At 39.9% G+C, this 461,373-nt stretch carries 395 protein-coding genes, 8 tRNA genes, 2 other RNA genes, 6 pseudogenes and 3 riboswitches (2 of these 414 only partly in view); of the genes and pseudogenes, 201 read left to right on the forward strand and 210 right to left on the reverse strand.

What is annotated here, in order from left to right; translation table 11 throughout:
* The 4 genes from L5B71_RS00515 to L5B71_RS00530 form a co-directional block, all read left to right on the forward strand.
* Nucleotides 1-594, forward strand: partial view of a peroxiredoxin C gene (locus tag L5B71_RS00515; RefSeq protein ID WP_265756351.1) — the 3' portion only. The gene continues 9 nt to the left of window position 1, outside the view; the window shows 594 of its 603 coding nt (coding positions 10-603); the start codon falls outside the window, past its left edge; it ends in the stop codon at nucleotides 592-594.
* A gap of 381 nt (nucleotides 595-975) precedes the next feature.
* Nucleotides 976-1,980: an HTH-type transcriptional repressor PurR gene (gene purR, locus L5B71_RS00520; RefSeq protein ID WP_265756353.1), complete on the forward strand. Its 1,005-nt coding sequence runs from the start codon at nucleotides 976-978 to the stop codon at nucleotides 1,978-1,980.
* A gap of 230 nt (nucleotides 1,981-2,210) precedes the next feature.
* Nucleotides 2,211-4,850, forward strand: coding sequence for a phosphoenolpyruvate carboxylase (gene ppc / locus L5B71_RS00525; RefSeq protein ID WP_265756354.1), 2,640 nt, complete (start codon nucleotides 2,211-2,213; stop codon nucleotides 4,848-4,850).
* A gap of 148 nt (nucleotides 4,851-4,998) precedes the next feature.
* Nucleotides 4,999-5,214, forward strand: a complete 216-nt coding sequence (locus tag L5B71_RS00530; RefSeq protein WP_265756356.1) for a YgjV family protein — start codon at nucleotides 4,999-5,001, stop codon at nucleotides 5,212-5,214.
* A 94-nt stretch (nucleotides 5,215-5,308) separates the two neighbouring features.
* Here L5B71_RS00530 and argH read toward each other — a convergent pair whose 3' ends face one another.
* The 3 genes from argH to argC all read right to left on the reverse strand — a co-directional run bounded on the left by argH (nucleotide 5,309) and on the right by argC (nucleotide 8,560).
* The gene (argH, locus tag L5B71_RS00535) at nucleotides 5,309-6,682 is read right to left on the reverse strand and encodes an argininosuccinate lyase (RefSeq protein ID WP_265756357.1); all 1,374 of its coding nucleotides are present in this window, start codon (nucleotides 6,680-6,682) and stop codon (nucleotides 5,309-5,311) included.
* Nucleotides 6,683-6,766: 84 nt separating this feature from the next.
* Entirely contained in the window at nucleotides 6,767-7,540 is a 774-nt protein-coding gene (gene argB, locus L5B71_RS00540; protein ID WP_265756358.1) for an acetylglutamate kinase, read from the reverse strand.
* Between the two features lie 12 nt (nucleotides 7,541-7,552).
* Nucleotides 7,553-8,560 (reverse strand): N-acetyl-gamma-glutamyl-phosphate reductase, encoded by a 1,008-nt coding sequence (argC, locus tag L5B71_RS00545; RefSeq protein ID WP_265756359.1) that lies wholly within the window; start codon nucleotides 8,558-8,560, stop codon nucleotides 7,553-7,555.
* 100 nt (nucleotides 8,561-8,660) lie between these two features.
* On the opposite strand from argC, the gene argE reads away from it, so the two are divergent.
* The 6 genes from argE to rsmA all read left to right on the forward strand — a co-directional run bounded on the left by argE (nucleotide 8,661) and on the right by rsmA (nucleotide 14,195).
* Nucleotides 8,661-9,803 (forward strand): acetylornithine deacetylase, encoded by a 1,143-nt coding sequence (gene argE, locus L5B71_RS00550; RefSeq protein ID WP_265756361.1) that lies wholly within the window; start codon nucleotides 8,661-8,663, stop codon nucleotides 9,801-9,803.
* A 129-nt stretch (nucleotides 9,804-9,932) separates the two neighbouring features.
* Nucleotides 9,933-10,970, forward strand: coding sequence for a phosphoribosylformylglycinamidine cyclo-ligase (purM, locus tag L5B71_RS00555; protein ID WP_265756363.1), 1,038 nt, complete (start codon nucleotides 9,933-9,935; stop codon nucleotides 10,968-10,970).
* The gene (gene purN, locus L5B71_RS00560; protein ID WP_265756364.1) at nucleotides 10,970-11,608 is read left to right on the forward strand and encodes a phosphoribosylglycinamide formyltransferase; all 639 of its coding nucleotides are present in this window, start codon (nucleotides 10,970-10,972) and stop codon (nucleotides 11,606-11,608) included. Before purM ends, purN begins: the two co-directional genes overlap by 1 nt.
* Before the next feature lie 126 nt (nucleotides 11,609-11,734).
* On the forward strand, nucleotides 11,735-12,283 hold the full coding sequence (gene pyrR / locus L5B71_RS00565) for a bifunctional pyr operon transcriptional regulator/uracil phosphoribosyltransferase PyrR (RefSeq protein WP_265756366.1): 549 nt from the start codon (nucleotides 11,735-11,737) through the stop codon (nucleotides 12,281-12,283).
* A gap of 59 nt (nucleotides 12,284-12,342) precedes the next feature.
* A complete protein-coding gene (locus L5B71_RS00570; RefSeq protein WP_265756367.1) occupies nucleotides 12,343-13,287 on the forward strand; it encodes a peptidylprolyl isomerase in 945 nt (314 codons plus the stop codon).
* 71 nt (nucleotides 13,288-13,358) lie between these two features.
* On the forward strand, nucleotides 13,359-14,195 hold the full coding sequence (rsmA, locus tag L5B71_RS00575; protein ID WP_265756368.1) for a 16S rRNA (adenine(1518)-N(6)/adenine(1519)-N(6))-dimethyltransferase RsmA: 837 nt from the start codon (nucleotides 13,359-13,361) through the stop codon (nucleotides 14,193-14,195).
* Between the two features lie 48 nt (nucleotides 14,196-14,243).
* Here the strand turns inward: rsmA and L5B71_RS00580 are convergent, their stop codons facing one another.
* The 8 genes from L5B71_RS00580 to L5B71_RS00615 form a co-directional block, all read right to left on the reverse strand.
* Nucleotides 14,244-14,957 (reverse strand): pirin family protein, encoded by a 714-nt coding sequence (locus L5B71_RS00580; protein WP_265756369.1) that lies wholly within the window; start codon nucleotides 14,955-14,957, stop codon nucleotides 14,244-14,246.
* Between the two features lie 153 nt (nucleotides 14,958-15,110).
* Nucleotides 15,111-16,199 carry a lytic murein transglycosylase gene (locus L5B71_RS00585; protein WP_442780728.1) on the reverse strand — a complete coding sequence of 363 codons (1,089 nt, stop codon included), beginning with the start codon at nucleotides 16,197-16,199 and terminating at the stop codon, nucleotides 15,111-15,113.
* A gap of 22 nt (nucleotides 16,200-16,221) precedes the next feature.
* Nucleotides 16,222-17,025, reverse strand: coding sequence for a glycosyltransferase family 2 protein (locus tag L5B71_RS00590; RefSeq protein ID WP_265756370.1), 804 nt, complete (start codon nucleotides 17,023-17,025; stop codon nucleotides 16,222-16,224).
* Nucleotides 17,025-17,909, reverse strand: coding sequence for a glycosyltransferase family 2 protein (locus tag L5B71_RS00595; protein WP_265756371.1), 885 nt, complete (start codon nucleotides 17,907-17,909; stop codon nucleotides 17,025-17,027). Before L5B71_RS00595 ends, L5B71_RS00590 begins: the two co-directional genes overlap by 1 nt.
* Nucleotides 17,902-19,089: a hypothetical protein gene (locus tag L5B71_RS00600; RefSeq protein ID WP_265756372.1), complete on the reverse strand. Its 1,188-nt coding sequence runs from the start codon at nucleotides 19,087-19,089 to the stop codon at nucleotides 17,902-17,904. Before L5B71_RS00600 ends, L5B71_RS00595 begins: the two co-directional genes overlap by 8 nt.
* Nucleotides 19,089-19,862, reverse strand: coding sequence for a glycosyltransferase family 25 protein (locus tag L5B71_RS00605; protein WP_265756373.1), 774 nt, complete (start codon nucleotides 19,860-19,862; stop codon nucleotides 19,089-19,091). The genes L5B71_RS00600 and L5B71_RS00605 overlap by 1 nt, the downstream gene beginning before the upstream one ends.
* A gap of 15 nt (nucleotides 19,863-19,877) precedes the next feature.
* Complete coding sequence (locus L5B71_RS00610) at nucleotides 19,878-21,059, reverse strand: lipopolysaccharide biosynthesis protein (RefSeq protein WP_265756374.1); 1,182 nt, start codon at nucleotides 21,057-21,059, stop codon at nucleotides 19,878-19,880.
* A complete protein-coding gene (locus L5B71_RS00615; RefSeq protein ID WP_265756375.1) occupies nucleotides 21,049-22,041 on the reverse strand; it encodes a polysaccharide pyruvyl transferase family protein in 993 nt (330 codons plus the stop codon). The genes L5B71_RS00610 and L5B71_RS00615 overlap by 11 nt, the downstream gene beginning before the upstream one ends.
* Before the next feature lie 152 nt (nucleotides 22,042-22,193).
* Here L5B71_RS00615 and L5B71_RS00620 point away from each other — a divergent pair, with 152 nt between their 5' ends.
* Nucleotides 22,194-22,934: a YdcF family protein gene (locus L5B71_RS00620; RefSeq protein ID WP_265756377.1), complete on the forward strand. Its 741-nt coding sequence runs from the start codon at nucleotides 22,194-22,196 to the stop codon at nucleotides 22,932-22,934.
* Nucleotides 22,935-23,016: 82 nt separating this feature from the next.
* Here the strand turns inward: L5B71_RS00620 and L5B71_RS00625 are convergent, their stop codons facing one another.
* Nucleotides 23,017-24,393: a YdgA family protein gene (locus L5B71_RS00625; protein WP_265756378.1), complete on the reverse strand. Its 1,377-nt coding sequence runs from the start codon at nucleotides 24,391-24,393 to the stop codon at nucleotides 23,017-23,019.
* 148 nt (nucleotides 24,394-24,541) lie between these two features.
* Entirely contained in the window at nucleotides 24,542-25,423 is an 882-nt protein-coding gene (gene metF, locus L5B71_RS00630; protein ID WP_265756379.1) for a methylenetetrahydrofolate reductase, read from the reverse strand.
* A 186-nt stretch (nucleotides 25,424-25,609) separates the two neighbouring features.
* Here metF and L5B71_RS00635 point away from each other — a divergent pair, with 186 nt between their 5' ends.
* Both L5B71_RS00635 and trhP read left to right on the forward strand, forming a co-directional pair.
* Nucleotides 25,610-27,646 (forward strand): hypothetical protein, encoded by a 2,037-nt coding sequence (locus L5B71_RS00635; RefSeq protein ID WP_265756380.1) that lies wholly within the window; start codon nucleotides 25,610-25,612, stop codon nucleotides 27,644-27,646.
* 155 nt (nucleotides 27,647-27,801) lie between these two features.
* The gene (trhP, locus tag L5B71_RS00640; protein ID WP_265756381.1) at nucleotides 27,802-29,172 is read left to right on the forward strand and encodes a prephenate-dependent tRNA uridine(34) hydroxylase TrhP; all 1,371 of its coding nucleotides are present in this window, start codon (nucleotides 27,802-27,804) and stop codon (nucleotides 29,170-29,172) included.
* Between the two features lie 298 nt (nucleotides 29,173-29,470).
* Here trhP and rlmC read toward each other — a convergent pair whose 3' ends face one another.
* The 4 genes from rlmC to hinT are packed head-to-tail and all read right to left on the reverse strand — an operon-like array spanning nucleotide 29,471 to nucleotide 32,423.
* Nucleotides 29,471-30,643 (reverse strand): 23S rRNA (uracil(747)-C(5))-methyltransferase RlmC, encoded by a 1,173-nt coding sequence (rlmC, locus tag L5B71_RS00645; protein ID WP_265757757.1) that lies wholly within the window; start codon nucleotides 30,641-30,643, stop codon nucleotides 29,471-29,473.
* A 9-nt stretch (nucleotides 30,644-30,652) separates the two neighbouring features.
* On the reverse strand, nucleotides 30,653-31,696 hold the full coding sequence (nagZ, locus tag L5B71_RS00650) for a beta-N-acetylhexosaminidase (RefSeq protein WP_265756382.1): 1,044 nt from the start codon (nucleotides 31,694-31,696) through the stop codon (nucleotides 30,653-30,655).
* An 8-nt stretch (nucleotides 31,697-31,704) separates the two neighbouring features.
* Nucleotides 31,705-32,073 (reverse strand): YcfL family protein, encoded by a 369-nt coding sequence (locus L5B71_RS00655; RefSeq protein WP_265756383.1) that lies wholly within the window; start codon nucleotides 32,071-32,073, stop codon nucleotides 31,705-31,707.
* A complete protein-coding gene (gene hinT, locus L5B71_RS00660; RefSeq protein WP_265756384.1) occupies nucleotides 32,073-32,423 on the reverse strand; it encodes a purine nucleoside phosphoramidase in 351 nt (116 codons plus the stop codon). The genes L5B71_RS00655 and hinT overlap by 1 nt, the downstream gene beginning before the upstream one ends.
* A 266-nt stretch (nucleotides 32,424-32,689) precedes the next feature.
* Here hinT and focA point away from each other — a divergent pair, with 266 nt between their 5' ends.
* The 5 genes from focA (at nucleotide 32,690) to prfA (ending at nucleotide 38,934) form a co-directional block, all read left to right on the forward strand.
* On the forward strand, nucleotides 32,690-33,544 hold the full coding sequence (gene focA, locus L5B71_RS00665; protein WP_265756385.1) for a formate transporter FocA: 855 nt from the start codon (nucleotides 32,690-32,692) through the stop codon (nucleotides 33,542-33,544).
* Between the two features lie 74 nt (nucleotides 33,545-33,618).
* The gene (gene pflB / locus L5B71_RS00670; RefSeq protein WP_265756386.1) at nucleotides 33,619-35,931 is read left to right on the forward strand and encodes a formate C-acetyltransferase; all 2,313 of its coding nucleotides are present in this window, start codon (nucleotides 33,619-33,621) and stop codon (nucleotides 35,929-35,931) included.
* 153 nt (nucleotides 35,932-36,084) lie between these two features.
* Nucleotides 36,085-36,900, forward strand: coding sequence for a 5'-nucleotidase, lipoprotein e(P4) family (locus L5B71_RS00675; RefSeq protein ID WP_265756387.1), 816 nt, complete (start codon nucleotides 36,085-36,087; stop codon nucleotides 36,898-36,900).
* A gap of 134 nt (nucleotides 36,901-37,034) precedes the next feature.
* The gene (gene pflA, locus L5B71_RS00680; protein WP_265756388.1) at nucleotides 37,035-37,775 is read left to right on the forward strand and encodes a pyruvate formate lyase 1-activating protein; all 741 of its coding nucleotides are present in this window, start codon (nucleotides 37,035-37,037) and stop codon (nucleotides 37,773-37,775) included.
* 76 nt (nucleotides 37,776-37,851) lie between these two features.
* Nucleotides 37,852-38,934 carry a peptide chain release factor 1 gene (gene prfA, locus L5B71_RS00685; RefSeq protein ID WP_265756389.1) on the forward strand — a complete coding sequence of 361 codons (1,083 nt, stop codon included), beginning with the start codon at nucleotides 37,852-37,854 and terminating at the stop codon, nucleotides 38,932-38,934.
* A 63-nt stretch (nucleotides 38,935-38,997) separates the two neighbouring features.
* Here prfA and L5B71_RS00690 read toward each other — a convergent pair whose 3' ends face one another.
* The 4 genes from L5B71_RS00690 to thiM form a co-directional block, all read right to left on the reverse strand.
* Nucleotides 38,998-40,371, reverse strand: coding sequence for a Do family serine endopeptidase (locus tag L5B71_RS00690; RefSeq protein ID WP_265756390.1), 1,374 nt, complete (start codon nucleotides 40,369-40,371; stop codon nucleotides 38,998-39,000).
* Nucleotides 40,372-40,628: 257 nt separating this feature from the next.
* Nucleotides 40,629-41,294: a thiamine phosphate synthase gene (gene thiE, locus L5B71_RS00695; RefSeq protein ID WP_265756392.1), complete on the reverse strand. Its 666-nt coding sequence runs from the start codon at nucleotides 41,292-41,294 to the stop codon at nucleotides 40,629-40,631.
* Entirely contained in the window at nucleotides 41,287-42,105 is an 819-nt protein-coding gene (thiD, locus tag L5B71_RS00700) for a bifunctional hydroxymethylpyrimidine kinase/phosphomethylpyrimidine kinase (protein ID WP_265756393.1), read from the reverse strand. Before thiD ends, thiE begins: the two co-directional genes overlap by 8 nt.
* A 44-nt stretch (nucleotides 42,106-42,149) precedes the next feature.
* Complete coding sequence (thiM, locus tag L5B71_RS00705; protein WP_265756394.1) at nucleotides 42,150-42,956, reverse strand: hydroxyethylthiazole kinase; 807 nt, start codon at nucleotides 42,954-42,956, stop codon at nucleotides 42,150-42,152.
* Nucleotides 42,957-43,131: 175 nt separating this feature from the next.
* A riboswitch (TPP riboswitch) is annotated at nucleotides 43,132-43,226 on the reverse strand.
* Nucleotides 43,227-43,409: 183 nt separating this feature from the next.
* Between thiM and L5B71_RS00710 the strand changes: the two genes are divergently transcribed.
* The 6 genes from L5B71_RS00710 (at nucleotide 43,410) to uvrC (ending at nucleotide 51,670) form a co-directional block, all read left to right on the forward strand.
* Nucleotides 43,410-45,839 carry a DNA internalization-related competence protein ComEC/Rec2 gene (locus L5B71_RS00710; protein ID WP_265756395.1) on the forward strand — a complete coding sequence of 810 codons (2,430 nt, stop codon included), beginning with the start codon at nucleotides 43,410-43,412 and terminating at the stop codon, nucleotides 45,837-45,839.
* Between the two features lie 60 nt (nucleotides 45,840-45,899).
* Entirely contained in the window at nucleotides 45,900-47,648 is a 1,749-nt protein-coding gene (gene msbA, locus L5B71_RS00715; protein WP_265756396.1) for a lipid A ABC transporter ATP-binding protein/permease MsbA, read from the forward strand.
* Nucleotides 47,649-47,708: 60 nt separating this feature from the next.
* A complete protein-coding gene (lpxK, locus tag L5B71_RS00720) occupies nucleotides 47,709-48,719 on the forward strand; it encodes a tetraacyldisaccharide 4'-kinase (protein ID WP_265756397.1) in 1,011 nt (336 codons plus the stop codon).
* Between the two features lie 71 nt (nucleotides 48,720-48,790).
* The gene (locus tag L5B71_RS00725) at nucleotides 48,791-49,000 is read left to right on the forward strand and encodes a Trm112 family protein (RefSeq protein ID WP_265756398.1); all 210 of its coding nucleotides are present in this window, start codon (nucleotides 48,791-48,793) and stop codon (nucleotides 48,998-49,000) included.
* Entirely contained in the window at nucleotides 49,000-49,767 is a 768-nt protein-coding gene (gene kdsB / locus L5B71_RS00730; protein WP_265756399.1) for a 3-deoxy-manno-octulosonate cytidylyltransferase, read from the forward strand. The genes L5B71_RS00725 and kdsB overlap by 1 nt, the downstream gene beginning before the upstream one ends.
* 70 nt (nucleotides 49,768-49,837) lie before the next feature.
* Nucleotides 49,838-51,670, forward strand: a complete 1,833-nt coding sequence (uvrC, locus tag L5B71_RS00735; protein ID WP_265756400.1) for an excinuclease ABC subunit UvrC — start codon at nucleotides 49,838-49,840, stop codon at nucleotides 51,668-51,670.
* Between the two features lie 91 nt (nucleotides 51,671-51,761).
* Here the strand turns inward: uvrC and L5B71_RS00740 are convergent, their stop codons facing one another.
* Entirely contained in the window at nucleotides 51,762-52,169 is a 408-nt protein-coding gene (locus tag L5B71_RS00740; RefSeq protein WP_265756401.1) for a helix-turn-helix domain-containing protein, read from the reverse strand.
* A 208-nt stretch (nucleotides 52,170-52,377) separates the two neighbouring features.
* Here L5B71_RS00740 and L5B71_RS00745 point away from each other — a divergent pair, with 208 nt between their 5' ends.
* From L5B71_RS00745 to L5B71_RS00755, 3 genes are read left to right on the forward strand one after another with little or no spacing between them, the layout of a single operon-like run.
* Entirely contained in the window at nucleotides 52,378-52,920 is a 543-nt protein-coding gene (locus L5B71_RS00745) for a hypothetical protein (RefSeq protein ID WP_265756402.1), read from the forward strand.
* A 29-nt stretch (nucleotides 52,921-52,949) separates the two neighbouring features.
* Entirely contained in the window at nucleotides 52,950-53,735 is a 786-nt protein-coding gene (locus tag L5B71_RS00750; protein ID WP_265756403.1) for a hypothetical protein, read from the forward strand.
* 41 nt (nucleotides 53,736-53,776) lie between these two features.
* On the forward strand, nucleotides 53,777-54,763 hold the full coding sequence (locus L5B71_RS00755) for a DNA-processing protein DprA (protein ID WP_265757758.1): 987 nt from the start codon (nucleotides 53,777-53,779) through the stop codon (nucleotides 54,761-54,763).
* A gap of 52 nt (nucleotides 54,764-54,815) precedes the next feature.
* On the opposite strand, the gene L5B71_RS00760 is transcribed toward L5B71_RS00755, so the two are convergent.
* The 6 genes from L5B71_RS00760 to mltA all read right to left on the reverse strand — a co-directional run bounded on the left by L5B71_RS00760 (nucleotide 54,816) and on the right by mltA (nucleotide 60,788).
* Nucleotides 54,816-55,220 carry a type II toxin-antitoxin system VapC family toxin gene (locus L5B71_RS00760; RefSeq protein WP_265756404.1) on the reverse strand — a complete coding sequence of 135 codons (405 nt, stop codon included), beginning with the start codon at nucleotides 55,218-55,220 and terminating at the stop codon, nucleotides 54,816-54,818.
* Entirely contained in the window at nucleotides 55,217-55,456 is a 240-nt protein-coding gene (locus L5B71_RS00765; RefSeq protein WP_265755426.1) for an antitoxin, read from the reverse strand. Before L5B71_RS00765 ends, L5B71_RS00760 begins: the two co-directional genes overlap by 4 nt.
* Before the next feature lie 101 nt (nucleotides 55,457-55,557).
* Nucleotides 55,558-57,699, reverse strand: coding sequence for a bifunctional 23S rRNA (guanine(2069)-N(7))-methyltransferase RlmK/23S rRNA (guanine(2445)-N(2))-methyltransferase RlmL (rlmKL, locus tag L5B71_RS00770; protein ID WP_265756405.1), 2,142 nt, complete (start codon nucleotides 57,697-57,699; stop codon nucleotides 55,558-55,560).
* A gap of 131 nt (nucleotides 57,700-57,830) precedes the next feature.
* Nucleotides 57,831-58,802, reverse strand: a complete 972-nt coding sequence (gene znuA / locus L5B71_RS00775; RefSeq protein ID WP_265756406.1) for a zinc ABC transporter substrate-binding protein ZnuA — start codon at nucleotides 58,800-58,802, stop codon at nucleotides 57,831-57,833.
* A 103-nt stretch (nucleotides 58,803-58,905) separates the two neighbouring features.
* Nucleotides 58,906-59,679, reverse strand: a complete 774-nt coding sequence (gene tcdA / locus L5B71_RS00780; protein ID WP_265756407.1) for a tRNA cyclic N6-threonylcarbamoyladenosine(37) synthase TcdA — start codon at nucleotides 59,677-59,679, stop codon at nucleotides 58,906-58,908.
* Entirely contained in the window at nucleotides 59,679-60,788 is a 1,110-nt protein-coding gene (gene mltA / locus L5B71_RS00785) for a murein transglycosylase A (RefSeq protein ID WP_265756408.1), read from the reverse strand. Before mltA ends, tcdA begins: the two co-directional genes overlap by 1 nt.
* 242 nt (nucleotides 60,789-61,030) lie before the next feature.
* On the opposite strand from mltA, the gene L5B71_RS00790 reads away from it, so the two are divergent.
* Nucleotides 61,031-61,107 (forward strand) — tRNA-Met (locus L5B71_RS00790).
* A gap of 44 nt (nucleotides 61,108-61,151) precedes the next feature.
* On the opposite strand, the gene L5B71_RS00795 is transcribed toward L5B71_RS00790, so the two are convergent.
* The 6 genes from L5B71_RS00795 to L5B71_RS00820 form a co-directional block, all read right to left on the reverse strand.
* Nucleotides 61,152-61,283, reverse strand: a complete 132-nt coding sequence (locus L5B71_RS00795) for a hypothetical protein (protein WP_265756409.1) — start codon at nucleotides 61,281-61,283, stop codon at nucleotides 61,152-61,154.
* 263 nt (nucleotides 61,284-61,546) lie between these two features.
* Nucleotides 61,547-64,153, reverse strand: coding sequence for a bifunctional aconitate hydratase 2/2-methylisocitrate dehydratase (acnB, locus tag L5B71_RS00800; protein WP_265756410.1), 2,607 nt, complete (start codon nucleotides 64,151-64,153; stop codon nucleotides 61,547-61,549).
* Nucleotides 64,154-64,265: 112 nt separating this feature from the next.
* The gene (locus L5B71_RS00805) at nucleotides 64,266-64,562 is read right to left on the reverse strand and encodes a YciI family protein (RefSeq protein ID WP_265756411.1); all 297 of its coding nucleotides are present in this window, start codon (nucleotides 64,560-64,562) and stop codon (nucleotides 64,266-64,268) included.
* A gap of 15 nt (nucleotides 64,563-64,577) precedes the next feature.
* On the reverse strand, nucleotides 64,578-65,036 hold the full coding sequence (gene yciA / locus L5B71_RS00810; RefSeq protein ID WP_265756413.1) for an acyl-CoA thioester hydrolase YciA: 459 nt from the start codon (nucleotides 65,034-65,036) through the stop codon (nucleotides 64,578-64,580).
* A 9-nt stretch (nucleotides 65,037-65,045) separates the two neighbouring features.
* Nucleotides 65,046-65,591, reverse strand: a complete 546-nt coding sequence (locus L5B71_RS00815; RefSeq protein ID WP_265756414.1) for a septation protein A — start codon at nucleotides 65,589-65,591, stop codon at nucleotides 65,046-65,048.
* The gene (locus tag L5B71_RS00820; RefSeq protein ID WP_265756415.1) at nucleotides 65,591-66,349 is read right to left on the reverse strand and encodes a hypothetical protein; all 759 of its coding nucleotides are present in this window, start codon (nucleotides 66,347-66,349) and stop codon (nucleotides 65,591-65,593) included. The genes L5B71_RS00815 and L5B71_RS00820 overlap by 1 nt, the downstream gene beginning before the upstream one ends.
* A 381-nt stretch (nucleotides 66,350-66,730) precedes the next feature.
* Here L5B71_RS00820 and dld point away from each other — a divergent pair, with 381 nt between their 5' ends.
* Complete coding sequence (gene dld, locus L5B71_RS00825; protein WP_265756416.1) at nucleotides 66,731-68,422, forward strand: D-lactate dehydrogenase; 1,692 nt, start codon at nucleotides 66,731-66,733, stop codon at nucleotides 68,420-68,422.
* A 94-nt stretch (nucleotides 68,423-68,516) separates the two neighbouring features.
* Here the strand turns inward: dld and fumC are convergent, their stop codons facing one another.
* Nucleotides 68,517-69,911 carry a class II fumarate hydratase gene (gene fumC / locus L5B71_RS00830; protein WP_265756418.1) on the reverse strand — a complete coding sequence of 465 codons (1,395 nt, stop codon included), beginning with the start codon at nucleotides 69,909-69,911 and terminating at the stop codon, nucleotides 68,517-68,519.
* A 240-nt stretch (nucleotides 69,912-70,151) separates the two neighbouring features.
* Between fumC and L5B71_RS00835 the strand changes: the two genes are divergently transcribed.
* The 10 genes and pseudogenes from L5B71_RS00835 to L5B71_RS00880 form a co-directional block, all read left to right on the forward strand.
* A complete protein-coding gene (locus tag L5B71_RS00835) occupies nucleotides 70,152-70,595 on the forward strand; it encodes a DNA polymerase III subunit chi (protein WP_265756419.1) in 444 nt (147 codons plus the stop codon).
* A complete protein-coding gene (locus L5B71_RS00840) occupies nucleotides 70,595-71,029 on the forward strand; it encodes a GNAT family N-acetyltransferase (protein WP_265756420.1) in 435 nt (144 codons plus the stop codon). Before L5B71_RS00835 ends, L5B71_RS00840 begins: the two co-directional genes overlap by 1 nt.
* Nucleotides 71,030-71,043: 14 nt before the next feature.
* Nucleotides 71,044-71,226 (forward strand): hypothetical protein, encoded by a 183-nt coding sequence (locus tag L5B71_RS00845; protein WP_265757802.1) that lies wholly within the window; start codon nucleotides 71,044-71,046, stop codon nucleotides 71,224-71,226.
* A complete protein-coding gene (locus tag L5B71_RS00850) occupies nucleotides 71,210-71,812 on the forward strand; it encodes a zeta toxin family protein (protein WP_265756421.1) in 603 nt (200 codons plus the stop codon). Before L5B71_RS00845 ends, L5B71_RS00850 begins: the two co-directional genes overlap by 17 nt.
* A gap of 178 nt (nucleotides 71,813-71,990) precedes the next feature.
* The gene (locus L5B71_RS00855) at nucleotides 71,991-73,124 is read left to right on the forward strand and encodes a DUF4268 domain-containing protein (protein ID WP_265756422.1); all 1,134 of its coding nucleotides are present in this window, start codon (nucleotides 71,991-71,993) and stop codon (nucleotides 73,122-73,124) included.
* Nucleotides 73,125-73,141: 17 nt separating this feature from the next.
* The gene (locus L5B71_RS00860) at nucleotides 73,142-76,006 is read left to right on the forward strand and encodes a valine--tRNA ligase (protein WP_265756423.1); all 2,865 of its coding nucleotides are present in this window, start codon (nucleotides 73,142-73,144) and stop codon (nucleotides 76,004-76,006) included.
* 117 nt (nucleotides 76,007-76,123) lie between these two features.
* Nucleotides 76,124-76,672: a CDP-diacylglycerol--glycerol-3-phosphate 3-phosphatidyltransferase gene (gene pgsA, locus L5B71_RS00865; protein WP_265756425.1), complete on the forward strand. Its 549-nt coding sequence runs from the start codon at nucleotides 76,124-76,126 to the stop codon at nucleotides 76,670-76,672.
* A gap of 225 nt (nucleotides 76,673-76,897) precedes the next feature.
* Nucleotides 76,898-76,973 (forward strand) — tRNA-Gly (locus L5B71_RS00870).
* A gap of 2 nt (nucleotides 76,974-76,975) precedes the next feature.
* A tRNA-Leu gene (locus tag L5B71_RS00875) sits at nucleotides 76,976-77,062 on the forward strand.
* 416 nt (nucleotides 77,063-77,478) lie between these two features.
* Nucleotides 77,479-77,858, forward strand: a pseudogene (locus L5B71_RS00880) (IS1595 family transposase); the annotation flags it as partial.
* Between the two features lie 245 nt (nucleotides 77,859-78,103).
* On the opposite strand, the gene L5B71_RS00885 reads toward L5B71_RS00880, so the two are convergent.
* The gene (locus L5B71_RS00885) at nucleotides 78,104-78,619 is read right to left on the reverse strand and encodes an HPP family protein (protein WP_265756427.1); all 516 of its coding nucleotides are present in this window, start codon (nucleotides 78,617-78,619) and stop codon (nucleotides 78,104-78,106) included.
* 121 nt (nucleotides 78,620-78,740) lie between these two features.
* On the opposite strand from L5B71_RS00885, the gene L5B71_RS00890 reads away from it, so the two are divergent.
* Nucleotides 78,741-79,289 (forward strand): TetR/AcrR family transcriptional regulator, encoded by a 549-nt coding sequence (locus L5B71_RS00890; protein ID WP_265756428.1) that lies wholly within the window; start codon nucleotides 78,741-78,743, stop codon nucleotides 79,287-79,289.
* A gap of 377 nt (nucleotides 79,290-79,666) precedes the next feature.
* Here L5B71_RS00890 and L5B71_RS00895 read toward each other — a convergent pair.
* Together L5B71_RS00895 and L5B71_RS00900 are read right to left on the reverse strand one after the other, a co-directional pair.
* Nucleotides 79,667-79,930 (reverse strand): annotated as a pseudogene (locus tag L5B71_RS00895) (IS1595 family transposase); the annotation flags it as partial.
* Nucleotides 79,931-80,139: 209 nt separating this feature from the next.
* Nucleotides 80,140-82,056 (reverse strand): DNA topoisomerase III, encoded by a 1,917-nt coding sequence (locus L5B71_RS00900; protein ID WP_265756430.1) that lies wholly within the window; start codon nucleotides 82,054-82,056, stop codon nucleotides 80,140-80,142.
* 118 nt (nucleotides 82,057-82,174) lie between these two features.
* On the opposite strand from L5B71_RS00900, the gene L5B71_RS00905 reads away from it, so the two are divergent.
* Together L5B71_RS00905 and recR are read left to right on the forward strand one after the other, a co-directional pair.
* The gene (locus L5B71_RS00905; RefSeq protein WP_103853095.1) at nucleotides 82,175-82,504 is read left to right on the forward strand and encodes a YbaB/EbfC family nucleoid-associated protein; all 330 of its coding nucleotides are present in this window, start codon (nucleotides 82,175-82,177) and stop codon (nucleotides 82,502-82,504) included.
* 83 nt (nucleotides 82,505-82,587) lie between these two features.
* Nucleotides 82,588-83,193, forward strand: coding sequence for a recombination mediator RecR (gene recR, locus L5B71_RS00910; RefSeq protein WP_265756431.1), 606 nt, complete (start codon nucleotides 82,588-82,590; stop codon nucleotides 83,191-83,193).
* 57 nt (nucleotides 83,194-83,250) lie between these two features.
* Here recR and L5B71_RS00915 read toward each other — a convergent pair whose 3' ends face one another.
* From L5B71_RS00915 to L5B71_RS00925, 3 genes are all read right to left on the reverse strand, one after another.
* Nucleotides 83,251-83,688, reverse strand: a complete 438-nt coding sequence (locus L5B71_RS00915; RefSeq protein ID WP_265756432.1) for a YhcB family protein — start codon at nucleotides 83,686-83,688, stop codon at nucleotides 83,251-83,253.
* Between the two features lie 133 nt (nucleotides 83,689-83,821).
* Nucleotides 83,822-85,591, reverse strand: coding sequence for a 30S ribosomal protein S12 methylthiotransferase accessory factor YcaO (gene ycaO, locus L5B71_RS00920; RefSeq protein WP_265756433.1), 1,770 nt, complete (start codon nucleotides 85,589-85,591; stop codon nucleotides 83,822-83,824).
* A gap of 112 nt (nucleotides 85,592-85,703) precedes the next feature.
* Nucleotides 85,704-86,414, reverse strand: coding sequence for a class I SAM-dependent methyltransferase (locus L5B71_RS00925; protein WP_265756434.1), 711 nt, complete (start codon nucleotides 86,412-86,414; stop codon nucleotides 85,704-85,706).
* A 17-nt stretch (nucleotides 86,415-86,431) separates the two neighbouring features.
* Here L5B71_RS00925 and gloB point away from each other — a divergent pair, with 17 nt between their 5' ends.
* The 3 genes from gloB (at nucleotide 86,432) to L5B71_RS00940 (ending at nucleotide 88,925) form a co-directional block, all read left to right on the forward strand.
* The gene (gene gloB, locus L5B71_RS00930) at nucleotides 86,432-87,133 is read left to right on the forward strand and encodes a hydroxyacylglutathione hydrolase (RefSeq protein ID WP_265756435.1); all 702 of its coding nucleotides are present in this window, start codon (nucleotides 86,432-86,434) and stop codon (nucleotides 87,131-87,133) included.
* A gap of 58 nt (nucleotides 87,134-87,191) precedes the next feature.
* Nucleotides 87,192-88,343, forward strand: a complete 1,152-nt coding sequence (gene rnd / locus L5B71_RS00935) for a ribonuclease D (protein WP_265756437.1) — start codon at nucleotides 87,192-87,194, stop codon at nucleotides 88,341-88,343.
* A 108-nt stretch (nucleotides 88,344-88,451) separates the two neighbouring features.
* Entirely contained in the window at nucleotides 88,452-88,925 is a 474-nt protein-coding gene (locus tag L5B71_RS00940; RefSeq protein WP_265756438.1) for a hypothetical protein, read from the forward strand.
* An 87-nt stretch (nucleotides 88,926-89,012) separates the two neighbouring features.
* Here the strand turns inward: L5B71_RS00940 and L5B71_RS00945 are convergent, their stop codons facing one another.
* Nucleotides 89,013-90,305: a citrate synthase gene (locus tag L5B71_RS00945; RefSeq protein ID WP_265756439.1), complete on the reverse strand. Its 1,293-nt coding sequence runs from the start codon at nucleotides 90,303-90,305 to the stop codon at nucleotides 89,013-89,015.
* Nucleotides 90,306-90,658: 353 nt separating this feature from the next.
* On the opposite strand from L5B71_RS00945, the gene sucA reads away from it, so the two are divergent.
* The 4 genes from sucA (at nucleotide 90,659) to sucD (ending at nucleotide 96,912) form a co-directional block, all read left to right on the forward strand.
* On the forward strand, nucleotides 90,659-93,454 hold the full coding sequence (gene sucA / locus L5B71_RS00950) for a 2-oxoglutarate dehydrogenase E1 component (RefSeq protein WP_265756440.1): 2,796 nt from the start codon (nucleotides 90,659-90,661) through the stop codon (nucleotides 93,452-93,454).
* Between the two features lie 86 nt (nucleotides 93,455-93,540).
* Nucleotides 93,541-94,773, forward strand: coding sequence for a 2-oxoglutarate dehydrogenase complex dihydrolipoyllysine-residue succinyltransferase (gene odhB / locus L5B71_RS00955; RefSeq protein WP_265756441.1), 1,233 nt, complete (start codon nucleotides 93,541-93,543; stop codon nucleotides 94,771-94,773).
* Between the two features lie 101 nt (nucleotides 94,774-94,874).
* Nucleotides 94,875-96,041, forward strand: a complete 1,167-nt coding sequence (sucC, locus tag L5B71_RS00960) for an ADP-forming succinate--CoA ligase subunit beta (RefSeq protein WP_265756442.1) — start codon at nucleotides 94,875-94,877, stop codon at nucleotides 96,039-96,041.
* Between the two features lies 1 nt (nucleotide 96,042).
* A complete protein-coding gene (gene sucD / locus L5B71_RS00965; protein ID WP_265756443.1) occupies nucleotides 96,043-96,912 on the forward strand; it encodes a succinate--CoA ligase subunit alpha in 870 nt (289 codons plus the stop codon).
* 203 nt (nucleotides 96,913-97,115) lie between these two features.
* Here sucD and hxpB read toward each other — a convergent pair whose 3' ends face one another.
* Both hxpB and L5B71_RS00975 read right to left on the reverse strand, forming a co-directional pair.
* The gene (gene hxpB / locus L5B71_RS00970) at nucleotides 97,116-97,760 is read right to left on the reverse strand and encodes a hexitol phosphatase HxpB (RefSeq protein WP_265756444.1); all 645 of its coding nucleotides are present in this window, start codon (nucleotides 97,758-97,760) and stop codon (nucleotides 97,116-97,118) included.
* Nucleotides 97,757-98,626, reverse strand: a complete 870-nt coding sequence (locus L5B71_RS00975) for a fructosamine kinase family protein (RefSeq protein WP_265756445.1) — start codon at nucleotides 98,624-98,626, stop codon at nucleotides 97,757-97,759. The genes hxpB and L5B71_RS00975 overlap by 4 nt, the downstream gene beginning before the upstream one ends.
* Nucleotides 98,627-98,778: 152 nt before the next feature.
* Here L5B71_RS00975 and grxB point away from each other — a divergent pair, with 152 nt between their 5' ends.
* Both grxB and thrS read left to right on the forward strand, forming a co-directional pair.
* Nucleotides 98,779-99,429 (forward strand): glutaredoxin 2, encoded by a 651-nt coding sequence (grxB, locus tag L5B71_RS00980; RefSeq protein WP_265756446.1) that lies wholly within the window; start codon nucleotides 98,779-98,781, stop codon nucleotides 99,427-99,429.
* Nucleotides 99,430-99,703: 274 nt separating this feature from the next.
* Nucleotides 99,704-101,644, forward strand: coding sequence for a threonine--tRNA ligase (thrS, locus tag L5B71_RS00985; protein WP_265756447.1), 1,941 nt, complete (start codon nucleotides 99,704-99,706; stop codon nucleotides 101,642-101,644).
* Nucleotides 101,645-101,749: 105 nt separating this feature from the next.
* On the opposite strand, the gene L5B71_RS00990 is transcribed toward thrS, so the two are convergent.
* Together L5B71_RS00990 and L5B71_RS00995 are read right to left on the reverse strand one after the other, a co-directional pair.
* Nucleotides 101,750-103,984 (reverse strand): nitric-oxide reductase large subunit, encoded by a 2,235-nt coding sequence (locus L5B71_RS00990; protein WP_265756448.1) that lies wholly within the window; start codon nucleotides 103,982-103,984, stop codon nucleotides 101,750-101,752.
* Between the two features lie 474 nt (nucleotides 103,985-104,458).
* Nucleotides 104,459-104,971, reverse strand: a complete 513-nt coding sequence (locus L5B71_RS00995; RefSeq protein WP_265756450.1) for a PepSY-associated TM helix domain-containing protein — start codon at nucleotides 104,969-104,971, stop codon at nucleotides 104,459-104,461.
* A 146-nt stretch (nucleotides 104,972-105,117) separates the two neighbouring features.
* Between L5B71_RS00995 and L5B71_RS01000 the strand changes: the two genes are divergently transcribed.
* Together L5B71_RS01000 and L5B71_RS01005 are read left to right on the forward strand one after the other, a co-directional pair.
* On the forward strand, nucleotides 105,118-105,393 hold the full coding sequence (locus tag L5B71_RS01000) for a hypothetical protein (protein ID WP_265756451.1): 276 nt from the start codon (nucleotides 105,118-105,120) through the stop codon (nucleotides 105,391-105,393).
* 14 nt (nucleotides 105,394-105,407) lie between these two features.
* Nucleotides 105,408-105,614 (forward strand): annotated as a pseudogene (locus L5B71_RS01005) (TonB-dependent receptor domain-containing protein); the annotation flags it as partial.
* 41 nt (nucleotides 105,615-105,655) lie between these two features.
* Here the strand turns inward: L5B71_RS01005 and purU are convergent.
* Complete coding sequence (gene purU, locus L5B71_RS01010; protein WP_265756452.1) at nucleotides 105,656-106,492, reverse strand: formyltetrahydrofolate deformylase; 837 nt, start codon at nucleotides 106,490-106,492, stop codon at nucleotides 105,656-105,658.
* A 74-nt stretch (nucleotides 106,493-106,566) separates the two neighbouring features.
* Nucleotides 106,567-106,968: an H-NS family histone-like protein gene (locus tag L5B71_RS01015; protein WP_265756453.1), complete on the reverse strand. Its 402-nt coding sequence runs from the start codon at nucleotides 106,966-106,968 to the stop codon at nucleotides 106,567-106,569.
* A 288-nt stretch (nucleotides 106,969-107,256) separates the two neighbouring features.
* Nucleotides 107,257-107,432: riboswitch (Lysine riboswitch) on the forward strand.
* A 94-nt stretch (nucleotides 107,433-107,526) separates the two neighbouring features.
* Between L5B71_RS01015 and L5B71_RS01020 the strand changes: the two genes are divergently transcribed.
* The 3 genes from L5B71_RS01020 (at nucleotide 107,527) to ilvN (ending at nucleotide 111,528) form a co-directional block, all read left to right on the forward strand.
* On the forward strand, nucleotides 107,527-109,050 hold the full coding sequence (locus tag L5B71_RS01020; RefSeq protein WP_265756454.1) for a Na+/H+ antiporter NhaC family protein: 1,524 nt from the start codon (nucleotides 107,527-107,529) through the stop codon (nucleotides 109,048-109,050).
* A gap of 268 nt (nucleotides 109,051-109,318) precedes the next feature.
* Nucleotides 109,319-111,037, forward strand: coding sequence for an acetolactate synthase 3 large subunit (locus L5B71_RS01025; protein ID WP_265756455.1), 1,719 nt, complete (start codon nucleotides 109,319-109,321; stop codon nucleotides 111,035-111,037).
* Nucleotides 111,037-111,528 (forward strand): acetolactate synthase small subunit, encoded by a 492-nt coding sequence (gene ilvN / locus L5B71_RS01030; RefSeq protein ID WP_265756457.1) that lies wholly within the window; start codon nucleotides 111,037-111,039, stop codon nucleotides 111,526-111,528. The genes L5B71_RS01025 and ilvN overlap by 1 nt, the downstream gene beginning before the upstream one ends.
* Before the next feature lie 130 nt (nucleotides 111,529-111,658).
* On the opposite strand, the gene hldE is transcribed toward ilvN, so the two are convergent.
* A complete protein-coding gene (hldE, locus tag L5B71_RS01035) occupies nucleotides 111,659-113,089 on the reverse strand; it encodes a bifunctional D-glycero-beta-D-manno-heptose-7-phosphate kinase/D-glycero-beta-D-manno-heptose 1-phosphate adenylyltransferase HldE (protein WP_265756459.1) in 1,431 nt (476 codons plus the stop codon).
* A 129-nt stretch (nucleotides 113,090-113,218) separates the two neighbouring features.
* Here hldE and L5B71_RS01040 point away from each other — a divergent pair, with 129 nt between their 5' ends.
* A complete protein-coding gene (locus L5B71_RS01040) occupies nucleotides 113,219-114,154 on the forward strand; it encodes a Kdo(2)-lipid IV(A) acyltransferase (RefSeq protein ID WP_265756460.1) in 936 nt (311 codons plus the stop codon).
* Between the two features lie 151 nt (nucleotides 114,155-114,305).
* Here the strand turns inward: L5B71_RS01040 and L5B71_RS01045 are convergent, their stop codons facing one another.
* The 6 genes from L5B71_RS01045 to sstT all read right to left on the reverse strand — a co-directional run bounded on the left by L5B71_RS01045 (nucleotide 114,306) and on the right by sstT (nucleotide 119,738).
* On the reverse strand, nucleotides 114,306-114,875 hold the full coding sequence (locus L5B71_RS01045) for a TorD/DmsD family molecular chaperone (protein WP_265756461.1): 570 nt from the start codon (nucleotides 114,873-114,875) through the stop codon (nucleotides 114,306-114,308).
* A complete protein-coding gene (locus tag L5B71_RS01050; RefSeq protein ID WP_265756463.1) occupies nucleotides 114,875-115,507 on the reverse strand; it encodes an NAD(P)H-dependent oxidoreductase in 633 nt (210 codons plus the stop codon). The genes L5B71_RS01045 and L5B71_RS01050 overlap by 1 nt, the downstream gene beginning before the upstream one ends.
* 4 nt (nucleotides 115,508-115,511) lie before the next feature.
* Complete coding sequence (locus L5B71_RS01055) at nucleotides 115,512-115,961, reverse strand: NfeD family protein (protein ID WP_265756465.1); 450 nt, start codon at nucleotides 115,959-115,961, stop codon at nucleotides 115,512-115,514.
* A 56-nt stretch (nucleotides 115,962-116,017) separates the two neighbouring features.
* The gene (locus L5B71_RS01060; protein ID WP_265756466.1) at nucleotides 116,018-116,938 is read right to left on the reverse strand and encodes an SPFH domain-containing protein; all 921 of its coding nucleotides are present in this window, start codon (nucleotides 116,936-116,938) and stop codon (nucleotides 116,018-116,020) included.
* A 45-nt stretch (nucleotides 116,939-116,983) separates the two neighbouring features.
* Nucleotides 116,984-118,429, reverse strand: coding sequence for a molybdate ABC transporter ATP-binding protein ModF (gene modF / locus L5B71_RS01065; protein ID WP_265756467.1), 1,446 nt, complete (start codon nucleotides 118,427-118,429; stop codon nucleotides 116,984-116,986).
* 67 nt (nucleotides 118,430-118,496) lie between these two features.
* Nucleotides 118,497-119,738, reverse strand: a complete 1,242-nt coding sequence (sstT, locus tag L5B71_RS01070) for a serine/threonine transporter SstT (protein WP_265756469.1) — start codon at nucleotides 119,736-119,738, stop codon at nucleotides 118,497-118,499.
* Between the two features lie 360 nt (nucleotides 119,739-120,098).
* Between sstT and L5B71_RS01075 the strand changes: the two genes are divergently transcribed.
* Nucleotides 120,099-120,536, forward strand: a complete 438-nt coding sequence (locus L5B71_RS01075; protein ID WP_442780729.1) for a LexA family protein — start codon at nucleotides 120,099-120,101, stop codon at nucleotides 120,534-120,536.
* Nucleotides 120,537-121,122: 586 nt separating this feature from the next.
* Here the strand turns inward: L5B71_RS01075 and L5B71_RS01080 are convergent.
* A complete protein-coding gene (locus L5B71_RS01080; protein ID WP_326938243.1) occupies nucleotides 121,123-121,311 on the reverse strand; it encodes a hypothetical protein in 189 nt (62 codons plus the stop codon).
* Nucleotides 121,312-121,645: 334 nt separating this feature from the next.
* On the opposite strand from L5B71_RS01080, the gene L5B71_RS01085 reads away from it, so the two are divergent.
* On the forward strand, nucleotides 121,646-122,065 hold the full coding sequence (locus tag L5B71_RS01085) for a phage virion morphogenesis protein (RefSeq protein WP_265756470.1): 420 nt from the start codon (nucleotides 121,646-121,648) through the stop codon (nucleotides 122,063-122,065).
* Between the two features lies 1 nt (nucleotide 122,066).
* On the opposite strand, the gene L5B71_RS01090 is transcribed toward L5B71_RS01085, so the two are convergent.
* The gene (locus tag L5B71_RS01090; RefSeq protein WP_265756471.1) at nucleotides 122,067-122,342 is read right to left on the reverse strand and encodes a hypothetical protein; all 276 of its coding nucleotides are present in this window, start codon (nucleotides 122,340-122,342) and stop codon (nucleotides 122,067-122,069) included.
* A 67-nt stretch (nucleotides 122,343-122,409) separates the two neighbouring features.
* Between L5B71_RS01090 and L5B71_RS01095 the strand changes: the two genes are divergently transcribed.
* The 6 genes from L5B71_RS01095 to nadS all read left to right on the forward strand — a co-directional run bounded on the left by L5B71_RS01095 (nucleotide 122,410) and on the right by nadS (nucleotide 127,032).
* Nucleotides 122,410-122,535, forward strand: a complete 126-nt coding sequence (locus L5B71_RS01095; protein ID WP_265756473.1) for a hypothetical protein — start codon at nucleotides 122,410-122,412, stop codon at nucleotides 122,533-122,535.
* Between the two features lie 61 nt (nucleotides 122,536-122,596).
* A complete protein-coding gene (locus L5B71_RS01100) occupies nucleotides 122,597-122,902 on the forward strand; it encodes a transposase (protein WP_265756211.1) in 306 nt (101 codons plus the stop codon).
* On the forward strand, nucleotides 122,899-123,741 hold the full coding sequence (locus L5B71_RS01105) for an IS3 family transposase (protein ID WP_265756475.1): 843 nt from the start codon (nucleotides 122,899-122,901) through the stop codon (nucleotides 123,739-123,741). Before L5B71_RS01100 ends, L5B71_RS01105 begins: the two co-directional genes overlap by 4 nt.
* The gene (locus L5B71_RS01110) at nucleotides 123,741-126,314 is read left to right on the forward strand and encodes a tape measure protein (RefSeq protein WP_265756476.1); all 2,574 of its coding nucleotides are present in this window, start codon (nucleotides 123,741-123,743) and stop codon (nucleotides 126,312-126,314) included. The genes L5B71_RS01105 and L5B71_RS01110 overlap by 1 nt, the downstream gene beginning before the upstream one ends.
* Before the next feature lie 74 nt (nucleotides 126,315-126,388).
* Nucleotides 126,389-126,733, forward strand: coding sequence for a type II toxin-antitoxin system RelE/ParE family toxin (locus tag L5B71_RS01115; RefSeq protein ID WP_265756477.1), 345 nt, complete (start codon nucleotides 126,389-126,391; stop codon nucleotides 126,731-126,733).
* Nucleotides 126,734-126,735: 2 nt separating this feature from the next.
* Nucleotides 126,736-127,032, forward strand: coding sequence for a NadS family protein (gene nadS, locus L5B71_RS01120; RefSeq protein ID WP_265756478.1), 297 nt, complete (start codon nucleotides 126,736-126,738; stop codon nucleotides 127,030-127,032).
* A 445-nt stretch (nucleotides 127,033-127,477) separates the two neighbouring features.
* Here nadS and L5B71_RS01125 read toward each other — a convergent pair.
* Nucleotides 127,478-127,554 (reverse strand) — tRNA-Arg (locus tag L5B71_RS01125).
* A 29-nt stretch (nucleotides 127,555-127,583) separates the two neighbouring features.
* Nucleotides 127,584-127,660, reverse strand: a tRNA-Pro gene (locus L5B71_RS01130).
* 176 nt (nucleotides 127,661-127,836) lie between these two features.
* Here L5B71_RS01130 and folD point away from each other — a divergent pair.
* On the forward strand, nucleotides 127,837-128,697 hold the full coding sequence (folD, locus tag L5B71_RS01135) for a bifunctional methylenetetrahydrofolate dehydrogenase/methenyltetrahydrofolate cyclohydrolase FolD (RefSeq protein ID WP_265756479.1): 861 nt from the start codon (nucleotides 127,837-127,839) through the stop codon (nucleotides 128,695-128,697).
* A gap of 68 nt (nucleotides 128,698-128,765) precedes the next feature.
* Here folD and L5B71_RS01140 read toward each other — a convergent pair whose 3' ends face one another.
* From L5B71_RS01140 to leuA, 5 genes are all read right to left on the reverse strand, one after another.
* Complete coding sequence (locus tag L5B71_RS01140; protein ID WP_265756480.1) at nucleotides 128,766-130,007, reverse strand: O-antigen ligase family protein; 1,242 nt, start codon at nucleotides 130,005-130,007, stop codon at nucleotides 128,766-128,768.
* A 103-nt stretch (nucleotides 130,008-130,110) separates the two neighbouring features.
* Entirely contained in the window at nucleotides 130,111-130,713 is a 603-nt protein-coding gene (gene leuD / locus L5B71_RS01145; RefSeq protein ID WP_265756481.1) for a 3-isopropylmalate dehydratase small subunit, read from the reverse strand.
* A gap of 9 nt (nucleotides 130,714-130,722) precedes the next feature.
* The gene (leuC, locus tag L5B71_RS01150) at nucleotides 130,723-132,132 is read right to left on the reverse strand and encodes a 3-isopropylmalate dehydratase large subunit (RefSeq protein ID WP_265756482.1); all 1,410 of its coding nucleotides are present in this window, start codon (nucleotides 132,130-132,132) and stop codon (nucleotides 130,723-130,725) included.
* Between the two features lie 289 nt (nucleotides 132,133-132,421).
* Nucleotides 132,422-133,498, reverse strand: a complete 1,077-nt coding sequence (leuB, locus tag L5B71_RS01155) for a 3-isopropylmalate dehydrogenase (RefSeq protein WP_265756483.1) — start codon at nucleotides 133,496-133,498, stop codon at nucleotides 132,422-132,424.
* An 11-nt stretch (nucleotides 133,499-133,509) separates the two neighbouring features.
* Nucleotides 133,510-135,063, reverse strand: coding sequence for a 2-isopropylmalate synthase (leuA, locus tag L5B71_RS01160; RefSeq protein ID WP_265756485.1), 1,554 nt, complete (start codon nucleotides 135,061-135,063; stop codon nucleotides 133,510-133,512).
* Between the two features lie 531 nt (nucleotides 135,064-135,594).
* Between leuA and ccmA the strand changes: the two genes are divergently transcribed.
* The 11 genes from ccmA (at nucleotide 135,595) to L5B71_RS01215 (ending at nucleotide 143,521) form a co-directional block, all read left to right on the forward strand.
* On the forward strand, nucleotides 135,595-136,245 hold the full coding sequence (gene ccmA, locus L5B71_RS01165) for a cytochrome c biogenesis heme-transporting ATPase CcmA (protein ID WP_265756486.1): 651 nt from the start codon (nucleotides 135,595-135,597) through the stop codon (nucleotides 136,243-136,245).
* A 49-nt stretch (nucleotides 136,246-136,294) separates the two neighbouring features.
* Nucleotides 136,295-136,960: a heme exporter protein CcmB gene (ccmB, locus tag L5B71_RS01170; RefSeq protein WP_126371397.1), complete on the forward strand. Its 666-nt coding sequence runs from the start codon at nucleotides 136,295-136,297 to the stop codon at nucleotides 136,958-136,960.
* Between the two features lie 42 nt (nucleotides 136,961-137,002).
* The gene (locus L5B71_RS01175) at nucleotides 137,003-137,746 is read left to right on the forward strand and encodes a heme ABC transporter permease (protein WP_115249490.1); all 744 of its coding nucleotides are present in this window, start codon (nucleotides 137,003-137,005) and stop codon (nucleotides 137,744-137,746) included.
* 83 nt (nucleotides 137,747-137,829) lie between these two features.
* The gene (gene ccmD, locus L5B71_RS01180) at nucleotides 137,830-138,033 is read left to right on the forward strand and encodes a heme exporter protein CcmD (RefSeq protein WP_115249491.1); all 204 of its coding nucleotides are present in this window, start codon (nucleotides 137,830-137,832) and stop codon (nucleotides 138,031-138,033) included.
* Nucleotides 138,030-138,548 carry a cytochrome c maturation protein CcmE gene (gene ccmE, locus L5B71_RS01185; RefSeq protein WP_265756487.1) on the forward strand — a complete coding sequence of 173 codons (519 nt, stop codon included), beginning with the start codon at nucleotides 138,030-138,032 and terminating at the stop codon, nucleotides 138,546-138,548. Before ccmD ends, ccmE begins: the two co-directional genes overlap by 4 nt.
* On the forward strand, nucleotides 138,545-140,497 hold the full coding sequence (locus tag L5B71_RS01190; RefSeq protein WP_265756488.1) for a heme lyase CcmF/NrfE family subunit: 1,953 nt from the start codon (nucleotides 138,545-138,547) through the stop codon (nucleotides 140,495-140,497). The genes ccmE and L5B71_RS01190 overlap by 4 nt, the downstream gene beginning before the upstream one ends.
* A gap of 10 nt (nucleotides 140,498-140,507) precedes the next feature.
* Entirely contained in the window at nucleotides 140,508-141,053 is a 546-nt protein-coding gene (locus tag L5B71_RS01195) for a DsbE family thiol:disulfide interchange protein (RefSeq protein ID WP_265756489.1), read from the forward strand.
* Nucleotides 141,053-141,535, forward strand: coding sequence for a cytochrome c-type biogenesis protein (locus tag L5B71_RS01200; protein ID WP_265756490.1), 483 nt, complete (start codon nucleotides 141,053-141,055; stop codon nucleotides 141,533-141,535). Before L5B71_RS01195 ends, L5B71_RS01200 begins: the two co-directional genes overlap by 1 nt.
* A 3-nt stretch (nucleotides 141,536-141,538) precedes the next feature.
* A complete protein-coding gene (gene ccmI / locus L5B71_RS01205; RefSeq protein WP_265756492.1) occupies nucleotides 141,539-142,438 on the forward strand; it encodes a c-type cytochrome biogenesis protein CcmI in 900 nt (299 codons plus the stop codon).
* 116 nt (nucleotides 142,439-142,554) lie between these two features.
* Nucleotides 142,555-142,950 carry an SMU1112c/YaeR family gloxylase I-like metalloprotein gene (gene gloA2 / locus L5B71_RS01210; protein ID WP_265756493.1) on the forward strand — a complete coding sequence of 132 codons (396 nt, stop codon included), beginning with the start codon at nucleotides 142,555-142,557 and terminating at the stop codon, nucleotides 142,948-142,950.
* 16 nt (nucleotides 142,951-142,966) lie between these two features.
* Nucleotides 142,967-143,521, forward strand: a complete 555-nt coding sequence (locus L5B71_RS01215) for a hypothetical protein (protein ID WP_265756494.1) — start codon at nucleotides 142,967-142,969, stop codon at nucleotides 143,519-143,521.
* Between the two features lie 47 nt (nucleotides 143,522-143,568).
* On the opposite strand, the pseudogene L5B71_RS01220 reads toward L5B71_RS01215, so the two are convergent.
* From L5B71_RS01220 to lptF, 5 genes and pseudogenes are all read right to left on the reverse strand, one after another.
* Nucleotides 143,569-143,763 (reverse strand): annotated as a pseudogene (locus L5B71_RS01220) (IS1595 family transposase); the annotation flags it as partial.
* A 451-nt stretch (nucleotides 143,764-144,214) separates the two neighbouring features.
* Nucleotides 144,215-144,301 (reverse strand) — tRNA-Leu (locus L5B71_RS01225).
* 249 nt (nucleotides 144,302-144,550) lie between these two features.
* The gene (locus tag L5B71_RS01230) at nucleotides 144,551-145,465 is read right to left on the reverse strand and encodes a mechanosensitive ion channel family protein (RefSeq protein WP_265756495.1); all 915 of its coding nucleotides are present in this window, start codon (nucleotides 145,463-145,465) and stop codon (nucleotides 144,551-144,553) included.
* 75 nt (nucleotides 145,466-145,540) lie between these two features.
* Nucleotides 145,541-146,608, reverse strand: a complete 1,068-nt coding sequence (lptG, locus tag L5B71_RS01235) for an LPS export ABC transporter permease LptG (RefSeq protein ID WP_265756496.1) — start codon at nucleotides 146,606-146,608, stop codon at nucleotides 145,541-145,543.
* A 12-nt stretch (nucleotides 146,609-146,620) separates the two neighbouring features.
* Nucleotides 146,621-147,718 carry an LPS export ABC transporter permease LptF gene (lptF, locus tag L5B71_RS01240; RefSeq protein ID WP_265756497.1) on the reverse strand — a complete coding sequence of 366 codons (1,098 nt, stop codon included), beginning with the start codon at nucleotides 147,716-147,718 and terminating at the stop codon, nucleotides 146,621-146,623.
* 108 nt (nucleotides 147,719-147,826) lie between these two features.
* On the opposite strand from lptF, the gene L5B71_RS01245 reads away from it, so the two are divergent.
* A complete protein-coding gene (locus L5B71_RS01245) occupies nucleotides 147,827-149,311 on the forward strand; it encodes a leucyl aminopeptidase (RefSeq protein WP_265756498.1) in 1,485 nt (494 codons plus the stop codon).
* A 37-nt stretch (nucleotides 149,312-149,348) separates the two neighbouring features.
* Here L5B71_RS01245 and hemH read toward each other — a convergent pair whose 3' ends face one another.
* From hemH to ydiJ, 3 genes are read right to left on the reverse strand one after another with little or no spacing between them, the layout of a single operon-like run.
* Nucleotides 149,349-150,320: a ferrochelatase gene (hemH, locus tag L5B71_RS01250; protein ID WP_265756499.1), complete on the reverse strand. Its 972-nt coding sequence runs from the start codon at nucleotides 150,318-150,320 to the stop codon at nucleotides 149,349-149,351.
* On the reverse strand, nucleotides 150,317-150,736 hold the full coding sequence (locus L5B71_RS01255; RefSeq protein WP_265756500.1) for a hotdog fold thioesterase: 420 nt from the start codon (nucleotides 150,734-150,736) through the stop codon (nucleotides 150,317-150,319). The genes hemH and L5B71_RS01255 overlap by 4 nt, the downstream gene beginning before the upstream one ends.
* A 4-nt stretch (nucleotides 150,737-150,740) precedes the next feature.
* The gene (ydiJ, locus tag L5B71_RS01260) at nucleotides 150,741-153,836 is read right to left on the reverse strand and encodes a D-2-hydroxyglutarate dehydrogenase YdiJ (protein WP_265756501.1); all 3,096 of its coding nucleotides are present in this window, start codon (nucleotides 153,834-153,836) and stop codon (nucleotides 150,741-150,743) included.
* A 509-nt stretch (nucleotides 153,837-154,345) separates the two neighbouring features.
* Between ydiJ and ompA the strand changes: the two genes are divergently transcribed.
* The 5 genes from ompA (at nucleotide 154,346) to grxD (ending at nucleotide 157,707) form a co-directional block, all read left to right on the forward strand.
* A complete protein-coding gene (gene ompA, locus L5B71_RS01265) occupies nucleotides 154,346-155,383 on the forward strand; it encodes a porin OmpA (protein ID WP_265756502.1) in 1,038 nt (345 codons plus the stop codon).
* 96 nt (nucleotides 155,384-155,479) lie between these two features.
* A complete protein-coding gene (locus tag L5B71_RS01270; protein ID WP_265756503.1) occupies nucleotides 155,480-156,061 on the forward strand; it encodes a LemA family protein in 582 nt (193 codons plus the stop codon).
* Nucleotides 156,062-156,075: 14 nt separating this feature from the next.
* Complete coding sequence (locus L5B71_RS01275) at nucleotides 156,076-156,525, forward strand: TPM domain-containing protein (RefSeq protein ID WP_265756505.1); 450 nt, start codon at nucleotides 156,076-156,078, stop codon at nucleotides 156,523-156,525.
* The gene (locus L5B71_RS01280; RefSeq protein ID WP_265756506.1) at nucleotides 156,518-157,294 is read left to right on the forward strand and encodes a TPM domain-containing protein; all 777 of its coding nucleotides are present in this window, start codon (nucleotides 156,518-156,520) and stop codon (nucleotides 157,292-157,294) included. The genes L5B71_RS01275 and L5B71_RS01280 overlap by 8 nt, the downstream gene beginning before the upstream one ends.
* An 83-nt stretch (nucleotides 157,295-157,377) precedes the next feature.
* Nucleotides 157,378-157,707 (forward strand): Grx4 family monothiol glutaredoxin, encoded by a 330-nt coding sequence (grxD, locus tag L5B71_RS01285; protein ID WP_265756507.1) that lies wholly within the window; start codon nucleotides 157,378-157,380, stop codon nucleotides 157,705-157,707.
* A gap of 32 nt (nucleotides 157,708-157,739) precedes the next feature.
* Here grxD and smpB read toward each other — a convergent pair whose 3' ends face one another.
* Nucleotides 157,740-158,222 carry an SsrA-binding protein SmpB gene (smpB, locus tag L5B71_RS01290; protein ID WP_265756508.1) on the reverse strand — a complete coding sequence of 161 codons (483 nt, stop codon included), beginning with the start codon at nucleotides 158,220-158,222 and terminating at the stop codon, nucleotides 157,740-157,742.
* Between the two features lie 129 nt (nucleotides 158,223-158,351).
* Here smpB and ubiD point away from each other — a divergent pair, with 129 nt between their 5' ends.
* Both ubiD and L5B71_RS01300 read left to right on the forward strand, forming a co-directional pair.
* A complete protein-coding gene (gene ubiD, locus L5B71_RS01295; RefSeq protein WP_265756509.1) occupies nucleotides 158,352-159,830 on the forward strand; it encodes a 4-hydroxy-3-polyprenylbenzoate decarboxylase in 1,479 nt (492 codons plus the stop codon).
* Between the two features lie 51 nt (nucleotides 159,831-159,881).
* On the forward strand, nucleotides 159,882-161,021 hold the full coding sequence (locus tag L5B71_RS01300; RefSeq protein ID WP_265756510.1) for an NADH-dependent flavin oxidoreductase: 1,140 nt from the start codon (nucleotides 159,882-159,884) through the stop codon (nucleotides 161,019-161,021).
* A 59-nt stretch (nucleotides 161,022-161,080) separates the two neighbouring features.
* Here the strand turns inward: L5B71_RS01300 and L5B71_RS01305 are convergent, their stop codons facing one another.
* The 5 genes from L5B71_RS01305 to L5B71_RS01325 form a co-directional block, all read right to left on the reverse strand.
* Nucleotides 161,081-161,803: a TerC family protein gene (locus L5B71_RS01305; RefSeq protein ID WP_265756512.1), complete on the reverse strand. Its 723-nt coding sequence runs from the start codon at nucleotides 161,801-161,803 to the stop codon at nucleotides 161,081-161,083.
* Nucleotides 161,804-161,873: 70 nt separating this feature from the next.
* Nucleotides 161,874-162,542, reverse strand: a complete 669-nt coding sequence (mutH, locus tag L5B71_RS01310; protein ID WP_265756514.1) for a DNA mismatch repair endonuclease MutH — start codon at nucleotides 162,540-162,542, stop codon at nucleotides 161,874-161,876.
* A gap of 30 nt (nucleotides 162,543-162,572) precedes the next feature.
* Complete coding sequence (locus L5B71_RS01315) at nucleotides 162,573-163,112, reverse strand: methylated-DNA--[protein]-cysteine S-methyltransferase (RefSeq protein ID WP_265756515.1); 540 nt, start codon at nucleotides 163,110-163,112, stop codon at nucleotides 162,573-162,575.
* A gap of 88 nt (nucleotides 163,113-163,200) precedes the next feature.
* Nucleotides 163,201-164,580 (reverse strand): porin, encoded by a 1,380-nt coding sequence (locus L5B71_RS01320; protein ID WP_265756516.1) that lies wholly within the window; start codon nucleotides 164,578-164,580, stop codon nucleotides 163,201-163,203.
* Between the two features lie 221 nt (nucleotides 164,581-164,801).
* Entirely contained in the window at nucleotides 164,802-166,460 is a 1,659-nt protein-coding gene (locus L5B71_RS01325) for a putative transporter (RefSeq protein ID WP_265756517.1), read from the reverse strand.
* Nucleotides 166,461-166,669: 209 nt separating this feature from the next.
* Between L5B71_RS01325 and L5B71_RS01330 the strand changes: the two genes are divergently transcribed.
* A complete protein-coding gene (locus tag L5B71_RS01330) occupies nucleotides 166,670-168,466 on the forward strand; it encodes an ABC transporter ATP-binding protein/permease (RefSeq protein WP_265756518.1) in 1,797 nt (598 codons plus the stop codon).
* Nucleotides 168,467-168,527: 61 nt separating this feature from the next.
* Here L5B71_RS01330 and L5B71_RS01335 read toward each other — a convergent pair whose 3' ends face one another.
* From L5B71_RS01335 to mepM, 4 genes are all read right to left on the reverse strand, one after another.
* Entirely contained in the window at nucleotides 168,528-169,304 is a 777-nt protein-coding gene (locus L5B71_RS01335) for an energy transducer TonB family protein (protein ID WP_265756519.1), read from the reverse strand.
* Nucleotides 169,305-169,691, reverse strand: coding sequence for a TonB system transport protein ExbD (gene exbD, locus L5B71_RS01340; RefSeq protein WP_265756520.1), 387 nt, complete (start codon nucleotides 169,689-169,691; stop codon nucleotides 169,305-169,307).
* 1 nt (nucleotide 169,692) lies between these two features.
* Nucleotides 169,693-170,148: a TonB-system energizer ExbB gene (gene exbB / locus L5B71_RS01345; protein WP_265756521.1), complete on the reverse strand. Its 456-nt coding sequence runs from the start codon at nucleotides 170,146-170,148 to the stop codon at nucleotides 169,693-169,695.
* 282 nt (nucleotides 170,149-170,430) lie between these two features.
* Nucleotides 170,431-171,948, reverse strand: coding sequence for a murein DD-endopeptidase MepM (gene mepM / locus L5B71_RS01350; RefSeq protein ID WP_265756522.1), 1,518 nt, complete (start codon nucleotides 171,946-171,948; stop codon nucleotides 170,431-170,433).
* A 215-nt stretch (nucleotides 171,949-172,163) separates the two neighbouring features.
* Between mepM and znuC the strand changes: the two genes are divergently transcribed.
* Nucleotides 172,164-172,955 (forward strand): zinc ABC transporter ATP-binding protein ZnuC, encoded by a 792-nt coding sequence (gene znuC, locus L5B71_RS01355; protein WP_265756523.1) that lies wholly within the window; start codon nucleotides 172,164-172,166, stop codon nucleotides 172,953-172,955.
* Between the two features lie 16 nt (nucleotides 172,956-172,971).
* Nucleotides 172,972-173,757 (forward strand): zinc ABC transporter permease subunit ZnuB, encoded by a 786-nt coding sequence (znuB, locus tag L5B71_RS01360; RefSeq protein WP_265756525.1) that lies wholly within the window; start codon nucleotides 172,972-172,974, stop codon nucleotides 173,755-173,757.
* A 30-nt stretch (nucleotides 173,758-173,787) separates the two neighbouring features.
* Here the strand turns inward: znuB and L5B71_RS01365 are convergent, their stop codons facing one another.
* From L5B71_RS01365 to argR, 18 genes are all read right to left on the reverse strand, one after another.
* Nucleotides 173,788-174,102 (reverse strand): c-type cytochrome, encoded by a 315-nt coding sequence (locus L5B71_RS01365; RefSeq protein ID WP_265756526.1) that lies wholly within the window; start codon nucleotides 174,100-174,102, stop codon nucleotides 173,788-173,790.
* The gene (locus L5B71_RS01370) at nucleotides 174,102-174,602 is read right to left on the reverse strand and encodes a TlpA family protein disulfide reductase (RefSeq protein ID WP_265756527.1); all 501 of its coding nucleotides are present in this window, start codon (nucleotides 174,600-174,602) and stop codon (nucleotides 174,102-174,104) included. The genes L5B71_RS01365 and L5B71_RS01370 overlap by 1 nt, the downstream gene beginning before the upstream one ends.
* Before the next feature lie 9 nt (nucleotides 174,603-174,611).
* Nucleotides 174,612-175,280, reverse strand: a complete 669-nt coding sequence (locus L5B71_RS01375) for an ABC transporter ATP-binding protein (RefSeq protein WP_265756528.1) — start codon at nucleotides 175,278-175,280, stop codon at nucleotides 174,612-174,614.
* A 1-nt stretch (nucleotide 175,281) separates the two neighbouring features.
* Nucleotides 175,282-176,394, reverse strand: a complete 1,113-nt coding sequence (locus L5B71_RS01380) for an ABC transporter permease (RefSeq protein WP_265757761.1) — start codon at nucleotides 176,392-176,394, stop codon at nucleotides 175,282-175,284.
* 25 nt (nucleotides 176,395-176,419) lie between these two features.
* Nucleotides 176,420-177,742 carry an ABC transporter permease gene (locus tag L5B71_RS01385; protein ID WP_265756530.1) on the reverse strand — a complete coding sequence of 441 codons (1,323 nt, stop codon included), beginning with the start codon at nucleotides 177,740-177,742 and terminating at the stop codon, nucleotides 176,420-176,422.
* Entirely contained in the window at nucleotides 177,742-179,139 is a 1,398-nt protein-coding gene (locus tag L5B71_RS01390) for a Fe-S-containing protein (protein WP_265756531.1), read from the reverse strand. The genes L5B71_RS01385 and L5B71_RS01390 overlap by 1 nt, the downstream gene beginning before the upstream one ends.
* A gap of 139 nt (nucleotides 179,140-179,278) precedes the next feature.
* The gene (locus tag L5B71_RS01395) at nucleotides 179,279-179,800 is read right to left on the reverse strand and encodes an iron transporter (RefSeq protein WP_265756532.1); all 522 of its coding nucleotides are present in this window, start codon (nucleotides 179,798-179,800) and stop codon (nucleotides 179,279-179,281) included.
* A gap of 35 nt (nucleotides 179,801-179,835) precedes the next feature.
* Nucleotides 179,836-181,752 (reverse strand): FTR1 family iron permease, encoded by a 1,917-nt coding sequence (locus L5B71_RS01400; protein WP_265756534.1) that lies wholly within the window; start codon nucleotides 181,750-181,752, stop codon nucleotides 179,836-179,838.
* Between the two features lie 133 nt (nucleotides 181,753-181,885).
* A complete protein-coding gene (locus L5B71_RS01405) occupies nucleotides 181,886-183,253 on the reverse strand; it encodes a sodium-dependent transporter (RefSeq protein ID WP_265756535.1) in 1,368 nt (455 codons plus the stop codon).
* 8 nt (nucleotides 183,254-183,261) lie between these two features.
* Entirely contained in the window at nucleotides 183,262-183,897 is a 636-nt protein-coding gene (gene nth, locus L5B71_RS01410) for an endonuclease III (protein ID WP_265756536.1), read from the reverse strand.
* A 5-nt stretch (nucleotides 183,898-183,902) separates the two neighbouring features.
* Nucleotides 183,903-184,643, reverse strand: coding sequence for an electron transport complex subunit E (locus L5B71_RS01415; RefSeq protein WP_265756537.1), 741 nt, complete (start codon nucleotides 184,641-184,643; stop codon nucleotides 183,903-183,905).
* Nucleotides 184,643-185,269 carry an electron transport complex subunit RsxG gene (gene rsxG, locus L5B71_RS01420; protein ID WP_265756538.1) on the reverse strand — a complete coding sequence of 209 codons (627 nt, stop codon included), beginning with the start codon at nucleotides 185,267-185,269 and terminating at the stop codon, nucleotides 184,643-184,645. Before rsxG ends, L5B71_RS01415 begins: the two co-directional genes overlap by 1 nt.
* A 3-nt stretch (nucleotides 185,270-185,272) precedes the next feature.
* A complete protein-coding gene (rsxD, locus tag L5B71_RS01425) occupies nucleotides 185,273-186,346 on the reverse strand; it encodes an electron transport complex subunit RsxD (RefSeq protein WP_265756540.1) in 1,074 nt (357 codons plus the stop codon).
* Nucleotides 186,347-186,355: 9 nt separating this feature from the next.
* Entirely contained in the window at nucleotides 186,356-188,758 is a 2,403-nt protein-coding gene (gene rsxC / locus L5B71_RS01430) for an electron transport complex subunit RsxC (RefSeq protein WP_265756541.1), read from the reverse strand.
* A complete protein-coding gene (rsxB, locus tag L5B71_RS01435; protein ID WP_265756542.1) occupies nucleotides 188,758-189,354 on the reverse strand; it encodes an electron transport complex subunit RsxB in 597 nt (198 codons plus the stop codon). The genes rsxC and rsxB overlap by 1 nt, the downstream gene beginning before the upstream one ends.
* 1 nt (nucleotide 189,355) lies before the next feature.
* Complete coding sequence (gene rsxA / locus L5B71_RS01440) at nucleotides 189,356-189,937, reverse strand: electron transport complex subunit RsxA (protein ID WP_265756543.1); 582 nt, start codon at nucleotides 189,935-189,937, stop codon at nucleotides 189,356-189,358.
* Between the two features lie 242 nt (nucleotides 189,938-190,179).
* Complete coding sequence (locus L5B71_RS01445; RefSeq protein WP_265756544.1) at nucleotides 190,180-191,079, reverse strand: TIGR01777 family oxidoreductase; 900 nt, start codon at nucleotides 191,077-191,079, stop codon at nucleotides 190,180-190,182.
* A gap of 2 nt (nucleotides 191,080-191,081) precedes the next feature.
* Nucleotides 191,082-191,549, reverse strand: a complete 468-nt coding sequence (gene argR / locus L5B71_RS01450) for a transcriptional regulator ArgR (RefSeq protein WP_265756545.1) — start codon at nucleotides 191,547-191,549, stop codon at nucleotides 191,082-191,084.
* A 217-nt stretch (nucleotides 191,550-191,766) separates the two neighbouring features.
* On the opposite strand from argR, the gene mdh reads away from it, so the two are divergent.
* On the forward strand, nucleotides 191,767-192,699 hold the full coding sequence (gene mdh, locus L5B71_RS01455; RefSeq protein WP_265756546.1) for a malate dehydrogenase: 933 nt from the start codon (nucleotides 191,767-191,769) through the stop codon (nucleotides 192,697-192,699).
* A 92-nt stretch (nucleotides 192,700-192,791) separates the two neighbouring features.
* Here the strand turns inward: mdh and yhbY are convergent, their stop codons facing one another.
* A complete protein-coding gene (yhbY, locus tag L5B71_RS01460; protein ID WP_265756547.1) occupies nucleotides 192,792-193,088 on the reverse strand; it encodes a ribosome assembly RNA-binding protein YhbY in 297 nt (98 codons plus the stop codon).
* A 319-nt stretch (nucleotides 193,089-193,407) separates the two neighbouring features.
* On the opposite strand from yhbY, the gene rlmE reads away from it, so the two are divergent.
* From rlmE to cra, 11 genes are all read left to right on the forward strand, one after another.
* Nucleotides 193,408-194,037 carry a 23S rRNA (uridine(2552)-2'-O)-methyltransferase RlmE gene (rlmE, locus tag L5B71_RS01465; RefSeq protein WP_265756548.1) on the forward strand — a complete coding sequence of 210 codons (630 nt, stop codon included), beginning with the start codon at nucleotides 193,408-193,410 and terminating at the stop codon, nucleotides 194,035-194,037.
* Between the two features lie 92 nt (nucleotides 194,038-194,129).
* Complete coding sequence (gene ftsH / locus L5B71_RS01470; RefSeq protein ID WP_265756549.1) at nucleotides 194,130-196,037, forward strand: ATP-dependent zinc metalloprotease FtsH; 1,908 nt, start codon at nucleotides 194,130-194,132, stop codon at nucleotides 196,035-196,037.
* 148 nt (nucleotides 196,038-196,185) lie between these two features.
* Entirely contained in the window at nucleotides 196,186-197,082 is an 897-nt protein-coding gene (prmC, locus tag L5B71_RS01475) for a peptide chain release factor N(5)-glutamine methyltransferase (protein ID WP_265756551.1), read from the forward strand.
* Between the two features lie 13 nt (nucleotides 197,083-197,095).
* A complete protein-coding gene (locus L5B71_RS01480) occupies nucleotides 197,096-197,905 on the forward strand; it encodes a SirB1 family protein (protein WP_265756552.1) in 810 nt (269 codons plus the stop codon).
* Nucleotides 197,906-197,917: 12 nt separating this feature from the next.
* Nucleotides 197,918-198,772 carry a 3-deoxy-8-phosphooctulonate synthase gene (gene kdsA, locus L5B71_RS01485; protein ID WP_265756553.1) on the forward strand — a complete coding sequence of 285 codons (855 nt, stop codon included), beginning with the start codon at nucleotides 197,918-197,920 and terminating at the stop codon, nucleotides 198,770-198,772.
* 82 nt (nucleotides 198,773-198,854) lie between these two features.
* Nucleotides 198,855-199,796, forward strand: coding sequence for a 2-hydroxyacid dehydrogenase (locus tag L5B71_RS01490; RefSeq protein WP_265756554.1), 942 nt, complete (start codon nucleotides 198,855-198,857; stop codon nucleotides 199,794-199,796).
* A gap of 70 nt (nucleotides 199,797-199,866) precedes the next feature.
* A complete protein-coding gene (locus tag L5B71_RS01495; protein WP_265756555.1) occupies nucleotides 199,867-201,057 on the forward strand; it encodes a lipoprotein-releasing ABC transporter permease subunit in 1,191 nt (396 codons plus the stop codon).
* 73 nt (nucleotides 201,058-201,130) lie between these two features.
* Complete coding sequence (lolD, locus tag L5B71_RS01500) at nucleotides 201,131-201,820, forward strand: lipoprotein-releasing ABC transporter ATP-binding protein LolD (RefSeq protein ID WP_265756556.1); 690 nt, start codon at nucleotides 201,131-201,133, stop codon at nucleotides 201,818-201,820.
* A complete protein-coding gene (gene lolE, locus L5B71_RS01505) occupies nucleotides 201,821-203,074 on the forward strand; it encodes a lipoprotein-releasing ABC transporter permease subunit LolE (RefSeq protein WP_265756557.1) in 1,254 nt (417 codons plus the stop codon).
* A 134-nt stretch (nucleotides 203,075-203,208) separates the two neighbouring features.
* Nucleotides 203,209-204,294 carry a 3-deoxy-7-phosphoheptulonate synthase AroG gene (gene aroG, locus L5B71_RS01510; protein WP_268741535.1) on the forward strand — a complete coding sequence of 362 codons (1,086 nt, stop codon included), beginning with the start codon at nucleotides 203,209-203,211 and terminating at the stop codon, nucleotides 204,292-204,294.
* A 181-nt stretch (nucleotides 204,295-204,475) separates the two neighbouring features.
* Nucleotides 204,476-205,468, forward strand: coding sequence for a catabolite repressor/activator (cra, locus tag L5B71_RS01515; protein WP_265756559.1), 993 nt, complete (start codon nucleotides 204,476-204,478; stop codon nucleotides 205,466-205,468).
* Here cra and L5B71_RS01520 read toward each other — a convergent pair.
* Nucleotides 205,465-206,163: a SanA/YdcF family protein gene (locus L5B71_RS01520; protein WP_265756560.1), complete on the reverse strand. Its 699-nt coding sequence runs from the start codon at nucleotides 206,161-206,163 to the stop codon at nucleotides 205,465-205,467. The genes cra and L5B71_RS01520 overlap by 4 nt on opposite strands.
* Before the next feature lie 187 nt (nucleotides 206,164-206,350).
* Here L5B71_RS01520 and metX point away from each other — a divergent pair, with 187 nt between their 5' ends.
* A complete protein-coding gene (gene metX, locus L5B71_RS01525) occupies nucleotides 206,351-207,427 on the forward strand; it encodes a homoserine O-acetyltransferase MetX (RefSeq protein WP_265756562.1) in 1,077 nt (358 codons plus the stop codon).
* Nucleotides 207,428-207,486: 59 nt separating this feature from the next.
* Here metX and treC read toward each other — a convergent pair whose 3' ends face one another.
* From treC to L5B71_RS01545, 4 genes are all read right to left on the reverse strand, one after another.
* The gene (gene treC, locus L5B71_RS01530) at nucleotides 207,487-209,178 is read right to left on the reverse strand and encodes an alpha,alpha-phosphotrehalase (RefSeq protein ID WP_265756563.1); all 1,692 of its coding nucleotides are present in this window, start codon (nucleotides 209,176-209,178) and stop codon (nucleotides 207,487-207,489) included.
* Between the two features lie 9 nt (nucleotides 209,179-209,187).
* Nucleotides 209,188-210,606 (reverse strand): PTS trehalose transporter subunit IIBC, encoded by a 1,419-nt coding sequence (gene treB / locus L5B71_RS01535; RefSeq protein ID WP_265756564.1) that lies wholly within the window; start codon nucleotides 210,604-210,606, stop codon nucleotides 209,188-209,190.
* Between the two features lie 268 nt (nucleotides 210,607-210,874).
* Entirely contained in the window at nucleotides 210,875-211,429 is a 555-nt protein-coding gene (locus tag L5B71_RS01540) for a Crp/Fnr family transcriptional regulator (protein WP_265756565.1), read from the reverse strand.
* A 21-nt stretch (nucleotides 211,430-211,450) separates the two neighbouring features.
* Nucleotides 211,451-212,254 (reverse strand): sulfite exporter TauE/SafE family protein, encoded by an 804-nt coding sequence (locus L5B71_RS01545; RefSeq protein ID WP_265756567.1) that lies wholly within the window; start codon nucleotides 212,252-212,254, stop codon nucleotides 211,451-211,453.
* A 288-nt stretch (nucleotides 212,255-212,542) separates the two neighbouring features.
* Here L5B71_RS01545 and L5B71_RS01550 point away from each other — a divergent pair, with 288 nt between their 5' ends.
* Nucleotides 212,543-213,607: a porin gene (locus L5B71_RS01550; RefSeq protein ID WP_265756568.1), complete on the forward strand. Its 1,065-nt coding sequence runs from the start codon at nucleotides 212,543-212,545 to the stop codon at nucleotides 213,605-213,607.
* A 10-nt stretch (nucleotides 213,608-213,617) separates the two neighbouring features.
* Nucleotides 213,618-216,623 (forward strand): chondroitinase family polysaccharide lyase, encoded by a 3,006-nt coding sequence (locus L5B71_RS01555; RefSeq protein ID WP_265756569.1) that lies wholly within the window; start codon nucleotides 213,618-213,620, stop codon nucleotides 216,621-216,623.
* 246 nt (nucleotides 216,624-216,869) lie between these two features.
* Here L5B71_RS01555 and L5B71_RS01560 read toward each other — a convergent pair whose 3' ends face one another.
* Complete coding sequence (locus tag L5B71_RS01560) at nucleotides 216,870-217,643, reverse strand: TOBE domain-containing protein (protein WP_265756570.1); 774 nt, start codon at nucleotides 217,641-217,643, stop codon at nucleotides 216,870-216,872.
* 146 nt (nucleotides 217,644-217,789) lie between these two features.
* Here L5B71_RS01560 and modA point away from each other — a divergent pair, with 146 nt between their 5' ends.
* The 3 genes and pseudogenes from modA to modC form a co-directional block, all read left to right on the forward strand.
* The gene (modA, locus tag L5B71_RS01565; RefSeq protein ID WP_265756571.1) at nucleotides 217,790-218,554 is read left to right on the forward strand and encodes a molybdate ABC transporter substrate-binding protein; all 765 of its coding nucleotides are present in this window, start codon (nucleotides 217,790-217,792) and stop codon (nucleotides 218,552-218,554) included.
* Nucleotides 218,555-218,569: 15 nt separating this feature from the next.
* On the forward strand, nucleotides 218,570-219,292 hold the full coding sequence (gene modB / locus L5B71_RS01570) for a molybdate ABC transporter permease subunit (protein WP_442780736.1): 723 nt from the start codon (nucleotides 218,570-218,572) through the stop codon (nucleotides 219,290-219,292).
* Nucleotides 219,279-219,956: pseudogene (modC, locus tag L5B71_RS01575) on the forward strand (molybdenum ABC transporter ATP-binding protein); the annotation flags it as partial. The gene modB and the pseudogene modC, both read left to right, overlap by 14 nt.
* Nucleotides 219,957-220,035: 79 nt before the next feature.
* Here modC and tehB read toward each other — a convergent pair.
* Nucleotides 220,036-220,899 carry an SAM-dependent methyltransferase TehB gene (gene tehB / locus L5B71_RS01580; RefSeq protein ID WP_265756573.1) on the reverse strand — a complete coding sequence of 288 codons (864 nt, stop codon included), beginning with the start codon at nucleotides 220,897-220,899 and terminating at the stop codon, nucleotides 220,036-220,038.
* Between the two features lie 235 nt (nucleotides 220,900-221,134).
* Between tehB and nrdR the strand changes: the two genes are divergently transcribed.
* Genes nrdR through L5B71_RS01600 form a run of 4 tightly spaced genes read left to right on the forward strand, consistent with a single transcriptional unit; the run spans nucleotide 221,135 to nucleotide 225,766 of the window.
* Nucleotides 221,135-221,584 carry a transcriptional regulator NrdR gene (nrdR, locus tag L5B71_RS01585; protein ID WP_265756574.1) on the forward strand — a complete coding sequence of 150 codons (450 nt, stop codon included), beginning with the start codon at nucleotides 221,135-221,137 and terminating at the stop codon, nucleotides 221,582-221,584.
* A gap of 1 nt (nucleotide 221,585) precedes the next feature.
* On the forward strand, nucleotides 221,586-222,716 hold the full coding sequence (gene ribD, locus L5B71_RS01590) for a bifunctional diaminohydroxyphosphoribosylaminopyrimidine deaminase/5-amino-6-(5-phosphoribosylamino)uracil reductase RibD (protein ID WP_265756575.1): 1,131 nt from the start codon (nucleotides 221,586-221,588) through the stop codon (nucleotides 222,714-222,716).
* 48 nt (nucleotides 222,717-222,764) lie between these two features.
* Nucleotides 222,765-223,784 (forward strand): outer membrane-stress sensor serine endopeptidase DegS, encoded by a 1,020-nt coding sequence (gene degS, locus L5B71_RS01595; protein WP_265756577.1) that lies wholly within the window; start codon nucleotides 222,765-222,767, stop codon nucleotides 223,782-223,784.
* A gap of 41 nt (nucleotides 223,785-223,825) precedes the next feature.
* Nucleotides 223,826-225,766 (forward strand): ABC transporter ATP-binding protein, encoded by a 1,941-nt coding sequence (locus tag L5B71_RS01600; RefSeq protein ID WP_265756579.1) that lies wholly within the window; start codon nucleotides 223,826-223,828, stop codon nucleotides 225,764-225,766.
* A 94-nt stretch (nucleotides 225,767-225,860) separates the two neighbouring features.
* Here L5B71_RS01600 and ychF read toward each other — a convergent pair whose 3' ends face one another.
* The 3 genes from ychF to L5B71_RS01615 all read right to left on the reverse strand — a co-directional run bounded on the left by ychF (nucleotide 225,861) and on the right by L5B71_RS01615 (nucleotide 231,000).
* Nucleotides 225,861-226,952, reverse strand: coding sequence for a redox-regulated ATPase YchF (ychF, locus tag L5B71_RS01605; RefSeq protein WP_115249739.1), 1,092 nt, complete (start codon nucleotides 226,950-226,952; stop codon nucleotides 225,861-225,863).
* Nucleotides 226,953-226,971: 19 nt separating this feature from the next.
* Nucleotides 226,972-227,556: an aminoacyl-tRNA hydrolase gene (pth, locus tag L5B71_RS01610; RefSeq protein ID WP_265756580.1), complete on the reverse strand. Its 585-nt coding sequence runs from the start codon at nucleotides 227,554-227,556 to the stop codon at nucleotides 226,972-226,974.
* A 174-nt stretch (nucleotides 227,557-227,730) separates the two neighbouring features.
* The gene (locus L5B71_RS01615; RefSeq protein WP_265756582.1) at nucleotides 227,731-231,000 is read right to left on the reverse strand and encodes a YadA family autotransporter adhesin; all 3,270 of its coding nucleotides are present in this window, start codon (nucleotides 230,998-231,000) and stop codon (nucleotides 227,731-227,733) included.
* 295 nt (nucleotides 231,001-231,295) lie between these two features.
* On the opposite strand from L5B71_RS01615, the gene L5B71_RS01620 reads away from it, so the two are divergent.
* The 5 genes from L5B71_RS01620 (at nucleotide 231,296) to xseA (ending at nucleotide 235,866) form a co-directional block, all read left to right on the forward strand.
* On the forward strand, nucleotides 231,296-232,036 hold the full coding sequence (locus tag L5B71_RS01620; protein ID WP_265756584.1) for a cyclase family protein: 741 nt from the start codon (nucleotides 231,296-231,298) through the stop codon (nucleotides 232,034-232,036).
* 256 nt (nucleotides 232,037-232,292) lie between these two features.
* Complete coding sequence (locus L5B71_RS01625) at nucleotides 232,293-232,742, forward strand: type II toxin-antitoxin system RatA family toxin (protein ID WP_265756585.1); 450 nt, start codon at nucleotides 232,293-232,295, stop codon at nucleotides 232,740-232,742.
* Nucleotides 232,735-233,133, forward strand: a complete 399-nt coding sequence (locus tag L5B71_RS01630; RefSeq protein ID WP_265756586.1) for an RnfH family protein — start codon at nucleotides 232,735-232,737, stop codon at nucleotides 233,131-233,133. Before L5B71_RS01625 ends, L5B71_RS01630 begins: the two co-directional genes overlap by 8 nt.
* On the forward strand, nucleotides 233,126-234,322 hold the full coding sequence (locus L5B71_RS01635; protein WP_265756587.1) for a ribosomal protein uL16 3-hydroxylase: 1,197 nt from the start codon (nucleotides 233,126-233,128) through the stop codon (nucleotides 234,320-234,322). The genes L5B71_RS01630 and L5B71_RS01635 overlap by 8 nt, the downstream gene beginning before the upstream one ends.
* A gap of 2 nt (nucleotides 234,323-234,324) precedes the next feature.
* Entirely contained in the window at nucleotides 234,325-235,866 is a 1,542-nt protein-coding gene (xseA, locus tag L5B71_RS01640) for an exodeoxyribonuclease VII large subunit (RefSeq protein WP_265756589.1), read from the forward strand.
* An 86-nt stretch (nucleotides 235,867-235,952) separates the two neighbouring features.
* On the opposite strand, the gene arcA is transcribed toward xseA, so the two are convergent.
* The 3 genes from arcA to L5B71_RS01655 all read right to left on the reverse strand — a co-directional run bounded on the left by arcA (nucleotide 235,953) and on the right by L5B71_RS01655 (nucleotide 237,321).
* On the reverse strand, nucleotides 235,953-236,672 hold the full coding sequence (gene arcA, locus L5B71_RS01645; RefSeq protein WP_265756591.1) for a two-component system response regulator ArcA: 720 nt from the start codon (nucleotides 236,670-236,672) through the stop codon (nucleotides 235,953-235,955).
* Between the two features lie 229 nt (nucleotides 236,673-236,901).
* Nucleotides 236,902-237,045 (reverse strand): type B 50S ribosomal protein L36, encoded by a 144-nt coding sequence (gene ykgO / locus L5B71_RS01650; RefSeq protein ID WP_265756594.1) that lies wholly within the window; start codon nucleotides 237,043-237,045, stop codon nucleotides 236,902-236,904.
* Nucleotides 237,046-237,054: 9 nt separating this feature from the next.
* Complete coding sequence (locus L5B71_RS01655) at nucleotides 237,055-237,321, reverse strand: type B 50S ribosomal protein L31 (protein ID WP_265756596.1); 267 nt, start codon at nucleotides 237,319-237,321, stop codon at nucleotides 237,055-237,057.
* A 249-nt stretch (nucleotides 237,322-237,570) separates the two neighbouring features.
* On the opposite strand from L5B71_RS01655, the gene L5B71_RS01660 reads away from it, so the two are divergent.
* Nucleotides 237,571-239,298, forward strand: a complete 1,728-nt coding sequence (locus L5B71_RS01660; RefSeq protein ID WP_265756598.1) for a protein-disulfide reductase DsbD — start codon at nucleotides 237,571-237,573, stop codon at nucleotides 239,296-239,298.
* 40 nt (nucleotides 239,299-239,338) lie between these two features.
* Here the strand turns inward: L5B71_RS01660 and L5B71_RS01665 are convergent, their stop codons facing one another.
* Nucleotides 239,339-240,346 carry an ornithine carbamoyltransferase gene (locus L5B71_RS01665; RefSeq protein WP_265756599.1) on the reverse strand — a complete coding sequence of 336 codons (1,008 nt, stop codon included), beginning with the start codon at nucleotides 240,344-240,346 and terminating at the stop codon, nucleotides 239,339-239,341.
* Nucleotides 240,347-240,428: 82 nt separating this feature from the next.
* On the opposite strand from L5B71_RS01665, the gene L5B71_RS01670 reads away from it, so the two are divergent.
* The 9 genes from L5B71_RS01670 to L5B71_RS01710 all read left to right on the forward strand — a co-directional run bounded on the left by L5B71_RS01670 (nucleotide 240,429) and on the right by L5B71_RS01710 (nucleotide 250,335).
* Nucleotides 240,429-240,578, forward strand: a complete 150-nt coding sequence (locus L5B71_RS01670; RefSeq protein ID WP_265756600.1) for a YoaH family protein — start codon at nucleotides 240,429-240,431, stop codon at nucleotides 240,576-240,578.
* Nucleotides 240,579-240,778: 200 nt separating this feature from the next.
* Nucleotides 240,779-240,988, forward strand: coding sequence for a cold shock domain-containing protein CspD (gene cspD / locus L5B71_RS01675; protein ID WP_265756601.1), 210 nt, complete (start codon nucleotides 240,779-240,781; stop codon nucleotides 240,986-240,988).
* A gap of 249 nt (nucleotides 240,989-241,237) precedes the next feature.
* Nucleotides 241,238-243,181 carry an ATP-dependent DNA helicase gene (locus tag L5B71_RS01680; protein WP_265756603.1) on the forward strand — a complete coding sequence of 648 codons (1,944 nt, stop codon included), beginning with the start codon at nucleotides 241,238-241,240 and terminating at the stop codon, nucleotides 243,179-243,181.
* A complete protein-coding gene (gene tsaB, locus L5B71_RS01685) occupies nucleotides 243,181-243,894 on the forward strand; it encodes a tRNA (adenosine(37)-N6)-threonylcarbamoyltransferase complex dimerization subunit type 1 TsaB (RefSeq protein ID WP_265756604.1) in 714 nt (237 codons plus the stop codon). The genes L5B71_RS01680 and tsaB overlap by 1 nt, the downstream gene beginning before the upstream one ends.
* 74 nt (nucleotides 243,895-243,968) lie before the next feature.
* Nucleotides 243,969-245,645 carry a long-chain-fatty-acid--CoA ligase FadD gene (gene fadD, locus L5B71_RS01690; RefSeq protein WP_265756605.1) on the forward strand — a complete coding sequence of 559 codons (1,677 nt, stop codon included), beginning with the start codon at nucleotides 243,969-243,971 and terminating at the stop codon, nucleotides 245,643-245,645.
* Nucleotides 245,646-245,831: 186 nt separating this feature from the next.
* Complete coding sequence (gene hemA, locus L5B71_RS01695; protein ID WP_265756606.1) at nucleotides 245,832-247,136, forward strand: glutamyl-tRNA reductase; 1,305 nt, start codon at nucleotides 245,832-245,834, stop codon at nucleotides 247,134-247,136.
* Between the two features lie 121 nt (nucleotides 247,137-247,257).
* A complete protein-coding gene (locus L5B71_RS01700; RefSeq protein WP_265756607.1) occupies nucleotides 247,258-247,470 on the forward strand; it encodes a cation transporter in 213 nt (70 codons plus the stop codon).
* A gap of 113 nt (nucleotides 247,471-247,583) precedes the next feature.
* Complete coding sequence (locus L5B71_RS01705; RefSeq protein WP_265757763.1) at nucleotides 247,584-249,749, forward strand: copper-translocating P-type ATPase; 2,166 nt, start codon at nucleotides 247,584-247,586, stop codon at nucleotides 249,747-249,749.
* 130 nt (nucleotides 249,750-249,879) lie between these two features.
* Nucleotides 249,880-250,335 carry a DUF441 domain-containing protein gene (locus L5B71_RS01710; protein ID WP_265756608.1) on the forward strand — a complete coding sequence of 152 codons (456 nt, stop codon included), beginning with the start codon at nucleotides 249,880-249,882 and terminating at the stop codon, nucleotides 250,333-250,335.
* Nucleotides 250,336-250,451: 116 nt separating this feature from the next.
* Here the strand turns inward: L5B71_RS01710 and L5B71_RS01715 are convergent.
* From L5B71_RS01715 to orn, 3 genes are all read right to left on the reverse strand, one after another.
* Nucleotides 250,452-250,527, reverse strand: a tRNA-Gly gene (locus L5B71_RS01715).
* A gap of 15 nt (nucleotides 250,528-250,542) precedes the next feature.
* A tRNA-Gly gene (locus L5B71_RS01720) sits at nucleotides 250,543-250,618 on the reverse strand.
* A 129-nt stretch (nucleotides 250,619-250,747) separates the two neighbouring features.
* Entirely contained in the window at nucleotides 250,748-251,296 is a 549-nt protein-coding gene (orn, locus tag L5B71_RS01725) for an oligoribonuclease (protein ID WP_265756609.1), read from the reverse strand.
* Nucleotides 251,297-251,376: 80 nt separating this feature from the next.
* Between orn and rsgA the strand changes: the two genes are divergently transcribed.
* From rsgA to ffs, 14 genes are all read left to right on the forward strand, one after another.
* The gene (rsgA, locus tag L5B71_RS01730; RefSeq protein ID WP_265756610.1) at nucleotides 251,377-252,435 is read left to right on the forward strand and encodes a small ribosomal subunit biogenesis GTPase RsgA; all 1,059 of its coding nucleotides are present in this window, start codon (nucleotides 251,377-251,379) and stop codon (nucleotides 252,433-252,435) included.
* 222 nt (nucleotides 252,436-252,657) lie between these two features.
* A complete protein-coding gene (ptsH, locus tag L5B71_RS01735; protein WP_100295592.1) occupies nucleotides 252,658-252,915 on the forward strand; it encodes a phosphocarrier protein Hpr in 258 nt (85 codons plus the stop codon).
* A gap of 106 nt (nucleotides 252,916-253,021) precedes the next feature.
* A complete protein-coding gene (gene ptsI, locus L5B71_RS01740) occupies nucleotides 253,022-254,749 on the forward strand; it encodes a phosphoenolpyruvate-protein phosphotransferase PtsI (protein WP_265756611.1) in 1,728 nt (575 codons plus the stop codon).
* 62 nt (nucleotides 254,750-254,811) lie between these two features.
* A complete protein-coding gene (gene crr, locus L5B71_RS01745) occupies nucleotides 254,812-255,312 on the forward strand; it encodes a PTS glucose transporter subunit IIA (protein ID WP_265756612.1) in 501 nt (166 codons plus the stop codon).
* Nucleotides 255,313-255,803: 491 nt separating this feature from the next.
* On the forward strand, nucleotides 255,804-256,700 hold the full coding sequence (locus L5B71_RS01750; RefSeq protein ID WP_265756613.1) for an OmpA family protein: 897 nt from the start codon (nucleotides 255,804-255,806) through the stop codon (nucleotides 256,698-256,700).
* A 47-nt stretch (nucleotides 256,701-256,747) separates the two neighbouring features.
* Nucleotides 256,748-266,509 carry an Ig-like domain-containing protein gene (locus L5B71_RS01755; protein WP_265756614.1) on the forward strand — a complete coding sequence of 3,254 codons (9,762 nt, stop codon included), beginning with the start codon at nucleotides 256,748-256,750 and terminating at the stop codon, nucleotides 266,507-266,509.
* Nucleotides 266,510-266,894: 385 nt separating this feature from the next.
* Complete coding sequence (gene aceE / locus L5B71_RS01760) at nucleotides 266,895-269,558, forward strand: pyruvate dehydrogenase (acetyl-transferring), homodimeric type (RefSeq protein WP_265756615.1); 2,664 nt, start codon at nucleotides 266,895-266,897, stop codon at nucleotides 269,556-269,558.
* Nucleotides 269,559-269,609: 51 nt separating this feature from the next.
* A complete protein-coding gene (gene aceF / locus L5B71_RS01765; protein ID WP_265756616.1) occupies nucleotides 269,610-271,499 on the forward strand; it encodes a pyruvate dehydrogenase complex dihydrolipoyllysine-residue acetyltransferase in 1,890 nt (629 codons plus the stop codon).
* A gap of 86 nt (nucleotides 271,500-271,585) precedes the next feature.
* The gene (lpdA, locus tag L5B71_RS01770) at nucleotides 271,586-273,010 is read left to right on the forward strand and encodes a dihydrolipoyl dehydrogenase (protein ID WP_265756617.1); all 1,425 of its coding nucleotides are present in this window, start codon (nucleotides 271,586-271,588) and stop codon (nucleotides 273,008-273,010) included.
* 220 nt (nucleotides 273,011-273,230) lie between these two features.
* A complete protein-coding gene (gene infC, locus L5B71_RS01775) occupies nucleotides 273,231-273,773 on the forward strand; it encodes a translation initiation factor IF-3 (protein WP_265757764.1) in 543 nt (180 codons plus the stop codon).
* Between the two features lie 224 nt (nucleotides 273,774-273,997).
* On the forward strand, nucleotides 273,998-274,195 hold the full coding sequence (gene rpmI / locus L5B71_RS01780) for a 50S ribosomal protein L35 (protein WP_005596065.1): 198 nt from the start codon (nucleotides 273,998-274,000) through the stop codon (nucleotides 274,193-274,195).
* Nucleotides 274,196-274,260: 65 nt separating this feature from the next.
* A complete protein-coding gene (rplT, locus tag L5B71_RS01785) occupies nucleotides 274,261-274,614 on the forward strand; it encodes a 50S ribosomal protein L20 (protein WP_005596075.1) in 354 nt (117 codons plus the stop codon).
* Nucleotides 274,615-274,960: 346 nt separating this feature from the next.
* Entirely contained in the window at nucleotides 274,961-278,869 is a 3,909-nt protein-coding gene (gene hrpA, locus L5B71_RS01790; protein ID WP_265756659.1) for an ATP-dependent RNA helicase HrpA, read from the forward strand.
* Nucleotides 278,870-279,170: 301 nt separating this feature from the next.
* Nucleotides 279,171-279,269, forward strand: an RNA gene (gene ffs, locus L5B71_RS01795) — signal recognition particle sRNA small type.
* A 66-nt stretch (nucleotides 279,270-279,335) separates the two neighbouring features.
* On the opposite strand, the gene cydC is transcribed toward ffs, so the two are convergent.
* The 4 genes from cydC to L5B71_RS01815 all read right to left on the reverse strand — a co-directional run bounded on the left by cydC (nucleotide 279,336) and on the right by L5B71_RS01815 (nucleotide 284,784).
* Nucleotides 279,336-281,066 carry a heme ABC transporter ATP-binding protein/permease CydC gene (gene cydC / locus L5B71_RS01800; protein ID WP_265756661.1) on the reverse strand — a complete coding sequence of 577 codons (1,731 nt, stop codon included), beginning with the start codon at nucleotides 281,064-281,066 and terminating at the stop codon, nucleotides 279,336-279,338.
* The gene (cydD, locus tag L5B71_RS01805) at nucleotides 281,066-282,826 is read right to left on the reverse strand and encodes a heme ABC transporter permease/ATP-binding protein CydD (protein WP_265756662.1); all 1,761 of its coding nucleotides are present in this window, start codon (nucleotides 282,824-282,826) and stop codon (nucleotides 281,066-281,068) included. Before cydD ends, cydC begins: the two co-directional genes overlap by 1 nt.
* A gap of 86 nt (nucleotides 282,827-282,912) precedes the next feature.
* Nucleotides 282,913-283,866, reverse strand: a complete 954-nt coding sequence (gene trxB, locus L5B71_RS01810) for a thioredoxin-disulfide reductase (protein ID WP_265756663.1) — start codon at nucleotides 283,864-283,866, stop codon at nucleotides 282,913-282,915.
* A gap of 66 nt (nucleotides 283,867-283,932) precedes the next feature.
* Entirely contained in the window at nucleotides 283,933-284,784 is an 852-nt protein-coding gene (locus tag L5B71_RS01815; protein ID WP_265756664.1) for a co-chaperone YbbN, read from the reverse strand.
* Nucleotides 284,785-285,235: 451 nt separating this feature from the next.
* On the opposite strand from L5B71_RS01815, the gene L5B71_RS01820 reads away from it, so the two are divergent.
* Nucleotides 285,236-286,723 (forward strand): carbon starvation CstA family protein, encoded by a 1,488-nt coding sequence (locus L5B71_RS01820; protein WP_265756665.1) that lies wholly within the window; start codon nucleotides 285,236-285,238, stop codon nucleotides 286,721-286,723.
* A gap of 393 nt (nucleotides 286,724-287,116) precedes the next feature.
* Entirely contained in the window at nucleotides 287,117-287,404 is a 288-nt protein-coding gene (rplY, locus tag L5B71_RS01825; protein WP_265756666.1) for a 50S ribosomal protein L25, read from the forward strand.
* A 66-nt stretch (nucleotides 287,405-287,470) separates the two neighbouring features.
* Here rplY and L5B71_RS01830 read toward each other — a convergent pair whose 3' ends face one another.
* A complete protein-coding gene (locus L5B71_RS01830) occupies nucleotides 287,471-288,310 on the reverse strand; it encodes a patatin-like phospholipase family protein (protein ID WP_265756668.1) in 840 nt (279 codons plus the stop codon).
* 115 nt (nucleotides 288,311-288,425) lie between these two features.
* Between L5B71_RS01830 and truA the strand changes: the two genes are divergently transcribed.
* From truA to folC, 3 genes are all read left to right on the forward strand, one after another.
* Entirely contained in the window at nucleotides 288,426-289,217 is a 792-nt protein-coding gene (truA, locus tag L5B71_RS01835) for a tRNA pseudouridine(38-40) synthase TruA (protein ID WP_265756670.1), read from the forward strand.
* A 75-nt stretch (nucleotides 289,218-289,292) separates the two neighbouring features.
* On the forward strand, nucleotides 289,293-290,192 hold the full coding sequence (gene accD / locus L5B71_RS01840; protein WP_265756672.1) for an acetyl-CoA carboxylase, carboxyltransferase subunit beta: 900 nt from the start codon (nucleotides 289,293-289,295) through the stop codon (nucleotides 290,190-290,192).
* The gene (gene folC / locus L5B71_RS01845; RefSeq protein ID WP_265756674.1) at nucleotides 290,185-291,543 is read left to right on the forward strand and encodes a bifunctional tetrahydrofolate synthase/dihydrofolate synthase; all 1,359 of its coding nucleotides are present in this window, start codon (nucleotides 290,185-290,187) and stop codon (nucleotides 291,541-291,543) included. Before accD ends, folC begins: the two co-directional genes overlap by 8 nt.
* A gap of 90 nt (nucleotides 291,544-291,633) precedes the next feature.
* On the opposite strand, the gene uspE is transcribed toward folC, so the two are convergent.
* The gene (uspE, locus tag L5B71_RS01850; protein ID WP_265757765.1) at nucleotides 291,634-292,566 is read right to left on the reverse strand and encodes a universal stress protein UspE; all 933 of its coding nucleotides are present in this window, start codon (nucleotides 292,564-292,566) and stop codon (nucleotides 291,634-291,636) included.
* Between the two features lie 116 nt (nucleotides 292,567-292,682).
* On the reverse strand, nucleotides 292,683-293,450 hold the full coding sequence (locus tag L5B71_RS01855) for an FNR family transcription factor (protein WP_265756676.1): 768 nt from the start codon (nucleotides 293,448-293,450) through the stop codon (nucleotides 292,683-292,685).
* A 131-nt stretch (nucleotides 293,451-293,581) separates the two neighbouring features.
* Between L5B71_RS01855 and L5B71_RS01860 the strand changes: the two genes are divergently transcribed.
* Complete coding sequence (locus L5B71_RS01860; protein WP_265756678.1) at nucleotides 293,582-293,740, forward strand: hypothetical protein; 159 nt, start codon at nucleotides 293,582-293,584, stop codon at nucleotides 293,738-293,740.
* An 18-nt stretch (nucleotides 293,741-293,758) separates the two neighbouring features.
* On the opposite strand, the gene ftnA (L5B71_RS01865) is transcribed toward L5B71_RS01860, so the two are convergent.
* From ftnA (L5B71_RS01865) to L5B71_RS01875, 3 genes are all read right to left on the reverse strand, one after another.
* Nucleotides 293,759-294,259, reverse strand: a complete 501-nt coding sequence (ftnA, locus tag L5B71_RS01865; RefSeq protein WP_265756679.1) for a non-heme ferritin — start codon at nucleotides 294,257-294,259, stop codon at nucleotides 293,759-293,761.
* A 21-nt stretch (nucleotides 294,260-294,280) separates the two neighbouring features.
* On the reverse strand, nucleotides 294,281-294,769 hold the full coding sequence (ftnA, locus tag L5B71_RS01870) for a non-heme ferritin (RefSeq protein WP_265756680.1): 489 nt from the start codon (nucleotides 294,767-294,769) through the stop codon (nucleotides 294,281-294,283).
* A gap of 230 nt (nucleotides 294,770-294,999) precedes the next feature.
* Nucleotides 295,000-295,911 carry a lysine exporter LysO family protein gene (locus tag L5B71_RS01875; RefSeq protein WP_265756681.1) on the reverse strand — a complete coding sequence of 304 codons (912 nt, stop codon included), beginning with the start codon at nucleotides 295,909-295,911 and terminating at the stop codon, nucleotides 295,000-295,002.
* Nucleotides 295,912-295,999: 88 nt separating this feature from the next.
* Between L5B71_RS01875 and L5B71_RS01880 the strand changes: the two genes are divergently transcribed.
* Nucleotides 296,000-297,553: a DUF2813 domain-containing protein gene (locus L5B71_RS01880; RefSeq protein ID WP_265756683.1), complete on the forward strand. Its 1,554-nt coding sequence runs from the start codon at nucleotides 296,000-296,002 to the stop codon at nucleotides 297,551-297,553.
* Between the two features lie 99 nt (nucleotides 297,554-297,652).
* Here L5B71_RS01880 and moeB read toward each other — a convergent pair whose 3' ends face one another.
* The gene (moeB, locus tag L5B71_RS01885) at nucleotides 297,653-298,375 is read right to left on the reverse strand and encodes a molybdopterin-synthase adenylyltransferase MoeB (protein WP_265756684.1); all 723 of its coding nucleotides are present in this window, start codon (nucleotides 298,373-298,375) and stop codon (nucleotides 297,653-297,655) included.
* A gap of 18 nt (nucleotides 298,376-298,393) precedes the next feature.
* Nucleotides 298,394-299,608, reverse strand: a complete 1,215-nt coding sequence (gene moeA / locus L5B71_RS01890) for a molybdopterin molybdotransferase MoeA (RefSeq protein WP_265756686.1) — start codon at nucleotides 299,606-299,608, stop codon at nucleotides 298,394-298,396.
* A 154-nt stretch (nucleotides 299,609-299,762) separates the two neighbouring features.
* On the opposite strand from moeA, the gene folE reads away from it, so the two are divergent.
* Nucleotides 299,763-300,419, forward strand: a complete 657-nt coding sequence (folE, locus tag L5B71_RS01895) for a GTP cyclohydrolase I FolE (protein WP_265756687.1) — start codon at nucleotides 299,763-299,765, stop codon at nucleotides 300,417-300,419.
* A gap of 53 nt (nucleotides 300,420-300,472) precedes the next feature.
* On the opposite strand, the gene L5B71_RS01900 is transcribed toward folE, so the two are convergent.
* Nucleotides 300,473-301,408, reverse strand: coding sequence for a gluconeogenesis factor YvcK family protein (locus tag L5B71_RS01900; protein ID WP_265756688.1), 936 nt, complete (start codon nucleotides 301,406-301,408; stop codon nucleotides 300,473-300,475).
* A gap of 204 nt (nucleotides 301,409-301,612) precedes the next feature.
* A riboswitch (molybdenum cofactor riboswitch) is annotated at nucleotides 301,613-301,761 on the forward strand.
* Here L5B71_RS01900 and moaA point away from each other — a divergent pair.
* From moaA to moaE, 4 genes are all read left to right on the forward strand, one after another.
* Nucleotides 301,750-302,775, forward strand: a complete 1,026-nt coding sequence (gene moaA / locus L5B71_RS01905) for a GTP 3',8-cyclase MoaA (protein ID WP_265756689.1) — start codon at nucleotides 301,750-301,752, stop codon at nucleotides 302,773-302,775. It overlaps the preceding riboswitch by 12 nt.
* Before the next feature lie 13 nt (nucleotides 302,776-302,788).
* Entirely contained in the window at nucleotides 302,789-303,274 is a 486-nt protein-coding gene (moaC, locus tag L5B71_RS01910) for a cyclic pyranopterin monophosphate synthase MoaC (RefSeq protein ID WP_265756690.1), read from the forward strand.
* The gene (gene moaD, locus L5B71_RS01915) at nucleotides 303,271-303,516 is read left to right on the forward strand and encodes a molybdopterin synthase sulfur carrier subunit (protein ID WP_265756691.1); all 246 of its coding nucleotides are present in this window, start codon (nucleotides 303,271-303,273) and stop codon (nucleotides 303,514-303,516) included. Before moaC ends, moaD begins: the two co-directional genes overlap by 4 nt.
* A gap of 1 nt (nucleotide 303,517) precedes the next feature.
* Nucleotides 303,518-303,976 carry a molybdopterin synthase catalytic subunit MoaE gene (moaE, locus tag L5B71_RS01920; protein WP_265756693.1) on the forward strand — a complete coding sequence of 153 codons (459 nt, stop codon included), beginning with the start codon at nucleotides 303,518-303,520 and terminating at the stop codon, nucleotides 303,974-303,976.
* 115 nt (nucleotides 303,977-304,091) lie between these two features.
* Here the strand turns inward: moaE and L5B71_RS01925 are convergent, their stop codons facing one another.
* The 3 genes from L5B71_RS01925 to dacB all read right to left on the reverse strand — a co-directional run bounded on the left by L5B71_RS01925 (nucleotide 304,092) and on the right by dacB (nucleotide 306,859).
* Nucleotides 304,092-304,523, reverse strand: coding sequence for a glycerophosphodiester phosphodiesterase family protein (locus tag L5B71_RS01925; RefSeq protein ID WP_326938246.1), 432 nt, complete (start codon nucleotides 304,521-304,523; stop codon nucleotides 304,092-304,094).
* Between the two features lie 95 nt (nucleotides 304,524-304,618).
* Nucleotides 304,619-305,413 carry an MOSC domain-containing protein gene (locus tag L5B71_RS01930; protein WP_265756694.1) on the reverse strand — a complete coding sequence of 265 codons (795 nt, stop codon included), beginning with the start codon at nucleotides 305,411-305,413 and terminating at the stop codon, nucleotides 304,619-304,621.
* Nucleotides 305,414-305,416: 3 nt separating this feature from the next.
* Nucleotides 305,417-306,859, reverse strand: a complete 1,443-nt coding sequence (dacB, locus tag L5B71_RS01935; protein ID WP_265756695.1) for a serine-type D-Ala-D-Ala carboxypeptidase — start codon at nucleotides 306,857-306,859, stop codon at nucleotides 305,417-305,419.
* 188 nt (nucleotides 306,860-307,047) lie between these two features.
* Between dacB and greA the strand changes: the two genes are divergently transcribed.
* Nucleotides 307,048-307,524, forward strand: a complete 477-nt coding sequence (greA, locus tag L5B71_RS01940; protein ID WP_265756696.1) for a transcription elongation factor GreA — start codon at nucleotides 307,048-307,050, stop codon at nucleotides 307,522-307,524.
* A 35-nt stretch (nucleotides 307,525-307,559) separates the two neighbouring features.
* Here greA and L5B71_RS01945 read toward each other — a convergent pair whose 3' ends face one another.
* A complete protein-coding gene (locus tag L5B71_RS01945; RefSeq protein WP_265756697.1) occupies nucleotides 307,560-308,108 on the reverse strand; it encodes a KdsC family phosphatase in 549 nt (182 codons plus the stop codon).
* Nucleotides 308,109-308,112: 4 nt separating this feature from the next.
* Complete coding sequence (locus L5B71_RS01950; protein WP_265756698.1) at nucleotides 308,113-309,048, reverse strand: KpsF/GutQ family sugar isomerase; 936 nt, start codon at nucleotides 309,046-309,048, stop codon at nucleotides 308,113-308,115.
* 121 nt (nucleotides 309,049-309,169) lie between these two features.
* Here L5B71_RS01950 and rnpB point away from each other — a divergent pair.
* Nucleotides 309,170-309,560, forward strand: an RNA gene (rnpB, locus tag L5B71_RS01955) — RNase P RNA component class A.
* A 63-nt stretch (nucleotides 309,561-309,623) separates the two neighbouring features.
* Here the strand turns inward: rnpB and matP are convergent.
* From matP to L5B71_RS01970, 3 genes are all read right to left on the reverse strand, one after another.
* Complete coding sequence (gene matP, locus L5B71_RS01960) at nucleotides 309,624-310,073, reverse strand: macrodomain Ter protein MatP (protein ID WP_265756699.1); 450 nt, start codon at nucleotides 310,071-310,073, stop codon at nucleotides 309,624-309,626.
* 157 nt (nucleotides 310,074-310,230) lie between these two features.
* Nucleotides 310,231-310,527 carry a HigA family addiction module antitoxin gene (locus L5B71_RS01965; protein ID WP_103852818.1) on the reverse strand — a complete coding sequence of 99 codons (297 nt, stop codon included), beginning with the start codon at nucleotides 310,525-310,527 and terminating at the stop codon, nucleotides 310,231-310,233.
* Nucleotides 310,528-310,544: 17 nt separating this feature from the next.
* Nucleotides 310,545-310,823 carry a type II toxin-antitoxin system RelE/ParE family toxin gene (locus tag L5B71_RS01970; protein WP_265756700.1) on the reverse strand — a complete coding sequence of 93 codons (279 nt, stop codon included), beginning with the start codon at nucleotides 310,821-310,823 and terminating at the stop codon, nucleotides 310,545-310,547.
* A 135-nt stretch (nucleotides 310,824-310,958) separates the two neighbouring features.
* Here L5B71_RS01970 and L5B71_RS01975 point away from each other — a divergent pair, with 135 nt between their 5' ends.
* The 4 genes from L5B71_RS01975 (at nucleotide 310,959) to fabA (ending at nucleotide 318,232) form a co-directional block, all read left to right on the forward strand.
* Entirely contained in the window at nucleotides 310,959-312,722 is a 1,764-nt protein-coding gene (locus L5B71_RS01975; protein ID WP_265756702.1) for a Lon protease family protein, read from the forward strand.
* A gap of 128 nt (nucleotides 312,723-312,850) precedes the next feature.
* A complete protein-coding gene (locus L5B71_RS01980; protein WP_265756704.1) occupies nucleotides 312,851-313,942 on the forward strand; it encodes an ESPR-type extended signal peptide-containing protein in 1,092 nt (363 codons plus the stop codon).
* Nucleotides 313,912-317,307, forward strand: coding sequence for a YadA family autotransporter adhesin (locus L5B71_RS01985; RefSeq protein ID WP_265756705.1), 3,396 nt, complete (start codon nucleotides 313,912-313,914; stop codon nucleotides 317,305-317,307). The genes L5B71_RS01980 and L5B71_RS01985 overlap by 31 nt, the downstream gene beginning before the upstream one ends.
* Before the next feature lie 394 nt (nucleotides 317,308-317,701).
* The gene (fabA, locus tag L5B71_RS01990) at nucleotides 317,702-318,232 is read left to right on the forward strand and encodes a bifunctional 3-hydroxydecanoyl-ACP dehydratase/trans-2-decenoyl-ACP isomerase (RefSeq protein WP_265757767.1); all 531 of its coding nucleotides are present in this window, start codon (nucleotides 317,702-317,704) and stop codon (nucleotides 318,230-318,232) included.
* Between the two features lie 73 nt (nucleotides 318,233-318,305).
* Here fabA and ybaK read toward each other — a convergent pair whose 3' ends face one another.
* Entirely contained in the window at nucleotides 318,306-318,788 is a 483-nt protein-coding gene (gene ybaK, locus L5B71_RS01995; protein ID WP_265756706.1) for a Cys-tRNA(Pro) deacylase, read from the reverse strand.
* Between the two features lie 73 nt (nucleotides 318,789-318,861).
* Here ybaK and L5B71_RS02000 point away from each other — a divergent pair, with 73 nt between their 5' ends.
* The 4 genes from L5B71_RS02000 (at nucleotide 318,862) to L5B71_RS02015 (ending at nucleotide 322,311) form a co-directional block, all read left to right on the forward strand.
* A complete protein-coding gene (locus L5B71_RS02000; protein WP_265756707.1) occupies nucleotides 318,862-319,836 on the forward strand; it encodes an oxidoreductase in 975 nt (324 codons plus the stop codon).
* Nucleotides 319,837-319,991: 155 nt separating this feature from the next.
* On the forward strand, nucleotides 319,992-320,528 hold the full coding sequence (locus L5B71_RS02005) for an elongation factor P hydroxylase (RefSeq protein ID WP_265756708.1): 537 nt from the start codon (nucleotides 319,992-319,994) through the stop codon (nucleotides 320,526-320,528).
* Between the two features lie 98 nt (nucleotides 320,529-320,626).
* A complete protein-coding gene (locus L5B71_RS02010) occupies nucleotides 320,627-321,544 on the forward strand; it encodes an ABC transporter ATP-binding protein (RefSeq protein WP_265756709.1) in 918 nt (305 codons plus the stop codon).
* On the forward strand, nucleotides 321,544-322,311 hold the full coding sequence (locus tag L5B71_RS02015) for an ABC transporter permease (RefSeq protein WP_265756710.1): 768 nt from the start codon (nucleotides 321,544-321,546) through the stop codon (nucleotides 322,309-322,311). Before L5B71_RS02010 ends, L5B71_RS02015 begins: the two co-directional genes overlap by 1 nt.
* A gap of 158 nt (nucleotides 322,312-322,469) precedes the next feature.
* Here L5B71_RS02015 and ppnN read toward each other — a convergent pair whose 3' ends face one another.
* The 3 genes from ppnN to L5B71_RS02030 are packed head-to-tail and all read right to left on the reverse strand — an operon-like array spanning nucleotide 322,470 to nucleotide 325,490.
* Nucleotides 322,470-323,846: a nucleotide 5'-monophosphate nucleosidase PpnN gene (ppnN, locus tag L5B71_RS02020; RefSeq protein ID WP_265756711.1), complete on the reverse strand. Its 1,377-nt coding sequence runs from the start codon at nucleotides 323,844-323,846 to the stop codon at nucleotides 322,470-322,472.
* A 19-nt stretch (nucleotides 323,847-323,865) separates the two neighbouring features.
* Nucleotides 323,866-324,705 carry an NADPH-dependent 7-cyano-7-deazaguanine reductase QueF gene (gene queF, locus L5B71_RS02025; protein ID WP_265756712.1) on the reverse strand — a complete coding sequence of 280 codons (840 nt, stop codon included), beginning with the start codon at nucleotides 324,703-324,705 and terminating at the stop codon, nucleotides 323,866-323,868.
* Nucleotides 324,706-324,713: 8 nt separating this feature from the next.
* Nucleotides 324,714-325,490: a Zn-ribbon-containing protein gene (locus tag L5B71_RS02030; protein WP_265756713.1), complete on the reverse strand. Its 777-nt coding sequence runs from the start codon at nucleotides 325,488-325,490 to the stop codon at nucleotides 324,714-324,716.
* A gap of 140 nt (nucleotides 325,491-325,630) precedes the next feature.
* On the opposite strand from L5B71_RS02030, the gene L5B71_RS02035 reads away from it, so the two are divergent.
* From L5B71_RS02035 to L5B71_RS02060, 6 genes are all read left to right on the forward strand, one after another.
* Nucleotides 325,631-325,963, forward strand: a complete 333-nt coding sequence (locus L5B71_RS02035) for a YqcC family protein (RefSeq protein WP_265756715.1) — start codon at nucleotides 325,631-325,633, stop codon at nucleotides 325,961-325,963.
* Nucleotides 325,956-326,678, forward strand: coding sequence for a tRNA pseudouridine(65) synthase TruC (gene truC / locus L5B71_RS02040; protein ID WP_265757768.1), 723 nt, complete (start codon nucleotides 325,956-325,958; stop codon nucleotides 326,676-326,678). Before L5B71_RS02035 ends, truC begins: the two co-directional genes overlap by 8 nt.
* Before the next feature lie 256 nt (nucleotides 326,679-326,934).
* The gene (gene rplM / locus L5B71_RS02045) at nucleotides 326,935-327,363 is read left to right on the forward strand and encodes a 50S ribosomal protein L13 (protein ID WP_017806616.1); all 429 of its coding nucleotides are present in this window, start codon (nucleotides 326,935-326,937) and stop codon (nucleotides 327,361-327,363) included.
* A 16-nt stretch (nucleotides 327,364-327,379) separates the two neighbouring features.
* On the forward strand, nucleotides 327,380-327,772 hold the full coding sequence (rpsI, locus tag L5B71_RS02050) for a 30S ribosomal protein S9 (protein WP_017806615.1): 393 nt from the start codon (nucleotides 327,380-327,382) through the stop codon (nucleotides 327,770-327,772).
* Between the two features lie 220 nt (nucleotides 327,773-327,992).
* Nucleotides 327,993-328,631 (forward strand): stringent starvation protein SspA, encoded by a 639-nt coding sequence (gene sspA / locus L5B71_RS02055; RefSeq protein WP_265756716.1) that lies wholly within the window; start codon nucleotides 327,993-327,995, stop codon nucleotides 328,629-328,631.
* A 12-nt stretch (nucleotides 328,632-328,643) separates the two neighbouring features.
* Entirely contained in the window at nucleotides 328,644-329,105 is a 462-nt protein-coding gene (locus L5B71_RS02060) for a ClpXP protease specificity-enhancing factor (protein ID WP_265756717.1), read from the forward strand.
* 900 nt (nucleotides 329,106-330,005) lie between these two features.
* On the opposite strand, the gene sbcB is transcribed toward L5B71_RS02060, so the two are convergent.
* The 5 genes and pseudogenes from sbcB to mukF form a co-directional block, all read right to left on the reverse strand.
* A complete protein-coding gene (sbcB, locus tag L5B71_RS02065; RefSeq protein ID WP_265756718.1) occupies nucleotides 330,006-331,427 on the reverse strand; it encodes an exodeoxyribonuclease I in 1,422 nt (473 codons plus the stop codon).
* Between the two features lie 4 nt (nucleotides 331,428-331,431).
* Nucleotides 331,432-332,304, reverse strand: a complete 873-nt coding sequence (locus L5B71_RS02070) for an EamA/RhaT family transporter (protein WP_265756719.1) — start codon at nucleotides 332,302-332,304, stop codon at nucleotides 331,432-331,434.
* A 102-nt stretch (nucleotides 332,305-332,406) separates the two neighbouring features.
* Nucleotides 332,407-336,816 (reverse strand): annotated as a pseudogene (mukB, locus tag L5B71_RS02075) (chromosome partition protein MukB); the annotation flags it as partial.
* Between the two features lie 137 nt (nucleotides 336,817-336,953).
* Nucleotides 336,954-337,670, reverse strand: a complete 717-nt coding sequence (gene mukE / locus L5B71_RS02080) for a chromosome partition protein MukE (RefSeq protein ID WP_265756721.1) — start codon at nucleotides 337,668-337,670, stop codon at nucleotides 336,954-336,956.
* Between the two features lie 18 nt (nucleotides 337,671-337,688).
* Entirely contained in the window at nucleotides 337,689-339,014 is a 1,326-nt protein-coding gene (gene mukF, locus L5B71_RS02085) for a chromosome partition protein MukF (RefSeq protein WP_265756723.1), read from the reverse strand.
* 199 nt (nucleotides 339,015-339,213) lie between these two features.
* Between mukF and ttcA the strand changes: the two genes are divergently transcribed.
* Complete coding sequence (gene ttcA, locus L5B71_RS02090; RefSeq protein WP_265756724.1) at nucleotides 339,214-340,164, forward strand: tRNA 2-thiocytidine(32) synthetase TtcA; 951 nt, start codon at nucleotides 339,214-339,216, stop codon at nucleotides 340,162-340,164.
* 101 nt (nucleotides 340,165-340,265) lie between these two features.
* Here the strand turns inward: ttcA and L5B71_RS02095 are convergent, their stop codons facing one another.
* From L5B71_RS02095 to L5B71_RS02115, 5 genes are all read right to left on the reverse strand, one after another.
* Complete coding sequence (locus tag L5B71_RS02095) at nucleotides 340,266-340,772, reverse strand: C40 family peptidase (protein WP_265756725.1); 507 nt, start codon at nucleotides 340,770-340,772, stop codon at nucleotides 340,266-340,268.
* Between the two features lie 74 nt (nucleotides 340,773-340,846).
* Nucleotides 340,847-341,143 carry an integration host factor subunit alpha gene (locus tag L5B71_RS02100; protein WP_265756726.1) on the reverse strand — a complete coding sequence of 99 codons (297 nt, stop codon included), beginning with the start codon at nucleotides 341,141-341,143 and terminating at the stop codon, nucleotides 340,847-340,849.
* A gap of 4 nt (nucleotides 341,144-341,147) precedes the next feature.
* Nucleotides 341,148-343,535 carry a phenylalanine--tRNA ligase subunit beta gene (gene pheT, locus L5B71_RS02105; RefSeq protein WP_265756728.1) on the reverse strand — a complete coding sequence of 796 codons (2,388 nt, stop codon included), beginning with the start codon at nucleotides 343,533-343,535 and terminating at the stop codon, nucleotides 341,148-341,150.
* Nucleotides 343,536-343,568: 33 nt separating this feature from the next.
* Nucleotides 343,569-344,558, reverse strand: coding sequence for a phenylalanine--tRNA ligase subunit alpha (pheS, locus tag L5B71_RS02110; protein WP_265756729.1), 990 nt, complete (start codon nucleotides 344,556-344,558; stop codon nucleotides 343,569-343,571).
* Between the two features lie 86 nt (nucleotides 344,559-344,644).
* Nucleotides 344,645-345,319, reverse strand: a complete 675-nt coding sequence (locus L5B71_RS02115) for a TIGR01621 family pseudouridine synthase (RefSeq protein WP_265756730.1) — start codon at nucleotides 345,317-345,319, stop codon at nucleotides 344,645-344,647.
* Between the two features lie 55 nt (nucleotides 345,320-345,374).
* On the opposite strand from L5B71_RS02115, the gene cls reads away from it, so the two are divergent.
* Together cls and L5B71_RS02125 are read left to right on the forward strand one after the other, a co-directional pair.
* The gene (gene cls / locus L5B71_RS02120) at nucleotides 345,375-346,838 is read left to right on the forward strand and encodes a cardiolipin synthase (protein WP_265756732.1); all 1,464 of its coding nucleotides are present in this window, start codon (nucleotides 345,375-345,377) and stop codon (nucleotides 346,836-346,838) included.
* Nucleotides 346,839-346,883: 45 nt separating this feature from the next.
* Nucleotides 346,884-347,525: a histidine phosphatase family protein gene (locus L5B71_RS02125; protein WP_265756733.1), complete on the forward strand. Its 642-nt coding sequence runs from the start codon at nucleotides 346,884-346,886 to the stop codon at nucleotides 347,523-347,525.
* Nucleotides 347,526-347,660: 135 nt separating this feature from the next.
* On the opposite strand, the gene bioD is transcribed toward L5B71_RS02125, so the two are convergent.
* Nucleotides 347,661-348,383 carry a dethiobiotin synthase gene (gene bioD / locus L5B71_RS02130; RefSeq protein ID WP_265756734.1) on the reverse strand — a complete coding sequence of 241 codons (723 nt, stop codon included), beginning with the start codon at nucleotides 348,381-348,383 and terminating at the stop codon, nucleotides 347,661-347,663.
* Nucleotides 348,384-348,464: 81 nt separating this feature from the next.
* On the reverse strand, nucleotides 348,465-349,676 hold the full coding sequence (locus L5B71_RS02135; protein WP_265756735.1) for an ROK family protein: 1,212 nt from the start codon (nucleotides 349,674-349,676) through the stop codon (nucleotides 348,465-348,467).
* Between the two features lie 194 nt (nucleotides 349,677-349,870).
* On the opposite strand from L5B71_RS02135, the gene asnS reads away from it, so the two are divergent.
* On the forward strand, nucleotides 349,871-351,274 hold the full coding sequence (gene asnS, locus L5B71_RS02140) for an asparagine--tRNA ligase (protein WP_265756737.1): 1,404 nt from the start codon (nucleotides 349,871-349,873) through the stop codon (nucleotides 351,272-351,274).
* Between the two features lie 429 nt (nucleotides 351,275-351,703).
* On the opposite strand, the gene smrB is transcribed toward asnS, so the two are convergent.
* The gene (smrB, locus tag L5B71_RS02145) at nucleotides 351,704-352,207 is read right to left on the reverse strand and encodes an endonuclease SmrB (protein ID WP_265757770.1); all 504 of its coding nucleotides are present in this window, start codon (nucleotides 352,205-352,207) and stop codon (nucleotides 351,704-351,706) included.
* 92 nt (nucleotides 352,208-352,299) lie between these two features.
* Between smrB and prmB the strand changes: the two genes are divergently transcribed.
* Complete coding sequence (gene prmB, locus L5B71_RS02150) at nucleotides 352,300-353,280, forward strand: 50S ribosomal protein L3 N(5)-glutamine methyltransferase (RefSeq protein WP_265756738.1); 981 nt, start codon at nucleotides 352,300-352,302, stop codon at nucleotides 353,278-353,280.
* Between the two features lie 72 nt (nucleotides 353,281-353,352).
* Here prmB and L5B71_RS02155 read toward each other — a convergent pair whose 3' ends face one another.
* The 4 genes from L5B71_RS02155 to yfbV all read right to left on the reverse strand — a co-directional run bounded on the left by L5B71_RS02155 (nucleotide 353,353) and on the right by yfbV (nucleotide 356,586).
* Nucleotides 353,353-353,958 carry a UbiX family flavin prenyltransferase gene (locus L5B71_RS02155; RefSeq protein ID WP_265756740.1) on the reverse strand — a complete coding sequence of 202 codons (606 nt, stop codon included), beginning with the start codon at nucleotides 353,956-353,958 and terminating at the stop codon, nucleotides 353,353-353,355.
* Complete coding sequence (gene purF, locus L5B71_RS02160) at nucleotides 353,958-355,469, reverse strand: amidophosphoribosyltransferase (protein ID WP_265756741.1); 1,512 nt, start codon at nucleotides 355,467-355,469, stop codon at nucleotides 353,958-353,960. Before purF ends, L5B71_RS02155 begins: the two co-directional genes overlap by 1 nt.
* Nucleotides 355,470-355,481: 12 nt before the next feature.
* Complete coding sequence (locus L5B71_RS02165) at nucleotides 355,482-355,982, reverse strand: CvpA family protein (RefSeq protein WP_265756742.1); 501 nt, start codon at nucleotides 355,980-355,982, stop codon at nucleotides 355,482-355,484.
* Nucleotides 355,983-356,145: 163 nt separating this feature from the next.
* The gene (gene yfbV, locus L5B71_RS02170) at nucleotides 356,146-356,586 is read right to left on the reverse strand and encodes a terminus macrodomain insulation protein YfbV (protein WP_326938247.1); all 441 of its coding nucleotides are present in this window, start codon (nucleotides 356,584-356,586) and stop codon (nucleotides 356,146-356,148) included.
* Between the two features lie 267 nt (nucleotides 356,587-356,853).
* Here yfbV and L5B71_RS02175 point away from each other — a divergent pair, with 267 nt between their 5' ends.
* Nucleotides 356,854-358,056 carry an acetate kinase gene (locus tag L5B71_RS02175; protein ID WP_265756743.1) on the forward strand — a complete coding sequence of 401 codons (1,203 nt, stop codon included), beginning with the start codon at nucleotides 356,854-356,856 and terminating at the stop codon, nucleotides 358,054-358,056.
* 65 nt (nucleotides 358,057-358,121) lie between these two features.
* Complete coding sequence (gene pta / locus L5B71_RS02180) at nucleotides 358,122-360,260, forward strand: phosphate acetyltransferase (protein WP_265756744.1); 2,139 nt, start codon at nucleotides 358,122-358,124, stop codon at nucleotides 360,258-360,260.
* Nucleotides 360,261-360,349: 89 nt separating this feature from the next.
* Here pta and recD read toward each other — a convergent pair whose 3' ends face one another.
* The 12 genes from recD to malQ all read right to left on the reverse strand — a co-directional run bounded on the left by recD (nucleotide 360,350) and on the right by malQ (nucleotide 382,605).
* Nucleotides 360,350-362,401, reverse strand: coding sequence for an exodeoxyribonuclease V subunit alpha (gene recD, locus L5B71_RS02185; protein WP_265756745.1), 2,052 nt, complete (start codon nucleotides 362,399-362,401; stop codon nucleotides 360,350-360,352).
* A complete protein-coding gene (gene recB / locus L5B71_RS02190; protein WP_265757772.1) occupies nucleotides 362,401-366,039 on the reverse strand; it encodes an exodeoxyribonuclease V subunit beta in 3,639 nt (1,212 codons plus the stop codon). Before recB ends, recD begins: the two co-directional genes overlap by 1 nt.
* A gap of 6 nt (nucleotides 366,040-366,045) precedes the next feature.
* The gene (locus L5B71_RS02195) at nucleotides 366,046-366,402 is read right to left on the reverse strand and encodes a DsrE/DsrF/TusD sulfur relay family protein (protein WP_115249681.1); all 357 of its coding nucleotides are present in this window, start codon (nucleotides 366,400-366,402) and stop codon (nucleotides 366,046-366,048) included.
* Between the two features lie 70 nt (nucleotides 366,403-366,472).
* Nucleotides 366,473-367,783, reverse strand: a complete 1,311-nt coding sequence (locus L5B71_RS02200) for an NCS2 family permease (protein ID WP_265756746.1) — start codon at nucleotides 367,781-367,783, stop codon at nucleotides 366,473-366,475.
* 654 nt (nucleotides 367,784-368,437) lie between these two features.
* Nucleotides 368,438-369,304, reverse strand: a complete 867-nt coding sequence (gene htpX / locus L5B71_RS02205; protein WP_265756747.1) for a protease HtpX — start codon at nucleotides 369,302-369,304, stop codon at nucleotides 368,438-368,440.
* Nucleotides 369,305-369,403: 99 nt separating this feature from the next.
* The gene (gene dinB, locus L5B71_RS02210) at nucleotides 369,404-370,477 is read right to left on the reverse strand and encodes a DNA polymerase IV (protein WP_265756748.1); all 1,074 of its coding nucleotides are present in this window, start codon (nucleotides 370,475-370,477) and stop codon (nucleotides 369,404-369,406) included.
* A 146-nt stretch (nucleotides 370,478-370,623) separates the two neighbouring features.
* Complete coding sequence (locus L5B71_RS02215; RefSeq protein ID WP_265756749.1) at nucleotides 370,624-373,086, reverse strand: glycogen/starch/alpha-glucan phosphorylase; 2,463 nt, start codon at nucleotides 373,084-373,086, stop codon at nucleotides 370,624-370,626.
* Nucleotides 373,087-373,250: 164 nt separating this feature from the next.
* Complete coding sequence (glgA, locus tag L5B71_RS02220; RefSeq protein WP_265756750.1) at nucleotides 373,251-374,681, reverse strand: glycogen synthase GlgA; 1,431 nt, start codon at nucleotides 374,679-374,681, stop codon at nucleotides 373,251-373,253.
* A gap of 74 nt (nucleotides 374,682-374,755) precedes the next feature.
* Entirely contained in the window at nucleotides 374,756-376,063 is a 1,308-nt protein-coding gene (gene glgC, locus L5B71_RS02225; protein WP_265756751.1) for a glucose-1-phosphate adenylyltransferase, read from the reverse strand.
* 16 nt (nucleotides 376,064-376,079) lie between these two features.
* Nucleotides 376,080-378,101 (reverse strand): glycogen debranching protein GlgX, encoded by a 2,022-nt coding sequence (gene glgX / locus L5B71_RS02230; RefSeq protein WP_265756752.1) that lies wholly within the window; start codon nucleotides 378,099-378,101, stop codon nucleotides 376,080-376,082.
* Nucleotides 378,102-378,126: 25 nt separating this feature from the next.
* The gene (glgB, locus tag L5B71_RS02235) at nucleotides 378,127-380,490 is read right to left on the reverse strand and encodes a 1,4-alpha-glucan branching protein GlgB (protein ID WP_265756753.1); all 2,364 of its coding nucleotides are present in this window, start codon (nucleotides 380,488-380,490) and stop codon (nucleotides 378,127-378,129) included.
* Between the two features lie 9 nt (nucleotides 380,491-380,499).
* Nucleotides 380,500-382,605, reverse strand: coding sequence for a 4-alpha-glucanotransferase (malQ, locus tag L5B71_RS02240; protein WP_265756754.1), 2,106 nt, complete (start codon nucleotides 382,603-382,605; stop codon nucleotides 380,500-380,502).
* A gap of 199 nt (nucleotides 382,606-382,804) precedes the next feature.
* Here malQ and L5B71_RS02245 point away from each other — a divergent pair, with 199 nt between their 5' ends.
* On the forward strand, nucleotides 382,805-383,191 hold the full coding sequence (locus L5B71_RS02245) for a DUF805 domain-containing protein (RefSeq protein WP_265756755.1): 387 nt from the start codon (nucleotides 382,805-382,807) through the stop codon (nucleotides 383,189-383,191).
* A 51-nt stretch (nucleotides 383,192-383,242) separates the two neighbouring features.
* Here L5B71_RS02245 and L5B71_RS02250 read toward each other — a convergent pair whose 3' ends face one another.
* Nucleotides 383,243-383,683, reverse strand: coding sequence for a YcgN family cysteine cluster protein (locus tag L5B71_RS02250; RefSeq protein ID WP_442780730.1), 441 nt, complete (start codon nucleotides 383,681-383,683; stop codon nucleotides 383,243-383,245).
* Nucleotides 383,684-383,752: 69 nt separating this feature from the next.
* Nucleotides 383,753-385,411 (reverse strand): glutamine--tRNA ligase, encoded by a 1,659-nt coding sequence (gene glnS, locus L5B71_RS02255; RefSeq protein WP_265756757.1) that lies wholly within the window; start codon nucleotides 385,409-385,411, stop codon nucleotides 383,753-383,755.
* Between the two features lie 229 nt (nucleotides 385,412-385,640).
* On the opposite strand from glnS, the gene L5B71_RS02260 reads away from it, so the two are divergent.
* The 3 genes from L5B71_RS02260 (at nucleotide 385,641) to tdeA (ending at nucleotide 390,224) form a co-directional block, all read left to right on the forward strand.
* Nucleotides 385,641-386,807 carry an efflux RND transporter periplasmic adaptor subunit gene (locus L5B71_RS02260; protein ID WP_265756758.1) on the forward strand — a complete coding sequence of 389 codons (1,167 nt, stop codon included), beginning with the start codon at nucleotides 385,641-385,643 and terminating at the stop codon, nucleotides 386,805-386,807.
* Nucleotides 386,808-386,823: 16 nt separating this feature from the next.
* Nucleotides 386,824-388,758 (forward strand): MacB family efflux pump subunit, encoded by a 1,935-nt coding sequence (locus L5B71_RS02265; protein ID WP_265756759.1) that lies wholly within the window; start codon nucleotides 386,824-386,826, stop codon nucleotides 388,756-388,758.
* A gap of 95 nt (nucleotides 388,759-388,853) precedes the next feature.
* Nucleotides 388,854-390,224, forward strand: a complete 1,371-nt coding sequence (gene tdeA / locus L5B71_RS02270; protein ID WP_265756760.1) for a toxin/drug exporter TdeA — start codon at nucleotides 388,854-388,856, stop codon at nucleotides 390,222-390,224.
* A gap of 89 nt (nucleotides 390,225-390,313) precedes the next feature.
* Here tdeA and L5B71_RS02275 read toward each other — a convergent pair whose 3' ends face one another.
* The 5 genes from L5B71_RS02275 to rnm form a co-directional block, all read right to left on the reverse strand.
* Complete coding sequence (locus tag L5B71_RS02275; protein WP_265756761.1) at nucleotides 390,314-391,762, reverse strand: sulfatase-like hydrolase/transferase; 1,449 nt, start codon at nucleotides 391,760-391,762, stop codon at nucleotides 390,314-390,316.
* 3 nt (nucleotides 391,763-391,765) lie between these two features.
* A complete protein-coding gene (locus L5B71_RS02280) occupies nucleotides 391,766-393,451 on the reverse strand; it encodes a solute:sodium symporter family transporter (RefSeq protein WP_265756762.1) in 1,686 nt (561 codons plus the stop codon).
* A gap of 139 nt (nucleotides 393,452-393,590) precedes the next feature.
* Nucleotides 393,591-394,715 (reverse strand): bifunctional chorismate mutase/prephenate dehydrogenase, encoded by a 1,125-nt coding sequence (tyrA, locus tag L5B71_RS02285; protein WP_265756763.1) that lies wholly within the window; start codon nucleotides 394,713-394,715, stop codon nucleotides 393,591-393,593.
* 42 nt (nucleotides 394,716-394,757) lie between these two features.
* Complete coding sequence (locus tag L5B71_RS02290; RefSeq protein ID WP_265756764.1) at nucleotides 394,758-395,822, reverse strand: 3-deoxy-7-phosphoheptulonate synthase; 1,065 nt, start codon at nucleotides 395,820-395,822, stop codon at nucleotides 394,758-394,760.
* 103 nt (nucleotides 395,823-395,925) lie between these two features.
* Nucleotides 395,926-396,762, reverse strand: a complete 837-nt coding sequence (gene rnm, locus L5B71_RS02295) for an RNase RNM (RefSeq protein WP_265756766.1) — start codon at nucleotides 396,760-396,762, stop codon at nucleotides 395,926-395,928.
* A gap of 381 nt (nucleotides 396,763-397,143) precedes the next feature.
* Here rnm and L5B71_RS02300 point away from each other — a divergent pair, with 381 nt between their 5' ends.
* Both L5B71_RS02300 and L5B71_RS02305 read left to right on the forward strand, forming a co-directional pair.
* Nucleotides 397,144-397,449, forward strand: coding sequence for a transposase (locus tag L5B71_RS02300; protein WP_265756211.1), 306 nt, complete (start codon nucleotides 397,144-397,146; stop codon nucleotides 397,447-397,449).
* The gene (locus tag L5B71_RS02305; protein ID WP_265756475.1) at nucleotides 397,446-398,288 is read left to right on the forward strand and encodes an IS3 family transposase; all 843 of its coding nucleotides are present in this window, start codon (nucleotides 397,446-397,448) and stop codon (nucleotides 398,286-398,288) included. The genes L5B71_RS02300 and L5B71_RS02305 overlap by 4 nt, the downstream gene beginning before the upstream one ends.
* A gap of 173 nt (nucleotides 398,289-398,461) precedes the next feature.
* On the opposite strand, the gene L5B71_RS02310 is transcribed toward L5B71_RS02305, so the two are convergent.
* From L5B71_RS02310 to pepN, 5 genes are all read right to left on the reverse strand, one after another.
* Entirely contained in the window at nucleotides 398,462-399,337 is an 876-nt protein-coding gene (locus tag L5B71_RS02310; protein ID WP_265756767.1) for a toll/interleukin-1 receptor domain-containing protein, read from the reverse strand.
* An 18-nt stretch (nucleotides 399,338-399,355) separates the two neighbouring features.
* On the reverse strand, nucleotides 399,356-399,967 hold the full coding sequence (locus L5B71_RS02315) for a TIR domain-containing protein (protein ID WP_265756768.1): 612 nt from the start codon (nucleotides 399,965-399,967) through the stop codon (nucleotides 399,356-399,358).
* 3 nt (nucleotides 399,968-399,970) lie between these two features.
* Complete coding sequence (locus L5B71_RS02320; protein ID WP_265756769.1) at nucleotides 399,971-401,995, reverse strand: TIR domain-containing protein; 2,025 nt, start codon at nucleotides 401,993-401,995, stop codon at nucleotides 399,971-399,973.
* A 547-nt stretch (nucleotides 401,996-402,542) separates the two neighbouring features.
* A complete protein-coding gene (pyrD, locus tag L5B71_RS02325; protein ID WP_265757773.1) occupies nucleotides 402,543-403,559 on the reverse strand; it encodes a quinone-dependent dihydroorotate dehydrogenase in 1,017 nt (338 codons plus the stop codon).
* 75 nt (nucleotides 403,560-403,634) lie between these two features.
* Entirely contained in the window at nucleotides 403,635-406,250 is a 2,616-nt protein-coding gene (gene pepN, locus L5B71_RS02330; protein ID WP_265756771.1) for an aminopeptidase N, read from the reverse strand.
* Between the two features lie 274 nt (nucleotides 406,251-406,524).
* On the opposite strand from pepN, the gene purE reads away from it, so the two are divergent.
* Nucleotides 406,525-407,034 carry a 5-(carboxyamino)imidazole ribonucleotide mutase gene (gene purE, locus L5B71_RS02335; RefSeq protein ID WP_265756772.1) on the forward strand — a complete coding sequence of 170 codons (510 nt, stop codon included), beginning with the start codon at nucleotides 406,525-406,527 and terminating at the stop codon, nucleotides 407,032-407,034.
* Between the two features lie 91 nt (nucleotides 407,035-407,125).
* Here the strand turns inward: purE and L5B71_RS02340 are convergent, their stop codons facing one another.
* From L5B71_RS02340 to folP, 10 genes are all read right to left on the reverse strand, one after another.
* A complete protein-coding gene (locus L5B71_RS02340; RefSeq protein WP_265756773.1) occupies nucleotides 407,126-413,464 on the reverse strand; it encodes an Ig-like domain-containing protein in 6,339 nt (2,112 codons plus the stop codon).
* A gap of 360 nt (nucleotides 413,465-413,824) precedes the next feature.
* Nucleotides 413,825-414,673 (reverse strand): metal ABC transporter permease, encoded by an 849-nt coding sequence (locus L5B71_RS02345; RefSeq protein WP_265756775.1) that lies wholly within the window; start codon nucleotides 414,671-414,673, stop codon nucleotides 413,825-413,827.
* Entirely contained in the window at nucleotides 414,660-415,523 is an 864-nt protein-coding gene (locus L5B71_RS02350; protein ID WP_265756776.1) for a metal ABC transporter permease, read from the reverse strand. Before L5B71_RS02350 ends, L5B71_RS02345 begins: the two co-directional genes overlap by 14 nt.
* A complete protein-coding gene (locus L5B71_RS02355) occupies nucleotides 415,520-416,437 on the reverse strand; it encodes an ATP-binding cassette domain-containing protein (RefSeq protein WP_265756777.1) in 918 nt (305 codons plus the stop codon). Before L5B71_RS02355 ends, L5B71_RS02350 begins: the two co-directional genes overlap by 4 nt.
* The gene (locus tag L5B71_RS02360; RefSeq protein WP_265756780.1) at nucleotides 416,427-417,314 is read right to left on the reverse strand and encodes a metal ABC transporter substrate-binding protein; all 888 of its coding nucleotides are present in this window, start codon (nucleotides 417,312-417,314) and stop codon (nucleotides 416,427-416,429) included. The genes L5B71_RS02355 and L5B71_RS02360 overlap by 11 nt, the downstream gene beginning before the upstream one ends.
* 77 nt (nucleotides 417,315-417,391) lie before the next feature.
* Complete coding sequence (locus L5B71_RS02365) at nucleotides 417,392-417,721, reverse strand: TusE/DsrC/DsvC family sulfur relay protein (protein ID WP_265756781.1); 330 nt, start codon at nucleotides 417,719-417,721, stop codon at nucleotides 417,392-417,394.
* Nucleotides 417,722-417,801: 80 nt separating this feature from the next.
* Nucleotides 417,802-418,464, reverse strand: a complete 663-nt coding sequence (locus tag L5B71_RS02370) for a Bax inhibitor-1/YccA family protein (protein ID WP_265756783.1) — start codon at nucleotides 418,462-418,464, stop codon at nucleotides 417,802-417,804.
* Between the two features lie 69 nt (nucleotides 418,465-418,533).
* Nucleotides 418,534-419,004: a phosphohistidine phosphatase SixA gene (gene sixA, locus L5B71_RS02375; protein ID WP_265756784.1), complete on the reverse strand. Its 471-nt coding sequence runs from the start codon at nucleotides 419,002-419,004 to the stop codon at nucleotides 418,534-418,536.
* A gap of 73 nt (nucleotides 419,005-419,077) precedes the next feature.
* Nucleotides 419,078-420,412 carry a phosphoglucosamine mutase gene (glmM, locus tag L5B71_RS02380; protein ID WP_265756785.1) on the reverse strand — a complete coding sequence of 445 codons (1,335 nt, stop codon included), beginning with the start codon at nucleotides 420,410-420,412 and terminating at the stop codon, nucleotides 419,078-419,080.
* Between the two features lie 54 nt (nucleotides 420,413-420,466).
* Nucleotides 420,467-421,291 (reverse strand): dihydropteroate synthase, encoded by an 825-nt coding sequence (gene folP / locus L5B71_RS02385; protein WP_265756786.1) that lies wholly within the window; start codon nucleotides 421,289-421,291, stop codon nucleotides 420,467-420,469.
* Between the two features lie 115 nt (nucleotides 421,292-421,406).
* Here folP and L5B71_RS02390 point away from each other — a divergent pair, with 115 nt between their 5' ends.
* The 4 genes from L5B71_RS02390 (at nucleotide 421,407) to yccS (ending at nucleotide 425,979) form a co-directional block, all read left to right on the forward strand.
* Complete coding sequence (locus L5B71_RS02390; RefSeq protein ID WP_265756787.1) at nucleotides 421,407-422,273, forward strand: RsiV family protein; 867 nt, start codon at nucleotides 421,407-421,409, stop codon at nucleotides 422,271-422,273.
* 337 nt (nucleotides 422,274-422,610) lie between these two features.
* Nucleotides 422,611-423,270, forward strand: coding sequence for a curli polymerization inhibitor CsgI-related protein (locus L5B71_RS02395; protein WP_265756789.1), 660 nt, complete (start codon nucleotides 422,611-422,613; stop codon nucleotides 423,268-423,270).
* 60 nt (nucleotides 423,271-423,330) lie between these two features.
* Entirely contained in the window at nucleotides 423,331-423,789 is a 459-nt protein-coding gene (gene mgsA / locus L5B71_RS02400) for a methylglyoxal synthase (RefSeq protein ID WP_265756790.1), read from the forward strand.
* 30 nt (nucleotides 423,790-423,819) lie between these two features.
* Nucleotides 423,820-425,979 (forward strand): YccS family putative transporter, encoded by a 2,160-nt coding sequence (gene yccS, locus L5B71_RS02405; RefSeq protein WP_265756792.1) that lies wholly within the window; start codon nucleotides 423,820-423,822, stop codon nucleotides 425,977-425,979.
* A 237-nt stretch (nucleotides 425,980-426,216) separates the two neighbouring features.
* Here the strand turns inward: yccS and L5B71_RS02410 are convergent, their stop codons facing one another.
* Nucleotides 426,217-427,089 carry a pirin family protein gene (locus L5B71_RS02410; RefSeq protein WP_442780731.1) on the reverse strand — a complete coding sequence of 291 codons (873 nt, stop codon included), beginning with the start codon at nucleotides 427,087-427,089 and terminating at the stop codon, nucleotides 426,217-426,219.
* Nucleotides 427,090-427,154: 65 nt separating this feature from the next.
* Nucleotides 427,155-427,394, reverse strand: coding sequence for a DUF896 domain-containing protein (locus L5B71_RS02415; RefSeq protein ID WP_265756793.1), 240 nt, complete (start codon nucleotides 427,392-427,394; stop codon nucleotides 427,155-427,157).
* A gap of 98 nt (nucleotides 427,395-427,492) precedes the next feature.
* Between L5B71_RS02415 and L5B71_RS02420 the strand changes: the two genes are divergently transcribed.
* The 3 genes from L5B71_RS02420 (at nucleotide 427,493) to L5B71_RS02430 (ending at nucleotide 430,305) form a co-directional block, all read left to right on the forward strand.
* Nucleotides 427,493-428,365, forward strand: coding sequence for a LysR family transcriptional regulator (locus L5B71_RS02420; protein WP_265756794.1), 873 nt, complete (start codon nucleotides 427,493-427,495; stop codon nucleotides 428,363-428,365).
* 107 nt (nucleotides 428,366-428,472) lie between these two features.
* Nucleotides 428,473-429,423 carry a lactate/malate family dehydrogenase gene (locus tag L5B71_RS02425; RefSeq protein ID WP_265756795.1) on the forward strand — a complete coding sequence of 317 codons (951 nt, stop codon included), beginning with the start codon at nucleotides 428,473-428,475 and terminating at the stop codon, nucleotides 429,421-429,423.
* Between the two features lie 72 nt (nucleotides 429,424-429,495).
* On the forward strand, nucleotides 429,496-430,305 hold the full coding sequence (locus tag L5B71_RS02430; protein ID WP_265756797.1) for a D-hexose-6-phosphate mutarotase: 810 nt from the start codon (nucleotides 429,496-429,498) through the stop codon (nucleotides 430,303-430,305).
* A 69-nt stretch (nucleotides 430,306-430,374) separates the two neighbouring features.
* Here the strand turns inward: L5B71_RS02430 and L5B71_RS02435 are convergent, their stop codons facing one another.
* Both L5B71_RS02435 and L5B71_RS02440 read right to left on the reverse strand, forming a co-directional pair.
* Nucleotides 430,375-431,334: an AEC family transporter gene (locus tag L5B71_RS02435; protein ID WP_265756799.1), complete on the reverse strand. Its 960-nt coding sequence runs from the start codon at nucleotides 431,332-431,334 to the stop codon at nucleotides 430,375-430,377.
* Between the two features lie 130 nt (nucleotides 431,335-431,464).
* Nucleotides 431,465-432,079 (reverse strand): riboflavin synthase subunit alpha, encoded by a 615-nt coding sequence (locus L5B71_RS02440; protein WP_265756801.1) that lies wholly within the window; start codon nucleotides 432,077-432,079, stop codon nucleotides 431,465-431,467.
* 80 nt (nucleotides 432,080-432,159) lie between these two features.
* Between L5B71_RS02440 and L5B71_RS02445 the strand changes: the two genes are divergently transcribed.
* Nucleotides 432,160-433,554 carry an MATE family efflux transporter gene (locus L5B71_RS02445; protein WP_265756802.1) on the forward strand — a complete coding sequence of 465 codons (1,395 nt, stop codon included), beginning with the start codon at nucleotides 432,160-432,162 and terminating at the stop codon, nucleotides 433,552-433,554.
* Nucleotides 433,555-433,563: 9 nt separating this feature from the next.
* Nucleotides 433,564-434,610, forward strand: a complete 1,047-nt coding sequence (locus L5B71_RS02450; protein WP_265756803.1) for a Gfo/Idh/MocA family oxidoreductase — start codon at nucleotides 433,564-433,566, stop codon at nucleotides 434,608-434,610.
* A gap of 32 nt (nucleotides 434,611-434,642) precedes the next feature.
* On the opposite strand, the gene L5B71_RS02455 is transcribed toward L5B71_RS02450, so the two are convergent.
* Together L5B71_RS02455 and thiI are read right to left on the reverse strand one after the other, a co-directional pair.
* The gene (locus L5B71_RS02455) at nucleotides 434,643-435,854 is read right to left on the reverse strand and encodes a sodium/glutamate symporter (RefSeq protein ID WP_265756804.1); all 1,212 of its coding nucleotides are present in this window, start codon (nucleotides 435,852-435,854) and stop codon (nucleotides 434,643-434,645) included.
* A 169-nt stretch (nucleotides 435,855-436,023) separates the two neighbouring features.
* Nucleotides 436,024-437,472: a tRNA uracil 4-sulfurtransferase ThiI gene (gene thiI, locus L5B71_RS02460; RefSeq protein WP_265756805.1), complete on the reverse strand. Its 1,449-nt coding sequence runs from the start codon at nucleotides 437,470-437,472 to the stop codon at nucleotides 436,024-436,026.
* 232 nt (nucleotides 437,473-437,704) lie between these two features.
* Here thiI and xseB point away from each other — a divergent pair, with 232 nt between their 5' ends.
* The 6 genes from xseB (at nucleotide 437,705) to xthA (ending at nucleotide 442,633) form a co-directional block, all read left to right on the forward strand.
* A complete protein-coding gene (gene xseB, locus L5B71_RS02465; RefSeq protein WP_265756806.1) occupies nucleotides 437,705-437,953 on the forward strand; it encodes an exodeoxyribonuclease VII small subunit in 249 nt (82 codons plus the stop codon).
* A gap of 24 nt (nucleotides 437,954-437,977) precedes the next feature.
* Nucleotides 437,978-438,868, forward strand: coding sequence for a (2E,6E)-farnesyl diphosphate synthase (ispA, locus tag L5B71_RS02470; protein ID WP_265756807.1), 891 nt, complete (start codon nucleotides 437,978-437,980; stop codon nucleotides 438,866-438,868).
* Between the two features lie 75 nt (nucleotides 438,869-438,943).
* Nucleotides 438,944-440,800, forward strand: coding sequence for a 1-deoxy-D-xylulose-5-phosphate synthase (gene dxs, locus L5B71_RS02475; protein WP_265756808.1), 1,857 nt, complete (start codon nucleotides 438,944-438,946; stop codon nucleotides 440,798-440,800).
* Between the two features lie 33 nt (nucleotides 440,801-440,833).
* A complete protein-coding gene (locus L5B71_RS02480; protein WP_265756809.1) occupies nucleotides 440,834-441,442 on the forward strand; it encodes a DedA family protein in 609 nt (202 codons plus the stop codon).
* 8 nt (nucleotides 441,443-441,450) lie between these two features.
* Complete coding sequence (locus L5B71_RS02485; RefSeq protein WP_265756810.1) at nucleotides 441,451-441,732, forward strand: YcgL domain-containing protein; 282 nt, start codon at nucleotides 441,451-441,453, stop codon at nucleotides 441,730-441,732.
* Between the two features lie 97 nt (nucleotides 441,733-441,829).
* Complete coding sequence (gene xthA / locus L5B71_RS02490) at nucleotides 441,830-442,633, forward strand: exodeoxyribonuclease III (protein WP_265756811.1); 804 nt, start codon at nucleotides 441,830-441,832, stop codon at nucleotides 442,631-442,633.
* 63 nt (nucleotides 442,634-442,696) lie between these two features.
* Here the strand turns inward: xthA and L5B71_RS02495 are convergent, their stop codons facing one another.
* From L5B71_RS02495 to L5B71_RS02505, 3 genes are read right to left on the reverse strand one after another with little or no spacing between them, the layout of a single operon-like run.
* Complete coding sequence (locus L5B71_RS02495) at nucleotides 442,697-443,926, reverse strand: HlyD family efflux transporter periplasmic adaptor subunit (RefSeq protein ID WP_265756812.1); 1,230 nt, start codon at nucleotides 443,924-443,926, stop codon at nucleotides 442,697-442,699.
* Nucleotides 443,923-446,094: a type I secretion system permease/ATPase gene (locus L5B71_RS02500; protein WP_265756813.1), complete on the reverse strand. Its 2,172-nt coding sequence runs from the start codon at nucleotides 446,092-446,094 to the stop codon at nucleotides 443,923-443,925. Before L5B71_RS02500 ends, L5B71_RS02495 begins: the two co-directional genes overlap by 4 nt.
* A gap of 4 nt (nucleotides 446,095-446,098) precedes the next feature.
* The gene (locus L5B71_RS02505) at nucleotides 446,099-447,340 is read right to left on the reverse strand and encodes a TolC family protein (RefSeq protein ID WP_265756814.1); all 1,242 of its coding nucleotides are present in this window, start codon (nucleotides 447,338-447,340) and stop codon (nucleotides 446,099-446,101) included.
* A gap of 185 nt (nucleotides 447,341-447,525) precedes the next feature.
* On the opposite strand from L5B71_RS02505, the gene tesB reads away from it, so the two are divergent.
* Nucleotides 447,526-448,389, forward strand: a complete 864-nt coding sequence (gene tesB, locus L5B71_RS02510) for an acyl-CoA thioesterase II (RefSeq protein ID WP_265756815.1) — start codon at nucleotides 447,526-447,528, stop codon at nucleotides 448,387-448,389.
* Between the two features lie 8 nt (nucleotides 448,390-448,397).
* A complete protein-coding gene (locus L5B71_RS02515; RefSeq protein WP_265756816.1) occupies nucleotides 448,398-449,279 on the forward strand; it encodes a ferritin-like domain-containing protein in 882 nt (293 codons plus the stop codon).
* A gap of 65 nt (nucleotides 449,280-449,344) precedes the next feature.
* Here L5B71_RS02515 and topA read toward each other — a convergent pair whose 3' ends face one another.
* On the reverse strand, nucleotides 449,345-451,951 hold the full coding sequence (gene topA / locus L5B71_RS02520) for a type I DNA topoisomerase (RefSeq protein ID WP_265756817.1): 2,607 nt from the start codon (nucleotides 451,949-451,951) through the stop codon (nucleotides 449,345-449,347).
* Nucleotides 451,952-452,052: 101 nt separating this feature from the next.
* Between topA and L5B71_RS02525 the strand changes: the two genes are divergently transcribed.
* Complete coding sequence (locus L5B71_RS02525; RefSeq protein WP_265756818.1) at nucleotides 452,053-452,958, forward strand: LysR family transcriptional regulator; 906 nt, start codon at nucleotides 452,053-452,055, stop codon at nucleotides 452,956-452,958.
* 80 nt (nucleotides 452,959-453,038) lie between these two features.
* Here the strand turns inward: L5B71_RS02525 and sppA are convergent, their stop codons facing one another.
* The gene (gene sppA / locus L5B71_RS02530) at nucleotides 453,039-454,895 is read right to left on the reverse strand and encodes a signal peptide peptidase SppA (RefSeq protein ID WP_442780737.1); all 1,857 of its coding nucleotides are present in this window, start codon (nucleotides 454,893-454,895) and stop codon (nucleotides 453,039-453,041) included.
* 330 nt (nucleotides 454,896-455,225) lie between these two features.
* Between sppA and L5B71_RS02535 the strand changes: the two genes are divergently transcribed.
* Nucleotides 455,226-455,780 (forward strand): NAD(P)H nitroreductase, encoded by a 555-nt coding sequence (locus tag L5B71_RS02535; protein WP_265756820.1) that lies wholly within the window; start codon nucleotides 455,226-455,228, stop codon nucleotides 455,778-455,780.
* 76 nt (nucleotides 455,781-455,856) lie between these two features.
* Here L5B71_RS02535 and selD read toward each other — a convergent pair whose 3' ends face one another.
* The 5 genes from selD to L5B71_RS02560 form a co-directional block, all read right to left on the reverse strand.
* Entirely contained in the window at nucleotides 455,857-456,951 is a 1,095-nt protein-coding gene (gene selD, locus L5B71_RS02540) for a selenide, water dikinase SelD (protein ID WP_265756821.1), read from the reverse strand.
* Between the two features lie 264 nt (nucleotides 456,952-457,215).
* A complete protein-coding gene (nhaA, locus tag L5B71_RS02545) occupies nucleotides 457,216-458,403 on the reverse strand; it encodes a Na+/H+ antiporter NhaA (protein ID WP_265756822.1) in 1,188 nt (395 codons plus the stop codon).
* A 187-nt stretch (nucleotides 458,404-458,590) separates the two neighbouring features.
* Nucleotides 458,591-459,943: an anti-phage deoxyguanosine triphosphatase gene (locus L5B71_RS02550; protein ID WP_265756823.1), complete on the reverse strand. Its 1,353-nt coding sequence runs from the start codon at nucleotides 459,941-459,943 to the stop codon at nucleotides 458,591-458,593.
* Nucleotide 459,944: 1 nt separating this feature from the next.
* Nucleotides 459,945-460,631, reverse strand: coding sequence for a CidB/LrgB family autolysis modulator (locus tag L5B71_RS02555; RefSeq protein WP_265756824.1), 687 nt, complete (start codon nucleotides 460,629-460,631; stop codon nucleotides 459,945-459,947).
* A complete protein-coding gene (locus L5B71_RS02560) occupies nucleotides 460,628-461,041 on the reverse strand; it encodes a CidA/LrgA family protein (protein ID WP_265756825.1) in 414 nt (137 codons plus the stop codon). Before L5B71_RS02560 ends, L5B71_RS02555 begins: the two co-directional genes overlap by 4 nt.
* Before the next feature lie 124 nt (nucleotides 461,042-461,165).
* On the opposite strand from L5B71_RS02560, the gene L5B71_RS02565 reads away from it, so the two are divergent.
* A protein-coding gene (locus L5B71_RS02565; RefSeq protein WP_265756826.1) for a thermonuclease family protein crosses the window boundary here: on the forward strand, nucleotides 461,166-461,373 show its 5' end (the start). Its footprint extends 326 nt past the window's final position; 208 of the gene's 534 nt are visible here — the first part of the coding sequence; the start codon lies at nucleotides 461,166-461,168; the stop codon falls past the right edge of the window.

A 461,373-nucleotide genomic window follows, 5' to 3' on the forward strand; every position in this document is an offset into this window, starting at 1 on the left:
GTAACTCGTCAAGCACCAGATTTTACTGCATCAGCAGTATTAGGCAACGGTGAAATCGTTGATAACTTTAACTTAAAAGACCACATCAAAGGTAAACCAGCAGTTATTTTCTTCTGGCCTTTAGACTTCACTTTCGTATGTCCTTCAGAAATTATCGCATTTGACAAACGTTATCAAGAATTTAAAAAACGCGGTGTTGAAGTGATTGGTGTCTCTATTGACTCTCAATTCACTCACAATGCGTGGCGTAAAACTTCTGTTGATGAAGGTGGTATTGGCGAAGTTCAATTCGCAATGGTTGCTGACGTGAAACACGATATTGCGCAAGCATACGGTATCGAGCACCCAGAAGCTGGTGTTGCACTTCGTGCTTCATTCTTAATCGACAAAGATGGCGTAGTTCGTCACCAAGTTGTAAACGATCTTCCACTTGGTCGTAACATTGACGAAATGATCCGTATGGTTGATGCGTTACAATTCCACGAAGAGCACGGTGAAGTTTGCCCAGCTCAATGGGAAAAAGGTAAAGAAGGTATGACTGGCAGCCCAGAAGGTGTTGCAAAATACTTAAAACAAAACGCAGATAAACTTTAATTTTCTATTTAGTTTGATTTTTATTTAGGAACACAATAAACCCTATATTCTCAGGATTTATTTTCTAGTATCTAAATACCTAGTAAAAAAGCTAAGTCTGTTAAACTTAGCTTTTTTATCGTATGATTAAAAAATAGATGAGGCAAGTGTTAGAATCACACCTAAAGATAACACTACCATCATCATTGCATAGCCAAATGTACCCATAATTTACTCCTAAAAAGTTACCTAAACTAGCCACCATTATAATAGCAAAATTGCAAGAAAAGCAAAATTTCTCAAACAAACGAAAAAAGCAGTGATAAAGCATAAATTTTTTTTGCAATAAACCTTAACAATTCTATTCTGCCCTTTATAATAGCCGAAATTTTTGGAGGAACTATGGCAACGATTAAAGATGTGGCAAAAATGGCAGGCGTGTCCACTACAACGGTATCTCATGTAATAAATAAAACGCGTTTTGTGGCGCCGGAAACGGAAAAACAAGTGCGAGATGCCATTCATGCACTTAATTATTCACCGAGTGCCGTGGCTAGAAGCTTGAAAATAAATACTACAAAGTCTATTGGAATGATTGTTACCACCAGTGAAGCCCCTTATTTTGCGGAAATTATTCACGCGGTGGAAGAACATTGCTATCGCCAAGGCTATTCTTTATTTTTATGTAATACGCAAAATGAACCTGAAAAAATTAAAAATCATTTGGAAATGTTAGCCAAAAAACGCGTAGACGGTGTCTTGGTAATGTGTGCAGAATACACACAAGATTCCCTTGATTTATTGGCAAATTTTACAGATATTCCAATGGTGGTAATGGATTGGGGCCCGAATAATCAAAATACCGATATTATTCAAGATAACAGCTTTGAAGGCGGTTATATGGCAACCAAATATCTTATTGATAATGGACATAAAGCCATTGGTATTATCGCTGGAGAGCTAATTAAAACCACTGCCAAGACACGCTATGAAGGCTTTGTTAAAGCCATGAAAGAAGCCAACTTACCAATCAATCCTGATTGGGTGATGGAAGGTTTTTTTGAGCCTGAAGACGGTTACGAATGTATGAATAAAATCTTAAGGCAAGATGAATTGCCAACGGCCGTGTTTTGCTGTAATGATGTGATGGCATTAGGCGCAATTTCGGCAATTGGGGAAAAAGGCTTGAAAGTGCCTGATGATATTTCCATTATTGGCTATGATAATATTCACGCCTCACGTTTTTATTCACCACCGCTCACTACGATACATCAATCAAAATCGCGTTTAGGGGCACAAGCGGTAAATTTACTGTTTCAGCGTATCAGTGACAAATCTGGTCAGCATGAAATTATTGAAATGCACCCTGAATTGGTGATTCGTCGCTCAGTGAAAAAGCTTAGTTAAGTAAATCGCTATTTGTACTGAATGCCCGTGATCAATCCGGGCAATTTTTTAAACATCATTTTAACAAATCTATAACTTCATTAAATTTTCACTAAAAAAAGTGCAAAAATTTACAAAAAAACACCGCTCTTTTGATTTATATTATTTTTTATCTTTTAAATAATTGACCTTTCTCCCTATTTTTGATTATATCTAGATAATAAAATGAATTGATTTTTTATGAGGTTATTATGATTCAACAATACACAACACTGCGTAATAATATAAATATGCTTGGGCATTTTTTAGGCGAAACTATTAGTGATGCACAAGGTAGTGACATTCTTGATTTAATTGAGAATATTCGGGTTTTATCAAGAAATTCTCGTGCTGGTGATGAAAAAGCTCGCGAGCAACTACTCGAAATTCTTGCCACCATTTCAGATGAAAATATCATTCCTGTTGCACGTGCTTTTAGCCATTTTTTAAACCTCACCAATATTGCAGAGCAGTATCAAACTATCTCCCGCCAGCATATTGATCAAGCGTCTTCAGCACGTACTTTAGAGGCGTTATTTCAACGCTTAAAAGCACAAAATCTACCAACAGAAAAAGTGCTAGAAACGGTACAAAAATTGATTATTGAATTAGTGCTAACCGCACACCCAACAGAAGTAACACGTCGTTCACTTGGACATAAACATGTAGAGATTAACCGTTGTTTAAGTCGCTTAGAGCATGATGATCTTACTGAAGCTGAAACAACTAAACTTAAACGTCGTTTAATGCAGTTGATTGCATTAGCCTGGCATACCAATGAGATTCGTACTCAGCGTCCAACTCCAGTTGATGAGGCGAAGGCTGGTATGGCTGTAATTGAAAATAGTTTATGGAAAGCCGTGCCTGAGTTTTGTCGATTATTTAATCTTCATTTAGAGAAGAATTTTGCAGTACAGTTACCCGTCGATCTTGCTCCTGTTCGTTTCTCTTCTTGGATGGGGGGGGATCGTGATGGTAACCCATTTGTTACAGCACAAACTACTCGACAAGTGCTGTTGATGAATCGTTGGAAAGCAGCACAATTATTTTTGGAAGATATTAAATTATTAGCAGATGAGCTTTCTGTTATTCAATGCACAGCAGAATTTCGTGAGAAATATGGCGAGCACTTAGAACCTTATCGCTTTGTTGTGAAAGAGTTGCGCAGTAAGTTAAGCAAGACGGTAGCTTATTATGGTGATTTATTAGAAGGGCGAGTATTATCGATTGAAAAGCAAGAACTTTTGATAGATGATGAACAACTATGGGAACCGCTTTATGATTGTTACCAGTCATTACATCAATGTGGAATGCGGATTATTGCTAATGGTGCACTATTAGATTGCTTACGTCGTATCCGTTGCTTTGGTTTATCCCTTTCTCGCCTTGATATTCGCCAAGAAAGTACCCGTCATAGCGATGCCATTGCGGAAATCACGCGCTATATTGGTTTAGGTGATTATTCGCAATGGACGGAAGATGACAAACAAGCCTTCTTAATTCGTGAATTAAGCTCACGCCGCCCATTGTTACCGCGTAATTGGCAACCTTCAGCAGAAACACAAGAAGTGCTAGATACCTGTAAAGTGATTGCAGAACAGCCAGAGGGGGTGATTTCTTGCTACATTATTTCAATGGCGCGCACCGCTTCTGACGTACTTGCCGTGCATTTACTCTTGAAAGAAGCGGGGGTGCCTTACCACTTGCCTGTTGTACCCCTGTTTGAAACCCTTGATGACTTAGATGCGTCCGAAGACGTAATGCGTCAATTATTCAATATTGGCTGGTATCGTGGTGTGATTGACAACAAACAAATGGTGATGATCGGCTATTCTGACAGTGCGAAAGATGCTGGAATGATGGCGGCCTCTTGGGCGCAATATCGTGCACAAGAACAGCTAGTGAATTTGTGTGAACAACTTGGTATTGAACTCACCTTATTCCACGGTCGTGGTGGCACAATTGGACGTGGTGGTGCTCCAGCACACGCCGCGTTACTTTCCCAACCACCACGCTCATTGAAAAACGGCTTGCGTGTCACCGAACAAGGGGAAATGATCCGCTTTAAACTGGGCTTGTCAGCGGTGGCTGTGGGCAGTTTAGATCTTTACGCTAGTGCGATTTTAGAAGCCAATTTATTACCACCACCAGAGCCAAAAACCGCGTGGCGTGAAGTGATGGATGAGCTTTCTACCAAGTCTTGTGAAATTTACCGTGGCGTGGTGCGTGGCGATAAGGATTTCGTGCCTTATTTCCGTTCTGCAACGCCAGAACAAGAGCTGTCAAAATTGCCATTGGGTTCACGCCCTGCAAAACGTAATCCAAATGGTGGGGTGGAAAGTTTGCGTGCCATTCCTTGGATTTTCGCGTGGATGCAAAACCGTTTAATGCTTCCAGCTTGGCTTGGTGCAGGTGCTTCTGTGCGTTTAGCTATTGAGCAAGGTAAAGGTGATGTGATCGAAGAAATGTGTAAACAATGGCCGTTCTTCTCCACGCGTATCGGAATGTTGGAAATGGTATTCAGTAAAACGGATACTTGGCTTTCAGAACATTACGATCAGCACCTTGTGAAACCTGAATTGTGGTACTTAGGGCAATCATTACGCGAACAATTAAAAGCGGATATTCAAACAATTCTGTCTTTATCGCACGAAGATCAATTAATGTCTGATCTTCCTTGGATTGCCGAATCTATCGCACTGCGTAATATTTACACCGACCCACTTAACTTATTACAAGTGGAATTATTACGCCGCTTACGTGAAAACCCTGAAAATCCAAATCCAGATGTTGAGCAAGCCTTGATGATCACCATCACGGGTATTGCAGCAGGAATGCGTAATACAGGTTAGTTTTCCTTGTAACATTGTTAAAAGGGATAGAAAAGTGCGGTAAAAAAGGCCGCACTTTTTTTAAAATCATTTACTTAACCTTATGGATTGAGTAATATGTGCGCCCTTTTAATAACAAAAATAAGTGAAATGAAGAATGGATTTATTTATGGATACTGTTGGTTATTTTGGTACGGCTCTTGTTGTGCTTTCCTTTATGACCAATTCGCTTTTTAAGTTACGTTTACTCAATGCTATTGGGGCATTTTTTGTAACTATTTATGCAATTTATACTCACGCAATTCCAGTGGTTTTGTTGGACGGTTTTATTGTTATAATTAACGTGATCCAGTTATGGCGAAATAGAAAAAATACACAAAGCTAGGCTATGCAAAGCTAGACTATAGTTTGTTAAATTAACCCAAATAAAGAAAAGGGGCAGAAATTATGATCTGCCCCTTTCATTTTAAAAAATCAAATTATTTCAACCGCTCTTTTGCTTCAGCAATGGCTTCAGCAACACGCAATGGAGACACCCCGCCTTTGGCGCAGCGTTTGTCTAAGCAAGATTGCAACGATAGGATTTCATACACATCATCGCTAATTACATCGCTGAATTGGCGGAACTCTTCTAAGTGGAGATCTTCTAAGCCTTTGTGCACGCTGATAGCATATACCACCGTTTCGCCTACAATATGGTGAGAATCGCGGAATGGAACGCCTTTGGCTACTAAATAATCGGCTAGCTCGGTCGCATTTGAGTAACCTTTTAATGCCGCTTCACGAGTGCGCTCAACGTTCACTTTAATATCATCTAACACGAACGTTGCCATATCCAAGCAGTCTTGCCAAGTATCCAAAGCATCAAAAATGCCTTCTTTATCTTCTTGCATATCTTTGTTATAAGCGAGTGGCAAGCCTTTTACCGTCATCAACATTCCGGTTAGCGCACCCATTACACGGCCAGCTTTACCACGAATGAGTTCACAAGCATCAGGGTTTTTCTTCTGTGGCATTAAGGATGAACCAGAAGTAACGCGGTCAGAAAGCTCCACGAAATCGGCTTCACCGCTGTTGAAGATAATCATATCTTCTGCAAAACGTGAAAGGTGAGCCATACTTAACGAAGCGGTGGAAAGCAATTCGATAATGTGATCACGGTCGGAAACGCTGTCTAAGCTGTTACGGGTTGCCATTGCAAAGCCAAGATCTTGCGCTAATTGCTCACGATCGATAGCATAAGCCGTGCCAGCTAACGCTCCGCTCCCCAAAGGGCAAGTATTCATTCGATGATAAGCGTCTGTCAGACGAGAATAATCGCGTTCAAGCATTTCCACATAAGCCATACACCAGTGAGCAAAGGTGATTGGTTGTGCACGTTGCAAATGAGTATAACCCGGCATTACGGCGTGCTGATTATTTTCTGCGGTTTCTACTAATTTGCTCTGCAAAGCACGAATAGAATATTGCAACTCTGTTACTCGTTGTTTGCACCACATTTTGATGTCTAGTGCCACTTGGTCGTTACGGCTACGCCCTGTGTGCAATTTTTTACCTAGATTTCCCACTTTGTTGATGAGCTTACTTTCAACCCAGCTGTGAATGTCCTCAGCGTCATCTTGTAAAATTCCTTGCAAATTTGACCGCACTTCAATTAATAGTTCGTTTAAGGCACGCTCTAATTGTTGTTGTTCTTGTGGACTTAATACGCCAACGCTGACCAAGGCTTTTGACCAGCCGATTGAGCCTTCAATATCCTGTTCTGCAAGGCGATAGTCAAAGCGTAGTGAATCGTTAAAATCTTTAAAACGTTTATCTGCGGCTTGTGTGAAACGCCCACCCCAAAGTGCCATAGTTTATCCTTATCTTTCTGATTTTTATGATTAAAAAATGTAGAGGCGAACCCAAATGTTCGCCCATATCAAATTACTTTACGTTTAAGGTAAAATTCTGGTGCCGATTATCTCACCTGCAAAAAGTGCGGTCAATTTTTCTGGATATTTCCAGTTGGCAATATCCACGCCCGTATTAAGCATTTTTGCTGCATCTAAGGCGGCATTGACCTTCACGATCATACCGTCTGTAATTACACCTTGTTGAATAAGCTGTTGAATTTGTTTGCTATCAAGCTGTGGCAGGCGCTGTTTATTCGCATCTAAAACACCATCAACATCAGAAAGCATCACTAGCTCGCCACCAATTAATGTGGCAACCGCGGTAGCTGCTTGATCTGCATTCACGTTCATCAAATTCCCTTGATCGTCCACCGCAATGGAGCTAATAATCGGTAAAAAAGCTTCACTCAACAATGTATGCAAAAGTTTCGGATTATTTGGCGTAACATTGGCAACATGGCCAAGTTCTTCATCAAAGACTTGCGCAGTGGTGAGCTTGCCATCGGCCAAACAAAGCCCCACAGGGTTGAGATTAAACTTTGCCGCTTGCGCCACTAAAGTTTTATTGGCAATGCCTGCAAGCGCGCCTACGATAATATCAATTTGATCCGCAGGCGTTACTCTCAAACCATTTTTCTTTTGTACAGGTAATGCAAGACGTTGCATTAATTCATCTACCACGCAACCGCCACCGTGTACGATGAGCAAAGGGCGGTCGAAATTTTGCTGATAATTTGCTAATGCGGTAAACAGATTTTCCATTGCTTGTGGGGTATCTAACAGTACACCGCCTAATTTAATTACTAAAGGTTTCATTCTTTTCTTCCGCTAAATTAATCCTAAGGTTTCCACAAAACCATAACGAATATTGGCACATTGCACCGCTTGTGCTGCCGCGCCTTTAAGTAGATTATCTTCAGCACCAACAATGATAATGTGATCATTTTTCACCGCAAAACCGATGTCGCAATAAGGTGTGAACTCCACCGCTTTAATGCTTGGCAAGCCTTGTTCATAGACACGCACAAGAGGGCGATGCGCGTAATATTGCTGATAGGCTTCACGAATTTTCTGTTCGTCCACGCCGTCTTTCAATTTGGCGGTAATGGTGGCTAAAATACCCCGTTTAAAGTTGCCTAAGTGCGGAGTAAAAATCACTTCTGTGCCTAAATGGGTGGCAATTTCAGGTTGATGACGATGGGTAAATACGCCATAAGCATTCAGGCTGACTTCGCAAAAACTATTCGTGAGCGAGGCTTTACGTCCTGCACCGCTTACCCCACTTACTGCATTAATAATCGGTAACTGATTGAGAGCTAATAAATTATTTTCAATTAATGGCTTTAAGCTGAGCTGCGAAACCGTTGGATAGCAACCTGCCACCCCCACTAAATCCGTTTGTGCAATGGCACGGTCATTCCATTCTGCTAAACCATAAACCGCTTTTTCTAATAATTCAGGATAGCGATGTTCAAAACCATAATATTGTGGATAAAATTCTGCATTATTTACCCGAAATGCACCAGATAAATCAAATACTTTACATTGATTTTGTAAGAAAATTGGCGCAAGATCGTGGCTAACTTCGTGTGCTGTGGCTAAAAAGACCAGATCGTTCTGCTGGGCAAGTGCGGTTAAATTTTCATCTAAAGGTTGTAAGGGTAAATCAACAAGCTGCTTCAGTTGCGGATAAATGTCGGAAATAGATTTATGTGCATCTTGGCTTTGGGCAGAAACATATAATCCATTGAGCTGAAATGTGGGATGTAAAGTGAGGATACGAGCCAGTTCAGCCCCCGTATAGCCACTTGCCCCAATAATAATGGCTTTTTGCATAGAACACCTTATAGATAATAATACAATACACTGATTAGTTATGCTATTATTGTGCATAATTAATCATAAATCAACCTTTAATTTAAAATAGGATAACTTAATGAAAAAATTGCCGCCTTTCCTTGAAATGTATTCTCAGCTTATTGCATTGCCCACCATTAGTAGTGTAGAAGCAGAATTTGATCAATCGAATAAAGCCTTAATTGAGCTGCTTGCCATTTGGCTTGACGATTTAGGCTTTAAAACTAACATTATTCCCGTGGAAGGTAGTCGAAACAAATTCAATTTATTAGCCACTTATGGCGAGGGAGAGGGGGGATTATTGCTGGCTGGGCATACGGACACCGTACCTTTCGATGAAGGACGTTGGCATTTTGACCCTTTCAAACTCACCGAAAAAGACGGTAAATTTTACGGCTTAGGCACAGCGGATATGAAAGGGTTCTTTGCATTTGTGCTAGAAACTTTACGCCATATTGATCTCAGCAAATTAAGCAAACCGTTACGTATTCTTGCCACTGCAGATGAAGAAACCACACTTTTAGGCGCACGAACGTTCAGCCAGCACAGCCATATCCGCCCAGATTGTGCCATTATCGGTGAGCCAACTTCTTTAAAACCCGTGCGCGCGCATAAAGGGCATATCGGACAAGCCGTGCGAATTATGGGGAAAACAGGGCATTCAAGTGATCCTGACAAAGGTATCAACGCCATTGAATTAATGCACGAAGCGACAGGCTATTTAATGGAAATGCGTAATGAATTAAAAGAAAAATATCACCATTCTGCCTTTGCCATTCCTTATCCGACAATGAATTTTGGTGCAATTCACGGTGGTGATGCGGTAAACCGTATTTGTGCGTGCTGTGAACTGCATTTTGACATTCGTCCCTTACCACAAATGCGCCTAGAAGATCTCAATGAAATGTTGCAACAAAAACTGCGTCCAATGTTTGAAAAATGGGGCGATCTCATTTCACTGAAAGCCTTACACGACCCCACCCCAGGTTATGAATGTGAACACTCCGCCCAAGTTGTCCAAGTAGTGGAAAAATTGCTTGGCGAAAAATGCGAAGCGGTAAACTACTGTACTGAAGCCCCTTTTATTCAACAACTTTGTCCAACATTAGTGCTAGGCCCCGGTTCAATCGAACAAGCTCACCAACCTGATGAATATCTTGCTATCGAATTCATTAAACCCACTCAGTCTTTGTTGAATAAGCTGATACAACATTTTTGTTAGGAGTGAAATAGTTATTGATAAGTGCGGTAGAATTTTTGTATAGATTGGTGTAAAAGCATAGCAAACGATTGCGCTGGCGTGCTACAATGTGCCAGATTTTTAATAACTCAAGTCATATAGGAAAAAATCGTGAGCAAACAATCATTAAGTTACAAAGATGCGGGTGTGGATATTAATGCTGGCAATGCGTTAGTGGAAAAAATTAAAGCAGATGTAAAGCGCACTACGCGTCCTGAAGTTATTGGTGGATTGGGTGGCTTTGGTGCACTTTGTGCCTTACCAAGTAAATATAAAGAGCCTATTTTGGTATCAGGCACCGACGGTGTTGGTACAAAATTACGCCTTGCCATTGATTTGAATAAACACGATACCATCGGCATTGACTTGGTGGCGATGTGCGTTAATGATTTAGTGGTGCAAGGGGCTGAACCGCTATTTTTCCTAGATTATTATGCCACAGGCAAATTAGACGTAGATGTGGCGGCTAGCGTGATCAAAGGCATTGCCAACGGTTGTGAGCAATCAGGTTGCGCCTTAGTCGGTGGTGAAACCGCAGAAATGCCGGGAATGTATCATCAAGGTGATTATGATTTAGCGGGTTTCTGTGTGGGGGTGGTAGAGAAGTCAGAAATTATTGACGGCAGCCAAGTGAAAGTGGGCGATGCGTTGATCGCATTAGGCTCAAGTGGCGCGCATTCCAATGGTTATTCATTAATTCGCAAAGTGATCGAGCGTTCAGGCATCGATCCTGCTAGCGCAGAATTAGACGGCAAGCCTTTTGCTGATCAAGTGTTAGCGCCAACCAAAATTTATGTCAAATCTATTTTACAATTAATCAAACACGTGCCTGTTCACGCCATTTCTCACTTAACGGGTGGTGGCTTTTGGGAAAATATCCCGCGCGTGTTACCGCATAATGTGAAAGCGGTGATCGATGAATCAAGCTGGCAGTGGCCTGCTATTTTCAACTGGCTACAAGAACAGGGCAATATCGATCGTTATGAAATGTATCGCACCTTTAACTGCGGGGTGGGAATGATTATTGCCTTGCCACAGGATTACGTGCAAAGCGCTTTGGCGTTATTGCAACAGGCAGGCGAAAAGGCGTGGCAAATTGGTCGCATTGAACGTGCGAGCGAAGGCGAAGCGCAGGTTGTTATTCGTTAATGAAAAAGATCGTTGTACTAATTTCTGGGGAAGGGCAGACCTTACAAAGCATTATTGATGCCTGCAAGGTGGGAGATATTCCTGCGCAAATTTGTGCTGTTATCTCCAATAAAGCAAGCGCTTATGGATTACAGCGCGCAAAAATGGCGGAAATTCCAACCGCACTTTTTGAGCGCAAAGATTACGCCGATAATCTAGCGATGGATCGGGCTATCGGTGATTATATTGCCGAGCTTGGTGCAGATTTAATTGTGCTAGCTGGTTATATGAAGATCCTGACCGCTGAATTTACGCAACGCTTTGCGGGTAAAATTCTCAATATTCATCCTTCGTTGTTGCCGAAATATCCTGGCTTACATACTTATCAACGAGCCTTACAAGCAGGCGAAAAAGAGCACGGTACAACAGTGCATTTTGTCAATGAAGAAGTGGACGGTGGTGCAATTGTGTTGCAAGCTAAAGTCCCCATTTTTCCTGATGATGAAGTTAATGATATTGAGCAGCGGGTGAAATATCAAGAGCAGCAAATTTATCCTTTAGTTATAAATTGGTTTGTTAGTGAACGATTAATATTTAAAAATGGTAAGGTTTATTTAGATGATTTGGTCTTACCAGCAAAAGGCTATGCACCAGAATGATTTGTGTAAAAAATAGCCGCGCGTTAATACTTTTTTATAAAATATAAGTCCTTTTTACTAAAGGTGCGGTCATTTTGTATAAATTTTTGTTATAGTAAGGCAAATTTTTTACTTATCGGGATCGTAATGACAGAAAAAATTATTATTGATGAAGATCGATTTATGCGAACGATTTCTCGAATTGCGCATGAACTTATTGAAAAGCATCAAGATTTAGACCAATTAGTTATTGTGGGTATCAAGCGCCGTGGCGCAGAGATTGCCACTCTTATCAAGCGTAAGATTTTTGATCTGACTGGCAAAGCGTTACCCTCAATGGATTTGGATATTACCTTTTATCGGGATGATTTAGAATATATTGAACCGCAGAATCGTTCTCCTGTGTATAGTGGAACATCGAATTATCTTAATATACAGGATAAAATTGTTATTTTGATTGATGATGTATTGTTTACAGGGCGTACGATTCGTGCTGCGTTAGATGCGCTAATTGATTTTGGACGAGCAGCAAAAGTAGAGTTAGTAATTTTTGTCGATCGGGGGCACCGAGAGTTACCTATTCGGGCTGATTATGTTGGAAAAAATATTCCAACAAGTCGAAGTGAGAAAATTCAAGTTCGTACAATGAAATTTGATCAGTGTTATGAAGTGGTATTACAAGCAAAGAATAAGTGAACCTTTGCAGAAAATAATTATCTAATAAATCGTAGTTTAACTTAATAAATGGAATCACAATGAAATTATTGAATATTAAGACGTTATTTTTATCAATCTTTGCTTTATTTAGTTTTACTGAGGGGGTACAAGCTGTAGAGCGTGTTGTGGCAACGGTGAATGATGTACCAATCTTAGAGAGTCAAGTTAAACGTGCTTTGGGTAAAAAGCCAGATAATGCTAATAATCGACAAGTGGCATTAAATAGTATTATTGATGAATTTCTTGTACAACAGGCAATAAAAAAGTCAGGAGTACAAGTGAACTCAGCTAAAGTGGATCAGGTTATTGAAGGTATAGCAGCGCAAAATGGGTTAACCTTTGGACAACTTCTTGATGCACTTGATTATCAAGGTATTAGCTATTCACAATTCCGTCAGCAAATTACTAATCAATTATTAATGAGCGAAGTACGCAACAAGGTGATTGGTGAAAGTATTGGTGTGAACCAAGAAGAAGTGCAAGCACTTGGACAAAAACTGCTACAACAGGCACGTGCCCAAGGTGCAGAAAAGAAAGTAATGGGAACAGAATATAAAGTACGTCATATCTTATTGAAATTAAACCCATTATTGAATGATGCTCAAGCAAAAGCAGAATTAAACAAAGTGCGTGCTGATATTCAAAATGGCCGTATAACCTTTGCGGATGCGGCATTGCAATATTCTAAAGATTATTTATCTGGGGCGAATGGTGGAAACCTTGGCTTTGCTTTCCCAGAAGTTTATGTACCACCTTTTGCGAAAGTGGTGCAAACTACTAAGAAAGGCGTAATCTCTGCCCCCTTTAAAACTGAATTTGGCTGGCATATTTTAGAAGTAACTGATACTCGTCAGGGAGATCGTACACAGCAAGCTTATATGCAAAAAGCATATCAACAGATTATAAATCAACAAATTCAAACCTATTCTAAAGATTGGTTAATTGCATTACGAAAACAAGCGAATATTCAATACTTCAATTAATGGAAAAAATCCCAGCCATAAACTGGGATTTTGTTTTATAATAGCCCGTCTTTTTTAACTTGATAAAAAATATGAATTCAAAAAAACATTTAGGCCATACTGCACGTAAGCGGTTTGGGCAGAACTTTTTATTTGATCAAAATATTATTCAAAGTATTGTAGCTGCAATTTATCCGCAGCCTGAACAGTTTTTGGTAGAAATTGGGCCTGGCTTAGGTGCGTTGACTGAACCGGTAGGGGAGCGAGTTGAACATCTTACTGTAGTGGAGTTGGATAGAGATTTAGCAGAACGTTTACGTCATCACCCATTTTTACATCAAAAACTCACAGTGATAGAAGCTGATGCGATGCAATTTGATTTTGCCGCCCTTTACCGAGAGCAAAATTTGGCAGAAAAAAATCAAAAGTTACGTATTTTCGGTAATCTTCCCTATAACATTTCTACACCATTAATGTTTCATTTATTTCGCTATTGCGGACAAATTCAAGATATGCACTTTATGTTGCAAAAAGAAGTGGTGAAACGTCTATGTGCAGCACCAAATACGAAAGCTTACGGACGGCTAACTATTATGGCACAGTATTTTTGTCAAGTTATGCCAGTGTTAGAAGTGCCGCCAAGCGCATTCAAGCCAGCACCAAAAGTAGATTCGGCAGTGGTACGTTTAATTCCACACAGCACGCCTCCTCACCCAGTGAAGGATTTATATTGGCTTAACCGTGTGTGTACGCAAGCCTTTAATCAACGCCGTAAAACTTTGCGTAATGCGCTTTCTACGCTATTTTCTGCGGAAAATCTCACCGCACTTGGGATAGATTTAAATGCGCGGGCTGAAAACCTTTCTATTGCTGATTATGCTAAGTTAGCAAACTGGCTGACGGATAATGTAGAAAAAAATGACGAATAAAAAAATCCCTTACTAAAATTTTAGTAAGGGATTGTGTTTTGTCGCTATTTATACCGTCATTGGTACTTCCATTAACAAAATTTCTGTATGGCTGTCAGCAATAATATCGAAATTCTCTGTATCCCATACACCTAAACCATCGCGAGTTGATAATTTTTGTCCAGTAACAGTGGCATCACCTTTTAGTACAAAAGCATATACACCGTTACCCACTTTATGTAGGTGGTAAGTTTTTTCTGTTCCTTTATCAAATTTTGCTAATGAGAACCACGCATCTTGGTGAATCCATACGCCGTCATCATCCGCATTTGGTGAAAGGATCTGTTGGAAATCATTAGGTTTTGCACCATCAGCAATGCTAATTTGTTGATAACGTGGCGTTACATTCCGTTTATTCGGGAAGACCCAAATTTGTAGAAATTGGGTTGGAATATCCGCATTTGGATTCATTTCGCTATGGCTTACACCAGTTCCTGCAGACATCACTTGGATGTCACCTTGACGAATCACACTTCCATTTCCCATACTGTCTTTATGAGCTAAATCACCACTTAATGGGATTGAAATAATTTCCATATTATCGTGTGGATGTGTAGCAAAACCCATACCACCTTCTACATAATCATCATTGATCACACGCAATGCACCAAAATGGATACGTGCTGGATCATAATAATTGGCAAAGCTAAAAGTATGACGACTTTTTAACCAACCGTGATCTGCATTTCCACGGCTATCTGCTGAATGATATAATATTTTCATATTAACACGCCTAAATTTTAAATTTGTTAAAATCATTTATTTACGGCGATATTCTACCTTTTCTTTTCGGAAGAAAAAGGCGATAAAAATGAAAAGACTTTTTATCAATAGTAAAAAATAAGACGCCCCTATTGGTGCGTCTTGGTGGTGCTGTTATTGCACACTTGCCCTGATTCGATCGGCAAACATTCCAATACTTACCGCAAAATAATTGGATCGGTTCCAATCAAGCAAGGTGCGGAAATTATTTGACACTAAGAAAGCGCGACCATTTTCACCGTCTGGTTGCACAAGCCATAATTTTGCGTGAGAAAGTGCGGTGAAATTTTGTGTACTTTCTGAGTTAAATGATTTGAGTTCAACGCCCTGAGCTTGCCAATCCTGCAGTGAACGCGCTTTGTGCTTTTCAATGCCAGCGAAACTTGGGCTAATGTACTGATTTAAACGCACTTCCACGCCCCAAGGCAATTTATCGTTCCAGCCGACAGTATGCAAATAACGAGCGATAGAAGCGAAGACATCATAGTGGTTTTTCCAAATATCTTTCTCACCATCATCATTACCGTCTGCTGCATAGCTGAGATAAGAACTTGGCATAAATTGCGTTTGCCCCATTGCGCCAGCCCACGAACCTTTCATTTTATGGCGCTGAATATGATCACGTTCTAACATTTTCATTGCGGCAATAAATTCTTTACTAAATAACGGTTCACGGCGACCATCAAAGGCAAGGGTGGCTAATACAGAAAGCACATCATAATAACCTTGATAATAACCGAAGCTACTTTCCATTCCCCATAACGCCATTAAATATTCTTTTTGTACACCAAATTTTTTGCTCGCCTTTTCTAATTGCGGTAATTGTTCCCAATAACGTTGTTCTGCGACATTCACCTTATTTGTGGTCAGTACTCGATTAAGATAATTCGTTACCCCATTAGGATTGAATACTCTTGGTTCATTGGGGTTACGTTTTTTTATTTTTCCCGCTTGTTGTTTATCCAATGCCACTGCTTTAGGAATATATTGAATATTTTGTTGTGCATTTAGCACCGCACTTGAAACCCCTTGCCCAGCCGCTTTGGCTTTTAAAAATTGTACATAATCATCAAAATTATCTAATGTACGAGGTTTATTATATTGAGTATTGGCACTCACAGCTTTAATAGAATGGCTACTTGAACAAGCAGATAATAAAACCATCGAAAATAATGAAGTAAAAATTAATTTTTTGTTAAACATTGGCTTTCCTTAAAATAAAATATTATTTGCGTAAAAACTTATAGACGATTTTTAATAATGATACAGGTAATAAACGTGGTAAAACACGCAATAAAAACACGATAAATCCTGAAATCGTGGATTGTAATTTAACGTTGCGTTTGAGTTTAAATAAATTCCACTCACATTTTGCTTGCGCTAAGCCACGGCGGCGAGAAACCATTCCATTGCCTACGCGAGCATAAACTAAAATATCAGGCAAATTCGCCACATTTTGCGGATATTTCGCCACCAAGTTTATCCATAAATAATAATCTTCCTGAATATCTTGATAACCGCCAGCCGCTAATACGGCAGATTTTTGATAAGCCACAGTCATATGGTTGAAAGGGCAGCGCGTTTTTGTGAATTCGACAATTTCTTTCGGCTGGGTTGGCACATTGCGATAACTCACAATGTCTTGCATATTCTTGTCAAATTCGGCAATTTGTCCGCCAAAGATAATGGTTTCAGGATTTTGCTTAATGAAATTTACTTGTTTTTCAAAACGTTGCGGATCGCAAATATCATCGGTATCCATACGGAAAACCCATTCGTTGGCACAATGTAACAATCCTTCATTTAATGCTTTGCCCAATCCTTGATTTACTGGAAGCTTCACTAATTTTAGCGGTAAAAATTCAGCAAAATTTTGCACCGCACTTTCTAATTCGGGCGTAACGGCACCGTCAAACACTAAGACAATTTCATCTGCTGGCAAGGTTTGCACGCGCAAACTTTCTAAACATTCACGCAAGAATTGTGGATTTTCCTTAATATATAAGGACATTAAAACTGAGAACTTCATTAAATAAACCTTTTCAAATGAATAGCTAATTTGGGTGAAATAAAAATGATGATCGCAATAATCAGCGGTTTAATATTTTTGTTTAATTTAAACATTTTCCAATAATAAATTCCTGCTTTGCGCGATAAATTCATAATATACGGATAGGCGAGCATATAAAGTGAATTTAGGGCAAAGTTTTTATGTTGGATTGGCGTTTTCACATAATTCTTCTCAATAAAACCGATTGCTTGTTCTGTATTCGTTAAATTGGTTGAAACACTGGAACGTTGGGTATGAAAAGTACATTCTGTTAAAGCCTGATCAACATAGAGCGGTTTTAATTCAGGTGATGAAATTACTTTTAATACAAATTCATAATCTTCTAAAGATTTTAATTGCGTTGAAAGCCCACCTAAAGCGAAAAAGAAAGATTTCTTAATCCCAATCATCGGCATTCCACCAATTTTATTCGCCAGTAAAATATTATCTAATGTAAGATCTTTTTGCTGTATAAAAGGGTGAGTAAAATAGCTAAACTTTTCATTCACCATTACACATTTTGCAGGGTGGTAAATAAAATTCACTTCAGGATTTTGCGTAATTTGCTGCGCTAAAATCTCACATTTCGACTTTTCAAAACGATCATCATCATCTAAAAATAACAGCCAATCTTGCGTTGCATTTCTTGCTCCAATATTACGGCTTTCCGCCGCACCTTGGTTTTGCTCATTACGAATAACGGTTATACGAAAAGGATAATCTTTTTCTACCACTACTTTTTCTTTTGAGCAATCATCAACAATAATAACTTCAAAGTTATGCTCGCTTTGCTGCGTTAAGCTCTCTAATAAAGCAGGGATTTCGGCTTGCCGATTATAAGATGGCACAATAATACTAAACATTTTGTTTTCCTTCTTTTCTAAATAAGAAGAGATTTTTCCCTTGTTGGCCAAATAAAGATAATAACATTAGCAACACTAGCATTATGCCAGGGAACGCATAAGTATCTGCTTTAATATTTAATACAGAAAGTATAAATAATGTAGATAAGGTAAATAACCAACTTCCATTAAACCAATTTAATGCTACTTTACGCACAAAATAAGCAGTAAATAAAAAACAGACTGATAAATAACCAATGCCACCATAAAGTAATTGGCGTAAAAAACCGCTGTCTGTTAAGCCATAATATTTTCCATTTGGCATAATATATTGTCCATCGCCCCATAATATTTGTTTTAATTCAGGGATAAATAAATGACGTTTCATTAATGTGTCTGTTGATGAACTGCTTAATCCTTGATGATTGAGCAAATTAATCAATGGCTCTAATGCGTGAGCAACATAAGGATTTTTAGGGTAATAAATGGCCAAGCCTAAACAGAGCAATCCAAATAAGCCTAAAGCTGGTAGGTATTTCCATTTAAAATAAATGCCGATACTAACGATTGAAAGTAATAAAAACGTTCTGCCTGAAATTAATCCAATACATAAAATCAAGAATAAATACACCGCACTTAATTGATGATGAGCTTTGTTGTAAGCTAACAAGAAGTGTAATAAAAGAATGTAAAAAGCACTTAATTGGAAGAATGCCGATGACGTAATATTATATAAACGATATTCTTGTTCTGAGCCATAAAAACGTGGTAATGCAATATGGGTTGAAAGGGCAAGTTCTGTCATAAAACTAATACCCATTAGCGCCGTTATACCGATAACCCATTGAACAATAATACCTATTTTTAAATCTCGAATAAGCAGGGTTTTGCCACTGTTATTAAAATAAAAAATATTATAAATACCAATAGCAAAAATAAACAAGATTAAGGTTTTACTATATTGTAATAATACAGAATCATCTTGCGTGTGGTGTGCCAACATTGGAATCGCACTTAACGTAATTAAGGCGATAATTGCGATTAGGCTATCTAACGGGATAAAAATACCTTGTGGGCGTTGTTTTTTTAGTATCTGATAAGCTAAGTAAATGAGCGAAATGCCCCCAACAAAAAATGCCATTCGAAAAAAATGGAATAGCCAAGGGTCATAAAGATAAAATAAATTGACTAATGCAGACATTATTTTCTACCTTTCAGGTTGCGCTGTATGGCAAGTAATTTTTTCAATGGATATTTGATTAATTTTTGCCACAAATGATGTGTTATGCTGCCACGCACATTTTCTAAGTTGCTCATTAATTTTGGATTTTCAATAGCCAATAAAGGGCGAACCACTTGTGTATCTAAAGCAAATTTATTTTCAAATAAAATATAATCATCTGCCAGCCAATAAGGTTTTTCTTCAGCTAAAAAGACGTTTACCGCAGATTTTTTAATTAAATAGGCTACCGTGCCGGCAAAATAGTTACGATAAGGATAGGCGTAGCAAAATGGCGATCCTGCGATCTTATGGCGTAAAAATGAAAAGGTTGTTGGATAGTTAATTTCTAATTCGAAATGATTAAAATCATCAATTTTTGATTGTCCAATAAGAATAATATCAGCCTGAATATTTTCTTTGAGTAAACAATCTAAATGATGTTGAAAATCTTGATTAAACAACGCATCATCTTCACAAATTAAACAATATTCATCTTCTTGAATATTTTTATCATTGGCAATTAAGCGATATACGGCCAAATGGCTTAATGTACAGCCAATTTCACCTTTGGTCACTTTTCGCCCATAGCGTTGTGAAAACTTCTCTTGATCATAAAGTGCGGTGAGATTTTCTGGTGTTTCTTGCATCGTATTAATCGCACTAAATAGGGTGAAATCTTGTGTGTTCGGCTGAGCAAAAAAGAGTGCTCGGCGTTGATGATCTTTATCTAAAGAAATAAGAAATTTTTTCATTTTATCCAACTTAAATTAGTTATTCGTTTTTATCGGGAATTTATAATAGTAAATGAGTGAAATAAATAATCTCACTAAACTTGCCCCTATTAACGCATAAGCGACCCCATATAACCCTTGATCTTGGAATGCAAAAAATAATCCGACCAAAATAAGAATAGAAATAATCTGACGTGTAAATAATAATACTTGTTTACCTAAAATTAGCATATTTTGTGATAATAACCAAGAAAGCCCAGCTAATAATGAATTAATAATAAACAACAATAATACTGGGGCAACTTGAATATAAGCATTACCAAAAAATAAATGAATAACAGGTTCGGCTAAAAATGGCACAATTATCACCGCACTTATTCCCATTAAAAGAATAAGCCCTAGCACCCCACGAATACGATTTAGATTATTGAGTAAACCAGAATAATAATAATCTACCAGCATATTTATAATACGAGTGAGTAAGGCGTCAAAGGCAATGCAAACTGTATATAAGCCTAAAGTATAATTTCCCATTAAAGCGACAATTAAAAAACGGTCTAAATTTACTGTTGTTGCGCCAAAGGTTTGTAGCAGGTTTTGTTTTAGCCAATTTTTGAAGAAATAATTTGGCACTATCCTCTTTATTTCTGCTTTCTGTTTAAATTGTTTTTCTATTTTGCTAAGAGCATAAAGTGCGAATAAAGCTTGTATGCAAGTTAAAATGGTTAAGAGCTGAACCACTTTTGCTAAATGTTGTTCACCAAAAAGAAAATAATAGCCACCATATAAGCTTACAGCTAAAATCGGTTGTTGCAAAGAAAGTAAGCGATAAATAGATAAATTAGCGTCAATTTTACTTTTTTCTAAAGTAATCGTAAAAATAGCCGTTAAAACAACATTTAAAATAAATAAATAATGGAATGACGTAATATTAAACAATAAAAGCCCAAGGCTGGATACAAACACCGAAAATAATAAAAAGGCAGAAAAATAATAACGCCAATAATGATATTGGTTATTACGCATACAAAGGGCGAGAGAAAACCCAACGCCGCCTGTGGCAATGGTTACTACATAGGTTACGGAGGTAATGAAAAGCTGTAATGCACCCCGTTCTTCTACAGCAAGTAAACGAGCAAGCAAAAAGGAACTCACCATGGTGAGTCCCGTAGTTAATAAAGTGGTGATCAGCAGTTTTGCAAAGGATTTATTCTTCATAAACTTTCACAAAATCAAGGCCTTGCGTCCATTGGCGATAATAACCTAAATTTTTGCCATAGGAATTATCACAAACTTCATTTGGGATTTTTAATAGACAAGAAAAAATATGTCCGTGCAATCGGCTTGTTACCACTAAATCATAATTTTGGAAAATGCCTTTACAGCGCTCAATCACCGCCAAACTATGGTGATACCATAAATTATTTACCATATTCTTTAGCCAAGGCTGATGAAATTTATTCGCGAGTTTAGCTAATCCGCTACAAATACGTTCATAATATTTATCTTGTGTGGTGAGAATGTCTTCCCAATCTTTTACTTCAGCATTCGCTGGCAATGTAGCTTGAATATTTTTTTCCAAATGGCTTGCTTCAATATCCTTACGTAAAAAATATAAGGTTTTTTCTACCGATTTTTGCACCGCACTTTGTTTTTTTAATCTTTGATTTTTTAATAATACTGAACCATAAAGTTGATGCGCCATATCTGGCGATAGAAAAACCTTATCAGAAAACTGATCTTTCATTAATTGATAAGTCGCCTGATCGCGCGCAAATAAATAGCAGTCTTTATGGGCGGAAAAAATGGCTGCCGATTTTTCTTTCGCTTCGGGATTAGAAAAATAAGCAGTTTGTGGCATAACAATGATGCGATTATTCGGAAAAGCCTGCACCAAAGCTTCGCGCATTCCTTGAATGGCAGGGTAGAGATCACCGAAATTGCCGCCGCCGTGGCATATTAATGTGGTGTTTGGTTTAACATATTTTTTTACTTCATCAAGATCGAAACTTTGCAAGCAACGCCTTAATCGAATATTAATTTGATAATCCTGAAAAAACGCTTCTGTTCCCGCATAAATGAGTAAATCCCCCACGTTTAAATGGAGCGGATAATCAAAATACAGCACATCATTTTTATCCACGATCACATCAAGGATTTGTTTTAAATCTTGTTTAAGGGAAACTAAAATTTCGTTCATTGTTAATTATCTTTCCTATAAAGCTACTTATCAGCGTAAAGTAGTTATTCTAAAACAGAATGCCCCATAGTTCCAAAAGGATTGATCATCTTTACAAAAGATTACAACCCCTTTATGCTAAGCGCCAAGTTATGCAACCCGAGACATATTTTATGTATTTACTAACCAAACTTATTACAGCGATCATTCTTCCACCATTTAATGTCTTGATTTTATGGATTTTGTCTTTATTCTTTTTTAAGAAGTTGAGCTTTATTTTCGGTCTTTTGGGCATTGTAATTTTGTATGTGTTCAGCATTCCTTATACTTCGCAAAAATTGCAAGATAGTCTAACAAAACAAGCACCGCTCAGCCTTGCTGATTATAAAACAGCGCAGGCGATTGTCGTGCTAGGTGGTGGTTTACGTGATAGTGATGAATTATTTGGTAGCCTTGCTGTTCCAGGGGTTCCCCTTGAACGATTACGTTATGCGGCTTATTTATACCAACAAACGCAGCTTCCGATTTTGATTACTGGCGCAAGTCTTAATGGCAATTCTGAAGCTAAAATAATGGCAAAAGAGCTGCAAGCGTTTTTCCACACACCAACCAGATGGTTAGAAGAAAAAGCGAAAACCACCATTGAAAATGCCCAATTTACGAAGGCGTTATTAGAAAAAGAGCATATTCAGCGTATTATTTTGGTCACCAATCAATGGCATATGCAACGTGCAAAATTCTTATTTGAAAAACAAGGGTTTAGCGTTCTTCCTGCAAATGTAGGTAAAGGTGTTACGCCGGAAAGTTATGATTTAACGCTAATGCATTTTATCCCACAAGCCACCGCAATGCCTGCGAATATGCAAGCGTTGAAAGAGTGGCTTGGTTATTGGATAGAACGCTATAAAGATTAGGGTAATTTATTTCTTTTGGCTAGATAGAATAAAAAAGCCACTTAATTTTTGTTAAGTGGCTTGGAGATTAATGAAAATGAAATTAGCGACCCATCATAAATAGCATAATCGCCATTCCAATATCTCTTTCAGACATTTCTTGATGATTAAAACTTAATTTTTGCTTATCTTTATCCAACAATACGTTAAAGTTAGCATTATCATCTTTTACCGTAAGGAAATTATTTTTTTCCATTTCAGCGAGATATTTTTGAACGATACTCTCAACTTCTTGCTCTGATACTTGTTGTGTGCTAGGGTTTACTGCAAAGATATTTTGGACTAATTGCACTAAGGCTTTTTTCTCTGATTCTGCATTAATTTTAAAAGTATCAAATGCATCGAAAACTTTTTCATTTTCTAACGCTCTTTGAAATGCTTTGCTTAAAGCAAATTTTACTTCTGCTTCAAAAGCTTTACCTTTATCATTAAAAAGCTCAAGTTTATCAATATCTAGCACAGGTTGATTGGCCAAAATTTCTTTTTGTACTTGGCTGATAATCTTATCATTATTGAAATTATGCTCATCAAGTTCATTTAAACGATTTACAGCATTGCCTAAGATATGATTTAGTGCACCTTTGAATTTTAATCCTGTAATTGCTTTATTATTAACCAAGATGTTTTTAACATTATAATCAAAATTCACACCAAGAAAGCCATTTTTCTCATTGATTTTATTTTCAATGTCAATGTTATCTAAAACGAGATCTACATTATTTTCAGACTTATGCAAGGACATTTTTTCAATCGAAATATCTGTATCTCCTTGATAAATATTTTTCCATGGAGTTGGTGAAATATCACTTTTTCCTTTTAAATTTTCTATTTGTAAATGATCTTTATTATCAACAATTAAAGAAAACTGGCCGATATCAATTTCAGATTTTCCATAACCTTTCTGATCAATATCAAATTTTCCGTCTAAGTTCCAAGCCATTTCAATTTGATCAGCCGTTTTGTGAGCTACATCAGAATAGACTTTTCCTTTGATCTCTTGCCCATAGCTCATTGTTGTTACTGTTCGTAATGGATTTTTGCCATTATCAGCGAAATAAGCTTGAGTATTTTGCGTTTTTTCTACTTCTGTATCGGCAGAAAATAGGGCAAAAGAAAAGTCATTTAAAGTAATTGGACCGTGGTGAATTTTTCCCACGAAAGGAATTGTTTCATTTAAATCTTCACCTTTTATTTCAAGTTGATAACGTACATTAGAACTAAAAAAGCCACGATCTAAAACGGCATCTTTGATTTGTACAGAATAGCCCGTATTGGCGAAAGATTGCTGTAAATGTTGATTGCTGAATTGAATGTAATTGGCATATTTTTGTTCAGCGATTTTTCCTGTGTACCACGCACCTCCACACCAGGTAGCGCCAAGAATAGTGATTAATCCAACTGATAAAACTGATTTTTTCATTACTTTTCCTTTGAAATAAAATTTGCATAAAAATAACACAATTAGCCATAAATCGCAAAAATAGTAGGAAAATAAAGTGCGGTGCTTTTTTAGAAATTTATATGTCGAAACTAAAAATGGGGCTTTTCCCCCATTTTTGTTTAATGAATTATTCTGGGCGCACACCAAGCGTATGGCAAATGGCGTAAGTGAGTTCGCTACGGTTGAGCGTATAGAAATGGAAATCCTTCACGCCTTCACGAGAAAGCACCCGCACCATATCCATCGCAACACTCGCCGCAACGAGATTTCGCGTGGTTGGATCGCTGTCTAATCCTTCGTACATTTTCGCCAACCAAGCTGGAATTTTGACATTCGTAATCGCTGCCATTTTTTGTAATTGTTTGAAATTGGTTACAGGCAAAATGCCGGGTACGATTTCGGCATCAATACCAATTGATGCACAGCGATCACGGAAACGTAAATAGCTGTCAATATCAAAGAAAAATTGTGTGATGACGTGATTAGCACCTGCATCAATTTTACGTTTTAAATTGATTAAATCGGCTTGTGCGGATTTGGCTTCTGGATGCACTTCAGGATATGCTGCAACAGAAATATCAAAATCAGCAATCGAACGTAATAATTCAACTAAATCTGATGCATAAAAGGGTTTTTTATCGTATCCAGCAGGTTCATCACCACGCAATGCTACAATACGGCGAATACCACTGTCCCAATAATCTTTTGCAATTTGTTTTAATTCTTCTGGTGTAGCATCAATCCCAGTCAAGTGTGGTGCTGCTTCTAAGCCTGTTTCTTGCTTAATATGTTTTACTACGCTGTGAGTGCGATCACGCTCCCCTGAATTGGCGCCATAGGTTACGGAAACGAATTTAGGTTTTAGGACTTTTAACCGATGAATAGAATCCCACAAAATTTTTTCCATATTTTCATTTTTGGGTGGAAAAAACTCAAAAGACACATTTATGTTGCCGTTAATACCTGATAAGTGATTGTTTAATGTATCAATTTCCTTTGCATAACTCATAAGCTTCTTCCTCTTATATTTATCCGTTTAGACTGCTTTACGGCTATAACATTAAAGATAAAAGGGGTAGCTGTCAATTCCAAAAATTTCATTATTTTATGAAACAAATTCATAGCAAAGCTCTTATCGCTCGGCTATAAATCCGCTATACTTCTAAGAAATCAATCCCTAAAGTTAGGAAAGTCTATGAATAAAAAAGTAAAAATTGTTGGTTCATTATCCTTGATTACAGCCATATTAGCTTTAGGCGCACAAATTTACACTAATCATAAAATTGATCAAATCCTGCAAAAATTCCCTTATTCGCTGCGAGATAAATTTCAGTTAGATGTGGTTGAACAAAAGAAAAATTTCTTTAGCCGCGAACTTATTCTCACACTCTCTAATGCTGAATCCAACACATCTAGTGAAATTATTCAAACAAAGCTCACCGCACTTCCTTTTGCCGTACTTGCAGATTCAGCCCTTATCCCAAGCTTTGTAAAAGAATTAAACAAAAATTTTAAAGTTACTATTGATAAAAATAATATCACAAGTAAATTTTCTGTTATTGGAGATTATTTCCAATCAAATATTGATACCCAATTTCGTGATCTCACCAATAAATCACAAACATTGATTATTGATCTTAACTTTGAACCTAAAAGCCACCTAATGGAACTTCAAGGCCATTTATCTGGCTTCAATTATGATGCAAATTCAAAAATTAACGATTTAACAGCTAGTACTACACTTATCCCTATCCCTATTGATGATACTCAATATGATATTGAAAATGTTTCCATTCAACTTAAAGAAGGTGATATTTATTTCTTAAATGGAGATAATACAAATATTAAACTACAAAAAGTAGATTATAATTTAGATAAATCATTATCTGGTAGTAATTACAACTTAAGTGCTAAAATAAACGCCGATGGAATAATTATTACAGATACAAATCCTAAACATTCTACAATTCAGTTAAAAAATGTAGCACTTCAACTTGCACAAAAAGACATTCCAAATCAATTTAGCTATGCAAAATTATTGCATTTGCTTAACGATAAAAATGAATTAAACAAGGTCGAAATTATTAATCAGTCTTTGGATTTATTATTTAAAAATAAAGAAAGTGAAGCGAGTTTTAATTTTGAAAACTTAACCTTAACACATAAAGAAAAAGATAAGAACACTTCTTTTAATAACTTCTCGTCTTCTTTTAAAGGATCTTTTGCTGACTTATCAAACGTGCAAAGTAACTATGCCCTTACATTAAAATCTTGGCAAAACAGAGATGATAATAAACATTTTCAAATCAAAGGGATACAATTGGAAGGCGATAATAAAAATGTCAATCTGGCTATGCAACTAGAATTATTAAAATCAAATATTCAACTATTTTCAAAAGCCAACTCGCCAGAAAGTAAACAAGAAGCTAAGCAATTAGAAAAAGATAAAGTCAACTTTATCTCTATCTTAAAAAACTTGGCACAAGATTATAATCAATCACAACAAGCAATATTTAAAATAGATGAATTTATTTTGGGTGATGATATTATGCTTAAAGGAATAGAAATTGGTGCAAGTGGTGCTATTTCTGAAGATAAGCAAGATAATGAAAATATTGAGCTTACCCTAGCAAGCTATGTAAATAAAAAAGAGCAGTTCCAATTGAGAAATGGGAAAATCAGCCTTCCATTGACAGCAACAAATGTAGGAGCGATTATACCTTTAAATATTTGTAATAATATTATCTATCAAGCAGTCTGCACTAAATATCTTAGTGTAAATGATTATACTGACTTAATCATTTATCCGCCAATTAAAAATATTGCAATTAATATTGAGCAGGCAACATTAAGTGGTGAGTTAGATACTTATCCGTCCAGTTTAGCTACCTCGTTTGAAGGAACGCTGAGTTTAAAATCAGGAATTTTACAAGAGCAAAAAGATAAAAGATCTTCCGCTTTATTATTAAAAAAATGGAAGAATACAAATATTGGTCTTTCTTTCACCTTTGACAATAAATTATTCAAAGAGAATTTATTGAAAGATAAAAACTCAACTTCGTGGTCATTAATTAATGATTGGATCAATCCTGAAGGGCAACTTAATCCTTATTTAAAAGAAAATGGTGATAATTACACTATTGAAATAAAAAAAGAAGGGGATCAAACTTGGATTAATGGTGAAATATTCCCCACAACCAATGAAGAAAATTTAGCCCCAGAGCAACAATAATTGCCCTTATTAAGTGCGGTGAAAAAATTGACAAAATTTCCACCGCACTTTTTCTCTCTTTACTTTACAAATTGCAAAATCCCCCTACAATAATTGCCTTTACGCATTTACCTTGAGTGAATGCCTGACTTGTAATCAGACACAAAGAGAAATTTATGACAACCACATTTAAACCAGAACTGCTTTCGCCCGCAGGTTCATTAAAAAATATGCGCTATGCCTTTGCTTATGGCGCTGATGCCGTTTATGCAGGGCAGCCACGTTATAGTTTGCGTGTTCGCAACAATGAATTTAACCACGCCAATTTGAAAATAGGGATTGATGAAGCGCACGCGCTTGGCAAAAAATTCTATGTGGTGGTGAATATTGCACCACACAATTCCAAATTAAAAACCTTTATTAAAGATCTCCAGCCAGTGGTGGAGATGAAGCCCGATGCTTTAATTATGTCTGACCCAGGGTTGATTATGCTTGTGCGTGAACATTTCCCTGATATTGATATTCACCTTTCGGTGCAAGCCAATGCAGTGAACTGGGCAACAGTGAAGTTCTGGAAACAAATGGGGCTAACCCGCGTGATTTTATCCCGTGAGCTTTCTATTGATGAAATTGCGGAAATCCGTCAACAAGTGCCAGATATGGAAATTGAAATTTTCGTCCACGGGGCGTTATGTATGGCCTATTCAGGGCGTTGTTTGCTTTCGGGTTACATCAACAAGCGTGATCCAAACCAAGGCACTTGCACTAATGCGTGCCGTTGGGAATATTCGGTGGAAGAAGGCAAGGAAGACGACGTGGGCAACATTATTGGCAATGAAATCCCCGTGAAAAATGTCGCGCCAACCTTGGGCGAAGGGCAAACTACGGACAAAGTTTTCTTGCTCGCAGAAAGCCAGCGTCCAGAAGAAAAAATGTCTGCCTTTGAAGACGAACACGGCACTTACATTATGAATTCAAAAGATTTGCGTGCTGTGCAACACGTTGAAAAACTCACGCAAATTGGCGTGCATTCGTTGAAAATTGAAGGAAGAACGAAATCTTTCTATTATTGCGCAAGAACCGCACAGGTTTACCGCAAAGCGATTGATGATGCCGCCGCAGGTAAACCTTTTGATGAAAGTTTAATGGATACCCTTGAAAGCCTTGCACACCGTGGCTATACCGAGGGCTTTTTACGCCGCCATACGCACGATGAATACCAAAACTATGACTATGGTTATAGCATTTCTGAACGTCAGCAATTTGTTGGTGAATTTACCGGCACACGTAAAGATGGCTTAGCTGAAGTGGCGGTAAAAAATAAATTCTTACTTGGCGATGAAGTGGAATTAATGACACCGAAAGGCAATATCGTGTTCAAAATTGAACGTATGCTTAATCGTAAAGGCGAAGAGGTGGAAGCCGCGCTAGGAGACGGGCATTTTGTTTTCCTTGATGTGCCAGAAGATTTGGATTTGGATTATGCTTTGCTAATGCGAAACTTGGTGAACGTTAACACGCGTAATCCCCATATAAATGATAAATAATTGTTAAAAAATGGTTAATTGTTAAATAATTGTTGCATATTAAATTTTTTTAGCCTATTATACGCCCATACCCTAAAAAGTATGACTCCAAATATTTTTAGCCCTTTCAATGAAAGGGCTTTTTTTGTTTTTTTCATTCTGATGTACTTTATATTAGATTAAAACCCAATTAAATACGCTACGAAGCCATATGACATACCATCAGATTACCGATAAATAATACTAGCCAAGCTGGAAAGTGGTGCCGTTTTTTGAGAGCTGGCATATGTAGTTTTTTAGCGATTTTTAGTAGCTTTTATTATATCTTTTGAACTTTATTTAATAACACCAGTACCTCATAATGCGAGGTATGAGGAAACATATCAAAAAGTTGGATTTTCTGTGCTTGGTAGTTGGCTAATTCTTGCAAGTCTTTACCCATTGAAACCGCATTGCAGCTGGAATACAAAATAAAGTGCGGTTGTAATTTATTGAGAAATTGAGCCAACTCTTTGCCGATGCCACGGCGTGGCGGATTGACGATCAGCAAATCTGGTCTTTCATTTTGTGCTAAGGCGAAATTTGCTGCGTCCAAGGATTGAAATTTCACCTGCATTAAGTCTAATTTTTCTGCTGACAGGCTGGCACTTGCAATGGCAGAAGGGGAAATTTCAATGCCCGTTAATTGCACGTTTACGCCTTTTTGTTGCAAGATCGCCGCACAATGCAAGCCAAATCCACCTACACCGCAAAACAGATCCCAGATTTTTTTAATGGGAAGATCTTTAATCCATTGTTGTGCCGTGCCATATAAGCCTTCTGCCACCTTTGGATTGGTTTGGAAAAAGCCTTGCGGACGAATAAATAACGGAATTTGATTAAAATTTTCGGCAAGCTGTTTTTGTTGCGTGAGAAAAATTTCTTCTTCCCCTTCTAAAATCGCCGCGTGTTTCGGTTGTATATTTAGGCTCACCACTTTTATTTGTGGTAAGTTTGCCAAGAATTGTGGTAATTCTCGTTGAATAAGTGCCAGTTTGGCGGTAGATCGCAACACAAAACGTAACATTAATGTGCCGTTGCTTTGGCTTTCGGTGAGCAAAATGTATTTCAGTTCGCCTTTGCGTTTCGCGATATTATAAGGCACTAAGCCCGCTCGTCCGATAAAGATTTTTAATTGGGCGAAAATCTCAGTGAAATGCGCAGGGTAGAGCAAACAATCAGATAAATCCACCGCACTTTGTGGATCATTGGGAGAGGTCAAAATACCTAAAATTGGGCGTTCCACCGAACCGCTCACTACCATTTTCGCTTTATTACGAAAACCTTGTTGTTCTGATGTATAAGGTGGCAACCATTCAAGCTGTGATTGTTCAAGCCCATTAAGTTGTTGAACTAAATCGGCTTTTTTTTCATCAAGCTGTTTTGCGTAAGGCATTTCAATCCATTGGCAAGAACGGCATTGTCCTGCCATAAAGTGCGGACAAACTGGCATTGCTGACATTTAGGCGCTCGCTAACCAAGTTTGTTGAAGTGCGGTCAATTTTTGCTGATTTTCTTGCCAACGTGATGATTTTTCTAAGGTTTTCCAATCTAACTGGCTACGTTTAAACAAACCCTGCAAACGTTGTTGGCGCAGGGCATATTGCTCGGCTGTTTCTTGCGGTTGGAAATGATCCAATACTTGGATCACACCTTCGCGTTCGTTACATAGCAATAGTAAATCGCACCCTGCATTGAGTGATTGCTGACAACGCGCCACAAAATCCCCCATAAAGCCTGCGCCTTTCATTCCTAAATCATCAGAGAAAATCGCCCCTTTAAAGCCAAGCTGTTGGCGGAGTACGTGTTGCAACCAGTAAGCGGAGCCGCTAGCTGGTTGTGGATCGCATTGGGTATAAATAACGTGTGCAGGCATCACGGCATCAAGATAATTTTCTGCAATCAGTTGTTGAAATGGCACAATATCTTGATTAAAAATTTCTACTTTTGTACGTTCATCATAAGGCGTTTCAAGGTGAGAATCCGCCAGAACGTGACCGTGTCCAGGGAAATGCTTGCCTGTGCTTGCCATTCCTGCTTGTTTCATTCCGATGATAAATTGGCGAGCGAGATCAAGGGTTTTCTCGGCTTCATCGTGAAAACTGCGATCACCAATAGCACGACATTGATGACCTAAATCCAGCACGGGGGCAAAACTCAAATCAATATCTAGTGCGATCATTTCTGTTGCCATTTGCCAGCCAGCTTGTAACGCCATTGCTTGTTGTTGCTGTGGTTCGGTGATCAAACTGGCAAAAGTTTGCATTGCTGGCAGTTGGGTAAAGCCCTCACGGAAACGTTGTACACGTCCACCTTCTTGATCTACGGTAATCAATAAAGGTTTCTTTACTTTCTGCCGCAAGGTAGCGACAAGGTGTTGAATTTGCTCACGATCATAAAAGTTGCGGGTAAATAAAATTACGCCAGCGACTAGTGGGTGCGCAAGCAATTCTAATTCTTCTTGGCTAACTTCTTGCCCAGTAAGATCGATAAGTAACGCTGACATTGAAATCCTTATTGCAATTTATTTAAACGAAGATATACACGGTAATTGACGCTTTGCTCGTTGGGGGGAACAGGCGTTAAGTTGGTTTGTTGGCTTGGTTGCAACAGCAAACTAGAAGGTGTTTGTAAATTTGGCTCTTCCCCTTGGGTTACACCATTTTTATCATACCAAAAGAAATAATAAGCAACATCAAGCAAATGTGTGCTGGTATTTTTTAGCCAAACATTGTTGCGGTGTAATTTGGTTTCAATCAACGGTGCTAGATTGGCTTCTACATTTAAAATTGGCTCATTCTCGTTCACAATATTTTGCGAAGGCGTGGAACTACAAGCAGCAAGTAATAGGCTTAATCCGCATAGAAAAAATAGTTTTTTCATTATTTTGCCAACATTTTTCCTAAAGGTTCACCACCAAGTAAGTGCATATGTAAATGATACACTTCTTGCCCACCGTGTTTGTTACAATTGACGATAAGGCGATAGCCATCTTGCGCAATGCCTTCTTGCTCAGCCAACTTGGCCGCCACGGTAAATAAACGCCCTAACGCCACTTCATCTTGCTCAGTAACATCGTTCACTGTTGGGATCAGTTTATTTGGAATGATTAAAATATGAGTTGCCGCTTGTGGTGAAATATCACGAAATGCGGTAACTAATTCATCTTGATAGAGGATATTTGCTGGGATTTCTTTACGAATAATTTTGCTGAAAATGGTTTCTTCTGCCATAGGAAAATCCTTGTGTTTTAAAGAGATATTGTTGCTTGAGAGTCGTATTGATAAGTGCGGCTATTTTTATCAGAAAAGTTCAAAAATAGCAATCTAGATTACTTTTTGTTATTAATTTGTTAAATATAAGTTTAATAATATTGCGATATGTTAATTCAATGTTGTAAAAATTGATTTACAACAAATTTTATAAAAAATAAAATCTTTTTTAGTTTAAAGTTTAGGACATATCCCTTAGAATTAACCTGTAACTTTTAGGGGGTAGAATGAAAAAAGAAAATGCCGTGAGTTTTATGGCAACGCCAACGGAAATGGCTCAGCTCGCTGAAGATATTGGGGTTTATAAAGCCACTAAAAATCAATTCTATTCTTTTCTTTCCGCAATTTCAGCAGGAGCGTTTATTGCACTTGCTTTTGTTTTTTATACCACCACGCAAACAGGACTATCTGAGGCTTCTTGGGGATTAGCTAAACTGGTTGGCGGTTTAGTATTCTCTATAGGAGTCATTATGGTCGTTATCTGTGGCTCTGAATTGTTCACCTCATCAACAATGACGTTGGTGGCGCGCGCAGGGCAACGCATCAATACCATTCAAATGTTACGCAACTGGGTTGCCGTTTATTTAGGCAATTTCGTTGGAGCAATTATTATCGCAGGCTTGATCTGGTTTGCTGGACAAACAATGGCCGTCAATGGACAATGGGGCTTGACGATTTTAAAAACCGCCCAACATAAGATTCATCATAGCTGGTTTGAAGCTTTTAGCTTAGGCATTTTATGTAACATTATGGTGTGCATTGCGGTGTGGATGAGCTATGCTGGGAAGACCTTAACAGACAAAGCCTTGATTATGATTTTGCCGATCGGTCTATTTGTTTCTTCAGGCTTTGAGCATAGTGTGGCGAATATGTTTATGATTCCTCTTGGGATTATTACGGCACATTGTAGCACCGCGGAATTCTGGCAAGCCCTTGGACTGAACGCAACACAGTTTGCAGATTTAGATGCTTATCATTTTGTCGTAAAAAATCTTATTCCTGTTACTCTTGGTAATATCGTTGGTGGCGGGGTATGTATTGCATTGATGCAGTGGTTTACTAATAAACCACATTCACATTAGTTTGGCGTAAGAGCGGTTGTTTTTTCACCGTTTTTACATAGTTAAAATTTTATTTACGTTAAAGGAAAATAGTAATGACTCAACTAACAGAAGCGCAAAAAAAAGCGTGGGAAGGTTTTGCGCCGGGTGACTGGCAAACCGAAGTAAACGTACGCGATTTTATTCAAAAAAACTACACCCCTTATGAAGGTGATGAATCATTCCTTGCTGGTGCAACTGAAGCAACCACTAAATTATGGAATGAAGTGATGGAAAAAATTAAGGTTGAGAACAAAACTCACGAACCTTATGACATTGATACCGATACCCCATCAACAATTACTTCACATAAACCAGGTTATATTGACCAAAGTTTAGAAAAAATTGTGGGTTTACAAACTGATGCACCATTAAAACGTGCCATTATGCCTTATGGCGGGATTAAAATGGTGAAAGGTTCGTGCCAAGTTTATCGCCGCGAATTAAAACCTGAAATTGAACACATCTTTACAGAATACCGTAAAACCCATAACCAAGGGGTGTTTGATGTTTACACTCCAGATATTTTACGTTGCCGTAAATCAGGCGTAATCACTGGTTTACCAGATGCTTATGGCCGTGGTCGTATCATCGGGGATTATCGCCGTTTAGCCCTCTACGGTGCAGATTTCTTAATGAAAGATAAATTTAGCCAATTTAATTCATTACAAGAAAAATTAGAGCGCGGTGAAGATATCCAAGCAACCATCCAATTACGTGAAGAAATTGCAGAGCAACATCGTGCTTTAGGTAAAATTAAAGAAATGGCAGCTTCTTACGGGTTTGATATATCCAACCCAGCATCTAATGCTCAAGAAGCAGTTCAATGGACTTATTTTGCTTATCTTGCAGCAGTAAAATCACAAAATGGGGCAGCGATGTCTTTCGGTCGTGTGTCAAGTTTCTTGGATATTTATATTGAACGTGATCTAAAAGCAGGAAAAATTACTGAACAAGAAGCACAAGAATTAATCGATCATTTAGTAATGAAATTACGTATGGTGCGTTTCTTACGTACACCAGAATACGATCAATTATTCTCTGGCGACCCAATGTGGGCAACTGAAACATTGGCAGGTATGGGCTTAGATGGTCGTACATTAGTAACCAAAAACAGCTTCCGTATCTTACACACCCTTTACACAATGGGACCATCACCAGAGCCAAACTTAACTATTCTTTGGTCTGAACAGTTGCCAGACGCATTCAAACGCTATTGTGCGAAAGTATCTATCGATACTTCATCTGTACAGTATGAAAACGATGACTTAATGCGTCCAGACTTCAACAGTGATGACTATGCGATTGCTTGCTGTGTAAGTCCAATGGTTGTGGGTAAACAAATGCAATTCTTCGGTGCACGTGCAAACCTTGCAAAAACCTTGTTATACGCAATCAATGGCGGTATTGATGAAAAATCAGGTATGCAAGTAGGACCTAAATCATCACCGATTACTGATGAAGTATTAGACTTTGATACGGTAATGGAACGTATGGACAGTTTTATGGATTGGCTCGCTACTCAATACGTTACCGCATTAAACATCATTCACTTTATGCACGATAAATATGCTTATGAAGCTGCATTAATGGCATTCCACGATCGCGATGTATTCCGCACAATGGCTTGCGGTATCGCTGGGCTTTCTGTTGCGGCTGACTCCTTAGCAGCTATTAAATACGCAAAAGTGAAACCAGTCCGTGGCGACATCAAAGATAAAGATGGTAACGTCGTGGCTTCTAATGTGGCTATCGACTTCGAAATCGAAGGTGAATATCCACAATTTGGTAACAACGATAGCCGTGTTGATGATTTAGCAGTAGATTTAGTTGAACGCTTTATGAAGAAAATTCAAACGCACAACACTTATCGCAACGCAACCCCAACACAATCTGTGCTTACTATTACTTCTAACGTGGTTTACGGTAAGAAAACAGGTAACACCCCAGATGGTCGCCGTGCCGGTGCACCATTCGGACCGGGAGCAAACCCAATGCACGGACGGGATCAAAAAGGTGCGGTAGCTTCATTAACTTCTGTGGCGAAATTACCGTTTGCTTATGCGAAAGACGGAATTTCTTACACCTTCTCAATCGTACCAAACGCATTAGGTAAAGATTACGAAGCACAAAAACGCAATCTTGCCGGCTTAATGGATGGTTACTTCCACCACGAAGCGACGGTTGAGGGCGGACAACACTTAAACGTGAACGTAATGAACCGTGAAATGTTGTTAGATGCAATGGAAAACCCAGAAAAATATCCACAATTAACCATCCGTGTTTCTGGTTACGCCGTGCGTTTCAACTCTTTAACCAAAGAGCAACAACAAGACGTGATTACGCGTACTTTCACTCAAGCAATGTAATTGAAAGTATTAAGTTTTTAATAAGCAAATAACTTAAGGGAGCATAGAGAAAATCTATTGTTCCCTTTTCTTTATGTGCCATAATAAGTGCGGTAGTTTTTTACCGAATTTTTTAATGACTTTCCTACCATTTACTTTTCTACAGGAGAAGCAATGAAAAACACAAAATTCAAACTAGCTATACTCACCCTTTCTTCCCTTTTTGTGCTTACTGCTTGTACTTCAAGTCAGCAAAATGCGGAACAACAATTACAAGAGCAAACAGTACTAGGTTTAAACTGGGTGCAACAATCAGGTGAGTATCAAGCGTTGACTCACCAAGCTTTTAATATTGCCAAAATGGCGTTCGATCAAGCCAAAGTGGCTAAAGGTAAAAAGAAAGCGGTTGTGGTTGATTTAGATGAAACAATGATGGATAACAGTGCTTATGCAGGTTGGCAAGTCCGAACAGGCAAAGGTTTTAATGGCGATGATTGGACTCGCTGGGTAAATGCACGTGAAACCGCTGCAGTGCCGGGGGCGGTAGAATTTAATAATTATGTGAATAGCCACAACGGTAAAGTGTTCTACGTTTCTAATCGTAAAGATGCCACAGAAAAAGCCGCAACCCTTGATGATATGAAAACTCTTGGTTTTATCGGTGCAAGTGAAGACGTGCTTTATTTGAAAAAAGATAAGTCAAATAAATCCCCTCGCTTTGCTGAAATTGAAAAATTAGGTTATGAGATTGTACTCTATGTTGGTGATAACCTTAACGATTTTGGCGATGCAACCTATCATAAATCTAATGTCGAACGCCGTGCATTTGTTCAACAAAATAGTAAGAAATTTGGTAAAAAATTTATTATGTTGCCAAATCCAAACTATGGTGATTGGGAAGGTGGTTTAGCCAAAGATTATTACAAAGGTGATGCTCAAAGCCGTGTGAAAATTCGCCATAATGCCATCAAAGCGTGGAGCGGAAAATAAGTTTTTTCGTCAAGATTACGCTATAATATCCACAATCTGCCTTGCTGTTAGGCAGATTGATTTCCATTTAATGCTTTTCTAGAAGCCTTAAATAGAAATTAACGATTTTATATTCTCTCTAATAAAGGAACATTATGTCTGTTTTAGCTCGCTACCATTCTTATGAATCTTGCGGCACGGTTGATGGCCCGGGAATCCGTTTTATCTTGTTCTTGCAAGGTTGTTTAATGCGTTGCAAATATTGCCACAACCGTGATACTTGGGATCTGCACGGCGGAAAAGAAATTTCCGTAGAAGATCTAATGAAAGAAGTGGTTACTTATCGCCATTTTATGAATGCGACTGGAGGGGGCGTGACAGCTTCTGGTGGAGAAGCTGTGCTACAAGCCGAATTTGTGCGTGATTGGTTTAGGGCTTGCAAAAAGGAAGGCATCCACACTTGCTTGGATACTAATGGCTTTGTTCGTCATTATGATCATATTATTGATGAACTCCTTGATGTAACGGATTTAGTTTTACTTGATCTTAAAGAGTTAAATGATCGCGTTCACCAAAATCTTATTGGCGTGCCAAATAAACGTACCCTTGAATTTGCTAAATATTTACAAAAACGCAATAAGCCAGTCTGGATTCGCTACGTCGTCGTACCAGGCTGGACGGACAGTGATGAGGATGTGCATTTACTAGGACAATTTATCCAGCATATGGATAATATCGAAAAAGTTGAGTTGCTCCCTTATCATCGTCTTGGTGCCCATAAATGGGAAACAATGGGGGAAAAATACGAATTAGAGGATGTCAAACCACCAACGAAAGAATCCCTCGATCATATCAAACAGATTCTAGAAAGTTATGGGCGAACAGTAACCTATTAATTTGCAAATTGTTGTAGAAATCGTGCTAGAATAATTGGTTTGGCAGAAGATTTAACAAATATAAAAAAGGTAATCAATGAAAACCTCTATTATTAGTAAATTAGATAGTTTAAATGAGCGCCACGAAGAGTTAGAAGCTTTACTTGGAGATGCCTCCGTTATTAATGATCAAGAAAAGTTTCGAGCTTACTCGAAAGAATACGCTCAACTTGAAGACGTAGTGAAATGTTTTGCACGTTGGAAACAGCTAAACAGCAATATTGAAGAAGCAGAATTATTGCTTGATGATCCAAGTATGCGTGAAATGGCGCAAGAGGAAATTAGCGAATGTAAAAGCGAAATTGAGCAATTGGAAGCGCAATTACAAATTTTATTATTGCCTAAAGATCCAAATGACGAATATAACTGCTATTTAGAAATCCGAGCTGGTACGGGGGGTGATGAAGCGGGCATTTTTGCTGGTGATTTATTGCGTATGTATAGCCGTTATGCTGAAAGTAAGCGTTGGCGTGTTGAAATACTCAGTGCAAATGAAAGTGAGCAGGGCGGATATAAAGAAGTTATTGTGAAAATTAATGGTGAAAACGTATATGGTCAACTGAAATTTGAATCAGGTGGTCATCGTGTTCAACGAGTGCCAAAAACCGAATCACAAGGACGTATTCATACATCTGCTTGTACTGTTGCAGTAATGCCTGAATTACCTGAAAGTGAATTGCCAGAAATCAATCCGAGCGATTTGCGCATTGATACTTATCGTTCCTCAGGTGCTGGAGGGCAGCACGTTAATACTACAGATTCTGCGGTACGAATCACACATATTCCAACCGGTATTGTGGTGGAATGCCAAGAAGAACGTTCGCAACATAAAAACAAAGCCAAAGCGATGTCAGTGCTTGCTTCACGTATTGTACAGGCAGAAAAAGAAAGACAGGCTGCCGAGCAAGCTGATACACGGCGTAACTTACTTGGTTCAGGTGATCGTTCGGATAAAATTCGCACCTATAACTATCCACAAGGACGAGTTACAGACCACCGCATTAATCTTACTCTCTATCGTTTAGATGAGGTAATGAACGGTAAAATAGATGAATTGATCCAGCCCATTATTACAGAGTATCAAGCAGATCAGCTTGCGGCATTGTCTGAGCAAGGCTGATAAACAAGCTAAACGAAAAAAGAGGCTTGATATTTACATCAAGCCTCTTTTTATTTATCAATTTTATTGTACTAATAGATAAAAGTTTGTTTTTCCACGCAAAATACTTAATGCAATTGTAGATGGTTTATCTTTTAAAGATTTCCGCAGTTGCTCTAGATTTTCAATTGGTGCACGGTTCAATCCAATAATCACATCACCATCTTGTAATCCTAGGCGTTGTGCTAAAGATTTCGCTTTAATTTTGTTGATAACCACACCTTTTTGCCCTTTTTCATTGTAATTGGCAAGTTCAGCACCTTCTAGTGCAGGAAGTACATTATCAGCGCTAGCACTAGCTTGTTCATCTGTTTGCAATGTCACTTTAGTGGTTTTGCTGTCTCCATCACGTAAGTAAGTGAGTTCAATTTCTTTTCCTGCACCGGTAGTCGCAATTTTAGCACGTAGTTCTGCAAAACTTGCTAATTTCTGTCCATTCATAGCGGTGATCACATCTCCCGCTTGAATCCCCGCTTTTTCTGCAGCAGAATCAGGTAGTACTTCACTTACAAATGCACCTTGTTGAGTGTTAAGTTTTAAGGCTTTGGCTAAATCTGCATTTAGTTCAGCCCCTTTTATGCCTAATAAACCACGGCGAACTTCACCAAATTCTAAAATTTGATTTACCAAATTATTCGCCATATTGCTTGGAATAGCAAAAGCAATGCCTGCATTTCCACCACTTGGAGAGATAATTGCGGTATTAATTCCAATAAGTTCACCATTTAAATTCAATAATGGTCCCCCTGAATTCCCACGGTTTACTGCAGCATCGGTTTGGATATAGTTTTCATAACTACCACGTTCAGATCCTGTTGATCGACCAAGGGCAGAGACTATCCCAGAGGTGACGGTTTGTCCCAATCCAAAAGGATTGCCGATCGCAACGGTAAAATCACCGACACGCAATTGATCAGAATTAGCTATTTTTACTTCGGTAAGATTTTTAGGATTTTCTAATTCCAATAGCGCAACATCAGAAAGATCATCTTTCCCTACAAGTTTAGCTTTAAATTCACGTCCATCTTCAAGCTTCACAGTGATTTTATCTGCTTGATCAATAACGTGATTATTTGTTAGTACATAGCCTTTTTCCGCATTAATAATCACTCCTGAACCGATACCTTTAAAGCTACGTGGTGAATTATCACCAAAAACATCAGGGCCGAAGAAAAACTTGAATTCTTCGGGAATATCATCAGTTTGGAAACGTGATTTTTGTTTTCCTTCTACAGCAATGGATACAACAGCGGGCAGAACTCGTTGCAACATTGGGGCTAAACTGGGTACAGTTTGACCTTCTACTTGAACGGGTAAATTAGCGTGAGAGACCATTGATGTGCTTAATACCGTTAAGCCTAATGCGATACTTGTTAACAAAAAGTTTTTTCTTTTCACTTAATTTCTCCATGTCATTCTTAAGTTGTTATTTTAAGGTATGAACAAATTTTCGTTTTTAAAGAGAAAAAATGGCATATTTTTATCGCTTATTTTTCGTAGAAAATTTGTTCGTTGTTCAGCTTAAGACAAAGGAAATGGGAAATTGTTCGAAAATAAGGTGCAAAATTTTCTGTTTTCACAAAGAAAGCTCACAAGCACTAGATCTGAGCAAATTCACCCCTATATAACCTTATTTTGCTTAAAAAAGTGCGGTACTATTTTACCAAAATTTTTTGCACCGTAGCGGCGACATCTTCTGCTTGCATAATGGTCGAAATCACCGCGACACCGTCTGCACCGGCTTGTAAAAGTGCAGGAACGTGTTCGGTTTTAATTCCGCCAATCGCAACCAAAGGCTTGCTAATACCTTGTTCACGCAAAAATTGCACAAAATGGATCCCTACATCTGGCGCGGCGTCGGCCTTGGAAAAGGTCGGGAAAATCGGGCCGCAACCATAATAATCTACGCCATTGAACGCATTATGTTGCTGTGCTTGTTGCAAGGTATTTACCGACAAACCGATGAGCATTTTACCTTGAATTTGTTGAGCCAGCTTATCCACGGCAAAATCTTTTTGCCCAACGTGAATGCCGTCTGCGTGCAATTTTTCTGCCAGCTTCACATCATTATTCATAATAAAAGGCACATTATATTGTTGGCATAAATCTTGGCATTGGCGGGCAAGTTGCTCAATTTGTTGCGGATTTTGCAAGGAAAATTGTCCTTTTTCACGAAATTGATAACAAGTAACGCCAGCCTTTAATGCCTGTTCTAAACGATCTAATAAAGTTTGTTGTGGGTGGCTTGCATTATATTCTGGCAGATGACGACAATCTTGCGTGCCGGCGACTAAATAACAGCGTAAAATTGATTTATCCATTTTTTTGCTCCTGTGAATAAGCCCAGTGATTAGTTGGGCCGTGTCCATGTCCGATATTTAAAGGGTGCGTGATGGCGCTGGTGATAAAGGCTTTAGCGGTTTTGCAGGCTTGCTCCAAAGATTGCCCTTTGGCAAGTTCAGCGGTTAAGCAAGCGGAAAACGTGCAGCCTGTGCCGTGGGTGTGTGGCGTGTTAAAGCGTGGGCTTTCCAAGACAAAAGATTGTGTTGGCGTGAAAATAAAATCTTGGCATAGCACACTTTCACTGTTTTGCTGATGACCACCTTTTATAATCACGGTTTTTGCGCCCATTTGTTGTAAACGTGCTGCAATTTTTGCAATACTGTGTTGATTTTCTGCTTTCAACCCTGTTAAGGCTTCCGCTTCAGGCAGGTTTGGCGTTAGCACATCGGCTAAAGGCAATAATTGCTCACGCATCGCTTGAATTGCAGATTGTTGCAATAAACTTGCGCCGCCTTTGGCGATCATCACGGGATCGATAACTACGTTCGTAAATGGGTGTTGACGCAAAAAAGCAGCCACAGTTTGGATAATTTCAGCCGTGCCGAGCATACCAATTTTTACTGCATTAGGCGTGAAATCTTCTACAATTGCCTTGAGTTGTGCGTTAATGGTGCTAAGGGGGATTAAATGAATATCCGTTACGCCTAAGGTGTTTTGTGCAGTAACGGCGGTGATCACGCTCATTCCAAATACATTACGCATTTGAAAGGTTTTCAGATCAGCTTGAATACCCGCACCGCCGCCGCTGTCTGAGCCAGCAATGGTCAGGGCCTGTGCAATATGCGCCATTTTTTCTCCTTAATTTAATGAGATTGATTTTTTACATCCATTTGCTATGCTGATTGCTCTATATTAACTCGTGCGAATTGTGCCACTTGTTGCTCATTAAGCTCGCCAAGCTGATCTAAAAGAGCGGTGTAAAATTGCCCATATTTTGTGCTTCCTAACTCTTTCGCAGCCAGTTGCCCTGCCACTGCATAGGCCGTACTGGCTTGCACCACTGCATTAAAAGGTTGGCTTGGATCGACCGCTAAAAACGCCCCTAGCACTGCACCAAGCAAACAGCCTGACCCCGTGATTTTAGGAAACATTGGCGTGCCGTTATCAATGGCGGCTACTTGCATACCATCGCTGATGTAATCCACCGCACCGCTCACCGCCACAACACATTGATGACGTAGTGCGGCAAGTTTTGCAATTTGTGCCACATCGCCTTCGCCTTGCCCAGCATCTACCCCTTTCGCAGCCCAATTCACTCCAGCTAACTGAGCGATTTCCCCTGCATTACCACGAATAGCGGTGAATTTTACCGTGTTAAATAATTCGGCGACCACGTCCTTGCGATATTGCGTTGCACCGACGCCCACAGGATCAAGCACGACTGGAATGCCAGCTTTATTCGCCGCTTTGCCTGCCGCCAACATAGCTTTCACCTTGAAAGGATCGAGCGTACCAATGTTTATCACTAAGGCAGCACTAAATTGGGCAAGATCCGCCATTTCTTCTTCCGCATCAGCCATAATTGGTGATGCGCCCAAGGCTAACAGCCCATTTGCTACATAGTTTGCCACTACAATGTTGGTAATGTTATGAATTAAAGGATTGGTTTGGCGAATTTTCGTGATTAAATTAAAGTCCATTTTTTTCTCCTATGAATAAAAACTAAGTGTAAAAATAGCCCAATCACATTGCCTTTATAATGAAAAAATCATCTATAAAATCAATGCGATAGGGTATTGGTTTGCGAAATAATGATTTGAAAATAGAAAAGAGAAGATAAAGTGCGGTCAAAAATACACAGATTTTTTACAAAAAGCGTTTTCATAATAAGTTTCCTACGTCAGTACTAACTGGATCAGGTTCAACGGGTATAATCTCAGCTACGCAAAGCAGCACCCCGACTATTAATGGTTTCACTTTACAAAGAAATGGACAGAAACACAATCTCATCATTCAGAATTTCATCATTTTGAGAAAAGTATTTTTTCGTTTTGCGATCACGATCGCAAAAATTGTGTAGTGCAATTGCGAAAGTGCGGTGTTTTTTTCATCATATTTTTATTTGTAAGGATAAATTTTAATCTTATGCAGGAATGAAATTTTCGCTTAAATTAGACGTAATTTTATGGCTGATTATTGGTGCCGGCTTGAGCTTACTTTATGTGCCGAAAGCTTTATTACTTGGTGTTGAGTTAATACTTTGTACTGTGGGGATTGGTATTTTAGCTGTTTTGATGGCCTATCTTTTCGCCTATTATAAAATCGCAAAAGGACTGGCTTACGGCGTGATTTTTGTGTTGAGTTTGGGGTATTTTCATCATCAAGCTCAGCAAATGTTGAGGCAAGCAGAGCAGATTGCAAGTTTAAACAAGATCAGCATTCCAATTAAGATTGAAAAAATTTTACATCAGCAAGATTATCAAACTGTGATCGCCACAGGGAAATTGGCAGAAAATTTATCTAGCCAGCGAATATATTTGCAATGGCAAAAAAACACAGTAGATAAAGAGCAAATTAAAACAGGGCAAATTTGGCAAGCAGAATTATTGCTCAAACCCTTATCAAGCCGTTTAAATCAAGGGGGCTTTGATCGGCAAAAATGGTATTTCTCACAAGGTATCACGGCCTATGGCAGAGTAAAAAGTGCGGTGCAAATTTCGCAAGATTTTGCGCGGCGAGAGCGATTATTGCAAGCCAGTTTTCAGCAGACTCAAGGCTTACCAATGCAAGGATTATTGTTGGCATTGGGCTTTGGTGAACGGGCGTGGCTTAATGCAGAACACTGGCAAATTTATCAGAAAACCAACACAGCACATTTAATTGCCATTTCTGGATTGCATATTGGTTTGGCTATGTTGCTTGGTTTTGCTCTTGCTAGAGCGGTGCAGTTTTTCTTGCCTACGCACCGAATAGGGGCGATTTTGCCATTATTGTGCGGCGCTTTTATTGCTTTAATTTATGCTCAGCTGGCTGGATTTTCTATTCCTACCTTAAGGGCGTTGCTTGCCTTGGGATTGGTATGTTTGATCCGAGTGCTACGCTGTTATTATACGCCTTGGCAATATTTTCAATGTGTGGTGGCATTGCTCATTTTATGGGAGCCGCTGATGTTACTTTCCGTTAGTTTTTGGCTGTCCGTGGGGGCGGTGACGAGCCTGATTTTGTGGTATCAACTTGTGCCGTTAGATTTAATCCAATGGCAAATTTATCCCATTAAAAATCAGTGGGCGAAAAAAATCCTACGCTGGATTTTTTCCTTATTTCATCTACAACTCGGTTTATTATGTTTATTTACCCCAATTCAGTTTTATTTTTTTCACGGAACGTCCTTGTCGGGAATGATGGCTAATCTGTTAGTCGTGCCAGTGTTTAGTTTATGTCTTGTGCCAATGGTACTGTTTGCAGTGTTGAGCCAAGGCGCGTTTAATTCGTGGCAAGGGGCGAATTATTTAGCAGAAAAAATCACGGTGTTGCTCAGTCAATGGCAAGGGAATTGGATCGATTTGTCAGAAAATCAATCGCAATGGATCGTCATTTTTTTGCTCATTTTGGGGCTGGGGTATGTTTTTTATTTGCAAAAATCTTCGCAAAAATTGCGACAAAAAGTGGCGAAAAAATCGATCTTAGTAGGGAAAAAGACGATCTCTCTCAATGAAGAAAAATTGCCTAATCCGTTATTTTTACAAAAAGTGAAGCCTATTTTTGCTGGCTTACTGGGAATAATGTTGATTAATTTGGCGTGGCAAGGGATCAATGCCCCTAAATGGCGATTGGAAACTCTAGATGTAGGGCAGGGCTTGGCAACATTATTGGTAAAAAATCAGCGTGGCATTTTATATGATACGGGGGCCGCGTGGCGTGGGGGAAGTATGGCAGAGCTAGAAATTTTGCCTTATTTGCAACGGCAGGGGATCGTGCTAGATAAGCTGATTTTGAGTCACGATGATAACGATCATTCAGGGGGGGCAGGCGTGATTTTACAGACGTTTCCACAAGCAGAGTTGATTACACCGTCAGAAAAAAATCACGCAAAAAACCACCGCACTTTTTGCCTTCTGGGGCAACAATGGCAGTGGCAAGGATTACACATTACTGCGCTTTCTCCGCAAAAGATCCGCGAGCGTGCCGAAAATCCAGATTCTTGCGTGTTGTTGATTGATGATGGGCAGTATAAGGTGCTTTTAACTGGTGATGCCGATAGCCAAACAGAGCGGCAATTTGCTGATTTAGCTGGAAAAATAGAGATATTGCAAGTAGGGCATCACGGCAGCAAAACGTCTAGCAGTGAATATTTGGTTAAAACAATACAGCCCAAGATCGCATTAATTTCTAGCAGCCGTGGTAATTCTTGGCATTTCCCCCATTCTGTAGTGTTGGAACGCCTAAAGGAGCAACAAAGTGCGGTGTATAATACGGCAGATGTTGGGCAGATCAGCCTGTTATTTTTCCCCGAACAGATAAAAATTCATACCGCAAGATCGGAATTTTCCCCTTGGTATAGGGGATTAAGTATCGGGGATTAATTGGCTTGTCAGCAAAATAAAGGTAAAATGGCAAAGTTTTCTAACTGAAATGAATCAATTATGCAAGATAAAGATTTAACAACGCTGCAAACTTTTAAACGCTTATGGCCGATTATTGCCCCTTTTAAAGCAGGCTTAATTGCCGCAGCAATTACCTTAGTATTCAATGCCTTAGCAGATGCCTCTCTTATTCAAATGCTTAAACCTTTGCTTGATGACGGTTTTGGCAAAGCGGACGTGAGCTTTTTACGCATAATGGCTGTGGTGGTTGTACTGTTGATTATTGTGCGCGGTGTAACAAGTTTTGTTTCAACTTATTGTTTAGGTTGGGTGTCAGGCAAAGTAGTGATGACCATTCGTCGCCGTTTATTTAAGCATTTAATGTATATGCCAGTACCGTTTTTTGATCAAAATTCAGCGGGTAAATTGCTTTCGCGTATTACTTACGATAGCGAACAAGTCGCCAATTCTTCATCAGGATCGTTGGTGACCATTGTGCGTGAAGGGGCGTATATTATCTCTTTACTTGGCGTGATGATTTATACCAGTTGGCAGCTTTCTTTAGTGCTTTTTGTGATTGGGCCGATTATTGCGGTGCTAATTCGTATAGTATCGAAGAAATTTCGTGAGTTAGGTAAAAATATGCAAAACTCCATGGGCGAGCTGACTTCTTCTGCAGAACAAATGCTGAAAGGGCATCGCGTGGTGCTTTCTTTCGGGGGGCAAAAAATTGAAGAAGAACGTTTTAATAAAGTGAGTAATGATATGCGCCGTAAGGGTATGAAAGTGATGGTAGCTGATGCCATTTCTGATCCTGTGGTGCAAATTATTGCCTCTTTCGCCTTGTCTGCGGTGCTTTATTTGGCAACAGTACCAGAAATTATGAGCCAAAACCTAACGGCAGGCTCTTTCACGGTGGTGTTTTCTTCAATGCTGGCAATGATGCGCCCATTGAAATCTTTAACTAACGTGAATGCGCAATTCCAGCGTGGTATGGCGGCTTGTCAAACTCTGTTTGCTATTTTGGATATGGCAACTGAGAAAGACAACGGTACTTACGAAGTAGAAAAAGCGAAAGGAAATATTGCCTTCAAAGATGTTACTTTTAGCTATTCAGGTAAAGATCAGCCTGCGTTAAATCATATTTCTTTTGAAATTCCGCAAGGCAAAACCGTGGCATTGGTAGGGCGTTCTGGCTCAGGGAAATCAACCATTGCTAATTTGGTTACGCGCTTTTATGAGATTGATCAAGGGGAAATCACCCTTGATGGCGTGAATATTCAAGATTATACGCTGAATAATCTGCGTGAAAACTGTGCGGTAGTATCACAACAAGTGCATTTATTTAATGATACTATTGCCAATAATATTGCCTATGCCGCGACAGATAAATACAGCCGTGAAGATATTATCAAAGCGGCCAAAGCGGCGCATGCAATGGAATTTATTGAAAAATTAGAAGACGGTTTAGACACCGTGATTGGCGAAAACGGTGCAAGTTTATCAGGCGGACAACGTCAGCGTTTGGCGATTGCGCGTGCCTTGTTGCGTAATTCTCCTGTATTGATTTTAGATGAAGCGACTTCTGCGCTGGATACGGAATCTGAACGTGCGATTCAAGCCGCGCTTGAAGAATTGCAAAAAGAGCGCACGGTTTTAGTGATTGCCCACCGTTTATCTACTATTGAAAAAGCCGATGAAATTTTGGTAATTGAACACGGTGAAATTAAAGAACGTGGTACGCACCAAGCGTTGCTGGCATTAAATGGTGCTTACAAACAGCTACATCAAATGCAATTTAATCATTAATCTTATTTTGTTGTACGTATTTTCAGCGTACACCAATTTATCCATTTTGATGAGGTGATAATGAATTTTTGGTATCAATCTAACCTTTTGGCAATTCTGCTAAAGTGGTTATTATCACCTTTCGCCCTGTTATTTTTACTCATCACTCGCCTGCGTGCGTGGCTATATCAGCGGGGAATTTTGGCTTCTTACAAAGCGCCTGTGCCTGTGGTGATTGTGGGCAATTTATCTGTTGGTGGAAACGGCAAAACCCCTGTGGTCATCTGGTTAGTGCAGCAATTACAGCAACGAGGCATTCAAGTTGGCGTGATTTCGCGCGGTTATGGGAGCAAAGCAAAAAGTTATCCCCGTTTGGTGGCAAGTCAAGATGATCCTGTGCAAACGGGCGATGAACCATTATTAATTGCCAAACGTACCAATGCTCCTGTGTGTATTTCACCAAACCGTCAGCAGGCGATAGAACATTTACTAACGCATTTTCCTTGCCAAGTGATTATTAGCGATGACGGTTTACAGCATTATAAATTGCAACGCGATAAAGAAATTGTGGTGCTTGATGCTCAGCGCCAATTTGGTAATGGTTTTGTGTTGCCCGCAGGACCACTGCGCGAGCCAATTTGCCGTTTAAAATCTGTCGATTGGATTATCAATAACGGTGCAGAAACGCCTTTTAGCCAAACGGTAATGACATTAACACCGCACGTTGCCATTCATTTGCAAACGGGTGAAAAGCGTCCTTTAAAGGATTTTGCTGGACAAAACATCACTGCCATTGCAGGCATTGGCAACCCACAGCGTTTTTTCACAATGTTGCAAAAGTTGACGATAAATGTGGGGGAAACCCAAGCTTTTCAAGATCATCAAGCTTATGATCTCAGGTTATTTGAAAAATTTGAAAAAAAACAACCGCTCTTTATGACCGAAAAAGATGCGGTTAAATGCCAAGATTTTGCGCAATCCAATTGGTGGTATGTGCCTGTTGAAGCAGAAATTAATGATGAACAAAGTGAACAATTTATTGCCGCATTGATCCAACAAGTAAAAACTGCGTCAAAAAGCACCGCACTTTAATTTATCTGTTTTATGCACCGCCTGATGAAGCGGTTAAATATAGCCTTCTGAAAAGAAGTGGAGAAACTTTAATGAACGAAAAACTACTCGATATTCTCGCTTGCCCCATTTGTCAAGGGCGTTTGAAATATGATAAAGAAAATGAACAGTTGATTTGCACCTTTGAGCAACTGGCTTACCCCATTGAGCAGGGCATTCCTGTGTTGTTAGCGGAGCGTGCAATTTCCTTGCAATCAGAAAACCAGAAACAAGAAAAAGCGCAACAAGAAGGAGCAGAATAATGACAAAATTTACGGTAATTATCCCAGCACGTTTTGCTTCAAGCCGCTTACCCGGTAAGCCCTTGGCTGATATTGCGGGTAAACCGATGATCGCCCACGTTTGGCAAAAAGCACAGCAATCAGGTGCGAGTCGTGTGGTGGTGGCAACGGATAACCAAGCAGTGGCAGAAGCCGTGCAAGCCTTTGGCGGGGAAGTTTGTATGACTTCAGAACATCATAATTCAGGCACGGAACGCTTGGCAGAAGTTGTGGAGAAATTAGCCCTTGCCGATGATGAAATTGTGGTGAATATTCAAGGTGATGAGCCGTTAATTCCCCCTGTGATCGTGCAGCAAGTAGCGGATAATTTGGCAAAAAATGGCGTGAAAATGGCGACCCTTGCCGTTCCACTGAATGATGCGGAAGAATTATTTAACCCGAATGTGGTGAAAGCGGTGGCGGATCAATCGGGCAATGTATTATATTTTTCCCGCGCGCCAATCCCTTGGAATCGCGATCAGTTTGCCGGTTTATCTGATGAACAAAAAACGCAACTTGTGCTACAAAGCCAGTATTTACGTCACATTGGCATTTATGCTTACCGTGCAGGCTTCATCAAGCAATATGTACAATGGCAACCTTCAGCGTTAGAAAATATTGAATCGTTAGAACAGCTACGCGTGTTGTGGTATGGCGAAAAAATTCATATTGATTTAGCGAAAGAAGTGCCTGCGGTCGGCGTGGATACGCCAGAAGATTTAGAAAAAGTGCGGGCGATTTTAACGTAATTTTTAAATTTTATTCCTTGGGCGATGTTTCGCCCATTCTTTTTTATCAGCAGATCCTAATGTTTTTAAAATGACCTTTGATGCCAAAAAGTTTCTCGCTAATGTAACCCACGATCCTGGGGTTTATCGTATGTATGACGATAAAGATCAGGTGATTTATGTGGGCAAAGCGAAAGATTTAAAAAAACGCTTATCCAGTTATTTTCGGGCCAATTTATCCAGTAAAAAAACGGAAGCCTTAGTTGCCAGCATTCATCGCATTGAAACTACCATCACGTCAAGCGAAACAGAAGCCTTGCTGTTAGAGCATAATTATATTAAAACCTACCAGCCACGCTATAACGTGCTATTGCGTGATGACAAATCTTACCCCTATATTTTGCTCACCAAAGAATGCCATCCGAGAATCACCGCCTATCGGGGAAGTAAAAAAATTCAAGGCGAATATTTTGGCCCTTATCCTAACGCTGGGGCAGTGCGCGAAACGTTTTCTTTATTGCAAAAATTGTTCCCTGTACGGCAATGTGAAAATTCCGTTTATCGCAATCGTTCACGCCCTTGTTTGCAATATCAAATAGGACGTTGTTCCGCGCCTTGTGTGTCGGGCTATATTTCTGATGAAGATTATAACCAACAAGTGAGTTTTGCTCGCCTTTTCTTACAAGGCAAGGATCAACAAGTGTTGGAGCATCTTGTGGCAAAAATGGAGCAAGCAAGCCAAGTGCTAAATTTTGAAGAAGCCGCACGAATACGGGATCAAATTCAAGCGGTGCGTGCGGTGATTGAAAAACAATTTGTTAGCAACGATCGCCTTGATGATATTGATATTATCGCCATTGCCTACCAACTTGGCATTGCTTGCGTGCAGGTGCTGTTTATTCGACAAGGCAAGGTTTTGGGTAACCGCAGTTATTTTCCTAAAGTGCCTGCTAATACGGATTTATCTGAACTTACCGCCACGTTCGTAGGGCAATTTTATTTGCAGGCGCACCAAGGGCGAACCGTACCAAACACCATTATTGTGGATCATAAATTGGCAGAAAAAGCCCAATTAGAAACCCTGCTCGCCGAACAAGCAGGGCGAAAAGTGCAAATTCAAGACATTGCCAAAGGGGATAAAAGCAAATATTTACAGCTCGCACAAATGAATGCCAAAGCCGCATTGGTTACCCAACTGAAACAATCTACCTTGATCCACGAACGCTATCAAGCGTTGCAAGAGTTGCTTGGCATTGAAAAAATCCAACGAATGGAATGTTTTGACATCAGCCACACAATGGGCGAACAAACCATTGCTTCCTGCGTGGTATTCAATCAAGACGGGCCGTTGAAATCCGATTATCGCCGTTTTAATATCACCGGTATTACTGGCGGTGATGATTATGCTGCAATGGAACAAGCCTTATTGAAACGCTATGATAAAGATCTGGACGCAGAAAAAATTCCTGATGTAATCTTTATTGACGGCGGCAAAGGGCAACTTAACCGCGCCTTGCAAGTGTTCGAACAACTGAACGTAAAATGGGACAAAAAACGACCGCACTTAATCGGCGTAGCAAAAGGTGTGGATCGCCGCGCAGGTTTGGAAACGCTCATCATCAGCAAGCAAGATCGCGAAATCAATCTACCACCAGACAGCCTTGCCTTGCACTTAATCCAACATATTCGTGATGAAAGCCATAACCACGCCATCAGCGGACACCGCAAAAAACGCCAAAAAGCCTTCACTCAAAGCGGATTAGAAACCATCGAAGGCGTTGGCGCAAAACGCCGCCAAGCCCTATTAAAATACCTTGGCGGAATGCAAGGCGTGAAAAAAGCCACCCTTGACGAAATCGCTTCCGTGCCGGGCATCTCAAAAGCGCTAGCAGAGAAAATTTTTGAGGCGATGAAGGGGGAGTAGGATAAACCAAAAATTTGGTTTTTGATGTCAATTAGAAATAAAACTTGCATTAACAGTGAATGGTGCAAGTTTTATTTTTATAATGTAAGCGTTATTTTTTAAGTAAATTAATAATCTCATTCAAAGATTTAATTTCATTATCTTTTTGCTGTAAAAGCAAATCTTTTGAATGCAATAATTGTTGCTGATTTTCAATAATCAATTTTAATTTTTCTAATTCTAAATGTACAGCATTATCAGTAGAGTAGTAATTTGCAATATTATGATTATTATTTTCACCAAAATACCACATTGGCATTCTTTTATCTAAATCAATTAAATCATTTACACTAATATTAAATATATTGGCAATTTGTTCTAACTTGTCATAATGCAATTTTGATTGTCCACGTTCTATCTTGGCATAACCTGTTACCGACATTCCCATTCTATCAGCCATTTCTTCTTGCGACCATTGGCGGATTTCTCGCATCACACGAACTTTATCATAGATTTCCATACTTTAACCTTCCAAGTAAATTGCGATTAACTTAATTTTTCTGAGTATATCACTTTTTAATCATAGGGGCTATGTTGTTTTGCGGTAAGGTTTTGAGTTTTTTTAGTAACTAAAAGAGTTATTTTATCAAAGATTAGTCTATGGATTAGTTGCTAAATACTATGATAAATTCATATAAAGAGTTACAAATAGAAGAGTTACTTAATGAATGCCATTTAGTATAAATGATAATAGTATTTTATTAGTAGATTTAGATAATACATTAGTGTTCACTGATACAGCTAATAATTTAGCTTATATAGAGGCCATACAATGTTACTATCCAAATTTTCAATTTGACTTTTCATATAGAATTACCAGAGGCAATCTTTTTTATTTATTAAAATCATATTCAGGCTATGAGAATGTTATGCATCCTATTATAGAAAGAAAAGAAGTGTTTTATGAAAAGTATTTAAGTACTATTGAATTAAATGGCTATATTTATAATATCTTAAAGGAACATGATCCGAACAGATGTTTTATAATTACAAATGCAGGACTGAGAAGGGTTATAAGTATTATAGACTATTTTGGACTTAATGATTTTTTCAGATATATTTTTTCAATTAGAAGAGATAAATATAAGATATTGTTTGGTTTTAATTTCTTTTATGAGAATAAAGATAAGGTTTTTGTATTTGAAAATGACGAAAATGAAATATGTTTCCTAAATAACATACTTAGTTCAGAGCAAATTTTTATATTTTAAAAACAAATGAAATAAAAAGGAGTCTTATAATGAGATTAATTAAGAGGATTTTTGAAGGTGCTTTTGATTCACATACAGAACTGGAAAGCTTCACTCTTGAAAAAAATGAATATTTATCAGTAGATATCAAAGGATTTTACAGATATGAACATTATGGATATTATGATGATAGAACTCCAAAATATATTAATTTATTAAAAAATGATTTCAATGATAAAAAACAATTTGAATTAGATTCTGCTGTTAAAGAACTAAAAGGTAGTCTATCTAATGAGATTAAATTTATTTTAGATAACCTAGGATGGGGGGTTGATAAATCATCTATTTGTGTTGTTCCAAGAAGCAAGATAAGAGAGACATATACGGCTAGTCAATTGCTGTTTATCCGTACAATAAAAGATGTAATAAATACTCATTTCATTACGAATTCTGGTTTCGATGGAACAGATTATATATTAAGAAAAACTAATACAAGGACGACTCATCTTAATAAAAAGGGCTATGGTCGAGATGGTGATATGCCTTATAAAGGGATCTCTAATGATACTTGTATTTTTTCAAATAATATAAAAGGTAAAAATATTTTATTAATAGATGATCTTTATACAAAAACAATTAATGTTATTGAAGATATGGTCCAAGCACTCTTGGATCATGGGGCTAGACAGGTAGCAGTGTATGCTATAGGTATACTATGCTTAAAAATACTATGCTCAATAAAGTTAATAAAGAAAATATTCCTACTAGAGTTAATTATTATGCCTCATCATATGGCAAACCTTTTGTACTTGATGATATACCTGATGATGATATAGAAACAACCATTTTAATTTATAAAATAAAACTAGGAGAAGTAATGAAATATACTGAAAATGCACTTAATGTCCTTACTGCTAAAACTTTTAAAGGTATTGGAAATGCTTGGATTAATCAGAATATAATAGGTACATTAAGCTATGAAATAATTGTGGAACGTCTTAAAGAAAAAACTAAGGAAGATATAACGGATGATATTTTTCTAGAAAGACGTGAAGATATTAATAGGCAAATTTTAAAATTAGAAAATAGTTGTGATGGAATCGTAGCCATAGGTGATAAAAATTTTCCTTATTTAAGGGGAAATATTAAATCTAGCGATAAGCCTGTCGTATTATTTTATAAAGGAGATATTTCTTTATTAGATAAAAATAGTTTTAATGTTGCAGTTATTGGTGTTTTAAACCCTGATCCAGATACAGAAATTGATGAAAGAAAAGTGGTTAGCTCTCTGGTGGCTGAAAGTGCAACAATTGTAAGTGGATTAGCATTTGGTTGTGATTCAATTGCACACGATGAAACACTAAATTCAAATGGGGCAACTGTAGCGGTATTGCCTAGTCCACTGAATAATATTTTGCAGTCTAGGAATTATGAGCTAGCAGTAAAAATTGTAGAGAATCAAGGGCTGCTAATTACTGAATATTATACTGAACCTGAGAACGTTATGGCTTTAAGTTCAAGGTATATTGCAAGAGATCGATTACAAGCATTATTTAGTGATACTGTAGTTTTATCTGCTAGTTATGCTCCAGATAGTATTGATCCAAATAATCCAAAACCAGATAGTGGATCTCGACACGCCATGGAAAAAGCAAAAGAGTATGGATTAAAGAGAGCTGTTATTTATAACTCAAAAAATGTCGGTAACCCTAAGTATGATTTAAATAGAAGAATTATAAATAGTGATAAGAATGTTATTGTAATAGATCCATTGTCTATATCTAAGGGGATTAGTGAAATTGTAAATCAAGATAATAATGGAATTGTAATTTTTAGTGATAGTGAACAAGGATCATTATTTTGATTCTTATAAAGAAACTACTGTGCATAAATGAAAAGGCTAACCCAGTTAGCCTTTAATTTACCCAATCTTGCCAATGTAACTCTTCAATTCGTTGGAACTCTTTTACATTATGGGTAACTAGCACCGCATTTACAGCCAAAGCGTGGCAAGCAATCCATAAATCATTATTACCAATTGGCGTGCCTTGGTGTTTTAGCCTATGCGACCACTTAGCATAATATTCACAAATTTTTTCAGTGGGGTAAAGCACAGAAATACGCTGAGTGATTTGGCTGATTTTTTCTAATGCTTTTTGTGGATTTGAACTTCCGTTTGCACCTTTGAGTAACTCGGCATAAGTGATAAAACTCATCACCAGTTGATCGGACGGAAGAAGTTGTCCTACGCGTTCCGCTACGGCAAGCGGTTTATTCTTCATTAAATAAATCAGAATGTTGGTATCGAGCATATAGATCATAATTCTTCTCGTTCTTGTGGCGGTGCAATATCCTGATTTTCCAATGCTTCAATAAAACTTTCATCAAAGCCTGAAAATAATTCAAGAAAGCTTAGATCCGCTTTAGGTTTAAAAGGGCGTAAAATAATATCACCATCTTCACCTTGTAGAATCTCTACGGTATCCACATCTAAACGAAAACTTGAAGGAATCCGTACGGCTTGACTATTTCCACTTTTAAAAACTTTTGTCATCATCTTGATGCTCCTTTTGTATATACATCTTATTTTTCGTAGATACAAGATAACACAGTTGGTTTAAAAAGCAATGCTTAGTTTGTCTAATATTTCAATCAATCCTACAACCACCGCACCAACCAACAATTATGAATATGCTTATTACGTTCAAAATCTAATGGCAAGGTTTTGGTGGAAATTTCTACCGCACTTAAGCCGAGATTGGCGATGCCGTCAAAGTCCATTTTGAATTTTTGTTTATTGTTGGAAAAGACGATTGTGCCGTTTGGGCGTAAAACACGTTTTAAGTGGGTGAATAATTGAACGTGATCACGTTGTACGTCCCAGCTGTTTTCCATTCGTTTGGAATTAGAGAACGTAGGGGGATCAACGAAAATCAAATCAAACTGGCGGTCGCATTTTTCTAGCCATTGTAGGCAATCGCTTTGGATCAATTTGTGCTGTTTGCCTTCGATGTCATTTAATATTAAATTTTGTTCCGCCCAGTTAAGATAAGTATTAGACATATCTACGGTGGTGGTGGATTTCGCGCCACCTAGTGCGGCGTGAACGGTGGCAGAGCCAGTGTAAGCAAACAAATTCAGGAAATCTTTGCCTTGCGCCATTTCCCCCAGCATTTTGCGGGTTAAGCGGTGATCCAAAAATAGCCCGGTGTCTAAATAATCGGTTAAATTCACCCAAAGTTTCGCACCATATTCTTCCACATAGAAATAATCGCCTTTGTTGGCCAGTTTTTCATATTGATTTGTGCCTTTTTGTTTTTGGCGAACTTTTAGCACCAATTTATTGGTTTCCACGCCTGTTACGGCAAGAGTGGCGGTTACCGCATCAAGCAAACGTTGACGTGCTTTGTTTTCATCAATATTTTTTGGCGCGGCGTATTCTTGCACTACAATATGATCTAAATAACGATCCACCGCCACGTTATATTCAGGCAAATCTGCATCGTATAGGCGGTAAGCATTAATGCCTTGCTGTTTTGCCCATTTTTCAATTTTCTTGCTATTTTTTTCTAAGCGGTTAGCGAAATCTTGTGCAACAGGCGGATTTTCCGTTGCAAAAACTTGTCCATTTTGCACCGCACTTTCCATTTGTTGCAAAGGCTTTTCGGCAATCTGATAGTTTTTTTGTACGCAATCTAGCGGGCCATTTTTCGCTTTAAATTGGCGATGAGAGCGTAAGCGCAAGCAATCCAGCAAGGCAGGTTCTGCACTAAAAATCGACGCATTCCAACCACCGAATTGCTGTTTTAAACGTTGTCCAAATACGGAATACAGGGCAATAAGCGCTGGGGTTGTACCTAAGCGTTCACCATAAGGCGGATTACAAATCAACGTGCCTTTTTCATCTGTTGGATTTTTCAGCGCTGCCACATCTCCTTGTTTCCACTCTATTAAATGGGCAACACCGGCATTTTTCGCATTGCGTTGCGCTTTTTGTAACACACGGTGATCTAAATCAAAGCCATAAAAATGGGCTTGAGCCTGCTGTGAACCTTGCTCGGCAAGGGCGATGGCTTGGTCTTTCACTTTTTGCCAAGCCTGCGGATTATGCCCTTTCCAGAAATCAAAACCCCAATGCAAACGGTGCAACTGCGGTGCAATTTGGGCTTCCATTTGTGCCGCTTCAATCAACAATGTGCCTGAACCGCACATTGGATCAACCAACGGTGTGCCTTGTTGCCAGCCAGAACGCAACACAATGGCCGCCGCCAAGGTTTCACGCAATGGCGCAGCGCCTGTGTCTTCACGGTAGCCACGCAAATGCAAGGCATCGACACTTAAATCAAGAGAAAGAATGAAATCATCACGGTTTAAATAGGCGTGAATGCGAATATCAGGATTGTCTTTATCTACGCTTGGGCGTGATTTGCCTTGTCGTTCAAAATAATCCACAATGCCATCTTTCACACGCATTGCGCCAAATTGGCTATGACGAATTTCACGGTTTGTGCCGTTAAAATCCACCATAAATTGACTGCGTTCGTCAAAAATATCCAACCAATTTTGCCCGATGACGGTAGAATAAAGATCCAAATCGCTATAAATTTTGCTTTGTGTCAAAGGCAGTAAAATGCGCGAGCTAAGCCTTGACCACAACAGCGTGCGGTAAAGGGTTTCTTCATCGGCTAAATAATGTACGCCCCCTTGCGCAATTTGACATTCTTGTGCGCCAAGTTCGCTGAGTTCGGTTTTTAATAATTCTTCAAAGCCACGGGCGGTGGTGGCAAATAATTTTTTCATTGGCATCTCTTGTGCTTTATCAAAAAGAATGGCGGGATTATAACAGAGCCACAAAGTGCGGTCGATTTTAATTCTGTTTTTATGCAAAAGAAAAGAGCGAACAAGGCGTTCGCTCTAAGAAGAAAAGATTGTTATTTCAAACAGTTATAATAGCTATCGGCGGTAAATTGTAAGAAATTGGCATAGGAATTTTTGCCTAATTTAACGCTGTCGCCCATTGGATCTAAACGCCCTACATTCACCCCTGTGGCGTTGTGTAAGCTGTCGATAACTTTTGGCGTGAATTGCGGTTCGGCAAATAAACAGCTGACTTTGTGTTCTTCAATTTCTTCTTTGATTTCAGCCAGTTTTTTTGCCCCCGGTGCAACCAATGGATTAATGGTAAACGCGCCCACTTGGTTTAAATCATAAGCCTTATTGAAATAGGTGTAGGCATCGTGGAAGACATAGAACCCTTTTTGCTGAACAGGTGCAAGTTGTTGTTTTATTTTGCTATTTTGCTCGCTCAAAGTGCGGTTAAATTCTGCTAAATTTTGTGCGATTAGCGCTTTTTTATCAGGATATTGGCTAGTTAATTTATCCGCGAGTTTTTCTGCCACGAGCTGACTAATTTGTGGTGAATACCAAATATGCCAGTTTACTTCTAAATTTGCTTGACCTTCTTCGTGTTCATCGTGATGATGAATCTGGTCGTGGTCGTGGTCGTGGTCGTGGTCGTGGTCGTGGTCGTGGTGATGATGCTCGCCTTTATAAAGCATATCAACAGGAATTTCACTCATTGTTGCGATGGTAATCACTTTGCTTGGATCTACATTTTTTTTCAATGACCCCGCCAAAAATTGATCCACATCTTCGCCGATCCATAGCACTAGGTCGGCTGTTTTTAATTTCTGTACATCTGAAGGTTTAAGATGATAATCGTGTGGGGACGCACCTGCTGGAACGAAAACTTGCGTATCGGTTACGCCGTCAGCAATGGACGATGCGATAAAACCTAAGGGTTTAATGGAGGTTACTATGCTTGCATTGGCACTAGTCGCGAAAAAAGTAGCAAGCGCAACGGCGCTGAGTTGAGTTGGAAAACTTGAGATGAATTTACACATTTTTTACCTCGTGAAATAAGTTGTCAAAAAAGGGGATAAAAACTGTGCTTAGCTTATCCCCTTTTCGAAAAAATTGCTATCTTTTTTTTTATTAAAAAATAAGTCATTTAACTGTTGCTAGTAGTTTGTCGATCACCCGAGAAACGGCAAAAAAGCCAAAGGTAGCGGTAATCATCGTTGCCGCACCAAAACCATTGGCGCAGTTCATTGTAGTGGAAACCGCACAATTTCCTTCTTGCTGTGGGAAAATTAATGGCTGAGTAGAGAACACGCAATCTACGCCAAATTTGCGTTTAGGGTTTTGGCTAAAATGATAATCTTTGCGTAAAATTGACCGCACTTTGGCTGCCAATGGATCTTGAATCGTGCGACTTAAATCCGCAATTTGGATTTGGCTCGGATCAGTCTGACCACCCGCACCACCCACGGTGATCACCTTGATTTTATTGCGCTTGCAATAGGCAATCAGTGCAGCTTTGGTTTTTACGCTATCAATGGCATCAATTACATAATCATAGCCACGGCTGAGATAATCCGCCAAATTTCCCTGTGAGAGAAAATCATCAATAATATGCACCTTACAATCAGGATTGATCAACGCAACACGTTCTGCCATCACTTCCGTTTTGAGTTTACCCACATTGTCTGAAATGGCGTGAATTTGGCGATTGGTGTTGGTAACGCAAATGTCGTCCATATCAATCATTGTGATCTCACCAATGCCAGAACGCGCAAGGGCTTCCACCGCCCAAGATCCCACGCCGCCAATGCCAATCACGCAAATGTGTGCTTGGCGTAAACATTGCAAGGCAGCAGGGCGGTAAAGTCGTCCAATACCGCCAAAACGCTGTTCATAATTATCAATACGTTCTGCCATTATTGTAATAACCACACACGGCCATAATGTTTGGATAAGCCTGCGATATGGCCTGCTTCATCACCAATTCCACGATATAAATCAAAGTGATGGCCTTTTACCGCGCCGCCCACATCTAAGGCAATCATCAAATGCAATTTGTGTTCGCCAGTCCAGTTGCCTTTGCGGTCAATTTGCGGCACTTCCACTAACACCACCGAACCAGAAGGAATAACCGAGCGATCGGAAGCAATCGATGCCATTGGTACCAGTGGTACGCCTGCCGAGCCTTTCACTTTACCAGTTGGATCGTTTTTAAAATAAACATAAGAAGGATTGCGTTCTAACAAGGCTTGCAGGCGAGAAGGGTTCGCCTTTGCCCAATCTTTAATGGCTTGGATAGACATTTTTTCTCTGGCAATTTCACCATCTTCGACCAATAAACGCCCAACCGCCACATAATCTAAGCCGTTTTGTCCTGCGTAGGCGAAATAGTTTAAATCGCCATTACCAAAATCTACATAACCACTGCCTTGCACGCCAAGTAGGAAATTGTCGATCATTGAATCGCTGTAAGCTAATTCTAAGCCTTTGCCTCTTAATGCACCGGCATAAATTTGTGCACGGCTCACGCGTTTTAGTGAAGGGCTTGGCATCGCATAAATCGGTTGATTATATTTACCTTGTGGCGTGCGGCGTGCGTGGATAACTGGCGAGTAATAGCCCGTCATCAACACGTTTTGATAGCCATCTTGCCCTTTCATAATCATTGGCTGAATACCAAAACTGGATAGCTCATTGACGTTAGCCCCCGATAAAACCCAGTTAGTGATTTTGCCGTAGCTCACTGCAAATTTGTTGGTTAAGCGAGAAGAATATTGACGCACATTAGAAAGCTGGGTCAAAAAATCCCCTTGATTGATCACTGCACTTCTATTTTCTACAGCAGAAACCGGCATTAAGAATTGTTGCTGATAGCTGCGTCCATCATATTTTGCGCCGAAGATTTTTGGATCTGCCAAGTTATTATTCGAATTTGGCATTTTATTAGAATGGTGCGAGCTTGAACAAGCAGAGAGCAGGCCAATAGCTAAAAGTGCGGTGCATTTTTTGAGAATTTTTGCCGACATCGTTATTTGAAGTTCCTTAATAAAATCATTTGCAATCAAATGGTGTAAAATAACAAAAAACCGCTCAAAGTGATAGCAGTTTTTGCATTCTTTTATTTTTTAGATCAAGAAAAGAACGGTAGAAATTGTATACATTTTGCTTTAAAAGTCAGCTAATTGCTGATTTTTATATCAGTTAAAAGATTTTTTAGGGATTAAGGCTTGCATTAAAAATAAAACAGCGTATAGTACGCCCCCACAGACGCGGGGTGGAGCAGCTTGGTAGCTCGTCGGGCTCATAACCCGAAGGTCGTTGGTTCAAATCCAGCCCCCGCAACCAGATTTTTAACCGCTGATTTTATCAGCGGTTTTTTTATTGTCTGCTTAATTTGTAGCATTGAGCTTAATTTCTTCAATCCAACGCTTAATCAAACGCTTGCCTTCTTCATCTGAACCAAAGCGTTCAAAATCAAAGTCAATGAGTTTTAAGATTTTTGGAATAGAAAAATTTGGCACAATGTTGGAGTAAATATTGGTTGAAATTTAATATATTTGTTTGTGTCATTTTCCTTTTCGTACTTTTTCAATATAGGAAAATATTCTTATTTTAAGGTTATTACAGCTAGGGGGAGTTATTCGGCATCGACCGAATAATCAACGGAAATTAGGATAAAAATGTTTTTTATCAATGAGATAATTTCTGTTTCTTTATTAAGAAGTAAGAAAAAAGTGCGGTGAAATTTTTCAATTTTTCACCGCACTTTTGTGATATGTGTTTATTAAGCTGGTGCTTGGAAGATTACTTGAGCTGCTTTTTGTGTATATTGATTAAGTTGATCAAAATTCATATAGCGATAAGTATCTTCTTTATCTTGCTGTAAATCGGCTACATAGGCTTGGTATTCTTCTGGCGTTGGTAATTTACCGAGTAGAGCCGCCACTGCAGCCAGTTCTGCGGAAGCCAGATACACGTTTGCGCCTTGTCCTAAGCGGTTCGGGAAGTTACGGGTGGAGGTGGACACCACGGTGGCGTTGTTTGCCACGCGCGCTTGGTTACCCATACAAAGTGAACAGCCCGGGATTTCAATACGCGCGCCACTTTTGCCGTAAATGCTGTAATAGCCTTCTTCTGTTAATAGGCTGGCGTCCATTTTAGTTGGTGGCGCAAGCCATAGACGCGTTGGAATCACGTCTTTGAATTTGGCTAATAATTTTCCAGCGGCACGGAAATGCCCAATGTTGGTCATACAAGATCCGATAAACACTTCGTCAATTTTATCTCCTTGCACTTCAGAAAGCAGGCGAGCGTCATCAGGATCATTTGGCGCACATAAAATCGGTTCTTTGATCTCGTTGAGATCGATTTCGATCACGGCGGCATATTCAGCATCAGGATCAGCGCTGAGCAATTCTGGGTTTTCTAACCATTTTTCCATTGCTTTGATACGGCGTTCAAGGGTGCGTGCATCGCCATAGCCTTCTGCAATCATCCATTTGAGCAACACGATATTGGAATTGAGGTATTCAATGATCGGTTCTTTATCTAATTTGATGGTACAAGCCGCTGCAGAGCGTTCAGCAGAGGCATCGGAAAGCTCAAAGGCCTGTTCCACTTTAAGGTGTTCTAGCCCTTCAATTTCTAAAATGCGGCCTGAGAAAATATTTTTCTTGCCTTGTTTTTCTACGGTGAGCAAACCTTGTTGGATCGCATAATAAGGAATGGCGTGTACCAAATCACGCAGGGTGATCCCTGGTTGCATTTCCCCTTTGAAACGCACTAGCACGCTTTCAGGCATATCCAACGGCATTACACCAGTAGCAGCGGCGAACGCCACCAAACCTGATCCTGCAGGGAAAGAGATGCCAATTGGGAAGCGTGTGTGCGAATCACCGCCAGTACCTACGGTATCAGGCAATAACATACGGTTGAGCCAAGAGTGGATTACGCCGTCCCCCGGGCGCAGGGACACACCGCCACGGTTCATAATAAAATCTGGCAGGGTATGGTGGGTAACAACGTCCACAGGTTTTGGATAGGCGGCCGTATGGCAGAAGGATTGCATTACCAAATCTGATGAGAAACCTAAACAGGCGAGATCTTTTAGCTCATCACGGGTCATTGGTCCAGTGGTATCTTGCGAGCCAACCGATGTCATTCTTGGTTCACAATATTGCCCTGGGCGAATGCCTTCTACACCACAAGCACGACCGACCATTTTCTGCGCAAGGGTAAAGCCTTTGTGGTTATCCGCCACCGCTTGTGGTTTAGCGAACACATCATTATCGGGTAAACCAAGGGATTGGCGCGCTTTGTGGGTTAGCCCACGTCCGATAATTAATGGAATACGTCCGCCGGCGCGCACTTCGTCTAATAACACATTGGTTTTTAAGCTAAATTCTGCTAGCACTTGATCTGTATCGTGTTTGCAGATTTTGCCTTGGTATGGGTAAATATCAATCACATCGCCCATATTGAGTTGGCTTACGTCCACTTCAATTGGCAATGCCCCCGCGTCTTCTAAGGTGTTGAAGAAAATAGGGGCAATTTTTCCGCCTAATACCACGCCGCCTGCACGTTTGTTTGGAATGTAAGGAATATCTTCCCCCATAAACCATAGTACTGAGTTAGTGGCAGATTTGCGCGATGAACCTGTGCCGACCACGTCGCCCACATAAGCAAGCGGATAGCCTTTTTCTTTTAACGCATTAATTTGTTGAATTGGCCCAATATTGCCTGCGTCATCAGGCTGAATGCCTTCTCGTTCATTTTTCAGCATTGCTAAGGCGTGCAAAGGAATATCGGGACGCGACCACGCATCTTGTGCGGGGGAAAGATCGTCTGTGTTGGTTTCGCCGGAGACTTTAAATACGGTAACCGTGAGCTTTTCATCTAATTTTGGACGTGATAAATACCAGTCTGCATTCGCCCAAGATTCAAGAATTTGTTGTGCATAAGGGTTACCTTGTTTGGCACGTTGTTCTACATCGTAGAAATTATCGAACATCAAAAGGGTAGAGGAAAGGGCGCTGACGGCATAAGGGGCAAGGGCTTCATTATCAAGGGCTTGGAGCAAGGGTTCAATATTATAACCGCCTTGCATTGTTCCTAAAATTTGCACCGCACTTTCTGGTCCAATCAATGGCGAATGTGCCGTGCCATTGACAATCGCAGCAAGGAAGGATGCTTTTACATAAGCGGCTTCGTCCACCCCTGCTGGCACGCGGGTTTTAAAAAGCTCAAGGAGATAATCGGCTTGCTCAGCAGGAGGATTTTTTAATAATTCAATAAGTTGTGCGGTTTGTTCGGCATCTAATGGGTTTGGTACAACGCCCTGTGCCGCACGTTCATCAATATGATTTTGATAATTTTGTAGAAAGTTTGACATCGTGTTTCCTTGTATTGCTTTTATCGTTAGGGAGGCACTTTTCTTAATTTCACTCAGTAAGTTGGAAAAAGGAAAGTGCGGTATTTTTTAGAGAATTTTTGCTATTTTGGGCTTAGAAAACTTTCTTAAATGGCTTAATAATCACCTCGCCATAAACGCCTGCTTCCACATAAGGATCTTGGCTTGCCCATTGTTGTGCGGCTTCAAGGCTGTCAAATTGTGCAATCACTGTTGAGCCAGTAAATCCTGCTTCACTGGGGTTTTCATCATCAATGGCAGGATTTGGGCCTGCGGTTAAAAGGCGGTTTTCTGCTTGTAATTGTTTTAAGCGAGCAAGATGTTGTTCACGCACGGCAAGGCGTTGAGCGAGCGTGTTTGGCTTATCTTGAGCAAAAATTACATAATACATAGTTTTCTCCTCGGATTAAGATTTGGTCATTAAAGCTAATGCAGTTTCTAATTCTGGATTATTTTCTCGTGGAATAGTCCGTGATTTTCCTTGTTTATCTACAGCGACAAAAGTAAAAATTGCTTCCGTTACACAATAACGTTCGCCAATGGGCTCGCTTGAGACTTTTTTCGCCCACACTTCAATTTTTATTTGAATCGAAGAGCGCCCCACTTTGACACAGCGTCCATAGCAACATACTACATCACCGACTGAAATGGGGCGAATAAAGGTCATACTATCTACAGCTACTGTTACGACTCTACCGTGTGCGATTTCTTTGGCTAAAATTGCACCTCCCATATCCATTTGAGACATAATCCAGCCACCAAAAATATCACCATTGGCGTTGGTATCAGAAGGCATAGCAAGAGTACGTAATAACAAAGTACCTTGTGATTGACGTCCTGTGTTGGTTTCAATAAAAACAGACATAAATGTTTCCTATTCTTGTTTTTTGTCAGTTTGAGGAAGATAACGATAAATATAAGTCCCCGTTGCCACTGTTGCGACAAGGCTTAATCCAATAATACCGAAGGTTTTGAAATCTACCCAAAGATCATCAGAAAAATATTGGCTTATGATGATATTTAGGATCATACAAAACAGGAAAAATCCTGCCCAGCCCAGATTTAATTTATTCCAAACAGTATCAGGCAGCTGAATTTCTTTACCTAATAATTGCTGAATGAGCGGTTTCTTAAAAATCACTTGGCTGATGATTAATGTCAAGGCAAACAAGGCATAAACTATCGTTACTTTCCATTTTAAAAATTCTAATTCGTTGAAATAAGCGGACAAAGCGCCAAAAAAAACTACCGCACTTCCCATAATGAGCTGTTGTTTTTCAATTTTGCCGTATTTCAGTTTTAGTACCACAAGCTGAATGATTGTCGCAATAATCAAAGCAATAGCAGCTTCACGAATGCCGACGAGTTTATAAACAGTAAAAAAAACTAAGAGCGGTATAAATTCTAAAATTTGTTTCATTATTGTTGATCCTTGTGCATAAATAAGGTGTAAAAGCGATAAGTGAAAAGTAATGAAAACACGCCAACCGCAGCGCTTACAAATAACATTATTACATCAAAAACAAGGTTATCGCTCAATGAAGAAATGCGTCTTACCACAAACGGCAGCACTACATAAATTAACAAACAATAAATAAACAATGGCGCAGAGCGTTTCACCCCACTTAACCAGCTATTTTTCAACGCTTGCATAATGCCTACGGGCTGAATGAGATATTCGGTAGAAGCCAAGCTTAAACGCACAAAAATAAAAAAGCCGAGCAACATTGCCACCAAAGATAGAATTGAAGGATATTGCCCTTGTAAAATGGCAAACAAGCTTTCTACCACACCAATCATCAAAGGAATAAATCCAATTACACTAACTGTCACCACGCCCGCAAAACGTTGCAAAGTTAGCACCGCACTTTGGTTTAAGGGATTTTGCTGCTGCACGCTAATGCGGTGAAAAGTGAGAATGCCCCACGAAGAAATAAATAAGCTGACTAGCTGTTGTGCTACACCAATTATCACGAATTGTGCGCTGATACTGCTTGGTAAAGGTAAATTTTGCCCATTTGCTTGAGTGATTTCAGGCATCGGCACGACCGAGGTCAAAAGAAAATAGAAGATTAATGAGCTAATAAAAAAGAAAAAGATAAATTGCTGGGTAATCTTCTTTTGATTACGCATAAAATTCCAACAATCTTGAAAAATTTGAGTAAAATTAATATTCATTAGTTTGTTCCCAGTTAAAAATCATTCTAGCATTATACAATAACTAGTCGAGCATTACCCTTTCCTTTGTTGAAACCTCATCTTGTTATGAATAATATTTCTGAGTTGTAATGCCTGTTTTTTATTAGAGTAAATGTTCTCTTCTTTATTGTTAAACAAAATGAAAAGTGTGGTAAATAAAATTTACATATTTTTTTATAAAATTTAAAGAATTTTGAGCTTTGTCACAAAATCCTCTTGATTAGGAGGACCTATTAAATGTTTAAAGATGTTCATTACTTTTATGTGATAGTCATTTTTTTCAATTCTTTAATTGAAATTTAGAGTTACCCAACTTATAGTAGATGTTAAATTATTGTTATATTTTATAGGAGGAATCGAATGTCTGCGACTAATTTTATTACGGCATTAGCACAAATTGTTACGGATAAATATCTCATCACAGATCCATCGCGTACAGAAGAATACACGACGGGCTATCGTTTTGGACAAGGAAAAGTGCTAGCCGTGGTGCGCCCAGGATCATTGTTAGAATATTGGCAAGTGTTAAAGGCTTGTGTGGCAGCCGATGTGATCGTGATTTCGCAAGCAGCAAATACAGGGCTGACAGGGGGATCAACCCCAGCGGGCAATGATTATGAGCGCGATATTGTGCTTATCAATACAATGCGAATGACGGGCATTCAGCCCATTAATAATGCGGAGCAAGTGGTATGTTTTGCCGGTTCGCGTTTAAATGATTTGGAATTATTGCTGAAAGAATATAAACGTGAGCCACATTCCGTTATCGGTTCGTCTTGTATTGGCGCTTCGGTGATTGGTGGGATTTGTAATAATTCAGGTGGGGCATTGGTGCAACGTGGGCCAGCTTATACGGAAATGGCATTGTACGCACAGCTAGATGAGAATGGCGAATTGCACCTAATCAACAATCTTGGCATTGATTTAGGCGATAGCCCTGAAGAAATTCTAACTAATTTGCAAGAAGGACGTTATCAACGTAAAGATATTCATCTTGATTGCGGTAAAGGACACGATCACGATTATTGTCATCACGTTCGCCAAATTGATGCGGACACACCGGCTCGTTTTAATGCCGATCCTAATCGCCATTATGAAGCGTCAGGCAGTGCAGGAAAGTTGGGCGTGTTTGCTGTGCGTTTGGATACTTTCCCACAAGATAACGAAAGTGCGGTGTTTTATATTGGTACAAATGATACCCAAGTTTTAACCGACATTCGTCGCCATATTTTAGCCGAATTTAGCAGTTTGCCGGTATCAGGTGAATATATTCATCGTGATGCCTTTGATATTGCCGCAGAATATGGAAAAGATACGTTCTGGGTGATTAAACGTTTTGGTACGCACCGTTTACCAAAATTATTTGCTTTCAAAGCCAAAGCCGATCGCCTAATGAAAAAATTCGCTTTTTTACCAAATCATCTCAGCGACAAAGCGTTGCAATTTGTGTCTAAATTATTGCCGCAACATTTGCCACAAAGTTTGAGAGATTATCGTGATCAATATGAACATCACTTAATCTTAAAAATGGGTGGGGAAGGCGTGAAAGAAGCAAGGGAATATTTGCAAAACCTATTTGCAGATAAATCCAAAGGGGAATATTTTGAATGTAGCCCAGAAGAAACCCAAGCTGCAATGTTGCACCGCTTTGCGGTGGCTTCTGCTGCCATTCGTTATCGTGCCATTCACGAATCTGAAGTGGAAGAAATTGTGGCATTGGATATTGCTTTACGCCGTAACGATCAAGATTGGTTTGAGAAATTGCCTGCCGAGTTAGAAAATAAATTAATTCATAAACTCTATTACGGACATTTTATGTGCTATGTGTTCCACCAAGATTATTTAGTCAAAAAAGGCTACGATTGGGAAGAAATCGAACACGAAATGTTAGCCTTGCTTGACAAACGTGGCGCACAATACCCAGCGGAACATAACGTTGGGCATTTATATGAAGCGAAACCTGAATTAAAAGCCTTCTATCAAAAATTAGATCCAACTAATAGCTTCAACCCGGGCATAGGTAAAACCTCTAAAAAGAAAAATTGGGCATAATTTAACCCAATAAAATAAACACAAAATAAAATAGCAAGCTCAATATTTAGCTTGCTATTTTTTTATCGAAAAGGGAGGCTATTTTGGGCAAATATTATTTTAAACTGCCAACCATATCTTCAGGGCGAACCCATTCGTCAAATTGCTCAGCGGTTACTAAACCAAGATTAATAGCTTCTTCTTTTAATGTTGTGCCATTTTTATGTGCAGTTTTCGCGATTTTCGCCGCATTTTCATAACCGATATGAGTATTTAGTGCAGTCACCAGCATTAAGGAGTTTTCAAGTTGCTGCTTAATGCGTGGGTGATTTGGTTCAATACCGCTTGCACAATGTTCATCGAAAGATACACAAGCATCCGCCAATAACTGGGCAGATTGCAAGAAGTTGTACGCCATTACAGGTTTGAATACGTTAAGTTGGAAATGCCCCTGTGAACCTGCAAAGGAAATGGTGGTGTCGTTACCTAACACTTGTGCACAAACCATTGTGAGTGCTTCGCACTGCGTTGGGTTTACTTTGCCCGGCATAATAGAAGATCCCGGTTCATTTTCAGGAATTAAGATTTCGCCAATGCCTGAACGGGGGCCTGATGCCAATAAGCGAATATCGTTGGCAATTTTAAATAAGGATACCGCAAGCTGTTTTAATGCACCGTGGGTTTCCACTACAGCATCGTGGGTGGCGAGTGCTTCAAATTTGTTTTCTGCGGTGATAAATGGCAAGCCAGTAAATTTCGCAATGTATTCAGCCACTTTCACATCATAGCCTTTTGGTGTATTTAACCCCGTTCCTACCGCTGTTCCACCTAAAGCAAGTTGTGCAAGGTGCGGTAAGGTATTTTTCAATGCACGCAAACCAAAATCTAATTGCGCAGCATAGGCGGAAAATTCTTGCCCAAGGGTGAGTGGGGTGGCGTCCATTAAGTGAGTACGCCCGATTTTTACTACATCTTTAAAGGCTTCTGCTTTTGCTGCGAAGGTTTTTTGTAAGCGTTCAATGCAAGGAATGGTCACTTCCACCACTTTTTTGTAGGCGGCAATGTGCATTGCTGTTGGATAAGTATCGTTAGAAGATTGTGATTTATTCACATCATCATTTGGGTGAATAATGGATTTTTCCCCTAATTTTCCACCGTTGATAACGTGCGCACGGTTAGCAATTACTTCATTTAGGTTCATATTGGATTGTGTGCCTGAACCCGTTTGCCAAATCACTAATGGGAATTGATCATCAAGTTTATGAGTTAAAATTTCATCACAGGCTTGTGCGATTAAATCGCGTTTTTCCACTGGCAACACACCTAATTCATTATTTGCATAAGCAGCGGCTTTTTTCAAATAACCAAACGCTTCAATGATTTCCGCAGGCATTGAGGCCGCAGGGCCAATTTTAAAATTGTTACGAGAACGTTCCGTTTGTGCGGCCCAGTATTTATCTGCGGGGACTTTCACTTCGCCCATAGTGTCTTTTTCAATACGAAATTCCATTCTAGTTACCTCAACTACTTGAATTAATAATAAAAACGTATTGAGTTTAACACTTTATGAGTAGGAATGGAACGTAGGCTACAAAGCGAACTTTTTGTTTTGTGATATAGATCATAAAGTGCGGTAAGATTTTTTTGAATTTTTCAATGGAGCAAAAATTAATGTTTTCTATTTCGCGGATTTTTCGTTAAAATTACCTGTTTAAAAATTTGATTTCATACAGGCAAAAGACGCATTTTTATGGAAAAGCAAGCACAGTTTTACATTTTACAAAAAACACAACCCAAAGCGCCATTGTCCGCAATGGAAACCTTGGCTTGTGATTTGGCTGCGCAAGCTTGGCGATTAGGCAAAAAAGTGCTGATTAGCTGCGAAAGTGAAGAACAGGCTTTTCGCCTTGACGAAGCTCTATGGGCAAGAGAGCCAGAAGAATTTGTGCCGCATAATTTATCGGGCGAAATCACCCAATATGCCACACCCATTGAAATTAGCTGGGCAGGAAAACGTAACGCACAACGCCGTGATCTACTAATTAATTTGCAAACTCAAGTGCCTGATTTTGTGGCGAGTTTTACCCAAGTGATCGATTTTGTTCCGAGTGATGAAGCACAAAAAGCCATTGCCCGTGAACGTTATAAACAATACCGCCAATTAGGCTGGCAACTTAGCACGGAACAAGCCTGATGATGTGGAATGCGAAAACCTTTGCTGAACTCAGCACGCAAGAATTATTTGCCATTTACCAAGTTCGCACCGCTGTGTTTGTGGTGGAACAACAATGTGCCTATCAAGAAGTGGACGATTGGGATCAAAGTGCGGTGCATTTTTGGCAAGAATTTGACGGTAAAATTTGCGCTTATTGTCGCATTATTCCACAAAATGACGGCATTCATATTGGCAGAGTGCTGGTGGCACAACAGGCTCGGGGCAACGGCTTAGCCAAAATCTTAATGCAACAAGCGTTGGCTTATTGTCAACAACATTGGGCGGCTGAACCTGTGCTAATCCAAGCACAAACTTATTTGCAAAATTTCTACCGCACTTTTGGTTTTCAAGCTACTTCAGCAGAATATCTAGAAGATGGCATAGCGCATTTGGATATGAAATTAGCCAGTTGAGTAGGGAAGAGAAGATGAAACTGATGACTAAAGAAGAAATTATCGAACAGCAACGGCAATTACACATTCTCTTTAAAGCTTGGATGGATGATAAGAAAAAGCGTGAAGTACTGACGTTTAAACGTCCAAACGGTGACATTGTGGATCATTACCCTGATGGAACGGAAGTTGTTATTGAGTATGCCAAAGCAAAATAATTTAGCCATTTTTTACTGTGGTACAAATGGTGCGGGAAAAACAACTTTGCGTGCTTTTAATAAAGACGCTGTGCAGATTGTGATTGATTCCGACCATATCGCAATGCAAATTAATCCTGAAAATCCCCGTGTGGTGGATAGCCAAGCTGGCAGAAAAGCGATTGAATTATTTAAGTTTGCAATTAACCAACAAGTTTCATTTTCTATGGAATCCACCCTATCGGGTAATTCCATTTTGCAACGAATCAAAACAGCGAAAGAAAATGACTTTTTCGTGCGGTTAAATTATGTTGGTGTTGATGGCGTTTCTATTAACATCAAGCGAGTAAAAGCCAGAGTAGCAAGCGGTGGGCATTTTATTGATGAAGCCACTATCCGTAACCGTTACGACATCAGCTTGCAAAATTTAACCAAAATTTTACCGCTTTGCGATGAAGTATTTATCTACGACAATTCAGGCGAAGCTCCAAATTTAGTTTTTCATATTAGCGACAATCAATTAACGCAATGGGTTGATGAATTGCCGAAGTGGTGTGAGGAATTGAAAACAGTACAAGAAATTCCTAGTACGGCAAAGCCGTACTAGGTTACACATAGTTCAGCCCTGCTAGGGCTGGAAGTTAGAAAACAAAGAGCTACAGAGTAGCTCACTCAGCCGAAGGCTGATCATTACCATGTACGGCTTACCGTGCGTGGATTATAAGCAGTTGAATTTCTGCAAAATTTGCAAATTAAAATATTAGAACCCTAAGTATCGAGAGTAAATGATGTATATTCTAGATAAAACAAGTAAAAAATTAGAAGAAATCAGTAAAACAACTTTTTCAGAGCAGTCCTTAAAAGAGCGTTATGATCTTCAAGAATGGATCGATGATAATCCTAAAGTTTTATGGGGAGCATTAGGAGAAGAAATATTAATTATACAAAAAGAATTTAGTGGCTTTGATAAAACGAAAGAAAGATTAGATTTACTTGCTATCGATAAGAATGGAAATTTAGTTTTAATTGAAAATAAATTAGATGATAGTGGTCGAGATGTAACTTGGCAAGCATTAAAGTATGCTTCTTACTGCTCGAGTATTAATAAAGAAGAAATAGTCCAAATTTATCAAGATTATTTAGATAAGAAGTATCCTAATCAGAATAAAAATGCTAGTACAGAGCTTTGTGAGTTTTTTGAACGAGAATTTGGAGATATATCATTAAACTTAGGATTTAATCAGCGTATTATTCTTATTGCCAAAGAATTTAGACCAGAAGTGACAAGTGCCGTATTATGGTTAAGAACTAAGAATATTGATATTCAATGCATTAAATTTGTTCCATATATATTAGATGATAGCAAAATAATTATAGATGTTGATAAAATTATTCCTATTCCTGAAACAGAAGACTATATGATAAAACTTTCTCAAAAAGGAATAGAAGAAACTACAATATCATCTAATATAAATAAAAAGAAAGAAATTTATTCTGAATATTGGGATAAATTACTAGATAGTTGTAAAAAAGAAAAACTAGATTTATTTCAGACTAGGACAACCTCGAAAGATAGTTGGATTTCTGTTGGCTCTGCTGTTCAATATAAGTTTGTTATTAGTAATTCATCAGTTCGCGTTGAGCTTTATATTAGTGGAAAAGAAAAACAAGATAATAAAAAAATATTTGATTTACTAATTCAGGATAAAGTTGATATTGAAAATGAACTTGGCTTAAAATTATCTTGGGAACGTTCGGATGATTACAAAGCAAGCCGAATATTCATCACTAATGATGAAATATTTAAGCTTGATAATAAAGATAGTTGGGATCAAGCTATCGAATGGCAAATTGAAATAATGAAAAGATTTGAAGAAGTTTTTAAAAAGAGAATTTCAGTAATCAGTAATAAATTTTAATTAAATAGAGAAAACCAATGACACAAAAATTTGAAATGGCAGATCGTTTTGATCCTTCTGCCGTAGAACAAGCACTTTATAAACACTGGGAAGAGCAGGGCTATTTTAAGCCGTCTGAAAATGAAAATGCACCGAGTTACTGCATTGCCATTCCTCCACCGAATGTAACAGGAAGTTTGCATATGGGACACGCTTTCCAGCAAACCTTAATGGATACCTTGATCCGTTTCCACCGTATGGAAGGGAATAATACCCTTTGGCAGGCAGGAACAGACCACGCTGGGATCGCCACGCAAATGGTGGTAGAGCGTAAAATCGCAGCGGAAGAGGGGAAAACTCGCCACGATTATGGGCGTGAGGCTTTTATTAATAAAATCTGGGATTGGAAAGCTTATTCAGGTGGTACAATCAGTCAACAAATGCGCCGTTTAGGCAATTCAATCGACTGGGAGCGTGAGCGTTTTACGATGGACGAGGGGCTTTCCAATGCGGTGAAAGAAGTGTTTGTGCGCCTGCACGAACAAGGCTTGATTTATCGCGGTAAGCGCCTAGTAAACTGGGATCCAAAATTGCACACTGCTATTTCCGATCTTGAAGTAGAAAATAAAGAAAGCAAAGGCTCGCTGTGGTATTTCCGCTATCCGTTGGCAAATGGAGCAAAAACCGCAGACGGTAAAGATTATCTTGTGGTGGCGACCACCCGTCCTGAAACAATGTTGGGCGATACGGCGGTGGCGGTTCATCCTGAAGATGAGCGTTATCAATCACTAATTGGTAAAACGGTGATATTGCCGTTAGCCAACCGTGAAATCCCAATTATTGCGGACGATTATGTGGATCGTGAATTTGGTACAGGTGTGGTAAAAATTACCCCTGCACACGATTTTAACGACTATGAAGTCGGTAAACGTCATCAATTGCCAATGGTCAATGTGCTGACGTTAAATGCGGATATTCGTGATGAAGCGGAAATTATTGGTGCAGACGGAAAACCATTAAGCAATTATACCGCACTTATTCCAACAGATTATCAAGGATTAGAGCGTTTTGCCGCGCGTAAGAAAATTGTGGCTGACTTTGACGCATTAGGTTTGCTTGATCAAATTAAACCACATGATCTTAAAGTACCATACGGCGATCGTGGTGGTGTGCCGATTGAGCCGATGCTTACCGATCAATGGTATGTGAGCGTAAAACCGTTGGCAGAAGTGGCGACCAAAGCGGTGGAAGATGGCGAGATCCAATTCGTGCCAAAACAATATGAAAATCTCTATTTCTCTTGGATGCGTGATATTCAAGATTGGTGTATTTCTCGTCAACTTTGGTGGGGACATCGTATTCCTGCGTGGTATGACAAAGCAGGTAATGTCTATGTTGCACGCAATGAAGCGGAAGTGCGGTCAAAATATCAACTTTCTCCAGACCTTGTGTTACGCCAAGATGAAGACGTGTTAGATACTTGGTTCTCATCAGGGCTATGGACGTTCTCTACATTAGGCTGGCCTGAGCAGACTAAAGATCTGAAAATGTTCCACCCAACAGATGTGTTAATCACAGGATTTGACATCATTTTCTTCTGGGTGGCACGAATGATTATGTTCACTATGCACTTCATCAAAGATGAAAATGGCAAACCGCAAGTGCCGTTTAAAACCGTTTATGTAACGGGTTTGATCCGTGATGAAAATGGTCAAAAAATGTCAAAATCAAAAGGTAACGTATTGGATCCGATTGATATGATCGATGGTATTAGTCTTGAAGATCTGCTTGAAAAACGTACCGGCAATATGATGCAGCCGCAATTAGCGGAAAAAATAGCTAAAGCCACACGCAAAGAGTTTGCGAATGGTATTGCTGCACACGGTACAGATGCGCTACGTTTCACCCTCGCCGCCCTTGCTAGCAACGGACGTGATATTAACTGGGATATGAAACGCTTGGAAGGCTATCGCAATTTCTGTAACAAGTTATGGAATGCAAGCCGCTTTGTTCTCACCAATGACAAATTGGATCTTTCAGACGGAGAAGTGGAGTATAGCCTAGCGGATCGCTGGATCAATTCTGAGTTTAATCGTGCGGTGGAAGCGGTACGTACTGCGTTCGCACAATATCGTTTCGATCTCGCAGCGAATGCTATTTACGAGTTCACTTGGGATCAATTCTGTGACTGGTATTTGGAGCTGACTAAGCCAGTATTTGCGCAAGGCAGTACCGCACAAAAACGTGGCGCAAGTCGCACCTTAGTGTGTGTATTGGAAAAATTGTTGCGTTTAGCACATCCAATTATTCCATTTATCACAGAAGAAATTTGGCAAAAAGTGAAAGGTTTTGCAGGCGTGAGTGGCGATACCATTATGCTACAACCTTATCCGCAGTATGAGCCGAGCCAAATTGATGAGCAAGCTGAGCAGCAAATTGATTGGTTGAAAGAGATTATTATCGCCGTGCGTAATATTCGTGCTGAATGCAATATCGCGCCAAGTAAAGGCTTAGACGCACTATTACGCCATTTAACGCCAGAACAGCAACAAATTCTTGCCGATAACTGCACATTATTAGCAAGTATGGCGAAATTAGACAGCGTTGAAGTGTTAAATGATGGGGTAGAAGCGCCATTCTCGGTAACCAAATTGGTTGGCAACACGGAACTTCTTATTCCAATGGCAGGCTTTATTGATAAAGCGACTGAGCTAGCACGCTTAACCAAAGAGCTAGAAAAACTCAACGGTGAAATTGCACGTATTGAAAACAAATTGAGCAATGAAGCCTTTGTGGCGAAAGCCCCTGAACAAGTGATTGCGAAAGAACGCGAAAAAATGCAAGGCTATCAAGAAGCCATTGCAAAAGTTCAAGCGCAATATCAGGCGATCGAAGCCCTTTAATTTCGAGCAAAAATATCCCTCTTTTCAGAGGGATATTTTTTAAATAGTGTTTTCTAATTAGAAAAATATGCTTTAAAATAATCAACGATTATCTATTTTCTGTGATTGTTACGCCCTATGAAATTAAATTTTCCAACAATTCTCACCTTATTCCGTGTGGTGCTTATCCCATTTTTTGTCTTGGCGTTTTATCTCCCTTTTGCTTGGGCGCCCTTTTTAACCACCGCGATCTTTTTTGTCGCCGCTGTTACAGACTGGTTTGATGGCTATTTGGCACGAAAATGGAATCAAAGCACGCCCTTTGGCGCATTTTTAGATCCCGTTGCGGACAAAGTGATGGTGGTTGCCGCACTGGTGTTAGTGGTGGAATACCAACACAGCTTTTGGGTAACCTTGCCTGCGATAGTAATGATCTCGAGGGAAATCATCGTTTCTGCCTTGCGCGAATGGATGGCTGAAATCGGTAGCCGTAGCAAAGTGGCCGTGTCTTGGCTGGGCAAAGTGAAAACCGCCTCACAAATGCTTGCATTAGGCGGATTGCTATGGCGTTATAATGTTTTAATGGAAATTGCAGGCGTTGTATTCTTATATATCGCCGCGATTTTAACTGTTTGGTCAATGCTACAATATCTCAAAGCCGCGAAAGATAATTTATTAGAAGAATAAAATTCTTAAAAATTACACCGCACTTTAATATCGATAAGAGCGGTGTTTTTTTATGTACTTTTTTGTGAAAAGAGCTAAGATTTTCTTATGAAATAAATGAATAGATATAGAATGAATTTTTTTTAGTCAATCAAACACAAAGTAAGAAATTTCTATTTGACTAATCGGCATAAATCCGTAAAATGCACTTCGTTGTTTAGTGAGACCGAATGGTTAGCTAAGTATGCGGGAATAGCTCAGTTGGTAGAGCACGACCTTGCCAAGGTCGGGGTCGCGAGTTCGAGCCTCGTTTCCCGCTCCAACGCCCGAGTGGTGAAATCGGTAGACACAAGGGATTTAAAATCCCTCGACTTTCGAGTCGTGGCGGTTCAAGTCCGCCCTCGGGCACCATTTAAAAATACAAATAAATCAATAAGATAGTCGCCAAGAGCGGCTTTTTCTATATCTCATTTTTACCGCACTTTTTCTTCTGGTGTCCATTTGGTGACTATTTTTAGCCTATCTTAAAAATTCTGATAAGCCATTTTCTCTTAATTTGGTGACTAATGGTCACCAAATTCCGTAAGTGTGAGCGGTTAGCCGTAAATCATTTTATGCAAATTCCCCACGTAAAATAGGAATTCTTTTTATATTTCAATATGATATGTTTTTACTTTGATAAAACCTGATCTTTTTTAACTGAAAATCACTGAAATTAACTGTAAATTTTTCAGTTAAGATCACATTTACTATTTTCTAAGATCCCTTTTCTGTCCTAGCTTTAGATAATTTTTGCCTATGAAATTTAACTGAAAAAATGGCAATTTTTTGGCATACTGAAACGAGATGGAAAAGTCTATACCGCTGTTGTTGAAAATACCAAGACAGATACTTTACTCCCTGTTATTAAAAGGAAAATTATGCCTGATAGCACATTGTTTACACCGATTATTATCACAGTTACGACGTGTTAGAGGTGAGTTAATGTAAGCATTTCAGAATTAACCATTCACCCCATTTTGCCGAAGCAAAAAATCACATTAATGGGATTGAAAATTTCTCGAATCAGGCTAAAAGAGTGCTAAGAAAATATAACGAAATTGATAAGAAATCCTTTCCGTTGTTCTTGAAAGAATGTGAATTTCGGTTTAACTTTGGAACACCAAAAGAACAGCTAAAAATGCTGCGATTTTGGTGTGGAATTTAGGGCTTATCTAATACAGCCCCTTATTTTTTCTACCCATTCTAGAAGTTGTTGAAAACCATTGGGATGATTGCGAATAGTTTCAATTTAATTAAAGGCATACCATTTATCCTTACGATAAATATCAAAATTAGAAATATCAAATGATATAGAGTCTGGATATTTAGACGTTTAAGAAAGCAGAACTTTCTTAAATAGGGCTCTAGCCCTATTTAAGAAATATCTTGTGAGTCTCGGCAGTTTACAAATTACCACCAATAAGTTGGATAACGCCGACTAATACCTATGTTGTTATATATAATGGCGACGATAACCAAAATGATTGATCCCAATAATGTGGGGGTGATTAAGAACTCCCAGCCAGCTCCCATCATCATGACGATAAAAGGATTAGAACCTGCGGGGGGGTGAGGAACTCTGAGAATTAGCATTAGAGCAATAGCTGTTGCTACTGCAATTGCCATACTCCACCAATGTACTCCTAACATATTTAAAAAAATTAACCCAGTTAGACTTGCAATAAAATGTCCACCGATAACATTTCTCGGCTGAGAAAATGGGCTGTTAGGGTAAGCAAAAACCAATAGGCAACTGGCTCCGAAGGATCCTAATATCATGAGGAGATCCTTCCACTCTTGGGATATCCCTAGAGCAGCGGCAGCTAGAAATGCCCCCAGCCATGCTGTACAGATACTTCTCCATGGTAGGCGTGGAGGAAGTGTTTCTGTTGGTGCAGGCCATTTATTTTTCATTCCTGAGTTCATTTGAATTTCCCTTCTTGCTATAATTTAAATAGAATTCATATTGTAGGATTAGATATTAGGTTATTTACAATCCTTTATTGATGGTGTACCGATCGGTTTACTTTTGCAAGAGAAATTATTTATGTCTATAAATAAACAGGATATTGTAGTGTCGGCGTATACTGACTTTTATAACAATGGCTTTAATGCAAGTGGCGTTGAATCTTTGGCAAAGCAGGCCGGAATAACGAAACGTACCTTATATGCACATTTCGGTAACAAGGAGGGGCTAATCAGAGCTGTTTTAAAATATCGAGATATGCAATTTACTCAGAAACTGGAGGAATTTTTTGCAAATAATAAAGAACAGTCAGTCATTGATACTTATTTGAAGTTTATTTCGGAATGGATGAATGAAAATAATTTCAATGGGTGTCTGTTCATCAATGCAAGTGCGGAGTTTCACGGAGAACCAGAAGAGCTCAGCCTTCAAATATCGGCACACAAAGCTAAAGTTAGAAAGTTTTTATGTGAGCGAATGATGGAAGAAGGAAAAAAAAATGTGGAACTTTTATCTGAAGTTTTGTTTTTGGTAGGAGAGGGGATGATTGTTGCAAGACAAACAGGACAAGGAAATATTGGGCAAGATTGGAGTGAAATTGCCAATGTTTTAAAAGAAATCAATGGATAAATGAGTAAAGGGTTCGAAATAAAAGCCATGATTATCATTCCCGTATTTGGATATTCATAGAGATATTTGCTACGCCGTCTGAATTCAATCAAATAATCTACTGTATCTATGGCCAGTAAGTGACTCGTAAGATCGTTCTATATTGAGAATCTTTTTATGTGATTCGCTCATCTATCTTCACACGCTTAAAAATTCAATCACTGCCTGATGATGTGTTGTCTTCTCCTCTCCTGTTGTTCTCGAGAAGAGGTAGGCGACATTTGTTGATATTTTTTTAAGTTAAGACCTCGTCACAGATTATTTTAATGCGAAATAGTTAATACCCTTGCCCCATTATTCATTTAAGTATACACAAATGACAGTAGCTATTTTGCCAAAACAGCTGTTTTACCTTTAGCACCTCGTCCCCTTTTTCCGCCAAAATAGCTTTCATCTAGTTCAATTTCACCTGCAAAAACTTCATTAGCATCTTGAGCTAAATGCTAGCTAATCACCTCCCTGATTTTGCGATAAAATGAGGCAGCTGAATTAGGATTGATTTCTAATAAATTTGCTGCTGAACGGGCTGTTACTTCGAGCACAAAAAATTCAAGCCGTTTTTTCTGTATAGATTTCTTGAGTTTACAATGAGTTATCTTCATTTTTATAGACTAACATTACTGCTAATCTAATACAGCCCCTATTTTTTAATCTTATCTAACCTAAATATAGCAAAGTGTCTATTTCTATTAAAAATATTCCTAAACAATTTATAGTTATTTGGTATTCTTTGAGAAGATTATTTCAATAAGTTAGATTTTTTGGAATGCGTGTTGTTGAAAAGGTTTACTCTGTTGGAGAGTGCTTATTTTTACGATTTTTTCACCGCACTTTTACTTTTATATACCTTATTTGCTATTTTTCTTGAGAGTGCACCGAATTGTCGTAACGCATCAAAATTTGTATAGCTGAGCATAGCAGGTAGAGATTGTCTTAATTCGTGCATAAATTGATGATAACTCAGTGTTTTTTGGCTAATGCCGTTGAGCTGTGCTTCCCAGTGGGCAGTCATATCTGGTAGCGTGGCGATGTCGGGCAGGGCTTGAATGAAAATCCGCCCTGTTTCGGTGCTGTGAATATGACGTCCTTTTTTATAAAGAAAACCACGCTTAAATAGCAGTTCAATAATGCTAGCGCGCGTGGCTTCTGTGCCTAAACCATCGGTTTCGCGTAGGATTTTTTTTAACGCTTTATCTTGCACGAAACGGGCGATCCCAGTCATTGCAGAAAGCAGGGTTGCATCTGAAAATGGCTTTGGCGGTTGCGTTTTTTTGCTGAGAATCTCCCCTTTTTCACAGAATAACGCTTGCCCTTTTTTCACTTCGGGTAGCAAGGGATCAGTGTTATTTTGCTCATCATTTTCTTTTCCCCAAAGTGCTTTCCAGCCAGCAACTTGTAAATTGCTGGCTGCCGCGACAAATTTTCCTCCCGCAATATTCAACGTGATTTTACAACGGCGGTATTGCGCATCTGCGCAGAATTGGGCTAAATATTGGCGCGCGATAAGCTGATAGATATTGCGTTCCATTTGCGTCAGATTGACAGGCCGATTTTTTGCTGTTGGAATAATTGCGTGGTGTGCTTCCACCTTTTTATCATTCCAGCAACGGTTTCGTTGTTCAGGGTTGATAATATTTGGTAACGGCTGATAATCGGACGTGTGAACGGCAATGGCATTCATCACTTTATAGCGTTCAGCGAAATGTTCTTCTGGCAAATAACGGCAATCGGAACGTGGATAGGTGATTAAGCGGTGTGTTTCATATAATCGCTGGCAAATATCCAGCACTTCTTGGGCTGAAAGGCCATAACGTTTTGCTGCATCAATTTGTAAGGCGGAAAGAGAATAAGGCAAGGGCGCGGTTTCTTTTTCACGTTTGTCTTGATAATCTGTTACCGTTGCAGGCTGCCCCGTAATGCGCTTCACCACATTTTCCGCTAAGGCACGGGAAAGTACACGACCGTCTTCATCTTGATAATCTTCGCAAGCTTTGCTTGGCTGCCAAAGTGCGGTGAATTTTTGCGGAATTGTTTCCTTAGTTTGCACAAAAGCCTGCACTTCAAAATAATCTTTCGGTTGAAAGTTTTCAATTTCCAGATCTCGGCGAACGATTAAACCTAGCACGGGCGTTTGCACGCGGCCCACAGAAAGCACGCCACGATAGCCTACATTTTGCCCTCGTTTGGTGTAGGCACGCGTCATATTTATACCATACAGCCAATCTGCTCTGGCGCGGGCAAGGGCTGAGGTAGCAAGGGGGATAAAGTTTTGGTTAGATTGTAATTTGTTTACCGCTTTTTGCACCGCACTTGGGTTTAAATCGCTAATTAAGCAGCGTTGAATTTGTGCTTTTTTCTCAGCAGAAAGATTGGCGTAGCTAAACACTTCATCGACCAACAGTTGCCCTTCACGATCGGGGTCACCTGCATTGATAAGTTGATCAGCTTGATGAATCAGCTTTATTACTGTATCTAGCTGTTTTTTGACTGTTTTTTTAGGAGTAAGCAGCCATTTTTGCGGCACGATGGGCAAATCTTCTATACGCCAAGTTTTATATTTGGGATCGTAAGCGTCAGGTTCAGCTTGCTCTAATAGATGACCAACGCACCAAGTGACGCAATCATTTTCACCACAACGAATAAAGCCATCACCGCGCTGATGAGGTTTGGGTAACACATCCGCAATGGCACGGGCAAGGCTAGGTTTCTCGGCTATAAATAATCGCATAGGGGGCAGCATCAATCATCTAAAACAAAGTTTGGCATTTTAACACAGATTTGATTATTCCCAATTTATTAATTTTTCGTTAGAATGTAGCTCAATATTAACATTGAGGATAAAAAGTATGTTTGGAAAAGGTGGCTTAGGCAACTTAATGAAACAAGCCCAGCAAATGCAAGATCGTATGCAAAAAATGCAAGAAGAAATTGCACAGTTGGAAGTAACAGGTGAATCAGGTGCAGGATTGGTAAAAATCACCGTAAATGGTGCGCATAATTGCCGCCGTATTGAAATAGATCCTTCTTTAATGGAAGACGATAAAGAAATGCTCGAAGATCTTATCGCAGCTGCGTTTAATGATGCTGTTCGCCGTGCAGAAGAATTGCAAAAAGAAAAAATGGCATCGGTTACCGCAGGAATGTCATTGCCCCCTGGCTTTAAAATGCCATTCTAAATTTTCTCTAATTTTGCACCGCACTTTGTTTCTTATTAAAAATCAAAGTGCGGTGCGTTTTTTGTTTATTTTTAGGCAAAACAATGCAAACAAGCCCATTATTAGAAAATCTTATTGACGCATTACGCTGTTTACCCGGGGTTGGCCCGAAATCGGCACAAAGAATGGCGTATCATTTATTGCAACGAGATCGCAATGGCGGAATGGATCTGGCGCGCGCATTAACCGCCGCAATGTCGCAAATTGGGCATTGCGAACAGTGTCGAACGTTTACTGAAGAAGAGGTATGCACCATTTGCAATAATCCACGCCGTCAAAACACTGGCTTGCTTTGCGTGGTAGAGCAACCTTCTGACATTCAAGCCATTGAACAAACAGGACAATTTTCAGGACGTTATTTTGTCTTAATGGGACACCTTTCCCCTTTAGATGGCATCGGGCCAAGAGAAATCGGTTTAGACTTACTTAATAGACGCTTGCAAAATGAAACCTTTCATGAAGTCATTCTAGCAACTAACCCAACAGTGGAGGGGGAGGCTACTGCTAATTACATTGCAGAACTTTGTATGCAGCAGAATATTAAAGTCACCCGCATTGCGCACGGTATTCCTGTCGGTGGTGAGTTAGAAACCGTGGATAGCAACACACTCGGTCATTCTTTTTCAGGACGGAGAGAGATTCAGTATTAATAAAAAAGCTAATACTTTTGTATTAGCTTTTTTGTGTTTAAGGATGGCTTTTAATACTTATTTTTCAGCCTTTAACTTTTCAGTTACCATTTCGTTTTCAGTCGCATCTGTTGGTTCGGTAACGATTTCGTTTTTTTCTTCTGAAACGATTGACTCTTTATTTTCAACTTCAGTTTGTTCAATTAGGTTACTTTGAAATAAAGGTTTATTTTCTAATTGAGGCAATAACTGAACAGAAGAGCTCGCTAAATGTTGATACAGTTTTTGATAATCCTGTGCAAGGGTTTTCAATAGCTCTGCACTGTCAGAAAAATGTTTTTCTAAATGTTGTTTTTGTTGAGCTAATTCTGATTTTACTTTTTGCAATTCAGTTTCAGTTTTCACTTGTTTCTTTACTGAATCTTTAGTAAAGCGTAATAACAAATAAGCGAGAATAAAACCTACTACTAAACCAATTAGGGCGGGTTGCCACATTTCAAGTGTCCAATTTTGCATAAAAACTCCTTATGGTGAGAAAAGAACCTTTTGTATCATAACATTAATTTTAATCTATTTCTTTAGCAAACATCACAAAAAAATATATTAGACAAATAAGGTGCATTCGCACACCTTATTTTGCTATGCTAGCTTAAATTGCACTTTGCCAATAGTTCGCTTTGGCTTTTTGTAATTTATGATAGGCGTCGAGTAATTTTTGATGCGCGTGGAATTGTTGTAAATGCTCATCATCAGCCAATAAATCATAGAACGGATTGCCACCTTGAATGGTATTCCAAGCAAATTCCACCGCACTTTTGCCATACATTTTCTCAAATACTGCACGATATTGGGCAGGCTTACGATGTTCATCAAGGAATAATTCTAGGCTGTTTACTAAGCAACGGTAATAATTCGCGCGCTCAGGCGTGAACACTGATTGATTCATATTCAGCGTCCAGTTCGTCCAATCTAAGGCATTTTCTAATTCTTGTGTGGCAAGATAGAGCATTGCTTTGAGTTCGCCAATGCGCAAGGTTGTCCAGCCTGATTTTGGCGGCGGCACAATGCCAATAAACTCACGCACACGCGTGGCATCATCAATGCCTTGTTCATCAAGCTCGTCAAGTAATTCTTGATAAGTGTCTTGATCATGATGGAAATGGGGCAGATCAAGCAAGATTTCGCGCCAATCCATTCCCATATTGTTATTGGCATAGATTAAATCATCTACAGGGTAAATATCCGACATTCCCGGCACAATAATGCGGCAAGCGTACACGCCGAGATGCTGATAATCCATAATATACACTTCTTGATTGAGTGCTTGGAAAATCGCCATCAGATTTTGATATTCTTGTTCTGTTGTGCCAGAAAAATCCCAGTCCACAAAAGGATAATCACTATCTTGTTTGAATAAATCCCAAGAAATTAAACCGCTTGAATCAATAAAATGCGTTTCCAAATTGGCGTGTTCCGCCACATCATTATTATTGAAAGAAGGCGGTGTGAACACATCAAGATCTTTCAGGCTGCGGCCTTGTAATAATTCAGTTACCGTGCGTTCCAATGCCACGCCAAAATTAGGGTGCGCGCCGAAAGAGGCAAAGCAAGTGCCATTTTGTGGATTGAGCAACACCACACAGATTACAGGATATTTTCCCCCTAAGGACGCATCATAAGCGAGAATTGGAAAGCCCTCTTGTTCAAGGGTTGCAATGGCTTCTTGCACCGCAGGGTAGCGCTGCATTACATCTTGTGGAATGAGTGGCAAGCTAATGGCCTCTGCAATGATTTTATTTTTGACATAACGCTCAAACACTTCTGAAAGCCCTTGCACACGCGCTTCAAATAAGCTGTTGCCTGCGGACATTCCATTGGAAACATAAAGGTTGGCGATAATGCTTTGTGGAATATACACCGTTTGGTTATCTGATTGACGTACATAAGGCATTGCTACAATGCCACGTTCTGCATTGCCCGATTGGAGATCGATCAATAAATCAGGCGTTAATTCGCCATTGGGATCATAATAAGCCAATAAATGCTCATCTAAAATGCCTTCGGGCAGCTCGGTTTCATCTTCAATTTCAAACCATTTTTCATTGGGATAATGCACAAAAGGCGCATTGGCGAGATCTTGCCCAAGATAATAATCGGCAAAGAAATAGTTGGTGGAAAGACGTTCAAAATATTCCCCTAAGGCAGAAGCCAGCGCCGCTTTTTTGCTCGCTCCTTTACCGTTAGTGAAGCATTGCGGACAATCTTTATCACGAATATGCACAGACCAAACATTTGGCACAGGATTGAGCCAAGAAGCTTCTTCAATATTGAATCCAAGTGCGGTCAATTTTTGCTGAAATTTTGCAATGCTATCTTCAAGGGCGGCATCTTTGCCCGGAATAAAGGTTTGTTCGGTCATTTTGTGTTCTCCAGTAGGGCGAATCATATTGAGCTGTGCATAATAGGCAAGTTTCACCTATTCAGCAAGGGGGAAGCAGCCTTTTATTTGGTACGCTTTATCTCAGTAGATGTTATGATTTAATCGCCTGACGGAAGGCAGTGGCAGGATTAAGTTGGGGTGAAGGGGGGGAAGTTTGCGTATTTAAAGTCATTGGCAAAGTTCGTTTTTGTGCCACAATGATCATCATTTCGCCAAAATAATGGGCTTTCCCTTGCAAGGATAAATATTGCTGATCGAGCAGCTCAAAATTGAGCAGGCTCAACCAATCCAAAAGCCGACTAGCAAAATAAGGTTTGAACGGCGATTTATTTGCACCAAAAGGCAAATGTTGCTTAAGTGAAAAGATACTAAGCGGATTAAATAATGAAAGAAATAAGATCCCTTCTTGATTGAGAGTTCGGGTTATTTCGCGTAACACTTGGTGTGGATTATTGGTAAAGTGTAAGCCGTGTGCTAATAAGCAGGCGGAGAAACATTCATCGACAAAAGGCAGGGCTGTGGCCTGACCTTGCACTAAATCAATGTATGGACATTGCGAAAGTGCGGTTAAATTTGATGGAATTTTTTTGCTCACAATAATTTGTTGATCGCAAGGATAATAAGCCACTTCACCACTTAACGCACCCAATTTCAGGCAATAATCACCAGAAATTTGTGCAAAGTGCTTTGTTAAATATTGCTGAATTACGCTACAATAGCGCACGCCTTGTGGTATGTGTTGCCAGCTTAGCAGTGTTTGAGGTTTATTTTGCCTTGCATTACAAGGAATATTCCAGTTCATTTTCAATAAGGATCAATATGCTAGTTCCCATTCCTGCACTTAATGATAACTATATTTGGCTGTATGCACGAGAAAATTTACCCGTAATTGTGATCGACATCGCAGAAAGCGCCCCTTTGCTTGCTTATTTGCAGCAACATCAGCTTGAAGTGGAGGCTGTGCTGCTTACCCATAAACACCAAGATCACGTTGGTGGCTTGGCTGAATTTGGACAGCATTATCCTAATGTGCCTGTGTTTGGTCCACAAGAAACGGCAGAATTGGGAGCAACGCAAATTATTAATGCAGGGGAAATTCGCACCACGCATTATCAAATTCAAGTGTTGCCCTCGGGCGGACACACGGAAAATCACGTGAGTTTTGTGGTGGACGGGCATTTGTTCTGTGGAGATACCTTATTTTCAGGCGGTTGTGGACGCGTGTTTACAGGGGATTACGCGCAAATGTTTGATTCGCTCCAACGGCTCAACGCCTTGCCAGATAGCACTATTGTCTGCCCCGCGCACGAATATACCTTAAGCAATTTACAATTTGCCGAGAAAGTGTTGCCAAAATCGGCATTTTTGATAGATTATGTGGCGAAAATTGCCGCTTTACGCCAAGAGCACCAACCAAGCTTACCCACCACCTTGGGGCTAGAAAAACAGATTAATCCTTTCTTACAAGCAGAAAATTTGGTGCAATTTACCCAATGGCGAAAGTTAAAAGATCAGAGCTAGTGATAGAAGTGCGGTATAAATTATCGTGATTTTTTAATGTTTAAAATGTTGTAAAACTATGAGTCTAGTGATTAAAGAGATTTATTTTCCCCCCTCCTTTCAAATGGTGGAATCCGATCAAGCCTTAGCCGATGTTTGTCAAAAAGCAGCGCAGAGTCGCCATATTGCCTTGGATACGGAATTTATCCGCATTCGCACCTTTTATCCTAAATTAGGACTTATTCAGCTTTATGATGGTGAACAGGTGAGCTTGATTGATCCAAATAAAATCAGTGACTTTTCGCCTTTCATTCAGCTATTGGCGAACCAAAATGTTGTTAAAGTGCTACATGCTTGCAAAGAGGATTTGGAAATTTTTAATCATTATTTTCAACAAGTTCCCACGCCGATGATGGATACGCAAGTGGTGGCGCATTTTTTAGGGTTTGGTGCATCGGCAGGATTTGCAAGCTTGGTCGAACAGTTTTTTCAGCTTAAATTAGACAAAGGGGCTTCTCGTACTGATTGGTTGGCACGGCCCTTAACTGATAGACAATGTCGTTATGCCGCAGCAGATGTGTGGTATTTATTACCGTTATATCAGCAATTAGACCAACAACTTTCGCAAAGTTCTTGGAAAAGTGCGGTACAATTTGAATGTGAAAATTTAGTCAAAAATAGCCAACAGCTCAAACAAGCTGATAAGGCATATTTGGATATTGCTAATAGTTGGCGCTTGAACTCCCTTGAGTTAATGCGATTAAAATTACTGGCAAAATGGCGTTATGAAGAAGCCATAAAACGTGATTTAGCGCAAAATTTTGTAGTAAAAGCTGAACATTTGTGGTTATTAGCTAAAAATGATCCCAAAAATATCTCTCATTTACTAGAATTAGGGCTATCGATTAGTGAAGTGCGTATTCATGGTAAAAAAATGTTACAAATTTTGGATCAATCCAGACGCAGTAATAAAGATGACTATCCGCCTCCTATTTTACGTCTAGCTGATGATGAGCGTTATCGTCCAGCATTAAAAGCACTACAGCAGTGCCTAAAAGAGATAACGCCATCAGATTTGCCAACTGATGTATTAGCAACGAAACGCAGTTTAGAAGCATTGATGAAATGGTGCTGGTTTAAAAAGCAAGATCCGAATGATTTACCTTCTTTACTAAAAGATTGGCGTAGGGTATTTGGCAGAAAGTTATTGCAATCTTTACAAAACTTTTAATAATATTTTTTGCAATCTGAAAGTGAGAAAGATAGAATGCACCTTTTATGTCGCCATTTAGGTGACTTTACATCATTAATTTATAAACGTTAAAGGAAAATCGATTCAATGAATAAATTTATAAAAATTGGCGTAGTGACGCTGTTTGCTTTATTTTTAGCTGCCTGTAATAAAGCTGATCCAAAAGCTGATTATGCAAAATTAGCTGAATGGATGCAATTAAATCAAGTTGATCAAGCTAGCTTTCAGACTCAATATAATCAGAAAATTTCAACTGGTGATACGACTCAATTAAAAGAAGCGATGGTGGCGTTAGTTGAGCGTAATACGAAACTAATTAAATCGTTAAAAGCAATTAATATTAAAGATCCTGAAATTCAAAAATTGCAAGATAAAACTATCGAAGTGCTAACTTATTCATCTGATTTGACAGAATCTGTCATTAATTTAGCGAATAATCCGTCACCATCAAATGAAGTTGTTAAGTCGTTACAGGAAAAAACACAAAAAGCACAATTGCTGACAGCTGATTTGCAAAGAATGCGTGCTGAACTTGCAGCAAAATATGCTAATACTCACTAGCTATGTCGTTATAAAATCGTACCGATTTAGGCAAGTATAGTAAAAAATAAGCCGCACTTCTAAGTGCGGCTTATTTTTGGCTGAGTTTTATTCTTTTTCTTTATCTAATGGTGCAAATGGACGTTGTACATGGCCGGTATAAAGCTGGCGAGGTCGTACAATTTTCATATTGCCAGGTTTAAACATCTCTTTCCAATGAGCTATCCAACCAACTGTTCTAGCAAGAGCAAACATCACGGTAAACATTGATGTTGGAATACCAATTGCTTTTAGGATTATACCTGAGTAAAAATCCACATTTGGATAGAGTTTATGCTCTATAAAATACGGATCACTCAGTGCAATACGTTCCAACTCCATTGCAACATCAAATAATGGATTATTGATATTTAGTTCTTTTAGCACCTCATGGCAAGTCTGGCGCATAACTTTAGCACGAGGGTCGTAGTTTTTATATACTCGGTGTCCAAATCCCATCAAGCGGAATGGATCATTTTTGTCTTTTGCTCGAACAATATATTCAGGAATTCGATCGATTGTTCCAATCTCCTCTAACATATTGATACAGGCTTCATTTGCTCCACCGTGTGAAGGTCCCCAAAGCGAAGCGATACCCGCTGCGATACAAGCGAAGGGGTTTGCTCCTGATGATGCTGCAGTACGTACAGTAGAAGTTGAGGCGTTTTGCTCGTGATCAGCGTGTAAGATAAAAATCCGATCCATTGCACGTTCTAGTACAGGATTTACAACATAAGGTTCACAAGGGGTTGCAAACATCATATATAAAAAATTACCTGAATAAGAAAGGTGATTTTGCGGGAACATAAAAGGTTGACCAATTGAGTACTTATAACACATTGCAGCAAGAGTTGGCATTTTTGCCAATAAGCGGATAGCTGTGATTTCGCGATGTTCAATGTCGTTAATATCCAATGAATCATGATAAAACGCGGCTAGTGCACCGCTCACCCCACACATAATTGCCATTGGGTGAGAATCTCTGCGGAAACCATGAAAAAAGCGAGAAATTTGTTCGTGCACAAGTGTATGCCTGCGTACAAGTTGAACAAAATTTTCATATTCCTGTTTGTTAGGACGTTCACCGAAAAGAAGTAAATGTGCTACTTCAAGATATGTTCCATTTTTAGCTAATTCGTCAATCGGATAACCACGGTGTAATAAAATTCCTTCATCACCATCAATATAGGTTATTTCTGAAACACAAGATGCGGTTGACATAAATCCAGGATCGAAAGTAAAGAGTTTATTTTTGACTAATGATTGCACATCAACAACGTCATAACCTAGAGCCCCCTTTCTAACTGGAAGTTGTAGTTCACGTCCATCACTTAATGTTAATTTTGCAGTTAATTCACTCATAAACACTCCTCTTATAGCCTGCTTGAGTATTAAGTTACTTGGTCTAATATTGTGTATAAAATAGTTTTAAGAATAGTTTTCTATTTCACTATAACCTTTTCTATTAACGCTGTCTTTATAATTAGTAAAAAAAATTGTTAAAAAAATGTTATTTTTTCCCAAAATGAGATAGAGATCAAAAAATGAAAAAAAATGTTAATGCTTTGTAAAATTAATCGGTTGCTTATTTTGGCAATTTGTTTTTAAACTAAGTAAAATCAAAACGTAGCAGTTTTGTTGTATAAACCCATGTATAATAGAAATAATTGTCACTTTATTCTGTATGTTATAATAAATAAAATCAGGTGATTTTAATGAAGCAAACAAGCCCAATCAGTGAATGGTTAGCCTCTAGCTCTCTAAATGGGGCAAATCAATCTTATATTGAAGAGCTTTATGAAAGCTATCTTCAAGACTCAAATTCTGTCGATGAGAGTTGGCGGCAAATTTTTAATGCATTGCCAAAACATACTGCCGCTGAGCAAGCACATACGCCGATTCGTCAATATTTTAAACGGTTAGCAAGAGATAATGGTGCAGAAGGGGTGAGTGTTATTGATCCTAAAGTGAGCAAACGATTGGTTAAATTGTTGCAGTGGGTTAATGCGCACCGTAATCGTGGACATCTTCACGCAGATCTCGATCCACTAAAAATTTGGCAAAGAATGGATTCTCCAACCTTAGATTACAAATTTTATGGCTTTACAGATGATGATCTTGATGAAGTATTTGACATTAGTGGCTATGTTTATAATAAAGAAAGAATTAGTCTGCGTGAGCTTTCCTCATCATTAAAATCAACCTATTGTGGACCGATTGGTCTTGAGTTTATGCATGTTAATGATCTTGAGGCACGAACTTGGCTACAGAAAAAGTTAGAAAATTTGTTAAATCAACCTTTATTTAGCAAACAACAACAGCTTAAATTCCTAGAAGAATTAACCGCAGCAGATGGATTAGAGCGCTATCTTGGCGCAAAATTCCCTGGAGCAAAACGTTTTTCTCTTGAGGGCAGTGATGCCTTTATTTTGTTGATAAAAGAAATTATTCGTCAAGGTGCTAAAAACGGTATTAAAGAAATTGTAATGGGTATGGCGCATCGTGGGCGTTTAAACTTATTAGTAAATGTTCTAGGGAAAAAAACACTAGAATTATTTGATGAATTTGCAGGAAAACATCAAGGTAATGGAACTGGTGATGTGAAATACCACCAGGGTTTTTCTTCTGATTTTATGACAGAGGATGGTTTAGTACATTTGGCTTTAGCATTTAATCCTTCTCATTTGGAGATTGTAAACCCAGTGGTACTAGGATCAGTTCGAGCTAGACAAAATCGCATTAATGATGTTGAGCGTTCTAAAGTATTACCGATAACAGTACACGGTGATTCCGCTGTTGCAGGGCAAGGTGTGGTGCAAGAAACCCTTAATATGTCAGCAACCCGTGGTTATTCTGTGGGGGGGACAATTCGTATTGTTATCAACAATCAAATTGGTTTCACCACTTCTAATCCACACGATACTCGTTCTACAGAATATTGTACCGACATTGCGAAAATGATTGAAGCGCCTGTCATTCACGTTAATGGTGATGATCCTGAAGCCGTGGCTTATGCTGCGCAAATGGCGGTGGAATTCAGAACCAAATTCAAGCGTGATATTTTTATCGATCTGGTTTCCTATCGCCGTCACGGACACAATGAAGCGGACGAACCTTCTGTTACTCAGCCATTAATGTATGAGCGCATTAAACGCCACCCAACCCCACGCAAAGTGTACGCTGATCGCTTAATTGCAGACAACGTGATTGACGAGGCTTACAGCCTAGAATTAATGAATAATTATCGTGACGCTTTAGACAATGGCGATTGCGTTGTGCCAGAATGGCGTGAGCGTGATGTTGAAGCCTCGGATTGGATGAAATTCCTTAGCCAAGAATGGTCTGATTACGAAGGCAGTTTCGATGAAGAACGCTTTACAGCACTTGCTTTAAAAGTGTGTGAATATCCAGAGAATCACCCACTTCATTCGCGCGTGAAAAAAATCTATGATGATCGCCGTCTCATGGCAAAAGGTGAAAAACTATTTGATTGGGGAATGGCAGAAACAATGGCTTACGCCACCTTGTTGGATGAAGGCTATAACGTTCGCTTATCTGGTGAAGACGCAGGACGTGGCACATTCTTCCACCGTCATTCTGTCTTACATAGCCAAAAAGATGCCACAATTTACACCCCACTTACGCATTTACATAACCAGCAAGGGCATTTTGAAGTGTGGGATTCGGTGCTTTCAGAAGAAGCCGTACTTGCTTATGAATATGGCTATGCTACGGCAACACCAAAAACGCTCACTATTTGGGAAGCACAATTCGGTGATTTCGCAAATGTTGCGCAAGTGGTGATTGACCAATTTATCAGTTCAGGCGAGCAAAAATGGGGCAGAATGTGTGGTTTAGTCATGTTATTACCACACGGTTATGAAGGACAAGGGCCAGAGCATTCATCTGCACGGTTAGAGCGCTATTTACAGCTTTGTGCGCAACAAAATATGCAAGTTTGCGTACCTTCAACGCCAGCACAAATTTATCATTTATTACGCCGCCAAATGTTGCGTAAAGTGCGCCGTCCATTGATTGTGATTACACCAAAATCTTTACTGCGCCACCCACTTGCGGTATCTAGCAAAGAAGAGTTGGTGAACGGTGCTTATCAAAATGTGATTGGCGAAATTGACCAGCTTGATCCAAAACAAGTGAAACGAGTGGTAATGTGTTCAGGTAAAGTGTATTACGATTTATTAGAACAACGCCGCAAAACTAACCAAACAGATGTAGCGATTGTGCGTGTGGAACAGCTTTATCCTTATCCGCACGAAGAAATGAAAGCGGCACTTGCCCCTTATGATCAGGTTACTGATTATGTATGGTGTCAAGAAGAACCGCAAAACCAAGGGGCGTGGTATTGTAGCCAACATAACTTTGTGAGTTCATTGCCAGAACACGGTAAACTGCGCTATGTGGGCAGACCGGCTTCAGCATCGCCAGCGGTGGGCTATATGTCTTTACATAATGAACAACAACGTGCCTTAGTGAATGAGGCTTTAGAATAATTGGTAGGCAAAAAGTGCGGTCAAAAATCACCGCACTTTTGTACATCTGAATGCAAATAAAACGCAAATAAAGAAGGAATAGAAAAATGAGCGATTTTGAGATTTTAACTCCTGTGCTACCTGAATCTGTGGCAGATGCTACGGTTGCTACTTGGCATAAGAAAGTGGGGGATGAAGTAAAACGTGATGAAGTTTTAGTGGAAATTGAAACTGACAAAGTCGTGCTTGAAGTACCTGCACTTGCTGATGGTGTATTAGAAAGCATCATTGAAGCGCAAGGTGCAACGGTGATTAGCAACCAAGTACTAGGTAAAGTTTCAGCTTTAGCTACGGCAGGCAATGACACTAAAGAAAGTGTGCAAAAAGTGGAAAGCACGCCAGCGGATCGCCATTTAGCCAACTTAACATCAGAGCCGACTAACGCGGATGTGGTTAGTCCAGCAGCACGCCGTTTACTGGCCGAAAATGATCTCAAAGCAGAAGAAGTACAAGGTACGGGTGTAGGTGGGCGTATCACCCGCGAAGACATTGAACGTACTGTCGCACAAAAAGTAGCGCAAGCACAATCTCAGACACAAACGGAATCGCAATTCCCTGAACCAGCATTAAATTTATCAGGGCGTGATGAAAAACGTGTACCAATGACTCGTTTACGTAAGCGCGTGGCAGAACGTTTATTAGAAGCGAAAAACAGTACTGCAATGCTCACCACCTTCAACGAAGTGGATATGCAACCGATTATGCAACTACGCAAAAAATACGCAGAGAAATTTGAGAAATCTCACGACACTCGCTTAGGTTTTATGTCTTTTTATGTGAAAGCGGTGGTAGAAGCACTAAAACGCTATCCTGAAGTAAATGCCTCTATTGACGGTGATGACATTGTGTATCACAACTATTTCGACATCAGCATTGCTGTTTCCACCCCACGCGGTTTGGTAACGCCAGTATTACGCAACTGCGATAAACTGAGTATGGCGGAAATTGAAAAGCAAATCAAAGTGTTAGCAGAAAAAGGTCGTGATGGTAAATTAACGGTGGAAGATCTCACCGGTGGAAACTTCACTATTACCAACGGTGGTGTGTTTGGATCACTGATGTCTACGCCAATCATCAATCCACCGCAAAGTGCTATTTTAGGTATGCACGCCATTAAAGATCGCCCAGTGGCAGTGAATGGTGAAGTAGTGATCCGCCCAATGATGTACTTGGCCCTTTCTTACGATCATCGTTTAATTGATGGGCGTGAAAGTGTTGGTTTTTTAGTCACTATTAAAGAAATGCTGGAAGATCCAGCGCGTTTATTATTAGAAGTGTAGCCTTGAAATAAGGCGATAAGGACGCTTATCGCCTTATTTTTATCAATTTATCTGCAGATTTATTGTTAAGCACTGCGTAACAAAGGGAGAAAGATAAATCCATGAATTTACACGAATATCAAGCAAAACAGCTTTTCACCCAATATGGCTTGCCTGTCGGTGAAGGTTATGTGTGTGAAACCCTAGAACAAGGATTAGAAGCTATCAAAAAATTAGCTGGCTCAAAATGGGTACTGAAATGCCAAGTTCACGCAGGCGGACGTGGTAAAGCGGGGGGCGTCCAAGTGGTTAGCTCTGAACAAGAAGTGCGCACGTTTTTTGACAAATTTTTGGGCAAGCGTCTTGTTACCTTTCAAACCGATGCCAAAGGGCAGCTCATTAATCATATTTATGTAACACGCTATGTAGCGGTAAAAAAAGAACTGTATCTCAGTGCGATTATTGATCGCAGCTCGCAACAAATTGTCTTTATGGTTTCCACAGAAGGTGGCGTGAATATTGAAGAAGTGGCGCAAAAAACACCGCACTTATTACACCGCACCAGCATTGATTTATTGGTTGGTGGAATGCCATATCAAGGCAGAGAATTAGCCTTCAAACTCGGCTTAGAAGGCAAACAAATCAAGCAATTTACCGACATATTTTGCCAGCTAAACCGCCTATTTATCGAAAAAGATCTGGCATTATTAGAAGTCAATCCATTGGTGATTTTAGAAAATGGTGATCTCGATTGTCTTGATGCCAAAGTGGTAGTGGACAGCAATGCCTTATATCGCCATTCAGATTTGCTTGCAATGCGCGATCTTAGCCAAGAAGATCCCCGTGAAGCCCAAGCAGAAAAATGGAATCTCAACTATGTCGCCTTAGATGGCAACATTGGCTGTATGGTTAATGGTGCAGGGCTGGCAATGGGAACAATGGATATTGTGAAATTATACGGCGGACAGCCAGCCAATTTCCTTGACGTGGGCGGCGGTGCAACCAAAGAGCGTGTGGCAGAAGCCTTTAAAATCATCTTAACCGATCCTTCAGTGAAAGCCATTTTAGTCAATATTTTTGGTGGCATTGTACGCTGTGATCTCATCGCCGAAGGCATTATCGCAGCCAGTAAAGAAGTCGGCGTAAATGTGCCTGTAGTGGTGCGTTTAGAGGGGACAAATGCGGAATTGGGTCGCACAATGTTGGCAGAAAGCGATACCAATATTATTTCAGCACAAAGTTTACAACAAGCGGCAAGCGAAGTCGTGAAAGTGGCAAAGGGAGAGTAAAATGTCAATTTTAGTGAACAAAGACACCAAAGTGATTTGCCAAGGTTTCACTGGGGGACAAGGCACATTTCATTCTGAACAAGCCCTTGCTTATGGCACAAAATTAGTGGGCGGCGTTTCCCCAGGGAAAGGCGGCACAACCCATTTAGGCTTGCCTGTGTTTAATACCGTGTGCGAAGCCGTTGAACAAACCGGTGCAACAGCAACAGTGATTTATGTTCCAGCACCATTTTGCAAAGATGCCATTTTTGAAGCGATTAACGCAGGATTATCCTTAATCGTTTGTATCACTGAGGGCATTCCTACGTTGGATATGCTACAAGTGAAACAAAAACTCAATGAAACGGGTGTGGTGATGATCGGGCCAAACTGCCCTGGAATTATCACCCCTGAAGAATGCAAAATTGGCATAATGCCGGGCAATATTCACAAAAAAGGACGTATCGGCATTGTTTCTCGCTCAGGCACATTAACCTATGAAGCAGTTAAACAAACCACTGATGAGGGCTTTGGACAATCCACTTGCGTAGGCATTGGCGGCGATCCAATCCCCGGTTCAAGCTTTATTGATATTCTCAAACGCTTCCAACAAGATCCTGAAACTGAAGCCATCGTGATGATTGGCGAAATCGGTGGTAGTGCGGAAGAAGAAGCAGCAGAATTTATCCGTCATCATATCACCAAACCTGTGGTGGCGTATATTGCTGGTATTACTGCACCAAAAGGCAAACGAATGGGACACGCAGGCGCAATTATCAGTGGCGGAAAAGGCACTGCCGATGAAAAAATCCACGCGCTACAACAAGCGGGCGTGACGACAGTGAAGAGTTTAATAGAGATTGGTATAGCATTAAAAACCTTATTAAAGTAGCTCTTTTTTTACGAAATAAACACGAGCTATCTAGCCTATAGATACCGTTGCTTATTGATGGCGTAGCTAATGATTATTCGGGTTAAAGATTAAGTAGATCTTATATTGTTAGTCTATGATGGACAATATGTCCACCTTATTAGTAGGGGTTACAATATATCACGTATGATTGTTTTCCCCATTTAAAATTGAGATAAGTATCTTTAAAAGAGGGAAAGAATCTCTTTTACACTTTTTAATTGATGATCAGCTAACGTCCAACGTGGATTATTGCGCTCAACTGGCGCGGGGATAACCGCACAGTGCATTGAAGCGGCTTTCACCGCAGTCATTCCTACCACGGAGTCTTCGATCCCTAAACAGGCTTGAGGTTCTACTCCTAATTGATGGGCAGCATGTAAATAGACCTGCGGATGCGGTTTGTTGTAATCCAATTCTGTGGCAGATGAAAGATATTGAAAATACTGTGAAATGTTACAACGCTTGGTAATTTGCTCTAATAAATAACGTGGCGAGGCAGAAGCAACTGCCAGCTTACAACCAAGTGCGGTAAGTTTTTCAAGGGTTTCTGGCACATTTGACATTAACGGTTTATTTTCCAAAATCATTGAAATGGCGCAATTATTCATTCGTTTTACCATTTCTTCAATTGGAACAGGCATTTGTTGATAGCGTTGATAAACGGTTTTTACAATGCCCAAAGCGGGCATTCCCGTGAGTTCTTGCATTTCTTGCAAGCTGACAGGAATGCCGATTTGACTAAATACTTCCACGCCTGCTTGTTTCCAAAAAGGTTCGGAATCAATCAGAACGCCGTCCATATCGAAGATAACTGCTTGAAATTTCATAAATTTCCCTTGAGTATTTTTTCAATGATCGCTTTGGTGAGCGCCACATAATGGGCAGAAAAACGATGGCTAAAATTCAATAAATAATAAAGCTGATAAAGTGGTTTACGTTGCGCATAACCTTCATCAATCGGTAAAGTGCGGTGATAATTTTGATAGAATTTTTCAGGCAACGGCTGGAATAATTCACTAAATGCAAGATCGCATTCGTGATCACCCCAGTAACAGGCTGGATCGTAAGTAAAAGGTTTGCCATTTGCCACAGCACAGTTTTCAATCCAAAGATTGCCGTGCAATAAGGCGGGTTTGGGCTGATGTTTGGCTAGCCCTTTGGCGACAACGGCGACTAATTCATCAATATCAGTAAACGCTAAACCTTTCTCTTTGCAGATCTGTAATTGCCAGCCAATGCGTTGTTCGCTGAAAAATTTCGCCCAATTATCCGACCAACCATTTGGTTGATAAACCGGCCCAAGCCAAGTGTCAAAATCGAGTCCGTAATGCTCGGTATTGCCCCATTGGTGCAAGTTGGCTAATTGCGTGCCAAATTGCGCCATTGATTGCTCGTTAGGTTCGCTGAAAGGAAGGGCTTCTAGCAGTAAAAAACTGTGGTTTTGTGAGCAGCCTACGCCGTAAACTTGCGGTACTTGAATTGTCCCTGTTTTGGCGAGCAATTCCAGCTGATCTGCTTCGGCACGAAACATAGATCGATAGGATTTTTCATTAATTTTTACAAAAACGGGCTGGATTCCATCATCAATAATCCAAGCTTCGTGCATTTCGCCAGTATGCACTTTGCGTTTTTGCTTGATAAAATAATACGCACCAAGATGTTCGGCTAAAACTTGAGAAATTGATTTCCACATAAGTCCTCCCATATTCCACTTGCGCCACGGCTTAATCATAAAGGAAATGAGTAAAATAATCTGTGATGAACTTCAAGTTTTTTATTTGCGGAGAGAAAAATTTGCGGTAAGGTAGCGTCTATTCGCTTAAATTGTTTAGTAAGGAGCAAAAAATGAAATTATACGTTTATGATCATTGTCCATTCTGCGTGCGAGCCAGAATGATTTTTGGCTTGAAAAATTTGCCTGTGGAAGAGCAAGTGTTATTGAGTGATGATGAAGCCACGCCAGTATCACTCATCGGCAAAAAAATGGCACCAATTTTGATTAAAGAAGACGGCACGGCAATGCCAGAAAGTTTGGATATTGTCCATTATGTGGATCAAAATTATGGGGATCTGTTGTTGCCAGATGATGATGTGCGTAGCGATCTGCAAGCGTGGATGCAGGTCGTAAGCCGTTATTATAATCATCTTTTATTACCGCGTTTCGTGAAATTAGGCTTGCCTGAATTTGCTACCCAAAGTGCGGTGGATTATTTCGTTAAAAAGAAAACTGAAAGTATTGGTGATTTCGCCGAAAATCTGGCAAATTCTGCCCAATATATCGAAAAATTACAGCAAGATTTCACCGCACTTGAGTATTTGATTTTGTCAGAAAATGGCGCGAATGGTCAGCTTTCTATGGAAGATATTTTGCTTTTCCCAATGCTGCGTAATCTCACTTGCGTGAAAGGGCTTGTGTTCCCGCCGAAAGTGAAAGCCTATGTGGAAACAATGGCAAAATTATCCCAAGTGGAATTATATTTCGATAAAGCAGTTTAACCCACAAAAAGCCTGGTAAAATGGGGCAGAAAGTTGGTTTTCATCGCAAAATAGCGTATGATCGCAAGCTTGCATCGAAAGTCATTGCAAAAGCAATTCGATAACCTATAAAGCACGGTGCGAAAAATACATTGTAGGTATTCAAGGGGCTGTTGATAACGCAAATGCAGAATGAATTATCAATAGCCCCTAAAGTGCGGAGCTTTTTTGCTTTATTTTTAATTTAATCAACAAGTTACCTCTCGTATGGGTAACCACTGTATAAGGATTTAATATGCCAATTATTACTTTACCCGATGGCTCACAGCGCCAATTTGATAAACCTGTTACTGTGCTTGAAGTGGCACAAGATATTGGTGCAGGTTTAGCCAAAGCGACCATTGCAGGGCGTGTGAACGGTGAACGCCGTGATGCGTGCGATCTGATTGATCAAGATGCCAATTTAGAAATTATCACTGCAAAAGATGAAGACGGATTAGAAATTATTCGCCACTCTTGCGCGCATTTATTAGGACACGCAATTAAACAGCTTTTCCCAGATGTGAAAATGGCTATCGGGCCAACCATTGAAAATGGTTTCTATTATGACGTGGATTTAGACCGCTCTTTAACGCAAGAAGATCTTGATGCCATTGAAAAAAGAATGCTTGATCTGGCAAAAACCAACTATGACGTGGTGAAAAAACGAGTAAGTTGGCAAGAAGCAAGAGAGACTTTTGAGCAGCGTGGCGAGCCATACAAAATGGCGATTTTAGATGAAAACATCGAAAAAACTGCAACGCCAGCGCTTTATCATCACCAAGAATATATTGATATGTGCCGTGGGCCACACGTGCCAAATATGCGTTTTTGCCATAATTTTAAATTACAAAAAGTGGCTGGCGCATATTGGCGTGGCGATAGCAAAAACAAAATGTTACAACGTATTTACGGCACAGCGTGGGCGGATAAAAAACAATTGGCTGCCTATTTACAACGTTTAGAAGAAGCGGCAAAACGCGATCACCGTAAAATTGGTAAAGCGCTTGATCTCTACCATATGCAAGAAGAAGCACCGGGTATGGTGTTCTGGCACAATGACGGTTGGACGATTTTCCGTGAGCTTGAAACTTTCGTGCGTACTAAATTGAAAGAGTACGATTACCAAGAAGTGAAAGGTCCATTTATGATGGATCGTGTGTTATGGGAAAAAACAGGCCACTGGCAAAACTATGGTGATTTAATGTTCACCACTTCATCAGAAAACCGTGAATATGCGATTAAGCCAATGAACTGCCCGGGGCACGTTCAAATTTTCAACCAAGGCTTGAAATCGTATCGCGATCTGCCAATTCGTATGGCGGAATTTGGTTCTTGCCACCGTAACGAGCCATCAGGTTCATTGCACGGTTTAATGCGTGTACGCGGTTTTACTCAAGATGATGCGCATATTTTCTGTACTGAAGATCAAATTGAAAGCGAAGTAACCAGCTGTATCCGTATGGTTTACGATATTTACAGCACCTTTGGTTTCAACAATATTCAAGTAAAACTGTCTACTCGTCCAGAAAAACGTATCGGTTCTGATGAAATGTGGGACAGAGCAGAGCAGGGCTTAGCCAATGCGTTAAAACACAATGGCTTAGATTATGAAATCCAAGAAGGCGAAGGAGCATTCTATGGGCCGAAAATTGAATTTGCCTTGCGTGATTGCTTAGACCGTGAATGGCAATGCGGCACAATTCAGCTTGATTTCGCCTTACCGGGTCGTTTAAATGCCACCTATGTCGCTGAAGATAATGACAGACGCACACCTGTAATGATTCACCGTGCGATTTTAGGCTCACTAGAACGCTTTATCGGTATCATTACCGAAGAATACGCAGGCTTCTACCCAGCGTGGTTAGCGCCGGTACAAGCTGTAGTGCTTAACATTACTGATTCACAGGCCGATTATGTACAATCTGTGGTGAAAAAATTATCTGATGCAGGCTTGCGTGCCAAAGCGGATTTGCGCAACGAAAAAATCGGCTTCAAAATCCGTGAACACACCTTACGCCGTGTGCCTTATATGTTGGTTTGTGGCGATAAAGAGATTGCCGAAGGTAAAATCGCCGTGCGTACCCGTAGGGGCGCAGATTTAGGCACGTTTACCGTGGCAGAATTTACCGAAATTCTGAAAAATCAAGTGAAAAACCGAGAGTTAAAATTGCTTGGTGAGCTTGATCAAGATTAATTCACAAAAAATAAGAAAGCGAGCTAAATGCTCGCTTTTATTTTGTAATTAAAAATCCCCGTATTTTGTAGGGATTTTTAATTATTTAGATTTTAGATGTTAGCCTTATTGCGGTTTAGCAAAAACCATTTTCACCATTTGCCAGAAGAATGACAATGCTCCGACAACGAAAATTACATCGCCCACAATACGCACCCAACGTAGGGTAACGAAGAGATCTTGTTGCATAAATTCTTCACCACGGGCATACCATAAGCCGTGCACCATATTGGCGTGTGCTTGGATAACGCCGATTGGCAGTAGGCTAGATAAAATCATTACGATCAATCCGATGTTTAAACTCCAGAAACCGAATTTCATTAGTTTGTTATCAAATGGGGTATTTGGACGTAAATAACGGACGATAAGGAACACAAAACCTAGTGCAAGGAAGCCATAAACACCAAACAGTGCGGCGTGAGCGTGTACCGCTGTGGTATTTAACCCTTGTACATAGTAAAGTGAAATTGGTGGATTGATTAAGAAACCAAATACGCCAGCACCTAACATATTCCAAAATGCCACAGCAACAAAGCAGTAAATTGGCCATTTTAAATGTTCCATCCAAGGTGCTTTTTGTTGCATTGACCAGTGTTCCCACGCTTCATAACCGAGCAACACTAATGGCACTACTTCTAAGGCAGAGAATGATGCCCCTACAGCAATAATTGGTGTGGTTGCACCTGCAAAGTAGAGGTGGTGGAATGTTCCCGGTATGCCGCCGATTAGGAAAATAGAGGCAGAGGCGATGGTTGAAACCGTTGCAGTACGGCGTGATACTAAGCCTAAACTTACAAAAATAAAGGAAAGTGCCGCCACGGAGAATACTTCAAAGAAGCCTTCAACCCATAGGTGTACCACCCACCAGCGCCAGTATTCCATCACAGATAAATGGGTATGTTCACCATAGAATAAGGCTGGGCCATAGAATAGACCTATAGCAATAACAGAGGCGAAGAAGAGAGCAAGTAGGTTTTTATCGCCCGGTTGTTTGAACGCATTGATCGTGCCACGGAACATTAGGACTAGCCAGAATAAAATACCAACATATTTCACGGCTTGCCAGAAGCGGCCTAAATCAATAAATTCATAACCTTGATGACCAAACATAAAGCTCAATTCTTGCGGGATTTGGTGAGCGATAGCGAGGTAGCTACCTGTAAAGGAGCCGACCACTAAAACCACTAATGCCCAGAATAGAATATCAACACCGAGTTTTTGGTATTTTGGATCTTTACCGCCATTAATAATTGGAGCAAGGAATAAGCCACCAGCCAAGAATGCCATTGCAATCCAGAACAATGCACTTTGTACGTGCCAAGTGCGTAGCAATGAGTAAGGGAGGTACTCTGATAATGGAATGCCGTAGAAATCTTGCCCTTCAACGGTATAGTGTGCGACAACGGTACCTAATGTAACCTGCACAATAAAGAGAGCGACTACCGTGAATAGATATTTTCCTAATGCCTTTTGTGATGGCGTGAGTTGAATTTTAGTGAGTGGGTCAACTGCCGCTGGCACGGGATCTTGCTCGTCTTCTTTTTTCTTAAATGACCACACCCAAACCATTGTGCCAATGCCTAAAATAAGGAAAACAATACTGGCGATAGACCAAACAATATTTTCTGCTGTCGGCACGTTATTAATAAGTGGTTCGTGTGGCCAGTTATTGGTATAAGTCGCCTCAGTATTTGGACGATTTGCTGAAGCAGTCCACGCAGTCCAGAAGAAAAACTTAGTCAGATCTTGGCGGTGAGATAACTCGGGTAGTGTGTTATCTTTCATTGCGAAATGATCACGAGTTAGCTTAAATTGCGGATCATCACCGTATAATGAAATATAATACTGTGCGGTTTTCTCAATGGCTTTTTGGCGAGTTTCCGATAGTTGTACTACACCGTTTTGCACCTTACTTCCACGATATTCACGGGTTAAGCGAGATTGCAATACTGCTTTTTGATCTTCATCTAAGTTAGCAAAATTTTTACCAAATTCATTTTGTGCAGTAATATCTAACCAGTTGGTTAATTCACGATGTAACCAATCAGCCGTCCAATCTGGCGCTTGGTAAGCCCCGTGTCCCCAAATTGAACCAAGTTGCATTCCACCTGTGGTTTGCCAAGCAGTTTGCCCTTGTAAAATTTCCTCTTTTGTTATTAAGGTTTCGCCATTGGTATTAACATATTTTTCAGGAATCGGTGGTGCTTCCCGATAAATATCTACACCAAAATAGCCGAGAATAGAAAATGCTCCGATTAGTACCACTATGAGCGTGTACCAGAGCTTTTTATATTGCCCCATAATCAATTCTCCATACAAATAAAAAATAGAAATCGATGAATAACAATATAACATATTGTTTTTATTGTTATTTTATCTTTATTCTCAGAAGAGCTTGCTAGTTTAATACGAGAAAATAGCAAGATACTCTTTGTGTATTGATATCAATACTTGACTAATTTTATCAACTATTTTTTGTTGTGCAGAATCAAATGATATTTTATTGCTTTAGATCAAATTTTTTGAGATTTTTACTTGTAATAGCGAAAAGTGATTAATAATAAATACGACATAACACATAGTTATGCTTTATTTTCCTAAAATTAGGGCGATGAAAAAAAGCAAAATCTAGAAGCACCAGTCATAATCGGATACGATAATTTCGATTAGCTATTATTACTGGTACTTCTTTTAAATATTCTAAAGTAAGAAGTGCTTTATGTGATTTGAATAGTAACAATTTTTAGACTCGTTATTATCCGATAATGAGCCGTTCTAGTCTGTTAAAATCAACAAGATCACCATAACTCCGCCAGCCAAAATAAAGTATAGACTGCGTTTAAGTGCTTTTCTTGAGCCAGGGATTAACCAAAGGGAGCTAATACAGAAAAAAAGCAAGGCGATACCAAACACGGTGGTTAGCCAAGAATAGGGATATTCTGAATTACTTTTATGTAAACGAGTGAGTTCCGCTAACCAAGTAGGGTAATCCATTATGTGATATTTCACTTCCCCCGTTTTAGGGTGATATTCCCCTTGCTTAAAATAAAGCACGCCATCTTTTTCATCAGTAATGAGTAAATTTTTGATACGTAATTTTTGTCCAAGTTGTTGCTCATTAAGCTGAAGATCTATCTTTTTCTCGATATAAACAGAATGCTTGAATGTGTCAGTGTTACGATAAATTAACACCACGCCAGTAAAGGCGTAAATTGACATTGTAACTAAGAGTAAAAATCCGAAATAGCGATGCAGTATTCGCATCCATTTTGCTGTTGTTTTGCTCATTTGTATGCTGGTTGTGGTTAAAGGTGCGGTGATTATATAGAAATTTTTCTTATTATGTAAATAAAAATAATTATTATTTATTGAATTAATAATAATTATCAATAGAATAGGTGGTTGTTGTTCAATAGATAAGGAATTCTAATTTTATGAAACTAGCTTGCCCTCTAAATTTTCCTTTAAAAACGACCGCACTTTTAGTTATAAGTGTTTGTTCTAGCAAGGTGTTATATGCAGAGGAAATTTCTTCATCAACAGAGTATATGGTCGTGTTACCAACGATTGAGGTTGTTACTACACAGGAAACTGCCAACTCAAAGGGCTATGTAGGGTATGAAGATGCACAGGTAACACGCAATTTTCTTGCGCTCAAAGAAATGCCGCAGACCATTGATGTGATTAACATTCAGAAAAATTCTATTTAGAAACAGGGGTAACGCATTTAGGAAAACGTTATTATTTCAATAACAATAAACAAACCATTTTGCCGAGTTTTACGCGTGTTGATGCAATGGTGGGGTATAACGTGAATCCTGTGAATATCACGTTTGCGGTATCAAATTTATTTAATAAGGCTTATTGGCGTTCCGATTCAATGCCTGGTAATCCACGTTCCTTTAATTTACGTTTAACTTATACCTTTTAATTAATCAAATAAATGCGGTGTTTTCAAGCACCGCATTATTTTTATAGAACAATTGTTTTATTTTTATAAACAAAGATCCGATCTTGCAGAGCGAGATCTAAGGCTTTGGTGAGAACGGTTTTTTCCACATCACGTCCTGCACGCATCATTGCATCAGCACTGTATGTGTGATCTACGTTAATTACATTTTGCATAATAATTGGGCCTTGATCTAATTCATTATTAATGAAATGAGCGGTTGCACCAATAATTTTTACGCCACGTTCATAAGCTTGATGATAAGGTCTTGCACCAATAAAGGCAGGCAAGAATGAATGATGGATATTAATTACACGGTTTGGATAACGCGCAACAAATTCAGGATTTAATATGCGCATATATTTCGCTAACACAATATAATCTGGCGCATATTGATCGATTTTTTCTGCTAATAATTTATCGTGTTCAACGCGCGTTAATCCCTCGTGGCTAATGCAATGGAAAGGAATATCAAAACGTTCTACTAAATTTTTTAAGGTATCGTGATTGCCAATGACGGCGGCGATTTCAACATCTAAACCACCATAATAATTTTTCATTAAAATATCGCCAAGGCAATGCGCTTCTTTGGTGACTAAAATAACAATGCGTTTTCTTTTTGCGCTAATTAATCGGCAATTTGTTCCTGCTGGTAGGCTAAATGTCAAGTCAGCAAGTAAGGTTTCATCATTGAAAATACCGTCCAATTCGGTTCGCATAAAGAAATGTTTTGTTTCAAAATCTACAAACTCATTGTTATGAATAATGTTGAGTTGGTGTTTATAACAAATATTGGTTATTTTAGCGATTAATCCTCTATCATCAGGGCAATCAGTTAGTAGAATTTTCTTTTCTAGCATAGTATTTTACAGGTTATGATTTTATTGAGAAAAAAAAGTAAAGCATAGTACGCTTTACTTTTTTATTGTAAGAATTAAATTTCGAAATCAGATAAGGATTTACCAGCATCTAATGCTTGTTGAATAACAAGTGGAGTTCTGCCCTGACCTGTCCAAGTTCTAATATTACCATTTTCATCTTTAAATTTATATTTTGCGGGACGAGCAGGGCGCTTAGTGGCAGCGTTTTTGTTTGTTACTCTTTCAGAAATTAAATCTTCAGGTGCAATGCCTTTTTCTTTTAAGAAATTATGTACTTCAGCAAGCGCTTTTAATTTTTCAGCTTCTTGTTGAGCTGCTAGTGCTAATTCTTGACGTTTTTCTTCTAATACAGTTTTTAATTTCTCTAGTAAAGATTCAAGCTCATCTAAACTTAAGGATTTTGCAGCAACTCGAAGGCTACGAATATTCTTTAATGATTTTAATAAATCGCTCATTTTTATCTCCTAAGATAATTAAAATAATGATATTAAATTAATACAATCGAATTGATGATAACGAAAATATTATTAAAGGTAAATATAAAAATTAATTAAATAGGTAATAAGTTTGTTTTTTTATAAAGTAAAGTTAGATTTTGTACTTCCAATAAGTTAGTTTGCTTAGGAAAAACAGTTTTTTTAAGACAAGAATGATAAGTAGTTATCTTGTTTAAGCATAAAAAATGGGGAATTTTACGCTGAGTACTTGCTTTTTAGTTAACTTGTTTGTAATCTTTACTTTCCTACGTATGTAGAGGCGCAACTATTATAAGTATTTTTTCTGAGTGGATAACGATGAGGAAAAAGGAAAGGAATCGTTGCCGAAATCAATTAAAAGTCATTTTAATTGGTTGGGAGCGTTTTCGAAAGAAACGTTACTGTCATAGTCTTTTTAATAACTATGGAGCGCTACTGGTTAGGTTAGGCGATTATGCCTGCCTTTTATTTTAAATTTTATCCCTTCTTTAAAATAGTAAACTTCAGTGGTTCTCCCTTATTTTAGGTAGAACAATAATGGAACTCTTAGATTATTCCACATCAATTTGGTCGGTTGTCCCGCCCCTGTTAGCCTTATTATTGGCGATTTTCACGCGTAAAGTCATTTTATCGTTAAGCATTGGTATTTTAATTGGCTCATTAATGTTGGCTGATTTCAACATTGCCAACGCGGCGATCTATTTAAAGAATACCGTGCAATCTTTGGTATATGGTGATGACGGTTGGAACTTTGATACCATCAACATCATTTTATTCTTATTATTATTAGGAATTTTGACCGCACTTTTAACCGTGTCTGGTAGCAACCGTGCGTTTGCCGAATGGGCACAAAAGCGTATTAAAAATCGCCGTGGCGCAAAATTAATGGCGGCTTCTTTGGTCTTTGTTACCTTTATTGATGACTATTTCCACAGCCTTGCGGTGGGCGCGATTGCCCGTCCTGTTACGGATAAATTCAAAGTTTCTCGTGCAAAATTAGCCTATATTTTGGATTCCACCGCAGCGCCAATGTGTGTGATTATGCCCGTTTCAAGCTGGGGGGCGTATATTATCACCTTAATTTCTGGCTTGCTTGCTACTTACGCCATTACCGATTACACCCCAATAGGCGCTTTTATGGCGATGAGTGCGATGAACTTCTATGCGATTTTCTCTATCTTAATGGTGTTCTTTGTGGCATATTTTTCTTTTGATATTGGCTCAATGGCAAGGCACGAAAAACTTGCTCTTGAAAGAACGGAAGAAGATCAAGAGGAACAAAACGGCGTAAAAGGCCACGTTCGCAACTTAATTTTACCTATTGTTACCTTAATTAGTGCAACGGTATTTATGATGTTACATACAGGAAATGAAGCCCTTGCCGCAGACGGCAAACCTTTCTCTGTATTAGGCGCATTTGAAAACACTACGGTAGGGATTTCTTTAGTAGTCGGTGGCTGTGCTTCAATCATTGTGGCAACCTTTTGCATTCTTATTGATCGTCAAGTGAGTGTTGCAGAATATGCCAAATCGTGGATTGTTGGCGTAAAATCCATGCTTGGAGCTATTTTGATCTTATTCTTTGCTTGGACCATCAACAATGTTGTGGGCGATATGAAAACGGGAACCTATTTATCTAGCCTGGTTTCAGATAACTTACCTGTGGCAGTGTTACCTGCGTTATTATTCGTATTAGGTGCAGTAATGGCGTTTTCTACAGGGACAAGTTGGGGAACATTTGGAATTATGTTACCGATTGCAGCCGCGATTGCAGCAAATTCTGCACCAGAATTAATGTTACCTTGTCTCTCTGCTGTCATGGCGGGAGCGGTGTGTGGTGATCACTGTTCACCTGTTTCTGATACCACTATTTTGTCTTCAACTGGAGCGAAATGTAATCATATGGATCATGTTACGACTCAATTACCTTACGCGCTAACTCTATCAGTTTCAACTATTATTGGCTATCTTGTGGTTGGATATACAGAATCCGGTTTATTTGGCTTTATTGCTACGGCAATCACGTTGGTTGGATTAATTTTCTTATTTAAAAGACGTTAAAATGTGATCTATATCACAAAATTAGAAATAAAATTTTATTTTGTTTATTTTATAAAATGCGGCAGATTGTCGCATTTTTTTATTTTTTATTGCTTTTTATTTTATAATATATCGACGTATTGTGTTTTTTTAGATTTTTTTACTAATTAAAACCAATGGGTTAAGAGGTTTCTTACTAGACAAGCCATTCTCAATCCGTTACAAATAACCATCGTTAATGAAAAAATAGAAGTGCGGTGAAAATTCCGCAAATTTTTGCGAGGTAACAATGAAAAAATTATCAGGTGCAGAAATGGTTGTGCAATCTTTGCGTGATCAGGGTGTAAAATTTGTGTTTGGCTATCCCGGTGGTTCGGTATTGGATATTTATGATGCCATTCATACGTTAGGCGGTATTGAGCATATTTTGGTTCGCCACGAGCAAGCCGCCGTGCATATGGCAGACGGCTATGCACGTTCCACAGGGGAAGTGGGCTGTGTGTTAGTAACATCAGGCCCAGGGGCAACCAATGCCATTACAGGGATTGCCACGGCGTATATGGATTCTGTGCCTTTGGTTGTGATTTCTGGGCAAGTAATGTCTGGTTTAATCGGCAGTGATGCGTTCCAAGAATGTGATATGGTGGGGATCTCTCGCCCAGTGGTGAAACACAGCTTTTTGGTAAAACGAGCAGAAGATTTGCCTGAAGTGATTAAAAAGGCGTTTTATATTGCCTCCACAGGTCGTCCAGGGCCGGTAGTGATTGATTTACCGAAGGATGTGGTAAATCCGGCCAATAAATATACTTATAGCTATCCGCAAGAAATCAGTTTGCGTTCTTATAGCCCGACAGTGCAAGGGCATAAAGGGCAGATCAAAAAAGCCTTGAAAGCCTTATTGGTGGCAAAAAAGCCTGTGCTTTTCCTTGGTGGCGGAGCGATCACGGCAAATTGCAGCGAGCAAATTAGTCAATTTGCCAAGCAGCTAAATCTACCTGTTACTGCATCTTTAATGGGGCTGGGTGCATTTCCAAGCACGGATAAACAGTTCTTAGGAATGTTAGGAATGCATGGCACATACGAAGCGAACAACGCAATGCATCACAGTGATTTGATCTTTGCTATTGGCGTGCGTTTTGATGATCGCACCACTAATAATTTGGAAAAATATTGCCCGAATGCCAAGGTGGTGCATATTGATATTGACCCAACGTCCATTTCTAAAAATGTGCCAGCAGCGATCCCGATTGTGGGCAGCGCAGAAAATGTGTTAAATGAAATGTTATCTTTGTTGGAAGAAGATAACTTAGCCAAGTCCCAAGCGGATCTCAGTGATTGGTGGAAACAAATTGATGAGTGGAAAGCCGTGAAGTGCTTGGATTTTGATCGCAAGAGTGGGGTGATTAAACCGCAGCAGGTGATTGAAACAGTTTATCGTCTAACCAAGGGCAAAGCCTATGTGGCATCGGATGTGGGGCAACACCAAATGTTCGCCGCCTTGCATTATCCTTTTGATGCGCCACGCCATTGGATCAACTCAGGTGGGCTTGGCACAATGGGCTTTGGCTTGCCAGCTGCATTAGGCGTGAAATTGGCTCACCCAGAAGCAACGGTGGTGTGCGTAACGGGGGACGGCAGTATTCAAATGAATATTCAAGAGCTGTCCACGGCGCAACAATATGGCATTCCTGTGGTGATTATTAGCCTAAACAATCGCTTTTTAGGAATGGTAAAACAATGGCAGGATTTGATTTATTCGGGGCGTCATTCGCAATCTTATATGAATTCACTGCCAGATTTCGTCAAACTTGCGGAATCTTACGGACACGTTGGCATTCAAATTGATCGTCCTGAAGAATTGGAAGAAAAATTGGCGCAAGCCTTTGCCATTAAAGACAAACTTGTTTTTGTGGACATTAAAGTTGATGAAACGGAACACGTTTACCCAATGCAAGTGCGTGGTGGTGCAATGAACGAAATGATTTTAACTAAACCGGAGAAAGCCTAATGCGTAGAATTTTATCAGTGTTATTAGAAAATGAATCAGGGGCGTTATCTCGCGTGGTGGGCTTATTCTCTCAGCGTGCCTTTAATATTGAAAGCTTGACTGTTGCGCCCACTGATGATCCTACGCTTTCGCGTATGACTATTGAGGCTTACGGCGATGAGCAAGTGTTGGAGCAAATTGAAAAGCAACTGCATAAGTTGGTGGACGTGTTTAAAGTGATCAGCCTAAGTGATTGTGAACACGTTGAGCGCGAAGTGATGTTGGTGAAAGTGCGTGCGCAAGGGAGTTCCCGTGATGAGTTAAAACGTTTGACAGAAATCTTCCGCGGACAAATTGTGGATGTTACTACCAAATCCTACACCATTCAATTAGTGGGAACGAAAGACAAGCTTGACGCTTTTGTAAAAGCATTAAAAGAAGAAAGCTCACTAATTGAAGTTGTGCGCTCTGGGTTGATTAGTATCTCTCGTGGTGTAACGAATTGTTTATAAAAAGTAAAAAGCATTTAGGTGCTTAGCCTAAATGCTTTCTTAAACAGCGATTGCCTATATAGAATAAAATGGTCAATTTATTAAAATAAAGAGATAAAACTCAATAAAAAGAACCAGATTTCTCATTCTATTATTGTTTTAATGATTGAATTTTACTAATCACGTTACTGCTAGAAAAGCCGTTTTCGAAATTTAGCACTTTGACTTCACCACCGTTGGCGATGACTTCTTTGCCACCAGCGATTTCTTCAGGTTTGTAATCCCCACCTTTGACTAACAAATCAGGCAGCACCTCGCTGATTAAACGTTGTGGGGTGTCTTCAGTAAATTCTACTACCCAATCCACTGCGGCAAGCCCTGCGAGTACAGCCATTCTGGCTTCCAATGGGTTGATTGGGCGGCTTTCGCCTTTTAAGCGTTTCACGGAAGCATCGCTGTTTACTGCGACAATTAAACGATCGCCGAGTTTGCGGGCGTTATCTAAATAAGAAACGTGGCCGGGGTGAATAATGTCAAACACGCCGTTGGTCATCACGATTTTTTCACCACGTTGTTTGGCTTGCACCACCGCTTCTTTAAGTTGTTGTTCATTCATTACGCCAAAGCCTGTAGTTGTGCGTCCGTGAATGGCGTTTTCTAATTCTACATTAGATACTGTAGAAGTCCCTAGTTTACCCACCACAATGCCTGCGGCAACATTGGCTAAATAGCAGGATTCTTCAAAGCTACGCCCATCTGCCAATGCCGTGGCTAAGACGCTGATAACGGTATCGCCAGCACCAGTTACATCAAAGACTTCTTTTGCTTCCGTTGGCAAATGGAATGGCGGTTGATCTGGGCGGAGTAGGGTCATTCCTTTTTCTGAGCGAGTAACCAATAAAGCACTTAATTCAATATCGCGGATTAATTTTAAGCCTTTTTCTACAATGTCATCTTCGCAATGGCATTTGCCCACTACCGCTTCAAATTCTGACATATTTGGGGTTAATAGGGTTGCGCCGCGGTAGCGTTCAAAATTCGTGCCTTTTGGATCAATTAGCACTGGCACTTTGGCTTGGCGGGCAATTTGGATCATTGCTTGCACTTGATTAAGTGTGCCTTTGCCATAATCAGAAAGGATCAAAGCGCCGAAATTTTGCACCGCACTTTGTAATTTCGCTAATAATAAATCGCTTTCTATATTGTGAAAATCTTCTTCAAAATCAAGGCGTAATAATTGTTGATGCCGAGAAAGTACGCGTAATTTGGTGATGGTTGGGTGGCTGGCTAATTGCACGAAATTGCAATCAATATTTTGTTTTTCTAGCATTGTTGAAAGCGCCGAGCCTGCCTCATCTAGCCCTGTTAAGCCGAGTAATTGAACAGGCACATTGAGCGAAGCAATATTCATTGCCACGTTTGCCGCACCACCTGCGCGCTCTTCATTTTCTTGCACACGCACCACCGGCACAGGGGCTTCAGGGGAGATGCGATTGGTTGCCCCAAACCAGTAGCGATCTAGCATCACATCGCCAAGAACAAGCACTTTGGCTTGTTGAAACTGAGTAGAATATTGTGCCATTTTGACCTCATTTTTTTCATTAAATGACAAATTTTTGCAGATTTTACCATAGGATAAATGCTATTTACTAAAATTTCCGCTAAACTACCGCTTTAATTCAACCAATTTTAACGAACAGCTCTCTTAGTTATGGCAAATTCATCACTTCCAAGATTTCAACGTGCATTTCTCGCCCCCAAATATTGGGGATTTTGGATAGGTTTAGCCATTTGGCGGCTCATTCTTTTCTTGCCTTATCCCCTTTTATTAAAGATAGGGAATGGATTAGGCTGGCTATTTTCTAAGTTAAGTGTTGGCAAGCGGCGAATGAAAATCGCCAAGCGTAATCTCACCCTTTGTTTTCCCGATTATAGCGAACAGCAAATTGATGAAATTGCCCAAGCCAATCTGAAAGCCACTGGAATGGCAATTATTGAAACAGGAATGGCGTGGTTTTGGTCGGATCAACGGATTAAAAAATGGTCGAAGGTGGAAGGCATTGACTACCTAAAAAACTACCAAAAAGATGGCGTCATTCTAACTGGCGTACATTTTCTTACCCTTGAGCTAGGGGCGAGAATTTTGGGACTTTATACCCCCGGCATTGGGGTTTATCGTCCGAACGATAACCCACTAATGGATTGGCTGCAAACTTGGGGACGACTACGCTCTAACAAAGATATGCTTGATCGCAAAGATTTACGCAATATGATCAAATCATTACGCCGTGGTGAAATTATTTGGTATGCGCCTGATCACGATTATGGGCGGAAAAACGCCGTTTTTGTGCCTTTCTTCGCAGTGAAAGATGCCGCTACTACAACGGGAAGTTATTATTTATTGAAATCTTCTCCAAACAGCAAAGTGATTCCTTTTGCCCCATTACGCAACGCGGACGGCTCAGGTTACACCGTAAAAGTGTCTGCGCCTGTAGATTTTACTGATCTCAGTACTGAAATTGACATCGCTGCCCGAATGAACCAAGTGGTTGAACAAGAAATCTTGCAAGGCGTGGAACAATATATGTGGCTGCACCGGCGTTTCAAAACCCGTCCAAATGAAAGTGATGTGAGTTTGTATGATTAAAAAATAAAGGGTGAAATAATCTTTTCACCCTTTTTTAATAGAAATAAAGTGCGGTGGGATTTTCAGAAATTTTTTATTCCTAAAAGATGGATATTCACGCTCATTCAAACTCAAATAGTACGCCGTTATCAGCCCACTTTTGATAACTCGACTAAGATTGCATTTCTTCCAACTCATCAGCCATTGCGGAAAGAATTTCTCGTGAGAGAATGGCGAGTGAGCGGTAGAAAGGGAGGTTGGCTTGCGTTTCTACTGCGTTTAAGAATTTTGTGGCGCAAGGCAGTAGAAATTCCGCAAATAAGGTTTGTTGTGCCTCAACGGAATCAAGGTTATCTTCAATCCAAGATGCGGTGAGAAAAACAAGCGGAAAATTCACCGCACTTTGCTCTAACTCGGGCATTCCACGTTCTTGACGGAAAGCGATGAAGTCAGCGGGCTTAAGATCATAAGCGTCAAGATTCATTGGCACGAGCGCTTTTTTGCCAGCAAATAAACGCTGATATTCTTGATCTAATAAGGCTAAATCAATCTTCATTTGTAGGGCTTCAAGGGCTTGTTCGCTTTGTTTATCCGTTTCCAAAGGCCATAGCCCATTGAGTGGCTTTTGTTGCAACCAAGCAAAGACATTTTGCAAGGTGGCATCTTGTGGTGAGCGGTAAAACAGATTTCCGAATAAGCGGCTGATTAGAGAAAAATGATTCAGGCTATTTTCGTGGCTCATTATGCGTTTTCCTTGCTGTTTGAGCTGTCTTTTGTGGATAAAAGTGCGGTCAAATTTTGTGAAGTAATTTGTGCCACGTCTTCAAGCATTTGTTGGCGCACCTTGTCATCAATAATATGAATATCGCCAAAGAATTTATGCTGAATATCGGTAATACCACAGAAATTAAATAAGCCGTCCACTAAGCAATCACGCAAGGATTTATCAATGCCAAGTTGTTGGTATTTCTCAACATTACTGCCAATGGTGATAAATTGTTGCATTTTTTTGCCTTGCAATAAGCCGACAGATTGTCCGTCTTCTGTTTTATACGCAAAGCCGTGGCTCAGCACGCGATCTAAATAGCCTTTCAAAATGGCAGGAAAACCCATCCACCATAGGGGATAAACGAGAGTAATCAAATCCGCTTTATGAATGAGCTGATGTTCTTCACGAATTTCTGCGGGGGTAATCCCTTGATTTGCCCCTTGTAATTCTGTCCACGAAATGACGGGATCAAAATTTAGTTGATACAAATCACGCACTTGGGTTTCCACTTTGAGCGATCGGCTGGCGTTTAAAGTGCGGTCTAAAATGCTGCGATTAAAGCTGTCTTGCCCATTTGGGTGGGCGAAAATAATTAAATGTTTCATTGTGCTATTCTACTTTCTTAACAAATAAGGTGATCCCTTCCACGTTATACACTTCAATGGCATCGCCAACCTGCAAATGCTTGCCTTGAATTCGCCAAGTGGTGTCGCCAAAATGACCACGCCCAATGCCGTTTTCATTGACTTCTTGCACGATGCCTTTTGTGCCGAGCATTGCGTGATCCCGTTGGTTTAATGAAGTGTGCGATTGATCTTGTAGATCTTTGCCGTGTTGGTATTTCCACCAAGAAAAACTTAAAATAATGGCTAAAATGGCATAGCCAATCACTAAAAAGGTTAAGGATAAGGTAACAAATAATGCCATTACGCCTGCAATAATAATGGCTGCCAAGCCCCACCAGAGCAAAAATACGCCCGGAATGAGAATTTCGGCAATTAATAAGCCAAAGCCTAAAATAAGCCAGTGCCACACTGACCAAGTTGCGAGCCATTCCATACTTATCCCCTTAGTTTATATTTAAAGGGGCAATGCCCCTCATATTGATAGGCAGATTATTGCTTTTCACCTTTTAATAGTTCTGCAATGCCTGCCACTGAGCCAATTAAATTGCCTGCTTCAAGTGGCATTAACACCACTTTACTATTATTTGCGCCACCGATTTCTTTTAACGCTTCAGTATATTTTTGTGCGATAAAGTAATTAATGGCTTTGGTGTTTCCGCCTGCAATGGCTTCTGACACCATTTGGGTGGCTTTGGCTTCTGCTTCGGCAGCACGCTCACGGGCTTCTGCTTGTAAAAAGGCTTCCGCACGTTCCCCTTCCGCTTTAAGAATACGGGATTGTTTTTCCCCTTCTGCGCGTAAGATTTCCGCTTGACGAATCCCTTCAGCCTCTAAGATTTCAGCCCGTTTATTACGTTCCGCTTTCATTTGTGCATTCATTGCGGCGATTAATTCGTGTGGTGGACGCACATCGCGGATCTCAATACGCGTTACTTTGATACCCCAAGGGTTGGTGGCTTCGTCCACAATGGATAACAAACGGCCGTTGATATTATCACGCTGTGAAAGCATTTCATCTAATTCCATTGAACCTAGCACGGTACGAATATTGGTCATCGTTAAATTGATGATCGCCTGCTCTAAATAGTTTACTTCATACGCGGCACGGCGTGCATCAATCACTTGTACGAAACACACCGCATCAATGGATACATTGGCATTATCTTTTGAGATTACTTCTTGCGAAGGAATATCTAACACCTGTTCCATCATATTAATTTTGCGCCCTACGCGATCTACAAAAGGCACAACAAAATTTAGCCCTGGTGTGAGGGTGCGAGTGTAGCGCCCAAAGCGTTCAATCGTCCAATGATAGCCTTGCGGTACCGTTTTCAAGGTAGAAAACAGCGCCACAATCACCAAGATAACAAAGACGACCACAGCAACAGGAAAACCGTCTAACAATTCCATTTTTCTCTCCTTAAAATGGGTGATAACTAATTGAAGTCTAACAAATTAAATAGGCTTTTGTACATAGCGATAATGCCCATTTTCATTGACAAATTCAAATAAATGAGTGATACAACTTGGTGCGTCTTGATCTTGGTGGGAAACAAAAAGTAATTGTGTTTCACTGTTCATCACCAGTTGATCAATAAAGCCTTTGACTAGCTTACGATTCACGCCGTCTAGCCCTTGCAAAGGTTCGTCTAAGATCAACACGGGCGGATGTTTTACCATTGCACGGGTGATCAGCAATAAACGCTGTTGCCCCCAAGATAAGGATTTAAAGGGCTGATTAGCGTGGGCCGTTAAATTCAAGCGGGCGAGCCATTCCATCGCTTTAATATGCAGGGCATCTGGCACTTTTTGATAAACGCCAATGCTGTCAAAAAAGCCTGACAGGATCACATCTCGCGCCGAGCAATTCACGCGATAATCCATATGCAGTTGGCTACTGACATAACCGATTTTTTGTTTGATTTGCCAAATCGTTTCCCCTGAACCGCGTTGATTGCCAAATAAACGCACTTTATTGGCGTAAGATTGCGGATGATCACCACTAATCACCGAAAGCAAGGTGGATTTTCCCGCACCATTTGGGCCTTTGATCCACCAGTTTTCACCACGCTTGACTTGCCAATCGAGCTTATCGAGAATTTTTTTCTCGCCATATTGAATGGTAACCTGCTCTAATTCAAAGAGCGGTTGGTTTTCATCGAGTTTTATCGCAGGGACTGCACGTTCAGGCAAGGGAATATGCTGGGCAGATTCTGCATAGCGAAGTTGTTGATAAAGACTTTGTTGCTCAATAGCGTGGCGTTCCCCTTGCAAAATAACTTCTTGATATTCTAGCAGTGCGAGATGATTAGCTTCATCAGGAATATCTTCAAAACGATTTAAGATCAGCAAAATCGCCATTTTTTGTTGTAACTGCGCGAGCAATGCTTTCCATTCTTGAACGGATTGCTGATCCAACCCTTCAAAAGGCTCATCTAAAATCAGTAAATCAGGCCGTTGCACTAAGGCTTGGCACAGTAATACTTTACGGCTTTCCCCCGTGGATAGCTGAATAAAAGGGCGATCTAAAAGTGCGGTGATTTTTAATAGAGAAATATATTCTTCAAATAACGCCAGATCGCTCTGTCCAGCCAAAATAGTCTGCTTGGCTGTTTTACCGAAATCATCAGGGCTGACGCTATCATTGTTGCGATCTTTAAAGGTTTCACTCACAATTTTCTGTTGTTTTTCAAAAGAAAGGGAACAAATAGTTTGGAAACGATTTTCCATTGTGCCTTCCAGCAAAGGTAATTTACCTTCCAGTGCCAAGGCGAGTGCAGTTTTACCACTGCCATTGCTGCCCACCACACACCAATAGGCATTGGGTTGAATGGACAATTTATCAATTTTTAAGCGTTGATGATGAGCAAGTTGGAATGTTGCATTTTCGATCTTAATCATATTAACCACCTATAAAAAAAGCGGAAATTTTCATCCGCTCTTTTTCATTTTTTATCTTGAGTAAAGATTAGCTTTTTTGCGCTTCTTCAGAGATACACACCGCTGCGGTAAACACCACGTCAGTTGATGAGTTCAACGCAGTTTCTGCGGAATCTTGTAACACACCAATAATAAAGCCAACACCTATAACTTGTGCAGCGATATCATTTGAAATACCAAATAAGCTACAAGCTAATGGAATTAATAATAATGAACCACCAGCTACCCCAGAAGCCCCACAAGCACACACGCTCGCAACCACGCTTAATAATAATGCCGTAGGGAAGGAAACTTGTACACCTAAGGTATGTACTGCTGCTAAGGTTAATACGGTGATGGTAATAGCCGCACCTGCCATATTAATCGTTGCGCCCAATGGAATGGAAACGGAGTAAGTTTCTTCATTTAAATTCAAGCGTTTCGCTAATTCCATATTTACTGGAATATTTGCTGCTGAACTACGCGTGAAGAACGCAGTTAAACCACTTTCGCGCACACAAGTCCAAATTAATGGATACGGGTTACGGCGAATTTTCCAATAAACTAAAATTGGATTGACTACAAAGGCGGTGAACAGCATTGCACCAATAAGCACAAATAATAACTGTACATAGTTGAATAATGCGCCTAAGCCTTTATCTGCTAAGGTTTCAGCAACTAAACCAAACACTCCAATCGGTGCGAAGCTAATAATAAAGTGAACGATTTTTGATACCCCTTCAGAAAGATCATTCATCACATTTTTAGTGGAGTCAGAGGCGTGACGTAATACTAGTCCTAAGCCGATTGCCCAAGAAAGAATACCGATAAAGTTTGCATTAAATAATGCGTTGATTGGATTATCCACCACATTTAACACTAATGTCCCTAATACTTGAGATACTTCGCTTGGTGGTGATAAAGCGTTTTCTTGTGTTTGTAATGCAATTTCGGTTGGAAAGGCAAAGCTAAATATCACTGCAGTTAATGCCGCAAGAAATGTACCTAATAAATATAAAATCACCACAGATTTCATATTACTTTGCGTACCTATTTTTTTATTAGCGATAGCTGAGATAACTAACAGAAATACTAAAATAGGCGCAACAGCACGTAATGATCGTACAAATACCTTTCCTAAAAATCCTACTTTTTCAGCTAGGTTAAAACCTAACACTGATTGCAGGCTTGGTGCAATAAGAGCTAGGAGTAGGCCTAAAAGTAAACCAATAGATATTCTTTTCACTAAACTTCCGTGAAAAAACAAAGAGCATAAACGAGATGTATTCATAATAATTTACAATGTTGTGTTTAAACTGATTTCAACTAACGAATCTAGTCGCCCAGTTAATGATTAAAATTTAGATCTAAAGCTAGATCCCCCATAGCACCTGTAAAGATAGCCTAATTTTGTAATAAAGAAAATATAAAATCAGTAATTTCCTTATACTATTTAAATAATTTAACAAATATATCCTTAAATTTTGAATAAAATCAATTACTTTTGTCTTTCAATATGTTTTTTTCTTAGCTATCTAAAAAAGTAAAAATTTTTTTCATATAAACTTGACTTACTGTTTAAAATTACAGTATTATTAACTGTATAAAAAAACAGTTAACTGGTAATTATATACAGTGAAATAGAGAGGTTATGATGAACTATTTTAATCAACAAAATCAATTGTCTTATCAGCCAATGCCATTTTTAACAGATCGTGCTTCTTTCGGATCGGCTTTTAATAAAAAACTTGATTTGAATCTTCATTGCATTAAACGCCCGGAACAAACCTGCCTCATTGAGGTAACCAACCCTAATATGCTGACTTGGGGGATTGAAGCTGGTGATATGCTTGTGGTAGAAAAGCATGAACATTTGAACATTGGAGATTTGGTAGTAATGGAATTAGCAAATCAATTCTGTGTCTATGAATTAGCAAATTATGATGGAAAAGAATTTGTATTCTTTGCACTTGATGCAAAAATGAAAAGTATCAAATCTCAAAAATGGACTGAATTACCTATTATCGGTGTAATTACAAACACTATTCATCAAATAAAACCAAGAACGCAAATGAAATTTGCAGCCTAGTTGGCAGGTATACATTTAACAACCAGTATAAACTAATGGACTGTCCTAGATAACTAATTTAACTATCGTTAACCAATTGTTGTAAACAAGAAATTTGGAATTTCAAATAATCGTGACTAAAACGCCATTCGTATTCTTTCAAGTACAACCAAAGTGAGCTTGGTGATTGATGTGAAAATGATTAAATTCATTGACATCAAGCATATCATCACTCCTGTAGAAATTGATGTAAACAAGACTATTGGGCTTCACCTTTTCTTAAATAATCGGTAAAAATGTTCCAGATTATGAATTGGGAAAATGGTACTATATTCATTGCCATCAGCTCTTAAAAGGGCAAATACTGCGGTTTTACCCGCAGTTCCAAGAGATCTCATTCACCTTTGCGAAAATCATCAAATAGCTTTCATCTGTGTTAATCTCACTTTTAAATATTTGCATATGCAGGATATTTTAATAACTAAGCAATGATAGACAATTGAAGTAATAAGCAAATATTGCTTAGATTGAATTTTACCCCCATATCCTAAACAGGAAGCTGTCACTTTTTATGGGGATTGCCCGATTAAGCTTGATCTTTTAGAGTTTAAAAAGTGTAATTCACATTCATTCGGAAATCACGCCCTGCACTAGTTAAGCTATTTGCACCGGCACGTTGGCTGTGGCTCTTATAGTTTTTGTTGAACACGTTATCCACCGCAAAGTTAACGGTAAGGTTTTCATTTGCTTCCCAGTTTGCGTAAAGATCATTTACACCATAACCCGCTTGTTTCACGTTATTACCTGAGCCAGAACCACGGCTTGGTGAACCTGTTTTATTTTCTACAAAATGTCCTTTCCAACCAATAATATTTGGCTTGCTAAATTTGTAGGATATGTCAGTTGTCCAAGTACGTCCTGTATACTAATTGTACCACAGCAGTAAGTAGTATCTCGTATAGGCATGTACTACAGGTTGCATAGTTCGAGCTAGTATTTAGGCTTAAATCATCAGAAACTTGCCAAATTAAAACCACACTTGGATTGAAATGCCCTTTGTTCACTTTTTTGCCATCCGATGTGGTAAATTCAAAACAATCATAACATGCAGATGTGGTTAGGGTTAATCAATGATCAATAATCTTAAGCCCCAAGCTCGCCGAGCCTTGGCGAGAAATATTGGGCAACAGTTACGCAAAAGCCAAGCTAAACGCATTGCCAGCCAACAAAATCCTGATGGCACAGCCTTTGAGCCACGCAAACCGCAAAAACAGTTACGAAAAAAGAAAGGCAGAATCAAACGCAAAGCAATGTTTGCCAAAATCCGCACTGCAAAGCACCTGCGTTTCCGTGCGGAAACCAATGGGATCAAAGTGGGTTTTAACGGCGGCACGGCTGCTATTGCCAACATACACCAACACGGCTTAAAAGCTCGAGTACGGAAAGATAGAGATTACAAAGCGCAATATGCCCAGCGTGAATTGCTGGGCTTTAGTGATGAAGATAAGGAATTGATTGAGGGGTTGGTTATTGAGCTGTTAGGCTTTTAGTTTACTGAGTTTCAGTCTTTTGTTCTGTAATAAGAGAAAAAATACCTAACATCGCCAGTAGGATTATTGGCACAAGTAACCAAAGTAATAATCCTTCCAGATAAAGTACAGGAAATAGCATTATTAGCATTACTGTAAGGACAAGATACCAGAATCGAATTGCTAGGTTAATTGTGATAAGAATTAGAGAGCCAGCAATAATTAATGCGGATACACCAGAAACTAATATCATCCCTGCAACAAAGGGAAAAACAATAAGTAAAAGTAGAAATCCCATATATCCTCCTAATTTTTCCTATTATTTAATCTTTATTTTTTTATTGTCAAGTAAAAGTGAGTAGAAAATGAAAAATTTAGAACTTAAAGTCATTTTAAATGCAGTAGATAAACTCACCTCCCCTTTGCGAGGCGTGCAAAAACAGCTTGATAAATTGCAAGATAAAGTAAAGGGTGCAACAGGCGAATTGTAGTGGTACACTAATTTTACAGTCCTAGATAGGTGGTAAACTATCACAAAAAGAGGACACTAAAATGAGAAGAACATTTAGCCCAGATTACAAAGTGGCCGCAGTAAAATTAGTCACCGAGCAAGGTTACTCTATTGCCCAAGCCTGTTTAGAATTAGGCATAGGCGAAACAGCCCTGCGTCGTTGGATAAAACAAGTCCAAGCAGAAAAACAAGGCTATGTATTACCAGGAACTAAGCCTCTTTCACCCGAGCAACAACGGATACGAGAGCTTGAGCGACGCATTAAAATACTTGAAGAGGATAAAGAAATCCTAAAAAAGGCTACAGTGATTTTCATGTCACTCGAGCGCAACGCTATCAAGCGGTGAAGACATTAAAATCATATGGAATAAAACGTGTTTGTGCGCTATTTTCTCTTTCAGAACGAGCTTATTATGCTCAGAGAAAGCAAAAAGCTAAGCCCAATAAGCATTTAGGCTTGGCGGTAGAGATAAAGGCGTTATTTGATGAAAGTCGGGGTTCAGCAGGAAAGCGGACTTTAAAGGCGAGATTAAAAAGTAAGGGGATTGAGGTAGGATTAGCCTTAATTCGAAAGCTCATGAAACAACAGGGATTAGTCAGTAAACAGCCACAAAAACGTTGGCGTCAAGGTACATTAGAGAAAGCGTCCACATTGTTTCATAATGTGTTAAATCGGCAATTTAATCCAACCTCAGAGACAACGGTATTATGTGGTGATACAACTTATCTAAAGGTACAGGGGGAGTGGCATTATTTGGCAGTGGTAATGAATTTAGCGCACCGTCAAGTAGTAGGTTGGCGATTACAGAAACAGCATGATTCAATGTTAGTGGTTGGCGCCTTAAATCATGCAATGCTAACAACGGAGAGAACGAGGAGGATGTTGTTTCACTCAGACCAAGGCAGTATTTATGGGAGTGAGTTGTTTATACAATGTGTGAAACAGCATGGTTTGATACAAAGTATGAGTCGCCGAGGAAATTGTTGGGATAATGCGCCGCTGGAACGTTGGTTTAGAAGTTTTAAATATGAATGGATGTTAAAGGGCGGTTATTCTTCCTTAGATGAAGCTAAGGAAGATATTAAACGTTATGTGTTTTACTATAACAGGGTGAGACCGCATAGCTATAATCAAGGATTACCGCCAATTTTAGCGAAAAAAACCTATCAGGGACTGCTAATTTAGTGGATCACTACAAATTAAATAAGCTCAAACAACAAGAAAAAACGGCAAATTCATTTAAGCGGCTAAGTGATGAATTACAACAAAGCAATCATAAACTCGTTAAAGCCAAAGCTGCAGCAAAACAATTAGAACAGCAGCTAAAAAATACAGCAAACCCTACGGCAAAACTGAAAAAGCAAGTGTCAGATGCCTATAAGCAGGCTAATAAAATGGCACAAGCTCAAGAACAGCAACGGAAAAAATTAAATCAATTACGCCAAAGTTTACGTCAAGGGGGATTTGATACCGCTAAATTTAAAACCAGTCAGCAAAAGCTCAAAGAAAAAATAGATCAATCTACTGCCGCAATTAATAAGCAAAATGCAGCAATGAAAAAGTTGCAACAAAGTCAGATAAAAAAGCAACGCTATAATAATCGTATTCAATATTTAAAAGCTGGAAGTGAGCAATTTGCAAGTCTAGGGCAACGCTCAATGATACACGGTGCAGCCATTCTTTGTACGGGTTATGCTGCTGGCCGTGGTGTTATAGGTATGGCGAAAACTGCCGCACAATTTGAACAATTTCAAACGGTACTAGAAACTACAGAAGGAAGCAAAGAAAAAGCCAAACAGAGTATGGATTGGAGCAGTGATTTTGCAACCAAAAAAACCTATGAGCTGAACGAAGTAACAGAAAGTTTTGTACGTCTTAGAGCTTATGGAATGGATCCTACCAATGGTCTATTAAAAACATTGGGGGATACATCGTCAGCTATGGGAAAACCAATTATGCAAGCAGTGGAAGCTATTGCTGATGCTATAACAGGAGAAAATGAACGTCTGAAAGAATTTGGTATCAAAGGAAACGCAATTAAGGGAACAAATTTTATCGAATATGAATATACCGATAGAAATGGTAAACAACAAACGGCAAGAGTTGATAAAAGAAATCGTAAACAAATTGAAGAAACCCTGAAAAAAATCTGGAATGAAAAATATGCCGATGCAATGGAAAAGCAATCTAAAACATTAATCGGTATTTGGTCGAATTTACAAGATCAATGGGTACGTTTTCAAAATATGATTATGCAATCAGGTGCATTTGATGTCTTGAAAGGTAAGCTGAAAAATGTACTGGATACCATTGACGAAATGGCAAAAAATGGCGAATTAGAAAAATGGGCAAATGACATTGGGCAAGCTATTTCTACGGTTGTAGAAGGATTGTGGGAAGCTATTGTAATAATCGCTAAAACAGCAAAACAACTCGGTCAATGGATTGTGCAAAATAAAGATATTGCAGTTAGCATAATTAAATGGGGTGTTGCTCTTGGTGGAGCATTAACAGGAATGGGACTATTGAGCTTACTCTTTAGCTATACACTTTACCCAGTTGCTCGTCTTGTCTTAGGTTTCGCACATCTCACAAAAAAATCTTTTGATTTTGTTGGAAGTCTAAAAGAAGTTGATTCAGGGGTATTAAGGACAACCAAGAACCTTTCTTCAGTAAAAGGCTGGAAAAATGTTGGGAAAGGTGTTGGCTCAATGTTTAAAAATATCTTAGTGAATATAAAAAACTTATCGTTTGGTATCAATTCAGTAAAAAGTTTATTTAGATTAACATTTTCTCCACTACGTTTTCTATTTACCCCTATTGTTTCAGCCATTAGCTTTTTACTTTCCCCAATCGGTTTGCTCGTTGCCGCATTGGTTGGTGCTGGCGTTGTGATTTACCGCAACTGGGAAAAAGTGCGGGCATTTTTTGGCGGATTTTGGGAAGGCTTAAAATCAGGATTAGCCCCTGTCATTGAAAAATTCAAGCCATTAGGTGATCTATTTGGTGTAGTAGTAGGCTGGATTGAAAAAGCAGTGAAATGGTTTACCGATCTACTTACACCAGTAAAAAGCACATCAGAAGATCTTGAAAACGCCAGAAGTGCAGGTGAAAAATTTGGTAGTGCAACAGCAAAAGCGATTGAACTCATTCTCACCCCACTAAATTTATTAATGGATGGCATCAAATGGTTGAGTGAAAATATGACAAGCTGGGACAGTATTAAAAATTCTGTATCTAATGCTTGGGATAGTACAAAAAATAGCGTTGGTAATGCGTGGAACACCACAACAGAATATGTTCGTAGTGCGTGGCAAAAAGCGAAAAGCTGGGTTAGATTGGGTGAAGATGTACCAGTCGTGAATAAATGGTCAGGCGGCTACGCAGGCAATGGGGGCAAATACCAACCGAAAGGCATTTTTCACGGCGGTGAATATATTATGACCAAAGAAGCTACATCGCGCCTTGGCGTGCCGTTGCTCAATGCCTTAAACTACGGCAAAAACGCAATGCTTGCCGCAAGCCTTGGCGTGAGTGTTGCAACCGCCCAGCCAATTAAGGTGGATAACCGACCGCTGCTAAGCGCAAAAACACAAACCACCCAAACGGCAAGCCAACCAATGCAAGTAACCATAAACATCAACGCCCAACAAGGGCAAAGTGCGGTGGATATTGCCAGAGAAGTAGAAAAAGCCTTGCGCAACCTTGAAAACCAAAAGCAAGCCCGCGCAAGAAGCGCATTGCGTGATAGAGATTAAGGGCGAAAGCCCTTTTATTTTTCTATTTGACATTGTACGGGGTACAAGATACTATCTATTCATAGGAGATAAATATGAATACTGATAAATTTATTACCTTTATCGAAACGCCAATTTTTGAAGAAGATAGAAAAGCCTTACTTTCTGATGAGGAGTATCAAGCATTTCAAGCCTATATGCTTGATAACTTTCATTTAGGTGATGTAATTCAGCATACTGGCGGCTGTCAAAAAATTAGGTGGAAATTATCAAGTAATAATAAAGGTAAAAGCGGAGGGGTAAGAATTATTTATTATTCGCTCACCGCCAAGGGAAAGTTATATTTATTGATGATGTACCCTAAAAGTGAGAAAGATAATATGAATGCCGCAGAAAAAGCGATTTTAAAATCAATCGTTGATCAACTAAAAGGAGATTAAAAATGGATAAAAAATTATTTGATCGTCTAGTCAAAAGTGCTGAACAAATGGTTGCGATTGAAAAAGGGGAAATGCACCCCACTCCTAATGCTGTAACCCAATTCCGTATTCCTGATGTGAAAAAAATCCGTGCCAGCACCCATTTAAGACAAAATGAGTTTGCGGATTTGCTAGGCGTTAGCACCGCGTTAGTACAATCTTGGGAAACGGCTCGCCGTGTGCCAAATGGCCCTGCTTTAAAATTACTTAATATTATTGAGCAACAGCCGCAGATTATTGAGACATTAAGAACAGTTTAATTATCATCAAAAAGCAAGCTTAGCTTGCTTTTTTGTTATCCCCAAATCCACACCGCAAACCGCTACCCAATCCCCAACAATATCTACTATTTCACTGTATGAGCCTGTATCAATTTCCATTTCTGTTCTATTCGCTCAAGCGACAGCTTCCGCTTTTGTGCGGAATGACTTTGATTTAACAACGCCTTTTTTCCTGACTTGCGCTCGCCAAGTGTTATTTCTTTTTGTAAATGTTGCCATAAAATCTTAAATATTTGGTTTGGTGCAATAATTGGTGCATTTTTGGTGCAAATAAATGTTACAACAGATCAAAGCCGATCACAATCAAGCCAAAAATAGAGCGTAGAAAATTAAGGAAAAATGGAAAAATACGTTATTTTTCAAGCAAATATCATATTTGATCAATGAAAATCATTTTTTTTATATAAAAGGGATTTTGCTATAATGGCACGCCCTATTGGATTCGAACCAATGACCTACGGCTTAGAAGGCCGTTGCTCTATCCAGCTGAGCTAAGGGCGCATTTCAAATGGATATAGATAAAAAAGAAGTGGTCGGCGAGATAGGATTTGAACCTACGACCCACTGGTCCCAAACCAGTTGCGCTACCAAGCTGCGCTACTCGCCGAAAGATGTTGGTTATTATAGGTTTCTTTTTAGAGTAGTCAATAAGTTTTTTTATGCTTTCCTTCTAACTGTTCAAATTTATTCCAGTTAGACTTACATTATCATCATTTTTTTGAGAAAATAACGAAATACTCAGTTCTTATGTTCACAGTACTTATTTTCATAGAAGGAAATGCAATGACGGCTCAAATCATCTCTGGCATCGAATTATCTAAGCAAATTAAATCGAAAATAGCTGAAAAAATTCAACAATATACTCAACAAGGTAAGCGTGCCCCTGGGTTAGCGGTGATTTTAGTCGGTGCCGATCCCGCCTCGCAAGTATATGTTGCCAGCAAACGCAAAAGCTGCGAAGAAATTGGAATGTTTTCTAAGTCTTATGATTTGCCTGAAAGTACAACTGAACAAGAATTGCTTGCTCTGATTGATGAACTAAATGCAGATCCACTAATTGATGGTATTTTAGTTCAGTTGCCTTTGCCTGCTCATATTAATAGCACTTCTGTTATTGAACGTATTTCACCGAGCAAAGATGTAGATGGCTTCCACCCATATAATGTGGGGCGTTTATGCCAGCGTATTCCTACACTGCGCGCTTGCACCCCTTACGGCGTAATTAAACTTTTAGAAACCACAGGCATCGATTTTTATGGTCAGCACGCTGTGATTGTAGGTGCGTCCAATATTGTAGGGCGTCCAATGGCGTTAGAGCTATTACTTGCAGGCTGTACTGTTACGGTAACGCATCGTTTTACAAAAGATTTAGAACACCACGTTAAACAAGCGGATATATTAGTGGTTGCCGTAGGAAAACCACAATTTATCCCGGGCGAATGGATTAAAGAAGGTGCAGTGGTGATTGATGTAGGAATTAACCGTGTGGATGGTAAACTTTCTGGTGATGTGGAATTTGACAAAGCAAAAGAAAGGGCAGCTTACATCACCCCAGTACCAGGCGGTGTAGGTCCAATGACTGTTGCGATGTTAATGTTTAATACGTTGTATGCTTATGAAAAGCATTTGGTCGATAATAAATAAAAAATAACAGAAAAAAACACCGCACTTTTAAAAATAATGCCCTTATGATAGGGCATTATTTTTATATCTTAATTTTTATTCTTTACCACGTTAATTGCAGCATAAAAAATCACAATCAAAAAGAAATAGAAAATATTTCCTGAGTTATGACTAAAGAAACTTTGTGAAAAATTATAAAATATTGTAGATATAACGTGAATGATACCCAAATTAGAAAGGCATAATAGTTCTGGATTATCTGTTTTTAAGTTACTAATAAAAAAGCGTAAAGAAACAATAAAAACAAATAATAAGGCTATAAGTCCAATTAATCCTTTTTTTACTGTATCATCAATAAATTGATTATGGTTATGCACGAAACTTGCTGCATATTCACTAATAACGCCTTCTTTTGCAAGCTCTTGCTTTTTATCGTAAATTCCCTGTTTTCCCCAGCCTAAAATAGGTTTTTCTTGAATAGCAATCCAAGAGGCTTTCCACATATCGAAACGCGCACCAACAGAAGTAGAAGTGTTTTCGCTACTCACATATTGCGTAATATCTGCTTTAGCCGCATTGATGCGATCAATAATGCCCCCTGTATTGGTGAGTGAAACCATAACAACAAATGTTGAAATGGTAGAAAATAAAATAGGGAAAAAATATTTAGGCAGCTTTTTGCGATAAATATATAAGGTAAATGATAATATAAATGGTACACCAATCCACCCACCACGAGCGGTAGATAAAATGCTTCCTAACATTCCCATTAAGGCACAGAATAATACGAATAAGGCAAATTTTTTATTTTTATTTGTCCAAAAATATAAGCTAATACAAATTGAAAATACACCTAAGCTCATAGCCATATCACCGCCTTGAATATGCATAACATTGCTATATGCTTGTTCATACCCAAGGCAAAAACGTTGAATAAGTGCAATAACTCCAGCTAATAAGGCAGAGAAAGGGATAACTTTTATTAAAATATGAAAGCTAAGTTTGTAATTAACTAATAATGGAATGATTGGTAAGAATAGTAAAATGCGACTAGGGTTATCTAATTCGTTTAATTTTCCGTGATGGAATAATACAGAAAATGCAAGTGTTGCAAAGTAGAAAAGATAACTGAGCGCTAATGTCTTTTGTTCGTTATTAAATTTAAAGATATTTTTTCTTTCTTTACTTGTTATAAAAAGAATCAGTGCTGCTAAAATGAGTAAAGCGGGTGCAATGTTATAGCTACGCTTAAAAAGAAAGATGGATAAAAAATAAATTGAAACAGCCGTGTTTACAAATAGATAACCAAAAGAATAATTTTTATTAAGCATAAATCATACCAAAATGACAAATTTGGCGCTAAGTATGTGTTAAAACGATCAAAATTACTAGTATTTAGATAAAAATTAGGCTGACGTTATGTCAGCCTTAAGTTTATCTCAAAAACGCAGGAATATTTTTCTCATATTCTGCAATGGCATTTTCGTGCTGGAGGGTGAGGCCGATGTTGTCTAAGCCGTTTAATAGGCAGTGGCGGCGGAATTCATCTAGCTCAAAGGGATAGACTTTTTCACCTACGGTTACGGTCATTTTTTCTAAGTCTACATCAATGGTCGCTCCTTGATTTGCCCACACCCATTGGAAGATTTCTTCGATTTCTTCTTCGCTTAAACGGATGGGTAACATATGGTTGTTTAAGCTGTTGTTATAGAAAATATCCGCGAAACTTGGTGCGATCATCACTTTGAAACCATAATCTGCCAATGCCCAAGGGGCGTGTTCGCGAGATGAGCCGCAGCCTAAATTTTTACGCGCGAGCAAAATGCTCGCCCCTTGATATTGTGGGAAGTTGAGTACAAATTCAGGATTGGGTTGTTTGCCCTCTGCATCAAGATAACGCCATTCGTGGAATAAATGCTTGCCAAAGCCGACACGCGTGATGGCTTGCAAAAATTGTTTTGGAATAATGGCATCGGTATCCACATTTGCCACATCTAATGGCACAACAATGCCTGAATGTTGTTTAAAGCCTGCCATAATTTCTCCTTAATATAATTCCACTTGGCGAATATCAACAAATTTACCAAACACCGCTGCCGCCGCAGCCATTGCTGGGCTAACAAGATGAGTACGGCCATTACGCCCTTGACGACCTTCAAAGTTACGGTTGCTGGTGGAGGCACAACGTTCCCATTCGCCTAATTGGTCATCATTCATTCCTAAACACATTGAACAACCAGGATTACGCCATTCAGCCCCTGCGTCGATAAAGATTTTATCTAAGCCCTCTTTTTCGGCCTGTTCTTTCACAAGACCTGATCCCGGAACGACCAACACGCGTTTTACGTTATCAGCAACTTTACGCCCTTTCATCACCGCGGCGGCAGCGCGTAAGTCTTCAATACGCGAGTTAGTGCAAGAGCCGATAAAAACTTGATCAACAGGGATTTGGGTTAAATCTGCATTGGGTTCTAACCCAATATAAGCCAAGGCTTTTTCGGCAGAAGCACGTACCACAGGATCATTCATTTCAGCGGGATTTGGCACGGTTTGATCAATGCCGATTACTTGCCCTGGGTTTGTTCCCCAAGTTACCTGTGGTGAAATATCTTTCGCATCTAATATGATCACCGTGTCAAATTCTGCACCCTCATCGGTTTTCAAAGTTTTCCAATAAGCCACCGCATCGTCCCAATCTTTGCCTTTCGGCGCATAAGGGCGACCTTTCAAGTATTCAAAAGTCGTTTCATCTGGTGCGATTAATCCCGCTTTTGCACCAAGTTCAATGGCCATATTGCAGACGGTCATTCTTCCTTCCATAGAAAGATCACGAATGGCTTCACCGCAAAATTCCACAACGTGTCCTGTGCCACCTGCCATTGTTGTTTTGCCGATAATAGCAAGCACAATGTCTTTTGCCGTAATTCCTGGGGCAACTTTGCCACGCACTTCAATTTTCATATTTTTAGCACGGCTTTGTTTTAAAGTTTGAGTGGCAAGAACGTGTTCCACTTCTGATGTACCAATCCCAAATGCTAATGCGCCAAATGCGCCGTGAGTGGCAGTGTGGGAATCACCACAGACGATAGTCATTCCCGGTAAGGTTAAACCTTGTTCAGGTCCCATAACGTGAACGATACCTTGTTGCTTGGTGTTCATATCGAACAATTCAATTCCCGTATTGACACAGTTTTTGGCAAGTTCTAACACTTGGATTTTGGCTTGCCCCTCTAATTTATTTACATCCCGCACTTGCGTTGAAATACTGTGATCCATTGTGCCGAAGGTTTTACCCACTTGACGCACTTGGCGATTGGCAACACGCAATCCGTCAAAGGCTTGCGGGCTGGTTACTTCGTGAATTAAATGGCGATTGATGTATAAAATCGGCGTTTCGCCTTCTGATTCGTAAACGATGTGAGCATCGAATAATTTGTCGTATAGGGTTTTTTTCATATTTATTACTCGTTTTGTAAACCTACTTTTTTGCTTGTGCAAAGAAGTAGGCAAAAAAGCACACCCTGCTGTTTTGCTTTTTCTCGCTTAGAATGAATTTTCTTAACGGAAAATTTAGAACTCGGCACTTCGTGCCTCAGGCAAACTAAATTTTCCTAAAAATTCATTCACACTCGGGCAAAACAGAAGGGAACCCGAAGGTGCGCTATTCTTATTTTGGTTAAATTAAAAGAAAGTGAGTATCCCATTTTTCCCCCTCTTTATATAAAGAGGGGAGAGAGGGAGATTTTTAAATCTCAGCCACAATAAGATCACCCATCTCTTTCGTTGAAACAGGCGTGCTTTCATCTGCAAGGTCTGCGGTACGGTAGCCATTTTCTAGCACTTTTTTCACCGCACTTTCTATTGCGGTGGCGGCGTCATTGAGATCAAAGCTATAACGCAGCATCATCGCGGCGGAAAGAATTTGTGCGATTGGGTTGGCGATGCCTTTGCCGGCGATGTCAGGGGCTGAGCCACCTGCAGGTTCGTATAAACCGAAGCCTTGTTCGTTTAGACTGGCGGAGGGAAGCATTCCCATTGATCCCGTGATCATTGCACATTCATCAGAAATAATGTCGCCGAAAATATTTGAACAAAGCAATACATCAAAAAATTCAGGTTGTTTGATTAATTGCATTGTGGCGTTATCAATATAGATATGATCCAATCTCACTTCAGGATAGTCTTTTGCCACTTCTTCCACCACATCACGCCATAGGGTAGAGCTGATCAACACGTTGGCTTTATCCACCGAAGTAACGTGTTTAGTGCGTTTCATTGCCGTTTCAAACGCCACTTTGGCGATACGCTCAATTTCATAGCGGTGATAGATTTCTGTATCATAGGCTTTTTCGTTTCTTCCTTCGCCCTCACGACCTTTAGGCTGACCGAAATAGATCCCGCCCGTTAATTCACGCACCGTTACCATATCAAAGCCTTTCGCTGCAATATCTGCGCGCAATGGACAGAATTTTTCTAAGCCTTTGTATAAGGTTGCAGGGCGTAAGTTGCAGAATAGAGCAAAGTGTTTACGCAATGGTAATAACGCACCACGCTCAGGTTGTTGATTTGGCGGTAGGTTTTCCCATTTTGGTCCACCTACCGAACCAAATAAAATCGCATCGCTTTCTTCGCAGCCTTTTAAGGTTTCTGCTGGCAATGGCGTGCCGTGTTTATCAATGGCGATACCACCCACATCAAAATGGCGAAAGTTAAGCTGAAAACCGTATTTTTGCTGCACGGCATCAAGCACTTTAATGGCTTCAGCCATAATTTCTGGGCCAATGCCATCGCCACTTAATACGGCTACATTATAATTTTTCATCACATCACTCCTTAATTGATTGCATTTTTGCTTAATTTTAAATTTTCTACTTTATGCGAGCGGTAGATCGCATTAATGGCGTGGATAAGCGCACGCGCTGAAGATTCCACAATATCCGTTGCCAAGCCCACACCGTGGAAACGGCGTCCTTTGTGTTCCACAACAATATCCACTTGCCCGAGCGCTTCAGCGCCTTCTCCTTTCGCGGTTAAGTTATAGTTCAACATTTTTAAATCAATATTGGTGATTTTCAAGATAGCGTTAAATACCGCGTCTACAGGGCCATTACCGCCGCTGGATACTTGGCTTAATTTCTCACCGTCTAGTTCCACTTGCACAAAGGCAGATGCGGGCAAATGGCTGATCATTTGTGAAGTAATCACGTCTAAGGTTAAACGATCTTCATCACCTTGTTGCATATCAATAAAGGCAAGGGCTTCTAAGTCATAATCGAACACTTGACCTTTTTTATCTGCGAGTTTCAAGAAAGCTTCGTATAATTTATCCAAATCATATTCGCTTTCTTGATAACCCATTGAATCCATATGATTTTTCACCGCAGCACGACCAGATCTTGCAGTCAAATTCAATTTTTCTTTCTTCAAGCCAATGGTTTCTGGTGACATAATTTCATAGGTGTTTTTATTTTTCACCATACCGTCTTGATGAATACCCGAAGAATGAGCGAAAGCATTTGAGCCGACAATGGCTTTATTTGGCTGAATTGGCATATTACATAATTGGCTGACCATTTGGCTGACGCGGTGGATTTCTTGCGTATTAATGCGAGTATCGACGCCAAACAAGGCTTGACGCGTTTTAATCGCCATTACCACTTCTTCCAATGCAGTGTTACCTGCACGCTCGCCGATCCCATTTACCGTACATTCAATTTGTCTTGCGCCATTTTGTACCGCAGTTAAAGAGTTTGCGGTCGCCATACCCAAATCATTATGGCAATGTACAGAAATCACCGCTTTATCAATATTCGGCACGCGGTTCATTACATTGGCGATAATATTGCCATATTCCATTGGCAAGCAATAACCCACCGTATCAGGAATATTCACCGTGGTCGCTCCAGCTTGAATCGCAGCTTCCACAATGCGGCAAATATTATCAATGCCTGTACGCCCAGCATCCTCGCAAGAAAATTCCACATCATCGGTATAACGGCGCGCACGTTTTACGGCGTTGATCGCCATTTCTACCACATCATCAAACGTGCGGCGTAATTTGGCTTCAACGTGTAAGGTAGAAGTGGCAATGAAAGTATGAATACGAAAGGCTTCGGCCACTTTTAACGCTTCTGCCGCCACATCAATATCTTTATCTACCGCGCGCGATAGGGCACACACTCGGCTATTCTTAATGTTTGTAGCAATGGTGCGAACGGATTCAAAATCCCCTGCGGAAGACACGGGAAAACCCACTTCCATTACGTCCACGCCAAGACGCTCAAGGGCAAAAGCGATTTGTAATTTTTCTTTTACCGTCAAACTGGCTTTCAACGCTTGTTCACCATCGCGTAAAGTGGTGTCAAAGATAATCACTTGATCTGGCATAATCTGTCCTTTCATTTTGAAGATATAAAAAAACCCGCCTAAAAAGTGCGGGTCAAATTTGGGAAGTTTTTACATTACGTGTTTTTCATCCACAAGCTAGCCGCACAAAAACTGTGAGAGAAGCAGGTGGAGTGAGAGCAAAACACGAGTAAACATAAAACATAATCCTTCTTGAAAACGAGTTTTATCTTACCTATTAAAAATAAACTGTCAAACAAAATTTTAGCATTTTTATCCAAAGTAAACGATTTATAAGAATTTGAATTAGATTAATACACTATTATTTTGAATTTAAGTAGATAAATATTTTGACTTGGTTAAAGAGTTTACGTTTTTATACCGCACTTTTTTAGAAATGGCGTGGATAAAATTTATTACATTTTTTCTCAAAACAGCAAAAAGGATTTTTGCGTTAAATCAATAATAACCTACAAATACTACAAAAGAGTTAGTTTTTCTTTGCTTGAAGAACTACGCGGCGTTTCGCCCTTGTGATAGAATCACCACACTTTTCTTTGTAGGTGAATTTTTATGTCAATAATCAATCAATTACAGCTCGAACAAATTACCTGCCAGCGTGGTGATAAAACCCTGTTTACGGATTTATCGCTCACTTGGCAAAGCAGTGATTTTGTGCAGATTGAAGGACATAACGGCATTGGCAAAACCAGCTTGTTGCGCATTTTAGTTGGTCTTGCGCAGCCTTTGGCAGGGCAAGTGTGTTGGAATGGGCAGGCGATTAAACAATGCCGCGAAGATTATTATTACCAATTGTTGTATTTAGGCCATCACGCAGGCATTAAGCCAGAACTCACTCCTTGGGAAAATTTGAAATTTTATCAAGCTATTAGTCAATGTCAGCAAGGGGAGGAGGCGCTTTGGCAAGCGCTGGAAAAAGTGGGCTTGATTGGGCGAGAAGACATTATTTCAGGGCAACTTTCCGCAGGGCAACAGCGGCGAATTGCCCTTGCGCGTCTGTGGCTTTCCCAAGCGCCATTATGGATTTTAGATGAACCTTTTACTGCCATTGACAAAAATGGCGTACGCATTTTAACGCGTTTATTTGAACAGCAAGTGGAAAAAGGCGGAATGGTGATTTTAACTAGCCACCAAGAAATTCCAAGCGAACAATTACAAGTGTTAGATTTAGAGAAATATAAATGTTATTCACACCGCGAATAGTTTCATCATAGATATAGATGAAGAGCGGTGCAAAATTAGAGAATTTTTTATGCAGATATTTGCGCAAATCATCAAACGGGAATTACGCATTGCGATGCGAAAACAAACGGAGATTCTCAATCCGTTATGGTTCTTTTTGATTATTATCACCCTGTTCCCGTTAGTGATTGGCCCTGAACCAAAATTGCTGGCAGAAATCGCCCCCGGCGTGGCTTGGGTGGCTGCACTGCTTTCTGCCTTACTTTCTTTTGAGCGTTTGTTTCGCGATGATTTTATTGACGGCTCGCTGGAGCAATTAATGCTCAGCTCTCAACATTTGGCCTTAACCGCCTTGGCGAAAGTGGTGGCACATTGGTTATTAACCGGCTTGCCGCTTATTTTGCTTTCCCCCATTGCGGCATTATTGCTTTCTTTGGATAGCCATATTTGGTGGGCATTGGTGCTAACCTTATTGCTTGGCACGCCAATTTTAAGCTGCCTTGGCGCGATCGGCGTGGCGCTCACTGTTGGGCTGCGCAAAGGCGGTGTGTTGCTGAGTTTGTTGGTGTTACCTTTATTTATTCCAGTGTTGATTTTTTCTGCGTCTGTCCTTGAAGCAGCAGCGCTTGCCTTGCCTTATAACGGGCAACTTGCTATTTTGGGCGCAATGTTATGCGCGGCACTGACCTTATCGCCTTTTGCCATTGCGGGGGCATTACGAATTAGCCTTGAATAAGGGGCACAAGTTTTTATTTTTTGATTAAAGGAAAGATTGATTATGTGGAAATGGCTTCACCCTTATGCCAAATCAGAAACCCAATACCATTTATGCGGAAAATTTATTCCTTGGTTTGTGGTGCTTTCAACCTTATTAATTGGCACAGCCTTAGTTTGGGGCTTGGCTTATGCACCAGCAGATTATCAGCAAGGCAACAGCTTTCGCATTATGTATATCCACGTCCCAGCTGCGATTTGGTCAATGAGCATTTATGTTTCAATGGCGATTGCGGGCGTGATTGGTTTGGTGTGGCAAATTCGCCAAGCGCATCTTTCTATCATCGCAATGGCGCCGATCGGCACGGTATTCACCTTTATCGCCTTGGCAACAGGTGCAATTTGGGGTAAACCAATGTGGGGAACTTGGTGGGTGTGGGACGCGCGCCTTACTGCGTCATTAATCTTATTTTTCTTATATTTAGGTGTGATCGCGCTGTATTCCGCTTTCCAAGATCGCACAACGGGAATGAAAGCGGCTGCGATTTTATCTATTGTTGGCGTGATCAATATTCCGATTATTCACTTTTCAGTGGAATGGTGGAACACCTTGCACCAAGGGGCGAGCATCACAAAATTTGAGAAACCGTCCATCGCCACGCCAATGTTAATTCCATTAATTTTATCGATTTTTGGTTTTATGGCATTAACCATTTGCTTAACCTTAGTGCGTTACCGTTTAGCGTTATTGAATGATGAGAAAAAACGCCCTTGGGTGAAAGCGTTAGTCAGTCAGCAAAAAATTTAACAAATTTGCACCGCACTTTCGTTTTCGTAAAAATAAAGTGCGGTGGTTTTTTCAAGAATTTTTAATTTTGTAAGGATAAGATGATGTTTTTTGAATCTGTGAGTGATTTTCTGAATATGGGGGGCTACGGTTTTTACGTTTGGCTTTCTTATGGCGTTTCTTTCTTAGCCATTGCAGGTTTGATCTTGCAAGGCGTGATGAGCAAGAAAAAACTTATTAGTGAAATTAAACGCGAACAACAACGCGCGCAATATGAACAAAACCGCAGAACAGGAGAAAGCCTATGAATCCAAGACGTAAATCGCGCTTAACCATCGTGTTATTTGTGTTAATTGGCGTGGCGGTGGCGTCATCATTGGTGTTGTATGCGTTGCGTCAAAATATTGATTTATTTTACACTCCAACAGAAGTGATCTATGGTAAAAATGACGATGCACAAACCAAACCGAAAGTGGGGCAGCGTATTCGTGTTGGCGGAATGGTGGTGGCAGGTACGGTGAAACGTGATGACAAAAGCCTCAAAGTGGTGTTTGATCTTAACGATATTGGGCCTTCGATTACCGTGGAATATGAAGGTATTTTGCCCGATTTATTCCGTGAGGGGCAGGGCATTGTGGCACAAGGTGTGTTGAAAACACCAACGGTGTTGGAAGCAAGTGAAGTGCTAGCGAAACATGATGAAAATTATGTACCGCCAGAATTAGGTGAGCAAATGAAAAAAGTGCATAAACCAATGGGGATTTCAGATTTAACGGGCGAAAGCGAGCGTGATCGTCAAGAAAAACAAGAAGGTAAAAAATGATCGCAGAATTAGGAAATTATGCGTTAGCCTTGAGTTTGGGCGTTTCCCTACTGTTGGCATTTTTCCCTTTATATGGCGCAGAAAAAAATAACGCGCAACTAATGGCATTTGCACGTCCAATGACTTATGGGTTATTTATTTCACTCACTTTGGCGTTTGCCTGTTTATTCTATTTATTCGCCACCAATGATTTTTCTGTGCAATATGTGGTGAATAATTCCAATACCAACTTACCGTTGGCTTACCGCTTATCCGCCGTGTGGGGTTCACACGAAGGATCGCTATTGCTATGGATTTGGTTGCTCGCTTTATGGAGTGTAGCCGTTGCCTTTTTCAGTAAGCCATTACCGCAAGAAGCGGTGGCTCGTGTGCTAGGTGTAATGGGGGTGATTAGTATTGGTTTCTTAATTTTTGTTTTATTCACCTCCAACCCTTTTGACCGCACGTTCCCTGATTTCCCTGTGGAGGGGCGAGAGTTAAATCCGCTGTTGCAAGATGTCGGCTTGATTTTCCATCCACCGTTGCTTTATATGGGCTATGTGGGTTTTTCTGTGGCGTTTGCTTTTTCTATTGCGTCATTAATGACAGGCAAACTAGACACGGCGTGGGCAAGATGGTCAAGACCTTGGACAATGGCGGCTTGGATATTCTTAACCTTAGGAATTATACTCGGCTCTTGGTGGGCGTATTACGAACTCGGCTGGGGCGGCTGGTGGTTCTGGGATCCCGTAGAAAATGCGTCACTAATGCCTTGGTTGGCAGGAACGGCGTTATTGCATTCTCTTGCGGTAACCGAAAAGCGTGGTTCGTTTAAAGCTTGGACAGTATTGCTAGCAATTTTAGCCTTTTCCCTTTGTTTGCTCGGCACATTCCTTGTGCGCTCAGGCATTTTGGTTTCTGTTCACGCTTTTGCGTCCGATCCAACTCGTGGGCTTTATATTTTGGCTTATTTGATCGTGGTGATTGGCGGCTCGCTCACTCTGTATGCTTACAAAGGCAACCGAATTCGCTCAAGAGATAACGCAGAGCGTTATTCCCGTGAAACTATGTTATTGCTCAATAATATCCTATTAATGACCGCACTTGCAGTGGTCTTTTTAGGTACATTATTGCCTTTAGTGCATAAACAACTTGGCTTGGGCAGCATTTCTATTGGTGCGCCGTTCTTCGATCAAATGTTCCTTTACATTATGATCCCTTTTGCCTTATTACTTGGTATTGGCCCTTTGGTGAAATGGCGCAGAGATCAATTTTCTGCTATTAGAACGCCTGTGATTATCAGCCTAATTTTGATGCTAATTGCTGGCTTTGTGTTGCCTTATTGGTTACAAGATCGCATTACCGCAACCTCCGTGCTTGGCGTGATGATGACGGTGATTATCACTGTATTGGCATTATACGAATTACAACAGCGCGCCACCCATCGCCACAATTTCTTTGTGGGGCTAAGCAAACTTTCTCGTTCCCATTGGGGAATGGTGTTGGCCCATCTTGGCGTCGCGATGACCGTTTGGGGCATTGCCTTTAGCCAAAACTACAGCATTGAACGTGATGTGCGAATGAACGTAGGCGACAGCATTGATATTGCAGGTTATGATTTCAAATTCCAAGGTATTAGTGATGCCAATGGCCCGAACTATCTCGGCGGCAAAGCGGAAATTGAGATCAGTAAAAATGGCAAATACGAAACCACGTTGTATGCTGAAAAACGTTTTTATACGGTGAGTAAAATGTCAATGACGGAAGCGGCGATTGACTGGGGCTTTAGTCGCGATCTTTATGTGGCATTAGGCGAAAGCCTTGGTAATGGCGCGTGGGCATTGCGTTTATACTACAAACCGTTTATCCGTTGGATTTGGTTCGGCGGTGTATTTATGGCTTTAGGTGGCTTGCTCTGTATGCTTGACAGACGCTACCGTTTCAAACAGTTATTAACTAAAGCTCAATAAGAAGGTCGTGATGAATAAAAAATATGCCATTCCTTTGATTTTATTTTTAGCGCTAACCATCGCCTTTTTTGTGCAATTACAACGGAATTCCAACGGTGATGATCCTAAAGCCTTGGAAAGTGCTTTAGTGGGCAAGCCCGTACCTGCGGCAACTTTGCAAGATCTGTTTGACAACAAAACGCACGATCAAGGCATTTTCCAACAAGGTAAACCGATCTTATTGAATGTGTGGGCGACTTGGTGTCCCACTTGCTATGCAGAGCATCAATATTTGAATCAACTCCATTCACAAGGCGTAACCATTATTGGTGTGGATTACAAAGACAAAACGGACAAAGCCATTAAATGGCTGAAAGATTTGGGTAACCCTTATCAGCTTGTGATTAAAGATGAAAAAGGATCTTTCGGGTTGGATTTGGGCGTATATGGCGCGCCAGAAACTTTCATTATTGATGGCAAAGGGATCATTCATTATCGCTATGCAGGTGACGTGAACGAAAAAGTATGGCAAAGCACCTTGCAGCCAATTTATCAAAAATTAATGGAACAAAAATAATGCGAAAAACTCCTTATTTTTTCACCGCACTTTTATTTTGTGCCATCACGGCAAAGGCAGCGATTGAAGTGCGAAATTTTGCTTCAGCACAACAAGAACAGGACTACCAGAGCCTAACCCAAGAGCTACGTTGTCCGCAATGTCAGAATAATAATATTGCTGATTCCAATGCTACCATTGCAATGGATATGCGTGAAAAAGTGTATGAATTACTCACTCAAGGGCAAAGTAAACAGCAAGTAGTGGATTATATGGTGCAACGTTATGGCAATTTTGTTACCTACAACCCACCGCTCACACCCGCGACAGTGTTACTTTGGGCTGTGCCAGTTTGCCTTGTGTTGTTCGGCGGCATTTTGGTGCTACGCCGTAAACCGAAAAAACAAGCACAGGCAAAACAAAGTGCGGTGCAAATTAATGATGAAAATTTAACCCAAGCAGAACAGCAACGTTTACAACAATTATTAAAGGATAAGGAATAAACAATGAATTTTTGGCTTATCAGTTTTGCGATCACCCTTATTGTGGCGCTAATTTGTTTTTATCCCTTATTATTTTCAGGCAAACAAGCGCTTGACAGCAACAAGCGTAACAAGCTAAATAAAGCCTTTTATTTCAATCGGTTGAAAGAAATTGAAGAAGATGAACAGCAAGGTTTAATTGAAAACGCCTCACAGTTACGCACGGAATTACAGCAAACCTTATTGCAAGATATTCCTGAGAATGAACAACTTCAGCAAGATGGCAAACGCTATGGCAAAATTTGGTTTGTATCGGGCTTTTTGACTTTAGCGATTTTAGCAGGGCTAGGCTATATGCAAGCAGGCGCTTGGCAGCAAGAAGCTATGCTCGAAAAAACCTACCAAAAACTACCGCACTTTTATGAGCGTTTAAAGGAAGAAGAAAGTAATCCAATGAACGATCAAGAATTGCAACAATTCGCCACCGCTTTGCGCTTAAAATTGCAAAAAGAACCTAACAACGCGGCGGACTGGTGGACGCTTGGGCAAATTGCAATGAATCTGGATAAGGCACGTTTAGCCTATGACAGCTACGCCCGTGCGGTAAAATTAGATCCCGAAAATATCGAATATCAGCTTTCTTATGCGCGCATTTTAATGTTTTCCGATGACCAAACGGATAAAAACAAAGGAATGGATTTGCTCAAAGGTGTTCTGCGCAAAGATCACAGCAACCTACAAGCCCTTGGTTTGCTCGCATTCCAATATTTTGAAAGCGAAGAATACAAGATGGCCGCAGTAACTTGGGCGATGATGTTACGCCTAATCCCCGAAAATGATCCAAGAGTCGCACTTCTTGAAAAAAGCATTCGCGCCGCCCGCGATGCACAAGAAGAAAAAGAAAAGACTGAAAAGAAAAAATAATCCCATATTGGCGTATTTCCAGTCCAAATACGCCAGCCTTTCCCTTAATTTGATTGATAATTCCACATTTTGCTGAAAAAATGATATAGTAAGCATAGTTTTTGCGTGGAGGAAAAATGAGTCAATTACTTTTAGGTTTTCATCATATTGCAATTATTGCATCAGATTATGAGAAATCTAAACGTTTTTACACGCAAATACTGGGTGCAAAGGTGCTTCAAGAAACCTACCGAGCGAATCGAGAGAGCTATAAATTAGATCTTGTCTTGCCTGATGGAAGTCAAATTGAGCTGTTTTCCTTTCCGAATCCGCCAATTAGGGCTACAAGACCGGAGGCTTGTGGGTTGCGCCATCTAGCATTTAAAGTAAAAGATGTTGAACAAGTTGTAGCATATTTAACTGAACATAGTATTTATTGCGAGCCTATTAGGCTGGATGAAATTACAGGTAAACGCTTTACTTTTTTCCAAGATCCTGATGGGTTGCCGTTAGAGCTTTATCAAATTGAGTAGGGTATTAGTAAGCAAAATGAAAAAATTAAATATTGTTATCTCAGTTTTTGTCGGATTTTTGAGTAGTACGGCTCTTTTTACTCAAGCAGCAAGCCAACCAACGGGGTATGTAGAGTATTTTCATTTTTCAGAGAATGATTTGGGAAGTAAAACCTATGTTACTGATAAATCAGAAAAGTTAAATCCAGTCAAACGTAATGATGTAGAAAAATTAGCCAAGAGTATTGAGTTTGAGGTTTATCAAGTAAGTGAAAAACAGGTTGCACATACGGTATTTAAATCAGGAGCGGGTATTTGTCGTGGTTTTAGATCCGATTATGGTGTCGATATGACTGATTCTCGTACTTATTATATTGATCAAGCTAATAATGAATATTATGCAAGCATAACTGGTGCAACGATTTATTCAAAAAGTGCCCCTCAAAATGTGCAATATGCTCCAGTATTTAACATTCAAGATGAAAGCATTGCACAACAAATACAAGATGAAGAAAATAAGTACGGAAAACAGGTTGCGACTGAGAATATTGAAAAAAGCTCAGAAATATTAAAAAAGACGATTTGCCGATAATTTTTAGGCTATCTACTAGGTAACTAGGCTATCTTTTGCCTAGTTATCTATTGTATTAAAATAGAAATTTTAGATTTTATATTACTATGGTTAAAACGCCATTCAAATTCCTTTAATGCAGGTCGAAATCGACTTTAGCGATACTGTCAAATTTGCGTAAATGCCTCTTTACTTAATTCCAAAATTCTCAATTTTCCGCCAATATGATTATGGTTTTTCATAAAGTATATGCTGTGCTTGATGCCTCATTACTAAATGAGAGCTTATTTGCTGGATTACCAAGCGTAAACGATAGAAGTAATATGTGGTCGTATTTTTGTTTACTCGCGGGTAGTTCGGCAATAATGCCCGATAACAAATAAACTTAATTTATTTATTTCGTTTATGTGGGCTAGACATTATTTATTCTATCCTAAATTGTACACGCCAACCTGTTATAGATTTCGTTACCGTAGCCATAAATTTCACTCTAGATTTCTGTGCAATTCACTGTGCAATTTTGTGCAAAAATTTCTGATTCCTGATCTTTTCCGAGCAATTTTTATTTGTAAATACCTGACAATTACACATTAAAACACTGTAAATAAATACAGTAAACAAAAATGAAAGGTCAGTAACTTATTGAAAAATATAAAAATTATTAGGGTTTGACATAATTTGAGAAAAAATAGGAAATTTATATGATTTGTGGAATGGTGCCAGTGGCCGGACTCGAACCGGCACGCTTTTAAGGGCGACGGATTTTGAATCCGCTACGTCTACCAATTTCGTCACACTGGCTAAGGAGTTTGAAAAAAAACAACCTAATGTGTTGTCGATGGTGTGAATTATACGGAGTTGATTTTTGCTTGCAAGTAAAATTTGTGAATTTAATGGTGAGTGAAGTAATTTTAGTCAATTTTAAAGTGCGGTCAAAATTTTGCGAATTTTCACCGCACTTTGTAAGTGGAGATAAAGAAAATACGTTTACTCGACATAAAAAAGCCTACCACTACAGATAGGCTAATGCTTTAGTTTAAGTTTACCTTATTATGCTTTTGTTGCTGGGCCATTGTCATTGATTTTAAGGACTTTATCGAACAAGTTAACGCCGCCTTTTACGCCGAAATCGAGCGTGGTTACGTTGTAAGCAATACTGATATTTTCTTGTTCAAAGCGTTTTTTCAGCGCCATAATGGCTTGGCTTTTGGATTCTAAATAGTCTTCATAGGTAACGAAATCCACCCAAAAACGAATGATAAAATCGAAAGTTGAGCTGCCAATGTCGGTGAAGTAGAAATTAACGTCATTTTTATCAATTACAAAATCCCATTCTTGGATTAAATCTAAGGCAACCTGGCGAACTTTATCTAAATCATCGCCGTAAGATACGCCAGTTGATAAAATGACGCGGCGTTTTTTCAGTTTGGAATAGTTAAAAAATTCATCGCTGTAAATCATTTGGTTAGGAATAAGAGCAGTTTCCCCTTCAATGGTAATTAATTCAACGGTCACTAAGCCGATATTCACTACTTTACCAATGGAATTGTTGATGTTTACCCAATCGCCCACTTCAAATGGTTGTTCTGATTTAATAAGCAAGCCAGAGAAGGCATTAGATGCAATATCTTTAAAGGCGAAGCCGGCGACAATCCCCACAATCCCTGCACCGGCTAATAAATGGGTAAGGAATGAAGCAAGGTGTAACACTTCTAAGGCAAGAATAATGCCTAAAAACCAAATAAGAATTTTTACGCCGATGGCAATGCCTTTTGCCGAGCGTAAGTCTTTCGGGAACAGGCGATTATAAATGCGTAATGCCACCTTGCTTAGAAGTTTGGCAATAAAATAGAAGAGCGTAAGCAAAATAATGGCTGAAATGATATTTGGAATAAAACCAATCAGCCAATCTTGCCATTGAGAAAGAGTCTGTGTTACTAATGTTAATGCGTTGTTTTGCGTCATAAAATTTTTTGTTAGCAATAATGGAAAGAAAAGCCATTTATAAAAATGGCTCTTTTTTATACCGCACTTGAATTACTAGCGCTTGTTCGCGAGTAGCCACCAAGTGATGAGAATAAATAGTCCGCTCGGCATTAATGCCCCTGCGATTGGCGGCACATTATAAACTAAACTAAGCGGGCCGAAAATCTCATTGACCACATAAAATAAAAAACCAAAGCAAATGCCTGTGATCATTCTTGCACCCATCGTTACGCTACGTAATGGACCAAAGATGAAAGAGAGTGCCAACAACATCATCACGCCGACGGAAATAGGTTGAAAGATTTTCCGCCAGTAAGTGAGTTCAAAACGCTTGGAGTCTTGCCCTGTTTCTTTCATAAAGGCAATGTAATCCGATAGCCCTGAAATAGAAAGTGAAGTCGGGCGTAAAGATACAATGCCTAATTTATCGGGCGTTAAGGTGGTTTGCCACGCTTCGTTGAGATAATTGGTGGTCGTGATTTTGTCCGCAGAAATTTGTGATTTATTCACTTGCATTAATTGCCAATTGCCATCTTTAAATTCTGCTTGATTGGCGTGGCTAACTTGTTCTAGCTGACGTTTATCATTGAAATGATAAATATAAATATCATTGAGTTTGATGTTATCGGTGATGCGTCTAACATAAATAAAATCATTGCCGTCTTTTGCCCACACGCCATCTTTAACCGAGAGCATTTCACCACCTGAAATGGCTTTTGCACGCATTTCGCGCGCAAATTGTTCTGTTTGCGGAATCCCCCATTCGCCAATGATCATCGTTATAATCACCAAAGGAATGGCTGTTTTCATTACCGCAAAACCAATTTTTAAGCGTGAAAATCCAGATGCTTGCATTACCACCAGTTCGCTGCGGCTCGCTAAATTACCAAGGGCAATCAGTGCACCTAATAGGGCAGCCATCGGGAAGAAAGTTTCAATATCTTTAGGAATAGTTAAAACAGTGAAAAGTGCAGCTTGCAAGACATCATAAGTGCCTTTTCCTACACTGCGGAATTGTTCTACAAATTTAATGATTGCAGACAGTCCCACCAAGGTGATCAGAGTGGCGAAAATCGCGCCTAGAATGGATTTTCCAATATAACGGTCTAATGTATTCATCATTATTTTTATTCCTTAGGCTCGTTTCTTGAATAATTGATAGCGAATTTTGTACATAAAGGCACTGTTCCAACTATTGAGCACAATCCCTAAGGCTAAAAAAGCAACATTTATCACGGGCATTAAAATGCTGGCATCTAATTTACCTGCAGCACCGGCAGATTTGAATGAGCTTTGTAGCAAAAAGTAAATTAAATACAGCAAAAGTGCGGGTAAAATTTTGGCAAATCTTCCTTGACGTGGGTTCACTCGGCTCAATGGTACGGCAATTAATGCCATAATCGGCACGGCAAGAATTAAGGTAATACGCCAATGAAGTTCTGTTTTGCCTGCAGGCGTGGCGCTATTTAGCAGTTGGCTTAACGGCAAAGTTTCTGCATCATCGCGATCATTTTCTGTCGATTTATAACCTAAATAGGCTTGATATTGATCGAAATTGGTAATTCTAAAATCAGGCAACATTGCACTGCCTTCAATGCGTTGGCTATGGACGAGATTTAGCACCTGATCACCATTTGGTAAAGCTGTGAGTTTACCCGAGTCAGCTACAATTACAGAAGGTTTTTCGTTTTTCTTATTTTGCATTTGAAAAACGTATACACCTTGAATGGTGTTATTTTGAATTTTATCGATAAAGAATACTAAATCACTGCTATTAGCAGAAATAAATTGCCCAGCGGTGAGTGCCCCCATTGTGGGATTTGCCTTTGCATCTTTAACGATTTGGCTTTGCTTTTGCAACGCCCAAGGGGATAAAACTAACGCATTGTAAGCGGCTAGTCCTGCCGTGGCTAAAGATAAAATTAACGCCACTTTTACCAATAAACGTTGCCCTACACCGCAAGCGCGCATTACCGTAATTTCACTTTCCGCATAAAGACGCCCAAAAGTGAGTAAAAGCGCAATGAATAAACATAATGGCAACATTAATTGAGCCATTGTAGGCATACCTAAACCTAATAAGGAAAAAACAAGGTCTGCAGGGATTTTCCCATTAGCGGCGGAGCCGAGTACACGTACAAGTTGCTGACTGAAAAAAATGAGAAGTAAAATGAGCAGGATAGCCGTTTGGCTTTTTACTACTTCTTTCGTTAAATATCTTGTTAAAATCACCGTTATTGCCTATGTTATTTTGCTTGCAATTTTGTAGAAGTCATTTCAAATTTAATAGCGTATAATAACCCATTTTTTAATATAAGGCAGTAAATTAGTGAGGAACAAATGAAATATACTGTAAAAAGCACCGCACTTTCTGCGGTAACAGGTAATGTCATCGTTGGCGTATTTGAAGAAGGAAAACTTTCTCTCGCCGCACAGACTCTTGATCAATTAAGCCAAGGGGCAATTAGTCAACTTATTAGGACTGGCGATATCAAAGGCAAACAAGGGGAAATGGTTACTTTACGTTTACCTAATGCGAATTTAGAGCGCGTTTTTGTCGTGGGCTGCGGTAAACAAGGTGTGCTTAATGTTCGCCAATATAAACAATTAATCAAAAACACGATTCAAGCCGTAAAAGCGACCAATGCAGAGCAAGTGTATAACTTTTTAACGGAAGTTCAAATCAGCGATCGAGATCTTTATTGGAATATCAGATTTGCTGTTGAAAGCGTTGCAGAAAGTTTTTATCAATTCGATCACTTCAAAAGCAAAAAATCAGACCAGCATTCTGCCTTGCAAGAAATGGTGTTTGTGGTTGATTCAGCACAGCAAACAGAAGCAGAGACAGCAGTTCAACAAGGTCAAGCCATTGGACTTGGCGTACGTTGTGCGAAAGACGTAGCAAATTGCCCACCAAATGTGTGTAATCCGGCGTATTTAGCAGAACAAGCGAAAAAACTGATCGAAAAATCACCGCACTTTAAAGTAAGCGTACTTGGCGAAAAAGAAATGGCAGAGCTTGGAATGAATGCTTACCTTGCGGTTTCACAAGGCAGTCAAAACGAAGCGCAGCTTTCTATCATTGAATATCGCAATCACCCAAATCCGCAAGCAAAACCGATTGTTTTAGTGGGGAAAGGTTTAACCTTTGACGCTGGTGGGATTTCGTTAAAGCCAGCAGCAAGTATGGATGAAATGAAGTATGATATGGGGGGAGCTGCTTCCGTTTATGGCGTGATGAATGCACTTGCTGAATTAGGGCTACCACTAAATGTAATTGGTGTTTTAGCTGGCTGTGAAAATTTGCCAGATGGCAATGCGTATCGTCCAGGTGATATTCTAACCACAATGAGTGGTTTAACGGTAGAAGTACTGAATACTGATGCGGAAGGACGCTTAGTATTATGTGATACACTGACTTATGTGGAACGTTTTGATCCTGAGTTAGTCATTGATGTTGCTACGTTAACCGGTGCTTGTGTGGTTGCATTAGGACAACATAACAGTGGCTTAATGTCACCAAGTGATGCTTTAGCTAACCAGTTATTGTCTGCCGCGAAGCATAGTGCTGATAACGCTTGGCGTTTGCCATTAGGCGAAGAATATCAAGAGCAATTAAAATCGCGGTTTGCTGATTTTGCTAATGTAGGAGGACGTGATGGTGGTGCTATAACGGCAGGAGTATTTTTATCCAATTTCACTAAAAAATACGAATGGGCTCACTTGGATATAGCAGGTACTGCCTGGTTGCAAGGCGCAAATAAAGGGGCAACAGGACGACCTGTCAGTTTGCTTACTCAATTTCTGATTGATCAGGTAAAATAAGTTTAGGTAAGAGCGAGCATTTAGCTCGCTTTTTAGTTTAGTCAATATGTTCAAGCACAAGCTTTGCCATCATTGCAATATGCGCAGGTTCTGCGTTAAGTGCAGGGATATATTGGAACGATTTTCCGCCGTTATGCAGGAAAATGTCGCGGTTTTCTACTTCAATTTCTTCCAACGTTTCTAAGCAATCGGCAGAAAAACCGGGGCAGATGACGGCGACTTTTTCAATGCCTTGGTGTTTTGTGGCATTTTGTAAAAAATGATCTGTATAAGGCTGTAGCCATTCTTCACGACCGAAACGAGATTGAAAGCAAAGTTGCCATTGGTTTTCTTTTAATCCTAGGCGATCTACCACGGCAATGGTGGTTTGTTTGCAATGTTCGCGATAATAATCCCCTTCTTGCTCATAGCGTAGTGGAATGCCGTGGAAGGAAAAGAGCAAAAATTCATCAGGTTTCATTTTGGCCTTAATGGATTGTGCCAGCGCATCAATATATTGCTCATCAAGATGATAAGAATGGATAAACTCAAACGGCACAAGGCCGCGAATGGATTTTAATGCTTGGGCAAAGCAATCCAATACTGCTGCCGTTGTGGTGCTGCTATATTGTGGATAAAGCGGTAGTACAATGATTTTATCCACTTGATGTTTGAGTAAATTTTCTACCGCACTTTGCATTGAAGGATTGCCATAAGTCATCCCCATTTCCACGAGGGCGTTAATGCCTTGTTGATCGAAATAGTGCTGTAATTTCTGCTGTTGCTGTTTCGAAATTACCAATAATGGTGATCCTTGTTGTGTCCAAACACTGCGGTAGGTTTCTGCCACACGTCTGGAACGGCGAGGCAAAATCACGCACTTTAATAGTGGCCACCATTGCCAGCGGGGAAGATCTACCACGCGTGGTTCGGTGAGAAACTGCCACAAATAGCGTGAAAGGGCTTTAGGTTCAGGGGCGTCTGGCGTGCCTAGATTGGCAAGAATGACGCCGATTTTTTGTTTGTTCATTGATTCACCACGCTTAATGTGAGTTTTGCAAAGCAACATAGTTTATCGGCTTGATCTTTAATGTCAATTTGCCAAAATTGGGTAGTTTTGCCTAAGCGAATAGGGGTGGCTCTGGCGGTTACCATACCTTCACGCACGGGGCGAAGGTGGCTGGCGTTAATCTCTAATCCAACCACCGCTTGCTTTCCTTCCACGCAACAAAATCCTGCCATTGATCCAACAGTTTCGGCTAACGCCGCAGAAATTCCGCCGTGTAAAAAGCCCATTGGCTGGATGGTGCGCTGATCAACGGGCATTGTGGCTTCTAGCCAATCGTCCCCTTGAGCGCTAAATTGAATGCCTAAATGGGCCACGGCACAATGTGCATTCAATTGATTAAGTTGTTCTAAAGTAAAGTGTTTTTTCCAAATTTTCATTATTTTAGTCAAGTAAGGTTAATAGGGCTTGCACTGGGTGCTTTGGTTGCCATTTTGCAAAACGTTTCACTTGGCTGCGGCAAGAATAGCCTGTGGCAAGGCAATAATCAGGATTTTTGCCTGCCAGTTTTTTCTCCCACGAACTGGCATAAATCGATTTCGACATTTCAAGATGTTGTGTTTCGTGGCCGAATGTGCCAGCCATTCCGCAGCAGCCCACGGTTTCCACTTGTAATGGTTGTCCAAAGGCAGCAAAGATTTCTTGCCATTCTTTAGGACTATTTGGCAACCCTGTGGATTCAGTACAGTGAGGGAATAAATGCCATTGTTGTTCTTCTGGTAAAGAGCGGTGATTTTTTTGTGAATTTTTTATTCCCTGTGTGAATTGCTCAGAATGGAGTTGATTTTTTAGCCATTGATGGGCGGTAAGCACTTGGAAATTGCCACGTTCCGCACCTAAAATTTCACGATATTCATCACGGTAAGAAAGCACAATAGCAGGATCGACACCCACTAAAGGAATGCCTAACTTCGCCATTCGATTTAAAAACGCTGCTTGATTTTTCGCCGTTTTGGCAAAACGAGTGAGAAACCCTTTGATATGCTGTGCTTTACCATTAGGTTTGAATGGCAACAAAATTGGTCGATAGCCGAGTTTTTGTGTTAGCGCCACAAAATCCGCCACCACTTTAGCATCATAATAAGACGTGAAAGGATCTTGTACGATAAGCAGCATATTTTGCTTTTCTGTTTCACTTAAGTTTTCTAGCTGTTCTAAACGCAAACCTTGATAATTAAGGGCGACTAATTGCTGTTGCAAATTGGGTTGGCTTAATAAAGGCAAATCCACCATTCCTAAGGCTTTTTGTGCCAGCGGTTGGGCGATTTTGGCCGCAGTAAAAAAGTTAAAAAATTTCGGCGCTTTTGCCATATAAGGGGCAACCAGTTCCACATTTGACACCACATAATCTTTGATTGGGCGAGCATAACGTTGGTGATAAAAATGCAAGAATTTGGCACGGAAGCTTGGCACATCAATTTTTATCGGGCATTGGCTTGCACAGGCTTTGCACGAAAGACAGGTATCCATCGCAGCTTTCACTTCGTGAGAAAAATCATATTCGCCACGCGCTTTTTGCAGGCTGTGGCGAATTTTAGCCACAAAATCGCTGAGTTTCATTTGGCTTTGGCGAAAATCTAATTGATCGGCAGAAATATTTTGATTAGCCAGTAAACGCAGCCATTCACGCACCATCGCAGCACGTCCTTTCGGTGAGAATAGGCGATTTTTACTCACTTTCATTGACGGACACATTGTACTGTTTACATCAAAATTAAAACATAAGCCATTGCCGTTGCAGTTGATTGCGCCAGAAAATTCTGCTTTCATTTGGATTGGAATTTGGCGATCTTGATCTGCGCGCATTGGCGATAGGATAGAGTAAAGCGCTTGTTTGCTGTCAAGTGCGGTACAAATTTTGCCCGGATTTAGGCGATTTTGCGGATCGAATAGGGTTTTGATGTAACGCAGTTCTTGCCATAACTCGGGCGTGAAAAAGGTTTCGCCATATTGTGAGCGCATTCCTTTGCCGTGTTCCCCCCAAATCAGTCCACCATATTTATGGGTCAGCGCTGCTACTTGATCGGAAATTTCTTTGAACAGTTTCACTTGTTCTTTGTCGCATAAATCAAGGGCAGGGCGAACGTGTAGCACGCCAGCATCAACGTGGCCGAACATTCCGTATTCTAAGTGATGAGCATCGAGCAGGGCACGAAATTCACTGATATAATCGGCCAGGTGTTCAGGTGGTACGCAGGTGTCTTCCACAAAAGGAATGGGTTTTGCTGAACCTTTAGCATTACCCAGCAAGCCTACGGCTTTTTTACGCATTGCATAAATACGCTCAATGGAAGGCAAGTCGCTGCAAACTTGATAGCCAATAATATCATCTTGATTTTGCACAATTTTCTCATCAAGCTGGGCACAAAGTTGTGCCACTTGTTTTTCAATCAGGGCTTTGCTGTTGCCAGCATATTCCACAATATTCAAGCCTAGAATTGGGTTTTCTTGATCTTCAGTAAGCAGATCGCTCACGGAGTGCCAAATGATGTCTTGTTTGGCAAGGTTTAGCACTTTGCTGTCCACCGTTTCCACTGAAATGGCATTGGCTTTGAGCATAAAAGGTGCGTTACGCAATGCGGCATTAAAAGAGCGGTACTTTATATTAATTAATGTGCGATATTGGGGGATTGGCGTGAGATCTAACGTCGCTTCACAAATAAAGGCGAGTGAGCCTTCCGAACCGGTTAAAATGCGAGATAGATTAAATTCTGATTCATTTTTATTAAACACATTTTTGAGATCGTAACCGGTTAAAAAACGATTAAGCTGTGGTAAATCTCGCAAGATTTCAGGACGTTTTTGCTGGCAACGCTGGAAAATTTCTTGATGCAAATGACGGCTGCGCTGAGAAAGCGGTTGTTGCTCTAACGATTGCTCAAAATCTGCGGTTTTTAGCGTGTGGGTATCAATCACTTCGCCATCGATTAATACCGCACGCAGACCTAAAACGTGATCGGAAGTTTTGCCATAACGCAATGAACCTTGCCCTGACGCATCGGTGTTGATCATTCCCCCTAGAGTCGCGCGGTTGCTGGTGGATAATTCAGGCGAGAAAAACAGCCCATAAGGTTTCAAAAATTGATTCAGTTGATCTTTTACCACCCCTGCTTGCACTTTTACCCAACGCTCTTGTACATTGAGCTCAAGAATTTTCGTCATATAACGAGAAAGATCCACAATAATATTGTTATTTAAGGCTTGCCCATTAGTGCCTGTGCCACCACCGCGCGGGGTAAAGGTGAGTGAAAGGTATTTTTCCTTCTGTGCTAATCTAGTGAGACGCACCACATCTGCCGTATCTTTAGGGAATAAAATGGCCTGTGGTAGTTGCTGATAAACACTGTTATCCGTTGCAAGACTTAAACGATCCGCATAGCTTGAAGCAATATCGCCCGTAAAATGTTGGCGCTTTAATTCATTGATATAATTTGAAACTAAAGGGGATAATTGTGGGATATCAGTTAATGAAGGTAGCATAATCAACTCTATAATTTATTCGCCGATAATTGATTGTAAGACGAGGGCGATTCTAGCATATTCTATTAAAAACACACAGGTGCAATTTTGTGTAGATTTATCATATTCGAGACTGAAGCAAAAAAACGTTCAAAAAAACACACAATCAAATGGAGCGTTTACGCCTTAAAATTAGAGCTAAAAGGATTTGTCTGTCTAAATTATAACCTAACAGGCTAAAAATCGTTTGATTTTCTTTTTTATCAGGTCGATAATATAAGCACTTAAAGTTGAGGTTAAATTAGAAATCTGAATAGGTTCTAGCCTTTCTTTAAGTCTTAGAACAAAAAGGTTATTTCCTTTTTAGGTTATTTAACTGACATTTTTTTTATAAAAAAGTTTTGTTTTTTTATAAAAAGCGTTTAAGATCAGAGAATACACTTAAATGGTGTTTTAGGTTTTTTTAGTTTCTTAACTAAATTAACGCTCATTTTTAATTTAATGATGACTAAATATAGAGGATCATCCAAATGAAAAAAACTGCAATCGCATTAGCTATCGCTGGTTTAACTGTTGCTTCAATCGCACAAGCTGCTCCACAAGCAGATACTTTCTATGCTGGTGCTAAAGCTGGTTGGGCATCTTTCCACGATGGTTTGAACCAATTTGAAAATCAACAAAATGCTATCGGTACATTACGTAATTCTGTAACTTACGGTGTATTTGGTGGTTACCAAATCACTGACAATTTCGCTGTTGAGTTAGGTTATGATGACTTCGGTCGCGCTAAACTTCGTGGAGCTGGCAAAACAGTTGCTAAACATACTAACCATGGTGCACACTTAAGCTTAAAAGCAAGCTACCCAATTGCTGAAGGTTTAGATATTTATGGGCGTGTTGGTGCAGCGTTAATTCGTTCTGACTACAAAACTGTTGGTGATTTTGCCGCACAAGCTTATTACCATGAACACAGCTTAAAAGTATCTCCAGTATTTGCTGGTGGTTTAGAATATAACTTACCATCAATGCCAGAATTAGCATTACGTGTTGAATATCAATGGGTTAATGGTGTTGGTCGTTTAGAAAATAATGGTCATCGTGTTGACTATACCCCAAGCATTGGTGCTGTAACTGCTGGTTTATCTTACCGTTTTGGGCAAGGTGTTCCATTTGTAGCGCCTAAAGAAGTTTCTAAAACTTTCGCATTAAGTTCTGATGTAACTTTCGCATTTGGTAAATCTAACTTACGTCCAGAAGCACAAAATACATTAGATGGTATCTACGGTGAAATTGCACAATTAAAATCTGCAAACGTTGCGGTAGCAGGCTATACTGACCGTATCGGTTCAGAAGCTGCTAACTTAAAATTATCACAACGCCGTGCAGAAACCGTTGCTAATTACTTAGTATCTAAAGGTGTTTCTCAAAACGCTATCTCTGCAACTGGTTACGGTGAAGCAAACCCAGTAACTGGCGTTAAATGTGATGCTGTTAAAGGTCGTAAAGCGTTGATCGCTTGTTTAGCAGACGATCGTCGTGTAGAAATCGCTGTTAAAGGTCAAGAATAATTTTATTCGTGATTTAAACCTTTAAGAAAAAGACCTAAACGTAAGTTTAGGTCTTTTGTTATTTATACTTAATAACTTTTATTTGATAGGTGAAGAATGAAAAAGTGGATTATTGCAATTATTATCGCTGTGATTGCAGGATTTATGCTAATCACAAGTTACAATGGTTTAGTACAAGCTGAAGAAAAAATTGATTCTGTATGGGCAAATGTTGAATCTCAATACCAACGTCGCGCTGACCTTATTCCAAATATTGTAAATACGGTAAAAGGTCAGGCTAACTTTGAGAAAGAAACCTTAACAGGCGTGATGGAGGCGCGTGCAAAGGCAAGCCAAACTAAAATTGATCCGAGCAATATGACAGAAGAACAGCTTGCACAATTCCAACAGCAACAAAATTCTGTGGGATCTGCATTATCTCGTTTATTGGTTACGGTAGAAAAATACCCTGATCTTAAGGCGCACGAAGGCTTTATGAATTTACAAGCACAATTAGAAGGTACTGAAAATCGTATTAATGTGGCACGTGATAAATTTAATGAAGCTGCACGTGAATATAACCAAAAAATTCGTCAATTCCCAACTAAGTTTGCCGCAATGATTTTTGGCTTTAAAGAAAAGCCTTATTTTAAATCATTGGCTGGTTCAGAAAATGCACCAGTGGTGAGTTTTAACTAAAAGAGCGGTGAAAAATGGGATTATTTTCCAGACTTCCTTTTGATAAAAAAGCAATCGAGGCGGCAATCGTTCGCCTCGAACAACAAAGTTCAGCAGAATTACGGGTGTATATTGAACGTCATATACCTAAATATCAAAACTCAAATTCCAGCCTTACTCGGGCGTTGTCTGTTTTTGAGCAATTGGAAATGCATCAGACCCAAGCTCGAAATGGTATCTTGATCTACATTGCTTATAAAGATCAGCAATGTGCGATCGTCGGGGATGAAGGGATTGATCAATATGTTACAACTGATTTTTGGCAGCAACAATGTGTGGAAATGACAGGCTATTTTAAACAAGGCATTTATACGCAAGGTGTGGTTAAAATTATTGAAAATATGACGAAATTACTGGCAAAACATTTCCCAATTCAACCAAATGATATTAATGAATTGGATAATGAGGTGATTATTAATGATTAAGTTGCTAAAAAGTGCGGTGATTTTTTTCAGTATTTTTTTCTCGATAAATAGTTATGCCGTTAATTTTCCTGCACTACCAAATCCATTTCATTATGTCAATGATTACACGGCAACCTTAACCCCTTCAGAGAGGCAATTACTTGAAAATAAACTGATTACCTATTCTAAAGAAACCAGCTCGCAAATTGCGGTGGTATTAATACCAAGTACGGATAATTACGATATTGCACAATATAGCTTTGAGTTAGGCGATAAATGGGGAATTGGGCGTAAACAGCTTAATAATGGCGTATTGATGCTGATTGCGGTGAAAGATCGTAAAATCTTTATTGCTACAGGTCAGGGGCTTGAAGGCGCATTGCCAGATGCTTTTCTTGCTCAAATTATCCGTAATGTGATTACACCAGCCTTTAAACAAGGACGCTATATGCTAGGCATTGATCGTGGATTGGATTACATTATTGCCGCAAGCAAAGGAGAATATGACGCAGCTCAAACGGAAGATGATGATTGGACACAATATATTCCAATCATAATGATCAGTATTTTTGTTTTATTTGTGCTGTTTGGTGAGTTAAGTTGGCGCAGAACGCCTTATATCAGCCCGACCAATAATCACAATGGACAAATTTTTCGCCAACCAACTGTTCGTAGACGCAGTAGCGGTGGATTTAGTGGTGGTTTTGGCTCAGGCGGCTTTGGTGGCGGTTCTGGCGGAGGCTTTGGCGGTGGTGGCTTCGGTGGCGGTGGTGCTGGCGGAAGTTGGTAATACCTGATTATTTTACTCGGGTTATTGGTATCTCGAGCCCCTTATGCTACAATCTGCCCACTTAATTCAAAACGAGGATAATTATGGAAACCTTAGAACGTATTAAAAAACAAATTGCTGAAAACCCTATTCTTATTTATATGAAAGGCTCACCAAAATTTCCTTCTTGCGGATTTTCAGCAAGAGCGGTGGAAGCCTTAATGAATTGTAAAGTACCTTTTGGCTATGTGGATATTTTGCAAAATCCAGATATTCGGGCAGAACTCCCAGCCTATGCAAATTGGCCAACTTTCCCACAATTATGGGTTGAAGGTGAGTTAATAGGTGGTTGTGATATTATTTTAGAAATGTATCAACAAGGTGAATTACAAACCTTATTAAGTGATGTTGCGGCAAATCATCCACAACAATAAATAAAAAACCTGACAACGTAGTCAGGTTTTTATTAGTTGCGCATTGCATTTTTCATAATGCGATCTTTGGCGACTTTCCATTCTCGATCTTTAATATCATCACGTTTATCGTGTTGTTTTTTCCCTTTCGCGACACCAATTTTGATTTTTGCCCAAGGGCCTTTCCAATAAAGAGAAAGGGCAACAATGGTAAAGCCATCACGGTTTGCTTTGCCGAAGAGTGAAGCTAATTCTCGTTGTTTTAACAATAACTTACGCGTACGCGTTGGATCGCACACAATATGCGTTGAAGCCACGTTTAACGGTTGTATGGTTGCACCGAATAAATAGGCTTCGCCATTTTTGAAAATAATATAACTGTCGCTAATATTGGCTTTGCCCGCACGCATTGATTTTACTTCCCAGCCTTGCAAGGAAAGCCCTGCTTCAATTTCATCTTCAATAAAATATTCGTGTCTAGCACGTTTATTTAAGGCAATGGTATTTGATGTTTGTTTTGGTTTTTTCTTGGTCATTTTAATTAATTTATTCTGATAAAATTACCGCACATTCTACCCAATCTAGCGAAAAATCGCAAAAGCACTTGCGTTGCAAAGCGATCTTTATAACAATGAAGCATTAATTTTTGCATTGAGTAAGCATTGATGAAATATAAGAATTTACGCGATTTTTTGCAACTGTTAGAAGAACAAGGCGAATTAAAACGCATTTCGCAAGAAATCGATCCTTATTTAGAAATGACCGAAATTTCCGACCGCACTTTGCGTGCCGGTGGGCCAGCGTTATTATTTGAAAATCCAAAAGGATTTGCGATGCCCGTGCTGTGCAATTTATTTGGCACGGCAAAGCGCGTGGCGCTTGGAATGGGGCAGAATGATGTGTCCGCCTTGCGTGAAGTGGGGAAGCTGCTTGCCTTTCTAAAAGAGCCAGAACCGCCAAAAGGATTTAAGGATTTATGGTCAACCTTGCCACAATATAAACAAGTGCTAAATATGCCGGCGAAAGTGCTAAGCAAAGCACCTTGTCAGGATATTGTACTCAATGGTGATGACGTGGATTTATACCGCTTGCCGATTATGCAATGTTGGAAAGATGACATCGCACCGCTTATCACTTGGGGGCTAACCATTACCAAAGGGCCGAACAAAAAACGGCAAAATTTGGGGATTTACCGCCAACAGTTGATCGGTAAAAATAAATTGATTATGCGTTGGCTCTCGCACCGTGGGGGCGCATTAGATTTTCAAGAATGGAAAGAACAATATCCTGATAAACCTTTTCCTGTTTCTGTCGCATTAGGCGCGGATCCCGCAACAATTTTGGCGGCTGTAACGCCTGTGCCTGATAGCCTTTCTGAATATGCTTTTGCAGGATTGCTGCGTGGCAACAAAACGGAAGTGGTGAAATCGGTGAGTAATGATCTTGATGTGCCAGCCAGTGCAGAGATCGTATTGGAGGGGTATATTGATCCAAATGAAACTGCGCTTGAAGGGCCCTATGGCGATCACACAGGCTATTACAATGAGCAAGAGTATTTTCCCGTGTTTACCGTCACCCACATTACAATGCGACAAAACCCGATTTATCATTCCACTTATACAGGGCGACCACCTGATGAACCAGCAATTTTGGGCGAAGCGCTAAACGAAGTGTTTATCCCGATTTTACAAAAGCAATTCCCTGAAATTGTGGATTTTTATTTACCGCCAGAGGGTTGCTCTTATCGTCTTGCGGTGGTTACGATGAAAAAACAATATGCTGGCCACGCCAAGCGTGTAATGATGGGGGTTTGGTCTTTCTTACGCCAATTTATGTATACCAAATTTGTTATCGTGTGTGATGAGGATATTAACGCGAGAGATTGGAAAGACGTGATCTGGGCGATCACCACGCGTAGCGATCCGGCACGGGATTGCACTATTGTAGAAAACACGCCGATTGATTATTTGGATTTTGCCTCACCTATTGCTGGGCTAGGTTCTAAAATGGGCATTGATGCCACCAATAAATGGCCAGGTGAAACTAACCGAGAATGGGGCGTTCCGATTAAGAAAGATCCTGAAGTAGTCAAACGCGTGGACGAAATTTGGGATAGCTTAGAGATTTTAGCTAAATTTGGTTAAAAGTGCGGTGATTTTTACCGTATATTTTTTAATTTTACTTAGGAAAGCATTATGAATAGACAATTTTTACCATTATTTGAACCTTATCGTTTCAACAATAATGTTGAAATAAAAAATCGTTTAGTGGTTGCACCAATGACCCATTTTGCCTCAAACCCTGATGGCACATTGAGTGAGCAAGAACGCCAATTTTTGCAACATCGTGCACAGGATATGGGAATGTTTATCACGGCTGCAACATTGATATCTGAAAATGGTAAAGCATTTCACGGTCAGCCTGAAGCAACGAAAGAAGCTCAGCTTGAGAGTCTTTCACAAACCGCTGAACTACTAAAAAAACAAGGTAGCAAAGCCATTTTACAACTTCATCACGGTGGCAAACTAGCATTAAGTGAGCTATTAAATGGCAAAGACAAGGTTGCCCCTTCTGATGATCCCGAAACAGGTGCAAGAGCATTAACGGAAGTAGAAATTAAAGGCATTATTGAGGATTTTGCACAAGCTACCGATCTAGCTATTAGAGCCGGTTTTGATGGAGTAGAAATTCACGGTGCAAATGGCTATTTATTGCAACAATTCTTTTCATCACAAAGTAATCGCAGGACGGATCAGTGGGGGGGAGATTTGGCTAACCGCTTACGCTTTCCATTAGCGGTGGTTGATGCAGTGGATGCTGTTCGTGCAAAACATCAGCGTCCCGAGTTTATTATTGGTTACCGTTTATCACCAGAAGAGCCAGGAGAGAACGGTATCACAATGACGGAGACATTAGCGTTTGTTGAGGCATTAGCACAAAAAACATTGCAGTATTTACATATTTCTTTATGGGATTTTTACAAGAAAGTACGCCGAGGAAGCGATTCTGAGATAACTCGTTTAGCGTTGATTCATCAACAATTAAATGGGCGTCTACCCTTAATTGGGGTAGGCAATTTATTTACTGCGGAACAATTATTAGCCGCCTTAGATACAGGCTGGGTGGAATTTGTTGCTGTGGGTAAATCGGTAATGATCAACCCAACTTTAGCAACCCTAATCAAAGAAGGAAAAACACAAGAAATTATCACCGCACTTGATCCTGAAAAAACGGATCATTACCAGATTCCAGATACGTTGTGGAGATTATGTGTGCAGGGGGGAGCTTGGTTACCGCCAGTAAAAGGGAAGGATTGGCAACCTATCGATCTCTAAGTATTGATTGAAGAAAAATAGCAAGGCGTTGCCTTGCTATTTTTTATTTTGCACTAACCTTAAGGACGTTTAACCAAACGCTTACGCATTTTGATGTTGATCATTTCTACCACCACAGAGAAGCCCATTGCGAAGTAAATGTAGCCTTTTGGAATATGGAAATCTAAGCCTTCACCAATTAACGCCACGCCCACTAAAATCAAGAAAGAAAGGGCAAGCACTTTCAGTGTTGGGTGCGATTCCACAAAATCGCCAATCGGTTTGGCTGCCAGCATCATCACACCAACGGCAATCACAATCGCCAAAATCATCACGCCAATTTCGCTCGCCATTCCCACCGCAGTGATCACTGAATCAAGCGAAAATACAATATCTAAAATGGCAATTTGAATGAGTACACTGAAAAAATTCGCTTTTTTTGCCGCACTTTGCTCTTCTTCCTCTTCTGGCGTCATTGCGTGGTGAATTTCGTGGGTACTTTTTGCCACTAAAAATAATCCTCCCACAATTAAAATAAGATCACGCCCTGAAATCTGTTGCGAGAAGACTTCAAATAACGGCTCGGTGAGTTTCATTAACCAAGAGAGGGAAAGCAATAATAAAATACGGGTTGCCATTGCCAAGCCTAAGCCGATTAAACGCCCTGATTGACGTTGTTGGGCAGGCAAGCGCCCGACTAAAATACTGATAAAAATGATGTTATCAATACCTAACACAATTTCTAATGCGGTTAGGGTGAATAAAGCCACCCACGCTTCGGGGCTGGCGATCCAGTCAAACATAATAAGTTCCTTATAGATTAAATCTAAAGCAGATAATGATATCGATTTCTCACTTTAATGGAAAGGAAAATCAGCCATTTTTTTGAAATTGTTGCAGGATTTCGTGAGTGAAATTTTTGCGTAAATAAAAGCCAAGCGGTAAGGTATCAACAATCTCGCCATTTCGCCCAATACCTTTGGTTAACGCTTTGCTATTTGCACCTTTAGGGCGAAGCTGCAACACTTCACCAAGGCGAGCGGTGATTTCATCAAGCCGACCAAACACGATATATTCCATTAGTTCTTCCCAATCTTGCTGTAAACGTTGCTCTTGCTCAGGCGAGGGTTGCCACAAAATGGGTTGTCCAATATGACGTTCAGCAAGGGGGATGGTGCGTTCGCCTTCAATGGGAATCCACAGTACTTTGGATAATTTGTGGCGAACGTGAGAAGATTGCCAAGTGATTCCGCTATTTTGCACCAGAGGAGCGAGGCTGACAAAAGTGGTTTCAAGGGGCTTGCCTTGACGATTAATGGGAATGGTTTTGAGTTCAATACCAAGGTGGGCAAAATCTTGTTCCGCTTTGCTACCAGCTGTTGCGCCTAAAGCGGTTTCGAGTAGCATTCCCACCCAGCCTTTATCCCGTTTCAAATTAGCGGGCACAGAAATGTTCAGCTCTTTGGCGACTTCACCAAAGCTGAGTCCTGCCAGCGATTGTGCAAGGCAAAGCAAGGCTTGTTCAGAGTTTGGGCTATTCATAAAGTGCGGTGCTTTTTTATCAAGTTTTTGTTAGTTTTGATATTTTTTCAATAATTTCTGTTTGACGTATTCCACGCCTTTATCCACATAAGCAATATTTTCCAACTGTAATAAATGGCGTTTGGCAGGCAATCCGCCACCAAACCCTGTTAGCTGACGTGTTTTACCTAATACGCGATGACAAGGAATAATAATGCTAATCGGATTGCTCCCGACCGCACCACCCACGGCGCGTACTGCTTTTGGCTTGTTAATGCGGTTGGCTAACTCGCCATAGCTTGTGGTTTCGCCATAAGTAATTTGGCAAAGCTGCTGCCAAATGCTTTGTTGAAAAGGCGTGCCTTGTGGATTTAGCGGAATCCCTGCAAAATCTTCTTTTTCGCCATTAAAATAACGGGTTAATGCCGCTGAAACCTGCGCAAAGAGCGGGTGATTTTCTTGTAAAATCCATTTCGGATTTGGCGCAATTTGCTCAGCTTCTAAATCCAAATTAGTTAATTTGTTATCTTGGCTAATCATCAATAACCGGCCAATGGGGGAATGATAATAACAATAATAGATTTCGGGCATTGGGAATTCTCTAAAACACGACATAAAAAGCCTATCCAGTAGGATAGGCTTATTATAATCAAATTTGCGTAAACGCCTAGTTCTTAAATTAGAAACTGTAATTTACGTTTAGACCGTAAAGGTTGGCGCTAGATTTTGAGTGGTAATTTGTTTTTACTTCAACTAAACCACCGCCAAGGCTTTGTGTTTCAGTGAAGTTTACTTTCTTACCGCGTAAGTGAGCAAAACCGACGTCCACAGAAAGATTTGGGGTAAATTTATAGGTTGCACCTAAGCTATACCAAGTACGATCGGTATCTGGAATTGAAGCACTTGCGTGTTCAGTTGGCGCAGCCGCTTCATCATAGGCAATACCTGCACGTAAAGTTAATTGATCATTGATAAGATAGCTTGCACCTAAAGCTATGCGTGTATTATCACGGTATCTCTCTTCTTTATGGAAAGCCAAATCACCATTGCGAGATCCTGCTGGCACGCTGTTGTAAGTAGCGTGTAAATTTTTCAAACGACTCCACTCTGTATATTTGTAGCTATAATGCACAGCAAAAGCATCGGTTAATTGGTGGAAACCTGAAATTTCCCAATAACCTGGTAAATTCAACGTTAATGAACCCTCTCCAACATAAGGTTGGACACCATAAGGCATATAGCTTACTGCGTTGCGATCTTTAAATTTCACATCAACTTTTGAGTGGTATGCCACACCAATACGATTTCTTTCATTAAATTGATACACTAAACCAGCATTCCAACCGAAGCCCCACGCACTTCTGTCTTCGAGGTGAGTAAGGACTGTGCCTTTTTCAACACCAGCGCCAATTTGTGCAGCCATTGGTGCATAAGGGCTAGGACTTGCGGCAATTGCATTGAGTGCGTCATCTAAAATTCCTGCGGTACGCTTAACTTCAGCCTTTGCATAAACAGCATTAATTCCTGCACCTAAGCTTAATCCTTGAGTCACGCGATATGCACCGCTTAAATTTAAATTGATCGCACTTAAATCCGTTTTTCCACCAAAAACACCTGCACTATAATCGCTGCCATATTCACTTCTTAAACCGAAGTTTACATTCATTCCTCCACCAATCGCGAATTTATCATTGATTGGTGCTACGAAATACATATTAGGTACTAATGAACCTGGTACAACATCATTATTATCAGCTGATTGTGGGCGAGTAACAGGGCGTCCACCTGCTGTGGCAATGACCGTACCATCAACACGAATTTTAGAATCCACATAAACACCGCCAGCACTAAACTGGCTAGTTTTAAATAAGGTCATTAGAGCAGGGTTGGTCGCAACCACTGAAGCGTTATCTGCGATGGCGGCTTCACCGGCATAAGCACGACCAAGACCTGAGCTTGAAACTTCTGCTAATTGGAATGCAGCTGCTTGCGCACCTCCTGCAACAGCCAATAATGCAGAGGAAAGAAGTGTTTTAGTAAAAAATGTTTTTTTATTCATAGTGAACCCTTTTGTTGTTCTGTTGTCTTTAGATAATTGACTTGGATTGTAAAGAAAGGTAACTGCTATCGCAAACAAAATCGATCTATGCCTTTACAGCTCTGACCAGTTAACTTTCTGTTAATACACTAAAAGTGCGGTTTTTTTTGTAGATATTTTTATACGATGAGAAAAATAAAACGCCCCTTAGGGCGTTTTATCATTTCAATTTCACATTTCAGTTATAAAAATGTCCATAACAAAATTGCTAATAGTTGTGGAGAAATAATCCTTAAGAACATTACAAGTGGGTATACCGTTGCATAAGAAAGTGCTGCAACACCGCTGTCCTCTTTAATCGCATTGGCAAACGCTAAGGCGGGTGGATCAGTCATAGAGCCAGCGAGTAACCCACATAAAGAAAGGTAATTTAATTTAAGATATAGACGTGCAATAAGTGCAGTTGTCATTAGCGGGATAAAGGTAATTAGGATCCCGTAGCACATCCATTCTAATCCTGAACCATTGACGATGGTGTCTACAAAATTTCCTCCAGATTTTAAACCAACCACGGAAAGGAATAGTACAATGCCAATTTCACGTAATGCTAAGTTAGCACTCGGTGGCATAAACCAATAGAGTTTACCGATGCTACCAATCCTTGCTAAAATGAGTGCTACTACTAAAGGACCGCCAGCTAAGCCTAATTTTAATGCCACTGGAAAACCTGGAATATAAAATGGAATAGAGCCAATGAGTACACCTAAGCCAATACCGATGAATACAGGTAGCATTTGTACTTGTTGTAGCTTTTGTTGAGCATTTCCAATTAAAGCTATTGCATTATCAATCACATCAGATCGTCCAACAATATGTAGTACATCACCAAATTGTAATGTAGAGTCAGCACTTGGTACTAGATCGACTCCCGCGCGATTTAATCGAGAGATAACCACGCCATATTTTTGATGGATACCAAGAGATTTGATTTTTTTGCCTAGTACTTTTTCATTGGTGACGACAATTCGTTCTGAACGGAGATCCCCTGTGAGAGTAGAGCGTGGCACATCAACCTCTTCACCAATTATTAAACGCATCTTGCGTAAAGTATGCGATTCTCCGACTAAGTGTAATAAATCATCAAGAAAAATTTCAGTATCCGCATTTGGTACGCTCACGTTTTCTTCACGCTTTAAACGGGAACAAACGACTTCTTTGCTATCAAAGCCAGGAATATCAATAAGCGGTAGACCATTTAAATTAGGATTAGTTACGCGAACATTAATTGAGCGTAGACTTTCTTTGTCTTGCCCACTTTCTTTTTGTGATCTTACCGCTTCCTCATCAATTTTTATCTTAAAAAATAAACGAATCGTCCACATTGTGAGCAGAATACCACAAATACCAAAGGGATATGCTACAGCATAAGCCATACCCATGTGTCCGGTGGTTTGTGTCATTCCTAACTCAGACAGTATTTGTTGCCCAGCCCCTAATGATGGCGTGTTGGTAACGGCACCGGAATAAATACCTAAAATAACATCAAGTGGTACTTCCGCCACTTTATATAATACGATAACACTGGCAGAACCGAGTAATACAATTAATACTGCTAATCCATTGAGTTTTAGACCTGATTCTCGTAATGAAGCAAAAAAACCTGGTCCCACCTGAATACCAATCGTATAAACAAATAAAATGAGACCAAATTCTTGAATAAAGTGCAAGGTATGTGCATCTAAATGCACGCCATATTGGTTGGTAAAATGGGCAACAATAATCCCCCCAAATAATACCCCCCCAATACCTAACCCAACGCCACGAATTTTAAAATGACCGATCCATAATCCGACTACTGCAACGAGGGCTAAAATGCTAATCGTAACTGCAATATCACTCATAACGACCTCAAAAATTTAATTTAACTGAAAAAATTATAGCAATCTCTACACAGAAAGAATGAATTAAAGTTCAAAAGTTTAATCTACATCACATTTTTCTTGATTACCGTGTTAATTTCTTTAACAATCTTTGAACAAATTTGTCATTCTGTTATCTAAACAACACTATTACAATTTTGTGTTTTATCAACTTATTACTCGGAAATATTATGAATTGGTCAGACGAATTACTAAGTTCATTTTTATGGATAATCCAAAGCCTCGCGATGACGAGCATTGTCTTTTCTCTTATCTTAACGCTTTTAGTCAAAACAACTCGCTGGGCACATCAATTTTGGCTGTTAGCTAAAAATTACCTTTCCCCCAAACAGAGCATTAAGCCACTCTGCTATTTTTGGGTGATCATCTTCTTTAATCTAGTTGCCGTACGCTTAGATATTTTGTTTTCTAATTGGTATAACGCAATGTACAGTGCATTACAGGAAATGAATGTCAGCGTATTCTGGCAACAAATGGTCGTATTTTCCTTACTTGCCACCGTTCACGTGTTGAATGTACTGTTTACCTACTACATTTCACAACGCTTCAAAATTCAATGGCGGACTTGGCTCAATGGACATTATGTAGAAAAATGGACAGCCAACCAAGCCTATTATAAAACTCTATATAGCCTCAATCAGCTAGATAACCCCGATCAACGAATCCAGCAAGATATTGAATCTTACATCAACAGCTCGCTCAGTTTTGCCACAGGTGTGATTTCCTCCACGGTTTCACTCATCGCATTCACCACGATTTTGTGGAACTTATCAGGGCCAATGGAAATCGCGGGCTATGAAATCCCACATATGATGGTATTTTTAGTGTTTATTTATGTGCTTATTACCAGTGTGATTGCCTTTAGAATTGGACGACCATTAATTAAGCTCAATTTTGCTAATGAAAGGCTCAACGCAAATTACCGTTATTCCCTAATTCGTCTAAAAGAATATGCGGAAAGCATTGCCTTCTACCGCGGTGAAAAAATGGAACAACACTTATTGTTCAAACAATTCAATAAAATTATTGCCAATATTTGGCAGCTGGTTTACCGCACCCTGAAATTATCTGGCTTTAACTTAACGGTTTCACAGATCTCCGTTATCTTCCCATTTCTTATTCAAGCGGGGCGTTACTTTAGTGAACAAATTAAACTCGGTGATTTAATGCAAACCGCCCAAGCCTTTGGAAAAGTGCAAGAGTCACTTTCTTTTTATCGTAATTCCTATGATGATTTCGCGGCTTACCGCGCCGTGCTTGACCGTTTAACCGGTTTTCATAGTGCGATCAACGCCGTTAATCAACCGTCTAAAACCCAACTTCAAGATAGCCAAGGCGAAGTAACATTCCAAAATCTCACCATAAAACGCCCTGATGGAAAAAGCCTAATTGAAAACTTAAATCTCACCTTTCCCCTAGGCACAAGCGTACTGATTCAAGGGCAATCTGGGGTAGGAAAAACCACGCTATTACGCACCGCAGCAGGGCTTTGGCAATATTCTGAAGGCACCGTAATTTGCCCACAACACAACGCCCTATTTCTTTCGCAAAAACCTTATTTGCCACAAGGTCGCTTAATTGATGCCCTTTATTATCCAGCAGTGGCAAGTGAAGATTGCGATCTCGCTGCAATCCAACAAATTATGCAACAAGTTAATTTAGGACATTTAACCGATAAGCTCGAGCAAGAACAAGATTGGACGCGTGTGCTCTCTCTTGGTGAGCAACAGCGTCTTGCTTTTGCCCGCTTATTGTTACACAAGCCACAGGTTGCATTCCTTGACGAAGCAACGGCAAGTATGGACGAAGGATTAGAAGATGCAATGTATCAATTATTAAAAAGTGCATTGCCAAATACCACCATAATCAGCATAGGTCATCGCTCCACCTTACTCAAATATCACAGATTGCATTTACAAATTCAGCCAGATAAAAGCTGGAAATTAATCCAACCGATGGAAAATTAGAGTAAAAAAAAGTGCGGTGGAAAAACTCAGCATTTTTCCGCCGCACTTCATACTTTATACTTTATTGAATACTAAACCGAATTGGCACGGTCATTGAAGAATAAAATCCTGCTGGTCTTGCACCAATAGATTTTGCTCGGCTTACAGCCTCTAAGGCGGCTTTGTCTAAGTCATTATTACCAGAGGATTTTGCGAGTTGAATATTACTCAACGAACCATCAGCGGCAATATTAAAACTCACTGTCGCCACCCCTTGTTTACGCATCATTTTAGCGCGTTGTGGATAGCGTTGATGGCGTTCTATTTCTCGGCGTAATGCACTCATATAGGCATTTTTTACATCTGAACCTGAACGTTTACTAACAAGCTTTGGATTATTCACCGTTGCCTTGCCTAAGCTGGTTGCTGTCGCTGTAATTTTCGCTTCAGAATTCACATTGCGATCCCCTTTTTCAAGTGCCTTATTCGCCAAAGGCTTCTCTTTGGGTTGAGGTTTCTCTTTTTTCGGTTTTTCTTTCTTTTTCTCTTTCGGTTTTTCTTTCTTAATTTCTTTTGGCTTTTCCCGTTTTGGTGGTTCAGGTTTTACAATAGGATCAGCAACTGTTTCTTTTGCCACTGGTTCTGGCTTAGGTTCTGCAACAGGTTCTGGCACGGGTTCAGGTTCTTCAACGGTCATTCCCATTAGCATTTCCATTGAAATACTGTTATCGATCACGTCTGCTTGATACCCATTGGCGCTGATGTCGGCTTTTACTGCATAGACAATGGCCCCAATCACGGTGGCATGAAATAGCAGAGAAAAGAAGAAGCCGAACCAAGAACGATGTTTATTTGCCATTTATTTGCCTTTTTCTTTCATTGTGACAATGGCAACATTTTTGATGTTATTTTTCGCCATTAAATCCGTTAGGCTGACAAAATCTTGGAATGTGGCTTTGGCATCCACTTTTAGGGTCACTTTTTGATCTTTTGCCCAGCTCGCAATTTCTTTTTCCATTTGTGTTAAATTTGTAGGTTTATCGTTAAAAAAGATTTCACCCGTTTCCGTCACAGTTAATAATTTGGCTAAATCGTCCGATTTAAACGCCACGGTACTGCTGGCTTTTGGCACATTCACTTGAATTTTGCCTTGCGAAATAAAAGACGCGGTGATTAATACAATCGCCAGCAACACTAACATAATGTCAATGAAAGGAATAATATTGATTTCATCAAACTTTTTCACATTATGCCCCTAGATTTTTTTGTCCATTTAAGGCTTTCCATTTTAGGCGATTAACTTCCACTTTGCGTTGCAAGCCGTTATAAAACACCATTGATGGAATGGCGACTAAAATCCCCACTGCAGTGGCTTTCAAGGCAAGGGAAAGGTTAAGCATAATGGCGGCGGCATCAATCTCCCCACCAGAATTCCCTAATTCATAGAAAGTTAATAAAATTCCGATGACTGTCCCTAGTAAACCGACATAAGGGGCATTTGCTCCAATGGTGGAAATAATAGTCAGGTGGCGGTTGAGATCGATGTCTAACTCGTGGATATTGGTGTAGTGTGAAACGTTCACGCGGCTTAAAAAGATAAAGCGTTCAATCACGAACCATACCATAACAAAGCTCATTAAACCGAGTAAACCTAAAATAATGTAATCACTATAATGTTGTAAAAATGCGAGTAATTGTGGCATTGGAAAATCCTTAACGAAAAACGTGGGCAAACAGTCCTTAATTGTTATTGATAATTAATTTTAATTAGGTATAAGATTGTAACAAATTAAAAATTTTCGGTCAAAGTCAAACAAAAAATGCGGTGAAAAATCACCGCACTTTGTTTTTTATACTTAATATGTAGAACATAGAACCTAATCTTGTAGTCTTCTGATCAAAAACTTGCGATTGTTTGATTAATTTGCACTTTAAATTTAGCCTTTCTTCTAGATAATTGATTATTTTATTCGGATATTAAAATATTATAGCTTTAATTTTCGCTCAGCATCTTTCGATTTTACTAAAAACTGTTTACGTTCTTGACTAGACATCTGAGTGCTGGTACCTGGTAGTTTTACTGTCATAGGATTTACAGCGCGTCCATTAATATGAAACTCATAGTGCAAGTGTGGACCAGTAGATCGTCCTGTATTACCAGATAAAGCGATACGTTGGCCACGTTTTACTTGTTGCCCTGCTTTGACTAACACTCTACTCAAATGCATATAAACAGTTTGGTATTCACGACCATGCCGAATCATGATGTATCGTCCTGCACCGTTAGCTTGATAGGCTATTTTTTCAACTATTCCATCTGCTGGTGCTATAACTGGTGTGCCAATTGGCATTGAGAAATCTACACCTTTATGTGGACGAATTCTACCAGTAACAGGGTGGCGTCTAGCTGGATTAAATGGTGAAGAGATCCGAGCTTGGCGTTGCATAGGATAGCGAGCAAAACCTTTGCCTAATGTTTCACCTTGTCGATTATAATAGCGACCATTATTAGCTTGAATGGCGTAATAGCTCTTTCCTCCAGAACTAATATGGATAGCCTCTACGTTACCTTGTCCTGTGAGTTGACTGTCTAAGTATTCTCTTGAAACCAGAACTGCAAATTTATCTCCCTTTTGGAGTTTTTTAATGCTTATTTGCCACTGAAGAGCATTGCTTAGCTGAGAGATTTGTCTGGTGTCTAATCCTTGAGATTTGAGACTATTAGCGAAAGAACTAGTAATTTGCCCTTTTAGTACTTCTTTTTTCCAAGTAGTCTTTTTTTGTAAAATCTCTCGTTTAAACTTATTTGCAGAAGTTAGCTCATAAATCCGTTCTTCTTTTTGTGAAACAAGCCAATTCAAGTATTCTAATTCACCATCTTTGCTTAGAATCCAATAGAATTGTTGCCCAGCTTTGAGGTTTTTTAATTCAGGATAGCTTGCAATAAGCTTTTTACTTATTTGATTATCAAGCCCAGACTGTTCAAGCACATCTTTTAATGTGTCACCTCGCACAACCGTATGGCTAAATTGATCTTTAATACGGATAGCTTGATCGGCAACATCCAATAGGTCATTAATCGCATTTTGGGCATTTTCAGGAAGTTTTTCTATTTCATCATAGTCATCTAAATCAACTTGATCGACTTCATCATCTTTACCTTGCAAGTCATCATCGTAGGAAGTTGCATCATTTGACGTGATTTCTGTATTACTTTCGTTTCTGTGTTGATTAGATATGTCATCTTTTTGAATATCCGCCATTTCGTCAGTTACGTCCTTGAATGCTTCTGTTTTATCAAGGGAGATATCTGGATTATTTAATGGCTTGGTGCGGGGAGGTTCTAGATTTTCATGAGAAAATTGTAAAGGATCTGTCTTCGCATTATCCTTCACACTTAAAATAACACCAATAAAAATAGATAATACAGCTGAGAGAAAAATCAGTGCTTTTAGGCGTGATTTTCTTTTACGTCTGTCTCTTGCTAATTTAATGTATTGCACTATCTATTTCCTTTTGATTATTCATTAGATTATAACAAAGTCAAATATTTTAATGATCCTGGTAGAGTAGTAAGACCAGTTAAAAGTATAAAAATTCCCTAGTTTTTAACAAAAAATGGTTAAATGCGTAAATTATAAGCATCCTTAAATGTTACTTGTTAATCTGATAAAAATAAGCTATTTTAAGCCAATTTTTTGTAATGTATAGAGATAAAATGCAAGTTCAGACTATTAAGCATCCATTAATTGAATTAAAAAATATCAATGTACAATTTGAACAGCGTGATGTTTTAAAGGACATTTATTTATCTCTTTATCCTAATTCTTTTCTCACTATTGTTGGTCCTAATGGTGGGGGTAAATCTACTCTACTAAAGGTGTTGCTTAAATTGATTAAGCCTAGCTCAGGGGAAGTGATTTATCATAGTGATGTGCGTATTGGATATGTACCACAAAAGATTCATCTTGATCATAGCTTGCCCTTAACGGTAGAAAAGTTTCTTACCTTAAAAAAAGGGGTGAGTAAGCGAGATATTGAAGATACGCTAGGCCTACTTTCTATTTCTCATCTAAGACAAAATGCTATGCAAAAATTATCAGGCGGAGAAATGCAACGCGTGTTGTTGGCAAGAGCGATATTGAATAAACCGAATTTGCTTGTGTTGGATGAACCAACTCAAGGAGTGGATATTACCGGTCAAACGGAGCTTTATCAGCTTATCCATCAAACTCGAAAACAGCTTGACTGCGCTGTTATTATGGTATCGCACGATTTGCATATTGTTATGGCAGATACCAATGAAGTACTTTGTATTAATCAGCATATTTGTTGTGCAGGAACGCCAGAAATCGTATCACACGATCCCACATTTATGCATTATTTTGGTAATCAATTTTCGCAAAATATAGCCCTTTACACACATCATCATAATCATAAACACAATATGCATGGTGATGTTTGTTGTAGTAACAATGTTCACTTAAGTCAATGTGAACATAAAAAGTAATTATTAAGGAATAAGAATGTTTGAGATTTTACTTCCGGCTTGGCTTTCTGGTATTTTGCTCTCTTTTATAACCGCGCCGTTAGGTGCATTTGTGGTATGGCGAAGAATGGCGTATTTTGGTGATACGCTTTCTCATTCGGCTTTACTTGGTGTTGCGATAGGAATATTTTTACAAGTTGATCCTTATCTTACTATATTACTTCTTACGCTATTGCTTGCTTTAGGAATGGTATGGTTAGAGAGCAATACTCAATTTTCAGTTGATACTTTGCTTGGTATCATCGCGCACAGTAGTCTTTCTCTTGGCGTAGTAACTGTTGGTCTGCTACAAAATGTGCGAGTAGATTTGATGAATTATTTATTTGGTGATCTACTCGCCATTAGTTATAAGGATCTTTATCTTATCGCTGTAGGTGTTTTTGTTGTGGTGGGTTGTTTGTGGTATTACTGGAAACCCTTACTCTCTACGACCATAAGCCCCGAGCTTGCTCTAGTTGAAGGTATTAATATTCGTAAAATTCGTTTTATATTGATGATTTTAACAGCATTAACGATTTCTTTAAGTATGAAATTTGTTGGAGCATTGATAATTACTTCCTTACTTATTATTCCCGCTGCGACTGCTAGGCGTTTTTCTCGTACACCAGAGGCAATGGTTGTGATTGGTGTCATCATTAGTGTCCTTGCAATATCTTTAGGTTTAATGCTATCTGCTTTCTATAATACGGCAGCAGGGCCCTCAGTAGTGATTAGCGCAACTTTATTATTTTTATTGTCTCTTTTTAAGACACAACGGGAATAACGCGCCGCTATTGAGAGAACTAGTATTAAATTAAGGTTTTAGGTGAGAAATATAGTCAGCTAATCCTTTTATTTCGTCTTCACTTAAACGGGATTTTGCCGCATTTCCGGCTCCCACAATTTCACCTGCTTTTCGTTTTTCAAGTGCGGTGATAATTTCTTCTGCTTTTAGGCTGTTGATAATTGCGGATTGATTTAATGCGGATCGCTCGCCTTGTTTGCCGTGGCACATTGCACAAGAACGGTTAAAGATTTTTTGACTGTGTTCAAGTATTTCCGCGCTTTGATTAGCTAAACCTAATAGCGGTGCGATGGAAAGTAAAAGCAGGGTAAACGTCTTTTTCATTACGGCTCCTTAAATAATGCGAGTAAGTTGTCTTCAGGAATTAAGCCCTCGAATTTATAAAGGATTTTGCCTGTAGGATCAAGTAAAAAAGATGTAGGGGTACCTATTAACTGATAGCGTTCAGACGTAATATTCAGTTGATCCTTAACAATTGGCAACGTTAACTCGTTTTTTATCACTGTCTTTCTCGTATTACCGCGTTCACCATCAGTATTAATGGCAAGTATTTGTAAATTATCTGGGTATATTTCAGCCAGTTGCTGAAATTGCTTGAGTTCAACAATACAAATTCCACAGGTTTCTGACCAAAAATTAAGCAAAAGTTTCTTTCCTGCAAACTGTGACAATTCGACTTTTTGTCCTTTTAGATCGAATGCTGCTAACTCTGGTGCTTGATTACCGATATTGGCGACCTGATCTTTGCAAGAAGTAATTAAAAAAATAATCGTACCTAATAATCCAATTAAGTGAATTTTTTTATATAAATGAGAATATTTCATTTTATACCTTTAATGATTTTTTTCTACTCGCAAAAATTTTCCATGTTGTAGAAAAATTGTACGATGAGTGAGCTTTCCTAACTCTGGATTATGAGTTACCATTACAATAGTTCTACCTTGCTGATTGAGTTCGGTGAGCAAATCCAGCACCAGTTTTTCATTTTTTTCATCAAGGTTTCCGGTAGGTTCATCAGCGAAAATCACTGGAGGTTGATTGACAAGCGCTCGTGCGATACAAACTCGTTGCTGTTCCCCACCAGAAAGCTGACTTGGGCGGTGATCAAAACGGTGTGCAAGCCCCACTTGTGCTAATACCGCTTTGGCAGCCTCTTCATCGACGACGCTGTGATAATGCTGTGCAAGCATCACATTTTCCAGCGCGGTCAAATAAGGAATTAAATGGAATTGTTGGAATACTAAGCCAATTTTTTCTGCACGAAAGCGTTGGCGACCAATTTCATCGAGTTGCGCAGCGTCCACGCCATCTAAAATCACTTTACCAGAGCTTGCGGTATCAAGCCCTGTGAGAATGTTCATCAGTGTGGTTTTACCAGAGCCTGATGCTCCCATAATGGCCACAAATTCCCCTTCAGCGATTTGGATATTAATGTCTTCAAGGGCGGTTACTTGCCCAAAGCGTTTATATAAATGTTGGGTTTCAATAACGTATTTTTCCATTTTATTCGCCTTTTAAAACGTTGGCTGTTTGAATTTCTAAAGCACGGCGTGTTGGCACAATCACGGCAACAAAAGCCACGGTGAGAGAGAGTAGAATCGTGATTGGGATCACGGGCAAGCGTAAATCAATATAGGCTTTAAACACAGTGATACCGAGAATTTGAGCCAGCAGATAACCTAAGATTATCCCTACTACGATAGCGCAACATGCGATGAGTAAAATTTCTGTGCCAATCTGTTTAATAATATCTTGCTGTTTTGCACCTAAGGCTTTTTGGAGCGCAAATTCTTTCGCTCGTTCCCCCACAATGGCAATTAAGGTGGTGTTCACACAAAGGGTGGCGAGAATCAAAATTACCACTGAAATCAAGCCCATTAAACCTTTAATTTTATCCAAAATTTGCCCTTCTGATGCCGATACTTTGAGAATCGGGCGAATGGCAAGAGCGGGATAGCGTTGTTGTAATTGTTGTGCGAATTGGCTGACTTGCCCTTGATCGTTTTTTACATTCAGAAGCGCATTGGTGATTAAGCCCGTTTTATCTAGCCATTGCTGAGCAAATTCAAGATTAACAATCAGCATATTGTCTGTGGCATCACCGCTTTCTACAATGGCTTTAATGGTGAAGTGGTGCTTTTCCGACCCTTTGTTCAAGGTGATTTTATCACCAAGATTAAGGTTTAAGCGTTGAGCAAGGGATTTACCAATCATTGCATTGCGATCATCGAAATTCACCCCAATGGGTGATCCCGTGGTTTGCCAGTAAGGGGAAAGGGTTCGCATTGCATCAAACCATACTCCCATAATAACCACTTTTTCTAAATCAGCGCGTGCCACGCCATAGAGATAAGGGCTGGCAGCAGTAATTAAGCCTTGCGGTGCTTGGCTGAGAATTTGGTTAAATGCGTTTTCGTTCATCAAGCCACTGCTGTTTGAGCCGATGTAAAAATTTGCCCCAAAGGTGCGCAGTTCTTGGCTCATTTTGGTGTTAATGTCGAAATACACCGCAGCCATTGCAGTAACAATACTTGCGCCGACGGTGAGTGCTGCGAAAATAATCATCACGCGCTGCAAGCGTAAGCGCAATGCATTGATAATTAAGCGCCAAAACATTGTGCGAGTGTTGATAAAATGAGCATTATTGGCGGCCATACAACACCTCCACAGGATAGAGCTGGGCAATACGATGGGCTGGAAACCAAGTGCCGATTAACGCAATGATCATTGACAGCACCAATACGCAAGGCACTACGATCAAAGCGAAATCTAAAGGCGAGCCGAATAGGGTAATGCCGATAAATTTGGCTAGTCCCCAACCTGCTACGCAACCAAGCGCACCACCGAGTAGGGCGCTGATAATGGCTTCGCAATAAAACAGCAAGACAATTTGCCATTGGTAAGCGCCAAGGGCTTTCATCAAGCCAATTTCTTTACTGCGTTCGATAATAGTGGTGGTCATCAGTGAAGCAATCCCCATTGCTGCTGCGACTAACGCAGCAACGGTTACCACCGCGAGCAAGAGCTGAATTTTTTCAATTACCACTCCTTCAGAGGCGGCAACTTGCCAAATTGGGCGAACGACGGCCCCTGAAATGGCTTCTTCTAACTGATGAGAAATCGAAGACACATAAGCGGTACAGTACCAGCGATCATATTCTTCGGCGGCTAAGGCATCGGGGTTATCTCTGGCTTTGCGAGAAAGTTTATTTTCTGGCACGGTTAGCGCCGAAACCTTGATTGCTTGTACTTTGCCAGATAAATTTAACAAATTTTGGACCGCACTTAAGGGTAGCACGATCTGCTGTTCTTCTGCGCCACCAGTGCTTAAAATCCCTACAATATGAATATTAAGGTGGCGTTTCGTTTCGCCTTCGTGATAATTCAGTTGAATTTGGTCACCGATTTCCCACTGCGTGCTATTGGCTAATTGATTGCCCAAAAGTGCGGGAATATTTTCGTCAAAATTTTTCTGGCTATCGTTCACCCATTGCCCTTGCACTTTCCAATAAGGGCTAATAATGCGTTGCCCCGTGTGGTAATCATCTTCATCAGGAATGGCTATTTGATGATCGAAAAACGTGCCTAAAATGCCGATATTATGCGTATTATTTTGCGTTAGGTTTTTTCCTTCCACTTCCGCACTAAGCAAGGGCGCAAAGCCAACAATGTTATTACGCCAGAAAATATCTTTCACATTAGGTAATTCTTTTTCATCTAAAAAATCTTGCGTGGAAAGGCTATTCCCACCGTTACTTTCTGCGGAAAGTACCGCACTGCTGGCAGGTTCGATCAAAATATTTGCGCCATAAGATTTTAACTCTCGCGCCATTTTATCGCCAATATCAATGGACACTGCGAGCAGGGCAGAAACCAGTCCTGCGGCGAGAAAAATGGTCATAATGGCGAGCAATTTGCGTTTTAAACCGTGTCGCCAAGATTGCAATAACATTCGACTTAGCATTAGGGATTTTCCTCTTTCGCCACATAATTTTCAGGGTGATCGCGGAAGGCATTGAGATTTTGTTCGTTGGCAAAGAAATAGGTTTTGCCAGCATAATTATATTTATGCTCCGCTGTGGTATTTTTTAATGTAGTGCCGTCTACAGGATCTTTCACCGTTAACTCCACAATGGTGGAAAAATAGTTTAAGCCGTCTTCAAGGCTTTTTTTACTGATGATCACTTCGCTATCCGTTTGTTGCCAATCCTCAATCGGCACAGGGTTACAACCACCTGGTTTACCAATAGACGGAATAAACATTCTCACACCACAGCCCACACAAACCACTTGATCCCCTTCCATTACATAGCCTTGATCGCCACATAAAATACAAGCGTCAAACACTGCGGCTAAGCTGAGATTTTTGCTTGAGCGGTTGATAAGGAAAAAACGTACGGCTTTGCCATCACTGGCAATCCACACAAAACGGTGTAGTTTGCCGTCTTTCACTTCTTCAATAGGAATGTGAATGGTGTTTTGTTTATCGAGCGTGACAGCTTTGGCTTCAGAAAGTTGCGGTGGGCGAGAAGCAATTTGATCCCAATAAAGTTGCGCAGAAACAATGGTCAATAAGGCGATGCTTCCCCATAAAAGCGTACGTTGGCTAGTTTGTAATATGGCTAATTTTTTACGTTTTTCAATAGGTTGAACCGTATTTTTTACTACAACTTTATTATCTGAGTGTATTTTTACCGCAAATAAAATCAGATTTAATGCTGTAAGTGTGGCAATAAAATAATTAGTATAGTTGATTAAATTGCTTGATTTTGCCACAAAACTTAACCGCACTTTGGTGAGATCAATTACTTGTAATTTCATTAAGCCAAGCAATACTTCACCGATTAAAGGCAAGAGTAAAAATAGAGTCGTCAGTGAAATCAGTAAAAAGGGAAGTGAGGTGTATTTTTTCACTGTCTTTGTTTGTTTCAATAAAAGATAAAGCCAAGATGAAAATAAAAAGCAAAAAATTAGGGCAAAAATCACCGCACTTAGGTGCAAGATAAAATCCGTATTAATTACGTCTGTGTTGGTAATGGCGGAAATATTGGGATCTCTAGCCCACATCGCACCAGCAGCAAGGCAAAGCATAAATTGCCAAACATAAGCCAATTTTATTGTACGGAAAAAGTGGGAGAGATAAAACAGCACGAAAAGCACTATTAAGAAAATACTTAGCCCCAGTTTTACTGGTTGATAAGCAGGTAGCTGCAAATAACCTACAGATCCACAACCCAGCCCTAGCAGGGAAAGCCAAAGGATGCGTTTTAAATGAAGATTATCATATTTCAGCCAATTCACACCCAATAGCAAAGCAATCGGCAAGACAGATTGAAGAAAAAAAACGAAGTAGTAGTTCATAAGAATATTTAATCAATGCGTTAGCTTTTTCTAATTAGTCTGTTAGCAAACTAATTAGAAAAATGTTAGTTTTTATAACAATGAAACCTAGCACTAAAGTGCTAGGCTAATTTAATCCTGTTGGGTGAAATTGGTCAGGTTATTTCAACCCAGTAAATTTGAATTCATAACTGACATCAAATGGTTTCCACCAGCGACCAACGCCTGTTTCGCTATCTGTATGGCGATGCATCCCTGCTTTTGATGGTGGATCAATGTGATAAGTAACTTTGTAGTTACCTACACCCATCATCTTCACATTTGCGCCATAGTGAGGGCCATCACCTGCTACCATTGGCATAAATGAGCCTTCTTGTTTTTCACCAGTGTCGGTGTTTACCAAGGTATAAGCAATGGTCAAATATGGCATCCATTCACCTTCACCAAAACCGTTATCATTACCTTTGGTTGCGTGAATATCTGCTTCAAGATGAACGTCAGAATCTTTTGCGGATAATCCCATTCCACGCGGTTCCATATCAATAGGTTGTAAATAAACGGCAGCAATTTCCATACCATTCATTGTTACCGCTTCACCAATTGGGTATTCTTTGAAGGCAAGGGCTGAAGGCGCGGTTAAAATTCCCGCTAATAAAGTTGCTGCAACGAATGTTTTTTTCATAGGAACTCCTATTTATAAAGGTTAAAAAATTAACATTAAGCCTGTTTTTTGCTTTGGTGTTTCATATAAAACAAAGCGAAAACGGCTGCGATAAGTAAAATAGCCTGAGGCGTTAGGGTTTCAATGTAAGGATAAATGCCGAGCCACGAAATTTCTGGCACATTGGCAATTAGCGTTGGCTCAAACAGTTTTCCTTCAATCAGTTCTAGCACCGATTTTCCTGCGAAAATAAATGCCATTAAATACATAAAAGAACCGGTAAACATAAAGAAAGGTTTCAGAGGTAATTTTACGACAGAATAACGCATAATCACATAACAAATAGCAAGCACCAAAACGCCTGCCACAATGCCTGCAAATAAATACACATAGCTCATCGCATTGGTGGCATCACCAACTAGTGCATAATAGAACAACACAGTTTCTGCGCCTTCGCGGTACACCGCAAGGAAACTGGTGATCCATAAACCAATGAGCGAGCCAGTAGTGAGCGCGGCGGAAAGTTTGCCTTCTAAATAGCGTTTCCAGTTTTGTGCTTCCACTTTGGAAAGTAGCCAATAGCTCATCATAAAGAGCATTACCACGGCAATCATCATCGTGAACCCTTCGAGCAGTTCGCGGCTTGCCCCTGAATTAGAGAATACCAGTTGGAAAATGGCTGCAGTAATGACACTGGCGATCAACGCCACATAGACCGATTGTTTAATTACCGGCAATTTATCTTGATGATTATTTTTCACTAAGTAAGCGACTATTGCTGCGACAATTAATAATGCTTCTAAACCTTCACGCACCATAATTAGGAAGCTATAAAGAAACATCGCCCAATCACTTTGCTGATTGCCTTGTAACATTTCCACCGCTTTATTCAGGTTTTGTGCTAAGCCTTGCGCTTGTTGGTGAAGTTGTTCTGCAGGCTGATTGGCTTTCATCAGGCTCACTAAGCGGGTGAAATAGCCTTCAATTTCCGTTTTGAAATTACTATCACGCGAACCGATTTTGTTTTCCATTCCACTATTTTCAAAAATATCGAAATAGGTATTTTGTACCGCAAGCATTGCTTTTTTATTTTCACCTTTTTCAAAAAGCGCAATAGCATTGGTAATACCTTGATTTACTTGGCTTGCTACATCTGCCCAATTTTGGTTGTCGGCAAAATCTTGCGAATTTTGCACCGCACTTTGGTTGGTTATTTGAGCTGTTTTCGTTGTTGGTAGTTGAGGAAGTTGTTCTTCAATATCTTGCAATAAGGTAGTAATTTGATAACCCAGAGCATTAATTTGCTCTGGTTGTTCACTTAATTTGATAAGATCATAAAATTGCTGATTAATACTGGCAGAAATGGCGGACGAACGGTTTTTGCGAATGGACATTTCCATTTCGCTGTTCTTATAGCCATCATATTGTGCTTGCTGAACAAGTTTTTTTGCTTGCGCAAAATCGCCTTTTTGGTAAGTGCTGATTGCTTGTGCAAGTAGATCATCAATGGTTCTAAAACTTTGTTGCCAGTAAGGATCAATTTCAGCGTGTTGATAGACATCGTGCTGATTGGACGCATTGAGCTGATGACCTTGTTCTAAAACCGGTAATACTAATTGCAGATCTTGCTTGAGTTGATTAATTTTGTTCTGTACATCTGCTAAAGATTTGCCTTCGCCGATCATTTTACGGATTTCGCCAAACATAGCTTCCATTTGATAGCTTTTCTGTGCGGAAAAGTTAATGCGGATTGGTCCTTCCAAGTTTTCAAACACTTCAAAATATGCCATTTGCACTTCAGTGCGGGCATTATCAATTTGTTTTTCTTGATAAAATTTAGCGGTTTGATCAAGACGGGTTTCGATATCGTTGATCCATTGTTGATAATTAGATGCCTGAGAAGGCACACTAATTAGTAGCAAAAAAGCAAAAAGAGAAAGATGACGTAAAATTCGCTGGAAAAATAGCAACATAATTAATTCGTAATCTAAATAAAAGTTATTCTTATTTGTGTATTATGCGCTTATTTAATGATTAATCAAGAAAATTTATTAAAAAATGGTAATAAAAAAGGTATGAAATTGATATTCCATACCTAATTATGAGTTAGATCAAATTACTGACAAAAATCACTAAGATAATAAATGGCACCACATATTTTACATAGTTAAACCAAATTTTTGTGAGGGTGGAATTTGGTTTATCCGAAAGCTCTTTTTTCGCTTCGTCTTTTAGCACAAACCCCACGAAAATGGCGCAGCCAAGTGCGGTGAGTAAAAAGAGAATATTTCCACTCACATAATCAAAGGCATCGAAAATGCTTTTGCCGAAGAAAGTGTAATCTTGCAGTAAGTTATCGCTCAAAATAGATGGAATATTACCGAGCAAGAAAATACCACCAAGGGTTAAGGCAATGGCTTTTCCACGGCGCATTCTGAGTTTTTCTTGAAGTGCGGTGATAATGACTTCATAAATGGTGATGGAAGTAGTGAGCGCCGCAATCAGCAATAAACTAAAGAAGATGATGGCGAAAATTCGTCCTGCCCACATATGCGAGAATACAATTGGCAAACTTTGGAACACCAGTGTTGGACCCGCATTAGGTGCAATACCAAAGCTGAATAAAGACGGAAAAATCATAAAGCCAGCTAAAACCGCAATAATAGTATTGGTAAAGCCAGTGATTACGGCGGTTTGCACTAAGTTTTCTTCCTTGCTCAGATAGCTTGAAAGGGTGATTAGCACGCCAAAACCTAAACTCAGGGCAAAGAAAACTTGACCCAGCACCATAATAAATAACTGCGGTGTAATTTTAGAAAAATCAGGTTTGAGATAATAAATAATTCCTTCGGCCGCACCAGGTAAGGTGATGTTGCGGATCACCATTCCAATAAGGAAGATAAAGAGCAATGGCATTAAATATTTCACCGAACGCTCAATACCGCCGATAATCCCTTTGGCTAAAATAACATAGTTGATCGCCACAAAGATAAAGGTGTAAAGGGCGATCTGGAGCGGACTATTACTAATGCTTTGTTCATAGAAGGTTTTGGCATAGTCTTTGCTGATGGTGCTAGAAATATCTAGGCTACCAGAAATCAGGCTGATGATATAATTCATCACCCAGCCACCAAGTACCATATAATAAGCCATTATGCCGAACGCACCGAGCAAGCCCATATAGCCAATGAGTTTCCAATATTTTGAATGGGGGTTGGCGGTGAGTTTATCTTCAAAGGCATCGATAGAATTCACACGTAAACGGCGACCAATCACGTTTTCTACCAAGATCATCGGAATGCCAATCACGATCATTGCGATGCAGAATAATAAAACGTATGCGCCGCCACCGTTTTCGCCTACCAAATAAGGGAAGCGCCACGTTGCACCAAACCCTACGGTTGCACCAGCGACAGTCATAATATAGGTTAATCGACTTGACCAAGTTTGTCGTTCAGATTTTTTTGTTGTCATAAACTACCTTAATTTTCAGTTTTTTCTTTATATTCACAAAGATCTTCAATAATACAAGAACCGCAACGTGGTTTGCGCGCAATGCAGGTGTAACGCCCGTGCAAAATGAGCCAATGATGCACATCCACTTTAAATTCAGCCGGTACAACCTTGAGTAATTTTTCTTCGACTTGCAACACGGTTTTACCGGGGGCAAAGTTGGTACGATTGCAGACGCGGAAAATATGCGTATCCACCGCAATGGTAGGCTGACCAAATGCCGTATTTAACACCACATTCGCGGTTTTGCGTCCAACCCCTGCTAAGGCTTCAAGTTCTTCACGGGTTTGGGGAATTTCACCATTGTGTTTTTCAAGTAGATCACGGCAGGTTTTAATAATATTTTCGGCTTTGCTATTAAATAGCCCAATGGTTTTAATATAGCTCTTTAAGCCCTCTAACCCAAGATCTAAAATCGCTTGTGGGGTGTTCGCCACCGGGAAGAGTTTAGCCGTGGCTTTATTCACCCCTTTATCCGTGGCTTGCGCAGACAAAATCACCGCAATCAATAATTCAAAGGGCGAATTATAATTTAATTCCGTTGTGGGGTTGGGATTTTGATCCCGCAATCGAGTTAAAATTTCAATGCGTTTTTGTTTATTCATTGTGTTTATTGTTTTTTATTATCGATAAAGTTTTTCATCGCCAAAATCAGCCCTAAACCAAGAAATGCCCCAGGGGGAAGAATAGCGAGCAAAAAGCTATTGTTTAGCTCAAAAAGGTTTAAATGTAACGCCGTTGCCCAGTTGCCGAGCAGGTTTTCCATTCCCATAAATAGTTTGCCCGTGCCTAATATCTCACGAATTGCGCCTAGTACAAACAAGCTGAATGCCATACCCACGCCCATCGCAAAGCCGTCAAAGAGTGAAAGTAACACGCCATTTTTTGACGCAAAGGCTTCCGCACGGCCAATGACAATACAGTTTGTTACAATCAAAGGAATGAAGATCCCTAATGATTGATAAAGCGTATAAGTGTAGGCATTCATAATCAGTTGCACAATGGTTACTGTGGTGGCGATAATCATCACATAAATAGGAATGCGAATAGCGTGCGGAATATGCTTACGGAACAGCGAAACCACCACATTGGTACAAATTAACACCGCAATGGTGGCAATGCCTAAACCAAGGGCGTTGGTTGCTGAGCTAGACACCGCAAGCAGCGGACAAAGCCCCAGCAGTTGCACGAGCGCAGGGTTGTTATGCCAAAAACCTTGCTCAAATAATTCGCTCCATTGGCTTTTTAGCCCATTCGACACATTTTGTTGTGGCTCAACGGAAGCCAAATCTATTTCATTTTCTAATGTATCGTCTAAAGTGCGGTGGTTTTTTTCGTGATTTGTTTGCATTAGTTTTGCTCCTGTTTCACCGCGTTACTCTTCATTTGTTGCAATAACGGCAAGGCTGAACGCTTGGTCTGATTGACGATGGCGCGCGGCGTAATGGTTGCACCAGTAAATTGATCGAATTTACCGCCGTCTTTTTTTACCGCCCAATCATTGAGATTATCCGCACTGATTTTTTGTTGAGCAAAGCCCAGCACCCAATCAGAAATACGCAGTTCAATTTTATCGCCTAAGCCAGGGGTTTCTTTGTGTTCAAGCACTCGCAAACCTAGTACTTCGCCTTGCGGTGTAATTCCCACCAGAAAGCGAATATTGCCTGAATAGCCGTCTGGCGCAATGGTTTCATAAGCATAAGCTACAGGCTGATGATTTTTCTCTGCGATACAAATTTTCTCAATGCGTAAAGTTTTGGCTTTTGCAAAATTAGGCTGAGAGCAACTGGCGAGCAAATCATTATCGTAGCTTTGTGGTGGAATAATTTGTGCAAGCAATTCAGCTTGTTGCTTGGTGATCGCTTGCTCAATAGGTGCTTTCGTTAAGAAATACACGGCGGTAGAAAGTGCGGTGCAGATTAATGCAATAATGCCCAAGATCACACCATAGCGGGTGCTAATTTTTACCGTTTGCATTGCTTATTTCCTTTTGTATCCAGCCACGCGCGGGCGAGAGTAGTGATCAATCAGTGGCACACAAATATTTGCCAGTAATACAGCAAATGCCACGCCATCAGGGTAGTTGCCATTAAAGCGAATTAGGCACACAAGCAAGCCCACAATCGCGCCAAAAATCAGTTTGCCTTTTGGTGTGATTGAAGAGGTGACAGGGTCGGTTGCAATAAAAAATGCGCCGAACATTGTTGCCCCACTAAACCAATGCCATAAAGGATTTGGCGCATAAGATGAGGTGAGCCAGTGAATACCGCTTACTAGTAACATTGTACCTAAAAAGGCAGTAGGAATTTGCCAATGAATAATTTTCTTCCAAATCAGGAAAATGCCACCGAGTAAAAAGCAAAGATTGATTTGCGCCCAACCTAAACCAAGATTAAGTTTACTTTCAAAAGGCATTACTTTCACAAAAATCGGAGATTGATTAATTTCGCTTATCGCCATATTAATTTTGCTTGCGGTTTTGACCGAATCCAATGGCGTGGCTTGGGTAATGCCATCAATCGAGCTAGCTAATTGATGCAGGCTGAAGCCATCTGTAGTAATGCCGTGGAAAATCAGCTGATAAGCATCTTGCAGGCTAGGTGGTTCATTTAATAACGCCACAGGCGGCAACCAAGCCGTCATTTGCACAGGGAAAGAAATGAGCAACACCACATAGCCCACCATTGCAGGATTAAACAGATTTTGCCCCAAGCCGCCGTAAACATGCTTGCCTAAAATGACCGCACAGAATGTCCCGATTAAAATCACCCAATAAGGTGTGTAAGGTGGAATGGCCATCGCAAGCATTAATGCCGTTAGCACCACGCTGAAATCACTGATATAAAACAGGTTTGGCTTTTTGCGTAAGCGCGTAACGATAAATTCCAATAGTAACGCAAGGGTAATGGCGATCAGGCTTTGAATTAACACACCAAAACCAAAATAATAAACTTGTGCGCCCAATGCAGGCAACATAGCCAACGCAACCCACAACATAATACGAGCAGTTAATTTGCCCGAGTGGGTGTGTGGCGAACTCATCATTTTAAACATTGCTAAACCTTATTCTTTTTCGTTGGATCGACTTTCTTTTGCTTGTTTCTTCGCTTTTGCGCGTGCAATCGCCGCAGCAATGGCCACTTTTTTGGGATCAAGAGCAGTAGAATTTTCTTGCGTTTTTTCTTTTGTTTTTTCAACCGCACTTTGGGTTTCTGCTTGTTCGGCTAAACCTTGATTTTCAATACTTTTCGCTGTTGAGCTTGCAGATTGAACCGTGTCGTTCTGAGCTTGCTTTTTGGCTTTTGCTCGAGCAATGGCGGCAGCGATCGCCGCTTTTTTCGGATCAAGAGCGGTAGAATTTTCTTGCGTTTTTTCTTTTGTTTTTTCAGCCGTACTTTGGTTTTGCGTTTGTTCGGCTAAACCTTGATTTTCAATACTTTTCGCTGTTGAGCTTGCAGATTGAACCGTGCTGTTCTGAGCTTGCTTTTTCGCTTTTGCTCGAGCAATGGCGGCAGCAATAGCCGCTTTTTTCGGATCAAGAGTGGTGGAATTTTCTTGCGTTTTTTCTTTTGTTTTTTCAACCGCGCTTTGGGTTTCCGCTTGTTCGGCTATCCCCTGATTTTCCACACGTTTCTCCGTTGAACTTGCAGATTGAACCGTGTCGTTCTGAGCTTGCTTTTTCGCTTTTGCTCGTGCAAGTGCTGCAGCGATCGCCGCTTTTTTAGGATCTGGATTGGCATCAAGTGCGGTGCGATTTTCCTCAGTATTTTGAGCTGAGTTTTCTTGTGATTGTGCAGACGCTGCATTTTCTTGTTCAGCTTGTTGGCGAGCTAAGCGGCGCGCTTTGCGTTGCGCCATAATATCGGAATTATCCGGTTGCAGCTGGCCTTTTTCGTCCACGAAGGTTTTCACATTTGGGCTTTCACTGTCGCTTTGTTTTTTCGCTTTTAAACGTTCTAATGCGGCTTGAACAGGATCAACCCCTTTCTGTTTAGCGATTTCTTCACGGCGTGCTTCAGCGGCACGTTGGGTACGCGCTTTACGGGCTTGTTCTTCTTTTTCTAAACGAGCTTGGCGCGCTTCAAAACGTAATTTCGCCTCGTGGGATTTTTGTGCTTGCTCTTTGATTTCCCAAATTTTCGCTTTTTCTTGACGGAAATATTGAATAAGCGGAATGTGGCTTGGGCAAACATAAGCGCATAAGCCACATTCAATACAGTCTTGTAGAGCGTATTGTTCCGATTTTTGGTGATCTTCACTGCGCGCGAACCAATATAGCTGCTGCGGCATTAAATGCACGGGACAAGCGTCTGAGCAAGCAGAGCAGCGGATACAGGCTTGCTCTGGCTCGGGTTCGGCATATTCAAAATGATCAGGTGCAAGCAAACAGTTAGTAACTTTGGTGACAGGCGCGTTGAGATTGGGCAAAATAAAGCCCATCATTGGGCCCCCCATAAACACTGGGAAACGCGCATCATATTGATAGCCCACTTGTTGCAACAGAGCGGAAATCGGCGTGCCTAAGCGAACCAAAAGATTGCCTTTATGTGCGATTTTATCGCCTGTTAGCGTGACTACGCGTTCAATTAATGGTTCGTCATTGATCACCGCTCGTTTGATCGCAAACGCCGTGCCGACATTGTGCATTAGCACGCCAATGCTAGAAGAACGCTGACCGCTTGGCACTTCAATGCCTGTTAGCACTTGGATAAGCTGTTTTGCCGCACCTGAAGGATATTTGGTGGGAATCACACGAATTTCAATGTCATTTGCCCCTTTTAAAGCGTGTTTAAGGGCTTTCACTGCCTTGGGTTTGTTGTCCTCAATGGCAATAACCACTTTTTCAGGGCGTAAAATATAGCGTAAGATGCGCGTTCCTTCGATGATCTCTTTCGGACGATCTTGCATTAAGCGATCATCACAGGTGATGTAAGGTTCACATTCTGCACCATTGATAATCAGCAGTTTTACTTTATTTTCTGCCGATTGAATTTTTGCCGCCGTTGGGAATACCGCACCGCCTAAACCTGCAATACCGGCGTGATAAATTTTTTCGATAAGCTGTTTTGGCGTTTGGCTAAGGAAATTTTCAATCGGGTGCTGTTTACGCCATTCATCTTTACCGTCTGCCTGAATTTGAATGGTCAGTTCAGGTAAACCAGAAGGGTGTGCTGCAATATAAGGCGCAATAGCAGTAATAATGCCTGAAGTTGGGGCGTGGACAGGCAGACAGCGTAAGCCTTCCCCCAGTGTTAATGGCTGACCTTTTAACACTTTATCCCCAACGTTCACTAACAGATTTCCGGCATTGCCAGCGTGCTGTTTAACCGGAACATAGTAGGTTTCCACCAGATCCGCTGGGCGAATAGGTGTATGATTTGATTGAGATTTCATTTCGGGCGGATGAATTCCACCAGAGAAATCCCATAATTTACCGGAATTAAAATTGGTTAATACATCAGCCATTATTTTTCCGCTCCCTGATTATTTGTGCTACTTGCCGTAATCTCTACCACGGGAATGGTTAAGCTGGGATCGAATTTCCAATCCCAATGATCAATGTCTTGTTCTATTTTTATCATTGAAATGCAATCTGTCGGGCAAGGGGCAACGCAGAGTTCGCAGCCAGTGCAAAGATCAGGAATTACCGTGTGCATTGCTTTATTTGTGCCAATGATAGCGTCAACAGGGCAGGCCTGAATACATTTTGTGCAACCAATACACATATCTTCGTGGATAAATGCCACTTTTGGCGTGTTATCTTCTTCATCAAAATCCGTTGCCGGCACCTCCACACCTAATAAATCAGCAATTTTCACCACTAATGGCTGGCCGCCGGGAACGCATTTGGTAATCACATCGCCTTGCGCAATGGCTTCAGCATAAGGCTTGCAACCAGGGTAGCCACATTGTCCACATTGGCTTTGTGGTAGTAGAGCATCAATTTTCTCTACGATAGGATCAGCTTGCACTTTTAATTTGATGGAAGCTAAACCTAAAATCGCACCAAAAATTAAAGCAAGTACGCTGATAGCGAGAAGAACATAATGTAAGGTTGTCATTTTATCCTCTCACTATGCCAGCAAAGCCCATAAAGGCAAGGGACATTAATCCTGCGGTGATTAAGGCGATAGATGCACCGCGGAAAGGCATTGGCACATCGGCGGCGGTAAGGCGCTCACGCAAGGCGGCAAATAGCACTAAAACAAGGGAAAAACCAAGTGATGCACCAAAACCGTAAACTACAGATTGGGTTAAATTATGGGCTAAATTAACATTTAATAACGCCACGCCTAACACCGCACAGTTGGTGGTAATCAGTGGTAAAAATACACCGAGCAAACGATAAAGAGTTGGGCTGGTTTTATGAATCACCATTTCGGTAAATTGTACCACTACCGCGATCACTAAAATAAACACTAAGGTGCGTAAAAAATTGCCATTAAATGGTGTGAGTAAGTAGCGATCGATCAAGTAAGAGCAAAGGGAAGCAACGGTTAGTACAAACATTGTAGCAAGCCCCATTCCAATGGCGGTTTCGATTTTTTTCGATACTCCCATAAAAGGACAAAGCCCTAGGAATTTCACTAGGACAAAGTTATTGATAAGTGCGGTACTAATAATTAATAAAATATAGTCAGTCATTGGTTTATTACCCTTGCTTTCATTACTTGGTTATGATTTTTATATGCTTGAAAGCCAAGTTGTCAGAAAAAATCTAGCTTGCTATTATCCTAGTTTCCGGCAGGGATAACAATAGAAAATTTTAGGTAGTTTTGTATCATTAAAATGTTGATAATGCTCAGGGGGATACTAGAGCTATTCATATCATAAAAATTTAAAAACAATGTAAATTTAGACCGCACTTTTGTTTTGATAGGAATAATCTATGTCTTTGTTCCTAAATTATCTAAAAATGCTGAAAAACTTTCCACTTGAAATTCAAACCCTGCTTCAATTAGGCGCTTGGGCTTAATGCGTTGGCTGTCTAATAATAATTGTGAGCGATCACCTAAAACCCAACGTAATAAAAATGCAGGCACATTGGCGAAATGGGGACGTTTAAGGAAATCGCCTAACTGCTGGTTGAAATTTTGATTGGTGATGGGGTGTGGGGCAGCAAGATTGAACGCACCTTTGCATTGTGGGTTTTCTAATAAAAATACAATCCCAGCGATCATATCTTGCAAGCTAATCCAAGCCCAATATTGTTTACCACTGCCGAGTTTTCCGCCTAATCCTAAACGATATAAAGGCAACATTTTACTTAATGCACCACCCTTTGGGCTGAGTACCATTGCGGTGCGCAATAAGCAAACGCGAGTATTGGCTTGCATTGCCGCCGCTTCCCAGTGTTGGCAAAGTTGAGCGGGAAATTCTGCGCCAGCAGAGGTTGTTTCATCAATCCAATGATCTTGATGATCACCATAGAAACCGGTGGCAGAGCCTGATATAAAGGTGTGTGGTGGGTTATCACTTTGATTAATAAGTGCGGTCAAATTTTGCGTTAAATTTACTCGGCTTGCAAAAAGTTTGGTTTTTTGTTTGTCTGTCCATCGACGCTCGAAAATGGGTTCGCCGGCTAAATTAATCACGGCATCAAACCTATTGAGATCTTGAAGTTCACTTAAGCTTTTGATTTGATGTACATTTTTTCCCATATAATATGGAAAGCGATCCATTTTTATGTGGCGGGTGAGAAGGCAAATTTTATGCTGTTTGGCCAGAAGCTGAGGTAGTAAGGCTGAACCTATCAGTCCAGTACCGCCTGTAAGTAAAATATACATAATTATAATCTACTATTAAAAAGTTCTTGTACACGTTGCATTAAGTCTAGAATGGATATTCCTGAAGTTGGGGTGATAAAAATTGTATCATCTCCTGCAATTGTACCTAAAATACCGTCAACTTTTCCTACTGAGTCTAATAAGCGAGCAATAAGCTGGGCAGCACCGGGACTTGTTTTAACAACGATAACAAAATCATTATGATCAATATCTAATACTAGGTTTTTTAATGGACTACTTGATGTTGGCACGATTAATTCTGTTGGTAGACAGTAAACCATTTCCATTCGGCTATTGCGTGTACGTACTGCACCGAATTTAGTTAGCATACGAGAGACTTTAGATTGATTAATATTATTAAAGCCAAGTTTTTGCAAAGCGGTAACAATTTCACTTTGTGAGCCAAAACGCTCTTGAGACAAAAGGTCTTTGAAGGCAAGGATAAGGTTATCTGTTTTATCTACACTCATAATCATTCTCTATTGAAATTTGGAGATAAATTTTGCATAAAAATGTATTTTTGGCAAGTTTTAAAGTAGGAATAATAAATGAAGCTAGGATATTTAAAATATTCCGCTTAAAAGTTTGATGTAGATCTCAGTATTGTATTTCCCTATTTGAATTTGGATAGCGATAGTTCTAGAATAAAAGCAAATTTAATCATTAATCTAGAATGAGGAGTATTAAATGAAAGTTGCAGTGTTAGGTGCCGCAGGTGGAATTGGTCAAGCATTAGCCTTATTGTTAAAGTTACAGCTACCCGCTGGTTCAGAATTATCTCTTTATGATATCGCCCCAGTTACTCCTGGTGTTGCGGTGGACGTTAGTCATATCCCAACCGCAGTTAAGGTGCAGGGATTCTCGGGTGAAGATCCAACACCTGCGTTACAAGGTGCAAATGTGGTTTTAATTTCTGCTGGTGTGGCGCGTAAACCTGGTATGGATCGTTCTGATTTATTTAATATTAATGCAGGTATTGTGCGTAATCTGGTTGAAAAAGTGGCGCAAGCTTGTCCAAAAGCCTGTATCGGTATCATTACCAATCCGGTAAACACTACGGTTGCGATTGCTGCAGAAGTGCTGAAAAAAGCTGGTGTCTATGACAAACGTAAATTATTTGGTGTAACGACACTTGATGTGCTTCGCTCTGAAACTTTTGTGGCAGAGTTAAAAGAACTTGATGTTTCTCGCACAGCGGTACCTGTGATTGGAGGGCATTCAGGTGTAACCATTCTTCCATTATTATCTCAGGTCCAGTACGCACAGTGGAAAGAGGAAGAAATCGCACCGCTTACCAAACGTATCCAAAATGCAGGTACCGAAGTGGTGGAAGCCAAAGCAGGTGGCGGTTCAGCAACCCTTTCTATGGCACAAGCTGCCGCACGTTTTGCTCGCTCTTTGGTGAAAGGCTTGAGTGGTCAAACTGTGGTAGAATGTAGCTATGTAGAGGGTGATGGCAAATACGCACGTTTCTTCGCACAGCCTGTTCGTTTAGGTAAAGAGGGGGTAGAAGAAATTCTTCCAATTGGTGAATTAAGTGCTTTCGAGCAAAAAGCTTTAGAAGATATGCTACCAACCTTGCGTGCAGATATTGAACTTGGCGAAAAATTCGTGAGCTAATTTATTTTTATTACAAACGAAGGTAGAAGATAAATTAAATGAGGCGTTATAAAATGCCTCATTTTTTATTTTATCTTCTTGTTTTTATCGATTTATTTTTTAGGTAGGATAATTTTCACGTCTTCACTTGGACGATAGAGCACTAATATATGTCCAATCGTTTGGACCGTTGTAGCTTGGGTTTCTCGAACAATTGCATCAATGATAAGTTGCTTGGTCTCGCGATCTGCCCCCGCAATTTTTACCTTGATGAGTTCGTGGTGATTGAGTGAATGATCAATTTCAGCGATCACACCTTCCGTTAAACCATTTCCACCTAGCATTACCACTGGGTTTAAATGGTGTGCAAGGCCTTTTAAATACTGTTTTTGTTTGGTTGATAATTGCATTAAATTTTATCCTAAAGTCAAAAGTGCGGTTAGTTTTTTTTAAGAATGTTTTAATCTTGTTGAACTAGCCGATTTTACCCATAAATTAAGTTTTAATAAAGTAAATTTACTGATGAGATATTTCCAATTATAGGATAATGCGGTGAGAATTGAATTTAGTTATCAAGATTCTTATATAGATAGTATTCAAATATCAGTGTATTTCTGACGGTTTTTTTGGGATAATGCCCCCCATTTTTGGGAATAAATCCTTTGCACCTTGAAATATCTCAAGACTATCCTTATATAGAGTGGGATAGAAATGTATAACTAAAGAATTATGGGAAAGAAAAAACGTTCAGCAAGTTCAACCCGTTGGTTGAATGAGCATTTTAAAGATCCATTCGTACAAAAAGCACATAAACAAAAACTGCGTTCGCGAGCTTATTTTAAGCTTGATGAAATTCAGCAGACGGATCGGTTATTCAAAGCGGGTATGACTGTGGTGGATCTTGGTGCCGCACCAGGTGGCTGGTCGCAATATGTGGTGAGCCAAATTGGTGGCAAGGGGCGTGTTATCGCCTGTGATATTTTAGAAATGGATCCTATTGTGGGAGTGGATTTCCTACAAGGGGATTTTCGCGAAGAAAATGTATTGAATGCCTTACTTGAACGTGTAGGTGAGGCAAAAGTTGATGTGGTAATGTCGGATATGGCGCCAAATTTTAGTGGTATGCCATCAGTGGACATTCCTCGTGCAATGTATTTAGTGGAACTGGCTTTGGATATGTGTAAACAAGTGTTGGCACACAAAGGCAGTTTCGTTGTGAAAGTTTTCCAAGGTGAGGGCTTTGATGAATATTTAAGAGAAATTCGTTCTCTGTTTAGTGTTGTTAAAGTGCGTAAACCTGAAGCATCTCGTGGGCGTTCTCGTGAGGTGTATATTGTGGCAACGGGTTACAAATATTAACTATAGATTCAATAACTTCTCATTTTGGAATGAATGTAGTAATCTTGTAACAAATTATTAACTTAGAAAAACGAGGTCAAACCTTGAAAGATATGGTCAAAAACTTAGTCCTATGGATTGTGATTGCAGTAGTTATGATGTCTGCATATCAGGGCTTTAGCGGTAGTTCGAATGGTAATCTTACCGATTACACCACCTTTATTACAGATGTGGGTAATGATCAAGTTCGCCAAGTGCGATTTGAAGATAGCGAATTACAAGTTACTAAATCTGATGGTTCAAAATATTCAACCGTAATGCCAATTTATGATGATAAATTATTGAATGATTTATTAAATAAAAAGGTAAAAGTAGAAGGAACGTTGCCAGAAAGACGTGGTATTTTATCGCAAATTCTCATTTCTTGGTTCCCAATGCTATTACTTATTGGCGTATGGTTCTTCTTTATGCGTCAAATGCAAGGCGGTGGAGGCAAGGCAATGAGCTTTGGTAAAAGCCGTGCCAAAATGCTCACCAAAGAGCAAATTAAAACCACTTTTGCTGATGTAGCAGGCTGTGATGAAGCGAAAGAAGAAGTGGGTGAAATCGTGGATTTCTTGCGTGATCCAAGCAAATTTCAAAAATTGGGCGGTAAAATTCCAAAAGGGATTTTAATGGTTGGACCACCGGGAACAGGTAAAACCTTATTGGCTAAAGCCATTGCAGGTGAAGCGAAAGTGCCATTTTTTACTATTTCAGGCTCTGACTTCGTAGAAATGTTTGTCGGCGTGGGCGCTTCTCGCGTGCGTGATATGTTTGAACAAGCGAAGAAAAACGCACCTTGCTTAATTTTTATTGATGAAATTGACGCAGTAGGTCGCCAACGTGGTGCAGGCCTTGGTGGTGGACACGATGAGCGTGAGCAAACCCTTAACCAAATGTTGGTGGAAATGGACGGTTTTGAAGGCAATGAAGGGGTGATTGTGATCGCCGCGACTAACCGTCCAGATGTGCTTGATCCCGCTTTAACTCGTCCAGGGCGTTTTGACCGCCAAGTGGTGGTTGGCTTGCCAGATGTATTAGGACGAGAACAAATTTTAAAAGTGCATATGCGTAAAGTGCCAGTTGCACCAGATGTGAATGCGATGACCCTTGCGCGTGGTACACCAGGTTATTCAGGTGCAGATTTGGCTAATCTTGTGAATGAAGCCGCATTATTTGCTGCACGAATGAACAAGCCATTGGTTTCAATGCTTGAGTTTGAAAAAGCAAAAGACAAAATCAATATGGGGCCTGAACGTCGCACAATGATTATGACCGATAAGCAAAAAGAATCTACGGCTTATCACGAAGCAGGGCATGCCATTGTTGGTTATTTAGTGCCAGAACACGATCCGGTGCATAAAGTAACCATTATCCCACGTGGCCGTGCTTTAGGGGTAACCTTCTTTTTACCAGAAGGGGATCAAGTGAGCATTAGCCAAAAGCAATTAGAAAGTAAACTATCCACCCTTTATGCAGGTCGTTTAGCGGAAGATTTGATTTACGGTGAAGAGAATATTTCTACTGGTGCATCAAATGACATTAAAGTCGCAACAAATATTGCGCGCAATATGGTTACCCAATGGGGCTTCTCTGATAAACTTGGGCCAATTCTTTATTCTGAAGATGAAGGTGAGGTGTTCTTAGGACGCTCAATGGCGAAAGCGAAACATATGTCAGATGAAACAGCCCATGTTATTGATGAAGAAGTGCGTGCAATTGTTACCCGTAACTACGAACGTGCAAGACAGCTATTAATTGATAATATGGATATTTTACACGCAATGAAAGATGCGTTAGTAAAATATGAAACCATTGAAGAAGAGCAAATTAAACAGCTGATGAACCGTGAGCCAGTTACTCCACCAGCAGGTTGGGACGACAGCGGTAAAGCCAGTTCAGAAAAAGTTGCTGAACAAGATGCCGCTACAAAAAATCAAAGTGCGGTAGAAAATTCAGATAAATCTGAACATAATTAATCATTTAATAAGTGTTAAAGGACTGATTTTTATAATAAATCAGTCCTTCTTTTTTCTTTAGCCTTCAACACAAAAATACATTCAAATAATAAAGTCTAGCTTATTTTTTATTTGAAGTTACGGTATCAATGAGATTGAGTATAACTGAATGAATTATGCAGATTGGCTTGCTTTCGCAGAAACACAACTTACGGGCAACAAAAAGACAGATCCTTTCATCAATCCCAAGGTGGATGCTAGCCTATTATTACAATTTGTAACAGGGTGTTCTCGTTCTTTTACTTTAGCTTTTTCTGAAACCTTGCTTTCACCGCAAGAACTTGCACAGCTTGAGAAACTATTACAACGTCGCATAAACGGTGAGCCAATGGCTTACATTTTAGGTGAACAACCTTTTTGGTCTTTGAATTTGAAAGTGTCGACTGATACTTTAATCCCTCGAGCTGATACTGAATGTTTAGTTGAAAATGCCTTAGATTGTATTCATCGAAGAATTACTTGTAAAACATTTACTGGCCATTTGGATATACTTGATTTAGGTACTGGAACAGGTGCAATCGCATTAGCTTTAGCACAAGAATTGCGATCTATGTCTAAAAATTTATTTTCTTTTTCAGTTATTGGTATAGATTTGGTGGATAATGCGGTAAGCTTAGCAAAGGAAAATGCAACATATAACAAAATAGAGAATGTAAATTTTCTACAAAGCCATTGGTTTAGCAGTTTGAAAGGAAAAAACTTTGATCTTATTGTGAGTAATCCTCCCTATATTGATGAGAAAGATCCTCATCTACAATTAGGCGGGGTGAGATTTGAGCCTCTTAGCGCATTGGTTGCAAGAGAACAAGGTTATGCCGATTTACATTATATCATTGTTAATGCATTGAATTATTTAAAGCCTAAAGGTTGGATATTATTAGAACACGGTTGGACGCAAGGCGAAAAAGTGCGGTCATTTTTTGATGTAAATTTCTGGCATAATATTCAAACTTTGGTGGATTATAATCAAAATGAGCGTGTTACTTTGGCACAGTTAAAATCATAAAAGGAAGTAAGTGATGATTACAAATAGAACAGCCATTTATAATGAAATGATCAATTTTTATCGTCTAACTAATGAAGATAAAAGTGAAGATTTAGAATATGTTGAGAAAACAATGTCTTCATTGTTAGAAGAAGCAAAAAAGGAACTGAGAAAATATGAAACGGATAAAGAAAAGATCGAGGCACTATTAGATCTTATTTATAATCAATGGGGTTTTCAGGGCGATTATAATAATAATTATCATCTTTCTAATTATAATTTACCAGATATTTTGAGAAATCACCGTGGCGTATCCATTACACTTGGTGGGATTATTCTTTATTTGGCAGAAAAATTAGATTTGCCACTTTATCCAGCCAAAATCCCTACTTATCTTATTTTTCAAGTTGAACTTGATGAACAGATTATTTTTATCGATCCTTGGAATGGAAAAAAATTAACGCATGAGTATATCGAAAATCTATATAGAGAATTGTATAATGAAGATGTTCTGTTTTGTGTCCATCAATTAGGGCATGCTGATGAGGAAGATTTAGAAGAGCGCTATAGCCAGCTTGCTAAAAGTGCATTAATCAAAAAAGAGGCTTTCCAGCAAGCATTAAAATATATTGAAAATATATTAATGCGGTATCCTGATTCTATTTTTGAAATTCGCGATCGTGGTGTAGTACTTATTCAATTAGGCTGTTTTGAGGCGGCAATTAAAGATATTGAGTATTTTGCTGAGCGTATTCCAGATGATCCATTTTCTGAATTAATGCGCGTTCAATTACCCTTACTACGTGCAGAAGTTGAGAAAAAAGAAAAAAAATCCATCCATTAAGAAAAGAGAATTATGAAAAATCAAAGTATTAAAATTGTTGATATTGAAGTGGCTAATGATAAACCATTTGTTCTATTTGGTGGAATGAATGTGTTAGAAAGCCGTGATATGGCAATGGCAGTGTGTGAGAAATATGTTGAAGTAACACAGAAACTGAATGTCCCTTATGTGTTCAAAGCCTCTTTTGATAAAGCGAATCGCTCATCAATCCACTCTTACCGTGGGCCAGGAATGGAAGAGGGGTTGAAAATTTTCCAAGAATTAAAAGATACCTTTGACGTTAAGGTAATTACCGATGTTCACGAAATTTATCAATGCCAACCTGTTGCTGAAGTTGTAGATGTGATTCAACTTCCAGCTTTTTTAGCACGTCAAACTGATTTAGTGGAAGCGATGGCGCGTACAGGTGCTGTGATCAATGTTAAAAAGCCACAGTTTTTAAGTCCGGGGCAAATTGGGAACATTGTAGAAAAAATTAGAGAATGTGGTAATGATAAAATAATTTTGTGTGATCGTGGCAGTAATTTTGGATACGATAATTTAGTTGTCGATATGCTTGGTTTTAGCGTAATGAAAAATGTGTCAAAAGGTTGTCCTGTTATTTTTGATGTAACGCATTCTTTACAATGTCGAGATCCTTTTGGTGCTGCATCAGGAGGTCGTCGAGCTCAAGTTACTGAATTGGCAAGAGCTGGTTTAGCAGTAGGACTTGCTGGGTTATTTTTAGAAGCCCATCCTGATCCATTAAATGCAAAATGTGATGGTCCTTCCGCGTTGCCATTAGCAAAACTAGAAGCCTTTGTAAGCCAAATGAAAGCGGTAGATGATCTAGTTAAGTCTTTTGAGGAATTAGATACAGCAAATTAATGCGATACAATCTAACTTCTCTTACCAAAGTGCGGTAAGTTTTTACCGCATTTTTCTATGTATAAGATTAAAGGAGCATTTTATGAAAATTGTTTTTCTTGATAGCACAGCCATTCCAAAACATATTCCCATTCCACGCCCTAACTTTGAACATCAATGGGTGGAATATGAGCACACTTCGCCTGAGCAAACTATTGAGCGTGCGAAAGATGCGGATATTGTGATTACCAGCAAGGTCGTGTTTGATCGTGAAACAATGAAACAGCTCCCTAACTTGAAGTTAATTGCGATCACGGCCACAGGGACAAATAATGTGGATTTAGTTGCAGCAAAAGAGCTAGGTATTGCAGTGAAAAATGTAACGGGCTATTCTTCTGTTACCGTACCTGAACACGTTTTAGGTCTAATTTTTGCCTTAAAACATAGTTTAATGAATTGGTATAAAGATCAGCTTAATGCAAAATGGGTAGAGAGCAAACAATTCTGTTATTTTGATTATCCGATCACCGATGTGAAAGGTTCAACCTTAGGTGTTGTGGGCAAAGGTAATCTTGGTAAAGAAATTGGTCGTTTAGCCGAAGCGCTAGGAATGAAGGTGATTTATGCAGAACGCAAAGGAGCGACAACAGTGCGTGAGGGCTATTTACCTTTTGAGCAAGTGTTGCAAGAAGCGGACATTGTTACCCTACATTGCCCTTTAACGCCTGAAACCACCAATTTGATCAACGCCGAAACATTAAAATTGATGAAGCCAACGGCATATTTAATCAATACAGGGCGTGGTCCTTTAGTGGATGAAAAAGCCTTAGCAGAAGCCTTAGAAAATGGCACAATCGCAGCTGCCGCGTTAGATGTGCTAGTGAAAGAGCCACCTGAGAAAGATAACCCACTTATCCAAGCGGCAACCCGTTTACCAAATTTAATCATCACCCCACACGTTGCTTGGGCATCTGATGGTGCAGTGGAAATTTTGGTGAAAAAAGTAACACAAAATATGGAAGAATTTGTCGCAACGGGCAAATAATTTTATTTTCGAACGAAATTTCCCCTGTGATGCAGGGGAAATTTGTTATTTCAACCCTTAAATAATAATGATGAATTTACCGATTTCTTTATTTATTGCCCTGCGTTATTGGCGAGCGAAAAGTGCGGATCGCTTTGGGCGATTAGTCACCAACCTTGCGATGATGGGGATTGTGCTGGGCATTATGGCGTTAATCATCGTGCTTTCGGTAATGAATGGTTTGGAAAATCAACAAAAAAAACAAGTGCTTTCCACCATTCCCCACGCCATAATTATGCCAAATTCAGGCTATTTATCCCACGAAGCGCCAACACCGACAATGCCAGCTTTTGTGCAACGTGCCATTCCTATTAATACCACTAATGTGATTTTACAAGCACCACAAGGCGTGAGTGCTGGGCAAGTGATAGGTATTCAACATTTTTCTGACGATCCTTTATTAAGCCATTTTCAACCCCAATCTTTTGAGCAATTATTGCCCGCAGGCGAATTTAAATTGGTAATGGGATCGCAATTAGCGCAAAAGTTACATTTACAAATTGGCGATAAAGTTCGTTTAATGATCACGGAAAATAGCCAATACACACCTTTTGGTCGGGTGCCTGTGCAACGCTTATTTACCATTAGTGATATTTATTTTGCCTCGGGGCAAAATGACAGCAACGCCGTGTTTGCCAACCTTTCCGATATTGGCAGATTGATGCGTATTGGCCCACAGCAAATACAAGGTTATCGCTTATTTTTACGCGATCCTTTTGATATTACCGAACTTCCTAACTATTTCAGTGCAGATGAATGGCAGATAGCCGATTGGCGTAGCCAAAAAGGGGAGTTTTTCCAAGCGGTAAAAATGGAAAAAAATATGATGGGCTTGTTGATTAGCCTGATTATTGTGGTCGCCATCTCAAATATTATCACGTCGCTTAGTTTAATGGTGGTGGATAAACAAGGGGAAATCGCCATTTTGCAAACCCAAGGGCTGAACAAATCGCAAGTGCGTAGCCTATTTATTTGGCAAGGTCTATTGGTAGGTATTAGTGGAACTTTGATTGGCACCGTGCTTGGCGTGCTAACCACGTTAAATTTAGATTCCATTATGGCGTGGTTTAGTGCAGAAAATATTCGTTTGCCGACAGAATTAAATCTTTCGCAGATTGTGATTATTGTTGCAGTGTCCTTATTATTTTCTTTATGCTCAACGATTTATCCCGCTTACCGTGCGGCACAAATTGAGCCAGCAGAAGCCTTGCGCTATGAATAATGCGTAACAAAGTGCGGTGGTTTTTTACGAAATTTTTTACTACAAAGCGAAACAGAAAAACAACGAGAAAAGAATGACAGAGAAGCAAATTTTACTCAGCTGCCAAAAGTTAACCAAGGTTTACCAAGAAGGGGAAAACCAAACACAAGTGTTAAAAGATGTTACTTTTTCAATGGAAGAGGGCGAGCTGGTTACCATTGTGGGTAGCTCAGGCTCAGGCAAAAGCACTTTATTGCATACCCTAGGCGGTTTAGATCAGCCAACCAGTGGTGAAGTATTCATTAAAGGGCAGTCTTTGCAACAAGCTAACAGCAATGAATTAGCCAAATTACGTAATCAATATATGGGATTTGTCTATCAATTTCATCATTTAATGGCCGATTTTACCGCACTAGAAAACGTAATGATGCCCATGCTGATTGGTAAACAAAATCGTAGTGAGGCGCAAGATCGTGCAGAAAAAATGTTGCAAGCGGTGGGCTTAGCACATCGCATTAAGCATCGCCCTTCTGCGTTGTCTGGTGGTGAGCGTCAGCGTGTTGCCATTGCCCGTGCTTTAGTGAATAGTCCTGCTTTAGTGCTAGCTGATGAACCCACTGGGAATTTGGATCGCAAAACCACAGAAAGTATTTTTGAGCTTATTTTGAAATTAAACCAAGAGCAAAAAATTGCCTTTTTGTTGGTAACGCACGATTTGCAGTTGGCGGAGAAACTTTCTCGCCGAATGGTGATGCAAGACGGTGTATTGCATGGAGAAAGCTAGATGAACGCACCTTTTTTTATTAGCTGGCGTTATCAGCGTGGTAAGCAGAAAAACCGTTTAGTTTCGCTGATATCAATGTTTTCTACCCTTGGTATTGCTCTTGGGGTGATGGTGTTGATCGTGGGGCTAAGTGCGATGAATGGCTTTGAACGTGAGCTCAATAAACGCATTTTAGCGGTTGTGCCACACGCGGAAATTTTAGCTTATTCTGAACAGGGTGAGAGTACGCCAATAAAAAATTGGCAAAATTTGACCGCACTTTTAAAGCAAGATCCTAACGTGGTGGCGAATTCCCCTTTTGTCAGCTTTACTGCTTTAGTAGAAAATGGCACGAAGTTAAAAGTAGTGCAAGTAAGAGGCATTGAAGCAGACAAGCAAGATCAAGTGAGTGCTTTAGGGCAATTTGTATTAGATGATGGCTGGCAACGTTTTGCTCGTGAAGGGGGATTAGTCTTAGGCGCTGGCATTGCGCGTGAATTAGCGGTGCAAGAAGGGGATTGGGTAACGCTGTTGATTTCCCAATCAGACGGTACAAATAATTTTACCCAGCCAATGCGTGAGCGTATTCAGATTACAGGGATTTTGCGTCTTGATGGCCAGCTCGATCACAGTTATGCCTTAATTCCCCTTGCAACTGCACAGCAATTCTTGGATTATTCCGCCGATGAAGCTACAGGTATTGAACTCAAAGTGCAACACCCTTTTGCCGTGCAACAACTGGATTACCCAACCTTGCAACAATATCCACAATTTTTGTCCGCGCAAAATTGGATTAGTAAATTTGGCTATATGTACCGCGATATTCAGCTTATTCGCACGGTAATGTATTTAGCAATGGTGCTAGTGATTGGCGTGGCGTGCTTTAATATTATTTCAACCTTGATTATGGCGGTGAAAGACAAGCAAGGCGATATTGCTATTATGCGTACCCTTGGCGCAAATGATGGCTTTATTAAACGAATTTTTATTTGGTATGGCTTACAAGCTGGAATGAAAGGCTGTGTCATCGGCCTGATATTAGGCTGCGTAACGGCATTAAATCTCACCCAATTAATTAAAGGCATTGAATTTTTAATTGGCAGAAAACTGCTTTCAGATGGCGTGTATTTCGTGGATTTTTTGCCGAGTGAACTTCATTGGCAAGATATTGCGGTGGTCTTTGTGGTGGCATTAGTGCTCAGTTTGATCGCCAGTTTATACCCTGCAAGTCGCGCGGCAAAATTGCAACCTGCACAAGTTTTAAGCAGTCATTAAAAATTTATCAACAATATTTTTAAACTAGTTTACTAGTACATAAATGCGTGTTAGATTGACACATAATTTAAGTATTCGCAATGCGGATAAGCAAGTAACTATAAAATACAAACCGAGATGTAAGAGAGTGATGTATGAAAAAAAGCAAAAATGACATTTATATTGCTAACGATGATACCCGAATTGATAAAGTAGAGCAGGTGCTACCACCCATTGCGTTAATTGAAAAATATCCAGCAAGCGAAGTGGCGATCAACACCGTAAAAAGAGCCCGTCAACAAGCGCATAATATCATTCATCGTAAAGATGATCGTTTGCTTGTAGTGATCGGACCTTGTTCTATTCACGATCCAAAATCAGCACTGGAATATGCGCAACGTATCAAACTGATGCGTGAGAAATATCAAGACAGCTTAGAAATTATTATGCGTGTTTATTTTGAAAAACCGCGTACAACAGTAGGTTGGAAAGGACTAATCAACGATCCTTACCTAAACAACAGCTATGCGCTAAATGATGGTTTACGCATTGCGCGCAAATTATTGTTAGATATAAATAATTTAGAAGTACCAACCGCTGGCGAATTTTTAGATATGATTACACCACAATATGTAGCGGATTTTATGAGCTGGGGGGCAATTGGAGCAAGAACCACAGAATCTCAAGTTCACCGTGAATTAGCTTCAGGTTTATCTTGTGCGGTAGGCTTTAAAAATGCCACTAATGGTGGTGTACGGATAGCCCTTGATGCGATAGGTGCAGCTGAGACACCACATTATTTTCTTTCAGTGACAAAGTTTGGTCATTCTGCCATTGTTTCTACTACAGGAAATACTGATTGCCATATCATTTTGCGAGGTGGAGATAAAGGTCCAAATTACACCAGAAAAGACGTTAATGAAGTTTGCGAAAGTATCGAAAAAAGCGGTCGAATTCCGCACGTTATGGTGGATTTCAGCCACGCAAACAGCAGTAAGCAATTCAAAAAACAATTAGAGGTTTGTGCAGATGTTTGCCAGCAAATTGCACTGGGCTCAAACCAAATCTTCGGCGTAATGATCGAAAGCCATTTAGTGGAAGGCAGACAAGATCTGGTAGAGGGCAAGGAATTAGTTTACGGACAAAGTATCACCGATGCCTGCATCGGCTGGGAAGACTCAGAATTGGTGCTGGAGCAACTTTCAAACGCGGTGACTGCACGTCGTAAACAGAATAGCTAATTTGATTTTGGTAAAGAAAAGGCTGAATTGAAAAAATTCGGTCTTTTTTATATTCAGCAAGCGAAATGATTTTTTGCGAAGCAGATCAAATTTTGCAACATTTTGCATAAAAATGACTAAAAATTTGGTGTTATAATTCACCGCACTTTAAAATTGAAATGGCATATTAAAAGGAGTTAATGTGAAATTAGATGAGCTAGCTAAACTTGCAGGCGTTTCCAGAACAACGGTGAGTTATGTTGTAAATGGCAAAGCAAAACAATATCGAGTAAGTGATAAAACCATTGAAAAAGTGGAATCGCTAATTAAGAAATATGATTTTAAACCTAATGCAATGGCGGCTGGGTTGAGGGTAGGGAAAACGAATACGGTTGGATTGATTATTCCTGATTTTGAAAATATGAGCTATGCGAGAATAGCTAGCCATCTTGAGCTGAAATTTCGAGAAAAAGGTTATCAGCTATTGATTGCGTGTTCAAATGATAATCCAACTAATGAAATAGTTTGTGCCAAGCATCTTTTTCAACGTAAAATTGATGCACTGGTTGTCTCCACATCTTTGCCTGCGGATAATCTATTTTATCAACAAAGTGAAGTACCTGTATTTGGTTTTGACCGCAAAATTAATGGGGATAATGTGATTAATGTGCTATCTGATGATAGGAATGATGCTTATCGTTTAGCGCAAGATTTGTTTAAACTGCAATCTTTTAACAACGTACTCTTTTTTGGTGCATTACCTGAATTGCCAACGAGCAAGGAACGTGAATTGGGATTTCGTCAAGCGTTAAAAGAGCGGTCAGAAAATTCGGTAGAATTTCTTTATAGCGAACAATTTCACCGTGATTCTGCGGCACAAACCTTTGAACAATGGCTTGTAACAAATTCATTGCCAGATGCTTTGTTTGTTACTTCTTTAACGTTGTTACAGGGTATTTTCCAAGTGCTGTTAAGGCAGAATAAGGGGATTCCACAACAACTAGTAATTGCTACTTTTGGTGATCACGAAATGCTAGAATTATTAGCTAATAAAACACTATGTGCAGTACAGGATCACAATAAAGTTGCAGATAAATTGTTATGTTTAGTATTAGAGCGACTCAATCATAAATCTGAATTAGAAAACGTCAAAATATCAGATAAAGTATTACGTGATTTAGTTTATCATTGCTAATTAGAAAATGGAGGGCGCGGGAGAGGTTCTGGCTCACCTAAAAAGTGCGGTTCTTTTTCGATTAAAAGATCAAATACAGCCTGTACTCGTGCAAAAAACTCACGGAATCGCACAAAGTTATAACCGCTCGGGTATTCTGCGACAAAACAAATTGCATCAATATTGTGATATTTGGCTATGAATAAAGCTCGTTCACAATGAAAACGCTGTGTAATTATGGTAACTGAATGAGCTTTAAATACTTGATCAGCACGAATTACTGAATCTAAGGTGCGAAATCCAGCATAATCACGGTACATAAATTCCTCTGGAACCCCCATTTTTTTCAAATCTTTAAACATTGTGCGGGGTTCGTTGTATTCGACTGTTCGATTATCTCCGCTGAGTAGTAGATAATCTACCTTTCGCTCTTTGAATAGCTCACTTGCCGCATTTAATCGATAAGAATAGAACAAATTTGGGGTATTTTTTGCAAAATATTTTGATGTCCCTAATACTAAACCATAGGGGCGATAAGGCAATTTAGTTATATCGGTATAGATTCCTTGGCGTACATAAAAGCCAATGGCTTGATCAATTAATACTAAAAGAAAAATACAAAGAGAAAAGCAAAATATACTATATTGTAAGAGTTTGCGTGGTAGATAGTTGAGCCACGTAAAAGAAAAAAGGTAACGAAAAAAGGATGTCAGCATAAAATTGATATTTTTTTTATTTGTTGTGCATAAAAATAATAAAAAACGCTAGTAAATTCAAGTAAATTTATTCTACAATACGTCTAGAAGTTTAGACGTCTAAAAATGCTTGGCAAGATATAGCGATAACGATAGTTTATGTCGCCTCATTTTGCAAGAGTGCATCAATGGAATAATGGACTAGGTAATGGCAGTACAAATAGCAACACTCTTTAAAAAAATACCGCTCAAGCTCACCTTAGGTGGAGAACTTGAGCATATTGATGTTGCCTACCAAACCTACGGGATATTGAATGCCGATAAAAGTAATGCGGTGCTGATCTGCCACGCATTGACGGGAGATGCGGAGCCCTATAATAGTAATCCCAACCAATCAGGCTGGTGGCAGAATTTTATGGGTGAAGGTCTTGCGCTAGATACGTCAAAATATTTTTTTATTTGCTCTAATGTGTTAGGTGGTTGCAAAGGCACAACTGGGCCATCTTCCATTAATCCACAGACACAAAAACCTTATGGTAGCCAGTTTCCGCATATTTTAGTACAAGATATTGTGAATGTACAAAAAGCCTTAATTGATTATCTTCAAATTCCTCATTTAAAAGGGGTTATTGGAGGATCTTTCGGGGGAATGCAAGCAAATCAGTGGGCGATTGATTATCCTGATTTTATAGATAATGTTGTTAATCTCTGTTCTTCCCTTTATTTTAGTGCGGAAGCTATCGGCTTTAACCACGTTATGCGCCAAGCGATCATTACTGATCCTAATTTTAATAATGGTGATTATTATGAGGGGGAGCCGCCTTTACAAGGGTTATCTATTGCACGAATGTTAGGAATGCTCACTTATCGCACTGATATTCAGCTTGCCAAAGCCTTTGGGCGCGCAACTAAAGTGGAAGGAGAGTATTGGGGAGATTATTTCCAAGTGGAATCCTATCTAAGCTATCAGGGGCAGAAATTTTTAGATCGCTTTGATGCCAATAGTTATTTGCATTTGTTACGCGCATTAGATTTATATGATCCTGCGCTAGGCTATGATGATTCTCTAAAGGCTTTGTCTCGTATTAAGGCACGTTACACATTGGTAGGGGTGAGTAATGATCAACTTTTTAAGGTCGTAGATGTACGTAAGAGCAAAACAATGTTAGAACAGGCTGGCATAAATTTAGAGTATTACGAATTTCCTTCTGATTATGGCCACGATGCATTTTTGGTGGCTTATGATGCTTTTGAAAAGCCGCTTAGAAGAGGGTTAGCAAAGTAGTTAAAAAAATTAGTAATCACCGCACCATTTATTTAAGTGCGGTGTTTTTTTACCAAGTTTTATTTTTGATAGAAATACAACCCTTGGAATGGCGCAAGGGCGAGTTGATTTGCCACCTGTGGTTGGCTGGCTTGGGTATGGCTGTTTTCGAGCAATGTCCATTGCTGATTTACCAAATTCGCAGGCAGTTCAATTTGTTGTGGTTTACCCGTTAAATTGGCTAAAACTAACAATTTTTCGTCCGCACTTTCACGCAGGTAAGTCCATACATCAGGTGAAGATGGGGTGAGATCTTGATAGTTTCCTTCGATGAAGATCGGATATTGCTTACGCAAGGCGATGAGACGTTGATAAGTATAAAAGACCGATTGTTCATCTGCCAATGCGTGTTCCACATTAATCTCTGCACGCCCAACGCCAATCCAAGGCTCAACGTGGCTAAAACCGCAGTAGCTGCTGTTGTTCCATTGCATTGGCGTGCGGCTGTTATCGCGTGATTTTTGTGCCAAAATTTTCATCAATAGCGTTTCGTCCATTCCCTGTTCACGCAGTTCGGCGAACATATTTAGGCTTTCCACATCACGATATTGGCTGATTTCGGTGAAATTTGGATTAGTCATTCCGATTTCTTCGCCTTGATAAATATAAGGCGTGCCTTCCATTCCGTGCAGCACCATTGCGAGCATTTTGGCAGACTGTTGATGCCATTTTCCTTCATCACCAAAACGGGAAACAATACGTGGCTGATCGTGATTGCACCAAAAGAGCGCATTCCACGCTTTGCCGTGCATTCCTTGCTGCCAATAATTAAAAATTTGCTTTAACTCCACAAAATCTGGCTTGGCGTGCGTCCATTTTTCGCCATTTGGATAATCCACTTTTAGATGATGGAAATTAAAGGTCATTGATAATTCTGAGCCTTGATTGTTGGCATATTGCTGACAATGTTCAAGGCTCGTGGAGGACATCTCACCTACCGTCATCAGGTTGCGCGGTTGGAACACTTCACGGCTTAATTCTTGCATAAATTCGTGAATGCGTGGGCCATCGGTATAGAAACGGCGACCATCACCTTGATTATCATTAGGAAAATCTTGGTTTTTAGAAACCAGATTGATCACATCTAAGCGCAAGCCGTCCACACCTTTGTCAGCCCAGAAATGGCAAATTTTTTGTAATTCTGACCGCACTTGTGGATTTTCCCAATTTAGATCTGCTTGTTCCGTGGCGAAAAGGTGCAAATAATGTTTGCCAACGCGCTCATTCCATTTCCACGCATTGCCGCCAAATTTAGAACGCCAATTATTCGGTGGCGTCGTGGCATCATCACCGCGCCAAATATAAAATTGATGATAAGGGCTTTGCGGATCTTGTGCCGCTTTGAACCATTGATGATCCGTTGAGGTGTGGTTAAACACCATATCCATAATAATACGGATATTGCGCTGATGCGCTTGCTCAACCAGCTGTTCAAAATCTTGCATTTTGCCGTAAGTAGGATCAATAGCACAATAATCGGCTACATCATAGCCATTATCCACCTGTGGCGACACATAAATTGGCGTGATCCAAATGGCATCTACGCCTAGTTTTTGCAGATAATCTAAACGCTGAATTATGCCTTGCAAATCGCCAATGCCGTTGCCGGTGGTATCTTGGAAACTTTTCGGATAAATCTGGTAAATTACCCCATTTTTCCACCATTGCGGACCAGATTGCACAGGCGAAAGTGCGGTGTTTTTTTCTGTCATTTTTCACCCTTATTCTGGAAGCGTGCCATTTGCTGCACGGCGTTTATACACGATCATTGTTAAAATCAATGGCACAACCACGGCAATCACCATCGCTAAGGCAAAGACGCCCCAGAATGGTAATTGAATGGAAAGAATACCTGGTAAACCACCCACACCGATACTGTTTGCCAACACGCCATTTAAGCCGCAGATTAAGCCAGCAAAGGCAGAACCAATCATTGCACAAAGCATCGGGAAGCGGTATTTCAAGTTGATTCCATACATCGCAGGCTCGGTTACACCAAGATAAGCGGAAATGGTTGCAGGCACGGAAATTTCACGCTCATTGGCTTTTTTGCTCACAATCACAATGGCTAACACAGCAGAAGCTTGCGCGATGTTAGAAAGCGCGATCATCGGCCAAACAGGCGTACCACCAATGTTTTGGATCATTTGCATATCAATCGCAAGGGTGGTTTGATGCACGCCGGTGATCACCAATGGGGCATAAAGGAAGCCAAATAAGGTTGCGCCAATCGGGGCGAAGCTGCCAGTTAATCCTGCACGCACCACATAAGCCACGCCATTACCAATTTCACGACCAATCGGCCCGATAATAGAATGGGCAAGGAACACGGCGATAATTAATGAGGTGACTGGCACGATCACTAAATTTAATGAGGCAGGCACAATGCGGCGTAAACGGGTTTCGATCCAACCTAAAGCAAGACCGGCCAAGATAGATGGGATTACCTGTGCTTGATAGCCCACTTTATCAATGCTGAACCAGCCGAAATCCCACATTTCAGGAATTTTAGAACCCAGATCATAAGAATTCATTAATTGTGGTGAAACGAGCGTTACCCCAAGTACAATCCCCAAAATTGGCGAACCACCCATTTTTTTCACTGTGGACCAACAAATTCCCACTGGCAAATAGAAGAAAATCGCCTCACCAATTAACCATAGGAAAGAATGGATTGTCGCCCACATAGGGTGGGTTTGTACCAAGGTTTTGCCGTCAAACATTGGAATATCCCCAATCACATTGCGGAAACCTAAAATCAAACCACCACTAATTAAGGCGGGGAGAAGCGGAATGAAAATCTCGGCAAAATGCGAGATAAGTTGTTCATACCATTTCATATTTTGGCGTGCTGCCACTTTCGCTTGTTCTTTATTCGCTTCAGAAATTTGCGTTTGTTTCACTAATTCTTGGTAATAAAGATCCACTTCAGGCCCAATCACCACCTGAAATTGCCCTGCATTGGTAAAGCAACCTTTCACCATTGGCAAGGCTTCAATGCCTTTCACATCGGCAATTTCAGGTTGATTTAACACAAAACGCAAACGCGTAATACAATGGCTTGCTGTTGCAATATTTTCTTTTCCACCAATTAACTGGATTAATTGGGTGATATATTGAGCATTAATTTTCTTTGCCATAATTTTTCCTTTCGTCTAAAAAATGTTCGTGGGTATCTTACGTGTTTTTATTTTTTTATCAATGGGAACGTTCCCAGTATGTGATCTAAATCACAGATTAAAATAAAAGAGTGATTTTAGATAGAGTTAAAATTAGGATAAGATGAAAGAAAAATTTTCATTTAAAATGAGATTGAAAATTACTTAAAATCTGGAACCGTATCAGATCAATATAAGATCAATTTTATCTAGTCTAAAAATAGTAGCGGGAAGCTACTATTTTTGTGTGTTATAGCAAATTTTTATTGCGTAAACTTCGAGTAATGCGGATAGCTGTTTCTGTTTCACAGCCTGCATATTCAGCAATCTCGCGGTGTGTCCAGTGATATTCTGGAAAATTTTCTTTTAGAAAATAAATGCTATGAATAACTCGATCAAGGCTTTTAAGATAGGCAATTTTGGCAAGACGATCTTCCGCATCTCGTAATTCCGTCGACAAAATTTGGAAGAATAAATGGATTGTCTTTGGATTTTCTAAAAAGAATAAATCCAGATTTTGTGGCGTAATTTTAACGATATCTGCTTGCATTAACACCTTTGCCGTGCAGTGATATTTTTTATCACCAAACAGTGTTCGAAAACCAAAATAATCTCCCGTTTTATAAATTCTCACTAGGCTTTCTTTACCATTTTCAAGTGTGTGATATAAACCGATCAGCCCATTTTGTATAAAATAAAAAGATTGTGCGATTTCTCCTTGATGATAGATCTGTACACCTTTTTCAATTGTAGTTAGGTGGTTACACTGGCAATTTTTTAGCTGAATTGTTTCCACTATCTTCATTTTTAATCCTTAATCCTTAATTTAACCTTGGATACATCTCAATATTAGCATATAGCAGGCTATAAACAGTAAGATTATGCCTAATAACTTACGCGCAGTTTGTTCTCGGAGAATACCTCGAATTCTCATACTTAAGAAGCTTGTAAAAAACGAGCTTATTACAACAATTAATACGATAGAAAAACTTACATAGCCTATTTGTAAAGCGTGCGGAATCAATATCTGTGGTTCTTTAGAAAGATAGCCATAAAGATTACCAATGCTACCAAGTACCATCATATAATTGGTATAGACTGCAAGATTTTTTATGTTTATGCTGGGCAGTTGGCTAATCAATGGTGACATAATAGAACCACCGCCGATACCAGTGATACCCGCAATTCCTCCACCGAAGAAACAGAAAAGGCTACCACGAAGATTATCATTTTTCTGTATTTGATGTTTTTTATAAATGTTTTGCTGTAGCCAAGTTTTAATGGCGAGCGCAGTGAGAGTAATTACAAAAATGCCAATAATTATATCATCAGATACTTCAAAACTGAGATGGAAGCCAAGTTGTACCCCAATAATCATACTTAATGACCAGAGTAATAATTTTTTCTTATTAATATGAATTTCTAATTTATAGAAATAAAACAAATTAATCAGTGCTGATCCCATGACAATAGTAAGTGAAGTTGCAGAGATCATTTGGATAGGCATATATGGGAAGAGAGTATGTAAAATAGGCACCATTAATACCCCGCCACCAATACCAAAAATCGCAGACATCAAATTGATGAATATTCCACATAAAATCAGAATAATAATTAAAGAAAATGTCATGAGAACTCCTATGATTTTTCTTTTATTATGAATAATTAAGAGGAATAATACTTATGATCAATATCATAAAATTGATTATCAAAACATCGTTTCATTATTTTTGTGATCTAGATCTTGTTTTTGTGATTTTATACTTTGAGGAGTAAAAATATTTTTCTATTATGAGCTTATATGCTCAGTTCTAGTTATTTGTACTATTTATAACCAGATTGAACATAGAAATGGCTCAAATTACTTAACTTGAATTTGAGGTGTATTTTTACAATAAATGATAAGGATTATTGTTATATGAAAAAATCACTTTCTCTTCTCTCCCTTTCTCTTTTGGCGGTAACTAGTACAGCAAGTGCATTACAAATTTATCAACAAGATGGTACTAGTGTACAAATAAATGGACAATTTAGACCAATGCTTGCTTATACGGAAGGACAGCGAACAGATTTGCGAGATCGTGGTTCACGTGTAGAATTTATTTTTACGCAAGACATAGATCAAGCGTGGAAGTTAATTGGTAAAACAAGAATTATTTTTAATGGCAAAGATGCGAGTGGTAATAATTATTCTGGTTTTGGTGATCCTCGTACAGCTCAACTTTATCTTGGTGTAGAACACAAATCTGTCGGTCGTTTATATTTAGGACGTTTGCCTACCAATGGGGATGCTATTATGTTAGGTGATTGGCAGTTAGGAGGTAGCGGACGCAACCCACTTACTGCGGAGGCGAATAAAGGTGTTCACTTCCGTTCTGTAGAATTAGACGGTTTCCAATTCGGTGCGGACTATTTGTTTGGCTCAGCTGAAAAAGGGGTTAATAATTCACCTAAACATTTAAAAAATGGTTACGGGCTTGCTTTGTTCTATGCAAATAAACTGAATGATGACTGGCGTTTACGTTTTAGAGCAGGTTATACACATGATAATTATGATAGTTATCAATTTTCTGCGCCAGATAGTACAGGTATATCTCGATCTTGGATTGAAAACGGTGTAAATCGCTCTGCTTGGCGTGTAGCTGGTGAACTCAAATACCGTGATTTAGAAATTGCTTATAATTATGGTGAATTAAAAGATCTACAAAGAGCAACTTATCTTAATCACCATGCGGTGAAAGAAAAAAGACATTTTCTTGCAGCAAGATATTTCATCACTCCAAAATTTGCTGGTTATAGCCAATTCCGTTATGAAAAACGTGGTGAAAATGTGAACCACGGTTACACCTTAGGGCTTGATTATCGCCCAATCAAAAACTTAATTACCTTTATTGAATTTGGACGCGATCGTAACATTAGTAATGTTAATCAACATAATAAATATGTAAACCAATATTACACTGGTTTCCGTTTCTTATTCTAAGGGAGAACCTATGAAAGTGAGCTTATTTCCAAAGATAAGCATTTTGGCTGCCTGCGTAATTGCAGGCAGTGCAAATGCAGCGAATTATGCGTGGGATTTTTTTGAAGGTGCACAACCACCATCTTATTTAACGGTAACCAATGGGAAAGCGGAGCTAAGTGCTTTGCATTATAAAGATGGTAAGCAAGCCCTGCACTGGCAGTTTGAGCCAAAAGGGCGGTTGGTTTTTGCGCAAAATTTAGATTTTTCACAAAATGATGACATTTTACCACAAACGTTTATGCTCTGGTTTTATAACGATAAAGCGTTAAAAGAACCACTAGCGTTTACTTTTGAACAAAATGGTCAGGTGAAAAAATCGTTTAACATCAATTTAGATTTTGTAGGGTGGCGGGGCATTGCTGTACCGTTTCGTGATATGCAAGGTGAAGAGGTTACACGCTTAGATAAATTGGTGATCCAAGCACCTAACCAAGCAGGCTCACTTTATTTAGATCAGCTTTTATTTAATGTACCACTGGATAATCGTCATCCTATCCCTGATTACCAAGCTAATTTTGTAAACCCGACAGCCAGTACGGCGGTGAATAAAAACTGGAATGGTTTGTTGAAATATGATCAATTGCTAAGCAAATCCTATTCGCATTTTAATTTTAATTTGAAATTTCAAGCATCTTCACAAATTAATAGCATTTATCAGCGTTTTGAAGAGGTTTTAAATGTTTTTCCGAATAAGAAAAACGCAGTAGATTTTGCTGCTATTTTAAAAAAATATGAGCCTTTCAACATTAATGAAAAAGATGGGGCGATTCAAGGGGCAATGTTGGATTTTCCCGCTAGACAAAAATTTATGAAAAATGATCAAGTTTTCAGTAAACAAGATCAAGCATTTTTGTTGAAATCAGTGTCTATGCGTGAATTAGGTAAGGCAATGCTTGAAACAGCTAGGGCATTACGTACAGGAGAACTAAATACCGAGCAAAGTCAACAGCTAGAAAATAAATTTTTGCTTGCTACACGCTATTTATTTGATCAAGGATTTGTGCGTGGTAGCAGTATCCAAATTGTTACCCACATGGGCTATCAAAATCGTGAAATTTTTGATTCATGGTTCTTAATGCGTGATTTACTTGCCCAACAAGGTTTACTTGAACAGGCTCAAGGTGCAATGAGTTGGTTTAGCGGTATGGGACGCATTTTTGAGCCTGATAACAGTATTGTGGAAGCTAATGTAGATATTTTAAATACCCAATTACAATGGATGTTGAAAAGTATTTTATTACTACCAGATGAGAATCAACGTGCAGGTTTGCTTAAACAGTTTTCTCATTGGTTAAGTACCACTGTAATGCAATCTGAAGGTGTGGCAGGTGGTTTTAAACCAGACGGCTCAATTTTCCACCATTCGCAACATTATACCGCTTACGGCAAAGATGCTTTTGCAGGACTTTCACCTGTGGTTTATGCGATTAGTGGATCGCCTTATGCACTCAGTCATGCTGCAAAAGCACGGCTTGATGATGTGCTATATAAAATGTGGGTGTACAGTAAAGATAGCAACATTCCAATCGCTATCAGTGGACGCCACCCAACAGGTAAATTTACTATTGCATCTTCACCGTTTAAATGGTTTGCTTTAGCTGGTGATGAGAAACATTCGCAAAAAATTAACCGCACTTTTGCGGGTATTTACGCTGCATTAGAACATAAAGCGGAATTTGAAGGTGTACCTGCTGCTGCAGAACCAACAGGGGCATGGACGATGAATTATGCTTCAATGGTCGTGCAACGTCGCCATCAAGCTGATCCAAAATTATCTTGGCTTGCCATCGCGCGTGGTTTTAGCCGTTATTTGGTCGGCAATGAATCCTACGAAAAAAACAATCTGTACGGACGTTATATGTCTTATGGTGCATTAGAAATTATCCCTGAGCATTTTCAAGATCGAGGTTATCGCTATGATGGTTGGGATTGGAATCGTTTCCCTGGAACGACCACCATTCATTTACCATACTCTGAGCTTAGAGCAAAATTAGGACAACTTCCAGCCGCAGGGCTAGAAGAAATGTTGCTTTCTACAGAGACTTATGCTGGCGGAACAGATCTGAATAATAACAGTATGTATGCAATGAAATTGCGAGGGCATAGCAAATATCAGCAAGAATCTTTCTTTGCAAGAAAATCCTATTTTCTTTTTGATAACCAAGTTATTGCCTTAGGATCGGATATTCGTAATGATGATAAGGAACATCAAACGGAGACAACTTTATTCCAACATAATGTAGCGGATTTGAAGCCAATGCTTGTGAATGGAAAAGAAGTCGCTACTTTAGGCACAGTAGAGGAATTAGAAAGCCCTGCTATTTTAGCTGATCCGACAGGTAATCGTTATTATATTGCCGCTGGACAAAAATTAACGCTGCGTTATCAGGAACAAGAATCTGTTGATGATCGTAATGACAAGCCAACTAAAGGGAAATTTGCGACTGCTGTGTTAGAGCATGGCAAAGCACCTGAAAATGGGCAATATGAATATGCAGTACTTATTGCACCGAAAGCCGATGAAGCGCCAGCTTATCAAAAGCTATCCCATAGCAATAAATTGCATGCTGTACGTGATAACCGCACAGGACAAGAGGGCTATGCTTATTTTGAAGCAGAGCAAAAAAATGTCGGAGGTCTAGTATTAGGGGCTGATCAACCTCTTATGGCTATGGCTCAATCAGATAAACATCATCTTGAGTTGTCTATTGCTAATCCAGACTTAGCGTTTTACCAAGGTACCGAGTCAGATCAAGTCAAAGACGGTAAACAAGTTGAAGTCAGTATTTATTCTCGTAACTGGCGAGAATCAGCCTCGCAAGAGCAACATTCTACTTTAACGGTAAAAGGTAAGTGGCAACTGGAACAAGCGAGTCAGTGTGCTAAGATTGAAGTGAAAGGTGAGACTACTTTGGTTTCGACCCAAACTACAAATGCAATTCCTTGTAAAGTGAGATTGGTGGCTGTGAAATAGCAACTAAAAACTCACGAAAAAAATACCGCACTTTAACGTGCGGTATTTTTTACCCATTTTCCCATTCCCTAATAACAATGTCGTAATCCTTAGTAACAAATGTATTGATTATTACTTTATCCTAATCGATAGAAAAGCGATTAAAAAATGAGAATTCTAAGATAGCATTAGAGAGTGGGCATCAGTGTATAATTTATTGTTTTGTTATGCAATCCTTTTGGTTAAACTGAAAATAGCTATTTAAATCTACATCGTCAGTAAAACGATTTGCTCTGGATCAATATAGCAAAATAGCTGATCGTTTTTTTGAATTTTTACGGTATTTTCAATACTCGCGAAGCATTGTAGTCCTTTACCTAGGGTTAAAATGATTTCTTTTGTATTCGGTTGTTGATTAGCACTGGATAAAAGAGCATGGAAAACATTACAGCTTTTTTGTGGTTTTTTAGCGAATAATTTTATCCAAGGGGCTTTAATCATCAGCATCACTTCTTTGCCTAAAACAAGCTGTAAACGGAGTGCACTTTGCGGAGTAATAAAGGCTGTAATAGGTTGATCTAAAAGAGGGAGTTGGATTTCCACGGCACAATGATTGCTTTCTTGCTTGAGGCTTTTCACCGTGCCAAAAAACTGATTTCTGGCACTACTTTGCAAGGAAAAACGCGCAGTGGCAGAAAGCTGGCTATCAAGGGGAACCTGTTCATCCTGTAAAATAGAAAAGGCTTTGTGCTGCGTTTGTTCCAATAAATCATACAGTTTTAGTAGGCGTTTGGCGTAGTTTGTCAGTGTGGTACCGCCACCATTTTTACCGCCTGTATTACGCGCTAACAATGGTATTGGGCTAAGGCTGTTCATCGCTTCAAGGTGATCCCACGCACTTTTATAGCTTACTTTGGCATTTTTCGCCGCTTGGCTGATTGAGCCTGATTTTGCAATTTCACGCAACAAGCGAATCCGTTTCGGATCCACAAAAATCTGTTGGTGCAGTTTTATGGTGAGCAACACTTCGCTATCTAACATTGGTTTTTCCTTGCAGGTATTATTTTTAAAGTGCGGGAGAATTTTTTGTCATTTTACGCAAAGTTTAGTTTTTTATGTAGCTTTTATTTTACTAATCATTATATAATTAATTTTATAATGATAAATCAAGTCAAAGGAGAAAATCTATGTTAAGAGTAAAAAATCGACTTATCTCTGCTTTAGCGATGTGTGCGTTGATGTCATTTTCTACACAAGCCAAATTAACCGTATTTGCGGCAGCATCAATGACCAATGTATTAGAGCAGGTAAAAATGAGCTATCTTAAGTTTCATCCTAAAGAAGAAATTGATTTTTCTTTTGCTTCTTCTTCTGTATTAGCTCGGCAAATTTCACAAGGGGCACCAGCAGATCTTTTTATTTCTGCCAATCAAAAATGGATGGATTTTTTGGCGGAGAAAAATACGATTGATCCAAAAAGTCGTGTAAATTTAGTACAAAATACCTTGGTGATGATTGCACCGAAAAACAGTCCACTGGAAAAAATTGATGTGCAAAATACTCAGTGGCAAATAGCCTTAAAAGACAGTTATTTAGCAGTGGGCGATCCGGCGCACGTTCCCGCAGGAAAATACGCTCAAGAAGCCTTAACAAGCTTAAATCAATGGCAGGCAGTGGAAAATAAACTGGCACGCGCAAATAATGTGCGTGCAGCATTAGCCTTGGTGGAGCAGGGGGAATCACCTTTAGGCATTGTATATGGCACGGATGCAGTGGTAAGTCAAAAAGTGAAAGTGGTGGCGATTTTTCCTGCAAATTCTCACGCTGCCATTGAATATCCTGCGGCGATTGTGGCAGGGCATCGCAATCAGGAAAGTAAAACTTTTCTCGATTATTTACAATCAGAAGAAGCGAAACAAATCTTCACTCAAGCTGGTTTTGCTGTGAAATAAAGGGTACTAATGCAAATGGATTGGCAGACGTTTTTTCATTTTTCCCCTGCTGAGCTAAATGCCATTGCCTTGAGCGTAAAAGTGGCATTGGTGTCTGTGCTGGCAGGATTGCCTTGTGCTATCTTGGTGGCTTGGCTGCTGGCGAGGAAAAATTTCTGGGGAAAATCTTTGCTCAATGGCATTATCCATTTGCCTTTGGTTTTACCGCCGGTGGTGGTGGGGTATTTATTGTTAATTGCAATGGGGCGAAATGGCATCATCGGACGCTATTTATTGCAATGGTTCGATTTTAGTTTTGGTTTTAGCTGGTATGGTGCGGCGTTAGCCTCTGCTATTGTGTCTTTCCCTTTGGTTGTGCGTTCGATTCGTCTTGCCATTGAAAATGTGGATTTCAAGCTCGAACAAGCAGCGTGTACGTTGGGATCATCCGCCTTGAAAATCTTTTTTACCATCACTTTGCCCCTTGCACTTCCTGGTGTGTTGGCTGGTGTTATTCTTGGTTTTGCACGTTCTCTGGGGGAATTTGGTGCGACCATCACCTTTGTTTCAAATATCCCAAAAGTGACTCAAACCATTCCTCTTGCAATGTTTTCTTTTATTGAAACACCGGGGGCAGAAAGTGCAGCGGCTCGTTTATGCTTAATGGCGATTAGTATTGCGTTAGTGTCCTTATTGATTGCTGAATGGTTAGCAAAATATACGCAAAAACGCTTAGGACAATCCAATGTTAGAAATTAATGTACGCAAACAATTAGGCAAAATGGCCTTTGCGGTGGATTTGCATATCCCTACGCAAGGCGTTACAGCATTATTTGGCTTGTCTGGTTCAGGCAAAACCACGTTCATTAACTTAGTCAGCGGTTTGTTGCACCCTGATAATGGCTATATTGGTTTGAATGGGCGAGACCTAGTCGATACGCAAAAGCAGATTAACCTTCCGCCTAATCATCGTAATGTGGGTTATGTTTTTCAGGAAGGCAGATTGTTTCCTCATTATTCGGTGAAAGGTAATTTGTGCTACGGAATGAAGCGGAAAAATAGCGAGGAATTTGCGTACATTGTGCAGCTTTTGGGCATTGAACATTTGCTTAAACGTTATCCGATCACTTTATCGGGCGGTGAAAAACAGCGTGTTGCTATTGGGCGGGCGTTGCTGAGTCAACCTGAAATTTTGCTGATGGACGAACCGCTCTCCGCCCTTGATCTGCCACGCAAATTAGAATTATTGGATTATTTGGATAAGCTCGCGCAAGAGATAGCTATTCCTATTTTATATGTTACCCACAGCCTTGAAGAATTAGCACGTTTAGCACAACAAGTGGTGTTATTGGATCAAGGTAAGGTGGTTGCCTATGATCAGTGGCAAAATATGCAAGATAGCTCATTGCTTGCTCTTTGGCGCGAAAGAGAGAAGTAAAACGGAAACTAAAAGTGCGGTAAAAAATTTTAAAATTTTCCACCGCCCTTATTTATTTTCTTTCCTATGATTTTTTCTTCGCTAACATCGTCACAAATTTCATTTTGATGCGATTGCCGTTTTCATCGGTTTTGTGTAGTTCGCCCATTTCTTCTTGATATTTAATCAATTCCCAACCTTGATAATAATTTTTCAGTTCGCCTTCTTTAAAGGTGAAAGAAAATGGCATTGGACAAGGCACATCATTGGTACTCATTGCAGCAACGATCAAGTTATAACCGTCCGCATTTGTATGGCTTTGCATATTGTCAATAATCGCAGGAATGGCGTTGCGGTCAAGGAACATAAACACTACCGTGGAAAGAATAAAATCGTAATTTTCCTGAATATTGGCGTCATTGATATTATAAAGTGCGGTCTGAATATTGAGATTTTCTTTTTCAGCCGTGCTAGTTAGGAAAGCCAAGCTGTTTTCATTATGATCCCATGCCGTAACATCATAGCCAAGCAGGCTCAAAAACAGTGAGTTGCGTCCTTGCCCACAACCAAGATCCAACACTTTACAAGGGGGGATACTTTCCACCGCACTTTTCACTTCAGAATGCGTTGGCGTCATATTGTATTTTTTGCTGAAGTAATCTTCTTTTTTACAATAAAATTCTAAATAACATTGTAGATCATCAGACGCGGCTTCTACACGGTGCCAAAGCTGCGGTTCAACAAAAGGCGTATCATCTTGAGCAGTGAAAATATGCTCGCTCACGATATCTCCTTGTTCAGTTAAAACATAAAATTTCAATTTGCCTTGTAACACGGTGATTTTGCCCCAAGTGCCAACTTTAGTGTTATGTTTTTCTTGGAACATTTTCGGCAGGCTATCTTTGTTCCACACGGGCATTTTTTTATAGCAAATTAATTCATTTTTCATTGTATTTCTCCAAAGATGAAAATAGTTGAGTAATATAGTAGGGAATTAATTTGCCTAAGGCAATAAGGCAAGATAAAAAGTCGCAAAATATCTGAGTGAGATCATTTTTTGTCGCATAAAGATCGTAAAAAAATGTAAATTTTGCTACAATCCAACCTTTTATAAGAAGAATTTTTCCGCTATTTAGGCACTTAAAACGGAAAATGCCATTTAAAAAGGGGGATTAGGAGGATTTATGCGTTGTCCTTTTTGTTCAACAGAAGAAACCAAAGTAATCGATAGTCGTTTGGTGTCTGATGGCTTTCAGGTTCGCCGTCGTCGCGAATGTGGGCGTTGCCACGAGCGTTTTACTACTTTTGAAATTACAGAATTGGTTATCCCTAAAATAATAAAAAATGATCAGTCTCGTGAACCATTTGACGAAGACAAACTTCGCCGTGGTATTTGGCATGCTTTGGAAAAACGTCCTGTAAATTCTGATGATGTTGAAAAATCTATTAATTTTATTATTCATCAATTGAGAGCAACAGGCGAGCGTGAAGTTCCAAGCCATTTGGTTGGACAATTGGCAATGAATGAGCTTAAAAAATTAGACAAGGTCGCTTATATCCGTTTTGCCTCCGTTTATTTAAGTTTTGACGACATCAATCAATTTACCAAAGAAATTGAGAGCTTGAAGGATTAATATGCAACAAAATGCACAACAATTTACCGAGCAAGATCAGCAATTTATGCAAATGGCGTTGGATCTTGCTAGCCAAGGGCGTTTCACTACCACGCCAAATCCTTCAGTGGGATGTGTTTTGGTAAAAGACGGCAAGGTGATAGGTAAAGGTTTTCATCTTAAAGCAGGGCAACCGCATGCAGAAGTCATGGCATTGCGTGAAGCAGGGAAAAATGCCAGTGGCGCAACGGCTTATGTTACTCTTGAGCCTTGTTCTCATTTTGGCCGTACACCACCTTGTGCCAAAGGATTAATTGAAGCTGGTGTGGCGAAAGTGATGGCAGCAATGACCGATCCCAACCCACAAGTGGCAGGGCGTGGATTAAAAATGCTCGAACAAGCTGGTGTGCAAACTGCGGTAGGATTATTGGCAGAAAAAGCGGAATTACTCAATCAAGGTTTTCTAAAAAGAATGCGTACTAATCGTCCTTTCGTACAACTGAAGATGGCGATGAGCATTGATGGACGCACCGCAATGGCAAGTGGTGAAAGTAAATGGATCACGGGAGAGCAGGCACGCCAAGATGTGCAACAATACCGTGCTGCTGCTAGCGCAATTCTTTCCACCAGCCAAACGGTACTAATGGATAATCCAATGTTAAATGTACGTTGGGAACAGCTTCCGCTGAGCGTTCAGCAACACTATCCTGATAGTGAACTGCGTCAGCCCGTGCGGATTATTTTAGATAGTCAGCATCGCATTACACCAGAATATCAGTTATTTCAACAAGCAACGCCAGTTTGGTTAGTGAGTTCGCGAGCAAGAGATATGCAAGGCTTCCCTGATTTTTGTCAAGCAATACACATTGAAAAAAGTGTGGATTTTTTTACCGCACTTTTAACTGAACTTGCTGAACGCCAGATCAACAGCTTATGGATTGAAGCGGGTGCACAATTAGCTGGTGCGTTGATCGAAGCAAAATTGGTTGATGAATTAATTGTTTATATTGCACCTAAATTATTGGGTGATGCTGGTAAAGGTTTGTGCCATTTGCCCCATTTACATAAATTGGCTGATGCCCCTTTATGGCAACTACAATCTACAACCCCAGTAGGGGAGGATTTAAAACTCATTTATCAGCCGAAAAATTAACCACATCAAAATTTAACAAAGTAAACAAAACATACAAAGAGAATCAGAATGTTAAGAAAGATTATCCAATCGATCATCATTGGCTTACTTGCCGCTGGGGTAATTTTGTTGGTTAGCCCTTCCTTTAAGCAAGGTCAGTCTTTGTTTAAAAAAGAGATTTTTTCCTTTAAAGATGCGGTTCGGGTTGCCTCGCCTGCAGTGGTGAATGTGTATAGCCAATCTTTTACCTCGGTGGATGGACAACCACAAATCACCAACCTTGGTTCAGGTGTGATAATGATGAAAGATGGTTATCTTCTCACCAATAAACACGTTATTCAAAATGCGGATCAAATTGTCATTGCAATGCAAAATGGCCGTCTTTTTGAAGCGAGCTTGATAGGATCAGATACTCTTACCGATTTAGCAGTGCTGAAAATTCGTGCGGATAATTTGCCAACTATTCCTAACACCAAGCGTAAATTGCACGTTGGCGATGTCGTACTTGCCATTGGTAATCCCTATAACTTGGGGCAGAGTGTATCGCAGGGGATTATTAGTGCCTTAGGACGTAACGCCGTGGGTGATTACATTGGGCGACAAAATTTTATCCAAACCGATGCTTCTATTAATCGAGGTAATTCAGGCGGAGCATTGATTAATTCACTTGGCGAATTGGTAGGAATTAGCACCTTGAGTATTGGTAAAAATGCGAATGAAATTGCGGAAGGACTCAATTTTGCCATTCCTATTGATCTTGCCAATGACGTAATGAAAAAAATTATCCGAGATGGGCGCGTGATTCGAGGGTTTCTTGGTATTCAAACAGATGTGTTATTTAATGATGGAAAAAGTAATAGCAAAGGTATTGAAATTACTAGCGTCAGACAAGGGAGTCCAGCAGCGAAGGCTGGGCTACAACCTGGTGATATAATGTTACAATTTGATGATATTAAAGCAGAATCACCTGCACAAATGATGAATGTGATTAGTAATACTAGACCAAACACCACCGTGAATATCATAATTTCTCGCTTGGGTAAAATAATCACTTTGCCTGTAACCATTGAAGAATATTTGGCTAACTAGCTGATTTTTAGCATAGTATTGATAAACATTAAGGATATAGCGTGGCGTTAATTAGTTTAACCAATGGGTACCTTTCTTTTAGTGATCACCCCTTGTTAGATCATACAGATTTATACATTGAAGCCGGCGAGCGAGTTTGCTTGGTAGGGCGTAATGGGGTAGGAAAATCTACCTTAATGAAAATTTTGGCAGGCGAAATGGTAATCGACGATGGTCGCCTGCAATTTGAGCGTGATCTGGTGATCTCGCGCCTTGAACAAGATCCACCGCGTAATGCACAAGGTAATGTGTTTGACTATGTGGCGGAGGGCATTGCTCATTTGGCCGATTTATTGAAAGAATATCACCGCACTTCGGATTTACTTGAACAGCAATATAGCGAAAGTACGCTAAATCGTTTGGCAGAAATTCAAGCTCAACTAGAACACGCTGATGGTTGGCGGTTTGAAAATAAAATTCGTGAAACCCTGATGAAATTAGGGCTTGAGCCAAATATGCGATTGGCGGATTTATCAGGCGGTTGGTTGCGTAAGGCGGCATTGGCGCGTGCCTTGGTGTGTGATCCTGACGTGTTGTTGCTTGATGAACCCACTAACCACCTTGATGTTGATGCCATTGAATGGCTAGAAAATTTCTTGCTGACTTTTGCAGGTTCGATCATCTTTATTTCTCACGATCGTGCTTTTATCTGCAAAATGGCAACTCGTATCGTGGATCTTGATCGGGGGAAATTAGTATCTTACCCTGGTGATTATGCGAAATATCTTATTGAAAAAGAAGAGAATCTGCGTGTTGAAGCGTTACAAAATGAGCTGTTTGATAAAAAATTAGCGCAAGAAGAAGTGTGGATTCGCCAAGGCATTAAAGCACGGCGAACTCGTAATGAAGGGCGAGTAAGAGCGTTGAAAGCCTTGCGTGAAGAACGCCGTGAACGTAGGGAAGTGCAGGGCAGTGCCAAGTTGCAAGTGGATAACTCCACCCGTTCAGGCAAAATCGTTTTTGAAGTGGAAGATGTAAGCTATGAAATTGCAGGGAAAAAACTGGTTTCCCATTTTTCAACCAGCATTTTGCGTGGTGATAAAATTGCCTTAGTGGGAGCAAATGGGATCGGTAAAACCACCTTAATTAAGTTGCTCTTGGGGGAAATTCAGCCCACTTCAGGACATATTAAATGTGGTACAAAATTAGAAATTGCTTATTTCGATCAATATCGTGCCGATCTCGATCCAGAAAAAACCGTGATGGATAACGTGGCGGACGGCAAGCAGGATATTGAAGTCAATGGCGTGAAACGCCACGTTTTAGGCTATTTGCAAGATTTCTTATTTCCACCTAAACGCGCAATGGTGCCAGTGAAAGCTCTTTCAGGCGGTGAGCGTAATCGCTTATTATTGGCAAAATTATTGCTCAAACCCAATAATTTGCTGATTTTGGACGAACCGACCAATGATCTTGATGTGGAAACCTTAGAACTATTGGAAGAATTGTTGGCTGATTATCAAGGCACGTTGCTTATTGTGAGCCATGATCGCCAGTTTATTGATAATACAGCGACCGAATGTTACATCTTTGAAGGCAATGGCGTGATTAATAAATATGTGGGCGGTTTTCACGATGCGAAACAGCAACAAGCTAATGTGTTTGCCTTGAAAGAAGCGCAACAAGCCAAAGAGAAAAAAGCAAAAGGAAAACAAGTAGAAAGTGCGGTGGAGATGAACAAAGTTTCTCACAAACCCGTGAAAAATCGCGCAGTGAAACTTTCTTATAATGAGCAAAGAGAGCTAGAGCAGTTACCGCAAAAATTAGAAAATTTGGAAGAAAAAATCACCGCACTTCAAGCGGAAGTGTCTGATCCGAATTTCTTCCAGCAAGATCACGAATATACGGCGGACAAACTACAACAACTTGCCGATGCGGAACAAGCGTTAGAACAAGCCTTTGTACGTTGGGAGGAATTGGAAGAAAAACGTGCAGGACAGTAATATCAAAATCCGATAAAAAAATACCGCACTTTTTAAAAGTGCGGTAAAATTTTTCATTATTTTTTAGATTAAAATGGCATAATTTAGTAGAAAATTACACATTAAAGCGGAAGTGCATTACATCGCCATCTTGTACGATATAATCTTTCCCTTCTAAACGCCATTTGCCCGCTTCTTTTGCGCCGTTTTCGCCTTTGTATTGAATGAAATCATCATAAGAAATGACTTCCGCACGGATAAAGCCTTTTTCAAAGTCCGTGTGAATGACGGCAGCGGCTTTTGGGGCGGTTGCACCTACGGAAACTGTCCACGCACGCACTTCTTTTACGCCAGCGGTGAAGTAGGTTTGTAAGTTTAATAGGGCATAACCTGCACGGATTACGCGGTTTAAACCGGGTTCTTCTATGCCAAGATCTTGCAAAAATTCCACTTTTTCCTCATCGTCAAGCTCAGCGATTTCCGATTCAATAGCGGCACACACTGGCACTACCACTGCACCTTCTTTTTCTGCAATTTCACGCACGCGATCTAAATAAGGGTTATTTTCAAAACCGTCTTCGTTTACGTTAGCGATATACATTGTCGGTTTTAAGGTTAAGAAGTTATAGCTTTTAATCGCGTGTAATTCGTCTTTGTCTAAATCTACTGAGCGAATCATTCCTGCATTTTCTAACACAGGCAGAATTTTTTCCATTACGCTTAATTCAAATTTTGCTTCTTTATCGCCACCTTTAGCGCGTTTTTGTAAGCGTTGAATGGCACGCTCACAGCTGTCTAAATCAGCCAGTGCAAGCTCGGTGTTGATGGTATCGATGTCTTCAGCAGGATCGATTTTCCCTGCAACGTGAACAATATCATCATTTTCAAAACAACGCACAACGTGGCCGATAGCGTCCGTTTCACGAATGTTAGCAAGGAATTTGTTGCCCAAGCCTTCCCCTTTACTTGCGCCAGCTACAAGACCCGCAATATCCACAAATTCCATTGTAGTTGGTAATACGCGTTCAGGTTTAACGATTTCCGCTAATGCGTCCAGACGTGGATCTGGCATTGGCACAACGCCAGTGTTTGGTTCGATGGTACAGAACGGATAGTTCGCTGCTTCAATACCTGCTTTTGTTAATGCGTTAAAAAGAGTGGATTTACCCACGTTTGGTAAGCCCACAATACCACATTTAAATCCCATAATGTTTCCTTAATTTGTTTTATGCTTTAAAGCTATTGAGTCGATTTGTTGCTTTTGTAATGCCTTCTTTGATGAGCATTTCCACGCACGCGGCGGCTTCATCTAAGGCTTTGTCAATCAGTTGCCAATCGGTTGGTGAAGGTTTGCCTAGCACATAGGCGGAAACCAGATTTTTATCACCGGGGTGTCCAATCCCTACACGCAGACGATAGAAATTTTTATTATTGCCCAGTTGAGCAATGCTATCACGCAGACCGTTATGCCCACCGTGTCCGCCCCCTTGTTTAATTTTGGCAACACCGGGCGGAAGATCAAGTTCATCGTGAATAATCAGAATTTCTTCAGGTTTAATACGGTAAAAACTGGCTAATGCACTTACCGCTTTACCACTTAAATTCATAAAAGTGGTGGGCACGAGAAAACGAATTTCTTCGCCAAAAATCACCGCTCTTGCCGTTTTACCAAAAAATTTACTTTCTTCTTTCAGTTGAAAATTAAATTGACGAGCAAGGCGCTCAATCACCCATTCACCGGCATTATGGCGCGTGTCGGCATATTTATCTCCGGGGTTACCTAGGCCAACAATAAGTTTAATTTCTGACATACTTTCTTTAACTGGGCAAAAATAGTGGGTTATTGTAGCGAAAAATCTCTCAATACTCAATTTAAACACTTTGTTAATAAGGAGGTGGCTTGAAGGAGGATACAGAGTAGATAATTGAAGTCAGTAAAACAACGGCACTATTGCTAGTGCCGTTAAAGTGTGGTTAAGCGATGATTACCATTGATAACCTACGGCCATTGCACCACCCACATCACCTTGGTTGGTAGTCATACCACTAAGTTTGATTCCGATATGACCGTTATCAGAAAGGCGAGATGCCCCAATTGCAATCGCATTTTGCCCACGAAACGTACCTACCCCAACAGAAACCATAGAATGGCCTGGGATATACGCTTGGTAAAGGTTTGCTGTTGCCAATGCACCCGCAATACCCGCTCGGGCTGATTTATCTACATTATCAATTTGACGTTTTACCCCATTTAATTGGCTTACATTCACCGCATCAGTTGGTCTAACTCCAGCTGTAACATTGCGAATACGCTTACCACCTGCATTCACTCCAGTAGTTGTGATACTAGGGCCATTACCACCGTTGGTCATAATGCCACTATTGTTTATTACGGTGCCATTTTGACCACCAATACGCACAGTATCGTTTAGTTTCATATTCACATTGACTTTGTTACCATTTCTTGTTTTAACAAGTTTAATATTGTTATCTGAATTTTTTATATTAACCGTGTCGGTTCGAGTAATGGTTTCAGGTGAATTATCATTCACAGATATACTCCAATTAGTATTGAGCACGTTGTTAAGTTGATTTTTCACCCCATCTAACTGGCTTACATTTACCGCATCAGTCGGTGCAACGCCTGCAGCAACATTGGTAATAACTTTATTGCCGGCATTAACACCAATAGTTTTAATACTAGGACCATTGCCGCCATTGGTGGTTAAACCGTCTTTATTAATGCTTGTCCCATTTGTGCTACCTACATTAACTTTTTCCTTAATATTGACAGTATCATTTAGCGTCATATCAACATCTATTTTGTTATTGTCTTTTGAACTTTTAACTATATTGATGTTTTTATCAGTATTTTTGAAATTCACTGTATCAGCAGTACCTATATTAACCTTGTCTTTATCGTTAGCAGATAAATTCCAAGTCGTGTGAGTTATGCTTTCAACTTGATTTTTTACGTTATTAATATCACCTTTCACGTTATTGACATCAGCTTTCACATTATTGACATCAGTTTTAACGTTATTGACATCAGTTTTAATGTTATTGACATCAGCTTTCACGTTATTGACGTCAGCTTTCACGTTATTGATGTCTGTTTTGACATTATTGATATCTCCTTTCACGTTAATTAAGTCATTTTTAACAAGATTAACATCGGTTCGGATATTGCTTACATCCGTTTTCACTGCATTTAACTGGCTCATATTGACTGCATCAGTCTCGTTTTGACCGGCTCTAACGTGGGTGATCTTAGTATCTTTTGCATCAATACCAGTGGTTGTAATGCTTGGGCCTTTACCGTCATTTGTACTAAGTCCATCACCATTAATGATGGTGCCACCTTCTTTCACGATTGAACCATCACCTTGAATAACTTTTTTTGCACCAATACGAATTTGATCTTTTAAGATCATATCAACGTTGATTTTACCGTTTTCATCTTTCGGTGTTTTGGTGATGGTGATGTTGTCATCGGTATTGATGAAATTGACGGTATTTTTATTGCCGACAGATTCTTTTCCCTTAGTGTCATTATTTACCGATAATGACCAAGTGTTTTCATTAAGCACATTTGCCACACTTCTTAATTGAGCCACATTCACAGCATCAGTATCTTCCGAACCCGCAGCCACGTTGATAATTTGACGAGTATTCTTTGCATTACCCACAGAAATCGCTGCTAAATTACCTTTTACCGTTGCTTTAATTGCAGTTTTGTCATCATCTGATGCAGCTTCTAAAGCATAAACTTTATTTGTTTTGGCCGCATTATTTTCAGGAATTTTATCCGTAGATGTTTCTACGGATGCAGAATCAATTGCTTGACGATTAGCTACGGATTTCGCACCTAAGGCAATTGCACCATCTAATGCGGTTGTATCATCCATATTAGAGGCTGCAATCTCTGCCTGATCTCCAATTAGCACACCATTTTTTGTGCCTTCTTTAACCGTAATATCTGAACCGATTAATTGGTTGTTAGCAATGTTTTTACCGATTTTATTGGAATTTTCGTCTTGAAAGCCGAACAATAGATTGCGTTTGGCATCACTACGATCAGTTTTATCGCCAATCACCTTATTGTAGTTACCCATTACAATATTCTCAGTTGCATTAGTAACGGCGTTTTCACTACCTTGCATACTTAAATGGGATACATTTGTTGCTCTATTGCGATAACCGTCAATGGAAACATATTCACTTGAAGTTCCACTTTCAGCACCTTTTAATCGGTTATCAACCCCGCTAACATTAACAAAGTGAGCATTATCTACTTCATTTGCGCCACCAAAAACACCGACAGAAGCCAGCTCAGGTTTTTTACCGTTGCTATCTTCTTCTGATAATAATTCATATAACTTGTTTGAATTGGTAATATTATCATAAGCAGGGAGGGCAGACAGTCTTAACGGCAATCGTGAATTAGAAATTTTATTTCCAGTCCCCATAATAAGCGCACCATTACTGTCTTTTATAAGGTTAGCCGTACCTGTTATGGCATTTGCCATTCCATTATAAGTCTCATATTTTTTAACATCCATTGTGTTTAAGGCCCCTGAAATAACTGATCCTAATCCACTTAAGGAAGGAGAATCATCGCGGGAGGGGGTTGTTTTGATTGAGGAATATGCCCCGGTAATTGTTGAAAAGTGAGCCGCAGCATAGGAGTCAGCCCCCACAGTTACTGAAGCTCGGCGGTTAGCACCATTTGCTTCGCTTCCTCCAGATTTTGCCCCAATATCCACAGTGCTTTCACTCGCATAGGTATTTAAACCAATGGCAATACCGCTTACTCCACCAGGTAAGTTTTTTCTTTCTGATCCGAAGAAAATAGCACTCAAACCTGTTCTAGGAGTGCTATTGCCATCTAATGCTTTTGCGTTTGTACCAATGGCGATCCCTTCTTTGGTGTCTGGTCCCATATCTTCAATATAGCTTCCATTACCAATAGCAATTCCATTAGGGGAGTAGTTACTTGCACCACGATCAGGTGATGAAATTGTGATCTTTTCACCTGTTGAACCATCTCGTATCGCAGCATTTGCATTAATAGATACAGCACCAATCAGAGCAGGAAATAACAAGAAAGCGGGAGAGTGCGGGAAAATGGTAGATAACGTGCGGTTTAGTTTTTTCAAATTTTTATAAGAAAGGGGATGTCGGCTAATTTCAACATTGCGCATTACGTGTTTTTCATCACGTTTGAAATTAGGACTAAATAGATCGTTGTTCATATTTAGACTCCAGAATAGAATTTAAATTATATTTTGTATATGAAGAATAGAAAGGGAATTAATAAATGCTCCTTTCGTTTATAGTTTAATCAATCGATGTTTAAAATACAAACGGATTTTTATCAAATATTTATATTGAGTGTTTTTCATTGTTGTACTTACTGCCAATAACTTAATGCACTATATTTTATTTATGCTAAATTTAAGCTTCGACTTGCTTTTCCTTGTCTTGCTGAGTAGATTAAAGAGGTATGATTTAGTTAAACGTGATTAAATGAAATAAAAAGGAGTTGTAATGAGCTTAACAACATTGGAATTACTTGCCGCATTAAAACAGAAAAAATGGGTTGATTTAACACACGAATTTGGCGCAAATAGCCCGCACTTTCCAGCATTTAACGATGCAGAATTTAAGACTATTTTTGACCATTCAGACGGCTTTTTTGTCCATCAATATAATTTTCCAGGGCAGTACGGCACACATATTGATCCCCCTATTCATTTTGCAAAGGATCAGCCTCGTTATGTGAATGATTTATCTTTAAAACAAGAATTGGTGTTACCCCTCATTGTCATTGATAAATCAACAGAAGTGGCGGAAAATCCCGATTTTGCCTTGCTACCAGAGCATATTTTAGCGTGGGAAGAGCAACACGGTCGTATTCCAGCTGGATCATTCGTTGCATTGCGTACTGATTGGAGCAAACGTTGGGGGGATAAGCAAGCCTTTGCCAATCCTGATCAAACAGGGCAGAATCACTATCCGGGTTGGTCGTTGGAGGCATTAAAATTTATTTATGAACAGCGTGCTGCATTGGCAAATGGCCACGAAACTTTTGATACGGATGCGGCTATTTATCAACAAAATGGTTTGATCGGTGAGTTATATGTGTTATCTAATAATCACTATCAAATTGAGCTATTAACTAACTTAGATCAATGTCCACCAACTGGTGCGGTTATTTTTTGTATTCCAGCGAAGCCAGAAAAATCGCCGGGTTTTCCTGTGCGTGCTTTTGCTATTTTGCCAGATTAATGGTGTAGATAGCTTTTCATAAAATTAAATAAAAAATAGACAGAAAAAGTGCGGTAGAAATAATTAATTTATTAAAATTTCACCGCACTTGCCTTACTTTACCTTGCTTTTTCAGTTACACTGAACCTCTATCTATTATCTAAAATAGCCGTGCTATTTAAAATACTAGATAAAAATAAGATGTTAGTACTATAAATAAATTATAGGATAAAGCATTGATCATTCTTTCTCGTGTTTTTGTAAATGTATAATACTTATGCCAACGGTTAATCAAAGTGCCTTAGTGCCTTACAGTGCCAAACAAATGTATGATTTGGTGAATAATTATGAATCCTATCCTGAATTTTTGCCGGGTTGCGTAGAAAGTCGAACCCTAAGCCGTCAGCAAAATCAGCTCACGGCAGAATTGGTGATCAGCAAAGCAGGTATTCGCCAGCGTTTTACCACGCAAAATACAATGGTGGAAAATCAGCGTATTCAAATGCAGTTGGTGGAAGGGCCTTTTAAGTTTTTACAAGGGGAATGGCAGTTTGTGGAAATTGATGAGCAGTGCTGCAAAATTGTCTTAAAACTGGATTTTGAATTTTCTAATCCGATTATTGCAATGGCATTTGGGCAGATTTTTACCCATCTTACCAGTAAAATGATTGATGCTTTCAAACAGCGTGCGAAGACTGTTTATGGGAGGGGGACGCCGAATGTCTAAATTAACAATTGAAATAGCTTATGCCTTGCCTGATCGTTATTTTTTGAAAAGCTTGCATATAGAGCAAGGTACAACAGTGCAAACGGCGATTTTGCAGTCGGGCATTTTGCATCAATTTAGTGAAATTGATTTACGCGAAAATAAAATTGGCATTTTCAGCCGTCCTGCGAAGCTCACTGATGTGCTAGAAAATGGCGATCGCATAGAGATTTATCGCCCTTTATTGGCTGATCCTAAAGAAATCCGCCGTAAGCGTGCCGCACAGCAGCTGCAAGAACAGCAAGCACAAAAGCAAGCTGAAAAAGAAGCGAAAAAACGCGCGAAACAATTAGCCCAAGATCAAAAATCTGCAACACCATCTTCAATCCAAGAGGAACAAGGCGATGATTAAATTTTGCTTACCTGACCACATTAGCCCAGAGCAATTTTTGCAAGAATATTGGCAAAAGAAACCGTTATTGATTCGCAATGGTCTGCCACAAATTGTGGGGCAGTTTGAGCCAGAAGATATTATTGAACTAGCACAAGGCGAAGAGGTTACCGCACGCCTAATCAAGCAGCATAGCGATGAAAAGTGGGAGCTCAAGGTGAGCCCGCTGGCAGAGCAAGATTTTGCTGATATGCCAACACAATGGACGGTGCTGGTACAAAATATGGAACAATGGTCGCCAGAATTAGGTCAGCTTTGGAACGCATTTGGCTTTATTCCGCAATGGCAACGGGACGATATTATGGTGTCTTATGCGCCAAAAGGTGGCTCGGTAGGGCGACATTATGATGAATATGACGTGTTCCTTGTGCAAGGCTATGGACACCGCCGTTGGCAGCTTGGCAAATGGTGCGATCCAACCACCGAGTTCAAACCGAACCAACCGATCCGTATTTTTGATGATATGGGCGAGTTGGTGCTTGATGAAGTGCTTGCACCTGGTGACGTGCTTTATGTGCCTTCGCGTTTATCCCATTATGGCGTGGCGCAAGATGATTGTTTGACGTTCTCTTTTGGCTTACGTTATCCTAATTTGGCGGACATTTTTGAAAATGTGGGCAAAGCCTTTAATCAACCTCATTTAGAATTGGATCTAAGCGAATTTTTAATTCCACTGCGCCTTAGCCCTGATCTTCAACCCACAGGTTTATTGGCACAGCAAAATATCGCCACCATTAAGCAACAATTTCTTGCCAGCCTTGCTGAAAGCCCGCAATTTGACGCTTTATTTAAACAAGCCTTAGCAAGCACAGTCAGTAGCAGACGCTACGAATTATTGCCAACGGAAGGGGAGTACGATCCTGAAGAAGTGCGGTCGCTTTTGGAGGAAGATTGTTTGCTTTCACAAGATAATAATTGCAAATTGCTTTACACTGAGCATCCGCTACGTATTTATGCCAACGGTGAATGGCTTGATGAACTTAATCCGCTTGAAGCACAAATTTTGAAACGTTTAGCAGACGGGCAATCCCTTGGTTTAGGTGATTTGCAAGCCTTAATGCTTGACGTGAAAGATAAAGAAAGCGTAATGGAATTATTGTTAGACAGCCTATGCAACTGGCTTGATGATGGCTGGGTATTGTTGGATTAAAAATGGAAAAGAGTGCGATTTATTCCGTTTCACAGCTCAACCAGCAGGCTCGCCAATTATTGGAGGGGCAGCTTGGGCTAGTGTGGCTCACGGGGGAAATTTCCAATTTCACCCAACCTGTTTCAGGGCATTGGTATCTCACCTTGAAAGATGAAAATGCCCAAGTGCGTTGTGCAATGTTCCGAATGAAAAATCTGCGCGTGCCGTTTCGCCCGCAAAATGGAATGCAAGTGTTGGTGCGTGCCAGTGTGAGTTTATATGAGCCACGCGGTGATTATCAGCTGATTATCGACAGTATGCACCCTGCAGGTGAGGGCTTATTGCAACAGCAATTTGAAGCCTTGAAAATGAAATTGGCGGCGGAAGGATTATTTGCGCAAAATCTGAAAAAAAATTTACCGCACTTTAGCCGCAAAGTGGGTGTGATCACTTCACCAACAGGGGCAGCGTTGCAAGATATTTTGCATATTTTACAGCGGCGCGATCCTAGCCTGAACGTGGTGATTTATCCCACCGCCGTGCAAGGCAAAGAAGCCGCCGATGAAATTGTACAAATGATCGAACTGGCCAATCGCCGTCAAGAAGTGGACGTGCTTATTGTAGGACGCGGTGGCGGTTCGTTAGAAGATTTATGGTGTTTCAATGAAGAAGCGGTGGCGCGCGCGATTTTTAATTCTGTGCTCCCTGTGATTAGTGCGGTGGGACACGAAACCGATGTTACCATTGCCGATTTTGTAGCCGATGTGCGTGCACCCACGCCCTCTGCAGCGGCAGAATTAGTAAGCCGTGATCAGCAAGAATTATTGCAACAGCTTAACTATAAACGTCAGCGTTTAGAAATGGCGTTAGATCGTCTATTTAATGAAAAAAGCCAAGCCTTAAATCAGCTTGTGTGGCGTTTGCAAAATCGCCATCCACAAATTCACTTTAATCAACAAAAAGCCCAGCTACAACAGCTTGCTTACCGTTTGCAGTTTGCAATGCAACGGGCTGTGGAGAAATCGCAGCAGCAAATCGCTACGCAACACCAGCGTTTGCATTTGGCAATGGAACGCAACCTTTCCTCGAAAAAGCAAGGATTACAGCAACTTAGCCAACACTTGCAACATCGCCACCCGCAAAAACAGCTTAATCAGCAAAAAGCCCAGATCCAACAGCTAGCCTATGGCTTAAGGTTAGCGATGCAACATTATTTGGCAAAAAAACAGCAAAATTTCACCGCACTTAATGAACGGCTGAATAATAATCCGCTGCCGTATCGTCTACAAAAGCAGACGCAACATTTGCAACAATTAAAAGTGCGGTTAGATTTTTGTGCAGAAAAACAGCTGACAAATAAACAAGGGCGTTTTGCCACCTTGTGCCAACGCTTGGACGGATTAAGCCCGCTGAAAATTCTTTCCCGTGGTTATTCCATTTCTGAGAATGAGCAAGGCATTGCAATTACCCAAGCTGATCAAGTGAAGGTGGGAGAGCATTTGAGAACTCATTTAATGAACGGCATAATTATGAGTCGAGTGGAACAGATTGAGAGCCAAAATTAGGCTGTAAGGTAATTATTTTAGCTATTGAGATAAGAGCGAAAAAATTTTTCGCTCTTTTAATTTATCTTACATATTGAAAAATATCTCTACTCTTCCAGCTTACCGCAAAAACGATAACCTTCACCGTGAATAGTTGCGATAATCTCTGGTGTAGCTGGATATTTCTCAAAATATTTACGAATACGACGAATTGTTACATCAACAGTTCTATCTTGTGGCTTTAGTTCACGTCCTGCCATTTTCTTTAATAATTCTTCGCGGGATTGGATTTTTCCTGGATTTTCACAAAAATGCAGGAGCGTTCTAAATTCACTTCGCGGTAGTTTAATAGGTTGAGCATCAGGGGTAATTAGCATATGGCTGTTAAGATCTAAAGTCCAACCATTAAAATGATATTGTTCTATTTGTATTTGTGGATTGAATACTTTTGGAGTATCTTGCATTGTGCGTTGTAAAATATTTCTAGCACGAATGGTTAGTTCTCTTGGATTAAATGGTTTGGTAATATAGTCATCTGCACCAATTTCTAGACCTAAAATTTTATCCACTTCATTGTTACGACCAGTTAGGAACATCAGTGCAGTATTTTTTTTCTCTCGCAGTTCACGGGCAAGCATTAACCCATTTTTCCCAGGTAGGTTAATATCCATGATCACAAGATCGATATTTCGATTCATTAGAATATTGTGCATTTGAGCGCCGTCAATAGCCTCAAAAACCTCATATCCTTCTGCCTCAAAAATATTTTTTAACGTGTTCCTTGTAATGGCTTCATCTTCAACAATTAGAATTTGTGGAGTAACCATATAATCTGTTTCCTTTACAGCTAAATTTTATTTAAATCCATAATAACTATGGGTATTCTAAGTTTCTCATTGTGTAATTGCAACATTATTGTAACACGTGTTAAAACCTTAGCTTTTAGAAATCACTTATATTTTATGATCTAAATCATAGAATTTAACCTATTTGAGGAATAAAAAGAAGTGCGCCAAAAATTTGGCGCGTCATTTTATCTGCTTAATCAAACAAGGCTTAACGTTTTTTCTTTTTGCCTCCTTGACGTGCTTTGAAGCGTGGGTTTTCTTTACAAATCACGTATACGATGCCTTGTCGACGAACCACTTTGCATTTGGGATGGCGAGTTTTGGCCGTTTTTAATGAGGAAAGTACTTGCATTATGTCTCCTTATTTTGATTTTAGTGCGCCGAATTTGCTATATCTGTTGAGGAAGCTACTTGCTCTTCCTTCGTTATTAATTTGTCTTGTTTTTCCAGTATAAAAAGGGTGTGATGCAGAAGAAGTATCGCACATAAATACAGGATATTCTTTACCATCTTCCCATTTCATTGTTTGTGTAGTTCTCGCGCAAGAACGAATCAAAAAACCTTGTTTTGCGTTACTATCATAAAACAGCACAGTCCGATAATTTTCTGGGTGAATGCCTTTTTTCATTTTAAAACCTCTTATTTTTTATTGCGAAATAACTAGGGCTAGTATGCTAGCTTAAATAAGAATTATTATCAAATATTATTTTTCATTAAAAAATAAGTGTGATGAGGAGGTAAGCGAATAAGATAAAGTGAAAGAACTCAAGACTTTTTGTACATTATGTAGGTTTATGCCGTGTTAGAATAAGAAAAACAAGATTTAAATATAATGAAAGTAAATAGACGTTACTATTCAATAGGCTAGGAAAAGAAAATGAAAAGAATTTTTACCTTTTTGCTTTGTTTTTGCACCGCACTTATGGCGCAGGCAGGGCTATTTGATAGCAAACCGCAATTTTTAAAAGCAGACGAAGCCTTTCAATTTTCAGCTCAATCTCAGGCAGAAAGTTTGCAATTGGCATGGCAAATTGCGCCAGATTATTATCTCTACAAAAAAGAAATCCTACTTGAACAAGGGGAGAGAAAGATTGCAAATTTACCTTTTCCACCAGCAGAAAAATATCAAGATGAATTTTTTGGTGAAACGGAAATTTACCGTGATCATTTAACCTTCAATGTGCCGATTTCATCAACCTCACCACAAACCTTTTCTGTTACCTACCAAGGTTGCACGAAAGGATTTTGTTATCCACCTGAAACCAAAATCGTGCAATGGCAGCCTTCAGCAACAAATTCAGCAGAAAAAACGGTGCAAAAAAACACCGCACTTATGCCTGACTTAGCGCCTGTACTAAATGAACAACAATCCTTGGCACAGCGGCTGTTTGAAAGTAAATATGCAGTATTTGGCTTTTTCTTATTAGGCTTAGGCTTGGCGTTTACCCCTTGTGTATTGCCAATGTTGCCGCTGCTTTCTGCGGTGGTGATTGGTAGTGGACAACGCCCTAGTACGGCACGCGCTTTGGGATTAAGTCTTGCTTATGTGCAAGGAATGGCGCTCACTTACACCTTGCTCGGCTTGGCTGTGGCTGCCATCGGCTTACCTTTCCAAATTGCGTTGCAAAGCCCTTATGTACTCATCGGGTTATCACTGATTTTTGTGTTGCTCGCCTTATCAATGTTCGGTGTGTTCACCTTACAATTGCCTTCATCATTACAAACCAAGCTCACCTTGTTAAGCCAAAAACAAAAGAGCGGTGCATTTGGCGGCGTGTTTGTGATGGGAATGATCGCAGGCCTTGTGGCATCACCTTGCACTTCGGCACCCTTATCGGGCGCATTACTTTATGTGGCGCAAAGCGGTGATCTATTTACTGGTGCAATCACCCTTTATTTGCTTGCTTTAGGAATGGGCGTGCCGCTGATTTTAGCCACCGTTTTCGGCAACCGCATTTTGCCAAAATCGGGCGAATGGTTAGAGAAAGTGAAAGTGATTTTCGGCTTTGTAATGCTTGCATTGCCCGTTTTCCTACTTTCTCGCATTTTGCCGGAAATCTGGGAAAACCGTTTATGGGCGTTGCTTGGCGTCTCTTTCTGCTTATGGGCAGGCTTACAAATCAAAGGGCAGGGCATTGGCTGGGTGCTGCGAATTGGCTTTTTTATCTTAGCGATGATCTTGGTGAAACCATTACAAACTTGGCTATGGAATGAACCTGATTTACCGCAAGCAATGCGCACTCATCAAACCACTTTCCAAAAAGTGAGCAGTTATGACGAGCTACAAAAAATCTTACAAAAAAACGACCGCACTTTTGCAATGCTTGATCTTTATGCCGATTGGTGCGTAGCCTGTAAAGAGTTTGAAAAATATACGTTTTCTGATCCTAACGTTCAGCAAGCCTTTGGCAATATCTTATTACTACAAGTAGATATGACAAAAAACAGTAATGAAAATAAAGCGTTAATGGAAAAGCTGGATGTGCTAGGGCTACCAACCATCATCTTTTTTGATAAGCAAGGTAACGAAATTGAACCCGCTCGTATTACAGGATTTATGAATGCGGATGAATTCTTAGCTTGGTTACAAAAAAGGCTGAAATAAAAAAGTGCGGTGTTTTTTCACCGCACTTTAGCTTTATTTATCATGCTCCCAAAGACGCCACCATTACTGCTTTAATCGTGTGCATACGGTTTTCCGCTTGATCAAAGGAGATGTTCATTGGTGATTCAAATACCTCTTCGGTTACTTCAATGCCGTTTGCTAAGTGCGGATATTTTTCAGCGATTTGTTTACCGATTTCTGTTTCGCAATTATGGAAAGCCGGTAGGCAGTGCATAAACTTCACTTTAGGATTGCCGCTGCGTCGCATTAGGTCGGTTGTTACTTGATAAGGCAACAGTAAATCAATGCGCTCCCCCCAGCTTTCAAGTGGCTCACCCATTGAGACCCACACATCCGTATGCACGAAATCTACCTCTTTCACGGCAAGATTAACGTCTTCTGTAATAGTGATTTTTGCCCCTGTTTGCTGTGCGAATTCTTGGCACATTGTGATCAATTCCGCTTCAGGTTGTAAGGCTTTTGGCGCACAAATTCGCACGTCCATGCCTAATTTTGCACCGATTAATAACAATGAATTACCCATATTATTGCGTGCATCACCGATATAAACATAACTAATTTGTGACAAAGGTTTGTCGCAATGTTCCATCATAGTGAGAACATCTGCGAGCATTTGAGTTGGGTGGAATTCATCGGTTAAGCCGTTAAATACTGGCACACCGGCATATTGTGCTAATTCATTCACAATCGCTTGCTTAAAACCACGGTATTCGATGGCATCATACATCCGCCCGAGTACACGAGCAGTATCTTTCATACTTTCTTTATGTCCAATCTGCGAGGAGGTGGGATCAATATAGGTAACATTTGCCCCTTGATCATAAGCGGCTACTTCAAAGGCACAACGAGTACGGGTGGAGGTTTTTTCGAAAATTAAGGCGATGTTTTTGCCCTTTAATTTGGGTTGTTCGGTGCCTGCATATTTGGCACGTTTTAAATCTTTTGCAAGTTGTAGTAAAAATCGAATTTCTTCTGGTGTGTGATGTACAAGGCTAAGTAAATGGCGATTTTTTAAGTTAAAGGGCATAATATTTTCCTCTCACGTTCGTTGTGTTTATAAATTTTATTGGTATATTACTGATTTATTTTAACTGAATAAAGGTAAAAATATGTTGGATGAAATATTATTGAGTTTAACCCATGAGCAACAGCAACAAGCGGTGGAAAAAATTCGGGTATTAATGGAACAAGGAATAAGTAGCGGAGAAGCTATAGCGATTGTTGCACAAGAATTACGCGAAAAATATCAGCATCAATAATTACAGCTTTCGCTGAATTGATTAAGCCTATAATGACCTAATAAAAAATTGTGATCTCTGTTTGATTTTTAAATATTTATCATTGATAAATAAGATGATTTATTTCAATATCCTTAAGGAGAAAGGGGTGAAGTATTTGATACTTTGCTAGTAATTACTGATCTTTTAGATCATCAATCCATTTGAGAGGTTAACGTTTTATGGAAGTGGGTATTGTTAAATGGTTCAATAATGCGAAAGGTTTTGGATTTATTTCAGTAGAAGGAAATGATTCGGATATTTTTGCTCATTATTCTGTTATAGAAATGGATGGTTACCGCTCATTGAAAGCTGGACAAAAAGTGAATTTTGAAGTGGTTCATGGTGAGAAAGGCTCACATGCCACCAAAATTATCCCTATTGCAGAATAAATATTGAAGGTTAAATAAATCGCAATTGATTTAATTTTTACCCGTATTTAATTATTTGGTTTATGATCAATAAGGCATAGATAGAATAATTTCTTTCTGTGCCTTACTTTTATTATCTTATAACGTATTCTTTCATAATCATTTTTGTAGTATGTTTTATGTCTTTTGCTGTATCAAGTGTTGATGGCATTTTATTGTGCTAATCTGTTAGAATAGCACAACTTTTATTTATAATCGTAGATCAAATTAATGGATAGCCAAAAAGTCATCAACGCCTTTGCGGAAACGGGCGTGCTGAGTCAGCATATTAAAGGATTTCGCCCCCGCGCCGAGCAATTAGAAATGGCGCAAGCGGTGACGGAGGCGATTTTAAATAAGCAAGCCCTTGTGGTGGAAGCAGGAACGGGTACCGGCAAAACTTTCGCTTATTTAGTGCCGGTGTTGCTTGCAGGCAAGAAAACCATTATTTCTACGGGCTCAAAAAATCTGCAAGATCAATTATTCAATCGTGATCTTCCTGCCATAAAAAACGCTTTGGGTTATACGGGCAAAATCGCGCTTTTAAAAGGGCGGGCCAATTATCTTTGCCTTGAACGTTTGGATCAACTAATTGCGCAAGGTGTATTGGGCGATCGCACCGTGTTAGCCGATCTTGCTAAGGTGCGAAAATGGAATAATGCCACTAAAACAGGGGATTTAAGCGAATGCGTGGAAATTGCGGAAGACAGCCCAATTTTGCCACAGCTTACCAGTACCACAGAAAGTTGCTTAGGTTCAGAATGTCCGAATTATGATGATTGCTATGTGGCAGCGGCGCGTAAAAAAGCCTTAAATGCCGATTTAGTGGTGGTAAATCATCATTTGTTTTTTGCTGATATGGCGGTAAAAGAAAGTGGCTTTGGTGAGCTGATTCCCAATGCGCAGGCGATTATTTTTGATGAAGCCCATCAAATTGCTGATATTGCAAGCCAGTATTTCGGCATTTCACTTACTTCACGTCAATTATTTGATTTATGTAAAGATGCCAATATTGTTTATCGTACAGAATTAAAAGATATGAAACAGCTTGGCGTGGCGGCGGATACCTTGCTTAAGGTAGTGCAAGATTTTCGTTTATTATTGGGCGAAGGCAATCGCCGTGGAAATTGGCGCGAATTGTATCAACCTTCAACAGCGCATTTGGCAGATAAAAGTGCGGTGCAAAAATGCGTAGAATTATTGCAAGAAAAATTGGCATTTTTATCTGATGTAGTGAAGCTTTCTTTGGGGCGTTCGCAAACCCTAGATAGCATTTTTGAACGTATTGCCAGTATTCAGGTGATTTTAAAACGTCTGCAAGAAACCCATTTAGTGGGGTATTGCTATTGGTATGAAACCATGGGACGAGGTTTTGGTTTATATATCACCCCACTCACTGTGGCGGATAAATTTGGTGAACAGCTAAGTCAGAAAGAAGCCGCGTGGATTTTTACTTCTGCCACCTTAGAAGTGGGGGGCAATTTTCAGCATTTTTGCCAACGCTTAGGTATTCAAAATGCCGCGCAGAAAATTTTGCCGAGTCCGTTTAATTATCCTGAACAAGCCTTATTATGCGTGCCACGTTTCCTGCCTGCATTAAACCAATCGCACACGCAAACGCAGCTCGGGCAAATGTTATTACCGATCATCGAAAAAAATCAGGGGCGTTGTTTTGTGCTTTGTACGTCTTATTCGATGATGCGTGGGCTGGCAGATTTTTTCCGTGAACACAGTGATTTAACCGTATTATTGCAAGGGGAAACGGCAAAAAGCAAATTATTAGAACAGTTTACCGCCCAATCTCACACCGTGTTGGTTGCCACGTCAAGTTTCTGGGAAGGGGTAGATGTACGCGGCGATGCCCTTTCTTTAGTGATTATTGACAAATTGCCGTTTACCGCACCTGATGAACCTTTACTTAAAGCACGAATGGAAGATTGCCGCTTGCAGGGCAAAGATCCGTTCAATGAGATCCAAATTCCCGAAGCCGTGATCACCTTAAAGCAAGGAGTTGGGCGTTTGATCCGTGATGTGACCGACCGCGGTGCTGTGATTATTTGTGATAGCCGTTTGGTAATGCGATCCTACGGTGAAACCTTTTTAAAAAGTTTGCCTAATGCCAAACGAACCCGAGATTTAAACAACGTAATCCAATTTTTAACAGAGAAAAAATAATGACAACTTTACTCGCTTTAGATACGTCAACGGAGGCTTGTTCCGTTGCCTTATTTCATAAAGGGAAAATTACCCATTTAGACGAATTGGCGCAACGCACGCACACAAAACGTATTTTGCCAATGGTTGATGAAATTTTAAGTCAGTCAGGCATTGCGCTCAATCAAGTCGATGCCTTGGTTTTTGGACGTGGTCCAGGCAGTTTTACTGGTGTGCGCGTGGGCGCAGGCATTGCGCAAGGGTTAGCATTAGGTGCTGATTTGCCGGTGATTCCTATTTCTAATCTTACCATAATGGCACAGCAAGCCTATGAGCAATATGGCTCAACACAGGTGTTATGCGCTATTGATGCAAGAATGAATGAAGTGTATTTCAGCCAGCTTAAGGCAGAAAAAGTGCGGTGGGATTCTCATCAATTTTTACAATGGAATGAAGTAGTTGCTGAGCAAGTGTGTTCGCCACAACAAGCCTTAGCCCTTGCCCAAGCAGAGCAAGGCGAGTGGTATAAAGTGGGCTCAGGCTGGGCGGCTTATGAAACTCTTACTGAGATAAATTGGGCGAAAGATTCGGACATCATTTTGCCTTCCGCCAAAGCAATGTTGCCTTTAGCCTTGCCTTATTACTGGCAGAAACAATGGATAAGTGCGGTGGAAATTGAGCCAGTTTACTTACGCAATGAAGTCACTTGGAAAAAGTTACCGGGGCGTGAATAACCAGTCAACATTTGGCACATTCGTAAGCTAGTGATAAAATCGGTAAGACTTAATAAAAATAATAAGGATAACAAATGGAAAAGCCTTGGTTTATTAATTATCCAGAGGGAGCAGAAAGGGAGCTGGATACCTCAGGCTATGAAAATATTTTAGATATGTTTGATAAGGCAGTGCGAGAACACCCTGATCGTGCCGCTTATATTAATATGGGGCAAGTGCTGACGTTTCGTAAATTAGAAGAGCGTAGCCGTGCCTTTGCTGCTTATTTACAAAATGAACTGACATTACAACAAGGCGATCCTGTGGCATTGATGATGCCAAATTTATTGCAATATCCTATTGCGTTATTTGGTATTTTACGCGCTGGAATGGTGGTGGTGAATGTTAATCCCCTTTACACGCCAAGAGAGCTAGAACATCAGTTACAAGATAGTGGTGCTAAAGCGATTATAGTGGTCTCGAATTTTGCTTCAACCCTTGAAAAAGTGGTGTTTAACACAGAAGTGAAACACGTTATTTTAACCCGAATGGGCGATCAGCTTTCTTTTGGTAAACGAACGCTGGTGAATTTTGTGGTGAAATACATTAAAAAGCTCGTACCAAAATATAAATTACCGCACGCTGTAACTTTCCGTGAAGTGCTTGCTGTGGGCAAATATCGCCAATATGTTCGTCCGCATTTAACCGGCAATGATCTTGCTTTCTTACAATATACGGGCGGCACAACAGGTGTTGCTAAAGGCGCAATGCTTTCTCATCACAATATTATTACCAATGTATCCCAAGCGAAATGGATTGCCTATCCTTTCGTGGGCGATCACACGCGCGAACGCAAAGCCATTCTAGCTTTACCGCTGTATCACGTTTTTGCTTTAACCGTAAACTGCTTATTATTTATTGAACTAGGGGTTACTGCGATTTTGATCACCAATCCCCGTGATATTGATGGCTTTGTTAAAGAAATGAAAAAATATCGCTTTATTGCCATCACAGGGGTAAACACCTTATTTAACGCCTTGTTAAATAATGAAAATTTCAAAGAAATCGATTTCTCGCAGCTTAAACTTTCCGTTGGTGGTGGAATGGCCATTCAGCAATCTGTGGCAACCCGTTGGCACGAAACCACAGGTTGTAACATTATTGAAGGTTATGGAATGACAGAATGTTCGCCACTGATTGCCGCTTGTCCAATTAATGTGGTGAAACACAACGGCACTATCGGTGTTCCCGTGCCAAATACGGATATTAAAATCATCAAAGATAATGGTGAAGAAGCTCAACTTGGTGAACCAGGGGAGCTTTGGGTGAAAGGGGATCAGGTAATGCAAGGGTATTGGAAACGGCCAGAAGCCACCGCAGAAGTGCTGAAAGACGGCTGGCTTGCCACAGGTGATATTGTGGTGATGGACGAATCTTATAGCTTACGCATTGTGGATCGCAAAAAAGATATGATCTTAGTTTCAGGCTTTAATGTGTATCCAAATGAAATTGAAGATGTGATTATGCTCAATTACAAAGTAGCAGAAGTGGTGGCCATTGGCGTACCAAATGAAGTGTCAGGCGAAACCATTAAAGTATTTGTGGTGAAAAAAGATGAAAGTCTGACGCGTGATGAGCTACGCCAACATTGCCGCCAGCATCTCACTGGCTATAAAGTACCGAAAGACATTGAATTTAGAGATGAATTACCAAAATCTAATGTGGGAAAAATTCTTCGACGCGTACTGCGTGATGAAGAATTAGCCAAATGACTAACGAATTAACCCTTGATTTTAAGGCATCCGTTTTTAGATGCCTTTATTTCTTTTTACTATACTAGCAATTTGTTGTTTCAATTTGCCCAATGGCAAATAATTGCTTAGAATGAGCAAGTTTTTATTTTTTCTTTTTATTTTGTGGGGACTTGACCGAAAGTGCGGTCAAATTTCAATTAATTTATGACAATTCTTGTTTTAGGCATTAACCATAAAACCGCTTCCGTGGCATTGCGTGAGAAAGTGGCATTTTCTGATGAAAAACGTCAGCAGGCATTGCAACAGATCGAGCAATCTGCTTTGGCAGACAGTGCTGTGATTTTGTCCACCTGTAATCGGACAGAGGTGTATTTTCATAATAAAGCCATTTCCCCACAAGATGATGCACAATGGCAACGCCAATGTGTTGATTGGCTTAGCAACATTCATCAGCTTGACAAAGAAGAGCTTAACCATAGTCTTTATATCAAACAAAATCAGTTTGCCACTCGCCATTTAATGCGCGTGGCGTGCGGATTAGATTCCCTTGTGCTGGGTGAACCACAAATTTTAGGGCAAGTGAAACAAGCTTATCAGATGAGTGAAGACTACTATCAGCAACATCAAGGGGCGATTTCTGGCCAGCTTTCTCGCTTATTCCAAAAAACCTTTTCCACTGCAAAGCGTGTACGCACGGAAACCAGTATTGGTGAAAATGCCGTGTCTGTGGCATATACCGCCTGTACTTTAGCGCGTCAAATTTTTGATAACCTACACCAACTGAATATTTTGCTCGTAGGAGCTGGAGAAACGATTGAATTAGTCGCTCGTCATTTATTACGCCACGGTGTGAAAAGTTTAACTATTGCCAACCGAACCCTTGCTCGGGCTGAACAACTGGTGGGAAAACTGGGATCCGCACAGAAAATTCGTGTGGTAGGGCTAGATGATCTTCAAGAGAGCTTAGATCAAGCAGATATAGTGATCAGCTCAACGGGTAGCCCAAACACCTTGATCAGCCAAGCAATGGTGCAGCAAGCACAGAAAAAGCGTTGCTACAATCCAATGTTGATTGTGGATATTGCTGTACCGCGTGATGTAGAAGAAAGCGTGGGAGAGGTGGAAAGTGTTTATCATTATACCGTAGATGATTTACAAAATATCATTCAGCGTAATCTCACGCAGCGCGAACAAGCTTCAGCCGAGGCAGAACAGATTATTGATGAAGAAAACCAAGCCTTTTTTGAGTGGCTTAAGGTCCATCAATTTTCTAATTTAATCCGCCGTTACCGTGAAGAAGCGGAGCAAACTCGGCAAGAAATGTTAGAAAAAGCGCTGATTTCCTTGCAGCAAGGCGAAAGTGCGGCGCAAATTTTGCAAGAATTAAGCTATAAATTAATGAACAAGCTCATTCATACACCAACCCAAGCAATGCAAGCAATGATGAAATCAGGCAATGCTGAAGGCTTGCAAGCGTTTTCCAAAGAAATTCAAACAAAACAAGAATAGGGCCGAACATCGGCTTATTTTGCACCGATCATATTAATATTCCAACCACATTTTTATATTGACATTAACCCTATGTTAAGGTTTATGCTATAGATCAATTTATTTACAGAAGGATCAAAATATGAAAGAAATTGTTTTAACGTTAAGTGATTTATCTTGCCAACATTGTGTAAAATCCGTACAGAAAACCTTAGATAACATTGTCGGTGTGCACAGTGCAGAAGTGAGTTTGGATAAAGCGGTTGTGGTAGGCGATGTTGAGCCACAAGTGCTGATTAATGCCATAGTTGAAGCTGGCTATCAAGCACATCTTGCTGATCATTCTGCAAAGTAAGTTCCCTACCCGAATCTTCCACAGAAACGTTAGAACCTGATCCTGTGGTAGTTGGACAACATCAGGATCAGGTTACTCTTTTGCTTGATGGCTTAAGTTGTGCCGCTTGCGTTATGAAAGTGCAAAAAGCCTTGCAAGCGGTACCACAGGTTGCTCAAGTGCAAGTGAATTTAGCGGAACAAACTGCTTTAGTCAATGGCAATGCCACGCCAGAATCGCTTGTTGCAGCTGTACAGCAAGCAGGCTATGGTGCAGAAGTGGTGAATGATGATGCGTTGCGAGTAGAAAAACAGCAAAGTAAAAGCGCTAAAGAAGTCAATCAGCGTAAATGGCAAGGCATTGTGGCTCTTGGATTAGGGGCAATATTAATGCTTTGGGGCTTGCTTGGCGGCACAATGAGAGTCAACCAAAACAATCACATTTATTGGCTCATGATCGGTGTGCTGACCTTGGTGGTGATGATTGTTACAGGCAAACATTTTTATCAAAAGGCGTGGCAGAATTTGCGCAATCGCACAGCTACAATGGATACCCTTGTCGCGTTAGGCACTGGCACGGCTTGGCTTTATTCTATGTTTGTTTGCATTAAGCCTGAGTTTTTCCCTGAAAATGCACGCCATTTATATTTTGAAGCGGCGGCGATGATCATCGGTTTCATCAATTTAGGTAAAATGTTTGAGGCAAAGGCGAAGCAACATTCTTCGCAGGCGTTGGCGCGCTTGTTAGATCTTACCCCTAAAACCGTCCATTTAGTTACGCCACAAGGCATACAAGACATTCCCCTTGCAGAAGTACAAGAAGGAATGCGATTACGCTTACAAACAGGCGAACGTGTGGCAGTGGACGGCACAATTACAGAAGGGCAAGGCTGGTTTGATGAAAGTATGCTAACCGGTGAGCCACTCCCAGTGCAAAAGCAAGCTGGCGATAAAATTAGTGCGGGAACGCTCATTTCAGATGGCACGGTGCTTTATCGTGCAGAACAAATTGGCGAGCAAACCACGCTGGCAAATATCATCAAATTAGTACGTCAAGCGCAGAGTAGCAAGCCCGAAATGGGGCAACTAGCAGATAAAATTGCAAGTATTTTTGTGCCAGTAGTCATTGCCATTGCCTTAGTTGCTGCTTTAGTTTGGTATATTCTTGGGCCTGTGCCACAATTTTCTTATAGCTTGGTCATTTTTACTACCGTACTCATCATCGCTTGCCCTTGTGCCTTAGGGCTAGCTACGCCAATGTCGATCATTTCAGGCATTGGGCGTGCAGCAGAATTAGGTATTTTGGTGCGAGATGCCGATGCCTTACAAAAATCTGCCAGTGCCAATACGATTGTTTTTGACAAAACGGGTACGCTGACAAAAGGTTCGCCAAAAGTTACCGCACTTTATTGTTTTAATGATTATACGGAAATGCAAGTGAGCCGGCTTGCAGCAAGCCTAGAGCAAGGGTCAAATCACCCTTTAGCTAAAGGGATTGTACAGTTTAATCAAGAAAAACAAGGCGAAATCAAACCACTTAACGCCTTTGCCACCTTGCAAGGTTTAGGGGTGAGTGGAGAAGTGGAAGAGCTTGAATTATTGCTGGGTAACCAAACATTAATGCTACAGCAAGGCGTGGATATTCAGCCTGCAATGGCGATCTTTAAACAGCAAACAGAAAGCGGCGCAACGGTGGTCTTTTTAGCTATCGCTCGTCAATTAGCTGGCTTATTTATAATTAGCGATCCACTGAGAGAGGATTCAGTTAAAGCGTTACAACGTTTACATCAGCAAGGCTATCATTTAGTGATGTTGACAGGAGATCAAGAAAAAACCGCCCGTACATTGGCGCAAGGTACAGCGATTGATAAAGTGATTGCAGGCGTATTGCCAGCTGAAAAAGCAAATATTATCAAAGCATTACAGCAAGAAGGACATAAAGTAGTGATGGTCGGAGATGGCATTAATGATGCACCAGCCCTTGCTCAAGCAGACGTGAGCATCGCAATGGGAAGTGGTTCGGATATTGCCATTGAAACCGCAGAATTAACTTTAATGCGTCATAATATTTCTGCTGTGGCCGATGCACTTTGTCTTTCCAAAGGGATTTTACGCAATATGAAGCAGAATCTGTTTGGTGCATTTATTTATAATATTTTAGGTATACCTATTGCTGCAGGGGGGTTGTATCCCTTGTTTGGTATTTTGCTTAACCCGATGATTGGTGGACTTGCAATGGCGCTGTCTTCGATCACCGTAGTGACTAATGCTAACCGCTTGCTAAAATTTAAAGTAGAATAAACGTGAAATCATTAATAAGGCTCATAATGAGCCTTATTTTTTGTGAATTAGACAAATAAAAAGAGTATAATCTGCTCATCTGACACACATTAAAAGTGCGGTGCTTTTTCTGAGAATTTTTGAGGCAATGATGTCATTACAATTTAACGCAATCGCCTTGCTACTGGTGATTTTAATTTTGCTTGGCGTGCTAGGTAACAACAGTTCAATCACCATTTCGGCTACGATTTTGCTGTTAATGCAACAAACCTTTTTGGCTAAATATATTCCTTTTATGGAAAAATACGGCTTAAATGTTGGTATTATTATTCTCACCATTGGCGTACTTAGCCCGATTATTTCTGGTAAAATTCCGTTACCTAATATTGGCACCTTATTGAACTGGAAAATGTTTTTAGCTATTGCCGTGGGTATGCTGGTTGCCTGGTTTGGTGGACGAGGTGTAAACCTAATGGGCGCGCAACCCATATTACTTACAGGATTGTTAGTTGGCACCATTTTAGGTGTTGCCTTTTTAGGAGGCATACCTGTTGGTCCTTTAATTGCTGCAGGAATTTTATCCCTATTCTTAGGGAAGAGCGGTTAAATATTTTCTTAGCTACATTATGGCAATACTTTGTTTTATGCTATAAATTTAAAACAGATAAGAGAAAAATATATCAGAAAGAAGGTAGTCAAGAGATAAAAATGCAATAAGACGATTGGAGCGGGAAACGAGGCTCGAACTCGCGACCCCAACCTTGGCAAGGTTGTGCTCTACCAACTGAGCTATTCCCGCAATAAATAAGGAGATTGGAGCGGGAAACGAGGCTCGAACTCGCGACCCCGACCTTGGCAAGGTCGTGCTCTACCAACTGAGCTATTCCCGCATATTCCATAAGGAATGGGGCGTATTATACGAAAATTTTTTACGCCCGCAAGTAAAATTATAAAAAATTTGATTGCTTGTTTAGTTATTGATCAGAAATCCACATTTTTCTTACTTCTTTGCAAACCAGCTAAGGCATTTTGATAAAATGTTCACGATAATAAGCTAATTCTGCAATGGATTCGCGAATGTCATCTAAAGCAAGGTGGGTATTTTTCTTACTAAAGCCTTTTAACATTTCGGGATGCCAGCGTGATGCCAGCTCTTTTAAGGTGCTGACATCAAGGTGGCGATAATGAAAATAATTTGCCAGATCTGGCATATATTTGAATAAAAAGCGTTTATCTTGTGCTACGCTGTTGCCACATATCGGCGATGTGCCTTTAGGCACCCATTTTTTTAAGAAATCTAGGGTTTGTAATTCCGCCGCACGTTCACTCAGCTTACTTTGTTTTACACGTTCAATTAAGCCATTTTCGCTGTGAGTCTTCTGACACCAATCATTCATTTTGACCAGTAAGTTATCGGGCTGATGAATGGCAAGCACAGGGCCTTCTGCAAGAATATTGAGATCTTTATCTGTTACAATGGTAGCGATTTCAATAATACGTTCTTTTTCTGGGTCTAAGCCTGTCATCTCTAAGTCAATCCAAATAAGATTTTGTTTATCTAATTGCATTAAGGTATCCTATGTGCGTTTTATTTTAATGAGTTCAGCATATTTTAACCGAAAACCAACCGCACTTTAAGGATTTATCTTTGAGCAAGAAAAAATTAACTTATAACCAGCAGCGTAGAATTCATTCTAACAACGCGAAAACACTACAACGTCATAAGTCAAGAAAAAGTGATGATATTCAGTGGCAAGATGAAATGCTTGGACCAACCCAAGAAGGTACCGTAGTAACCCGCTATTCTTTGCACGCCGATGTGGAAAATGCACAAGGTGAAATTTTTCGCTGTAATTTACGTCGCACGTTAGCGAATTTGGTCGTTGGGGACAAAGTGCTGTGGCGTAAAGGCAGTGAACAATTACAAGGAGTGAGCGGTGTGATTGAGGCGATTCATCCGCGTAAAAATGAAATTGCACGCCCTGATTATTATGATGGTTTAAAAGTTATTGCTGCTAACATTGATCGAATTATCATTGTTTCATCTATTTTACCAGAGCTTTCATTGAATATTATTGATCGCTATTTAGTGGTGTGTGAGAATGCCAATATTCCAGCGGTGATCGTGGTTAATAAAGTGGATTTGCTTTCTAAAGAACAGCGACTAGAAGTGCAAAAAAAATTAGCAATCTACCAAAAAATAGGATATCAAACTTTGATGATCTCCGCTAAACTAGGCGAAAATATGCAGAATTTTACTACGCTTTTATCTGAAGGAACATCAATTTTTGTTGGGCAGTCAGGCGTTGGTAAATCCAGTTTAATTAATCGAATTTTACCTGAAGTTGATGCCCAAGTCGGAGAAATTAATGAAAGCTCTGGATTAGGAAAGCATACCACCACATCATCTCGCCTTTATCATTTATCAGATGGGGGCGACTTAATTGACTCACCTGGTATTCGAGAGTTCGGTCTATGGCATTTAGATGAAAATCAAATAACTAAAGGCTATAAAGAATTTCGGTATTTACTTGGTACTTGCAAATTTAGAGATTGTAAGCATTTAAATGACCCTGGTTGTGCGTTACGGGCTGCAGTAGAAGCGGGAAAGATAGATCCAGTTAGATTTAAAAATTACCATAATTTGATTGAAAGTTTATCTTCAAGCAAGAAAGGTAGACACTTTTTTACACATATCAATGGTTAAATAAAGGTTAATAACCGTATAAAAAAACAACGTTTCAAAGTTTTTTTTGTGATGTAGTTCAAATTTTACATTGATTAGGGTTGATTATTGTTGTGTTAAGTTTAATACTATCTCTAGATTTATTTTTAGCAATGAAATAAATACTAAAATTTAGATAGCGTACACTTGCTGTTTGATTTTAAAATGACATTTATTTAAACAATTTATTAAGAGGATTTTACTATGTATTCAAAAGATGTTGAGATTATTGCACCGAATGGTTTACATACTCGCCCAGCAGCTCAGTTTGTAAAAGAAGCCAAAGCTTTTGCTTCTGATATCACAGTAACTTCTGGTGGAAAAAGTGCAAGTGCGAAAAGTCTTTTTAAATTGCAAACTTTAGGCTTGACACAAGGAACTGTGATTACTATCTCTGCAGAAGGAGAAGATGAACAAAAAGCAGTGGATCATTTAGTCGCTTTAATTCCTACTTTAGAATAATTATATTTTAGCCACAAACCTTATTTTTAATCGTGTATTTATATGGTTGTGGCTATTATTCTATTTATGTTATAGCCAAATTTAATTATTAGTTCGGAAGGTCACTATGATTTCAGGTATTCCAGCATCCCCTGGCATTGTTTTCGGTAAAGCACTTGTTTTAAAAGAAGAAAAAATCGTACTTGATACGCAAAAAATTCAAGACGATCAAGTTGAAGCTGAGGTAGCACGTTTTTATGAAGGGCGTAATGCTGCTGTTGAGCAATTAACTGCAATTAAAGATAGAGCTTATGCTTCATTAGGAGAAGAAAAGGCCGCTATCTTTGAAGGTCATTTAATGATTTTGGAAGATGAGGAATTAGAAGAAGAAATCATTGATTATTTACGTTCTAATAAAGTGAATGCAGCTGTTGCTTCAAGCACAATTATTGATCAGCAAGTAGCAATGTTGTCAGAAATTGATGATGAGTATTTAAAAGAGCGTGCAGGGGATATTCACGATATTGGTAATCGCTTAATTAAGAATATATTAGGTATGCATATTGTTGATCTTGGCGAGATTAATGAAGAGGTTGTGCTTGTCGCGTATGATTTAACCCCATCAGAAACAGCACAGCTTAATCTTGATAAAGTACTTGGCTTTATTACTGATATTGGTGGAAGAACTTCTCATACATCAATTATGGCGCGTTCATTAGAATTGCCAGCGATTGTGGGAACAAACACCGTTACTCAACAAGTAAATACGGGCGATTTCTTAATTCTTGATGCGGTTAATAATCGTGTTTATGTAAATCCAAGCCAAGAAGAAGTTGATCGCTTAAAAGCGCTAGAAGCACAATTAGCTGAAGAAAAAGCAGAATTAGCTAAATTGAAAGACTTACCTGCGTTGACTTTAGACGGACATCGTGTAGATGTTGTCGCTAATATTGGTACTATTCGTGATGTGGAAGGGGCAGATCGTAACGGTGCCGAAGGCGTAGGTTTATACCGTACTGAATTCTTATTTATGGATCGCGATCAACTTCCAACAGAAGAAGAGCAATTTATTGCGTATAAAGAAGTGGTTGAAGCGATGAATGGCCGTTTGGTGGTATTAAGAACGATGGATATTGGTGGAGATAAAGAATTACCTTATTTAAATCTACCAAAAGAAATGAATCCATTCTTAGGCTGGCGTGCAATTCGTATTGCATTAGATCGTAAAGAAATTTTACATGCGCAACTAAGAGCGGTATTAAGAGCTTCAGCTTTTGGTAAATTAGCGGTCATGTTCCCAATGATTATTTCAGTGGAAGAAATTCGCACCTTAAAAGAAGAAATTGCGCTATTAAAAGACCAGTTACGCAATGAAGGCAAGGCTTTTGATGAAAATATTCAAGTTGGTGTGATGGTGGAAACCCCATCAGCGGCAGTGAATGCGAAGTTCTTAGCGAAAGAAGTGGATTTCTTCAGTATTGGTACGAACGACTTAACCCAATATACTCTGGCAGTGGATCGCGGAAACGAGTTAATTTCTCATTTATATAATCCAATGACACCATCTGTATTGAATTTAATTAAGCAGGTGATTGATGCTTCTCACGCCGAAGGTAAATGGACAGGGATGTGTGGTGAATTAGCAGGTGATGAAAGGGCAACCTTATTGTTACTTGGTATGGGTTTAGACGAGTTTAGTATGAGTGCAATTTCAGTACCAAGAATCAAAAAATTAATCCGCAATGTAAACTATCAAGATGCAAAATTGCTTGCGGATAAAGCCCTAGAGCAGCCAACAGCAGCAGATATTGAAAAATTGGTTGCAGACTTTTTAGCAGAAAATGCGTTAAAGTAGATACCAATTACTCAAGTTTTGGGCTAAAATAGCCCAAATATTCACTTAGTAGGAGACTAAAAATGGGTTTTTTTGATAAATTATTTGGTTCAAAAAGCAATAAAACCGTTGAAGTAGAGATTTATGCACCGCTTTCAGGTGATATTGTGAACATTGAAGATGTACCAGATGTTGTTTTCTCAGAAAAAATTGTTGGTGATGGTATTGCAATTCGCCCAGCAGGTAACAAGCTTGTTGCACCTGTTGATGGTATTGTAGGCAAAATCTTTGAAACTAATCACGCCTTTTCAATTGAATCTACTGATGGTGTGGAATTATTCGTTCACTTTGGTATTGATACCGTTGAGTTAAAGAGTGAGGGATTCAGACGTATAGCCCAAGAAGGGCAAACGGTAAAACGTGGTGACACGATTATTGAACTAGACTTAGAATTATTAGAAGCTAAAGCTAAATCTGTGTTAACTCCAGTTGTTATTTCTAATATGGATGAAATTAGCCATATTGATAAGAAAACAGGGCAGGTTATAGCTGGTGAATCTGTTGTTCTTGTGGTAAAAAAATAAACTATTTTTGAGCTAGTAAACACAGCTTCATTCCTTTTAGTGTAATTTTAATTTTCCCATTATATAGAATCGCCCACTTCCCTTTTTAGGAAACTAAGTGGGCGATTCTTTTCCTATTAGCTCCCAATTTTAGTTGATTATCAGGATTTTCTTTTCTGTGTTTGCTAAATTTTATCCTTACAATAAGGTCGATTTTATAATAAAAATACTGATGTTAATCGTATCATATAAGCTTAACTATGAGATATCACTAAGCCTTTGATTATATTTACATCATTATTTTTTATCATAACTAACGGTAAATTTTAAATTAATTACCCTTATGGCGATGAATATTGCATTAGACTTCAAATTAAAATTAGGACAAATATGCTTGATAATTAGGCTCATTTGTAGTTTAATTGCCCATCCAAAATGGGTAACTCTCATTTTACATTTTATTTTAATATCCACTCTAAGTCTTTTTTAGAGTAACCATGATGGAGTTTTTTATGACATTTAAATACGGGAAATTATCTTTAGCTATTTTATCTGTAGCTGTAATGGCGGGATGTAGCGCTCAAAAGTTACATTGGCAGAATACAAAATCTGTTGCCTATACGGATGTTGTCCCTGAAGGACGTTCATCCGTCGTTATTTATCGTCAAGATGGGGCGATTGAAGGACCGACAGTTAATACTTATATCAATGGCGAATATTTGGCTTCTTTACAACCAAATGCCTACCGTCAAGAGACGGTTTGTGCCGAAAATCAACGTTTATATGCGGAGTTTACTCACCAAGACCCAGGTTATCGTGAAAAAGCAAAAGACGGTACATATTATGATTTACCTGTCAATGCGGTGTCATTCTTTAAAGTGGTTTCCCACAATGGAAGACCAGCTTTACAAGCTGTCGCACCAGAACAAGCGAAAGAAGAATTAAAAGGGTTGCCAGAGCAAACCCATACCTTAGCTCGTGTGGACCACTTAAAATCTTGTCCTAAAGTGTTAAAAAAATACAATCTAGAGGCCTCTGCCCTATTCAAATTTAACCGTGCAGATTATCAAAATATGCTACCAAAAGGTAAACAAGAAATTGCCGAAGTGGCAGCAGACATTAAACAAAATCTAGATAAGATTGCTGATATTGTTGTTGTAGGCCATACCGACCCAGAAGGTAATGACGCATACAACCTAAAATTATCGACAAAACGTGCAGACACCGTGAAAAGAGCGCTTACTGCTGGTGGCATTGATGGTCGTCTAATTAAAGCGGAAGGGCGTGGAGAAACGGAATTACTTATTGCAAATTGCCGTGAATTACATCCGAAAAATGCCAAAGCACGCCAAATGTGTAACCAACCAAATCGTCGTGTAAGCATTGTTGTACACGGAACACAAGAATAATGAGATACATCATCTAAGCAATTTAAGAGTTTAAAGGTAAAAAAGTAATGACAAAACAAATCACATTAAAGATTAATGATGCGAAGCAAACGCTAGAAACAATTAATATTACAGCGGGCAAAAAGCAAGCGGTAGAAGTGAGCGCGAAAGGCAAAGTCAATTATCAGTTAATTGATGACCAAACAGGCTTTGGTCCTGAAAATATTATGATTAAACGTGATGGAAAAGATTTAAAAATCGCGTTTGAAGGTTCAGATATTGAAAGTCCAGATTTAATCATCAAAGATTATTATGATGAAAATGGCCAAGCAGCGGATACTAGCTTGCTTGTTGGTTTACATGAAAATGGCAACATTTACCCTTATGTGCCAGAAAGCACCTTAAAAGCGGATGCAGTAACAGAGCTTGCTGATCAAACATCAGCAGGGCAAGCATTAGGTGGCGAACCGATTGGCGCGTTATGGGCATTTAGTCCGTGGTGGTTATTAGGTTTAATCCCGCTAGCACTTGGTGGAATTGCATTGGCACATGGTGGTAAAAGTAGTAAAGATACGACTCCACCAACAGCACCTGATGTTATTGCAAACGATGACGGTAGCGTAGTGATTAATCCACCGAGAGATGCAGATACGAAAAAAGTCACAACCGAATATGTTGATGAAAATGACCAATCACATACTATCGTGGCAGAAAAAGGCAGTGATGGAAAATGGACGATTACTAACCCAAGTGATAATCCAGGTGTAACGATTGATCCAAATACTGGTGTGGTAACCATTCCAGAAGATAAAGTGAAAGATGGTTCAGATGTTACCGCACGTGGAACAGATGGAGCAGGTAACGAAGGTCCATCAGACACCGATACCGTAAAATACCCACCAGTAAAAGATGCACCAATTGTTGAAATTCAAGATGGTGGCGACAACTTACTTGGTGAAAAAGAAATTAATGATGGTGTGCAAGCGGTCATTACATTACCAAAAGGTGTAAAACCAGGTTATGTATTGAAAGTTGACGTTGACGGTGATGGTATTCCTGATATTGAGAAGCCATTAACTGCACAAGATATTGCTGATGGAAAAGTAACTGTTGATATTCCAAACAACAAATTACCTAAGAGTGGTGGTACATTAGAAGTTACTGCAAAAGTATCTACTCCAGATGGTTTAGACAGCCCGAAAGGTAACGATACTTCATTGGTAGATACCACAGCACCTAAACCAGACGTAGAAGCTAACCAAGATGGTACAGTAACAATCACGCCTATCGATCCAGATACGACAAAAGTAGACGTAGAATACAAAGATCCAGACGGCAATGACAAAACCATCACAGTTGAAAAACAACCAGATGGCACATGGGAAATCACCAATCCACAAGATAACCCAGGTGTAACCGTTGATCCGTCTACAGGTACAGTAACCATTCCAGAAGACAAAGTAAAAGATGACACACCAGTAAAAGCAACAGCAACAGATGAAGCTGGCAATACAGGTACGGATACCGACAATGCGGAAACCCCAATTGATATGACAGGCAAAGAGCCAGGTCGTGGCGCCCCAACGGTTGAAATTCAAGATGGTGGTGACGAAGTATTAAATGGTAAAGAAGTGTCAGATGGCGTGGTAGCAAAAGTTGGCTTACCAAATGATGCTCAACCAGGCGATACCTTAAAAGTAGATACCGATGGTGATGGAGAACCAGACTTTGAAAAAGTATTGACACCAGAAGATATCGCAAATGGTAGCGTAAATGTACCAGTGCCAGCGGAAGACATTCCAGCAAGTGGTGGTACGTTAAAAGTTACCGCTAAAATCACGAATCCAGATGGCGTAGATAGCCCGAAAGTGAGTGATACGGCTACAGTGGATACTACCGCACCAGGTAAACCAGATGTTGTGGCACAACCAGATGGTTCAGTAACGATTGAACCACCAGTAGATCCAGATACAACAAAAGTGGAAATCACGTACCCAGGGGAAGATGGCACAGATAAAACGATCGTGGCAGAAAAAGACCCAGCCGGAAACTGGACAATCAGCAATCCAGGAGACAATCCAGGGGTAAGCATTGATCCGAATACTGGAGTGGTAACCATTCCAGAAGATAAAGTACAAGATGACAAACCAGTAACAGCCGTTGCAACCGATGAAGCAGGTAACACTGGTGAGCCAGATACAGACAAAACGCAACCGAAATCAGATAAGCCAGCGGTAGATATCGTATCGCCGAATGCACCAGATGTTGTGGCGAATGATGATGGCAGCGTAGCTGTGAATCCACCGAAAGATGAAGACATCAAGAAAGTGACCACAGAGTATGTAGATGAAAATGATCAACCACATACTATCGTTACAGAGAAAGGTGATGATGGAAAATGGACGATTACCAACCCAGGTGATAACCCAGGTGTAACCGTAGATCCAGATACAGGTGTAGTGACCATTCCAGAAGATGTCGTGAAAGATGGTTCAGAAGTTACAGCACGTGGTACAGACGAAGCGGGTAACGAAGGCCCAGAAGATCGCGACACAGTGAAAGACCCTGCACGTGGTGCGCCAATTGTTGAAATCCAAGATGGTAACGATGGCGTATTAAATGGTGACGAAGTGGATGCAGGCGTGGTAGCGAAAGTAACCTTACCAAAAGATAACCCAGCGAAACCAGGTGATGTACTGAAAGTAGATACGGATGGAGATGGTGAGCCAGATGTAGTTCACACATTGACCCCTGAAGACATTACAAATGGTTATGTAAACATCAACGTACCAACGGAAGATGTTCCTGCAAGCGGTGGTACATTAGAAGTGACGGCTAAAATTACTAACCAAAGTGGTTTAGACAGCCCGAAAGGTAACGATACCTCATTAGTAGATACCACAGCACCTAAACCAGATGTAGAAGCTAACCAAGATGGTACAGTAACAATCACGCCTATCGATCCAGATACGACAAAAGTAGACGTAGAATACAAAGATCCAGACGGCAATGACAAAACCATCACAGTTGAAAAACAACCAGATGGCACATGGGAAATCACCAATCCACAAGATAACCCAGGTGTAACCGTTGATCCGTCTACAGGTACAGTAACCATTCCAGAAGACAAAGTAAAAGATGACACACCAGTAAAAGCAACAGCAACAGATGAAGCTGGCAATACAGGTACGGATACCGACAATGCGGAAACCCCAATTGATATGACAGGCAAAGAGCCAGGTCGTGGCGCCCCAACGGTTGAAATTCAAGATGGTGGTGACGAAGTATTAAATGGTAAAGAAGTGTCAGATGGCGTGGTAGCAAAAGTTGGCTTACCAAATGATGCTCAACCAGGCGATACCTTAAAAGTAGATACCGATGGTGATGGTGAACCAGACTTTGAAAAAGTATTGACACCAGAAGATATCGCAAATGGTAGCGTAAATGTATCAGTGCCAGCGGAAGACATTCCAGCAAGTGGTGGTACGTTAAAAGTTACCGCTAAAATCACGAATCCAGATGGCGTAGATAGCCCGAAAGTGAGTGATACCACTACAGTGGATACTACCGCACCAGGTAAACCAGATGTTGTGGCACAACCAGATGGTTCAGTAACGATTGAACCACCAGTAGATCCAGATACAACAAAAGTGGAAATCACGTACCCAGGGGAAGATGGCACAGATAAAACTATCGTGGCAGAAAAAGACCCAGCCGGAAACTGGACAATCAGCAATCCAGGAGACAATCCAGGGGTAAGCATTGATCCGAATACTGGAGTGGTGACCATTCCAGAAGATAAAGTACAAGATGACAAACCAGTAACAGCCGTTGCAACCGACGAAGCAGGCAACACTGGTGAGCCAGATACAGACAAAACGCAACCTAAATCAGATAAGCCAGCGGTAGATACCGTATCACCGAATGCGCCAGATGTTGTGGCGAATGATGATGGCAGCGTAGCTGTGAATCCACCAAAAGATGAAGACATCAAGAAAGTGACCACAGAGTATGTAGATGAAAATGATCAACCACATACTATCGTGACAGAAAAAGGTGACGATGGAAAATGGACGATTACCAACCCAGGTGATAACCCAGGTGTAACCGTAGATCCAGATACAGGTGTAGTGACCATTCCAGAAGATGTCGTGAAAGATGGTTCAGATGTTACAGCGCGTGGTACAGACGAAGCGGGTAACGAAGGTCCAGAAGATCGCGACACAGTGAAAGACCCTGCACGCGGTGCGCCAATTGTTGAAATCCAAGATGGTAACGATGGCGTATTAAATGGTGACGAAGTGGATGCTGGCGTGGTAGCGAAAGTAACCTTACCAAAAGATAACCCAGCAAAACCAGGTGATGTACTGAAAGTAGATACGGATGGAGATGGTGAGCCAGATGTAGTTCACACATTGACCCCTGAAGACATTACAAATGGTTATGTAAACATCAACGTACCAACGGAAGATGTTCCTGCGAGCGGTGGTACATTAGAAGTGACGGCTAAAATTACTAACCAAAGTGGTTTAGACAGCCCGAAAGGTAACGATACTTCATTGGTAGATACCACAGCACCTAAACCAGATGTAGAAGCTAACCAAGATGGTACAGTAACAATCACGCCTATCGATCCAGATACGACAAAAGTAGACGTAGAATACAAAGATCCAGATGGCAATGACAAAACCATCACAGTTGAAAAACAACCAGATGGCACATGGGAAATCACCAATCCACAAGATAACCCAGGTGTAACCGTTGATCCGTCTACAGGTACAGTAACCATTCCAGAAGACAAAGTAAAAGATGACACACCAGTAAAAGCAACAGCAACAGATGAAGCTGGCAATACAGGTACGGATACCGACAATGCGGAAACCCCAATTGATATGACAGGCAAAGAGCCAGGTCGTGGCGCCCCAACGGTTGAAATTCAAGATGGTGGTGACGAAGTATTAAATGGTAAAGAAGTGTCAGATGGCGTGGTAGCAAAAGTTGGCTTACCAAATGATGCTCAACCAGGCGATACCTTAAAAGTAGATACCGATGGTGATGGAGAACCAGACTTTGAAAAAGTATTGACACCAGAAGATATCGCAAATGGTAGCGTAAATGTACCAGTGCCAGCGGAAGACATTCCAGCAAGTGGTGGTACGTTAAAAGTTACCGCTAAAATCACGAATCCAGATGGCGTAGATAGCCCGAAAGTGAGTGATACGGCTACAGTGGATACTACCGCACCAGGTAAACCAGATGTTGTGGCACAACCAGATGGTTCAGTAACGATTGAACCACCAGTAGATCCAGATACAACAAAAGTGGAAATCACGTACCCAGGGGAAGATGGCACAGATAAAACGATCGTGGCAGAAAAAGACCCAGCCGGAAACTGGACAATCAGCAATCCAGGAGACAATCCAGGGGTAAGCATTGATCCGAATACTGGAGTGGTAACCATTCCAGAAGATAAAGTACAAGATGACAAACCAGTAACAGCCGTTGCAACCGATGAAGCAGGTAACACTGGTGAGCCAGATACAGACAAAACGCAACCGAAATCAGATAAGCCAGCGGTAGACACCGTATCACCGAATGCACCAGATGTTGTGGCGAATGATGATGGCAGCGTAGCTGTGAATCCACCGAAAGATGAAGACATCAAGAAAGTGACCACAGAGTATGTAGATGAAAATGATCAACCACATACTATCGTTACAGAGAAAGGTGACGATGGAAAATGGACGATTACCAACCCAGGTGATAACCCAGGTGTAACCGTAGATCCAGATACAGGTGTAGTGACGATTCCAGAAGATGTCGTGAAAGATGGTTCAGACGTTACAGCACGTGGTACAGACGAAGCGGGTAACGAAGGCCCAGAAGATCGCGACACAGCTAAATATCCACTGACTGATGCACCAAAAGTTACTATTGTAGATGGTGGTGATGATCTATTGAACGCTAAAGAAGTTTCAGATGGCGTAGTAGCTAAAGTAACTTTACCAGGTAGCGAAAAATATCCAAGTGATCACCCAGCAAAAGCAGGTGATATACTGAAAGTAGATACAGATGGTGATGGTGAGCCAGACTTCGTTAAAACATTAACCGATGAAGACATCACTAAAGGTTATGTAGATGTACCAGTACCAACGGAAGATGTACCAGCAAATGGTGGTGAATTAGTCGTAACTGCGAAAATCACGAACAAAAGTGGTTTAGACAGCGAACTGTCTGAACCAGCTAAATCAACTGTTGATACCGTTGCAAATATCAATATTACCAACATTGGTGGTGATGCAGAGCCTGCAACATCAACAGAGCCAAATGAAACACCATATGCGGTAATTCCACAAACAAAAACTGATACAGTCGTTTCTGGCACCACCACCGGTGTTGAGCAAGGTCAAGAGCTTACCCTTGTTGTCACCAAAGAAGACGGTACACAAGTAGGTAGTTATACTGCAACTGTTGATGCAAACGGAAGTTGGACAACTACGGTAACCGATCAGCTTGAACAAGATGGTCGATACACCTTTACTGCAACTGTGAAAGATCAAGCAGGTAATGTTGCGACAGATATAGATAAATCTCGTCCAAGTAATCTTGCGCCAAACGCAGTTGATGATCCGTTAGATGTTACTGAGGCAACAGGTAACACAGTAAATGTATTAACAAATGATACAGATCCTGAAAATGACACGCTTACGGTAACAGCAGCTAAAGTGGATACCGATGGCGACGGTACGCCTGATGATCTCGTGATTGGTACTGAAACTCCAATTATGAAAGATGGCAAAGAAATTGGTAAAGTAACTGTTAGCGCAAATGGTGATGTAAAAGTTGTTCCAGCAGAACACTATACCGGTGAATTGCCAGACATTACTTATACCATTACCGATACTGCGGGTAACACAGCGACTGCAACCGTTGATGTAACGAATAAGCGACCAAATGAAAATCCGACTGCTAAACCGGATACAGCAACCGGTTCGAATGGTACACCAGCAACAGGTAACCTATTAACGAACGATAGTGATCCAAACGGTGATACTCTTACTGTGACTAAAGTAACGGTTGGTGGTAAAAATATACCAATTGGTGAAGAAACTCCGATTACTGACAGCACAGGTAAGACCATTGCGAAAGTGACTGTAAATTCAGACGGTAGCTACACAGTTACCCCAGAGCCAAACTACACAGGCAAGATTCCAGAAATCAGCTACACCGTGGGCGATGGCAAAGGTGGTACGGCGAACAGCACGTTAACAGTAGAAAATACGAATCCTAATACAGCACCAGTGGCGAAAAATGATACGGATGAAGCAACCACAGCTAATCCAGCTATAGGTAACCTGAAGGATAACGATAGTGATATAAATGGTGATACTCTCACCGTGAAGAGCGCGAAAGTGGATACCAACGGAGATGGTACGCCAGATGACTTGACGTTAGGTACAGCAACGGCAATCACGGATAATACAGGTAAGCAAATTGCAACCGTAACCGTAAATACTGACGGTACTTACACTGTAACGCCAGTAGCTGGCTATCGTGGTGATTTACCAACGATTACTTATACGGTAACAGATGGTAAAGACACGAACAATACCAGCAACGAGGCAACGCTGACAGTAACTAACAACAATCCGAATGATAAGCCAGTAGCCACAGCGGATACAGGTAACGGTACAACCACTAACCCTGCAAAAGGTAACGTATTAACGAACGATACCGATCCAAACGGTGATACCTTGAAGGTAACGGGGGCAACAGTGGACGGTAAGCCAATTACTATCGGCACGGAAACGCCAATTACTGATAGCACAGGTAAAACCATTGCGAATGTAACTGTTAATGCAGATGGTACATATACGGTCACTCCTGCTGCAGACTACTATGGTGAGATCCCGCCAATCACTTATACCGTAAGTGATGGCAAAGGTGGTACCACGGACAGTACTTTAACCGTAACTAACGGTAATAAGCCGCCAGTATCTATTGATATCGATACCATTGCGGGTGAAAGCCAAAAACCAATTGGTACAGATGCAGATAACTATGCGACCATTACCAAAGCTGATAAAGACGCTGGCTACACCATTAGTGGTACAGCTACCGGCTTAGATGGTCAGCAAGTTACCGTTACCGTCACTAAAGATGGTGAATCATCGGCAACCATTACCAAAACCGCAACGGTAACAGACGGTAAATGGTCAGTGCCTGTTGATGCAGGAACAAGTATTGGTAACGACACAGGCGTAAGTGTAAAAGCTGAAGCGACCAGTGCCACAGGTACAAAAGTCGAAGATGTTGACACTGCCAAAGCTGATGATTTAGCCGAAATTACCATTACAGGTGTTTCTACAGGATCGTCAGGAACAGGAACAGGTGCTGCTAATACTATCGATGTGGCTAATATTAATGAAGGTTATTACGACAATACTGGCTATACAAAATATGTAGGCTCAAGTAATAACGATACTATTAATTTAGCGGATACCGTTGTCGGTGATGTTGCCATTATTGATACCGCTGGAGACAACACTATCACAGGTAAACAAATTGGTGGTAACACCAGTATCTTACTTGGTAATGGTAATGATACGATTACATTAGATAGTGCGGTTACAGGAGAAAAAACCGCTAACCGTAGCCCATATGTCTATGTTGATACGCTAGGTGAAGATATTGCAGGTGATTCAAGCCTAAGCAGTTTAGGACTAGATGGTAGATATACTGATTTGAATACACAAGCAAAAGACTACTATGCAGCGCAAGCACCAGTGTTAGGGTTGTTAAGTAGAAACAATAGCTTACCGTATCAAGATGTATTGGGTCGCCCACAGATTGCACTAGGTAAAGTAGCGGGTGATGCTCCAGTTGATAGAACGCCTGCACCAATTACTGCGGTGAATGGTACGGTACAAGATGTTGAAGCAGGTCGTGAAGTAACAGTAACGATTACCAATAGCACAGGTACTGCTGTGCATACAGGTAAAACGACAGTTCACAACGATCTTACTTGGACGCTTGATGTGACTTCAGCTAACTTAGATACAACACAAACCTATACGGTGAAAGCAGATGTAACAGATATCGCGACCAACCCAGCTTCAAATACTTATACTTTAGCTGCAAGTGGTGGTAGTGCCGGAGCGGTTGAGCAAAATAGCTTAACGGTTAACGGAGATGTTAAAGACTATGCTATTCGTGGTAGTGATGGTGAAGATACCATCAGTGTTGGTAGCTTGAGCTCTGGTAATATCTTTACTGAAGCAGGTAACGATACGGTTACCGTTGGCACTTGGAAAGGTGCTGCTGCGCCGCAAACTGGCACCTCGATTTTTACTGCAGATGGTGATGATACAATTACAATCAACTCTGCAAATGTAGGTACAGTCGATGGTGGTATTAGTGCTAATATCGGTAGCGTAATTGATGGTGGTAATGGACACGATCTATTAGAGTTAGGCAGTGATGTGAAAGCGATCCTATTCTCAACATCATTGACAACGGGTAGATCTACTCCAGAAGCATCTGAAGCAATCAAAGTTTATAATGTTGAAGAAATTAATCTTTCTGGTTCAAATAATAAACTGATTGTTGCTGCACCTTCTGATATGGCTTCTTTCAAAGGCATTATGGGTAGTGATCATATTGATATCTTCGGAGAATCAGGTAACACAGTTCAGCTGAAGAGTGGTTGGGTCGCAGGTGGAACAGCCTCTCATACAACGGAGTCTGGACATACCTATGATGCTCAAGCGTATAGTTACAATGGTATGACCTTGTATATTGATACCGATATTAGCGTGTCAATTATCTAAGTACCATTTATCTTCGTGTAATAAAAGCCCACTCCGGTGGGCTTTTTTATTGCTTCTCTTATTGCTAAGCCAATAATCATCGCAAAACTATACTTATTATTCTGTAGCCAGTTATGTTTTGACAAAAAAGGTTCTCAATTTAAACTAAATCAAAGGCTCATTCAGTTTTGCTAAATAAATTACCTTATAAGTAGCTACAAAAGTGCGGGAGGAATTTGGAGGATTTTTCAAAAAATCTTATAATCTTTATAATTTTTGTTAAATGTTTGTAAACACCTTTTAATAGTTGTAAAATAGCTCAGATATAAGTATCTAGTAATCTCTAGTGGTTTAGTTTTGCATAAAAATTAAACTTGATTTTAACTTAATAAATAAGGAAAAGACTATGTCAGAAATGTTGACAAATGACGTAGATCCGATCGAAACCAACGATTGGTTATTGGCGATCGATTCAGTAATTCGTGAAGAAGGTGTGGAAAGAGCACAGTTTATCATTGAACAATTAATGCAACATGCTCGTGCAAATGCAGTATCCTTGCCAACAGGGGTAACCACGGATTATATTAATACTATTCCCGTTGAAGAAGAGCCAAATTACCCAGGTAATTTAGATCTTGAACGCCGTATTCGTAGTGCGATTCGTTGGAATGCGATTATGATGGTATTAAGAGCATCTAAAAAAGATTTAGAGCTTGGCGGTCATATGTCTTCTTTCCAATCTTCTGCAACTATCTATGAAGTTTGTTTCAACCATTTCTTTAAAGCGCGTAGCGAAAAAAATGGTGGCGATTTAGTTTTCTTCCAAGGGCATATTTCTCCGGGGATTTATGCACGTGCTTTTGTTGAAGGCCGTTTAACCGAAGAACAATTAGATAATTTCCGTCAAGAAGTTCACGGAAAAGGGCTTTCTTCTTACCCACACCCTAAATTAATGCCTGAGTTCTGGCAATTCCCTACTGTATCAATGGGGCTTGGGCCGTTGAATGCCATTTATCAAGCACGTTTCTTAAAATACTTACATAACCGTGGCTTAAAAGACACTACAGATCAAACCGTTTATGCATTCTTAGGTGATGGCGAAATGGACGAAGTGGAATCTCGTGGTGGGCTTGCTTTTGCTGCGCGTGAAAAATTAGATAACCTTGTTTTCGTAATCAACTGTAACTTACAACGTCTAGATGGCCCTGTAACAGGTAATGGTAAAATCATTCAAGAATTAGAAGCGCAATTTAATGGTTGTGGCTGGGAAGTGATTAAAGTTATTTGGGGACGCCGTTGGGATCGTTTATTACAACGTGATACATCAGGTAAATTATTACAATTAATGATGGAAGTAGTTGATGGTGACTATCAAACATTTAAAGCTAAAGACGGTGCTTATGTTCGTAAACACTTCTTTGGTCGTTACCCTGAAACTGAAGCATTAGTGGCAGAAATGACCGATGATGAAATCTGGGCATTAAACCGTGGTGGTCACGATCCATTAAAAGTTTTCGCTGCATTTAATAAAGCAAAACAAGTTAAAGACAAACCTGTTGTGTTGTTAGTGAAAACCATCAAAGGTTATGGTATGGGTGAGGCTGCTGAAGGTAAAAACATTGCTCACCAAGTTAAGAAAATGGATATGTCTGGCGTTAAACACGTTCGCGATCGTTTCAGTATCCCTGTTTCTGATGAAGATATCGAAAAATTACCATACATCAAATTTGAAGAAGGGTCTGAAGAGTATAAATATCTACACCAACGCCGTGAAGCATTAAATGGTTATTTGCCAACCCGAGTTCGCCGTTTTAGCCAAGCACTTGAAGTTCCTGCTTTGGACGATTTTGCGCAATTATTTGAAGCTCAATCTCGTCCAATTTCAACTACAATGGCGTTTGTTCGTTCATTAAACGTATTATTGAAAAACAAATCTGTGGGCAAACACATTGTGCCAATTATTGCAGATGAAGCGCGTACTTTCGGTATGGAAGGATTATTCCGTCAAATTGGTATCTATAATCCGCACGGACAAAATTACACCCCACAAGATCGCGAACAAGTGTCTTATTATCGTGAAGCCATTGATGGCCAAGTATTGCAAGAGGGGATTAATGAGCAAGGTGCAACTGCCTCTTGGATTGCAGCAGCAACGTCTTACAGCACGAACGATGTACCAATGATTCCATTCTTTGTGTATTACTCTATGTTTGGTTTCCAACGTGTTGGTGATTTAATGTGGCTAGCGGGTGACCAACGTGCACGCGGCTTTATGATTGGTGGAACATCAGGTCGTACAACACTAAATGGTGAAGGATTACAACACGAAGATGGTCATAGCCATATTCAGTCAGCGGTAATTCCAAACTGTATTTCTTATGATCCAGCTTTTGCTTTTGAAGTTGCTGTGATTATTCAAGATGGTGTGCGTCGTATGTATGGCCCAGAGCAAGAAGATGTGTACTACTACATTACAACCTTAAACGAAACCTATGATCAACCAGCAATGCCAAAAGGTGCAGAAGAAGGTATCCGTAAAGGTATCTATAAATTTGAAACAGTAACCGGTCAAGGTAAAGGTAAGGTGCAATTATTAGGTTCAGGAGCGATTTTACGCCACGTTCGTGATGCAGCAAAATTACTTGCTGATGACTTTGGTGTAACGTCTGATGTGTATAGTGTGACTTCATTTACTGAAGTGGCGCGTGATGGTGCTGATGCTGAACGTTGGAACTTATTACATCCTGAAGCAGAGGCGAAAACAGCATATATCGCTCAAGTGATGAACGATGCACCAGCTGTAGCTGCGACAGATTATATTAAGCTTTATGCGGAACAGGTTCGTGCTTATGTACCAGCACAAAGCTATTGCGTTTTAGGAACGGACGGTTTTGGTCGTTCTGATAGTCGCGAAAACTTACGCGAGCATTTTGAAGTCAATGCACATTACGTTGTGATCGCTGCATTAGCTGAACTTGTTAAACAAGGTACACTAGATAAAAAAGTTGTGGCACAAGCAATTGCTAAATATGGCATTGATGCAGATAAAATTAACCCACTTTACGCATAATTAACATCGCTCCTCTTGCTTTGGCGAGGGGAGTTTTGAGGAAAAAAGAAAATGGCTAAAGAAATTCAAATTCCAGATATTGGTAGCGATGAAGTAACCGTTACTGAAGTGATGGTAAAAGCTGGTGATTCGGTTGAAGTTGATCAATCCGTAATTAATGTTGAAGGTGATAAAGCCTCAATGGAAGTGCCTTCACCAGAAGCAGGTGTAATTAAAGAAGTATTAGTAAAAGTTGGTGATAAAGTTTCAACTGGTACACCAATGTTTATTTTAGAAGGTGCAGCAGCTGCACCAGCACCAGCAGCTGAAGAGAAAGCAGCACCTGCTGCGCCACAAAGTGCGGGTGGTTCTGTGATTGAAATTCACGTTCCAGATATTGGTGGTGATGAAGTAAACGTAACTGAAATTTTAGTAAACGTAGGCGATAGCGTTGCAGAAGAGCAATCTATCTTAAACGTAGAAGGCGATAAGGCTTCAATGGAAGTGCCTGCGCCTGTGGCTGGTGTGGTAAAAGAAATTCTTATCAAAGTTGGTGATAAAGTTTCAACAGGTTCATTAGTAATGAAATTTGAAACCACTGCCGCAGCGCCAGCAGCTCAACCAGCTGCTGAAGCGCCAGCCGCACCTGCAGCAGTATCAGGCGGAGTACAAGATGTTCACGTTCCAGATATTGGCGGTGATGAAGTAAACGTTACTGAAATTATGGTTGCTGTGGGCGATAGCGTTTCTGAAGAGCAATCATTAATCACCGTTGAAGGCGACAAAGCTTCAATGGAAGTGCCAGCACCGTTTGCCGGTGTAGTGAAAGAAATCTTAGTGAAATCAGGGGATAAAGTTTCAACTGGTTCATTAATTATGCGTTTTGAAGTGGCAGGTTCAGCGCCTGTAGCTCCAGCGGCTCAACCAGCAGCGACAGCACCTGCACAAACTCAAGCGGCTGCACCTGTTGCGCCAGCACAACCAGCTCAATCTGCTAACCAAGCGGAAGTAACCTCAAGCGCAAGTTTTGCTCACGCAACGCCTGTGGTTCGCCGTTTAGCCCGTGAGTTTGGGGTAAACCTAGATAAAGTGAAAGGAACAGGTCGTAAAGGTCGTATCCTGAAAGAAGACGTTCAAGCCTATGTAAAAGCAGCAGTGAAAGCGGTAGAAAGCGGTTCTGTATCAACAGCATCAACAGGTGCAGCGAATGGTGCAGGTTTAGGCTTACTCCCTTGGCCGAAAGTAGACTTCAGCAAATTCGGTGAAGTAGAACAAGTTGAATTAGGTCGTATCCAAAAAATCTCTGGTGCGAACTTACACCGTAACTGGGTGATGATTCCACACGTTACACAATGGGATAAAGCAGACATCACTGGTTTAGAACAATTCCGTAAAGAGCAAAACGTACTTGCGGAAAAACAAAAACTTGATGTAAAAATCACCCCACTTGTGTTTATTATGAAAGCAGTAGCGAAAGCCTTAGAAGCTTACCCACGCTTTAATAGCTCATTATCTGAAGATGCACAAAGCTTGATCTTGAAAAAATACATCAACATTGGCGTAGCGGTAGATACACCAAACGGCTTAGTTGTGCCTGTATTTAAAGATGTAAACAAAAAAGGCATCATTGAGCTTTCGCGTGAATTAGCGGAAATCTCGAAAAAAGCGCGTGCAGGTAAATTAACTGCATCTGATATGCAAGGTGGCTGTTTCACCATTTCAAGCCTAGGTGGTATTGGTGGTACACAATTTACCCCTATCGTGAATGCGCCAGAAGTGGCTATTTTAGGTGTGTCTAAATCTGAAATGACTCCAGTGTGGAACGGTAAAGAATTCACCCCACGCTTAATGTTACCATTATCACTCTCTTACGATCACCGCGTGATCGACGGAGCAGATGGTGCAAGATTTATCACCTTCATCAATGGCGTATTAAGCGATCTTCGCCGTTTAGTAATGTAATTTCCTTAGCGTTTCTCATTGATAATGGGAAACGCGGTTTAGTTAAAGTGCGGTGTAAAAATCGCAATAATTTAACGAGGTAAAAAATGAATAAAGAGATTAAAACACAAGTTGTTGTACTTGGTGCTGGCCCTGCAGGTTATTCTGCAGCATTCCGTTGTGCGGATTTAGGCTTGGACACTGTGATCGTTGAGCGCTATTCGACGCTGGGTGGGGTATGTTTAAACGTGGGATGTATCCCATCTAAAGCATTATTGCACGTTGCGAAAGTGATTGAGGAAGCAAAATCTTTAGCTGAACACGGTATTGTATTTGGTGAGCCTCATACTGATATTGACAAAATCCGTGGCTGGAAAGAAAAAGTAATCAACCAATTAACAGGCGGTTTAGCTGGAATGGCTAAAATGCGTAAAGTGCAAGTGGTAAACGGTTATGGCAAATTCTCAGGGCCTAACACGATTATTGTTGCAGGTGAAGAGGGGGAAACGACTATTCATTTTGATAATGCGATTATCGCTGCAGGTTCACGCCCAATTCAATTACCATTTATTCCACACGAAGATCCACGTATTTGGGATTCGACTGATGCTCTCAAATTAAAAGAGGTGCCACAAAACCTATTAATTATGGGCGGTGGTATCATTGGTCTTGAAATGGGTACGGTATATCACTCACTCGGATCGAATATCGATGTGGTAGAGATGTTTGATCAAGTGATCCCTGCTGCGGATAAAGACATTGTTCAAATTTACACTAAACGTATCGAGAAAAAATTCAACTTATTACTTGAAACCAAAGTAACCGCAGTTGAAGCGAAAGAAGACGGTATCTATGTGTCAATGGAAGGCAAAGCTGCAAATGAAACTCGCCGTTATGACGCCGTGTTAGTGGCAATCGGTCGTACACCAAATGGTAAATTGATCGATGCAAATGTAGCTGGCGTAGAAGTGGACGATCGTGGCTTTATCCATACAGATAAACAGATGCGTACCAACGTACCACATATTTTCGCGATTGGTGATATTGTTGGACAACCAATGCTTGCTCACAAAGGCGTACACGAAGGCCACGTTGCAGCAGAAGTTATCGCAGGACAAAAACACTATTTCGATCCGAAAGTGATCCCATCTATCGCATACACTGAGCCAGAAGTGGCTTGGGTCGGTAAAACCGAAAAAGAATGTAAAGCTGAAGGCATTAACTACGAAGTGGCGAAATTCCCTTGGGCAGCCTCAGGTCGTGCTATTGCCTCTGACTGTGCAGATGGTTTAACCAAATTGATCTTTGATAAAGATACTCACCGCATTATCGGTGGGGCGATTGTAGGAACAAACGGTGGTGAATTGCTAGGTGAAATTGGGCTTGCCATTGAAATGGGGTGTGATGCTGAAGATCTTGCATTAACCATCCACGCTCACCCAACCTTACACGAATCTGTGGGCTTAGCGGCAGAAGTGTTTGAAGGTTCAATCACTGATTTGCCAAATCCAAAAGCGAAAAAGAAAAAATAATTTCTAGACAAATTATATAATAAATAAAAAGCTAAGTAAGATTTCTTATTTAGCTTTTTTATTATCTAACGGTTTGTCAGCGTTGCATTATTAGTTAAAATCTATTAGAATCATAGCGTTTTACTCTTAAACTTGAAAGAGTAAAAGTTAACATAATTAATACTACTCTAGGTTTTATGTAAGTAGATTTTAAGTTTAATTTATTAGAAGGAATTGTATTATTAAAACAGTAAAACGTGTCCAAACCAACCGTGCACATCGTTTAAATGATGAGATTCGTGGTGTAAAAGAGGTTCGTTTAACAGATAAAGATGGCGAACAACTCGGTATCGTGTCTATTCAAGAAGCATTAGCAAAAGCCGATGAGGTTGAGCTAGACTTAGTTGAGATTAGTCCTAATGCTGAACCGCCAGTTTGTCGTATTATGAATTATGGTAAATTTATATACGAGAAAGAAAAAGCAGCGAAAGAACAAAAGAAAAAACAAAAAGTTGTTCAAGTTAAAGAAATTAAATTCCGTCCAGGAACAGATGAAGGTGATTACCAGGTTAAATTACGTAACATCTTACGATTCTTGGAAGATGGCGACAAAGTAAAAATTACTGTGCGTTTCCGTGGACGTGAAATGGCACACCAAGATATTGGTTTAAATGTGCTAGATCGTGTTAAAGAAGATACTTCAGAAATTGCAATGATTGAGTCAGCACCAGGCAAATTAGAAGGCCGACAAGCTGTAATGGTAATTGCACCGAAGAAAAAATAATTTTATTTCTTGCTTAAAGCAGATGGATCTTATAGAATTCGTCTGCTTTTTCTTGCAGAAAGCGAAGTGATAATCAGGTAAACTACGCAACCTGATTTCCTTGAGAATGATAGCCTCGGCTAGCTAATAGAAATAATTAGTGCTTTACAAGTAATTTATTATTTATTTTATAAATTCGCCTAATTATCCAACCTAAACTTAAACAATGCGGAGTTATTTAAACAATGCCTAAAATCAAAACAGTACGTGGTGCTGCGAAGCGTTTCAAGAAAACAGCTTCTGGCGGTTTTAAACGTAAACAATCTCACTTACGTCATATTTTGACTAAGAAAACCACTAAACGTAAACGTCATCTACGTCATAAATCAATGGTTGCGAAAGCAGACCAAGTTTTAGTTGTAGCCTGCTTGCCATACGCATAAGCGTAAACAAGTAAAGCGTACGTCAAGTGAATTTTAGTTAATAATATTGTATAGGAGATTAAATAATGGCTCGTGTAAAACGTGGTGTTATTGCAAGAGCTCGCCATAAGAAAGTTCTTAAGGCAGCTAAAGGTTATTATGGTGCGCGTTCGCGTGTTTATCGCGTTGCGTTCCAAGCTGTAATTAAAGCAGGTCAATATGCTTATCGCGACCGCCGTCAACGTAAACGTCAATTCCGTCAATTATGGATTGCGCGTATCAATGCTGCGGCACGTCAAAATGGCTTATCTTACAGTAAATTTATCAACGGCTTGAAAAAAGCATCTGTTGAAATCGATCGTAAGATCCTTGCTGATATTGCAGTATTCGACAAAGTTGCATTTGCAGCATTAGTTGAAAAAGCAAAATCTGCGCTTTAATTTTAAAGACTGATTATAAGGGACGCTACATAGCGTCCTTTTTCTTATAAGCCAATTTTGCTGCTCAAATACACATAAGAATGATTTATCAAGGTTTTTTATCCGCTTAAAATGCGGTGAAATTTCTCATTCTTTTTATCTTACTAAAAAGTAACCTGTAGGGACGGATTTATCTATTCGCCCGCATAAAATATAAAAGCAAAGTGCGGTGCAAATTTTATTTATTTTTTGATTGTTTTTAGTAAATTTGCCCACAAATAGGTAAACAAGAAAATCTTGAAAATCATTCACGCAATTTATCATTTCACGTCCGATGAAAACGGACGTGATCCTATATATACAACCAATGAAAAATACAAAGCATAAACAACCATTTAGCTCATTACAAAAAGCCTTATTTGCTCAATTAACGGAGATAATGAACGTGGATTATCGCCGTCTACAAGGGCGAATTAGAGGGCTACACCAAATCAAAAATCCGCAAACACAAGAAAAAGTGGCTGCTGAAATTCAATTACAAATTCAGCAGGCACAGGCGCGTTTACAGCAACGGAAAAGTGCGGTTGGAAAAATTGAATTTCCTGAAAACTTGCCGGTAAGCCAGCGCAAAGATGAAATTGTCAAAGCCATTGAGCAAAACCAAGTCGTGGTTATTGCGGGAGAAACCGGTTCAGGAAAAACCACCCAGTTGCCGAAAATGTGCCTTGAACTAGGGCGTGGACAAAAAGGCTTGATCGGACACACCCAACCGCGCCGCATTGCCGCTCGTTCTGTGGCAACACGCATTGCCGAAGAGCTACATTGTGATCTAGGAACGTTGGTGGGCTATAAGGTGCGTTTTAACGATCAAATCAGTGATGATACCCAAATTAAGCTGATGACAGATGGTATTTTACTTGCTGAAATTCAAAGTGATCCTTTTTTAAATCAATATGATACCTTGATCATCGACGAAGCCCACGAACGCAGTCTAAATAACGATTTTATTCTTGGTTATTTAAAACAGCTGTTAGCAAAACGCCCTGATTTAAAGGTGATTATTACCTCGGCAACCATTGATGTGGAGCGTTTTTCGCGTCATTTTAATAATGCGCCAATCATTGAAGTTTCGGGGCGAACCTATCCTGTGGAAGTACGTTATCGTCCTGTAGCTGAAACGGAAGAACAAGATCAAATCCAGTCTATTCTTAATGCCGTTGATGAATTACAGGCAGAAGGGCGGGGCGACATTTTGATTTTCCTAAATGGTGAGCGTGAAATCCGTGACACGGCAGAAGCCTTGGAAAAACAACATTTAAAACATACTGAAATCCTACCGCTCTTTGCTCGCTTATCGGCGCAAGAGCAAAACAAAATTTTTCACCCAAGCGGTTTAAATCGTATTGTGCTTGCTACCAATGTGGCAGAAACTTCACTGACTGTACCCGGTATTAAATATGTGATCGACCCCGGCACGGCACGCATTTCCCGTTATAGCTACCGCACTAAAGTGCAACGGCTACCCATTGAGCCGATTTCACAAGCTTCGGCAAATCAACGTAAAGGGCGTTGTGGACGGGTATCCGAAGGGATTTGTATCCGTCTTTATTCAGAAGAGGATTTTAATCAGCGCCCAGAATTTACCGATCCTGAAATTTTGCGTACCAATCTCGCCTCCGTCATCTTACAAATGACCGCTCTTGGGCTAGATGATATTAGTGCATTTCCTTTCGTCGATGCTCCTGACAGACGCCATATTCAAGACGGTATTAAGTTATTGGAAGAATTGCAAGCCTTCCAAATCGTGAAAACCAAGCACGGCGAAAAACGCCAGCTCACGCAAATTGGACGCCAGCTTGCTCAGCTACCCGTTGATCCTCGTTTGGGTAAAATGTTACTGAGTGCGGTAAACAGCAATGCGTTGCACGAAGTGATGATCATCGTGGCAGCACTTTCTATTCAAGATCCTAGAGAGCGTCCACAAGAAAAACAGCAAGCGGCAGATGAAAAACATCGCCGTTTTGCGGATAAAAAATCAGATTTTCTCGCGTTCTTAAACTTGTGGAATTATCTGCAAGAACAGCAAAAAGCCTTAAGCAAAAATCAGTTCCGCCGTTTATGCCAGAAAGATTATTTGAGTTATATCCGCGTGCGGGAATGGCAGGATATTTATCATCAAATTCGTTTAACCGTGCGTGAAATAGGTTTGCCGATTAATTCGCAAGTGGCTGAATATCCGCAAATTCACACCGCTCTTTTATCCGGCTTGCTTTCTCATATTGGTATGAAAGAAGCGGAAAAACAGCAATATTTAGGTGCGAGAAATGCCCATTTTGCGATTTTTCCTAACTCCGTACTATTTAAGAAGCAGCCAAAATGGTGTATGGCAGCGGAATTAGTGGAAACCTCAAAATTATGGGGACGAATGGTAGCAGAGATTGATCCCGAATGGATTGAGCCATTGGCACAACATTTAGTGAAAAAATCTTATGCCGAGCCACATTGGTCAAAATCCAAAGGGGCGGTCATCGCCAATGAAAAAGTGACCTTTTATGGCGTGCCGATTGTGGCAAGCCGCCCAGTGAATTATGGCAAAATTGATCCTGCGGTGAGCCGAGAAATTTTTATTCAATCTGCATTGGTGGAAGGAAATTGGCACACGAAACACACGTTCTTCTTGCAAAATCAACGGCTGATTCGCGAAGTGGAAGAGTTAGAACACAAGACACGCCGCCGAGATATTTTGGTGGACGAACGCCGTTTATTTGAATTTTATGATCAACGTATTGGCACAGAAGTGGTGTCGCAAAAGCATTTTGATACTTGGTGGAAAAAAGCACGGCAAAAAGATCCTGAATTACTGAATTTTGAAAAAGCTTTTCTCACCAATGATAACGCCAATGTCAGCGAGCTAGATTTCCCTAATTTCTGGCATCAAGGCAATTTAAAATTAAAGCTTAGCTACCAATTTGAACCGGGTATGGAAGCCGATGGCGTAACCGTGCATATTCCCTTGCCATTACTTAATCAAGTGGAAATGCAAGGGGTTGACTGGCAAATTCCGGGCTTACGCAAAGAGCTGATTATCGCCCTGATTAAATCTTTACCAAAAACATTACGCCGCCATTTTGTGCCTGCACCGAATTATGCGGAAGCTTTTCTTGGACGTGTGAATGATTTGGATAAGCCGTTACTAGAAACGCTGTCTGCGGAATTGCGTAAAATCACAGGCGTTTATGTTGCCCCTGATGAATGGAATCTTGCTCAAATTCCACCGCACTTAACAATGACCTTCCGTGTGGTTAATGAAAAAGGTAAGAAAATTGCTGAGAGTAAAAATTTAGATGAACTCAAAGTGAGCCTAAAAGCGCAAGTGCAGGAAACCTTGTCAGCCGTGGCAGACGAAGGCATTGAGCAAACAGGGATTCATTTATGGAATTTCGACCAATTACCGCAATATTATGAGCAGAAAAAGCAAGGTTTTACCATCAAAGCCTATCCTGCCATTGTGGACGAAAAAGATTCTGTCGGGATCAAATTATTTGAAACAGAATTTGAGCAAGCCGTCGCAATGGAACAGGGACTACGCCGCTTATTATTGCTTAATGTGCCATCGCCGATAAAATATTTGCACGAAAAACTACCCAATAAATCAAAACTAGGGCTGTATTTCACGCCATTTGGCAAAGTGCTGGAATTGATTGACGATTGTATCGCCTGCGCCGTGGATAAATTAGTGCAAGATTTCGGCGGTTTTGTATGGAATGAACAGGATTTTGAGCGCTTAAAAGACGATATTCGTGCTAATTTAAACGAAACCACGGTGGATATTGCCAAACAAGTGGAAGAGATTTTGACCCTTGTATTTGAAATCAATAAACGTTTAAAAGGCAAAATGGATTTCACCTTAGCCTTTGCCCTTTCAGATATTAAAGCGCAAATCAATCATCTTATTTATCCAAATTTTGTGCAGAAAACGGGCTATCAACGCTTACCAGATTTATTACGTTATTTGCAAGCCATTGATAAACGCATTGACAAATTACTGCAAGATCCCAACCGTGATCGTGCTGCAATGTTGCGGGTAGAAAGCGTCGAAAAGGCGTATCAGCAGTTATTATTAAAACTGCCAAAATCCAAGCCAATCCCTGCGGAAGTGGCAGAAATTCCTTATATGATCGAAGAACTACGCGTCAGCCTATTCGCACAACAACTTGGTACGAAATATCCTATTTCAGATAAACGGATTTTGAATGTGATTAATGAGTTGGGTTGAAGTCGTTCAACGAGCTAAAGTGAATAGAAAACTCGACCTAAAGAGAAAATTATCTCCATTTGAGAAAGTACACAGGGATAAATAAAGTAAATGAAAGTGTAGTATCATTTTTTTTCAGATTTTAAAAATCTTAGAAAATCACAACTGCACGTTAAATAATGGTATCGACATAAGAGTAAATTGTTGCTTTATTTTTCAGCATTTAAGCCTATTTAGGGATGAAAGGTTTGCAATTCCCTAGGGCTTGGGGCATAATGCGAGCGTTCTGTTGCTAGATTTGGTGGCAGATGTTATGGAAACCTTCTCGGTTCCTCGCAACGAGGTCTGGTTTACTCGGTCAGGTTCGGAAGAAAGCAGCCAAAGTCAGATTTTTCGTGTGCCGAGATCAAGCTGGGAAGGTTTCCGCCCAGCTTTTGTTTTCTCCGCTTTTTCTCTTCTTAAACCAGTGCTTATTTTTTCTGTTTGGTTAAATTCTTTCTACTAATTGTTTAAAAAAGCCGTTTTCTTTTGCCATTAAGGTTTGATAATTGCCTTGTTCAATCAATTTACCGTCATCAATAATGTAAAGGTTATCAAATTGTTCGATAGCGGTAAGGCGGTGAGTTATCATAACCAAGGTTTTGTTTTGGCAATGCGTAAGAATTAAACGCAGAATTTGGCGTTCTGTTTCACGATCTAAACCTTCGGTAGGTTCATCAAGTAGTAAAATGGGCGCTTGATTTAGCAATACGCGTGCTAAACCTAGACGGCGTTGTTCACCGCCTGAAAGCGGGCGGCCGCCATCGCCAAGCCATTGGGCTAAGCCCTGTTCTTGCTCTAGTAATTTGCCTAAGCCCACTTGGTTTAGCACTTCAATCATCGCCTCATCAGAAATAGGCTGCTGGTTTGCTAGTTGTAAATTATTACGCAGGGTGTCGCTAAAAATATGTACGCGTTGGGTTAAAAAGCACATTTGGTTGCGCAAACTTTTTTCTCTGTAGCTTTCAATCGGTTGATTGGCAAGGAAAATTTTCCCTTGTGCGGGATTATAATTACGAACTAAAAGCTGTAACAGGGTGGATTTGCCACTGCCAGTTTTTCCTAGAATAGCAACTTTTTCCCCTTGTGGAATTTCAAGGTTGATGTTCTGTAATGCAACATCTTGGCGTTCAGGATAAGTGAAACTCACTTGCTGAATGGAAAGATCAAGTGCGGTGTTTTTTTCGATAGTTTTTTGTCCGTTAAATTGCACCAATGGAGTTTGTTCGGTGATTTCGGTAACCCGTTCGGCAGAAGCAATCACTTGTCCGATATGCAAAAATGCCGACCCCAAAGGCATTAAAATCTCAAAGGCAGCCAGTGCGGCAAGGGCAAATAGGGCGATAATAGCAGGGCTATATCGATCACTACCCAAATCGGCATTGGCGGCAAACCATAAGGTCAGTGTGAGCAAAATCCCATTGGCAAAAAGCACAAGTGCGGTGGAAAATCCGCTTAAATTGGCTTCTTTTTGTTGAAAGTGTTGCCATTGTTGTTCTGTTTCGTCCAGCTTTTGTTTGAGTGGTTTTTGTGCGTTAAACAGCAATAATTCAGCTTGAGATTGGATATATTCCACAAATTGTGTGCGGTAAGCGGCACGCACTTGGGTGAGTTTATGCCCGAATTTTTGCCCTAACTGATAAAAAATCGTTGGTACAATCAATACAAGTGCGGTCAAAATTGCACCAAAAAAGAGGGCGAGTGAAAGGTTAAAAAAGCTCAAACCTAGGGTGAGAAAGCCAATCACCAGCAAAGCGCTGATAAAGGGCGCGAGCAGGCGAAGATAGAGACTATCGAGCGTATCCACATCTGCCACTAAGCGGTTTAATAAATCACTGTTGCGATAACGATTTAGCACGGCTGGGCTTAGGGGAATGATCTTTTGGAATACTTGCACACGCAATTTAGCGAGGATTCTAAAGGTGGCATCGTGAGTAACAATTTTTTCAAAATAACGGGCTACGGTGCGTCCAATTGCCAAGCCACGTACGGTAGCAGAGGGATAGAAAAAGTTAAATAATGTGCCAATACCTGCCAAGGCGGTGGCGGCTAAGAACCAGCCTGATACCGTTAATAAGCCAATGCTGGCGGAAAGTCCTGTGATCATCAGGATTAAGCCTAAAAATAAAACAAATTTAGCGTGCTTAAATAAACGTAAAAATGGTAAAAGTGTACGCATTAATTAATATCCTGTTTACGTTGTGCAAGAAGTTCTGCGAAAAATCCGTTATTTTGTAATTCGGCAAAGTTGCCTTGTTGAACAATTTGTCCTTGTTGCATCACAAAAATACAATCGCATTGTTTGAGATCTTCAATGCGGTGTGTGATCATCAAGGTAGTTTGTTCACGGCTAATTTTTTGCAAGGCGGTAAGCACCAGATTTTCTGATTGTGCATCAAGGCTGGCAGTGGGTTCATCAAGTAATAATAAATGGCGATGACGCAATAAGGCGCGGGCAATGGCTAAACGTTGCGCTTGCCCTACGGAAAGCCCAATGCCCCCTTCTTTGATTTCGGCATCTAGCCCTAATTTATCGGTAAATACGGTAGCCTGTGCTTGTGCTAAGGCGTGCTGAATTTGTTCATCGCTAGCTTGGATATTACCCAATAGTAAGTTTTCACGAATCGTGCCTTGTAATAGCAAGGGGTTTTGTCCCACCCACGCAATCGCACTGCGCCATTGGGTTTTATTCATTTGATTGAGTTCAATACCATTAATTTTCAGGCTGCCTTGATAATCTAAAAAACCGAGTAGGGTATTGATTAATGAGGTTTTTCCCGCACCACTTTGCCCGACTAACGCCGTATGACTTTTGGCTGGCAGATGAAAATTAAGGGCTTGGGTGAGTGGTTTTCCTTGTGGTGAGAGTACCACCAGATCTTGCGCGTGGATTTCAACCGTTTCATTTAAAGTGAAATCTTGGCTTGCTTCCGCTTCATTTAAAATAGGCTGTTCTAAAAATTCGACAATGGCATCAGCCGCGCCAATAGCTGCTGCACGATCGTGATAATAAGTGCCAAGATCACGCAAAGGCTGATAAAACTCTGGAGCTAGAATTAAGCAGAAAAAGCCGATAAATAAGGTGATTGGCGTGCCATAAGCACCGAAATCAAGCTCGCCCAAATAGCTAAAACCAAAATAGACGGCCATTAGCGCAATGGAAATCGAGGTGAAAAATTCTAACACCGCAGAAGACAAAAACGCCATTTTCAGCACGTCCATTGTGGTTTCGCGGAAATCTTCAGTGGCTTGTTCAATATGGGCGGTTTGTTCTTCCGTTTTATTGAATAAACGTAAGGTTTCCAGCCCGCGTAGACGATCTAAAAATTGACCACTTAATTTTGCCAAGGTTTGCATATTTTTTTGGCTGCTGTCTGCGGCGGCAATTCCAACCAAAATCATAAAAATTGGTACAAGGGGAGCAGTAATGAGCAAAATTAACCCTGCCGCCCAATTTAGTGGAAAGATGGCAATTAAAATAATCAGCGGAACGATCACCGAAAGAGCTTGTTGTGGCAAATAGCGCGCATAGAAATTATGTAGATTTTCCACCTGTTCTAACATTATGCTTGCCCAACTGCCAGCCGGTTTTTGATTAATCATTGCTGGGCCAACTTGGTGTAATTTGGTAAAAATTTGTTGGCGGATAAAATGTCTTAATTTTTGACCGCACTTGAAACCAAGGCGTTCACGCCAATACAAAATGATCGCACGCAAGCCAAAGCCTATTACTAAAGCGATAAAATAACCGATCAAATTTTCCCTTGCGGTTTGCTCGATAATGAGCTGATGTAATAGGGTGGCGAGCAAATAGGTTTGCGCAACTAAGATCAGAGATGAAAGGCTAGCCAATAAAATATTTAGGCTGAGTAACTTTTTTATGGGCTTTTGTTGGGCACGTAGCCATTTTTGTAGGTGTCGTTGGCGAGCTTTATCCATAATTCTGTTTAAAAAGGTTAAGTAAAGTTAACGTGATGATAAAAGAAAAAAAGTTGTGCATTACGTGAATAATGCACAGCTTAGGGTTATTCTTGGCTATCCAAAAAACGTTCTGCATCTAAGGCAGCCATACAACCAGTGCCAGCAGACGTGATGGCTTGTCGGTAATTGTGATCCATTACATCACCTGCGGCAAATACGCCTTCTACTGATGTGGCAGTGGCGTTGCCTTCTAAGCCAGATTTGACCACGATGTAGCCATTATTGAGTTTAAGCTGATCGGCGAAAATGTCAGTATTGGGAGCGTGCCCGATTGCTATAAAAATACCGTCTAGTTTTAGTTCTTCTGTCTCATTTGTTTGCGTGTTTCTTAAACGCATTCCGGTTACGCCCATATTGTCGCCAAGTACTTCATCTAAAGTACGGTCGGTATGCAGGATAATTTTTCCTTCTTCCACTTTTTTGTATAGGCGATCCACTAAGATTTTTTCTGCACGGAAGCTATCACGGCGATGCACTAAATGCACTTCAGAAGCAATATTGGCTAAATAAAGGGCTTCTTCCACCGCGGTGTTTCCACCTCCAATTACTGCAACAGGTTTATTGCGGTAGAAAAAACCATCACAAGTGGCACAAGCAGAAACGCCACGACCTTTGAAGGCCTCTTCAGAAGGCAAGCCGATATAGCGCGCAGACGCACCAGTGGCAATAATTAGCGCATCACAGCTAAAACTTTGAACATCACCATAAAGTTTGAACGGACGAGAAGAAAGATCCACACGATTAATATGATCGAAAATAATCTCGGTATCGAATTTCTCCGCGTGTTGCAACATTCTTTGCATTAACTCAGGGCCTGTGGTATCGCCAAAATCCCCCGGCCAGTTTTCGATTTCTGTAGTTGTGGTGAGCTGTCCGCCTTGTTGTAAGCCAGTGACTAATACTGGACTTAAATTCGCACGCGCTGCATAAATTGCCGCAGTGTAGCCTGCGGGCCCAGAACCTAAAATTAACAGTTTGCAATGTTTCATTTCTGACATAAAAATTCCTAGTTTATAAATCGTAAAAAATCTTCGCTATTATAGAGCCTTACGCTGTTAAATTCATTAATAGAGTAGTGAATAGAGCAATCGGCGGTATTTATTGGTAATAGGATCGTTATTACCAATGGCGGCAAGAATAGATAAAAACTCTTGTTTGACTTCGCCATTCAGTACACCTAAATCTTGTTTTAATAAGCTGAATAATAATTCCAAGGCGTCTTCATTGCGGTGCGCTTGGTGTAGCTGTAACGCCAGTTTTAAGGCAATTTCAGAGCTTGGGTTTTTGGCATATTCTGCTTGTAATTGCTGAATTTCTGGGGTATCTGCAGCTTTAATTAATAAGTCAATTTGTGCTTGCAGCCCTTGCCAACGGCTATCGCGATCTTGCAATGGGATACGGTTTAAAATTTCCTGTGCAGGTTCAACGCGTTTCATTGCAATATAAGTTTCCGCATAAAGCAGGGCAATATCACTATTTTTGTGATCAGAAAGCTCCCACGCTTCTTTTAGCAATGGCAAGGCTTGATCATAGTTTTCATTAGCAAGAAAATCTAACGCTTGAGTAAATTTAATCTCTTCTTCTTTTGGCAAAATAAAGCTTAAATGTTGCTCAAGGGTAGCGTCATCTAATGCCCCTTGGAACGCATCAAGGGCTTGTCCGTCTTTGAATAAATAGGTAGTTGGTAGGGTTTGAATACGAAACTGTGCCGCCACCATTTGTTCAGCCTCACAGTTAATTTTGCCCAATAAAAATTGCCCTTGGTGTTTTTCCGCATAGCGTTCTAGCACACTTACAAACGCCGTGGATTCTCTGTGGCTTGGCGCATAAAATACAAGCGCAACTGGTTTTTGTTGAGTTTGTTGTAAGATCTCGGTGAGATTTTGTTCCGTAATATCAATAATATAAGCTGACATTTTCACTCCACGTTTCACCCTAGGGTCTGTTGATAATTCATTTTAGATTTAAGCTGGAGCCTATTTTCGAGAGAGCAAGGCGAATGTGGTAAAGTTTAGTTATTCCCAACAAACTACGTTCAACACCGTTATCACGAAAAATAGATCCAACCCTTTGGGTTATGTTAAAAAATGAGTATTGATTGTAACAAAAGAGCGGTGCCTTTTGGAAAACTTTTCTTATTTAATTGATGATGTGCTAGGCGCGATCGGTTAATTTTTATTGGGAATAATTTTAAATCAAATATAGGTTTTTTTAAGTATTATAGAGGCAATAACGATCAATTTGAAAATAAAGATGAATAAATTTTGTGCGTAAGATCACATAAATTGCAACAATATATTTACAGTATTTTTACGCTTGATAAACTTGCGTGCTGATTTTCCTATCATTCATTTATGAGGTTCTCTTATGTTATGGTTTCTTTCGTGTGTAGCCTTGCTTTTACTTGGTTACTTCTTTTATGGTTCAATTGTTGAACGCGTTTTTAAAATTAATCCTAACCGCCTCCCCCCAGCTCATGAGATGGCTGACGGGGTAGATTATGTACCAATGTCTAAAAAGAAAATTTGGCTTATTCAATTATTGAATATTGCAGGAACAGGCCCTATTTTCGGTCCTATTCTAGGGGCTTTATACGGGCCTGTAGCAATGTTATGGATTGTTTTAGGCTGTGTTTTCGCTGGTGCTGTACATGATTATTTTAGTGGAATGTTGAGTGTTCGTAATGGCGGGCAATCTGTACCAAATCTGGCCGGAAAATATTTAGGTTCTCCAATTAAATATTTTATGAATGCTTTGGCTCTTGTGCTATTAATTCTTGTCGGCGTTGTCTTTGTTATTTCCCCTGCTAGCCTATTGACGAACTTAACAATAGATAATTTAGGGGATACCTTTAATTTAGAAAGTCAAAATACATTATTAGTTTGGACTGCTATTATCTTTGCTTACTATATTATAGCGACCTTAGTGCCTGTAGATAAAATTATTGGCCGCATTTATCCATTATTTGGGGCATTATTACTATTTATGTCTTTTGGTATGTTATTTGCGCTACTATTTGAAGATAAAGCGTTATTTCACTCTGTTGGTGAGATGAGTTTTTCTAAATTTTTCGAAAATATGCATCCTAAAGATTTACCAATTTGGCCATTAATTTTTGTTACTATTGCGTGTGGAGCAGTTTCAGGGTTCCATGCAACACAATCGCCACTAATGGCACGTTGTATGCAAAATGAAACAGAAGGCCGTTTTATTTTTTATGGTGCAATGATTGGCGAGGGGATAATTGCGTTAATTTGGTGTACCGTAGGTTTAACCTTCTATGACAGCCCTGCATTAATGAATGATGCGATTACAGCAGGAACACCTTCAAAAGTAGTTTATGATTCTGCCACTCATATGCTTGGTTACTTCGGTGGTATTTTAGCCGTGCTTGGCGTGGTGGTATTGCCTATCACATCTGGGGATACTTCATTTCGAGCAGCACGCTTAATCATCGCAGAATTTTTTAAAATTGATCAACGCAACTTAATTAAACGTTTAATGATAGCAATTCCATTATTCGTATTAGGTTTCATTATTTCTAAACTTGATTTCCAAGTAATTTGGCGTTATTTCGGTTGGGCAAACCAAACTACTGCAATGGTAATGCTGTGGACTGCAGCGGCATATCTATATCGTTATAATAAATTCCATTGGATTTGTACGATTCCTGCAATCTTTATGACAATGGTATCCGCCACCTTCCTTGCTTACGCAAAAATTGGTTTAGGCTTAAGCTACAGTGTTTCTGTTTGGGTTGGTACTGGTTTAACTGTATTAGCGCTTATTTGCTTTTTCACCTTGTTAAAACCAATTGCTAATGGTGATCCTGATTCTGAAACAGTGAAAATCTAAAAATAACGAAAATTCATCCGCACTTTGTCTCCGTATAAAGTGCGGTTTTTTTTATGTTATTTTTATTTATTTTAAGTATAAAAAAACCGCCACTTAAAATCAGGTGGCGGAGAGGTCTTAAATAAGAAACTATTTAAAAAAGACAACTGCAATTTGCAGTGCACTAGCATTTATTAAGACTCTTATTAAAAGAGATAGTTCAAAAATATTTTAGGTTTTTATCATAAGAATGGTAATTTATAGAAATCACCTAACTTGTATAATTCCATTTGCTTTAAGGATTGGGATTGATTATAATCCCCCAGCTCAAAGGTTATTTTGAGTTTAGTTTTGTAAAATCGCTGGGTCGCCTGCGATTTATTCTATTAACGTTTAATTAAAGAGAATATAACTATGTCATTCAAATTTAACGCTGAAGTGCGTACAGCGCAAGGTAAGGGTGCGAGCCGCCGCCTGCGTCATAATGGTCAAATTCCTGCAATCGTTTATGGTGGGAATGAAGCACCTGTTTCAATCATCTTAAACCACGATGAATTAAACAACGCTCAAGTACATGATTCTTTCTATTCAGATGTCATTACTTTAGTGATTGATGGTAAAGAAGTGGCAGTGAAAGTTCAAGCAATGCAACGCCACCCATTCAAGCCAAAACTCGTTCATATTGACTTTAAAAGAGCATAATCTTTAAGTTTAAACCACTCTAAATGCGAGGGCTCTTTGTTTTGCAAAGAGCCTTTTGTCATCTTATTATCTAAGATAGCATCTAAGATTATCTATTTGTTTTTCTGCTTCATTCAACCCTAATTCATACATCGCCTGAATTTTTTGCCGATCTTTTTCGATACGTTTGATGTGCAGATCTTGCGGTGGGCGAATGACGAAAATTTTCCCTTCCTGCTCTAACTTAATAATTTTCTCGATTTGTTGATTATAGTGTTCTGCACGTTGAATAAGCTTTTCGGCAAGGCGTGGATATTTGTGATAGAACCAATTAATCAGCCATTTGGCTGAAGGTTTTTTGCGATAATCGAAAGTGCGGGTCAAAATAACGATAATTTTTTCGTAACCTAAGTGTTGACAAAAATCCAATGGAATACTGTCAGCAATCCCCCCATCTAAATATTTTTTACCATTAATTTCAACATATTGTGAAACAAAAGGCATTGCGGAAGTGGCGCGCAAGGTTTCCATTTGCGCAAAAGGATCGCTGATTTTTACATATTCCGCTTGTCCCGTTTCAATATTGGTGAGCGTGGCGTAGAAATCCGTATTGGCTTGTTTGAAAGCTTCATTATCAAAGGGATCAAGGGTAAACGGCACTTGATAAAAGGCGAAATCCTTATTCACAATATTGCCCGTGGTAAATAGGCTAGTAAAGCCAAGATAGCGCTTATCATTCAAGTATTTTAGATTGTAGCGAATGACACGGCCCGCTTGCTTAGAAGGATAATTCACACCAAATAGCGCACCTGCTGACACGCTCACAATACCGTCAATATGCACATTTTCTTTCAGAAATAGATCAAGCACGCCAGCGGTGAACATTCCACGCATCGCACCGCCTTCTAACACTAATCCAATTTTCATTATTACGCCTTTTTAACTCCAATCCAAAGGATAAATGATAACACTTGGTCAGGGTTCATCAAGCAATAAATTTACTTTATAATACCAACCGATTAGATGAAATTAGGATATGAAAATGAAAATTGCCCTAGGCATTGAATATAATGGCAAGCATTATTTTGGCTGGCAACGGCAGGAGAGTGTTGCAAGTGTGCAAGCGCGGTTAGAAAAAGCCATTTCCTTTGTAGCGAATGAAGAATGTCAAATTTTCTGTGCTGGGCGGACGGATTCTGGTGTGCACGCAACAGGGCAGGTGGTGCATTTTGAAACCAATGCTATTCGCGCAGAAAGTGCGTGGAGTTTTGGGGTAAACGCCAATTTGCCCGATGATATTGCGGTATCTTGGGCAAAGCAGGTTGATGATGATTTTCACGCACGTTTTAGTGCTATCGCACGCCGTTATCGCTATGTGATTTATAACAATAAATTGCGTTCGGCGATTTTGCCAGAAGGGGTTACCCATTATCATCAGCCGTTGGATCACCTACTAATGCACCAAGCAGGGCAGGCGCTATTGGGAGAAAATGATTTTTCTTCTTTTCGTGCGGCACAGTGTCAATCCAATACACCGTGGCGAAATGTGCATCATTTGAATGTGATTAGGCAAGGAAAATACATTATTGTGGATATTCAAGCCAATGCTTTTGTTCATCATATGGTGCGAAATATTGTGGGTAGCCTAATGGAAGTGGGGGCAGGGCGTCAGCCTGTGGAGTGGATAAGCTGGCTGCTCGCGCAAAAAGATCGCAAACTGGCTGCGCCTACCGCCAAACCAGAAGGGCTTTATTTAGTGCAAGTGCATTATCCTGAACAATTTGCCATTCCGCAAAATGCACTTGGGCCACTTTATTTGTCCGATCAGTTATAGCGTTTAAAAACTAGAATATTCGTGCAAATTATGGTGTAATAAGCAGAATTTTTTTATGAATAAGAAAGGGTTAAAATGAGCTGGATTGATCGAATTTTTAGTAAAAATACGGCATCAAATACACGCAAGGCCAACGTGCCAGAAGGCGTTTGGACAAAATGTACCTCTTGCGGACAAGTATTATATCGTGATGAATTAACACGTAATTTAGAAGTTTGTCCAAAATGCGAACACCATATGCGTATTGATGCGCGTACACGTTTATTAGCTTTACTAGATAAAGAAAGTGCGGTGGAAATTGCTGCAGATCTAGAGCCAAAAGATATTTTAAAATTTAAAGATTTAAAAAAATATAAAGATCGTTTAACTTCAGCGCAAAAAGAAACAGGGGAAAAAGATGCCTTGATCGCGATGGCAGGTACCTTATATGGTATGCCCGTGGTTACTGCCGCGTCTAACTTTAGCTTTATGGGCGGCTCAATGGGCGCTGTGGTTGGGGCGAAATTTGTTAAAGCAGCGGAAAAAGCCATTGAAGAGAATTGTCCTTTTGTCTGCTTTTCAGCCAGTGGTGGCGCGCGTATGCAAGAAGCATTGATTTCTTTAATGCAAATGGCAAAAACCAGTGCGGTATTGGCAAGAATGCGTGAAAAAGGCGTACCATTTATTTCCGTGCTAACGGATCCAACACTAGGTGGGGTTTCGGCAAGTTTTGCAATGCTTGGCGATATTAATATTGCAGAACCTAAAGCGTTAATTGGTTTTGCTGGTCCGCGCGTGATTGAGCAAACTGTGCGTGAAAAACTGCCAGAAGGTTTCCAACGCAGTGAGTTCTTGTTAGAAAAAGGTGCGATTGATATGATCGTAAAACGTGGTGATATGCGTGAAACCCTAGCAAGCTTGTTGGGTAAACTTTCTAATAAGCCCTCTCCTTTTGCGCAAGCTGAATTAGTAGAAAATCTCCCAGAGAATGAATAATTTTAAATCTTCTTTAACAGCCACTTCGCCTTTGTCGCAGTGGCTTTCTTATTTGGAAAAAGGTCATTTCAAACCGATTGATTTAGGTCTTGATCGCATTAAATCGGTGGCAGAACAGCTTGATTTGCTCAAGCCTGCACCTTTTGTGATCACCGTTGGTGGGACAAATGGAAAAGGCACAACCTGTCGCTTGTTGGAGCTGATCTTGCTCAATGCGGGTTATCGTGTTGGCGTGTATTCTTCCCCCCATCTAATTCGTTATAATGAGCGTGTTCGTATTCAAAATCAAGAATTACCTGATACGCAACATAGTGCGTCTTTTGCCTTTATTGAGCAGAATAAAACGCAATCTTTAACCTATTTTGAATACAGCACTTTATCGGCGTTGTACCTGTTTAAACAAGCTAAGCTTGATGTGGTGATTTTGGAAGTGGGGCTAGGCGGACGTTTAGATGCCACCAATATTGTGGATAGCGATATTGCGGTGATCACCAGCATTGATATTGATCACACGGATTTTCTTGGTGATAGCCGTGAACAAATAGCCTTTGAGAAAGCAGGGATTTTTCGGGCGAATAAACCGGCCATTATTGGTGAGCCAGATATGCCAAATACAATGCTAGAACACGCGCAAAAGCTGCATTGTCAGCTTAGCCGCCGTGGGGTAGAGTGGACATTCAGCCAGACGGATCAAAGTTGGCAATGGCAAAGTGAACACAGTCAGAATGGAGAGAATGAAAGCAAAAAAGTGCGGTTAGAAAATCTGCCTTTTCCACATATTCCACTAGCGAATGCCGCCACAGCTTTAGCGGTGTTGCCTTATTTTCCGTTTAACATTGCAGAACAACATATTCGTGAAGCGTTGCAAAGTGTTCAACTTACAGGACGTTTCCAACCGTTGGATAACGTGCAGCGACAGCATTTGAGTAAACTGTTACATTGTAACGAAAAAAAATTGCCACAAGTGATTATTGACGTAGGGCATAATCCACACGCTGCAAAATATTTAGCGCAAAAACTTACCGCACTTAAACAATCGACACAACGTATTTTGGCGGTTTGTGGTATTTTGAAAGATAAAGATACTCAAGGCGTGTTTTCCCCTTTGCTTGATGTGATTGATGAATGGCATTGCATTAGCTTATCTGGCTATCGTGGACAACGTGGTGAAGAATTGTTGGCACAACTACAAGCGGTGGCGTTATCGCAAAATAAAACACTGAAAGCAAGTTCATCTTCTTCAATGGAACAAGCGCTACAAAGTGCGGTGCAAAATTTGCACGAAAATGATGTGCTACTTGTTTTTGGCTCTTTCTATACGGTAGGCTTATTGCTGGAATTGCTTAGCTAACGACTTAGAGCGTCAAAATTTATTTAGACAGGGAAATGCAGATAAGGGCATTCTAGTGCCCTTATTGCCTATTTCGCTTATCAAGGCGAATCAGCTTTTAGTTTGGCTTGGTTTTATGGCTAACAAATTGCAGTTTAATTTGCTAATGACATGTTCAGCAGTATTGCCTAGAAATGCAGCAGAAAGCCCAGTTCGTCCTACAGTGCCTAACACAACGGTTTCAGCACCGAGTTCTTCTGCAACTTTTGGAATAACGTCTTCTGGAAATCCTTCTAACACGTGAGTGTGATCCTCATCAATGCCAAACTTTTGGCGTAATGCTTTCATATTAACTAAATATTCGCCACGAATACTATTACTATAATCGGTGTTATTAAATTCTGGGAGATCCAAGGCCATATTAATTGGCGTTGGCGGATAAGCACTAACCAAATGAACATTTCCACGTTCTAGTACATCGGCTAAATCAATACCTAGATTTACCAACTCATCATTGAAACGACGATGATTTTCCTCATTATCAGACACATTTACTGCAATAAGAATGCGTCTTTGATGCTTCCAGTCACCATCTTTTACTATCATTATTGGGGCTGGGCATTTACGTAATAGCTGCCAATCCATTGGTGTAAAAATCAGAGATGTTAAGCTTTCTTCTTGATTTTGCGTGTATTTCACAACGAGATCGTAGTGGTTTTTATCTACTTCTATGCTAATTGCTTCGGCTTCATTGTTATTCCAAACAATAATGGATTCAAATTCAATATTTGGATGGGCATATTTTTCAAAATATGGTTCAATCAGTTTCTGATGTTGTGAAATAATGCCTTGGTGCATAGTTTCTCTTTCTTCAGAAGAGAGCAACGCGGACATATCGTATGATAAATCATAAACAGACATGAAGGCGGTAATTTTTACTTTACTTTCATTCTTTTGTTCATTAGCTAACCGAACAGCGCGGGCAAGTGCATATTGTTTTTGATTATCTGGATTTAGTACTACAAGAATATTGTTGAACTTCATCATATGTCTCCATAGCAATTGTTGAATTGGTGTAAGCATAGAGAATATTAATAAAAATGACAAGGTAGAAGTTGAGGAAAAATGAGAAAGAAAGGGGGAAATCCCCCACTAATCGATTATTCAACTATCTGAATGCGTGTTTTAGTTGTTCCTGCGAGAGTAGATAATTCAGTCATATCATTAATTGTAATATATTTGCCTTGAACTGATAACATTCCTGATTTTTGGAATCGTCCTAATAAACGGCTAATGGTTTCAACGGTTAATCCTAAATAATTACCAATATCGCCACGCGTCATTGTTAAACGAAATTCACGGGCAGAAAACCCTCTTGCTGAGTAACGTAGAGAAAGATTATGCAAAAAGGCGGCAAGGCGTTCTTCAGCATTCATTTTGGATAATAGCAATATCATCTCTTGGTCACTCTTAATTTCGTTACTCATCAAGCGCATAATTTGCTTGCGTAATTTGGGCATTTTGCCTGATAAATCATCTAGAATGTCAAAAGGGATTTCACATACCATTGCAGTTTCTAACGCTTGAGCAAAACTGGGATGCCGCATATTAATGATTGCATCAAAACCGACCAAATCCCCTGGCAAGTGGAAAGAGGTAATTTGTTCTTCACCTGATTCACTAATCGTGTAGGATTTGATTGTTCCTGAACGAATAGCGTAGAGAGAATTAAGGGGATCACCTGCTTTAAATAGAATTTGGGATTTTTGAATAGGTTTTTTTCTTTCAATAATGTTATCAAGCTGGTCTAATTCTTGTGAGTTCAAAGTAAAAGGGATACAAAGCTGACTTATGCTACAATCCTGGCAGTGTATTGTACAACCATTTGGTTGACTACGGCGTGTCATTCTTGATTCAGGCGATAACATTTTATTTCTTCCTCAAATAATTTAGGTAAAACAGAAAAAATCATATAAAATTGATCTAACGCAAGAAATGATAACATTAAATAGCGAACTTAAGAAGTTTTTAATGAGTAAAGAATTATTCAGAGGAAAAAATGGCGACAGAGAAACTTACTAAAAAACGTTTAATCCAAATTATTTTAATGCTTTGCGTACTACTTTCTGCATTTTTCTACCGCACTTGCCATTACCAACAGATTCAAAGTGCGGTGAAAAATCAGCACGTTTCTGATAAGGAAAAAGCCAGTGAGTAACTGGCTTTATGTGGATAACTAACCTTGATCAACAACAAGTTTTGCAAGATCTTTATCAACGAGAAATAGTCCTTTACCATCTTCACCGAGAAGATTCAGTTTATCTAAAATACCGCTGAATAATTTCTCTTCCTCATGCTGTTCTGCCACATACCATTGTAAGAAATTGAAAGCTGAAAAGTCTTTTTCTTCAAAGGTTTTGCCGACTAATTCATTGATTTTGCTGGTGATCAGCTTTTCGTGTTGGTAAGTGGTTTCAATCACTTGTTTTAATGAACTAAATTCGTGTGGTGGCGCTTTAATTTCGCTAATAATTGGTAATGCACCAGTTTCGGTTAAATAAGTAAACAATTTACGCATATGTTGCATTTCTTCTGCTGCGTGAGCAGATAAAAATTTCGCGGTGCCCTCAAACCCTTGTTGGTCACACCAAGCACTCATTTGTAAATATAAGTTTGAGGAATAAAACTCCAAATTCATTTGATCATTTAATAATTTAATTACGTTGTTTGATAACATTTTTCTCTCCTTTTATTGTGATTATTCTAATGTAGCTAAATCGCGGTCAATATAGTAAAGAGAACGACCATCCTCGCCCACTAAATTGAATTTATCAATAATACTGTTGAATAATTTTTCTTCTTCGTGTTGTTCTGCTACATACCATTGTAAGAAATTGAAAGTAGAGTAGTCTTTGTGTTCAAAGGTGACTGCCACCAATTCATTAATTTTTGCAGTAACGAATTTTTCGTGTTCAAGTGTGATTTGAAATACTTCTTTTAATGATTTGTAATCATTTTTTGGTGCATCTATTTTGCCCAATAATGGCATACCTGTTGTATCCTTCACATAAGTGAGTAATTTTTGCATATGCATCATTTCTTCATCTGCGTGGCGAAGTAAAAAGGCCGCCGCACCTTCATAACCGTTTGCTGAGCACCAAGCACTCATCTGCAAATATACATTGGAAGAATAAAATTCCAAATTAATTTGTTCGTTTAGTTTTTTAATAATCGCGTCTTGTAACATAGCCACTCCTTTCCTTAATGGTTAATCAAATATAGTGGGCATAGTTTAACCAGTTTTTTCTTTTTTGCAACTAAAAATGTTTGTAAGTTATTAATTTTTAAAGGGAATTTTAATAATAATTATTCTATTTAAGAGAATCGTTCTTATTGCCAAATACGAAAAAGGAAAGTGCGGTGAGAATTGATTGAGTTTTCAGCCTATATAGCAACATATAGACTGAAAGTAGGTAATTACGCAAGCGGAATGCTGGAGAAAAATACCAGTAAAATAGGTGGTACAATATTGGTAACAAAGCCAAAACTAATCGCCAGTGGCACAACTTCAATGCCGCCAGAACGTTGAATAATTGGCAAAGTGCAATCTAATGCTGTTGCGCCTGCTATACCTACGGCGGTAGAACGATAGTTAAACATAAAAAACGGGATAATAAATAAGCTGAAAATTTCCCGTGAAAGATCATTGAAGAACGCAATGCTGCCAAACATTGGTCCCCAAGCATCATTGATAATAACACTCGAAAGTGAATACCAGCCAAAGCCAGAAGCAATCGCTAAGCCTTGTGTAACAGGTAAATCCAGCACATAAGCGGAAATAATCCCGCCTAACAATGAAGTGAGAATAAAAATAAGCCCCGTATAAAGTCCGCGTTTATTAAAGATCACTTCGCGCAAGGCAATACCATTATTACGCAGTTGAATGCCGACAAAAAAGATCAGTAGAACTAAGGCGTAAGTGCTTGTACTGAAAGGAAAGGCAAGCCATGCTTTGGTTAATATCCCCAAAATAAAACCAATCAGCACCATTGAGCAAAGTTTAGCACTGTCTAATAATAATCGCCCGCGCGACGGTAAATCTTTGCCCAAATGTTTAAGTGGCAGTGGGTGCAGTTTATCATACAATATTAAACCAAGAATATTGCAACCTTGAATGATTAAAGCAAAAGTGAAAGCAGAAATACCAATTAATGGCAAGGTGTTGGCAAGATCGTCCAAATGCCCCAAAGAAACGCCCATAATGAATAAAATCAGATAGAGCAGCAGCATCACCATTTGATTTATACGCTGCAAAAGTGCGGTATTTTTTATCTTAAAAAAATAGCCCAAGCACATTGGGCCGAGGACGATAAGTAATCCTTCAAACACAGTTTTTCCTTAAAATGATGAAATGATTGTGCTATTTTACGTCAGTGAGTCAAAAATACCAAATTAACCAAGGATATAAGGAGCGGTGATGTATTTGCGTCAATTAGATATTGTGGGATTTCGTGGCATAAACCGCCTTTCGTTTACCTTGCAGCCTAATATGGTGCTGATTGGTGAAAATGCGTGGGGTAAATCCAGTTTATTGGCGGCACTAAGCGTAATTTTTAATGATAAACAACACCTTTATCAATTCCAAAAAACGGATTTTTATCAGGACGAAAATAAGGCGTTTACGTCGAAAGAAATCACCTTTCTCTTCACCTTTAGTATTCTCCGTGACGCTAAATCCTTAGCAAATTTCCCTTATCAGCAACTGGCAATTTTTGATGATGAACCTTATGCCAAAATTTATTTTCAGATTACAGGGGAAATGCAAGACGCGGAAATTATCACTGCCTATCATTTTTTAGATGGCGAAGGGAAGGTGCTTAAGCTGGAAAATGCTGAGCAAATGGCAATGGCGTTGATTGCACTGCACCCTGTTTACCGTTTTCGTGATGCTAGGCTTAATTCATCAGCTGAGTATCAACATTTTACAACTCTGCCGTTGTTAGTGGATCCGAAACTCAATCGTGAAATTCAATCCACGTTGCGCTTACTTCAACGTTATTTTATCAATCGTGCGATGGCAACAGAATTAATGCAAGATACCACCGCACTTTGGAATGATGTGAAATCGCTTTGCCTGAAATTGCGTGAAAAACAGCATCATTCATTGCGCCATATTTTATTCAAACAATTAACCCAATTATTTGTTTCTGTCAATGAATTACGCGATGTTCACAGCCTGCGGCCAATTATTTTATTTGAAGATCCCGATGCCCGTTTGCATCCAAGAATGGTGGCAATGATGTGGGAGCTAGTCAGTTATTTACCAATCCAACGGATTACCACCACGAATTCGGTGGAATTACTGTCACAAATCCCTTTGCAGTCCATTTGCCGTCTAGTGAGAAATGTAGAGCGTACCCAAGCCTTTCAGCTTTCACATCAATTAAATAAAGAAGAATTACGCCGTTTGAGCTTTCATATTCGGCATAATCGTAGCCTTGCATTATTTTCTCGAATGTGGCTGTTGGTGGAGGGCGAAACAGAAGTTTGGATTTTAACTGAATTGGCAGAATTGCTTGATATTGATCTTGCGATGGAGGGCATCAGAATCGTGGAATTCGCCCAGTGTGGTTTGCGTCCTTTGATTCATTATGCCAAAGCAATGGGAATTGAGTGGTATGTGCTGACTGATGGTGATGAAGCAGGAAAAAAATATTCTGCAACGGCGAAAAGTTTGCTCAACGATAACGAACCGCCAGCAATGCGGCTCACTTATTTGCCAAAGAAAGACATTGAGCATTTTTTCTATTATGCCGGTTTTGAACAAACCTTTATTCGATTGGCGCGCTGGCAAGATCATTCGCAGAAATATTTGCCTCATCGCATTATTCAACGTGCTATACAACGCACATCAAAGCCCGATCTTGCAGTGGCGTTATCCAACGAGATAAAACAGCGTGGGGTAGCGTCCATTCCGCGTTTGTTTAAACAGCTTTTCACTCGTGTTTTAATTTTAGCGCGTTCATCTTAAAAAATCGTCTAAACTCGAACAAACCAAGTGATAGAGAAAAAATGACGGAAAAAAGAAAAAATAAGCGGCAATTAATGCCGCTTGTTTCGCTGATTTAGGCTAAACGGGGATTTTAATTTCCCGAACTTTCATCGTAAATCCGTCAATGAGCAATAATCGCCCACACAAATTCTCTCCCATTTTCAACCGCACTTTGATCGCTTCAAGGGCTTGCATTGAGCCAACAATACCCACCATTGGCGCAAGCACGCCTGTTTCTACACAGCTTAATGGGGCATTGCCAAAAAGCTGACTGAGCTGGCGATAGGTGGGGGTGTTTTCTTCATAAGTGAACACAGAAATTTGCCCCTCCATACGGATTGCTGCACCAGAAATGAGTGGTATTTTGCGTTGTTCACAACAACGATCTAGCTGATTGCGCGTTTCCACATTATCGGTACAATCTAGCACCACATCAACGCGTGCTAATAATGCGAGTAGGGCATCATCATCTAACTGTTGATTGATGGCTTCCAGTGCAACGTGCGGATTTAAACGCTGTAAACTGAGCTTGGCGGATTCCACTTTGGGCATTGCTAGACGGCTATCATCGTGCAACACTTGGCGCTGTAAGTTAGACAAAGAAACGGTATCAAAATCTACTAAAATTAATTTGCCAACGCCTGCCACGGCTAAATATTGGCTCGCCGCACAGCCTAAACCGCCCAAGCCGATTATCAGCATTGTGCTGTCTTTTAGGGTTTCTTGTCCGTCAAAATCAATGGCTTTCAGCACAATTTGGCGATTGTAACGCAGCTCTTCTTCAGCAGTGAGTTCGATCATAATCAACCTAATAATTCATTAACCTAATAATTCATTGAAAGGTTCAATGGTAACCATTTCCCCCGCTTGCACATTGCCACGCTCTGCTTCTAATACAATAAAACAGTTGCTTTCAATGAAAGCACTAAAGAGATGAGAACCTTGGAAACCTATGGCTTTCACTTCAAGTTGTCCTTGCTCATTGACCCAATAAAAACCACGTTGAAAATCTTTGCGACCTACGCCTTTTTTCAGATTTTCACTTGCGATTGCCTTAAGCTGTTGTGGTGCTTGCCATTGGCTGTAACCACTAAGTTTGGCAATAGCAGGTTGCACCAGCTGATAAAAGGTGACCAAGGCGGACACAGGATTGCCCGGCAAGCCACAGAACCACGCCTTTTCTAATTTACCAAACGCGAAAGGTTTCCCCGGTTTCATCGCAATTTTCCAGAAATTCACCGTACCCAGTTTTTCTAAAATCGTCTTGGTGAAATCCGCTTCCCCCACCGAAACGCCACCACTGGTGATCACTAAATCCGCCTGTTCTTGCGCTTGCAAAAAGGCTTTTTCAAATAGCGCTTCATCATCAGGCAGAATGCCGAAATCTAAAATTTCACAAGGTAATTTTTCTAATAATAATTTCACCGTAAAGCGATTAGTATCGTAAATTTTACCGTGGCTCAAAGGCTCGCCCACCGGAACTAATTCATCGCCCGTAGATAAAATCGCTACTTTCAAATGCGGAAACACAGGCACTTCTGCAATGCCTAAGGAAGCAAGCAAGGGCAAGGAAAGTGCGGTAAGTTTTTCGCCCGTTTTTAGCACTACGTCCCCTTGTTTTACATCTTCCCCCGTACGACGAATATTTTGCCCCAATTTTGGCATTTCGTCGAAAGTAACCGTGCCGTCTTCATTAAGTTGCACATTTTCTTGCATCACCACCGCGTCAGCACCAGCTGGGATCATCGCGCCAGTCATAATTCGCACCGCACTTTGTGGCAACCATTCGCCATTAAAAGGATTGCCGGCAAAGGCTTTGCCCGCAACCCTTAGTGTCGGCGATTGGGCAAGATCGGCAAGACGCACCGCATAACCGTCCATCGCAGAATTATCAAAAGAAGGTACGTTAATAGGTGAGATAATATCTGCCGCACAAATGCGTTGGCTCGCCTGCGAAAGTGGCAAGGTTTCCGTTTGCTGTGGCGTAGGAAGCTGTGTCAACATTCCACTCAAAGCTTGTTCAATACTTAGCATAACTATTCCTTTTTCAATCAAGAGTTATGTTCTATTCTACAAGAAAGTGCGGTGATTTTTATAGAATTTTTCATATTGAACCGCTATCTTTCTCATTTTATTATTGTTTTAGAGTCTGATAGAATAAGCCAATTTAAAATTTGGAGAGTAGTGAATGAATAAGATTTCCTCTGAGGCGGAGAAAGTCCGTCAGGCATTAGTGAGCAAAGGGATTGAAACCCCAATGGTGAATATGCAGCTGACAAAATCACAGCGTCGAGAAGGCATTGAGCAACATATGCGCGAAGTGATGAAGTTGATTGGTCTGGATTTGCGTGATGATAGCCTTGAGGAAACGCCAATTCGTTTAGCAAAAATGTTCGTTGATGAAATTTTTAGCGGGCTAGATTATGCCAATTTCCCGAAAATCACTAACATTGAAAATCGAATGAAAGTGAGCGAAATGGTATTGGTGAATGATGTGACCTTAACCAGCACTTGTGAGCATCATTTTGTGACCATTGATGGAATGGTGTCGGTAGCTTATTATCCGAAAAAATGGGTGATCGGGTTATCAAAAATCAATCGCGTGGTGGCGTTTTTTGCCCAACGTCCACAGGTACAAGAGCGTTTGACTGAACAGATTTTATTGGCTTTCCAAACGATTTTAGAAACAGAAGATGTGGCGGTTTATGTGAAAGCCACCCATTTTTGTGTGAAATGTCGCGGGATTAAGGATACAAATAGTTACACGGTAACCTCTGCATTTGGTGGCGTATTCCTTGACGATCGTGAAACCAGAAAAGAGTTTCTCACACTTATAAATAAATAGTTTAATCAATAGGTTAGATGGAAAACAGGGCTGATCTTAGCCCTGTTTTTTATTTACTTATCCAGTTCTTCAATCAGATCATCAATCGCTTTGCATAATAAGGTGCGATCGTGGCGGTAGCTAATGTCGTCAGCACGCAAGCGTCTAGCAATGATTTTTAGCTGAGGATCACTATTTTCTGGCATCAAGCCGTTTTGTACAATAGCGCCGTCAATAATCTTTTTCCCTACGGTTTCGTTAATCCAATTTATTCGATCTTGTAAAGAAAGCGCTGCGGACGGGCTATGTTCAATACCAAGATTATCAATGAAAATTTTCTTCGCTTGGCTGTTTTTTAATGCTTCGATAATTTCGGGTAATAAAATAGGTGGCATTATGCTGGTGAGAAAACTGCCTGGGCCAAATAAAATCACTTCAGCTTGTTGAATGGCACAAATGGCTTCGTGCGTTGCACTAACAAGGGGAACAAGGAAAATAGCCTTAGGCAGTTCGCTTAGCTCATCAATTTCCACTTCACCCACTACGCTAGAGCCAGAAGGTAAGGAAGCGGCAAGATGCACAGCACTTTCTGACATCGGTACAATAAAAGATTTTACGCGCAATAAATCACGGATTAAATTTACCCCTTCTGTGGGACGAATTTGCATATTTTCTAACGCTTTTAGCATTAAATTGCCGAGATTATGCCCTGCGAGTTCCCCGCTGTTGGCGGAAAAACGGTATTCAAATAGCGCAGAAGCGGTACTCGGTTCAGTGATAATCTGGTTAAGACAATTACGCAAATCGCCCCACGCAATGCCACCTTGTTGTTTCCGAATTCTGCCTGTAGAACTACCGTTGTCAGTGGTGGTGACAATACCCGTTAAGCGTTCTTTCATAAAACTGAGTGCAGACATTACGCGTCCAAGCCCGTGTCCGCCGCCAATAGCCACAATGTGATTTATCTTATCTAAATTTTCGTGCCGACTGTGTGGCGTTAAATCACTCATTGTTTTTCCTTTAAAATGTGAGCGTTATAAGAGAATTAGAGTTAAGTATAAACAAATTTGCTTAAAAGTGCGGTAGAAATTTTATGCATATTCGTTATATATAATTTTATATAATTGATTTATAAGTAAAATATTGTATTTTTTTGATATAAATCCCATTCTAGGTATGGCTAAATTGTCGTTAAGCCCTTAAAATAGGAAAAATTATTCGCATAACTCCGAGCTTGTTCGCCTACGTTTTGTTTACTGCAAAATAGGGTGGCAATGCCAGCAATGCTTTATTGTATTGCTCAGGGATACGTTGGAAACGGCTTATCCTCTCCATTTTAGAAAGGTGTCTAATGCAAAGCATTCCTATACAAATTCCTGTAAAACAGGTGGGGAAAACACGTCTTATTGATGGGTTTGCCCGCCAATATTTTTATTTGCGACTATCCATTACGGATATGTGCAATTTCCGTTGTAACTATTGTTTGCCCAATGGTTATCAGCCAGAACCCAATAAACCGAGCTTTCTTGCCCAAAGTGAAATTGTTCGTTTGGTGCGTGCCTTTGCCCATCTTGGTACGCAGAAAATTCGTATCACGGGTGGTGAGCCTACTTTGCGTAAGGATTTTCTTTCTATCGTAGAAAATATTCAGCAAATTGAAGGCATCAAGCAAATTGCCTTGACCACCAATGGTTACCGTATGGCGAAAGACATTGCCGCGTGGAAACAAGCAGGGATCACTTCCGTTAATGTAAGCGTGGATAGCCTTGATGCAAAAATGTTTCAACGCATCACGGGGGTGGATAAGTTTGCTGAAATTATGCAGGGCATTGATCGTGCCTTTGAAGAGGGGTATCAAAAAGTTAAAGTCAATGCAGTGCTGATGAAAAATCTCAATGATCAGGAATTTGGTGGCTTTTTAAATTGGATAAAAGATCGCCCGATTCAAATGCGCTTTATTGAGTTAATGCAGACAGGTGAAATGGACCATTTTTTCCAACGTTATCATCTATCAGGGCAACTTTTAGCAGAAAAATTACTGGCTTTAGGTTGGCAATTGCAACAGCGCGGTTATTTAGATGGCCCAGCCAAAGTGTTTAAACACCCAGATTATCAAGGTGAAATTGGCTTAATTATGCCTTATGAAAAAAACTTCTGCGCCAGTTGTAATCGTCTGCGGGTTTCTGCAAAGGGGAAACTTCATCTCTGTTTATTTGGTGAAGAGGGTATCGAATTGCGCGATTTGTTACAAGATGACAATCAGCAATCTCTTTTAGAATCACGCATTTTCTCCGCATTACAAGGCAAGCGAGAGCATCACTTTTTACATAATGGTGATAGCGGTGTGCGTAATCACCTTGCCAGCATTGGCGGTTAATCAAGGAATCATAATGACCACATTTACTCATATTAATAACAATGGCGAAGCCAATATGGTGGACGTTTCGGGTAAGCAAGAAACGGTGCGTGAAGCAAGAGCAGAAGCATTGGTTACAATGTCACAATCTACCTTGCAAATGATTTTATCAGGGCAACATCACAAAGGTGATGTGTTTGCTACCGCACGTATTGCAGGCATTCAGGCCGCCAAACGCACTTGGGATTTAATTCCCTTATGCCATCCATTATTGCTTTCAAAAGTGGAAGTCTCCTTAACGGCGTTGCCTGAAACTAATCAGGTGCGAATTGAAAGTCTATGCAAATTAACAGGCAAAACAGGCGTGGAAATGGAAGCGCTTACCGCCGCAAGCGTGGCAGCCTTAACCATTTATGATATGTGTAAGGCAGTGCAGAAAGATATAGTGATTGAACATATTCGCCTTTTAGAAAAGAGCGGTGGAAAATCTGGTCATTTTTTAGCAGGAAAAACAGAATGATTAAAGTACTATTTTTTGCCCAAACACGCGAGCTAATTGGTGTTGATGAAATTGAAATCTCAGGTCAGTTTGCCAATGCAGAAGCACTACGCCAACATTTAAGCACCAAAGGGGAGAAATGGGCATTGGCGTTAGATAAAGAAAAGCTTTTGGTTGCCATTAACCAAACCTTGGCTAGCCTTGACAGTGCGGTGCAAAATGGCGATGAAATTGCCTTTTTCCCACCTGTTACAGGAGGATAAAATGACAGAAATTCAAATTGCGGTACAAACTGCCAATTTTGATCAAAATGCAGTTTATCGTTGGGTTTCAGCACCGAATAGTGTCGGCGCTGCCGTGGTTTTCGTGGGAAAAGTGCGCGAAATGAATTTGGGCGATAGCGTATCCAGTTTATTTTTAGAACATTATCCTGCAATGACAGAAAAAGCGCTGCGTGAAATTGTTGACGAAGCTTGCACACGTTGGCACTTGTTACGCGTTGCGGTAATTCATCGCGTGGGCTTGCTGCATACAGGCGATGAAATTGTGCTAGTCGCAGTGAGTTCTCCCCATCGTGGTGAGGCTTATCAAGCCAATGAATTTATTATGGATTTTCTCAAAAGTAAAGCACCATTTTGGAAAAAAGAGCAGACAGAACGAGGTGAGCGTTGGATAGAACATCGAGAAAGCGATCAGCAAGCGATAGGTAGATGGAATCGTTAATATGATTGTTTTTCAATAAGACATTGTTCTGTTTTCTATCTGAACAAAGTTATCCACAACATATTCAATAACATCTGTGACATTTTGTTGTGGATATTACTTATAGCATATTAAATTAATTGTGATTTATTAGGTGAGATTTTTGTATAAAATGTTGCTTTGCTATATCAGGAAAATCAGTAAAGAAACCATTTGCACCAGCATTTACTAAAGCGTCTAGTAGATCTGTCATTGAACTCACATAGTGAGGCAACGCATCTTTTCTTATGGTATAAGTATGCACATTTAATCCTGATTTTCTAGCTAATATCCCCAATTTGCTAGGAACAATGTGCTGATATGATGAACTTTTAGTGTCAATTAGCATGCTATATTCAGGACTAATGCCATCAACATACATACTTATTTCCTGCATTGCATCATTCTCGAATACCCAATTATAATCATAATTTACCCACTCTCCCGTTGGATCTTTTACTTGTGTTTCTTCCCATTCATTGTATGCAATTAAAAAATGTAGAGGCAAGTTGATGGAAAGCTCAGGCATTAATTGTGTTTTTATACGACATAATTCTGGATAATCAATGTTTCTACAATTACATTATCTGTAAAAACTCAAACTTGAAAACCCACCGCACTTTTTTATTTCAATGTCAAAATATTCACGTCATCATTCACGCGAATAACCCCCGTATTCAATGGAATTAAATTAATACCGAAAAGTGGTGCGCCTTGTTCGTTGCGGTTGAGTTTTTTCAGCGTGCGGAAAGGTTCCATTTTCGGATCAGTTTGGTTGGTAGTAGGGTTGCGAGTGGTGAGAACGCAGCGTTCGCAAGGTTTGCTGTGTAAGAATTTGACTTCACCGATTTGAATTTCAGCCCATTGCTGTTCTTCAAAAGGGGCGATCCCGTCAATAATTAAATTGGGGCGGAATTGCAGCGGTGAAATTGGGCTTGGGCAAGCTTGCTGTACTGCGTTAAAAGACGCTTCAGTGGTGAGCAAAAGTGGGTAGCCATCTGCAAAAGAAAGCGGTTGGTCGGGGGAGTGTTTAATTTTGCGTTGCGTGTGTTCGCCTGTCCAACGCAATTGCACGGCACGGCCTATTTTTTCGCTAAACCATTGATTAATTTGTTGCGGTGCAAGCAATGAGTTAAATTTATTCCCCCACACTTCACAGACTTGGCTTTGCTGAAAATCCGTATATTGAATTTGAATGGCTGAACCGTCTTGGTGCTGGATATATAAACCAAGCGCTGTCGGTAACGCGTGGAAGTGATAAAGTGCCGCATCTTTGCGTGCCGTAATAAATGTGCCGTCTAATTCTGTGAGCATAAAGGTGCGATCAAAATTCAGCCCTTGCGGTTGAACCACGGCTTGCGCCACTTCATAGTTCTGCGTGGATTTGATGGGGTATAAGTAAATATGTTGTAATTTCATTGCTTAATTCTCATAAAGTTGGCTGTAAAGGGCATTTTCAAAACGTACTAAGGGTGCGCGTTTGGTTTTGTTTTCTAGATCACCTGTGGAATAACCGTTAATAAATTGTACGAAAGCAAGAGGTTCGCCTTTCGCATTTTTCATAAAGCCCGCTAGGTTATAAACTCCTTTTAACGCGCCTGTTTTTGCGGAAATATTTTGCGCTAACGGCGGATTGATCATCGAACCGCGTCCGCTTAATGTGCCATCTACCCCCGCAATAGGAAAGCTGTCTAATAAATGCAGTTGTGCTTCGTGATTGGCAATATATTCAAGGGCTTGCAACATAATATCGGCAGAAATTAAGTTGTGGCGTGAAAGTCCAGAACCATCGGCGATAACGCTATTATCAAATTTTATACCTGCTTGAGCTTGCAAAATTTGACGCATTGCTTTTGCAGAAAGTTGAAAGGATGCTGGGCGCTTGTAATAGTGATAACCGATGGTGCGAAAGAGTGCATCGGCAATTTGATTATCCGATTTTTTCATCATTTTTTTGATCAAATCTGGCAGCGGTTTAGACAAATGTTGCGCCAAAATTTGCCCTTTTTGTGCTGTGCGCGGCTGTTGGATTTTACCGTTAAATGCAATGCCAAGGCGGTTTAATTGACGTTGAATAATTGCTGCCGCATAAGCATTAGGATCTTGCACAGCAAAACTGAGTGCAAAAGGTTTGCTTTGACGAGCAAGGCAGCCTTTAATCTGATAGCGATTGTTGTCGTGCAGCACGGCATCAAGCTGGCAATAAGGCGCTTCTTCTTTGCTTGCCACACGCACTTGGCCGAACACTTGCACGGGATATTGCGCAGGCACATTGAATTTCACCAGTTCGCCCGCAGGCAAATTGGCATCAAGATCCACATAAAAACAGTTGTGATTGATATTCACCGCTGCAGGGGGCGAATTAAAGCACATTGACAAATCATTCCAAATCCAACCTAAGCCACGATCGTGTCCTGTAAACACGGAAGTATCTAAAATAAGATCACCTGTAATGCGCTGAATACCTTGCTGTTTTAATTGGGCAAGTAGCTGATAAAGTTGATCACTGCTTAAATCTGGATCGCCAGTAAACTTGGCAATTAAGTTACCACGTAACTCACCATTTTGAATATTACCTTGGCGTAGCAGGCTTGTTTCAAAATGAAATTCATCGCCAAGAGTCAGTTTGGCAGCAAGCGCAGTAAATACTTTCTGTGTACTTGCAGGAAGCATAAAGGTCTGTGGGTTAAGAGCGGTGAGAATTTCTTGCGTTTTTAAGTTTTTTGCCACAAAAGAAAGGCTAGTTCCTGTAGGAAGTTGCGCGCTAAGTTGTGTAATATCCACTTTTGCAACGCTATATGGGGTATTGAAAGCAAAGGAAATCGCGGATACAAAAGTCAGTAGTTTTGATGATAATTTGTACATAACTAATCAAGATAGTTGCTATTTTTTTTTAGAAAAACAATAATAGTACCGAATATCGCGAGAGTAAAATTATTTCTCGTATAAAATGGGTAATAACGTGGTTTACGTTGAAATTATATTTTTGAACTACGGTAAAGTGTTGCTTTACCGTAGTTCTGTTTTTACTAATAAAGGAACAAGGATTAACAATGCAACAAATTCCAATGACGGTACGCGGTGCAGCGCAATTAAGAGAAGAGTTAGATTTTTTAAAGAATGTTCGTCGCCCAGAAATTATTAAAGCTATTGCAGAAGCACGTGAACACGGTGATTTAAAAGAAAATGCAGAATATCACGCAGCACGTGAGCAACAAGGCTTTTGCGAAGGGCGTATTCAAGAAATTGAAGGGAAATTAGCCAACAGCCAAATCATTGATGTGACGAAAATGCCAAATAACGGTAAAGTAATTTTTGGTGCAACTGTGATGCTGGTGAATGTAAATACGGACGAACAAGTTACCTATCAAATCGTAGGTGATGATGAAGCCGATATTAAGCAAGGCTTAATTTCGGTAAATTCGCCTATTGCTCGTGGCTTAATTGGTAAAGAGGTAGACGACAGCGTAACCATCTCCACTCCGGGGGGGACGGTTGAATTTGATATTATTGAAGTAGAATATAAATAATTAGGTAGCCCCTTTCATAAGGGGCTTTTTATTGGTTATTGAGCCATATTTTCTACAGTTTTAAGAAAGCCTTGTGCGGTAGCAAAAGCATCACTTTTTCCTTGTGCACGCATAATCATATCTGACATTTCCCGAAATGCGCCTTGACCACCGTGGCGTTGTAGCACATAGTCAGCACAATCTTGCACATAATCCATCGCATCACCTACGGCAAAGGATAATCCACACACTGCAAAAGCAGGTAGATCCACGCTATCATCACCGATAAATGCGGTTTCTTCAGGGCTTACGCCAGCTTGTTTCATTAATTCAAAACAGGCGCTTTCTTTTTCTAATTTGCCTAAAAAAAACAACTTAATTCCAAGATCGGCAATGCGTTTGCGTAAAATAGAGGAATCTCGTCCTGAAAGCACAGCAACTTGCACGCCATTTTCTATTAACATACGAATGCCCAATCCATCACGAACGTGGAAACTTTTGAACACTTCACCGTTGGCGTCATAGTGGAGTAAACCGTCTGTGAGCACACCATCCACATCGGTGATCACGAGTTTAATATTTTGTAATTGTTCGTTTGAAATCATAGTATTAGCTCGAAAATTCAATTAAACCCACCACGTTTTTAGCGTCATCTAATACGATTAATGAATGAATTTTGTTTTCTTTCATAAAGTTTTCTGCTTCCGCTAAATAGCAATTTGCATTGATGGTTTTAGGTTGAGAGGTCATCAGTTCTTGCGCGCTTTTGCTTAACGTGTCCGCCCCATTGCGGGTAAGTGTTCGGCGAATATCACCATCGGTGATAATGCCTTTTAATTCCGTGCCTTGCATAACAATCGCCACGCCCATACGCCCTTCATTCATAATGGTTAAACAATCCGTAAAGGAAGTAGTGGGTTGTGCGATAGGCAATTTCGTTTGCATTTGATCTTTCACGCGGGATAACAAGCGTTTGCCTAAACTTCCCCCCGGGTGATATTTCGCAAAATCTTCAGGTTGGAAATTTCTTGCCGTAATCAGTGCTACGGCAAGAGCATCGCTCAATGCAAGGGTAACCAGTGCAGAGGTGGTGGGGGCAAGGTTATTCGGGCAAACTTCCCGTTCCACGGTAATATCCAGCACATAGTCGGCGTGTTTTGCAAGGGTAGATTGCTTATTACTGGTTAAGGCAATGATTTTATTACCAAAATTCTTTAAACTCGGAATGAGTTTATTCACATCATCGGTTTCACCGCTGTATGAAATCAGCATTACAATATCAATAGGCTTGAGCATTCCCAAATCGCCGTGAAAGGCTTCTGTCGGGTGCAGGAAAAAACTTGGCGTACCGGTGGAAGCAAAGGTTGCCACCATTTTCTTACCGATCAGACCTGATTTACCAATTCCTCCCACCACTAAACGCCCTTCGCAATTTAGAATTAATTCCACCACTTGGTTAAATTGTTCATCTAAACGCTGGCTCAGTTGTAGCAAGGCTTTTTGTTCCACCGCAAGGGTGTTTTGTGCGATTTTGAGATAATCCATTGTTGCCCTTTTCATATTCAGCAAAAGTACGATTATTTTAACGTAAGTTTTTTACGAACTCTAGCAATCATTTTATCCGAGTTTTCTTGCATTTCCTTGATATTCCGCTATACTTCCGTCCTGAGTTAGCCAAACAATCGCTGGTTTATTGAAGCCCTAAACCGTTTGTATAAACGACCTAGTGGGACAAATAGACGAGAGGAAAGTCCGGGCTACATAGGGCAGAGTGCCAGATAACGTCTGGGAGGCGAAAGCCTACGACAAGTGCAGCAGAGAGCAGACCGCCGATGGCTCGTTTGAGATCAGGTAAGGGTGAAAGGGTGCGGTAAGAGCGCACCGTGTGAGTGGTAACATTTCACAGCAGGGTAAACTCCACTCGTAGCAAGACCAAATAGGAACTCAATGAGTGGCCCGCTCAGAGTTCGGGTAGGTTGCTTGAGCGTTTGTGCGAACAAACGCCTAGATGAATGATTGTTCAACGACAGAACCCGGCTTATCGACTAACTCAATGAATAAAATAGCCTCCATTTTTGGAGGCTTTATTTTTATTACAAAGGTTATCGCAAAAGTGCGGTTTATTTTTTCAATAAATCTTTTAACCCTTCTTTCATTGCCGACATTTGATGCTCATAAGCGGCTTTGCTTTCTCGCTCATCAATCATATAAGTGATGGTTTCAGAAAGGGTCATTTTCATTTTTTTAGCATATCTTGATAAGCGCAACCAGACAGAATATTCCAAATCAATAGATTTTTTCTTGGTAGTTTGTTTTTCTGCATTGAAAAAACGCTTACGCCGTGCACGAATCGCTTGGTCTAATTTCACCACTAAATTAGGCGAGAGATGCGTGTTCACCCATTCTTCTGTTTCCGCTGCATTATTTTGTGCGGCAATTAAACGGCGTACCATTTCTTGCTGTAAACTACGTTCTTCATAGCGCGTAATTTGCTCCCCTTCACGGGCTTTTTTGGTTAAATAGAGCCATTTCCAGTGCGCTTCTTGATTTTCTAGCTTTTGGTATTTCATCGTATTTCCTCAGACTCCGTTACGGGGTAACTCTGTATAAGTTTACGCTGTTCCGATTTTTTTCGCTAGTAAATTTTGTTTTGGGTAATAAATTCGTCTAATCGTAATATTTTTTTAGCGATATTTATGAAGTGCGGTGAAATTTCACCACACTTTTTCAAGCAAATTGATAAGGAATAATATGGCTTAAATCTTCGTTAATGATTGAACGAGTTTGTTCTGTGTCATAATGTGATTGCATATTAAGCCAGCTTTGTGCATCTGTACCAAAGAATGTTGCCAAACGCAATGCGGTATCGGGGGTAATGGAACGTTTACCTTTGACAATTTCATTAATTCTGCGAGGTGGGACAGAAATCGCTTTTGCCAGTGCGTATTGGCTAATGCCAAGTGGTTTTAGCCAATCTTCTAATAAAATCTCTCCGGGGTGGGATAGGGGAATTTCTCTAATCATAATCAGTAATCCTTAATTTAGTGATAATCCACAATTTCAACATCAGTGGCATGTCCATTTAACCAAGTAAAACAAATCCGCCACTGATCGTTAATTCGAATGCTGTATTGCCCTTTTCGATCACCAGAAAGCTGTTCTAAATGATTCCCTGGAGGAATTTTTAAAAAGTTAAGCTCTGTTGCCGCATTGAGTTGTTGAAGTTTTCGCATTGCGACTTTTTCAAATGGGATAAAACGCCGTATTCGTTTACCTTCAAAAAATGCTTGGGTTTCTTTACAGGAAAAATGGGTAATCATAAATAATAACGCCTTTCGTTAATACCACGTAATGGTAACGGATCACGTTATTAAATGCAAGGCATAAATATACAAAATAATCCCATTATGCGATAATCCACCTTTTCAACCATTACCCAAAGAGAGCCACACACTTTGCCTGCGTTATTTAATCAAGTTTTATCTTGGCAGAATTTACGTCCTGAGTTAGCAGGGCAAGCAGATTTTTCGCAATCTATTGATTTTTTTGACCTACAATCGCGCGCCCGTGGGAGCGTTTCGCAATTCTTGCAAAATTCTGACCGCACTTTACTGGTACTAAAAGCTGATCAGCAAGGGGAATATGCGGTGCTGCTGGAAAAATTCATCAGCCAATTCCAACCACAAGCGTTGCTCTTGCAAGGTGTGCATTATCATATTGAGCAAGGTTCTGAGCAAACATTGCCTAAAGTTACGCTGCAAAATGCGGCTAGAGTGGAAGATAATTTTGCGGCGAAAAAACAAGTGGCGAGTGCGATCTATTATGATCAACAACGATTATTCGGTAGTGTCCGTTCAAATGGCCAACAGATTGAACTGCAAAGTGGTTTAGTGCATCAGTTAAACGGTGGTGTGCTGATTTTAAGTGTAGCGCCTTTATTAACGCAGGTGGGCTTGTGGGAACGCTTAAAGCAGCTTTTGAGTGAACAGCATTTCCATTGGCAATCTTTACATCCTTATAAACCGCTGCCTTGCGATATTCCCAGTTACGATCTGACATTAAAAGTCATTTTATTGGGGGATCGCACCCAACTGGCACTATTAGAAGAATTAGATGAAAGCCTCTATCAGCTTGCCGATTACAGCGAAATTGAAAGCTATTTTTCCCTTGATGATGAGCAAGCGCAGCAGCAATGGCAAGGTTATGTGCAATCTTATGCGAAACAGCTTGGTATTCAGCTCACCGCAGAAGGAATGAATCGACTCTATCAGCTTTTGGTGCGAGAAAGCGAAGATCGTCATTGTATTAATATTTCGCCGTTAAAGCTAAAAGAGATATTGAGCAACACGCGTACGTTGGTGCAGTGCAATGAATTAAGTGCGGTGCAATTTGAGCAATATTTTCAAGCCAAACAGCAACAGCAAGGCTTTTTGCAACAGCAAACTTATGCAGATATTCTGCACGAACAAATTTATGTGGCAACCCAAGGCGAAGCGGTGGGGCAAATTAATGGGCTTTCAGTGATTGAATACCCAGGCAGCCCAATTTCCTTTGGTGAGCCATCACGGATTAGTTGTATTGTTCAGCTTGGCGAAGGGGAAGTGATTGATGTAGAACGCAAAAATGAGCTGGCAGGTAATATTCATAGCAAAGGCACAATGATTGCTGAAGTGTGTTTAGCGAATATTTTAGATTTGCCTACCCAATTGCCGTTTTCCGCGTCTATTGTGTTTGAGCAATCTTATAGTGAAATTGACGGCGACAGTGCATCACTTGCGTGTTTTTGCGTGTTAGTCAGTGCCTTAGCATTGCAACCGCTACCGCAATCCATTGCCATTACAGGTGCAATTGACCAATTTGGACTAGTGCATTCCGTAGGTGGCGTAAATCAAAAAATTGAAGGCTTTTTTGCTATTTGTGAAAAACGCGGTTTAACGGGCAATCAAGGCGTGATCGTGCCTTCTGCGGTGTTAAATCAGCTGAGTTTATCGGAACAGGTGATAAGTGCGGTGAAAAATCAGCAATTTTCCATCTGGGCGGTAGATGATGTTTTCCAAGCCTGCGAGATTCTCTTTAAACGGCATTTATTAGTCGAAGAAGATAGCACTTACAACGAAAACACTTATCCTTTAAGTGAGCTTATCCATCAAAGGCTGAGTACCCATTCTGAACAACATAAAAAGTTTTTTTTGCATAGATTATTGAGTTGGAAAGGTTAGAAGAATAGGTTGCTTCATAACTTATGAAATTCATTTTGATAAGGTATTGCTTTAATAATTCGGGAGATTAAAATGATTTAAAGATTAGTCTGATAAATTTAAAATCTATATTGGAATAGGAGAAAAATATGAATACTATTTTCAAAGTCATTTGGAGCCATTCCACGCAGTCATTTGTGGTGACATCTGAACTTACCAAAGAGATAACAAAATCAAGCTCTCACTCCTCAGTCAGCGTGCTTAATCGAACTCGTATTGGCATAGCTTTGAGTTTGGGACTTTGCTCAAATGTTGTTATGGCAAATCCGCCAGTGATAGGAACAGGCAACACCTGTGTCGTTGACGGTATAACAATTGCATGTGCTGACGGTGCAAAAGCTGTAACAGCAGGTTCAATTGCTATTGGTGAAAGAGCTATTGCAGGCATGGCAGATACTGGAGGTATGAGCAATCAAAAATCTATAGCAATAGGTTCAAATGCACAAGCTAAAGCACAGGATAGTATTGCACAAGGTACTGGTGCAATAGCACATGACGATAAAGCGATTGCAATTGGTAATGATGCGGTAGCAGGGCATAATGGTCCAGCATTAGGTTGGTGGAAATACCTGACTAATCCAGAAACAAATGCATTATTTCAAAGTCAACAAGAGTTAGAAGATTATCTCGCAAAAGTAGGTGATAATAAAGAAGATGTGATCTATAAACAAATGCATGGATTTGAGTCTATTGCTGTTGGAAATAGCGCGCGTTCTATAGGTTCTCGTACTGTGGCTATTGGGAGAGGAGCTGAAGCTACTATTCGAGCTTGGAACTCTGTAGTTATTGGGGATAAAGCTTCTTCAAATGGACCAGATGCGGTGATTATTGGACGTGAAGCCAATGGTAATATTAATAGTCGTGACAGTGTCGCTATTGGTACAGGCAGCAGAATCTTGAATTTTGGCTCTGTTGCAATTGGTTCCCAAGCTGTTGGAGGTAGTATTTTCTCAACTGCAGTTGGAGCACAGAGTTCTGCAAATGAAATTGGTGCGGCCTCATTTGGTGCATTTGCCAGAGCTGATGCATGGTATTCTAACGCATTGGGTAGTCAAAGTAGAACATTAGCTTATTCTAGTGTTGCCTTAGTCAAGGTTCTGTTGCAGATCGTGTTGGTTTTGCTATCGCGAATGATTCAAGTAAAGAAAATATGCCTGAGGCAGTATCTAATCCTATTTTAGGTATATCAGAAGCGCCTAAATCATCAGGAAAAGTGAAGTTTGCTGATCAAGTTTATGTCCTTAATAATGTAAATGAGGCTGACAAAATTGCTGTTCAAAAAACCGTTAAAAGACGTCATGATTTAGCTCATACAGGGGCGGTTTCCGTAGGTAGTGATAGTGCTACTCGTCAAATTATTAATGTCGCAGCAGGTTCGATCGACACTGATGCTGTTAATGTAGCACAGTTAAAAGCGGTTGCGAATACAGGCATAAAATATGCGGGTGACAAACTAGATCCAAGTATTGAGCAAAACGGAGGAAACCCAATTAACGAGTTTGTGCGAGTGCTAGGTCAACGAACTAATGTGAAAGGGGAAGCGAAAGGCGAGTTAAGCGATGAAAATATTGGTGTGCTCTCCAACGGTACAGATACCTTAACGGTAAAACTTGCTAAACAACTTAAAAGCTTAGATAGCATAACTTTTGGTGATGTTATTCCACAAACAGGTAAGCCAACTGTCCCAGATAAAACTGTTGTTGTAAGTAAAAATGGTATTAATGCGGGCAATAAATCAATTACTAATATCGCAGGAAATTTAAACGGTGCAAAAACTGCTCCAAGTGTGGATGATGTGAATAAAATGCAAAATAATGCTGCAACAGTGGGCGATCTGTTAAATGTGGGTTGGAGTTTGCAGAATAACGGTAGAGAGAAAGATTTTATAAAGCCATATGATACAGTAAACTTTTCCAACGGTGCTAATACGTTAGCAGTGGTAGATCCTATTAGTGAGTTGCAAGATAATGTGCGCATTAATTTAACTGGCTTACCAATAGCCTATACTGATGTTGAAGGCCACTTATTAGTGAAAGTGGGTGATAAATTCTATAAAGTAGAAGATGTCACTGATGGCAAAGTGAACGCTGGAAAAGAAAATGCTGATGCTGAACCTGTTAGTATAACCTTAGTAAACAAAGATAATATCGCTAAGCCACAAACATTAGATAATGTGAAAAGTGCGATCAATCCTGATGGCAATAAAACTGGTGGTGACTTCACTAAAGCATTAGACCAAGCAGCGGAAAATTCTCCAAACAAAGCTGTGAATGTATCTGACTTGAAAAATGTGTCTGATAATATCAAAAATTTATCTAACAGTATTAAAAATACCAGTAATGGCGGAGGTTTTGGATTGAAAGATGATGATGGCAAAGAAGTCAAACAAGATCTTGGTACGACTATTGAGGTGTTGGGTAAAGATGGAGTTAGCGTAAAAGTGGTCGATATTGCTGAAAAAGTTAACATACCAGCACATAAAGCATTAGAAGTGAGCCTTGATAATGATATAACCATTGGTGATGATAAAAATTCTGGCACTATCACAGTGAAAGGCAAATCAGGTAAAGATAGCGTTGCAATCGATGGCAACGCTGGTGGTTCTATTATTGTAGGAGGTGAATCAGGTAAAGATGGCGTAGATGGTCAACCAGGTATTGTACTTAAAGGTAAAAACGGTGTAATAGGCTTGACAGGTCCTGCTGGTAAAAATGGCAAGAGTCCGAAAGCAGATATTAGCCTAGCCTTTGGTGGTTCTGGAATTCGTGGTAACGATGGACCGGCTGACAAAGACAATCAACTATCTAAAACACGTATTATATATGAGAAACCAGATGGAACTGAAGAAGAAGTGGCTACGCTTAATGATGGTATCAAATACATTGGGGATTTTGGTGATGGAGCAGCCATAAAATTAAACAAAATTACTGAGTTGACCGGCAATATTACAGATGACAAAAATATAGATAATTTTGTTGATGGAAATATTGCTGTAGTAGCCTCTCAAAATCAAGAGGACGGAAAATTATCGTTCAAATTGGCAAAAGATTTGGTTGGTTTAGATAGTGTTATCTTTGGTCTGGTTGATTCTGTTTCCGGAAAAATAGTTGATCCGAAAAATACTGTTTTAATCGGAAAAGAGGGGATTAATGCTGGTAGCAAAAAAATTACAAATGTTGCTAAAGGTACTGATGGCACAGATGCAGTAAACGTTAATCAATTGAATGACGTAATTAAAGGTGTCAAAGGCAAGCCAACATCAGTAAAATCCAGCGGAAATAATATTACTGTTATCAAATCAGCAGATAAAAATGCTGAAGGTGGTGATGAGTATGTTGTATCAATGAACAAAGATATCACTATTGGCAAATTCGCTAAAGATGATCAACCTGGTGAAGCAGGTACTATTCGCGTAGCTGGTAAAGATGGAAAAGATGGGGTGACCCTTACCGTTAAAGAAGGAGGTAAACCTGGCATTGATGGCAAAGATACTAAACCACGTCTTGATGTAAACGGTGAAGATGTAGCTACACTAAGTGATGGTTTAAAATTTGAAGGTAATCAAGGGGGTATTATTGAGAAAAAACTCAATAACACTGTAACAGTAAAAGGTGCTTTAGATAATAACGCTGATGCAACTGCATCTAACACCCGAGTAGATATTGAAAATGGTGAGCTTATTATTAAAATGGCAAAAATGCTTAAAGACCTTGAAGGAGTTGAATTCAAAGACAGAGATGGTAATACTGTGGTTGTGAAAAATGGGAGTATCGTAATCATTAGTAAAAATAATTCTGACAAAGCGGTTAAACTTAGTGGAAATGGCTTAGACAACGGCGGTAATACTATTACTAATGTTGCGGATGGTGTAAATCCAAAAGATGCAGTGAATAAAAGGCAGTTAGATCAGAAAATGGGGGCATTTAAGGTCACTACAAATAGTGATAATGCTAAATCTAAAGAGATCAAAAATCTTGATACTGTTGACTTTATCAATGGCAACAATACTGTAGTGAGTAAAATGGATACACCTAAAGGCACGAAAGTGAAAGTTGATCTTGCTAAAGATTTAAGGAACCTTAATAGTATTGAACTGAAAGACTCAGTAGGTAACGTAACTAACGTAACTGCTAATGGCATAAGTATTACTGGCACTAATGCTGTAGGCAAAGCAAGCAATGTGAATTTAACAGCTGACGGATTGGATAACGGTGGTAACCGTATTACTAATGTAGCGCCTGGTGTAAAAGGTACAGATGCAATAAATGTAAATCAGTTTAACGCTATGGGTAACCGTATTGACAATGTTGATCGAAAAGCGCGCGGTGGTATTGCAAGTTCAACCGCTATGGCAAACTTGCCACAATCTTATATTCCTGGTCATTCCATAGTAGCTGTGGCTGCAGGCACATACCGTGGTGCAAATGCGGTAGCTGTGGGTATTTCTCGTATTTCAGACAGTGGGCATGTGATCATTAAATTAAGTGGCTCTACCGACTCTAAAGGAGGTACAAATGCTGGTGCAGGTGTAGGCTATCTATGGTAATAAAGCTGATCTAATTTGTACAAGATACATAAGGATTAATAATGATAAATTAAGTAATAATGGACATTATGTGATTATCGTTATGCTAGATCAGACTTAATCTAACAATTCATAATAAAAAGTGAGAGTTTCCCCATTTAGAATATGAGTGTCAAAATTCAGTCTAAATCCAAAAGGGAACTCTCATATTTTATTCTAGCAATCTTTATAAATAAGAAGTGCCTCCTTATATCTTTGATTGTTCCTGATATAAGATCAAATTTAACTTACTCATCTACTGATCGGACAAGATGAGCTAACAACTGTTAGCTATATCTATTTTATAATAATCCTGATAGAATATGGAATTAATGGATATATTCCGTATTTTTATACATAGAGGAAACAAAAAATGATGGACAGTTGTACACCAAATAAAAAAAGTAGCTACAGCTATGAAGACTTATTGGCATCAGGACGTGGTGAATTATTTGGCGAACAAGGCCCACAGCTCCCCGCTCCCACAATGTTAATGATGGATCGCATTGTTGAAATGAATGAAACTGGTGGTACTTTCGGTAAAGGCTATATTGAAGCAGAATTAGATATTCACCCCGATTTGCCTTTCTTTGGTTGCCATTTTATCGGTGATCCAGTTATGCCGGGTTGTTTAGGGCTAGATGCGATGTGGCAACTTGTCGGTTTTTATCTTGGCTGGATCGGTGGTAAAGGTAAAGGCAGAGCCTTAGGCGTAGGTGAAGTGAAATTCACCGGACAAATTTTACCAACGGCAAAAAAAGTGATTTATCGCATTAATATGAAACGTGTGGTAAATCGCAAATTAGTAATGGGCTTAGCAGACGGTGAAGTTGAAGTGGATGGGCGCATAATTTACACCGCCACAGATCTTAAAGTAGGCTTATTCCAAGATACTTCAGCATTCTAATTGCTAAAACGGTTTCACTTATTGGCTCAAATGTGATCACTTTTTCATTTGAGCCTTTTTCATCGTGATTGCTTTATTCTGTATCATCCATAATATCAGCAAAATGTGCTTGTAGCACATCCGCTAAATCTTGTGGTGCCAGTTCCACACTTAACCCCCGTTTACCACCAGAAACATAAATTTGTGAAAAGGTTAAGGCAGATTGTGCAATAACCGTTTTCAGTTTTCTTTTTTGCCCCAAAGGGCTAATCCCGCCAATTAAATAACCCGAGCTTTTTTGTGCGGCATCTTTGTCTGCCATTTCCACTTTTTTCACACCAATGGCTTTCGCGGCTTTCTTTAAATTCAGCATATTTGCCGTAGGAAGCACAAAACAAGCAAGCTTTTTCTGATCGCCATTTTCCGCCACAAGCAAGGTTTTGAAAGATTGCTCGGGTGCGATGTCTAATTTTTCTGCGGCTTCATCACCAAAATGGGTATTGTTTGGATCGTGATCATAACTATGTAAAACAAAAGGGATTTTATGCTTTTTTAATAAATCAATGGCTGGTGTCATTTTCTTTTCCTATCAGAATTCGGTAGAATACAGCGCTTATTTTACGCTGATTATTAAAATCAAGGGAGAAAAAATGTTAAAGATCGCCATTGCCGCAGAATTTGAATTAGCCGAAAAACTGGCTGAATGTTTAGAGCAAAGCCAGCTGGAAATTGATCAGCTATCCGTAGTGGAAATTTTTCCATTTAATGAAGAACAAGGCATTCGTTTTAATAATAAAGCGGTCGCGCAAATTGTGCCAGATGAAGTGGATTGGGCAACTTTCAATTATGTGTTTTTCGCAGGTGAAGTGTCCGCTGCCAGCCATTTAGCGAAAGCTGCGGAAGCAGGCTGCGTGGTGATTGATCTATTCGGGCTTTGTGCTAGCTTGCCTGATGTGCCATTGGTGATCCCAACGGTTAATGATGCACAATTAGTGGAGCTGCGTCAGCGTAATATTGTGTCTTTACCTAATCCGCAAGTCACCCAAAGTATTTTGCCATTAAGCGAAATTTTGCAAAATTACCCATTAAAACAAGTGGTTGTTAGCTCGCTTTTGCCAGCTTCTTATATGGGCGATGAAAAAGTGGCACAACTTGCAGGGCAGACCGCACAGCTATTAAATGGTATTCCTTTAGATGAAAATGCTCAGCGTTTAGCCTTTGATGTTTTCCCAGTAAAAAGTGCGAATTTGAGCGCACAAGTGCAGAAAATTTTTCCACAGCTTGATAATGTGCTTTTCCACCAAATACAAGTTCCTGTATTTTACGGCCTTGCTCAGCAAGTAAGCGCTTTTTTTGATTATGATGTGACAAGTGAAAGCGTGGTAGAAATATGGCAACAAAACAGCTTGATTGAATACCACCCAGAAAGCCAAATTACGCCGGTGATTAATGGTGAGAATGAAAACGGTGAAAGCGAAGTCAAACTGCATATCAGCAACCTTAACCAACTACAAAGTGCCGTGGAAAATGGGATTGAATTTTGGTCAGTTGCAGATGAACAACGCTTTAACCTCGCCTTAATGGCGGTGAAGTTAGCCGAATTGGTGTATCAATCGGGCTATTGATTTTATTCCAAATGGGCAATTTGTCAGTTATCTTACATATCTTACTTGGACTAAGATTTGGGCGCGAGTAGTGAATAATTAATATCGCTCAGCTATTATCAAATTTTAGATTTTTCAGGCACAGATTTTGTGCCTTATTATTTTTTGGAGTTGTGATGGAACATCGTTTAGAAGATATTATTGCTATTTTTAATCAATGCTTTGAGCAAGAATATAATACTAAATTGCTCAAAGGGGGCGATGAACCACTTTATTTACCAGCCAATGAACATTGCTCTTACAATGCCATTTATTTTGCACGAGGCTTTTATAGTAGTGCCTTGCACGAGATTTCCCATTGGCTGATCGCAGGCAAAGCACGGCGTAAATTAGAAGATTTTGGCTATTGGTATGAACCTGATGGACGTTCTGAACAACGTCAGCGAGAGTTTGAACAAGTGGAAGTGAAGCCGCAAGCCTTAGAATGGATTTTAGCCACCGCTGCAGGATTTCGTTATATTGCGAGCAGTGATAATCTTAACGGCAATCCTGGTGATACTCAGCCTTTCAAACACGCGGTTTATGAACAGGTGAAAAGCTATGCCACTAAAGGTTTACCAAAACGTGCAGAAACTTTACGCCAAGCCCTTGCCAAATTTTACGGCACGCCAGATTGCATTAATTTGGATTTGTTTGACGTGAATAAAATTTAGAAATTGAACTTAAAAATCAGCGAAATTTGCACCGCACTTTCTTTATTTATGTTCTAAAAAGTGCGGTGTAAAATTTTAAAAATTTAACGGAATATTGAATGTTAGCATTAGAAATCAAAGGATTAACCAAAGAATATAAAAACGGGGTCAAAGCCTTGCACGGCATTGATCTCCGTGTTGAAGCAGGGGATTTTTATGCGTTGCTTGGGCATAATGGGGCGGGAAAATCCACCACCATAGGCATTATTTGTTCTTTGGTGAATAAAACATCAGGTGATGTGAAAGTATTTGGCGCAGATTTGGATAGCAATCTAAGCCAGTTAAAACAGAATATCGGTTTAGTGCCACAAGAGTTCAATTTTAACCAATTTGAACGCGTGATTGATATTCTCACTAATCAAGCCGGTTATTATGGCATTCCTCGCAAAGAAGCTTTGGTGCGAGCGGAAGTATGGCTGAAAAAGCTTGATTTGTGGGATAAACGTTATCAGCAATCACGCCAACTTTCAGGGGGAATGAAACGCCGTTTAATGATTGCGCGCGCCTTAATGCATCACCCTAAATTGCTGATTCTTGATGAGCCTACGGCTGGGGTCGATATTGAGCTTCGCCGCACAATGTGGGCATTTTTGCGTGAGCTAAATCAGCAAGGCACAACCATTATTCTCACCACGCACTATTTAGAAGAAGCGGAAATGCTCTGCCGCCATATTGGTATTATTCAGCACGGGCGTTTAGTGGTAAATATGTCAATGAAAGCCTTATTGGCGAAACTGGAAACGGAAACTTTCATTTTTGATTTAGCACCGCAAGCGGTTAAGCCTGAAATAGTAGGTTACAACGTCACTTGGCTGGATGACAATACGGTTGAAGTGGAAGTAAAAAGAGAGCAGGGCTTAAATCAGCTATTTTCACAACTGACACAACAAGGCGTGCAAGTGTTGAGTATGCGTAATAAAGCCAACCGTTTAGAAGAGTTGTTTATCTCAATGGCATTGAATAAAGGAGTGAAATAATGAGTTTAGCTTGGGTTGCCTTTCAAACCATTTTTTTGAAAGAAGTACGTCGTTTTACCCGAATTTGGCTGCAAACCCTTGTGCCACCGGTGATCACAATGACCTTATATTTTGTGATTTTTGGTCAGCTTATTGGTAATCGTATTGGTGAAATGCACGGCTTTAGCTATATGCAATTTATCGTACCAGGGCTAATTATGATGTCTTCCTTAACCCACTCTTTCGCCAATGTGGCGTCCTCTTTTTACAGCACGAAATTTGCCCGCAACGTGGAAGAGCTGTTGATTTCACCTACTTCACCGCACATTATCATTGTCGGTTATGTGGCAGGGGGAATGGCGCGTGGATTAGGCGTAAGTATTCTGGTTACCTTGGTCTCACTGTTTTTCGTGCCATTACAGATTTATTCTTGGACAGTAATTCTTGCCACCTTATTACTCACCACCGCAAGTTTTGCGCTAGGGGGCTTGATCAATGCAGTTTTCGCGCGCTCTTTTGATGACATCAGCATTATCCCCACTTTTGTTTTAACGCCATTAACCTATCTCGGCGGCGTATTTTATTCCATTTCCTTACTCCCACCTTTTTGGCAACAGGTGTCAAAATTTAATCCGATTGTCTATATGATCAGCGGTTTCCGCTACGGATTTCTCGGTATTCAAGATGTCAGCCTCATTTACACCTTCAGCGTTTTAGGTATGTTTATCACCGCACTTTATGCCATCGCCTATTATCTGATTAGCCGTGGAGTAGGGTTGAGAAGTTAGGGATAATAGTTAGTTATTTAGAGTGGTGCAAGCGGTTTTTTAGGAATTAAATATAGCGTTGATAAGCGTAGAGAAGTAGAAACTGTTGCTGTGTAGCGAAATAATAAAAAAGTGCGGTGAGAATTTACATAAAAATTTAACCGCACTTTTTTTAGTGATTACTTGATAATCTCGTAACAAGGTTCATAGGCTTCGCCGCCTGGAAGCTTCATTCGGTGTTGCACAATAAAATCTTGTAACACTTTATCCATTTTTTCTAATAAGGTTGGATCACCGTGTAGTTGGAAGCGTCCGTGTTGTTTGATAGCGTTAATGGCGTCAGCCTTAATATTGCCTGCAACAATGCCAGAGAAAGCACGGCGTAGGTTGGCCACTAAATGATTAAGTGGCTGACTTAGGCTTAAGTCTAAACTTGCCATATTAGCGTGTGTTGGAATAAATGGCGTTTGCAGTTCAGGATCAATTTTTAATGACCAGTTAAAGCTATAAGAATCTGCTTGTTCACAGCGGAATTGTTTAATTTCAGCCATTGCGTTTGCCATTTTGCGTGCTACTTCAGCTGGATTATCAATGATAATTTCATATTGCTGTTGTGCCTGTTCGCCTAGCACTTCGCCAATAAATTGGTGAATAGTTTGGAAATAATCTTCACAGGCTTTTGGCCCAGTTAAAATTAACGGTAATTTCTGTAGCTGATTTTCAGGGTTCAATTTGATACCGAGAATATACAAAAATTCCTCAAATGTACCCGGCCCGCCGGGGAAAATGATAATGCCGTGTCCCATTCGAACAAAGGCTTCCAGCCGTTTTTCAATGTCTGGCATAATAATCAGCTCATTCACGATAGGGTTGGGTGGTTCAGAGGCGATAATAGAAGGCTCGGTTAAGCCAATAAAACGGCTCTCTTTATAGCGTTGATTAGCGTGCCCGATGGCAGCCCCTTTCATTGGTGCTTCCATTACGCCCGGTCCACAGCCGGTAATGATGTTTAATTCACGCAATCCTAGTTCCAAGCCAACTGCACGACAATACTTATATTCTATTTCATTAATAGAATGCCCACCCCAACAGACAACTAAATTTGGGTGTTGCCCGATGAGTAGTGCTTTTGCATTGCGTAAAATGGAAAAAACTTGGTTGGTGAGCTGTTTGCCTTCATCATAATGATCGTCAATTTGACAAGCCAGATTACGCTGTTTAATAACTTGCACGAACAGAATATCTCGCAAAACAGCAAACAGGTGATATTGAATATTGCGAATAATTTTATCATCAACAAACGCACTGGCTGGTGGATTGTGTAATTCCAACGCCACACCTCGTTCCCGTGCAATCAAATTAATGGAGAAATCAGGGTATTGTCCTAATAATGCTTCGCTATCATCGGTAACCGCACCAGAGTTTAACACGGCTAAAGAACTGTTGCGGTAGAGCGAATAAAGATCGCCTTTCGCCCCTTGACGTAACTGTTCTACTTCAAGATGTGAAAGCTGATCCATACTGCCTTTGGGATTAACGTAATGGATATTTTTCATTATGACTTCCTTATTGTTATTATTGGCGTGCTAAGCGTTGATTGTTTGGCACGGGACTGAAATTTGAGCGAAAAGGGTTAATATCTAGCCCGCCACGGCGTGTATAACGGGCGTAAACCGTCAGCTTTTCAGGCTGAGCAAAACGCATTAAATCACAATAAATTCGCTCAACACATTGTTCGTGGAATTCGTTATGCTGACGGAAAGAGATCAAATAACGTAACAATTTTTCACGATCAATTCTATTCCCCACATAATGAATTTGTAATGAGCCCCAATCAGGCTGTTGGGTAATCAAACAATTTGATTTGAGCAAATGACTCACTAAATGTTCTTCTACTTTTTCTGCGTGAGTGCAATTTTCTAAATAATTTGGATTAAACTGATAATCACGGATTTCAATATCCTGATCATCAATACACTCACCTTGCAAGCTGTCAATAAAAGTGCGGTGATAATTTTGCAAACAATTTAACCGCACGTTGACTTGCCCTTTGGCACAATCTGCCAGATCTTGTTGTAAGATCTGTTGCACCTGTTCGAAGCTGTCAAAATGACTTTGATTAAAACTGTTGAGATAAAGTTTAAAGCTTTTTGATTCAATTAAATTTTCACTGCGGAAATCAATTTCAATGTCCGCAATTGCCACTTGTGGTACACCTTTCGGATTGAGCCAAGAGATTTCATAAGCCGTCCAAATATCTGCGCCAAAGGTAAACGGCTGATTTTCCACAATCCCAAGTTGCGCGCGGTTTAATTGGCGCGGCACGGCTTGTAATAAAGTGCGGTCGTAATGCTGTGCATATTTTGTTTCTTGCCCTAATTTTAAGGCGTGTAAACTTTCGTGGTTGTAATCCATATTTTTCCTTATTGCCAGTGCCAAGAAAGGTTGGATACCAATCGACACTGATCACATTTAAAATCAAACAAATCAAAAAGCGGGGCTTTTAATGCCCAATTTTTATGACAGCTTGGGCAGCAGCGTTGTTGTTCTGTTGCCAAACTTTCACCGCCAATACGGTATAAATAATAGTAGGTTGGAATACCTGTGTATTGTTCAATTTCTTGGCGTAACGCATAGCCGTGTTTCGATAAATTGCTGTGCAATTCAGAAATCTCTGTGAGCGCTTGTTGTTCTAAGATAGAACCGTTCATTTGTAGCTGATCACAAGCCTGCCAATTTTCTTGCCATTTGATGAGATCTAAACTCAAGTGCGGTGCGTTTTTGAAAAATTTATACAGTGGAATAGGCAAGTTATCATCGCCACTGTGCAACGGTGAACAAGATTGCAAATAAGTGGTGTAAAGCACCTGCCAGCTTGGACGATCGCCTTGGTAGGTGAGATCAGAATTTAAGTCATCGGCAATCACTTGAAAACTATCAAAATTTATCCCCGCACTTTGTGCCTTATCTAAAGCATTTTGCACCACTGAATTATTAAATTCGGGTAATAGGCTTTGTTGTTCGGGGCAAACCACGCGCACCGCAATGCCTTGCTGAACGTCTAAGTCAGCGTGAAAAAGGGGAATTTCTCGTCCAAGAATTTGCCCATTATAACGCCATTGTTCAATCACTTGATTAATCAATCGATAAGCAAAATTATTAGGATTAGCAAGAGTAAAAAAAGCCTCAATTAAATACATCTTATTCCTTCATTTTTTATATAGCAATGGCATTTTTTTCACACTTAGCACTATGCTATGATACCATCTTTATTCCTATACAATAAAAACACACCGCATTTTAGGCAGAATGGAATAAGAAAGCAAATAAGGAAAGCACAATGTATGAAAAGGCAAAATATCAACTAGAACAACTGCAAAGAATAATGCAAGAATTAGCACTATGGCAAGCAACCCCGCCTGAAGCGACAGCATTTGACAGCGTCGAACCGTTTTGTATCGACACAATGAATGCGCACGAATGGCTACAGTGGGTGTTTATTCCAAGAATGTATGCGATTATTGAAAGCAACGCCTCATTGCCACATAAAATGGCGATTGTGCCATATATCGAAGAAGCCTTGAAAGAAAAGGATACGGTGGAAATACAACGCTTAATTGAGCCGTTGAGAGCCATCGAAGAAATTTGTAACACTCAAAATGACTATACTTAATGTTCTTTATCAAGACGAATATTTGGTGGCGGTGAATAAGCCTGCTGGAATGTTGGTCCATCGTAGCTGGCTTGATCGCCACGAAACTCAATTTGTAATGCAAACCTTACGCGATCAAATTGGGCAGCACGTTTTTCCTATTCATCGCTTAGATCGGCCAACATCTGGTGTGTTGCTTTTTGCCTTAAATGCGGAAATAGCCAAATTGCTATGCGAACAATTTGAACAAAAGCAGATTGAAAAAAGCTATTTAGCGGTGGTGCGTGGTTATCTTAAAGAACAGGGAAGGATTAATTATCCGCTGAAAGTTCAATTAGATAAAATCGCCGATAAATTTGCTCAGCAAGATAAAGCACCGCAAGAGGCGATCACGGATTATGAAGGCTTAAAAACAGTGGAAATGCCTTATGGGGTAGGGCGTTATCAAACTAGCCGTTATTCTTTGGTTAGGCTCATTCCACAAACGGGTAGAAAACATCAGTTACGTCGTCACTTAAAGCATATTTTTCACCCTATTTTAGGGGATACGCAATATGGCGATCTACATCAAAACCGTGCTTTAACCCAACATACGGATGTCCAGCGGTTAATGCTACACGCAGAAACGCTTGCGTTTAGCCACCCCATAACCAAAAATCGGCTAAACATCACCGCACCTTTAGATGAACAATGGCAACGCTTGTTCGATGCTTTTGCTTGGAATGAGATGGCGTAAACGCTCAAAATAAAAGGTGAAAGCATCAAATGCGTAAAAATACTAGAAATTTCCTAGGAATTTCAAAGTGCGGTGCTTTTTTTCGTTTGTTTTTTCTTAAAGATCTAGTATAATCGCCCGACCCTGTGAATGTGTCGGCTTTCCCACCGCACATTAATTTTATCGAGATCGCACTCGAAGGGGTGATGATTAAGATTAATGGTTGTGTTCAAATTTGAACACTGGGTATTAATATTATTTTATTGGTAATTAATTAATGAAAACTTTTGTAGCAAAACCAGAAACGGTTAAACGCGACTGGTATGTAGTAGATGCGACAGGTAAAACGTTAGGTCGTTTAGCGACTGAATTAGCTCGTCGCCTTCGTGGTAAACATAAAGCTGAATATACTCCACACGTTGATACAGGTGATTACATCATCGTTATCAATGCGGACAAAGTTGCCGTAACAGGTAAAAAAGAAAGCGATAAAATTTACTACTGGCACACTGGCTATGTAGGTGGTATCAAACAAGCGACATTTAAAGAAATGATTGCTCGCCGTCCAGAAGCTGTGATTGAAATTGCGGTTAAAGGTATGTTGCCAAAAGGTCCATTAGGCCGTGCAATGTATCGTAAATTGAAAGTGTATGCTGGTCCTAACCACGAACACGCAGCACAACAACCACAAGTTTTAGATATTTAATCACGAGGTGAGAAAAATGGCAGAGAATCAAAACTACGGCACAGGTCGCCGCAAAAGCTCTTCAGCTCGTGTATTTATCAAACCGGGCAGTGGTAAAATCACTATTAACCAACGCGAATTAGACGTTTATTTCGGTCGTGAGACTTCTCGTATGATCGTGCGTCAACCATTAGAGTTGGTTGAATTAACTGATAAATTAGATCTATATATCACAGTTAAAGGTGGTGGTATTTCAGGTCAAGCGGGTGCAATCCGTCACGGTATCACTCGTGCATTAATTGAATATGATGAAACATTACGTCCAGCATTACGTGCAGCAGGCTTTGTTACTCGTGATGCTCGTCGCGTTGAACGTAAAAAAGTGGGTTTACACAAAGCACGTCGTCGCCCACAATACTCAAAACGTTAATCGTTTCTTATTCAAGAACCGTTCAAATGGCAAGTTTTTACTTGCCATTTTTCTTTTCTGCATTTCTCAAACACATCCTTTTCAAGAAAAATTCACTTTATTATCAATATGATAGACTGGCATATAATAAATTTACTTAGCTATTTTCCTATAAATTATGGTAAAATAATCGTCTTTAATTTTAAATGATAGATAAGTAAAAGGTTAGTGGAGGAATAAAATGAGTAGTGCAGCAAATAAACGCTCAATAATGACCCTTTTTTCAAATAAAGATGATATTTATTGCCACCAAGTTCGTATTGTTTTAGCGGAAAAAGGCGTCGCATATGAAATGGAAGAAATTGCACCCACTTCTGTATCAGAAGATTTAATGGAGCTGAATCCTTATGGTTCATTACCGACTTTAGTAGATCGCGATTTAGTACTATTTAATTCCCGTATCATTATGGAATATCTTGATGAGCGTTTTCCACACCCCCCATTAATGCCTGTTTATCCTGTATCTCGAGGCAAAAGCCGTTTATTAATGTTAAGAATTGAGCAGGATTGGTATTCTTTATTAAACCAAATTGAGCAAGGTGATGAGGCTGAAAAAGAGCAAGCTGCAAAACAATTAAAAGAAGAATTATTGGCAATTGCACCGATTTTAAATCAAACCCCTTATTTTATGAGCGAAGAATTTAGCTTGGTAGATTGCTATATTGCGCCTTTATTATGGCGTATGCAGAAATTAGGTATTCAATTTACTGGCGCAGGAAGTAAAGCGATTAAAAATTATATGGAACGCGTGTATCAAAGAGATTCTTTCAAGCAATCCGTAGGCGAAGCTGCACCTAAAAACCTAATGGATGATAAATAAAAGAGAGTAGTTATGGAACGTAAATTCTCACCGAAACGCCCTTATGTTTTAAGAGCTTATTATGATTGGTTGATAGACAATGATTGCACGCCATACTTGGCTGTTGATGCCACTTATGCTGGCGTAAAAGTGCCTGTTGAATACGTAAAAGATGGGCAGATTGTGCTGAATATTTCAATGAACGCAACAGGAAAGTTGCAATTAACCAATGATTTCGTTCAATTTAATGCACGTTTTCAAGGTGTGCCGCAGGAAATCTTTATTCCTATGGGCGCCTTAATTGCACTTTATGCAAGGGAAAGCGGCGATGGCATTATGTTTGAACCAGAAGAATTCGAAGATAATCTCGCTATTCAACAAGATGAAATTAAAGATGAACAGCCATTAAGCTTTGTTGAAGCTGTAGATAAACCTAAAACAACAGAAAAAACATCGAGTAAGAAATCTTCTCCAAAATTACGTTTTGTTGATTAATTCTTGCTGTAGTTAATTCCTTTTAAGCACCGGCTAAACAAATAGTTCAGGTGCTTTTTTATATTTTCTTATTCAAATAAAAACCTTATCTTTCTCATTTCTATGCGTTTTATTTCGTTATTTTTGTAACCCTGTAACAAATTAACATATAGAATTTTTCTATATCTTTCACAACCCTTAACTTTAAAAATTTCTAAAATCTCTCCCATATTTATTTTATACCAAATTGTCAAAATTATTACATCATCACAAATCCATATCAAAAGATATTCCATATAAAGAAAAACCGAAGAGCAGTCGCCATAAATAAATTCTCAAAAATACCATAAAAAGATACCATTAGGTATGACCAAAAAGAGCAGTTAAAAGTGACTTTTACATTTCCTTTATTTAACATAATATACATTATGCGAAATTAGTTATCTGGTTAGCGAAAACTACGGTTCAATAAAATCACAGAGTTACTCACAGATCACTTTTACTAGTTTAACAAGGTAAAATTAAGGTTTTGAGAGCCTTGTAACGCGTGACTTTTTAAAGTTACACACTGCCAATGATAGAATGTAAAGAAAAATTAAAGAAGGATGTAAGTAAATATTGGTGGTAAAAATAAAGCTAGATAAAAATCTAGCCTTGCTTAATTGAAGTAAAAATCAATGGAATAAATCTATAAATCTTTACTATTATTTTACTTACCTTGCTATTTTAGATATCTTAAAAATAATGGCTAGAATAAGCTTAGTTAAGCTATATTTAATGATTTTCCGTTTTTAGCCTTACTTTATTAATGCTAGATGATTACGCTACGCGAAAAATAAAAAAATCGAGCAGTTAGATTGCTCGATTTTTTATTCTACCCAATTTAGCAAAACTTAATCTAATTGTTACAGCATCACAAACTTATCTCAATAATTTCACCCCATATTCATAAACCTGCTGCAATAAGGCTAATTTTTCAGGATTATTTTGATGTTCTTCCGCCAAGGCTTGTAATTCTTGCTCAAATTGCACCGCACTTTGTTCCAGCTTTCTACGGCGGTATTTATCCCAACGTAACTGCTCTGCTCGGGTTAACGTCTTGTAGAAATGACGGGCGCGATAATGGAATAACAACGCCTCAACACGTTTATCTTGGAAAGTTAAATTATGCTCGGCCAATTTTTCAGGGGCTAAATCGCGTAAAATAGCCATATTATTTTTGTCATTTGGACTGAAAAATCCGCTATATAATTCAGTTTCTACATTATTGCTTGATTCAAAGACGCGTTCATCAGTGAAAATTTGTAATACTTTTTCACGAATGTTGAGATCAGCACGTAATTTAGCAAGGTTTGCTAAGCAACGCTGGCGGTCAATGCCTAAGCGTTGTGCATTTTCTGGTAACAAGGTTTTGGCAGGGGCTAAAATTGGACATTTGTTGATATGCACCAGTTTTAATGGCACAGGCAAAATGCCTTGTTCTTCCAATTCCGTTTTTTTGGTATATAAATTTGGGCGTAATTCTTCCGCACTTTTATTGAGTAGATCATCAATATTGCTAGCTAAATCACACACAATGACGGCATTTTTATTGGTTGGGTGCCAGGCTAAAGGGGCAATCCAAGTAGTGTTACCGCGATAATTCCCCAACATTCCTGAAACGTGCACCAATGGCGTCATTTCCGCGGTGTTGATCATTGCTTCAAGAGATTTTTTATCGCGATGTTCAAAGAAAAATTGGAATAATCTGGGCTGTTTTTCTTTGATTAATTTCGCCATTTCAATGGTTGCATACACGTCAGCCATCGCATCGTGGGCATTGCTATGCTCTATTCCATTGGCTTTGGTTAGATTTTCCAAGCGGAAGGATGGCATTCCGTCATCATCATAAACCCAGTTTATGCCATCAGGTCGCAAGGCATAACAAGCTCGTACTAAATCCAGCAAATCCCAACGTGAATTACCATTTTTCCAGCTATATTCATAAGGATCGATAAAATTCCGATAAAAGGTATAGCGGGTCATTTCATCATCATAACGAATATTATTAAAGCCCATTACACAAGTATTTGGTTGTGAGAATTCTTGCAAAATTTGCGCAGCAAATTCAGGTTCAGGCAAGCCTTGTTCATTGCATTGCTGTGGCGTGATGCCCGTTACCATCACCGCGGTTGGCGAGGGCAAATAATCATTGGTTTGCTTGCAATAGAACATCACAGGCTCACCAATAATATTAAAATCCTTATCTGTACGAATTCCGGCAAATTGTGCAGGGCGATCCGTGGCAGGATTTACTCCAAAACTTTCGTAATCGTAAACAAAAAAACTGAAATTATCTTGCATTAGCTTACCTTGTTAAAAAAGGTTCTAAATAAAATAGGCTGAGAATCGCAGAAATACCAAGCACCACGCCTACCCCATTGATTTTGCTTATTTTTTCTTTGAATACTATTGCACCTACAAGCGTGCCAAGACAAATCACGCCAATATTCATTCCAGCAAAAACCAAGGTTGGGTTTTGGCTGAAACTTTGATGTGCACGAATATAAAATAGGATATTCATAAAATTTAATCCGCCGAGTATGATTCCGGCTAACAAACTCGCCCCATTCCATTGGGTTCGTTTAATCAATAAATACATAAACATCACGCACATTGCTAAGGCGAAAGCAATAAATAAGGTGGTTGAAAAAGCGCTGCCCATTTTGGCGGTCTGCTTGAATAAAATATCAATCGCGCCATAACCAAACCACACGGCGAGCAAGCTCAATCCGCCTTTAACCGAAAGTCCTTGCGCGTGCGGTTTATTGATTAAACAAAATAACGCTGAAAACGCTAAGAGTAAGCTGATAATACGCGATTGACTGAGCTGCTCGCCAAATAATACAAACGCCGCCAAAATAGGCAGAAATAAAGATAAACGCTGCGCTGCATCAGAACGTACAATGCCTGCGAATTCAACGGCTTTTGACATAATAATAAATACGCTAGGCAACAATAAGCCTAAACTCAGGAAAATCGTGCTATTTTCATTTTGTACGATAAAATCGGTAAAGCCTTGCCCTTGAAAGTTCGGCTGTAATAAAAAATAGCTGAGTAAAAGTGCGATAAGATAATTGAAAGCGATTGCTTGCTCGATCACCACGTCTAATCGGCGTGCGACTTTTAGCAACACAGACACCGCAACGCTGCAAGCAATGGCCAGAAATAAATAGTGCATTTTATTTCCTTGCTGATATTTAAAGTGAAAAGTAACGGGTAAAGTGCGGTGAAAAATTTTAGATTTTTTTCCCCGCACTTTTTTATTTATTCTCTATTTGGTTTATTCCGTTGCGCCAAAACCACGTAATGCCGACACTTGAACCATTTCTTGGTTACCAAAAATCTTACGCACCAGTTTATAGGTTGTTCCTTTCTCTGGGCTGATGTTTTCAGGCGCGGCAATTAATAATTGCATATCTAAACGAGAACAAAGCTCAAACAGGGTTGAAATGGATTTCGCATCTAAACGTGCTGCTTCATCAAGGAATAGTAAGCGACAAGGCACAATGTCTTTACCACGAATACGGCGACTTTCTTCTTCCCAGCTTTGCACCACCATTAACAAGATCGACATCCCTGTACCAATGGCTTCACCTGTTGATAATGCGCCACTTTCCGCTCGCAACCAGCCGTCTGCACCACGATAGACTTCCACTTCTAAATCAAGGTAATTGCGGTAATCCAACAATTCTTCCCCAATGGTTTGTGCCGTACGCTGCCCCATATCAATATGTGGATTTAAGCGCTGATACAATTTCGCAATGGCTTCGGAGAAGGTAATGCGGTTATCAGAGAATAAATCTTGATAATCATCTTGGCGATCGGAAAGTGCGTCCAACAACATTGCGTGAGTATCACGAATATTCACCACTAAACGCACCGACTTCACCTGACCAAAGGCAATGTTTTGTAGCCCTTGGTTGAGCATACGGATACGATTTTGCTCGCGTTGAATGGTTTTACGCATAATGTTTGCCACACTTTCGGAGCTAATCGCCAATTTTTTCTCACGGTTAGTCAATTCTGCGGTGAGGCGAGATAACTCAATCTCCATTTGTTCAATCGCATCAATTGGATCGTCCGTTTTGATAATGTCTTGACGGATACGTTCGCGCAAATGCTGATACACCGCAATAAAGAACCGCACTTTGTTTTCTGGTTTACGATTATCTTCTGATGAGCGCAGGGCATCGCGCAGGTATTCATTATCCGCCACGGCAGTACGCAATGCGCCAAGGGCTTTATCCGACATTGATCGCAATTCATCAGCAGAAAGATAAGCTAGCTCACGGCGATTTAAGCGTTTTTCTACATCACTATTGCGCGATAAACGTAACACTACACACCAGCTGGCTTTCATTGCGACCACCAATTCGCGTTGTGTTTTGTAATCACGTTCAGCTTTACGAATTCGGCGGTTAAGATTTTCGCTTTCGCTTTCAATTAAGGTTAATTGTTTTTCTAAATAACGGCGGCGATTACGCACGGTAGCAAGTTGCTGTGATAATTCATCACGGCGTGCTTGAGCGCGTTGCTCTGCCCCGTCATCAGCGCGCACACCAAGCTGGCTGATTTCTTCAAGTAGCTCGTTTAGCACTTTATTTTTTTCTTCATAAGAACTGCGCAGTTCAATATAAACTTGATTATATTGGGCAAAACGCACTTGTTTTTGACGCACTTGCTCGCGTTGTTGTTCGCGCTGTTGTTGCACTTGCTCTAAACGGTTACGCAGTTGCTCATTTAATTCGGAGGTTTCCGATTGCACGCTTTCTTTGTAATCAAAATGCGCTTTACGCTGTGCTACGTCCGCCAAGGCAAACACACGCAACTGTACTTGTTTTTGCTGATTGACTGCTTGTTCGTATTCCGCTTTTAAGCGTTCGTAATTTTCAGGATCACTTTGTAATGTGTTGGCAATTGGCTCAAGCTGTGACAATGTCACGCCATATTGACGAATAAAGTGTTCATCTTGCTCGGCTAAATCAAGCTGTTCGCGACATTCTTCAATGCGATCTAATAAACTTTCATCATCAACCACAGAAAGCTGCGGAATCAGTTTATTTAATAACTGTAATTTTTCCTTAGCACTGTCTAATTTAAGACGAATTTGTTGTTCTGTGGTGCTAAACTGCCCTAATTCACGCTCAATTTCCCCTTGTTCACGGCGAATCTCTGCCATTAACTCTTCAGGATTTGGCTGGAATGCAAGGGCCAAGTGTAAACCAACAAATTGGCTGAAATGTTCGTGTAAACGTTGGCATTTTTGCACATCAAAGGCACATTCTGCATATTGTTCCGACACCTCATCACGTTCAATTTGCAAGGCTTCTAAATGTTTTTCCCGCGCGGCACGGCCAAATAATGGAATTTCAGGGAATTTTGAATAGCGTAATTCACGGTTCGACACCTGAACCACTACGCCTAGCTCAAGCTCTTGGGCTGACAATACGCTGTCATCAAAAGAACTTGGATCACCTTCGATAAGGTATAAATCATCAGGGCAATCTTCAAGCTGGGCTAATTGTGCTTTCACCGCCTCTAAATCGCGCACCACAATCGCGTGACGAGCTGGGCCATATAGTGCGGAGAAATAAGGGGCATCTTCAATCGGCACGTCATCATAAAGCTCAGAAAGCAACACACCACCAAAGCGTTCTGCTAACACATTTAGACGTGGATCTTCAGAACCATCTGGCTGACTTAAACGGGAAATTTGTTCATCAAGTTGCTGACGTTTTTGCTCTAACTGATCGCGTTTAATGGTTAATTCACGTTCTTTCACCAACAGTGATTGCATAAAATTCATCACATCTTGGCTGTCGCTAAACTGACTATGGCTTTGTTCTTGCAAGCGCTCAAGTGCGGATTGAGCAGTGAGCCAAGCAGGCGCTTTATTGGCATTTTCATTGTAACGCACGTTTAACTGTTCACGTTTTTGACGCAGGGTTGAGCGCTGTTCCACCTGCTCTGCCAATTCTTCATTTAGCTCATCAACAAGGCTTTCTTGCTCTGCGTAATATTCTTCAATTTCATCGGCGGTTGCGAGTTCTAATTCTGCACGCTGATTAAATTCTTTCAATAAACGCACCGCACTTTGTTGTTGCTGATAACGCTGTTCCAATTCGTGTAATTTGGCGCGAAGTTGTGGCGTTTGTTGCGCTTGCACTTTTTGGCTTGGATATTCACGCAACAAGGCTTTTGCACTTTCCCACGCGGCCGAACGCGGCATTTCTCCTGCAATTTGGCAAACCAGTTGATAGGCTTTATCAAACTGCGATTTCGCCATTTCGGAAATCGACATTTTTTGCTCTAAATCCAGCACCTTATTAGTGAGATCTTCGGCCTGTGCGGCAAATTCAGCGTGATAATCTTCTACATTTTTGGTGGAAAGATCAGCTAATCCACAAAGGGTTTTGGCTTTTTCAAGCGCTTGAATAGCTTGCTGATATTGCAACGCACGGGTTTGCTGTGCATCAAGGGCTTGCTGATAATCGGCTAATTGACCACGCAGTTGATCTACTTCTTGCTCATACTGTTCTAACTGTGCTTGGCTTTCCTCGTGCTGTTCAGACGCTTCTTCTACGGCAAATTTTTGCTCTTCTAACTTTTCCCGCAAACTTTCTACATCATCTTGATAACGTGAGATTTTTTCTTGATGACGCAAAGCATTCAGCACTAAATTTAGATGATCAACGGCACTTTGATGATCCACTTCAAGGGTTTGTTCGCTTTCGCTGAGTTCCGCTAATTCACGGCTAAAATCCACCAAGCGATGTTGTGATAAATCGCGCTCCGATTTGGCCAAATACCATTCTTTACGATACGCTAAAGCATTTTCCACATTACCGCGACGTTCGTTGGCATTACGCATATAATCTGACGCCACATAATTGGTGGTTTCGGTAATTAAATGCTTGAATAAATCACGATCTGATTGTGTAACTTTAATCGCTTCAAGGGTCATACGGTTTTCGCGCAAAGCACTTTCCATATCTTGGAAAGCCTTACGCACCCCTAAATTTTCTGGCAATAAATAATCACGCAAAGAACGGGTAATGGCGCTGGAAATCCCACCGTAAAGTGAGGCTTCGATTAATTTATAGAACTTACTACGATCAGAAGACGAACGCAGACGCTTAGGAATAATGCCTAAATCAAACATCATTCCGTGATAATCGGTGATTGAATGATATTGCTTAAATTGTGCACCAAGTGTTTCGATTTTCTCTTTTAATTCATTTAAGGTCAGCACACGGGCTTGACGTTTGCTCACCACTTCAGTTAGTACACTAATCGGCGCTAAAGATAAGGGTAAGCCTTGAATAGAAAAGGTTTTTATATCCACTTTTTTATCGCGCCCTGCCACTTGTTGCAGACGTGCGCCCACCAAAACACGTTGATGACGCGAATTGACTGCATCTAACACGGCATAACAAACACCCGGTTTAAGTTTACCGTGCAAACCTTTATCCCGTGAACCTGTGGTCGCCCCGGCTTCTGTGGTGTTACGGAAATGCAATAGGGTTAAATCAGGAATCAAAGCGGTAACAAAACCTGCCATTGTAGTGGACTTCCCTGCCCCATTTCCCCCTGATAAGGTGGTGACTAATTCATCTAAATCAAAAGTGCGGGCAAAAAAACCGTTCCAGTTAATCAATGTGAGCGAGAGGAATTTTCCACGTTCTACATTTTGCATAACAGGTGTAGCCGTATCTTGCGATTGTATCGATACGGTTTCCATAACGTCTAATTCTTCCGTGTGATGATTTTCCATTTCTTCGCTTTCAAGGGTTAAATTATCGCTTTCTAATTCAAATTCTTTGGTCATTATTCTTCCCCTTCTTCATCAAATTCTTCAATTTCTTCGCCATTTTGCACCGCACTTTTCTCCTCTTGTAAGGATTGTGGTGTTGCAGCTTCCCCATCACGGATTAAGCGTAATTGCGCTTCCATTGGATCATCACCGGCACGCACTTCTGCGCCAAAACGGAATACTGCTTCTGAAATCACAAATTTTCCACTATGCTGATCGCCGACTGTTGAAATCATTCCTAAACGGCGTAAGCGATTTAACGCGGCACGGACTTTTTCGGCTAGTTTTTGTTTATCTAAATCTGAACCTGAAGAGCGCTGATTGACCACTTTTAACAGTTTGCTTTCATCGGCCAAATTGAGCAATTCATCATACACTTCTTGGGTGCTGAAAATACCTTGTTGAGCAAGGCGTTCTGGGCTTAAATACAAATAACACAACACTTTGCCGACTAACATTTCTAATTCAGAAAGCACCGAACGAGCAATTAGCGTGGTGGCCTTTGGGCGCAAATAGAAAAAGCCTTCTGGGGCACGAATTAATTCCACATTGTAACGGCGATAAAATTGATCTAGCTCGTTTTGGAAATCCATCAAAAAGGCGTGATTATCCAATTGCTCTAGACTAATGTGTCGCCCCGCACGCAATTGACTATCCACCGCAGGAAAAAGGGGGTTCGCAATGGCCTGTGCTTGTTTTACGGAAAGTATCTCTTGTAGCTGCTCTGTCATAGTTTGGTTCTCTAAAAATTAGTTATATTCATCAATGATATTGGCTTGTACTTCAGCGCCCAGCTCGTTAATTTTTTGCCATTGCGGATAGGCGCCTGTTAAATCACCACTTGCCATACCTAAGCGCATTGCTTGATCGACAATAATTCTCGCCACATCAAAATGGCGTGAAACCGGATAATTTTCCAACTGCTCTTTCAGCACTAAACTCAAATCAATTGGGCGATTATGCTCACGGTAGGCAATTAATAGGCTTTGCATATGTTCTACAATTTGATCGTGTAAATCTGCCAAACTTTCGTATTGTAATTCTTCTGGTAGCTCCCCTAGCGCATCTTCTTCACGCAACATCAGTTCTTCATCACGTAAATCTACTAAACGCTCAGCCTGTGCAGTCCATAAGTACCAAGGATTTTCAAAATATTGTTGAATAGACTGACGTAAACGCTGTGAAAAGACACGATTTTTGTCCATATCAATCGCAGTACGGATAAATTTATGCACGTGGCGGTCATAGCCAATCCATAAGTCAATGGACTGTTGCCCCCAGCTAATAATGCGGTCTAATTTTGCTTGCAAATCAATGATAAGCTGATCGATAAAATAGAGATTTTCCTGACCAATCACACAATCTTGAATACGCAATAATTGTGCTTGTAGCTTATCCCCTGCGGAATTGAGCGTATCTTGCAATTCACGCAGATTGCTTGAGGTTTCATCTAACAAACGCTCACAGCTTGAAATAGCGGCTTGCCAATCTTTAGTTAATAGCTCTGCGATTTCATCCTTAATGCTTTGCTGATTTTCGTCCATCACCCGTTGGGAAAAATCAATGCTATCGAAAATCTCCGCCACAGAATATTTTAATGGCGCAAACACATTACGCCGCCAATGATGTTCATCGCCCCCTTCTTCCGCCGCTTCAGAAGCACGTTGAATCTCATCTGCCACAATTGAAAGCTGAACAGAAAGGCGTAAGGCAGAAAATTCACGTTGGCGAATATAATAATCTGATACGCCAACGCCCAACGGCGTTAAACGATAAATCGCCAAGCCCTCAGTAAATTCACTACTAAAACGATTGAGAAAGCGCTGTTTTACCAATTCATTAATCGCATTATTGGCGCGGGTGGCAATATTATCGGGAGATTGCTCAAAGGCAGATGCGGTATGACGGAAAATATCCACTAAATCGGTTTCCAACATTTCACCGTCTAAACGCTCATTGTTATAAATGGCAATCGCCAATAAAAACGCCAAACGATCAGTCGGCAAATTGAGCGAAAACTCTCGCTCTCTCGCCCAAGAAACCAATTCAGGGATGGTTTGTGATGTTTCAAGCATTGTGTATTCTCACAAGCAAATAAAAATTAGACAAAAATTGTAGTTGATTATACAGGATTTTTTACGGCTCTTGTAGATCGTTTTTTCTACTTATTGTTATCTAAAAAGACCTAATCCTGCACATTCCTATTGGAAAAAATTCCATTACCCCTTACTATACGCAAGTTTTTTAAATTGATATAACCGAATAATAAACCCAATGAGCGAAAATTTAACTTCTCAAAACGAAAAAACAAAGAAACAAATCTATAATTTCAATAAGTTACAAAAACGCCTACGCCGTAATGTGGGCGCAGCCATTGCCGATTTTAATATGATTGAAGACGGCGATAAGGTGATGGTGTGTTTATCTGGCGGTAAAGACAGCTACACGTTGCTGGATATTTTACTTAATTTACGCCTTAATGCACCGATTCATTTTGACATTGTGGCGGTGAATTTAGATCAAAAACAACCGGGCTTTCCTGAGCACGTCTTACCTGAATATTTAGAAAGTATTGGCGTGGATTACAAAATCGTGGAAGAAAATACCTACGGCATTGTGAAAGAAAAAATTCCTGAAGGTAAAACCACTTGTTCCCTTTGTTCTCGTTTAAGACGTGGGATTTTATACCGCACAGCAACAGAACTTGGCGCAACCAAAATCGCTCTTGGGCATCATCGTGATGATATGCTAGAAACCTTATTTTTAAATATGTTCTATGGCGGCAAGCTGAAATCAATGCCTCCAAAACTTATCAGTGATGACGGCAAGCAAATTGTGATTCGTCCGCTGGCTTATTGCAAGGAAAAGGACATTGAAAAATATTCCATCGCCAAACAATTCCCGATTATTCCTTGTAATCTATGCGGTTCGCAGCCTAACTTGCAGCGCCAAGCGGTAAAAGAAATGTTGCAAACTTGGGATCGCCAATATCCGGGGCGTATTGAAACAATGTTCAGCGCAATGCAGAATATTGTACCTTCGCACCTATGCGATAAAAATTTATTTAATTTCAAAGAGATTCAACGCGGACAAAAGTTAGACGGCGTGGAGGGGGATATTGCTTTTGATAAACAGGATCTGCCTGCTACTCCATTATTCCAAGATGAAGATGAGCAAACAGATTTCAGCCAAAATGAAATGATTGCGTTTAAGGAAGTGAGTTAGACAAAAAGCTGAATAAAGAAATGGCAAAAATAAAGTGCGGTGAAAAAATTAAAAAATTTTCTACCGCACTTTTTTATTTCTATGTTTTCTATCAATTCGTTTTACATTCTACGTGCTTGCCAATAAGTGCGTGTCCAGTAAGGGCTGTTGAGTGAAGAATAAATGACACCACCTTTGGTTGAGGCGTGTAGGAATTGTCCGTCTTTCACATAAATACCGACGTGGTAGCCATTTGGCCCGCGTCCTGTTTTGAAAAAAACCAAATCGCCTGTTTGAATGTCTTTTTTCGCCACTTTCGTGCCATATTTTACTTGTTCTTTTGTCGTACGAGGCAAATTAATATTAAAGCGTTCGCGGAAAGTGGTCTGTACAAAAGCAGAACAATCAATACCACGGCGACTTTGTCCGCCTAAACGGTAGGGGGTGCCAGCCCATTCACGTTGATGTTCTGACAGCATCGCAATGGTCATAATGGGGTCATTTAACTGGCTATGATAGCGGTTGTGTTTGAACGATTTATATTGGACGGAAGAGGGTTCGCTCGAGCTAGAACAAGCCACACTCAGCAATACACCACCGCCAATTAGCAATATTTTTAATAAATTCATTGTAAACTCTAAAAATAAAAAAGAATAAAAAACTATCCGTACTTTTTGCACGGATAGCTTTAAGTAAGAAAGTATTACGCTTTTGGCTTAGATTTTTCTACACGAGAGCGTAATTTCTGACCGGGTTTGAACACCACAACTCGGCGCGCGGAAACCGGTACGCTTTCGCCTGTTTTAGGGTTGCGCCCTGGACGTGAGGCTTTATCGCGTAATTCAAAATTACCAAATCCAGATAATTTTACATCTTGCCTGTTTTCCAATGCCACTCGTATTTCCTCAAAAAAACTCTCAACCAATAATTTGGCATCACGTTTATTTAGATTATACTTTTCAATTAAGCTGTCGGCTAATTCAACTTTGGTCAATGTCATAATATTAATCTCTCAAATAAGCATCAAATCGTTGTTTTAATGCGTCTAATACCGCTGAAATTACCGCATTAATCTCTTTCTCTTCAAGGGTTTTATCAGTGTCTTGAATGGTTAAACTAATGGCTAAACTTTTCTTACCTTCAGGTAAATTCGCACCTTGGTAAACATCAAATAAACTCACATTTACAAGCTGTTTTCCGCCAGCTTGACGACACACTTCCAACACATCGCCTGCTGGTGTTGCGCTATTCACTACAACCGCCAAATCACGTTTATTTGCAGGGAAACGAGAAATTTCTTTGGCATTTGGAACAGATCTTTCCGCAATGGCAGTCCATTCAATTTCAAATACGATCGGTTTACCAGATAAACCAAGCTTTTGTACCACTTTTGGATGCACGGTGCCAATATAACCGATTTCTTTATCATCTAAGATAATAGCAGCAGATTGCCCTGGGTGTAACGCTGGATATGATTTTGCTACAAAACGCAAACGATTTCCAGCCTTTGTTAGCGATAAAATACGTTCTAAATCCCCTTTCAGATCAAAGAAATCGACATTTTCGCCTTTTTGTTCCCAATGAACAGGGCGTTTATCTCCCACAATGGCTGCACCCAGTACATATTCTTGACGAACGCCGCTTTCTGCTTGGCTATCAGGAATAAAGCGTAATCCGCCTTCAAAAATGCGTACACGGCTTTGTTGGCGATTTTGGTTGTAAGCAATGGTTATAAGCAAGCCCGGTAATAAAGACACGCGCATTGCCGACATTTCACGCGAAATTGGGTTTGGCAGAATTAAGGCTTCTTGCTCTGGGTATAATAATTGCTGAACTTCTGGATCAACAAAGCTATAAGACACAATTTCTTGATAATCGCTATCGACAAATGCGGTACGCACGCGCACTAATTCTAATAAACGTTCAGGCATTGGCTTCATTTGCAAATGTGCTAATGGGGCATTGTTCGGAATATTGTTATAACCGTAAATGCGTGCCACTTCTTCGATCAAATCTTCTTCAATTTCAATATCAAAACGCCAGCTTGGTGAAATGGCTGTCCATAACCCCTCTTGATAGCTCACTTGTAAGCCTAAGCGTTGCAAAATATCGGTTACGGTTTCCGTTGGAATATGATGACCCAATAAGTGATCTAACTTTTCACGGCGTACTTGCACCTGTTTTACTTTTGGCAAATTCGCTTCGCTCACCACTTCGCAAATTTCACCCGCTTCGCCACCACAAATGTCTAACAATAATGCGGTTGCACGTTCCATTGCTTTGTGTTGAAGATTAAAATCCACACCACGTTCAAAACGGTGTGAAGAGTCGGTATGCAAGCCATATTGTCTGGCGCGTCCTGTAATGGCTAATGGCGCAAAAAATGCTGCTTCAAGTATTACATCTTTGGTTTCACCATTCACACCACTGGCTTGGCCACCAAAAATACCCGCCATCGCTAATGGGCCATTTTGATCGGCAATCACTAAGGTGTTTGGTTGAAGTTTGGCGGTTGTGCCATCTAATAACACCAACTCTTCGCCTTCTTTTGCCATACGCACTTGCACAGGTTGGGCCACTTTTGCTGCATCAAAGGCGTGCATTGGCTGGCCAAGTTCCAGTAAGATGTAATTGGTAATATCCACCACTGGATCGATAGAACGAATACCGCAACGGCGTAATTTTTCTTGCATCCAAATTGGCGTTGGTGCTTTCACATTCACATTTTTCACCACGCGCAATAAATAACGTGGGCAAGCTTCTGGTGCTAACACCTCAATTTGTGCTTTATCTGCAATAGTTGCTGCAACTGGCTTGATTTCAGGGGCATTAACCGCTTGCTGATTAACCACGCCCACTTCACGGGCAATTCCCGCAATGCTTAAACAGTCTGCACGGTTTGGCGTTAAGCTAATTTCTATACTGTTATCGTCTAATTGCAAATACTCACGCAAATCCCTACCTATTGGCGCATCTGCTGGTAATTCAATGATACCGTTATGATCGTCCGAAATACCTAATTCGCTGAATGAACATAACATTCCTTCAGAAGGCTGACCGCGTAATTTGGTTTTCTTTATTTTAAAGTTACCAGGTAACACTGCACCATCAACAGCACAAGCTACTTTCAGTCCTTGACGGCAATTTGGCGCACCACACACGATGTCTAATAGACGATCACCGCCTATATTCACCTTGGTTATGCGTAATTTATCGGCATCAGGATGTTGGGTGCATTCCACCACTTCCCCAATAACTACACCACTAAATTCTCCAGCAACAGACTCAACGCCGTCCACTTCTAGCCCGAGCATTGTAATTTGATCACATAATTGTTCCGTGCTAACGGCAGGATTCAGCCATTCACGCACCCATAATTCACTAAATTTCATATTCTTTCTCTACATTAATATTTCGGTTTTCTATTACTTAAATTGTTTTAAGAAACGGAGATCATTTTCAAAGAATGAACGTAAATCTGTTACATTGTAACGTAACATTGTTAAGCGCTCTACGCCCATTCCCACCGCAAAGCCAGAATATTCTTCCGGATCGATACCCACATTACGCAACACATTTGGGTGAACCATTCCACAGCCTAACACTTCTAACCATTTACCGTTTTTACCCATTACATCGACCTCCGCTGAAGGCTCAGTGAATGGGAAATAGGAAGGACGGAAACGCACTTGCAAATCCTCTTCAAAAAAGGCACGCAAGAAATCGTGTAATAAGCCTTTTAATTCACTGAAGTTCGCGTGTTTATCCACATAAAGCAATTCAATTTGGTGGAACATTGGGGTATGGGTTTGGTCGTAATCATTACGATATACACGGCCAGGTGCCATAATGCGAATTGGCGGACGCATTTTTTCCATTGTACGGATTTGCACCCCTGAAGTTTGCGTACGCAATAAACGTTCCGCATCAAACCAGAACGTATCGTGATCCGCACGCGCTGGGTGATGAGCAGGGATATTTAGCGCATCAAAGTTGTAATAATCGGTTTCAACTTCAGGCCCAACTTCCACGGTGAAACCTAATTTTGAGAAAAATTCCACCACACGACGAATAGTGATAGAAACAGGGTGCAAGCCTCCTAATTCCGTTTTACGCCCTGGTAAGCTGACATCAATACTCTCTTTTGCCAACTGCGCATTCAGGGCTTCTTCTTCCCATTGTGCTTTTTTGGTGTTTAATAAATCTAACACTTTTTGCTTGGCTTCATTGATTTTTGCGCCCATAGCTGGACGTTCTTCCGCCACCACATCACGCAATCCTTGCATTAATTGAGTAAAATGCCCTTTTTTACCAAAATATTCCACACGAATGGAATCTAGTGCTTCAAGGCTTTTATCTTGCAATTTCTCAATCGCTTCTTTTGCCTGCTCGGTAATGTCTTTAAGGTGTTGCATACCAATCCTCTATTATTAAATGAATCTCATAAGATTTAAAAAATTTATTAATAATAATACTAACGTCTTAAAAAATCACGTTTTTATTATGGCTTTTCACTATTATTCTTCCACTCCCACTGCTGAATTTTCTCCTGAACGGAAAGCACAGTGAAAAATTTGCCACTTTGAGGCAAGGTTTTAATGCAAATATGTTGACTTTGGTAAGTAAATTTAAGCTGATAACAATGTAAATAAGTGCGGTCCGATTTTTGCTTATTTCCGCCATAAGGTTCATCACCTAAAATCGGGCTGCCTAGGCTTTTCATTGCCACGCGTAACTGATGCGTTTTGCCTGTTTGTGGAAACAAAACAAAAAGGCGTAAATTTGGCTCACAACTTAGGGAAAAAAAACGCGTTATGGCAGGGTTTTCCTTACTTTGGCATAATTTCCACGTGCCATTGCGAGATTTTTGCATATCTCCCACAATTCGCCCTTGCTTTTTCTTTGGCTTTTCTGTGGATAACGCCAAATAGGTTTTCTCAATGCGATGATCAGCAAATAACCCTGACAAGGTTGCCGCTGCCTGCTTATTCAACGCCAACATCAACAAGCCAGAAGTAACCTTATCTAACCGATGCACCAGCCAAACTTGGGGCAAATTTAATTGTTGAGCCACTAAGGTGGTTAGACCAAGTGACTCATCATCTTTATGCACGGAAATGCCACAAGGCTTGTGAATAATGATAAAATCAGCGTGCTGAAAAACAATGTCGAACATTGGCGTTACGATCTCTGGTATAATTAAACGTTTATAAAAGTGCGGTTAAAAATAAATGAATTTTACTTTTCAACAGATTATAGCATATCTCGTGCCGGTCCTGATTTGGATTTTGACCATTTCTATTACAATGCGATTGGTAATAAAAAAACAATCGGTTTCTGCCACGCTTTCTTGGTTGATGATTATTTATCTCGTGCCAGTGGTGGGAATTGTTGCGTATTTAGTCTTTGGTGAGGTGAAATTAGGCACAAAACGGGCGAAAGCGTTTCGTTTGCTTGCTCCTAAATTTAACCAGTGGTTTGGCGATTTTTCGCAATGCCCGCAATTAATCAATCATCACAATACCCTACTTTATCGCCCGATTTTTGACTTAGCCAAAAGTCGCTTAAATATCCCTTGTGTGCTAGGCAATGAGCTGCATATTTTAGACACGCCAGAAAGCATCACTAAAAGCATTATCCAAGATATTCATTGTGCCCAACACAGCATTAATATGGTGTTTTATATTTGGTGGAATGGCGGTTTAGTGGAAGATGTACAAAACGCCCTGATTAGTGCACAACAGCGTGGTGTCAAGGTAAGAATATTGCTAGATAGCGTGGGCAGCCGCCAATTTCTGAAAAGTAAAAATTACCGCCAAATGAAAGAAAGTGGCATTGAAATCACCGAAGCGTTACACGTTAATTTACTGCGTATGTTTTTTAGCCGCATTGATTTACGCCAGCACCGCAAAATTATTGTGATCGATAATCAAATTGCTTACACCGGCAGTATGAATATGGTTGATCCAAAATATTTCAAACAAGACAGCCACGTTGGCGAATGGGTGGATATTATGGTGCGTATTAATGGCCCTGTTTCTGCCGTGCTAAATGGGCTGTATGCGTGGGATTGGCAAATTGAAAGCGATAAAGAAATTCCCTTGCAGTTGCCAGATTGCCCTTTGTTACCTATTGATCAAAATAATTCACACGCCGTGCAAATTCTTGCCACGGGGCCGGGCTTTCCTGATGATTTAATGGCGCAATCCCTTTCTATTGCGATTTTTTCCGCACGTCAAAGCATTACCATTACTTCACCTTATTTTGTGCCAAGCCATAGCATTGCCGAAGCCTTACGCATTGCAGCGTTGCGTGGTATTGACGTTACGCTGATTCTGCCAAAGAAAAACGATTCTTTGATGGTAAGCTGGGCGAGTCGCACCTTTTTTGAAGATCTGCTTGCCGCTGGAGTGAAAATTTATCAATTTGAGCAAGGATTATTGCATACTAAAAGCGTGTTGATCGATAACCGTCTCGTCTTAGTTGGCACGGTCAATATGGATATGCGTAGTTTTATGCTGAATCTTGAAGTTACAATGGTGGTAGAAGATCAAACCTTTGCCAATGAAGTTACGCTATTGCAAGAAAATTACCGCCAAAATTCTTCCTTATTAACCCCTGAATATTGGATGAACCGTCCTGTTTATCAACGGGTTATCGAACGTTTATTTTTCTTATTTAGCCCACTTTTATAAGTGCGGTGTAAATTTTCCAACTTTTTAAACATTTTAAGGATAGCAATGAAAAAGCAACTCACTTTTTATTTAGTTCGCCACGGACGCACCGTTTGGAACGAACAAGGTTTATTACAAGGGCAAGGCGACTCTCCGCTGATAGCCGAAGGTATTGAGGGAGCAATCAAAACAGGCGAACACTTAGCCAACGTGCCTTTTGTTGCCGCCTATTCAAGCGTGCTAAAACGCGCAATGGATACCACGCAATACATTATTGGCGAGCGAAATATCCCCTTCTTTCAGCATAAAGGCTTAAACGAACATTTCTTTGGAAGCTGGGAGGGGGTGTTGGTGGAGAGTATTCGTCAAAGCGAAGAATTTCAGCAAATGACTAAAGATCCTGCGAATTATCATGCTAAAAGCAACGGTGGTGAAACCTTTGGTGAACTTGCTAAGCGCGCAATGCAAGCTGTTTATGACATTATCAATGTGCATAACGAAGGCAATATTCTACTGGTTTCTCATGGACACACTCTACATTTATTGCTCGCCTTATTTGACGGTTCAACTTGGCAAAATCATCGTGAAAATCCGAACATCACACGCTTGGCAAATACGTCGATTAGCATTGTTCGCTATGAGCAAGCGGAAAACGAAAGTGCGGGACGTTTTGTATTGGAAACAGTAAATAGCACAGCGCATTTATAGTGCATTAGACGCAAATCTATTTAATGGCAAGAAACAAAGTGCGGTGAAAAATTCTAATTTTTTGCACCGCACTTTGAGCATCATTCAGATTGAGAATATTGAAATATAGTATGTATTTCGCTTACTTCATCAGCCCTACTTCACCCACTCTGTTTGTAGATAAGTTAAACGCTCAATATTGGTAATGTAATGCCCTAGCTCTTGTTCTTCAGGGTGATGAATATAAGGTATTTGCCCAAGCAATGGTGCATCAATTTTTTCGCTTAACACCTCGATAACTTCAGTATAATGCGCCAATCCTGGATTGATTCGATTTGCAATCCAACCTAATAAAGGTAATCCTGATTGTTGAATAGCCTGTGCAGTTAATAAGGCATGATTAATACATCCTTCTTTTATGCCTACTACTAATACCACAGGCATCTGGTGAGACATTACCCAACTGGCAAAGCTGTATTGCTTATTCATGGGGGTAAGCCAACCGAATGCCCCCTCTACTAGCACAGATTGATAGCGTTGTGTAAGTGTGGTGAGATCGGCATTAATTTTTTCAATATTAATAATAGATTCATCACTTGAAAGTACGGTTAGAATATCACGACAACTATAGCTATTTATCTCTTTGTAGCTGACGTTTTCATTCGTGGTACGCATTAATGTCAGCACATCGGAACTGCTTTCCTCAGAATCTAATAATTTTTCAGTCTGTAAAAAATCATCATAATCATTAGGCAAACAAGCTATTGGTTTATAACCAACAATTTGAATACCTACGCTTTGCAAGGCCTGTATGATAGCTCGGCTTGAAATCGTTTTTCCTACATTGGTATCTGTACCAGCAACAAAAAAACTGCTCATAACGATCCATTCCTTATTTATTCTATGTAAAATAAGATTCTAAAAGAATTTTTTGAGCATAATATTGAGCTAACACAAAGTTTAGTGAGTTTGCGAAAGATGTTCTAATAGTGAACCATCATATAACCTTTGTTTAATGGCTGCGGTTAATACTTCTGGACTATTCCATTGATAACGACTAGTAACGATTTCAACATTGCAATGAAAGAAACTCAAACGCTCATTTAAACGGGATAAAAAATGCGCTTTTGCTAATAACAAGCTGCAGTCTAACATCACTTTTTTCGGCGAGAACATATCGACCAAGCACAAAATTAAATAGGCAGTAACATCGGTAACCAAATGTAAAATGGCAAGCGCATTGCTTTCTTGCAAATCAATTTTTCGACATAAAAAGCGGATTTTTTCATTATTGTCATTGCATTGATTATCTGGATAAAGTAAATCAATAAGCTGATAAATAGCTTTGTTTGTAATCTGATTAATGATTTGATACCGTTCAATTTCTGATAACCGTGGGTTAAGTTTATTTTGTAAAGAACATAATTGCGGTGCAATAAGTTTATCTACATTAATTTTTGCTTGCTGATTACAGAGAAATACATCCCCTTCAGAAAGCACACTAAGATTCACACGATCATTTAGCTGTAAAAAAAGAACATTTTCGCAGCCAATAACACTGCCTACCGAACTTTCAGCAAATAGCCAAGTTTCAAAATAGTCAGTGATTACAACCGGTAAATGAAAATGAGCTTGAAATAAACGCTTAAGATCGATGTGCAATATGCGATTACCTAATAAATAACAATATTCCATTTGCTCATTGAGCTCACCGATTACTGCCACAGAAAAAGTTATAATGCGTTCAGTTTGACAATTACTTTCTCGAATGAAACACTCAACACAATCAATAAGTGCGGTGCTTAAATTGGCAATATTTTCCAAGGTTAAATGGAAAGATTGCTCAGCGATAAGCGTGCCATCAAGCTCGCATAAAAACATATCAAAGCGATCTTCCGTTAAAATGGCACAAAGAGATTGCCAATAAAAAGGGGATACACAAAGCCCAATGGCGGGACGTCCACGATGTTCTGTGTTGCGCACTGCTTTTTCCATAATCAATTTTTGATCGATCAGTTTACGCGTGAGTGAAGTAATTGTTGCTGGTGCAAGACGAGACAACTTAGAGAGATCAATTCGCGAAATTTCTTCAAATTGCTCTATTAGTTGATAAACTTTTCCTAGTTGTTGTTCTTTCACGAAAGATTTATCCTTTTTTCTTTCTCTTGCCATAGTCAATTTCTCTATTAAATTTTTAAAATAAAATTATTCTTTTGTTATATCAGGTTACCCTCTAAAAACAAGTTATTTACATTAATTTTGTGGACAGCTTCACAAAAACAATCAAACAATTCATTTTGGCAAATTTTCTGACTTGCGGTAAACTAAGAAAGTTTTTACGCTAATTTTTTTTGATTGAGGTTTATATGACACAAATTGCCCCTATCGTAGAAGTATTACAAGGCAAAATTCAAATCGGTGATCAAGTTACCGTACGTGGCTGGGTGCGTACTCGCCGCGATTCTAAAGCAGGGCTTTCTTTCCTTGCGGTGTATGACGGTTCTTGTTTCGATCCAATTCAAGTGATCGTCAATAACGACATTGCGAATTATCAAGATGACATCCTACGTTTAACCACAGGCTGCTCGGTAATCGTAACAGGTAAAGTGGTGGAATCCCCAGCACAAGGGCAAGCGGTTGAGTTACAAGCGGAAAATGTGGAAGTAACAGGTTGGGTGGAAGATCCTGACACTTACCCAATGGCCGCCAAACGCCATAGTATCGAATATTTGCGAGAAGTGGCACATTTACGTCCACGCACAAATATTATTGGTGCCGTGGCGCGTGTTCGCCATTGTTTGGCACAAGCCATTCACCGTTTTTTCCACGAACAAGGTTTTTACTGGGTGGCAACGCCACTTATCACCGCCTCTGATACCGAAGGTGCGGGCGAAATGTTCCGTGTATCAACCCTTGATCTAGAAAACCTACCACGTACAGAACAAGGTGCGGTAGATTTTTCACAAGATTTTTTCGGTAAAGAAGCATTTTTAACCGTATCTGGTCAGCTAAATGGCGAAACTTACGCTTGTGCATTGAGTAAAATCTATACCTTTGGCCCAACATTCCGTGCAGAAAATTCTAACACGACTCGCCACTTGGCAGAATTCTGGATGGTTGAACCTGAAATAGCCTTTGCGAATCTGAACGATAACGCAAAACTTGCGGAAGATATGCTTAAATATGTGTTCCGCGCGGTATTAAATGAACGCAAAGATGACTTAAAATTCTTTGAAAAACACGTTGATAAAGACGTTATCAGCCGTTTAGAAAATTTCATCAATTCAGATTTTGCACAAATTGATTACACCGATGCCATTGACATCTTATTAAAATCAGACAAGAAATTTGAATTCCCAGTGTCTTGGGGCATTGATTTATCGTCAGAACACGAACGCTATTTAGCGGAAGAATATTTCAAATCCCCAGTGGTAGTGAAAAACTATCCAAAAGACATCAAAGCGTTCTATATGCGCTTAAATGATGACGGCAAAACCGTGGCGGCAATGGACGTGTTAGCCCCAGGAATTGGTGAAATCATTGGTGGTTCACAACGTGAAGAGCGTCTAGATGTGCTGGATAAACGTATGGCTGAAATGGGCTTAAACCCTGAAGATTATTGGTGGTATCGCGATCTCCGCCGTTACGGCACTGTGCCACATTCAGGATTCGGTTTAGGTTTTGAGCGTTTAATCGTTTATGTCACCGGCGTGCAAAATATCCGTGATGTAATCCCATTCCCACGTGCACCAAGAAACGCGAATTTCTAAGATTTTAGATTAAAATAAAAACAAAGAGCGGTGAAAAACTTCTGGTTTTTAACCGCTCTTTTTGTATGGGGTTATTGTAGAATGTAGCGTAATTTACTCACTACAATTTTATAATGAATATGCACCATTCCCGAACCCAGCAGAAATTATTAAAGAAGATCTTTGACCTGAACTTGGTTTAACGGTTATTTAAGCTACCAAACACTTGCTCGCTAAATCAAAGCTTAAATTAGTGCGGAAAGAGAGTGACACCTACAGGCTTGGTTAAGGGAAAATAGTTCTAGGCCTGAAAGTTGATTGACTCAGCCAGCAACTATGATCTTTGGAAAGTCTCTCAAAGCAAGAATTTTTCTGTTATTCCTGCTTTGACTTAAATACCAGCTTTCCTAAAAAATAAAAAAAACCACCGCACTTTCACGGTGGCGTTGTTTAAACTTCTAATAAAATTAAAATTGCGGCCTCGCCTCCCCACTCTCTCGGTGCTTGATGTAAGGCGCGGACTTTGGGGTGTTGTACTAACCATTTGGGAATTTGGCGTTTTAAGGTGTATGTGCCATAGCCTGTCATAATGCTGGCACAATAAATATTTTCTTTTTCACAAGCCTGAATTAAGCTAGCTAATTCTATTTTAGCTTTTTCTTTGGTTAAACCGTGTAAATCTAAAAATAATTCTGGCGAAAAATCACCACGGCGTAATTGTTTCAGTAAATAGCTATCTTCCCCTTCACGCAAATATTTCACCGCGCCTTCTTCATTGAGTAAAGGTTCATATTCATCAGAAAAGAAAAAAAGCGTATCTTCTTTTTCACGCTGCTCACGAATTTGTTGTTTTTCTTTATAATTTTTTTGTGGCGCAACAAATTCATTTTGCAATAAAGGTTTTGTGCCTTTTATTGCATCACGAAAGAGCGCTAAATCGTCATCATCTAGTATTTTCATTGTAGAAATAAAATTACGCTTAATTGCCGTATCAGTTTATGCTATAAATAGTTAATTATTCTATTACAAAACAGGAACATTCAACAATGGCTTTAGTAAATGATTTTCCTTCCTCGACATTAACACGAACACCTGATAATGACGGAAAAACAGATATTTTTTTCACCGCACTTAATGAGCTTTATAGTATTAAAGATTTTCTGCGATGGACTTACAGCACCTTTAACCGTTCTGAATTATATTATGGCCACGGGTACGATAATCCTTGGGATGAAGCTCAACAATTGGTTTTGGCAGCGTTAGCTTTACCGTATGACTTCCCTACCGAAATGTATGATACGCGCTTGACCCAAGACGAAAAATTGGATTTAATCGCACTTATTAAAGAACGTTTGGAAAAACGTATTCCTGTAGCTTATCTCACTCATAGTGCTTGGTTCTGTGGTTTGGAATTTTATGTCGATGAACGGGTGATTATTCCACGCTCACCAATCAGCGCATTAATTGAAGAGAAATTTGCAGGTTTGCTCACTAACCCACCACGACGTATTATGGATTTATGTACTGGAAGTGGTTGTATTGCGATTGCTTGTGCTATGGCATTTCCTGATGCAGAAGTTGATGCTATTGATTTATCCACTGATGCCCTTGATGTAGCTGAAATTAACATTATGAAATATCAGCTTTCCGATCGCGTTTTTCCAATTCAATCAGACTTATTTAATGCCATTCCACAGGATAAATACGATTTAATCGTAACAAATCCCCCTTATGTGGATCGGGAAGATCTTGATGATATGCCTGAAGAATATCATTACGAGCCAGAAATGGCATTAGGATCGGGCGATGACGGCTTAGATATTACCAAACGTATTTTACAATCAGCAGCTGATTATTTGACTGATGATGGTGTGTTGGTTTGCGAAGTGGGAAATAGTATGGTGCATTTAATCGAACAATTCCCGAATGTACCATTTGAATGGGTGGAATTAAGAAATGGTGGATTGGGTGTATTTGCATTGCGTAAACGTGATTTAATTACCCTATGTCAAGAACTTGCAAAATAACACCGTCTTTATCCGATCAATAACCTTCAAAAAAGGGACTGATATTTCATTCTCACTATTGATCGGATAAATTTAAGCCTTTTTACTTAATAAATTTTGTTTTACTTTCTCCCCCCAGCGCTGAAAGAGATCTTGCTCAATCTCAATGCCAAATTGATCACAAAGGCGATTGATGCTCTGGTCGATAATATCATCAATGCTTTCGGGGCGATGATAAAAGGCCGGCATCAAAGGCATTATAGTGGCGCCAATTTCTGCTGCTTGGGTCATTAAGCGTAAATGGCCTAAATGTAGCGGTGTTTCGCGCACACAAAGAAAAAGCGGTTTACGCTCTTTTAAACACACGTCCGCGGCACGAGTGATGAGATCATCGGTGTAACTATGCGTAATGCCTGATAAGGTTTTAATTGAACAAGGCAGAATCACCATTCCCAAAGTGCGGTAAGATCCCGAAGAAATTGCTGCACCAATATCGCGCACATCATAGGTTTGATCTGCCAAGGCACGCACTTGTTGAACGCTGTAATCCGTTTCTGCGCCCAAGGTTTGCTTAGCGGCATTGCTGATAATTAAATGGGTTTCAAGATCAGGGACGTTTTTCAATACTTCCAATAAACGTATCGCATAAATCGCCCCTGAAGCGCCTGTGATGGCAATAATTAAACGTTGTTTGCTCATTAGCTCTCGTTGTGCATTTCAAGATTGGTCGCGTCTTTCTCACGCTTTTTCTTGGCACTATCATTGCGTAAATCAGCGATATGATCAAGATATTCTGGCGTAATGTCCCCTGTTACATATTTTCCAGTAAACACTGAACAATCAAAATCTTTAGTCGCGGGATTTTCTTGCTGAACAGATTGAGTAAGCGCCTCAAGATCTTGGAAAATCAATTTATCTACACCGATGAGTTTGGCAATTTCGTCCACTTCTCGTCCGTACGCAATGAGTTCGTGTTTTGTTGGCATATCAATGCCATACACATTTGGATAACGAATTTCTGGTGCAGCTGAAGCAAAATAGATTTTATTCGCTCCCGCAGCGCGCGCCATATCCACAATTTGCTCGGATGTTGTACCGCGCACAATGGAATCGTCCACTAATAGCACATTTTTGCCTTTAAACTCAGAAGAAATGGTATTCAGTTTGCGGCGTACTGCACTCACGCGTTGTGTTTGCCCCGGCATAATAAAGGTGCGCCCTACATAGCGATTTTTCACAAAGCCCTGACGATAAGGCTTGTTTAAAATATTGGCGATTTGTAAAGCGATATCATTGGAGGTTTCAGGCACGGGGATTACCACATCAATGTCTAAATCTGGCCATTCACGGGCAATTTTTTCGCCTAAATATTTGCCCATATGCACACGCGCGGCATAGACAGAAACGCCATCAATATAGGAATCTGGACGGGCAAAATAAACGTATTCAAAAATGCACGGTGTCAATTTTGGATTATCTGCACATTGTTGTGCATAAAATTTACCGTCAAAGGTGATATAAACGGCTTCGCCCGGTTGAATATCGCGCACAAATTCAAAGCCCACCACATCAAGTGCGGTGCTTTCTGATGCAAAAATATATTCTGTTTTGCCATTTTCTTCACGCTTTCCTAACACCAAAGGACGAATACCATTTGGATCACGAAATGCCACCATTCCGTGTCCGATAATCATTGCCACGCACGCATAAGCACCACGAATATCATTATGTGTCGCTTTAATGGCGTGGAAAATGTCTTCAGGTGAAAGATGTTGGGTATAAATATGATCCAGATGATAAGCAAGAATATTGAGCAAAATCTCTGAATCTGAATTGGTATTGACGTGGCGGCGAGCACGTTCGTATAAGGTTTTTTTCAGCTGTTCAGAATTGGTTAAATTACCGTTATGCACAAGGGTTAACCCATAAGGCGAGTTCACATAAAAAGGCTGCGCTTCGGAAACACTGGAACTACCGGCTGTCGGGTAACGAACGTGTCCAATACCAGCATTACCTTGCAAACGTAACATATGCACTTGCTGGAAAACATCGCTCACCAGCCCATTTGCCTTGCGTAAGCGGAAGCGATTTTCATCGTCAATGGTGACGATCCCCGCTGCATCTTGCCCACGATGTTGCAACACCGTTAAAGCATTATAAATAGACTGGTTAACTGGACTCTGTCCGATTATGCCGACAATACCACACATTCGTGTTATCCCCTATTGAGTTAATGTTGAGTTTAATAAACTGGAATTTTCCTGAATTTTTTGGAAGAACCATTCCACGATAAAACCAAAGTGCGGGATTAATTTCGATTCTTTCCACACATCACTTTGGCTAAAGTTGGTAAAGGTATCTACGAAAAATAATAAGGCGGCAACAATTAGCACACCACGCAATAAACCAAAACAGCCACCTAGTACACGATCTGTGCCAGATAGACCTGTTTTATCCACTAGTTGGCTGACTAAATAATTCACAATCGCACCAATAATCAAAGTGGCAATAAATAAGATGGCAATCGCCGTGCCGTTACGAATATATCCTGATTCAATTTGCGTTAAAAAGTTAGCAACATAAGGATAGAAATGATTTGCCACCAGAAAAGCAACAACCCAGCTTGCAAGGGACATCACCTCACGCACAAAACCACGCAACAGGCTGACAATAATAGAAAAAGCAATAATTCCGATAATGATAAAATCTAAATAATTGTTCACGAAAATAATCTCTACAAAATATAGGATATTTATGACCGCTGTATTCTAACAAAAAACGAAAACGTTTGCGTAGCATTATTTGCAGTTTTTATCCTAAGGGTTAAAAAACGGCGTACTATATCACTCGCGCTAGGCGGGATCAACAAAGCACGCATTAAGAAAATTATAGAGATAGCCAAAAGTCTGCGGGTAATTTTTGCTCGGCCTTTTTTAAGGCCAATGCTAAATCTTGATAAGTGGGATTATCTGGTACATTAACGCCACTGCCCGCTTTTTCCAACTGCTGACAAATTTGTGAAAATTGCACCGCACTTTGTGGTGGCAATGGCGTTTGCGCGCGTTTGCCAAGCCAATAAAGCCCTTGCAAAGGCAAACACAAGGAAAAAAGTGCGGTTAAAATAGTAGCGGCTAATGCCACCATATCCCCTTTGGCATAAATTTGTTGCCACACTAAAGCAAACACCGCAAGAAATGGCATCAGTTTTTGTGAAAACTGAGTAGCTTTGATAATACGGTTTTCGGGAAAAATCATTCCTAATTTGGGAATTAGCGGCCAAGTATTGAGATATTGCTGCCCTTGTTGAAGTGCGGTGAAAAATTTCATTTTTTTCTTGCTATGCTGAGTTATGCTGATCGGTAATCAATTTTCCCATTATAACGCATTCTTTTTATTCTCTTCGGTTTTATTTTTATAAAAATTTTTTAATTTTTAATCATTTTTTTGATAAATGTCGTGTTTTTTAAAGTTGAGAATTTATTTTATTTTTTGAAAGGTGTATGCTATGCGGTATTTAACGACTTCTATGTATATGTCGCTCCGTTTGAACTATTTAGACGGATTTCTTTTAACTCAATTAAAGATAGGTTACTTATGTCTCAAAAATTAGTTCTAGTACTTAACTGTGGTAGTTCTTCTCTCAAATTCTCTATTCTAGATCCTGTAACAGGTGATGAAAAATTATCTGGCTTAGCAGAAGCCTTTCACTTACCAGACGCACGTATTAAATGGAAGCTGCATGGCGAAAAAGGTAATGCAGATTTAGGCGCAGGCGCTGCCCACAGTGAAGCCCTTTCATTTATTGTGAACAACATTTTCCCACTAGATCCATCATTAAAAGATGAGATTGTGGCAATTGGTCACCGTATTGTTCACGGTGGTGAAAAATTCACTTCTTCTGTCGTCATCAATGATGAAGTTATTCAAGGTATTAAAGACGCAATTCAATTTGCACCATTACACAATCCAGCGCACTTAATCGGTATTGAAGAAGCGTTCAAAATATTCCCGCACTTAAAAGATAAAAACGTGGCGGTATTTGATACAGCATTCCATACCACAATGCCAGAAGAAGCGTTCTTATACGCCATTCCTTATTCTTTATACAAAGATCACGGTATTCGCCGCTATGGTGCGCACGGTACCAGCCATTACTATGTAAGCCAACAAGCCGCTGAGCGTTTAAATGTGCCAGCGAATCAAGTGAATGTGATCACTTGTCACTTAGGTAACGGTGCATCGGTAGCTGCGGTTCGTCATGGTAAATGTATTGACACTTCAATGGGTTTAACCCCATTAGAAGGCTTGGTAATGGGGACGCGTTCTGGCGATTTAGATCCAGCGATCATTTTCTACCTACACGATAACCTAGGAATGAATGTTGAAGAAATCAACACGCTATTAACGAAAAAATCTGGTCTACTCGGTTTAACTGAAATTACGAGTGATTGCCGTTATGCTGAGGATAACTATGATACTGAAGTACCAGCTAAACGTGCCTTAGATGTATTTTGCTACCGTTTAGCGAAATATATTGGTTCTTATATGGCGGTTATCGGTGAACGTTTAGATGCTATTGTGTTCACTGGTGGTATTGGTGAAAACTCTGCTCACGTTCGTGAAATTACCTTAGAGCATTTAAAACTCTTTGGTTATAAACTAGATAATGAGAAAAACCTTGCCGCACGTTTCGGTAATGAGGGCGTTATTACCGCCGAAAATACCCCTGTAGCAATGGTTATCCCTACAAACGAAGAATTAGTGATAGCACAAGATACAGCGAAACTCTGTATTTAGTAATTAAAATAGGCTGCCGAATATTTCGGCAGTTTCTTCTTCAACTCAATATTGAAAGGCTTATTATGTCTCGTACTATTATTCTTATTCCTGTGAGTGCTGGTGTTGGTTTAACCAGTGTTAGCCTTGGTTTAATTCGCACACTTGAAGAAAAAGGCGCAAAGATTGGTTTTATGAAACCAATTTCACAACCAAATACTGGCGAAGATAAACTAGATCGCAGCACCGCTATCGTTCGTACTAGCACCTCTATTGAAACTGCTGAGCCATTTATGCTAAGCGTAGCGGAAAGCTTAATCGGACAAAACCAATCTGATGTTTTATTAGAGAAAATTGTTGAAAATCACCAACAATTAGCTAAAAACAATGAAATTATCATTGTTGAAGGTTTAATCCCAACTCGCAAACATAGCTATGCCAACAGCATTAACTATGAAGTCGCAAAAGCATTAGATGCCGAAATTATTCTTGTTGCAGCGCCTTCAACAGAAACTCCATCGCAGCTTAAAGAGCGAGTAGAAGCAGCAGCTTCACAATTTGGTGGTAAAAATAACAAAAACTTGCTGGGTGTAGTAATTAATAAATTCAATGCACCGATTGATGAATCTGGCCGAACTCGTCCTGATTTAAGTGAGATTTTTGATGCTTATCAACATAGCCACACCAACGTGGCAGAAGTGTATAAGTTATTTGAAAAAAGTCCAATCAAAGTACTTGCTTGCATTTCTTGGAATGCAGAACTTATCGCAACCCGTGTAATTGATTTAGTTAAACACTTAGGCGCTGCTATTATCAATGAAGGTGAAATCCAAACTCGTCGTATTCGTAGCATTACTTTCTGTGCAAGAAGCTTACCAAATATGGTGGAACACTTCCGTAATGGTAGCTTGTTAGTTACTTCAGCAGATCGTCCAGATGTGTTAGTTGCTGCTGCTCTCGCTGCAAGTAATGGTATTGAATTAGGTGGCTTACTTTTAACTGGCGGATACAAATTAGATAGCCAAATCAAAAAACTTTGCCAACCTGTTTTTGAAAGCACTGGATTGCCAATTTTCCGTATTGAAGGCAACACTTGGCAAACTGCTCTTGCATTACAAAGCTTCAACCTTGAAGTGCCAGTGGATGATAAAGAGCGTATTGAAAGCATCAAACAATACACTAGCCAACAATTTGATACAGACTTTGTCAATTCAATTGTAGCTCAATCTTCTCGCCAACGCCGTTTATCACCGCCAGCATTCCGTTTCCAATTAACTGAATTAGCTCGCCAAGCGAAAAAACGTATTGTTCTACCTGAAGGGGACGAGCCACGTACAATCAAAGCGGCAACTCTTTGTGCAGAACGTGGTATTGCGGAATGTGTGCTGTTAGCTAATCCCGCTGACGTTCAACGTGTAGCTGAAGCACAAGGTGTACAATTAGGTAAAGGCATCACCGTTATTGATCCTGCAAGCGTGCGTGAAAACTATGTCGATCGTTTAGTGGAATTGCGTAAAAATAAAGGTATGACAGAAGCGCTTGCTCGTGAGCAACTAGAAGACACTGTGGTACTTGGCACAATGATGTTAGAAGCCAATGAAGTCGATGGCTTGGTATCTGGTGCCGTACATACTACTGCTAATACTATTCGTCCGCCGATGCAAATTATCAAAACTGCACCAGGGAATTCCATTGTATCTTCTATCTTCTTTATGTTATTGCCAGATCAGGTGCTCGTTTATGGTGACTGTGCAGTAAACCCAGATCCAACAGCAGAACAACTTGCTGAAATTGCAATTCAATCAGCAGATTCTGCCAAAGCCTTTGGTATTGACCCTAGAGTAGCGATGATTTCCTATTCAACTGGAACTTCGGGTAGTGGTGCAGATGTAGAAAAAGTAAAAGAAGCAACACGTCTTGCTCAAGAAAAACGTCCAGATCTTATCATTGATGGCCCATTACAATATGATGCCGCAATTATGGAAGATGTAGCACGTTCTAAAGCACCAAACTCACCAGTTGCAGGTAAAGCAACTGTATTTGTGTTCCCAGATTTGAATACCGGTAACACCACTTATAAAGCAGTACAACGCTCTGCGGATCTTGTTTCTATTGGCCCTATGCTACAAGGTATGCGTAAACCAGTAAACGATCTCTCTCGTGGTGCATTAGTAGATGATATTGTGTACACCATTGCATTAACTGCAATCCAAGCTACACAATAATCCTGCTTTACCTAATAAAAATCTCCATTCTCGTCTAGCGAAACAATGGAGATTTTTTTTATTTCCAATCTAAAATACACTTCCTACCACTAATCTTCCAGCATTTCTTGCAACAACAACGCTAGCCCACTTTGTCGTCTTGTTGGTTTTCTTACCGCAGTTTTCCAGCTTTGCTCCGTGCTAAACACAGTGGCTTGGCTTTTAGCGCGTGTAATGCCGGTGTAAACCAACTCACGGGATAAAATCGGGTTAGGTTCAGTCGGCAACACCATAAAAGCGTGATCAAATTCAGAACCTTGCGATTTATGTACGGTCATCACAAAAGCCGGTTCGTGGCTTGGAATACGACTGGCTAACTCGCGTTTGCCATTTTCAAAATAAAAATGCCCGCGTGCGTTTCCTTGCTCATCAACACTCAATAAATATAGCCCCACATCGCCATTATATAGTCCTACGTGGCTGTCATTTTGCGTGATCATAATTGGTTTACCGAGATAATGTTCGCGCGCTTGATTAAATTGTACTAAGCCCTTTGCACGCAAGCCTTCTACAATCAGTTGGTTAAGTTTTTCACTGCCCAACTCCCCTACGCGTAATGCAGTGAGATAACGCACTTTGTTAAATGCGGTGAAAATTTGCTGAATTTTTTCTGAATCTAACGGTTGATTTTGTGCATTAATGTGCTGAATTAAGGTTAAAAAATCGGCGTAATTTTGCACCGCGCTTTGCACAACCACATTAGCACAATATTGTTGATACGCCACCGTATTCACGTCCATCTCTTGTGTAAATTGCATAAAATCCACTAAGGTTAAGGATGGATTTGTTACAACATCACTTCTTGCCAAATCCCCTGCTTGCAACAGCTGCCAGCTTTCTTCAGCTTTTCCTTGATTAATCAGTTTCGCGAGCTGACCAATGGCGGAATGTGCATCAAAACGATGGCTTTGGGTTAAATGACAAAGGTGATCGCGAATTGGGTTCCCTTTCTCCATCGCTGGCAAATGTTGCCCTGTGGTTTGTTGTAAATAAGACACAAAATCAGGGCTGTATCCCTGCGCAAGAAATTTGCCTAACTCCGCTAAAATCGCCCCTGCCTCCACAGAAGCAAGCTGATCTTTATCGCCTAACAAAATCAATTTGGTTTGCGGTTTTAGGGCTTGCAACAATTTCGTCATTAGGGATAAATCAATCATTGAAGATTCGTCCACCACCAGCACATCAATGAGCAATGGGTTTTGCTTATTATGGCGTGGCGTTTCTTCATAAAAACGTACGCCAAGCAAGCGGTGCAAGGTTTCAGGCTGAGTGGGAATGGCTGCAATTAAGGTTTCAGACAAGGCTAGCTCTGCTTGCAAGCGAGCTAAGGAATTGTCCATACTCTCTTTTAACCGCGCGGTGGCTTTGCCGGTCGGCGCAACCAGTTTTATGCGTAAACCTTGCTGATATAAATCCTGCAAAGCAAGCAACAAACGCGTTACGGTGGTGGTTTTGCCCGTTCCCGGCCCACCACTGATTAAGGTGAAAGGCTGCTTCAGCGCCATTGCCACCGCAATTTCTTGCCAGTTAATTTGCGTTGGTTGTGGTGAATCTGGAAAATATTTTTGCAAAATGGTGGCGATGGCTTGCGGATCAAAAGTGCGGTCAAAAATTGCGGAATTTTGCACCGCACTTTGTTTTTTACGTTGATTTTCTGAATGGTGATCAGTGCGTTTAATGGCATTAGCAAAATATTCCGCCACGCGATATTCATCTTGCCAAATGCGATAAAAATACAAGGCGTTAAACTGGAATACCAAAGGGGCAATCTTGCTTTTCGGATCAGTGGTAAACGCAATATGATCCTCCAATTCCGCAATCCATTGAGTAACGGGCAGAAAGCCAATTTGTTCATTAATACGGTTTGCGTATTCTCGTTCGCTGTAAGGCAACAAATTCTGTAGCAGATTTTCTTCAAGCAACAAACAGCTATGCCCTTGCAAATAAGAATAATTGGATAACGCCGCTAATAAAATCGCTAAATTCTGTTGGTGTAAGGAATAGGATTTGCCTTGCTGTTTTTCAGCGATCAGCCGTGCAAAATGGTAATCGCCTTCGCTAAATACGCCTTTTTCTTTAAGTTCCTTAATTAGCTCAAGCATTAAAACAATTCCTCCAAGACCTGAATTAGCCGCCAATCTGGCTTATCAAAATAAATGCCGTTTTGATCTTGCCCATTCATTCCACGCAAGAACGTGTAAATCACGCCACCAAAATCTCGCTCATATTGATAATGTGGATCACGGCTTTGTAAATAGCGGTGCAACGCCAAGGTGTAAAGCAAATATTGCCAGTCATAAAAACCGTTTTTCATCACTTCAGGCAACTGCGCAGGCTGATAATTTTCCAGTTGATGACCAAGCAAATTTGATTTGTAATCCAGCACATAATATTTGCCTTGATGACGAAACACGAGATCAATAAAGCCACGCAACATCCCTTGCAAGCGCTCAAAAATCAGACTTTGCGAAGGATACCGGTGATAATCTTGCAAAGCTCGGTTAAATGCGGTGGCGTCAAAGGCTTTATTGAGTTTCAAATAAAATTGCATCTCTTTTAAGCAATCTTGTTGTTGAATTTGGGCAAGGGTTAGGCTTTCCCCTGCCAATAATGGACTGTGATAAATGGCATTAAACCATTGCTGTAAAGTCGAAATCCATTGCTCATCAAGCTGTAACAGCTGGCATAATTTGGTAAGATTTTGCTCCTCAAGAGCAGATTGTGCGGTATTTTTTTCTAAATATCGGTGCAAAATCGTCCCCACACGCACGCCGCTTGGTAAATCAAAAGGGCTATAGCCTTGCGGATAAGCATTTTCATTTTCTTGTGGTGGCATATTTTCTTCGCTTAAATTTTCTGTTGGCGGCACCTTGAAATCGTAATCCTTACCTTGATCAAAAACTGACGAAATTTGCCCCGCACTTTCATTTTCTGCCTGTAATTTCAATTTATTACGCTGATGCTTATGCACCATATCAGTAAAGCTGGTTACCCCCCAATGATATTCAATGTTGCCATTAAATATAGCAGGGCTAAAGATTTGATTGTGAGATGCGGAAACCAAAGGCGCGCTTGCTTCAAGATCTTCGATACTGTGAATAGCAACATTTAGCTTACCCACTTTTTGCTGTAAGGCTTGCAATAATGAGCGGGTATCATAGGCTTCGGAGAATGTTATCTTTTCGCCAATCGCCCCTTGGCTTAGGGCATAAAGCAAGCCATTCCATTTTTTCTCAAAGGATTGCGGCAGGCAACACGCCACTTGGTATTTGGCACGAGTGAGCGCCACATAAAGCAAACGCATTTCTTCTGCCAACTTTTCTTTTAAAACTTGCGCCGACTGCTGTTTTTCCATATCCCACAACACTTGATCTTGTTCTGCAGCGTAATAGGTAGTGATGGTATCTTTGACGCCTTTCGCAGGGGCGGCAATAAAGGGCAGCCACACCAAATCATAAGCCAAGCCTTTTGATTTATGAATCGTCACGATTTTCACTAAATCTCGTTCGCTTTCTAAACGAATGCTTTCTTGCATTCGATCTGTGCCTTGAATTTGCTTTTCAAACCAACGCAATAAGGCAGCTTCGCTTTCGTTTAAACGGCTGGCTTGCTGAAAAAGCTCCGCCAAGTGCAAGAAGTCGGTTAAAATTCGCTCCCCTTGACTACGGGTAAGCAAGCGTTCGGTGAGTGGATTTTCTTCATTTAACAATAATTGGTGCAACATCACCAAAATGCCTTTTTGTTGCCACGTTTTTTGATAGGCAAAAAAGGCTTCCACCCAATGCTCCCACTGATTTTCATCTTGCTTGATTTGATAAATTTCCGCACTGGTTAAGCCAAATAATCGGGTGGCAATGGCGTTGAGAATGTGGCGTTCATTCAATGGATTTAAACAAGCCTGCAAAATTAGCGCCAATTCCTGCGCGGTTTCGCTGTCAAACACATTGCCTTTATCCGACAAATACACCGAAGCAATGCCTAAATTTTGCAAGGCAGTTTTAACGCTCAGTGCTTCTTTCCAACTACGCACCAGCACGGCGATATTTTTGGCTTGCAAGGATTCATCACCAAATTTAGCTTGATTTTGCGCCGCACTTTTTAACCATTGTTGAATGGAAATGGCGCACGTTTCGGCAAATTGCTCTTGATTATACGCATCGCCTAAATAGCAACTTAAAGCTGGCTCATCTTGTCCGTTAAGGTTAAAATGCGGTAGATTTTTCCCTGCTTTTACGGGATCGAACTTAATTTTATCAAATAAAAAGGGCGCTGGCTGTTCAAAGTCAAAAATCCCATTAACACATTGGATTAATGCGGCAGTGGAACGCCAGTTTTCTTTCAATGTAAAACGCTGATTGGCTTGCTGTGAAGCCTTAAAATAAGTAAAAATATCTGCGCCACGGAATTGATAAATAGACTGCTTCGGATCGCCAATCATAATAAAGCCTGAAGCTGCTGGCTGCGATTGTTGCGGCGGATTTTCGATATAAATTTTAGAAAAAATTTGATACTGCTGCGCGTCTGTATCCTGAAATTCGTCAATCATTGCAAAGGGATATTGATTGCGAATCAATGCGGCTAACTCCTGCCCATTCTCGCCACACAAGCCTTCGCGCACCAAACGCAGCAAATCATTAAAGCCTTTTTGCGTGTGATGTTTTTTGTAATCAAATAATTTTTGTCGAATGGTGCGAATGGAATGGTAAAGTACGATAGGCAAGAAGAGTGCCGTTTCTTCTGATTGTTCGAATAAACGTTGCGCTTGGTTGAATAAAGGATGCTGTAAAGGTTTAAAATCCGCTTTCGTTTTTGCGGCAATATCTTTTTCCGTAAAATAAATGAGAATATCAGGTAAGCTATAATTATCGGGATCTTCCGCCCACGCACGCATTTTCTCAAAGCGTCCTAACATATGATCTGCACGGTAATTTTTAATTTGAGCTTTATTCTTTTCTAGAAACTCTGCGAGTTTTTGCTCATTCGCCAACCATTCCTGCTTAAATTCCTCAATCGCCTGATAGCGAGCCAATAAATGTTGTTGGAGAAATTCATCAAGAGAAAGCTCAAGCAAGCTTGGATCAGAAAGTGCCACATCAAAGGCTTCTTTGTTTAAATAAGAATGAATTTTCTCTAGTAATTCCTGTGGCGATTTTAATGCTTTGTAAACCCATTTCGCCACGATGACAGGCTGATGATAAAAGGTTTCACGCCAAAATTCATTGGTTAAGCGTGCGAGCAAATCACTTTCATCGGTAACCAACTCTAAATTAAAATGTACGCCCGAATTAAAGGCATATTGCATTAGCATACGGCGACAAAAACTGTGGATCGTGTAAATGGCGGCGGTATCCATACTCTGCTCCGCCCAGTTAAGGCGTTGAATCGCCAAAGGAATATCCTGCAAACTGTGTGCAAGCTCTCCAAGCAAGGGATCGCCACCTTGACTAAACACGTCTAAATCCTGCGTGGCTTGATATTGCAAAAGCAGCTGTTTGCTATGGTAAATCCTTGCACGAATACGCTCGCGCAGCTCTTGCGTTGCCATTTCGGTAAAGGTTACCACGAGAATTTTATCTACTGATAATGGCTGGCTAAAACAGTTCTCCCCTGCTTGTAACAGCAAGCGAATATACAAGGACGCCATAGTGTAGGTTTTGCCCGTTCCCGCGGACGCTTGGATCAGGCTAACGCCCTGCAACGGCATTGTGGCTGGATTGAGAGTTTGCGCTTTTGTCGTCATCATAAATTAAAAATTCAGTACTTTATCTGCTTCCATTGTCCAATCTGCAAGCTCAATTAATGTGCCAATTTCCACCCCATCAGCAAGCGGTGCATTGTGAATGCCGCGTGCATTGGCGCAGGTTTTGCATAATTTTATGGTCGCCCCTTGTGCGGTGAGAATTTCGATCATTTGTTGTAAATGATAGCCCTCAGCTGGCTGCTGTTGAGCTAAACCGCCCACCACGGCATCAGACATAAAAAATAAGCGTAATTGCACCGCACTTTTATGTTGCTCTTGTAACTGCAACGCAAGACGTAAGGCACTAAAAAAATGTTCATCACCATAAGGGGAAGAATGCACAATAAATAAGATGTTTTGCATAAGAATATCCTTTTGAGATGGTAGATACAAAAAAGTGGGCTATTCACCCACTTAGTTTATCAAATTTGATTTAGCCAACCCAAACAAATTTGGCAATAAAGAGTAAGGATACCACCCAAACTGGAGCATTGACTTCTCTCCAGCGACCTGTGCAAACTTTCATCACACAATAGCTAATAAAACCAAATGCAATGCCTTCCGTAATGGAATAAGTGAATGGCATCATTGCCGCAGTGATAAAGGCAGGTGTGGCTTCGGTTAAATCTTCCCATTGAACACGAATTAAGCTTGACGCCATTAAAATTCCCACATAGACCAAGGCACCTGCGGTGGCATAAGCTGGCACCACGCTCGCTAATGGTGAGAAGAAAATAGTTAATAAGAACAGCACGCCAACCACAACCGCAGTCATTCCGGTGCGTCCACCTACAGATACGCCAGCACCACTTTCAATGTAGGTACTGATTGCAGATGTACCAATATAAGATCCTGCCACGGCGCTCACGCTATCCACATAAAGGGCTTGTTTCATTTTCGGGAAACGTCCTTTCTCATCGCTGATTCCTGCTTTGTCTGTTACGCCTAACAAAGTGCCTGAAGAATCAAATAAATTCACCAATAAGAAAGAGAAAATAATGCCGAGCAAGGCGGTATCTAACGCGCCCATAATATCCACTTTCCCCACTACTGGAGCAAGGCTTGGTGGCATTGAGATAACCCCGTGGAATACCACGCTATCATCAAATAACAACGCAAGCGTGGTAACCACTGCAATTGAAATCAGTACGCCAGAATAAATTTTGCGCGCGGCAAGCACCACGATAATGAAAAAGCCTAAAATCCCCATTAACACTTGCGGATTATGCAGCTCACCCAGTGCCACTAAGGTGGCAGGATTTGCCACCACTAAGCCCATATTTTTAAAGCCAATAAGTGAGATAAAAAAGCCAATCCCCGCCCCAATGCCAACACGTAAACTCAAAGGAATGGACGCCATTAACCAATAGCGAATTTGGAATAATGTTAGCACGAATAAGCCCACTGAACCCCAGAAAATTGTTCCCATTCCCACTTCCCAAGAATAGCCCAATTTTCCTACCACTACATAGGCAAAAAAGGCGTTTAAGCCCATTGCTGGCGCAAGGGCAATAGGCAAATTACTAAATAAGCCCATTGCAATCGTACCAAATGCGGCGATCAAACAAGTGGTTACAAATACCACTTGCTTATCCATTCCTGCATCACCAAGCACTGAAGGATTAACAAAAACAATATAAACCATCGTAAAAAAGGTGGTAATTCCTGCGATGATTTCTGTTTTTGCGGTGGTATTTTTTTGATTTAATTTAAAAAGTTTTTGTAGAAAAGACTGATTTTCCATTTTTTAATCCAGATTAGTTGATAAAAAAGATGAAAAACGCAACTCAAAGAAGGGTGTTTTTCCTGCCAATTCTAGCAGAACGAAAACGATTTCGCGATAAATAATTTAGTAAATTGTAGTATTGTACTAAATTAATCATTTTCTGATTATAACTGTAAATACAAATGTTGTGTGTAACAATAAACCTTTCCCCTAAGTGTGGCATAAAAATCGTTTATTTTGTGCGATTGTAATCGCTTTACTGCTATACGATGTTAGATACTAGAGATATAAAATCACAGTAACCTTTCTGTTTTTTTAGTTTTTTTTAGGTTTATTTATCGTCTTATAAGGATTAATCCCTTAAACCAATACCCAAATTTATTATTGCTCTAGTAAAATGGGTTTTCCCAAGTAAAACATTATTTTTCTATCCAGCTTTGATGTTCTTTATTCAACCACATAATGCCTTTTCACCAATAATTGGTGCTAATCAACCTTGAGAGGCTACACCTTATTTAAGGAATAATTTTAGCCCAGCAGCTTTCTACACTCTGGGCTAAAATGTTATTTTCTTCCCTTGCTCGGCTTTATAGTAAGCCTTCCACCGATTGCCGGTAACAAAGGTTGTAAAACTACGATACCACTAATTATATGGCTGTTTAAAAAGGTGCGTTAGTTTAAATTCTCATATTGTTGCAACGCCTCAATACGTTTTTCCAATGGCGGATGACTTAAAAATAATGATGCTAATCCACCTCTTTTTCCATTAATTGCAAAGGCTGCAAACTGACCTTCCATTTGTTGTGGTTCGTGAAGTTGTTGTAAACGGCGTAATGCAGCGATCATTTTTTGTTTACCGACTAAATGGGCTGAACCCGCGTCCGCACGGTATTCACGGTAGCGTGAGAACCACATCGCGATCATACTCGCTAAGAAACCAAATACCACTTCTAGCACCATTGAAACCAAGAAATAAATTCCGCTGCTGCTTTCGCCATTGTCGTTGCGATTGCTCGCCACCACGTTGGCAATAAGGCGAGAAATGAAAATCACGAAGGTATTTAACACGCCTTGTAGCAAGGTCATGGTGACCATATCGCCATTTTGGATATGACTGATTTCGTGCGCTAGCACCGCTTCTGCTTCGTCTTTCGTCATTGCGTTGAGCAATCCTGTACTCACGGCAACCAAAGAATTACTTTTGCTTGCACCAGTGGCAAAGGCATTCACATCGGCAGAATGATAAATCGCCACCGTTGGCATTGGAATATTAGCTTCGCGCGCTTGCGTAGCCACGGTGTTTAATAACCAACGCTCTTGCTCTGTACGCGGCTGTTCGATCACCTGCCCATTGACCGATTTTAACGCCATTGTTTTAGATAAAAATAAGGAAATAAACGAGCCACTGAAACCAAACAGTGCCGCCATAATAAGTAGTCCGCTGGCATCTTGTGCGCGGATGCCTGTTAGACTCAAAATAATATTAAAGACAATTAGCACTGCCATATTGGTAGCTAAAAAAAGTAAAATTCGCATCATAAAAAGTTCCTCGCTGTGAGTATGTAGTTGATTATCCAATCAATGATTAAAGGAATGATCAATATAATTATAAATTTTGTAATTTCAAGAGATAACGACTCAGTTTTCCCACAAACTCATCTGTTTTTCTTCTTGTTGCTCGGGTAAATTAACGTGCAAGCCAATTAATCGAATAGATTTATCCTGACGGCGCTGCCAAATTTGTGCCAATAACGCACGGAAATTTTCTTGATTAAAATCCACCGCACTTTTTTCTAACGTAGTGATTTGGAAATCATCGAATTTTAACTTCACGCCAATTTTGCGTAATTTTTGTAAAGGCAAATCAGGACAAGCACGCTGCACACGGCGCACTAATTGCTCATAAAGCTGATTTAGCACCGCTTCACCTTGTTCAAGTGCGGTGATATTTTTCAATAAAGTGGTTTCTACCCCTATGGATTTACGCAATCGCTCGGGCTGCACTTCCCTTTCATCAATGGCGTGACTAAAATCCCAAATACGCTGTCCGCTCTTGCCGAGTTGATTGAGTAATAAATGCTGTTCAAATTGTTGTACATCAGCACAGGTTCTTAAGCCCATTTCTAATAAGCGTTGGGTGGTCACTTTCCCCACGCCGGGAATCGCACTAAGCGGCAGGTTGCGAACAAACGCCTCCACATCATCTGGCTCGATCACAAATTGCCCATTCGGCTTATTTTTATCAGAAGCGATTTTGGCCAGAAATTTTAACGGTGCTACGCCAGCGGAAGCGGTAAGCTGGGTTTCAGCAAAAATAGTTTGGCGGATTTCTTGTGCGATCCAAGTGGCTGAACCTGAACATTGCTGGCAATCTGTTACATCTAAATAGGCTTCATCTAAAGATAAGGGTTCAACTAAATGGGTATAACGATGAAATATTTGCTGAATTTGTTGCGACACCTGTTTATACAAAGGCATATTCACAGGTAATAAAATCAAATGTGGGCAACGTTTCAAGGCTTGCGCCGTTGGCATTGCGCTATGTAAACCAAATTTTCTGGCTTCATAATTGCAAGTACTTAACACGCCACGTTGCTCAGATGAACCGCCCACCGCCAAAGGTTTGCCTTTGAGATGCGGTTTATCGCGCAGCTCAATAGAAGCATAAAAGCAATCCATATCAATATGAATGATTTTTCTGTTTTTTGACATTATGGCGTAAATTTCTGGAAAAAATAATGGATAAAGTGCGGTGCAAAATTGGCAATATTTTACCTGTTTTTGAGGCCAATCGAAAATAACAAAAGTATGGCAAAAAATTAGGGCGAATTTCTCGCCCTAACACTTTCAATGAATGTTTAGCTTAATTTGAGTGGTTGGATTTTCCAGATTTTTTCAGCGTATTCTTCAATAGTTCTGTCTGATGAGAAGAAACTCATATTGACAATATTTTGTAATGCACTGTTTGTCCACGCATTTTGATCGCGATATTTTTCATCAACCTGCTTTTGTGCCTCCACATAACTTTGGAAATCCGCAAAAGATTGATAATAATCGTGATAGCACAAACCGTTAAGTAAATCTTGATAACGATGTGGATCATTAGGCGAGAAAAATCCTGAGGTAATTTGATCAATCACTCGGCGTAACTGTTCATTGCTTTGGTAAATATCGTAAGGACGATAACCGTTACGGCGTAACTCTTCCACTTGCTCTACAGTATGGCCAAAGATGAAAATATTGTCTTGCCCCACATTTTCCAAAATTTCTACGTTTGCACCGTCCAATGTTCCCAAGGTTAAAGCACCATTGAGTGCAAATTTCATATTACTCGTACCTGAGGCTTCTGTTCCGGCTAAAGAAATTTGTTCCGAAATATCTGCTGCAGGAATAATGATTTGGGCAAGGCTGACGCTGTAATTTGGTATAAATACAACTTTCATAAGACCTTTTAATCGCTCATCGTTATTAACGATTTTCGCCACATCATTAATCAAGTTAATGGTTTGTTTTGCTGCATAGTAAGCAGATGCAGCTTTCCCTGCAAAGATAAATACCCTAGGAGTCCAATCTTTTTCGGGATTTTCCAACATCGCATTATAACGTGCAATAATATGTAATACATTAAGAATTTGACGTTTATATTCGTGGATCCGCTTCACCTGTACATCAAATAAAGCATCTGGGTTAAGTTCAATTCCCAATTCTTTTTTCACATAATCAGCCAAGCGAACTTTGTTGGCTCGCTTAATAACTGGGATAGCTTTTTTCACCTCTGGATCGTTAATATGTGCTTTGAACTCATTTAATAAGCTCAGATCGCGACGCCATTCAGTACCTATATAACGATCAAATAATGCTGATAAATCAGGGTTTGCGACAGCAATCCAACGGCGAGGTGTAATACCATTAGTTACATTTGTAAAACGTTCTGGATAAATGTATGCAAAATCAGCAAAGGTTGAAGTAACCATTAAATCAGAATGGATTGCAGCTACACCATTTACTTTATGAGAACCAACAACAGAAAGCCATCCCATACGGACTTTACGGGTATCGCCTTCTTCAATTAAAGATACTCTGCGAATAAAGTCATCATCAGTTGTTACATTTGTTCTCACATATTCTAAGAAATAATCATTTATTTCAAAGATAATTTGTAAATGGCGCGGTAAGATTTTTGCCATCATTTCCACTGGCCAGGTTTCTAATGCTTCAGACATTAATGTATGACAAGTGTAAGAGAAAATCTTATGGCACATCTCCCATGCTGAATTCCAATCATAGCCTTCTTTATCCAATAAAATATACATCAACTCAGGAATCGCTAAGGCTGGATGAGTGTCGTTTAAGTGGATTGCCACTTTATCAGCTAAATTTGCCACGGTACCGTGAGTACGTTTATGGCGTTTAATAATATCTTGCAAGGAAGCTGAAACTAAGAAATATTCCTGACGTAAACGTAGCTCACGTCCTGCCCAAGTAGAATCGTCAGGATAAAGCACTCGAGATACATTTTCACTAGCTGCACGATCTTCAATAGCCCTGAAGTAATCCCCACGATTAAATTCTGCAAGATTAAAGGAATCTCCTGCATGAGCACTCCACAATCGTAATGTGGTTGCACTATCATTGTCATAACCAGGAATCATTTGATCATAAGCAAGTGCGGTAATTTCTTCTGTATTTTCCCAAACACATTTCTTTCCTTCAAAATGAATATGTCCACCAAATGAAATGTTAAATCGCTTAGATGGACGAATAAACTCCCAAGGTGAACCTTTTTCTAACCACGCATCTGGTTTTTCAACTTGTTTTCCATCTTCAATAGTTTGTTGAAACATTCCGTATTCATAGCGAATCCCATAGCCCATACCAGGAATTGCTAATGTTGCGATAGAATCCATAAAACAGGCGGCTAAACGCCCTAGTCCACCATTTCCCAAACCAGGATCAACTTCTTTTTCGATGATTTCTTCTAAATCCACATCAAGTTCTGCTAATGCGTCTTTAGCAAGGGTGTAAACGCCCTCTGCAATCAACGCATTAGAGAGGGTGCGTCCCATTAAATATTCCATTGATAAATAATAAACACGGCGTGTTTTTTCATCACGGGATTGACGGGCAGTAGAAATCCAGCCCTCTGTAACAAGATCACGCACTGCATAAAGGGTGGCGTTTAGCCAATCACGTTGACTTGCTTCTTGTGGGGAACGTCCAATTAAAAAAATAAGTTTATAAACAATCGCTTTTTTTAATGAGTCAGTAGTCTGCTCTGGCTGGTTGTAAGAAAATGGAAAATCAGTACTATCTATTGTCATAAGTGGCTCTCCTAATATATCAAATTTAAACTGTTGTATTTTTATCCTTTTTGAATAAAAATACAACGAAAATCATCTAAAAAACTACAGGTTTTTCTACTGTATTTTTTGTTGTACCGCATTTTAGTACTACGCAATTTTGCCAAACTATATCATCAGGCATTTCAAATTCGTTGATATAAATTTTGATAATGCTCAGCAGCAATTTGCCAACCAAAATCTTGTTCCATAGCAACCACGCGCACGCTTTGCCATAAGCGTTGTTTTTGCCATAATGCAAAAACGTTATTAATTGCCCAACGTAGCCCTTCGGCATCGGCATCATTAAACACAAATCCTGTGGCTTTGCGTGCTTTGATATTTTCAGAATAGCTATCTACCACCGTATCCGCCAAGCCGCCTGTGGCGCGTACTAATGGTAACGTGCCGTATTTCAAGCCATAAAGCTGGGTTAAGCCACAAGGCTCAAAACGACTTGGTACTAAAATCACATCACCACCTGCAATAATTAGGTGCGATAAGGCTTCATCATAGCCAATTTTTACCGCGATATTTTCAGGATAACGCTCTGCAAGATGGCGTAATCCTTCTTCTAAATGTGGTGCACCTGAACCAAGTAAGGCAAGCTGACCACCTTGTTGTACAATGGTTTCGGCACTTTGAATAAGTAAATCCACCCCTTTTTGTTCGGTTAAACGGGTAACCATTACAAATAACAAGGCATCAGGCTGTTGTGGAAGATTGAAATAAGCCTGCAATTTTTCTTTATTTTTACGTTTGCCTGCCATTGCCTTTAATTTGTAATGATCTTCAATGTACTGATCCACATTCGGGTTCCAAATTTGCTCATCAACGCCATTAAGAATGCCGACTAATCGCCCTTGATGCGCTAAGGTTTGTAGCAAGCCTTGCAAGCCATAACCAAATTCCGGTGTGGTAATTTCTTTGGCATAAGTTGGGCTAACAGCGGTAACCACATCGGAATAATAAAGACCTGATTTTAAATAAGAAATTTGTCCGTGTAACTCTAAGCCATCAATATGGAACATTTCCAATGGAAGACCTAGTTCAAACAAATGGTGATAAGAAAACACACCTTGATAGGCGAGATTATGAATGGTAAACACGGATTTCGCTGGACGACCTTTAAGCGCTAAATAGGCACTGGTTAATCCAGCGTGCCAATCGTGTGCGTGCACCACATCTGCTTGCCACCACGCATCTAAGCCCACAGCAAGTTCTGCCCCAACCCAACCGAGCAAAGCAAAACGCTTATAGTTATCCGCGTAATCATTATACCATTGATCGTGGTAAGGGTTACCCTCTCTGGCATACAAATGTGGTGCGTCAATTAAATAAACGCCTAGCCCGTTATATTCGCCATAACGTAGCACAATATGCCCAGCAAAATTATCAAATTCCGCCACCACAACGGTGTCAGGAATGCCTGCGGCAATCGCTGGATAAGCCGGTAGTAAAACGCGGGTATCCATACCAATTTGTTGTTGTGCAAAAGGCAATGCGCCCATTACATCAGCTAATCCACCTGTTTTGAGTAGCGGATAAAGTTCTGAACAGACGTGTAAAACTCTCATTCTTTCTATTCCTTAAAACAGAGAAATACGGTGAAAATTGGTAAAAATTCCACCGCACTTCTCTTTGCGTTGTATTAATCTAAATGTGCCTCAAAAGCCACTTTTTCACCATTTAATTTCTTTAACATTGACGCTGTAACTAGTACGACGCCGCCGCTACTGACTCTAAAGCGTTTGCTATCAAGTTCTAAATCGACACCAATTTTCATTCCATCTGGAATGACACTGTGTCGATCAACAATACAACGTCTTAGCACGCAATTTTTGCCAATCGTAACTTGCGGTAACACGACACTATGATCAACCAATGAGTCTTCTTGCACGGTAACACGATCAAAGAGGACGGAATAGCTAATAGATGCGTCAGTAATCACGCAACCACCAGAAATTAAACTATTATCTACCGGCTTGATATCTGATTTGCTATAAAAGAATTTTGACGGATAAGTCTGTGTTGGGTTACCACGAATTGGCCAACGTTGATCATAAATATCCAATTGCGGATTTTCAGAAACCAAGTCAATATTTGATTGCCAGAAACTATCCAATGTACCTACATCACGCCAGTAAATTTCGCCATCGGTGTTACGTCCCATACAAGAACGGCTGAATGGGTGAGCATAAAGGGTGCCTTCTTCTAAACATTTCGGCAACACATCTTTACCGAAATCGTGAGAAGTATAAGGCGTGTTCACTTCACGCTCTAAAATATCGTACAAGTAATCAGCATTAAACACATAAATACCCATTGAAGCCAAAGAAATATTTGGCTTACCTGCCATTGCTGGTGGATCTTTTGGTTTTTCAACGAAAGCTTTTACTTTAAGATTTTCATCTACCGCCATCACACCAAATTCACAAGCCTTTTCACGTTCCACTTCAATACAGCCAACGGTACATTTTGCATTGCTTGAAACGTGATCGAGCAACATTTGGCTATAATCTTGTTTATAAATATGGTCGCCAGCTAAGATTAAAATATATTTTGGGCAGTAATGATCACGAATGATCGCCATATTTTGATACACAGCATCTGCCGTGCCACGATACCAAGTAGAATCATCAATTTGCTGACGAGCAGGCAACATATCAATAAACTCACCACGCTCTTGTGGCAAGAACGACCAACCTTTTTGTAAATGGCGTAATAAAGAATGTGCTGCATATTGGGTAACCACTCCAATATGGGTCAATCCAGAGTTAATACAGTTGGATAAGGCAAAATCAATAATTCGTCTGTTGCCGCCAAAATAAAGTGCCGGTTTTGCGCGTTTATCTGTTAGCTCATAAAGTCTAGAACCTCGTCCTCCAGCTAAAATTAACACTAAGGTATCTTTCACAAGATCATATTTATTAGGTGATTTTGAAATACTGTTACTCATTTGCATTTTCCTCGCATTAAATTATTGATTTCTCAATAGTGATTTCCTTTTTTCGTGCACATACGAATGCGAGATCATTCACAGCCCATAGATTTCCTTGCATTTGTACGAATGCAGCACCACTATATACAACATCCCAGTTCCCATCTGGCAACAAGAATGTTTGTAATTCTGCTTTTGCATTGATTAAAACTAACCAATCTTCATCTAATTGAATTTGCATTGCTTTGCTATGGTGATTGTGCCAATCTTCCACACGCATTAATTCCCCTTGTGGATTGCGCCATTGCACATTTTCATCAGTCCACCATTGATCCCGTTGTAGGCTTGGGATCGTTTTACGCAATGCAATAAATTGTTTTACCGCTTCAAATAAGTGCGGTTGAAATGCCTGCCAATTTAACCAAGTAATTTCGTTATCTTGGCAATAGGCGTTATTGTTGCCTTGTTGACTATGTCCAAATTCATCGCCCGCCAGTAGCATTGGTGTGCCATTGGCTAACAACAAACTGCCTAGCAAACCACAAGCGCTCAGAAAGCGTTGGTATTTCATCTCATCAGGAATATTTTCCACGCCTTCTATGCCATGGTTATAACTATAATTTTCGTTACGCCCATCACGGTTTTGCTCGCCATTGGCAAGATTATGTTTTTCGTTATAACTGGTGAGATCGCACAGGGTAAAGCCATCGTGTGCGGTGATAAAATTCACTGAATTATGCGGCTTGCGATCGCCATTTTGATAAATATCGCTTGATCCTGCGAAACGTTGCGCAAAGCCACCTAATTCACCACTTTTCCACAGCCAAAAACGGCACATATCATCACGGAAACGATCGTTCCATTCAGCAAAATAGCTCGGGAAATTGCCTACTTGATAGCCTCCCTCGCCAATGTCCCAAGGTTCTGCAATAAATTTGCAGTGCTGTAAACGTGGCTCTTGCGCAATTTCTGCAAACAGCTGTGCCTGTGGGTTAAAAGCTGGGGTTTCTCTGCCTAACACTGTGGCGAGATCAAAACGGAAACCGTCAATATGACATTCTTCCACCCAATAAATTAAGCAATCCAACACCCAACGGCGAGTAATATCATTAGCTAAATTTAAGGTATTGCCACAGCCTGTGGCATTTAGATATTCGCCCTGCTCGTTTTGCCAATAGTAAGTCCGATCATCAATTCCACGCTGGCTAAAGGTTGGAAAGTGTTTTTCTGATTCCATACTGTGGTTAAATACCACATCTAAAATCACTTCAATGCCCGCTTGGTGAAGTGCGCGAACCATTGTTTTAAATTCGCTTAATGGCGTTGTGCCTGCCTGCTCCGACCAATATGCAGACTCCACCGCAAACATTGCCAAAGGGCTATATCCCCAATAATTGGCTAATCCTTTTTCCTGTAAATGGGGTTCATCGAGGTGGTAATTTATTGGCAAAATTTCCACCGCACTGATGCCAAGTTCTTTTAAATAGGCAATCATTGTGGGGTGTGCCAAGCCTGCATAAGTGCCACGAATATCTTCGGGCAAATCTTCTCTCAGCTGCGTGAAACCTTTAATGTGCAATTCATAAATGATAGTTTCTGCCCAAGGCGTGGCTAAGGGTTTATCGCCTTGCCAATCAAATGATTCGCTAGCCAATACCGCTTTTGGAGCAAGATGTGCGTTATCTCGCGGATCACTAAGCAAAAACCATTGCTGTTTTTCCGCACTACTTAAATCTGGCTTGCCGATGACAGCTTTGGCATAAGGATCAAACATTAATTTTTGTGGATTGCACAATGCGCCGTCTTTTCCCGTAATACGAAAGCCATATTGCGTACCATAAGGTAGATCACCCACCCACAAATGCCAAACCTCTCCACTTTGGTACATTTCTAGAGGCAATTCTTGTCCGTCAAAAAATAAACACAATTTGACGTTTTCTGCACAGGAAGAAAATAAGGCAAAATTCCACCCCACTTTTTTCTCACCTGAAGCATATTGCAAAATTTCAACGCTACTTCCTAAGGGATAAGGCTTTCCTACTGCCGTGCTGATCATTGTGCTATCCATTTATTCGTTTTACTTATGCTTTTTTCTTCGTGGCTTTTTTGCTTTTAGCTGTATTGGCTTTCGTTACGTTTGCCGCTTTTTCAGCTTTTGCTGCTTTCGCCTTTTGCCCTTTTTCCGCAGTGTCCGTTTTTTCAGCGTTTTTCACTTTTTCTGCTTTTGTGCTTTGCTCTTTTTTTGCACTTTTTGCAGGCTTTTTCCATTTTAAATAAATGGTTGCCAATGGTGGAATGGTCACGGAAATAGAATGATCCTTATCGTGGCTTGGAATGGCTTCACTCACCACTTCCCCTTGGTTGCCCACATTGGAACCTTGGTAGAAATAAGAATCCGTATTGAGAATTTCTTCATACACACCAGCTTCATTCACGCCAAAGCGATAATCATAACGTGGCACTGGCGTGAAGTTACTGATGACAATAATGCGTTCATCATCGCGGCTACAACGCTCAAATACGAACACGGAATTTTGATAATCGTCCACCACAAGCCAATTAAAGCCTTTTGGATCACAGTCTAATTGATATAACGCAGGGTGATGTTGATAAGTGCGGTTTAAATCTCTCACTAAATTCAATACGCCTTTATGCCAGCCACCACCAATACTTTCATCAAGCAAGAACCAATCTAGACTTTCTTGATAATTCCATTCTCGCCCTTGCGCAAATTCGTTGCCCATAAAGAGCAATTTTTTACCTGGATAGCCCCACATATAGCCATAATAAGCACGCAAATTAGCAAATTGTTGCCACGCATCGCCCGGCATTTTGCCAATAAGTGAGCCTTTGCCGTGTACCACTTCATCGTGAGAAAGTGGCAACACAAAGTTTTCGCTATATTGATACATCATTCCAAAGGTCATTTGATCGTGATGATGTTGGCGATAAATCGGATCTCTTTTCATATAGGCAAGGGTGTCGTTCATCCAGCCCATATTCCATTTGAAATGGAAACCTAAACCGCCATCTTGCGGTGGGTGGGTAACGCCAGCAAAAGAAGTAGATTCTTCTGCTATGGTGATTGCACCAGTATTTTCCGTGCCAAGTACATAATTAGTATGTTTTAAAAACTCAATGGCTTCTAAATTTTCACGGCCACCATATTGATTTGGAATCCACTCTCCATTTGCACGACTGTAATCACGGTAAATCATTGATGCCACCGCATCGACACGCAAGCCGTCTAGACCAAAGCGTTCAAGCCAATATAAGGCATTGCCTGATAAGAAATTTTTTACCTCGTGGCGACCATAGTTATAAATTAACGTATTCCAATCTTGATGATAGCCCTCTCTTGGATCAGCGTGTTCATACAACGCCGTGCCATCAAATGCCACCAAGCCGTGGGTATCACTTGGAAAATGCCCCGGCACCCAATCTAAAATTACATTAATGCCTGCTTCGTGGGCTTTATCGACTAAGCGTTTAAACCCTTCTGGTGTACCAAAACGGCTGGTTGGCGAATAAAGTCCAATAGGTTGATAGCCCCAAGAGCCGTCAAATGGAAATTCTGATAAAGGCAGAAATTCAATATGGGTAAAGCCCATTTCTTTCACATAAGGAATAAGCTCGTCTGCAATTTGGTCATAATCTAGCCAGAAATTATTCTCCAGATTACGCCGCCAAGAGCCTAAATGCACTTCATAGATGGAAATCGGTTGATCGAACTGATTCGCTTTGCGGCGTTTTTCGGTCATTTCCACCACATTTGGTAATGGGCTAATTTGTGAAGCCGTATCAGGGCGAAGTTGGGAGCTAAAGGCATAAGGATCGGCTTTTAAGCGTAGCTGATCGTTGCAATCTAACACTTCAAACTTATACAGCTGTCCAAGTGCAACTTTTGGCACAAATAATTCCCAAATCCCACTGGACGCGTGAAAACGCATCGGATGGCGACGACCGTCCCAATAATTGAAATCCCCCACCACAGAAACTCGTTTCGCATTCGGTGCCCATAGACGGAAGTTCACGCCCGACACGCCTTCACATTCCATAAAATGCGCGCCTAAAATTTCATAAGGACGTAAATGAGAACCTTCTGCCAACAACCAATTATCTAGCTCTTGAATCATTGGGTGGAAACGATAAGGATCTTCAATGATTTGTGGTTCATTACCCCAATAAACTTCAAGTTGATAAGCAAAAAAACTGTGCGTATCAGGCATTACACCTACAAAAAAGCCACGTTCATCAAGGCAATCTAAGTCGCATATTTTTTGTTGATTTTCTTTATTAACAATCACGACTTTATCCGCATCAGGCAATAACACGCGGATTTCAATGCCTTTTTCTGTTTCGTGCATACCTAACACGGAAAACGGATCGGAATGTGTGCCGTTGAAAAACGCATTAATGGTTTCTTGTGGAAGGAATTTATTCATATAAACCTCTTATCGCAGACGCGCTTGGTTGATTTCGGTTAAAAGTGCGGTGATTTTTTCGTCAGAAAAGAGCGTTTCAATGGAACGAGATAATCTCATTCGCCAGTTTGGATATTCCAATGAGGTTCCCGGTAAATTGAAGGAAATTTCTTGCTCCAATAAATTTTCTAACTGCACCCCAATCAGTTTGGTTCGGCTTTCCGCCAAATAAAGGTGGATCACTCGCATTAAGTTTTGGTGCATTGCCATATTGAGTGCATCGCCCCAGTAGTCATCCGGCAAATATTGATCACGGTGCAAACTATTGAGTAAAGCTTGTTTGTCAATGACACGCTGATCATATTTCTGCTTCAATACCTCCCCTTGTAACACGCCAAGTTGCGCAAAAAGCTCTAGATCTCGGCAATGCCAAAAGCTACTTAAAGATGGAACATCGTGTGTGCCTACAGTGGCAAATGCGTTAATCGGGAATGTATTATTATCAGGATATTGCAAATTACGCTGTTCAAAATACAGCACAAAATAGGAAAAAATCTGAAATTCGTTTAATTTCCACCGCACTTCATCTGGCACAGTGCCTAAATCCTCACCCACCACAAGGCATTGATTACGCTGGCTTTCAATGGCTAAAATCGCCATTAATTCAGTGAAAGGATAATGCACATAAAGCCCATCCGCGGCCATTTTTTCAGGGGGAATAAGCCATAAGCGGAATAACCCCATAATATGATCAATACGCAACACGCCAAAATGCTGCATATTGGCACGTAATAATTCAATAAAAGGTTGAAAACCACGGGCTTTTAACTCAGTCGGATTGTAAGGCGGAATATTCCAATTTTGTCCCACCGGGCCGAGTGGATCAGGCGGCGCACCGACAGAGGCATCGACACAATAAAGTGCAGGATCAGCCCATACATCCGCACTGCCCCTTGAGCTACTTACCGATAAATCACCATAAATACCTAAGCGCATTCCTTTCGCTTGGCATAGGACTTGTAGATCATTAAGTTGCTCTTGTACCAGCCATTGTAGCCAGCAATAAAACATTACATCATCTTTATTCTGATGGATTAATTTATCCCGTTGTTTATCATTAAGTTGTTGGTATTGGTGCCAACCAAGCCAACCGATTTGGTTTTCTTGCTCAATGGCTTGATGTGAACTTTGGCTATCCAACCACTCAAATAAGCCTTGATATAATAGGCCTTTGCCCTGCTGTTTAACAAAATCTGCAAAAGCTTTTTGTCGTTGCTGCATTTTTGCCGCACGGCTACGTTGGAAATAAGCATACAGTTTTTTAAGTGCGGTGAATTTTAGCTGAGTAATTTCTGTATAATTCACTTGCTCCGCTTGGCGTAACACCGCAAGTTGCTGTTGAATATCGGCTTGATTCAGCCAATTTTGCACGGATTTGCACAATTTATATTCAGGCAGCTGATCAATGGCAAGGTAAAGCCAATTCAAATAGCGTCTTGACGCTGAACTGTAAGGACTTGCCCATTCAGGCACAGCACAATACATTGCGTGCAATGGGTTAATCCCGATAAATTCCGCCCCATAAATCACGCTCTGTTGCACCAAATAAGCTAAATCAGCAAAATCACCAATCCCCCAATTGCGTGCTGAACGTAAACTATAAAGCTGAACACTCAAGCCCCATGCTTTTTGCTGTTGAAAAATTGCAGGCTGATAGGCCGTTTTTGGACTGACTAAAACACGAACTTGATAGTCTTTTTCGCTACTGGAAAGCTGTAAAAAATAATAACCAAAAGGCTGAGCGGGAAAAGAAAATTGCTGATTAGAAAAAGAAAGTGGCGTTATAGGCTGATGTTGTTCATTAAATAAAGTAGCTTGAAGGATTTGGCTGGTGGGATTTAACTGTGTACTATCATAAACAATGGTTTCTCCTTCCCGCGCCACAAAAACATCATCAAATTGCACCGCACTTTTATTGTTTATATTGTCTGAATTTTCTCGTTGTAAGGAGAGCAGTTCCACAAAATACGCCAAACTATCTGGATTGGCATAAATCAAATTGCCGTCAATATCATAATGAGAAACAGCAATATCTAATTCCTCTGCCCTTATATAAAGTGGTCTTTTCATATCCATTTGCTCTTCCAACAACTATAAATACTGGAGAATTAACTTCATTCTACAAATCAGATACTTAAAATCAAATAGTTTCCTTTAAATTCGTGATCTCCGTCAAATAAAGATTTTTTCTTTTAAAGACAACAAATTGCTAATTAACAGAGATATTGCCAATTTCTAAAATAATTAAATTTCTGAGAGTAATTAAAGGATAAAAATGAACTGGTATTTGTATGTACTAAAAAACTATGCACAATTTAATGGGCGCGCAAGACGTAAAGAATTTTGGTGGTTTACTGCGGTTGATTTTTTATTGTATGTAATTTTAGGTTTACTCGATTTTGTTTTACTTAATAACGATTTCGGATTTAGTGGCGTTTATGGCCTTGCGACCTTAATCCCCTCTTTAGCGGTGAAAGTAAGACGATTACACGATACCGATCGCTCTGGCTGGTGGTTATTAATTGGCTTTATGCCTGTAATCGGTTTTATTGTGCTATTCGTATTTGCTTGTTTAGACGGAACACAGGGACGAAATCGTTTTGGGGAAGATCCGAAAAATCCAATGAATGAGCAAGCTCCCCACGCTAAATTTGTTATATAAAAAATATATAGAAAAAGTGCGGTAAAAATTACCGCACTTTTTTATTTATCTTTATTCATCATCAATCACAAACTCAAACCAATCAATTACGTCTTTTTCGTGAATACCATTGGCAATGGGAATATGTGCGAGCTTTATGCTATTGGGATCGCCAGAAATTAACGGATGCCAATCAAAGAGCGGTTTATTTTCATATAATAACCGATAGGCACAGGTCGCTGGCAACCAATGGAAATCAGGCAAATTCTTTTTGGTGAGTTTAGTGCAATCTGGCTCAAGTTGAAAACGCTGTGCATAATTACCGCACTTCGCGGTTTCTAAATCAAGCAAATTGCAGGCAATGCGCGTAAAATACAGCTTTTTACGCCGTCCTCTTCCCTCAATAAATTTACGATAACAGCATTTGCCACAACCATCGCACAAGGCTTCCCACTCTGCGTCATTCATTTCCAACAGCGATTTATGCTGCCAAAAGTTTTTTTCTAATTGCATTGTCATTATTAAATAAAAAAGTGCGGTAAAATACCTTATTTTTCACCGCACTTATCGTTTAGAAAAGAATTAGAACCCTTCTTTCAAGCTCACCGTTAAGTTGAAAATCAGGTGTTCTGGGTGGCTGTCTTTGCTGTCGGCGCAGAAATAGCCTTCACGTTCAAATTGGTAGGCTTTTTCTTCTTGAGCGTTAGCTAAACTCTTTTCTACAAAACCGTGTTTTACTACTAAAGAATTTGGATTTAACACTTCGTAAAGCTCTTCCGCCACGCCTGGATTTGGCACGGTGAATAATTTGTCGTATAAACGAAATTCAGCTGGCACATTGTCTGTGGCTGAAACCCAATGAATCACGCCTTTTACTTTACGCCCGTCCGCAGGATTTTTGCCTAAGGTTTCAGGATCATAAGTACAATAAACGGTGGTGATGTTGCCTTCAGCATCTTTTTCCACACGCTCCGCTTTGATCACATAAGCATTACGCAGACGCACTTCTTTGCCTAATACGAGACGTTTATATTGTTTATTCGCTTCTTCACGGAAATCGGCTTGATCAATATAAATTTCTTTAGTAAATGGCAATTGGCGATGACCTAATTCTTCACGATTTGGGTGATTTGGCGCGGAAAGCATTTCTTGCCCGTCAAAGTTTTCAATCACGATTTTTAATGGATTAATCACCGCCATTGCACGCGGTGCATTTTGGTTAAGATCATCACGAATACAAGATTCTAACGCACTAAATTCCACCACGTTATCTTGCTTGGTTACCCCAATGCGGCGGCAAAATTCACGGATTGACGCTGGCGTGTAGCCACGGCGGCGTAAGCCTGAAATGGTTGGCATACGCGGATCGTTCCAACCATCAACCACTTCCTCTTCCACTAATTTCAACAGTTTACGTTTAGACGTGAGCGTATATTCTAAGTTTAAACGTGAAAACTCATACTGATGTGGCAATGGGTGTTTAATGGAAATATGCTCAAGCACCCAGTCGTATAAACGGCGGTTATCTTGGAATTCCAACGTACATAACGAGTGCGTAATGCCTTCAATAGCATCAGAAATACAATGGGTGAAATCGTACATTGGATAAATGCACCATTTATTCCCTGTGTTGTGATGTTCCGCAAATTTAATGCGATATAACACAGGATCACGCATTACCATAAACGGGGATGCCATATCAATTTTGGCACGCAAACTGGCTTTCCCTTCGGCAAACTCGCCATTTTTCATTTTTTCAAATAAGGCTAAGTTTTCTTCCACACTACGATCACGATAATGGCTGTTTTTTCCTGGTTCGGTCAGTGTGCCACGATATTCACGCATTTGTTCAGGTGAAAGTTCATCAACATAAGCCAACCCTTTTTCAATTAATTCAATGGCATAGCCATAAAGGGCATCAAAATAATCAGACGCATAACGTGCCTTTCCTTCCCAATGGAAACCAAGCCATTCCACATCTTGTTTAATGGAATCAACATATTCCACATCTTCTTTAACCGGGTTAGTGTCGTCAAAACGCAAGTTACACAAGCCTTTGTAATCTTCTGCAATACCAAAATTTAAGCAGATAGATTTTGCGTGGCCAATATGTAAATAGCCATTTGGCTCAGGTGGAAAACGGGTGTAAACGTGGTTTACTTTCCCTGTTTCCAAATCTTCATCAATAATATGACGAATAAAGTTGGTAGGTTGATGTTCATTCTCTGTAATATGGCTCATTTTGACCTCAAAATATACTGTATTTTCATAAAAAAATTGTCGTTCATTCTACTATGTTTAAGGCAAGAATTCAAAAGTGCGGTTGATTTTCCTTGCATAAATGGTAAAATTCACAAAAAATGAACGAACGTTCATTCAGTGTAAATTGCTTTTTTCTTAAGGTCTTCTTAAGAAAGGTTTTCTACTATGACCATCAAATAAAACGATTGCTATTTTTATCGGAGTTCCTATGCGTAAAAAAATGATTTTTTCCCTGATTATCGTTGGGCTAGTGGCATTTGGTGCTTATAGTTATTTCACTCACTCTAATCAACAAGAAATTACCTACTTAACAGAAAATGTACGTCTTGGTGAAATCAAAAAATCAGTGATTACTGCAGGCACAGTGCGAGCTTATAACCGTGTAGAAGTCGGTGCACAAGCCTCAGGTAAAATTGAGAAAATTCACGTTGTATTAGGGCAGCATATCAAACAAGGGGATTTAATCGCTGAAATTGACTCAAAAAATCAAATGAATGCGTTAAATTCAGCGCAAGCGGAGTTAAAAGCCTATCAAGCCCAGCTAAATGCGAAACAAGTGGCTTATAACGTGGCAAAATCTGCTTATGATCGCCTTGCCAAATTGTATGCGAGTAAATCCACTTCGTTAGATGAACTTAATGCGGCGAAAAATAATTTATCCGCTACCAAAGCCGCAATTTCTGAAGCAGAAGCCGCCATTAAGCGTGCAGAAATTCAAGTGGATACGGCAAAAACCAATTTACAATATACCCAAATTCTTTCTCCGTTAGACGGCACAGTGCTGTCCATTCCCGTATCCGAAGGGCAAACAGTGAACGCCAATCAAACTACACCAACCATTGTGCAAGTGGCGGATTTAAGTAAAATGCTGATTAAGCCTGAAATTTCTGAAGGCGACATCACCAAGGTGAAAGCAGGAATGGCAGTAGAATTCACCACCCTTTCTGAGCCTGACAAGGTATATCATTCCACCATTCATTCGGTTGATCCAGCCATCACCACGCTCACGGATAACGAATATAAAGAAAGCGCTTCAGATACCAGTGCAGTCTATTATTATGCCAATGTATTGGTGGATAATCCTGATAACCAGTTACGCATTGGAATGACTACGCAAAATACCATTATCATTGCCGATGTACAAAATACCCTACTTGTTCCCACCATCACGTTACATAAGAAAGGAAAAGAAACCTTTGTTAATATCTTGAAAGATAATGACAAAGTAGAAAAACGCACCGTTGTTACAGGGTTAAGCGATGATATGAATACGCAAATTTTAAGTGGCTTGGAAGAAGGGGAGAAAGTGATCTCCTCGCAAGTAACCAGCGATGAGAAAGTGGGAAATAATTTCCGTGGTCCTCGAATTTTATAAAGTGCGGTGATTTTTTATGAATATTATTGAATTAAGCCACATCAACAAATTTTTCGGTGAAGGCGAAAACCGTACTCAGGTGTTAAAAGATATCAATTTAGATATCAAAAAAGGCGATTTTATTGCCATCATAGGACAATCGGGTTCAGGTAAATCCACCTTAATGAATATTATTGGTTGCTTGGATACCGCAACTTCAGGCTCTTACAAAGTAGATGGTTTAGAAGTAAGCCAGCTAAACCGTGATCAGCTTTCTGATTTACGGCAGAAAAAATTTGGCTTTATTTTTCAACGCTATAACCTACTTTCAACACTAAGTGCGGTGGAAAACGTGGCACTTCCTGCTATTTATGCAGGTATCGACCAGCCTACTCGACAACAACGTGCTAAATTGCTATTAGAAAAATTAGGCTTAGCCGATCGCTTAGAAAACAAACCAAACCAACTTTCTGGCGGTCAACAACAGCGAGTGAGTATTGCTCGTGCCTTGATGAATGGGGGGGAAATTATCTTAGCCGATGAACCTACTGGCGCATTAGATAGCAAAAGTGGCGAAACAGTGATGGATATTCTCACTCAGCTACACGGTGAGTGGCATACCATTATTTTGGTGACGCACGATAAAAACGTGGCAAATTTTGCTAATCGTATTATTGAGATCAAAGACGGCAAAATTATTGAAGATCACCGCAAATCGGAACAAATTATTCAAAAGCAAGATATAGCACCACAAAGCAATAAAAGTCGATTACAATTTTATAAAGATCAGTTTATTGAATCTTTCAAAATGTCCATTAACGCCATTGTGGCACATAAATTGCGTTCCTTGCTGACAATGTTAGGAATTATTATTGGTATTACATCAGTGGTTTGTGTAGTCGCCTTAGGTAACGGTTCGCAACAGAAAATTCTTAGTAATATCAATGCAATGGGGACAAATACAATGGATATTTATAATGGTACAGGCTTTGGTGATCGGCGTGCAGCGAAAAATCAAAATCTTACTGTGACAGATGCAGATATGCTTGCCAAGCAAAGTTATATTGTCAGTGTGACGCCAAATAGTTCTGTAAATGGAACCCTTACTTACGGTAACCAAAGTTTCACCGCCCAAGTGCGTGGTGTAGGAGAACAATATTTTAATGTGCGTGGTTTGAATAAAGCAGAAGGCACATTCTTCAGCACTGATGATGTAAGAAACAGCGAACAAGTGGCGGTAATTGATAACAACACCTTGCGTGAGGTGTTCAATAATCAAAATCCCCTTGGCAAAATTTTAATGATTAATAAAAAGCCATTGCGCGTGATTGGCGTTGCAACAAGCAATAATATGGGAATGACTAATTCTAGTTTAAATATTTATATCCCTTACACCACGGCAATGAATAAAATTTCCGGTAATAAAAAAATTAGTTCCATCACGGTGAAAATTCGCGATGAAATTAGCTCTAAAGTAGCAGAAAAAGATTTAACCCATTTACTCACCGTGCGTCACGGAAAAAAGGACTTTTTCGTGTTTAATACGGATACCATCAAGCAAACCATTGAAAATACAACAAATACAATGAAGTTGCTAATCTCTTCCATTGCTATTATTTCCCTTATAGTGGGCGGCATTGGGGTGATGAATATTATGTTAGTGTCCGTAACCGAACGTACCAAAGAAATTGGCGTAAGAATGGCAATTGGCGCAAGACAATTTAATATCTTGCAACAATTTTTAATTGAAGCAGTGCTGATTTGTTTAATAGGTGGCATCACGGGCGTGCTGCTATCAATGGTATTAGGTATAGTATTTAATTGGTTGGTGAAAGATTTTACAATGATCTTTTCCACCTTCTCGATTATCGCTGCGCTACTCTGCTCAAGCTTAATTGGAGTGATTTTTGGCTATATGCCGGCAAAAAATGCATCGCAATTAAATCCAATTACCGCTTTAGCTCAGGAATAGTTTTTTGATAAAATTTCAACCATCTGGCAATAAAAAATCGGCAAAATTACACCGCACTTTATTTGCTTACGATGTTATTTAATAAGGAAAAAATGATGTTAAAACAATCCAAACTCTCACTTGCTATTGGTTTGTCTGTGTTGTTAGCTGGCTGTGCGAATCTTGATGATTCTTACAAAGCTTCACAACAAGATTTCCAACAATACGAAGAATTAACCAAACAATACAACATTCAAGAAAATTGGTGGATGCTGTACAAAGATCCACAACTTAATCAATTAGTTGAGCAAGCCTTAGAAAACAATAAAGATTTAGCCAAAGCCGCTATTGCCGTAAACACCGCCCTTTATAATGCAAATCTAATCGGCGCAAATTTAGTACCAAATTTCAGTAGTTCGGTTTCTTCTTCTGTTAGTAAAAATATCCACGATGGCGGCTCTTCTATCATTAGCCATGGCGGTGCATTAAACGTCAGTTATACCCTAGATTTATGGCGTCGCTTAGCTGATTCGACCTCCGCTGCAGAATGGCGACATGCCGCTAGTGAACAAGATCTTGAAGCAGCGCGCATTTCATTAATCAACTCTGTGATCTTAACCTACTATCAACTTGGTTACTTAAATGATGCAATTAGCACCGTGAATAAAACCATTAATTACTATTCCGAAATTAACCGCATTATGCAAAATAAATTCCGCCAAGGCGTGGCAGATCGCGCAAGTTCCGATCAAGCGCAACAAGCGGTTTTAACAGCGCGCAACAGCTTAATCAATTACCAAACGCAAAAGAAAACGACAGAAGCCACATTGCGTAACTTATTGAATTTAAAACCAAGTGATCCATTAAAAGTGAACTACCCACATATTCTTAAAGTGAAAAATGTGGGGGTAAACCTTAATGTACCTCTTTCTGCCATTGCTAATCGTCCAGACGTAAAAGGCTATCAATACCGCTTAAACAGTGCTTTCAAAGATGCCAAAGCAATGCAAAAAAGCTGGTTCCCAACTATTACCCTGGGTGGAAGCTTGGGCTCTAGTGGCAACAAAATTGACAACGCATTCAATACGCCTATCGCAGGCGGAATGGTAGGGATCAGCTTACCATTCTTAAGCTGGAACACCGTGAAATGGAACGTAAAAATTTCTGAATCAGCCTATGATCTCGCACTTGTAAACTTTGAGCAGAGTATCACCAAAGCCTTAAATGATATTGACACCAACTATTTTGCTTACAACCAAGCACGTCAAAACTTCGCCAACTTGCAGCAAACCTACAACTACAACAAACGCATCACGCAATATTACAAAAACCGCTATGATGCTGGCATTGCAGAACTAAGAGAATGGTTAAACGCCGCAAGCACCGAACGCAACTCCGAGCTTTCCATTTTGAATGCAAAATACAACCTCATTCAAAGCGAAAACGCCGTATATAGCGCAATGGGCGGCTATTACTCCGCCAAATAATTGTTATTAAGTAAACATCAGAACAAAAATGCGGTGAAAAAATCAAAAATTTTCCACCGCACTTTTCTTTTACCTCTTATTCAGAATAATTAGATCTCATTAATAATGCGATATACCCAGTTTTCTAATGGATCCTTATACTTCAGCATTTCTGTCCGCATTTCTTCTAACATTTCTTTTTTCACTTGCTGATATTCTGGGTCATAAAACAAATTATGTAACTCCTCAGGATCATTACGAATATCGTACAACTCTCCTACATCACTTGCGTTGAAGACCAATTTGTAATCTTTTCTACGCCACATTCTCTGTTCAAAATAAACAAAATGTCCTGCGAGCTGAGCTAATACCCCCTTACGATCATTAGATTTATTTTCTCGCAAAATTGGCAATAGGCTTTCTCCTTGGAAAGTTTCTGGAACAGCTTGCTCAGCAATATCAAAAACTGTTGAAGTCAAATCGTGCAAATAAACTAAATTATCGTCTACTTCATTGATACGCGGCGATTTAGGATCTTTAATAATCAATGGAATATTGTAGGTGGTATCAAACATAAACTCACCTTTTTCAATCATTCTATGTGCGCCCATTGCGTCACCGTGATCTGCGGTGGCGACAATAAAACAATCCTGATAAAGATTATGTTTTTCAAGGAAGTCAAATAATTCACCAATAGCATCATCAATTAAGGTGATATACCCCCAGAATTTGGTAATCACTTCCTTCCAGTGTTCTTCACTCGCTTCCCACATTCCCCACATTTTAGAAATGGTACGATAATGACCAGGTTTGCCCTCTAAAGGTTTAAAGAAACTTTCATCAAGAACAACATCTTTTGGATCATACATTGAATAATAAGGCTCAGGAACAATGCAAGGCGTATGCGGCCCCCAGAAATTAATCCAAGTAAAGAAAGGCTTATGCTCAGCAAGAGATTCCAAAATAAAGCTTTTCGCTTCATCAATAATAAAATAGGGAATCGTTTGTTCTTTTGTTCCTGAAAGTAAACCGCACAATTCTTGCACTCTTAAATGTGGGTTATCACCAAAATAAGCTAGGCTGACTTCTGGTGTAGGGAAGCCTTTTTCTGCAAGCCATTCAGGGTAACGATTTGGCTGGGTAGGTGCTTGATCAAACACCAAGTTTTTATAAACGTGGCTGCCTGGGTAGCCATACCCGTCAAAATTATGCCCTTTAATACCGTAATCTCTTGGAACAGATCTCGTGCCGACGTGCCATTTTCCTGCAACATAGCAATTATAGCCATCTAGTTTTCCGATATGTGGTTGTTCTGCCGGAATTTCTCCTGTTCCACCTTTTTCACCATTGCGGATAATGCCATGGGTAGAAGGCATTTGCCCTGTAAAAAGTGATGTTCTAGCGGGACCACAAACTGAAGCTGGCGTGAACGCATTATCAAAACGGACACCTTCTCTCGCTAAACGATCTAAATTCGGTGTTTTTACAATCTTATGTCCATAAGTACCAAGCATATCTTTTCTAACTTGATCTAAAAGAATATAAATTACATTTTTCATTGGTTACACCTTTTTCTTATTTCGACCAATTACCACAAATAAAATCACTTGAAGAATTACGTAAGCAGCAAGTACCCAAAGTGGTTTACCATTTTCTGAAGCAAGCCCAATTGGAGAAAGTAGCGCATAAAGAGAAACTAAACCTAATGCAAGCGATGCAACCGTGATATTAACATATTCCCAGTTACTTAAATCTACATTGCTTTGGTTAGAAACGTTATCAAGATAAGGTGTTTTTCTGCGTAAGAACGATCCTAATACTAGCATTAATACTACATCAAAAACGAATAGTGCGGCCATTACATATACAAAATTCACTTTTACATTAAACACCCAAACAATAAGGAAATACAAAATAACGTGTACCAGTAAGGCAATACGCGCAGCTAATCCCGATACGGTTTTATTAAATAGTCCCACCGCAAACAAAGCAACAATAGGAATATTCACAAACCCTGCAAAACGTTTAGTCAGTAAGAAAATACCATCTGTACCAAACATAAGTAATGGTCCAATAACAATGGTGATAACTGCCATTACTGCTGAGACTTTTTTCGCATAAACAATTAATTCAGTTTCGCTAAAGGTTCTTTTGGTTAGTGAAGGCAATAAGTCTTTACAATAAATTGTTGCTGCTGAATTTAAGAAAGAATTGAAAGTACTTAGAATTGCACCAAATAAAGCCGCAATGAAGAAACCTTGTAAAGCTGTTGGCAAGACGCGGTTGACTAATTCAGGATAAGATAAATCAATTGGATTTAGTCCCTCACCTAAAATATGAAAACTTAATAAACCAGGTAAATTAAGAATAATAGGTAATAAAAGTAAGAAAAGTGCGGCAATTAAAATCCCTTTTTGCCCAGCTTTTAAATCTTTCGCACCTAATGCACGTTGCACAATGGCTTGATTGGTTGTCCAGTAGAAAAAGTTTACGAGCAAAATACCCGTGAACATCGCTGGCCAAGGTACGGCATCTGTAGCACTACCAATCGCATTAAATTTTTCAACGTGTGCTGTACCAATAATATGTAATCCTTCCATAAAACTGCCATTACCTAAATAAATTAAGGCAAAAATTGGTACTAAAATTGCTCCAATGACCAAAATAATTGCATTCGCAGTATCTGATACAGCCACCGCTTTTAAGCCACCAAAAATGGCGTAAATTGCCCCAATAAAACCTATCGCCATTACGGTGTAAACAATAGATTCACCATAACTCATTCCAAATACGGTTTCCAAATTGAAAATTTTATTGAAGGCAATTGCCCCTGTGTAAAGTGCGGTAGGAATGACGATAAATAAATAGAATACTAAAAATAACCCCGACATTATTAAGCGTGTTTGACGATCAAAACGACTTTCAAAAAACTCTGGAATAGTCGTATAGCCATTACGAATATATTTCGGTAATAAATATAAAGCCAAAAAACAAAGCGGAATGACTGATTGAACCGTCCAAGCAATAATAGAAAAATTGCCTTTATAGGAATTGGCATTAACACCAATTAATTGTTCAGTAGAGAGCGAAGTTAATACCATTGAACAACCAATGACCACTGCACTCAACCCTCGCCCTGCAAGAAAATATCCTTTTGCGGTTGATAAATCATCATTTCTGGTTTTTCGCCAAGAAATCCAAGCTACAAAACTCGTAACGAGTAAAAAACTCAAAATAGTTAGCGCCATATAGTCCCCCTTTTACTATTAATCTTATTACGACTTAAGATTAAAATATTCTGACTTAGACTAATTATGACTACTATCATAATTTCACGGTGATCGTGATCACAAATTAATAAAAAACTGGTATTACACCCGTTTTTTACTAATATTGCCGATAATCATTCGCCTGTTGCAATAATTGGCGGCTTTCTTTTAAGAATTGTTCGGAATAATCGCCAAACCAATCACGCACTTGTTCAAAGGATTGGATAAAGCCTTGTTTGTCGCCTTGTTCAAAGAATTTTAGGCTTTCTTCATAGCTTTGTTTTAGGCTTTCAATCACTTCAAGGTTTTCTGGTTTATCCATAATAATGTCCGCATATAATGCGCCGTCTTGGGCGAATAATCGTCCGATCATTGCGAGTTCTAAGCGGTAAATTGGCGAAGATAACGCTAAAAGTTTCGCTAATTCCACAGGTTGTTTGGATAAATGCAAACCGTTGGCAAAGGTGGCAAAGTGGCGTAAGGCTTGAATGTAGGTCATACTTTGATCGTGTTCGGCGGCGTCCACTTGATAAATTTTCGCACCCCAAATACTGATTTGATCTAATAGCCATTGATAGCGTTCTGGATAACGCCCATCACAACGCACCACTACTTGTTTTGCCATACTTGCAATATCTGGCCCGAACATTGGGTGTAAGCCCACCACTGCCCCTTTATGCACTTCCAGCATTTTGGCGAGTGGGGCTTTTTTCACTGAAGTGAGATCAGTGAGCAACATATTTTCTGTTAAATAAGGGGCAAGACGTTCAATGGTTTCCACCGTATTCACAATAGGCACCGACACAATCACCACATCTGCACCCGATAAAATCTGCGCGGCGTTGTCCCAATCGTTTCGCCCTAAACTTTCTACTTGATAACCTGAAGGTTGCAGATAACGTGCGAATAATCCACCTAGCTTGCCTTTTCCGCCCACAATCACAATTTTTTTGATGTTGGGATTAACGGTTTTAAAGCCGAATTGATTTTCTCTGGTGTAGGATTCGCGCATTAAACGGCGTAATACATCTTCGATTAAATCAGGCGGTACGCCAAGTTTTTCTGCTTCTTGCCGTCTTGCTTGCAACATTTCTGCTTCACGATTTGGCACATAAATGGGTAAGCCGTGTTGATGTTTGATTTCCCCCACTTTTTTTACCAATACCAAGCGTTTTGCGAATAATTGCAATAATTCTTGATCCAATGTATCAATTTCTGTACGCAGTTCTTTTAGGGCGTCCACGATATTGTCCTTATTTCTTTACAGTGTGATGATTTTTGCCAGTTATTTTTTGCTCAATGCTTGTGCCATTTGACGTAATAATTGCTCGCTGGTTTCCCAATCAATGCAAGCATCCGTAATTGACACGCCATATTGCATTTCGCTTACTGGCTGTTCAGCACTTTGGTTGCCCGCGTTGATATGGCTTTCTAGCATTACACCAATAATGGATTGGTTGCCATTAGCGATTTGCTGTGTAACATCTTCTGCCACAATCGGCTGACGGCGGTAATCTTTATTCGAGTTGCCGTGGCTACAATCCACCATAATGGCGGGTTCTAAGCCTGCTTTTTGTAATTCTTGTTCTGCTTGTTGAATAAATTCCGCTTGGTAATTTGGCGCTTTTCCACCACGCAAAATAATATGTCCGTTTGGATTGCCTGCGGTATTGAGCAAATTCACCTGCCCTTGTTGGTTGATGCCAATAAAGCTATGCCCCATTGCAGACGCTTTCATCGCATTAATCGCAGTGGCAATGCTGCCGTCCGTACCATTTTTAAATCCCACCGCCATTGATAAGCCTGACGCCAATTCACGGTGAGTTTGTGACTCGGTGGTTCTTGCACCAATCGCTGACCAACTGAATAAATCTGCCATATATTGTGGCGTGATCGGATCAAGTGCTTCGGTGGCAAGTGGCAAGCCCATTTCCGCCAGCTCTAACAAAAGTTCACGCGCAATGTGCAAACCGTGTTCGACATCAAAGCTGCCATCAATTTTTGGATCGTTAATTAAGCCTTTCCAACCCACGGTGGTACGCGGTTTCTCAAAATACACGCGCATAACAATGTACAGTTCGTCTTTTAGCTCATCAGATAAAGTTTTCAAACGTTTTGCATAATCCAACGCAGAAAGGGGATCGTGAATCGAACAAGGGCCGATCACCACTAATAAACGGTTATCTTTTTTATGAATGATATTGGCAATATCAGTGCGCGATTGCTCAATTTGATGACGTAAATGTTGCGGTAAAGGCAATTTTTCTTTCAGTTCACTTGGCGTGATTAACACTTTTTCATTAACGATATTTACATTATGAATACTGTCTTTGTGATTTACATTGTTCATCTTTCTTTCCTACTTAAAATCAAGTGTAAATTTTTATATACAATTAATGTAACGCGTAAATTACACTCAAACCAAAGTAAATTCAACTTGTTTTACAAGGAATTTACAAAATAGTGCGAAATTTCTGCCAAACAGGTGGCACATTTTCTGGCAATTCAAGAGAACGTCCTAGTTCAATCCAACCACAAGGAAAATGGAAATCCGACCCGACAGAGCCAAGCAAACCTTGTTCAAGCGCCCAGCGTGCGAGCAATAAGCGTTGAGCTTTGGTTTGTCCGCAGCCAGAAACCTCAATGGCATCACCCCCACTTTGGGTAAAATCCGCAATCAGTTTTTTGAGCCATTTGGTGGTTAAGGTATAGCGCAATGGGTGCGCTAACACCGCCACACCGCCTGCTTGGTGAATAATGTCAATCGCGCTAGGAATATCCACCCATTCCGCTTTTACATAAGCTGACTTCCCTTGCCCTAGATAACGTTTGAAAGCCTGATTAATATTAGAAACTTTGCCGATTTCCACTAAATAGCGCGCATAGTGCGCTCGGGTAACTTCCCCTTGGGTGAATTTTTTCGCTCCGTCAAAGGCATTTTCAACGCCTAACTTCGCTAATTTCTCACCAATTTTTACCGCTCTTTCTAAGCGTTTTTCTGCCTGCTGCTGCAAAAGTGCGGTCATTTTTGGGTGAGTTTTATCAAAATCTAACCCCACAATATGAATGGCACGATTTTCCCATTGGGTAGAAATTTCCACCCCATTAATCAGTGTGAGCCCTAATAAATCTGCCTGCGCTTGTGCTTCATCTAAGCCTGCCACACTATCGTGATCGGTTAAAGCCAGCGCGGACACTTGATTATCATAAGCGCGTTGCACCACCTCTTTAGGGCTTAATACCCCATCTGATGCACTGCTATGGCAATGTAAATCATAAATTTTTTGCATTTTTGTTCCTAAATAATCTAAAAAATTGAGCTTGTATCACTCTGGGATCAAATTATTTAAATGTTCATTATAGCAATGAATATACTCATAATAGCGCTATCTCTAGCCTCCACCACATTTCAATTGATAAAAGTAACTTTTATCATTATAGATAATAAGTAGAAACCATGTCCAAGTTTCATTTCTCCCATTCAGAGAGATTACCTAAACGACCACCTGACTCCAATACCGCTCTTGCCATCTATAAGCTATAAGTACAAACTACTAGTCCTAGCAAAAATTTACTATTCTAAAAAATATCCATTTTTTACTCTTTGTAGTGGTACACTAATTTTACAGTCCTAGATAGGTGGTAAACTATCACAAAAAGAGGACACTAAAATGAGAAGAACATTTAGCCCAGATTACAAAGTGGCCGCAGTAAAATTAGTCACCGAGCAAGGTTACTCTATTGCCCAAGCCTGTTTAGAATTAGGCATAGGCGAAACAGCCCTGCGTCGTTGGATAAAACAAGTCCAAGCAGAAAAACAAGGCTATGTATTACCAGGAACTAAGCCTCTTTCACCCGAGCAACAACGGATACGAGAGCTTGAGCGACGCATTAAAATACTTGAAGAGGATAAAGAAATCCTAAAAAAGGCTACAGTGATTTTCATGTCACTCGAGCGCAACGCTATCAAGCGGTGAAGACATTAAAATCATATGGAATAAAACGTGTTTGTGCGCTATTTTCTCTTTCAGAACGAGCTTATTATGCTCAGAGAAAGCAAAAAGCTAAGCCCAATAAGCATTTAGGCTTGGCGGTAGAGATAAAGGCGTTATTTGATGAAAGTCGGGGTTCAGCAGGAAAGCGGACTTTAAAGGCGAGATTAAAAAGTAAGGGGATTGAGGTAGGATTAGCCTTAATTCGAAAGCTCATGAAACAACAGGGATTAGTCAGTAAACAGCCACAAAAACGTTGGCGTCAAGGTACATTAGAGAAAGCGTCCACATTGTTTCATAATGTGTTAAATCGGCAATTTAATCCAACCTCAGAGACAACGGTATTATGTGGTGATACAACTTATCTAAAGGTACAGGGGGAGTGGCATTATTTGGCAGTGGTAATGAATTTAGCGCACCGTCAAGTAGTAGGTTGGCGATTACAGAAACAGCATGATTCAATGTTAGTGGTTGGCGCCTTAAATCATGCAATGCTAACAACGGAGAGAACGAGGAGGATGTTGTTTCACTCAGACCAAGGCAGTATTTATGGGAGTGAGTTGTTTATACAATGTGTGAAACAGCATGGTTTGATACAAAGTATGAGTCGCCGAGGAAATTGTTGGGATAATGCGCCGCTGGAACGTTGGTTTAGAAGTTTTAAATATGAATGGATGTTAAAGGGCGGTTATTCTTCCTTAGATGAAGCTAAGGAAGATATTAAACGTTATGTGTTTTACTATAACAGGGTGAGACCGCATAGCTATAATCAAGGATTACCGCCAATTTTAGCGAAAAAAACCTATCAGGGACTGCTAATTTAGTGGATCACTACACTTTACATATTATGCAGGCGGGGAAGTTATAAGGAAAACTGAAAACATCCTCACCTAATAGAGTAAATTATTGTTTGATTTAGTAAATTAGGAGAGAAAAGTGAATACTGCCCGAAAAAACTCGGACAGTATTTTTTATTATAAGCTAAATTTCTTTAATTTTATAGATGGTTATTTTCCCTAAGAAATCTTATCACTGGGTCGTAATTATTATCACTTATCGAAATAAAAGATGCTTCAGTTAGGCAAAACTCCTCTTTTAGTTTTTCTAATTTATTTTTCAAAGAAGTATCATTAAAGGTTAAGAATAGCATTTTTTTATTCTGCTTTTGACATATAGATATTTCCTTTTTTACCCAGTCACTCTTTTCTAGAAAGTTTGAAGTTACTATAAAAATGCCAAACTTACAAATAGAGATACCATTATAAATTTTTTCATATAATTGCTGATCATTATGCTTATCATCTAAGTTAATTTCATTGCGATCTAACCAGATGGATATTTCTTTAGTACATAAATAATCACTTAAAGGCAAAGCAATTGAAGTTTTATCAAAAGATGAATGACTAATAAAAACTACAGGAGTTTGATACTTAGTAGTTTTATATTGAGGATACTTTTTTTCAAAATCAGAACGCAAGTTAGATGATAACATTAAAATATCGTTACGTTCATCAGGAAAACTAACGACCTTCTCGGAAAAAATAAAAAGAATATCAAAGAAGGATAAGGAAGACTCATCAACAAATGTCAATATATTTCCACTCATGGTTATCTGGCCTAAAAATATGTTATGAGTAACCTCTCTCTCGCCGTAATTGCTTTTCAACCAAGAATTAAACTCGTCCTTATTTAGATAAGCTGTATCTATTGTTACGAATATAAATACCTCTACCCCCCAAGGATTATTATTCACTTTTGCACCAATCCCTGTTACTTGCTCTTGATTAAATTTAGAAATAATACTGCGAATAAAATTCTTATCATTATCTCTATTAACATAATCCCCTTTAAATATGTATGTTAATTTATCCATTATACAATCTCCTCTAATTTAAGAATTACTCTTTCTCATTGGTCTGCTCATATCATACTTGCAATTTTCTCTATCATTAAATGTGAGCTCTATCAATAATCTTAAGCTATCAGCTGTAAGTTCACTCCATTTTACTACTGATATTTTAGATTCCATTTTAAGTAGGTTATCTATGATTCTATCAGGTAAATAAGGATATCGTTTCTCGAATTCCTCTCTAGAATCAATAGAAATCCAGTTTTGAATTGAGGGGTAAATATGTTTCTTTTCTTCTGTACCGTGAGCTGCTGTAATATATTTAGGATTAATTGAAGGTAATTGAATAACAAGAATACCAGATTTTTTATTTTTCTTGCCATCATACATACTAGAATATAGCTCCCAATCAATATGCTTTCTATTTTTCGTTTCAACACCAACAAGTAATATTGTTACAGTAGTATCTTTTAAATATTCATCTCGAATTTTTTCACGAATTATTTTATCTGGCAGTGTTTCATCAATATCTCCTATATCAATGGAGCCATCAATAAAGATGTTGTTTTTATCATTAAGCTTAAGTAAATATTCTTTAGCCCATTGATCTTTGTCATGATGATAACTAATAAATACTCTATGTATAGCCATCATAATTCAGCCTCTTTTTGATAAATTTCTAATACCTTTAATAATTAAATGAACACACTCATCAATAAAGGGGGTTATCATTAACTTTTCATAATCTTCTCTTAATAATCCTACTCGTTGAGCAAGCATTTCAATCGATATATTTTCAATTACAAATTTAATCTCTTCATAATTAGCGCTATGATTATTTTTAGCTGCTATATTTTGCAGTTCTATATAAGAAGCATTATGAGAAACTTGCCATTCTTCTGTAAACTCCTCTACAATACTCTTATTTTTAATTGAATTACATAATTTACTCGTAAGCCCTCCTAATCCACCGATTAAAAAAATAGGTTTTTCTTTTCTCAAAGAAATCAAAAATTCTTCTAAAACCCCCGGCATTTTTCCTAAATAATTTTCAAACTTCCCTCCTGCTAAAACTCGTACATCGGAAGACAAAATTGACTCTTCTCTCATTGTAGTAAGGCATCTAGACCAAATATATTTATTTTCAGGACAATTTGGCTCAAGAAACAGGTTTGAATCATTAATTATCTCTGCAATATCATTAGGAATATTTACAGATATTGGATTTACCACCGTTTTATAATTAGCATACCATTTCATATTTTCCTTTTTTATATATAATGGCCAAGATAAATAATTTTCTACAAATAACTTTTCTACTTGTAAACGATCTCTTAATACTGCAGCTTCATCAAGAATAAATTGAGTAAACCCATCATCTCGTAAATCACCACCATAAATAAGAGTATGTTTATTTGCTAATAAATGGCGTGCTAATGATTGAGAAAATCGTTTAAGTTCATCTAGATCTTGGTGTTGGATCTCATAACCATCAGGAAGATACTCTGAAATAGATAGTCCGATGCGAAATTTTTTGTCATCATCTCTTTCATATGCCGATGTCCACAAAGGGGTAGAAACAGTAATATTAAAATGATTTACCCATTCCATTTCTTCTTTATATAAAGGAGGTTCTGGATAACAAACCGCCAAATGTTCCTTTTTTTTTAAACTATCAATTAATTGCTGAATTTCCGGTGGCCTAGCAAAGATCTCAGCGGAGCTATCTATCCACCCCTGTTCTTGATAGTAACATAATAATTTATGGGCATGTTCAAAACGTATAGTTTCCAATAAAGCTGCTATAAGTATTTTTAAAATATCTATTTCTCTTAAAGGCTCCACTGTCACATGCACGCATGGAATATTTGAAGCTGCAGGAAAAACTCTATCCTCATATTCTTCTAAACTATTCACAAGAATGATAGGTCGTCTTTCCTTTTTTGCACTTAGAATTTCTCTCTGGCACCAGTACCTAGAAGAGTAATGATCACTTGCAATAGCAATAATTGTAGAATTTTTAATATGCCCTTCAATTTCCTGATCAAATTTAAACCCAGGAGATATTTGGTTTGCATCAAAAAATCTTTGCATATTTGAATTATCTAAAAAATGTTTAATTGATTCCGCATGATTCAATCCTATATCACCTTTTTTGGCATGGCTTAAAAATAAACGAATAGAATGATAAATACCAAGACTGCCTGGTTGTGCATTTTTTAGGCCAAATCGATATATTTCATGTGAGAGAAATAAGATGGCATATTCTTTTTTAAATTCCTCAGGCCAATCAAATGCTCTAATACAATTGTAGTTTTTCAGACGGCCCGATGAAGTATGGTTTATTCCTGCTTGTTCAATTGCTACCGGTATGACATTATAGTCGTCGTCTTCTGGTAGTTCATTTATATAGGTCTCCCAATTAGAATACATTAAAGTATTACAACTTATAAAAAGAAAAATCACATCTTTATTAGCAAGCTTTTCGGGCTTAGAAGGAAGGCATTTAAAGCTTTTTGAACTATATAAAAATGTTGGAATATTCAATTCTCTAGAAAAAGGACGTTCAATATCTCGTGTCAAATATCGGCGGAAATCCATTATTATGGAACGAATGTTATCGTTATCATCAGGATGCCAAACAAAATGAACTGCGATAGGAGGAGTAATAGGAGTAACCATTTAAATCTATCCTTATATTGAGCACTAATTTCAATCAATGCTTATCAATGAGAGCTAGTGCAATTATTAATAAAATAATCACGATTATTACAAATGTGCTTAGGAAGCTTTTCTTTAAAATGCTTCATGAATCTATTTTTTAATTCATATAGAGAAATTGGATAAGCATAAATTTCTGCCTAACTACTTTGAACATGATCGTATAGACAGGTGGAATGTTATATGAAATATAGCAATGTCCATTTTGTCCCGTTCATGCTGGCAATTCAATAATGAATTGCCATAATGAGAAGCATAGCTTAGCAATAAAATACCTATTGATCCTGAACATACATTCAGATTATGTCTAATTTAGACTGTACCTAATTTCCCAATCTACATGTTTACGCTACTATATATCTTCCTACTAAATCCCAGTGTGCTTTTAAATTTGCTATAAATACGATTGCTTACAACCAAGATGGGTATATATACCCCACACTTTTATGGCTGATCACATGCCCCATATAATGTTACTAATACAGTGATGATTTCAGTTTTTTCAAGGTTAAAGAGCCTTAACCAATTCTTTAATTAACGCCGGCCCTTGATAAATTAAGCCTGAATACACTTGCAATAATTGCGCACCTGCCGCGATTTTTTCTTGCGCGCTAGCAACGCTGTCTATGCCCCCACTGCCGATAATCGGGATTTCTCCATTTAATTCTTGATGTAACCGTGCGATGATTTGCGTGCTTTTTTGTTGCAACGGCTTACCACTTAAACCGCCGATTTCTGTCGCATTTTTCAAGCCTTGAACATTGTCGCGTGCAATGGTGGTATTGGTGGCGATCACCCCATCAATCTTGTTACGTCGTAACGTATCAGCAATTTGTACCAATTCGGCTTCGGTTAAATCTGGTGCAATTTTCACTGCAATCGGTACATATTTATTATATTGACTTGCTAAAATGTGCTGGCGAGCCTTAATGCTTTGCAACAAATCTTCTAACGCATCACCATATTGCAACTGGCGTAAATCTGGCGTGTTAGGCGAGGAAATATTTACTGTAATATAATCGGCATAATTATAGGCTTTATTCAAACAATAAAGATAATCATCTTTGCCCCGTTCAATGGGGGTGATTTTGTTTTTACCAATGTTTATGCCGATTACGCCGTCAAAGCGTGCTTTCTTGACATTTTCAATTACATAATCAATACCCTGATTATTAAAGCCGTTGCGATTAATAATGCCTTCCGCTTCAATTAGACGAAACTGGCGTGGTTTGGGATTGCCTTCTTGTCCGAGCGGTGTTACCGTTCCCACTTCAATAAAGCCAAATCCCAATCCACCAAAGCCGTCAATGGCTTCGGCATTTTTATCCGCCCCTGCTGCCAAGCCAATAGGATTTTTAAACTTCACGCCCATTACCGTTCTTTCCTGCCCTTGAGGACAGGCTAACAAGGCTTTCATTAAGGTAATAAAAGGTGGTTTGCCAGCCAGTTTTAATAGCTGAATCGTTAAATTGTGGGCATTTTCAGCATCAAGGCTGAAAAGCGCTTTTCGGATTAAAGGATAGATATTCACTCGTTTATCTCACTGGATAGTTAAACTGTAAAAAAGTGCGGTGATTTTTGACCGCACTTTTATGTTGGATTATTGTAAGGCTTTTTCGATTTTTTCAAATAAATCCTTAGACAGATTTTCTACTTCACTCAATCGTTCTAAGGCACGCTTCATCAAGGTTTGACGCTGTGCATCATAACGTTTAAAGCGAATTAATGGCTCAATTAATCTTGATGCTACTTGCGGATTGGTTTCATTTAAACGAATTAAAATATCCGTTAAGAAACGGTAACCTGAGCCGTCTGCAGCGTGGAATGCACGTGGGTTGTGGCTCGCAAAACTGCCCACTAAGGCGCGTACACGGTTTGGATTGTTAAAGTTAAAGCTTGGGTGATCCATCAACTGTACCACAATTTGTAGCACATCGGCATCAGAGCGCGTAGCTTGCAAGGTAAACCATTTATCCATCACCAAGCCATCGCTCTGCCATTTTTGTTCAAAATCTGCTAATAATTCATCTCGGCAAGGCAATTGTGCTTTTGTCGCCACCGATAACGCTGCCAAACAATCAGTCATATTATTTGCGTTCACATAGTGCTTATACACTAAATTATTGCCTAAATGGGTGTAAGCCAAATAGTTCAAGCAGAGATTACGTAAGGCGCGCAAAGCAATGTCTTGTTGTACTACGCGATAGTTTTCCAAATGAATTTGTTGATAAATTCGGAATAAATCTGATTTCAAATAGTCCGCTAAAGTACGCAACATAAACTCACGCACCACCGCGATACCTTCAGGATCAATGGTTTTGAATAATTCCGCAAACTCCGTTTCTTTTGGCAAGGTCAGAATTAACGTGGTTAATTCTGGATCTTTCTGATGATTTTCTAATACTTGATGGAGTGCGGTCAGAATTTCTTGAGAAAATTCAAGAGGTTGCCCTTGTTGATATTGCGATAAGTTACGACGTAACTCATTGCTAAATAGCATTTGCGCTGCATCCCAACGAACAAAATCATTTTTCGCAAATTTCAGTAAAGTGGTGAGCTGCTTGGTGCTGTAATCATAATCTAATCGCACTGGTGCAGAAAAATCACACAATAAGGCTGGCACTGGGCGTGAATAAATATTATGAAATTCAAAGACTTGTGTTTGTTCTCTCACATCTAGCACATCACTCACCAATTCACCATTATATTGCAAAGATTGCGTAATGCCTTGCTCATCATAAAGGGCTATTTTTAATGGAATATGCAAATTCACTTTGTCCATTTGATCGGCGGTTGCTGGCGTATGCTGCGAGACTTGCAGGCGATAAATATGAGAACGTTCATCATAGCTATCGCTAACGGTGAGTTCTGGTGTGCCAGATTGGCTATACCAACGGCGGAACTGGCTAAGATCAACGCCATTGGCTTTTTCCATTGCTTGTACAAAATCTTCACAGGTGGCGGCTTTACCATCGTTTTGTGAAATATATTCTCGCATTCCCGCTTGGAATCCTTGTTCACCTAGCAAAGTATGCAACATACGAATCACTTCTGCCCCTTTTTCATACACAGTTACCGTGTAGAAATTATTCATTTCAATCACTTTTTCAGGACGAATTGGGTGCGACATTGGGCCGGCATCCTCACCAAATTGCACAGTACGCAGGAATTTTACATTATTAATGCGATTTACCGCACGAGATCCCGTATCAGAAGAAAATTCTTGATCACGGAATACAGTTAAGCCTTCTTTCAGGCTCAACTGAAACCAATCGCGGCAAGTTACACGATTGCCCGTCCAGTTATGGAAATATTCGTGTGCGATCACACTTTCAATCGCTAAATAATCTTCATCTGTCGCAGTTTGTGGATTGGCCAATACGAATTTATCATTGAAAATATTCAAGCCTTTGTTTTCCATTGCTCCCATATTGAAGAAATCTACCGCAACGATCATATAAATATCTAAATCATATTCTAGCCCAAAACGTTCTTCGTCCCATTTCATTGATTTTTTCAGGCTTTGCATTGCCCAATCTGCACGGTTTAAATTGCCTCGATCAACATAAAGTTCAAGTTTCACTTCACGGCCACTTTGCGTGATAAAGGTGTCTGGCAGCATATCAAAATCCCCTGCCACTAAGGCAAATAAGTAACTTGGTTTTGGGAAGGGATCTTGCCATTCCACCCAATGAAAACCATTGTCTAAATCCCCACTGGCAATGCGGTTACCATTAGATAATAAATAAGGATATTTGGCTTTTTCTGCGGTAATTTTCGTGGAGTAACGCGCTAGTACATCGGGGCGATCAAGCATATAGGTAATTTGACGAAATCCTTCTGCTTCACATTGTGTACAAAGGGCATCACCTGATTGATATAAGCCTTGTAATGAGGTGTTCTCGGCAGGTTTCAGATAGGTTACAATTTCTAACTCAAATTGCCCCGCACTTTCTTTCAAACTGCTTAAATCTAACGTTAGACTTTCGCTATCTTGTTGATAATGTTTGAAATCTTCCCCATTTAAACGAATCGCCGCAAATTGAAAGCTATGACCGTCTAAACGCAAACTGGTTGCTTCTGGGTTTAAACGTTGATACTGGCTTTTGGCGGTTACCACGGTTTTTTCTGGATCTAATTGAAAATCCAAGAAAATATCCGTTACGGTAAAATCTGGCGAGCGATAATCTTTTCTATATTTAGCTTTTGTCTGCATATATGACACCTAGTATGCTTGTTGTTTTAAGAAGGTTATCCAATATGAAATCTTTTAAGATTAAGGTAGAAAAATTGTTGTTAGCATAAGGTTTTTAGCCCAAAGTTGCAAGGAAAACAAACTATTCTACTATCACTTAACCCACTTATTTCACTAATTTTTCATCAATCAATCGTCTGGCCACCCCTTAGGCAATCGTTTGCTTAAAGCGCGTAAGATATGCTATTCTAGTGCGGTTATTTTTTGTTAATTTTTGTTAGAAATAGGAAAAACTATGTCAGACCAAAAGCCAAACCAAGATGCTGAAATAGCCATTATAATGGGCTCAAAAAGTGATTGGGCGACAATGCAGGAAGCTGCACAAATTCTCACCGACCTCAATGTTTCTCATCATATTGAAATTGTTTCAGCTCATCGCACACCAGATAAATTATTCCAATTTGCTGAAGATGCAGAAAAAAATGGCTATAAAGTGATTATTGCAGGTGCAGGTGGTGCAGCCCATTTACCGGGAATGATCGCCGCGAAAACCCTTGTTCCTGTACTGGGCGTGCCGGTAAAAAGTGCTACTCTAAGTGGCGTGGATAGCCTTTATTCTATCGTGCAAATGCCAAAAGGTATTCCCGTTGGTACCTTAGCTATTGGTGCGGCGGGTGCAGCAAATGCGGGATTATTAGCCGCACAAATCTTAGCCCGTTTCAATCCTGAGCTTGCGGCACGTTTACAGCAATTCCGTCAGAATCAAACTCAAACCGTATTAGATAATTCTGATCCGCGAGATTAAAGCCCAATAGAAAAATATTGTTTCCTAAAAAATAAGCTCAACATCTGAGAAGATGTTGAGCTTATTATAATTAGTTATTAAGCTTCTATGATTAACCGTAGAACTCTACATTCTTAGCTAAAATAGAAGTTAACGTTTCACCACTATCCATATTTTGGAAAGTAATCGTGTTGGTATAGACTCCCTCACTATTTTTAAATGATAATGTGTGAGTTTTATCATTCCAGAGTGCCCCACTATCAGCGATGAATTCTCGCTGTGATTCACCAAAGAGGATAACTTTATCTTTACCCACTTCAAAGTCAGTAATCACATCACGGCCACTATTTGTATTTGCCAAGAATACAAATTTATCCGCACCAGTGCCTCCTGTTAACTGATCATTACCCGCTCCACCGATAATAATATCGTTTCCAGCACCTGCATTAATGACATCATTACCACCATCACTACGCTGATCATCAAGTAGGTTTTGCCAATTTTCTCTCACATATTCATTAAATTGCTCAGAGGAAACGGCTTGCCCATCATTTTGCGTCCATTTCAAGAACTGAATTAGACCTTCAGCACCCATTCCATCATGATTTGAAGAAGTATAGTTGAATCTTGCTCCATTATCATACCAAGATAGGTTATCTGAATTGAGCGTATCACCAAAAATAATATCGTCTCCCGCACCAGCATTAATTACATCACCAGAAACATTCAAGTTAATGGTTTCAACTGTACCTTTCTCTAATGCAGCATCTAACTCAGCTGAGGTTCGAATTGCTGCAGAATCTCCAGTGTAACCATTCAAATTAACACCACGAGATTGAACAGGAATACCATCATAATAAGTGCCACCTTGAAGATGAAGCGACTCATAATCTAATATACTGTCAGTTGCAGTATTATCAAAGAAGTCTAAAATGTTAGAAGACACTCTATGAGCAAAACCAACCGCATGGACTTTTGAGATTTGCGATAAATGAGCATATTCATCAAATGCTTCATTAAATGCATTCTGGAATAATTGCCCATTCATTGACGTTGGTAATGTTGTATTCCCTGCTCTTATATATGACGTTGGCTGACCATCAGTAATGAAGTAAGTAATATTTTCATAATTATTATTTTGCTGTGTAAACCAAGCCGTGGCCTTAGCAAAAGCATCATCATACGATGTCATACCACCATCTTCTAGTCGATAAATCCGATCTACTAAACGATCAACATTATCTATCGTTAAATCTTTAATCTCTATCCAATTTCTTGCATAGCTAGCAAAAGATACAAGGCTCACGTTAACTTTTCCATCGTGATTTGCAAGATCATAGGCAAGTTTTCTTAATGATGCTTTTGCCATATCCATATCACGTTCCATACTGCTTGATGTATCAATGAGAATAACCGCATTGTAGTCTTTACCTTTAGTGATAATGGTTTCGTAACCACCTCTATCACCGATAAGAACATCATTACCACTTGCTCCATTGATTGTATCAGAGTCATTAGTACCAATAGTCGTTTTACCAGCTGCTACACCATTAATAGTTAACGTTAATTTCGCAGCACTAGTATCTCCATCATTGTCTGTAATATGATAATTAAAGGTCTCGGTTAATGCCTGCCCCTCTCCCAATACTTTTACTGCTGCATTATTGTGATTTAATGTGTAAGAATAAGTACCATCCGCATTTACATGAATAGTACCATAACGACCTACGCTACTTCCTGTTAAGGATGTAACGATAGAATCAGCGCCTAACTGATCATTTGTGAGTAAGTTTCCTTCCACATTAGCATCATTTGACATCAAACTATTACTATCATTATTAGCAATTGGTGCACTATCCTGAATTGTGATATCCAATGTATCAGTAATCACATTACCAGCTGTATCACGAACAACAACGGCAAAGCTATCTTTAACTTCTCCACGAGAATGATCTTGTGCTTTTTGACCTTCAATATAGGCATAGGTAATCATACCCGACTGATTATTATAACCAGTAATCATCAATTTGCCTTTATCTGTCACAACAGTAACAGGGGTCGCTGTTGTTGCATTGGTGATGTCTTTGCCACCAATAGTGACACTAGCAATGCCTCCTGCATCACTTACATTAATACCACGCACAATCGTACTACCTGAGGCCTCAACAACGCTACCCTCTGTAATAGATAAAACAGGCGCGATAGTATCTATACTACCCGGATCTGTTGCAGTTGCATTATTTCCAGCTGCACTTGTTACTTTTGCAGTTGCTTGATAGATACCATCAGCCATAGGATTTGGTACATCAACTGAATAAGTTCCACCTGTTCTCACTGTCGTATTAAATGTCTGGCTAACACCTTTACTATCTACCACAGTAATAGTAACTACAGAACCTACTGGCGCATTAGTTGTCCCTGTAATAGTTGGAGTATTATCCCGAGTATTATCTGGCGCACTCACTGTAACAACTGGACGTTCTAATTCTGTTAATGCGGTTCTATCAATATCAACAGCTATATTTCCAGCTCTATCAACAACCGTTGCACGGAAATCATAAGCTTTGCCATCGTTCCAATTTTGACCTGCAGGAACTTGTACAGCCCACTCACCATTGTCAGACACTCTTGTATTATAAGTACCTACAACAACATTACCATCTAATGCTTGCACTGTAACAAGCTGGCCTTTCTCTGCATCAGTCGTACCGCTAACTGTAAAACCGTGTGCTTTATCCGCACCATTAATCGTCGCATACCCATCTCGGCCTTCAATGACTTGGTTTTCACCTGCAATATGATTAATATCTATAGTCGCAACCTTATCAACTGTATAAGGTCTTTCTGCCGTAACGGTATTTGTATTACCCGCAGCATCTCTCGTTGTAATGCTTGCATCTACAACTTTGTTGCCATCTGCAACGAGATCTGAGCCTTTTACATTAGCCGTAAAGTTACCACGTGAATCCACTGTAGCGGTGTATTCTTTACCATTTACAATTAGCGTAACAACATCACCTTGGCTAAATTCACCTGTTACTTTACCAGTCACTGGAACATTATTAGATGCAGATTCTACTTTGTTTACCACATCATCGGTTGCTACTTTTGTAATCACTAATTGAGTATTCGGCCCTGTCAGATCGGTTCTTGTTCCCCAATCGGCATCAAAGTTAGTATTACCTGCTCTATCTGAAACTGTCGCTCTGAAGCTATAGGATTTACCATCTTTCACCCAGTCTGAGTTTGCAGGAATTTCAACAGTCCAAGCACCATCTACAACTGTTGTTGTAAACGTAGCTACTTTTACTCTGCCATCCCAAGCTTGTAAAGTTACTGTTTGACCATCTTCCGCATCGGTGACACCACTCACATTAAAACCATCGGCTTTGTCTTTTGCATTGATCGTTGCATAGTTATGACGATCTACTGGACCTTGGTCCTCTCCAGCTATATGATTAATGTCTATGTTAACTTGTGTATCAATAACATAATCTCTTGTTGCAGTAGCTGTACTTGTATTACCTACCGCATCTGTCGTTGTAATTCGGGCATCCACAACTTTGTCACCATCAGCTGCAAGATCTGAACCTTTTACATTAGCTGTAAAATTACCATTTGCATCTACCTGAGCTGTATATTCTTTACCATTTACAGTTAGAGTAACAACATCACCTTGGCTAAATTCACCCGTTACTTTTCCTGTCACAGGAACATTAGCAGATGTTGATTCTGCTTTGTTTACTACATCATCGGTTGCTACTTTCGTGATCGCTAATTGAGTATCTGGCCCTGTCAGATCGGTTCTTGTTCCCCAATCGGCATCAAAGTTAGTATTACCTGCTCTATCTGAAACTGTTGCTCTAAAGCTATAAGATTTACCATCTTTCACCCAGTCAGAGTTTGCAGGAATTTCAACAGTCCAAGCACCATCTACAACTGTCGTTGTAAACGTAGCTACTTTTACTCTGCCATCCCAAGCCTGTAAAGTGACTGTTTGACCATCTTCTGCATCGGTTACACCACTGACATTGAAGCCATCAGCTTTGTCTTTTGCACTAATCGTTGCATAGTTATGGCGATCTACTGGACCTTGATCTTCACCAGCTATGTGATTAATGTCTATGTTAACTTGCGTATCAACAGAGTAAGCTCTTGTGGCAGTGACTGTTGCTGTATTTCCTGCTACATTTGTGGTGGTAATTCTTGCATCAACAACCTTATCACCATCAGCGACAAGATCTGAACCTTTTACATTTGCCGTAAAGTTACCTTGCACATCAACTGTTGCCGTATATTCTTTACCATTCACTGTTAATGTTACTACGTCACCTGCTTGGTAATCGCCAGTCACTTTCCCAGTAACAGGAACATTATTTGCTCTTGATTCAGCTCCGTTAACCAGATCATCTGTTGCCACTTTAGTTATTGTCAATGTAGTTACTGGAGCTGCAATATTGGTTGCTGCAGTCACATCTACATCTATACCGACATTTCCTGCAGTATTTACGGCTGTCGCTTCAAAACTGTATGGTTTACCATCCACCCAAGGCTTTCCTGCTGGAATATTAACAGTCCAATGGCCGTTATTAACTGTTGCAGTATAAGTATCAATAACAGTATTATTATCGATCACTTTAAGAGTAATAATTTTGCCATTTTCAAGATCAGTCGTTCCTCTTACCTCAAAGCCATTTGCTTTATCTGAAGCATTAATAATTGCATAACCATCAATACCTTCTTTAACCTGATCTTCCCCAGCAATATGAGTAATATCCACTAATGGCTTAACAGTATCAATGATTGCACTGTCTGATCCTTGTTTTGTTGTATTACCAGCTGGGTCAACAATAACGGATGTAACAGTAATTGTTTTTCCATCTTGAGGAGCTGGGAACGAGGTTGTCACATAACCTTTCGATTTATCTTCTGCGGTGACAGTGATGTCTTTAGTTACTCCATCAGAAGTCACTTTAACAACATCACCGACATTAGTTGTATCTTTATTAAAGCTTACTTTAACATCAACATCACCATTCAATTCTGTACCATTAATAAAACCATCATTATTAATATCTTCTGTTATTTCAACAACAGGGGCATTACCTAAATTAGGAACAATTTGATCTACTTGAGTTGTATCACTACCTGGTTCGCTGACATTACCTTCTTTATCCGTTACAGTGGCAGTAACCGTAACAGTGCCTTCTGTTGGAATATGTGCAGGAGGAATAGTTACATCAACACCATTATTAATATCATCTTCGGTTAATGTTTTTGTTACATCAGGTTTACCATCACCGTTAGTATCAACATCTAATTTATCTCCTGGTTTAGCATCAGTTGGAGGTGTGATATGTGCAATAACACCATTATCCACTTCCTCTTTGTTAAGATGCTCATCACCACCATCACGAATCTCTACAATAGGTTTACTTGGCGCAAGGGTATCAATCAATGCACTGTCTGTATCAGGAGCGCTTTGGTTACCTGCTTGATCAATTAACCAAGTTTTCACAGTAAGGGTTTTCCCTTCACCAGGGTTATTAACATTTGGTACATCAATAACTTTATTATTAATATCTGTAGTTGTTAATGTTTTCGTAAAATCAACTGAACCATCACCATTAGTATCTACATAGAGAGTATCACCAGCTTTTGCTGTCGTTGGTAAGGTTACTTTTACATCAATATCACCATTTAATTCAACTTTATTGATTACACCGTCATTATTAATATCTTCCGTGATTTCGATGGTTGGATTGGCTGGTGTTGTCGCTAAAATAATTGCTTTATCATTGACTGGATCTGCACTATTCGCACCATCTGTCAGAGTAGCAGAAGTTACAAACTCAGTGTTATTTGCTGGTGCATTAAATTGCACATTGATATAACCAGCATCAACCTGTTCTTTCGTTAACGTGATAACTTGCTCTGTATTGTCTGTACCGGTGATCGTTAATACATCGCCCTCTACAGCACCTTTAACAAGGGCCACTTTAACTGTAAGCTGGTTATCTTGCGGCAATTCTTTAGCATTAATAAAACCATCATTATTAGTATCACTGACAATCTCAATAGCTAATTGTTTTTCGATATAAGGACGAACTGTAATAGAAGCATACCCATTAGTGCTCATATTCTCAGCGCCATCAACAAAATAGCCATATACACTATAGCCAACATTTAAACCTGTTGGTATATTTCTTTCAAAAGTAATAAAGCCTTGATCAAGTTGTTGTGCTGTTAATTTTGTTCCTATAGGATACTGCTCATCAGGAAATTGCATATATAGCCTGTCACCAGCATAGAGCTCATTTTTGTCTAATACGACTTTTATCGTTAATTTTTCACCTAACTCGTTTTGGGTTATAAGACCATCTCCATTACTATCATTAACAATAGTGACTACTGGTGGCATAGGCGCATGAATATCTTTTCCAATGTACATTAATCATTTCCTTAGTATAAAATAGGTTGAACTTAATTTGCCGAAACAATAATATCCATTAAATTGCATACATCAAAGATACAATCGACAAATAAATATTTGATACATTTTTTTGCTTACATCGACAGGTCTTTTTTAAGCAAAAAAATGCATAAAACACATCCCCATTATATCATTTTTATAAAAAAGTTAGAAGCCGATTTATATGATCGAAATCAATAATAGTTCTAATAAAAGAGAAAAATATACCAATTTGAAATAACAATCGCGTGTAATTATTGTTCGATAAGCATTTGTAAGATAGGATAAGATCTAGACGACAGGCTACCATACAAATCAAACTTGGATAGTAAAAATACCTCATTGTTCACTGCACTTTTTATAGCTACTATATCGGGTATAAATCAAGGCTAATAGAAATATCAGAGCTTGCAATAGGATAATCGTTGGTGCCGTTGCTGCATCAAGATGATAACTGATAATCACGCCAAGAAAACTGCTTATTGTGGAACTTACAATAGCAATCAAGAGCATTTTATTAAAATTTTTACTCAGCACATAAGCGGTGATCCCAGGTGAAATCAGCATTGCAGTTACCAAGATAATCCCCACCACTTGCATTGTGCTGATAATTGTTAAAGCAAGTAAAAAAAGCAAACTATAATGTAATTTCTTTGGTGAAAGCCCAATTACTCGTAAGTGGTTTGGATCAAAGCAGAAAAGGAGAAAGTCTTGCTTTTTCAGTAAGATAATTAAGAAAACAAGGACGGCAATAATCAACGTTTGCATCAATTCTTGCGGTGTAATGCCTAATAAATTACCGAACAAAATATGAGAAAGGTGCTGTTCTGTTTCCACTTTGCTGAATAACACCAATCCCAGCGCGAACATTCCTGAAAAAATAATGCCCATTACGGTGTCTTCCTTAATTCGACTGTGGGATTTTAAATAGCCAATGCCGAATGCACACAATAAGCCTGAAACTAGCGCACCGATGGCTAAAGGAATGCTTGCCACATAAGCTAACACGATGCCCGGTAAAACCGAATGGGAAATGGCATCGCCCATTAGCGACCAGCCTTTTAAAATCAAGAAACAAGAAAGCACGGCACAAATCACCGCAATGATTAACGCCATAAACAAGGCATTTTGCATAAAGGGATAACTGAGCGGCTCAAACCACCAATTCGCGAAATCAACCCAGCTCATTATGTTGCTCCTTATTGGCGGCGCGCTTATGGCGTAAAATACCGTATTTTGGGGAAAGGAAAAAGGCGCTCAAGAAAAGTGCGGTCTGAAAACAGACAATTAACCCGCCTGTTGCACCATCTAAATAATAGCTGATGTACACACCAAATATACTGCTACTTATGCCAAGACTCACCGCAATGATCACTAAGGTTTTAAAGCGATCTGTAAGCAAATATGCCGTTGCGCCTGGTGTGATGACCATTGCGATCACTAAAATTGCGCCAACGGTTTGCAAGGCTGCTACCACACAAGCGCTTAATAAGGTGAAAAATAATATTTTGTAATAGAGTGGCGACAGCCCCACGGCGGAAGCTTGCATTTCATCAAAAAAGACTAATAACAGATCTTTCCAAAAAATCAGCAATAACACAAAACAAATGCTGATAATAATTGTCACTTGCCAAATATCTTCCGTTGAAATGCCTAGAATGTTGCCTAATACAATATCTTGCACATTAATAGCGGTGGGATTGAGGGAAATGATAAATAATCCGAGGGCAAAAAAGGTGGTAAAAATAAAACCGATCACCGCATCTTGACGTAAATTGGACAAGGATTTCACCCAGAGAATAGAAAGTGCGGCTAGAATTCCTGAAAAAAACGCACCAATCACATAAGGAAAAGAAAAGGCATAGGCAATGGCAACGCCGGGGACAACCGAATGAGAAAGCGCATCACCAATTAATGACCAGCCTTTCAGCATTAAATAAGCGGATAAAAAAGCACAAATACCGCCCACCATTGCGCTTAACACAAAGGCGTTAATCATATAATCATACTGGAAAGGTTCTAATAATAAGGCGATCATTGGCTTTTCTCTTTGTCAGTACGACAGGGGCAATCTTCCACATTACAATCACGCACAATCGGCGCAGGCGGATCGTTTTTCGTTTGTCCGTAAAATACGGCGGGCAGTTCATCATCGGTAAGCACCGTTACGGTGCGCTCATCTTCATCATCGTGCAAATCGCGTCCGCTCAGTTTCACGTTACGCAATACGCCACCGAAAACGTGTTCTAAATTTTGTTGGGTAAAGGTGGTGGCGGTGCTACCTTGCGCAAGCACGGTGCGATTAATCATAATCACTTGATCGCAATAATCTGGCACAGCCCCTAAATTATGAGTAGAAACTAAAATTAAATAGCCTTCTTCACGCAAGTTGGCAAGCAAATTCATAATCGCCGCTTCCGTTTGCACATCAACGCCGGTGAAAGGTTCATCAAGCAGAATAATTTTACTTTTTTGTGCCAGTGCACGCGCCAGAAAAACACGTTTTTTCTGCCCACCGGAAAGTTCGCCAATTTGACGCTGTGCAAGGTGCGCGATATTTAACCGCTCCATTGCAAGCTGGACTTCTTGTTTATCAAGTGCGGTGGGAATCCTGAGCAAATTCATATAGCCATAACGTCCCATCATCACCACATCGTAAACGGATACGGGAAATTGCCAATCCACTTCTTCACTTTGTGGTACATAGGCAATTAAATTTTGCTTTAACGCTTTCTTAATCGGCTGATGGCAAAGCAACACTTGCCCTTGTTGAGGTTTTACCAAGCCCATTAAACTTTTGAATAAAGTGGATTTTCCACTACCATTCACCCCCACTAAAGCACAGGTTGTGCCGCCTTGTAGCTGAAAAGACACATTATGAATGGCGGTGTGTCCGTTGTTATAACGAACAGTTACGTCCTGTATTTCAATAGTGGGCTGATTATTGGGCATTTTCAAATCCTTCAATAATGGTCGAAATGGTGGTGTTGAGCAAATCTAAATAAGTGGGAACTGGCCCTTTGGCGTTGGAAAGAGAATCCACATAGAGTACACCACCATAATGAATTTGGCTTTCTTTCGCCACTTGTTGTGCAGGCTTTGGTGAAATGGTGCTTTCGCTGAAAATCACCGGAATCTGATGTTGGCGAATTAAATCAATCAGTTTACGTACTTGTTGTGGCGTGCCTTGCTGTTCAGCATTGACTGCCCAAAGATAAACTTCATTAAAACCATAATCTTGCGCTAAATAACTAAATGCCCCTTCAGAAGTGGCAAGCCAGCGCTGTGCTTGGGGAATTTTGTCCAATTTAGGGCGAAGTGTGTTATCTAAAGTGCGGATCTTTTTGGCGTAATTTTCTGCATTTTGGCGGTAAGTTTCGGCATTTTGTGGATCATATTTGATCAGCGCATTTTTGATATTTTCTACATAAATTAACGCATTGCTTGGCGACATCCACGCGTGAGGATTAGGGATCTTTTTCTCGCCATTTTCTGCGATAAAAATAGGCTGAATACCTTCTGTCACCACTACCGCGGGCTTATCTTGCACATTTTGAAAAAAACGCTCAAACCATCGTTCTAAGTTTAACCCGTTCCATAGCACAAGATCTGCCGACTGCGCTTTGACAATATCTTTGGGGGTTGGCTGATAACCGTGAATTTCTGCCCCTGGCTTAGTTATGGATTCCACACTGGCCGCATCACCTGCAATATTTTGTGCCATATCTTGAATAATAGTAAAAGTGGTAACCACTTTGAATTTAGCATAGCTTACACTGCTAAAAAGTATTGCAGTAGCAAAGCTGATAGTGGCGAAATGTTTCAACATAAATCCCCTTTAAATGAACGCTGTCTCCCTTATTATAAAGATGAATTGACTTCAGGTAAACGCAAATAATTCTCAAATTATAGACATTTTGCCGGTTTTGGTAATCCCGCCAATTTCGTGGCTTGTTTGGCTGGCCCTTCAGGGAATAAACGTTGTAAATAACGACTGTTGCCTTTATCTTCCCCTAATTTTTGTGCCATTGCTTTCACCAACATTCTGATCGCTGGCGAAGTGTTGTATTCTTGATAAAACTCACGCACAAAATGAATCACTTCCCAATGTGCATCTGTTAAAACGATCCCTTCTTTTTCTGCAATAGCCTGTGCAACTTCTGGCGTCCATTGTGTTAAATCCAACAAATAGCCTTCGTTATCGGTTTCAATCGTTTGATTATTCATATTGAGCATTTTTGTTTCCTTATTTATCTTTTTAATTATACAAAAACGCCCCTAAAAAGGGGCGTTGAATTTACCAATTAAAGCAATAATTAATCATTGCGTAAAATACCAAGCAAGTTTAATAAACTCACAAAGATATTATAAATAGATACATAAAGGCTTACTGTTGCGCGGATATAGTTGGTTTCCCCACCGTGAATGATACTGCTGGTTTGATATAAAATACCCATACTAGAGAACACGATAAATAATGAGCTTAACGCCACATAGAATGCCGGCATTTTAAAGAAGAAACTAGCGATCATTCCTACCACAAGCACAATAAACAAGGTAAACATCAACCCTGAAAGAAATGACATATCTTTTTTCGTGCTGAGTACATAGAGAGAACACGCGAAGAACACTGCTGCAGTGCCACCAAGGGCAAGGGCTATTAAATCTCCTAGACCGGCGCCAATATACATATTTAATACTGGACCTAAAGAATAGCCAATAAAACCTGTTAACGCAAAAGTGGAAAGAATACCCCAAGCACTGTTTTCTAAGGCGCTATTCAAAAATAATAAGCCATAAAACCCCACTAACAGCACACCAAAATGTAATGGGGCAACATTTAAGGTCATTGCCACATAAGCAACAACCGCAGAAAAAGTTAAGGTTAAAGCGAGTAAAAGATAAGTGTTGCGTAACAATTTGTTAGTGGCAAGTACCGATTCCTGACGGCTGTCTTCAACAATTAGACGAGATTGCATAAGCACTCCTATATTTAAATAACAATCACTAACATAAAGTAAAGGTTAGATAGATAAATGTCAATCCTTTTACCTACTTGTCGATTCAATTCGTACCACTTTATTCTGTGTTAAATTTTCATTGCAATGTAGCTCTACAACAACAGCGGGGTAAAAACGCGCTGGATTTTTCCCCGACAATTCACGCACTATATCCCCCACTAGTGGTAAGTGTGAAATAATCAGCAAGTTTTGTACACCTTCTTCCGCCAGTAAATGCAAATAATCTCGTACCAAGCTTGCATCGCCATAAGGCGTGATGCCCTCCCAAGTTTCCTGCTTTGATTGCAGTTGATTTTGGAACGCTAAATTGACTTGCTCAAAGGTTTGTTGCGCACGCAGATAAGGGCTAACCAACACTTTATCAAGCTCGGCATTAATAGCATATAACCATTGCCCTTGTTGATAGGATTGCTGTTTACCATTTTCTGTGAGCGGTCTTGCACTATCTGAGGGGGCGAGGGTTTGCGCCTCGCCGTGTCGCATTACAAAAATTTTCATATGACTACTCTATTTTTAATGAGACGAAAAGAAGCGAAAACTCGCTTCTTTTGCACCGCACTTTTCGATTTGTTTAGTTTGCACGCACTGCTTCTGCGATTTCTTCTGCACATTGTTGTGCAAGGGCACCATCTTCACATTCTACCATTACGCGAATCAATGGCTCAGTGCCTGATTTTCTTAATAAAATACGCCCTTTGCCCGCTAAGCGTTTTTCCACTTCCGCGGCAACTGCTTTGACTTGTTCGCTTTCTAATGGATTGCTACCACCTGCGAAACGAACATTAATTAACACTTGTGGGAATAATTGCACCGCACTGGCTAATTCATTAAGAGATAAGCGATGCTCTACCATTGCCGCTAATACCGCAAGTGAAGCAATAATGCCGTCCCCTGTAGTGTTTTTATCGGCAATAATGATATGCCCTGAGTTTTCACCGCCAAGCTGCCAGCCTTTTTCTTGCATTTGCTCTAAGACATAACGATCGCCCACATTAGCTCGCACAAATGGGATCGCTAATTCTTTTAGAGCTAATTCAAGACGCATATTACTCATTAATGTACCTACTACACCGCCTTTTAATCTGCCTGCACGCAAGGCTTCACGAGCGATAATGAATAAGGCTTGATCACCGTCCACTTTATGTCCAAGATGATCTACTAAGATCAAGCGGTCGCCATCACCGTCATAAGCTAAACCAATATCGGCTTTGGTTTCTAACACTTTATCTTGTAAGGCTTTAATATCGGTCGCACCACATTTTTCATTGATGTTCATTCCATTTGGCTGCGTACCAATTTCGATCACTTCTGCCCCTAATTCACGCATTACATTAGGGGCAATGTGGTAGGTTGCGCCGTTCGCACAGTCCACCACAATTTTGTAATTTTCTAGGCTTAAATGGGCTGGAAAAGTACTTTTACAAAATTCAATGTAACGTCCTGCTGCATCGTTAATACGGCTTGCTCGTCCAAGTTGCGCCGATTCCACACAATCTATTGGCTGTTCTAGCATAGCCTCAATGGCTTCTTCCACATCGTCTGGCAATTTGGTGCCTTGTGTAGAGAAAAACTTGATCCCGTTATCGTAATAAGGGTTATGAGACGCGGAAATCACGATCCCCGCTTCTGCACGGAAAGTGCGGGTTAAATAGGCAATAGCAGGCGTTGGCATTGGCCCAGTAAAGGCGGCAGAAAGCCCTGCTGCGGCTAAACCAGCTTCAAGTGCGGATTCCAACATATAGCCCGAAATACGGGTATCTTTACCAATTAATACGGTACCATACCCCTGTGTTGCGAGCACTTTTCCTGCAGCCCACCCCAGTTTTAAGACAAAATCTGGAGTAATCGGTGAATTACCAACTTTTCCACGCACACCATCAGTACCAAAATATTTACGCTCTGCCATTTATATATTCCTTTTATTTTTTATAATTATAAGATGATTACATTTATTTGCTGGCTATGCCATTTGTGTGGTTTGCCAAATTTTTAATGCGTCTGCGGTGGGTGCGACATCGTGTACACGCACAATTTTCGCCCCATTTATCACCGCAATTAATGCTGCTGCAACACTTCCAACAATACGTTTATCAACAGGCTTGTCTAATATTGCGCCAATCATTGATTTACGCGAAATACCTGCTAATACAGGATAATCTTGGGTGAATGTAGCTAACTGCTGCAATAACTGATAATTATGTTGAACGGTTTTACCAAAGCCAAAGCCCAGATCCCAAATAATATTTTCCTTTTTCATTCCCGCTGCTAAACAAAGTGCGGTACGATTTTCCAGAAAATTTAGTACCTCTTGCACCACATTTTCATAATGGGGATTTTGTTGCATTGTACGCGGCTGCCCTTGCATATGCATTATGCAGGTGGGCAAGGCTAATTGCACAGCGGTTTGCAGTGCATTGGGTTCTGTTAAAGCACGAATATCATTAATTAAATCCATTCCGACTTTGGCACTTTCTACCATCACTTGCGCCTTAGACGTATCCACAGAAATCCAGCAATCAAAGCGTTTTCTCACTGCTTCTACCATTGGCACAACACGCTCTAATTCTTGCTCAAGACTGACTTCTTCTGCCATTGGACGGGTGGATTCACCACCAATGTCAATAATGGTTGCGCCTTCGTTAAGCATTTTTTCCACTTGAAATAAGGCTTTATCGCGGTCAAAAAACAAACCGCTATCAGAAAAAGAATCTGGCGTAAAATTTAAAATCCCCATAATTTGGGGCTCTGATAATGAAAGGATTTTGTGATTAGCTTGTAACTTCATAATTTTTTGTTCTGCATCAGATAATAGTGATTATAGCGAAATATTTATGCAAACAAAATAAAAACTTGGTATATAATTTTTAGGATTATATTCCATTTTATAAAAGGAACGTTCAATGAAAAAACTACTTATTCCCTTCTTTCTTGCTGCTACATTTAGCCTAGCTGCTTGTAATGACCAAAATCAAACAGCAACGACAGTAAAATCACAAGCCCAAACTAGTGAAGAAAAAAACTTACAAAATTTTCCTGCACTTCACGTTAAGGACGTAACTGTTTTTGATAAGGATCAAGTTGTACCTGTTTCACTAGATGGTGTTAAAACAGAATCTCATGTCAATACCTTTGTTAATCTATCAGAAACTCAAGTACCCTGGCTAAATGAACTATTAATAAGTAAGCAATATGAGGAAGGCTTAAATTACTTCACAGAATTTACCGAAAGCTCAAATCAAAACAGTAACGAAGATTTAAAAGCCAATGCAACACCATCTAAGCAAAATTTAATGGATCTCTTTGCTAAGATCCATAAACATTCTATAGAAAGTGTGCAAGAGAGTGGTAGTATTGGATCCGAATTAGTCCTACACATGAGCTATATCGGTCAAAGAAATAATTTGGTTACATTCCGTAATGATATTTACACTTATTCAGGCGGTGCGCACGGCTTACAAATAGGAAGTTATCTTAATATCAATGTGGAAAAACAGTCTGTGATTTCTTTAGACGATATTATCGATAAAAAAGATCAGCCTACCTTATTAAAGGCATTATGGGAAATCTACTCAAACTTGCCAGAAAACAGCGACGGAACATTTACAGAGAAACAGGATTTCACTATTTCTCCGCAATTTTACTTTGACCAAAATGGGATAAACTTTATTTATCCGCCTTATGCATTATTTCCTTTTGTTTATGGTGAAACAAGGCTAACACTACCTTGGGATAGCGATGAGGCAAACTTAATTAAACTGAAATGGTAGAATAAAAAATAAAAGAAAGCGCCTTGCAAGAGGCGCTACTCGGAAAGCAAAATATGACAAACTGGCTATTTCAATAGCACTTAATTATTATGTATTGCAAAATACTCTATCTCGATTATCTCTGCAAATAGGAAAATTCAAATTTGTGAGGCAGTTCACGATTTATTTCTATCCCTTCCCCCTAAACCCCTAAATTTGTCTGTTACTCACAAAGCTAAGTAAAATAATTGAATAAAATGATAATTTTTTATTTTCATTTTAGGTAAATTAGCATAGCATATAATAATTACGTAATGTAATTGCATTAAATCAAGCACAACTACCTTAAGGAGTAACTATGAAATTTCGTGTTGTTGCACTCGCTACCACAGCGTTATTAGCTAGTACAGCAAGTTTTGCTGGCGTGGTAACTAGCTCATCAAATGTTGATTTTCTAGCTATTGACGGACAAAAAGCCAATACATCGTTATTAAAATCCAATAATTCATTCCAAACCAATGATTCTCAGTCTCACCAGGTGGTAGTCCGCGTAAGTGAGGTAATTCGTGTTGGCGGTTCTGACCGTACTTTATTTGAATCAAATCCAATTATCGTTACCTTCCAAGGAACTTCAGAAGATTTAGTGATCTCCGCTCCACATATTGAAACAGAAAGAGAAGCAAACGCTTATAATGAATCCCCAAGCATTAGTTTAAAAACTGTATCAGGTAAAAATGTACCCTTTAAGCAAGATCAGCTAAAAGGTGAAGGTTTTTTGCCTGGCTTAAATTTAATTGATAATCTTTCTGAATATAACGCCTCTGGTGCTGTGGCTGCCGTTTCCTCTTTTGCAACAAATACTATGCCAGCTGCCATCCCGACCTCAGCAAGAGCACAAAAAGGCAAAATTACCGTGCAAGGTGAAAATGTAGTAGAACAACAATTACAATATTGGTTCCAACAAGCCGATAAAGAAACACAAACACGTTTCTTAAATTGGGCGAAAAAACAAAAATAATCGCCAATTATTATTGAAAAAAGTGGGCTTTAGGCTCACTTTTTGCTATCTGGAGGAAAAATGCAAAATACCATTCGCCAGCTTGCAGAAAGCAAACATATTGCCTTGGTTGCCCATGATCACTGTAAACAAGATTTAATAAATTGGTGCAAAAAGCACCGCACTTTACTTTCTAACCATATACTTTATGGTACAGGTACAACAGGCAGTTTAATCCAAACAGAAACCAATTTACCGATCACCCCATTACTAAGTGGCCCAATGGGTGGCGATCAGCAACTCGGTGCATTAATTGCAGAACAAAAAATTGATGTGCTCATTTTCTTTTGGGATCCAATGAATGCCGTGCCACACGATCCCGATGTCAAAGCCTTGATGCGTATCGCAACAGTGTGGAACATTCCAGTGGCAATGAATATGGCAAGTGCTGATTTTTTAGTACAAAGTCAATTATTTAACCAAACTGTTGAAATTCAAGTACCCGATTATGCCAATTATCTCAAAGAGCGGTTAAAATAAATCGGTTTTTTACGAAAGTAAGGTATAAAAATGGCCGTCAATAACTGGCTGAATGCAAAAATTATCGCTACTATTCCTATTTTTATTGCAGTAAACATTGCTGCATTTTCTGTATGGCTATTTGATATTTCTCAACAAAGTATGCCATTAGTATTAGGAATTATTGCAGGAGGACTAGCAGACTTAGATAACCGCTTGACAGGACGTTTAAAAAACATTCTCTATACCCTGCTTGCATTTTCTATTTCGACACTTAGCGTTCAGTTTACCCTAGATAACGGCGTTGCATTCACGCTTTTGATGACGATGCTTACCTTTATATTTACAATGATTGGTGCACTGGGGCAGCGTTATAACACCATTTCTTTTGCTACTTTAGTGGTTGCACTTTATACCACCCTGGTTTATCAACCTGAAACACTGTGGTATCTCAACTCATTATTAATTTTATTAGGCGCATTGTTATATAGTATTACAGCAATTGTTGTTTATTTATTTTTTCCTAACCGCCCAGTGCAAGATGCGGTAGCCAAATCCTTTTTGGCGTTAGCCGAATATTTAGAAGCGAAATCTTTATTTTTTGATCCTGATGATATTGAACAGCTAGAAAGCAAACAAATTACCCTTGCGATGAAAAATAGCCAGCTCATCAATGCCTTTAATACTTGCCGTACAACTTTGTTTTACCGTATTCGTGGACAATATCGACACGCTCGAACCACACAAATGCTTAACTATTATTTTGCCGCACAAGATATTCATGAACGCGCTAATTCCAGTTATTTCGATTATCAAGTGTTAGCACAACAACTTAAAAATAGCGATTTAATTTTTCGTATTCAACGTCTTTTAGAGTTGCAAGCTCAAGCTTGTCGTGACGTTGCACTAAGCCTGCAGCAAAATACCAATTATAACTATAATTCTCGGTTAGATCGGGCAATAATTGGGGTGAATCAATCTTTTGAACATTATGCACAACGTAATAAAGACAATACACAAAATACCGCTATCAAGACCTTAATTAATAATTTACAAGGCGTTGATCGGCAATTACGCCATTTGGGGCAAACACCAAAATCTTCTGAACCACATTATCATTGGATAAAGATTCACGATGATAGCGATGCCAAGGGCTTTAAAAATATTTGGCTTACCATTCGTAGCCATTCCAGTTTTGATTCACAGCTTTTCCGCCACGCGGTAAGACTTTCTATTGTTATGTTTGTTTGCTGTACGCTAGTAGAGTTTTTACAGCTTTCACGCGGTTATTGGATTTTGCTTACCGCTGTATTTGTTTGCCAACCCAATTATACCTCGACTAAATTACGCCTAAAACAAAGAATTATTGGCACAATTTTAGGTGTAATAGTAGGTTCCTTATTACCTTACGCACATCCCACACTGGAACTACAAATGGGCTTAGTTGTAGCGACTAGTACACTATTTTTCTTTTTTCGTACAAATAATTACAGTTTTTCTACCTTTTTTATTACATTACAGGTATTAATTAGCTTTAATATTATTGGTATTGATATTCACTCTGCACTTTATTCTCGATTAATTGACACCTTAGCTGGTGCATTTATTGCTTGGATAGCTGTATCTTATTTATGGCCAGACTGGAAATATCTCCAACTCAATAAAGTAATTCATCAAGCGATTAAAAGCGATGGAAAATATTTACTTTACATCATTAGCCAACTTCAATTTGGCAAATCAGATAGCTTACAATACCGCATAGCACGCCGAAAAGCACACGAATATGCTACTGCACTTAGTACGATAATCTCCAATATAAGTAATGCACCCGAAAAATACCAAATTCACTTACAGCAAGGATTTCTTATATTAAAGTTAAATTATTCATTACTCAGCTACATTTCGGCTCTTGGCGCTTGCCGCAGACATATTAAGCAAATTGAACAACACATTGATTTTGTAGCTGAATATTATCCTATTGCAAAAAAAATTATTTATAGCTTAGAACATATTGAATCCCTATCACGACATGTATTTGATAAGCTACAAGAAAACATTACTCAATCTTTGTATAAACTCAATGAAAAACAAAGAGAAAGAGTAAACTCAACTGAAGTAGACATACTAATCCAACAATTGAATATGATCAGCCAAATCCTACCCCATATTTATGAGATTTTTCACAATCAAAAAACACTTGACAAGTTTTAGAATAGTGCAAAAAACTAGATTTTATTTTTTCTCTGATAATCTATATAAGATTAATATCTTTCTAATTTAGAGAGAGCAAGACATTTATATGCAGGGTCCAGCATTTAATTCTTATTATGTTTAGAAATTCAATAATAAAAAGCAAATTACTGGACATCTCTTTTTATATATTACGCTAAGTTGCAAAATCAAACTAAAAACCACCGCACTTAGTTGGTTACTGATGATTATTGATAATTAATGAATCTCACCAAACTCCCCTTTGTTAAACGCGTTGAATTTTTCGATTAATTCTGCGCGGGTGTTCATAACGAACGGCCCGTAGGCTGCAATTGGCTCATCAATTGGCACACCGCTGAGTAGCACCATTTTCACGTTTTCATCGCCTGCAGTGATTTTCACTTCGCCACTTTCGTGGTTGAAAATCACCAATTCCGTTGGATTCGCACGGTCGCTGTCGTTGATCACGGCAGATCCGCGTAATGCCACCAACATAAAATGATGCGTTTCTGGCACGTTAATGGTGATGCTGTAGTTTACGTTAATATCCATTTCCCACATATTTAACTCAGTAAAGGTGCGAGCAGGGCCTTTTACGCCGTCCAATTCACCTGCAATAATGCGTGCTGTACCTGCATTATCCGCAAAGTGATAAGTTGGAATATCTGCCGCTTTAATACTTTGATAACCTGCTGGGGCATTTTTGTCTTTCGCTGGTAAGTTTACCCAAAGTTGTAGCATTTCAAACATTCCGCCTGTACGGCTGAAATTTTCGCTATGGAACTCTTGATGAACGATCCCATTTCCTGCGGTCATCCATTGTACATCGCCTGTGCCGATTATGCCGCCGTTACCATCGCTATCGCGGTGTTCTACTTCACCTTGTAACGCGATTGTGACAGTTTCAAATCCTGCGTGTGGATGTGCACCTACCCCTCTTGGCACGCCATTATGAGGTTTAAACACCATTGGCATTGCATAATCTAGCATTAAGAACGGGCTTGTGACTTTATCTTGTTGGCTATGTGAAAATAAAGATGATACATAAAAGCCATCACCCACCCAGTGTTTTTGTGGTGCGGTATAAACTCGATTTACTGTACGCATCATTTTTTCTCCTAAATTTTATCAATTCTGTTTTTTGTGATGCCCTGAATATTCAGAGCAGTTATTCATTAATAAGTCGCAACTTGCATTCCACCACGTTGCGCTTCACGCAATTTGGTTGGGGTAACATCATTGCCGTCTGGATCAATCACACTTACGGTGGATAAAATATTGGTTAATTGTCCACGGATTGCCGCTAAATAACGCTGACGTAACGCACTACGCTCATTTAATTCTGCTTCAGAAAGTGCGGTAACTTTTGCTTTGCGAGCTAATTCATTAATTCTATCTAATTCCAAAATACGCATTTTCTTTCTCCTAAACTGTTTGCTTATTTCTTGTGGCGTAGTTTATACTTGTTCCATATAGTGAACAATAGTCAATTTTAAAACTTAAGGTTCTATTTATGCAACAAATTGATCTCAATGATATGCGCTTTTTTGTTACCGTAATCCAATCTGGTAGCCTAACCCAAGCAGCTGAACAGCTGAACGTGCCAAAATCTCGCTTAAGCCGTCGTTTGACAGAATTAGAGAATCAACTGGGCAGCAAACTACTGGATCGCAATCGCAATGGCACACGTCTAAATGATCTAGGTGAGCATTTTTATCAACACGCCTTAATTGCTATGGAGGCGGCAGAAAGTGCGGTAAATTCTGTGGCTGATTGTCTAGCCAAGCCCCATGGTTTGCTGCGCATTTCTGTTTCCAGTGAAATTTTGCGTTATTGGCTTACGCCACATTTATCTCACTATGTACACCAACACCCCGATGTTGAGCTGAATATTACAATGGAAAACCGCCGTGCGAATTTATTGCAAGAAGGCGTGGACATTGCCTTACGCATTGGAGAGCTTGATCTTGATGATGTGGTTGCCAAGCATTTGCTAGATATTGCTTCTGGGGTTTATGCCTCTGCCAACTATTTGAAAGAAAATGACACACCACAAACGCCACAAGATTTGAAAAGCCATCGCTTGCTGCATAAAAGTGATGGCCAAAATTGGCTTTTCAAGCGGGGGAATCAACGCGAGTTGCTCCAAACTAAAAAAGCCTTACAAGCTAATGATGCCTCAGTATTAGCAGAATTGGTCGAAAATAGCTATGGCATTGCCCTGTTGCCAGAACTGACGGGCTTAATTCAACCTCATTGGCAGAAGTTATTACCAGATTGGCAAGTGGAAAGCGTGCCTTTATATGCCATTTATTATAAAAATCGCGGGCTTGCGCCAACTGTGCGGACATTTGTTAATTTTTTGAGCAAAATAGCAAAAAATTAACAAAAATAACACCGCACTTTCTATTCAGGGATTGAGCAAGGGAAACAGATAAAGTAAGATTAATTCCCTTTTGAAAACAACTTATACAACAAATACAGGAAAACACAATGAAAGTATCCATTATCGGTGCAGGCGCTGTGGGCGTAGGCATTTGTAATTATCTTCTTACGATGGGTGAATGCCAAGAAGTGGTCTTGGTGGATCTCAATAAAGAGCGTACCCGTGGCGAGCAATTGGATTTTAGCCATACCAGTGCATTAACCTTTGCTAAAAACACCAAAATTATTTCTGGCGAATATGAAGACACTCGTGATAGCGATGTGGTTGTCATCACCGCTGGTGCACAAATTAAAGTGGGACAAGATCGCTTAGAAATTGGTCATATCAATGCAAAAATCACCGTAGAAATTGCCCATCAATTAGAACGCTACTCTCCAAATGCGATTATCATTGTGGTTACCAATCCGTGCGATATTTTGACCCATTTTATTATTCGTAACACAAACTTCCCAGCACACCGTGTAATTAGTGCTGGTTGTGTAGTGGATACGGCAAGGATGATGAAAATTATTGCCGATAAAGTCAAAATTGATCCGAAAAACGTGTTCGGTTATGTAATGGGGGAACACGGCGCAAATAGTTTTATTCCTTGGAGTATCGTAAATATCGCTGGACAAAAAATCGATGATTTTTGCCTGCAAAATGATGTGCCTATGCTCGATCCGCAAGAGCTACTTAAAGCCACTAAAGCCATTGGTTTAGAAGTATTCAGCTTAAAACTCAACACCAACCACGCCATTGCTGCTAGTGTGTTCCGAATTATTCGCGCAATTAGTATTAATGAATACTCTGTGTTGCCAGTTGGCACAATGCTCAACGGTGAATACGGCTTACACGATGTGGTGGTAAATGTGCCGATGGTCATCAACAGTAACGGCGTAGAACGTATTTTGAAATATAAACTGCCTGCCGATGAACTAGAACAACTTCACCAATGCGCCAAAGCCTTACGCCAAGTAGTAGAACAAGTGGCTGAAAGTACAGGTTTAACTTGTTAATAACACAGCATAATAGGCGAATATAATTCGCCTATTATTTTATAAAAATTACCGCACTTTCAAGGAAACAAAATGACAAATAGCAAACAACTTAGCCCAGAATTACGTTTACAACAATACAATGAAATCCCTGTCATCGTGTTGGATCACCAAATGGGTAAAGCCTTGATCTCGCTTCAAGGGGCACATTTATTTAGCTGGCAGCCGAAAGGTGCACAGAAAGATGTGTTTTGGCTAAGTGAAATTGAACCTTTTACCTTAGGCAATGCTATTCGTGGTGGCGTGCCGATTTGCTATCCTTGGTTTGGTGGGGCAAAATCTCCTGCGCACGGTTATGCGCGAACCAGTTTATGGCAACTGAGTGATTATGAAATTGAAGCAAACAAAGTGCGATTGGAATTTTGTTTATTTTCTTCAGATCATTTGATCGAAGCCAAAACAACGATGATCTTTAGCCAAGATTGCGAAATTATTTTTCAGCATTATGGACAAGAACCTGCCCAACTTGCTTTACACAGCTACTTTAATTTAAGCGATGTGACCAATGTAGAAGTGCAAAACTTACCAGCCGAATGTTTCAACGCATTAACGCAACAGCAAGAAAATGTGCCTTCTCCACGTTTAATTGATCAGCATATTGATTGCATTTATACGGTGCAATCCCCTGTTTCTCATCAAATTGTCGATAAAGGGGACGGGCGTACAATTAATGTCGCACATCATAACGCAAGCAATGTGGTGCTGTGGAATCCTTGGCATAAAGCCACTGGCGGAATTAGCGAAACAGGTTATAAAACAATGGTTTGCTTGGAAACCGCAAGAATTGCACAACCACTGCAACAAGGCGAACGCTGTGCGGTGAAGATCTCGCTTAATCCATAAAGTGCGGTGATTTTTTAACAAATTTTAGGGCGAAGATTTTCGCCCTTTTGTTTTTCATTTGGCTGATTCTTACACCCAGCCCATTTGGTGCAAAATGGTTAAACCTAAAGCAGAAATAAACATTGATGCGAAAGTAGTAATGCCAATAATGTTCGCTGCCGTGTTGGCGTTGCCGCCCATTCCACGTACCATTGCATAAGCCGCGGCCGCCATTGGCGTGGCATTCATTAAGAAAATCACCCCCAAATTCACGCCGCTAAAGCCAAATAATTTCCCCAGTAACACCATAAAAATCGGTGCAACAATCACTCGCCCTATGCTTGCCCATAAAGAAATGCCTGAAATTTTATACAAGGCTTTTAATTCAATGCTGACCCCAGCGCAAATCAACGCAAGCGGTAAGGTCATTGTAGCAAGATATTGGATTGTAGTGAGCATAAATTTAGGAATGGCAAGTTTTAAGTAACTGGCTAAAAAGCCTAATACTATGCTGATAATTAAGGGATTTTTTACCACGTTTAAGATCATTCGTGGAATATTCACTTTGCCGTCAGAAAGGGATCGGCTTAAGGTGATCACACCTAACACATTATAAATAATCGCCGTGGTGGCGGCATAAATGGTGGCGGGCACTAATGCGGCATCGCCATAGGCATTTAGGCAGAATGCTAGCCCTAAAATACTACAATTTCCGCGATAAACGCCTTGCACGAAAGTGCCACGTTCTCGCTTTTCTTGCACAAATTTTGCGGCGAAAATTTCTGCACAGAGAAACAACAATAACGTTCCTAACACGCACGCCCAAATCATCACCAATTGTTCATTCAGTTCAGCAATGGGATTTTTGAATACATTAAGAAAAAGTAAGGCGGGCAAGGTGATTTTGAACACCACGCTGGTGGCTTGTTGGCTGAATTTATCGTCAATCACTTTGCGTTTTCGCAAGCCAATGCCAAGTATTAACAACAATAAGGTCGGTAACGTTACGCTTATAGAAAAAAGCGCGGAACTCCAAAAATCATTTTGCATATTGCCCCCATATCGCTACTGTGTGTCGTTTATTGCATATTGCCACATCGTAGCACATAATACGATTAAAAAAAGTGCGGTGAAAAATTTCGTGATTTTCAACCGCACTTTACTTTTTCATTTTATGCCATTATGCGCTACGGCTGGCTAAATAGCGTTCTACCGTATCCACAATGGCTTGCGTTTGTGGATCGATTTCAATATTCACTAAATCCCCCACTTCACGCTTGCCAATCAAGGTGCGATGAATCGTTTCTGGGATAAGGTTTACACAAAACTCGTTGCCTTTCACGTCCACAATGGTCAGGCTGATGCCATCAATGGCGATAAATCCCTTAGTGAGAATATATTTCATCAAGGCAGGAGCAGGCAACTCGAACCAAATTTGCAAGTTATTTTCTGACACAATGCGTTGTGATACCTTAGCGATGGTGTAAACGTGGCCAGATAGAATATGTCCACCGATTTCATCACCCATTTTCATCGCGCGCTCAATGTTCACCCAATCCCCTTGCTGCAATTGACCTAAATTGGTAATGCGTAGGGTTTCGGTCATTAAATCAAAGCTGACTAAATCTCCTTCAATTTTGGTGACAGTTAAGCATACACCGTTATTTGCCACAGACGCACCAATTTCCAGATTTTCGGTTAATTCCTGTGGCATTTTCACTACCTGTGTTCTAAAATGAGATCTTTCATCAATAGAATGAATTTGGGCAACGCCCTGCACGATTCCTGTAAACATAATTAGCTCTCTTATCTTAAAAATCATCACCGTAAATTCGGTAAAACTTACAATAGTATATAACAAATTCGGATATTTTTATGTTATTTAGTTTCATTCAACATCATCGCCAAGAAATGGGCAAATTGGTGGCAATCGCTTTCCCGATTTTACTGGCGCAAATGGCACAAAATTCAATGGGTTTTGTGGATACCATTATGGCTGGTCGCGTCAGTGCTGCCGATATGGCGGCGATTTCGGTGGGTGCATCCATTTGGTTACCGCTGATTTTATTAGGGCACGGTTTACTGCTTGCCTTACCGCCGATTATTTCTTATCTTAATGGTTCAGGTCAACGCCAACGGATCGCCCATTATGTGCGACAAGGTATGTGGGTGGTGGTGTTAAGCTGTATTCCCCTTGGCTTGTTTATTTATTACAGCGATTATGTCATCAGTCATATGAAAATGGAGCCTAGATTGGCACAAATCACCATTGATTATCTGCACGCGATGCTTTGGGGCTTACCCGGTTATTTGCTGATGATTAATTTTCGCTGTTTAAATGATGGTATCGCCAAAACGGCGCCAACAATGCTGATCACCTTTGCTGGCTTATTTCTTAACATTCCACTTAATTATATTTTTATTTACGGTAAATTCGGTGTGCCAGCCTTTGGTGCGGTGGGCTGTGGTATTGCAACGGCAATTGTGAACTGGGCAATGTGCTTAATGATGATTAGCTATTCGCGCCAAGCGCGCAGCCAGCGTGATATTCATCTTTTTGATAAACTCATTGAAAAACCTGATTTTTCCACCTTAAAAAAGGTACTAGGTTTAGGCTTCCCTATTGGTATTGCGTTATTTTGCGAAGTGGCATTATTCGCTCTTTCTTCCCTTTTGCTCTCCCCACTGGGTACAGATGTAGTAGCAAGCCACCAAGTGGCTTTAACAACGAGTTCATTTATTTTCACCTTCCCCATTTCCTTAGGAATGGCAACCACCATTTTAGTGGGGCAGCGTTTAGGCGAAGGACAATTAAAGCAAGCCAAAGTGGTGTTTCACTCTGCCCTTGCGGTGGGATTAGCCTTAGCTTGTATTACTGCGTCTATCATTGTGTTATTCAACCAACAGATCCCGAAAATTTATGTTACCGATAAACAAGTGATCCTTATCGCTAGCCATTTACTGTTAATTTCTGCCTTATACCAATTTTCTGATACCATTCAGGTGATCACCGCAGGTGCATTACGTGGCTATAAAGACACTAAATCCATTTTATATATCACAATGTTCTGTTATTGGGGCATTGGAATGCCATTGGGCTATATGTTATCGCGTACCGATTGGCTAATGCCAAGCATAGGTGCGGCAGGATTTTGGGTGGGATTTGTGGTGAGTTTAACTGTCGCCGCCGTGCTGCTTATCCAGCGTATTCGCAAAATTCAGGCCTTACCTGACCAAGAAATTTTGCAAAAACTAAAAGCAATTCAATAGGAAAATCAAATGGAAAAAATCATTAATGTCGCCATTGCCGGTTTTGGAATGTCCGCCAAAACTTTTCATATGCCTTTTTTAGATCTCGATCCGCGTTTTCAAGTGTGTAAAGTGTTTGAACGTAGCAGCGAAAAAGCGAAACAGGCCTATCCTTATCTTGAAGTGGTACATCAATTTGAACAACTGCTCAGCCCTGAAATTGACTTGGTGATTATCACCACCCCCAATCTCACCCATTATGAAATGGCAAAACAAGCCATTTTGGCAGGGAAAAATGTTATCGTAGAAAAACCCCTTGCAGTTTACCCTGCCCAAGCCGAAGAGCTAGATAAACTCGCCAAACAGCATAATGTAATGCTTTCGGTTTACCAAAATCGCCGTTGGGATAATGGTGCTTTAACGGTGAAAAAACTGCTTGAGCATCAAATATTGGGCGACATTGTGCATTATGAAATGCGTTACGAACGGTTCAGCCAAAAACCTAATAGCAAAGCGTGGAAAGAAACGGGCGAATTTGGTTCTGGACTGGTTTATGATTTAGGCGTGCATTTGATCGATCATTGCGTGGATTTATTCGGCATTCCCACCGCACTTTATGCGGATATGAAAGCACAACGTGCAGGCGCGAAATCGGAAGATAACTTTGAAATTATTTTCTATTATGCGGACAAAAAAGTGGTGCTGTCTTCCACTAAATGTGCCCGCGAACCAGCCCCTTACATTATCCTACAAGGCACTAAAGGCAGCTACATTAAAGCCACAATGGATAACCAAGAAGCCTTGTTGCTAAAAGGCATAAAACCACAAGGCGATTGGAACGCTGAGCCTGAAAAAGACTGGGGACTACTCCACACCGAAATCAACGGCATTGTTATTCGCAGCCCCATTGAAACTGAACGCGGCAACTACCAAGCCTATTACGATAATATTTATGCGGTACTCACCGCACAAGCCTCATTACAGGTTACCGCCCAACAAGCCACTAACGTGCTGAAATTGATTGCATTGATCTATGAAAGTGCGGATAAAGGAATGTGTTTACCGATTAATTTATAATGAAAAATCCACCTAAACTAGGTGGATTTTTATTAGAATATTGTCTCTGCAACATTAAGGAAAAATGTAATAATTAAGGCATTACTAATATTACTAATAAAGCCACCGATTAACGGCACAACAAAGAAAGCAATCTTGGAATAGCGATAACGGGCGCAAACCGCGGTCATTGTCGCCATTGAAACAGGAACAGCTCCTAATCCAAAACCTGAATGTCCTGTAGCTATCACTGCTGAATCGTAATTTTTACCACATAATCTAAAAGTAATGAAGACACAAAATACATAGCACAATAAGGCTTGCAAAACCAAGATAATAATTAAAGGTATCGCCAAATCGGCAAGTTTCCATAATTGCATGGTAATAATCACCACAGAAACGAAAATGGCTAGCGAAATCTCTCCAATAATACCTATCGTTTCATACAAAGCTTGGTTATCACGCTTTCTCGTATCCAAAATTAAACGTAAAATCACTCCACCTAACATACTCATTACGTGAATAGGAATATTCACTTTAGGAAATACTACTTGTGTAAGGTAAAAGAGCGTTTGCCCAATGCCGCAGGCCAAAAGTAATAAAAATGCTGCCTGACTTGAACGTCGATAACTAATTTTTGCAAGAATACCATTTTCTTCACGTTCAATAACCTGTCCATTTTCTACTTGATGTTCTAAATGATGTTTTTTTATCAAACCTCTTCCTAACGGTCCACCAAGCATACAGCCAGCCACTAAACCAAAGGTTGCGGCAGCAATTGCAACCTCCATCGCGCCAACCGCACCTTGCTGTTCAGCTAATGGTGCAAACGCAGCAGCATTGCCGTGTCCTCCCGTCAATGGAATAGAACCTGCCATTAATGCAGTTAATGGGTTCATATCCAGCAATATTCCAACACCTAGTGCTAAAACATTTTGCAAAATCGCCAATGTAGCTGCTAATATACTGAAAATAAGGACTAATTTCCCACCTTTCTTTAATAGCGCAAAACTTGCTGCAACCCCCATCGCTGCAAAAAAGATATTATAGAAAAACGTATTAATCGTTTTATAATCAAACTGAAAGGAAATTAAATCTAGACTATGGCTTAAAGTTGTTAACGAAGCAAAAATTACACCACCAATAACAGGAGAAGGAATACAATATTTTTTCCAGATTGGAAATTGCTGCCGAATAAACTCGCCGACATAAATAACTATCACTGCAAGTGCTAAGGTTTGAAACATTCCCACTTTGATTAACATAACCACCTCCTCATTTACATTTTTAACATAAATTTAACATTCATATCCTAGTCAAATATAAACTGAACACAAGAATAGATATTAAAAAATGTGAAGTAGCTCAACGTTTTCCAAATAAAAATGCACCATCAATGGTGCATTCTTGTTTATCTTATCTATCTACTGACAACTATTTGCTAAATACTTTCACATTCTCAAACCCACTTTCTTTTAAATAAAGGGCTTGGAGTTTGCTCATTACGCCGCGTTCGCAGTAAAGAACGTAATTTTTGCTTTGGTCTAATTCTGGGAATAAGGTAGAAAGTTTATAGAACGGAATTAAACACACTTCCTGCCCTGCCAGTTCCAACGGGTTTTCATCTGTTTCTTCGGGGCTGCGGATGTCAATAACGATGTCGTTTTTGCCTAATACAGAAATGGTATCCACTTCCACCACTTCTTTTGCCGTTTGTTCTGCAATTTGACGAATATCTAAATATTGCGCATTTTGTACCGCACTTTCTAACACGCTGAAATCAAAATGATTTTCTTCACTAAGAATTTTTTCTCGCACCGCTTTAACCGTTGGATTTTTTGAAATCACGCCACAAAATTCAGGCATTGATTTAGCAATATCGTCTGTGCCAATCTCTTTTGCTATGGCAATAATGTGTTCTTTATCGTGAGTGATAAGTGGGCGTAACACAAGGACGTCTGCAGCTTCATCAATCAGGCGTAAATTGGTGAGGGTTTGGCTTGAAACTTGACCGAGTGCTTCGCCTGTCACAATGGCTTGGATACCAAAACGCTCTGCCACTTTGCTTGCAGCGCGCACCATCATTCGTTTTAACACCACGCCCATTTGGCCATTGTCGATTTTCTCTAAAATTTCTGCCACTACAGGCTCAAAATTAATCGCCACAAAACGCACTTTGTGTGAGACACTAAAACGATTCCAAATGTGATATGCCATTTGTTTTACGCCAATTTCGTGTGCCGCACCGCCCAGATTAAAGAAGCAATAATGCACGCGCGAACCACGGCGAATGAGCATATAGCTTGATACGCCCGAATCAAAGCCGCCTGAGATAAGCGAAACGACATCTTCTTGCGTGCCAATAGGATACCCCCCCAATCCTGTATGGCGAGCTTTAACCAACATCATTTTGTCGTCTTCAATATCAATGCGAACGGTAACATCGGGTTTGCTGAGTTTCACTTTCGCACTGGCAATGTGCTGATTTAAGCCACCGCCTACATAGCGTTCCACATCAAGGGAAGAAAAATCGTGCTTGCCTTTGCGTTTTACACGTACACAAAAAGTTTTATTTTCAAGCAACGGTGCCACATCTTGCAAAGTCTGTTGGAAAATATCTTGCACGTTGTTGAACGGTTTTTCTTCCACTTCGAGAAAATGATGAATGCCGGGAATTCGTCCTAATAGTTCTATTAATAAGGCACGATTCTCCGCATTTTTTGACCGCACTTCGATATAATCCCAGTGCTTCACCACGGCCACCGTGTCATCATATTTATTCAAAATATTGCGAATATTCCCTGTCAAAATTTTAATAAAGCGCTTACGCACGCTTTCACTTTTAATCATAATTTCAGGGAAAAGTTTAATAATAAATTTCATTGGAATACTTCTGTTTTAAGCAAAAAAATTGGGCGGTATTGTACAACATCTTTTGCAAATCCCCAATTTTTCTCGTCCGCTGCTCGCACCAGTTTTAGCGCTGAGCAAGGGAAACAAAAGTGCGGTGCTTTTTTCTGAGATTTTTTGCGCAACAATCTTGCTATAGGCTTTAACAAGTCCATAAAAATACAGTACAATGTAGCATTTATTCAGGTTGAATTTAGGAAAAACAATGGCTCGTAAACCTACCACAGACGAAAACAGCTTAGATTTTGAAACTACCTTAACTCAATTAGAAAGCATTGTTACCCGTTTAGAAAGCGGTGAATTGCCTTTAGAGCAGGCGTTAAAGGATTTTGAAAACGGGATTAAGCTGGCGCAATTAGGTCAAACGCGTTTACAACAAGCGGAACAGCGTATTCAAATTTTGCTTTCTAAAAGCGATAAAGCAGAATTAAGTGACTATCAAAACAACGAATAAGAACCCAATAACTAAGCCACTGCTATGTACCAATTTGCACAGGATTTACAACAACTTCAACAGCGGATTAATCAATTTCTCGAACACCAATTTGAGCAAATTGACACGCAACCTTCCCCCCTTGCAGACGCAATGAAATATGCGCTTTTATTGGGTGGAAAGCGCGTTCGTCCGTTTTTGGTTTATGCCACAGGCAGAATGCTAGGGGCAGAATTCGTGCATTTGGATTATGCTGCCGCTGGTATTGAAGCGATTCACGCTTATTCTTTAGTTCACGATGATTTACCTGCAATGGATAATGATGCACTGCGCCGTGGCCACTCCACTTGCCATATTGCCTTTGATGAAGCCACCGCCATTCTAGCAGGGGATGCGCTGCAAGCCTTTGCTTTTGAATTACTGAGCCAAACGCCAAATTTATCTGCCGAACAACGCCTTGCTTTGGTAGCAGAATTGGCGAAAGCGTCTGGCGTGCAAGGAATGTGTTTGGGGCAAAGCCTTGATTTGCAAGCTGAGCATCAACAAGTCAGCCTTACGGAATTGGAAAGAATTCATCGCAACAAAACGGGCGCGTTGTTACGCTGTGCATTAAAAATGGGCTTTCTTTGTTCACCGCATTTTGTCGACAAACAACTTTGCCAACAGCTCGAACGCTATGCTGATGCCATTGGGCTGGCGTTCCAAGTGCAAGATGATATTTTAGATATTGAAGGCGAAAGTGCTGTGATCGGCAAAACCGTGGGCGCGGATTTAGCCGCGGATAAAAGCACTTACCCAAAATTACTCGGCTTGCAAGGGGCGAAAGAAAAAGCGCAAGAACTTCATCAACAAGCCCTTGATGCCTTAGCCAAATTACCTTTTGATAGCTCGCCATTAAAGGCATTGAGCGAGTTTATTGTAACAAGAAAAAATTAATATATTGGACACCGCCTAAGCCTTATACGATTAAAGTGCGGTCGAAATTTAACCCTTTTTAGGATTTGATTAACAATGGAAAAATATCCTCTTTTATCACTGATTAATTCACCGGACGATTTGCGTCTTTTAAATAAAGATCAACTTCCCCAACTTTGTAATGAATTACGCGGATATTTGTTGGAAAGTGTTAGTCAAAGTAGCGGCCATTTGGCCTCAGGCTTAGGCACGGTGGAGCTCACTGTTGCTTTGCATTATGTATTCAACACCCCATTTGATCAGCTCATTTGGGACGTCGGGCATCAAGCCTATCCACACAAAATTCTCACTGGACGCCGTGATAAAATGTCCACCATTCGCCAAAAAAATGGGCTTCACCCTTTCCCGTGGCGTAATGAAAGTGAGTTTGATGTGCTAAGTGTGGGCCATTCTTCCACTTCTATTAGTGCCGGACTTGGCATTGCCGTGGCAGCAGAAAAAGAAAACGCAGGTCGCAAAACCATTTGTGTCATTGGCGATGGCGCAATCACCGCAGGAATGGCCTTTGAAGCACTCAATCACGCAGGTGCATTACACACCGATATGTTAGTGATTCTCAACGATAATGAAATGTCTATTTCAGAAAATGTGGGGGCATTGAATAACTATCTTGCCCGCTTGTTTTCTGGCTCTTTCTATTCCACCTTACGTGAAGGCGGTAAAAAAATTCTCTCCGGCGTGCCACCCATTAAAGAATTTGTGAAAAAGACGGAAGAACACGTTAAAGGCTTTGTTTCGCCTATTGGCACAATGTTTGAAGAACTAGGTTTTAACTATATCGGTCCAATTGACGGCCATAACGTGGACGAATTAATTAGCACCTTGAAGAATATGAGTAGCCTGAAAGGGCCGCAATTCTTGCATATTAAAACCAAAAAAGGCAAAGGCTATGCGCCAGCGGAACAAGATCCTATCGGCTTCCACGGTGTGCCGAAATTCGATCCTTCAAGTGGAAAATTGCCAAAATCCACCACCCCAACCTATTCGCAAATTTTTGGTGACTGGCTATGTGAAATGGCAGAGCAAGATCCGAAATTAATCGGCATCACCCCTGCTATGCGTGAAGGGTCAGGAATGGTTGAATTTTCCAACCGCTTTCCACAACAATATTTTGATGTTGCCATTGCTGAACAGCACGCCGTTACCTTTGCCGCAGGCTTGGCGATTGCTGGGTTTAAACCTGTGGTAGCCATTTATTCTACTTTCTTGCAACGTGCTTACGATCAGGTGATCCACGATGTGGCCATTCAAAATCTTCCTGTGTTATTTGCTATCGACCGCGCAGGCGTGGTGGGTGCAGATGGACAAACCCACCAAGGCGCGTTTGACATTAGCTTTATGCGCTGCATTCCAAATTTAGTGATTATGACCCCAAGTGATGAAAATGAATGTCGTCAAATGCTTTATACCGGCTATCAATGTGGTAAACCTGCCGCCGTACGCTACCCACGTGGCAATGCCATTGGCGTAGAACTTGAGCCATTAGCAATCTTGCCACTCGGCAAAGGTAACGTTCTGCGCGAAGGGAAAAATATTGCCATTCTAAATTTTGGTACATTGTTATCAAGTGCCAAAACGGTGGCAGAAAAATTAAATACCACCCTTGTGGATATGCGATTTGTTAAACCTATTGATGAGGCCTTAATTTTGCAACTCGCTGAAAACCATTCATTATTAGTAACACTCGAAGAAAATGCCATTCAAGGTGGGGCAGGCAGTGCCGTGGCGGAAGTGCTAAATTCTCAGCCCAAAACTACCGCACTTTTACAATTAGGCTTACCAGATTTCTTCATTCCACAAGGCACGCAACAAGAAATTTTAACTGACTTAAAAATTGATGCTAAAGGTATTGAAGAACAAATATTAGCTTTTCTTGAAAGGCTAAAATATTAATCACTATAGTATTCAATTAAATGCGGGTTTGATATGGAATTTTTAATCAATTTTTTTACTAACTATGGCTACTTCGCTGTTCTCTTTGTTCTAATCATCTGTGGTTTCGGTGTGCCAATCCCAGAAGATATTACCCTTGTTTCAGGTGGTGTGATTGCTGGCTTAGGATATGCTAATCCGCATATGATGCTCATAGTAAGTATGATCGGTGTATTAATTGGGGATAGTACAATGTACTGGTTAGGGCGACTTTATGGCGTAAAAATCTTACGTTTTCGTCCAATTCGTAAAATGCTTACCTTAAAACGTTTACAAATAGTGCGTTCCCAATTTGATAAATACGGCAATCGTGTACTTTTTACCGCACGCTTTCTACCTGGATTAAGAGCACCAATTTATATGATCTCTGGCATTACTCGCCGTGTTAGTTTTATCCGCTTTGTATTAATTGATTTTTTTGCCGCCATTATTTCTGTGCCAATTTGGGTTTATTTAGGGCATTTCGGAGCAAGTAATTTAGATTGGTTGCATAAACAAATCCACAAGGGGCAATTTGTTATTTACGCTATTATTGGCGTAGTTGCCCTGATTGTATTGTGGAAATGGAAAAAATCACGCCAAAATAAACAAACTAAAGAATAGGAAACCTTATGCTCTACGCTATTTATAAAAGTAAGGAAAAAGAAGGAATGTATTTATACATTGCCAAACGCGATGATTTTTCCCCCATTCCCGCCCCCCTACGCGACAGTTTCGGCACGCCTATTTTTGTGATGCTATTTAATCTTAAAGGTGAAAAATCTCTCATCAATGCAGATAATCAAGATGTACTAGAAAAAATCCAACAACAAGGCTTTTATCTACAAATGCCTAAACAAGAGCAGAATTTGTTGGAAATTCATAAAATACATACTTTAAATTTGAATATGTAACAAAGTGCGGTGAAATTTTTTATCATTTTTGAAATCTTGTAAACCTTAGTATAATGCCCGTCTGATTTTTATAAATGAGCAATTAGGAACGTATTGAATGAAAATAATGTCTTTTAATATCAATGGATTGCGAGCTAGACCTCATCAGCTTGAAGCCATTATTGAACAGTATCAGCCGGATATTTTGGGATTGCAGGAAATTAAGGTAGCAGATGAAGATTTCCCTTATGCCTTGGTGGAACATTTAGGCTATCACGTTTATCACCACGGGCAAAAAGGGCATTATGGCGTGGCATTTTTGTTGAAACACTCGCCCAAAGCCATTCACAAAGGTTTTCCGACTGATGACGCGGAGGCACAAAAACGCATTATTATGGCGGAAATGGAAACGGAATTTGGGTTGCTCACGGTGATAAACGGCTATTTTCCACAAGGGGAAAGCCGTAACCACGAAACCAAATTCCCTGCTAAAGAAAAATTCTATGCGGATTTACAACGTTATTTAGAGCAGGATCACAATAAAGACAATCCAATTATTATTATGGGTGATATGAATATCAGCCCAAGTGATTTGGATATTGGCATTGGTGAAGAAAACCGCAAACGTTGGTTGCGCACCGGAAAATGTTCATTCTTACCTGAAGAAAGAGAATGGTATAACCGCTTATATGCCTATGGTTTAACGGACACTTTCCGCCATTTAAACCCAACGACTAACGATAAATTCTCTTGGTTTGACTATCGCTCAAAAGGCTTTGATGATAACCGTGGCTTACGCATTGATCATATTTTGGCAAGCAATAGTTTAATCGATCGTTGTACTGATACAGGCATTGCCCTTGATATTCGTGCGATGGAAAAACCTTCCGATCATGCTCCAATTTGGGCTGTGTTTGAGTAATTTCATCATAATAAAATGGGCAGCTGATAATTAAGCTGCCCATTTTTTATTTTTCTCTCATTTCTAGCGTTCTTGTAACGCTTGTTTCATTCTTGTTAATGGTTTAGTGAGATATTCAAAGACGGTTTTTTCACCTGTTTTTATATCCACTGTTGCAACCATTCCCGGCAGTACAGGCAACAAATTTCCCGTTTTATCGGTTAAATTACTGCCATCCGTTTCGACTAATACACGATAGTAAGAGGCGTTTGGATTTAATTTCAACTCATCACCTGCTCGTTTATCTTGTAATGTGCCTGGGCTCAGCAAAGTAACCACGCCATCTAACCCACCGTAAATAGCATAATCATAGGCAGTTAATCTCACTACAGCTTTCATTCCTGGATGCACGTAAGCAACATCTTTTGGATTAATATAAGCTTCAACAAGTAATTTTTCTTCAATTGGAACGATTTCCATAATATCTTGCCCAACCGTGATTACACCACCAATCGTATTGACTTTGATATTTTTAATTATCCCTTTGAGTGGAGAACGTATAAGAGAGCGTTCTACAGGATCTGCGCGCATTGCTAAGTTTTCTTTTGCTTGATCTAGCTCTCCTTGCACCTTAGCAAGTTCAGCATTCGCCTCATTAATATATTTATGCTCTCGTTCTGATATTTGCAATTTAAGATCTGATGAGGAACGTTGCATTCTAAGTAATTCTACTTGTGATATCGCTCCCTTACGAACCATTGGCTCAGTAATTCTTATTTCAGAATCTAACAATCTTTTACTTTCACGCAGGCTCTTTAATGCTTCTGCTAATGCTTGTTTTTTGGCTTGATAGACCCCTTCTTCACGTTTAATAATATCTGCTGGAAGTCTTTCTGGAAAAACAGGCTTCGTCCCTGATACTTCTGCTTTCAAACGGATAGACACGGCTTCTAGGTTATCGACTTTTGCCTGCGTCTCTCGGAGAATGGCAGAACTTCGTGTATCATCAAGTTTTAATAAGACCTGACCTTTCTCAACTTGCTGTCCTTCTTTTACTAGCATTTCACTCAAAATTCCAGGATCTAAACTTTGGATAATTTGTTCACGACTACTTGGAATAATGGTTCCTTGACCCCTGGTTACTTCTTCTAATTTACTAAAATATGACCAGATCAAAAAAACAAGTAAAAAAGCAGCGAGTAGCCATAAAATAGCAAAGGTTTTTTGGTGCTTTTCTTCTTGCATTGCTGCATGTAAATCTGTCAGCAAATGCAGATCTTTATTATTTACCGTATTTTCTTGTTCATTTCTCATTTGTTCTCATTGCTCCCAGTTTGAGTTGCTGGTTGAGGCTGTTGTTGTGGGTTATTTTGTTCACTTAATTTTTTCAATACAGCATCTCTTGGTCCATCCATGATGATTTTTCCACCATCCACTACAACAACACGATCAACTAAGCGTAATGCTGATAACCGATGGGTTACCACAACCAGTGTTCGTTTAGCCGCCCATTGAGCAATAGCATTTAATGCTTGTATTTCATATTGTGGATCAAAACTATGGGTTGGCTCATCTAAAAGCACCACTTTTGGATCTTTCAACATCATTCGAGCTAATGCTATTGCCTGACGTTGTCCACCAGATAATCCTAATCCATTTTCTCCCAATGGCATATCCAACCCTTTAGGGTGACTACGAATAAAATCCATTAACCCTAAGCGTTGTAATGCAATTAGCAATGTTTGATCTGATGGATAACTATCTGTGCGTGCTATATCTAAGTTATCACGTAACGTACCTAAGAATAGACGAGGATTTTGTTCTAATAATAGTACTTGATTACGTAAATAATAAGGATCAATCTGCTGTAAGTTAATATTATCTAACGTAATACTCCCTTCTGTTGGGCGATATTGGTTAACAGCCAGTTTAAGTGCTGTAGACTTTCCACTACCAATTTTACCTAAAATAGCAACTTTTTCTCCAGGTTGAATATGCAAATTAAAGTTTTTTAGTACTGGAGTATCTTCATCAGTATATTGGAAGGAAAGATTCGTAAAGTTTAATCCGCCTTTAACCTGTTTTAAGCTAACGTATTCTCTATCGGAGGATTTTTCAACAGGGCGCTGAATTATCGCATCAACACCTTTTAATGCTACCCACGCTTGCTGAAAACGAATTGCAAGCCCTGCAATCTGCCCTAAAGGTGATAAAGCTCGCCCAGATAAAATCACTGCTGCAATTAATGCCCCCATAGTAATACGAGAAGATACCTCTTCTGCATGAATGAGATAAGTCCCATATAATACTAAAAATACCGTATTTAGCTGCTGTAAAGCAGTTACTAGATTTATAACAAAGTTACTAATATCCTTTACTTTAATAGAGGAATAAGAGCTTTTTGCAGTAAAAAAATCCCAACGCTTTTGAGCCCATAAAGTGGCATTATTATTTTTTAAAGTTTCAATACCTTCTATCGCTTCCACAGCCAAACCTTGACGTTGTGAAGATTCACGCATAGATTCATTAATCGCTTTTGACAATGGAAATTGAGCTAAAATACCAATTAAAATGACTAATGGAATTAAAATACTTGGTATAATAGCCAGTTTCCCACCAATCAAAAAGATTACGGTAATAAATAATAATAAGAAAGGCAAATCAACCAAGGTCAATAAACTCGCACTTGTCAAAAACTCTCGTACAGATTCAAAATCCCTCAAGTTATTTGCATAAGAACCTGAAGAGGCTGGACGATCTTGTATTCTTAAAGACATTACTCGCCTAAATAGCATCGCACTAATAATAAGATCAGCCTTTTTCCCCGCAATATCAGTTAAATGTCCTCGTAGCATTTTCGCTAAAAACTCAAAGAAAATAGCTAAGAATACCCCAATACTCAATACCCAAAGCGTTTCATAAGCTTGGTTTGGGATAACGCGGTCATAGACATTCATTACATAGAGAGAACTAATTAAAGCCAACGTATTTATCATAAACGTAGCTAAAATAACTTGGTAATAATATTTCTTAAATCGCCAAATAATTTTAAAGAACCAAGATTTTGGTAAATCATATTCCGGCAATTCTGAACGATTATCCTGCGCTAATTTAGGTTTAATAAACCAGCAGTAGCCTAAATATTTAGAGGCTAATTCGTCTTCAGGTAAATCAATAAATAGCCCAGATTCTTGTGCCAAACGATATGTTTTACCACTTTCCTCTTCTTTAATTTCAACTAAAACCGCTGCCTCTTCATTTCTCAACAAAATAATGACTGGCATGGCGAGAGAAGGAATTTCATTTAAAGGGCGTTCTGAAATACTGTTATCAAATCCTTCACTTCTTAGATATTCGCAAAGACCTGAAAAATCTGCACTATTCCCATTTTTACGAATAGTGTGTGCACTTAATGTTGCGACTGACAATGGCGAACCTAATAATTGTGTTGCCAATGCAAGATGTTCAATAATACTTTTCATTTATTTATTTTCCATTAACCCATTTTCTCAAGGTGCCTTGAGATGCTAGATAATCTAATACAGAATGGCGTAATTGGTATTCTGAGTTTACTTTGCTTAATTGTGCAGATAATAGTTCATTCTCTGCATTTAGTAACTCAAGTAAAGTTCTCTTCGCAATCAAGAATTGTAATTTATAAAATTCTATAACTTCTTTTTGGCTATTAATTTGTTTATTTAAGGTTTTAAGGTGTGCTTGATATTCAGATAAATTTAATAAAGCTAAAGATTTACGTTCTTCAATATCAAGATTAGCTTGCTCTAAATTACTTTCAGCTAAAAGTAAACGTTCTGCCCGTTCCTCTACAGCATAAGCACTTTCAGGATTATACACATCCCAAGACATATTCAAATACACAGCACGATCATCACGCGTCGCTTGCCCAATTAAATCCAATTTGGGTAAACGCTCTGCTTTTCTTGCAGCCAGTTCTGCAGTAGCATCTTCAATCTCAGAACTTGATACTTTGATTGTAGGGTGTTGACTCTTATCTGCTGAATACTTAGCCACTAAGCTTTCTGCAGTTAATCCATTGAAAGGATTTGATAATTTATTGATGTTAAGCTCTTGACCTGAATAACGCTTTAGCTTATCTATCATCGTTTTTAATTCTCGCTGATTCGAATTAATTTGTTGCTCAATTGCATATTTTCTCGCTTGAGCTTGAACAAATTCAGATCTACGACCTTCATCATTATCAGCAATGATATCAATTTCATTCAGCGTACTATCAATACGTTTAATGCTATTCTTTAATACATTTAACGTGTCTGCAGATCTCAATGCCATTAAATATAATTCAGTGATTGTATAACCTAATGACTCATAGGTTTCATCTATTTTATACCGATATGTCTGCTCTGCTTTTTCACTTTGCTCAACGCGTTTTTCTATTGCACCAAAAGAATAAAGGTTTAAAGAAAGCTGCGCGCCTGGAGTAAATTTGGAAGATTTATTTTCTGTATAGCGATGACTTTCATGCATATTTTGCTGAGCAAAAATAGACAGCTTGGGTTGGTGCCCTGCCTCTGCCTGCTTTACTTTCTTTTGAGCAATTTTTTGATTTGCCTGTGCAGCCAGTACTTTCGGATCTTTATCAAAAGCTTTACGAATAACTGTTTGCAACTGTAAAGAATCAGCTGCCGCACTTCCTGCTAAAAAATATAATAATAGTAATGGGGCTCTTTTTAATCCCAACTGTTTCATAACACTTCTCCTAAAGCGAGTTAGATAGGATACTAATTTATCTTTTACCCTAAAAACATAGAAATAAAACTGACCAAGTATACCATAATCACCAGAAAAAACTATCAACGAGTAAAAATAGCGTTAGTTTTAGTAAAAATTCCCGTAAAATACACCGCACTTATTTTTATTAAAAGGTAGATAAAATGTCTGTGGTACTCAACCAGCTTATTGCATTGCTAAAATTGGAACAGCTTGATGATTTTCTCTTTCGTGGGCAAAGCCAAGATTTAGGTTTACGCCAAGTGTTTGGAGGACAAGTGGTGGCGCAAGCGCTTTCAGCGGCGATTCAGGTTGCCCCCCAAGATCGCGTGTTGCATTCTTGCCACGCCTATTTTCTTGCTCCTGGGGATAGTGAGCACCCGATTATTTATGATGTGGAAGTATTACGTGAAGGACACCATTTTACTGCGATGCGAGTGAAAGCCATTCAGCATAATCAAGTCATTTGCCACATTACAGCTTCATTTCAGATGGAAGAAGAAGGCTTTGATCACCAATCTTCAATGCCAAATGTGGGCGAGCCAGACAGCTTTATGGCTGAAAGTGTGGCATTGCAAAAACTGGCGCAATATATTCCTGAGCCAATTCGCGATAAATTTACTGCCGAGCGTCCATTTGATATTCGTAGCAAATATATCAATAATCCGTTTAAAGGTAACGCTTTGCCACCAGAACAATATGTTTGGGTGAAAGCCAACGGTGAAGTGCCGCAAGATCGTGCCATTCAGCAATGTTTGTTGGCATATTTTTCTGATTTTCATCCGCTACTCACTACCCTTCACCCACATCAAAAAGGTTTTTTAGAAACAGGAATAAAATTAGCCACCATTGATCATTCCATTTGGTTTCACCGTACAGGCGATCTTAACGATTGGCTACTCTACGCCATTGAAAGCCCTAACGCCTTTGGTGCAAGGGGCTTATCACGCGGGCAAATTTTCGATCGTCAAGGGCGTTTAATTGCCACCACACAGCAAGAAGGTTTAATTCGATTTAGCGAAAAATAAGGAAAAAAATGACCGCACTTTTAATGACACAACTTTGGGATCTGGTTACACACGCCTTGCAAGAAAAAGATCCCACGAAAAAATGTGAGCAAGTAAATGCCTTATATAGCGATCTTTTGCCACGCATTGAACAAGCTGAATTGGCAGACTTCCCAACAGTAACAAAAGATCAAGAAATCGCCGCCTTTCCTGACAAACCGAGATTGGTTGCACCGCACGCTGTGCCAAAACGTTCTTTTGCCACACAAGAAGGTTATGCTGCCACTTTGCACGCCATCGCACATATTGAATTTAATGCGATTAATTTAGGCTTGGATGCTGCTTGGCGATTTGCCCGTGAAGCAGAAAAAGAATTAGGCGAAGGGTTAGCCTTTGCGCATGATTGGTTGCGCGTTGCTTATGAAGAAAGCACCCATTTCACTTTAGTAAACAATCATTTAAAAACCTTAGGCTATAAATATGGCGATTTTGAAGCACACGCTGGATTATGGGAAATGGCACAAGCCACTGCGCACGATATTTGGGAACGAATGGCGTTAGTGCCACGGGTTTTGGAAGCAAGGGGTTTGGACGCTACTCCTGTAATGCAAGAAAAAATCGCGCAGCGTAAAGATTTTGATGCAGTGAAAATTCTCGATATTATTTTGCGTGATGAAATTGGCCACGTTTCCATTGGCAATCATTGGTATCACGCCCTTTCTGCCAAACGTGGATTGGACGCAATGCAATGTTTTAGCGATTTATTGCGTAAATATCGCATTGTCATTTTCAAAGGGGCAATCAACACCGATGCTCGTATCCAAGCTGGTTTCACTCAATTTGAATTGGACTGGATTTATGAAATTGAACAGACGTTAAAATCTCATCTTAAAGCCAATCAAGTTAAATAAATTGACCATAAAACCAATCCAAAGGCGATTAGTTAGTTAATCGCCCTTTTTTCAATTCAGTCTAGTTATTTGCTATTTGCCACCCATTTTCCATCAATATAATCTGCTCGCCATTTTGTGGCTTTACCATTTTTTTCGGACGTAATATATTGACGTTTTTCCTTACGGCTAAAGCGAACAATGGCTTCATTACCTTCAGGATCTTTCTGTGGCGCATCGGCTAAATATTGCAATTTTTCAGGCAAACGATCACGATATAGTGCCAACTCAGCCACTTTTGCTGCACGGGTTTCACGAGATTTCGGGAAATTATGCGCAGACATAAACACGCCACTTGCGCCATCACGCAATACAAAATACGCATCAGAATTTTCACATTTTAACTCTGGGAAATGTACTGGCTCTTCTTTTGGTGGCGCAACTTCGCCATTTTTTAAGATTTTGCGCGTGTTATCACATTGGGTACAAGCCATATATTTGCCAAAACGCCCTAATTTTAAGTGCATATCAGCACCGCACTTATCACATTCCACCACCGGACCGTCATAACCTTTAATCTTAAACTCGCCTTGCTCCACCACATAGCCATCACAATTTGGATTATTTCCGCACACATAAAGTTTTCTTTGTGGATCAATAATATAACTATCCATTGCCGTGCCACATTTCGGGCAGCGTTTGCGATCCATCAGGGCTTTAGTTTCAGAAGCTTCGTCCAGCACATTTAACAATTCAGCTTCTGGAATTAAATTTATCGTCGTTTTACACCGCTCTTTTGGTGGTAAGGCATAACCTGAACAGCCTAAGAATACGCCAGTACTTGCAGTACGAATCGCCATTGGACGGCTACAAGTTGGGCATTTAATATCGGTTAGGACAAGACTATTTGGCTTCATTCCGCCTTCTAGCTCATCTAATTCAGCTTGGCTCAGCTGCGCAGAAAAATCTTTAAAGAATTGATTTAATTCCGCTTTCCAATTTTTCTCACCGTTGGCAATTTGGTCTAGCACATCTTCCATATTGGCGGTGAAATCATAATTCATTAAATCGGTGAACGATTGATTAAGGCGATCGGTAACAATCTCCCCCATTTTTTCTGCATAAAAACGGCGATTTTCCACCCGCACATAACCACGATCTTGAATGGTTGAAATGATCGCGGCATAAGTGGATGGGCGACCAATACCGCGTTTTTCCAGCTCTTTAACCAGTGCAGCTTCGGTAAAGCGTGCTGGTGGCTTAGTGAAATGTTGCTGTGGAATCACTTCTTTTAAATTTAGCTGATCATTCACCGCAACTGCTGGCAGCACTTGATCTTCTGCACTTTTGCTCATTGGCGGTAACACTTTTGTCCAACCGTCAAAACGTAAAATGCGCCCTTTGGCTTTCAGGCCGTAATCGCCCGCCGTTACCGTGAGCGTTGAGCTGTCATATTGCGCGGCAGGCATTTGGCAAGCCACAAATTGACGCCAAATGAGATCATATAAACGCACCGCATCTTTATCCATTCCCTGCACATCAGCCGCCAACACACATACATCAGAAGGACGAATGGCTTCGTGCGCTTCTTGCGCATTATCTTTGCTCGAATAAAAATTCGGTTTAGCCGGTAAATATGCATCACCATAATTTGAACCGATATAATCACGCACCATATTTAACGCATCTTTACTCAAATTAGTGCTATCGGTACGCATATAGGTAATATAACCTGCTTCATACAAACGCTGCGCCAGCATCATTGTTTTTTTCACGCCAAAATTAAGGCGAGTACTCGCTGTCTGTTGCAAGGTTGAAGTAATAAATGGCGCTTTCGGTTTAGAGCTGGTTGGCTTGGTTTCTAAATCAGAAACGATATAGTCAGATTTTTGTAAAAAATCCACCGCACTTTGCGCTTGTTGCGCATTCTTCGGCTCAAATTTTTTCCCTTTAAAGCTGGTTACATCAAGACGTAAGCCAATTTTCTGTGCGGTTTCCGTTTGCACCGCCACTTCCCAATATTCTTCTGGTTGGAAAGCTTTGATCTCACGCTCTCGTTCTACTAATAATTTCACCGCGACCGATTGCACACGCCCTGCGGATAAGCCACGCGCCACTTTCTTCCATAATAATGGCGACACCATAAAGCCCACCACGCGATCAAGAAAACGGCGTGTTTGTTGGGCATTAACGCGATCCATATTGAGATGTTCAGGGTGTTCAAAGGCTTGAGTGATGGCATTTTTGGTGATCTCGTTGAATACCACACGGCTAAAACGCTCATCATCACCGCCAATCACTTCACGCAAATGCCAAGCAATGGCTTCCCCTTCTCTATCCAAATCGGTGGCGAGATAAATATGATCGGCTTTTTTCGCCAGCGATTTCAGCTCCGCCACCACTTTTTCTTTACCCGGTAAAATTTGGTAATTGGCTTTCCAATCGTGATAAGGATCGATCCCCATACGCTTCACCAACGCATTACGTTCTTTCTCTTGCTTAATCGCTTGCTTTTCTTCTGGGCTTAATCCTTTGGTTGAAATTGGCTTGGCTTTTTCACCAGTACTCGTTCCAGCGGTAGGTAAATCGCAAATATGCCCTACGCTGGATTTCACAATATAATCCTTTCCTAAATACTTATTAATAGTTTTCGCCTTGGCTGGCGACTCCACAATCACTAAAGATTTACTCATCTTTTTCTTTACCTAATTTCTGCTAACTTATGTAGAATTGTCCGATATATTGCGGACTATCTGAGGATTGGTCAATCATTTTTTTTTAAAAGGAAGAATAAGTGGATAAACTCAATGCAATTTCTGTCTTTTGTAAAGTGGTGGAAACGCAAAGTTTTACCCAAACCGCTATACAGCAAAATATCTCCGTAGCAATGGCGAGTAAGCTGGTTTCACAACTAGAAGAACAGCTGAAAACCCGCTTATTGCAGCGTACCACCAGAAAGATTGTGCCTACTGAAGCGGGACTGCTTTATTACCAACGTTGCCAGCCTATTCTGGCGGAATTGCAAGATGCCGAAGCCAGTATCAGCAATCTTGCTAGCGCATTGCAAGGCAAGCTACATATTTCCGTGCCACGGGATTTTGGCTTGCGTTTTATTGCGCCTAATTTGGGCTTATTCTTGCACGCCAATCCCGATCTTGAAGTGGATATTGAATTTAACGATCGTTTAGTGGATTTAATCACCGAAGGCTTTGATCTCGCTTTACGTATTGGCAATTTGCAAGACAGTTCGCTCGTAGCGAAAAAAATTGCGAGTTCAACAATGCACATTGTGGGATCGCCTGATTATTTCGCTAAAAAGGGTATTCCACAAACGCCTGAAGAACTCTATCAACACAAAATAATGCTGTATAAATCCAATAATAATCAAGTATTTTGGGAATTTATCAACGGCACAAGAATTGAGCGCTTGCGCGTGCAAGCTGATGTAATGTGCAACAGTGGCTTGGCGCTGGCAGAACTGGCAAAATCGGGACTCGGCATTGTGAATTTACCCCGTTTTCTGATTGAAAATGAATTAGCTTCGGGGGAATTGGTGGAAGTGTTGGCTGACTATCCGCAACATCAGATTGATATGAATATTGTCTATCCCCACCGCCGTCATTTAGCTGCAAAAGTGAAAGCCTTCGTGGATTTTTTAAGCCAGCTTGGATTATGCCAAGAAAATGCTAGCAACAAATAGAAGAAATAATAGGAATAAAAAGTGCGGTGCAATTTTTAAAAATTTTCCCCTTCTATTTGCATAAAAGGGGAAAATGATTTTTAGCGTAATGTTCCGCAGTTAATACAGTATAAATACTGCCCTTTTGGATCATTAAATTGGCTCAGTTGATTGAGCTGTTGTTTTACTTCATTGAACGGTTTTGCCAAACCAAGCGCACTGAATAATTGCTGTTGTGCACCTTTGCCAAAGCTTTTCACTAAGGCATCGAACATAGAATCATTACGTTCAATTAGCCATTCTACGCTAAATTGTTCCGCACTTTGATCACCTTGTTTTGCCTTAGCCAATTCAGTTGCTTTTTCCACCGCGCGATCAAAATTACCTAGCTCGTCCACCAATTTATTTTGCAAGGCTTCCGATCCCAACCATACTTGACCTTGTGCGATTTTATCTACATCAGCCTTAGCTAACTGACGGCCTTTGCTAACAAGCGAAAGGAATTTATCGTAACCGTGTTCAATTTCCAGTTGATAAAGATCACTTTTTACTTTTGAGATGCCACCAAAAGAAGATTGCTGGCTTAATGGTGAAGTGGCCACGCCATCAGCATTCACGCCAATTTCTGCCACGGCTTTCTCAAAGGTCGGAAACATCGCAAAAATACCGATAGATCCTGTAATGGTATCTGCATCAGCTAAAATATAATCTGCCGTGCTAGAAATCCAATATCCCCCTGAAGCGGCCATTGCCCCCATTGACACCACCACTGGTTTACCTGCTTGCTGTAAATGCACAATTTCCTGACGGATAATTTCTGACGCAAAGGCACTGCCACCAGGGCTATTTATGCGTAAAATCACGGCTTTGATTTTTTTGTCTTCATAAGCCTGACGCAACAATGTGGCAATCGTATCGCCACCAACGCCATTTTCATCGGTTTCACAGTCAATAATTGCGCCTTCAACATTGACTACCGCAATGCGATTTTCCCCCTCCCCTTCAATACGATCAGGTAAATCCGACAAATAGCGATCAAACGGCAACAATTTTGCTTTGCCTTCTGCATTTTTACCAAAAAGTGCGGTGAGTTTTTGTGCTAAAGTGAAACGATCAGCAAGTTGCGTAACAAATTTTTGCTGTTGGGCATAAGCCGTCAAATCCCCATTTAACGCTTTCAAATTCGCGAAATATTGCTCCGCCTCAGGTAAGACATTCGCAACAGGGATTTCACGATTGTTTGCGATCAGCGTTTTATAATCCGTCCACATTGTATTTAACCAACGTTGCATATTGGATCTGGCTTCTGCCGACATATCATTACGCAAAAATGGCTCAACGGCAGATTTATACGTCCCTACACGGAAAATATGTGGCGTGATTTTTAGCTTGTCAAGCAAATCTTTGTAATACAGATTTTCCAACGCCAAACCTTGTATTTCCACCGTACCAATCGGGTTGAGATAAATTTCATCGGCATAGCTCGCAATTACATATTGTTTTTGCGTATAGCTATCCGCATAAGCAATCACCGGCTTACCACTTTGTTTAAACTCATTAATTGCCTTGCCCACATATTTAATCGCAGGCAAATCTGCCCCCTCAAAACGATTAAGATCTAACACCAAGCCTTTGATGCGTGGGTCATTCACCGCAGATCGAATACTATATACTAAATCAAAGGTAGAAATTTGACGCGGTACATATTGAGAATCTACTTCTTTCAACAAATCTTGCAAAGAGTGAATTTCTTCACGATTATCCGCTAAATATCCATCTAAATTCAGCAATAACGCCCCTTCATCTGCGCCCAATGGCGCTTGGGTTTCTTTATTTGCATTCGTGAGCAAACTCACCACCGCAAAAAGAAACAGTACAAAAACAAGAAAGACTAAATTCATCACAACATTGCGCACAAAATTTAATCCTCGCCACAGCATAGAGCCGAGTTTCATCAGCGATTTCATAGGTTTCCTTATTTTTTGATTTTATTTGAGAAGGCGTATCATAAACAGATTAACGCCCAAATGCGAATAATTCTTTTCAGAATGACTGTTTTTATCCGCCTTGCTCTATTTTCTCCATCACAATCGCAAAATTCGCAAAAAAATCATCGCACTTAAACAGGTTTTGCTATGGTTGCTCCCACCACAAGGAGAATCCAATGTTAAATTTATTCAAACGCCCGATATAAAAGGGCTTTTCTCTATCGCACGCATCTAATACAAAAAACTATGCTATAATCCACCGCACTTTTCATAACAAAAATGATCACAAAAGGACTGATTATGGACGCTTTAACCCTACTCACTTCACGCCGTTCTAACAAGAAACTCTTTGCGCCCGCGCCAAACGAAGCGCAACTTGAACAGATTTTCCAAGCCGCACTGCACGTTCCTGATCACGGTAGATTGCAACCTTATCGCTTTGTGGTGATTGAAAAAGAAGGGTTAAGTAAACTTGGTAACTTATTAAAAAGTGCCGCGCAAGAGCTTACCCTCGGTGAAGAGCGGTTGAAAAAAGCGGAAAATTTACCTAATCGTGCACCAATGATCATTGCAGTCATCGCAAAAATCCAAAAAGATATTGCCAAAGTCCCCGTTTGGGAACAAATGCTTAGTGCTGGTTGTGCTACTTACGCAATGCAACTTGCAGCCAATGCACAAGGCTTTGACAATATTTGGGTAACGGGTCCTTGGGTTAATGGATCAGCCTTACGCAACGCATTACAATGTAAGGAAGATGATAAAGTGATCGCTTTGCTAATGGTTGGAACAGGTGAAGAAAAAATGAATCGTGAAGCAAAAACATTAGATATATCTGATCTGGTAAGTTACCTATAAGCTTGATTATTTCGATACAGAAAAAGAAAAGGTGAGAAAATCTCACCTTTTTAGTTAACCTTTCAATCTTACTTAGCTAAAGCACTTCGATTAATGATGATTGAGAATTGGTCCCCTCAATTAATTCACCAATTTCAAATAATTCTATTCCCTCTTTTTCTGCCAATCCTGTAACTTGTGTGATAGTTTCAGGCTTAACCGCAATAAGTAATCCTCCTGAGGTTTGCGGATCACATAATATATTTTTTTGTAGCTCGCTCATCACAGAAATTTTATGCCCATAGCTATTAAAGTTTCTTGCTGTTCCACCTGGTACATAGCCTTTTTGAATATAGTGAATCACTCCCTCTAAGGTTTTAACTCGCTCAAAATAAATTTTCGCTTTTAGCTGAGAACCTTCACAAATTTCGCTTAAATGACCAAGCAAGCCAAAGCCTGTTACATCAGTCATTGCAGTGATACCTTCTAATTCAGCAAACTGCAAACCAATTTTGTTCATTTGGCACATTGTTGCGGTGGCAAGACCTTTGTGTTCTGGCTTGAGCTTTCCTTTTTTTTCAGCCGTGGTTAAAACGCCAATACCGAGCGGCTTAGTTAAATAAAGTTTGCAACCAGCTTGTGCTGAGTCGTTCCTTTTCACTTTATCGGTAGAAATTACGCCTGTTACTGCTAAACCAAAAATTGGCTCGGGTGCATCAATCGAATGCCCACCCGCTAAGGCGATCCCAGCTTGTTGGCAGGCAAAGCGCCCACCATCAACAATACGTTGTGCTACGCTTGGTGGGAGTAATTTGATTGGAAATCCTAAAATTGCGATCGCCATAATAGGTTTTCCTCCCATTGCAAAAACATCACTGATGGCATTGGTGGCAGCTATGCGACCAAAATCAAAAGGATCATCTACAATTGGCATAAAAAAATCTGTCGTGCTGATAACCCCAATTCCATTACCAATGTCATAAACAGCCGCATCATCTTTGGTCTCATTGCCTACCATTAAATTTGGAGAGATAAATTTTTCCATTTTCGAATGTAAAATTGTCTCAAGATCTTGGGGAGAAATTTTACAACCACACCCCGCACCATGGCTGTATTGAGTTAGGCGGATAGTTTCTGTGACTGTTTGATCTAGCTCATTTTGAATATCATTAAGATTTGCTTCTTTTTGCATAACTTCCTCGCTTTACCATCAACTGATGAGACTCGCTCTATTATATGATATGCTGATTTTATAACATATAATTATTTTTATCAGAATTTAGATATCGGATAATGAATAACATCGTACTCATAGAGTAACTTACGCTACCGTATGCAATTACAGCAAATTATTATTAATGCATAACTTGACCGAAAGAACTGCAAGCTAAATTGTCTCTTATTTTACTTAGCATAGAGAAGAACCCATAAAGGAAGCTTTTGAAGCTTCCCATATTTACCCGGTAGATTGTGCTGTAACTGGTTTAGTGAACACTCTTAATAAAATATAACCACCAATTGCGGACAATGCAGATCCAATTAAAATTCCAACTCGAGCAAAACTTACCATTTCATTTTCCCCTTCCCCCCCAAAAGCTAAACCTGCAAGGAACATTGACATAGTAAATCCTATGCCACATAACAAAGCAATAGCAAAGATTTGCTTAAAATTAATTCCTTCAGGTAATTTTGCTATTCGTAATAAAACAGAAAGGTAACTGAATAAAAATACGCCCAGTAATTTCCCTACAAACAACCCTAAAATTACGCCAAGAGTAAGAGGAGAATTTAAGGTTTCAACTCCCATGCCAGACAAAGATACACCTGCATTAGAAAAAGCGAATAAAGGTAAAATAAAAAATGAACACCAAGGTGCAAGAATATGCTCCATCTCATGCAATAGCTTCCTTCCATTTTTACCTTTTAAAGGAATGCTAAACCCAATGATAACGCCCGCCAAAGTCGCATGTACACCAGATTTTAATACCGATACCCACAAAATTAAACCGACTATCACATAAGGACCTAAATTTGATACTTTAAAGCGATTAAGCAAAATTAATCCAATAATCGCAACACTTGCTAGAATCAATGCTCGAGTACTTAAATCTTGTGAGAAAAACAATGCAATAACGATAATTGCACCTAAATCATCTATAATTGCGAGAGCAAGTAAAAATACCTTTAATGCAAAAGGTACTCTACTCCCCAATAAACCAAGCACACCTAACGCAAACGCAATATCTGTTGCCATAGGAATAGCCCACCCCTGTTGATAGTGAGGGGTATCTTTATTGATAAACCAATAAATTAGTGCGGGAACTATCATTCCACCGATGGCGGCAATTCCAGGGAAAATAGCCTTTTGATAACTTGAAATTGCCCCAGTAAGCAATTCTCGTTTAACTTCTAGCCCTACTAAAACAAAAAAGACTGCCATAAACCCATCATTTACCCACATCAATAACGGTTTATTAATCTGTACAATTGAACCAAATTGAATCACCACGGGTGCATCGAGAAAACTAAAATAAAACCGACTTAATGGTGTGTTCGCAAGCAAAATGGCAAAGGCTGCAAAAAATAGCAATAACATTCCCCCTGCGGCTTCCATTTTCATAAAATAGCGAATATATCGAACCATTAACCTCTCCTGAAATATAAACATTGGCTAATTAGCCTAAATAAAATCAACATTATTGCATGTTAACAAAAATGATCCTTTATTTTTCTAACATAGAAATAAAAAGTTGGTCAATAAAAATCCAGAAAATTGACGTTATGCGTTGAAAAATTAAAAAGTTTACTCAATTTTTAACCACTCTTTTTCATTAAAGCTGCTGATACAAACGCCTTGCATTGGCATCAGACATACTTGCAATATAATCACATACCACACGTTGTTTATGCATTTCATCCGCATTACGCCATTGTTCAAATACATAAGGGGGTAATAAACGCTCAGGATTATTGGCAAAAACTTGAAACATCTCTCTCAACATTCTTTGTCCTTTGTATTCAATCCGTTGAGTATTAACGTCACAAATCACATATTTCCAAACAAAATTCTTAAATACTTTCAGCACTGCAATAACATCTGAGGATAATTCCGCATTATAACGAAGTAATGGTTCTGAAAAATCTGCACTAATTTTCCACCGCACATTAGTAATAAAATAATTAACCAACGCACCAATGGCATTTTTTCGCTCATAATGATAAGGAGAAAATAAATTACGACTAATTGATTCAATATGTTGTTTGATCCATTCAGAATCACAATCTTGCAATTTTTCAAAGGCTTCTTGCCATTGGTGTTGATGCACCATTCCTAGCACAATAGCATCTTCTAAATCATGAACGCCATAGGCAATATCATCAGCCAACTCCATAATGCTACAATCTAAAGACTTGTAGCAGGTTTTTAAGATTTGTTCTGGACTTTTTCTTTCATTATTTAATCGTTGAAATAAATGACGATCTTTTTCTGTCAATGGACTAAGCAACCAAATAAAGACATCAAGATCATCACGAAACAAACCTTTACCCGGTATCCAATCGGCCATTTTCGGTTTATTCAAGCTGTCTTGGTGTAATTGGGACATTGCCGCATATTGCGGAGAAACGTTATCTAAAAGAGCTGGATATTTAACTACACCTAATAAAGTGCGACGAGTTAAATTCATTCCTGCATCGGGTGTGTAAGGTTCAAGTTTAGTTAACAGGCGAAAGGTTTGAGCATTGCCTTCAAAACCACCGTGATCACGCATCATATAATTTAGCGCCACCTCCCCACCATGTCCAAAAGGTGGGTGTCCAATATCATGTGCAAAGCACAAGCTTTCAATTAGATCATTGGAAGGCAATAAGGGCTTTAGTTGTTTTTGTAAGGTGTTTTTATCCGTCTTTAATTGATCAGCTAAATGTGCAAATGCTTCCGTAAATTTGAGCTGTGCCACCAAACTACTTCCAATCTGTGCTACTTCGAGAGAATGCGTAAGACGTGTACGATAAAAATCATTCTCTCCAACTGCATGAATTTGTGTTTTGGCTTGTAAGCAACGAAAAGCTGCACTATGAAGAATACGTCCTCGATCACGCCGAAAGGGCGGACGAAGATCTTTTTCTCTTGGACTATCTGGAACAATTCGTTCATGCCAAAAGCTATTACCAGCATTGATCATTTTATGTAACCCACAAATAAATTAACTTAAAAATAAGAGGTGCAAAAATAGAGCTTAAAATGCCACAAAGGACAAGTGCAATTGAACTATAATTACCCGCTTTAGGATCTACCTCCATACAGCTAACTGTACCTAAAACATGTGATACCGCACCAATAGAAAGCCCGATTGATTCGGCATATTTAATCTTGAACATTTTTAAAATTAAATAACCAAACATAGATCCTTGTAAACCAGCTATTAGCACAACGGCCGCTGCCACAGAAGGTATACCACCAATATTTTTTGCAATTTCCATAGCTATCGGCGTGGTTACCGATTTGGGTAAAATCGTGGCCACAATTTCAAGATCAGCACCGAGCATTAGTGCCAACACTGCACCTACTATCATAGAAAACAAAGAAGAAAGCGTGGCAATGAATAAAATCGTTTTCCAGTATGCTTTGATTTGGCGAAATTGTTCATATAACGGCAATGCGAGGGCAACCACACTCACCCCCAATAAATGATTTAACGGCGCATTACCCACTATATAGTCGGGATAAGGTACATTAAACATCACTACAATGGTGATCAACATTGCCACGGTAAGGATAAAACTATTAAAAATGATTGATTTCAACCGCTTACTAATCTGCAAGGCAACCATAAACACCGCAAGGGTAAGAAAAGTATAAGCGTAAATCATTTGCTCTCCTTAGCCCGTTTTTTCAAGACTTTTTTGCGTAATCCAGCAAAAGACTGTTGAGAAAAAAGATAATCCGCCAAAATGCCACTTAGTACCAATGTCAAAATCGTCGCGATCACATTAGGAATCAAGAGCACTTTGGCTTGGTTGATCAAAAGGTCGGAATATTGAATAATCCCCACACTTACCGGTACAAACAACACTGCCATATAACGCATTAATAGACTTGCACCTGCGAAAATCCAATGCACTTTAATCACTTGTAACATTAAGCAGGCGAATAATAACAGCAATCCCCAAATGCTACTAGGTATACCAATAGGAATAAAATGCGCGATCTGCTCACCGAGAAAAAGCATCAAAAAAAGAATGGCAAAAGAACGTAATAACTGGAAAATCTTCTGTGTCATACTACTATAAATTTGTTAATTTACTAAAATCGTAATAATTCTACTCTTATTTTATTCGTTTTGTTATGGCTTTTCGCTACAATAAGAGAAATTTCAAGCTTTTTTTAAATCAAATATGATCAGAATGTTACAAAAGCGTTTCTTGTTCCTTATTACAACAATATTTTGGTTTCCTCAAGCTGAAGCGGTGCGTATCATTCCTTGCCGTGTTGTGGCAATTTCTGATGGCGATACCTTTCGCTGCTTGCTTGAAAATAACAAACAAATCAAAGTACGTTTAGACAGTATTGATGCACCTGAAAAGAAACAACCTTTTGGCAATAAATCTCGCC

Source organism: Avibacterium sp. 21-586, from assembly GCF_026226775.1.
In the GTDB taxonomy this organism is placed as follows: domain Bacteria; phylum Pseudomonadota; class Gammaproteobacteria; order Enterobacterales; family Pasteurellaceae; genus Avibacterium.

Excerpts from the sequence above, each read along its gene's own strand:
- yhbY (WP_265756547.1), bottom strand. The coding sequence starts at position 193,088 with ATGCAATTATCAACCAAACAAAAACAGTATTTAAAAGGCCTTGCACAC.
- L5B71_RS00600 (WP_265756372.1), bottom strand. The coding sequence starts at position 19,089 with ATGTCTGCATTAGTCAATTTATTTTATCTTTATGACCCTTGGCTATTC.
- mukE (WP_265756721.1), bottom strand. The coding sequence starts at position 337,670 with ATGACAGAGCAGCTACAAGAGATACTTTCCGTAAAACAAGCACAGGCC.
- L5B71_RS00885 (WP_265756427.1), bottom strand. The coding sequence starts at position 78,619 with ATGAACTCAGGAATGAAAAATAAATGGCCTGCACCAACAGAAACACTT.
- L5B71_RS01830 (WP_265756668.1), bottom strand. The coding sequence starts at position 288,310 with ATGAAAATTGGATTAGTGTTAGAAGGCGGTGCGATGCGTGGAATGTTC.
- xseB (WP_265756806.1), top strand. The coding sequence starts at position 437,705 with ATGGCTCGTAAACCTACCACAGACGAAAACAGCTTAGATTTTGAAACT.
- moeB (WP_265756684.1), bottom strand. The coding sequence starts at position 298,375 with ATGATCGAACTCACTGCTGAAGAAGAGCTGCGTTACAATCGCCAAATT.
- xthA (WP_265756811.1), top strand. The coding sequence starts at position 441,830 with ATGAAAATAATGTCTTTTAATATCAATGGATTGCGAGCTAGACCTCAT.
- lpdA (WP_265756617.1), top strand. The coding sequence starts at position 271,586 with ATGAATAAAGAGATTAAAACACAAGTTGTTGTACTTGGTGCTGGCCCT.
- odhB (WP_265756441.1), top strand. The coding sequence starts at position 93,541 with ATGAGCGATTTTGAGATTTTAACTCCTGTGCTACCTGAATCTGTGGCA.
- L5B71_RS02135 (WP_265756735.1), bottom strand. The coding sequence starts at position 349,676 with ATGGCAAGAGAAAGAAAAAAGGATAAATCTTTCGTGAAAGAACAACAA.
- purU (WP_265756452.1), bottom strand. The coding sequence starts at position 106,492 with ATGCTAGAAAAGAAAATTCTACTAACTGATTGCCCTGATGATAGAGGA.
- L5B71_RS02275 (WP_265756761.1), bottom strand. The coding sequence starts at position 391,762 with ATGAAAAATGTAATTTATATTCTTTTAGATCAAGTTAGAAAAGATATG.
- L5B71_RS02370 (WP_265756783.1), bottom strand. The coding sequence starts at position 418,464 with ATGCAATCTCGTCTAATTGTTGAAGACAGCCGTCAGGAATCGGTACTT.
- L5B71_RS00805 (WP_265756411.1), bottom strand. The coding sequence starts at position 64,562 with ATGTATTATGTAATTTTTGCTCAAGATAAGCCAAACACGCTCGCTCAA.
- focA (WP_265756385.1), top strand. The coding sequence starts at position 32,690 with ATGAAAAAAGAAAATGCCGTGAGTTTTATGGCAACGCCAACGGAAATG.
- modB (WP_442780736.1), top strand. The coding sequence starts at position 218,570 with ATGGATTGGCAGACGTTTTTTCATTTTTCCCCTGCTGAGCTAAATGCC.
- kdsB (WP_265756399.1), top strand. The coding sequence starts at position 49,000 with ATGACAAAATTTACGGTAATTATCCCAGCACGTTTTGCTTCAAGCCGC.
- trhP (WP_265756381.1), top strand. The coding sequence starts at position 27,802 with ATGACAACCACATTTAAACCAGAACTGCTTTCGCCCGCAGGTTCATTA.
- L5B71_RS01820 (WP_265756665.1), top strand. The coding sequence starts at position 285,236 with ATGTTATGGTTTCTTTCGTGTGTAGCCTTGCTTTTACTTGGTTACTTC.
- L5B71_RS00860 (WP_265756423.1), top strand. The coding sequence starts at position 73,142 with ATGACACAAAAATTTGAAATGGCAGATCGTTTTGATCCTTCTGCCGTA.
- L5B71_RS00745 (WP_265756402.1), top strand. The coding sequence starts at position 52,378 with ATGCCATTTAGTATAAATGATAATAGTATTTTATTAGTAGATTTAGAT.
- cydD (WP_265756662.1), bottom strand. The coding sequence starts at position 282,826 with ATGGATAAAGCTCGCCAACGACACCTACAAAAATGGCTACGTGCCCAA.
- L5B71_RS02315 (WP_265756768.1), bottom strand. The coding sequence starts at position 399,967 with ATGATGGCTATACATAGAGTATTTATTAGTTATCATCATGACAAAGAT.
- L5B71_RS01540 (WP_265756565.1), bottom strand. The coding sequence starts at position 211,429 with ATGAAGATAGTGGAAACAATTCAGCTAAAAAATTGCCAGTGTAACCAC.
- L5B71_RS01750 (WP_265756613.1), top strand. The coding sequence starts at position 255,804 with ATGACATTTAAATACGGGAAATTATCTTTAGCTATTTTATCTGTAGCT.
- L5B71_RS01020 (WP_265756454.1), top strand. The coding sequence starts at position 107,527 with ATGGAACTCTTAGATTATTCCACATCAATTTGGTCGGTTGTCCCGCCC.
- argE (WP_265756361.1), top strand. The coding sequence starts at position 8,661 with ATGAAAAAATTGCCGCCTTTCCTTGAAATGTATTCTCAGCTTATTGCA.
- lolE (WP_265756557.1), top strand. The coding sequence starts at position 201,821 with ATGAACGCACCTTTTTTTATTAGCTGGCGTTATCAGCGTGGTAAGCAG.
- L5B71_RS01230 (WP_265756495.1), bottom strand. The coding sequence starts at position 145,465 with ATGACGCAAAACAACGCATTAACATTAGTAACACAGACTCTTTCTCAA.
- pflA (WP_265756388.1), top strand. The coding sequence starts at position 37,035 with ATGTCTGTTTTAGCTCGCTACCATTCTTATGAATCTTGCGGCACGGTT.
- thiI (WP_265756805.1), bottom strand. The coding sequence starts at position 437,472 with ATGAAATTTATTATTAAACTTTTCCCTGAAATTATGATTAAAAGTGAA.
- L5B71_RS01495 (WP_265756555.1), top strand. The coding sequence starts at position 199,867 with ATGAATTTACCGATTTCTTTATTTATTGCCCTGCGTTATTGGCGAGCG.
- sixA (WP_265756784.1), bottom strand. The coding sequence starts at position 419,004 with ATGAAAATTTTTGTAATGCGACACGGCGAGGCGCAAACCCTCGCCCCC.
- L5B71_RS01630 (WP_265756586.1), top strand. The coding sequence starts at position 232,735 with ATGTCTAAATTAACAATTGAAATAGCTTATGCCTTGCCTGATCGTTAT.
- L5B71_RS01095 (WP_265756473.1), top strand. The coding sequence starts at position 122,410 with ATGAAAAATTTAGAACTTAAAGTCATTTTAAATGCAGTAGATAAACTC.
- sucD (WP_265756443.1), top strand. The coding sequence starts at position 96,043 with ATGTCAATTTTAGTGAACAAAGACACCAAAGTGATTTGCCAAGGTTTC.
- L5B71_RS00900 (WP_265756430.1), bottom strand. The coding sequence starts at position 82,056 with ATGCGATTATTTATAGCCGAGAAACCTAGCCTTGCCCGTGCCATTGCG.
- prfA (WP_265756389.1), top strand. The coding sequence starts at position 37,852 with ATGAAAACCTCTATTATTAGTAAATTAGATAGTTTAAATGAGCGCCAC.
- L5B71_RS02340 (WP_265756773.1), bottom strand. The coding sequence starts at position 413,464 with ATGTACATTGGAAAAGATATTCATGCGCCTATGCCACCAGTAGTCACT.
- sbcB (WP_265756718.1), bottom strand. The coding sequence starts at position 331,427 with ATGCAAGATAATTTCAGTTTTTTTGTTTACGATTACGAAAGTTTTGGA.
- L5B71_RS00625 (WP_265756378.1), bottom strand. The coding sequence starts at position 24,393 with ATGAAAAAATCAGTTTTATCAGTTGGATTAATCACTATTCTTGGCGCT.
- L5B71_RS01925 (WP_326938246.1), bottom strand. The coding sequence starts at position 304,523 with ATGCCTGAGCTTTCCATCAACTTGCCTCTACATTTTTTAATTGCATAC.
- truA (WP_265756670.1), top strand. The coding sequence starts at position 288,426 with ATGAAAATTGCCCTAGGCATTGAATATAATGGCAAGCATTATTTTGGC.
- prmC (WP_265756551.1), top strand. The coding sequence starts at position 196,186 with ATGAATTATGCAGATTGGCTTGCTTTCGCAGAAACACAACTTACGGGC.
- L5B71_RS02000 (WP_265756707.1), top strand. The coding sequence starts at position 318,862 with ATGTTAAAGATCGCCATTGCCGCAGAATTTGAATTAGCCGAAAAACTG.
- L5B71_RS02365 (WP_265756781.1), bottom strand. The coding sequence starts at position 417,721 with ATGCTCAATATGAATAATCAAACGATTGAAACCGATAACGAAGGCTAT.
- metX (WP_265756562.1), top strand. The coding sequence starts at position 206,351 with ATGGCAGTACAAATAGCAACACTCTTTAAAAAAATACCGCTCAAGCTC.
- L5B71_RS02015 (WP_265756710.1), top strand. The coding sequence starts at position 321,544 with ATGAGTTTAGCTTGGGTTGCCTTTCAAACCATTTTTTTGAAAGAAGTA.
- znuC (WP_265756523.1), top strand. The coding sequence starts at position 172,164 with ATGCAAGTTCAGACTATTAAGCATCCATTAATTGAATTAAAAAATATC.
- L5B71_RS01395 (WP_265756532.1), bottom strand. The coding sequence starts at position 179,800 with ATGAAAAAAACATTCGTTGCAGCAACTTTATTAGCGGGAATTTTAACC.
- rplT (WP_005596075.1), top strand. The coding sequence starts at position 274,261 with ATGGCTCGTGTAAAACGTGGTGTTATTGCAAGAGCTCGCCATAAGAAA.
- L5B71_RS00855 (WP_265756422.1), top strand. The coding sequence starts at position 71,991 with ATGATGTATATTCTAGATAAAACAAGTAAAAAATTAGAAGAAATCAGT.
- glmM (WP_265756785.1), bottom strand. The coding sequence starts at position 420,412 with ATGGCAGAGCGTAAATATTTTGGTACTGATGGTGTGCGTGGAAAAGTT.
- L5B71_RS01055 (WP_265756465.1), bottom strand. The coding sequence starts at position 115,961 with ATGGAATGGCTCGCAACTTGGTCAGTGTGGCACTGGCTTATTTTAGGC.
- trxB (WP_265756663.1), bottom strand. The coding sequence starts at position 283,866 with ATGTCAGAAATGAAACATTGCAAACTGTTAATTTTAGGTTCTGGGCCC.
- L5B71_RS01705 (WP_265757763.1), top strand. The coding sequence starts at position 247,584 with ATGAAAGTGCAAAAAGCCTTGCAAGCGGTACCACAGGTTGCTCAAGTG.
- ccmB (WP_126371397.1), top strand. The coding sequence starts at position 136,295 with ATGCAGATATTTGCGCAAATCATCAAACGGGAATTACGCATTGCGATG.
- L5B71_RS00610 (WP_265756374.1), bottom strand. The coding sequence starts at position 21,059 with ATGAAGAATAAATCCTTTGCAAAACTGCTGATCACCACTTTATTAACT.
- L5B71_RS01375 (WP_265756528.1), bottom strand. The coding sequence starts at position 175,280 with ATGGAAAAATACGTTATTGAAACCCAACATTTATATAAACGCTTTGGG.
- L5B71_RS01325 (WP_265756517.1), bottom strand. The coding sequence starts at position 166,460 with ATGAGTGATATTGCAGTTACGATTAGCATTTTAGCCCTCGTTGCAGTA.
- L5B71_RS00990 (WP_265756448.1), bottom strand. The coding sequence starts at position 103,984 with ATGGGGCAATATAAAAAGCTCTGGTACACGCTCATAGTGGTACTAATC.
- L5B71_RS02115 (WP_265756730.1), bottom strand. The coding sequence starts at position 345,319 with ATGTTCGACATTGTTTTTCAGCACGCTGATTTTATCATTATTCACAAG.
- purF (WP_265756741.1), bottom strand. The coding sequence starts at position 355,469 with ATGTGTGGTATTGTCGGCATAATCGGACAGAGTCCAGTTAACCAGTCT.
- L5B71_RS01415 (WP_265756537.1), bottom strand. The coding sequence starts at position 184,643 with ATGCAAACAAATCACGAAAAAAACCACCGCACTTTAGACGATACATTA.
- rplM (WP_017806616.1), top strand. The coding sequence starts at position 326,935 with ATGAAAACTTTTGTAGCAAAACCAGAAACGGTTAAACGCGACTGGTAT.
- L5B71_RS02415 (WP_265756793.1), bottom strand. The coding sequence starts at position 427,394 with ATGCGTATTTTGGAATTAGATAGAATTAATGAATTAGCTCGCAAAGCA.
- rsmA (WP_265756368.1), top strand. The coding sequence starts at position 13,359 with ATGAATTCAAAAAAACATTTAGGCCATACTGCACGTAAGCGGTTTGGG.
- rsxB (WP_265756542.1), bottom strand. The coding sequence starts at position 189,354 with ATGACAACCTTACATTATGTTCTTCTCGCTATCAGCGTACTTGCTTTA.
- ccmI (WP_265756492.1), top strand. The coding sequence starts at position 141,539 with ATGAATTTTTGGCTTATCAGTTTTGCGATCACCCTTATTGTGGCGCTA.
- cydC (WP_265756661.1), bottom strand. The coding sequence starts at position 281,066 with ATGCGTACACTTTTACCATTTTTACGTTTATTTAAGCACGCTAAATTT.
- L5B71_RS00725 (WP_265756398.1), top strand. The coding sequence starts at position 48,791 with ATGAACGAAAAACTACTCGATATTCTCGCTTGCCCCATTTGTCAAGGG.
- rpmI (WP_005596065.1), top strand. The coding sequence starts at position 273,998 with ATGCCTAAAATCAAAACAGTACGTGGTGCTGCGAAGCGTTTCAAGAAA.
- fadD (WP_265756605.1), top strand. The coding sequence starts at position 243,969 with ATGGAAAAGCCTTGGTTTATTAATTATCCAGAGGGAGCAGAAAGGGAG.
- dxs (WP_265756808.1), top strand. The coding sequence starts at position 438,944 with ATGGAAAAATATCCTCTTTTATCACTGATTAATTCACCGGACGATTTG.
- glgB (WP_265756753.1), bottom strand. The coding sequence starts at position 380,490 with ATGAATAAATTCCTTCCACAAGAAACCATTAATGCGTTTTTCAACGGC.
- L5B71_RS01190 (WP_265756488.1), top strand. The coding sequence starts at position 138,545 with ATGATCGCAGAATTAGGAAATTATGCGTTAGCCTTGAGTTTGGGCGTT.
- glgA (WP_265756750.1), bottom strand. The coding sequence starts at position 374,681 with ATGAGAGTTTTACACGTCTGTTCAGAACTTTATCCGCTACTCAAAACA.
- ycaO (WP_265756433.1), bottom strand. The coding sequence starts at position 85,591 with ATGACCGAACAAACCTTTATTCCGGGCAAAGATGCCGCCCTTGAAGAT.
- L5B71_RS02390 (WP_265756787.1), top strand. The coding sequence starts at position 421,407 with ATGAAAAAACTACTTATTCCCTTCTTTCTTGCTGCTACATTTAGCCTA.
- pgsA (WP_265756425.1), top strand. The coding sequence starts at position 76,124 with ATGAAATTAAATTTTCCAACAATTCTCACCTTATTCCGTGTGGTGCTT.
- L5B71_RS00675 (WP_265756387.1), top strand. The coding sequence starts at position 36,085 with ATGAAAAACACAAAATTCAAACTAGCTATACTCACCCTTTCTTCCCTT.
- L5B71_RS01625 (WP_265756585.1), top strand. The coding sequence starts at position 232,293 with ATGCCAACGGTTAATCAAAGTGCCTTAGTGCCTTACAGTGCCAAACAA.
- L5B71_RS02495 (WP_265756812.1), bottom strand. The coding sequence starts at position 443,926 with ATGAGAAATGAACAAGAAAATACGGTAAATAATAAAGATCTGCATTTG.
- ptsI (WP_265756611.1), top strand. The coding sequence starts at position 253,022 with ATGATTTCAGGTATTCCAGCATCCCCTGGCATTGTTTTCGGTAAAGCA.
- nagZ (WP_265756382.1), bottom strand. The coding sequence starts at position 31,696 with ATGTCAGCGTTACTTATCGATCTTACTGGGCAAGAAGTTAGCCAAGAA.
- argH (WP_265756357.1), bottom strand. The coding sequence starts at position 6,682 with ATGGCACTTTGGGGTGGGCGTTTCACACAAGCCGCAGATAAACGTTTT.
- ompA (WP_265756502.1), top strand. The coding sequence starts at position 154,346 with ATGAAAAAAACTGCAATCGCATTAGCTATCGCTGGTTTAACTGTTGCT.
- ychF (WP_115249739.1), bottom strand. The coding sequence starts at position 226,952 with ATGGGATTTAAATGTGGTATTGTGGGCTTACCAAACGTGGGTAAATCC.
- L5B71_RS00615 (WP_265756375.1), bottom strand. The coding sequence starts at position 22,041 with ATGAACGAAATTTTAGTTTCCCTTAAACAAGATTTAAAACAAATCCTT.
- L5B71_RS01270 (WP_265756503.1), top strand. The coding sequence starts at position 155,480 with ATGAAAAAGTGGATTATTGCAATTATTATCGCTGTGATTGCAGGATTT.
- L5B71_RS01680 (WP_265756603.1), top strand. The coding sequence starts at position 241,238 with ATGGATAGCCAAAAAGTCATCAACGCCTTTGCGGAAACGGGCGTGCTG.
- degS (WP_265756577.1), top strand. The coding sequence starts at position 222,765 with ATGTTAAGAAAGATTATCCAATCGATCATCATTGGCTTACTTGCCGCT.
- L5B71_RS00580 (WP_265756369.1), bottom strand. The coding sequence starts at position 14,957 with ATGAAAATATTATATCATTCAGCAGATAGCCGTGGAAATGCAGATCAC.
- sucA (WP_265756440.1), top strand. The coding sequence starts at position 90,659 with ATGAAGCAAACAAGCCCAATCAGTGAATGGTTAGCCTCTAGCTCTCTA.
- L5B71_RS00655 (WP_265756383.1), bottom strand. The coding sequence starts at position 32,073 with ATGAAAAAACTATTTTTTCTATGCGGATTAAGCCTATTACTTGCTGCT.
- L5B71_RS01655 (WP_265756596.1), bottom strand. The coding sequence starts at position 237,321 with ATGAAAAAAGGCATTCACCCAGAAAATTATCGGACTGTGCTGTTTTAT.
- L5B71_RS01305 (WP_265756512.1), bottom strand. The coding sequence starts at position 161,803 with ATGTTTGACTGGATCGCCAGCCCCGAAGCGTGGGTGGCTTTATTCACC.
- L5B71_RS02095 (WP_265756725.1), bottom strand. The coding sequence starts at position 340,772 with ATGAATTTATTAAAAATATTGCTAATTGGCGGTGGTGTATTGCTGAGT.
- sstT (WP_265756469.1), bottom strand. The coding sequence starts at position 119,738 with ATGAATACATCTCGTTTATGCTCTTTGTTTTTTCACGGAAGTTTAGTG.
- L5B71_RS01445 (WP_265756544.1), bottom strand. The coding sequence starts at position 191,079 with ATGTATATTTTACTTACAGGCGGTACTGGACTGATAGGTTCAGCCTTA.
- treB (WP_265756564.1), bottom strand. The coding sequence starts at position 210,606 with ATGGCAAAGAAAATTAATGCTCAATATATCACCCAATTAATCCAGTTA.
- orn (WP_265756609.1), bottom strand. The coding sequence starts at position 251,296 with ATGCAATTAGATAAACAAAATCTTATTTGGATTGACTTAGAGATGACA.
- htpX (WP_265756747.1), bottom strand. The coding sequence starts at position 369,304 with ATGATGCGAATTTTACTTTTTTTAGCTACCAATATGGCAGTGCTAATT.
- uspE (WP_265757765.1), bottom strand. The coding sequence starts at position 292,566 with ATGAAGTTCAACAATATTCTTGTAGTACTAAATCCAGATAATCAAAAA.
- lptG (WP_265756496.1), bottom strand. The coding sequence starts at position 146,608 with ATGATGAATACATTAGACCGTTATATTGGAAAATCCATTCTAGGCGCG.
- ispA (WP_265756807.1), top strand. The coding sequence starts at position 437,978 with ATGTACCAATTTGCACAGGATTTACAACAACTTCAACAGCGGATTAAT.
- exbB (WP_265756521.1), bottom strand. The coding sequence starts at position 170,148 with ATGCCACAATTACTCGCATTTTTACAACATTATAGTGATTACATTATT.
- L5B71_RS02550 (WP_265756823.1), bottom strand. The coding sequence starts at position 459,943 with ATGATCAATGCTGGTAATAGCTTTTGGCATGAACGAATTGTTCCAGAT.
- znuB (WP_265756525.1), top strand. The coding sequence starts at position 172,972 with ATGTTTGAGATTTTACTTCCGGCTTGGCTTTCTGGTATTTTGCTCTCT.
- L5B71_RS01045 (WP_265756461.1), bottom strand. The coding sequence starts at position 114,875 with ATGAGCCACGAAAATAGCCTGAATCATTTTTCTCTAATCAGCCGCTTA.
- leuA (WP_265756485.1), bottom strand. The coding sequence starts at position 135,063 with ATGCCAGATCAAGTGATTATCTTTGACACCACTTTACGCGATGGTGAA.
- L5B71_RS02035 (WP_265756715.1), top strand. The coding sequence starts at position 325,631 with ATGTATGAAAAGGCAAAATATCAACTAGAACAACTGCAAAGAATAATG.
- pepN (WP_265756771.1), bottom strand. The coding sequence starts at position 406,250 with ATGCAGACAAAAGCTAAATATAGAAAAGATTATCGCTCGCCAGATTTT.
- L5B71_RS00890 (WP_265756428.1), top strand. The coding sequence starts at position 78,741 with ATGTCTATAAATAAACAGGATATTGTAGTGTCGGCGTATACTGACTTT.
- L5B71_RS02420 (WP_265756794.1), top strand. The coding sequence starts at position 427,493 with ATGCAACAAATTGATCTCAATGATATGCGCTTTTTTGTTACCGTAATC.
- xseA (WP_265756589.1), top strand. The coding sequence starts at position 234,325 with ATGGAAAAGAGTGCGATTTATTCCGTTTCACAGCTCAACCAGCAGGCT.
- thiE (WP_265756392.1), bottom strand. The coding sequence starts at position 41,294 with ATGGATAAATCAATTTTACGCTGTTATTTAGTCGCCGGCACGCAAGAT.
- rlmE (WP_265756548.1), top strand. The coding sequence starts at position 193,408 with ATGGGAAAGAAAAAACGTTCAGCAAGTTCAACCCGTTGGTTGAATGAG.
- recD (WP_265756745.1), bottom strand. The coding sequence starts at position 362,401 with ATGCTTGAGCTAATTAAGGAACTTAAAGAAAAAGGCGTATTTAGCGAA.
- selD (WP_265756821.1), bottom strand. The coding sequence starts at position 456,951 with ATGCAAAAAGAAGCAAATCTTAATGATATTCAAAATGAGCTAGATCAA.
- L5B71_RS01140 (WP_265756480.1), bottom strand. The coding sequence starts at position 130,007 with ATGCTTAATAAAAATTATTCTTTTGGTTATCTATTTGTAAACACGGCT.
- L5B71_RS00605 (WP_265756373.1), bottom strand. The coding sequence starts at position 19,862 with ATGAAAAAATTTCTTATTTCTTTAGATAAAGATCATCAACGCCGAGCA.
- L5B71_RS01175 (WP_115249490.1), top strand. The coding sequence starts at position 137,003 with ATGTGGAAATGGCTTCACCCTTATGCCAAATCAGAAACCCAATACCAT.
- rnm (WP_265756766.1), bottom strand. The coding sequence starts at position 396,762 with ATGCAAAAAATTTATGATTTACATTGCCATAGCAGTGCATCAGATGGG.
- hemA (WP_265756606.1), top strand. The coding sequence starts at position 245,832 with ATGACAATTCTTGTTTTAGGCATTAACCATAAAACCGCTTCCGTGGCA.
- L5B71_RS01090 (WP_265756471.1), bottom strand. The coding sequence starts at position 122,342 with ATGGGATTTCTACTTTTACTTATTGTTTTTCCCTTTGTTGCAGGGATG.
- ybaK (WP_265756706.1), bottom strand. The coding sequence starts at position 318,788 with ATGACACCAGCCATTGATTTATTAAAAAAGCATAAAATCCCTTTTGTT.
- L5B71_RS02515 (WP_265756816.1), top strand. The coding sequence starts at position 448,398 with ATGACCGCACTTTTAATGACACAACTTTGGGATCTGGTTACACACGCC.
- mltA (WP_265756408.1), bottom strand. The coding sequence starts at position 60,788 with ATGTCGGCAAAAATTCTCAAAAAATGCACCGCACTTTTAGCTATTGGC.
- moaA (WP_265756689.1), top strand. The coding sequence starts at position 301,750 with ATGCAAAGCATTCCTATACAAATTCCTGTAAAACAGGTGGGGAAAACA.
- L5B71_RS00840 (WP_265756420.1), top strand. The coding sequence starts at position 70,595 with ATGATGTGGAATGCGAAAACCTTTGCTGAACTCAGCACGCAAGAATTA.
- L5B71_RS02355 (WP_265756777.1), bottom strand. The coding sequence starts at position 416,437 with ATGCCCAATAATCAGCCCACTATTGAAATACAGGACGTAACTGTTCGT.
- hxpB (WP_265756444.1), bottom strand. The coding sequence starts at position 97,760 with ATGAAATTTCAAGCAGTTATCTTCGATATGGACGGCGTTCTGATTGAT.
- ppnN (WP_265756711.1), bottom strand. The coding sequence starts at position 323,846 with ATGAAAAATATCCATTACGTTAATCCCAAAGGCAGTATGGATCAGCTT.
- L5B71_RS00975 (WP_265756445.1), bottom strand. The coding sequence starts at position 98,626 with ATGTGGAAATCAATTTCTCAAGTTTTAGCCGAACATCTTGGTGCGTAT.
- L5B71_RS02560 (WP_265756825.1), bottom strand. The coding sequence starts at position 461,041 with ATGACACAGAAGATTTTCCAGTTATTACGTTCTTTTGCCATTCTTTTT.
- L5B71_RS02005 (WP_265756708.1), top strand. The coding sequence starts at position 319,992 with ATGGAACATCGTTTAGAAGATATTATTGCTATTTTTAATCAATGCTTT.
- fabA (WP_265757767.1), top strand. The coding sequence starts at position 317,702 with ATGGACAGTTGTACACCAAATAAAAAAAGTAGCTACAGCTATGAAGAC.
- rpsI (WP_017806615.1), top strand. The coding sequence starts at position 327,380 with ATGGCAGAGAATCAAAACTACGGCACAGGTCGCCGCAAAAGCTCTTCA.
- L5B71_RS01860 (WP_265756678.1), top strand. The coding sequence starts at position 293,582 with ATGGCGACAGAGAAACTTACTAAAAAACGTTTAATCCAAATTATTTTA.
- ilvN (WP_265756457.1), top strand. The coding sequence starts at position 111,037 with ATGCGTAGAATTTTATCAGTGTTATTAGAAAATGAATCAGGGGCGTTA.
- L5B71_RS00585 (WP_442780728.1), bottom strand. The coding sequence starts at position 16,199 with ATGTTTAACAAAAAATTAATTTTTACTTCATTATTTTCGATGGTTTTA.
- moeA (WP_265756686.1), bottom strand. The coding sequence starts at position 299,608 with ATGCTAAGTATTGAACAAGCTTTGAGTGGAATGTTGACACAGCTTCCT.
- yfbV (WP_326938247.1), bottom strand. The coding sequence starts at position 356,586 with ATGAAATTTTTCACCGCACTTCAACAAGGGCAGCAATATCTCAATACT.
- dacB (WP_265756695.1), bottom strand. The coding sequence starts at position 306,859 with ATGTACAAATTATCATCAAAACTACTGACTTTTGTATCCGCGATTTCC.
- L5B71_RS01550 (WP_265756568.1), top strand. The coding sequence starts at position 212,543 with ATGAAAAAATCACTTTCTCTTCTCTCCCTTTCTCTTTTGGCGGTAACT.
- metF (WP_265756379.1), bottom strand. The coding sequence starts at position 25,423 with ATGAGTTATGCAAAGGAAATTGATACATTAAACAATCACTTATCAGGT.
- L5B71_RS01245 (WP_265756498.1), top strand. The coding sequence starts at position 147,827 with ATGAAATATACTGTAAAAAGCACCGCACTTTCTGCGGTAACAGGTAAT.
- L5B71_RS01300 (WP_265756510.1), top strand. The coding sequence starts at position 159,882 with ATGAATAGACAATTTTTACCATTATTTGAACCTTATCGTTTCAACAAT.
- hinT (WP_265756384.1), bottom strand. The coding sequence starts at position 32,423 with ATGGCAGAAGAAACCATTTTCAGCAAAATTATTCGTAAAGAAATCCCA.
- uvrC (WP_265756400.1), top strand. The coding sequence starts at position 49,838 with ATGACCTTTGATGCCAAAAAGTTTCTCGCTAATGTAACCCACGATCCT.
- L5B71_RS01320 (WP_265756516.1), bottom strand. The coding sequence starts at position 164,580 with ATGAATAAAAAAACATTTTTTACTAAAACACTTCTTTCCTCTGCATTA.
- folD (WP_265756479.1), top strand. The coding sequence starts at position 127,837 with ATGACGGCTCAAATCATCTCTGGCATCGAATTATCTAAGCAAATTAAA.
- L5B71_RS01075 (WP_442780729.1), top strand. The coding sequence starts at position 120,099 with ATGATGAACTATTTTAATCAACAAAATCAATTGTCTTATCAGCCAATG.
- mutH (WP_265756514.1), bottom strand. The coding sequence starts at position 162,542 with ATGAATAGCCCAAACTCTGAACAAGCCTTGCTTTGCCTTGCACAATCG.
- L5B71_RS01555 (WP_265756569.1), top strand. The coding sequence starts at position 213,618 with ATGAAAGTGAGCTTATTTCCAAAGATAAGCATTTTGGCTGCCTGCGTA.
- L5B71_RS02440 (WP_265756801.1), bottom strand. The coding sequence starts at position 432,079 with ATGTTTACAGGAATCGTGCAGGGCGTTGCCCAAATTCATTCTATTGAT.
- yciA (WP_265756413.1), bottom strand. The coding sequence starts at position 65,036 with ATGTCTGTTTTTATTGAAACCAACACAGGACGTCAATCACAAGGTACT.
- cls (WP_265756732.1), top strand. The coding sequence starts at position 345,375 with ATGAATTTTACTTTTCAACAGATTATAGCATATCTCGTGCCGGTCCTG.
- L5B71_RS02265 (WP_265756759.1), top strand. The coding sequence starts at position 386,824 with ATGAATATTATTGAATTAAGCCACATCAACAAATTTTTCGGTGAAGGC.
- L5B71_RS02245 (WP_265756755.1), top strand. The coding sequence starts at position 382,805 with ATGAACTGGTATTTGTATGTACTAAAAAACTATGCACAATTTAATGGG.
- L5B71_RS01405 (WP_265756535.1), bottom strand. The coding sequence starts at position 183,253 with ATGACAACAAAAAAATCTGAACGACAAACTTGGTCAAGTCGATTAACC.
- pyrR (WP_265756366.1), top strand. The coding sequence starts at position 11,735 with ATGACAGAAAAAATTATTATTGATGAAGATCGATTTATGCGAACGATT.
- mdh (WP_265756546.1), top strand. The coding sequence starts at position 191,767 with ATGAAAGTTGCAGTGTTAGGTGCCGCAGGTGGAATTGGTCAAGCATTA.
- L5B71_RS02445 (WP_265756802.1), top strand. The coding sequence starts at position 432,160 with ATGTTATTTAGTTTCATTCAACATCATCGCCAAGAAATGGGCAAATTG.
- leuD (WP_265756481.1), bottom strand. The coding sequence starts at position 130,713 with ATGGCAGGCTTTAAACAACATTCAGGCATTGTTGTGCCATTAGATGTG.
- sspA (WP_265756716.1), top strand. The coding sequence starts at position 327,993 with ATGAGTAGTGCAGCAAATAAACGCTCAATAATGACCCTTTTTTCAAAT.
- L5B71_RS01385 (WP_265756530.1), bottom strand. The coding sequence starts at position 177,742 with ATGCTAAGTCGAATGTTATTGCAATCTTGGCGACACGGTTTAAAACGC.
- pheT (WP_265756728.1), bottom strand. The coding sequence starts at position 343,535 with ATGAAATTTAGTGAATTATGGGTGCGTGAATGGCTGAATCCTGCCGTT.
- L5B71_RS01330 (WP_265756518.1), top strand. The coding sequence starts at position 166,670 with ATGAATTGGTCAGACGAATTACTAAGTTCATTTTTATGGATAATCCAA.
- L5B71_RS02100 (WP_265756726.1), bottom strand. The coding sequence starts at position 341,143 with ATGACATTGACCAAAGTTGAATTAGCCGACAGCTTAATTGAAAAGTAT.
- L5B71_RS01100 (WP_265756211.1), top strand. The coding sequence starts at position 122,597 with ATGAGAAGAACATTTAGCCCAGATTACAAAGTGGCCGCAGTAAAATTA.
- tcdA (WP_265756407.1), bottom strand. The coding sequence starts at position 59,679 with ATGGCAGAACGTATTGATAATTATGAACAGCGTTTTGGCGGTATTGGA.
- aroG (WP_268741535.1), top strand. The coding sequence starts at position 203,209 with ATGAAAAAAAGCAAAAATGACATTTATATTGCTAACGATGATACCCGA.
- argB (WP_265756358.1), bottom strand. The coding sequence starts at position 7,540 with ATGAAACCTTTAGTAATTAAATTAGGCGGTGTACTGTTAGATACCCCA.
- L5B71_RS00765 (WP_265755426.1), bottom strand. The coding sequence starts at position 55,456 with ATGATGACAAAAGTTTTTAAAAGTGGAAATAGTCAAGCCGTACGGATT.
- L5B71_RS01015 (WP_265756453.1), bottom strand. The coding sequence starts at position 106,968 with ATGAGCGATTTATTAAAATCATTAAAGAATATTCGTAGCCTTCGAGTT.
- rsxC (WP_265756541.1), bottom strand. The coding sequence starts at position 188,758 with ATGGCTGATGTATTAACCAATTTTAATTCCGGTAAATTATGGGATTTC.
- rsxD (WP_265756540.1), bottom strand. The coding sequence starts at position 186,346 with ATGTTTAAAATGATGAGTTCGCCACACACCCACTCGGGCAAATTAACT.
- L5B71_RS00620 (WP_265756377.1), top strand. The coding sequence starts at position 22,194 with ATGTATTTACTAACCAAACTTATTACAGCGATCATTCTTCCACCATTT.
- L5B71_RS02450 (WP_265756803.1), top strand. The coding sequence starts at position 433,564 with ATGGAAAAAATCATTAATGTCGCCATTGCCGGTTTTGGAATGTCCGCC.
- moaD (WP_265756691.1), top strand. The coding sequence starts at position 303,271 with ATGATTAAAGTACTATTTTTTGCCCAAACACGCGAGCTAATTGGTGTT.
- modA (WP_265756571.1), top strand. The coding sequence starts at position 217,790 with ATGTTAAGAGTAAAAAATCGACTTATCTCTGCTTTAGCGATGTGTGCG.
- L5B71_RS00820 (WP_265756415.1), bottom strand. The coding sequence starts at position 66,349 with ATGAATATTAATTTTACTCAAATTTTTCAAGATTGTTGGAATTTTATG.
- L5B71_RS01980 (WP_265756704.1), top strand. The coding sequence starts at position 312,851 with ATGAATACTATTTTCAAAGTCATTTGGAGCCATTCCACGCAGTCATTT.
- grxD (WP_265756507.1), top strand. The coding sequence starts at position 157,378 with ATGGAAACCTTAGAACGTATTAAAAAACAAATTGCTGAAAACCCTATT.
- L5B71_RS01115 (WP_265756477.1), top strand. The coding sequence starts at position 126,389 with ATGAATACTGATAAATTTATTACCTTTATCGAAACGCCAATTTTTGAA.
- L5B71_RS01085 (WP_265756470.1), top strand. The coding sequence starts at position 121,646 with ATGATCAATAATCTTAAGCCCCAAGCTCGCCGAGCCTTGGCGAGAAAT.
- glgC (WP_265756751.1), bottom strand. The coding sequence starts at position 376,063 with ATGAGTAACAGTATTTCAAAATCACCTAATAAATATGATCTTGTGAAA.
- L5B71_RS01050 (WP_265756463.1), bottom strand. The coding sequence starts at position 115,507 with ATGAAACATTTAATTATTTTCGCCCACCCAAATGGGCAAGACAGCTTT.
- L5B71_RS00925 (WP_265756434.1), bottom strand. The coding sequence starts at position 86,414 with ATGAACTGGAATATTCCTTGTAATGCAAGGCAAAATAAACCTCAAACA.
- L5B71_RS02200 (WP_265756746.1), bottom strand. The coding sequence starts at position 367,783 with ATGGAAAATCAGTCTTTTCTACAAAAACTTTTTAAATTAAATCAAAAA.
- L5B71_RS00945 (WP_265756439.1), bottom strand. The coding sequence starts at position 90,305 with ATGAGTGAATTAACTGCAAAATTAACATTAAGTGATGGACGTGAACTA.
- L5B71_RS01275 (WP_265756505.1), top strand. The coding sequence starts at position 156,076 with ATGGGATTATTTTCCAGACTTCCTTTTGATAAAAAAGCAATCGAGGCG.
- matP (WP_265756699.1), bottom strand. The coding sequence starts at position 310,073 with ATGAAATACCAAAAGCTAGAAAATCAAGAAGCGCACTGGAAATGGCTC.
- L5B71_RS02175 (WP_265756743.1), top strand. The coding sequence starts at position 356,854 with ATGTCTCAAAAATTAGTTCTAGTACTTAACTGTGGTAGTTCTTCTCTC.
- L5B71_RS01400 (WP_265756534.1), bottom strand. The coding sequence starts at position 181,752 with ATGTTGCTATTTTTCCAGCGAATTTTACGTCATCTTTCTCTTTTTGCT.
- tdeA (WP_265756760.1), top strand. The coding sequence starts at position 388,854 with ATGTTAAAACAATCCAAACTCTCACTTGCTATTGGTTTGTCTGTGTTG.
- L5B71_RS00760 (WP_265756404.1), bottom strand. The coding sequence starts at position 55,220 with ATGATCTATATGCTCGATACCAACATTCTGATTTATTTAATGAAGAAT.
- tsaB (WP_265756604.1), top strand. The coding sequence starts at position 243,181 with ATGACAACTTTACTCGCTTTAGATACGTCAACGGAGGCTTGTTCCGTT.
- L5B71_RS02410 (WP_442780731.1), bottom strand. The coding sequence starts at position 427,089 with ATGATGCGTACAGTAAATCGAGTTTATACCGCACCACAAAAACACTGG.
- L5B71_RS01900 (WP_265756688.1), bottom strand. The coding sequence starts at position 301,408 with ATGAGTGATTTAACGCCACACAGTCGGCACGAAAATTTAGATAAGATA.
- L5B71_RS02070 (WP_265756719.1), bottom strand. The coding sequence starts at position 332,304 with ATGCACTATTTATTTCTGGCCATTGCTTGCAGCGTTGCGGTGTCTGTG.
- L5B71_RS01025 (WP_265756455.1), top strand. The coding sequence starts at position 109,319 with ATGAAAAAATTATCAGGTGCAGAAATGGTTGTGCAATCTTTGCGTGAT.
- greA (WP_265756696.1), top strand. The coding sequence starts at position 307,048 with ATGCAACAAATTCCAATGACGGTACGCGGTGCAGCGCAATTAAGAGAA.
- L5B71_RS01815 (WP_265756664.1), bottom strand. The coding sequence starts at position 284,784 with ATGTCAGCTTATATTATTGATATTACGGAACAAAATCTCACCGAGATC.
- L5B71_RS01930 (WP_265756694.1), bottom strand. The coding sequence starts at position 305,413 with ATGAAATTACAACATATTTACTTATACCCCATCAAATCCACGCAGAAC.
- aceF (WP_265756616.1), top strand. The coding sequence starts at position 269,610 with ATGGCTAAAGAAATTCAAATTCCAGATATTGGTAGCGATGAAGTAACC.
- gloB (WP_265756435.1), top strand. The coding sequence starts at position 86,432 with ATGCTAGTTCCCATTCCTGCACTTAATGATAACTATATTTGGCTGTAT.
- smpB (WP_265756508.1), bottom strand. The coding sequence starts at position 158,222 with ATGACCAAGAAAAAACCAAAACAAACATCAAATACCATTGCCTTAAAT.
- recB (WP_265757772.1), bottom strand. The coding sequence starts at position 366,039 with ATGACGACAAAAGCGCAAACTCTCAATCCAGCCACAATGCCGTTGCAG.
- L5B71_RS00750 (WP_265756403.1), top strand. The coding sequence starts at position 52,950 with ATGAGATTAATTAAGAGGATTTTTGAAGGTGCTTTTGATTCACATACA.
- ydiJ (WP_265756501.1), bottom strand. The coding sequence starts at position 153,836 with ATGCTACCTTCATTAACTGATATCCCACAATTATCCCCTTTAGTTTCA.
- tesB (WP_265756815.1), top strand. The coding sequence starts at position 447,526 with ATGTCTGTGGTACTCAACCAGCTTATTGCATTGCTAAAATTGGAACAG.
- L5B71_RS02060 (WP_265756717.1), top strand. The coding sequence starts at position 328,644 with ATGGAACGTAAATTCTCACCGAAACGCCCTTATGTTTTAAGAGCTTAT.
- L5B71_RS00530 (WP_265756356.1), top strand. The coding sequence starts at position 4,999 with ATGGATACTGTTGGTTATTTTGGTACGGCTCTTGTTGTGCTTTCCTTT.
- L5B71_RS01520 (WP_265756560.1), bottom strand. The coding sequence starts at position 206,163 with ATGCTGACATCCTTTTTTCGTTACCTTTTTTCTTTTACGTGGCTCAAC.
- L5B71_RS02125 (WP_265756733.1), top strand. The coding sequence starts at position 346,884 with ATGAAAAAGCAACTCACTTTTTATTTAGTTCGCCACGGACGCACCGTT.
- L5B71_RS02345 (WP_265756775.1), bottom strand. The coding sequence starts at position 414,673 with ATGAGCTGGGTTGATTTCGCGAATTGGTGGTTTGAGCCGCTCAGTTAT.
- rlmKL (WP_265756405.1), bottom strand. The coding sequence starts at position 57,699 with ATGAAAAAATTATTTGCCACCACCGCCCGTGGCTTTGAAGAATTATTA.
- argR (WP_265756545.1), bottom strand. The coding sequence starts at position 191,549 with ATGAGTGTAGATAAAACAGATAACCTTATCCTTGCCTTCAAAGACCTT.
- L5B71_RS02425 (WP_265756795.1), top strand. The coding sequence starts at position 428,473 with ATGAAAGTATCCATTATCGGTGCAGGCGCTGTGGGCGTAGGCATTTGT.
- L5B71_RS01200 (WP_265756490.1), top strand. The coding sequence starts at position 141,053 with ATGCGAAAAACTCCTTATTTTTTCACCGCACTTTTATTTTGTGCCATC.
- L5B71_RS01710 (WP_265756608.1), top strand. The coding sequence starts at position 249,880 with ATGTCATTACAATTTAACGCAATCGCCTTGCTACTGGTGATTTTAATT.
- dinB (WP_265756748.1), bottom strand. The coding sequence starts at position 370,477 with ATGTCAAAAAACAGAAAAATCATTCATATTGATATGGATTGCTTTTAT.
- argC (WP_265756359.1), bottom strand. The coding sequence starts at position 8,560 with ATGCAAAAAGCCATTATTATTGGGGCAAGTGGCTATACGGGGGCTGAA.
- L5B71_RS00905 (WP_103853095.1), top strand. The coding sequence starts at position 82,175 with ATGTTTGGAAAAGGTGGCTTAGGCAACTTAATGAAACAAGCCCAGCAA.
- rsxA (WP_265756543.1), bottom strand. The coding sequence starts at position 189,937 with ATGACTGACTATATTTTATTAATTATTAGTACCGCACTTATCAATAAC.
- L5B71_RS01635 (WP_265756587.1), top strand. The coding sequence starts at position 233,126 with ATGATTAAATTTTGCTTACCTGACCACATTAGCCCAGAGCAATTTTTG.
- L5B71_RS01390 (WP_265756531.1), bottom strand. The coding sequence starts at position 179,139 with ATGAACTACTACTTCGTTTTTTTTCTTCAATCTGTCTTGCCGATTGCT.
- hemH (WP_265756499.1), bottom strand. The coding sequence starts at position 150,320 with ATGAACAAACAAAAAATCGGCGTCATTCTTGCCAATCTAGGCACGCCA.
- pheS (WP_265756729.1), bottom strand. The coding sequence starts at position 344,558 with ATGCAACACCTTAAAGACATTACCGAGCAGGCAAAAGAAGCGATTGAG.
- L5B71_RS02280 (WP_265756762.1), bottom strand. The coding sequence starts at position 393,451 with ATGGCGCTAACTATTTTGAGTTTTTTACTCGTTACGAGTTTTGTAGCT.
- L5B71_RS01380 (WP_265757761.1), bottom strand. The coding sequence starts at position 176,394 with ATGTTTTGGCGCTTAATTATCAATGCATTGCGCTTACGCTTGCAGCGC.
- L5B71_RS00635 (WP_265756380.1), top strand. The coding sequence starts at position 25,610 with ATGAATAAAAAAGTAAAAATTGTTGGTTCATTATCCTTGATTACAGCC.
- crr (WP_265756612.1), top strand. The coding sequence starts at position 254,812 with ATGGGTTTTTTTGATAAATTATTTGGTTCAAAAAGCAATAAAACCGTT.
- thiM (WP_265756394.1), bottom strand. The coding sequence starts at position 42,956 with ATGGACTTTAATTTAATCACGAAAATTCGCCAAACCAATCCTTTAATT.
- L5B71_RS01965 (WP_103852818.1), bottom strand. The coding sequence starts at position 310,527 with ATGATTAGAGAAATTCCCCTATCCCACCCCGGAGAGATTTTATTAGAA.
- L5B71_RS01490 (WP_265756554.1), top strand. The coding sequence starts at position 198,855 with ATGAAAATTGTTTTTCTTGATAGCACAGCCATTCCAAAACATATTCCC.
- L5B71_RS02260 (WP_265756758.1), top strand. The coding sequence starts at position 385,641 with ATGCGTAAAAAAATGATTTTTTCCCTGATTATCGTTGGGCTAGTGGCA.
- purE (WP_265756772.1), top strand. The coding sequence starts at position 406,525 with ATGTCAGACCAAAAGCCAAACCAAGATGCTGAAATAGCCATTATAATG.
- L5B71_RS02320 (WP_265756769.1), bottom strand. The coding sequence starts at position 401,995 with ATGGTTACTCCTATTACTCCTCCTATCGCAGTTCATTTTGTTTGGCAT.
- ftnA (WP_265756679.1), bottom strand. The coding sequence starts at position 294,259 with ATGTTATCAAACAACGTAATTAAATTATTAAATGATCAAATGAATTTG.
- L5B71_RS01615 (WP_265756582.1), bottom strand. The coding sequence starts at position 231,000 with ATGAACAACGATCTATTTAGTCCTAATTTCAAACGTGATGAAAAACAC.
- L5B71_RS02500 (WP_265756813.1), bottom strand. The coding sequence starts at position 446,094 with ATGAAAAGTATTATTGAACATCTTGCATTGGCAACACAATTATTAGGT.
- L5B71_RS01335 (WP_265756519.1), bottom strand. The coding sequence starts at position 169,304 with ATGGCAAATAAACATCGTTCTTGGTTCGGCTTCTTCTTTTCTCTGCTA.
- modF (WP_265756467.1), bottom strand. The coding sequence starts at position 118,429 with ATGATTAAGATCGAAAATGCAACATTCCAACTTGCTCATCATCAACGC.
- L5B71_RS01545 (WP_265756567.1), bottom strand. The coding sequence starts at position 212,254 with ATGACATTTTCTTTAATTATTATTCTGATTTTATGTGGAATATTCATC.
- L5B71_RS02010 (WP_265756709.1), top strand. The coding sequence starts at position 320,627 with ATGTTAGCATTAGAAATCAAAGGATTAACCAAAGAATATAAAAACGGG.
- L5B71_RS00835 (WP_265756419.1), top strand. The coding sequence starts at position 70,152 with ATGGAAAAGCAAGCACAGTTTTACATTTTACAAAAAACACAACCCAAA.
- hrpA (WP_265756659.1), top strand. The coding sequence starts at position 274,961 with ATGAAAAATACAAAGCATAAACAACCATTTAGCTCATTACAAAAAGCC.
- thiD (WP_265756393.1), bottom strand. The coding sequence starts at position 42,105 with ATGGCGCATATTGCACAGGCCCTGACCATTGCTGGCTCAGACAGCGGC.
- L5B71_RS01315 (WP_265756515.1), bottom strand. The coding sequence starts at position 163,112 with ATGCCCGAAATCTATTATTGTTATTATCATTCCCCCATTGGCCGGTTA.
- L5B71_RS01480 (WP_265756552.1), top strand. The coding sequence starts at position 197,096 with ATGATTACAAATAGAACAGCCATTTATAATGAAATGATCAATTTTTAT.
- dld (WP_265756416.1), top strand. The coding sequence starts at position 66,731 with ATGTCTGCGACTAATTTTATTACGGCATTAGCACAAATTGTTACGGAT.
- L5B71_RS01700 (WP_265756607.1), top strand. The coding sequence starts at position 247,258 with ATGAAAGAAATTGTTTTAACGTTAAGTGATTTATCTTGCCAACATTGT.
- L5B71_RS02155 (WP_265756740.1), bottom strand. The coding sequence starts at position 353,958 with ATGAGCAAACAACGTTTAATTATTGCCATCACAGGCGCTTCAGGGGCG.
- L5B71_RS02480 (WP_265756809.1), top strand. The coding sequence starts at position 440,834 with ATGGAATTTTTAATCAATTTTTTTACTAACTATGGCTACTTCGCTGTT.
- leuB (WP_265756483.1), bottom strand. The coding sequence starts at position 133,498 with ATGAAAAATTATAATGTAGCCGTATTAAGTGGCGATGGCATTGGCCCA.
- cspD (WP_265756601.1), top strand. The coding sequence starts at position 240,779 with ATGGAAGTGGGTATTGTTAAATGGTTCAATAATGCGAAAGGTTTTGGA.
- fumC (WP_265756418.1), bottom strand. The coding sequence starts at position 69,911 with ATGGAATTTCGTATTGAAAAAGACACTATGGGCGAAGTGAAAGTCCCC.
- bioD (WP_265756734.1), bottom strand. The coding sequence starts at position 348,383 with ATGAGCAGTTTTTTTGTTGCTGGTACAGATACCAATGTAGGAAAAACG.
- L5B71_RS00570 (WP_265756367.1), top strand. The coding sequence starts at position 12,343 with ATGAAATTATTGAATATTAAGACGTTATTTTTATCAATCTTTGCTTTA.
- ftsH (WP_265756549.1), top strand. The coding sequence starts at position 194,130 with ATGGTCAAAAACTTAGTCCTATGGATTGTGATTGCAGTAGTTATGATG.
- sucC (WP_265756442.1), top strand. The coding sequence starts at position 94,875 with ATGAATTTACACGAATATCAAGCAAAACAGCTTTTCACCCAATATGGC.
- nhaA (WP_265756822.1), bottom strand. The coding sequence starts at position 458,403 with ATGGTTCGATATATTCGCTATTTTATGAAAATGGAAGCCGCAGGGGGA.
- L5B71_RS01880 (WP_265756683.1), top strand. The coding sequence starts at position 296,000 with ATGTATTTGCGTCAATTAGATATTGTGGGATTTCGTGGCATAAACCGC.
- ubiD (WP_265756509.1), top strand. The coding sequence starts at position 158,352 with ATGAAATATAAGAATTTACGCGATTTTTTGCAACTGTTAGAAGAACAA.
- rplY (WP_265756666.1), top strand. The coding sequence starts at position 287,117 with ATGTCATTCAAATTTAACGCTGAAGTGCGTACAGCGCAAGGTAAGGGT.
- prmB (WP_265756738.1), top strand. The coding sequence starts at position 352,300 with ATGGCTTTAGTAAATGATTTTCCTTCCTCGACATTAACACGAACACCT.
- L5B71_RS01660 (WP_265756598.1), top strand. The coding sequence starts at position 237,571 with ATGAAAAGAATTTTTACCTTTTTGCTTTGTTTTTGCACCGCACTTATG.
- L5B71_RS01370 (WP_265756527.1), bottom strand. The coding sequence starts at position 174,602 with ATGAAATATTCTCATTTATATAAAAAAATTCACTTAATTGGATTATTA.
- L5B71_RS02430 (WP_265756797.1), top strand. The coding sequence starts at position 429,496 with ATGACAAATAGCAAACAACTTAGCCCAGAATTACGTTTACAACAATAC.
- ccmA (WP_265756486.1), top strand. The coding sequence starts at position 135,595 with ATGTCAATAATCAATCAATTACAGCTCGAACAAATTACCTGCCAGCGT.
- mgsA (WP_265756790.1), top strand. The coding sequence starts at position 423,331 with ATGCAAAATACCATTCGCCAGCTTGCAGAAAGCAAACATATTGCCTTG.
- tehB (WP_265756573.1), bottom strand. The coding sequence starts at position 220,899 with ATGAAAAATGAATTAATTTGCTATAAAAAAATGCCCGTGTGGAACAAA.
- L5B71_RS01000 (WP_265756451.1), top strand. The coding sequence starts at position 105,118 with ATGAAACTAGCTTGCCCTCTAAATTTTCCTTTAAAAACGACCGCACTT.
- lolD (WP_265756556.1), top strand. The coding sequence starts at position 201,131 with ATGACAGAGAAGCAAATTTTACTCAGCTGCCAAAAGTTAACCAAGGTT.
- kdsA (WP_265756553.1), top strand. The coding sequence starts at position 197,918 with ATGAAAAATCAAAGTATTAAAATTGTTGATATTGAAGTGGCTAATGAT.
- L5B71_RS00940 (WP_265756438.1), top strand. The coding sequence starts at position 88,452 with ATGAATAAATTTATAAAAATTGGCGTAGTGACGCTGTTTGCTTTATTT.
- L5B71_RS01195 (WP_265756489.1), top strand. The coding sequence starts at position 140,508 with ATGAATAAAAAATATGCCATTCCTTTGATTTTATTTTTAGCGCTAACC.
- ftnA (WP_265756680.1), bottom strand. The coding sequence starts at position 294,769 with ATGTTACAAGACGCGATTATTAAAAAACTAAACGAACAAATTAATTTG.
- L5B71_RS02535 (WP_265756820.1), top strand. The coding sequence starts at position 455,226 with ATGGACGCTTTAACCCTACTCACTTCACGCCGTTCTAACAAGAAACTC.
- L5B71_RS00710 (WP_265756395.1), top strand. The coding sequence starts at position 43,410 with ATGAAATTTTCGCTTAAATTAGACGTAATTTTATGGCTGATTATTGGT.
- lpxK (WP_265756397.1), top strand. The coding sequence starts at position 47,709 with ATGAATTTTTGGTATCAATCTAACCTTTTGGCAATTCTGCTAAAGTGG.
- ppc (WP_265756354.1), top strand. The coding sequence starts at position 2,211 with ATGATTCAACAATACACAACACTGCGTAATAATATAAATATGCTTGGG.
- L5B71_RS00845 (WP_265757802.1), top strand. The coding sequence starts at position 71,044 with ATGAAACTGATGACTAAAGAAGAAATTATCGAACAGCAACGGCAATTA.
- topA (WP_265756817.1), bottom strand. The coding sequence starts at position 451,951 with ATGAGTAAATCTTTAGTGATTGTGGAGTCGCCAGCCAAGGCGAAAACT.
- accD (WP_265756672.1), top strand. The coding sequence starts at position 289,293 with ATGAGCTGGATTGATCGAATTTTTAGTAAAAATACGGCATCAAATACA.
- nrdR (WP_265756574.1), top strand. The coding sequence starts at position 221,135 with ATGCGTTGTCCTTTTTGTTCAACAGAAGAAACCAAAGTAATCGATAGT.
- L5B71_RS01040 (WP_265756460.1), top strand. The coding sequence starts at position 113,219 with ATGGCAAATTCATCACTTCCAAGATTTCAACGTGCATTTCTCGCCCCC.
- nadS (WP_265756478.1), top strand. The coding sequence starts at position 126,736 with ATGGATAAAAAATTATTTGATCGTCTAGTCAAAAGTGCTGAACAAATG.
- queF (WP_265756712.1), bottom strand. The coding sequence starts at position 324,705 with ATGGATTACAACCACGAAAGTTTACACGCCTTAAAATTAGGGCAAGAA.
- L5B71_RS01855 (WP_265756676.1), bottom strand. The coding sequence starts at position 293,450 with ATGTTATCGCCTGAATCAAGAATGACACGCCGTAGTCAACCAAATGGT.
- L5B71_RS01945 (WP_265756697.1), bottom strand. The coding sequence starts at position 308,108 with ATGATTTCAAACGAACAATTACAAAATATTAAACTCGTGATCACCGAT.
- L5B71_RS01985 (WP_265756705.1), top strand. The coding sequence starts at position 313,912 with ATGCCTGAGGCAGTATCTAATCCTATTTTAGGTATATCAGAAGCGCCT.
- grxB (WP_265756446.1), top strand. The coding sequence starts at position 98,779 with ATGAAATTATACGTTTATGATCATTGTCCATTCTGCGTGCGAGCCAGA.
- L5B71_RS02505 (WP_265756814.1), bottom strand. The coding sequence starts at position 447,340 with ATGAAACAGTTGGGATTAAAAAGAGCCCCATTACTATTATTATATTTT.
- L5B71_RS01665 (WP_265756599.1), bottom strand. The coding sequence starts at position 240,346 with ATGCCCTTTAACTTAAAAAATCGCCATTTACTTAGCCTTGTACATCAC.
- rlmC (WP_265757757.1), bottom strand. The coding sequence starts at position 30,643 with ATGCCAGTTTGTCCGCACTTTATGGCAGGACAATGCCGTTCTTGCCAA.
- arcA (WP_265756591.1), bottom strand. The coding sequence starts at position 236,672 with ATGGTTACTCCACAAATTCTAATTGTTGAAGATGAAGCCATTACAAGG.
- treC (WP_265756563.1), bottom strand. The coding sequence starts at position 209,178 with ATGACAGAAAAAAACACCGCACTTTCGCCTGTGCAATCTGGTCCGCAA.
- leuC (WP_265756482.1), bottom strand. The coding sequence starts at position 132,132 with ATGAAAAAAACCCTATACGACAAATTATTCGATGCTCACATCGTTTAC.
- pflB (WP_265756386.1), top strand. The coding sequence starts at position 33,619 with ATGACTCAACTAACAGAAGCGCAAAAAAAAGCGTGGGAAGGTTTTGCG.
- L5B71_RS02485 (WP_265756810.1), top strand. The coding sequence starts at position 441,451 with ATGCTCTACGCTATTTATAAAAGTAAGGAAAAAGAAGGAATGTATTTA.
- L5B71_RS01950 (WP_265756698.1), bottom strand. The coding sequence starts at position 309,048 with ATGGATTATCTCAAAATCGCACAAAACACCCTTGCGGTGGAACAAAAA.
- L5B71_RS02290 (WP_265756764.1), bottom strand. The coding sequence starts at position 395,822 with ATGAACAATGTAAATCACAAAGACAGTATTCATAATGTAAATATCGTT.
- hldE (WP_265756459.1), bottom strand. The coding sequence starts at position 113,089 with ATGGCACAATATTCTACTCAGTTTCAACAAGCCAAAGTGCTTGTTCTT.
- acnB (WP_265756410.1), bottom strand. The coding sequence starts at position 64,153 with ATGTCAAACTTTCTACAAAATTATCAAAATCATATTGATGAACGTGCG.
- ttcA (WP_265756724.1), top strand. The coding sequence starts at position 339,214 with ATGAGCGAAAATTTAACTTCTCAAAACGAAAAAACAAAGAAACAAATC.
- L5B71_RS01670 (WP_265756600.1), top strand. The coding sequence starts at position 240,429 with ATGTTGGATGAAATATTATTGAGTTTAACCCATGAGCAACAGCAACAA.
- L5B71_RS02215 (WP_265756749.1), bottom strand. The coding sequence starts at position 373,086 with ATGACAATAGATAGTACTGATTTTCCATTTTCTTACAACCAGCCAGAG.
- L5B71_RS01755 (WP_265756614.1), top strand. The coding sequence starts at position 256,748 with ATGACAAAACAAATCACATTAAAGATTAATGATGCGAAGCAAACGCTA.
- L5B71_RS00815 (WP_265756414.1), bottom strand. The coding sequence starts at position 65,591 with ATGAAACAAATTTTAGAATTTATACCGCTCTTAGTTTTTTTTACTGTT.
- pta (WP_265756744.1), top strand. The coding sequence starts at position 358,122 with ATGTCTCGTACTATTATTCTTATTCCTGTGAGTGCTGGTGTTGGTTTA.
- asnS (WP_265756737.1), top strand. The coding sequence starts at position 349,871 with ATGACACAAATTGCCCCTATCGTAGAAGTATTACAAGGCAAAATTCAA.
- folE (WP_265756687.1), top strand. The coding sequence starts at position 299,763 with ATGAATAAGATTTCCTCTGAGGCGGAGAAAGTCCGTCAGGCATTAGTG.
- malQ (WP_265756754.1), bottom strand. The coding sequence starts at position 382,605 with ATGGATATGAAAAGACCACTTTATATAAGGGCAGAGGAATTAGATATT.
- L5B71_RS00595 (WP_265756371.1), bottom strand. The coding sequence starts at position 17,909 with ATGTTTAGTATTATTGTGCCATCTTATAATCGGCAAGCCGAAATCCCT.
- glnS (WP_265756757.1), bottom strand. The coding sequence starts at position 385,411 with ATGAGCCATATTACAGAGAATGAACATCAACCTACCAACTTTATTCGT.
- L5B71_RS01620 (WP_265756584.1), top strand. The coding sequence starts at position 231,296 with ATGAGCTTAACAACATTGGAATTACTTGCCGCATTAAAACAGAAAAAA.
- L5B71_RS00995 (WP_265756450.1), bottom strand. The coding sequence starts at position 104,971 with ATGAGCAAAACAACAGCAAAATGGATGCGAATACTGCATCGCTATTTC.
- pth (WP_265756580.1), bottom strand. The coding sequence starts at position 227,556 with ATGTCAGAAATTAAACTTATTGTTGGCCTAGGTAACCCCGGAGATAAA.
- purN (WP_265756364.1), top strand. The coding sequence starts at position 10,970 with ATGAAAAAGATCGTTGTACTAATTTCTGGGGAAGGGCAGACCTTACAA.
- msbA (WP_265756396.1), top strand. The coding sequence starts at position 45,900 with ATGCAAGATAAAGATTTAACAACGCTGCAAACTTTTAAACGCTTATGG.
- ribD (WP_265756575.1), top strand. The coding sequence starts at position 221,586 with ATGCAACAAAATGCACAACAATTTACCGAGCAAGATCAGCAATTTATG.
- rnd (WP_265756437.1), top strand. The coding sequence starts at position 87,192 with ATGAGTCTAGTGATTAAAGAGATTTATTTTCCCCCCTCCTTTCAAATG.
- L5B71_RS02360 (WP_265756780.1), bottom strand. The coding sequence starts at position 417,314 with ATGTTGAAACATTTCGCCACTATCAGCTTTGCTACTGCAATACTTTTT.
- L5B71_RS02555 (WP_265756824.1), bottom strand. The coding sequence starts at position 460,631 with ATGATTTACGCTTATACTTTTCTTACCCTTGCGGTGTTTATGGTTGCC.
- purR (WP_265756353.1), top strand. The coding sequence starts at position 976 with ATGGCAACGATTAAAGATGTGGCAAAAATGGCAGGCGTGTCCACTACA.
- thrS (WP_265756447.1), top strand. The coding sequence starts at position 99,704 with ATGCCAATTATTACTTTACCCGATGGCTCACAGCGCCAATTTGATAAA.
- L5B71_RS01060 (WP_265756466.1), bottom strand. The coding sequence starts at position 116,938 with ATGGAATTGTTAGACGGTTTTCCTGTTGCTGTGGTCGTCTTTGTTATC.
- mukF (WP_265756723.1), bottom strand. The coding sequence starts at position 339,014 with ATGCTTGAAACATCACAAACCATCCCTGAATTGGTTTCTTGGGCGAGA.
- L5B71_RS01215 (WP_265756494.1), top strand. The coding sequence starts at position 142,967 with ATGAAAAAATTAAATATTGTTATCTCAGTTTTTGTCGGATTTTTGAGT.
- znuA (WP_265756406.1), bottom strand. The coding sequence starts at position 58,802 with ATGTGTAAATTCATCTCAAGTTTTCCAACTCAACTCAGCGCCGTTGCG.
- ccmD (WP_115249491.1), top strand. The coding sequence starts at position 137,830 with ATGTTTTTTGAATCTGTGAGTGATTTTCTGAATATGGGGGGCTACGGT.
- L5B71_RS00755 (WP_265757758.1), top strand. The coding sequence starts at position 53,777 with ATGAAATATACTGAAAATGCACTTAATGTCCTTACTGCTAAAACTTTT.
- folP (WP_265756786.1), bottom strand. The coding sequence starts at position 421,291 with ATGAAGTTACAAGCTAATCACAAAATCCTTTCATTATCAGAGCCCCAA.
- glgX (WP_265756752.1), bottom strand. The coding sequence starts at position 378,101 with ATGATCAGCACGGCAGTAGGAAAGCCTTATCCCTTAGGAAGTAGCGTT.
- gloA2 (WP_265756493.1), top strand. The coding sequence starts at position 142,555 with ATGAGTCAATTACTTTTAGGTTTTCATCATATTGCAATTATTGCATCA.
- L5B71_RS02350 (WP_265756776.1), bottom strand. The coding sequence starts at position 415,523 with ATGATCGCCTTATTATTAGAACCTTTCCAGTATGATTATATGATTAAC.
- L5B71_RS00590 (WP_265756370.1), bottom strand. The coding sequence starts at position 17,025 with ATGAAGTTCTCAGTTTTAATGTCCTTATATATTAAGGAAAATCCACAA.
- L5B71_RS02310 (WP_265756767.1), bottom strand. The coding sequence starts at position 399,337 with ATGGATAAATTAACATACATATTTAAAGGGGATTATGTTAATAGAGAT.
- recR (WP_265756431.1), top strand. The coding sequence starts at position 82,588 with ATGCAAACAAGCCCATTATTAGAAAATCTTATTGACGCATTACGCTGT.
- L5B71_RS02455 (WP_265756804.1), bottom strand. The coding sequence starts at position 435,854 with ATGTTAATCAAAGTGGGAATGTTTCAAACCTTAGCACTTGCAGTGATA.
- moaC (WP_265756690.1), top strand. The coding sequence starts at position 302,789 with ATGACCACATTTACTCATATTAATAACAATGGCGAAGCCAATATGGTG.
- ccmE (WP_265756487.1), top strand. The coding sequence starts at position 138,030 with ATGAATCCAAGACGTAAATCGCGCTTAACCATCGTGTTATTTGTGTTA.
- L5B71_RS02395 (WP_265756789.1), top strand. The coding sequence starts at position 422,611 with ATGAAATTTCGTGTTGTTGCACTCGCTACCACAGCGTTATTAGCTAGT.
- ptsH (WP_100295592.1), top strand. The coding sequence starts at position 252,658 with ATGTATTCAAAAGATGTTGAGATTATTGCACCGAATGGTTTACATACT.
- L5B71_RS02250 (WP_442780730.1), bottom strand. The coding sequence starts at position 383,683 with ATGCAATTAGAAAAAAACTTTTGGCAGCATAAATCGCTGTTGGAAATG.
- L5B71_RS01280 (WP_265756506.1), top strand. The coding sequence starts at position 156,518 with ATGATTAAGTTGCTAAAAAGTGCGGTGATTTTTTTCAGTATTTTTTTC.
- L5B71_RS01560 (WP_265756570.1), bottom strand. The coding sequence starts at position 217,643 with ATGTTAGATAGCGAAGTGTTGCTCACCATAAAACTGCACCAACAGATT.
- L5B71_RS00740 (WP_265756401.1), bottom strand. The coding sequence starts at position 52,169 with ATGGAAATCTATGATAAAGTTCGTGTGATGCGAGAAATCCGCCAATGG.
- L5B71_RS02435 (WP_265756799.1), bottom strand. The coding sequence starts at position 431,334 with ATGCAAAATGATTTTTGGAGTTCCGCGCTTTTTTCTATAAGCGTAACG.
- aceE (WP_265756615.1), top strand. The coding sequence starts at position 266,895 with ATGTCAGAAATGTTGACAAATGACGTAGATCCGATCGAAACCAACGAT.
- L5B71_RS01970 (WP_265756700.1), bottom strand. The coding sequence starts at position 310,823 with ATGATTACCCATTTTTCCTGTAAAGAAACCCAAGCATTTTTTGAAGGT.
- L5B71_RS02195 (WP_115249681.1), bottom strand. The coding sequence starts at position 366,402 with ATGCAAAACATCTTATTTATTGTGCATTCTTCCCCTTATGGTGATGAA.
- nth (WP_265756536.1), bottom strand. The coding sequence starts at position 183,897 with ATGAATAAACAAAAACGCATTGAAATTTTAACTCGATTGCGGGATCAA.
- L5B71_RS02300 (WP_265756211.1), top strand. The coding sequence starts at position 397,144 with ATGAGAAGAACATTTAGCCCAGATTACAAAGTGGCCGCAGTAAAATTA.
- moaE (WP_265756693.1), top strand. The coding sequence starts at position 303,518 with ATGACAGAAATTCAAATTGCGGTACAAACTGCCAATTTTGATCAAAAT.
- L5B71_RS00915 (WP_265756432.1), bottom strand. The coding sequence starts at position 83,688 with ATGCAAAATTGGACACTTGAAATGTGGCAACCCGCCCTAATTGGTTTA.
- L5B71_RS00850 (WP_265756421.1), top strand. The coding sequence starts at position 71,210 with ATGCCAAAGCAAAATAATTTAGCCATTTTTTACTGTGGTACAAATGGT.
- yccS (WP_265756792.1), top strand. The coding sequence starts at position 423,820 with ATGGCCGTCAATAACTGGCTGAATGCAAAAATTATCGCTACTATTCCT.
- L5B71_RS02030 (WP_265756713.1), bottom strand. The coding sequence starts at position 325,490 with ATGTATTTAATTGAGGCTTTTTTTACTCTTGCTAATCCTAATAATTTT.
- folC (WP_265756674.1), top strand. The coding sequence starts at position 290,185 with ATGAATAATTTTAAATCTTCTTTAACAGCCACTTCGCCTTTGTCGCAG.
- ykgO (WP_265756594.1), bottom strand. The coding sequence starts at position 237,045 with ATGCAAGTACTTTCCTCATTAAAAACGGCCAAAACTCGCCATCCCAAA.
- rsxG (WP_265756538.1), bottom strand. The coding sequence starts at position 185,269 with ATGCAAACGGTAAAAATTAGCACCCGCTATGGTGTGATCTTGGGCATT.
- L5B71_RS01365 (WP_265756526.1), bottom strand. The coding sequence starts at position 174,102 with ATGAAAAAGACGTTTACCCTGCTTTTACTTTCCATCGCACCGCTATTA.
- L5B71_RS01255 (WP_265756500.1), bottom strand. The coding sequence starts at position 150,736 with ATGAAAATTTGGAAAAAACACTTTACTTTAGAACAACTTAATCAATTG.